The organism is Helicobacter sp. 'house sparrow 1', assembly GCF_900199585.1.
In the GTDB taxonomy this organism is placed as follows: domain Bacteria; phylum Campylobacterota; class Campylobacteria; order Campylobacterales; family Helicobacteraceae; genus Helicobacter_H.
Window position 1 is genome coordinate 115,344 of record NZ_FZQY01000004.1, and the last position, 456,657, is coordinate 572,000.

General features: G+C 32.3%; 434 protein-coding genes, 9 tRNA genes, 4 pseudogenes and 1 riboswitch (1 of these 448 cut by a window edge). Of the genes and pseudogenes, 267 read left to right on the forward strand and 180 right to left on the reverse strand.

Annotated features, from left to right (window positions below):
• The 4 genes in view from C6H31_RS00965 to sppA are tightly spaced (at most 27 nt apart) and all read right to left on the reverse strand, a layout consistent with a single transcriptional unit that may run on beyond the window.
• On the reverse strand, positions 1 to 405 hold the 5' portion of the coding sequence (locus C6H31_RS00965; RefSeq protein WP_104697359.1) for a polysaccharide deacetylase family protein. It extends 339 nt beyond the left edge of the window; only the first 405 of its 744 coding nucleotides appear in the window; the start codon lies at positions 403 to 405; its stop codon lies beyond the left edge, outside the window.
• On the reverse strand, positions 380 to 1,222 hold the full coding sequence (gene purU / locus C6H31_RS00970) for a formyltetrahydrofolate deformylase (RefSeq protein ID WP_104696944.1): 843 nt from the start codon (positions 1,220 to 1,222) through the stop codon (positions 380 to 382). The genes C6H31_RS00965 and purU overlap by 26 nt, the downstream gene beginning before the upstream one ends.
• Positions 1,206 to 2,291 (reverse strand): linear amide C-N hydrolase, encoded by a 1,086-nt coding sequence (locus tag C6H31_RS00975; protein WP_104696945.1) that lies wholly within the window; start codon positions 2,289 to 2,291, stop codon positions 1,206 to 1,208. Before C6H31_RS00975 ends, purU begins: the two co-directional genes overlap by 17 nt.
• Positions 2,292 to 2,318: 27 nt before the next feature.
• On the reverse strand, positions 2,319 to 3,182 hold the full coding sequence (sppA, locus tag C6H31_RS00980) for a signal peptide peptidase SppA (protein WP_104696946.1): 864 nt from the start codon (positions 3,180 to 3,182) through the stop codon (positions 2,319 to 2,321).
• A 133-nt stretch (positions 3,183 to 3,315) separates the two neighbouring features.
• Here sppA and C6H31_RS00985 point away from each other — a divergent pair, with 133 nt between their 5' ends.
• From C6H31_RS00985 to C6H31_RS00995, 3 genes are read left to right on the forward strand one after another with little or no spacing between them, the layout of a single operon-like run.
• Positions 3,316 to 3,669, forward strand: coding sequence for a methionine-R-sulfoxide reductase (locus C6H31_RS00985; protein WP_104696947.1), 354 nt, complete (start codon positions 3,316 to 3,318; stop codon positions 3,667 to 3,669).
• Positions 3,670 to 5,091 carry an NAD(P)H-hydrate epimerase gene (locus C6H31_RS00990; RefSeq protein WP_104696948.1) on the forward strand — a complete coding sequence of 474 codons (1,422 nt, stop codon included), beginning with the start codon at positions 3,670 to 3,672 and terminating at the stop codon, positions 5,089 to 5,091. It begins immediately after the preceding gene.
• 52 nt (positions 5,092 to 5,143) lie between these two features.
• Entirely contained in the window at positions 5,144 to 5,725 is a 582-nt protein-coding gene (locus C6H31_RS00995) for a tetratricopeptide repeat protein (RefSeq protein WP_104696949.1), read from the forward strand.
• Here C6H31_RS00995 and C6H31_RS01000 read toward each other — a convergent pair.
• Together C6H31_RS01000 and C6H31_RS01005 are read right to left on the reverse strand one after the other, a co-directional pair.
• A complete protein-coding gene (locus tag C6H31_RS01000; protein WP_104696950.1) occupies positions 5,706 to 5,960 on the reverse strand; it encodes a hypothetical protein in 255 nt (84 codons plus the stop codon). The two genes, C6H31_RS00995 and C6H31_RS01000, sit on opposite strands and share 20 nt — an antisense overlap.
• Entirely contained in the window at positions 5,957 to 6,403 is a 447-nt protein-coding gene (locus tag C6H31_RS01005) for a DUF805 domain-containing protein (RefSeq protein WP_104696951.1), read from the reverse strand. Before C6H31_RS01005 ends, C6H31_RS01000 begins: the two co-directional genes overlap by 4 nt.
• Positions 6,404 to 6,591: 188 nt before the next feature.
• Here C6H31_RS01005 and C6H31_RS01010 point away from each other — a divergent pair, with 188 nt between their 5' ends.
• From C6H31_RS01010 to nadC, 10 genes are read left to right on the forward strand one after another with little or no spacing between them, the layout of a single operon-like run.
• The gene (locus C6H31_RS01010) at positions 6,592 to 8,058 is read left to right on the forward strand and encodes a replicative DNA helicase (protein ID WP_104696952.1); all 1,467 of its coding nucleotides are present in this window, start codon (positions 6,592 to 6,594) and stop codon (positions 8,056 to 8,058) included.
• A complete protein-coding gene (locus C6H31_RS01015) occupies positions 8,030 to 9,343 on the forward strand; it encodes a ComEC/Rec2 family competence protein (protein WP_104696953.1) in 1,314 nt (437 codons plus the stop codon). Before C6H31_RS01010 ends, C6H31_RS01015 begins: the two co-directional genes overlap by 29 nt.
• A 28-nt stretch (positions 9,344 to 9,371) precedes the next feature.
• Complete coding sequence (locus tag C6H31_RS01020; protein ID WP_104696954.1) at positions 9,372 to 9,914, forward strand: DUF502 domain-containing protein; 543 nt, start codon at positions 9,372 to 9,374, stop codon at positions 9,912 to 9,914.
• 12 nt (positions 9,915 to 9,926) lie between these two features.
• Entirely contained in the window at positions 9,927 to 10,829 is a 903-nt protein-coding gene (mqnP, locus tag C6H31_RS01025) for a menaquinone biosynthesis prenyltransferase MqnP (protein ID WP_267892285.1), read from the forward strand.
• Entirely contained in the window at positions 10,822 to 11,370 is a 549-nt protein-coding gene (locus tag C6H31_RS01030) for a hypothetical protein (RefSeq protein ID WP_104696956.1), read from the forward strand. The genes mqnP and C6H31_RS01030 overlap by 8 nt, the downstream gene beginning before the upstream one ends.
• Before the next feature lie 3 nt (positions 11,371 to 11,373).
• Positions 11,374 to 11,835, forward strand: a complete 462-nt coding sequence (locus C6H31_RS01035) for a DUF6115 domain-containing protein (protein ID WP_104696957.1) — start codon at positions 11,374 to 11,376, stop codon at positions 11,833 to 11,835.
• On the forward strand, positions 11,832 to 12,557 hold the full coding sequence (locus C6H31_RS01040; RefSeq protein ID WP_104696958.1) for an arginyltransferase: 726 nt from the start codon (positions 11,832 to 11,834) through the stop codon (positions 12,555 to 12,557). Before C6H31_RS01035 ends, C6H31_RS01040 begins: the two co-directional genes overlap by 4 nt.
• A gap of 2 nt (positions 12,558 to 12,559) precedes the next feature.
• Positions 12,560 to 13,339, forward strand: coding sequence for a phosphatidylserine decarboxylase (locus tag C6H31_RS01045; protein ID WP_104696959.1), 780 nt, complete (start codon positions 12,560 to 12,562; stop codon positions 13,337 to 13,339).
• Positions 13,339 to 14,337 (forward strand): quinolinate synthase NadA, encoded by a 999-nt coding sequence (gene nadA / locus C6H31_RS01050; RefSeq protein ID WP_104696960.1) that lies wholly within the window; start codon positions 13,339 to 13,341, stop codon positions 14,335 to 14,337. The genes C6H31_RS01045 and nadA overlap by 1 nt, the downstream gene beginning before the upstream one ends.
• Entirely contained in the window at positions 14,337 to 15,164 is an 828-nt protein-coding gene (gene nadC / locus C6H31_RS01055) for a carboxylating nicotinate-nucleotide diphosphorylase (protein ID WP_104696961.1), read from the forward strand. Before nadA ends, nadC begins: the two co-directional genes overlap by 1 nt.
• Positions 15,165 to 15,211: 47 nt before the next feature.
• On the opposite strand, the gene C6H31_RS01060 is transcribed toward nadC, so the two are convergent.
• On the reverse strand, positions 15,212 to 17,422 hold the full coding sequence (locus C6H31_RS01060; protein ID WP_104696962.1) for a cbb3-type cytochrome c oxidase subunit I: 2,211 nt from the start codon (positions 17,420 to 17,422) through the stop codon (positions 15,212 to 15,214).
• 190 nt (positions 17,423 to 17,612) lie between these two features.
• Here C6H31_RS01060 and C6H31_RS01065 point away from each other — a divergent pair, with 190 nt between their 5' ends.
• The 6 genes from C6H31_RS01065 to C6H31_RS01090 all read left to right on the forward strand — a co-directional run bounded on the left by C6H31_RS01065 (position 17,613) and on the right by C6H31_RS01090 (position 23,405).
• A complete protein-coding gene (locus tag C6H31_RS01065; RefSeq protein WP_104696963.1) occupies positions 17,613 to 19,028 on the forward strand; it encodes a hypothetical protein in 1,416 nt (471 codons plus the stop codon).
• Between the two features lie 14 nt (positions 19,029 to 19,042).
• Entirely contained in the window at positions 19,043 to 19,642 is a 600-nt protein-coding gene (gene lpoB, locus C6H31_RS01070; RefSeq protein ID WP_233709923.1) for a penicillin-binding protein activator LpoB, read from the forward strand.
• Between the two features lie 29 nt (positions 19,643 to 19,671).
• The gene (locus C6H31_RS01075; RefSeq protein ID WP_104696964.1) at positions 19,672 to 20,175 is read left to right on the forward strand and encodes an LPP20 family lipoprotein; all 504 of its coding nucleotides are present in this window, start codon (positions 19,672 to 19,674) and stop codon (positions 20,173 to 20,175) included.
• Complete coding sequence (locus C6H31_RS01080; RefSeq protein WP_104696965.1) at positions 20,175 to 21,035, forward strand: LPP20 family lipoprotein; 861 nt, start codon at positions 20,175 to 20,177, stop codon at positions 21,033 to 21,035. The genes C6H31_RS01075 and C6H31_RS01080 overlap by 1 nt, the downstream gene beginning before the upstream one ends.
• 63 nt (positions 21,036 to 21,098) lie before the next feature.
• A complete protein-coding gene (gene guaA, locus C6H31_RS01085) occupies positions 21,099 to 22,646 on the forward strand; it encodes a glutamine-hydrolyzing GMP synthase (RefSeq protein WP_104696966.1) in 1,548 nt (515 codons plus the stop codon).
• Positions 22,647 to 22,649: 3 nt separating this feature from the next.
• Positions 22,650 to 23,405: a DpnI domain-containing protein gene (locus C6H31_RS01090; protein ID WP_104696967.1), complete on the forward strand. Its 756-nt coding sequence runs from the start codon at positions 22,650 to 22,652 to the stop codon at positions 23,403 to 23,405.
• A gap of 128 nt (positions 23,406 to 23,533) precedes the next feature.
• Here the strand turns inward: C6H31_RS01090 and C6H31_RS01095 are convergent, their stop codons facing one another.
• The 16 genes from C6H31_RS01095 to C6H31_RS01170 form a co-directional block, all read right to left on the reverse strand.
• Positions 23,534 to 24,313, reverse strand: a complete 780-nt coding sequence (locus C6H31_RS01095) for an ADP-ribosyltransferase (protein ID WP_104696968.1) — start codon at positions 24,311 to 24,313, stop codon at positions 23,534 to 23,536.
• 114 nt (positions 24,314 to 24,427) lie between these two features.
• The gene (locus C6H31_RS01100; RefSeq protein ID WP_104696969.1) at positions 24,428 to 25,513 is read right to left on the reverse strand and encodes a glycosyltransferase; all 1,086 of its coding nucleotides are present in this window, start codon (positions 25,511 to 25,513) and stop codon (positions 24,428 to 24,430) included.
• On the reverse strand, positions 25,510 to 25,833 hold the full coding sequence (locus tag C6H31_RS01105) for a hypothetical protein (RefSeq protein WP_104696970.1): 324 nt from the start codon (positions 25,831 to 25,833) through the stop codon (positions 25,510 to 25,512). The genes C6H31_RS01100 and C6H31_RS01105 overlap by 4 nt, the downstream gene beginning before the upstream one ends.
• Before the next feature lie 9 nt (positions 25,834 to 25,842).
• The gene (locus tag C6H31_RS01110) at positions 25,843 to 26,724 is read right to left on the reverse strand and encodes a glycosyltransferase family 2 protein (protein WP_104696971.1); all 882 of its coding nucleotides are present in this window, start codon (positions 26,722 to 26,724) and stop codon (positions 25,843 to 25,845) included.
• 600 nt (positions 26,725 to 27,324) lie between these two features.
• On the reverse strand, positions 27,325 to 28,029 hold the full coding sequence (locus C6H31_RS01115) for a class I SAM-dependent methyltransferase (RefSeq protein ID WP_104696972.1): 705 nt from the start codon (positions 28,027 to 28,029) through the stop codon (positions 27,325 to 27,327).
• Between the two features lie 42 nt (positions 28,030 to 28,071).
• Positions 28,072 to 29,445, reverse strand: coding sequence for a glycosyltransferase family 9 protein (locus C6H31_RS01120; RefSeq protein WP_104696973.1), 1,374 nt, complete (start codon positions 29,443 to 29,445; stop codon positions 28,072 to 28,074).
• Positions 29,446 to 29,482: 37 nt separating this feature from the next.
• A complete protein-coding gene (locus C6H31_RS01125) occupies positions 29,483 to 30,673 on the reverse strand; it encodes a glycosyltransferase family 61 protein (protein ID WP_104696974.1) in 1,191 nt (396 codons plus the stop codon).
• 11 nt (positions 30,674 to 30,684) lie between these two features.
• Complete coding sequence (locus tag C6H31_RS01130) at positions 30,685 to 31,623, reverse strand: methyltransferase FkbM (protein WP_233709924.1); 939 nt, start codon at positions 31,621 to 31,623, stop codon at positions 30,685 to 30,687.
• 60 nt (positions 31,624 to 31,683) lie between these two features.
• On the reverse strand, positions 31,684 to 32,805 hold the full coding sequence (locus C6H31_RS01135; protein ID WP_104698230.1) for a glycosyltransferase family 2 protein: 1,122 nt from the start codon (positions 32,803 to 32,805) through the stop codon (positions 31,684 to 31,686).
• An 8-nt stretch (positions 32,806 to 32,813) separates the two neighbouring features.
• Positions 32,814 to 34,127 (reverse strand): protoporphyrinogen/coproporphyrinogen oxidase, encoded by a 1,314-nt coding sequence (locus C6H31_RS01140; RefSeq protein WP_104696977.1) that lies wholly within the window; start codon positions 34,125 to 34,127, stop codon positions 32,814 to 32,816.
• Positions 34,117 to 34,995: an NAD-dependent epimerase/dehydratase family protein gene (locus tag C6H31_RS01145; RefSeq protein ID WP_104696978.1), complete on the reverse strand. Its 879-nt coding sequence runs from the start codon at positions 34,993 to 34,995 to the stop codon at positions 34,117 to 34,119. Before C6H31_RS01145 ends, C6H31_RS01140 begins: the two co-directional genes overlap by 11 nt.
• A gap of 144 nt (positions 34,996 to 35,139) precedes the next feature.
• A complete protein-coding gene (locus tag C6H31_RS01150; protein ID WP_104696979.1) occupies positions 35,140 to 36,408 on the reverse strand; it encodes a UDP-glucose dehydrogenase family protein in 1,269 nt (422 codons plus the stop codon).
• Between the two features lies 1 nt (position 36,409).
• Positions 36,410 to 37,486 carry an NAD-dependent epimerase/dehydratase family protein gene (locus C6H31_RS01155; RefSeq protein ID WP_233709926.1) on the reverse strand — a complete coding sequence of 359 codons (1,077 nt, stop codon included), beginning with the start codon at positions 37,484 to 37,486 and terminating at the stop codon, positions 36,410 to 36,412.
• An 11-nt stretch (positions 37,487 to 37,497) separates the two neighbouring features.
• A complete protein-coding gene (rfbF, locus tag C6H31_RS01160) occupies positions 37,498 to 38,322 on the reverse strand; it encodes a glucose-1-phosphate cytidylyltransferase (protein ID WP_104696981.1) in 825 nt (274 codons plus the stop codon).
• A gap of 128 nt (positions 38,323 to 38,450) precedes the next feature.
• Complete coding sequence (locus C6H31_RS01165) at positions 38,451 to 39,347, reverse strand: hypothetical protein (RefSeq protein ID WP_158654730.1); 897 nt, start codon at positions 39,345 to 39,347, stop codon at positions 38,451 to 38,453.
• A 905-nt stretch (positions 39,348 to 40,252) separates the two neighbouring features.
• Positions 40,253 to 41,788 carry an aldehyde dehydrogenase family protein gene (locus tag C6H31_RS01170; protein ID WP_104696983.1) on the reverse strand — a complete coding sequence of 512 codons (1,536 nt, stop codon included), beginning with the start codon at positions 41,786 to 41,788 and terminating at the stop codon, positions 40,253 to 40,255.
• Between the two features lie 118 nt (positions 41,789 to 41,906).
• Between C6H31_RS01170 and C6H31_RS01175 the strand changes: the two genes are divergently transcribed.
• A complete protein-coding gene (locus tag C6H31_RS01175) occupies positions 41,907 to 42,578 on the forward strand; it encodes a DNA-methyltransferase (protein WP_233709927.1) in 672 nt (223 codons plus the stop codon).
• Here the strand turns inward: C6H31_RS01175 and C6H31_RS01180 are convergent.
• Positions 42,575 to 43,258: a hypothetical protein gene (locus tag C6H31_RS01180; protein ID WP_104696984.1), complete on the reverse strand. Its 684-nt coding sequence runs from the start codon at positions 43,256 to 43,258 to the stop codon at positions 42,575 to 42,577. The two genes, C6H31_RS01175 and C6H31_RS01180, sit on opposite strands and share 4 nt — an antisense overlap.
• Before the next feature lie 101 nt (positions 43,259 to 43,359).
• Between C6H31_RS01180 and C6H31_RS01185 the strand changes: the two genes are divergently transcribed.
• Complete coding sequence (locus C6H31_RS01185) at positions 43,360 to 44,313, forward strand: lipid A deacylase LpxR family protein (protein WP_158654731.1); 954 nt, start codon at positions 43,360 to 43,362, stop codon at positions 44,311 to 44,313.
• Here the strand turns inward: C6H31_RS01185 and C6H31_RS01190 are convergent.
• From C6H31_RS01190 to C6H31_RS01215, 6 genes are all read right to left on the reverse strand, one after another.
• Positions 44,291 to 47,386: an efflux RND transporter permease subunit gene (locus C6H31_RS01190; RefSeq protein WP_104696986.1), complete on the reverse strand. Its 3,096-nt coding sequence runs from the start codon at positions 47,384 to 47,386 to the stop codon at positions 44,291 to 44,293. The two genes, C6H31_RS01185 and C6H31_RS01190, sit on opposite strands and share 23 nt — an antisense overlap.
• Complete coding sequence (locus tag C6H31_RS01195; RefSeq protein ID WP_104696987.1) at positions 47,386 to 48,345, reverse strand: HlyD family efflux transporter periplasmic adaptor subunit; 960 nt, start codon at positions 48,343 to 48,345, stop codon at positions 47,386 to 47,388. Before C6H31_RS01195 ends, C6H31_RS01190 begins: the two co-directional genes overlap by 1 nt.
• Positions 48,342 to 49,514 carry a TolC family protein gene (locus C6H31_RS01200; protein ID WP_104696988.1) on the reverse strand — a complete coding sequence of 391 codons (1,173 nt, stop codon included), beginning with the start codon at positions 49,512 to 49,514 and terminating at the stop codon, positions 48,342 to 48,344. Before C6H31_RS01200 ends, C6H31_RS01195 begins: the two co-directional genes overlap by 4 nt.
• A gap of 8 nt (positions 49,515 to 49,522) precedes the next feature.
• Positions 49,523 to 49,888, reverse strand: a complete 366-nt coding sequence (locus tag C6H31_RS01205; protein ID WP_104696989.1) for a FixH family protein — start codon at positions 49,886 to 49,888, stop codon at positions 49,523 to 49,525.
• A gap of 62 nt (positions 49,889 to 49,950) precedes the next feature.
• Positions 49,951 to 51,108, reverse strand: a complete 1,158-nt coding sequence (locus tag C6H31_RS01210) for a sensor histidine kinase (protein WP_104696990.1) — start codon at positions 51,106 to 51,108, stop codon at positions 49,951 to 49,953.
• A complete protein-coding gene (locus C6H31_RS01215; protein ID WP_104696991.1) occupies positions 51,083 to 51,742 on the reverse strand; it encodes a response regulator transcription factor in 660 nt (219 codons plus the stop codon). Before C6H31_RS01215 ends, C6H31_RS01210 begins: the two co-directional genes overlap by 26 nt.
• 177 nt (positions 51,743 to 51,919) lie before the next feature.
• Here C6H31_RS01215 and C6H31_RS01220 point away from each other — a divergent pair, with 177 nt between their 5' ends.
• The 6 genes and pseudogenes from C6H31_RS01220 (at position 51,920) to C6H31_RS01245 (ending at position 58,643) form a co-directional block, all read left to right on the forward strand.
• A complete protein-coding gene (locus tag C6H31_RS01220) occupies positions 51,920 to 53,518 on the forward strand; it encodes an ABC-F family ATP-binding cassette domain-containing protein (protein WP_104696992.1) in 1,599 nt (532 codons plus the stop codon).
• Positions 53,519 to 53,595: 77 nt separating this feature from the next.
• The gene (locus tag C6H31_RS01225; protein ID WP_104696993.1) at positions 53,596 to 54,960 is read left to right on the forward strand and encodes a TolC family protein; all 1,365 of its coding nucleotides are present in this window, start codon (positions 53,596 to 53,598) and stop codon (positions 54,958 to 54,960) included.
• A gap of 183 nt (positions 54,961 to 55,143) precedes the next feature.
• Positions 55,144 to 56,115, forward strand: a pseudogene (locus C6H31_RS01230) (HlyD family secretion protein).
• The gene (locus C6H31_RS01235; RefSeq protein ID WP_104696994.1) at positions 56,115 to 57,194 is read left to right on the forward strand and encodes an ABC transporter permease; all 1,080 of its coding nucleotides are present in this window, start codon (positions 56,115 to 56,117) and stop codon (positions 57,192 to 57,194) included. Before C6H31_RS01230 ends, C6H31_RS01235 begins: the two are co-directional and overlap by 1 nt.
• The gene (locus C6H31_RS01240; RefSeq protein ID WP_233709929.1) at positions 57,191 to 58,342 is read left to right on the forward strand and encodes an ABC transporter permease; all 1,152 of its coding nucleotides are present in this window, start codon (positions 57,191 to 57,193) and stop codon (positions 58,340 to 58,342) included. The genes C6H31_RS01235 and C6H31_RS01240 overlap by 4 nt, the downstream gene beginning before the upstream one ends.
• A 79-nt stretch (positions 58,343 to 58,421) precedes the next feature.
• On the forward strand, positions 58,422 to 58,643 hold the full coding sequence (locus C6H31_RS01245; RefSeq protein WP_104696995.1) for a YdcH family protein: 222 nt from the start codon (positions 58,422 to 58,424) through the stop codon (positions 58,641 to 58,643).
• Here the strand turns inward: C6H31_RS01245 and C6H31_RS01250 are convergent.
• From C6H31_RS01250 to C6H31_RS01265, 4 genes are all read right to left on the reverse strand, one after another.
• Complete coding sequence (locus C6H31_RS01250) at positions 58,640 to 59,197, reverse strand: Fe-S-containing hydro-lyase (RefSeq protein WP_104696996.1); 558 nt, start codon at positions 59,195 to 59,197, stop codon at positions 58,640 to 58,642. The two genes, C6H31_RS01245 and C6H31_RS01250, sit on opposite strands and share 4 nt — an antisense overlap.
• A 278-nt stretch (positions 59,198 to 59,475) precedes the next feature.
• Positions 59,476 to 59,673 carry a KCU-star family selenoprotein gene (gene kcuS / locus C6H31_RS01255; protein WP_104696997.1) on the reverse strand — a complete coding sequence of 66 codons (198 nt, stop codon included), beginning with the start codon at positions 59,671 to 59,673 and terminating at the stop codon, positions 59,476 to 59,478.
• Complete coding sequence (locus tag C6H31_RS01260) at positions 59,654 to 61,714, reverse strand: carbon starvation CstA family protein (RefSeq protein WP_104696998.1); 2,061 nt, start codon at positions 61,712 to 61,714, stop codon at positions 59,654 to 59,656. Before C6H31_RS01260 ends, kcuS begins: the two co-directional genes overlap by 20 nt.
• 444 nt (positions 61,715 to 62,158) lie before the next feature.
• Positions 62,159 to 63,004, reverse strand: a complete 846-nt coding sequence (locus C6H31_RS01265; RefSeq protein WP_104696999.1) for a fumarate hydratase — start codon at positions 63,002 to 63,004, stop codon at positions 62,159 to 62,161.
• Between the two features lie 128 nt (positions 63,005 to 63,132).
• On the opposite strand from C6H31_RS01265, the gene tatB reads away from it, so the two are divergent.
• The 7 genes from tatB to C6H31_RS01300 all read left to right on the forward strand — a co-directional run bounded on the left by tatB (position 63,133) and on the right by C6H31_RS01300 (position 66,571).
• Complete coding sequence (gene tatB, locus C6H31_RS01270) at positions 63,133 to 63,588, forward strand: Sec-independent protein translocase protein TatB (RefSeq protein WP_104697000.1); 456 nt, start codon at positions 63,133 to 63,135, stop codon at positions 63,586 to 63,588.
• On the forward strand, positions 63,581 to 64,312 hold the full coding sequence (gene tatC / locus C6H31_RS01275) for a twin-arginine translocase subunit TatC (protein WP_104697001.1): 732 nt from the start codon (positions 63,581 to 63,583) through the stop codon (positions 64,310 to 64,312). The genes tatB and tatC overlap by 8 nt, the downstream gene beginning before the upstream one ends.
• Positions 64,313 to 65,329, forward strand: a complete 1,017-nt coding sequence (gene queA, locus C6H31_RS01280) for a tRNA preQ1(34) S-adenosylmethionine ribosyltransferase-isomerase QueA (RefSeq protein WP_104697002.1) — start codon at positions 64,313 to 64,315, stop codon at positions 65,327 to 65,329.
• Positions 65,326 to 65,856 (forward strand): 16S rRNA (guanine(527)-N(7))-methyltransferase RsmG, encoded by a 531-nt coding sequence (rsmG, locus tag C6H31_RS01285; RefSeq protein WP_104697003.1) that lies wholly within the window; start codon positions 65,326 to 65,328, stop codon positions 65,854 to 65,856. Before queA ends, rsmG begins: the two co-directional genes overlap by 4 nt.
• Entirely contained in the window at positions 65,853 to 66,053 is a 201-nt protein-coding gene (locus C6H31_RS01290; RefSeq protein WP_104697004.1) for a PP0621 family protein, read from the forward strand. The genes rsmG and C6H31_RS01290 overlap by 4 nt, the downstream gene beginning before the upstream one ends.
• Positions 66,050 to 66,424 (forward strand): hypothetical protein, encoded by a 375-nt coding sequence (locus C6H31_RS01295; RefSeq protein WP_104697005.1) that lies wholly within the window; start codon positions 66,050 to 66,052, stop codon positions 66,422 to 66,424. Before C6H31_RS01290 ends, C6H31_RS01295 begins: the two co-directional genes overlap by 4 nt.
• Before the next feature lie 59 nt (positions 66,425 to 66,483).
• Positions 66,484 to 66,571 (forward strand) — tRNA-Ser (locus C6H31_RS01300).
• A 325-nt stretch (positions 66,572 to 66,896) separates the two neighbouring features.
• On the opposite strand, the gene C6H31_RS01305 is transcribed toward C6H31_RS01300, so the two are convergent.
• Positions 66,897 to 68,366 carry a P-loop NTPase fold protein gene (locus tag C6H31_RS01305; protein WP_233709931.1) on the reverse strand — a complete coding sequence of 490 codons (1,470 nt, stop codon included), beginning with the start codon at positions 68,364 to 68,366 and terminating at the stop codon, positions 66,897 to 66,899.
• A gap of 948 nt (positions 68,367 to 69,314) precedes the next feature.
• Here C6H31_RS01305 and C6H31_RS01310 point away from each other — a divergent pair.
• From C6H31_RS01310 to argJ, 15 genes are all read left to right on the forward strand, one after another.
• Positions 69,315 to 70,046, forward strand: a complete 732-nt coding sequence (locus tag C6H31_RS01310; protein WP_104697006.1) for a Fic family protein — start codon at positions 69,315 to 69,317, stop codon at positions 70,044 to 70,046.
• 74 nt (positions 70,047 to 70,120) lie between these two features.
• Positions 70,121 to 70,993: an outer membrane beta-barrel protein gene (locus C6H31_RS01315; RefSeq protein WP_104697007.1), complete on the forward strand. Its 873-nt coding sequence runs from the start codon at positions 70,121 to 70,123 to the stop codon at positions 70,991 to 70,993.
• 99 nt (positions 70,994 to 71,092) lie between these two features.
• Positions 71,093 to 73,528, forward strand: a complete 2,436-nt coding sequence (locus tag C6H31_RS01320) for a DNA cytosine methyltransferase (RefSeq protein ID WP_104697008.1) — start codon at positions 71,093 to 71,095, stop codon at positions 73,526 to 73,528.
• Positions 73,525 to 74,775: a restriction endonuclease gene (locus tag C6H31_RS01325; protein ID WP_104697009.1), complete on the forward strand. Its 1,251-nt coding sequence runs from the start codon at positions 73,525 to 73,527 to the stop codon at positions 74,773 to 74,775. The genes C6H31_RS01320 and C6H31_RS01325 overlap by 4 nt, the downstream gene beginning before the upstream one ends.
• Positions 74,776 to 75,551: 776 nt before the next feature.
• Positions 75,552 to 75,746 (forward strand): hypothetical protein, encoded by a 195-nt coding sequence (locus C6H31_RS01330; RefSeq protein WP_104697010.1) that lies wholly within the window; start codon positions 75,552 to 75,554, stop codon positions 75,744 to 75,746.
• Complete coding sequence (locus C6H31_RS01335; RefSeq protein ID WP_104697011.1) at positions 75,721 to 76,116, forward strand: Fic family protein; 396 nt, start codon at positions 75,721 to 75,723, stop codon at positions 76,114 to 76,116. The genes C6H31_RS01330 and C6H31_RS01335 overlap by 26 nt, the downstream gene beginning before the upstream one ends.
• A 162-nt stretch (positions 76,117 to 76,278) precedes the next feature.
• Positions 76,279 to 78,915 (forward strand): valine--tRNA ligase, encoded by a 2,637-nt coding sequence (locus C6H31_RS01340; protein ID WP_104697012.1) that lies wholly within the window; start codon positions 76,279 to 76,281, stop codon positions 78,913 to 78,915.
• 54 nt (positions 78,916 to 78,969) lie between these two features.
• Positions 78,970 to 79,953 carry a hypothetical protein gene (locus C6H31_RS01345; RefSeq protein WP_104697013.1) on the forward strand — a complete coding sequence of 328 codons (984 nt, stop codon included), beginning with the start codon at positions 78,970 to 78,972 and terminating at the stop codon, positions 79,951 to 79,953.
• 332 nt (positions 79,954 to 80,285) lie between these two features.
• Complete coding sequence (locus C6H31_RS01350) at positions 80,286 to 80,729, forward strand: hypothetical protein (RefSeq protein WP_104697014.1); 444 nt, start codon at positions 80,286 to 80,288, stop codon at positions 80,727 to 80,729.
• On the forward strand, positions 80,729 to 80,998 hold the full coding sequence (locus C6H31_RS01355) for a hypothetical protein (RefSeq protein ID WP_104697015.1): 270 nt from the start codon (positions 80,729 to 80,731) through the stop codon (positions 80,996 to 80,998). Before C6H31_RS01350 ends, C6H31_RS01355 begins: the two co-directional genes overlap by 1 nt.
• A gap of 2 nt (positions 80,999 to 81,000) precedes the next feature.
• A complete protein-coding gene (gene mshL / locus C6H31_RS01360) occupies positions 81,001 to 82,449 on the forward strand; it encodes a pilus (MSHA type) biogenesis protein MshL (protein ID WP_104697016.1) in 1,449 nt (482 codons plus the stop codon).
• Positions 82,446 to 82,907: a hypothetical protein gene (locus tag C6H31_RS01365; RefSeq protein WP_104697017.1), complete on the forward strand. Its 462-nt coding sequence runs from the start codon at positions 82,446 to 82,448 to the stop codon at positions 82,905 to 82,907. The genes mshL and C6H31_RS01365 overlap by 4 nt, the downstream gene beginning before the upstream one ends.
• On the forward strand, positions 82,894 to 84,237 hold the full coding sequence (locus C6H31_RS01370) for a GspE/PulE family protein (RefSeq protein ID WP_104697018.1): 1,344 nt from the start codon (positions 82,894 to 82,896) through the stop codon (positions 84,235 to 84,237). Before C6H31_RS01365 ends, C6H31_RS01370 begins: the two co-directional genes overlap by 14 nt.
• The gene (locus C6H31_RS01375; protein ID WP_104697019.1) at positions 84,234 to 85,424 is read left to right on the forward strand and encodes a type II secretion system F family protein; all 1,191 of its coding nucleotides are present in this window, start codon (positions 84,234 to 84,236) and stop codon (positions 85,422 to 85,424) included. Before C6H31_RS01370 ends, C6H31_RS01375 begins: the two co-directional genes overlap by 4 nt.
• Positions 85,425 to 85,477: 53 nt before the next feature.
• Positions 85,478 to 86,677, forward strand: a complete 1,200-nt coding sequence (gene argJ / locus C6H31_RS01380; RefSeq protein WP_104697020.1) for a bifunctional glutamate N-acetyltransferase/amino-acid acetyltransferase ArgJ — start codon at positions 85,478 to 85,480, stop codon at positions 86,675 to 86,677.
• Positions 86,678 to 86,680: 3 nt separating this feature from the next.
• Here argJ and flgE read toward each other — a convergent pair whose 3' ends face one another.
• The 6 genes from flgE to fabD form a co-directional block, all read right to left on the reverse strand.
• A complete protein-coding gene (gene flgE / locus C6H31_RS01385; protein ID WP_104697021.1) occupies positions 86,681 to 88,831 on the reverse strand; it encodes a flagellar hook protein FlgE in 2,151 nt (716 codons plus the stop codon).
• Between the two features lie 414 nt (positions 88,832 to 89,245).
• Complete coding sequence (gene glnA, locus C6H31_RS01390) at positions 89,246 to 90,670, reverse strand: type I glutamate--ammonia ligase (RefSeq protein ID WP_104697022.1); 1,425 nt, start codon at positions 90,668 to 90,670, stop codon at positions 89,246 to 89,248.
• Between the two features lie 42 nt (positions 90,671 to 90,712).
• A complete protein-coding gene (locus C6H31_RS01395; RefSeq protein WP_104697023.1) occupies positions 90,713 to 91,117 on the reverse strand; it encodes a hypothetical protein in 405 nt (134 codons plus the stop codon).
• Between the two features lie 13 nt (positions 91,118 to 91,130).
• On the reverse strand, positions 91,131 to 91,583 hold the full coding sequence (locus tag C6H31_RS01400) for a type II secretion system protein (protein WP_233709934.1): 453 nt from the start codon (positions 91,581 to 91,583) through the stop codon (positions 91,131 to 91,133).
• Positions 91,580 to 92,269 (reverse strand): 5'-methylthioadenosine/adenosylhomocysteine nucleosidase, encoded by a 690-nt coding sequence (locus C6H31_RS01405; RefSeq protein WP_104697024.1) that lies wholly within the window; start codon positions 92,267 to 92,269, stop codon positions 91,580 to 91,582. Before C6H31_RS01405 ends, C6H31_RS01400 begins: the two co-directional genes overlap by 4 nt.
• A 14-nt stretch (positions 92,270 to 92,283) precedes the next feature.
• Positions 92,284 to 93,207 carry an ACP S-malonyltransferase gene (gene fabD, locus C6H31_RS01410; protein WP_104697025.1) on the reverse strand — a complete coding sequence of 308 codons (924 nt, stop codon included), beginning with the start codon at positions 93,205 to 93,207 and terminating at the stop codon, positions 92,284 to 92,286.
• Between the two features lie 165 nt (positions 93,208 to 93,372).
• Here fabD and C6H31_RS01415 point away from each other — a divergent pair.
• Positions 93,373 to 93,463: transfer RNA gene (locus C6H31_RS01415), tRNA-Ser, on the forward strand.
• Positions 93,464 to 93,996: 533 nt separating this feature from the next.
• Here the strand turns inward: C6H31_RS01415 and C6H31_RS01420 are convergent.
• Positions 93,997 to 97,488, reverse strand: coding sequence for an autotransporter outer membrane beta-barrel domain-containing protein (locus C6H31_RS01420; RefSeq protein WP_104697026.1), 3,492 nt, complete (start codon positions 97,486 to 97,488; stop codon positions 93,997 to 93,999).
• Between the two features lie 397 nt (positions 97,489 to 97,885).
• Positions 97,886 to 97,991: riboswitch (TPP riboswitch) on the forward strand.
• 52 nt (positions 97,992 to 98,043) lie between these two features.
• Here C6H31_RS01420 and C6H31_RS01425 point away from each other — a divergent pair.
• The 3 genes from C6H31_RS01425 to C6H31_RS01435 all read left to right on the forward strand — a co-directional run bounded on the left by C6H31_RS01425 (position 98,044) and on the right by C6H31_RS01435 (position 101,399).
• Positions 98,044 to 100,134, forward strand: coding sequence for a TonB-dependent receptor (locus tag C6H31_RS01425; RefSeq protein WP_104697027.1), 2,091 nt, complete (start codon positions 98,044 to 98,046; stop codon positions 100,132 to 100,134).
• Between the two features lie 303 nt (positions 100,135 to 100,437).
• Positions 100,438 to 100,926: a GNAT family N-acetyltransferase gene (locus tag C6H31_RS01430; RefSeq protein WP_104697028.1), complete on the forward strand. Its 489-nt coding sequence runs from the start codon at positions 100,438 to 100,440 to the stop codon at positions 100,924 to 100,926.
• 8 nt (positions 100,927 to 100,934) lie between these two features.
• Positions 100,935 to 101,399, forward strand: coding sequence for a tRNA (cytidine(34)-2'-O)-methyltransferase (locus tag C6H31_RS01435; RefSeq protein WP_104697364.1), 465 nt, complete (start codon positions 100,935 to 100,937; stop codon positions 101,397 to 101,399).
• On the opposite strand, the gene C6H31_RS01440 is transcribed toward C6H31_RS01435, so the two are convergent.
• A complete protein-coding gene (locus tag C6H31_RS01440) occupies positions 101,396 to 101,620 on the reverse strand; it encodes a hypothetical protein (RefSeq protein WP_104697029.1) in 225 nt (74 codons plus the stop codon). The genes C6H31_RS01435 and C6H31_RS01440 overlap by 4 nt on opposite strands.
• Complete coding sequence (locus tag C6H31_RS01445; protein ID WP_104697030.1) at positions 101,608 to 102,321, reverse strand: cytochrome c biogenesis protein CcdA; 714 nt, start codon at positions 102,319 to 102,321, stop codon at positions 101,608 to 101,610. The genes C6H31_RS01440 and C6H31_RS01445 overlap by 13 nt, the downstream gene beginning before the upstream one ends.
• Before the next feature lie 123 nt (positions 102,322 to 102,444).
• Here C6H31_RS01445 and C6H31_RS01450 point away from each other — a divergent pair, with 123 nt between their 5' ends.
• From C6H31_RS01450 to C6H31_RS01465, 4 genes are all read left to right on the forward strand, one after another.
• Entirely contained in the window at positions 102,445 to 103,875 is a 1,431-nt protein-coding gene (locus C6H31_RS01450) for a DEAD/DEAH box helicase (protein WP_104697031.1), read from the forward strand.
• Positions 103,875 to 104,804, forward strand: a complete 930-nt coding sequence (locus C6H31_RS01455; protein WP_104697032.1) for a branched-chain amino acid transaminase — start codon at positions 103,875 to 103,877, stop codon at positions 104,802 to 104,804. The genes C6H31_RS01450 and C6H31_RS01455 overlap by 1 nt, the downstream gene beginning before the upstream one ends.
• Positions 104,805 to 104,815: 11 nt before the next feature.
• Positions 104,816 to 105,817: a prohibitin family protein gene (locus tag C6H31_RS01460; protein WP_104697033.1), complete on the forward strand. Its 1,002-nt coding sequence runs from the start codon at positions 104,816 to 104,818 to the stop codon at positions 105,815 to 105,817.
• Positions 105,818 to 106,290: 473 nt separating this feature from the next.
• Positions 106,291 to 106,809, forward strand: a complete 519-nt coding sequence (locus C6H31_RS01465; protein WP_158654732.1) for a DUF2393 family protein — start codon at positions 106,291 to 106,293, stop codon at positions 106,807 to 106,809.
• On the opposite strand, the gene C6H31_RS01470 is transcribed toward C6H31_RS01465, so the two are convergent.
• Both C6H31_RS01470 and C6H31_RS01475 read right to left on the reverse strand, forming a co-directional pair.
• Positions 106,795 to 107,472: a 16S rRNA (uracil(1498)-N(3))-methyltransferase gene (locus tag C6H31_RS01470; RefSeq protein WP_104697035.1), complete on the reverse strand. Its 678-nt coding sequence runs from the start codon at positions 107,470 to 107,472 to the stop codon at positions 106,795 to 106,797. The genes C6H31_RS01465 and C6H31_RS01470 overlap by 15 nt on opposite strands.
• Positions 107,469 to 107,888, reverse strand: a complete 420-nt coding sequence (locus C6H31_RS01475) for a hypothetical protein (protein ID WP_104697036.1) — start codon at positions 107,886 to 107,888, stop codon at positions 107,469 to 107,471. The genes C6H31_RS01470 and C6H31_RS01475 overlap by 4 nt, the downstream gene beginning before the upstream one ends.
• 72 nt (positions 107,889 to 107,960) lie before the next feature.
• On the opposite strand from C6H31_RS01475, the gene hemH reads away from it, so the two are divergent.
• The 4 genes from hemH to C6H31_RS01495 are packed head-to-tail and all read left to right on the forward strand — an operon-like array spanning position 107,961 to position 113,676.
• Positions 107,961 to 108,920, forward strand: coding sequence for a ferrochelatase (hemH, locus tag C6H31_RS01480; protein WP_267892288.1), 960 nt, complete (start codon positions 107,961 to 107,963; stop codon positions 108,918 to 108,920).
• 2 nt (positions 108,921 to 108,922) lie between these two features.
• Complete coding sequence (locus tag C6H31_RS01485; RefSeq protein ID WP_104697038.1) at positions 108,923 to 109,528, forward strand: SoxW family protein; 606 nt, start codon at positions 108,923 to 108,925, stop codon at positions 109,526 to 109,528.
• A gap of 4 nt (positions 109,529 to 109,532) precedes the next feature.
• The gene (ccsA, locus tag C6H31_RS01490; RefSeq protein ID WP_104697039.1) at positions 109,533 to 112,289 is read left to right on the forward strand and encodes a cytochrome c biogenesis protein CcsA; all 2,757 of its coding nucleotides are present in this window, start codon (positions 109,533 to 109,535) and stop codon (positions 112,287 to 112,289) included.
• A gap of 1 nt (position 112,290) precedes the next feature.
• Positions 112,291 to 113,676 (forward strand): hypothetical protein, encoded by a 1,386-nt coding sequence (locus C6H31_RS01495; protein ID WP_104697040.1) that lies wholly within the window; start codon positions 112,291 to 112,293, stop codon positions 113,674 to 113,676.
• On the opposite strand, the gene ald is transcribed toward C6H31_RS01495, so the two are convergent.
• Together ald and C6H31_RS01505 are read right to left on the reverse strand one after the other, a co-directional pair.
• Positions 113,673 to 114,779 carry an alanine dehydrogenase gene (gene ald, locus C6H31_RS01500; protein ID WP_104697041.1) on the reverse strand — a complete coding sequence of 369 codons (1,107 nt, stop codon included), beginning with the start codon at positions 114,777 to 114,779 and terminating at the stop codon, positions 113,673 to 113,675. The two genes, C6H31_RS01495 and ald, sit on opposite strands and share 4 nt — an antisense overlap.
• 10 nt (positions 114,780 to 114,789) lie before the next feature.
• Entirely contained in the window at positions 114,790 to 116,175 is a 1,386-nt protein-coding gene (locus C6H31_RS01505) for a sodium-dependent transporter (protein WP_104697042.1), read from the reverse strand.
• A 151-nt stretch (positions 116,176 to 116,326) separates the two neighbouring features.
• Between C6H31_RS01505 and C6H31_RS01510 the strand changes: the two genes are divergently transcribed.
• Both C6H31_RS01510 and C6H31_RS01515 read left to right on the forward strand, forming a co-directional pair.
• Positions 116,327 to 116,875: a class I SAM-dependent methyltransferase gene (locus C6H31_RS01510; protein WP_104697043.1), complete on the forward strand. Its 549-nt coding sequence runs from the start codon at positions 116,327 to 116,329 to the stop codon at positions 116,873 to 116,875.
• Positions 116,869 to 118,182, forward strand: a complete 1,314-nt coding sequence (locus C6H31_RS01515; RefSeq protein ID WP_104697044.1) for an MATE family efflux transporter — start codon at positions 116,869 to 116,871, stop codon at positions 118,180 to 118,182. Before C6H31_RS01510 ends, C6H31_RS01515 begins: the two co-directional genes overlap by 7 nt.
• 26 nt (positions 118,183 to 118,208) lie before the next feature.
• On the opposite strand, the gene C6H31_RS01520 is transcribed toward C6H31_RS01515, so the two are convergent.
• Positions 118,209 to 119,261 (reverse strand): cytochrome-c peroxidase, encoded by a 1,053-nt coding sequence (locus tag C6H31_RS01520; RefSeq protein WP_104697365.1) that lies wholly within the window; start codon positions 119,259 to 119,261, stop codon positions 118,209 to 118,211.
• A gap of 256 nt (positions 119,262 to 119,517) precedes the next feature.
• Here C6H31_RS01520 and dnaE point away from each other — a divergent pair, with 256 nt between their 5' ends.
• From dnaE to C6H31_RS01545, 5 genes are all read left to right on the forward strand, one after another.
• Positions 119,518 to 123,063 carry a DNA polymerase III subunit alpha gene (dnaE, locus tag C6H31_RS01525; RefSeq protein WP_104697045.1) on the forward strand — a complete coding sequence of 1,182 codons (3,546 nt, stop codon included), beginning with the start codon at positions 119,518 to 119,520 and terminating at the stop codon, positions 123,061 to 123,063.
• Positions 123,064 to 123,840 carry a pseudouridine synthase gene (locus C6H31_RS01530; protein WP_104697046.1) on the forward strand — a complete coding sequence of 259 codons (777 nt, stop codon included), beginning with the start codon at positions 123,064 to 123,066 and terminating at the stop codon, positions 123,838 to 123,840.
• Positions 123,830 to 124,627, forward strand: coding sequence for a thiamine biosynthesis protein ThiF (gene thiF, locus C6H31_RS01535; RefSeq protein WP_104697047.1), 798 nt, complete (start codon positions 123,830 to 123,832; stop codon positions 124,625 to 124,627). Before C6H31_RS01530 ends, thiF begins: the two co-directional genes overlap by 11 nt.
• Positions 124,628 to 124,938: 311 nt before the next feature.
• Entirely contained in the window at positions 124,939 to 126,204 is a 1,266-nt protein-coding gene (locus C6H31_RS01540; protein WP_104697048.1) for an aromatic amino acid transport family protein, read from the forward strand.
• A 42-nt stretch (positions 126,205 to 126,246) separates the two neighbouring features.
• Positions 126,247 to 127,611, forward strand: a complete 1,365-nt coding sequence (locus C6H31_RS01545; RefSeq protein ID WP_104697049.1) for an L-serine ammonia-lyase — start codon at positions 126,247 to 126,249, stop codon at positions 127,609 to 127,611.
• Here C6H31_RS01545 and C6H31_RS01550 read toward each other — a convergent pair.
• Entirely contained in the window at positions 127,608 to 128,252 is a 645-nt protein-coding gene (locus C6H31_RS01550; RefSeq protein WP_104697050.1) for a tetratricopeptide repeat protein, read from the reverse strand. The genes C6H31_RS01545 and C6H31_RS01550 overlap by 4 nt on opposite strands.
• A complete protein-coding gene (glyQ, locus tag C6H31_RS01555; RefSeq protein ID WP_104697051.1) occupies positions 128,237 to 129,136 on the reverse strand; it encodes a glycine--tRNA ligase subunit alpha in 900 nt (299 codons plus the stop codon). The genes C6H31_RS01550 and glyQ overlap by 16 nt, the downstream gene beginning before the upstream one ends.
• 134 nt (positions 129,137 to 129,270) lie before the next feature.
• Between glyQ and serS the strand changes: the two genes are divergently transcribed.
• The 14 genes from serS (at position 129,271) to C6H31_RS01625 (ending at position 143,940) form a co-directional block, all read left to right on the forward strand.
• Positions 129,271 to 130,554: a serine--tRNA ligase gene (gene serS / locus C6H31_RS01560; RefSeq protein WP_104697052.1), complete on the forward strand. Its 1,284-nt coding sequence runs from the start codon at positions 129,271 to 129,273 to the stop codon at positions 130,552 to 130,554.
• A 10-nt stretch (positions 130,555 to 130,564) separates the two neighbouring features.
• Positions 130,565 to 133,006, forward strand: coding sequence for a tetratricopeptide repeat protein (locus tag C6H31_RS01565; RefSeq protein WP_104697053.1), 2,442 nt, complete (start codon positions 130,565 to 130,567; stop codon positions 133,004 to 133,006).
• Complete coding sequence (locus tag C6H31_RS01570) at positions 132,999 to 135,041, forward strand: ATP-dependent helicase (protein ID WP_104697054.1); 2,043 nt, start codon at positions 132,999 to 133,001, stop codon at positions 135,039 to 135,041. The genes C6H31_RS01565 and C6H31_RS01570 overlap by 8 nt, the downstream gene beginning before the upstream one ends.
• 1 nt (position 135,042) lies before the next feature.
• Positions 135,043 to 135,711 (forward strand): flagellar basal body P-ring formation chaperone FlgA, encoded by a 669-nt coding sequence (flgA, locus tag C6H31_RS01575; RefSeq protein ID WP_104697055.1) that lies wholly within the window; start codon positions 135,043 to 135,045, stop codon positions 135,709 to 135,711.
• On the forward strand, positions 135,708 to 136,253 hold the full coding sequence (locus C6H31_RS01580) for a UbiX family flavin prenyltransferase (RefSeq protein ID WP_104697056.1): 546 nt from the start codon (positions 135,708 to 135,710) through the stop codon (positions 136,251 to 136,253). The genes flgA and C6H31_RS01580 overlap by 4 nt, the downstream gene beginning before the upstream one ends.
• Positions 136,250 to 136,738: a pantetheine-phosphate adenylyltransferase gene (gene coaD, locus C6H31_RS01585; protein ID WP_104697057.1), complete on the forward strand. Its 489-nt coding sequence runs from the start codon at positions 136,250 to 136,252 to the stop codon at positions 136,736 to 136,738. Before C6H31_RS01580 ends, coaD begins: the two co-directional genes overlap by 4 nt.
• Positions 136,729 to 137,283: a dTMP kinase gene (gene tmk / locus C6H31_RS01590; protein ID WP_104697058.1), complete on the forward strand. Its 555-nt coding sequence runs from the start codon at positions 136,729 to 136,731 to the stop codon at positions 137,281 to 137,283. Before coaD ends, tmk begins: the two co-directional genes overlap by 10 nt.
• 90 nt (positions 137,284 to 137,373) lie before the next feature.
• Complete coding sequence (locus C6H31_RS01595) at positions 137,374 to 137,853, forward strand: phosphoribosyltransferase (protein WP_158654733.1); 480 nt, start codon at positions 137,374 to 137,376, stop codon at positions 137,851 to 137,853.
• Positions 137,854 to 137,905: 52 nt separating this feature from the next.
• On the forward strand, positions 137,906 to 139,066 hold the full coding sequence (locus tag C6H31_RS01600) for a peptidoglycan DD-metalloendopeptidase family protein (RefSeq protein WP_104697060.1): 1,161 nt from the start codon (positions 137,906 to 137,908) through the stop codon (positions 139,064 to 139,066).
• On the forward strand, positions 139,066 to 139,677 hold the full coding sequence (locus C6H31_RS01605; protein WP_104697061.1) for an NUDIX domain-containing protein: 612 nt from the start codon (positions 139,066 to 139,068) through the stop codon (positions 139,675 to 139,677). The genes C6H31_RS01600 and C6H31_RS01605 overlap by 1 nt, the downstream gene beginning before the upstream one ends.
• A complete protein-coding gene (locus tag C6H31_RS01610; protein WP_104697062.1) occupies positions 139,674 to 140,552 on the forward strand; it encodes a plasminogen-binding N-terminal domain-containing protein in 879 nt (292 codons plus the stop codon). Before C6H31_RS01605 ends, C6H31_RS01610 begins: the two co-directional genes overlap by 4 nt.
• 6 nt (positions 140,553 to 140,558) lie before the next feature.
• Positions 140,559 to 141,944, forward strand: coding sequence for an FAD-linked oxidase C-terminal domain-containing protein (locus C6H31_RS01615; RefSeq protein WP_104697063.1), 1,386 nt, complete (start codon positions 140,559 to 140,561; stop codon positions 141,942 to 141,944).
• A 1-nt stretch (position 141,945) separates the two neighbouring features.
• Complete coding sequence (locus C6H31_RS01620; RefSeq protein ID WP_104697064.1) at positions 141,946 to 142,884, forward strand: A/G-specific adenine glycosylase; 939 nt, start codon at positions 141,946 to 141,948, stop codon at positions 142,882 to 142,884.
• Between the two features lie 75 nt (positions 142,885 to 142,959).
• Positions 142,960 to 143,940 (forward strand): Gfo/Idh/MocA family protein, encoded by a 981-nt coding sequence (locus C6H31_RS01625; RefSeq protein WP_233709938.1) that lies wholly within the window; start codon positions 142,960 to 142,962, stop codon positions 143,938 to 143,940.
• Here the strand turns inward: C6H31_RS01625 and C6H31_RS01630 are convergent.
• The 8 genes from C6H31_RS01630 to thrC form a co-directional block, all read right to left on the reverse strand.
• Entirely contained in the window at positions 143,923 to 144,666 is a 744-nt protein-coding gene (locus C6H31_RS01630; protein WP_104697066.1) for a hypothetical protein, read from the reverse strand. The genes C6H31_RS01625 and C6H31_RS01630 overlap by 18 nt on opposite strands.
• Positions 144,663 to 145,868, reverse strand: a complete 1,206-nt coding sequence (coaBC, locus tag C6H31_RS01635) for a bifunctional phosphopantothenoylcysteine decarboxylase/phosphopantothenate--cysteine ligase CoaBC (RefSeq protein WP_104697067.1) — start codon at positions 145,866 to 145,868, stop codon at positions 144,663 to 144,665. The genes C6H31_RS01630 and coaBC overlap by 4 nt, the downstream gene beginning before the upstream one ends.
• Positions 145,865 to 146,455, reverse strand: a complete 591-nt coding sequence (locus tag C6H31_RS01640; RefSeq protein WP_233709940.1) for a hypothetical protein — start codon at positions 146,453 to 146,455, stop codon at positions 145,865 to 145,867. Before C6H31_RS01640 ends, coaBC begins: the two co-directional genes overlap by 4 nt.
• Positions 146,455 to 147,138, reverse strand: coding sequence for an LPP20 family lipoprotein (locus tag C6H31_RS01645; protein WP_104697068.1), 684 nt, complete (start codon positions 147,136 to 147,138; stop codon positions 146,455 to 146,457). The genes C6H31_RS01640 and C6H31_RS01645 overlap by 1 nt, the downstream gene beginning before the upstream one ends.
• Positions 147,139 to 147,192: 54 nt before the next feature.
• The gene (locus C6H31_RS01650; RefSeq protein ID WP_104697069.1) at positions 147,193 to 148,050 is read right to left on the reverse strand and encodes an ATP-binding cassette domain-containing protein; all 858 of its coding nucleotides are present in this window, start codon (positions 148,048 to 148,050) and stop codon (positions 147,193 to 147,195) included.
• Positions 148,047 to 148,736: a molybdate ABC transporter permease subunit gene (gene modB / locus C6H31_RS01655; RefSeq protein WP_104697070.1), complete on the reverse strand. Its 690-nt coding sequence runs from the start codon at positions 148,734 to 148,736 to the stop codon at positions 148,047 to 148,049. The genes C6H31_RS01650 and modB overlap by 4 nt, the downstream gene beginning before the upstream one ends.
• Before the next feature lie 2 nt (positions 148,737 to 148,738).
• On the reverse strand, positions 148,739 to 149,458 hold the full coding sequence (modA, locus tag C6H31_RS01660; RefSeq protein WP_104697071.1) for a molybdate ABC transporter substrate-binding protein: 720 nt from the start codon (positions 149,456 to 149,458) through the stop codon (positions 148,739 to 148,741).
• An 84-nt stretch (positions 149,459 to 149,542) separates the two neighbouring features.
• Positions 149,543 to 150,985: a threonine synthase gene (thrC, locus tag C6H31_RS01665; RefSeq protein WP_104697072.1), complete on the reverse strand. Its 1,443-nt coding sequence runs from the start codon at positions 150,983 to 150,985 to the stop codon at positions 149,543 to 149,545.
• 155 nt (positions 150,986 to 151,140) lie between these two features.
• On the opposite strand from thrC, the gene C6H31_RS01670 reads away from it, so the two are divergent.
• Together C6H31_RS01670 and C6H31_RS01675 are read left to right on the forward strand one after the other, a co-directional pair.
• Positions 151,141 to 151,710 (forward strand): DedA family protein, encoded by a 570-nt coding sequence (locus C6H31_RS01670; RefSeq protein WP_104697073.1) that lies wholly within the window; start codon positions 151,141 to 151,143, stop codon positions 151,708 to 151,710.
• 24 nt (positions 151,711 to 151,734) lie between these two features.
• Positions 151,735 to 152,235 (forward strand): flavodoxin, encoded by a 501-nt coding sequence (locus C6H31_RS01675; protein WP_104697074.1) that lies wholly within the window; start codon positions 151,735 to 151,737, stop codon positions 152,233 to 152,235.
• A gap of 6 nt (positions 152,236 to 152,241) precedes the next feature.
• Here the strand turns inward: C6H31_RS01675 and C6H31_RS01680 are convergent, their stop codons facing one another.
• From C6H31_RS01680 to C6H31_RS01730, 11 genes are all read right to left on the reverse strand, one after another.
• On the reverse strand, positions 152,242 to 152,931 hold the full coding sequence (locus C6H31_RS01680; protein ID WP_104697075.1) for a hypothetical protein: 690 nt from the start codon (positions 152,929 to 152,931) through the stop codon (positions 152,242 to 152,244).
• 14 nt (positions 152,932 to 152,945) lie between these two features.
• Positions 152,946 to 153,656, reverse strand: a complete 711-nt coding sequence (locus tag C6H31_RS01685) for a DUF3943 domain-containing protein (protein WP_104697076.1) — start codon at positions 153,654 to 153,656, stop codon at positions 152,946 to 152,948.
• Positions 153,657 to 153,709: 53 nt separating this feature from the next.
• Positions 153,710 to 154,786, reverse strand: a complete 1,077-nt coding sequence (gene aroC, locus C6H31_RS01690; protein ID WP_104697077.1) for a chorismate synthase — start codon at positions 154,784 to 154,786, stop codon at positions 153,710 to 153,712.
• Positions 154,783 to 155,445 (reverse strand): ribonuclease III, encoded by a 663-nt coding sequence (gene rnc, locus C6H31_RS01695; RefSeq protein WP_104697078.1) that lies wholly within the window; start codon positions 155,443 to 155,445, stop codon positions 154,783 to 154,785. The genes aroC and rnc overlap by 4 nt, the downstream gene beginning before the upstream one ends.
• Complete coding sequence (rnhA, locus tag C6H31_RS01700) at positions 155,432 to 155,869, reverse strand: ribonuclease HI (protein WP_104697079.1); 438 nt, start codon at positions 155,867 to 155,869, stop codon at positions 155,432 to 155,434. The genes rnc and rnhA overlap by 14 nt, the downstream gene beginning before the upstream one ends.
• On the reverse strand, positions 155,866 to 156,900 hold the full coding sequence (locus C6H31_RS01705; RefSeq protein WP_104697080.1) for a tetratricopeptide repeat protein: 1,035 nt from the start codon (positions 156,898 to 156,900) through the stop codon (positions 155,866 to 155,868). Before C6H31_RS01705 ends, rnhA begins: the two co-directional genes overlap by 4 nt.
• Positions 156,901 to 157,731, reverse strand: coding sequence for a peptidylprolyl isomerase (locus C6H31_RS01710; protein ID WP_158654734.1), 831 nt, complete (start codon positions 157,729 to 157,731; stop codon positions 156,901 to 156,903). It lies immediately after the preceding gene.
• A 63-nt stretch (positions 157,732 to 157,794) separates the two neighbouring features.
• Positions 157,795 to 158,985 carry an Opr family porin gene (locus C6H31_RS01715; protein ID WP_104697082.1) on the reverse strand — a complete coding sequence of 397 codons (1,191 nt, stop codon included), beginning with the start codon at positions 158,983 to 158,985 and terminating at the stop codon, positions 157,795 to 157,797.
• An 8-nt stretch (positions 158,986 to 158,993) separates the two neighbouring features.
• Complete coding sequence (panC, locus tag C6H31_RS01720; protein WP_104697083.1) at positions 158,994 to 159,824, reverse strand: pantoate--beta-alanine ligase; 831 nt, start codon at positions 159,822 to 159,824, stop codon at positions 158,994 to 158,996.
• Positions 159,812 to 160,513, reverse strand: coding sequence for an orotidine-5'-phosphate decarboxylase (gene pyrF, locus C6H31_RS01725; RefSeq protein ID WP_104697084.1), 702 nt, complete (start codon positions 160,511 to 160,513; stop codon positions 159,812 to 159,814). The genes panC and pyrF overlap by 13 nt, the downstream gene beginning before the upstream one ends.
• Positions 160,510 to 161,172, reverse strand: a complete 663-nt coding sequence (locus tag C6H31_RS01730; RefSeq protein WP_233709942.1) for a DedA family protein — start codon at positions 161,170 to 161,172, stop codon at positions 160,510 to 160,512. The genes pyrF and C6H31_RS01730 overlap by 4 nt, the downstream gene beginning before the upstream one ends.
• A gap of 98 nt (positions 161,173 to 161,270) precedes the next feature.
• On the opposite strand from C6H31_RS01730, the gene C6H31_RS01735 reads away from it, so the two are divergent.
• From C6H31_RS01735 to C6H31_RS01755, 5 genes are read left to right on the forward strand one after another with little or no spacing between them, the layout of a single operon-like run.
• Positions 161,271 to 161,915 (forward strand): carbonic anhydrase, encoded by a 645-nt coding sequence (locus tag C6H31_RS01735; protein WP_104697085.1) that lies wholly within the window; start codon positions 161,271 to 161,273, stop codon positions 161,913 to 161,915.
• On the forward strand, positions 161,912 to 162,718 hold the full coding sequence (gene kdsA / locus C6H31_RS01740; protein ID WP_104697086.1) for a 3-deoxy-8-phosphooctulonate synthase: 807 nt from the start codon (positions 161,912 to 161,914) through the stop codon (positions 162,716 to 162,718). Before C6H31_RS01735 ends, kdsA begins: the two co-directional genes overlap by 4 nt.
• Positions 162,715 to 163,179 (forward strand): 6,7-dimethyl-8-ribityllumazine synthase, encoded by a 465-nt coding sequence (ribH, locus tag C6H31_RS01745; protein ID WP_104697087.1) that lies wholly within the window; start codon positions 162,715 to 162,717, stop codon positions 163,177 to 163,179. The genes kdsA and ribH overlap by 4 nt, the downstream gene beginning before the upstream one ends.
• Before the next feature lies 1 nt (position 163,180).
• Complete coding sequence (gene nusB, locus C6H31_RS01750) at positions 163,181 to 163,579, forward strand: transcription antitermination factor NusB (protein WP_104697088.1); 399 nt, start codon at positions 163,181 to 163,183, stop codon at positions 163,577 to 163,579.
• Positions 163,579 to 165,378, forward strand: a complete 1,800-nt coding sequence (locus C6H31_RS01755) for a mechanosensitive ion channel family protein (protein ID WP_104697089.1) — start codon at positions 163,579 to 163,581, stop codon at positions 165,376 to 165,378. The genes nusB and C6H31_RS01755 overlap by 1 nt, the downstream gene beginning before the upstream one ends.
• A 57-nt stretch (positions 165,379 to 165,435) precedes the next feature.
• Here the strand turns inward: C6H31_RS01755 and C6H31_RS01760 are convergent.
• The 7 genes from C6H31_RS01760 to C6H31_RS01795 all read right to left on the reverse strand — a co-directional run bounded on the left by C6H31_RS01760 (position 165,436) and on the right by C6H31_RS01795 (position 170,797).
• Positions 165,436 to 165,512 (reverse strand) — tRNA-Arg (locus tag C6H31_RS01760).
• 20 nt (positions 165,513 to 165,532) lie between these two features.
• Positions 165,533 to 165,609: transfer RNA gene (locus tag C6H31_RS01765), tRNA-Arg, on the reverse strand.
• A 31-nt stretch (positions 165,610 to 165,640) separates the two neighbouring features.
• Positions 165,641 to 165,717: transfer RNA gene (locus C6H31_RS01770), tRNA-His, on the reverse strand.
• A gap of 32 nt (positions 165,718 to 165,749) precedes the next feature.
• Positions 165,750 to 165,827, reverse strand: a tRNA-Pro gene (locus C6H31_RS01775).
• Between the two features lie 1,189 nt (positions 165,828 to 167,016).
• Positions 167,017 to 169,176, reverse strand: coding sequence for a ferrous iron transport protein B (gene feoB, locus C6H31_RS01785; RefSeq protein ID WP_104697091.1), 2,160 nt, complete (start codon positions 169,174 to 169,176; stop codon positions 167,017 to 167,019).
• A gap of 76 nt (positions 169,177 to 169,252) precedes the next feature.
• Positions 169,253 to 170,056: a S1-like domain-containing RNA-binding protein gene (locus tag C6H31_RS01790; RefSeq protein ID WP_104697092.1), complete on the reverse strand. Its 804-nt coding sequence runs from the start codon at positions 170,054 to 170,056 to the stop codon at positions 169,253 to 169,255.
• Positions 170,057 to 170,059: 3 nt separating this feature from the next.
• Positions 170,060 to 170,797 (reverse strand): disulfide isomerase, encoded by a 738-nt coding sequence (locus tag C6H31_RS01795; RefSeq protein WP_104697093.1) that lies wholly within the window; start codon positions 170,795 to 170,797, stop codon positions 170,060 to 170,062.
• 83 nt (positions 170,798 to 170,880) lie between these two features.
• On the opposite strand from C6H31_RS01795, the gene kdsB reads away from it, so the two are divergent.
• The 18 genes from kdsB (at position 170,881) to C6H31_RS01885 (ending at position 185,718) form a co-directional block, all read left to right on the forward strand.
• On the forward strand, positions 170,881 to 171,588 hold the full coding sequence (kdsB, locus tag C6H31_RS01800) for a 3-deoxy-manno-octulosonate cytidylyltransferase (RefSeq protein WP_104697094.1): 708 nt from the start codon (positions 170,881 to 170,883) through the stop codon (positions 171,586 to 171,588).
• A 32-nt stretch (positions 171,589 to 171,620) separates the two neighbouring features.
• Positions 171,621 to 172,793, forward strand: coding sequence for a hypothetical protein (locus C6H31_RS01805; protein ID WP_158654735.1), 1,173 nt, complete (start codon positions 171,621 to 171,623; stop codon positions 172,791 to 172,793).
• Between the two features lie 167 nt (positions 172,794 to 172,960).
• Positions 172,961 to 175,126, forward strand: a complete 2,166-nt coding sequence (locus C6H31_RS01810) for a TonB-dependent receptor domain-containing protein (protein WP_104697096.1) — start codon at positions 172,961 to 172,963, stop codon at positions 175,124 to 175,126.
• Between the two features lie 42 nt (positions 175,127 to 175,168).
• Complete coding sequence (locus C6H31_RS01815) at positions 175,169 to 175,636, forward strand: phosphoribosyltransferase (protein WP_104697097.1); 468 nt, start codon at positions 175,169 to 175,171, stop codon at positions 175,634 to 175,636.
• The gene (gene rimO, locus C6H31_RS01820; protein ID WP_104697368.1) at positions 175,617 to 176,951 is read left to right on the forward strand and encodes a 30S ribosomal protein S12 methylthiotransferase RimO; all 1,335 of its coding nucleotides are present in this window, start codon (positions 175,617 to 175,619) and stop codon (positions 176,949 to 176,951) included. Before C6H31_RS01815 ends, rimO begins: the two co-directional genes overlap by 20 nt.
• Positions 176,944 to 177,933 carry a tRNA lysidine(34) synthetase TilS gene (gene tilS / locus C6H31_RS01825; RefSeq protein WP_104697098.1) on the forward strand — a complete coding sequence of 330 codons (990 nt, stop codon included), beginning with the start codon at positions 176,944 to 176,946 and terminating at the stop codon, positions 177,931 to 177,933. The genes rimO and tilS overlap by 8 nt, the downstream gene beginning before the upstream one ends.
• Positions 177,934 to 178,008: 75 nt before the next feature.
• Positions 178,009 to 179,478, forward strand: a complete 1,470-nt coding sequence (gene ccoN / locus C6H31_RS01830; protein ID WP_104697369.1) for a cytochrome-c oxidase, cbb3-type subunit I — start codon at positions 178,009 to 178,011, stop codon at positions 179,476 to 179,478.
• 11 nt (positions 179,479 to 179,489) lie between these two features.
• Positions 179,490 to 180,173, forward strand: a complete 684-nt coding sequence (gene ccoO, locus C6H31_RS01835) for a cytochrome-c oxidase, cbb3-type subunit II (protein ID WP_104697099.1) — start codon at positions 179,490 to 179,492, stop codon at positions 180,171 to 180,173.
• Positions 180,174 to 180,187: 14 nt separating this feature from the next.
• Positions 180,188 to 180,379, forward strand: coding sequence for a cytochrome c oxidase, cbb3-type, CcoQ subunit (locus C6H31_RS01840; protein ID WP_104697100.1), 192 nt, complete (start codon positions 180,188 to 180,190; stop codon positions 180,377 to 180,379).
• A 10-nt stretch (positions 180,380 to 180,389) separates the two neighbouring features.
• A complete protein-coding gene (ccoP, locus tag C6H31_RS01845) occupies positions 180,390 to 181,253 on the forward strand; it encodes a cytochrome-c oxidase, cbb3-type subunit III (RefSeq protein ID WP_104697101.1) in 864 nt (287 codons plus the stop codon).
• A 13-nt stretch (positions 181,254 to 181,266) separates the two neighbouring features.
• The gene (locus C6H31_RS01850) at positions 181,267 to 181,467 is read left to right on the forward strand and encodes a DUF4006 family protein (RefSeq protein ID WP_104697102.1); all 201 of its coding nucleotides are present in this window, start codon (positions 181,267 to 181,269) and stop codon (positions 181,465 to 181,467) included.
• Between the two features lie 113 nt (positions 181,468 to 181,580).
• On the forward strand, positions 181,581 to 182,174 hold the full coding sequence (locus tag C6H31_RS01855; protein WP_104697103.1) for a hypothetical protein: 594 nt from the start codon (positions 181,581 to 181,583) through the stop codon (positions 182,172 to 182,174).
• Positions 182,171 to 182,740, forward strand: coding sequence for a hypothetical protein (locus C6H31_RS01860; protein WP_104697104.1), 570 nt, complete (start codon positions 182,171 to 182,173; stop codon positions 182,738 to 182,740). The genes C6H31_RS01855 and C6H31_RS01860 overlap by 4 nt, the downstream gene beginning before the upstream one ends.
• Positions 182,727 to 183,020: a hypothetical protein gene (locus C6H31_RS01865; RefSeq protein ID WP_104697105.1), complete on the forward strand. Its 294-nt coding sequence runs from the start codon at positions 182,727 to 182,729 to the stop codon at positions 183,018 to 183,020. Before C6H31_RS01860 ends, C6H31_RS01865 begins: the two co-directional genes overlap by 14 nt.
• Entirely contained in the window at positions 183,017 to 183,415 is a 399-nt protein-coding gene (locus C6H31_RS01870) for a hypothetical protein (RefSeq protein WP_104697106.1), read from the forward strand. Before C6H31_RS01865 ends, C6H31_RS01870 begins: the two co-directional genes overlap by 4 nt.
• Positions 183,416 to 183,417: 2 nt before the next feature.
• Positions 183,418 to 183,795, forward strand: coding sequence for a hypothetical protein (locus tag C6H31_RS01875; RefSeq protein ID WP_104697107.1), 378 nt, complete (start codon positions 183,418 to 183,420; stop codon positions 183,793 to 183,795).
• Positions 183,770 to 184,720: a type IV pilus twitching motility protein PilT gene (locus C6H31_RS01880; protein WP_104697108.1), complete on the forward strand. Its 951-nt coding sequence runs from the start codon at positions 183,770 to 183,772 to the stop codon at positions 184,718 to 184,720. The genes C6H31_RS01875 and C6H31_RS01880 overlap by 26 nt, the downstream gene beginning before the upstream one ends.
• The gene (locus C6H31_RS01885) at positions 184,720 to 185,718 is read left to right on the forward strand and encodes a glycosyltransferase family 4 protein (RefSeq protein WP_104697109.1); all 999 of its coding nucleotides are present in this window, start codon (positions 184,720 to 184,722) and stop codon (positions 185,716 to 185,718) included. The genes C6H31_RS01880 and C6H31_RS01885 overlap by 1 nt, the downstream gene beginning before the upstream one ends.
• Positions 185,719 to 186,155: 437 nt before the next feature.
• Here the strand turns inward: C6H31_RS01885 and C6H31_RS01890 are convergent, their stop codons facing one another.
• Positions 186,156 to 186,980: an outer membrane beta-barrel protein gene (locus tag C6H31_RS01890; protein WP_104697110.1), complete on the reverse strand. Its 825-nt coding sequence runs from the start codon at positions 186,978 to 186,980 to the stop codon at positions 186,156 to 186,158.
• Between the two features lie 151 nt (positions 186,981 to 187,131).
• Between C6H31_RS01890 and C6H31_RS01895 the strand changes: the two genes are divergently transcribed.
• Positions 187,132 to 187,584 (forward strand): DUF302 domain-containing protein, encoded by a 453-nt coding sequence (locus tag C6H31_RS01895; protein WP_104697111.1) that lies wholly within the window; start codon positions 187,132 to 187,134, stop codon positions 187,582 to 187,584.
• A 151-nt stretch (positions 187,585 to 187,735) separates the two neighbouring features.
• On the opposite strand, the gene lon is transcribed toward C6H31_RS01895, so the two are convergent.
• A complete protein-coding gene (gene lon, locus C6H31_RS01900; protein ID WP_104697112.1) occupies positions 187,736 to 190,126 on the reverse strand; it encodes an endopeptidase La in 2,391 nt (796 codons plus the stop codon).
• 8 nt (positions 190,127 to 190,134) lie between these two features.
• Positions 190,135 to 190,740, reverse strand: a complete 606-nt coding sequence (locus tag C6H31_RS01905; RefSeq protein WP_233709955.1) for an outer membrane protein assembly factor BamD — start codon at positions 190,738 to 190,740, stop codon at positions 190,135 to 190,137.
• A gap of 217 nt (positions 190,741 to 190,957) precedes the next feature.
• Here C6H31_RS01905 and fliW point away from each other — a divergent pair, with 217 nt between their 5' ends.
• A complete protein-coding gene (gene fliW, locus C6H31_RS01910) occupies positions 190,958 to 191,380 on the forward strand; it encodes a flagellar assembly protein FliW (protein ID WP_104697114.1) in 423 nt (140 codons plus the stop codon).
• Entirely contained in the window at positions 191,373 to 192,161 is a 789-nt protein-coding gene (gene proC / locus C6H31_RS01915; RefSeq protein ID WP_104697115.1) for a pyrroline-5-carboxylate reductase, read from the forward strand. The genes fliW and proC overlap by 8 nt, the downstream gene beginning before the upstream one ends.
• Here proC and C6H31_RS01920 read toward each other — a convergent pair whose 3' ends face one another.
• Positions 192,162 to 193,043 (reverse strand): PDC sensor domain-containing protein, encoded by an 882-nt coding sequence (locus C6H31_RS01920; RefSeq protein WP_104697116.1) that lies wholly within the window; start codon positions 193,041 to 193,043, stop codon positions 192,162 to 192,164.
• A 163-nt stretch (positions 193,044 to 193,206) separates the two neighbouring features.
• On the opposite strand from C6H31_RS01920, the gene mraY reads away from it, so the two are divergent.
• The 18 genes from mraY (at position 193,207) to C6H31_RS02010 (ending at position 209,208) form a co-directional block, all read left to right on the forward strand.
• Positions 193,207 to 194,274 (forward strand): phospho-N-acetylmuramoyl-pentapeptide-transferase, encoded by a 1,068-nt coding sequence (gene mraY, locus C6H31_RS01925; RefSeq protein ID WP_104697117.1) that lies wholly within the window; start codon positions 193,207 to 193,209, stop codon positions 194,272 to 194,274.
• The gene (gene murD, locus C6H31_RS01930; protein ID WP_104697118.1) at positions 194,271 to 195,506 is read left to right on the forward strand and encodes a UDP-N-acetylmuramoyl-L-alanine--D-glutamate ligase; all 1,236 of its coding nucleotides are present in this window, start codon (positions 194,271 to 194,273) and stop codon (positions 195,504 to 195,506) included. Before mraY ends, murD begins: the two co-directional genes overlap by 4 nt.
• A complete protein-coding gene (locus tag C6H31_RS01935) occupies positions 195,506 to 196,120 on the forward strand; it encodes a Crp/Fnr family transcriptional regulator (RefSeq protein WP_104697119.1) in 615 nt (204 codons plus the stop codon). The genes murD and C6H31_RS01935 overlap by 1 nt, the downstream gene beginning before the upstream one ends.
• Positions 196,107 to 196,760, forward strand: a complete 654-nt coding sequence (locus C6H31_RS01940) for a hypothetical protein (RefSeq protein ID WP_104697120.1) — start codon at positions 196,107 to 196,109, stop codon at positions 196,758 to 196,760. The genes C6H31_RS01935 and C6H31_RS01940 overlap by 14 nt, the downstream gene beginning before the upstream one ends.
• Entirely contained in the window at positions 196,750 to 197,403 is a 654-nt protein-coding gene (locus C6H31_RS01945; RefSeq protein WP_104697121.1) for a hypothetical protein, read from the forward strand. The genes C6H31_RS01940 and C6H31_RS01945 overlap by 11 nt, the downstream gene beginning before the upstream one ends.
• A 7-nt stretch (positions 197,404 to 197,410) precedes the next feature.
• Positions 197,411 to 198,307 (forward strand): outer membrane beta-barrel protein, encoded by an 897-nt coding sequence (locus tag C6H31_RS01950; protein WP_158654737.1) that lies wholly within the window; start codon positions 197,411 to 197,413, stop codon positions 198,305 to 198,307.
• 44 nt (positions 198,308 to 198,351) lie between these two features.
• A complete protein-coding gene (locus C6H31_RS01955; protein WP_104697123.1) occupies positions 198,352 to 199,755 on the forward strand; it encodes a M23 family metallopeptidase in 1,404 nt (467 codons plus the stop codon).
• Positions 199,752 to 200,300, forward strand: coding sequence for a septum site-determining protein MinC (locus C6H31_RS01960; protein WP_104697124.1), 549 nt, complete (start codon positions 199,752 to 199,754; stop codon positions 200,298 to 200,300). The genes C6H31_RS01955 and C6H31_RS01960 overlap by 4 nt, the downstream gene beginning before the upstream one ends.
• Positions 200,297 to 201,184: a UDP-3-O-acyl-N-acetylglucosamine deacetylase gene (gene lpxC / locus C6H31_RS01965; RefSeq protein WP_104697125.1), complete on the forward strand. Its 888-nt coding sequence runs from the start codon at positions 200,297 to 200,299 to the stop codon at positions 201,182 to 201,184. Before C6H31_RS01960 ends, lpxC begins: the two co-directional genes overlap by 4 nt.
• Positions 201,177 to 201,644, forward strand: a complete 468-nt coding sequence (locus tag C6H31_RS01970; protein ID WP_104697126.1) for a hypothetical protein — start codon at positions 201,177 to 201,179, stop codon at positions 201,642 to 201,644. Before lpxC ends, C6H31_RS01970 begins: the two co-directional genes overlap by 8 nt.
• A gap of 30 nt (positions 201,645 to 201,674) precedes the next feature.
• Entirely contained in the window at positions 201,675 to 202,565 is an 891-nt protein-coding gene (gene thrB, locus C6H31_RS01975; RefSeq protein WP_104697127.1) for a homoserine kinase, read from the forward strand.
• An 88-nt stretch (positions 202,566 to 202,653) separates the two neighbouring features.
• The gene (locus C6H31_RS01980; RefSeq protein ID WP_233709944.1) at positions 202,654 to 202,848 is read left to right on the forward strand and encodes a hypothetical protein; all 195 of its coding nucleotides are present in this window, start codon (positions 202,654 to 202,656) and stop codon (positions 202,846 to 202,848) included.
• A complete protein-coding gene (gene infB / locus C6H31_RS01985) occupies positions 202,833 to 205,364 on the forward strand; it encodes a translation initiation factor IF-2 (RefSeq protein ID WP_104697129.1) in 2,532 nt (843 codons plus the stop codon). Before C6H31_RS01980 ends, infB begins: the two co-directional genes overlap by 16 nt.
• A 3-nt stretch (positions 205,365 to 205,367) precedes the next feature.
• Complete coding sequence (gene rbfA / locus C6H31_RS01990) at positions 205,368 to 205,712, forward strand: 30S ribosome-binding factor RbfA (protein ID WP_104697130.1); 345 nt, start codon at positions 205,368 to 205,370, stop codon at positions 205,710 to 205,712.
• A 9-nt stretch (positions 205,713 to 205,721) separates the two neighbouring features.
• Positions 205,722 to 206,162 (forward strand): ribosome maturation factor RimP, encoded by a 441-nt coding sequence (gene rimP, locus C6H31_RS01995; RefSeq protein WP_104697131.1) that lies wholly within the window; start codon positions 205,722 to 205,724, stop codon positions 206,160 to 206,162.
• A 1-nt stretch (position 206,163) separates the two neighbouring features.
• Positions 206,164 to 206,949, forward strand: coding sequence for a 3-methyl-2-oxobutanoate hydroxymethyltransferase (panB, locus tag C6H31_RS02000; protein WP_104697132.1), 786 nt, complete (start codon positions 206,164 to 206,166; stop codon positions 206,947 to 206,949).
• On the forward strand, positions 206,949 to 207,947 hold the full coding sequence (gene ruvB, locus C6H31_RS02005; protein WP_104697133.1) for a Holliday junction branch migration DNA helicase RuvB: 999 nt from the start codon (positions 206,949 to 206,951) through the stop codon (positions 207,945 to 207,947). Before panB ends, ruvB begins: the two co-directional genes overlap by 1 nt.
• Before the next feature lie 70 nt (positions 207,948 to 208,017).
• Positions 208,018 to 209,208 (forward strand): NAD(P)/FAD-dependent oxidoreductase, encoded by a 1,191-nt coding sequence (locus C6H31_RS02010; protein WP_104697134.1) that lies wholly within the window; start codon positions 208,018 to 208,020, stop codon positions 209,206 to 209,208.
• Positions 209,209 to 209,244: 36 nt separating this feature from the next.
• Here the strand turns inward: C6H31_RS02010 and C6H31_RS02015 are convergent, their stop codons facing one another.
• The 5 genes from C6H31_RS02015 to C6H31_RS02035 form a co-directional block, all read right to left on the reverse strand.
• Positions 209,245 to 210,015 (reverse strand): enoyl-ACP reductase, encoded by a 771-nt coding sequence (locus tag C6H31_RS02015; protein WP_199768129.1) that lies wholly within the window; start codon positions 210,013 to 210,015, stop codon positions 209,245 to 209,247.
• Between the two features lie 20 nt (positions 210,016 to 210,035).
• Positions 210,036 to 210,914 (reverse strand): 4-hydroxy-tetrahydrodipicolinate synthase, encoded by an 879-nt coding sequence (dapA, locus tag C6H31_RS02020; RefSeq protein WP_104697136.1) that lies wholly within the window; start codon positions 210,912 to 210,914, stop codon positions 210,036 to 210,038.
• Positions 210,914 to 212,188: a M16 family metallopeptidase gene (locus C6H31_RS02025; RefSeq protein ID WP_233709946.1), complete on the reverse strand. Its 1,275-nt coding sequence runs from the start codon at positions 212,186 to 212,188 to the stop codon at positions 210,914 to 210,916. Before C6H31_RS02025 ends, dapA begins: the two co-directional genes overlap by 1 nt.
• Positions 212,189 to 212,217: 29 nt before the next feature.
• Complete coding sequence (pyrD, locus tag C6H31_RS02030) at positions 212,218 to 213,234, reverse strand: dihydroorotate dehydrogenase (quinone) (protein ID WP_104697370.1); 1,017 nt, start codon at positions 213,232 to 213,234, stop codon at positions 212,218 to 212,220.
• Positions 213,235 to 213,344: 110 nt separating this feature from the next.
• The gene (locus C6H31_RS02035) at positions 213,345 to 213,854 is read right to left on the reverse strand and encodes a gamma carbonic anhydrase family protein (protein WP_104697371.1); all 510 of its coding nucleotides are present in this window, start codon (positions 213,852 to 213,854) and stop codon (positions 213,345 to 213,347) included.
• Between the two features lie 299 nt (positions 213,855 to 214,153).
• Between C6H31_RS02035 and fliP the strand changes: the two genes are divergently transcribed.
• Genes fliP through glmU form a run of 3 tightly spaced genes read left to right on the forward strand, consistent with a single transcriptional unit; the run spans position 214,154 to position 218,238 of the window.
• Positions 214,154 to 214,882, forward strand: a complete 729-nt coding sequence (gene fliP / locus C6H31_RS02040) for a flagellar type III secretion system pore protein FliP (RefSeq protein ID WP_233709956.1) — start codon at positions 214,154 to 214,156, stop codon at positions 214,880 to 214,882.
• On the forward strand, positions 214,866 to 216,911 hold the full coding sequence (ppk1, locus tag C6H31_RS02045) for a polyphosphate kinase 1 (RefSeq protein WP_324726540.1): 2,046 nt from the start codon (positions 214,866 to 214,868) through the stop codon (positions 216,909 to 216,911). The genes fliP and ppk1 overlap by 17 nt, the downstream gene beginning before the upstream one ends.
• A gap of 10 nt (positions 216,912 to 216,921) precedes the next feature.
• A complete protein-coding gene (gene glmU / locus C6H31_RS02050) occupies positions 216,922 to 218,238 on the forward strand; it encodes a bifunctional UDP-N-acetylglucosamine diphosphorylase/glucosamine-1-phosphate N-acetyltransferase GlmU (protein WP_104697139.1) in 1,317 nt (438 codons plus the stop codon).
• A gap of 2 nt (positions 218,239 to 218,240) precedes the next feature.
• On the opposite strand, the gene argS is transcribed toward glmU, so the two are convergent.
• The 4 genes from argS to C6H31_RS02070 all read right to left on the reverse strand — a co-directional run bounded on the left by argS (position 218,241) and on the right by C6H31_RS02070 (position 221,940).
• Positions 218,241 to 219,827 (reverse strand): arginine--tRNA ligase, encoded by a 1,587-nt coding sequence (gene argS / locus C6H31_RS02055; RefSeq protein WP_104697140.1) that lies wholly within the window; start codon positions 219,825 to 219,827, stop codon positions 218,241 to 218,243.
• Positions 219,827 to 220,093: a twin-arginine translocase TatA/TatE family subunit gene (tatA, locus tag C6H31_RS07120; RefSeq protein ID WP_104697141.1), complete on the reverse strand. Its 267-nt coding sequence runs from the start codon at positions 220,091 to 220,093 to the stop codon at positions 219,827 to 219,829. Before tatA ends, argS begins: the two co-directional genes overlap by 1 nt.
• Before the next feature lie 64 nt (positions 220,094 to 220,157).
• Complete coding sequence (gene gmk, locus C6H31_RS02065; RefSeq protein ID WP_104697373.1) at positions 220,158 to 220,769, reverse strand: guanylate kinase; 612 nt, start codon at positions 220,767 to 220,769, stop codon at positions 220,158 to 220,160.
• Positions 220,770 to 220,773: 4 nt separating this feature from the next.
• The gene (locus tag C6H31_RS02070; protein ID WP_104697142.1) at positions 220,774 to 221,940 is read right to left on the reverse strand and encodes a hypothetical protein; all 1,167 of its coding nucleotides are present in this window, start codon (positions 221,938 to 221,940) and stop codon (positions 220,774 to 220,776) included.
• Between the two features lie 78 nt (positions 221,941 to 222,018).
• Here C6H31_RS02070 and C6H31_RS02075 point away from each other — a divergent pair, with 78 nt between their 5' ends.
• Complete coding sequence (locus C6H31_RS02075) at positions 222,019 to 222,549, forward strand: phospholipase D-like domain-containing protein (protein WP_233709948.1); 531 nt, start codon at positions 222,019 to 222,021, stop codon at positions 222,547 to 222,549.
• A gap of 1 nt (position 222,550) precedes the next feature.
• Here C6H31_RS02075 and C6H31_RS02080 read toward each other — a convergent pair whose 3' ends face one another.
• Positions 222,551 to 222,988 carry a GatB/YqeY domain-containing protein gene (locus C6H31_RS02080; RefSeq protein WP_104697144.1) on the reverse strand — a complete coding sequence of 146 codons (438 nt, stop codon included), beginning with the start codon at positions 222,986 to 222,988 and terminating at the stop codon, positions 222,551 to 222,553.
• 71 nt (positions 222,989 to 223,059) lie between these two features.
• Here C6H31_RS02080 and flgH point away from each other — a divergent pair, with 71 nt between their 5' ends.
• Genes flgH through pseI form a run of 5 tightly spaced genes read left to right on the forward strand, consistent with a single transcriptional unit; the run spans position 223,060 to position 226,833 of the window.
• The gene (gene flgH, locus C6H31_RS02085; protein WP_104697145.1) at positions 223,060 to 223,758 is read left to right on the forward strand and encodes a flagellar basal body L-ring protein FlgH; all 699 of its coding nucleotides are present in this window, start codon (positions 223,060 to 223,062) and stop codon (positions 223,756 to 223,758) included.
• A complete protein-coding gene (pseF, locus tag C6H31_RS02090; protein ID WP_104697146.1) occupies positions 223,758 to 224,441 on the forward strand; it encodes a pseudaminic acid cytidylyltransferase in 684 nt (227 codons plus the stop codon). Before flgH ends, pseF begins: the two co-directional genes overlap by 1 nt.
• A 37-nt stretch (positions 224,442 to 224,478) precedes the next feature.
• A complete protein-coding gene (locus C6H31_RS02095) occupies positions 224,479 to 225,327 on the forward strand; it encodes a hypothetical protein (protein WP_158654738.1) in 849 nt (282 codons plus the stop codon).
• Positions 225,324 to 225,827: a UDP-4-amino-4,6-dideoxy-N-acetyl-beta-L-altrosamine N-acetyltransferase gene (pseH, locus tag C6H31_RS02100; protein WP_233709950.1), complete on the forward strand. Its 504-nt coding sequence runs from the start codon at positions 225,324 to 225,326 to the stop codon at positions 225,825 to 225,827. The genes C6H31_RS02095 and pseH overlap by 4 nt, the downstream gene beginning before the upstream one ends.
• Positions 225,811 to 226,833 (forward strand): pseudaminic acid synthase, encoded by a 1,023-nt coding sequence (gene pseI, locus C6H31_RS02105; RefSeq protein ID WP_104697148.1) that lies wholly within the window; start codon positions 225,811 to 225,813, stop codon positions 226,831 to 226,833. Before pseH ends, pseI begins: the two co-directional genes overlap by 17 nt.
• On the opposite strand, the gene fur is transcribed toward pseI, so the two are convergent.
• Positions 226,811 to 227,278, reverse strand: a complete 468-nt coding sequence (gene fur / locus C6H31_RS02110) for a ferric iron uptake transcriptional regulator (protein ID WP_104697149.1) — start codon at positions 227,276 to 227,278, stop codon at positions 226,811 to 226,813. The genes pseI and fur overlap by 23 nt on opposite strands.
• A 195-nt stretch (positions 227,279 to 227,473) precedes the next feature.
• Between fur and C6H31_RS07145 the strand changes: the two genes are divergently transcribed.
• The 4 genes from C6H31_RS07145 to carA all read left to right on the forward strand — a co-directional run bounded on the left by C6H31_RS07145 (position 227,474) and on the right by carA (position 232,436).
• The gene (locus C6H31_RS07145) at positions 227,474 to 228,778 is read left to right on the forward strand and encodes a methyl-accepting chemotaxis protein (RefSeq protein ID WP_104697150.1); all 1,305 of its coding nucleotides are present in this window, start codon (positions 227,474 to 227,476) and stop codon (positions 228,776 to 228,778) included.
• Complete coding sequence (locus C6H31_RS02120) at positions 228,775 to 230,700, forward strand: transglycosylase domain-containing protein (RefSeq protein WP_442778066.1); 1,926 nt, start codon at positions 228,775 to 228,777, stop codon at positions 230,698 to 230,700. Before C6H31_RS07145 ends, C6H31_RS02120 begins: the two co-directional genes overlap by 4 nt.
• Before the next feature lie 66 nt (positions 230,701 to 230,766).
• On the forward strand, positions 230,767 to 231,315 hold the full coding sequence (locus tag C6H31_RS02125) for a DUF507 family protein (protein ID WP_104697151.1): 549 nt from the start codon (positions 230,767 to 230,769) through the stop codon (positions 231,313 to 231,315).
• Positions 231,315 to 232,436 carry a glutamine-hydrolyzing carbamoyl-phosphate synthase small subunit gene (gene carA, locus C6H31_RS02130; RefSeq protein WP_104697152.1) on the forward strand — a complete coding sequence of 374 codons (1,122 nt, stop codon included), beginning with the start codon at positions 231,315 to 231,317 and terminating at the stop codon, positions 232,434 to 232,436. The genes C6H31_RS02125 and carA overlap by 1 nt, the downstream gene beginning before the upstream one ends.
• 59 nt (positions 232,437 to 232,495) lie before the next feature.
• Here the strand turns inward: carA and C6H31_RS02135 are convergent, their stop codons facing one another.
• The 4 genes from C6H31_RS02135 to C6H31_RS02150 are packed head-to-tail and all read right to left on the reverse strand — an operon-like array spanning position 232,496 to position 236,470.
• Positions 232,496 to 232,783, reverse strand: coding sequence for a hypothetical protein (locus C6H31_RS02135; RefSeq protein WP_104697153.1), 288 nt, complete (start codon positions 232,781 to 232,783; stop codon positions 232,496 to 232,498).
• Positions 232,784 to 232,792: 9 nt separating this feature from the next.
• Positions 232,793 to 234,109, reverse strand: coding sequence for an NFACT family protein (locus C6H31_RS02140; RefSeq protein ID WP_104697154.1), 1,317 nt, complete (start codon positions 234,107 to 234,109; stop codon positions 232,793 to 232,795).
• Complete coding sequence (locus C6H31_RS02145; RefSeq protein WP_104697155.1) at positions 234,106 to 235,635, reverse strand: DNA recombination protein RecN; 1,530 nt, start codon at positions 235,633 to 235,635, stop codon at positions 234,106 to 234,108. Before C6H31_RS02145 ends, C6H31_RS02140 begins: the two co-directional genes overlap by 4 nt.
• Positions 235,628 to 236,470 carry an NAD(+)/NADH kinase gene (locus C6H31_RS02150; protein ID WP_104697156.1) on the reverse strand — a complete coding sequence of 281 codons (843 nt, stop codon included), beginning with the start codon at positions 236,468 to 236,470 and terminating at the stop codon, positions 235,628 to 235,630. Before C6H31_RS02150 ends, C6H31_RS02145 begins: the two co-directional genes overlap by 8 nt.
• 105 nt (positions 236,471 to 236,575) lie before the next feature.
• Here C6H31_RS02150 and C6H31_RS02155 point away from each other — a divergent pair, with 105 nt between their 5' ends.
• Positions 236,576 to 237,337: a sulfite exporter TauE/SafE family protein gene (locus C6H31_RS02155; RefSeq protein WP_104697157.1), complete on the forward strand. Its 762-nt coding sequence runs from the start codon at positions 236,576 to 236,578 to the stop codon at positions 237,335 to 237,337.
• A gap of 41 nt (positions 237,338 to 237,378) precedes the next feature.
• On the opposite strand, the gene C6H31_RS02160 is transcribed toward C6H31_RS02155, so the two are convergent.
• The 4 genes from C6H31_RS02160 to C6H31_RS02175 form a co-directional block, all read right to left on the reverse strand.
• Positions 237,379 to 238,173 carry an SPOR domain-containing protein gene (locus tag C6H31_RS02160; protein WP_104697158.1) on the reverse strand — a complete coding sequence of 265 codons (795 nt, stop codon included), beginning with the start codon at positions 238,171 to 238,173 and terminating at the stop codon, positions 237,379 to 237,381.
• 94 nt (positions 238,174 to 238,267) lie between these two features.
• Positions 238,268 to 239,518 carry a serine hydroxymethyltransferase gene (locus tag C6H31_RS02165; protein WP_104697159.1) on the reverse strand — a complete coding sequence of 417 codons (1,251 nt, stop codon included), beginning with the start codon at positions 239,516 to 239,518 and terminating at the stop codon, positions 238,268 to 238,270.
• A gap of 15 nt (positions 239,519 to 239,533) precedes the next feature.
• The gene (lysS, locus tag C6H31_RS02170; RefSeq protein ID WP_104697160.1) at positions 239,534 to 241,042 is read right to left on the reverse strand and encodes a lysine--tRNA ligase; all 1,509 of its coding nucleotides are present in this window, start codon (positions 241,040 to 241,042) and stop codon (positions 239,534 to 239,536) included.
• Between the two features lie 23 nt (positions 241,043 to 241,065).
• Positions 241,066 to 241,644, reverse strand: coding sequence for a CvpA family protein (locus C6H31_RS02175; RefSeq protein WP_104697161.1), 579 nt, complete (start codon positions 241,642 to 241,644; stop codon positions 241,066 to 241,068).
• Positions 241,645 to 241,726: 82 nt separating this feature from the next.
• Here C6H31_RS02175 and C6H31_RS02180 point away from each other — a divergent pair, with 82 nt between their 5' ends.
• Both C6H31_RS02180 and C6H31_RS02185 read left to right on the forward strand, forming a co-directional pair.
• Positions 241,727 to 242,977 carry an apolipoprotein N-acyltransferase gene (locus C6H31_RS02180; RefSeq protein WP_104697162.1) on the forward strand — a complete coding sequence of 417 codons (1,251 nt, stop codon included), beginning with the start codon at positions 241,727 to 241,729 and terminating at the stop codon, positions 242,975 to 242,977.
• Between the two features lie 48 nt (positions 242,978 to 243,025).
• Positions 243,026 to 243,673 carry an ABC transporter ATP-binding protein gene (locus C6H31_RS02185; protein ID WP_199768130.1) on the forward strand — a complete coding sequence of 216 codons (648 nt, stop codon included), beginning with the start codon at positions 243,026 to 243,028 and terminating at the stop codon, positions 243,671 to 243,673.
• Between the two features lie 5 nt (positions 243,674 to 243,678).
• Here the strand turns inward: C6H31_RS02185 and C6H31_RS02190 are convergent, their stop codons facing one another.
• The 3 genes from C6H31_RS02190 to queC are packed head-to-tail and all read right to left on the reverse strand — an operon-like array spanning position 243,679 to position 246,269.
• Positions 243,679 to 244,560 (reverse strand): outer membrane beta-barrel protein, encoded by an 882-nt coding sequence (locus C6H31_RS02190; protein ID WP_104697164.1) that lies wholly within the window; start codon positions 244,558 to 244,560, stop codon positions 243,679 to 243,681.
• Entirely contained in the window at positions 244,560 to 245,549 is a 990-nt protein-coding gene (locus C6H31_RS02195; RefSeq protein WP_104697165.1) for a tRNA dihydrouridine synthase, read from the reverse strand. Before C6H31_RS02195 ends, C6H31_RS02190 begins: the two co-directional genes overlap by 1 nt.
• Before the next feature lie 51 nt (positions 245,550 to 245,600).
• Positions 245,601 to 246,269 (reverse strand): 7-cyano-7-deazaguanine synthase QueC, encoded by a 669-nt coding sequence (gene queC / locus C6H31_RS02200; protein WP_104697166.1) that lies wholly within the window; start codon positions 246,267 to 246,269, stop codon positions 245,601 to 245,603.
• A gap of 48 nt (positions 246,270 to 246,317) precedes the next feature.
• On the opposite strand from queC, the gene C6H31_RS02205 reads away from it, so the two are divergent.
• On the forward strand, positions 246,318 to 247,481 hold the full coding sequence (locus C6H31_RS02205; RefSeq protein WP_104697167.1) for a CCA tRNA nucleotidyltransferase: 1,164 nt from the start codon (positions 246,318 to 246,320) through the stop codon (positions 247,479 to 247,481).
• 41 nt (positions 247,482 to 247,522) lie between these two features.
• Here C6H31_RS02205 and C6H31_RS02210 read toward each other — a convergent pair whose 3' ends face one another.
• Positions 247,523 to 248,482 carry a transaldolase gene (locus C6H31_RS02210; protein WP_104697168.1) on the reverse strand — a complete coding sequence of 320 codons (960 nt, stop codon included), beginning with the start codon at positions 248,480 to 248,482 and terminating at the stop codon, positions 247,523 to 247,525.
• Between the two features lie 146 nt (positions 248,483 to 248,628).
• On the opposite strand from C6H31_RS02210, the gene C6H31_RS02215 reads away from it, so the two are divergent.
• From C6H31_RS02215 to xseA, 31 genes are all read left to right on the forward strand, one after another.
• On the forward strand, positions 248,629 to 253,314 hold the full coding sequence (locus tag C6H31_RS02215; protein WP_104697169.1) for an autotransporter outer membrane beta-barrel domain-containing protein: 4,686 nt from the start codon (positions 248,629 to 248,631) through the stop codon (positions 253,312 to 253,314).
• A 65-nt stretch (positions 253,315 to 253,379) separates the two neighbouring features.
• Complete coding sequence (obgE, locus tag C6H31_RS02220; RefSeq protein ID WP_104697170.1) at positions 253,380 to 254,441, forward strand: GTPase ObgE; 1,062 nt, start codon at positions 253,380 to 253,382, stop codon at positions 254,439 to 254,441.
• A gap of 27 nt (positions 254,442 to 254,468) precedes the next feature.
• Positions 254,469 to 255,380: a methionyl-tRNA formyltransferase gene (gene fmt, locus C6H31_RS02225; RefSeq protein ID WP_104697171.1), complete on the forward strand. Its 912-nt coding sequence runs from the start codon at positions 254,469 to 254,471 to the stop codon at positions 255,378 to 255,380.
• On the forward strand, positions 255,380 to 255,994 hold the full coding sequence (locus tag C6H31_RS02230; protein WP_104697172.1) for a biotin--[acetyl-CoA-carboxylase] ligase: 615 nt from the start codon (positions 255,380 to 255,382) through the stop codon (positions 255,992 to 255,994). Before fmt ends, C6H31_RS02230 begins: the two co-directional genes overlap by 1 nt.
• 11 nt (positions 255,995 to 256,005) lie before the next feature.
• Complete coding sequence (locus C6H31_RS02235; protein WP_104697173.1) at positions 256,006 to 256,800, forward strand: ParA family protein; 795 nt, start codon at positions 256,006 to 256,008, stop codon at positions 256,798 to 256,800.
• Complete coding sequence (locus tag C6H31_RS02240) at positions 256,800 to 257,651, forward strand: ParB/RepB/Spo0J family partition protein (protein ID WP_104697174.1); 852 nt, start codon at positions 256,800 to 256,802, stop codon at positions 257,649 to 257,651. Before C6H31_RS02235 ends, C6H31_RS02240 begins: the two co-directional genes overlap by 1 nt.
• Before the next feature lie 57 nt (positions 257,652 to 257,708).
• Positions 257,709 to 258,140, forward strand: coding sequence for a F0F1 ATP synthase subunit B family protein (locus C6H31_RS02245; RefSeq protein ID WP_104697175.1), 432 nt, complete (start codon positions 257,709 to 257,711; stop codon positions 258,138 to 258,140).
• 11 nt (positions 258,141 to 258,151) lie between these two features.
• Positions 258,152 to 258,658: a F0F1 ATP synthase subunit B gene (locus C6H31_RS02250; protein WP_104697176.1), complete on the forward strand. Its 507-nt coding sequence runs from the start codon at positions 258,152 to 258,154 to the stop codon at positions 258,656 to 258,658.
• On the forward strand, positions 258,658 to 259,188 hold the full coding sequence (locus C6H31_RS02255) for a F0F1 ATP synthase subunit delta (RefSeq protein ID WP_104697177.1): 531 nt from the start codon (positions 258,658 to 258,660) through the stop codon (positions 259,186 to 259,188). Before C6H31_RS02250 ends, C6H31_RS02255 begins: the two co-directional genes overlap by 1 nt.
• 24 nt (positions 259,189 to 259,212) lie before the next feature.
• Positions 259,213 to 260,724, forward strand: a complete 1,512-nt coding sequence (atpA, locus tag C6H31_RS02260) for a F0F1 ATP synthase subunit alpha (protein WP_104697178.1) — start codon at positions 259,213 to 259,215, stop codon at positions 260,722 to 260,724.
• Between the two features lie 2 nt (positions 260,725 to 260,726).
• Positions 260,727 to 261,623, forward strand: coding sequence for an ATP synthase F1 subunit gamma (gene atpG / locus C6H31_RS02265; protein ID WP_104697179.1), 897 nt, complete (start codon positions 260,727 to 260,729; stop codon positions 261,621 to 261,623).
• A gap of 18 nt (positions 261,624 to 261,641) precedes the next feature.
• Positions 261,642 to 263,042 carry a F0F1 ATP synthase subunit beta gene (gene atpD / locus C6H31_RS02270; RefSeq protein ID WP_104697180.1) on the forward strand — a complete coding sequence of 467 codons (1,401 nt, stop codon included), beginning with the start codon at positions 261,642 to 261,644 and terminating at the stop codon, positions 263,040 to 263,042.
• 9 nt (positions 263,043 to 263,051) lie between these two features.
• On the forward strand, positions 263,052 to 263,441 hold the full coding sequence (gene atpC / locus C6H31_RS02275; protein ID WP_104697181.1) for an ATP synthase F1 subunit epsilon: 390 nt from the start codon (positions 263,052 to 263,054) through the stop codon (positions 263,439 to 263,441).
• On the forward strand, positions 263,441 to 264,031 hold the full coding sequence (locus C6H31_RS02280) for a MotA/TolQ/ExbB proton channel family protein (RefSeq protein WP_104697182.1): 591 nt from the start codon (positions 263,441 to 263,443) through the stop codon (positions 264,029 to 264,031). Before atpC ends, C6H31_RS02280 begins: the two co-directional genes overlap by 1 nt.
• A complete protein-coding gene (locus C6H31_RS02285; RefSeq protein ID WP_442778067.1) occupies positions 264,021 to 264,422 on the forward strand; it encodes a biopolymer transporter ExbD in 402 nt (133 codons plus the stop codon). Before C6H31_RS02280 ends, C6H31_RS02285 begins: the two co-directional genes overlap by 11 nt.
• A complete protein-coding gene (locus C6H31_RS02290) occupies positions 264,422 to 265,204 on the forward strand; it encodes a TonB C-terminal domain-containing protein (RefSeq protein ID WP_104697184.1) in 783 nt (260 codons plus the stop codon). Before C6H31_RS02285 ends, C6H31_RS02290 begins: the two co-directional genes overlap by 1 nt.
• Positions 265,197 to 266,453 (forward strand): Tol-Pal system protein TolB, encoded by a 1,257-nt coding sequence (tolB, locus tag C6H31_RS02295; protein ID WP_104697185.1) that lies wholly within the window; start codon positions 265,197 to 265,199, stop codon positions 266,451 to 266,453. The genes C6H31_RS02290 and tolB overlap by 8 nt, the downstream gene beginning before the upstream one ends.
• Positions 266,454 to 266,520: 67 nt before the next feature.
• On the forward strand, positions 266,521 to 267,024 hold the full coding sequence (locus C6H31_RS02300) for an OmpA family protein (protein WP_104697186.1): 504 nt from the start codon (positions 266,521 to 266,523) through the stop codon (positions 267,022 to 267,024).
• A 13-nt stretch (positions 267,025 to 267,037) separates the two neighbouring features.
• The gene (locus tag C6H31_RS02305; protein ID WP_104697187.1) at positions 267,038 to 267,997 is read left to right on the forward strand and encodes a tetratricopeptide repeat protein; all 960 of its coding nucleotides are present in this window, start codon (positions 267,038 to 267,040) and stop codon (positions 267,995 to 267,997) included.
• Positions 267,978 to 268,484 (forward strand): FKBP-type peptidyl-prolyl cis-trans isomerase, encoded by a 507-nt coding sequence (locus C6H31_RS02310; protein ID WP_233709952.1) that lies wholly within the window; start codon positions 267,978 to 267,980, stop codon positions 268,482 to 268,484. Before C6H31_RS02305 ends, C6H31_RS02310 begins: the two co-directional genes overlap by 20 nt.
• A gap of 439 nt (positions 268,485 to 268,923) precedes the next feature.
• The gene (locus C6H31_RS02315) at positions 268,924 to 270,594 is read left to right on the forward strand and encodes an N-6 DNA methylase (RefSeq protein ID WP_104697188.1); all 1,671 of its coding nucleotides are present in this window, start codon (positions 268,924 to 268,926) and stop codon (positions 270,592 to 270,594) included.
• Positions 270,594 to 271,052 carry an acyltransferase gene (locus tag C6H31_RS02320; protein ID WP_104697189.1) on the forward strand — a complete coding sequence of 153 codons (459 nt, stop codon included), beginning with the start codon at positions 270,594 to 270,596 and terminating at the stop codon, positions 271,050 to 271,052. The genes C6H31_RS02315 and C6H31_RS02320 overlap by 1 nt, the downstream gene beginning before the upstream one ends.
• 47 nt (positions 271,053 to 271,099) lie before the next feature.
• A complete protein-coding gene (locus tag C6H31_RS02325; protein ID WP_104697190.1) occupies positions 271,100 to 271,294 on the forward strand; it encodes a hypothetical protein in 195 nt (64 codons plus the stop codon).
• A gap of 55 nt (positions 271,295 to 271,349) precedes the next feature.
• Positions 271,350 to 271,553 carry a flagellar biosynthesis anti-sigma factor FlgM gene (locus C6H31_RS02330; RefSeq protein WP_104697191.1) on the forward strand — a complete coding sequence of 68 codons (204 nt, stop codon included), beginning with the start codon at positions 271,350 to 271,352 and terminating at the stop codon, positions 271,551 to 271,553.
• Between the two features lie 41 nt (positions 271,554 to 271,594).
• Complete coding sequence (locus C6H31_RS02335; protein WP_104697192.1) at positions 271,595 to 272,023, forward strand: hypothetical protein; 429 nt, start codon at positions 271,595 to 271,597, stop codon at positions 272,021 to 272,023.
• A 3-nt stretch (positions 272,024 to 272,026) separates the two neighbouring features.
• Positions 272,027 to 273,850 carry a flagellar hook-associated protein FlgK gene (flgK, locus tag C6H31_RS02340; protein WP_104697193.1) on the forward strand — a complete coding sequence of 608 codons (1,824 nt, stop codon included), beginning with the start codon at positions 272,027 to 272,029 and terminating at the stop codon, positions 273,848 to 273,850.
• 57 nt (positions 273,851 to 273,907) lie between these two features.
• Positions 273,908 to 274,657 carry a TIGR02757 family protein gene (locus C6H31_RS02345; protein ID WP_158654739.1) on the forward strand — a complete coding sequence of 250 codons (750 nt, stop codon included), beginning with the start codon at positions 273,908 to 273,910 and terminating at the stop codon, positions 274,655 to 274,657.
• Positions 274,658 to 274,716: 59 nt separating this feature from the next.
• Positions 274,717 to 274,905 (forward strand): 50S ribosomal protein L28, encoded by a 189-nt coding sequence (gene rpmB, locus C6H31_RS02350; protein WP_104697195.1) that lies wholly within the window; start codon positions 274,717 to 274,719, stop codon positions 274,903 to 274,905.
• Between the two features lie 32 nt (positions 274,906 to 274,937).
• A complete protein-coding gene (pgsA, locus tag C6H31_RS02355) occupies positions 274,938 to 275,462 on the forward strand; it encodes a CDP-diacylglycerol--glycerol-3-phosphate 3-phosphatidyltransferase (protein WP_104697196.1) in 525 nt (174 codons plus the stop codon).
• On the forward strand, positions 275,462 to 276,517 hold the full coding sequence (rseP, locus tag C6H31_RS02360; protein ID WP_104697197.1) for an RIP metalloprotease RseP: 1,056 nt from the start codon (positions 275,462 to 275,464) through the stop codon (positions 276,515 to 276,517). The genes pgsA and rseP overlap by 1 nt, the downstream gene beginning before the upstream one ends.
• Positions 276,514 to 277,776: an exodeoxyribonuclease VII large subunit gene (xseA, locus tag C6H31_RS02365; protein WP_104697198.1), complete on the forward strand. Its 1,263-nt coding sequence runs from the start codon at positions 276,514 to 276,516 to the stop codon at positions 277,774 to 277,776. The genes rseP and xseA overlap by 4 nt, the downstream gene beginning before the upstream one ends.
• A gap of 51 nt (positions 277,777 to 277,827) precedes the next feature.
• On the opposite strand, the gene C6H31_RS02370 is transcribed toward xseA, so the two are convergent.
• The 6 genes and pseudogenes from C6H31_RS02370 to C6H31_RS02390 form a co-directional block, all read right to left on the reverse strand.
• Positions 277,828 to 278,661 carry an ankyrin repeat domain-containing protein gene (locus tag C6H31_RS02370; protein WP_104697199.1) on the reverse strand — a complete coding sequence of 278 codons (834 nt, stop codon included), beginning with the start codon at positions 278,659 to 278,661 and terminating at the stop codon, positions 277,828 to 277,830.
• On the reverse strand, positions 278,658 to 279,158 hold the full coding sequence (locus tag C6H31_RS02375; RefSeq protein ID WP_104697200.1) for an HIT family protein: 501 nt from the start codon (positions 279,156 to 279,158) through the stop codon (positions 278,658 to 278,660). Before C6H31_RS02375 ends, C6H31_RS02370 begins: the two co-directional genes overlap by 4 nt.
• 9 nt (positions 279,159 to 279,167) lie before the next feature.
• A complete protein-coding gene (locus C6H31_RS02380) occupies positions 279,168 to 280,658 on the reverse strand; it encodes a Mur ligase family protein (protein ID WP_104697201.1) in 1,491 nt (496 codons plus the stop codon).
• Between the two features lie 3 nt (positions 280,659 to 280,661).
• Positions 280,662 to 280,937 (reverse strand): acylphosphatase, encoded by a 276-nt coding sequence (locus C6H31_RS07060; protein ID WP_324726551.1) that lies wholly within the window; start codon positions 280,935 to 280,937, stop codon positions 280,662 to 280,664.
• An 18-nt stretch (positions 280,938 to 280,955) separates the two neighbouring features.
• Positions 280,956 to 281,651: pseudogene (locus C6H31_RS02385) on the reverse strand (alpha/beta fold hydrolase); the annotation flags it as partial.
• A gap of 19 nt (positions 281,652 to 281,670) precedes the next feature.
• Entirely contained in the window at positions 281,671 to 282,702 is a 1,032-nt protein-coding gene (locus C6H31_RS02390) for a D-alanine--D-alanine ligase (protein ID WP_104697203.1), read from the reverse strand.
• 595 nt (positions 282,703 to 283,297) lie between these two features.
• Between C6H31_RS02390 and C6H31_RS02395 the strand changes: the two genes are divergently transcribed.
• The 18 genes from C6H31_RS02395 to C6H31_RS02475 all read left to right on the forward strand — a co-directional run bounded on the left by C6H31_RS02395 (position 283,298) and on the right by C6H31_RS02475 (position 300,130).
• The gene (locus C6H31_RS02395) at positions 283,298 to 283,846 is read left to right on the forward strand and encodes an adenylyl-sulfate kinase (RefSeq protein ID WP_104697204.1); all 549 of its coding nucleotides are present in this window, start codon (positions 283,298 to 283,300) and stop codon (positions 283,844 to 283,846) included.
• Positions 283,847 to 283,977: 131 nt separating this feature from the next.
• Entirely contained in the window at positions 283,978 to 285,027 is a 1,050-nt protein-coding gene (locus C6H31_RS02400) for a hypothetical protein (protein ID WP_158657709.1), read from the forward strand.
• A 190-nt stretch (positions 285,028 to 285,217) separates the two neighbouring features.
• Positions 285,218 to 286,294: a hypothetical protein gene (locus C6H31_RS02405; protein WP_158657710.1), complete on the forward strand. Its 1,077-nt coding sequence runs from the start codon at positions 285,218 to 285,220 to the stop codon at positions 286,292 to 286,294.
• Position 286,295: 1 nt separating this feature from the next.
• Positions 286,296 to 287,450, forward strand: a complete 1,155-nt coding sequence (locus C6H31_RS02410) for a hypothetical protein (protein WP_104697207.1) — start codon at positions 286,296 to 286,298, stop codon at positions 287,448 to 287,450.
• Positions 287,451 to 288,221, forward strand: a complete 771-nt coding sequence (locus C6H31_RS02415; protein ID WP_104697208.1) for a class I SAM-dependent methyltransferase — start codon at positions 287,451 to 287,453, stop codon at positions 288,219 to 288,221.
• A 9-nt stretch (positions 288,222 to 288,230) separates the two neighbouring features.
• Positions 288,231 to 289,022: a class I SAM-dependent methyltransferase gene (locus C6H31_RS02420; RefSeq protein WP_104697209.1), complete on the forward strand. Its 792-nt coding sequence runs from the start codon at positions 288,231 to 288,233 to the stop codon at positions 289,020 to 289,022.
• A complete protein-coding gene (locus C6H31_RS02425) occupies positions 289,012 to 291,345 on the forward strand; it encodes a PEP-utilizing enzyme (RefSeq protein ID WP_104697210.1) in 2,334 nt (777 codons plus the stop codon). Before C6H31_RS02420 ends, C6H31_RS02425 begins: the two co-directional genes overlap by 11 nt.
• Positions 291,342 to 291,953, forward strand: a complete 612-nt coding sequence (locus tag C6H31_RS02430; protein WP_104697211.1) for a gamma-glutamyl-CDP-amidate hydrolase — start codon at positions 291,342 to 291,344, stop codon at positions 291,951 to 291,953. The genes C6H31_RS02425 and C6H31_RS02430 overlap by 4 nt, the downstream gene beginning before the upstream one ends.
• Entirely contained in the window at positions 291,953 to 292,711 is a 759-nt protein-coding gene (locus C6H31_RS02435; RefSeq protein WP_104697212.1) for a phosphocholine cytidylyltransferase family protein, read from the forward strand. Before C6H31_RS02430 ends, C6H31_RS02435 begins: the two co-directional genes overlap by 1 nt.
• A complete protein-coding gene (locus C6H31_RS02440) occupies positions 292,704 to 293,552 on the forward strand; it encodes a 3'(2'),5'-bisphosphate nucleotidase CysQ family protein (protein ID WP_104697213.1) in 849 nt (282 codons plus the stop codon). The genes C6H31_RS02435 and C6H31_RS02440 overlap by 8 nt, the downstream gene beginning before the upstream one ends.
• Before the next feature lie 35 nt (positions 293,553 to 293,587).
• Positions 293,588 to 295,360: an HAD-IIIC family phosphatase gene (locus C6H31_RS02445; RefSeq protein ID WP_104697214.1), complete on the forward strand. Its 1,773-nt coding sequence runs from the start codon at positions 293,588 to 293,590 to the stop codon at positions 295,358 to 295,360.
• The gene (locus C6H31_RS02450; protein WP_104697215.1) at positions 295,347 to 295,586 is read left to right on the forward strand and encodes an acyl carrier protein; all 240 of its coding nucleotides are present in this window, start codon (positions 295,347 to 295,349) and stop codon (positions 295,584 to 295,586) included. Before C6H31_RS02445 ends, C6H31_RS02450 begins: the two co-directional genes overlap by 14 nt.
• A complete protein-coding gene (locus C6H31_RS02455) occupies positions 295,583 to 296,305 on the forward strand; it encodes a class I SAM-dependent methyltransferase (protein WP_233712804.1) in 723 nt (240 codons plus the stop codon). The genes C6H31_RS02450 and C6H31_RS02455 overlap by 4 nt, the downstream gene beginning before the upstream one ends.
• The gene (locus C6H31_RS07170; protein WP_233712805.1) at positions 296,289 to 296,495 is read left to right on the forward strand and encodes a hypothetical protein; all 207 of its coding nucleotides are present in this window, start codon (positions 296,289 to 296,291) and stop codon (positions 296,493 to 296,495) included. Before C6H31_RS02455 ends, C6H31_RS07170 begins: the two co-directional genes overlap by 17 nt.
• Positions 296,482 to 296,733, forward strand: a complete 252-nt coding sequence (locus C6H31_RS02460) for a MaoC/PaaZ C-terminal domain-containing protein (RefSeq protein WP_104697216.1) — start codon at positions 296,482 to 296,484, stop codon at positions 296,731 to 296,733. Before C6H31_RS07170 ends, C6H31_RS02460 begins: the two co-directional genes overlap by 14 nt.
• Positions 296,734 to 296,871: 138 nt before the next feature.
• A complete protein-coding gene (locus C6H31_RS02465) occupies positions 296,872 to 297,585 on the forward strand; it encodes an SDR family NAD(P)-dependent oxidoreductase (protein ID WP_104697217.1) in 714 nt (237 codons plus the stop codon).
• A gap of 104 nt (positions 297,586 to 297,689) precedes the next feature.
• Entirely contained in the window at positions 297,690 to 299,024 is a 1,335-nt protein-coding gene (locus C6H31_RS02470; RefSeq protein WP_233712806.1) for an MBOAT family O-acyltransferase, read from the forward strand.
• An 8-nt stretch (positions 299,025 to 299,032) separates the two neighbouring features.
• Positions 299,033 to 300,130, forward strand: a complete 1,098-nt coding sequence (locus C6H31_RS02475; protein WP_104697219.1) for a hypothetical protein — start codon at positions 299,033 to 299,035, stop codon at positions 300,128 to 300,130.
• Positions 300,131 to 300,149: 19 nt separating this feature from the next.
• Here the strand turns inward: C6H31_RS02475 and C6H31_RS02480 are convergent, their stop codons facing one another.
• The gene (locus C6H31_RS02480; RefSeq protein ID WP_158654701.1) at positions 300,150 to 300,488 is read right to left on the reverse strand and encodes a c-type cytochrome; all 339 of its coding nucleotides are present in this window, start codon (positions 300,486 to 300,488) and stop codon (positions 300,150 to 300,152) included.
• Between the two features lie 68 nt (positions 300,489 to 300,556).
• Here C6H31_RS02480 and C6H31_RS02485 point away from each other — a divergent pair, with 68 nt between their 5' ends.
• The 9 genes from C6H31_RS02485 (at position 300,557) to ychF (ending at position 307,550) form a co-directional block, all read left to right on the forward strand.
• A complete protein-coding gene (locus C6H31_RS02485; RefSeq protein ID WP_104697220.1) occupies positions 300,557 to 301,405 on the forward strand; it encodes a bifunctional 5,10-methylenetetrahydrofolate dehydrogenase/5,10-methenyltetrahydrofolate cyclohydrolase in 849 nt (282 codons plus the stop codon).
• Positions 301,402 to 302,283, forward strand: a complete 882-nt coding sequence (gene lepB, locus C6H31_RS02490; RefSeq protein WP_104697221.1) for a signal peptidase I — start codon at positions 301,402 to 301,404, stop codon at positions 302,281 to 302,283. The genes C6H31_RS02485 and lepB overlap by 4 nt, the downstream gene beginning before the upstream one ends.
• A gap of 84 nt (positions 302,284 to 302,367) precedes the next feature.
• On the forward strand, positions 302,368 to 302,955 hold the full coding sequence (locus C6H31_RS02495; RefSeq protein WP_199768117.1) for a site-2 protease family protein: 588 nt from the start codon (positions 302,368 to 302,370) through the stop codon (positions 302,953 to 302,955).
• Complete coding sequence (rpiB, locus tag C6H31_RS02500) at positions 302,956 to 303,393, forward strand: ribose 5-phosphate isomerase B (protein WP_104697223.1); 438 nt, start codon at positions 302,956 to 302,958, stop codon at positions 303,391 to 303,393.
• Positions 303,393 to 303,737 carry a hypothetical protein gene (locus C6H31_RS02505; RefSeq protein ID WP_442778068.1) on the forward strand — a complete coding sequence of 115 codons (345 nt, stop codon included), beginning with the start codon at positions 303,393 to 303,395 and terminating at the stop codon, positions 303,735 to 303,737. The genes rpiB and C6H31_RS02505 overlap by 1 nt, the downstream gene beginning before the upstream one ends.
• Complete coding sequence (gene apt, locus C6H31_RS02510; RefSeq protein ID WP_104697224.1) at positions 303,734 to 304,285, forward strand: adenine phosphoribosyltransferase; 552 nt, start codon at positions 303,734 to 303,736, stop codon at positions 304,283 to 304,285. Before C6H31_RS02505 ends, apt begins: the two co-directional genes overlap by 4 nt.
• Before the next feature lie 106 nt (positions 304,286 to 304,391).
• A complete protein-coding gene (locus C6H31_RS02515; protein ID WP_104697379.1) occupies positions 304,392 to 305,006 on the forward strand; it encodes a DedA family protein in 615 nt (204 codons plus the stop codon).
• Positions 305,003 to 306,448 (forward strand): leucyl aminopeptidase, encoded by a 1,446-nt coding sequence (locus C6H31_RS02520; protein WP_104697225.1) that lies wholly within the window; start codon positions 305,003 to 305,005, stop codon positions 306,446 to 306,448. Before C6H31_RS02515 ends, C6H31_RS02520 begins: the two co-directional genes overlap by 4 nt.
• 1 nt (position 306,449) lies before the next feature.
• The gene (ychF, locus tag C6H31_RS02525) at positions 306,450 to 307,550 is read left to right on the forward strand and encodes a redox-regulated ATPase YchF (RefSeq protein ID WP_104697226.1); all 1,101 of its coding nucleotides are present in this window, start codon (positions 306,450 to 306,452) and stop codon (positions 307,548 to 307,550) included.
• Here the strand turns inward: ychF and C6H31_RS02530 are convergent.
• Together C6H31_RS02530 and hisS are read right to left on the reverse strand one after the other, a co-directional pair.
• Positions 307,547 to 308,284, reverse strand: a complete 738-nt coding sequence (locus C6H31_RS02530) for a hypothetical protein (RefSeq protein ID WP_104697227.1) — start codon at positions 308,282 to 308,284, stop codon at positions 307,547 to 307,549. The two genes, ychF and C6H31_RS02530, sit on opposite strands and share 4 nt — an antisense overlap.
• A 9-nt stretch (positions 308,285 to 308,293) precedes the next feature.
• Positions 308,294 to 309,616 carry a histidine--tRNA ligase gene (gene hisS / locus C6H31_RS02535; RefSeq protein WP_104697228.1) on the reverse strand — a complete coding sequence of 441 codons (1,323 nt, stop codon included), beginning with the start codon at positions 309,614 to 309,616 and terminating at the stop codon, positions 308,294 to 308,296.
• 85 nt (positions 309,617 to 309,701) lie between these two features.
• Between hisS and waaF the strand changes: the two genes are divergently transcribed.
• Both waaF and C6H31_RS02545 read left to right on the forward strand, forming a co-directional pair.
• Positions 309,702 to 310,709, forward strand: coding sequence for a lipopolysaccharide heptosyltransferase II (waaF, locus tag C6H31_RS02540; RefSeq protein ID WP_104697229.1), 1,008 nt, complete (start codon positions 309,702 to 309,704; stop codon positions 310,707 to 310,709).
• Positions 310,699 to 311,286 carry a flavin reductase gene (locus tag C6H31_RS02545; RefSeq protein WP_104697230.1) on the forward strand — a complete coding sequence of 196 codons (588 nt, stop codon included), beginning with the start codon at positions 310,699 to 310,701 and terminating at the stop codon, positions 311,284 to 311,286. Before waaF ends, C6H31_RS02545 begins: the two co-directional genes overlap by 11 nt.
• Here the strand turns inward: C6H31_RS02545 and C6H31_RS02550 are convergent.
• The 6 genes from C6H31_RS02550 to secG all read right to left on the reverse strand — a co-directional run bounded on the left by C6H31_RS02550 (position 311,283) and on the right by secG (position 314,613).
• Positions 311,283 to 311,732, reverse strand: coding sequence for a hypothetical protein (locus tag C6H31_RS02550; protein ID WP_104697231.1), 450 nt, complete (start codon positions 311,730 to 311,732; stop codon positions 311,283 to 311,285). The two genes, C6H31_RS02545 and C6H31_RS02550, sit on opposite strands and share 4 nt — an antisense overlap.
• A gap of 161 nt (positions 311,733 to 311,893) precedes the next feature.
• A complete protein-coding gene (locus C6H31_RS02555) occupies positions 311,894 to 312,586 on the reverse strand; it encodes a F0F1 ATP synthase subunit A (RefSeq protein WP_104697232.1) in 693 nt (230 codons plus the stop codon).
• Positions 312,587 to 312,662: 76 nt separating this feature from the next.
• Complete coding sequence (locus tag C6H31_RS02560) at positions 312,663 to 313,088, reverse strand: RDD family protein (RefSeq protein ID WP_233709899.1); 426 nt, start codon at positions 313,086 to 313,088, stop codon at positions 312,663 to 312,665.
• 2 nt (positions 313,089 to 313,090) lie between these two features.
• A complete protein-coding gene (gene pyrE, locus C6H31_RS02565; RefSeq protein ID WP_104697233.1) occupies positions 313,091 to 313,708 on the reverse strand; it encodes an orotate phosphoribosyltransferase in 618 nt (205 codons plus the stop codon).
• A 1-nt stretch (position 313,709) separates the two neighbouring features.
• Positions 313,710 to 314,267, reverse strand: a complete 558-nt coding sequence (frr, locus tag C6H31_RS02570; protein WP_104697234.1) for a ribosome recycling factor — start codon at positions 314,265 to 314,267, stop codon at positions 313,710 to 313,712.
• A 4-nt stretch (positions 314,268 to 314,271) separates the two neighbouring features.
• Complete coding sequence (secG, locus tag C6H31_RS02575) at positions 314,272 to 314,613, reverse strand: preprotein translocase subunit SecG (RefSeq protein WP_104697235.1); 342 nt, start codon at positions 314,611 to 314,613, stop codon at positions 314,272 to 314,274.
• Between the two features lie 134 nt (positions 314,614 to 314,747).
• Between secG and trpS the strand changes: the two genes are divergently transcribed.
• The gene (trpS, locus tag C6H31_RS02580; RefSeq protein ID WP_104697236.1) at positions 314,748 to 315,731 is read left to right on the forward strand and encodes a tryptophan--tRNA ligase; all 984 of its coding nucleotides are present in this window, start codon (positions 314,748 to 314,750) and stop codon (positions 315,729 to 315,731) included.
• Positions 315,732 to 315,738: 7 nt separating this feature from the next.
• Here trpS and C6H31_RS02585 read toward each other — a convergent pair.
• The 7 genes from C6H31_RS02585 to C6H31_RS02615 all read right to left on the reverse strand — a co-directional run bounded on the left by C6H31_RS02585 (position 315,739) and on the right by C6H31_RS02615 (position 320,644).
• Positions 315,739 to 315,814 (reverse strand) — tRNA-Ala (locus tag C6H31_RS02585).
• Positions 315,815 to 315,851: 37 nt separating this feature from the next.
• Positions 315,852 to 316,547, reverse strand: a complete 696-nt coding sequence (locus C6H31_RS02590) for a 1-acylglycerol-3-phosphate O-acyltransferase (RefSeq protein WP_104697237.1) — start codon at positions 316,545 to 316,547, stop codon at positions 315,852 to 315,854.
• Complete coding sequence (locus C6H31_RS02595; RefSeq protein WP_104697238.1) at positions 316,534 to 317,661, reverse strand: SH3 domain-containing protein; 1,128 nt, start codon at positions 317,659 to 317,661, stop codon at positions 316,534 to 316,536. The genes C6H31_RS02590 and C6H31_RS02595 overlap by 14 nt, the downstream gene beginning before the upstream one ends.
• Positions 317,662 to 317,665: 4 nt before the next feature.
• Complete coding sequence (gene purQ / locus C6H31_RS02600; RefSeq protein WP_104697239.1) at positions 317,666 to 318,319, reverse strand: phosphoribosylformylglycinamidine synthase subunit PurQ; 654 nt, start codon at positions 318,317 to 318,319, stop codon at positions 317,666 to 317,668.
• 2 nt (positions 318,320 to 318,321) lie between these two features.
• Positions 318,322 to 318,564: a phosphoribosylformylglycinamidine synthase subunit PurS gene (gene purS / locus C6H31_RS02605; RefSeq protein ID WP_104697240.1), complete on the reverse strand. Its 243-nt coding sequence runs from the start codon at positions 318,562 to 318,564 to the stop codon at positions 318,322 to 318,324.
• Positions 318,561 to 319,280 (reverse strand): phosphoribosylaminoimidazolesuccinocarboxamide synthase, encoded by a 720-nt coding sequence (purC, locus tag C6H31_RS02610; RefSeq protein WP_104697241.1) that lies wholly within the window; start codon positions 319,278 to 319,280, stop codon positions 318,561 to 318,563. The genes purS and purC overlap by 4 nt, the downstream gene beginning before the upstream one ends.
• Positions 319,280 to 320,644 carry a S41 family peptidase gene (locus C6H31_RS02615; RefSeq protein ID WP_104697242.1) on the reverse strand — a complete coding sequence of 455 codons (1,365 nt, stop codon included), beginning with the start codon at positions 320,642 to 320,644 and terminating at the stop codon, positions 319,280 to 319,282. Before C6H31_RS02615 ends, purC begins: the two co-directional genes overlap by 1 nt.
• A gap of 239 nt (positions 320,645 to 320,883) precedes the next feature.
• Here C6H31_RS02615 and C6H31_RS02620 point away from each other — a divergent pair, with 239 nt between their 5' ends.
• Both C6H31_RS02620 and gltS read left to right on the forward strand, forming a co-directional pair.
• Complete coding sequence (locus tag C6H31_RS02620) at positions 320,884 to 323,457, forward strand: ATP-dependent Clp protease ATP-binding subunit (protein WP_104697243.1); 2,574 nt, start codon at positions 320,884 to 320,886, stop codon at positions 323,455 to 323,457.
• A gap of 31 nt (positions 323,458 to 323,488) precedes the next feature.
• Positions 323,489 to 324,691: a sodium/glutamate symporter gene (gltS, locus tag C6H31_RS02625; protein WP_199768114.1), complete on the forward strand. Its 1,203-nt coding sequence runs from the start codon at positions 323,489 to 323,491 to the stop codon at positions 324,689 to 324,691.
• 68 nt (positions 324,692 to 324,759) lie between these two features.
• Here the strand turns inward: gltS and C6H31_RS02630 are convergent, their stop codons facing one another.
• The 7 genes from C6H31_RS02630 to C6H31_RS02660 form a co-directional block, all read right to left on the reverse strand.
• Entirely contained in the window at positions 324,760 to 325,959 is a 1,200-nt protein-coding gene (locus C6H31_RS02630; RefSeq protein WP_104697245.1) for a DNA recombination protein RmuC, read from the reverse strand.
• Positions 325,960 to 325,986: 27 nt separating this feature from the next.
• Complete coding sequence (gene traF / locus C6H31_RS02635; RefSeq protein WP_104697246.1) at positions 325,987 to 327,309, reverse strand: conjugal transfer protein TraF; 1,323 nt, start codon at positions 327,307 to 327,309, stop codon at positions 325,987 to 325,989.
• Between the two features lie 289 nt (positions 327,310 to 327,598).
• The gene (locus C6H31_RS02640) at positions 327,599 to 328,816 is read right to left on the reverse strand and encodes a molybdopterin molybdotransferase MoeA (RefSeq protein WP_104697247.1); all 1,218 of its coding nucleotides are present in this window, start codon (positions 328,814 to 328,816) and stop codon (positions 327,599 to 327,601) included.
• Between the two features lie 9 nt (positions 328,817 to 328,825).
• Positions 328,826 to 329,590: a flagellar biosynthetic protein FliR gene (gene fliR / locus C6H31_RS02645; protein WP_104697248.1), complete on the reverse strand. Its 765-nt coding sequence runs from the start codon at positions 329,588 to 329,590 to the stop codon at positions 328,826 to 328,828.
• Positions 329,590 to 330,786 carry an HD domain-containing protein gene (locus tag C6H31_RS02650; protein WP_104697249.1) on the reverse strand — a complete coding sequence of 399 codons (1,197 nt, stop codon included), beginning with the start codon at positions 330,784 to 330,786 and terminating at the stop codon, positions 329,590 to 329,592. The genes fliR and C6H31_RS02650 overlap by 1 nt, the downstream gene beginning before the upstream one ends.
• A gap of 8 nt (positions 330,787 to 330,794) precedes the next feature.
• Complete coding sequence (rny, locus tag C6H31_RS02655) at positions 330,795 to 332,363, reverse strand: ribonuclease Y (RefSeq protein ID WP_104697250.1); 1,569 nt, start codon at positions 332,361 to 332,363, stop codon at positions 330,795 to 330,797.
• A complete protein-coding gene (locus C6H31_RS02660; protein ID WP_104697251.1) occupies positions 332,290 to 332,913 on the reverse strand; it encodes a 5-formyltetrahydrofolate cyclo-ligase in 624 nt (207 codons plus the stop codon). The genes rny and C6H31_RS02660 overlap by 74 nt, the downstream gene beginning before the upstream one ends.
• A gap of 57 nt (positions 332,914 to 332,970) precedes the next feature.
• Between C6H31_RS02660 and C6H31_RS02665 the strand changes: the two genes are divergently transcribed.
• From C6H31_RS02665 to C6H31_RS02680, 4 genes are all read left to right on the forward strand, one after another.
• Positions 332,971 to 333,504: a hypothetical protein gene (locus C6H31_RS02665; protein ID WP_104697252.1), complete on the forward strand. Its 534-nt coding sequence runs from the start codon at positions 332,971 to 332,973 to the stop codon at positions 333,502 to 333,504.
• 18 nt (positions 333,505 to 333,522) lie between these two features.
• Positions 333,523 to 334,392, forward strand: a complete 870-nt coding sequence (gene ftsY, locus C6H31_RS02670; RefSeq protein ID WP_104697253.1) for a signal recognition particle-docking protein FtsY — start codon at positions 333,523 to 333,525, stop codon at positions 334,390 to 334,392.
• A gap of 2 nt (positions 334,393 to 334,394) precedes the next feature.
• Positions 334,395 to 335,735 (forward strand): DNA repair protein RadA, encoded by a 1,341-nt coding sequence (radA, locus tag C6H31_RS02675; protein ID WP_104697254.1) that lies wholly within the window; start codon positions 334,395 to 334,397, stop codon positions 335,733 to 335,735.
• Between the two features lie 709 nt (positions 335,736 to 336,444).
• Entirely contained in the window at positions 336,445 to 341,448 is a 5,004-nt protein-coding gene (locus tag C6H31_RS02680; protein ID WP_104697255.1) for an autotransporter outer membrane beta-barrel domain-containing protein, read from the forward strand.
• A gap of 336 nt (positions 341,449 to 341,784) precedes the next feature.
• On the opposite strand, the gene C6H31_RS02685 is transcribed toward C6H31_RS02680, so the two are convergent.
• Complete coding sequence (locus C6H31_RS02685) at positions 341,785 to 344,487, reverse strand: RecB-like helicase (RefSeq protein ID WP_104697256.1); 2,703 nt, start codon at positions 344,485 to 344,487, stop codon at positions 341,785 to 341,787.
• A gap of 121 nt (positions 344,488 to 344,608) precedes the next feature.
• On the opposite strand from C6H31_RS02685, the gene C6H31_RS02690 reads away from it, so the two are divergent.
• On the forward strand, positions 344,609 to 345,391 hold the full coding sequence (locus C6H31_RS02690) for a hypothetical protein (RefSeq protein WP_104697257.1): 783 nt from the start codon (positions 344,609 to 344,611) through the stop codon (positions 345,389 to 345,391).
• Here C6H31_RS02690 and C6H31_RS02695 read toward each other — a convergent pair.
• The 10 genes from C6H31_RS02695 to C6H31_RS02740 all read right to left on the reverse strand — a co-directional run bounded on the left by C6H31_RS02695 (position 345,388) and on the right by C6H31_RS02740 (position 356,065).
• Complete coding sequence (locus C6H31_RS02695; protein WP_104697258.1) at positions 345,388 to 345,852, reverse strand: phosphatidylglycerophosphatase A family protein; 465 nt, start codon at positions 345,850 to 345,852, stop codon at positions 345,388 to 345,390. The genes C6H31_RS02690 and C6H31_RS02695 overlap by 4 nt on opposite strands.
• A 5-nt stretch (positions 345,853 to 345,857) precedes the next feature.
• Complete coding sequence (locus C6H31_RS02700) at positions 345,858 to 347,030, reverse strand: sulfate adenylyltransferase (RefSeq protein WP_104697259.1); 1,173 nt, start codon at positions 347,028 to 347,030, stop codon at positions 345,858 to 345,860.
• The gene (locus C6H31_RS02705) at positions 347,008 to 347,898 is read right to left on the reverse strand and encodes a response regulator (RefSeq protein ID WP_233709900.1); all 891 of its coding nucleotides are present in this window, start codon (positions 347,896 to 347,898) and stop codon (positions 347,008 to 347,010) included. The genes C6H31_RS02700 and C6H31_RS02705 overlap by 23 nt, the downstream gene beginning before the upstream one ends.
• Positions 347,876 to 349,045: a bifunctional 2-C-methyl-D-erythritol 4-phosphate cytidylyltransferase/2-C-methyl-D-erythritol 2,4-cyclodiphosphate synthase gene (locus C6H31_RS02710; protein ID WP_104697260.1), complete on the reverse strand. Its 1,170-nt coding sequence runs from the start codon at positions 349,043 to 349,045 to the stop codon at positions 347,876 to 347,878. Before C6H31_RS02710 ends, C6H31_RS02705 begins: the two co-directional genes overlap by 23 nt.
• An 11-nt stretch (positions 349,046 to 349,056) precedes the next feature.
• Positions 349,057 to 349,440, reverse strand: a complete 384-nt coding sequence (locus C6H31_RS02715; protein WP_104697261.1) for a winged helix-turn-helix domain-containing protein — start codon at positions 349,438 to 349,440, stop codon at positions 349,057 to 349,059.
• Entirely contained in the window at positions 349,437 to 352,046 is a 2,610-nt protein-coding gene (locus tag C6H31_RS02720; RefSeq protein ID WP_104697262.1) for an HD domain-containing phosphohydrolase, read from the reverse strand. Before C6H31_RS02720 ends, C6H31_RS02715 begins: the two co-directional genes overlap by 4 nt.
• Positions 352,043 to 353,137 (reverse strand): ATP-binding protein, encoded by a 1,095-nt coding sequence (locus C6H31_RS02725; protein ID WP_158654702.1) that lies wholly within the window; start codon positions 353,135 to 353,137, stop codon positions 352,043 to 352,045. The genes C6H31_RS02720 and C6H31_RS02725 overlap by 4 nt, the downstream gene beginning before the upstream one ends.
• Positions 353,138 to 353,259: 122 nt before the next feature.
• Positions 353,260 to 353,925, reverse strand: a complete 666-nt coding sequence (locus tag C6H31_RS02730; protein ID WP_104697264.1) for a response regulator transcription factor — start codon at positions 353,923 to 353,925, stop codon at positions 353,260 to 353,262.
• 78 nt (positions 353,926 to 354,003) lie between these two features.
• Positions 354,004 to 354,693 (reverse strand): potassium channel family protein, encoded by a 690-nt coding sequence (locus C6H31_RS02735; protein WP_233709901.1) that lies wholly within the window; start codon positions 354,691 to 354,693, stop codon positions 354,004 to 354,006.
• A gap of 19 nt (positions 354,694 to 354,712) precedes the next feature.
• On the reverse strand, positions 354,713 to 356,065 hold the full coding sequence (locus C6H31_RS02740) for a TrkH family potassium uptake protein (protein ID WP_104697265.1): 1,353 nt from the start codon (positions 356,063 to 356,065) through the stop codon (positions 354,713 to 354,715).
• 139 nt (positions 356,066 to 356,204) lie between these two features.
• Here C6H31_RS02740 and C6H31_RS02745 point away from each other — a divergent pair, with 139 nt between their 5' ends.
• Entirely contained in the window at positions 356,205 to 357,038 is an 834-nt protein-coding gene (locus C6H31_RS02745; protein WP_104697266.1) for a flagellar hook-basal body protein, read from the forward strand.
• On the opposite strand, the gene C6H31_RS02750 is transcribed toward C6H31_RS02745, so the two are convergent.
• Complete coding sequence (locus tag C6H31_RS02750; RefSeq protein WP_104697267.1) at positions 357,035 to 357,949, reverse strand: tetraacyldisaccharide 4'-kinase; 915 nt, start codon at positions 357,947 to 357,949, stop codon at positions 357,035 to 357,037. The two genes, C6H31_RS02745 and C6H31_RS02750, sit on opposite strands and share 4 nt — an antisense overlap.
• Before the next feature lie 2 nt (positions 357,950 to 357,951).
• On the reverse strand, positions 357,952 to 358,743 hold the full coding sequence (locus C6H31_RS02755) for an NAD+ synthase (RefSeq protein WP_442778069.1): 792 nt from the start codon (positions 358,741 to 358,743) through the stop codon (positions 357,952 to 357,954).
• A 153-nt stretch (positions 358,744 to 358,896) separates the two neighbouring features.
• Between C6H31_RS02755 and C6H31_RS02760 the strand changes: the two genes are divergently transcribed.
• The 3 genes from C6H31_RS02760 to coaE are packed head-to-tail and all read left to right on the forward strand — an operon-like array spanning position 358,897 to position 361,814.
• Positions 358,897 to 360,489, forward strand: coding sequence for a flagellin A (locus C6H31_RS02760; RefSeq protein WP_104697268.1), 1,593 nt, complete (start codon positions 358,897 to 358,899; stop codon positions 360,487 to 360,489).
• A 37-nt stretch (positions 360,490 to 360,526) separates the two neighbouring features.
• Positions 360,527 to 361,174 (forward strand): 3-methyladenine DNA glycosylase, encoded by a 648-nt coding sequence (locus C6H31_RS02765; protein ID WP_104697269.1) that lies wholly within the window; start codon positions 360,527 to 360,529, stop codon positions 361,172 to 361,174.
• A gap of 40 nt (positions 361,175 to 361,214) precedes the next feature.
• The gene (gene coaE, locus C6H31_RS02770; protein ID WP_233709902.1) at positions 361,215 to 361,814 is read left to right on the forward strand and encodes a dephospho-CoA kinase; all 600 of its coding nucleotides are present in this window, start codon (positions 361,215 to 361,217) and stop codon (positions 361,812 to 361,814) included.
• A gap of 62 nt (positions 361,815 to 361,876) precedes the next feature.
• On the opposite strand, the gene C6H31_RS02775 is transcribed toward coaE, so the two are convergent.
• The gene (locus C6H31_RS02775; protein ID WP_104697271.1) at positions 361,877 to 362,908 is read right to left on the reverse strand and encodes a glycosyltransferase family 2 protein; all 1,032 of its coding nucleotides are present in this window, start codon (positions 362,906 to 362,908) and stop codon (positions 361,877 to 361,879) included.
• Positions 362,909 to 363,042: 134 nt separating this feature from the next.
• Here C6H31_RS02775 and gatA point away from each other — a divergent pair, with 134 nt between their 5' ends.
• From gatA to C6H31_RS02790, 3 genes are read left to right on the forward strand one after another with little or no spacing between them, the layout of a single operon-like run.
• Positions 363,043 to 364,395, forward strand: a complete 1,353-nt coding sequence (gene gatA / locus C6H31_RS02780; RefSeq protein WP_104697272.1) for an Asp-tRNA(Asn)/Glu-tRNA(Gln) amidotransferase subunit GatA — start codon at positions 363,043 to 363,045, stop codon at positions 364,393 to 364,395.
• A 9-nt stretch (positions 364,396 to 364,404) separates the two neighbouring features.
• Complete coding sequence (gene guaB, locus C6H31_RS02785; protein ID WP_104697273.1) at positions 364,405 to 365,850, forward strand: IMP dehydrogenase; 1,446 nt, start codon at positions 364,405 to 364,407, stop codon at positions 365,848 to 365,850.
• 7 nt (positions 365,851 to 365,857) lie between these two features.
• Complete coding sequence (locus tag C6H31_RS02790) at positions 365,858 to 366,568, forward strand: MnmC family methyltransferase (protein WP_158654703.1); 711 nt, start codon at positions 365,858 to 365,860, stop codon at positions 366,566 to 366,568.
• Here C6H31_RS02790 and C6H31_RS02795 read toward each other — a convergent pair.
• Together C6H31_RS02795 and der are read right to left on the reverse strand one after the other, a co-directional pair.
• The gene (locus C6H31_RS02795; RefSeq protein WP_104697275.1) at positions 366,551 to 368,272 is read right to left on the reverse strand and encodes an AAA family ATPase; all 1,722 of its coding nucleotides are present in this window, start codon (positions 368,270 to 368,272) and stop codon (positions 366,551 to 366,553) included. The two genes, C6H31_RS02790 and C6H31_RS02795, sit on opposite strands and share 18 nt — an antisense overlap.
• A 226-nt stretch (positions 368,273 to 368,498) precedes the next feature.
• Positions 368,499 to 369,887, reverse strand: a complete 1,389-nt coding sequence (gene der / locus C6H31_RS02800; RefSeq protein ID WP_104697384.1) for a ribosome biogenesis GTPase Der — start codon at positions 369,885 to 369,887, stop codon at positions 368,499 to 368,501.
• Positions 369,888 to 370,170: 283 nt separating this feature from the next.
• Between der and C6H31_RS07000 the strand changes: the two genes are divergently transcribed.
• The 9 genes from C6H31_RS07000 (at position 370,171) to C6H31_RS02850 (ending at position 378,722) form a co-directional block, all read left to right on the forward strand.
• Positions 370,171 to 371,271 (forward strand): hypothetical protein, encoded by a 1,101-nt coding sequence (locus C6H31_RS07000; protein WP_158654704.1) that lies wholly within the window; start codon positions 370,171 to 370,173, stop codon positions 371,269 to 371,271.
• Between the two features lie 90 nt (positions 371,272 to 371,361).
• Entirely contained in the window at positions 371,362 to 372,714 is a 1,353-nt protein-coding gene (gdhA, locus tag C6H31_RS02815) for an NADP-specific glutamate dehydrogenase (RefSeq protein ID WP_104697278.1), read from the forward strand.
• A 4-nt stretch (positions 372,715 to 372,718) separates the two neighbouring features.
• A complete protein-coding gene (locus C6H31_RS02820; protein WP_104697279.1) occupies positions 372,719 to 373,369 on the forward strand; it encodes an amino acid ABC transporter permease in 651 nt (216 codons plus the stop codon).
• Complete coding sequence (locus C6H31_RS02825; RefSeq protein WP_104697280.1) at positions 373,369 to 374,031, forward strand: amino acid ABC transporter permease; 663 nt, start codon at positions 373,369 to 373,371, stop codon at positions 374,029 to 374,031. The genes C6H31_RS02820 and C6H31_RS02825 overlap by 1 nt, the downstream gene beginning before the upstream one ends.
• A 1-nt stretch (position 374,032) precedes the next feature.
• The gene (locus C6H31_RS02830; RefSeq protein WP_104697281.1) at positions 374,033 to 374,767 is read left to right on the forward strand and encodes an amino acid ABC transporter ATP-binding protein; all 735 of its coding nucleotides are present in this window, start codon (positions 374,033 to 374,035) and stop codon (positions 374,765 to 374,767) included.
• Between the two features lie 45 nt (positions 374,768 to 374,812).
• Positions 374,813 to 375,649: a cysteine ABC transporter substrate-binding protein gene (locus tag C6H31_RS02835; RefSeq protein ID WP_104697282.1), complete on the forward strand. Its 837-nt coding sequence runs from the start codon at positions 374,813 to 374,815 to the stop codon at positions 375,647 to 375,649.
• Positions 375,650 to 375,703: 54 nt separating this feature from the next.
• On the forward strand, positions 375,704 to 376,198 hold the full coding sequence (locus C6H31_RS02840) for a hypothetical protein (RefSeq protein ID WP_104697283.1): 495 nt from the start codon (positions 375,704 to 375,706) through the stop codon (positions 376,196 to 376,198).
• The gene (locus tag C6H31_RS02845) at positions 376,198 to 378,054 is read left to right on the forward strand and encodes a menaquinone biosynthesis decarboxylase (protein WP_104697284.1); all 1,857 of its coding nucleotides are present in this window, start codon (positions 376,198 to 376,200) and stop codon (positions 378,052 to 378,054) included. The genes C6H31_RS02840 and C6H31_RS02845 overlap by 1 nt, the downstream gene beginning before the upstream one ends.
• The gene (locus C6H31_RS02850) at positions 378,042 to 378,722 is read left to right on the forward strand and encodes a YggS family pyridoxal phosphate-dependent enzyme (protein WP_104697285.1); all 681 of its coding nucleotides are present in this window, start codon (positions 378,042 to 378,044) and stop codon (positions 378,720 to 378,722) included. The genes C6H31_RS02845 and C6H31_RS02850 overlap by 13 nt, the downstream gene beginning before the upstream one ends.
• Here the strand turns inward: C6H31_RS02850 and C6H31_RS02855 are convergent.
• The 10 genes from C6H31_RS02855 to C6H31_RS02900 form a co-directional block, all read right to left on the reverse strand.
• Positions 378,714 to 378,935, reverse strand: coding sequence for a hypothetical protein (locus tag C6H31_RS02855; RefSeq protein ID WP_104697286.1), 222 nt, complete (start codon positions 378,933 to 378,935; stop codon positions 378,714 to 378,716). The two genes, C6H31_RS02850 and C6H31_RS02855, sit on opposite strands and share 9 nt — an antisense overlap.
• Entirely contained in the window at positions 378,922 to 379,302 is a 381-nt protein-coding gene (gene fliS / locus C6H31_RS02860) for a flagellar export chaperone FliS (RefSeq protein WP_104697287.1), read from the reverse strand. Before fliS ends, C6H31_RS02855 begins: the two co-directional genes overlap by 14 nt.
• A gap of 12 nt (positions 379,303 to 379,314) precedes the next feature.
• Positions 379,315 to 381,354, reverse strand: coding sequence for a flagellar filament capping protein FliD (fliD, locus tag C6H31_RS02865; RefSeq protein WP_104697288.1), 2,040 nt, complete (start codon positions 381,352 to 381,354; stop codon positions 379,315 to 379,317).
• Between the two features lie 43 nt (positions 381,355 to 381,397).
• Positions 381,398 to 381,766 carry a FlaG family protein gene (locus C6H31_RS07125; RefSeq protein ID WP_324726455.1) on the reverse strand — a complete coding sequence of 123 codons (369 nt, stop codon included), beginning with the start codon at positions 381,764 to 381,766 and terminating at the stop codon, positions 381,398 to 381,400.
• 65 nt (positions 381,767 to 381,831) lie between these two features.
• Positions 381,832 to 383,076: a murein hydrolase activator EnvC family protein gene (locus tag C6H31_RS02875; RefSeq protein WP_104697290.1), complete on the reverse strand. Its 1,245-nt coding sequence runs from the start codon at positions 383,074 to 383,076 to the stop codon at positions 381,832 to 381,834.
• Entirely contained in the window at positions 383,077 to 383,886 is an 810-nt protein-coding gene (locus C6H31_RS02880) for an FtsX-like permease family protein (RefSeq protein WP_104697291.1), read from the reverse strand.
• Entirely contained in the window at positions 383,873 to 384,544 is a 672-nt protein-coding gene (locus C6H31_RS02885; RefSeq protein ID WP_104697292.1) for a cell division ATP-binding protein FtsE, read from the reverse strand. The genes C6H31_RS02880 and C6H31_RS02885 overlap by 14 nt, the downstream gene beginning before the upstream one ends.
• A complete protein-coding gene (gene trmB / locus C6H31_RS02890) occupies positions 384,541 to 385,686 on the reverse strand; it encodes a tRNA (guanosine(46)-N7)-methyltransferase TrmB (RefSeq protein ID WP_104697293.1) in 1,146 nt (381 codons plus the stop codon). The genes C6H31_RS02885 and trmB overlap by 4 nt, the downstream gene beginning before the upstream one ends.
• Entirely contained in the window at positions 385,686 to 386,825 is a 1,140-nt protein-coding gene (locus C6H31_RS02895; RefSeq protein ID WP_158654705.1) for a fibronectin type III domain-containing protein, read from the reverse strand. Before C6H31_RS02895 ends, trmB begins: the two co-directional genes overlap by 1 nt.
• A gap of 55 nt (positions 386,826 to 386,880) precedes the next feature.
• Entirely contained in the window at positions 386,881 to 387,855 is a 975-nt protein-coding gene (locus C6H31_RS02900; protein WP_104697385.1) for an RluA family pseudouridine synthase, read from the reverse strand.
• A 96-nt stretch (positions 387,856 to 387,951) separates the two neighbouring features.
• Between C6H31_RS02900 and C6H31_RS02905 the strand changes: the two genes are divergently transcribed.
• The 9 genes from C6H31_RS02905 (at position 387,952) to C6H31_RS02945 (ending at position 399,768) form a co-directional block, all read left to right on the forward strand.
• On the forward strand, positions 387,952 to 389,115 hold the full coding sequence (locus C6H31_RS02905; protein WP_104697386.1) for an FtsW/RodA/SpoVE family cell cycle protein: 1,164 nt from the start codon (positions 387,952 to 387,954) through the stop codon (positions 389,113 to 389,115).
• Positions 389,077 to 389,153: transfer RNA gene (locus C6H31_RS02910), tRNA-Ile, on the forward strand. The genes C6H31_RS02905 and C6H31_RS02910 overlap by 39 nt, the downstream gene beginning before the upstream one ends.
• Positions 389,154 to 389,479: 326 nt before the next feature.
• Entirely contained in the window at positions 389,480 to 390,064 is a 585-nt protein-coding gene (locus C6H31_RS02915) for a restriction endonuclease subunit S (protein ID WP_104697295.1), read from the forward strand.
• A gap of 2 nt (positions 390,065 to 390,066) precedes the next feature.
• Positions 390,067 to 391,557 carry a type I restriction-modification system subunit M gene (locus tag C6H31_RS02920; protein WP_104697296.1) on the forward strand — a complete coding sequence of 497 codons (1,491 nt, stop codon included), beginning with the start codon at positions 390,067 to 390,069 and terminating at the stop codon, positions 391,555 to 391,557.
• 115 nt (positions 391,558 to 391,672) lie between these two features.
• The gene (locus tag C6H31_RS02925; protein WP_104697297.1) at positions 391,673 to 392,560 is read left to right on the forward strand and encodes an Abi family protein; all 888 of its coding nucleotides are present in this window, start codon (positions 391,673 to 391,675) and stop codon (positions 392,558 to 392,560) included.
• 127 nt (positions 392,561 to 392,687) lie between these two features.
• A complete protein-coding gene (locus C6H31_RS02930) occupies positions 392,688 to 393,866 on the forward strand; it encodes a restriction endonuclease subunit S (protein ID WP_104697298.1) in 1,179 nt (392 codons plus the stop codon).
• A complete protein-coding gene (locus C6H31_RS02935; RefSeq protein WP_104697299.1) occupies positions 393,866 to 396,091 on the forward strand; it encodes an AAA family ATPase in 2,226 nt (741 codons plus the stop codon). The genes C6H31_RS02930 and C6H31_RS02935 overlap by 1 nt, the downstream gene beginning before the upstream one ends.
• Positions 396,081 to 399,116: a type I restriction endonuclease subunit R gene (locus tag C6H31_RS02940; RefSeq protein ID WP_104697300.1), complete on the forward strand. Its 3,036-nt coding sequence runs from the start codon at positions 396,081 to 396,083 to the stop codon at positions 399,114 to 399,116. The genes C6H31_RS02935 and C6H31_RS02940 overlap by 11 nt, the downstream gene beginning before the upstream one ends.
• On the forward strand, positions 399,106 to 399,768 hold the full coding sequence (locus C6H31_RS02945; RefSeq protein ID WP_104697301.1) for a M48 family metallopeptidase: 663 nt from the start codon (positions 399,106 to 399,108) through the stop codon (positions 399,766 to 399,768). The genes C6H31_RS02940 and C6H31_RS02945 overlap by 11 nt, the downstream gene beginning before the upstream one ends.
• A gap of 64 nt (positions 399,769 to 399,832) precedes the next feature.
• Here the strand turns inward: C6H31_RS02945 and C6H31_RS02950 are convergent, their stop codons facing one another.
• The 4 genes from C6H31_RS02950 to C6H31_RS02965 are packed head-to-tail and all read right to left on the reverse strand — an operon-like array spanning position 399,833 to position 403,673.
• Positions 399,833 to 401,017 carry a GDSL-type esterase/lipase family protein gene (locus C6H31_RS02950; RefSeq protein WP_104697302.1) on the reverse strand — a complete coding sequence of 395 codons (1,185 nt, stop codon included), beginning with the start codon at positions 401,015 to 401,017 and terminating at the stop codon, positions 399,833 to 399,835.
• The gene (locus C6H31_RS02955; protein ID WP_104697303.1) at positions 401,014 to 402,006 is read right to left on the reverse strand and encodes an SGNH/GDSL hydrolase family protein; all 993 of its coding nucleotides are present in this window, start codon (positions 402,004 to 402,006) and stop codon (positions 401,014 to 401,016) included. Before C6H31_RS02955 ends, C6H31_RS02950 begins: the two co-directional genes overlap by 4 nt.
• Positions 402,006 to 403,403 (reverse strand): MBOAT family O-acyltransferase, encoded by a 1,398-nt coding sequence (locus tag C6H31_RS02960; RefSeq protein ID WP_104697304.1) that lies wholly within the window; start codon positions 403,401 to 403,403, stop codon positions 402,006 to 402,008. Before C6H31_RS02960 ends, C6H31_RS02955 begins: the two co-directional genes overlap by 1 nt.
• Positions 403,404 to 403,673 (reverse strand): hypothetical protein, encoded by a 270-nt coding sequence (locus C6H31_RS02965; RefSeq protein ID WP_104697305.1) that lies wholly within the window; start codon positions 403,671 to 403,673, stop codon positions 403,404 to 403,406.
• Between the two features lie 463 nt (positions 403,674 to 404,136).
• On the opposite strand from C6H31_RS02965, the pseudogene groES reads away from it, so the two are divergent.
• The 6 genes and pseudogenes from groES to C6H31_RS02995 all read left to right on the forward strand — a co-directional run.
• Positions 404,137 to 404,406, forward strand: a pseudogene (gene groES, locus C6H31_RS02970) (co-chaperone GroES); the annotation flags it as partial.
• A gap of 33 nt (positions 404,407 to 404,439) precedes the next feature.
• Positions 404,440 to 406,083, forward strand: coding sequence for a chaperonin GroEL (groL, locus tag C6H31_RS02975; protein WP_104697307.1), 1,644 nt, complete (start codon positions 404,440 to 404,442; stop codon positions 406,081 to 406,083).
• Positions 406,084 to 406,756: 673 nt separating this feature from the next.
• Complete coding sequence (petA, locus tag C6H31_RS02980) at positions 406,757 to 407,257, forward strand: ubiquinol-cytochrome c reductase iron-sulfur subunit (RefSeq protein WP_104697308.1); 501 nt, start codon at positions 406,757 to 406,759, stop codon at positions 407,255 to 407,257.
• Between the two features lie 10 nt (positions 407,258 to 407,267).
• Positions 407,268 to 408,500, forward strand: coding sequence for a cytochrome b (locus C6H31_RS02985; RefSeq protein ID WP_104697309.1), 1,233 nt, complete (start codon positions 407,268 to 407,270; stop codon positions 408,498 to 408,500).
• Positions 408,497 to 409,405, forward strand: a complete 909-nt coding sequence (locus tag C6H31_RS02990) for a c-type cytochrome (RefSeq protein WP_104697310.1) — start codon at positions 408,497 to 408,499, stop codon at positions 409,403 to 409,405. Before C6H31_RS02985 ends, C6H31_RS02990 begins: the two co-directional genes overlap by 4 nt.
• Before the next feature lie 1,007 nt (positions 409,406 to 410,412).
• Entirely contained in the window at positions 410,413 to 414,318 is a 3,906-nt protein-coding gene (locus C6H31_RS02995; protein WP_104697311.1) for an autotransporter outer membrane beta-barrel domain-containing protein, read from the forward strand.
• Between the two features lie 403 nt (positions 414,319 to 414,721).
• Here the strand turns inward: C6H31_RS02995 and purB are convergent, their stop codons facing one another.
• From purB to C6H31_RS03020, 5 genes and pseudogenes are all read right to left on the reverse strand, one after another.
• Positions 414,722 to 416,050, reverse strand: coding sequence for an adenylosuccinate lyase (purB, locus tag C6H31_RS03000; RefSeq protein WP_104697312.1), 1,329 nt, complete (start codon positions 416,048 to 416,050; stop codon positions 414,722 to 414,724).
• Positions 416,051 to 416,133: 83 nt separating this feature from the next.
• Complete coding sequence (locus C6H31_RS03005; RefSeq protein WP_104697313.1) at positions 416,134 to 417,933, reverse strand: flagellar hook-basal body complex protein; 1,800 nt, start codon at positions 417,931 to 417,933, stop codon at positions 416,134 to 416,136.
• A gap of 10 nt (positions 417,934 to 417,943) precedes the next feature.
• A pseudogene (gene flgD, locus C6H31_RS03010) lies at positions 417,944 to 418,750 on the reverse strand (flagellar hook assembly protein FlgD); the annotation flags it as partial.
• Between the two features lie 11 nt (positions 418,751 to 418,761).
• Positions 418,762 to 419,523 carry a flagellar hook-length control protein FliK gene (fliK, locus tag C6H31_RS03015; protein WP_104697315.1) on the reverse strand — a complete coding sequence of 254 codons (762 nt, stop codon included), beginning with the start codon at positions 419,521 to 419,523 and terminating at the stop codon, positions 418,762 to 418,764.
• 29 nt (positions 419,524 to 419,552) lie between these two features.
• The gene (locus tag C6H31_RS03020) at positions 419,553 to 420,341 is read right to left on the reverse strand and encodes a hypothetical protein (protein ID WP_104697316.1); all 789 of its coding nucleotides are present in this window, start codon (positions 420,339 to 420,341) and stop codon (positions 419,553 to 419,555) included.
• Between the two features lie 188 nt (positions 420,342 to 420,529).
• On the opposite strand from C6H31_RS03020, the gene typA reads away from it, so the two are divergent.
• Genes typA through C6H31_RS03035 form a run of 3 tightly spaced genes read left to right on the forward strand, consistent with a single transcriptional unit; the run spans position 420,530 to position 425,325 of the window.
• Positions 420,530 to 422,332: a translational GTPase TypA gene (gene typA / locus C6H31_RS03025; protein ID WP_104697317.1), complete on the forward strand. Its 1,803-nt coding sequence runs from the start codon at positions 420,530 to 420,532 to the stop codon at positions 422,330 to 422,332.
• Positions 422,332 to 422,946 (forward strand): NAD(P)H-dependent oxidoreductase, encoded by a 615-nt coding sequence (locus C6H31_RS03030; protein ID WP_104697318.1) that lies wholly within the window; start codon positions 422,332 to 422,334, stop codon positions 422,944 to 422,946. The genes typA and C6H31_RS03030 overlap by 1 nt, the downstream gene beginning before the upstream one ends.
• Before the next feature lie 9 nt (positions 422,947 to 422,955).
• Positions 422,956 to 425,325, forward strand: a complete 2,370-nt coding sequence (locus C6H31_RS03035; protein ID WP_104697319.1) for a ribonucleoside-diphosphate reductase subunit alpha — start codon at positions 422,956 to 422,958, stop codon at positions 425,323 to 425,325.
• Between the two features lie 35 nt (positions 425,326 to 425,360).
• On the opposite strand, the gene ligA is transcribed toward C6H31_RS03035, so the two are convergent.
• Positions 425,361 to 427,340, reverse strand: a complete 1,980-nt coding sequence (gene ligA, locus C6H31_RS03040) for an NAD-dependent DNA ligase LigA (RefSeq protein ID WP_104697320.1) — start codon at positions 427,338 to 427,340, stop codon at positions 425,361 to 425,363.
• 116 nt (positions 427,341 to 427,456) lie between these two features.
• On the opposite strand from ligA, the gene C6H31_RS03045 reads away from it, so the two are divergent.
• Genes C6H31_RS03045 through C6H31_RS03065 form a run of 5 tightly spaced genes read left to right on the forward strand, consistent with a single transcriptional unit; the run spans position 427,457 to position 431,715 of the window.
• A complete protein-coding gene (locus C6H31_RS03045) occupies positions 427,457 to 428,398 on the forward strand; it encodes a chemotaxis protein CheW (protein ID WP_104697321.1) in 942 nt (313 codons plus the stop codon).
• Positions 428,399 to 428,401: 3 nt separating this feature from the next.
• Entirely contained in the window at positions 428,402 to 430,144 is a 1,743-nt protein-coding gene (gene aspS / locus C6H31_RS03050; protein ID WP_104697322.1) for an aspartate--tRNA ligase, read from the forward strand.
• A gap of 9 nt (positions 430,145 to 430,153) precedes the next feature.
• The gene (locus C6H31_RS03055) at positions 430,154 to 430,726 is read left to right on the forward strand and encodes an adenylate kinase (RefSeq protein WP_104697323.1); all 573 of its coding nucleotides are present in this window, start codon (positions 430,154 to 430,156) and stop codon (positions 430,724 to 430,726) included.
• Positions 430,727 to 430,750: 24 nt separating this feature from the next.
• Positions 430,751 to 431,275, forward strand: coding sequence for an inorganic diphosphatase (ppa, locus tag C6H31_RS03060; protein ID WP_104697324.1), 525 nt, complete (start codon positions 430,751 to 430,753; stop codon positions 431,273 to 431,275).
• An 11-nt stretch (positions 431,276 to 431,286) separates the two neighbouring features.
• Complete coding sequence (locus C6H31_RS03065) at positions 431,287 to 431,715, forward strand: trehalose-6-phosphate synthase (protein ID WP_104697325.1); 429 nt, start codon at positions 431,287 to 431,289, stop codon at positions 431,713 to 431,715.
• Between the two features lie 1,090 nt (positions 431,716 to 432,805).
• Here the strand turns inward: C6H31_RS03065 and C6H31_RS03075 are convergent.
• From C6H31_RS03075 to flhA, 7 genes are all read right to left on the reverse strand, one after another.
• Positions 432,806 to 434,014 carry an NAD(P)/FAD-dependent oxidoreductase gene (locus tag C6H31_RS03075; RefSeq protein WP_104697327.1) on the reverse strand — a complete coding sequence of 403 codons (1,209 nt, stop codon included), beginning with the start codon at positions 434,012 to 434,014 and terminating at the stop codon, positions 432,806 to 432,808.
• Positions 434,015 to 434,084: 70 nt separating this feature from the next.
• On the reverse strand, positions 434,085 to 434,807 hold the full coding sequence (locus C6H31_RS03080; protein ID WP_104697328.1) for an ElyC/SanA/YdcF family protein: 723 nt from the start codon (positions 434,805 to 434,807) through the stop codon (positions 434,085 to 434,087).
• The gene (locus C6H31_RS03085) at positions 434,804 to 436,108 is read right to left on the reverse strand and encodes an O-antigen ligase family protein (protein ID WP_104697329.1); all 1,305 of its coding nucleotides are present in this window, start codon (positions 436,106 to 436,108) and stop codon (positions 434,804 to 434,806) included. The genes C6H31_RS03080 and C6H31_RS03085 overlap by 4 nt, the downstream gene beginning before the upstream one ends.
• A 39-nt stretch (positions 436,109 to 436,147) precedes the next feature.
• Positions 436,148 to 437,077, reverse strand: a complete 930-nt coding sequence (locus C6H31_RS03090) for a glycosyltransferase family 9 protein (protein ID WP_104697330.1) — start codon at positions 437,075 to 437,077, stop codon at positions 436,148 to 436,150.
• Complete coding sequence (locus C6H31_RS03095) at positions 437,074 to 437,331, reverse strand: hypothetical protein (protein WP_104697331.1); 258 nt, start codon at positions 437,329 to 437,331, stop codon at positions 437,074 to 437,076. Before C6H31_RS03095 ends, C6H31_RS03090 begins: the two co-directional genes overlap by 4 nt.
• Entirely contained in the window at positions 437,331 to 438,413 is a 1,083-nt protein-coding gene (locus tag C6H31_RS03100) for a DHH family phosphoesterase (RefSeq protein WP_104697332.1), read from the reverse strand. The genes C6H31_RS03095 and C6H31_RS03100 overlap by 1 nt, the downstream gene beginning before the upstream one ends.
• 9 nt (positions 438,414 to 438,422) lie before the next feature.
• Positions 438,423 to 440,603: a flagellar biosynthesis protein FlhA gene (gene flhA, locus C6H31_RS03105; RefSeq protein WP_104697387.1), complete on the reverse strand. Its 2,181-nt coding sequence runs from the start codon at positions 440,601 to 440,603 to the stop codon at positions 438,423 to 438,425.
• Positions 440,604 to 440,803: 200 nt separating this feature from the next.
• On the opposite strand from flhA, the gene rpsO reads away from it, so the two are divergent.
• Positions 440,804 to 441,076, forward strand: coding sequence for a 30S ribosomal protein S15 (gene rpsO / locus C6H31_RS03110; RefSeq protein ID WP_104697333.1), 273 nt, complete (start codon positions 440,804 to 440,806; stop codon positions 441,074 to 441,076).
• Between the two features lie 2 nt (positions 441,077 to 441,078).
• On the opposite strand, the gene C6H31_RS03115 is transcribed toward rpsO, so the two are convergent.
• From C6H31_RS03115 to C6H31_RS03130, 4 genes are all read right to left on the reverse strand, one after another.
• Positions 441,079 to 442,062: a glycosyl transferase family 90 gene (locus C6H31_RS03115; protein ID WP_104697334.1), complete on the reverse strand. Its 984-nt coding sequence runs from the start codon at positions 442,060 to 442,062 to the stop codon at positions 441,079 to 441,081.
• 26 nt (positions 442,063 to 442,088) lie between these two features.
• Positions 442,089 to 443,075 (reverse strand): glycosyltransferase, encoded by a 987-nt coding sequence (locus tag C6H31_RS03120; protein ID WP_104697335.1) that lies wholly within the window; start codon positions 443,073 to 443,075, stop codon positions 442,089 to 442,091.
• Positions 443,041 to 444,099, reverse strand: a complete 1,059-nt coding sequence (locus C6H31_RS03125) for a glycosyltransferase (protein ID WP_104697336.1) — start codon at positions 444,097 to 444,099, stop codon at positions 443,041 to 443,043. Before C6H31_RS03125 ends, C6H31_RS03120 begins: the two co-directional genes overlap by 35 nt.
• Before the next feature lie 318 nt (positions 444,100 to 444,417).
• Positions 444,418 to 444,502, reverse strand: a tRNA-Leu gene (locus C6H31_RS03130).
• 252 nt (positions 444,503 to 444,754) lie between these two features.
• On the opposite strand from C6H31_RS03130, the gene C6H31_RS03135 reads away from it, so the two are divergent.
• From C6H31_RS03135 to C6H31_RS03200, 14 genes are all read left to right on the forward strand, one after another.
• Entirely contained in the window at positions 444,755 to 445,789 is a 1,035-nt protein-coding gene (locus C6H31_RS03135) for a ribonucleotide-diphosphate reductase subunit beta (protein ID WP_104697337.1), read from the forward strand.
• Positions 445,779 to 446,504 carry a carbon-nitrogen hydrolase family protein gene (locus tag C6H31_RS03140; RefSeq protein WP_104697338.1) on the forward strand — a complete coding sequence of 242 codons (726 nt, stop codon included), beginning with the start codon at positions 445,779 to 445,781 and terminating at the stop codon, positions 446,502 to 446,504. Before C6H31_RS03135 ends, C6H31_RS03140 begins: the two co-directional genes overlap by 11 nt.
• On the forward strand, positions 446,504 to 447,133 hold the full coding sequence (locus C6H31_RS03145) for a protein-L-isoaspartate(D-aspartate) O-methyltransferase (protein ID WP_104697339.1): 630 nt from the start codon (positions 446,504 to 446,506) through the stop codon (positions 447,131 to 447,133). Before C6H31_RS03140 ends, C6H31_RS03145 begins: the two co-directional genes overlap by 1 nt.
• Positions 447,094 to 447,753 carry a prepilin peptidase gene (locus C6H31_RS03150; protein ID WP_158654708.1) on the forward strand — a complete coding sequence of 220 codons (660 nt, stop codon included), beginning with the start codon at positions 447,094 to 447,096 and terminating at the stop codon, positions 447,751 to 447,753. Before C6H31_RS03145 ends, C6H31_RS03150 begins: the two co-directional genes overlap by 40 nt.
• Entirely contained in the window at positions 447,746 to 448,762 is a 1,017-nt protein-coding gene (locus C6H31_RS03155; RefSeq protein WP_104697388.1) for an LptF/LptG family permease, read from the forward strand. Before C6H31_RS03150 ends, C6H31_RS03155 begins: the two co-directional genes overlap by 8 nt.
• Positions 448,763 to 449,494, forward strand: a complete 732-nt coding sequence (gene truA, locus C6H31_RS03160) for a tRNA pseudouridine(38-40) synthase TruA (RefSeq protein ID WP_104697341.1) — start codon at positions 448,763 to 448,765, stop codon at positions 449,492 to 449,494.
• Between the two features lie 78 nt (positions 449,495 to 449,572).
• Entirely contained in the window at positions 449,573 to 449,998 is a 426-nt protein-coding gene (gene rplM / locus C6H31_RS03165; RefSeq protein WP_199768115.1) for a 50S ribosomal protein L13, read from the forward strand.
• 9 nt (positions 449,999 to 450,007) lie between these two features.
• Complete coding sequence (gene rpsI, locus C6H31_RS03170) at positions 450,008 to 450,397, forward strand: 30S ribosomal protein S9 (protein ID WP_104697342.1); 390 nt, start codon at positions 450,008 to 450,010, stop codon at positions 450,395 to 450,397.
• A 43-nt stretch (positions 450,398 to 450,440) separates the two neighbouring features.
• Positions 450,441 to 451,793: an MATE family efflux transporter gene (locus tag C6H31_RS03175; protein WP_158654709.1), complete on the forward strand. Its 1,353-nt coding sequence runs from the start codon at positions 450,441 to 450,443 to the stop codon at positions 451,791 to 451,793.
• A complete protein-coding gene (locus C6H31_RS03180) occupies positions 451,774 to 452,418 on the forward strand; it encodes an HAD family hydrolase (RefSeq protein ID WP_233709903.1) in 645 nt (214 codons plus the stop codon). The genes C6H31_RS03175 and C6H31_RS03180 overlap by 20 nt, the downstream gene beginning before the upstream one ends.
• A gap of 154 nt (positions 452,419 to 452,572) precedes the next feature.
• Complete coding sequence (locus C6H31_RS03185) at positions 452,573 to 453,133, forward strand: pyruvate flavodoxin oxidoreductase subunit gamma (RefSeq protein WP_104697345.1); 561 nt, start codon at positions 452,573 to 452,575, stop codon at positions 453,131 to 453,133.
• A gap of 10 nt (positions 453,134 to 453,143) precedes the next feature.
• On the forward strand, positions 453,144 to 453,527 hold the full coding sequence (locus C6H31_RS03190; protein ID WP_104697346.1) for a 4Fe-4S dicluster-binding protein: 384 nt from the start codon (positions 453,144 to 453,146) through the stop codon (positions 453,525 to 453,527).
• A 9-nt stretch (positions 453,528 to 453,536) separates the two neighbouring features.
• On the forward strand, positions 453,537 to 454,757 hold the full coding sequence (locus C6H31_RS03195) for a 2-oxoacid:ferredoxin oxidoreductase subunit alpha (protein WP_104697347.1): 1,221 nt from the start codon (positions 453,537 to 453,539) through the stop codon (positions 454,755 to 454,757).
• An 11-nt stretch (positions 454,758 to 454,768) separates the two neighbouring features.
• Positions 454,769 to 455,713, forward strand: coding sequence for a thiamine pyrophosphate-dependent enzyme (locus tag C6H31_RS03200; RefSeq protein ID WP_104697348.1), 945 nt, complete (start codon positions 454,769 to 454,771; stop codon positions 455,711 to 455,713).
• Positions 455,714 to 456,657 lie beyond the last annotated feature (944 nt).

Genomic DNA, 456,657 nt, shown 5'->3' on the forward strand with positions numbered 1-456,657 from the left:
TTCTTGAATATTTTTTGTCCCCTCTATTTGATAAGCACTCTTTCCTTCTATGCTTAGGGGTTTGTGAGAGTTGCCATGGTTTTGAATTGAAAAGAGAGGATTCTTTGCAATCTCTTGAAGTGCTAATTGATGATTTTCAATCCATCTTGTATTAACAAAGAGGATTGCAGGGATTTTTTCTTTTTGTAATAAATCTATAATCCTTTTATCATATTCTCCACTACAAGCATCTAGAGTCAGAAAAATAATAGGCTTGTTAGTTTTTATTTTTGAGATAATGCCTTGATGCTCATATCCCCAAAATACAGGAGTTTTATCCCTGTATTTTTCTTTTATGGATTTTAGTTCTACAGCCTGTAAAAAATTAAGAAAAATAAGGCTAAAAAATAACAGTCTTGTTGCCATAGACAAAAATTTTATTTTGTAATGCAAGATCAATTGCTCTTGCAAAAACAATTTTTTCTATATCTCTTCCTGCCTTTTGCATATCCTTCCAAGTATAGGTATGATCAACTCTAATCACATCTTGAGCAATAATTGGACCCTCATCCAAATGATTATTTACAAAATGTGCAGTTGCACCTATAATCTTTACCCCTCTTTCAAATGCCTGCTTGTAGGGATTAGCACCTATGAAAGCAGGAAGAAAGCTATGATGAATATTGATGATTCTTTGTTCAAATTTTTCTACAAAATTTGGCGATAAGATTCTCATATATTTTGCTAGGACAAGATAGTCAAATGAGTATTTTTCACATTCTTTTAAAATCAGCTCTTCGTGCTTTTCTCTTGTAAGATTTTGATGAGAAATATGAATGAAATTAATTCCAAATTTTTCAACCAAGCTACCAAGGTCTGTATAATTACTAATCACTGCTTGGATATTTACATCAAGCTCCTTGCTCTCATATCTAAGCAAAAGATCCCCCAAGCAATGATTTTCCTTAGTGCAAAAAATAATGATGGATTTTTTTACTTGAGGAATGATTTGTATATGAGCATTATTGGGTAATGCATTTTTGATTTCTGATAAAAGCTTTTGCCTATCAATATCCCCGCTTATTTCTGTTCTCATAAAAAACATATTTTGATCTTTATCCACGAATTCATCATTTTTTTCTATATTTAAATGATGGTCAAATAAAATCGCAGAAATTTTAAAAATTAGCCCCTGCATATCTGGGGACATTACTAAGATGGTGTGCTTATTTGATGATAACATTTTCAAAACTCTCTTTTTCTTCCTTATCTAGTTTTAGAACTTGTGCCTTAACTTTTGTAAAATCAATTTGCTTTAGATCCACCTTTCTAATTTGTGAGTTATACATTGTTTTGTAGAAAAATTCCCTATCGCTTTGGTTACTTACAGCAGTCCATTGGGTAGCACTAGGGAGATTTGGTATCTTTGCTTTTTCTATAAATTCTGTGCCAATGGGTAAATCAAAAAGGTTTAATAGATGAAAAGCTTGAGTAATTCCCTCATAAGCATCCTTTGGCTTAGGTGCTGTGTGAAGAAAAAATGCAGCCCTTATAAATCTTGAAGGTGGAGTAAAATCACCAGGTAGCCCTAACATACCACTTCCAGCCCCTACAGCAAAAATCTCCTGATCTCCCAATTTGAAAGGTTTAGCAGATCCTGCTTTAAGATTGATGTAATTATTAAGGTTTGTAAGATGCCACTCAAAGTTAGGAGAGTTTGTTAAAACACCTATGGTGTTTTGGTGGATCTTAACTTCTCCATTCATTATTTCTATAACAATACTTTTGCCCTGTGCATCATTTACTCTCCAATGGGCTGTAGGAGGTGCTTTTCCATCCTCTAAAAGCATAAAAGGAACCACAACTATATGCTTAAATGCCTCAATGACTTCATCTGTGCTTTTGAAGTTTGAGAGGATATAGGTTACTAAATCCATATCTGCAATAGATTGGTTTGATTTTTTAGGGTCAAATGGGCTAAGACTACCATAATGCGCAAAATAAAACAATCCAGCATTTAATCCCGCTTCATTCATTCCCTCACCAATAAAATTATCCTGTGCGACACTAATTCCAACAAAGCCATACTTTGCCCTCCACTTAATGCCATTTTTACCTTGAGGAGTTTGGGATTGAAATTCTTGATTTTGAGGCGAAATAACAAGTTTGCTTTGCAAGGCAAACTCTCCCCATTCTATTGTGCGTGCTTGGATATGCTTTTTATCAAGAGTGTGGATAGAAATACCTGTGCAAGCAAATGTTGGGCTAAATATCAATGCAATGGAGCAAAATATTAAAACTACCTTTCTCATTTTTTATCCTTTAAATAAAAGTGATTTTTATTGTAGTTTATAAACAAGATTTTGCAGAATAATTTGTGTGCTGGAATTGATGATTTTTTCTAAATACGCATCAAATTTATTCTTTTCTAGCCAGATAGGATCTTGCACTTGTGCTAAGTCTTGGAGTTTTGCTATTGCATCATCAAGACTTCCAATCTCATCAATCAATCCTAGTTTTTTTGCAACCCTTGCAGTAAAAATTTTACCTTCTGCAAAATTTTTGTAATTTTTAGAATCTAATTTTCTAGCATCTGCTACATCATCAATAAACATCTTATATTCTTCTTTTAATAATTGATTTAAGAAATCCTCTTCTTGTTTTGTCCATTTTCTTGTAGGAGTGCCAATTTCTTTAAACTCTCCCATTGCAATACTTTGGGATTGGATTCCAATTTTTTGCATCAGATTTTCAAGATTAAATCCATTAAAAATTACACCAATAGAGCCAATCATTGCACCACGATTTGCATAGATTTTTGTAGCATACATTCCACCATAATAGCTACCGCTTGCCATTGTTCCTTGGACATAGGCTATCACAGGAATTTTAAGGTTTAATTCCTTGATAATATCACTAATTTCAACACTTGCACTAATTGTGCCACCAGGAGAATTTATAAGTAGTAGTGCTCCTTTAATTTTTGGATTTTGTGAGATTTTTTTGACCTGTTCATAAATGCTTGTAGAATCTAAAATCGGACCTTGAAGGTAGATTTTTGCTAGGTTTGCATCTTTGTTGTTTGAATCAGAATCTCTTGTACTTGTAAAGATCAAACAAACAATTAGCAAAAATACACAAGCTTTAAAATACTTTGTGATAAAAGCAAAAGGTGCAACAAGTATTGAAAGAATTTTTTTCATTTTTTACTCTCTTATTTTAAGGTAACTTTTAAAGATGGATTATATCGACTTTGGTTTGATAAAGATGTAAAAAAATCTATTTTTATTGTTTTTGTATTATCTTATTTTAAAGATTAATTTAAAGGAAATGCCAATGAAACAATTAACTCAACAAGAAGCTTATATTCTTTTGCATAAAGGTACAGAGGCTCCATTTAGTGGGGAATATAATAACTTTTTTAAAAAAGGGACTTATCATTGCAAGCAATGTGATAATGCACTCTTTAGTTCAGAGGCAAAGTTTAAATCAGGATGTGGGTGGCCAAGCTTTGATGCGTGTTTGGAAGGAGCAATAAAGGAGAGTTTGGATCAAGATGGCAAGAGGATAGAGATTACTTGTGCTAAATGTGGGGGTCATTTGGGACATGTCTTTTTTGGTGAGGGTTTTACATCTAAAAATACGCGTCATTGTGTAAATTCTTTGGCATTGAAATTTAAGGAGGATTAGATGCTAGAGGTATATCGTGATAACAAGGCTTTAGATTCTAGATGCATTACTCAATTTGATTTGAGTGAAGAAATACTAATGGAAAACGCAGGAATTGCGCTCAAAGATCTAATCAAAAAGGTAACTCATAAAGGCAGTGTAATTAGCATTGTTTGTGGTGGGGGCAATAATGGAGCAGATGGCTATGTATTGGCACGGCAATTATCAGGAGACTATAAAGTTAGAATCTTAGTTGCAAAAGAGCCAAAAAGCCCTTTGTGTATCAAGCAATACCATCGAGCGATGGCAGTGGGTGTAGAGTGTGTAAAAAAGCTTTTGCCCTGTGATGTGGTGGTGGATTGTCTTATTGGTAGTGGGATGCAATCTAGGCTTGATGAAAAGATGCAAAAGATTATTGCAATGATGCAGGGAGTAGGGCGTATTAAAATAGCTTGTGATATTCCTAGTGGTATTGATAGTAATGGAGTGATTAAAGATTGTGCTTTTTGTGCGGATTATACAGTTGCTATGGGAGGAATTTCTCTAGCACTATTAAGTGATTTTGCAAAAGATTATGTGGGTGAAATTATCATAGGAGATCTTGGAGTAAGTAGGCAAAAATATTCTTTACCCTCTCAAATTAAGCTTTTGCAAAAAGAAGATTATAATCCCCCAATTAGAAAGAAACAGGCTTCTCATAAGGGCGATTTTGGGCATTTAAGTGTGTATGCAGGAGAGAGGGGAGGTGCAGGAAATTTATGTGGGATGGCTGGACTTAGTTTTGGTGTGGGAAGTGTAAGTATAGTTGGAAATTTGCACCCTTATTTTGCAGAGCTGATGTATGAAAAGGAGGTCTCATCAAAAACTACAGCTTTTTGTATTGGTATGGGAATGCTAGGTAGTCAAGAAGATTCAAAAGATCTTACTAGGAGTGCCTCTTTGCCTAAAGAATTTTTAGATCTCCCCAAACAAATACCCTGTGTTTTAGATGCTGATATTTTAAAAAATCAAGAGATTATTGAGATTTTACAGAGCTATGAAAACTTAGTCATTACACCTCATTATGGAGAGTTTTTGTGCCTTTGGGAGTTGGCATTTGATGAGGTTTTGCCAAAACAAAAGTTTTTAGAAAATAAGTTTGATTATTTGATGCAGTGGGGTGAGAGATTCCCAAAAGTTGTAACCCTTCTTAAGGGAGCAAATGTAGTGATCGCACAAAAAAATAAAGTTTTTATCAATCCTTTTGGAAATGTCGCTTTAGCAAAAGCAGGAAGCGGAGATGTATTGGCAGGACTTATTGGTGCACTCCTAGCACAGGGAAAAACTCCATTAGAATCTGCTCTGCAAGGAAGTCTTTCTCATAGCTTTGGCGCACAAAGTTTTAAGGAAAAAAACTTTGCCCTAAGGCCTTTAGAGCTATTGCAAGAGATAAAGGGGGCATAAAGCAATCTTTGGCTAAAATCCTCTATTAGTTTTAAGGTAGGAGAGGTCAGAAATGAAAAAATCTTTTTTCCTTTTAGGGATTTTTTTATACTTTTGGACTTTGAGCTATGCTGATGATGTGAGTAAGCTAGAAAAGGAATGCAATGCAAATAATGCTAAAAGTTGCGGTGAATTAGGAGGGTTATATGTCAATGGGCAAGATGTAGAGCAGGATTTTGTTAAAGCCAAAGAACTTTTTGAAAAAGCCTGCAATGGTGGAGAAGCTAGAGTTTGTTTTGTTTTGGGAATTTTATATGAAAATGAAGAAATTGCAGGACATGACTATATTAAAGCTAAAGAATTTTTTGAGAAAGCCTGCAATGGTGGAGATATTAAAGGTTGTCTTCTTTTAGGAGATTTATATGAAACTGGAAAAGGCGTAAAACAAGACTACATTAAAGCAAGAGAGCTCTATGAAAAAGCTTGTAATGGTGGAAATGCTTTAGGTTGCGATGGCCTAGGATTTTTGTATGAATCTGGACAAGGCGTAAGACAGGATTATGCTAAAGCAAAAGAATTCTATGGCAAGGCTTGTGATGGTGGAATGCAACTAGGTTGTGATGGCTATAAACGGTTCAATGAAGCAGAGTATTAGTTTCAATACCCTTGTAAGGATTAGTAATTATATTTTTTATAACCCTTTTTGCCTGTATAAGGGTTTGTTTGCCTTTTGAAGAATAATTATCTTTTTTGGTTTTGTTGGGTTTAGTTTTGAAATGAGGTTGCACATAGGTGCCATTTTTCTTGAAATAGCCTTTGTTGTAAGTATCTTTTGCAGATAAAGAAATAAAAAAGCTAGAAATAATTAGTAAAGATAAAAACTTTTTCATCCATCCTCCGAGTGTGTAGATTTTTTACTAGGAAGCATCAAGACAATCAAAATAAAAATTTTATATGCAAGGAAAAGAAAAGCAAGGCCAGATGGCAAGCTTGGGTTTTCTAAGTGATAAAGATAATAAAAAATAATAAAATCAATAAGAAAAGATATCACTACCCACCAAAAGCTAAATCCTGCATCTCTAAATCTTCTAATCAATAAGCTTAAAAAAGGAATGAAGGTTGCAAGAGAATAGATATTGTAGATTCTTAGGATACCATCTGGAGTAGAGGCGTTATTAAGGATAATGCTTAAGACGACAAAAACATTAGCAAGAAGTAGATGAAACAATAATGCATACCAAAAATCAGACCTTGTGCTAGTGCCTTTAAAATCAATGCTATAAGCCCATAGCCTCTTATATGCATCCCACATTTTTTGAAAAATAGCCCTCAAACTATCCCCTTTTTGTTTTTCTGTAATTATAGCTTAAGAGCAGGGGCTTATTTTGAGTAAGCCAAAAAAGTTAGAATGGGTTGAGTTTTTTTAAAGATTTACAAGAAAAATTAGGGGGTTAGGTGATAAGTTGCTAAAAAGTTTTATAGAATTATTAAAAAGTATTTTTATGATTTGGAAGGATGTTTATGGAAGAGATAAGTCAAAGCTATTATGCAAGTTTGGAGAGGACAATACTTGCTTCAATCATCTTTGATCCCTCTAATTTTGATGATATATTAGATCAATTGCAACCCAAAGACTTTTCCTATCCCTCTCATCAAAATATCTTTGAAGTATGTATGCAACTCCACCAACAAGATAATCCATTGGATGAAGAATTTATCAAAAATAAGATGGATAAAAAACTTGTGAGTGAAGAGGAGTTTTTGTATATTTTAGGCACAAATCCTATTGCAAATATTGAAGCTTATATCAAAGAACTCAAAAATGCTTCTTTAAAAAGAGAATTGCACCATCTAGCAAATGTGCTTAGAGAGCAATCCCTAAGCACTGAATATAGTAGCTCTGAAATTTTAGAGATTGTTGAAAAAAAGATTTATGAAATTTCAACCCAGAGTGTTCAAAGCGAGTTTAGACATTCTAAAGATATTATTTACTCTACTGTAGAGAGAATGAAAGAGTTAAAAGCTCTAGGGAATCAAGAGGTTACAGGAGTTTCTACAGGTTTTGATGAGCTTAATAAAGTAACCACAGGTTTTAATAAAGGGGACTTAATCATCATTGGTGCAAGACCTGGTATGGGAAAAACCACCCTTGCTTTAAACATTGTGCAAAATGTATTAAACCATAATAGAGGCGTGGCATTTTTTAGCTTAGAGATGCCTGCAGAGCAATTAATGTTAAGGATGCTATCAGCTCTTACATCCATTCCTCTTTCTGATTTAAAAATTGGTAAGCTAGATGATGGGCAATGGGGAGAGTTAAGCAGGGCTACAAACTTGATGATAGAAAAAGATTTTTATGTGGATGATGGGAGCTCTTTAAATATTAGTCAATTAAGATCTAAGCTAAGAAAACTCAAATCTAAAAATCCAAATATTGATATTGCTTTTGTGGATTATTTGCAGTTGATGCACGGAGGAAGCAAGGAAAGGCACATTGAAGTGGGAGAAATTAGCAGAGGCTTAAAGGTCTTAGCTAGAGAGTTGCAGATTCCAATTGTAGCTCTATCACAGCTTAATCGTAGTGTAGAGACTAGGGATGATAAAAAGCCTTTATTATCGGATTTAAGGGAATCGGGATCTATTGAACAAGATGCAGATATTATCCTATTTGTTTATCGTGAGGATGTGTATCGGGAGAGAGAAAAAAAGCAAAAAATAGCAAAGCTTGAAGTGGATGGCAAAAAAGAAGAAGCTAGGGCCTTGAAAAAAGAAATGGCAGATGAATTTACTAAGAATAATGGGATTTATCCTGTGGAATTGATTGTTGCAAAAAATAGAAATGGTGAAACCAAAGATGTAAGAATCCAATTTAATAAGCGCTTTACAAGATTTGAGAATAAGGCATCTCCAAAGCAATCTGAGGTAGTTTATACCCCTACAAGAGATAATGACTTAGAAGATGTCACAATGCCAATTACCATTGACTAAAAGAGATATTCCAAACTCTCTAGATTTATTTGTAAATAAGAAGCAATGGATTTATTTTTTTATCGGGTGTGTTTGCATCTTTCTTTTTAATCTTTATTTTATTTATCAAGACTATAGAAGCTACCAAAGTAATACAAGCTATGAAATGATTGCAGAGGTAAAGTCTCAATACTTAAAGACAAAAAATAAAAAGCAATATTTTGTATTGCGAGTGCAGGATTTAAAAAAATATAATTTTTATACCACCTCATTTTTAGATTTAAAACTTCTAATAAACTCCAAAGTTAGAATCTATGGGAAAATGGCTCAATGTGATTTCTTAAAATTCTTAAAAGGATGTTATTTTAATGCTTATCAAATTGCTTTAATGCCAAAGGATGCATTTAAAGATAGGCTAAGAGAAGCTATCAATAAAGAGCACTCTAAGCTAGAGCACGCTTTATTTTTTAGGGCCTTATTTTTTGGAGATTCTCTAACCATGGAATCTAGAAAATTCATCAATGCACTAGGAATTGCTCACCTTGTTGCAATTAGTGGATTTCATCTAGGAATTCTTAGTGCTTTTTTACTGGTTATACTCACTCCCCTTTATAATTTTTTTCATCAAAGATACTTTACTTATCGCAATAGATTCTATGATTTAGGGTTTTTAGTTTTATTGTGTATGTTTTTTTATTTGATTTTGCTTGATTTTCAAGCCTCTTTTTTTCGGGCTTTTTTGATGGGAGTTTTTGGCTTTTGGCTTTTTTACAACAGGATTAAAATCTTATCTTTTCATATGCTTTTAGTTTTAGTGGTCTTGATGCTTGCCTTTTTTCCAAGATTGATTTTTAATATAGGTTTTATTCTCTCTGTATCTGGAGTTTTTTATATTTTTTTAATCTTAAAATATCTTCCAAAAACAAAATGGTATATCTGGATTTTTGTATTTAATATAAGCATTTTTCTTTTGATGGGAGTGGTGGTTCATTTTTATTTTCCTTATTTCTCACCCTATCAATTCTTATCTATCCCTTTAAGCATAATTTTTGTTGCTTGGTTCCCCTTGATGTTATTTTTACATTGCATTGGATTTGGTGGTATTTTTGATTCTTTTTTGGAAAAGATTTTAGCCTTTGAGTTACCTGTAATAGACTTTTATACCCCATTATTACTTTTAGTATTTTATATTCTTCTATCTCTTTGTGCCATTTTTAATAAAAGATGTTTTTATGCTCTATTGTTTTGTAGCATCGTATTTTATGGCTACTTAATATATTTGTTTTTCATTAAAAAATTTTTTTAATATAATTTTATTTTTTTGGAGTTTAAAAATGCAAGCTATTTTTCGTTTATTGGGTAAAGGACTTTTAGTTATCCTGCCTTTTTTAATTCTTATATGGATTTTGTCATTTTTTTATCGATTGATAAAGCATATTATCCAATTTGTATTTGACACAACAGCAAGTAGTGTTTTTGCAACTTCAATGGTATTTTTATGTGCTTTTTTAATTCTAATTTATGCTGGATATTTATTTGAGAAAAAAAAGGAATTTATACTTCTTAAACTATCAGAATTTGTCATTGCAAAAATTCCTGGGGTTGGAACAATTTATTCTGTCATCAAAGATATGGTAAAAATGTTCTCTGGATCTGGAGGAGAGAATTATTTAGGGGTTGCTATGGTAGATTTAGCTGGTAGTGATGTTGTGGGCTTTATCACAAGAGAAGAGGAGGGGTATTTTTGGATTTTTGTTCCAACAACACCAAACCCCACTTCAGGAATTTTACTTAGAGTGCCACAAGATAAGGTAAAAAAATCTGATATGAGCGTATCTGATGGTTTAAAAAAGGTTGTCTCGCTAGGAATCAAATAAAAAGGATTGGTTGTGTTAAAAAATTTTTTAAAAAAAGCAAAAAACTTTAGCGAGTTGGTGATGTTTGAGCACACAATTTTTTCAGCATCATTTAGTTTTATTGCAATTTGTGTTGCCCTAATGTATAAGTATTTTTCGCAAACTTTTAGTTGGGGTGAGAGCATCAAGCTTTTTATTTTATGTATTCTTGCACTGATCAGTGCAAGAAACTTTGCAATGGGATTTAATCGTCTTTGTGATAGGGATATTGATTCTAAAAATGAAAGGACTAAAAATCGTCCTAGTGTTGATGGAAGAATTGGATTACTTGGGATTATTGTTTTTTGTTTGATTAATGCTGGAATTTTCATATTTACTAGTTACTTTATCAATGATTTAGCCTTCTATCTTTCTTTTTTATTTTTATTTATTTTAGGGTTTTATTCTTTAATGAAGCGCTTTAGCATTCTAGCTCACTTTGTTTTAGGTCTTTCTTTGGGGCTAGCTCCAATTGCTGGTGCCATTGCAATTTTAGGATTCATTCCTTTATGGAGTATTTTTTTATCCCTAGGAGTTTTATTTTGGGTGGCGGGATTTGATTTGTTATATTCCTTACAGGATATGGAGTTTGATAGACAACAAAAGCTCTTCTCATTTCCCTCAAAATTTGGTGTAAAAAAAACCCTAATTTATTCAAGAATCTCTCATTTTAGTGCGGTTGTTTTTTGGATTTTGTTCTTGTGTGAAATTGATTCTGGAATGTTTGGAATTATCGGGGTTGTAAGTGCTGGTATGATGCTTTGTTATGAGCAATATATTGTTGCAAAAGATCTAAAAAATATACCTAGAGCTTTTTTTGTGACAAATGGTTATTTGGGATTTGTATTTTTATCATTTATTGTATTAGAGGTCTTAGCAAGGATTTTTTATGCATAATCTTGCAGAAGTGTGTAAATCACATCAGATTCAAACTCGTATTATAAAGTGTGCTCTAGAGGTTGAATTTTCCTTATGTGAAAATGAGGAAAAATTTTTGGAAGAATTTCATACTCTCTATTTAACCTATGAAAAATCTCAAAGATGGTTTGAAGCACTTCAAAACAAAGATAAGGGCGAAAACACAGTGGTGCTAGAAGTACTTATGGAGTTATATAAAAAAATTTCTTCCCTAGAAAAAAAGATCTTAAAAGAAGAAGAACAAAAGCTTTTAAATCTTGATTTTAAAAGTATGATATTAGCCTTAGGACACGAGGTTGTGTGGATAGAATCTGCGGTTTTTGAAGAAAATAAGAATTATTATTTGCGCTTTATTTTGCCAACTTTTTCTGATAGAATAATACCCATATTTGCAAGGGCGCTAAGTAAAAATGCTCTAATAATTACTAAGATGCATCCACGAGATATACAGGACTTTGATGGCTATATTGTTGCAAGGGAAATGGAACAAATAAGATGGCAGAAACAAGTAAGAGGATAGAAAATGGATAACAATGTGGTGGTTAGTGTTGTAGGCTTAGGTTGTGTTGTCCTAGTTTTTTTATCATTTTTTTTCATTAAGGAAATGGGAAAGATAAATCGAAGAATTCGCCTGCTAGAAGATGCAATTGAACAAGCAAGAAAAGAGATTCATCAATTCCAAAAAACAATGAAAGAAAAAGAAGCTTTTCATCAGTCAGTAAATATGGAGGGATTAAATGGTTTTTATAAAGAGATAAAGGAAGTGAGAGAGATGGTGAAAAGCGATAGGGGTTATTTTGAAGAAAAAATAATAAAACTAGAAAACAGAGTAAAAGATTTTGGCCATTTAGGTGGCAGTAATGATATTGATGAAAAAAGAATCATTGCTTTGTTTCAAGAAGGGTGGAGTATAGATTCTATTGCAAAAGAATTGCGTATAGGTCGCGGTGAGGTTGAATTTACTCTAAAATTAGCAGACATTTGAAACTTATTGAATTTTTTCCACAAGAAACACCCTGTAGTTATTTAGCAAACCAAACAAGTAAGTTTAGGTATTTTTATATTGAAGAATGCACAGAGCATTTTTATGAGGGGTTATTGGAGAGAGGGTATCGTCGTTTTGGTTTGCACTTTTTTGTTCCAGATTGTAAAAATTGTAATGCTTGTAAAACCATTAGACAAGATGTTGAAAAATTTGTTTTCACAAAGAGCCATAAAAGAGTTTTAAAAAAGAACTCTAATGTTAGGGTTGAGGTAACAAGACCCCTTCTTACACAAGAAAAATTAGAGCTTTATGATAAATATCATCGTGTTATGCAGGATAAAAAGGGGTGGGTTTATCAAAGAGTGAGTGAGGAATATTATAACGATACCTTTGTTTTGGGTTATGAAGACTTTGGATATGAGCTTGATTATTATATTGAAGATAAATTAGTTGCAGTTGGTTTTGTAGATATTCTAAAATCAGCAATGAGCGCAATTTATTTCTTTTATGACCATAGCTTTGAAAAACAAAGTCTTGGAACCTTGAATATTTTGGTACAAATGCGCCTTGCAAAACAAAAAAAGATTCCTTATTTATATTTAGGGCATTGGATACCAAATCATCAGAGCTTGGGTTATAAATCTAGGTTTTTGCCTTTTGAAATTTTGTATAATACACCCGATTTATTTGATAGAGTGGATTACAGGATATTTGAGGAGTAAGGATGACAAATAAAACCTCAAGAATATTTGGAAAGATTGCTTCTTGTGCTTTTCCAAGTTTTATTCAAAGAATCATTAATAAATTTTATGTCAGGATTTTTAAGATTGATTTAAGTGAGTTTGAGGATATTGGAAAATACAAAACTCTAAATGCTCTTTTTACAAGATCTTTAAAAAAGCCAAGAGATTTCAATCAGGATTCAAGCATAATGATTGCTCCTACAGATAGTCTCATCACAGAAATGGGAGATGTTGTTGAGGGAAGAGCATTGCAAATCAAAGGAAAAAGCTATAGTGTTAAAGAGCTTTTGGGCCAGGATATAGGAGAGGGATATCAGTTTGTAAATTTTTACCTTTCACCAAGTGATTATCACCATTACCATAGTCCTTGCGATCTTGATATAACTGAGGTGCGATATTTTGCAGGAAAGCTTTTGCCTGTTAATATGCCATCATTAAGAAAAAATGAAAATTTGTTTATTACAAATGAGAGGGTTGTAGTGGTTGCAAAAGATAAAAATCATCACGATTTCTTCTTTGTTGCTGTGGGAGCCTTAAATGTTGGAAAGATGTCTTTATGTTTTGAAGAGAGAATCCAAACCAATGCGGTGGCCAATCAAAAATGTAGTTTTGCTTATGATCAGGCCATAAGGGTAAAAAAGGGGGAAGAAATGGGGATGTTTGAAATGGGTTCAACAGTTGTAGTTTTTGCAAAAGGACTAAAAACCTCTTTGCAAGTGAATCAGAAAGTAAAATTTGGTGATGATATGGGGATTTTTTGATGAGACAAGATGTTAAAAAAGAGATCCAAGAGCTGATTGAGAAGCATCAAGTGCTCTTAGTAGCACATTTTTATCAAAAAGATGAAGTTGTGGAGTTGGCGGAGTTTTGTGGGGATAGTTTAGAATTAGCTAGGAGGGCAAGTTCAGATTCCAGAAACTTAGTTGTTTTTTGTGGTGTTAGCTTTATGGGAGAGAGTGTAAAAATACTTGCTCCTAATAAGAGAGTGTTGATGCCAAAGATTGCTTGTTGTTCAATGGCAAGAATGATTAGCAGTGATTATTATGATCGATCCATTGAAGTTTTAAAGGGGTATGGAATACAAGATATTTTTCCAATTACTTATATCAATTCTAATGCAGAAGTCAAGGCAAAGGTAGGCAGAATGGGAGGGGTTGTTTGCACAAGTGCAAATGCAAAGAAAATTTTTGAATATGCATTAAAAGAGGGCAAAAAGATTTTCTTTCTTCCAGACCAGTGCCTGGGGGTAAATTTAGCTACGATGTTTGGTTTAAAGTATAGTATTTTAGGAATTGATAGTGTGCAAAAGGTAATGGAATCAGATGTGATTTGTTACAATGGATTTTGTTCTGTGCATCAGCTATTTGCTCCTGAGGATATTGATTTTTTCCGCGAAACTTATAAAGATATTTTGATTGCAGTGCATCCAGAATGCAAGCCAGAAGTTGTTCAAAAGGCAGATTTTGTTGGTTCTACAAGTCAAATTATTGCTTATGTGAAAAGTCTTCCCGCTTCTCAAGCTGTAGCAGTTGGTACAGAATTTAATCTAGTATCTAGGTTGCGCCCAAATAGCAATAATACTTTTGTTCTCTCTAGCACAATTCCAGAATGTCCTACTATGAATGAAACTACTCCAATTGATATTTTAAAACTACTACAGGCTTATGATCAAGGAAGAGCACATAATGAAATTTTTCTTGATGAAAAAACTAGAGATGATGCAAAAAAAGCCTTAGATAAAATGTTGGAGCTTTCTTAATGGATATTCAAGAGTTTTTGAAGTTGGTTTATAACGAAGATATTGGTAGGGGGGATTTATTTGAGCGGATTGTTCAGGAAGATTTTGAAGTAAAGGCCTTAATTAAAGCAAAAAGCAATGGGGTTTTATCAGGAATTCTCTATGCACAAGAGTTGTGCAAGATGTTTGATATTGGGATGAAAAAATTTAAGAATGATGGCGATGCTTTTGAAAAGAATGATGGGCTTTTGGAGCTTAGTGGTTCTTATGTTAAGCTTTTAAAGCTTGAGCGGTGCATTTTAAATATTTTGCAACACTCAAGTGGTATTGCTACTTTAACAAGAAGTTATGTTGAAGTTTTAAAGTCTCACAAAGTAGAACTTTTAGATACGAGAAAAACACGACCTTTGCTAAGAAATTTTGAAAAGTATTCTGTGAGAAATGGAGGAGGCCGAAATCATCGCTTAGGACTGGATGATGCACTGATGCTTAAAGATACACACTTAAAATATATTCCACATTCTGAGCTAAAACAATGGATTTTTAGGGCAAGGAAACAAATGCCTTGGACAAGTAAAATTGAAATTGAAAGCGAAAGTGTTGAGTTTGCAAAAATAGCAATGGACTCTGGGGCTGATATTGTGATGTGTGATAATATGGATTTGGATTCTATTAAGCAGGTTGTGCAATATCGCAATGAGTACTATCCATTTGTTTTAATTGAGGCAAGCGGAGATATTACAAAGGAAAAACTTTTAGAATATGCTAATACAGGAGTAGATGCAATCAGTTCGGGTGCTTTGATACATAAGGCAGTTTGGATTGATATGAATATGAAAGTATTATAAAAACAATCCTCCTCCACTAGGGGAGGATGAAAGTTTTACTTCTTTGATTATTTTGCCTTTTTGGCAACATAGATTTTAATGATTAGATCTAGTACAATAATTGCACCTCCTAGAATCATTAAAGAATCTGGAAGGATTCTAAACCATATCCAAGGATCTACTGCCTCAAGAGTTTCTCTTAATCTTGCAAAATAATATCCTTTTTCAAATGCAACCTGTGATTGATGAAAACCAATAATGAGTGTTGGAATGCTATAAGTAACCACTCCTATGGTCAAAAGCCAAAAACCAAGCTTGCTTAAATAATCACTCCACTCCAAGCCTTTTGCAAGAGAATTTGCTTTTGCAACCATATAAATAAATGCATATGCAATGTAACCAAAAGCGCCTAGCATTGCCACGTGAGCGTGAGGAATAATCAAATAAGTTCCGTGCGAATAATAATTAATAATAGGCGTATTAATTACCATGCCAAGCCATCCAGCACCAAGCCAATTTAAGAATGCGCTTCCTGCAAGCCATAAAAATGGAACACCCCAATCAAATTTCTTGCCCATTTCTTTAATGTGTTTTTGCTCTTTGATTGCCTCAATCATTAAGATAACAAGAGGTAATGGCTCTAGTGCAGAGAAGATACCACCAATTGCAATCCAATAGCTATCTGTTCCTTGCCACCAGTAGTGGTGTCCTACTCCTAAAATTCCGGTAGTTACGATTAAAACAAGTTCAAATAGCATCACTTTAGTAGCGATAGATTTTTTCACAAGTCCCAATGCAACAGATAAGAATGCAATGACACCAGATGCAAACATTTCAAATGTAAGCTCAACCCATAAATGAACAACCCACCAGCGATAATAATCATCCACTGTAAAATTTGGAATAATTTTATGAATAGGCATCATTCCAGAAATATAGAGTGTTGCAATTCCAAAAGCTGACCAAATGATTGTTCCAACTAAAAGGTCCTGCTTTGCTTTTTTGATTGTGCTAAATACCATTAAAAACCAAAATACAAGTCCAATGAGTAACCCAATATCCCAGACCCTTCCAAGTTCAAGATATTCTCTACCCTCACTACCAAACCAAAACCAACTTTCTCTTAAGTATCCTTGAGTTCCAAGATAGATACCAATAAGACCTCCACCTCCAACAATGAGTAGAGCAACCCAAAGTATATCCACTAGTTTTGGAAATTTTAAATCCTTTCCACTTACAAGAGGAGCGATAAACAAACCACCTACAAGCCAACCTATCGTAACCCAGATAATTGCAAGATTAATGTGGAGTTGGCGCACAACATTAAAAGGCAAGATTTCTTGTGAGATTACAAAATCTTCACTAGGGTTTGCATAAATGTGTGCAAGATACCCTCCTAAAACCAGTTGAATAAGGCTAAAAATAGCTACAATGGGAACATATTTTAATAGCTTTTCTTGAGAGGTAAAGAATTGAGTAATCTTTAGGGGTTCTGCCAAAGGTGTTGGATCAGATTTATCGGGCTTGATGAGATACTCATAACTTATCCATAAAACAAGAATTGTAAGTGGCCATAATAAAAGCCATTCCCAAAGACTAACAGAGTGGAAATTCCAAGTTGCATCCTGATCAATCAATGGTTCATTTGGCCAGTTATTTGACCAAGTAATATCTTTATTGGGGCGATAGGTTGTAGCAACTAATGAAGACCAGTCAAAGAAAGCTACAATGCATTGAGCTTCTTCTCTTGTAATCACCTTTCCTCTATAACCCCATTTGGCATTGCCATTTACCAAAAAGTTTATCAATTCCTTCTTGGTATCCTTAAAGGCTTGGGTAGCATTTTTAGAGTAGATAACCTCTTGATCTGTTAAGGACACAGATCTCACATCCTTAATAACAAAAGTTTTAATCAAGGCCTTTTGTTCTTCCATAAGAGAATCTAAATTTTTTTGATATTTCTCTTCAGCAAGAATTTCATAGAGTTTTGTAATTTTTTTATGCATCATTTCTGTTGTAAAATCTGGACCCATATAAGAACCCATACCAAGAAGAGTTCCATAGCCCATTAATCCAAACTCTTGGAAGAAGGCTTTACCATTGATGATATCTTCTTTTGTATAAAGAATTTCACCTTCTTGACTTTTTACCACATTTGGAAGAGGCGGAACTTCTTTATTAAGATTTGCACTAAAATAAATGAGAATGGTTGTTGCTAAAATAGCAATGATCCAAAAAGCTCCTTGAAGCTTCCTTTGATTTATTAATTTTTCTGACATTCTATATCCCTTTGAAAATAATTTTGGGCTGGAAGTATAAAATATTTTCTTTTTTAAGAAATTGATGAAAATCAATGATTGAAAAATTAGGATTGTAGGCTTATAGTTAGGGTATATTGGGCAAAAAATAATAATATATAGCTTTGTTGATAAAATAGTCTCTTGGGACTAAAAAAAGGAATATAAAACTTTGAAATTTTTTTTATTTTGTTTATCTACATTGTTTTTTATAGGATGCTCAAGTGTTGACCTTCAAACCTTCAATGAGGCATACTATGGTGGCAATATGAAAAAAGCATATGATATTGCACACAAGGGGGCTAATTTACCTCAAGAAAATCAAAAACATAAGTCTAAAAGCGATGATTTGTTATGGCAGGTTCAGGGAGGTATAGCAGGTTTTTATGGAGATATTGATGAATCAAGACAGATGCTTTTAACAGCAGATAGGATGATGCAAGATGCTATAAAAAATTTTGCAATTATATTTTTTGGTAACCTAGGAGCAGTTTTGACAAGTGATAATGTCTTGCCCTATCCCATCTATCTTTATGAGGCAAGCATGGTGAATTATTATCTTGCTTTAGATTCTATGAATCAAGGGAAAGATCAAGATGCAAGGGTGTATCTTAACCAGGCATTGCAAAGGCAAAATGATGCAAAGTTTTATTATGCAAGAGAGATTGAAAAGAGCCAAGAAAGCTTAAATAATATGAAGAATGTTTCTAGTGAAGCTCCAAAAACAGATCAATATGTTGCTGTTACAATGGATTTTGCTAGAGAGTCAGAAAGAGATAGGGAAGTGCAAGATGAAAAAAAATATATCAATCCTATAATTCCCTATCTAAAATTTATTTTTGAGTTGAAAAGACAAAATTTTTCAGCAATTGCTTCAATGAGTGCAGATGATTTTGCATTGTTCCCGCTTGAGGATAAAGAAATTTTAGAATCCAGAAAAAGCGGAGATACAAAAAGATATATTTGGGTTATCATTGAGGATGGAAAGAGTGCGAGTAAGGGAACTTTATCTTTTTCTATCCCCTTGCCAATGAATCCTGAGGTTTTTTTAAATCCTGCAATGCTTGCGATTGCTTTAAGTAGCAAAGAAGGGGCTTTATTTACAGCAGTTGCTAGTAATTCTATTTTGTTAAACTATGTAGAGCCAAAGGTATTAGAAGGAATTAGCTTTGCTAAAAGCTATAGTTTTGAAAATAAGGAAATTCCAGAATTTTTTGTCTTAAGCGATTTAATGAAAACAGAGTTTGATACAAGGATAGCAGGGGTTAGAACAAGAGCAATTTTAAGGAGCATTCCTCCTGCTATAGGTGCTTTTATTAGTGAGAGGGCGGGTAATGAAGCTGGCTTTAATGGGCTAGGATTGCTGTTTAGCTTAGGGCATAAGCTTATTTTGAGGGCAGATACAAGGATTATCACAGCTTTGCCACATTCCTTTTATGTCACAAGGATGGAAAACACTAAAGATAAAAAGAAAATTCTTGTAGATGGTAGAGATTTGATAGAATTTCAAACTAAGGATCAGAGTCAGGATGCTATTGTCTATATTAGGAATTTAGGCAGTAGTTTTTTTATAAAGGTTTTTGAGTAATAGAGGAGATTTTTGTGAAAATTTTAAAAAGTATTAGTTTTGTTTTTATGTTTGTTTTTTTTACTGGCTGTGCTCCAAGTGCTATGAATGTAGATCCCAATACAGAATTTACAACAATGGGGCTTGATTATGATAATTTAAAAAAAATTATGGGAGAAATGATTGATTCTTTGTTGCAAGATCCCTATACGCAAAAAATAGATTCCAACTCCCCCAAAGTTGTAGCGATATCAGATGTCATCAATGACACGACTCAAAAAATTGATGTGGAAAGTTTAAGCAGAGAGCTTACAAGAGCAATGCGAAAAAGTGGAAAGTTTAAGCTTACTGTAGCAGTTGCTAGAAGTGGCGGAAGCGTAGATAATATGATTAAAGATTCTAGAAAATTACGCGAAGATAAGGAATTTAATCAGTATACTACAGTAGAAGAAGGAGCCTTAAATGCGCCAAGCCTTTCTCTTTCTGGGAAGATAGGACAAAGTATCCATCGGATGGGAAAAAACAAAAAGGTTGATTATTATATTTTACTTACTCTAACAGATATTAAAACAGGAGAAGTCATATGGGATGAACAAAGAGAAGCTTCTAAAATAGGTGATGCTAGTTTGTGGTAGAAATAAAAAATTAATATTAAGGAAAAATGATGATAAATATATTTAAGATTTTGATGTTAGGTTTTGCGGGTTTAATGTTGAGTGGATGTATGTCTGGTGGTATCTCTAAAGAAGCAAGAGAAAGCGTTGGCTGGACAAATGCTCCTAAGTGGGTAGTAAATGGAAATGATGGAGGCTATAGTGCTGTTGGAGATGCTCCAATTGTAGATAAAAATGTTCAGTTTGCAAGAACAGAAGCAACAGCTGCTGCAAGGGGTGAGCTTATTAAAAATATCGAGGCAGGGGTATCTACAAGCCTATCAAAAGAAGGTATAAGAGTGGATGCACAAATTAATGAAAAGATAAAAAGTGTGGTAAATGAGTTTGCACAGCATAATTTACAGGGTGTAGGGGTTGAAAAAACTTGGATTGATGATGCTGGAACAAGGATTTATGTTTTAGTAAAACTTGATAAAGAAAGTGAAAAAAATCTTAAAAATCACCTTAGTAAGCAATTTAAAGAATTAAACTCAAGCAATCTAATGAGTGAGTGATGAGGCAAATATTTTTTGCTTTATTATTTTTTGGGGTAGGCCTTTGTGCTACACCCCCCAAGTGGTTTTTACAAAATCAAATTGGGAAAGATTGGTTTGTTGGTGTAGGTAGTGGAAATAATGCTAAGAGCGCAAAACTTGAGGCATTTAGTGATTTGGCAAGTATGATTAGTGTTGAGGTAGATTCTACTTTTTCTCTCAACAAACAAAGAGTTGGCAACATTTTTAGCGACAATGCAAGGAGTGCTATACAATTAAAAGTAGAAGACCTTAAGCTTTTAGATATAAATATTTTAAATTCTGAGATAATTGATGGAATTTACTATGTGCAAGTGGGAATTAAAAAAGCAAAGGTTTTAGATCAAATTCATAATGAGATACTTAAAGAATTAGAGAAAACTTCTTTGGAGTATTATGAAAAATGTAATTTTTTGGATTTAAAAAGTTTTAAGAGTTTGCAGGGGGTTTTGAGACAACTGGATTCTAAGGTTAAAATTTTTGATGCTTTATCTCAAGAAAAATTTACCAATCAAAAACTAGAAAAATTTGTAGAAATTTACTCTAAGAATTTGCCAAAACCACAGGCTAATCTTATTTATGAAAACTTAGATTTAAATCTTCAAGATTCCTTATCAAAAGAGTTTTTAAAATTTGTGGCACTAACTCCAGAAAAATTAAATCGTGCAAGCAGTATTCTAGTTCAAGGTAAGGATCTAGATGGAAAAAACATAATTAATCTTATGATTTTAGATTGTCAAGGCATAGTTATTTTCCAAGAGAAATTTGAGTTTGATGCATCAAGTTTAAAGCGGGCAAATTTTATTATTTTTAAAGCGATAAAGAAATGGATTGAAGAATAATTTAATCGATATAAAAGCCATATTTTTTTATAATGGGCAATTTTATTTGGAGAGGTTTTGTTGATGAGTAAGGTTGAAATTTTAGTTTTAGATTTTGGGAGTCAATATACGCAACTCATAGCAAGAAGATTGCGTGAATCTGGTGTTTATACAGAGATTGTTCCTTATTTTGAGAGTTTAGAAAGTATTAAATCTAAACAACCCAAGGGGATTATTTTGAGCGGGGGCCCTGCAAGCGTATATGAAGAAGGAGCATATAAGCCTGATTGTGGTGTATTTGATCTTGGAATTCCTGTGCTTGGAATCTGCTATGGAATGCAATATATTGCTGATTTTTTTGGTGGCAGTGTTGTGAAAGCAGAGCATCAAGAATTTGGCAAGGCTAAGCTTGAACTTTTAAATAAGGGAGAGATTTTTGAGGATATCAAGCAAGAAAGCATTGTGTGGATGAGTCATGCTGATAAGGTAGATCAAATTCCTAGTGGATTTATAGAGCTTGCAAAATCTGGCAATACGCATTATTGCGCTATTGCAAATTTAGAAAAAAGAATTTATGCTTTGCAATTTCACCCTGAAGTTGTGCATAGTGAGTGCGGGGGAGAAATGCTTAGGAATTTTGCAGTTAAAATTTGTAAAGCAAGTACAGAGTGGAATATGCACCACTTTGCAGAGCTAGAGATTGCCAAACTTAGAGAAATTGCCAAGGAAGGAAAGGTGCTTTGTGCTGTGAGTGGTGGGGTGGATTCGAGTGTGGTAGCCACATTGCTCTATCGTGCAATTGGGGATCGTGTAATTCCTGTATTTGTGGATCATGGATTATTGAGAGCTGGAGAGAGAGAAGCAGTAGAGGCAATGTTTAGAGAAAATCTAGGTGTGCCACTCATTACTGTAGATGCAAGTGAAATTTTCTTAGGTAAGCTAAAGGATGTAAGAGATCCTGAGGTGAAGCGAAAAATCATTGGAGAAACCTTTATTGAGGTATTTGAAGCAGAGGCTAAAAAACACAATACAAGTGGAGAAATCAAATTTTTAGCACAAGGAACGCTTTATCCTGATGTGATTGAATCTGTGAGCATCAAGGGTCCAAGTAAGACGATTAAATCTCATCATAATGTGGGAGGATTGCCCGATTGGATGAAATTTGAGCTAATTGAACCTCTAAGAGAGCTTTTTAAAGATGAAGTGAGGGCTTTGGGGCAAGAATTAGGGATGCCAGAATCTATGCTTATGCGCCATCCTTTCCCTGGACCAGGGCTTGCAATCAGAATTATGGGTGAAGTCAATAAGCAGGATTTGGAGCTTTTGCGTAAGGCAGATAAAATCTTTTTAGAAGAGTTGCACAGAAGTGGATACTATGACAAGGTGTGGCAGGCATTTTGTGTGCTTTTGAATGTCAAAAGTGTGGGCGTGATGGGAGATAATCGAACTTATGATAACACAATTTGTGTGCGTGCAGTGGAAGCTTTGGATGGGATGACAGCAACCTTTGCTCATCTTCCACATGAACTTTTAGAATCTATTTCTAATCGTATTATCAATGAAGTAGAGGGAATTAATCGCGTAGTGTATGACATCACCTCCAAGCCACCAGGAACAATTGAGTGGGAGTGAAACATAGAACTTTTCCTTGATCAAAATATTGGAGCAGGTTATAAAAACAAGTCGCAGATCATTAGAAACTTGACTGAAAAATGGGTAGGAGATTATGGTTTTTGTCCCCGATGCGCAGGTATTTTAGAACATTGTCCTAATAATTCTCCCGTCGCAGATTTTTATTGCAAACATTGTGGAAAGATTTTTGAACTCAAAGCAAAAAATGGAAAAATAGGGGCAAAAATTAATGATGGTGCCTATGCGACAATGATTTCTAGAATCACATCAAATACAAATCCTGATTTTTTCTTTCTCAACTATGATTCTGAGATGAGGGTTAAAAACTTCTTTGCAGTCCCAAACTTTTTCTTTACGCCTCGGATTATCGAACAGAGAAAACCTTTGGCTCCAACAGCAAAAAGAGCAGGATGGGTTGGATGTAATATTTTGCTGAATCAAATTCCCGAGAGTGGAAAACTCTTTTATATCCAAGACTACAAGGTTGAGAGTCAAGAGAGGATTTTAAAAAAATATCAAAATATTGTTTTTATTGAAACTCAAAAATCTAAAGGTTGGATCTTTGAGATTATGCACTGCATTGAGAGATTGAAAAAGAATGTCTTTTTATTGTCGGATTTATATGTTTATGAGAAAGAATTGCAAAAAAAATACCCTCAAAACAACAATATTCAAGCCAAAATTCGCCAACAAGTACAGTTTTTGAGAGATAAGGGATATCTAGATTTTATTGGAAATGGGGTTTATTGTTTAAGATAACTTTATTTCCGATATTATCCCAGCTTACCTAAATAGAAACATCGATAGTTTTTTAGATATTGAGATTATTATCTACCAATAAGTGATCCCCCCCCCCCTTTTTTTTTTGCTAGAGTTAGATTTTTGTATTAGAATTTGTTTTCTTTAGGTGGTTGCCTTAAATTATCCACCTTTTTGATTTCGCAAGGTTTTCCTAAATAGCAGGGGCCATCCATCGCTACAAGAATACTAATCTTCTTTCTATCTTCAGAGATCTTATAATCTTCAATTGTTAAGATTCTATCTCGTGGAAAAAGCAATTCATATTGTGAAGGGAATGCAGCCAAGCCCTTGATGGATACAAACATTGCAAGAGAGTATTTTGGGACTTTGATCACTAGCTCTATAATGCGATGTTGGAAAACGCTATTTTTAATAAGAGTAGTAGACATAAAACCATAATCCTGATATCTTTTATTCTTTAAAGAATCAAGATAGCTTTTAGCAGAATCTAAAATTTTTCCATTTTTGTAAATATGGGTAAAAACAACATCTTGCCCAAGCAACCTTGAAAGAAATGAAAGATCTTCATAGCGATAAGTGAGGGTATCTTCAAAAATAATTGTTTTTGATAGAGCCTTATCAAGAATTGCAACCATCTTCTTTTGATCCTCATTAAGAGAAAATAGAGGATCTCCAGAGCGTAGTTTGTTATTAATTATTACAAAGTTGCCATAGGTATAGCTATAAATTGTCGCTCTTTCTTCTTCACTAAGTTTTAATCCACTATAAAGATTACTCCACCAATTAATCGCCTCATTTCCATTGTAAAATTTTTTGTAACCAGTCGTTTCAAACTCCATAAAGTCTTTAGAAAAACAAAAGGTGTGTAATATTAAAATCAATATAACGCAAAAAAGCTTTTTCATACTCAATCTCCTTAATTAATCCTTATATCCTAAATCATAATTTTTAATAGATTCTAAAGTCTAGATAATTTTTGGATTAAAATCAAATTATCGATTTATTCACAATTAAGGAGATTAAATTAGCTTATGATAAGTATCAACCAATGTTTGAATCATTTGATTTTTTGTAAAAAGTTTTTCATAGCGACATCTTGCATTGATGCTAAAAAAATCATAATTTTTACTTATTTTTAAAATGCTATTTGCAATAGCTCTGGGATCCTTTGGAGGAACTACCAATCCTGTTTTGCCATCTTGGTTGATAAAATCACTCCCAGATGGGATAAGCTTTGTTGATATGATTGGTAGTCCAAAGCTTAGTGCTTCTACAAGAACAATTCCATAAGATTCTTGCAAAGAGGGTAAAACAAAAATACCAGATTGCGCATAAAAGCTAGATATTTCTTCTTTTGTTTTTTTTCCTACAAGAAAGACACGATTCTGTAGATTTAATCTTTTAATTAAATCTTGCAGGGTTTGTTTATAAATCCCATCTCCTACAATCTCTAAATAAAAGTTTTTTGGCAAATATTGCAAGCTTTCTATAAGATATTCAAAACCCTTTAGAGGAACAAGTCTTCCAACACTTAAAATGCGATTATAGTCTTTAGAATAATTATTAGATGGGCTAATCTCTGGTAGGTGGATTCCAATGGGAATTGCAATACATTTATTTTTATATGGGCTTAGGAATGGTGATTGGTGGATATAGTTTTCTGAAGTTGTAATAATAAGATTGGAGCGATTTAAGATCCATTTTTGTAGAGGCAAAAAAAAGTTTAGAAGAAATTTTTGTTTAATAATATCAGAATGCCAATGCAGAATAATAGTTTTATTTTTATGAGGAGAAAGAAAGAGGGCTAAAACTGCCATTGGATCTGGAAAATGCAAATGGATAATGTCATAGGAGCTTATCAATTTGCGTAAAGTAGTGATCATTTGTGGGGTTATGGAAGTTGAGGCAACTTTTCCAAAGCTAGGGGTGCGATAAATAGTAGCACCATAAGGTGTTTTTTCTTTCTTTGATTGTAACTTAGAGTTTGAGCATAAAACATCACAAACAATGCCTCTTTGAGATAATGCATCACAAATATCTTGCATGAGTGTCTCAATACCACCAAAATCTGGGGGATAAAACTTTCCAAGTTGCAAAATTCTCATAAAACAATCCTTTTTGTTAAGGAAGTAAAATTGATTTTATTTCTCAATAAAAAATCATCATTTTTATAAAGATCGCGTAAATTTAATAAGTTTAAGAGCCTTTTTGCCTCCAAAGATTCTACTGATAAAGAGGGCAATGCAGTTTTAAAGGAGGAACTAGTTGGTGGAGTAAAAAAATCTCTATTTTTTTTATAGTAAGCAAGGAATATACAAAAATTTTTAGCAGTCTTTCTAAGATAAGCAATACCCTTTGTGTGATCTAGCTTTGATGTAATATCTTTTAATTTTAAAGGGCTAAGAAATTTTAATAAAAAATGCAAAAAAATCCTTTATTTAGATTGTTTAGAGGGATTGAGTAGGAATTTCATGATAGTGTTAGGAAAGTATTTTTTAACCATCTTTTTTGATAATGAAAAAAGAAAAAAACATAGTATTTTTATCATCACAATAGGGTTTTTGTTATTTTTTAGAGCAATATCTAATGCTTCTTTTAAGCTACTAAAGCCATTTTGATCGCTCGCTCCACCTGATGTGAAGGTTGCAATAATCGTATCAACAAAGCAAAAACTATAACCTTGCTTATAGAGGCGATATATTAGATCGTAATCTGAAGCGAGTTTATAGCTAGTGTCATAATTATTTTTATGCAAAATAGAGGTCTTAAATAGACAATTGGGGTGACCAAAGCCATAAAAAAGTTTATAGAGTTTGCTCATGTCTTTAAAAGTATCTCTAGTTTTTTGAATACCTAGATTGGGATATAGTAAATTTAGTTTTCCATATACCGCATCATAAGAATAAAGATTGTTGAAATTAATTGTATTTTGAATTTCTTCTAGTGTTTTTTTACTAAATAAAAAATCTCCAGAATTAATAAAGCAGGTATAATCCCCGGTTGCTAGAGAGATACCCTTATTCATCGCATCAAAAATCCCCTTATCTTTTTGACTTAAAAAATTAAATGTTAGGTTTATAAAGTCTTTATGATAGGATTCTGCTGAAACAAAATTAGATGTGCATATTTTTTTAACAAAATGAGTATTATCTTGAAGATAGCTTAAAACTTTCTCTTTTGTTCCATCGTTGCTATCCCCATCAATAATAATACATTGGATATTTTTATATGTTTGATTTATAATGGAGGATAGAGTTTGCAGAATATTCTCAGAATCGTTAAACACGACTGTAATAATAGAAAATTTTAAATTCATAGCCCTATTAGTCCAAAGTGTAAAAAATAGATCCCAATTTTAACATAAGTTAATTACTTTCTTTGGTATTTAGTGGTGCTAAAGTGAGTTGTTGAATAGGCGAATTAGTCCTTAGAAATTATTTTTTATTTGAGGGTAGTATGTTTCTGTTTTAATTTGGTAATCAAAAGTGTATCCCAGTCTCTATTTTCTTGCGAGAAAATTTAAGCAGAAGAGATTCTAAGAATTTATAAGTTTTGTAATTCTTTTAATACCAGTAAGATGTTTTTATAATGGGTTTTAGGTAATTCTAATAAAATAAAAATTACAACCTGTAACGATTGTTTTAGATGTAAGAGGGTGATTAGAAAGATAAAAATATTTTTGGAGGCAGTGGGTTTAGGAAAAGAAATAAAAAACAGTTTCTAAGCTTCTTTTAAAGGTGGTTTTGAAAGTTTAATTAATGATTGTAAAAAATGTTTTCTCTTTGTCTCCCTTTTTTGATGAAACAAAAGCGATAAAAATCTTATAAATATCTAAAGCTTCTTTAAAGCTATAGGAATTTTTTGTGGTATTTGTTTAGTAATACCTATTTTAGATAATCTGGGAATCTTTGTAATTTTACACGCTTGCAAGAACTTTGATCTCATAGCTATAGACTTCAGGACTTGGAGAATGAAAACTGCTCCCTGTGATGCAATTCCAGAATTTGATATGCAGGCGATATAGGGCAAGAAATGCCTTTCTTATAATTTTTTTAAAAAGATTGAGGCCTTCTGTACAATCCTTGTCAATAATTTGAATTGTTTGAAAGTGTGACATTTTGAGGACATATATTAGACTTCCTGCTGTAAATAGGGTTTGATGTGTAAAATCTTCATACGCCCAATAGCATCCAGTGTTACTCTGAGCATTTGGGACAGATATAAAAATTTTCCCCGATTGAGTTAAGAAATGATCTTTAAAGTGTTTTAATAAGGGGATGATCTTTTCTTTTGGAAAATGTTCCAAAACATGCATCAGAATAATAAGATCAAATTTATAATGTGGTTGGTAGTCGAAGATATTATCAACTAAGCTTACCTCTAGGTTATTTTTGTTGCAGAAATCTACCGCCTGTGGATCGATGTCAATACCCTGTATAATCCCTCCCCCATTACTATCTAAAAGTTTTTGTATTGCAAGTAAATTTTGACCATAGCCACAACCAAAATCTAAAATTCTTGAATGATGTGGTAATTTTTTGATAATAGATTCTAAAGAGAAGGGTAGCGTATAATACTTGTAAAAGTCCTGAGAAATGTTTCTTGCTTGAAAATAATTCATTTAAATCCTTGTTGCTTGTGGATTGATTATAATCTAAATTACTTAGAGATGAGAGTCAATAACTTCAATCACATCTTTTGGTGTAATCATATTAATATCTAGTTTATCTTGGCCATAAAGAAGGTTTGATGTTAAGATATACATATCAAAATTCTTTTGTATGACAGGATGATAGATGCCATAGTATTTACCTCCTAGATTTTTTGGATAAGGGGTAAATCTATGAAGGTGGTTGCCATTAGACATAACAAATACTTTATTATGTCTAATGGCTTGGGCAATGTGGGCACAAGATGTTTCATTGCTCAATAAACAGCTGCTATTGTATATAACTTGTACTAGTGCGTTTAAAGTAGTTTTTCCGCACAAATTTATGATTTGTTGATTTGAATTGCTTAAAGCTGTAGCAATGAGATTGGCACTTTGTTGGTCTTCTTTACCTCCACAAATAACAATGTTGTATTGCTTTGATAGTATAAATTTTCCCACCTCAATAAAATTAGAGCTACTCCATTTGCGATAATTTATTGAAGCCCCAATAAAAAAAACAAAATATGGCTTTGGAATATCAAAAGGGGAAGATGTATCTTTTAGTTCAAGACCATATTCAATATCAATCTCTTTTTGAAAAAGATTTTGAAAAAACTCCAAATTTCTATTAAACTCAAACATTATATTACTAGAGGAGGGAAGAATTTTAGTGTAATTTTGATCGTATATATTTTTTTCCTTGAGAGTGAGATTTGAGGTGTCTCCCGTAGAAGTAACTTTTGTCTCTGCTTGTATGTTTCTGACAATTTGCTCACTAATGGCATCACGACTATAAAGAGGATTGATTAGGATTTTGTAAGAATTATGACTTAATATCCGGATTATTTTAAATCTATAGAGTGGATTAGTAAGGAATTTTTTACGATTAATTAGAATGTAATTTAGGAGATAGTTCTTATCAAATGTTTCGATTAAATTCTGATTGGTTTGATTTGCTATCAAAGTAATTTTTCCATATTCTTGATAAAGAAGTTTAATGAAGTTTCTAAATAAAATATAGTCTCCTATTGCATCAGGTTTGACAACAACTAGATTGTGTTTATATTGAGGTTTCTTTTTTGCAAGAAAATCAACTAAACTAAATAATGCATTGCGAATTTGTTTTAAAATACTTTTAAAAATATTTTGATGTCTATATGTATAAAAGAGGATATTTTTCTCTCTAGCTATTCTTTTTTCTGCTTTATTTGGCATATAAACAAGTTGAAAATCATTAAGATTTGCATTCTGTATAAGTTTACAGGAAGGACAAAAAGATAAGATCTTTTGATGAGTTGTAAAGTAGGTTAATGTATGATGTTGTAGTTTTTGAGAGAGAAATAAGAAATTTTTTTGTGTTGTTTTTTCTCCAAGAAAAACTCGCATCTATACTCACTTTTTTAGTAAATCAAAGGCTGACATTTTACATATTTTTTTCAATTTTACAATCCATAATCTCTAGAGCCTTAGTAAGTTCTGTGGGGTTTATATAAACATTTTCTTGTTGTGGATGAACAGAAGTGTCAGCTGTTTTTCCTATCATATAGGAATAATTGATACCTTTAATAAATGCAATAGTCTGAGGAACTCTGTCATGATAGAATTCTGAAAAAATTTCAAGAACAAAGGTGTTTTCTTGCATAAATATCATATTGTTTAATCCAGAGCCATGCATAGATGCGATACACTTTGTCTGAGAAAAAAGATTGATTTGTTCTTGTAATGGCAAGATGTCTGGTAATATAATTTCATACCCAAATTTTTTAAAAATAGTCTCAACTTCCTGAAAGTTTGTGATATTTCTATTAGATTTTTCTGGTCGTTTTAGATAGATCTTTCGAAATGGCTTTGTTTCTGGGATAAGATTTGTGTAGAGATTCTTAGCAAAAGGAGGAGTGATATTGAAATTTGGCTTGATAAAACCCCTATAATCCACCACCTCGTAGTCAGACATGAGGGTTGGTATGATAAGATTTTTTGCTTGAATGGCAATTTTACTTTCCGAAGGTATAACCTGACTCATATTTATTTGCAGAAGACTAATAAGTTCTCTTTGAAATTTTAACTTCGTAGGCAAAATATAATAATCAATCTTTATATTATTTTTCTGACAAAAGGTTTTGACTTGGTAGTATCCAGCCATGATATCAACGATCAAATGGCCATAGCAATCTTGAATATCGGGTCTAGTTAGTAGAACAACATTTTTGTTAATTTTTTTTGAAAAAAGCAATCTAATGCTTGCGATTAACCGTTTATAAAAAATTACCCTTTTTCTTGCCCACCTTATAACAAAGTTTGTTGGACTTTTATCCAAACAGAGGGGATGGGTTCTATAAGAAGTGTGCTCAAACAAGATTTCTTTTTTCTTGGTAAATACAATTTCATTGTCTGTAAAACAGTATCCATTATTTAGAACACTAACTTTAAAATCTTGAGTTTGATGTGTATAGGGTCGAAAAAATTTGTGATGTTTGCCAAAAATATCCGCAAAGTGATAATTTCCACCTCTCCCCCCATTAAACTCCACAATCTCACTAGGAAAAACCATTTCAAAATGAGAGATTGAACCTTTTTTCAAAGCCCTATAAAAAGTGACTTCTTTGAAAAACATCTTTCATGCTCTTAAACTTTTATAAAATTTCTAGAGAATAGACTTCTAGAAATTTTATTGATAATGCGTATTAACAAATGAGGAGGTTTAAAAGAAATGTCCCAATCCACTTTATCTAAAGCAATATTGCGCTTGATTGTCTTTGGATGCATAACCTTTTCTCTGCAAAAGTTATTGTAATCTTTAAGTTGAGAAAACTTGCTTTCTGTTGTTGTATGAGCAGCATCTTGATGGTTGAAACCAATATTTGCAATCATATTATCCTTAGGATAGATAGACAAAGCATTGTGTTTCCACATCGAATAAGTAAAAGGATAGTCCCAAGTATCGATTTTTCCCTTACTATAAGATCTTAAGACATTAAACCAATACTTTTTTTCCTTTTTGAAATCAAATATTTTTAATTGTTTAAACTCTTCATTAAAATCTATGAACTCTTTTTGGTAAAGTTGCCAAGAGCGTCTCCAAGATGCCCATCCCCACAAGTGTGTATATTTTGAAAAAAAATAATCCTCTTTAAGACTTTGCTTAGCTTTTGGGTTTAGATCTAAGCCACTCCATCCACTGATGCAAAAAATTTCTTTATTATCCTTATAGAGTCTTAGCATTTCTTCACAAAAATAGAAAAAACTTTGCGTTGGCACACAATCATCATCAAAAATAATTCCCCACTCTTCCTTGCAAAAAAAATGTGTTATGGACTGCACATTTGATTCCTTGCAACTCAGATGTTTATTTCTCCATAAAAGATCCACTTCGCAATCCCAAGTAATCATGTTGGTCAATTTATCCCTTAATGCCTGTATTATGTGGGCTTCTTGAGGGTTTTTCCAATAATTGGATGCAATATAGAGTTTTTTGGGTTTAACCACCGCAATCTGTTCAAGAACCTTTATTGCTGTATCTTTTTTATAAGTGAGTAATAAAATAGGTATAGTAAAAGAAGACAAAATCCATCCTTAATATTGCTGAGTGTATTGTAGCTAATTTTTTGGATCATCAAAAACCTATCAGTGTTTTAACTTTGATAAAAAAGATGATACTAGTGTTTTGAGTAAATAGTACGTAGAGAAAAAAGTAGATAGAAATAATGGCAATCTAGGCTTAAGTTTTTTCTGCAGAATAATCTTTTTTGTATATTGATGAAGTATAGGATAGTTGGATAGGGCATTATGAAGAAAAATAATTCTTTTATAGCCTAAAATTCTTCCATAAATTTTTGGTTTAAATAATTGAAATAATGGGACACTGATGAAAAAATAATATAAAACAGTCTTGGGTTTTAAACCTTCACTTATTTCTATACCCTTATTTTGTAGAAGTTTCTTATAGATATAGACTTTCCCATATAAAAAGGCTCTGGTATGAAACAGGGTGTCACCACTTGGGTATTCATCTTGATTATAGCCACCTATCGCAATACATCTTTCTTTGTGATGCAAGACTGCATTTGGCGGTATCTGCTTGAGTATTCCCTGATAGCGGCAATCATCTACATCATCATCTTTTTGGATAAGATTTATTATATTATCCCTCATGGTTGTTGTGACTGGTTTATTTAAGGGAACATTTTCTAAACAACCAATCAATGTGGCTTTGCTGTATTGAGGGTGGCTAATGACACGATGCATTTCACGAAGATAGTTAGGATGGATTTCATCATCACTGTGGAGGATGCAAACCCACTCACTCTTAGCTAGGGTTAAGCATCGATTCCAATTGCCAAACATTCCCAAGTTGCTTTTATTTTTATAATAAGTAACTTTACCTTTAAATTCCGTTTCCAACATGACTTGGGAGGGTGTAACTGTAGTAAAATCATCTACATTCTCAACAACAATAATCTCATAGTGTCCTTCAAAATCTTGATTAATAGCTGAAAGTATAGAACGTCTTAAGGAATCCAATCTGTTGTATGTTGGTATTGCTATGCTAAATTTAAGTTTACTTCCTTCTCTTTCTTGTCCATCTTGATTGAAGATTTTAACAGATTGTATATGGAGAGTTCTTGCGAAATTATCATGACACTTGAGAAACACTTCATTTTTAAAATTTGATTCTAAAAACTTAGAATATTGATCTTCGACTTCTTTTATTATAGCAAGCTGTTGTTGTACTGTAAGTTTTTCCATTTTTTTCACTAGTTAAAAATTTGCACAGCATTATATCCGCTAAGAAAACTTTGATCGCTCCATAGATAGTCCCATTCTCCAAATCTTCCACAGGAAATTATATTTTTATTTTTTAAAAAATCTAGTATTTCTTTGCGAAAAACCTCCATATTGTGCGTAAAAATTACATTGGCATATGGAATTATTCTAAAATCCTCACAAATGATATCATGAGCATTGCAAATACCCATCTCTATAAATTTTTCTTTAGTATGTTGAATAAGATATTCTCTTATATTGTATTTTTTACATCCTGTAAGGGTAGAGATTGTTTTAAAAGATGAAAAATAAATTTCTGCTTGTAGGCTTGAGCAACCACTTGGAGCATTATTGGGAGATTTGAAAGATGGACTATAAACTCTTGCAAAAAGTTTATCCTTATCATAAACATAAAACCACAGCTCTTTTGGAATATCAATTTTGTTAAAACCAAATGATATAAGAGCCACAGAAGTAGCATGAAGTTCTGAAGATATGTTTATAATCTCTTTTGGAACATTCTTTATAATTTTTACAATTTCTTTGAGAGGGAGTGTGGATACTAAATGGGTGTAGTCATCTTGTGTTCCATCTTTGAATAGAATTTTCTTTGCATCTGTATCAATTAAAACTACTTCCTTGTTAAAGCAAATATCCACCTTTTCTCTCAGAGATCGAAAAAAGGATCTATATTGGCCTTCTTGTGGATACCTCATTTCTTGTGCATAGTAGGTATTTGGAGTTTGAGAACTCATGGCTCCATAAAGTATTTCTTCTAAGTTTGGTGTATATAATCTCTTGCCAACCCAGGATGTGCTGAGATTTTTGGCTTCTGTTGTCCAATATTTTTCTGTATAACACATCGGAAAATTTTCAGTAAAATAGTCTCCATATTGTGCTCTTAGCCATTGCTCAAAATTATTTATTTTATTTTTGGGGTTATTGTTGTGTATCATATCTTTTAGAGCAAGAATTTTTTCTTCCAATGGGAGGGGATAAAGATTGTTTTGAGCAGGATGTTTAATCCAATATCCTTTGTAGTAGTTCATTGGTTTTGGTGTATGTCTAATTGGTTGGCTTGAACCATGAAAAACCTCTTGAACATATGGATCTTCTGCAAATGAAAGGTGCACAGCATTATCAAACCAAAAAACACCAAGCGGACTAGTTAGATTAAATCCTCCACACATTCCACCCCAATCCTGATTTTTTTCATAAATTTTAACTTTGAACTTTGGATTTATATGATATCCTGCAGAAATTCCAGCTATACCAGCGCCTAAAACAACAATCTTATTTTCCATAGATTTTTTTAATTCCTTCTTGTAATTTTATTTTTGGATTCCAGCCTGGTAATTTTGGGAAATATGGTTCTGAAATTGGAACAAATGTTTCACAAATTCTATAGGGTTTTGCTCCCCACTTAATATTAACTTTTGTATTTGTGGCTTGCATATAGATATTAGCCAGATCTTTTAGGCTATAGCGTTGATTTTGTAGAGTGTAAATAACATTTTTTGGTTGATTGGTTTTAAGGACAAGTTGGATAAGCAAATCAAATCCGCTAATAACATCATCAATATGGCTTATGTCAATTTCTTGAATTCCTTCACTCATTTCTAAAACTTCTTGAGAGTTGGCATATTTTTGCCATAAATTAAAAATTTTTGGTCTTGGATCATTTGGGCCATAGGTATTATATAAAAGAAGATTGCAAAAGCCTGTTGATATCTGTTCTTGATAGAAACAAATTATGTCAAAAAAAGCCTGTTTAGTCGCATCATATAGGCTTGATGGGGTATATGTTTGAGAGTTTGAGAATTGAGAGAATGTAAGTGTGTTAATAAAGAATTTTGGTGGGTAGTATTTACAGGCCTCTAAAAGATATGTACCAAAAGTGATATTGGCCTGTAAAATTTCTAGAAGTTTTTGCGAACTATGTATGCTTTGATAATTTGTTGCTAAATGGATGATACCATCAAAATTTTGCAACCTAAAAAAATCTATAAGATTCTCAAGATTTTCATCGTAATGATGGATAGTGCAGTAGGGTTTAATCATCTCGATATTGCTATTCTGACGAACAAGGGCTACAATCTTGTATTTTTTATGCAATCCTAATATCAAGTTTGTCCCTACAAATCCTGTGGCACCAGTAACAAGAAGTTTCATTTTAATCCTTGTGGTAATTAAATTGCCTATTATACATCTTAATAGCCTTTTGTCACCTTTGGAGTTGGCCTTTGGTTCTACTAAATTTTTTTAAAGAGTATCTCATATTCTTTTTAAATATCTATTAATATCCTCTTATGGTTTTTAGAATTTAAGAAACCTAAGATTATAGACTTTTTTATTTATAAAATTACACTGCGTAAATTCTTTCCATCCTGTAGCAATTATACAAACATCACTTTTATCAATAAGTTCTTGAGGGGTTTCTGTGTAACAAATTGGTAATGCATATGTTTGCTTAAAGATGTTATTTGCAATAGGATCATAAGCGGTTATGTTCTTAAACCCCCTTTCCAACAGTCCATCAATGAGAGATTTTGATTTGCTATCTCTAACATCATCGCTTCCTGGTTTAAAACTCAATCCTAAAACTCCAATTTTTGCATCTTTTGAAATTTCTTGTGAAATCTTTTCAAGATAGAAAGTCAAAATTCGTTCATTGGTTTCTATAATCCCTTTTAAAATCTTTGTATCAAAACCTTTTTCTTGTGATTTTTTATGAAGGGCTAAAGTATCTTTTGGTAAGCAATATCCTCCAAAACCCAGCCCTGGATAAAGATAACTTGTAATGTTGGCAGGATTCCCATAGAATCTCTTATCTTGGTGTAGAACTTGAAATGAAAGTTGTATATCTATATTTCCTATCTTCTCTGCAATCATGCTCATTTCATTGGCAAAACTAATTTGCATTGCCAAGGTGGTATTACTCAGGTATTTGATAAACTCTGCAGAGTTGAGATTTGTAAAAATAATTGGTGCATTGAATGGCTTGTAGATTTTTCTAACAATCTCAAGTTCTTCTGAAGAACCAACGACTATACGATCTGGATTTAAGAAATCATGATATGCAAACCCCTCTCGCAAGAACTCTGGATTGGTAGCCAAAAAACAATCAGAGCTATCTCCCATGTTTACTTTCAAATTAAGCGTTCTTAGAAGGGGGATAAAAACCTCTTCTGATGTTGATGGAGGTATGGTCGATTTAACTATAAGAGTAGGTTTTGGCTTGCAGATTTTTATTAGCAAGGCAGTTTCTTTTAAGGATTTGATTAAAAAACTAAGATCTGCTGAACCCTCTTTATCCATAGGAGTACCAATGCAATAAAAAACTACATCGGTATCACGCAAAGCATCCTCAAGACTACTGGTAATAAAAAAATTCTTTCCAATTACATCTTGTAAACCTTCTTGTAGGCCTTCTTCAAAGAAAGGTATTTGACCTTTTTGTAGTAGACTAGATTTTGACTGATCTATCTCATAGCCAAAAGTTTTAAAACCTTTCTTGGCAAAACCAACCGCTGTAGTAAGTCCAACAAAACCTAATCCAATAACCGTTATTTTAATGGACTTCATTTTATTGTTCCTTTAAAAAATTAAGATATCTCCCAACTCCCTCATGTACAAGTATTGTAGGGTTGTAATCTATTTCTTTTTTTGCTTTTTGTATATTTGGGCATCTTCTTTGAGGATTATGTGTTAGATAATCTTTTTCTTTGGACTGATCATAAATAACCTTACCTGTATAGCCAAAAATATCTCTTCCTTGTTGCATATATATATCTGAGAGTTCTGCAATTGAAATTTCTGGCTTATCTATTCCAATGTTAAAGTAGTCAAAACTATCATGTAATAAAACCTTTAAGTAACCAGCGATTGCATCTGATATATAGCAGAAAGTTCTGGTAGGAGTTCCTTTACTTAGTATTTTAATATCCGCATTTTGGATAACTGCTTGTGCAAAGTCAGCAACAACTCTTTTATCATTAACGCTCATACCAGGACCATAATTATTAAAAGGTCTTGCTATTGTAATTGGCATTTGATATTTTTGATGGAATAAATAGCAAATCGTCTCTCCAAATCTTTTTGATTCATCATAGCATGCTCGTGGTCCAATACAAGATACATTGCCACGATACTCTTCTAAAGTTGGTATATTTTCTGGTGAAGGATCCCCGTAAATTTCGGAACTTGAAAAAAATAAAAAACCCTTTAATGGTTTATCTTTGTAGAACTCTAATAGGTTTCTTAATCCCCAGACATTTGCATCCAATGTTTCGATTGGATATGCTCTATAAAAACTAGGAGAAGCAATACTAGCTGCATGAATGATTAAATCTGCATCAATGGCATTTGGAATGCTTGCAATATTATCCTTAATGATATTAAATTCACTAATTTCTAGAATATTATTAGAATTATCCGCAAGAAGACTTAGCCACTTTGGTTTGCCAAACATAAAGTTATCAAGACCTATAATCTTTTTGAGATTCAAAGTCTTTGCATATTGTACAAAGAAGTGCATGAGATAGAAACCTAAAAAACCACCACATCCCGTAACAAGTATAGTAGAACCTTGAAGTTTGTTCCTCTGTTTAGAATTTAAACTTTCAAAAATATAATTTAAATCTTCATTAACAATGCTATTCATTTTATTTCTCCTTATTGCCATTTCTTCCATGGAGCACAATTGTGTTGCCATAAATATTGAAGATCATTTTTGTCTTTTAAAGTATCCATGCATTTCCAAAAACCATGATGCTTATACGCATAGAGCTCCCCATCCTTGGCAAGATCTCTAAGAGGATCTTGTTCAAAAACAACACTCAAAGGATCTTCTTTCATTGACAGTTTCTTTTGCTGAGCTTTATAGATATAATCAAAAACTTTAGGCTCGCATATAAAAAATCCCCCATTGATATAACCAGAGCCATTGGCACAATCTCCTTTAGGTTTTTCTACAAAACTATTGATTTGATTAGTTGAATTATTGATATCTAAGACACCAAACTTGCCATTTGGCAAAATTGAAGTCATTGTTGCTGCTCTCTTATGTTTTTTGTGAAATTCCAATAGCTCATTAATATCAATATCGCAAAGTCCATCACCATATGTAAGCATAAAAGTTTCATTGTTTACAAAGTCTTTTGCATGGTAGATTCTACTACCTGTCATTGTATCTTGCCCTGTATATAACATTGTAACCTTCCAAGGCTCAATCCTCATCTTATGCATATGGATATTATTATTAGACATATCAATTGTGATATCAGAATATCGTGTATAGTAGTTCAAAAAATATTCTTTGATTATATGACTTTTATATCCTGTTAATATAATAAAATCATTTAGACCATAATGGCTATAAATTTTCATAATATGCCATAAAATAGGTTTTCCTCCTATTTCTACCATAGGTTTTGGCTTTAGAGTAGTTTCTTCAGACAACCTTGTTCCAAGTCCACCAGCAAGAATTAAGACTTTCATAATTTTTAACCTTTTAAGTTTGGCTTATTATATCTAGTTTTGTTGCTTTAGTTTTTACAATTAAAGCGATGCTAAAATCAGCCTGATAATCATCCGTTGTGTTACAAAAATATATTTTATTGGATTGTCTATATAATTTTTGAAATTTGGGGATAATGCTCTAATATTTTTTCAAGCTGAATTTGATTTTGACCTCCAAGGCCATTTTGATCTCCAAGGTTTGGGCTTTCAAAATGAGAAATGCTTTTTTGAAGATTTTTCATACTATTATCAACTACCACAGTTTGAGTGTTATTTAAGATGGCCATGCTCCAGAAGTATAGATCGTCAGCTAGTGGAGCCAATCTTGTTATTTTCTCATAATCAGAAATATCTTCATGAAGACAGTTTGGGGGATAGATGACGCCTGCTGCTCCCACGGCCAAATGTTTTAAAGAAGGAGTTTTGCTCTCTGTAGAATTCCAGCTATTCACAGGGACATGAAGTTCAACTTTAGCTGCCAAGTGTGTACTAATACACATTGGAAATTTGCAATATGACTCCCAAAGAGATGTTAGCCAATGCTTAGGATAATAAATATCATCATCTACGGTTATGATAGGTAGATTAAGATTAAGTTGTAGAGTTGGAAGGAGTTTTTTGTATGATTTAAGATCTCTGCACCATCTAATCTCTATCATTTTTCCCCATTTTTTGTTGCTTATTGTTTTTGTTAGGGTTGTAGGAAGTTTCTTATCTGGGAATTGTTCCATTGCTAACCATAAGATAATCTTTTGGGGATGTTTATCTTGTCTTATTAGGGATTGAAGAGTGTAGTGAACATACTTAATTCTTGCTGGAAATGATGTAAGAGAAATGATGCAAGGCAAAACTTCTTTATTTGACATTGGATTGTGAAATCTAGAAGAAGAATTCCACCACATACGATAAAGGATGACTATAGCTGTGTATCTAAAAAATCTGTAAGTATCAACAAGTAATTTATAGCGTTTTAATCTTATTCGAAGTTCTTTAAGTAAAGACATTTTTACCTCATTGTTATTTTATAAAATAAAAGCTTAGAAAGTGTGAGTTGGGCTTTGATTATCTTAGCCTTCTTTCTAGAAAATTTTAAGAGTATTTGATTTTATTTAAAATGAATTATTAAGTAAAACTTAAAAATTGTTGAAATTATAATATTTTCTTGAGGACAAATCAATATAGGATAGGTGTCTTAAAAAAATAACCCATAGTGATTTTTCATATCTAAAATGCAAAAATACTTATTTTTATCTAGATTTAATCCATGTAGAAATATTTTAGATTGAGTCAAACAATAAAATTAAATTACTAAATTAAAAATTTAGATAAAAATTAAAGATGCTGTTTTTACTTTTGATAGCAAAGATTGGAAAAGTTGCACATAAAATAATGTAACTACTTTTTATAAAAAATAAAATGGATTTTAATTTAATGTTTTATCCTAAAAGATTTCTAAAAAATTGATGGAATAGTTTGCTTTTAGGGAATAAAAAGGTATGTGATGAAATATTAGTGGATATTTTGGAGTTTGATGGGAATAAAATTAAGGTTTAAGGCTATAAAGATGATGTGAGTGTTTGTTTGATATCACAAAGAATGCCTGTTGTTTTCAATAAGAGCGGGATGTATTAAAATCTAAAAATTTAATTAAAAGTTAAAATTATTTTGTGTAAAATAACGGCCATACTTGAAAAGAGGGTTGTTAAGAAGGGAGTGGGGAGACTTGTCTTGATATCTTTTAATGTATTTTTGCTTCTATAATGATTTAGGTAATGGGTTTCCTCTAGGTCTTTTGTTTGATGGATCTAGAGATGAAGCATTGTTGTTTTTTGAAGCATCTAGGCTAGGTTTTATTATTTTGTTCTTGGTATTATCTTGAGGTTTGTAGAGCCAAGACATTAGAAACTTTTTAACCAAGTAGCCATCTAAAAATTTTTATTCTTTCTAATCCAAATGTCTTTTTACTATATGGAGGATATCTCAAGTGGATATCAAAAGAAGAGGATCCTTTAAAGATTCCTTTTTTCCTACAAAAAGTTTCAGCGCTAAAGATGCCATGATAGGATCCAATTCCACTGTTACCCACACCTCCAAATGGAAGGTTGTTGTTAGCAACTTGTGCAATACAATCATTAATGCATCCATTACCAAAAGAAATGGTTTGTACTACTTGATCTTGTTTTTCTTTTGCATCGCTAAAAAGATAGAGGGCAAGAGGTTTTTCAAATTTTTGTATAAAGGATATGCATTCATCCAGATTCTTATAAGTGAGTATTGGCAAAATAGGACCAAAAATTTCTTCTTGTAATAGTTTTAGTTGTAATAGTTTTAGTTTAGGATTCTTATTATCTTTTGATCTAACTTGAAAGATGCTTTGATCACCCAAAGTTTCTAATAAGTGTTCTATTAAACCAAAATCAACCAATGTTGGGGAGATTTTTAGAGCTTTTTGATCTATATGCCCACCAAAGATGATTCGTCCCTCTTCTTTAATTTCTTTAAGCTCTTGAAGCAAATCTAGCAGGCGTTGAAAATGTCTAGGAGAAATAATCTTGCAATAGTCTTTGGAATTAATAATACTTTGATTTATTTCTTGATTCTGATGGTGATTTTTTTGATCATTGGTGTATAGATTGATGATATTTTGCTTAAGGTTTTCAACCACGCATTCCTTTAGATCTTGCTGTATTAAAAGAAGGTCTGGAGCAATGCATGTTTGACCTGAATTTAACCATTTTCCCCATGCAATTTTTCTAGTGATAATTTGCACATTTTTATAATCTTCTACAATACAAGGATTCTTGCCTCCAAGTTCTAGAGTGATAGGGGTGAGATTTTTTGCAGCCTCCTGCATTACAATTCTTCCAACTGATTCACTACCTGTAAAAAAGATATAGTCAAATTTTTGTTGAAGTAAATATTCTCCTACTTCTTTTCCACCTTGTAAAACACATACAAAATCTTTTAAAAAGGCTCTGGCAATAATTTTTTCTAAAATATTAGAGGAATGTTGAGAATATTCAGAGGGTTTTAAAATTACACAATTTCCAGAGGCAATTGCTCCAACTAGAGGTATAAGACTAAGATTTATGGGGTAGTTCCAAGGTGAAATAATCAAGACTACCCCATAGGGTTCATAATAAATTTTACTTTTGCCACCTAGATGGCTTAAGGGAGATTTTACGGATTTTGGGGTTGTGTATCTTTTTACCCATTTTCTTGCACTTTTAATTTCCTTATAGACTTGGGCTATTTCAGACATAAAGCCTTCTTCTTTAGATTTATTAAGATCTAAATAAAGAGCTTGAAGAATCTGTTCTTCGTGATATTTAATACTCTCTAGTATTGAATCAAGTGCTTGTAATCTTGCAGATTTTGAGAGTGTTTTATGACTATAAAAGAATTCTTTTTGTCGCAGGATGATGGAAGAGATTTCCTTTTGCATATCTACCTTCTTTATTGTGCTATCAAGTTTTTAGATAGAGTTTAAAAACCAAAACCCTAACAAGTGATTTATTATTCTATAATTTAAGTTTTAAAAAATGGAATACTGACTAGGAACTATGGATAAAAATATAGAATTAAAATCAATGATCAATAAAAAATTAAATATTAATGGTCTAGAACTAACAAATAAGCTACAAGACTCAAGCATTTCCCTAGCTTTCTTTGATCCTCAATATAGAGGTGTATTAGATAAGATGAGATATGGCAATGAGGGTGAGAGACAAAAAGGTAGAGCAGAGTTAATTCAAATGAATGAGGAGATAATTATTGATTTTATTACCCAAATTCATAGAGTCTTAAAACCAAGTGCTTATTTGATGCTTTGGATTGATAAATTTCACCTTTGTGAGGGAATTAAAGATTGGACTAAAAATACAACACTTCAAATTGTAGATTTAATCACTTGGGATAAACAAAAAATGGGAATGGGTTATCGCACAAGACGGCAGAGTGAATATTTACTCATCTTGCAAAAAAAACCCATCAAAGCCAAGGGCACTTGGAATCTTCATCATATTCGTGATGTATGGAGTGAGAAGATTCCTCAAGAAGAAATCAAACTCCACCCTCATAGCAAACCTAAAGCATTGCAAAAAGCACTGATACAATCTTGCACACAAGAAGGAGATGTTGTTCTTGATCCTGCAGCAGGTAGTTTTAGTGTGTTTGAATGCTGTATGGAATTGGGAAGAAATTTTATAGGGACAGATTTAGTGAAAGAGGATTAATCAAATAATTTTGCATTAAAACTTATTCCAAAAATAAGAGTTCCAAGATCATTGCTTCTAAAAGAATTGAGATAGGCAAGATCCAAAGAAATATTATCTTTATGGATAAGAAAAGAGGCACCTATTTGATAGAAAGAAGCATTTAAAAGAAGATGGGGTGCATTTGAGGTGCTAAATTCTGACACAACCCAGATTCTTTTTGTGATATTTCCACTAATGCTTGCACCTAGGGTCAAAAGATTTTGTTTCATACCTGTATGATAAGCCCAGCCAATATTTATGGTTGTGCGGAGTCTTTCATTCAGCCAATTAAAACTTAGGGGAAAATAGGCATAAAAATTACTATTGCGATGGGAGATATCAGTGTTGATAATACTGCCCCCAATAATTCCAATATTAAAAAAATTATCTTTTGTTGTATAAAAGCCTTGTTCTATCTCTATAAATCCTTTATTTTCTAGGCTTTGGGTTGAGGCATTGTTTGCAATTTGCAAGGAAGTATATTTAAAAATTACACAATCTCCATAAAATCCTAAATTTTGCGATTTTTGAGAGGCATTTAACCATATATCAAACTCACAAGTACCTTTATCTGCTGTAAAAGTATCACCAACTATAGTCCAACCAGCAGCATAGATACAGCAACAATAAACACATAATAAGAAGATTTTTTTTATCATTTTTGCTACTATAGTTCTAGGATTTTAAACTTCAATTATACTAATTTATTTACTGAACTCTAGGAGGGTGTATTTTTAGATTTGTTTTTTTGATTTTGGTGGTGTATTGTTTTGTTGATGGTAGTGAAAAGGATGGAGATGTTGAAGTAGTGCCTTATAAAAAACACTTTTTTTCTATTATTACCCAAAATGATTCTTATTTTAGTGTGTATATCGATAGATACTATACAACAGGGCAAGGATTGCTTTATAGCTCCAAGGAAGGTTCTTATAAATTTTTAGATTTTTTAGGATTGGTAAAAGGGGTAAGTTCTTTTAGTGTTGCAATAAATCAGAGCATTTATGCGCCAAAAGATAGAAAAGCTATTTTTCCAGAATATAAGAGTCATCCCTATGGCGGATATACAAATGTGGGATTTTTTTGGCATCATCGCAGCAAGGATATTCTGGAAAATATTGGGATAAGAATAGGAGTTACAGGAAGAATATCTTTTGCGCAAGAAGTGCAAGATTTTGTTCATGGTCTAATTGGCAGCATCATATTGAGAGGTTGGGATACGCAAATTCATAATGAATTTATTTTAAATGGACATTATGACTGGACCTATCGTTATAAGATAGCAGATTTTTGGAATTTTTCTTTGGATATGCTACCAAATGTTGAATTTGCACTAGGAAATGCAAATATTTATGCCAAAGGGGGTGTTGTTTTTAGGATTGGCAGGAATCTTGAAACAACTTTTTTACCTCAAGGAATTGCTGGGGAAAATGGCGGATTAAATACAGGTAGAGTATTTAAAGATGGAGTAGGATATTATTTGTTTTTTGGAGTAAATGGAGGGTATGTAGCTAGAAAACTCTTTATTCAGGGAAATAGCTTTTCTTCCTATCAAAGAGCAGACTTGATTCATTGGGTGGGAAGCTTGGTTGCAGGTATATCCATAGTCTCTGGAAGAATGTCTTTTACCTATCAAGCTGTCTATACTTCAAAAGAGTTTCAAAAACAGGATATGGCACATGGCATAGGAAGTCTTAATTTTTCTTGGAGTTTTTAAGACCTTTTTTATCCTTTTGTATATAAAGACAAACAGGTATGATAAATAGTGTAAGAATCATCGAACTAATCACCCCTCCAAGGACTGGTGCAGAGATTCTCTTCATGACTTCACTTCCTACACCATCATTTAACATAATAGGGATTAGAGAAAAGATTAGTGAAAAAACAGTCATAAGTTTTGGTCTAAGCCTTTTTGTTGCACCATCAATAATACATTGTTTTAGAGTTTTTTGCGGGTAGTCCTTTAGTGACTGATTGAGATAAATCATCATTACAATTGCAGTTTCAGCAGCAACTCCTAAGAGGGCTAAAAAGCCAACAATAACAGCAATGCTTAGATTATAGTTTAATAAATCAATTGCAATAAAGCCTCCCAAGATAGAAAAAGGAAGAGTGAAAAAGACAATAAGGGTATCAGATAGGTTTTTTAGTGCAAGTAATATGAGTATAAAAATTAAAAAGAGTGTAATGGGGATGATAAATTTCATGCTTTGTAAAGAGGAATTTAAATGCTGACTTTCTCCAGAGAACTCATAGTAGTAACCATTTGGCATTTTAATTTCTTGAAGAATTCTTGTGGCATCTTTTGTGTAGGTATCAATAGTGGTATTTTCATTTGGAGTAATATAAACAAAATTAACCTTCAACCCTCCCTCATTTTTAAATTCCAAAGGAGATTCTTTATAAGTAATTGTGGCAAGGAGAGAAAGGGGAGTAAAGCCATAGTTTGTTTTAATGTAGAGATTCTTGATAGATTCTAATTGATTTCTTTGATCCTCTTGAAAGCGCACACTAAGGCTATAGCTTTTGGTTCCATCTATAATAGTAGAGATTTTTCCTCCTCCAATTCCTTGATTTACAAAATCTAGAATTTCTTCCTTGCTAATGCCATATTGTGCGAGTTTTTCTTCCTCTATATCAATATCTAAAAAATATCCTAAATTGCTTTTTTCTGCAAAAACTGAAAGGGTTCCACTATAAGATTTTAGTTTTTCTTCAATCTGTAAGGAGATTTCTTGCACCCTATCATAATCACTTCCAAAAACTTTGATACCAAGAGGAGTTCTTATGCCTGTAAGAAGCATATCTACACGACCCTTTATTGGATAGGTCCAAGAGTTTGTAAGTCCTTTGATTTGAAGGGCTTTTTCAAACTCATTTCTTAATTTTTGAGAATCCATCCCCTTGCGCCACATTTTCTTAGGTTTAAGGGCAATAAAAGTTTCAATCATAGCTAGTGGTGCAGGATCTGTTGAGGTATTGGCATTGCCAATTTTTCCAAAAACGCTTTCAACTTCTGGAAATTGTTTAAGGATTTGATCGCTTTTTTGCAGTAGGTATTTTGCACTTTCTATATTAATTCCATAATTTGTAACAGGCATATACATTATAACTCCCTCATCAAGAGGAGGCATAAATTCCCATTTTTGTTTTTGGTAGATAAAACCAATAGAAAAAATTCCTAAAACACATAAAATTAAAAAGGGATATCGTATTTTTATCATTTTTTCTAAAAGAGGAACATAGAGAAAACTAAAAAATCTATTTAGAGGATTTTTTTCTTCATCAGATACTTTTCCTTTCAAAAAATAAACCATTAAAACAGGTATGAGAGTGATAGATAAAATAGCTCCTAAAAACATTGCAAAAGTTTTAGTGTATGCAAGAGGAGTAAAGAGCTTTGCTTCTTGATTGCTTAGTCCAAAGATGGGTAAAAATGAAATAGTAATAATCATAAGTGCGAAAAATACAGCGCTGCCAACCTGCTTTGAGCCTTTTGTAATTGCAATCATTCTATCCTTATTGCTATAAGGATAGGGTAATGCCAAGAGATGTTTATGTGCATTCTCGACCATTATGATAGAAGCATCTACCATAGCACCAATTGCAATTGCAATTCCTCCTAGGCTCATAATATTTGATGAGATTGAAAAAAATTTCATCAACAAAAAGCTAAAAAGAACACACAAAGGAAGTGTGATAATTATAATCAGAGCACTCCTTAAATGAAGCAAAAAGATCCCAACCACCACTAGGACAATGAGGCATTCTTCAATGAGCGTATGCCAAAGATTTTTGATTGCATCTTGAATAAATAGGGTTCTATCATAAACATTTGAGATTGTAATATCAGGATTTTCTTTTTGGATTTCTTTTAGCCTATTTTTGATTGCTTGAATGACATTGAGTGTATCTGCTTGATATCTTACAAGCACAATACCTCCAACCACCTCTCCCTTTCCATTTAAATCTGCAATTCCTGTTCTTGGAATTGGTGTTTGATTTACTCTAGCTATATCAGAAATTTTAAGAGGAATGGAATCTGTGGTTTTTATAACAATGTCTTTTATATCAGAAATGTTTTTTAAATAACCATTTACACTGACAATTTGTTCAAATCCACTTTGTAGCACTACACCACCACTGCTATCATTATTGGATTGTTTGACTCGTTTGACAATCTCATCAAAGCTTACATCATATTGGATCATTTTTTGATTATCAAGAGTGATTTCATAATTTTTTTCAAAACCGCCAATACTAGCTACTTCACTCACACCATCCACTCTTAAAAGGTCATATTTATAATAAAAATCTTGAAGGGTTCTTAGTTCTTGGAGAGTCTTGGTTTTACTGCTAAGTGCATAAATAAAAGCCCAACCAATGCCACTAGAATCTGGACCCAGTGATACTTTTGCATCTTTTGGCAAAAGAGGAAGAATGGAGCTAATTTTTTCTAAAATCCTACTGCTTGCCCAATAAATGTCGGTTTTATCTTTAAAAATTACATAGATGAGTCCTCTACCATATCCACTCATTCCTCTGACTACTTCTGTATTTGGCACACTCATTAAAGATGAGGTAAGGGGAAAAATAACTTGATCATCAATTACTTTTGGAGATTGTCCTTCATATTCTACTTGAAGAATAACTTGGACAGGACTTAGGTCAGGAAGGGCATCAATAGGAGTTTTTTTGATTGCCCATATTGAAGCAAGGATTCCAAGAAATGTAAGGATTAAAATAGCAATTTTATTGCGTATTGAAAGATCAATAATTTTTCCTATCATTATTCATATTCCCCACTAGCTTGTGCATCAGCATCAAGAATAAATAGTGCATTTTCTGCAATCTCATCTTGATTTTTGATACCAGAAAACACCTCATAATCACCATTTGGAAGCCTTTTTGCTTCAATTTGAGTAGGTATAAAACCATCATTATGTTTTAAAAAAACATAGAGTTTGCCATTTCTTAAAATTACACAATCCCTAGGAATAATAAGGGCTTTTTTTGAGGTTTTATAAAGAGTAATTTGTCCAAACATATTGGGAAAAATTTTTAGATCTTGATTGGGGACTAAAAAACGCACTTCAATAAATTTATCATTAGGATTAATTTTTGGAATAATCTCTAAAAATTTTGCAGAAACCATCTTTTTAATTCCCTCAAGTTTTAAATTTGAGTTATTGATATCTGATAGAAGTTGAAGTTCTTCTTGCGGAACCCTTGCGATGAACCAAACTGAACTTAAATCTATGATCTTATAGATAGGGTCACCTTTTTTGATAGACTGACCTTTGGAAATATTTTTTTCAAAAACAAAACCTTTTTTATTTGCAAAAAATGGAACGATTTGTAAGGGTTTTTTTGTTTTTTTTATCTCATTTAAAATTTTTTCATCAAAACCCAAAAGCAAAAGCTTCTTTCTTACATTTGCAACATTGCTTTTAAAATTTATAGCATTGATATATTCATTTTGGGCTTGTAATAGTTCTGGAGAATAGATAGAAAAGAGTTTAGTCTTTTCATTAATATATTCATAGGTTTTTGAAATAAATAGCTCCTCAATAAAACCATCCACTTTTAGAGTTGTAATTCCAATAAGTTCTTCATTTTCAACAATTTTTCCATAATAAGAATGTTTTTCTTGAAATTCTTTTTCTTGAACCACTATCGTTTTGGTATAAAAACCTTCTTTACAAAATAAAAAACTAAAAATACTAAGAAATAAAAAAAATTTCTTCATTGTGCATCTCCTATGCTTTCTAACTCTGCAAATGCAATAAAAATATTGCTTAAAACCTCTGTCTTAAGAATCTCTATTTCAAGTAAATCATTTATTGAAGTGTAATAATCTTTAATAGCAGAAGATGAGTTTGCAATATTTTTACTATAAAGAGAGATGAGTTTTTTACTTTGGGGAATGAGAGTATTTTCAATCAGATCTAATTCTTTTTGTTTGCTGATAATGATATTTTGGAATCTTTTGATTTTACTTTTGACTTCGTTTTCAATGCTTAATGAGGTACTTTGAGTAATTTTTAACTGTGTTTTTGTATTTTCAATCATCAATTTTTCTTTTCCATAAATAGGAAGAGAAAAAGAAATATTAAATGAGAGGAAGTCATCTTGTTTTTCACGATATGCATAGCTTACTCCAATGGAGGGATCACTAAGAAAAGATCTTTTTGCAAGCCTAATATCTTGCATGTCCCTTTCTTCTTTTAATTTTTGAATTTTTAGAACATAGCTATTTTTGTAATAATCAGGAGCAAAGCTTGTTTGGAATTTCTTTGAAAAATTAATATCTTCATTTTTGCCAAAACTAATTTCATCAAGATTAATCATTTGATTTTTTTGATTTTCAGAAATTTGATTAAGCTTGATTTTTATCTTGGCTTGCAGGATTTGGATTTTATAAACTTCTTGAGTTGGGAGTTCGCTAGATGGTGTATTTGCTTGCTGGTTTAAAAATGCTAGATTCTTAAGAGTTTTTTTTAGGATTTTCTCTTGTTGCTTAATTTCATAGTTTTTTATCATTGTAATTTTTATTTGCTTGATGATTTCTTTTTTTAATGCTTGAAGTTCTAGAATTTTTATTTGTCTATCTAGGAGTATTTTTTGACCCTCAATTGTTTTTTTGCCAAATAAATCTATTTTTTGAGAAATGCTAACAGAGATTGTTTGCATAGGATCTCCCCTAAAGGTAGGATTTAGAGGATAAAAAGTATTGAAACCAGATGAAATGATAGGGTTTTCCCATTTTGTAGCAATCCGTGCTTCATATTGTAATTTTTCTATTTCTTGTTCAAGAGTTTTTATTTTTGTGTTTTTTTCAATTGCATCTTCAATAATGCTCTCTAGACTTTGTGAGTAAAGACATTGAACTAAGAGAGCCAAGAATAAAAGACGCATTGGATTGCCTAAAAGTCGATACTACTTTTATAGGTATATTTTTTGCCCTCAACTTCAATTTGGAATCTAAGTTGCCAAGTTCCACCATGTGGGAGGCTTACCCTAGCAATATACCCTTCACTACTTTCTTTAGCAATCGCCTCAAAATCCATTTTTGGCATACCAGGCATTGGAGGCATAATAGCCTTAAGATTAATTTTTGCATCACTAACTCTTTGCCCATCTTTTTTAAGTTCAATGACAAAATCATTCATCCCACTACTTAGAGGCTTTTTAGTCTTATAGCTTATATCAAAGTCTCCAATCTTCCCTTCTTGAGCGAACATAAAACTAGTAAAAAATAAGCACAATGCCATTTGAAGTATTTTTTTCATTTTCTTTCCTTTATTTTTTATGCGCCAGATTGTAGAAAAGTTGTGTGGAATAAGTGTGGAATCTAAAAGTTTATTTCAAAAATATTGTAACCATCTTGATGATAGATTTTTAAAGTCCATTTGTTTTTTTGGACAACCTTTTGAATAATATCTAAACCAATTCCATAACCCCTAGAGTTAAGATTAAACCTAACATAGCGCTGGGTAATATCATTGGTAATATCACTGGGTATTGCTTTTCCTGTATTTTTAACTATGAGTTTTTTATCACTTAACTCAAAAATAATATTACCCCCAGATTGATTATGTTTAATTGCATTGCTCAATAAATTATCAATCATTCTTATGATAGATTCTTTGTCTGTAAAGAAAAAGACTTTTTGTTTTTGTTGAAAAACAAGCTTGATTTGTTTTTCCTCAAGAAGCGTTTCAAACATTTCGATGCGATTTTGAAGTAATGCTAAAAAATCTATATTCTCTCTTACCTCTCTTATTTCTCCTAGAAATAAAAAGGTTAGATTGTCATAGAGAAAATTAATCCTTTTGCAAGCTTTTTGTATGCGCATCAGCTTTGTTTCATTTACACCACTTTGGAGAGAATTTACACTCATCATGAGTGCAGAAATTGGAGTATTTAATTCATGTGTAATATCTTTAATAAAATGATCTAAGAGTTTGATTCCTGTATGTATGGGGGATAAAAACATTTTTCCCATAATAAAACCAAAAATAAGTAGGATGCATAAGCACAATAAAGTGCCAATAGTTATGTGAAAGATTAATTTTTTTATATCGTTTTTAAAGTTTGTTTTAATAAGTATCCATTCAACCCCTAAATGCCCATAAGTGCTATTGCTTAATAAATAAGCATCAAAGTTTTTTATGAAAAATTTCTTATCACTCTCCATAAATTCAAGATTGCCATAAAGTCGGTTTTTATTCTTATCAAATAGTGAAAAAGAAGAATCCTTTTCTTCAAATTTTGCAAAGAGTTTAGGAAGATCCACCCAATTGCCACTCATATGTTGATAGATGGCTTCTTGAGCAATATTGGAGCTTTTTAAAAGCACAGAATCTTTGATATGCTTATAGATTTGATCTTTTTGAACCAAAAATATCAAAAAAGCAACAAGGCTTAAAAGAGAAACAGAGGATATGATATAAAACCCTAAAAATCGAATTAGGGAACGCCTTTCATATTGTATTAAAACGATAGCCACTTCCTTTTATATTTGAGATGCTTTTAAACCCAAGATAAGATCTAAGATTTTTAATATAACTTCTGATTGTTGTTTCACTAGGTGCATCCTCATAAGTCCAGACATTGACAATAATTTCTTGGAGTGAAAGAATCTGATTGGGATATTTTAGAAAAAACATAAGTATTTCTTTTTCTTTTTGTCTCAAAAAAATTGTTTTATTAGCCTCAATGTCTAAGAGTGCGTGGTTTTTAGAATCAAATTTAAATCTTGAGGATATTGAAATTTCTTGAGAGAGATAGTGTTTAGTAATATTTTGGATTCTAATCTCTAACTCATCTAAATCAAATGGCTTTTTAATGTAATCATCACACCCAATCTCAAATCCTTTTTTCAAATCTTTGGTGCTACTTAGAGCTGTAATAAAAATGGCAGGAGTTTTATCTTGAAGCTCTCTTAAAGATTTTAGGAGCGAGAAACCATTTAGTGAAGGGACTTGAATATCAAGCAATAAGAGATCAAATTTATTTTGCAAAAGAATTTCTTGAGCTTCTATTCCATCTTTAGAAGTTTCTACCTCATACCCCTTTTCTAGTAAAAACTCTTGGATAATCTCACAGAGTAGTAAGTCATCTTCAAGCAAGAAAATTTTCATTTACATTGATTCCTAGATCTCATATTCAGGAATGTTAGTCTAGCTTGAAAGATTAAAGATTAAATAAATAAACTTTAGTTTGTATTTAGTAATGATTACTAAAAGAATAGTAAAAAGATATTTTGCTAGAATTCCAAAATTGTGTAAAAATTTTTAAAAAAGATTAGAGGGTTAAATATGCTACAGACAATAAATCTTACAATGAACTATGCTACAAAAAAGCTTTTTGAAAACATCAATTTAAAGCTTGATGCAGGAAAGAGATATGGATTAATTGGAGCAAATGGTGCGGGAAAATCTACCTTCTTAAAAATTCTTTGTGGAATCTATGAGGCTAGCAGTGGTGAGATAGTGATTAATCCAAATGCAAGGCTTGGGGTTTTGGGACAAGATCAATATGCTTTTGAGGAACTAAGTCTTAAAGATGCGGTTTTGGTTGGAAATAAGAGATTGTTTGATGCAGTTAAGGAAAAAGAAGAGCTTTATGCCAATGGTGATCTTAGTGATGATAAGGTGAATGAGAGACTTGGAGAGCTAGAAATTATTTGTGCAGAAGAAGATCCAATGTATGAGTATGAGGTTGTGATTGAGAAGATTTTGCAGGATTTGGGATTTCCTATATCTCAGCACAATGACTTAATGAAAACATTGACAGGTAGCGATAAATTTAAAATCTTATTGGCCCAAGTTTTATTTCCAAAGCCAGATATTTTACTTTTAGATGAGCCTACAAACAATCTTGATTTGCCTGCAATTGCTTGGCTTGAAGAAAATTTGAAGCGTCATGAAGGGACAATGGTAGTAATTAGTCACGATAGACATTTTTTGAATACAGTTTGCACTCATATTTTAGATTTAGATTTCAAAACTATTAGAGAGTTTGCAGGTAATTATGATGATTGGTATATTGCATCAACTTTGATTGCCAAACAACAAGAAATGGAGCGCAACAAGAAACTAAAAGAAAAAGAGGAATTAGAGAATTTTATTGCAAGATTCTCAGCTAATGCAAGCAAGGCAAAGCAAGCTACCTCAAGACAAAAACAGCTTGAAAAGCTTGATATTAAAGCCCTTGAGGTTTCTAGTCGTAGGGATCCAAGTATTGTTTTTAGACCTAAGCGTATGATTGGCAATGAGGCTTTGGAGTGCGAGGGTATTTCAAAATCTTATGAGAATAAAGTGGTTTTAAAAGATGTTAGTTTAAAGATTTTACCAGGAGATAAGATTGCTCTAATTGGTGGGAATGGGGTAGGTAAGACCACTTTATGTAAAATCCTAGTTGAAGAGATGCCAGCAGATAGTGGCAGTGTTAAGTGGGGAGCTACGACAGAGAGAGGTTATTTTCCTCAAAATGTAAGTGAAAGTATTAAAGGAGAAGAAACCTTATATGAATGGTTGAGAGGGTTTAATAAAAAGGCTGATAGTGGTGAAATTCGTAATGCACTTGGTAGAATGCTATTTAATGGAGAAGAGCAAGAAAAGAGTATCGATGCTCTAAGCGGAGGCGAAAAACATCGTATGGTGCTATCAAAACTAATGCTTGAGGGAGGTAATTTTTTAGTACTTGATGAGCCTAGCAATCATTTGGACTTAGAATCTATAGTTGCTTTAGGAGAAGCTTTGTATCGTTTTGAGGGGAATGTTATTTGTGTGAGTCATGATAGAGAGCTTATAGGAGCTTTTGCAAATCGTATTATTGAACTTATAGATGATGGGGATAATGGGGTAAAAATAATTGATTTTAGAGGTAGCTATGAAGAATATCTTTTAAGATAAAAAAGATAGAAATTTGATTGCATAATCAACTTTTTAATGAGATATAATAAGCAACTAAAAATTTTCAAGGAAAGATTGTGTTAAAACTAATACCTTTAATTTTTGGGCTCCTGTTTATTGGCGTTGCAAAAGATTTAAGTATGCAGGAAGCTTGGGAGTATGTGTTAGAGCATAATGATGGGATTAAAGCAGAGGAGTTGGGAGTAAAAAGACAAGAAAAACTTACTCTATCTTCTAAACTTTCTTTTTTACCTGTGATTGATTTTACAGCTTCTTATATTCATTTGGCAGATACTATTGGCTTAAGCACTGTAGAGACAAAGAATAAGATTATAGGATCTGTGGGTAATGGCGTTGGTACATCCTTGCTTCAGGGGATTTTAGATCATATTCCTAATAAAATTGATTTTGTCAAACAAGATATTATTGTGGGTTCTTTGAACATTATTTATCCTCTTTACACAGGAGGAAAAAGAATCTATGCTACAAGAATTTCAAAATTACAGGAAAAAGATGCCATTGAGGCATTGCGCTTAAAAAAGCTTGCCACCTTTGAGGAGCTAGTAAAAATTTATTATGGAGTTTGGTTGCAACAAGAAGTCTTGCAAACCTTACAAGATATTGAAAATGGTGCAAAGATTCATTATCAAAATGCCCAAAAACTACAAAAAGCAGGACAGATTGCTAAACTTGAAGTTTTAGGTGCACAGGTTGCTTTAGATAAGGCTATGAATAAAACAAAAGAAACTCAAAATGCCCTTGAAGTTTCCCAAATGGCATTAAATATTGTCTTGGGATTAGATGGGGTAAATCCAAGTTCTAAGATTATTGTGCCAAGAAAACTTATAGGAGAAAATGAAAGTTTTTTTGTACAAAAGACACTAGATTCTTATCCAATATTAAAGAGTTTGGATCAAAAGGTGCTGATTACAAAACAGCTTTATAAGATAGAGGTATCAAAGTTTCTTCCAGAAGTAGCTTTAAGTGGCTCTTATTTTGTTAATAATAATTTTTTATTAAATCAATCCCTACCATCTTGGTATGTAGGTATTACTGCTAGAATGCCCCTTATTACTCCTGGTGGAAGAATACCACAACTTCAAGCCACAAAAATTACGCAAATGCAACTTGATAAAACAAAGTCTCAAGCTACCAAGGATATGGAATTGCTTGTAAAACGCACTTATAAGGAAATGCAATTTGCACAACAAGAGTATTGGAGTTTAAATTCTAGTATAGAGCTTGCCAAAGAAAATTTGAAGCTTCAAGAGAAGGCCTTTACACAAGGACTTGCAACAAGCATACAAGTTACAGATGCTAGAAATATGCTTGCTTCAGTTTTGATTGAGCAAAAGACAATTGCATATAAGTATGTGATTTTGCTTTCAAAACTTATGGCAGTGAGTGATAGTATTGCAATGTTTTATGAAATTCAAAGGTAAGGTGTAATAATGATAGAAGAAGAAAAACAAGATAAGAAGAAAAAAAAGAAGCAAAAAGAAAAGAAAGAAATACAAGAGAAAAATAAAGAATTTGTTTTTGGTGCTAAAGATTTATCAAAAGATAAGGCGAAAGAAAAGATAAAAAAAGAAGTGGAAAAAAAGCCCAAGAGTGGTAAAAAAAGGATTTTGGAGTTTATCTTTTTTGGAATCTTGTTATTTTGTATTTTAGCGTGGCTTGGGGTAACTTTCTATCGTGCATATCAGCCAAAGCCCCAAATTATTCAAGGACAGATGTAGGCAAGAGAATATAGTGTAAGCTCAAAGCTTGCGGGAAGAATTGAGGGCATAAAGGTAAAGCGTGGGGATATGGTAAAAAAGGGGGATTTGATCTATCAAATTCATAGTCCTGAAGTTGAAGCAAAGCTTACACAAGCACAAGCAGGTTATGAAGCAGCAAAAGCCTTAAGTGAAGAGGCAAACAAAGGTTCAAGACAAGAGGCAATTTTGGCTGCAAAGGATGTGTGGTCTTCTGCAAAAGCAATGGCAGATTTAACTCAAAAAACTTATCAAAGAATAGAAGAGCTTTATAAAAGTGGTGTTGTAAGTTTGCAAAAAAAAGATGAGGCATTTGCTGCATATGAAAGTGCAAAGCATAATGAAAATGCAGCTTATCAGCAATATAAAATTGCTTTAGATGGCTTGAGGGATGAGACTAAGCGTGCTGTTTTTGAAAAAGAAAATGTTGCAAAAGGCCAAGTAAATGAGGTGGAGGCATATATAAAGGATGTTAATGCATATGCTCCTGTATCTGGAGAAGTTAGCAATGTATTATTGCACAATGGAGAGCTTAGTCCAAGTGGTTTTCCTGTAGTGATGTTAATTGACTTAGAGGATTCTTGGCTAAAAATAAGTGTCAATGAGCAATATCTCTCAAAATTTCAAAAAGATAGTGTTTTTGAAGGCTATATCCCAGCGCTTCAAAGAAGTGTTAAATTTAAAGTAGAGTATGTATCTGTAATGGGAGATTTTGCAACTTGGAAAGCAACGACAGGCAGTAAGGGTTATGATATGAAAAGCTATGAGATTGAAGCAAGACCTTTGGAAAAAATTGAAGGCTTTAGAGTCGGGATGAGCGTATTGGTTAGGGTAGATTGATGCCTCCATTATTTTGGGCTTTATTTCGTAATAAATTCTTATGGATTGTTTATCTAGCAATGCCTATTTTGTTAGGGGGCATAATCTATAGCATTTTTATAGATGCATTGCCTAGAAAACTCCCAATAGGAGTGGTTGATTTTGATAAGAGCACTCTCTCAAGAGAGCTCATTTATGATATGCAAGCATCCCCTACCTTCTCATTAAATCGCTACTACACTTCTATTAGTGAAGCAAAGAGAGATTTAAGCGATGGTCATATTTATGCTATTGCTGTGATTCCTGATGGATTGCAAAGAGGTGTAAAACTTGGCATAGAACAAAAAATAGCTCTTTACTACAATACACAATTTATTTTGATTGGAAAAGCATTAGATAGTGCTTTTTTGCAAGTTGTGAGTATTTTAAATGCAAAAATACAAACAGGCAATAATCTTGTAAAAACCAAAAATATGAGTATGGCAATGGGTGCTAGCTTACCTATCTTGCCACATATTGACCCACTTTTTAATACACAAAGCAGTTATGCTCAGTTTCTAGTTACGCTGATTTTGCCTTGTATGTGGCAAATACTTGTGGCTTTGGGTTTATTGAATTTATTAAGTTATCCCATCAGGGATTCTGTAGATTTATGGATGCGTTTTTGCTTTAATCTTTTTATTTTTACCTTTTGGGGTATGGTAATGGTGTTTTTCTTTGATTTTTTAGGTTACCCATTAGTTGGTAATGTTCCTTTTTTATTTTTTGGTTTCTTGTTGCTGGGATTGTGTATTAGTGGGATTGTTTTAACCTTGCAAGGTGCCTATCAAAATCCCACAAAAGCCATAGGATTAATTGCAGCTTACACAGCTCCAAGTTTAGCTTTTGCAGGAGTGACTTATCCACAGAGTGCAATGGATAATTTTGCGGTTTTTTGGAGTAATATTTTGCCAATTTCATACTTTATGAAGTTTTATTTTCAGCAGGCAAACTATGGGGGCAGTATTATGGAGGGATTGAAAATATTAATCCAAATGACTCCTTTTTTACTTTTTATTCCTTTGGGATTTTTGCTTTATAGATTGAAGGGGAAGATTTGAATTTTTTTAAAGTGATTTTAGAAGAGGCTAAAGCTGTTTTTAGTAATGGAGTAATTTTACTTATTGTGCTTGGTGGCTCTTTGTTGTATGCACTTTTATATCCTACCCCCTATAAAAATGATGTAATTAGAAATCAAAGTATAGCTGTTGTTGATATGGATAAAAGTTCTGCATCAAGAGAGCTAATCTTTTTTATTAGTGCATTGCCTCAAGTAAAAATAGAGTATGTTTTATCCTCTCAAAACCAAGCCAAAGAGTTGTTACTAGAAAATAAAATATTTGGCTATTTGACTATTTCAGAAGGATTTGAGGCAAACCTCCATAAAGGGGTGCCTAGCTACTTGGGGTACATTGCAAATGCCTCTTATTTTTCTGCCTATGGAACGATTGTTGAAGCGCTAAATAGTGCTGCAAATGCCCTGGGGGATCAAGTAAAAATAAAAATGAAAACTTTACAAACACAACATTTGAGCAATGATGCAAATTTATTGGCAAAAGAATCTATACCATTGTTTAATATAAGTGTTGGATATCTAAATTATGCACTAGCAGCAGTTTTAATCTTTATCTTGCATCAAACTGCAATTGGAGGAACTATGCTAATAGGGGCATTCCAAAATTCAGCCAAAAATCCATTAGCATATTATTCCAAAGCTTCTGTTGTAAAATTAGTAGTGGCAAGATTCTTGGTTTTTGGCATTACTTATTTCGTGTTATTTTTACTTTTTTTTGGCTTCTTCTTCAAGCTTTATCATATTAATGTTCAAGCTAACTGGATAGATTTTTGGTGTTTTGCGTTTGCATTTTTGTTTGCAACCTTAGCCTTAGGGATTTTCCTAGGTTTTCTGATTAAAGACAGTGCCTTACCAACACAAATTGTTTTGGTATCTTCTTTGCCTATTGTTTTTCTTTTAGGATTTATTTGGCCGATTGACCTAATTCCTGATTTTTTAAGAAATATTGCAAAAATAATTCCTGCATACCACGGAATTAATGGGTTTTTGCGCTTAAATCAGATGGGTGCAGAGTTGGATCAAATTATGTCCGAATTTTTTTGGCTTTTAGCATTAGGGGTGATCTTTAGCTCTCTTGCAATTGTTTATAAGACATTGCAAAGATCTAAAACTACTCAAAAGACAAAAAGGTAAAAATAAAATTAACTTATTTTAGTTGTTTTAAGGAACTAGTGTGTTAGAATGTTTATAAAGTTTTTTAAAGGAGAATAAAATGTTTCACGAGTACAGAGACGAGATTTCAAAATTAAAAAAGGAGAATGCGCATTTTGAAAAAATTTTTGATGAGCACAATAAGTTGGATCAAAAAATTATAAATGCAGAAAATGGTATAGAAGTGTTGGGTAATATGGAAGTTGAAACACTTAAGAAGCAAAAGCTACGGTTAAAAGATGAAGTTTATGCGATGATAATGGATTATAAAAAAGCAAACTAGTTAGTTTTTTTATAGGGCTCTTGCCCTATTTCATAAAAATTATTCCCATAACAATCTATTGCTACAATTGCAGGAAAGTCTTTTACTTCGATTCTTGCTAAGGATTCTGGACCTAACTCGTGATAAGCCAAAACTTCATATTTTAAAATACTTTGTGAAATAAGAGCTCCAGCGCCTCCTATTGCAACCATATAAACCACTTTATTTTTTATCATACAATCAATCACCTCTTTACTTCTATATCCCTTTCCAATCATTCCACTAATGCCTTGTTGTATCATTGTTGGAGTGTATTTATCCATTCTTCCACTTGTTGTAGGACCTGCTGAACCAATAATCTCATTTGGTTTTGCAGGACTTGGCCCCAGATAATAAAGAATCTGATTTTCCAATGATAGGGGTAATTTCTCATTTTTTTTGACCGCTTCAAATATAGCTTTATGCGCCGCATCTCTTGCAACAATTAAGCTACCAGATATCAATAAACTATCTCCAGCTTTTAGTGTTTCTACTACTTTTTTATCAAAGGGAGCTTGCAGGCGGATAGTTTTCATATTTTTCCTTTATGTGAGTTGATTTTCCTATGGTGGAAATTCTAACATATAGAAAAACTTTTTAAATTATTTAATTGATTTAATAAAGAGAAGTTTTAGGTTTTCTTAGAATTAAACTTTGATGCAAGGCTTAAAAATTATTGCAATATACATAGATATACAATCTGGCTAGAATCAAAATTCTTAAAAGGGAGGATTAATTGGGATATTAAAAGCAGGTCTCACAAATCTTTTTATCAGGTTTGCAAGAGCCTTTATAGGATTTTTGTATTATCAAGCTAACAGCACTTTTTTGCACCATCACTGCCATATCTTTGGTTTTGCATTTCTAAGAAAAACTCTTTTCGTGTTTTTGGTTTGCAGTTAGGATGATATTTATGGTGGTGTTCCAGGTACTTATCGTAACTTGGAACACCCACTAACAAATGAAAAAATCTTTCAGATGATTTGTAAAATTTAAGGAGTGAGCGCAACATATTTTTCTTCTTTCAATGGAATTTGACATTTGCCATAGCTTGCCTGCAAGCTTAATATAATGGATCTAACTATTATAATCAAGGTTACAAGCATAAAAAATGCACAAAGTATAGCATTGATAATATTATTTGTCCTACCGCTTTTTAATATACTTTTTACATTCTCATCGGTGGCTAGCTCAATCTTTTTGCTTAATTCTTGTGCAATTGCAACATGACTGATTTTTGCCCTCATTGCATCCCCATTATCTGGCAAGATTTTTTGCATACCAGCATACATTGTTACAATAGCTAAGAATAGAGCAGGAACTGCAGGAACCCAAGCAAGTTTGCCTTTCTTCATCTTAAAGAGAATACAAATTATAAGCATCAATGCCATTAAAGCTAACATTTGATTGCTTACTCCAAATAGTGGCCATAAGGCAAAGATTCCGCCTTTTTCATCAATTGTGCCTTGATAGAGGAAATATCCCCAACAACCTACACAAATAAGCGTCGCAAATAATCCTGCTGGTAAAGAGTGTAAATTTCCCAAAGGCTTATACACATTTCCTAAAATATCTTGAATCATAAAGCGACAGGTTCTTGTTCCTGCATCAACAGCTGTTAAAATAAAAAGTGCTTCAAAAAGGATTGCAAAATGATACCAGAACGCCATCATCGCTTCTCCACCCACAATCTGGTGGATAATTAATGCAAGACCAATTGCAAAGGTAGGAGCTCCACCTGTCCTTGATAAGATTGTATGTTCTCCAATTTGGCGTGTGAGTGTTTCAATATCTTGAGGAGTTATGCTAAAGCCCCAGCTTGTAATAGTTTGTGCTACAGAAACTACATCAGATCCAATTGTGACTGCTGGAGAATTGATTGCAAAATAAAGACCAGGTTGCAAGATACAAGCTGCAATTAAAGCCATAATAGCTACTGCAGATTCCATAAGCATTGCACCATATCCTACCATTCTTGCATCAGTTTCATTTGCCAGCATTTTGGGAGTAGTACCACTTGAAATTAATCCATGAAATCCGCTAATTGCTCCACAGGCAATGGTAATGAATAAAAATGGGAAGAGAGAACCAGCAAAAACAGGCCCTGTCCCATCAATGTATTGCGTAATAGCTGGCATTCTTAAATCAGGTACTACAATAACAACTGCTAGTGCCATACAAACAATCACACCAATTTTTAAGAAAGTGCTTAGATAATCACGAGGTGCCAATAAAAGCCAAACAGGAAGAATAGCTGCAACAAAACCATAGCACATAATCATAATTGCTAAAGTTGGTGCGCTGAAAGTAAAAAATGCGCTTAGTTGAGGACTCTCGCTAACATAATGCCCATAATAAAGTGATAACATTAAAAGAACAAAACCAATGATGCTTGCTTCTCCAACATGACCAGGACGCAGATAGCGGAGATAAATTCCCATAAACAAGGCAATTGGGATTGTCATAAAAATTGTAAAAGTTCCCCAAGGAGAATCTGCAAGAGCCTTTACAACAACCATTGCTAAAATTGCAATGATGATAATCATAATGCCTAAAATTGCAAGCATTGCAAGGGAACCTACACCACTACCCATTTCATCTTTGATCATTTCTCCCAGAGAGCGACCATTGCGCCTACTTGAAATAAATAAGACCATAAAGTCATGGACGCTACCTGCAATCACTCCACCAACTAAAATCCAAATCATAGATGGGAGATAGCCCATTTGTGCAGCAAGAATAGGTCCTACTAATGGACCAGCACCTGCAATCGCTGCAAAATGATGTCCAAAAAGAATAAAGCGATTTGTAGGGACAAAATCTTTACCATCATTATTTAAAACAGCAGGTGTTGATCTTGTAGAATCAAGCCCCAAAACCTTATAAGCCACAAAATAGCTATAAAAGCGATAGCCTAGCATATAGATACATACCGCACAAACTACCAAATAGATAGCCGAGATACGCTCTCCTTTATGAAGCGCTAGAACACAGAAGCAAAATGCTCCAACTACAGCCAAAAATACCCAAAATAGACCCTTTAAGACTTTCATTTTACTCTCCCTCACTTATATTTTGGAATCTCTTAATATTCTCAGGGGATATAAAAATTGTAATAATTTCAATAGATTTTTGTTAAAAATTAACAAAAATTTTTACAATAAGTTGTCTAAAAAGTTACATTTTTATAATAGAGAATCTGGGCTTAAAATATCAAAACAGCAAACTAAATAGCTTGGAAAGAGAAGTCTTTTTAGGGTTGTTATCATCGCATTAGGGCATTATAATATTTAACATAATCAAAATCTTACTAAGATCCAAGGTTTTTAGAGGATTAGATGAATTAAAATAAAATTCTCTCATATGTCAGCTAGATAAAACCTCAATGATTTAGTTTGCTTATTTTCCCTAAGGTTCATAAGATATGAACCCAGAAATTGAATCAATCAGGAAGCTATAGTTTTTACACCCTTTTGAATAAGGATTTGGTTTATAAATTAAATCACTTGGTGAGCATGTCTTGTTGCGTGGCAACTGATATTAATTGCAACAGGTAATCCAGCAATGTGAGTAGGATACCATTCTATATTTACTGCAAATGCAGTGTGATTGCCTCCAAGTCCTTGAGCCCCAATTCCTGTTTGATTTGCTAATTCTAAAAGTTCTTCTTCTAATTGCGCATAAGAGGGGTGGTGATTTTTTGAATCAATGGGTCGTAAAGTCGCTTGTTTGGCAAGAATACTGGCTTTTTCCATAGTACCCCCAATACCCACACCAATAATCATAGGAGGACAAGCATTAGGGCCTGCTAGCTTTATTGTTTCTAAGAAAAATTTTTTTACACCCTCTATACCATCCGCAGGAACTAACATCTTTAATGCACTTTTATTTTCACTTCCAAAACCTTTTGCGCAAACCATAAGCTCAACTTGATTCCCCTGTGTAATTTGTGTATGGATAACTGCGGGAGTATTATCCATAGTATTTTGTCTTTGAAAAAGTGGATCTTTTACTATAGACTTTCTCAAAAATCCTTCGGTATAGCCCAGTGATACACCCCTTTGTATGGCTTCTTCAAAATTACCATCAACAAGATGCACATCTTGTCCTATTTTTGCAAAAATTACACTCATACCCGTATCTTGACAAAGAGGCATCATTCTTTTTTCTGCAATTTCTCCATTTTCTACCAAAGATTTTAGTATATGTTTTTCAAGTGAGGAATCTTCTTTTTGTATTGCTTGATGAAAAGCTTTTTTAATATCATTTGTTTGAATGCAACAGGCCTGAATACACAACTCCTTTACAACTTGGGTTATGAGGTGGCAAGATATTTCTCTCATCATCATCCTTTTGTGTAGCAGATTTTGGATTATATAAAATTTTTTTCTTGTGACAGAAATATTTTTAATTTGTTATAAAATAGCGGAGTTATTTTAGATTCTTTGATAAATAGGGCATTTATTTAGCTATGTTTGGTTTTAGTATTTTTGAAGTTTTAATTGTTGTGGTAGTTGCAATCATTTTTTTGGGACCTGATAAATTACCAAAGCTTATTGTTGATGTTGCTAAATTTTTTAAAGTAGTGAAAAAAACTATCAATGAAGCAAAGGAAACCTTTGATAAGGAATTGCAGATAAGTGAGATTAAAAAAGAGGCGCTAGAGTATAAGGAGCAATTTACTAGCACTATAAGTGATACAACAAAAGATATGAAACTTCAAGATATCAACACGATGTTTGATGATTATAAGGATGTAGAAGAAACAAAAGAAAAAATAGAAGATGCTCCTAGTCCATCTCATCAGGAAACAACACAAGAAGAAGAAAAGGATATGGCCTCACAACCACAAAAAAAGATAAAGAAAGTAAGCCCTAGGGTTGGAAAGACTACTAGTTTTAAGAAAAAAGGGGAAAGTGATGTTTGAAGACTTAAAGCCTCATATTCAAGATTTGCGTAAAAGGCTTATCATTTCTGCAGGAACTTTAGTGGTTCTTTTTATTGCTTGTTTTGGATTTTGGCATGAGATTTTTGAATACATTAAAAAGCCTCTTGAAGCAGCTTATGCACAAGAAGTGCAGGGAATGCTTATCCAAACAGCGCCAGCAGAAGGAATTATTGTAGCAATGAAAGTAAGTTTTTTTGCTGCTCTTGGAATCTCAATACCCATTATTTTTTGGCAAATTTGGGAGTTTGTAGCCCCAGGTTTGTATAAGCAAGAAAAAAAAGTAATTCTTCCTTTTGTGTTTTTTGGTAGCACTATGTTTGCCATAGGTGTGTTATTTGCCTATTTTGTTGCCTTCCCGTATGCTCTAAAATATATTTTGTTGTTTGGTAATGAAGAATTTAGAGCAAATATTACAGCAGCAAATTATGTTACATTTTTTACGCGCTTTATCTTAGGTTTTGGCATTGCTTTTGAATTACCTGTATTGGCATTTTTTCTTGCAAAAATTGATCTGATTACAGATGAGACTTTGATTAAAAACTTCAAATATGCTGTTGTTTTAATTTTTATTGTTGCTGCGATTGTTACGCCTCCTGATGTTTTATCTCAAATCTTTATGGCTCTTCCTTTGGTATTGCTCTATGGTTTTTCTATTTTAATTGTAAAAGCAGTAAATCCTGCAAACAAAAAAGAGAAGGTATAAGTGAGAGAGTTTTCTCTAGAAAGCTATGATTATCATCTTCCGCAAGATCTCATAGCAAAATACCCTCTCTTGCCAAAAGAGGATGCTAAACTTTTGGTCTTTCATAAAGATACTCAAGCCATTACACATACTACTTTTAGAAGTTTGTTTGATTTTATCCCAAGGGATTATCTTTTTGTTTTTAATAATACTAAGGTGATTAAGGCTAGGGTATTTGGAAAAAAGGTTAGTGGAGCAAAGATTGAAATTTTATTTCATAGAAATATTGATGAGGGTTTTTTAGTCCAAATAAGAGGCAGAGTAAAATCAGGAGATCTAATTCTTTTAGAACAAAATTATAGTGCTAAGGTTTTAGACGTGCTAGAGAATGGCTATCGAATCATTGAATGTTTTTATAAAGATCAAAAGATTAAAAGCTTCTTTGAAATGTGTGATTTGATTGGGCATGTTCCTTTACCTCCTTATATAAAAAGGGAGGATGAGGTTAGGGATTCTTTAGAGTATCAAAGTGTTTTTGCAAAATATTATGGAGCTATAGCAGCTCCAACTGCTTCTTTGCATTTTTCTGATGCAATGATGGATTATGTAAATAAAAACTATCAAAATACTTTTTTAACTCTGCATGTGGGAGCAGGGACTTTTGCTGGGGTGGAATGCGAAGATATTAGAGATCATAAGATACATAGTGAGACTTTGATTATAGATAATCAAACAATGCAAAAGATTAAAGAAGCTAATAAGGTTTTGTGTGTAGGAACTACAGCAATGAGATCTGTAGAATTTTTGGCACGAAAAAATGTAAAAGAGTATGAGGGGGAGTGTGATATATTTTTGCATCTTGGAAACTTGCCTATAAAAACTTCAGCACTTCTAACAAACTTTCATCTACCAAAATCTACACTTATTATGCTTGTTAGCTCTATGGTGGGTTTAGATACTTGTATGAAAATCTATAATGAGGCTATAAAAAAGTCTTATAGATTCTATTCTTATGGGGATGGGATGCTGATTATATGAAACAAAAGCTTGAAATTTTTTCGCAACTATTGCTTGAATGGAATAAAGTGCATAATCTTGGGGGAAACTTAGATTTGGATATGGTGCAAGAATATATTGCTGATAGTGTTTATCCTCTTGAATTTATTAAGGATTTTAAGGAATGTATGGATATAGGAAGTGGGGCAGGCTTTCCTGCAATTCCTCTTGCAATTAAAAACCTAGATAAAAAATTTTTCTTAGTAGAACCAAGAAAAAAAAGATGCGCATTTTTACAATATATTTGCACCGAGCTTGAGTTGTTTAATGTAGAAATTTTAAAAACAAGGATTGAGGATTTAAAAAGACAAATACAAGTAGATCTCATCACTTCTAGAGCTTTAATGCCTACACAAGATTTAATCGCTTTATCTAGGAAATTTTTATCCTTGGATGGATATTTTTTGTTTTATAAGGGTGAGGACCTTAAAAATGAAATTGATATAGATGTTGCAAAATATTCCCACAGAAGGCAGAGAATTTATTTTTATGAGAGGAATAGGGAATGAAGTTTTTAATCTTTGTAGTGTTAATTGTAGCGGTAGTTTGGTATTTTTTTAGAAAAAAAGAAATAAAAAAGCAAGATGATAAGCAAACAATGATAGAGTGTAAAAACTGCGGAATCTATGTAAGCTTAGAGGAATCTATAGTCTATCAAGGCAAAAATTATTGTTCGGTAGAATGTATGCAAAAGGGGAGAGAATGATTATTGTTGGTTATGAGCCCATTGCATTTGAGGGCTTTTCAAAAATTGAAAAAAAAGAACAAATTGATACAACTCAGGGACTTGTGTGGTTTCTCTCCCAAGATGATAAGGATTTTTCTATTTCATCATTTTGTATGCAAAATAATGTTCCTTACGCAGTAAAGATTGAAAGCATCAAGGAATTATTAATTTATGCAAAATTAAATGCAAAATATGTAATTTTGCAAGATTCTCCAAAAGAATATCAGCAAATCGTAGAAACCTATCTATTAGATACCAAAATTTTATATGTGATTGAAGAGATTGAAGAGATTGAAGAGATTGCTAAAATGGGGATTGATGGAGTGATTTTTCAAAAAGTTCTCTACTAATTTAAAGAGGATTAATGGTATAATCATCCACTTCATTTATCTTTTTTAATTTATTTTATGGGGAGATGTCCGAGTGGTTGAAGGAGCACGCCTGGAACGCGTGTAAGGTGCAAGCCTTCGAGGGTTCGAATCCCTCTCTCTCCGCCATAAGTTTGTAAAAAATCTTAAAAAAAAAAATGTTTTCTAGTGTTTTGTGGAAATGTTAAAAATTCTTATAATTCCTCCTTTTTTAGTAAGATTTGGTCTTGGTAAAAAAGACTTATGCAAAGTTTTTTAATGTAATATAAATTTGAGTATTTTATAAGACTTGTAAAAAATAAGTAAGAATAATGTATTAGAAAGAGATTTAAATAAGATGTATTCTAATTTTGGGCTTAAAAAGGAAAAAGAAAAGTTGATTGTTCCTTCGAAATATCCAAACAATAAAATCTATAAACCCAATCCTAATGAATATTTAAGAAGAAAGGTTAATTTATGAAAATAATTTTATTAAGTCATTTTGTGGAAGATCAATTTCTTTTTGTTTAAATGCATCTTGGAGCGGTAAGGTGAAGGTGTAATAATTAATCCAAAAATACTCACTCCAATCTCCTTTCAGATTTTCTCTGATATATTGGTATGCGCTATCACACCATTGATTTAGTAGGTCTAAACACTCACTCTTGTAGTTTTCTATAGCTATTTCTAATGAAAAGCTTTTTGCTGTTAATTGTTTGGATTTTGTGTTAAACTCTTCATCAAAGGCATAATCAAAAATTCTAAAACCAAAAATATAAGGGAAGGCTTTGAGATTGTTTTTATTTTCAAAGAAAAAATCAATCGAAGCTTTTTTAATATCTTTATCTGCTTGTTGATACTTCTGTAAAAAACTGTTGTGAAAAGCTGTATCTTGAATGATTTTATTTGTTAGATTTTTAAACCAAGTTTGAAGTTCTTTGTGTGGAACATAAGAAGCTCTTGAAATTATATTTTCTATATCTCTTCCTATTGCTGGTAATTTTTTTCTGATTACTTCAGAAAAGATTGAAGAGTGAGGGGATAAAAGGTCAGCTATACTATGTACTGCATGTTGAACAAAGTAATCAGTGTGCAATTTAAAGCGATATGCATAAACTATTGGATATGGTAGGTACTGATATACTTTTTCAAATTCCTTATCTGGGTATTCTTCTAAGTGTAAAAAATGAAACAACTCATTATAAATAATATTTACTCTCTGTAATTCTCGTAGATTAATTGTTTGTGGAAATTGTAAAGACTTTGGCATATCATCAAGATTAAGAATATTCTCCATATAGGGATAGGCGGCAAAATCAGTTTTAACTAGATAATCCGTTGTTTCTTTGATTTGTTCAGTCACAGATGGAGAAAAATCAAACACTCTGTCAAAAACTTTTTCGCAATATTGCTTAAATAAAATCTCTTTGTTTTCTAATTCTTTAGTTTTTTGTTCCTTGTCCTGACGCTTAAATAGTTTATTATGATTATAAATCACAATAACACAACATCCCTTATTTTCTTTTAATTCAGAAATTAATCCTAGAATATCTTGCGGTTGAATCTTATCTGATAGTCTCTCAAAATCATCAATGCATACAATAGTATCTTCCAAGTTTTTTTTTGAAAACAAATCAAAAAAGAAAGATGTATCAACATTGAGAGTAATACCAGTTTTTAACCTTGTTAGCATTGAAGTTATTTTATTTAATAAGGACTTTCCCTGATTTAGAACTTGATTTTCTCTTTGGAGAAATTGAGCTACTAAATCCTGAATAATTGCTTGCTCATCTTTTTTGCCAAAAACTGATGTATAAATTGGACTTTTTCTAAATTTCTCTTTGATAAGTGGGGCTAGCTCGTGCTTCCATAAATAGGTTTTCCCTGTTCCCCACTCTCCATTGATAGCAATAGCAATGGGTTTTTTTATTGGTCTTGCTCTCATCCAAGAGATTTAAAATTTTTGCTTTTAGACGCTCTCGCTCCGAAACAAGATTTTCATCTATATTATTTCTATTCACCCAAAACTCCTCCCTACTAAGCTATCACCAATCAAACCTATACTTTTTTAGGAAAACCGATAGTTTCCATAAATAAACTTAAAAAACATTATCTCTTATCTAATAAAAAATATTTAAAAATCCCGATTTTAACAAATCTAATCATTAAACACCTCAAAAATACTTTCAAGCACAATTGCAGCAGAGGTTGTCCTAAAGAGATGACACCCTCCTTAGGGTCACCTGCTTCCCTTAAAAGGAGGTAGCTGTATGAAGATATCCCGCTATATCTTGGTTGTGATTATATTGGTTTTAATCTTGATAAGTCAAGCATGCTAAGATAGAAAACCTTAGCTTATATCATAAGCGTAGACTAGGAGGAATATCTTCTAGCCTCTAGCTTATGCTTGAATGCATATCCAAGAAAAGAAAAACTCACAAAATGTATAAAGCACTCTAAAATATAAAAACTTGTAGAAACTATATATTCACTATTTCAAAGCCCTGCTATCAAGCTTATAACTATAATAATTGTGTTTTTATATAGACTGTTTTTTAGAATAAAATCAATCAAATTTAAATTTAATTAGATAAGGGAGAAGTACGATTAGCATTGAAGATATATTCAATAATATTGATAAAAATAATAAAAATGAACATTTAAAAAAACAACTAAAGAAAAAAATAGAAAAATTGTAATTGTTGATAAAGAAATGCCAGAAAAATTAGATCTAATGCTAGAACAAAACAATCAAAATAATATCTTTAAATGTTTGTCAAAGAATTCAGTGTGCAATAAAAATTGGGGATATTATTGAAAATATAAAATAGATAAAACAAAAGTAAAACAATATAAAACAACTAATTAGTTTTAATTAGTTTCAAAGAGGAGAATGAAATTGCTTAAAGCTTCAAAAGACAATGAGTATTTAAAAGATTTAACCATCAGAATGGCACATCATAGCACTGCTATTGAGGGGAATACTCTCACACAAAATCAAACTGCAAGCATTATTCTTGAAAAATTTATACCCAATCAAACAAGTGAAAAAGAATTTTTTGAAGTCAGAAATTATCGCTTTGTAATTCCTAAGGTTTTAGAGCTTTATGAGCAAAACTTAAAGGAGCAAAAAAGTATTGATCTTTATCAAATTAAAGAGCTACATAATATTTTGATGGATAATTTGATTGATAATAAAGGGCAATTCAAAACAATTCCTAATGTTATTCTAGGAGCAAGTTTTGAAACAAGTAAGCCCTATCTTGTTCCGACACATTTGCAAGAAATGCTAAATAATTTAAATTATCAAATCAAGCAATCTAAAAGTGATGATGAAAAATTAGAAGCCATATTGCAATCACACTTTCATTTTGAAAAAATCCACCCTTTTAGTGATGGTAATGGCAGAATGGGAAGGCTTTTAATGTTTTATTTTTGTGTAGAAAATAAAATTTCGCCCTTTGTAATACAAAAAGAGCAAAAACCCTCATATATTTCAATTCTAAGAGAAAATAATTTAAATGAGTTTAAGAGACTAGCTAAAGCACAGCAAGAAATTGAACTGAAGCGCTTCAAGATTTTTTCAAATCAACATAAACAAGAAAAAAAGAGAGATTCCTTTTAAGAAGATAATCAGTTTAGTGTTTGAAGTAAATTAAAAGGTAAACTGTATTGCAAAAAATAAGGAGGAAGCTAGTTATGATTGAAAATAAAGCAATCTTAGGAAGTTTTTTAGCCTTTTCTCTTTTAGGAGCAGAGACTATCCAAAATAATATTACAAAAGAGACAAATTTAGGGGTTACAGAAGCAAAAACTAACCCTGTTGCAATGCAAAAGAAAACAAAAACAGGAATATTAGTAGGAGTTGAATTAGGACTTGGTAGCGGGAATGGCAAGGGGGAATATAGAGTTGAGCAAGTTGTTCCTGAAGAGGGGGCAATCTCTACAACTAGTTATCATGATATTACTTCTTTTGCCTTTAATACCAAAATTTTTGGAGGTTATCAAAAATATTTTGGCAAGAATGAAACCTTTGGATTTAGTGTTAAGGGGAGTTTTGGTACAGGGTTTCTAAATTATAACTTGGACAACAAATCTTCCATTGATGATACTGGAGATATATATGAAGCAGATCCTAGTAGTGACTTAATAGCTAATTATGTTCCTATTAGTGTTGGTGTTGAAGCAAACTTTCTCTATGATTTTTTTCAAAAGGCAGAGCATACAGTAGGCTTAAATGTAGGAGTTGGCTATAGTTTTGTTTATGGGGTTAATACAAGCATGTCACTTCCAAATGAGGTAACTTCTGAAAATTTTCCTACATTTTCTAATATTTATAAAACCTTTACAGACAAAAATATATATTATTCTTTAATTTCCCCAAAAATTGGCATTCACTATTACTATGATAGGCATCAGATTGAGTTTAATTTTAGCTTTGATAAGGCATTTGGTGAAAGTAAAAATATAAATAATTTTATTTATGGAAGTTTTGGAGAAGAAAAATTGACTATCAAAACTAAACCTGATTATTTTTACACCTTTAATCTAAGCTATGCTTATAGATTTTAAGGTTTAAATTGATAAAGTATAAGCCCTATGTCTAATGTTTTAAAATAAATTATATTTTTATATAATTTTTTAAAAAAAAGAAAAAGGTTTTTAAGGTCAATGCTAAAAAATGGCACACTTACATACATTTCTTTATTCTCATCCGCAGGGATAGGTTGCTATGGTTTTAAACAAGCTGATTTTGAATGTATTGCTACTAATGAGCTGATAGATAAAAGATTAGAAATCCAAAGAATTAACCATAAATGTAAGTTTGATGGTGGGTATGTTAGTGGTGATATTAAAAATATTGATGTTAAACAAAAAATCCTTGAACAAATATCCTTTTACAAGCAAAAGGGGAATGATAGAGTAGATGTTTTATTAGCTACTCCCCCTTGTCAAGGTATGAGCCTTGCTAATCATAAAAAAAATGACAATGATATAAAAAAAAATTCTCTTGTAGTTGAAAGTATAGAGCTTATTAGAATAATCAAACCAAGGTTTTTTATCTTGGAAAATGTATCCATGTTTTATAAAACAGCTTGTATTGATAAAGATGGAAATTTAATACAAATAGGTAGACTGATTGAGCAAACATTGCAAGATTATTCTATTTACTCAGATGTTATCAATTTTAAAAATTATGGTGCAAATTCATCAAGGACAAGAACGCTAGTTATAGGAGTTTGTAAAGAATTAAAAAACTTTATATCAGGCATTGAACTTATGCCAGATTATAAAAAAGAAAAGACCTTAAAAGAAGTCATAGGCAAACAAAAACCCTTGGAATGGGGAGAGTATGATAGTAATGATTTTTATCATAGCTTTAGAACTTATCCAGAACATATGAGAAATTGGATAAAAGACATTAAAGAGGGGCAGAGTGCCTTTGATAATAAAGATGTATTCAAGCGTCCGCATCAAATTATAGATGCAAAAATTGTCCCAAATAAGTCAAAAAATGGAGATAAGTATAAAAGACAAAAATGGGATAGTGTGGCACCTTGTATCCATACACGCAATGATCAATTAGCAAGTCAAAATACTATTCACCCGAAAGAAGATAGAGTCTTTTCTTTAAGAGAACTAATATTGATGATGAATATTCCTAGGTGTTTTAAATTTATAGATATGCCTTTAGAGATACTCAATAACTTATCTTATGAAGAAAAACAAAAAATATCCAAAAAACATGAAATAAATATAAGGCAAAGTATAGGTGAAGCTATTCCAACTATTATTTTGTATCAAATTGCTAGTAAAATCAAAAATTTTATGCAAAAACAATCTTTGAAAAACAAAGAAATTTTGAGATTAGTAGCTGAGAATAACCTATATAGTGCAACAAAATTAAAAAAATTTATTTTAGAAAATAACCAACAATTCAATTTATCAACACTTGCCAATCTTGCAGAAATCGCAAATATAAATCGCACGCAAAATGCAGCCTATTTTACCAATAAATTTATCATCAATGAGATTGCTAAGAAATTACCAAATTTTAATAAGGATAGTATTACTATTATTGAACCTAGTGCTGGTTGTGGAAATTTTGTTCCTATACTTTTTAAAAAGTATGCACACATAAAAAATGTAAAGCTAAAACTCATTGATATTGATTCCAATAGTCTTGCAATACTAAAAATTCTTTATGAAAAAATTAAACCAGCTAACTTTGAGCTAGAGTTTATTTGTAAGGATTATTTAAAGTGTGATCTAAAAGCTGATTTAATTGTTGGTAATCCACCATTTAATAAGATTAAAAATAAAAACCTAGCGATTTTATTTTTAGAAAAAGCCTTGTTTGATGGAGAGTTTATTTCTATGGTTATGCCAAAGAATCTGCTCAATGCCAAAGAATATGAAAATCTTAGATTTTTATTAGAGAAAAAGGGAGTGAGTAGTATTATTGATTTTGGAGAGCTTGGATTTGATGGTGTATTGATTGAAACAATTAATATTACTACAGGTAAGGTTAAAGAAATATCTATAAATTCTCTTCCTCTTGGAATAAAGGCAAATCAGAAAGCTTCTTACATATTTGATAAAAAACTTCCTTATTGGGTAATTTTTAGAGATGATTTTTTTGATCAAGTTTTTAATGCAATGGAGTTTGGAATTTTTGAGTCCTTTAGAGATAGACAGATTACTAATTCAAATACCAGTATAAAAAATAGCGATATAAAAGTAGTTAAATCAAGAAATATAGATGATAATGGTAATTTAATAAGCATAGATGGATATGATAGCTATATTGCGAAAGATACATTAAAAAATCTTAAGATTAGTGCATTTTTAGATAGAGATGATGTTTATTTAACACCAAATATGACTTATAACCCACGCATTGCTAAAAAGGAAAAGGGGTATGTTGTAAATGGTTCTGTTGCAATATTGATCCCACAAAAAGCAGTAAAACTCAACCAAAATCAGATGCAATTTATAGCAAGTAAAGAGTTTAGGAAGTTTTATAGGATAGCTAGAAACTATCAAACAAGAACACTCAATATTGATTCTACAAGTTGTTTTTGGTTTGGAGTGATTAAAGAATGAAACACAAGATTATAGATTTTTTAAATCAATTTAACTATGATATTCGAATTTCTCAGAATGCAAGATGGATAGATCAGAAATGCACACCTGATGTTTTATCTATTATATGCGATTGTATCTTGCAATATACAAATTATGACACCAATGTAGAATTTAGCATAAAGGATATATGGAAGAGTCCTTATGCAAAAGAAAATGTAGTTGCAATTTTTTCAAAACCATATACAGATTCAGAAAGTGCAAAAAACGAATATGATAAATTCTTTTCACAACCCATAAAACTTCTTGAATATAGCAAAATTCTTGTGCAAACAAGAAAGAAAAATAAAGCATTAAACTTTAAAATCAGCTATTTAGAAATTTTAGAATTTATTATGAAGAGGGATACAAATTCTCTTGTTTTTTTGCTGTTGTATATCAAAAAGGTATTGCAAGATAGTGGTATTTATCATCTATTTGAGGATTTTTTAGATAAACAAGACAAGCAAAGTTTTATAAAATTAAAAGATCATTTTTGCAATTTTATCTCTAATAATACACCTATCAATACAAAAACAGAAGCCTCTAGAATTTTTACTAAAGTTTTAAATCCCCTTGCTTTTGAAAATAAAAAGAAAGGAACAAGAAAAGGAAATCTATCTAAAACAATTATAACGCTAGATGAATTGCAATATAATCGCATAAATTGGCGTGATCTTGCTATAGACAAAGATAAAACAATAACAAGAAAAGAATATTCCTCATATTATCCTTATTGTGTAGAAGCACAGATAAAATATAACAAAGAAAAGGCTATGAGAATAGTGAGGCGTTATAATGAGTTGTATAATGATGGATTGTCTGAGGTAAGACAAGAAGATGATAGAGCAAAAGCTACGCAAATCCATCATATATTTCCATCTTCAATGTATCCTACTATTAGTGATTTTATAGAAAACTTAATAGCGCTTACGCCAAATCAACACTTTATCCTAGCACACCCAAATAATAATACAAAATATATAGACAAAGATTTTCAATATATTTGTTTAATAGCTAAAACAAATACAATCATGCAAGATAAAACAAATACCTATAATTTTAGTCAGTATAAGATTGTTTTAAATACAGGGCTTAATACAAAAGAGTTTGATCTTGTCAATGACTTTGATTTTGTAGCGCTTATTAAAAAAATAGATATTTTTTATTCTGATTTTAAAAAATATGAAAATCTGTATCATCAAAATGTATTTGAGAATAAATGTTAATTTCTTACAATAAAATCAATAGGTAAGTCATTATTTTAGCTTTTAGCATAAAATCTTAATGTCATAGATGGAATGAAAAAATGTTAAAATCAATCGAAAAAGACTAAAAAATTACTCATAGCAGTACATAAATGATTGTGGTGCTACAAATTTATGATTTGTTGTGTAAGGACATTGTGATTTATCATAGCACATGCACTTTTATAACAGGAATGATAAAATCAGGAAAAAGCTCTTTTTTGCTTAAAAAGGCAAAAAAGGCCAATTAAAAATAATCAATCTTATATCATCTACGACCTAAGTGTGATAATCGAATTTTCTCAAGAAATGATGATAGGGGTATCAAATAAACCTTAGAGGCAAGAAAGTAATTTTAAATATCATATTTTTTAGAATCAAAATGTGGTATGTTTTTTAAAAGAAGCAAAATGCCATAAGAGAATAGAAGCAATAGAGGATAGTGATTCTAGTATGATGCAAAGATTGTATAAAAGCTTATAATTGACTTCAGTAAAAAGCAAGGGAAAAAGAAATTTTGATTTAAAAAAGGAAAAATATGATAGCTTTTAATCCTAATTTTTTATTAAAAAAAGATTTTTTTGAAACCCAAGACTTAGAGCTAATTGACAATCAAATTGATTTTTTAAAATTAGAGTGAGGAGAAAAAAAGTTTATTTAATAAGCTTTGTTTTGATCTTATCTATACTTCAGCAAAGATTGAGGGGAACACTTATATAAAATTAGAGGCAGAAACTCTGCTGACTACTAATAAAACAGTGGGTTATAAATCCATTGATGATGCAAATCAACTTCTTAATATCAAAAAAGCCTTAGATTATATTTTAGAGTATAAGCCAGAGATCAATAAAACGACCATTAAAGAAATACATCAGATTCTATCTGAAAATTTATTGCCAAAAAAAAGAGCAGGGCAATGTGAGAAAGATGGCAGTTACAATAGGGGGAAGTGATTATGTTTCATTATCTATTCCAGATCAATTAGAATTTATGATGGATAATTTGATACAAAATTATAACACTATAAAAAATCTTTCCAATAAAGCATTATATATTCACAACAATATTGGCTACTTGCAATATTTTCAAGACTGCAATAAGAGACTAGCAAGAATTCTCCAAAGTCTTAGCTTATTGCATGATAAAAAATTGCTCTTTACATTTACAAGCGCAACTCTAGAGACAATTGAGGGCTACAAAAAATCTCTTATTATCTATTATGATAAAGGAAGCATTTTAGAGCCAAAAGAATATTTTGTTGAGCAATATCAAAAAGGCTTAGAGCTAACTTATTATTTAAAGCTAGAACTTAAATCTAAATAAGGGAATATATTAAATCCTTTATAGAGGCATAAATTTTATAGTGTAGATTCTATATTCATCCTCCTTAATCTCCTATCAAAACAAGCCCATAGATAAAGCTTGCCTTATTTTGAGATTTGCTATAATTTTGACAATCTACTTCTTTATAAATAAGGGATATAAATGCAATTACAAGAAGCGCAAGAAATTTATGAAATCTGCCTTAAACGCGGTTATTTTGAAATAGATGGAAATAAGAAAATACAAAAAGAGGGTAAAAACTTTTGTATTATGATGCCTCCTCCCAATGTTACAGGGGTTTTGCATATCGGACACGCACTTACTTTTAGTTTGCAAGATATTATTGTGCGATACAAAAGAATGCACGGATATAAAACACTTTACCAACCAGGATTAGATCACGCTGGAATTGCTACACAAAATGTCGTAGAAAAGCAACTCTTGGCAAAAAATATCAAGAAAGAAGAACTAGGTAGAGAAGCTTTTATCCAAAAAGTATGGGAGTGGAAAGAAGAGAGTGGGGGTAAAATTTTAGAGCAAATGCATTCCCTAGGCATCACTCCTGCTTGGTCTCGCACACGATTTACAATGGATAAAGGGCTAGAGAATGCAGTAAGAGAAGCTTTTGTGACTTGGTATGAAAAAGGTCTCATTATTCAAGATGATTATATGGTCAATTGGTGTACTCACGATGGTGCATTATCAGATATTGAAGTAGAACACGAAGAGAGCAAATCAAAGCTTTATTACTTAAAATATTTTTTACAAGATACTTCAGAATTTATCGTTGTGGCTACTACAAGGCCAGAAACCTATTTTGGCGATACTGCTGTGATGGTGCATCCAGATGATAAAAGATATCAACATTTAATTGGAAAAAAGATCAGACTACCATTACTAGATAGAAGTATTCCAATTATTGCAGATGAGCATGTAGATATGGAGTTTGGAACAGGTTGTGTTAAGGTTACCCCTGCACACGATGTAAATGACTATGAAGTAGGTAAAAGACATCAATTAGAAAATATCGTAGTTTTTGATTCTAAGGGAATCTTAAATGAACAAGCTGGAGAATTTAAGGGATTAGAGCGATTAGAAGCTAGAGAGATTATTATCTCTAAACTCCAAAAAGAAGGATTTGTAGAAAAGATTGAAGATTATGTCAATCAAGTGGGGAAATGTTATCGCTGTGGGAATGTTGTAGAGCCTTATATTTCAAAGCAATGGTTTGTAAAAGCAGAAGTTGCAAAACAATCCATCCAAAAAGTTAGTGATTCTTTAATGCATTTTTATCCAAAGGAATGGAAAAACAATTACAACGCTTGGATGAGGGATTTAAAAGACTGGTGTATCAGTAGGCAATTGTGGTGGGGACATAGGATACCTGTATGGTATTGCAATGATTGTGGCTTTAAATTTGCAAGTAAAAATGAAGTTGAGCAACAATGCCAAAAATGCCAAAGCCAAAATATTTATCAAGATAAAGATGTGCTTGATACTTGGTTTAGTTCAGGATTGTGGGCTTTTAGTACTTTGGGTTGGGCCAATGGAGGTTGGGAAGAGGGTAATAAATACCAAGCCAATGATTTGAAGGAGTTTTATCCAAATACTCTACTTATTACAGGATTTGATATTTTATTTTTCTGGGTAGCAAGAATGGTCTTTAGTGGAGAATCTCTAATTGGGGAGTTGCCTTTTAAGGATGTTTATCTCCACGCTTTGGTTCGTGATGAGCATGGTCAAAAAATGAGCAAGAGCAAAGGAAATGTAATTGATCCTTTGGATATGATTGAAAAATATGGTGCAGATAATTTGCGCTTTAGCTTGGCATTACTCTGCGCACAAGGCAGGGATATTAAACTATCACTCAATAAACTTGATAACACTCAAGCTTTCTTAATCAAACTAGAGAATGCAGTGAAATTTTTGGAGCTTTATGCAAAGCAACAAGATGAGAATTTTGTATCTTTTGCTGATAAAGCTTCCTTGAGTGATTATAAAAGCAACTTGGGAAGATATATAAAATCTCGCTTCAATGCCACTTGTATAAAAGTTCAAGAAGAACTAGAAACTTATCGCTTTAATGATGCAGCGCTTAGTATTTATTCTTTTTTATGGTTTGAGTTTTGTGATTGGGGAATTGAGTTGGCTAAAGTTGAAAAAAAGGCAGTTTTTGAACTAGGTAGTATTTTTAAAGAAGCAATGAAAATGCTGCATCCTTTTATGCCATTTGTCACAGAATCTTTATGGCATCGATTAAATGGAAGCAATTTACAAGATTTGGATTCTATAATGATAAGCCCTTATCCAGATGATAGACAAAGAGATTTGGATATAGAAAAGGAATTTGAGATCATTAAAGATTGTATTGTCTCAATGCGCCGTGTGAAAACTTTGCTAGATTTGGGAGATAGAAGTATTGAAACTGCGATGATTAAGGTAAATGAACCAGTAGAATTTGCATTATTACAGCAGTTTGTTTCCAAGTGTGCAAAGGTTAAAGAAGTGGCAATAGTAGATTCTAAACCTCAAAATACAATCGTAGATTTAGGAAATTTCTGTGAAAGCTATTTGAGTTTAGAGAGTGTTGATTTGGGTGCAATTATTAAGCGTTTAAGGTCTCAAGAGGAAAAAATAAACAAAGAGATTAGCAAGTTGCAGGGAATGTTGCAAAATAAAAATTTTATAGCCAATGCACCTAAGGATCTCATTGCTACAAATCAAGAGAGTCTTAAAAATGCACAAGAAAAATTAGAAAAAATACAAGGGGAGTTAAGGGTATTTACCAATCAGGATTAGTTTTGCTTTTTTAAAAAACTTTAGTCTCAAAGATATTTTTAGAGAGGGACTATTATGATTTTTAACCAAAAAATAAAAGGTAATTTGCAAAATCTTCAGATCTTAAAGAGCAAGGATTTTCTCAGCGTTATTTTAGATATTCCTAGCAGTAATAAAGATGCTATTCTTGCAACTTGTATTAGGGATGGAATCCTTGATACAAAACAAGAATATAGCCTTAAAATACTAGAAACTTATAGCAAACAGACTCTGGTGCTAATTCAACAAAAAAAGCTAAAAAAGACTTCGATACCAGAGTGTCTTTTACCTCTTTGTCTTGAGAATAAATATCTTCAAAGCTCTATGTTTTGTTTTGGTGATATTTTGGTTGTTTTTTATCAAGGCAAGATTTTATCCCTACAAAAATACAATGATTTTTCTGATATCTTTTCTGTTCTTCTTATGTTAAAACAAGAAAAAAATATCGAAGTTGAAATGATTTTTTCTTTACAAAAATATGAAATGATCCAAGAAAGACAAAGGCTTCTTTTCGAAGAATTTGGAGAAAATTATTTAAATTTATGGTTATTAGAATCCTACAAACAAAATCCATCCTTGTTTTTTGAACCCAGTAAAAAGTTTTATCAGCATTCTTTGTTTTACTTAGGAATATTTTTTATTGGGTTAATTGTTTTACTTTTTATTTGTAGCAATATTCTTGAAAAAAAGACTCAAACAGAACAATTAGCTTCTAATAATAAAAATCTTGATTTAGCTTTTATTCCAAATCCTATTAAGCCCTATTTTTCTCGTTATGTATTGATTGAAAAAATTGCAAAAACCGCAGATTCTTTTGGTGTATTTTTTAAAAATATGGAGTTTGTATCTCAAGATAATATTTTTTCTTTAAGCTTTGAAGTATGTTTTTCATCTTCTAATATTTTTATTGATTGGGCACAAGAAACTAGCAAGATTATAAAAACTCAAAATCTGTTTTATACAGAGTTTGAAAAGAAAAATAACTTTTATTGCACATTGGCAACTTGGGTTAAAGAGTAGTCTTCAAGGTATCTAAACTATTTTTTATCCCTTGTTGGAATTGTTTAAAATAATAATATTAAAACCTAGGATTATATTTTTAGCTAACAATATAGGCGTGATTTATTTTTATACTTATGGGTATTTTGGAATAAGGCTCTATTTTTATGGTGAAACATAAAGTAAAAAATATAAGAATTTTGATAGCAATTTGTAAAATTAAGAAAAAGATTAGCTCTTGTAGATTACAATGGATTGGATATGTATGCAGAGGGGAATTTTTTGGATGGAAAATGAGGACAAGAAGCCAACAGTTAGATGGATCAAGAATTAGTATGGATTAAAGAGCAATAATGAAAGTTTTGTTTGCTCTAAAAGATTTTTGGGACAATAAAGGTTTATTTGAAAAATTTTTTTGGGTTTTATTTTTTACTTTTATAATTCTATTTTTATTTTATATCTTTAACTTTGAAAATCTTGAGAAATATTATTTTTCTATCCGACAAAATCCACAATCAAACTTGGCAGATTCTATGATGATTAGTGATAAACAGAAGTTGTTTTATTCTCCCTTAGAGATGGTGCAACAAATTCTAAAGCAATCTAAGATACTTAATATTTATAATTTTAATATTTTTGACAATGAGATTACTATTGCTGGACAGGGTGATTTTGATAGTGTAATGGAATTGTTTCATTTTATTGAAAGTTATGCTCAAAATTTTATTTTAGATTTTTATTTTTATAGTGCCAGTCCATTTGATTTTAAAATTGTGTTTGTTAGCAAGGGGAAATAATGCAAAAGTTTCTAGCTTTAATTTTGCTATTTTGTTTTTTGTTGGGTTATGAAAAAAGAGAAATAGAGCAAGCAGAGATTCCTAATGTCTTCTCTCATTCAGAAGAACTTGTATTAGAGGCGATTTTAAATTCTAGGGCAAAGATTAATGGTAATTGGTATCAAGCGGGTGATAAGGTTTTGGGATTTGAAATAAAAGAAATCAGAATCAAAGAAGTTGCCCTCAAAGACCTAAGAAAAAATATTTTTCTTTTGAGATTTGGAAAATAAAAATGAAAAAAATATTGTGCTTAGTTTTTATTTTAAGTTTTCTATCAAGCTCCCCTATTTGTAAGGATAAAAAATTCAGTGTTGCTATTAGTAAAGAAGAAAGTTTTAAAACAATACTAGAGCAAATTGCACAAGAATGCTTTCTTAGCATTATCTTTAAGGATAAAATTTCTGCGCAGATTCTAGATAATAAGGGGATGATATTAAATTTTTATCAAGCAAGTTTAGAAGAGATTTTAAAAACAGCCCTTGAGGCCTTTGATTTATACTATACCTTAAAAGACAATGTTGTTAGCATCTCTTATTTAGAAACAAAAACCTTTTTTATTCATTATATTTCAACCTCACGTGTTGCATCAAGTAATACTAATATTATTTTTTCACAAGATGTAGCACAAAATAATTTTTCAACCAATTTACCTATGTCTGGAGGGGATAACCATCAAAGAGTGATTGATATTGCAAACCAACAAGATGATTTTATAAGTAAAAGTGGGAGCAAGATTTATTCTTTAGATGCTATAGATTTTTGGGGGGAGATTGAAAAAGAATTAAAGCAGATTATTTTTAGAGAAAATGATCGATATTTACCTCAAGATACCTTTAATCCTATTGTAATAAATAAGGCTTCAGGATTTGTCACAATTACTGCTTCTCCTTCTCAAATTAAAAGGGCTCAAGAATATATTAGATCTCTTAATAAAAAACTAAGCACACAGGTGCTAATTGATGTTAATATCTTAACAGTCTCACATCGCAATAGTAAAACTACGGGTATTGATTGGTCTTCAATTTATAATCTTGGCATTGGCGGAATAGAAAATAATCCCTTAATGTCTTTTAATAATAATGCATTGGATTATGGCATTAATATCTTTTCGCAAGATTTGACCATAGGAAAAATCATAGAGTTTTTAAACAGTTATGGAGATGTTAGCTCTGTGAGTAATCCAAAAATACTAACTCTAAATAATCAACCAGCTTTGATTTCTGTGGGTAATGTGATTAGATATACTCAAAATCTTGTTTATCAAACCAGTAATAATACAACAACTCTACAAAATACAAAGCAACAGTATCCTAGCGTTTTTTCAGGTGTATTATTGGATATTACTCCATCAATTGAAGGAGATTATATTATTTTAAAAATTAATCCTTCTATCACAGCAACAAAGGATTCTAAGATAGAAAATGAAGCAGACGCACTTTTGGCTCCTCCAAATCTATCTACAAATCAACTTTCTTCTATTGTAAGATTAAAAAATGATCAAAAAGTTGTGCTTGGAGGTTTGATTTCAAAATTGCAGATGAAACAACAAAAAAGAGTTCCTATTTTAGGGTATATTCCCGTTGTTAAATACTTATTTTCACATACAAGAGATTTGGATCAATCTCAAGAGATGGTGATTGTAATCACTCCAAAGATTGTTAATTTTGAGGAGCAACCATGAAAAAGTTTTTTTCTAATGAAATTAATTTACTTCTCATTTTATTGGGATCATTGATACTCTTTTTTATTCTTTGTGTAGTTTTGCTTCAAGCCCAACCGCATCAAAAATTAAGTAAAAGAACTTTAGATTCTAAAACCATTGCAAGAACAAAATTAGAAACGAAAAAGCAAGAACATTATGTAATTAAAAATGGCAAACTCCCCCCACCAAAAGATTACACAGATAGTAAAATTGCAGGATCTCTAACTTATGCTCATTCAATGCAAATTGCCAAAGATTTGTATCGACAAAAAAACTTTCAACAATCTTTAGTTTGGTCCTATAGGGCGCAAGAAATTGCACCCTTTGATAAGGAAGCTTGGATTTTATATGCAAAAAATTTAAGAGAGCTTGGTTATAAAAGAGAATCTCTTAATATTTTGCAATATTATAGGGTGCATTTCAATGAAAAACCTTAGAATTTATAGGGATAATATCAAGATTTTAGGTGCAAAAATTTGTAAAGATCTTGGGATTTTGCTTGTAATAGATGAAAGTAATCAAGTCTGCTTAGGTGTTGTTGATAAAAAAACAAAGAATAAAGATGAGCTAGATAGCATATATAGCATTTCAATTGCAAAAAATTTTCCCTTAGTAGATTTGGATAAAGGTTTTTTTTATTATCACCTAAAATTTATAGACTTTCAAGAAAGGCAAAAAGAAATTCAAGATAATATCGAGAAACTTTTTAATTTTATCTTGAAAGAAGCAATTAGGGTTGAAGCAAGTGATATTCACCTAGAAAATTTTGATCAAAATGCGTGGTTGAGGTTTCGTATTGATGGGGAATTACAGGAAGTTTGCGAGATTGAAAAAGAAATTTTTAATTCTCTTTGTTTGAAAATAAAACTTGAATCCAAACTTGATATTACAGAGATTAAACAAGCCCAAGATGGTCGCTATAGTATAGAGCTTAATTCTATAAAGTATGATTTTAGAATCTCTTGTATTCCTACATATGAGGGAGAATCTATTGTTTTGAGAATCTTGCATAAACAAAAACAGCAAGTAAATTTAAATTGGCTAAATCTTTCAGATAATCACTTAAATCTAATCCAATCTAATCTTACAAAAAGTCATGGAATCATACTAATAACAGGTCCAACTGGAAGTGGGAAATCTACAACTCTTTATGCAATTTTGGAAAGTTTTAAAAATAGTAGGAAAAAAATCATCACCATAGAAGATCCTGTTGAGTATAAAATTCCCTATGCAACACAAATTCAAGTAATTGCAGAGAGTGATTTTTCTTTTGCACAAGCGCTAAGTGCTATCTTGAGACAAGACCCAGATATTATTATGGTGGGAGAGATAAGAGATATTAAGACCTTAGAATTAGCCTTTAGGGCTTCTCTCACAGGACATCTTGTATTTGCAACTTTACATACAAATGATGCAAAGAGCACATTTGAACGGCTGATAGATATGGGGATGAACAAACATAGTATCTTGAGCTCCTTGTTGATGATAGTTTCCCAAAAACTATTGAAAAAACCTTGTAGCAATTGCCAGGAAAAAAGAGATGAGGGATATCAAAGTATGGGATGTAAAGCCTGTAATTATCAGGGAATTTTGGGTAGAGAAGTTGTAACTGAAGTTTTGGTCCTTGATAAAGAGGTAAAGAAAGCAATTAAAGAAGATAGATTAGAAGAGTATTTGGATTCTAATGCTTTTGAAACTCTATATTGCAATGCACTAAGAAAGCAAAAAGAGGGCAGGGTGGTTATTGATACTTGGATGAGTGAATGAAAAAATTTAGGGTAACTTGTGTTAAAAACACAAAAGTGCAAACCCTATCTTTTTATAGGCGTTCTAAAGAAGACTTACTTAGAGAACTTGAAGCTTCTGATATTGCAATCATAGAGATTAAAGAAATCTCAAAAATATCTTTTAAAAAAAGAAGTTTTGAGGAAGATTTTATTTTGTTTCTTAAACAAATGACAATGCTAATGGATTCTTTTATGCCAATTGATGAGATTTTACAATTTTGTATTCAAAATGCTTCAAAGAATTTTGGCCAAGTTTTACAAAAAATATTATACGATCTAAGAAATGGGAAAAAGTTATCTGATGGTTTTGAAGTATTTGGGAATCAAATATCCCCATTATACAAAGCTTTGATTTTAGTGGGTGAAAGAAGTGCTAAATTACCAGAAATATTTTCTTTGATTGTTAAGGATTTGGAAAAGAAGATAGGATATAAGAAGAGACTTAAAAAAATTTTATTCTATCCTTTTGTGGTTTTTATAACTATTGTTTTGTCTTTCATAGGGGCGGTGGTTTTTGTAATTCCAGAATTCAAAGAATTTTTTGCACAAAATGGCTTAGAGTTGCCTTTTATTACAAAGAGTCTGATTTTTTTAGAAGGGTTTATCAAGAAGTTTGGGTTGATAATAGTAGTATTGGGTAGTGTTGCTATTTTATTTGGAAGGTGGCTTTATAAAAAGAATGAAATAATAAAATCTCATATGGATAGAATTTTGTTGGAGTTTCCAATTTTTGGAGATATTGCCTTGTTTTTTAGATATCAAAATTTTTTACAGGCAATGTATTTTTTACAGAGTTGTGGAAATGATTTAAAAAGCAGTTTATCTATAAGCATTCAAGTATTAGATAATAAAATCTTAGAGGATAAAATATCTAGAGTCCTTAGAGATTTGGAAAGAGGTAGTGTTTTAAGCCTTGCATTAAATAAAGAAAAATTCTTTGATAGTATGATTATTGGGCTATTGCAAAGTGGTGAGAAGAGTGGAAGGCTTGATAAGATTTTTTTGAGTGCCTCAAAATATTATGAAGAAAAATACAAAGATTTGATTGATCGGTTTTTTCTCTATTTGGAACCACTATGTAGTTTTATGATTGCAATATTTGTATTATATCTTGCGCTAGGTGTTTTTATCCCTATTTGGAATTTACAGGATATGCAAAATTTTTAATTTCAAAGAGTTTAGAATCCGTTAGAATCATAAAAAAAAGTTAGGATAGCAAAATGTTTAAGATTTTACCAATTGATGGAGGGATTTGTGCCCCAAAAGGATTTGTAGCAGATGGGATTAGTGCTGGATTAAGAAATGGTGATAAACTTGATGTGGGATATATTTATATGCAAAAACCCACACAAGTATCTGCAGTTTTCACCCAAAATAAATTTCAAGCAGCACCAATTGTTTATTTTAAAAATTTTATTGCTAAAAAGGAGAGTAATTTTATTCTCATTAACACAAAAAATGCAAATGCAATGACAGGAGATAGGGGTGTTGAAGATGTAAAAGAAATAATGGAGTATTTGAAACAAACTCATCCTCATATTCAAAATCCAATTATGTGTAGTACAGGTGTTATCGGCGTGTATTTACCCAAAGAAAAAATTAAGGATTCTTTTTCAAAAATTAAATTTCAAAATCAAGATGAACAATCTCATAACCGCGCAGCCAAAGCAATAATGACAACGGATCGATATGAAAAAGAAATTGCATTTGAAGTAATTTTAGAAGATGGTAGTAGTTTTAGAATTGGTGCGATGGCAAAGGGTGCTGGAATGATACAGCCCTCAATGGCTACAATGCTTTGTTTTATTAGCACGGATGCAAAAATTCCACAAGAAGAAGCTCAAGAAATTTTAGAAGAATGTGTGCAAAAAACATTCAATGCAATTAGCGTAGATGGTGATATGAGCACAAATGATACTGTAATGTTAATGCAAAATGGTTTTTCTCAAGCCTATGATAAACTAGCTTTTAAACAAGCTTTATTGATGGCAATGGATAAACTTGCTAGAGACATTGTTGCAGATGGAGAGGGGGCAACAAAATTAGTTGCTTTTAAGATTAAAGGAGCCAAGGATGATAGGGAAGCTCAAAAAGTTGCAAAGGCATTAGCTAATTCCTTGTTGGTAAAAACAGCAATTTTTGGAAATGATCCAAACTGGGGGAGAATAGCCTCGACAATTGGAGCTAGTCAAGTGGATTGTGATGCAAAAAAATTAAGCATAAAAATAGGGGGCGTTTTGATTTATGATAAGGGTGAAATTTTATTTGATAAACAGCAAGAAGAGCTAGCAAGTCTTCAAATGAAAAAAGAATCTTTTATGGTTGAGTGTGATCTTGGCATAGGAGAAGGAGAATTCATAGCCTATGGGTGTGATTTAGGCTATGAATATGTAAAGATTAATGCGGATTATAGGAGTTAAGTCTTATTGTTTAAGACTTAATAGGGTATTTAAAACCTGATCTGAAGTGGTTACTGCTTTTGAGTTTGCTTGAAAGCCTCTTTGGACAACAATAAGTTGAGTAAGACTTCTGCTTAAATCCACATTACTCATTTCAAGTTTTGAGCCAGAAACGCTTCCTCTTCTTCCGGTATTTGCAGCTCCTATCATTGCTTGACCTGAGTTGCCTGTAGCAGAAAATACATTGCCACCCTCTGCTTGAAGTCCAGCATTGTTAGAGAAGTTTGCAAGTGCAACTTGCGCTAAGGCAAGAGTTCTTCCATTGCTAAAACCTCCAAGTAGAGTTCCATTAGAATCAAATCTCACATCAATGAGATCCCCAGCTTGATAACCATCCTGATTGATAGCATAAGTCTCTGATTGTTTATCCACACTTGTAAGACCACCAAATCCACCACTTTTTCCAAAAGATAGGTCGATTCTTTGAGGAGTGTTGGCCCCATTTTTTGGATCAAATTGTAAAACTTGAGGATTCATACTTGCCAAACTACCATCGCTATTAAATTTTACTCTACCACCCTCAAAGATATTAGGCCTTGATGGGGAGCTTCCATAGAGTTCTGCAGGCTCTGGAACAATTGCCCTAAAACTCCATTCTGAACCACCACTTTTATAAAATTCAAATCTAATAGTATGCTTGGTTCCAAGACTATCAATAATATCCACACTTGATGTATGGATAGCATGGCCAATTTTTGAGGTCATACTAGAGATACCACCCTCAATTAATGAGGCGGTATTTAGCCCTCTCATAGTTTCTTTAAAGAGCACATTATTAGTCACATTCTCTGAAGCATAGCCACTTACAAAAATATTAAGATTTTGCTTTTGGTCATCTCCATTATCCTTATTTTGGATTTCAAACATACCATATTGATTGACTTTTACAGAAACACTTGCAGTTTGGTCATCATAGGGCTGTGATGGATCTTTGATAAGGTTTGCATCATATTGCATCAGAGCTCTTAAATCTTCGGTAGTTCTAAATTGACCTGTTCCAGAATCAGGACTTACAGAGTTTGTATAGCGATATCTAAAAGCAGTGATATCTGCATCGCCCTCAATAAAATTAGCAAAAGCACCTGTTCCTGATGCTGTGATTCTAATATTTTTTATGCTTTCATCGCCATCAAGCTCATTTTTATTTTCTAGTCTTAAGAGACCATTATCAATATAGGCTTCAACACCTGTTTGATTTTTTACCGAGTTGATTGCATTTTGTGCAGCAACAAGAGAAGAAATACCGCTTACTGCAGAATCATTTGTAAAAGTAATTCTTGTATCATTAATTTCAATACTGCTTTCTTCATCACTATCTAGAATTTCATTTCTCATTTCTGAAGTTTTATAACTAACCCAAATACCTTGATTTTCTGTAAGGGCAAAAGCATCTCCATTTTGATTAAAGAGAGCAGAGAAATCCTCAGCTTTTTGTGTAAGGTTTGAATCTGAGTCATAGATTGGATTAATCCCATCAGATGATGTTCTTGTTGTAGAATCTAGAGCAAAAATATTAGCAATTTGATCAGCATGTCTTCCAGCAGTTAAGTTTGCCCTCATTGATACTTTTGTACTAGATCTTGCAGGCATTACCATTGCAGGATCTACTTGAATATTTTGTAATGGACCAGTGTTATCGACTTTGAAAAAATCATCCTCACTCATTTTTGATGCATTTTTTAAATCACCTTTAACCCAACCTTGAACAACATAACCACCATTTGTTACAAGATTCCCATTTGCATCAAATAGAAATTGACCATCCCTAGTAAAGTTTTGAGTAGTACCCCTATCAGGACTAATAATAAAAAATCCATCTCCCTCAATTGCAAGATCAGTTTTTACATCAGAATTTTGTGTATTACCTTGAGAAAAAACTTTTGTGGTCGTATTTACTCCAACCCCAAGTCCTACAGAGAAATCATTTTGTCCGCCCAAGCCATTTTGGTAAGGAGAGGTTGCAATAAGTTTTATTTGGGAGAGCATATCAACAAATGAGGCACGTGAATATTTAAAACCTACAGTATTTACATTTGCAATATTATTACTCTCTATATCAAGTGCTATTTGGTGTGCCTGCATCCCACTCACACCAGACCAAAGTGATCGTAACATATTCAAGTCCTTTTTCAAAAATTTCAAAACTACAAAGCAACAAGTGTTCCAAAATCTCTATAAAAAGTTCTTGGTAAGTAGTCAAGGGAGCCTAAAAAATAAAAATATATAAATAGAAAGCAATAATAGATCTTTATATTTTTTTAATAGGATATGCCCTTAATGCTATTTAGTAAGTATAACCAGTGCTTACTTGTTTTTAAAATCAGGGTATATAAAAACTATAAAAGCCTTCTTATGACACTTTGTTGCAAGCAATCTAGAATCTAGGATTTATTTTTAAAGTATTGGATTAAAGGGTTTGTAATAGAAATATTAAGTATCAAAATAGTCTTAAGGAGTATTATAAAGTATTGTAGCAGAGCTCTAGAAAGGATCTGCAAGAATAAAATCTTACAGACCTTTTGGCATAATTTAGCAAGAATAGGTTGAGATAAACTCAAAAGGATGAGGTCTTGCTTCCCAAGGCCAAATTTCAGTTTTAAATTTAAAACTCTTATAAACTTGAATAAACTCTTCGCTAAAAACATTGCCTTGCTTGAGATAGTCCTTATCAATCAACATTTCTTCTATAGCAGCTCTTAGAGTATGTGGCATTTGTTGAATATTTTTTTCTCTGATTTCATCAAGAGTGAGCTCAAAAAGATTAATATCCATAGGTTTTCCAGGATCTATTTGATTGGAGATACCATCAAGTCCTGCCATTAAAATTGCACAAAAGGCAAGATAAGGGTTAGCAGAGTTATCAGGGAATCTAAACTCAAGCCTTGTACTATTACCCTTGCTATTATAAGGGATTCTTACACTTGCGCTGCGATTATTGGCAGAATAAGTTAGGATTGATGGAGCTTCAAACCCAGGAATTAGTCTTTTAAAAGAATTAGTGGAAGCGTTGCTAAAGGCTGCTACACTCTTTGCGTGTTTTAAAACCCCACCTAAGAAATAAAGTGCTAATTGGCTAAGGTTATGGTATTTATCTCCAGCAAAAAGATTTTGGTTGTTTTTCCAAATGCTAATATGTGTGTGCATTCCATTGCCATTATCGCCAAAGAGTGGTTTGGGCATAAATGTGGCTGTTTTTCCATTGATATGAGCTACCATTTTTACTACATATTTTATTTTTTGCACATTATCAGCCATTTCTAATAAATTGCCAAATTTCACACCAATCTCTCCTTGCCCTTGAGCCACCTCATGATGAACCACAAAAGTTTCAATCCCAATTTGATGTAAAACTTTAACAATCTCTGCTCTAAGGTCCATCATTGTATCTGCAGGTGGGACAGGGAAATAACCCCCTTTAATACTAAAGCGATGGCCTGCATTGATACCACCTTCAAAGCTTTTGTCTCTATTCCATTCTCCCTCTTCGCTATCTATCTCATAGTATTGACAGTTTACTGCATCTTTAATTTTGATGCTATCAAAAATAAAAAACTCATTTTCTGACCCGATAAAAACCTCATCCCCAATGTTGCTCTCTTTGAGATATTCCATTGCTTTTTTTGCAATACTTCTAGGACATTTTTCATAAGGCGCATTCTTGTAGATATCCCAAACATCACAAAAAACAACAACAGTTGCATCTGCACTAAAGGGGTCAATAAAATATCTAACCAAGTCAGGTTTTAAAACCATATCTGATTGTTCTATGGGTTGCCAGCCATTCATAGAACTTGCATCAAAGGGGATTCCTTCAGAAAATAGATTAGAATCTATGGTTTGGAAATTATAGGCTAGATGGTGCCAAGTTCCCTTAATGTCGGTAAATCTAAAGTCAACAAACTCTACTTCATTTTCTTCACAAAAACTAAAAAAGTCTCTAATCTGTGTTTGCATACAAATCCTTTAAAGAATGATAGTTATTCTATCATTTTTGATTTATTGGGTAGAGTATCTAGAGTGAATTTTTTTACAAAGAGGATTACTAAAATTGCATTGGATTTTTAGATTTGAAGAAAGATCTTTTGGTGTAATAGTAAATAAAGTTTTTTGCTCCTTATTCCTTGCAGCAATGGTTAGATCCTGATGTAGAGTTAGGGAACATAGTGGATGATTTTTTTGAGTGTGTCTTTGGAAGATTTCTTGAAGATAGGAAAAATTATTTCCATCATTTTTTTGATGCAAGAAATACTTTTGTGTAAAAAATAATGAAATCTCATTTTGAAAATTTTTTAAAGATAAAGAGAGGTAGCTATTGCATTTTTTCTCACTTATAAATATTCCTTGGCGAAAGGCTAGGGTTGTTAAAACCCCAAGTAAGACAATCACAAAAACCAATTCCAAGGTACTAAAGGCCTTAGAATTTAATCGTGTTATTTTCAAGAGGAATAATTAAGGGTTTTGGATATTGTTTAGCAAGTTTTTGACAAAGAGGAGTTTGAATTAAAGAATCTATTTTTACAACAAGATTGCGTTGGTTAAAATCAATGGATACGCAATTGTTTGTCTGATCAATTGCTTGATTTTTTGCAAGTCTTACACCTGTATTACTTGAAATCCATCTTGATGGGCTCAGTCTTGCACTTTGCATAATAATTTCACCATTTAATTGAGAGAGATTTAAATCTTCAACAAGATATTTTTGTTCAATTGTGCTGATAATAGTTTGGATATCAGCAACAATTGCACTATATTGGGCATCACTTCTGGAGAGGGATAGCTTAGGTAGGGCAATACTTGCAATGATTCCTAAAATTACTATCACAAAAACCAATTCAATCATGCTAAAGGCTTTTTGCATCCATCTCATATCAAGTGATCCACCATATTTTTTACAAACTTAGCTGAAGTTTGTGCCGCCTCTTCTAAAAATTGATCAAAGCTGATATCTGCTTCTCCATCTGCACTATCACTTATTGATCTAAAAATACAAAATGGTATTTTAAACAAGCTACACACTACACCAACAGAAGCCCCTTCCATTTCTACAGCATCAGCTTGAAACTTTTCTATTAACCATTGTTTTTTTTCTGCATTATGAATAAATTGATCTCCAGAGGCAATGATTCCTTCATAAATAGAAATATTCTCTTTTTTTGCAACTTCTTTTGCTAATGTATTGAGTGTTTCATCGGTATAAACATACACACTGCTTTCGGGGATAAAGCCAAGAGGATGTCCAAAGGCAGTAATATCAACATCATGTTGGCAAAGTTTGGTAGCAAGCATTAAATCTCCAACTTTAAGTTTTGGATTTAGCCCTCCTGCAACACCACTAAAAATAATTCTCTCACATCTAAAGTGTAAGATCATCGTGGTAGCAGTAATGCTTGAATGAACTTTCCCTATCTTGCTATAAGCAACAAAAACTTTGGAGTCTTTGTAATCAATCTCATAGAAAGTATTACCAGAAAGATTGTGCGTTTTATATTCTTGAAAAATATCCAAAAGAGGAGTTATCTCCTCTCTCATTGCACCGATAATACCTATAATCATCATTTATTCCTTATTTATAGAGTTGCTAAAAAATCTTTCAAAGAAGATGTATCTGTGATGCTAAAAGTATTTTTTGAACTAAGGCGCTTATTTAGACCTTTTAATACATTGCCACAACCAAACTCAATATAAGCATCAATTTCAGAATCTATTTTCAAGATACTCTGCTTATATAACACAGGTTTTGTGAGTTGATTGCTTAAGAGTTCTATAGCTTCTTGTTTCTTAGAATAGCTATTGGTAGTTGTGTTTGAAATAACAGGGAGAGAGAATTCATCTTTTAGCATTGGCTCAATGAGCTTTGAAAAATCATCTATCATATCATTAAGCAAAGGACAATGGCTAGCAACAGACATTGGTAGCAGAAGTGCTCTTTTTGCACCCAATGTCTTTAGTTCAGATTCTAAAGCAGAGAGGTCAGCCTTTTTTCCTGCGAGAACCACTTGTCCATCACCATTATAATTAGCACACCAGATAGATTTGCCATTATCTCTTTGTTTTTGACAAAATTGCTCCAATACAGAATCCTCAAGTCCAACAATTACCATCATCCCAGCATCTTTGCCCTCACAAGCTTTTTGCATTAAAATACCTCTTTGATGTGTCAAAGTTAGCGTATCTTCAAAATCTATTCCATTTGCAACACTAACAGCACTAATTTCACCTAAGGAATGCCCTAATGCAAGTTTTGCTAGTAGAGGAGATTCTTGTTGCAAGATAGAGTGTGCGATATAGCTAACTAGGAAGATTGCAGGTTGGGTATATTGAGTTTGATTAATTTGTTCATTTTCTTCAAAACAAAGCTTTGTCATATCTATTTTGAGAATGTCACTTGCTACTTGAAATAATTCTTTGGCAATATTAAAATTATCATAAAAATCTTTTCCCATACCAATACATTGACTTCCTTGACCAGGAAAAATAAAGGCATAATTCATTAACTAGTCCTCCCAATTATATTTTTTTCGAGCGTGATTCTATCAAACTTCCTATTAAATACCTATAAAACTTAGAGCTTTAAGTTATTTTTTATGAAAAATATCGTAGAATCCTCTCCTCAAGTAAAAATTAAGTCTATAGTTTTCTAAATTCTTAGTTTTTTTGGACAGATGGGTGAGTTGGCTGAAACCACATCCCTGCTAAGGATGCGTAGCCGCAAGGTTACCGAGGGTTCGAATCCCTCTCTGTCCGCCACCGCTTCTTTTTATACTAATTTTAAAATCCCTGATTATAAAAGTTTGTAAGTTTTTGTTTTTAAAGATTTTATTTTATAAATCAAAAGATTCTGAAGTATAGAGCAAAAATTAAAATTTTAGAATTTAGCTTTCTTGTAGTTTTTAATCTTGTTTATTAGAAAAACTTTTTTCATTGCTTAGGCTTTGGTAATAGAATGGAATTGTAGTTTGATATTTGCATTGAATTATATCAAACCTGTCTTGATAAGATTTTTGTCGGATTAACATTTTAAAATCTAAGAATCTCTAAGATTTAATATAGACCTTTTTCAAGCATTGGCATTTCTGATTTATAGCAAGCTTAGAGATAAAAATCTTTAACTTCTAAATTTTTATCTCTAATATTCTTAATATTTTTTTATGCTTTTGATAAAGTGGGGTTGCAGGGCCAGAAAATCTTAGTTTAACCAAGATCTTCTAGATTAAGATTTTGTAGTAAAAAGATAAAAGAATATTGAGCTAAGATGTGATTGTTTAGATATAGGGAGTGGATTAAAAACCTTGTCTAAAAACCATATTTACACTATAGTCAATGTTAAATTGCCCATAAAAGGTGCGTTCAAACTCAAAAGCTAATCTTGTTGCACTACTAAATGCAAGATTTGCAGAAATATTCACAAAAAGACGAGAATCTCTTTTGGTTTGCTGATGATAAAGAATATTTTCATCAGATAAGATTTTTTCCCTACTATGAGCTAAATCAGTTGCGCTTCCAAATCCACCCCTAATGGTAAAAAATCCTTTTTTATACCCTGTAAAAATTCCCATTTTTAGATGCAATGGCACACTGCCCTTTGCTGTAATTTTTCCACCTAATTCATCTTTGAGTGATTGTTTGCCAATGTAACCAGCAATTAATCCAATAAAAGGTTCTAAATAATAATTATTTGTAACCCATCCACGATAACCAAGCTCGACACTTCCTAAAATAACAGGAGTAGAGGCATTAGTGCTAAAAGTGCTATTTTGGAGTGAGACTTTATAGTCATTTTGATAATGAAGATATTTAATAATGGCATCTATATAGATTCCACTATCAAAGATTGCACTTGTATAAATTCCTCCACCAAGACTATCCATTGTGCCACTTATACCCCCATTTCCAAGTAAAAAACGCGTATAGCTAAAAAGGGCACCGGAGAATAGATTTACCCCCTTAAGACTTGTATGATAATCACTGCCAACTTGAATTTGATAATAATTGCTCTTTAAGGAAGATGAGCCATTGTCTGCTGTAGTATGCCCACCATAAACTCTAGCCCAAACTCCTGCCTTGTTGTTTTCTCCTCTTAATTCTCCCATACGCTTATTAAGATTATTCCATTCTGTAATATAGCTATAATAAATTGCATCTGCTCCTAAATTGGCAGTGTTGAGATTTTCTCCACTATAAATATCCATCAAAGGTATATCCGCACCTTCTAGATACCATTGATAGGCGCCATTGTATTTTCTAAATAAGATTTGATCTGTAATTGCAGGATCATTTTTTGAGCTAAAGGAAAAATAATCTTGATGGATTTCATTTGTTTCTTGTAAGGAAGCAATAATCACATCATTTGTTTTGATCTTTCGTGTTTTATTGACTGTTATTTCAATATGATTATTGCCACCACTAGCACTTTGTAAGGCTTGGATAGAGATTGTAGGGTCATTAGGGTTGAGTGAAATATAAAAAGAAGAGTTGTTTGCTTCTAAATTTCCTACTCTTATATTTCCATATACTTCCGCATTTTGCAAGGTTGCAGTTGAATTGATTTCACCAGCAATATTGCCTCTTAGAATTGCTTGATTGATGGTAATGTTTGAGATATCTTGTAAAACAACATTAGCCTGCATTAAGATATTTCTATTTTCTATGTTAGCTTGACTTAGAGTTTCTTGATAGATAAATTCTCCATCAATGCTTGAAGAGTTACTGCTTATTACATTATTACCATCATTAGAATCTAACCACATCTTAGAATCACCAAGTATAATTTTTCCACCATTTGTGCTTGTTATAGTATCTGCACTAATGGTTGTGTTACTGCTTTGGGTAAGGGTTGCGCCATTTAATATCACCTTATCAAAGCTAAAAATTCTTGCTTCCACATCATTTGCTTCAGAGCTTGCCATAGTGGGCTGGCTAAAGAGTGGGGATTGATTGTATTGATTGATTAGTGCATCATAACTATTTACTACAACATTAGATGATGAATTATTAAACTTTATATCTTTGTCAATATAGTTATGCACTATAGGATGAGCTTGGAAGAATACATCCTTACTAATACTTAGATTTTTTATTTTTAGGCTTCCATCAAAAATATAGTTTGCATTGATAGCTAAATCAATATTTCCTATAAAGTTTCCATGAAAGATGTGTGTATGATTATCCCCATTTAAATTAATAGAACTTATTTGGTCTGAACTATTATGAATTATTGCACCATCATCACTAGCATTTAGGGTATTAAAAGTAAGGTCATTTCCATTGAGCTCTAAAATAGCTCCATTTCTTCCAAAATAGATTCTATCTGGATTGATTTGACCTGTATGATGAATGCTGATTTTAGCTCCATTGATTGCATATATAGAGCCAAATGCTAAACCCTCATTTAAAAACTCTACCTCTCCTTCTCCAATCCTAAATCTAGCATCCGCACTACTTTGTAAAATCTTTAATCTACCTTCACCCATCTTTACAAGGACATCGCCACTTGCTGTTCTTGCATCCATCTCTAAGATAGCATTAGAATTTACTACCACGCCTGCACTCAAAAGGCTATAGGGTTGTTGTGTTTTAGAATCTATATCTGCTTTAATGCTAAAGGTGCTATTTTCCGCAAAATAAAGCGCGCTTGTGTTTAGATTGGTTTCTTGTTTTAAAATTAGAGTTCCATTCCCACCAAAGACAAAATCTTTATCTTTCTTAGCATCTTGTGTGAGTGTATAAACCTCTAAATCAGCACTATAAAGTTTATTGTCTCTAATTTCATAAGTAGAATCTGATAGTCTTAAAGTATGAGATTCTTGATAATCCTGAAGATATAAGTTATTGATTGGTGCATAAACTGTAGTCCAGCATTTATAGGTGGAATATCCTCCACCACAAGCATGCTGACCCACATCTCCTACACTAGAAGCCACACCTAAAACATAATAGGTTTTATCGATATTGTCATATACTAGGAGTGCGCTACCGCTATCTCCAGCCCCACCTGAAATGGCAAATTCCTTATAATTTGTGCTATTTTCCTCTGTAGCAAAAAACTTGATTTCTCCTGTTATGGTTCCTTTTGTGTTTTTTCTTTTAAGTTCTGTAGCATTATAGAGAATGCCTCCTGTGCGATATTGATTTGCATCTGCAATTGGATCATTAGCACTATCATATGGTCCCACACTTTTGTCATAAATATTAATCCCTTGAACCCCACTGCCTGAGCGTACAAAAAGACTATATCTAGGGTTGTCTAAAATTTCTTTTAAATTTTCTTTGTATGCATAGCCCTGCACATCAGAATCTACTTTCTCAAAAAAGTGGTTATTTATGAGTTTGGCAGAAGCATTGAGATTGATCTTATCCATCCTTAATACTTCAAAATCTCTAATAGGATTATCACCATCAAAATAAGAGGCAAAATTATTTGCACTATCTGCTACAGAAGTTTTTACACCACCAAATTCAAGAATACTGCCTTTGCTGACACCATTTTTTGGATCTAGCATGTGTGAGGCTGTGATGATATAGTTTCCACCAATATTACTAAATTCTCCCAAAAGTTTCCCGCTGGTATTTGCAAAACTAAAATCAGGCATAACTTCAAGGGTTATTGATTTGTTACCATCTATTGAAGTAATAGTCACATTTTGACTGCCAGCACTAAATCGCCCTAAATTTGCACCAAAATCAAGATAATCTTGATAAAAAAAGCGAGAATCCACAGTCCCTGCATAAATTTTAGCCATAAGCAATATACAAATATTAAGTTTTTTTAGCATGTTATTCCTTAATCTTATATAATAGGTTTATCAAGCTCAATAAAACTTTCTAACCACTTGCTTCAATTAGGAGATGCTAAAACCTGGTAGTCACCTTTTTAGGGTTAAAAAAGATAGATGCTTTGTTTGTTATAGTTTAAAAGTATGTCTCTTTTTATAACAAATTTCTATCAAATAGATTGTATGTTCTTTATAGGCTTAATACATCTTATTTTCTTGGTACTTGGAAAAACTAAAATAGTGGATTGAAAATTTTACAAACTATATTAGCGTAATTATAGCATTTAGAGGAAGAAACTTATACATTCTTTAGCGGGCTATAAAGGTTTAAAAGAGAGATTTTTAAGATTATGAAAACTTTAATAAGATAAGGGTTTAGAAATTTGCTACAATTTTCTTGCTAAGTGACGGGAGCCTATAGAAATAGGCTGAGAGTAAGCTTATAGCTTAGACCGAACCGGATCTGGATAATGCCAGCGTCGGGAACACTGGAATCTACTATAACATACCCCCCCCCATCATTTGCAATCATTATGTTTTTATAAGAGGTAAAATATGAAGAAATATGTCTTATTTTTTATATTAAATATTTTGAGTGCACAAATTCTTGAGCTTGATACTATTGAGAGACAAGATAGTTTTGAACCTAGGGTTCAATTGCAAAAAGAAAAAAATACTATTACCCAAGATCAGCTAAATAAGTATAGTGTGACTTCAACCACACAACTTAGCAAGTATTTCTCAAACCTTAGAATTTATGCACAGGGTTCTGATACTTTCCCAATGGTTTCTTTTAGAGGAGTTTCTAGTCCTGATTATTATTCCTCTGTTCTTGGTGTATATGTGGATGGAATTCCCCAAAGCCCAAACTTTTTGATTCAAAATTTATCTGATGTGGAAAATATTGTGTTAGTCAGTGGAGCAGAGGGATTATTTTATGGTGAAAATGCACCTTTAGGATTAATTGATATTCAAACTAGAAGTCCTCTTGGTAAAAATTATGCAGATGCTCATACAACTTTTTCTTTGTTAAGAGAGGATATTAATTTGCAAGTTGGTTGGCAATTGCTTCAAGATAGGCTTTGGGGAAAAGCAAACTTTAGATTTATTAGGGATAATGGTTTTATCAAAGACCCTAAAACTAACAAAATGCTTAATTATGCCAATTCTTGGAATGTGGGAGCAAGCTTGTATTATCAAATACTTGATAATTTATTTTTAAGTTCGCACTACAGCTTTTACCATACTTTTAGCAGAAAGGATTTTTTTCTTACGCAAAAGCAAATACAAAAACTTTCTTTAGAAAATGATGACAAAATCACTTGGGAAGAGTTTGTTTTGGGAGAACAAAATAAAATACTCAACAAAACACCATATCTAAATCTTTTTGCACATAATGCAAGTGTAAAGTTAGAATATCTTTTTTCAAATTCAACCCTTAATATCATAAGTGCGTTTTCAAAAAATAATACATTGGCAAATAGTTATCCAGGAATCTATGTGCAGAGTGAAAAAAATGATGGGTATTATTATGATACTGCCCAGTTTATTCAAGAACTCAGATTGCACACCAGCCATAAAAATAATTTAGAAAGTTTATTTGGTGCTTATTATAAATTTTTTATACTTGATAATGGTATGGTTCGCGTACCTACTGAAATACCACTTGGATATAGTGGTAATTGGGATGCAAAAGAGAAAGTCAATACTTTTGCACTTTATGGCAATACCTCATTTCATTGGGGTAATTTTACATTGCACACAGGATTAAGATACCAATTTTTTCATACATTCATAACATCTTTAAATCCACCTGTTATGGATATCAGTCCATATAGCAATAGTGCAGTTTTTCATGCAATAAATCCAAGAGTTGCCCTTTATTACCAGCCTTCAAAAAATTCAAAGATATTTATAGAGCTTTCAAACTCTACAAAACCAGGAGGATTTGCAAAATTTCCTTTCGCAGATACAGATACAATCCCTTATGGAAGTGAGCAGATCTATAATATGGATTTAGGTGGCACGATTTTTTTATTTGATTCAAAATTGCAGTTAAAATCCTCATTGTATGCAAATTTGCGGACAAATACACAAAGCTATGTTGGAGTAGGATATTATAAAAGCATTAAGAATATTGGTAATGCCTATGCAATGGGGCTTGACTTGCAGATTGATTATCATCATGGTTTTTTTATGGGGTTTGCCAATATAAATTTTGGAGTTTCAAAGTTTATGAGAGGTGGTAAAAATCAAGGAGAGATTACAATATTGGGTAATAAAGGATTTTATGATCTCTCAGGACTGGTGCCAAAATTTTCTCCACTATTTAGTTTAAATATTGGATCAGATTTTGATTTGTTGGATAAAAAGATTCATAAATTAACTCTTTCTACACTACTTAATTATAGTAGTTCTTACTATATTGATGATTTTAATAGAGATGAAGATATGAAGCAAAAGGGGTATTTTTTACTTGATTGTAGTTTAAATTACTCTTTTGCTAAGTATTATTCTTTGAGTATTTTTGCCCAAAATATTTTTAATACCCGCTATATTACATCCGTGATTTGGGATTCTAAAGGGAAGGCATTTACTATTGGAGACCCTTTAAATATAGGGATAAGATTAGGATTTAGTTTTTAATTTATGATAATTATTCTTATTTTTATAATTATTTAAGCTAAAGATTGTTAGAATATCACCGCTGCAAAAGAGATTTTGTGGTGTCTAAGTAATGAACGTGGTTTTTTACATTGTCTTCCTTATGTTGGCCCTCGCTTTTTAGCGGGGGCTTTTTTGTTTCTGGCTAAAAGCAACTGATATATTTTTCTAACAGACTAGTTTTTCACAACTATTAGCATCTTGTTGTAATTTTTGTAATATCTTTTCATACTTTTGTAATACTTATATAGTTTGAGTCTAAAATTTTAAAATGAAAAGTTGGTTATGGAAATTACTATTGCAGAAATACAAGAAAATGATCTATTTGAAATAGAAAAACTCTATTTTGATTCCATTAGACAAAATGCTTCTGGGTTTATACAAAGATTAGATTTGATGCCAGATATTAAGGATGTAGTTTTTTGGAAGAAAAAACAAGGAGATGCTTTTTTTTATTTAAAAAAACATCAAGAAATAGTGGGTATGTGTGGCTTAGTAAAAAAAGATGATGGGGTCGTGGAACTATCTAAATTTCATATAAAAAAAGAATATCAAAACCAAGGTTTAGGTAAAAAAATGCTTCTTTTTGTGCAAAAATACGCAAGCAATAATTTTTTTAATAAGATTGTTTTACATGTGAGTAAAACTCAAAAAGCGGCAATTGCGCTTTATCTTAGTCAAGGTTTTGAGATTATAGAACAAAGGGATTGTATTGTAGAAATTGAAGATATTAGATATTGTTACCCTACATTTTTTATGCAAAAAAATATATAAGGCTCTTGATGATAAATATTGTTTTAGTTGAACCTCAAATACCTCAAAATACTGGAAATATTGGAAGATTGTGTGTTGCGGGAAATGCGAGATTGCATTTAATACATCCTTTAGGATTTAATATTGATGAAAAATCTCTTAAGCGTGCAGGAATGGATTATTGGGAATCTTTAGTTGTTCAAGAATATGAAGATATCTTTTCTTTTTGGAAGCAAAACCATGTGAATGATAAACATTTTTTCTTAAGCACAAAGGCTGAAAAAGTTTATTATGATGCAGCATTTTGTGATGAATGTTTTTTATATTTTGGTAGAGAAGATGCAGGGATTAATCCAGAGATATTGCAAGCATATAAACAACAAGTCTATAAGATTCCAATGTATGGAGATACAAGAAGCATTAATCTTGCAACATCCGTGGGTGCAGTTTTGTATGAGGCAATTAGACAGAGTATGACCTATAAAAATTTTTAGGGTCGAAAATACTTTCTTAATCCTTGATTACTTTGGTTAAATTCTTTTGGTTTTTCTTTGGGAGGATTTTTACATCCTTGAGGTTGTAGTTTTTCTAGCAAGCTACCCTTGGGATTATGGGTTTTTTCTTTATCTTTAGGATGATTATGCTGTGCCTCTTGTGTGAGACAAAAAGTAAGGCAACAAAGTAGTAAGACTATCTTTTTTATTAGGAAATCCATAATATTTTATCCATCCAACCAAATAAAATACAAACACCAAGAAAAATAAGCAAGATTCCAGAACAAATTTCAATACTTCTAAAATGTTTTTTAATCTTTGTAAATAAACTAAAAGCTTTTTGTATAAAGAGAGCCACAAGTAAAAAGGGAATAGCAAGTCCAATTGCATATACGACAATAAGGAGAATTCCAAAATTTCTTTCTGAACTGCTTAAGATGATAATGCTTGAGAAAATAGGACCAAGACACGGAGTCCAGCCTAGTGCAAAGCTTATCCCTAAAAGAAATGGGGATAGAATATGATGAAAGATCTTTTTTTTATCCACGCTAAGATTGAAAGCCTTAGTCTTGTATAATAAAGATAGACGCAAGATCCCTAAGAAATGCAATCCAAATATTATGATAATAACTCCTCCTAATTGTTTGATCCAATATGGAGCAAAAACATCAATTATTTTTGCAGAAGAGATGCCAAAGAGAATAAAAATAAGACCAAATCCAAGAGTAAAGATTAAAGCTTTATAAAAGAGTGCAAAGCTTGTTTTTTGCTCTTTAAGATATTGTAGATTTTCCCCGCAAATGTAAGACATATATGCAGGAACAAGTGGCAAAATACAAGGACTTAGAAAAGTTAATATGCCAGCTAAGAGTGTAACAAATAGCGGTGCAGTCTGAAAAAAAGCTTCTAAAAATTGTTCCATAAAACCCCTACTTAAGCAGTTTATTACTGTGAATTAAAGCATAAAAAAACAAATTTTAGTTATAATTGTCTCTACCTCAAGATAGTTTGGAAAATCTTGAGACTTTTTAAGATGGGGGAGTAGATGACAGACAAGATTGACAAGAGAGTGTCGAGTTTTGAGAGTTTTGGATTATCAAAAGGTCTGCTGAGAGGAATTAGGGAAGCGGGTTTTCAATCGCCAAGTCCTATACAAGAACAGGCTATACCAATAGCGTTAAAGAAGCGAGATATAATTGCACAGGCTCAAACTGGAACTGGTAAGACTGCCGCTTTTGCATTACCAATTATAGAGATGTTGAAAAATGATAAAAATATTGAGGCATTGGTGATTACTCCAACAAGAGAGCTTGCAATGCAAATTAGCGATGAATTTTACAAGCTTGGTAGGTTTGTAAAGACTCGAACGGTTTGTGTTTATGGTGGGCAAAGTATTAAAAAACAATGTGAGCTTATTGAAAAAAACCCTCAAATTATGATTGCAACTCCAGGAAGATTGTTAGATCACTTAAAAAATCAAAGAATTAAAAAGTTTAAACCCCGTTTTGTTGTTTTAGATGAGAGCGATGAGATGCTTGATATGGGATTTTTAGATACGATTGAAGAGATCTTTAATTATCTACCAGGACAGATACAAATCTTGCTATTTTCTGCAACAATGCCTATTGCTATTAAAAGATTGGCTGATAAAATTTTAAGAGATCCTGTTCATATTGCAATCACTCCAGCAAATGTAACAAATGTCGATATCGCACAGCGCTATTATATGATCAATGAGAGTGAAAGAAGTGAGGCTATTATTCGGTTGTTGGATACCGAAAATGTATCTAAGGGCATTATTTTTACACGCACCAAAAAAGAGGCAGATGACTTACATTTACTCTTGCAAACAAGAGGGTATCGATCTCAGGCGTTACATGGAGATATGGATCAAAGAGATAGAAGAAATGCAATAATGGCTTTCAAGAATAAGAGTTGTGATATTTTAGTGGCCACAGATGTAGCAAGCAGGGGTCTTGATATTAGTGATGTAAGCCATGTCTTTAATTATCACATCCCTCTTAATGCTGAAATTTATGTGCATCGTATTGGTAGAACAGGGAGAGCTGGGAAAAAGGGGGTTGCTATTACTTTAGTGACTCCTCTTGAGTATAGAGAACTAAGAAAGATTCAAAATGATATAGGTAGTGATTTAGATCTTTATGAGATACCTCAAGAGAACCTCTCTCCAAGCAAAATCATCCAAGATATTTTAGGAACAAAGATTGATAATAATGCCTTTGAAGTTTATGAAGAGTTAAAGAATCATTCAGACACTTCACAGATAATTCTAAGACTTATATCAATGCAACTTAAGCAAAAGGCAATAGGTTTAAAAAAGCAAGATTTGCAGGCTTTGGAAGCAAGGATGGAGACCAAGAGAAGCCATGGAGTTTATAAGAGAAGAGAAAAAAAACGCGTGGCTGATAATATGGTCTCTAGAGAGATTTTAGAAAAAAGAACAAGGAGGACATAATAAAAGAAGCACAATTTATTTGGAAAGATGGAGAGATTATTCCTTGGGCAGAGGCTACCACTCATGTCCTGACACATTCTTTGCATTATGGAAATGCTGCTTTTGAAGGAGTTAGGGCTTATGTAACACATAAAGGGTTGGCAATTTTTAGATTAAAAGAACATACTAGGCGTTTGCTTAATTCTTGCAAGATAACAGCTATTAAGTGTCCTTATTCGCAAGAAGAATTAGAAAGGGCACATATTGATTTGATTAAAGCCAATCAAAAAAGTTTTAAAGGAAATGTATATATTCGACCTTTGGTGTATTTGGGCTATGGGGTGATGGGGGTTGATCACAGGAAAGCACCTGTTAATGTTGCAATAGCTGCATGGGAATGGGGTGCTTATTTGGGAGAAAAATCTTTAGCAGAGGGAATAAGAGTAAAAACGAGTTCTTTTACAAGAAATAGCATTAAGTCTATAATGGGTAAGGCAAAAATATCTGCAAACTACCTCAATTCACAAATGGCAAAATATGAGGCACTTGAGTATGGTTTTTCAGAAGCATTACTATTAGATGAAAATGGCTTTGTTGCAGAGGGTAGTGGAGAGTGTTTTTTTATGGTGCGCGATGGTAAATTGATTACACCACTAAGCGATAATGCATTAGAATCTATTACTCAGGCTACTGTAATAGAGATAGCTAGAGACCTAGGAATAGAGGTTCAAAGAAGAAATATTACAAGAGATGAGGTTTATATCTGCGATGAAGCCTTTTTTACAGGAACTGCAGCAGAGATTACACCTATCCAATCTTTAGATCTAAGAGAAATTGGAAATGGCAGGAGAGGCGAGATAACTAAACGATTGCAAGATGTTTTTTTTGGTATAGTTACGGGAAAGAATTTAAGATACTCTCATTATTTAACTTATGTTGATAATTTTTAAGGAGTCAGAAGATGCCGATAGATTTTGATTGGTTAGGTGATAAAAAGTCAAATAATTTTAGTTTTAAGCTCTTGGTAGCTGTGGCTGTGGTAGTTATTACTTTTGTCTTTTTTAAACCCTTTGTTGTGATTAATTCTGGGGAGGTTGGTATTAAGGTTACTGCTGGTGAATATGATAAGATTCCTTTGCAACCTGGAATTAGATTTTTTATTCCAATTATTCAAAGAATTATTGTTGTAGATACAAAAGTGCGTGCAATAAATTTTTCTGGAACAGAAAATATGGGAATTTTGGGAAAAAATCAGGGCATATTTAGAAATGATGCAATTAGTGTAATGGATTCTAGAGGACTTACAGTTTCTATTGAGCTTACTGTGCAATACCGATTAAATCCACAGACTGCTTCATTAACTCTGGCTACATATGGCCCTAGTTGGGAGCAAATTATTATTAATCCAATTGTAAGAGATGTTGTGCGCAATGTTATTGGACGCTATCCGGCTGAGGACCTTCCTACTAAGCGTAATGAGATTGCAAGTCTTATTAGTGAGGGCATTAGGGATGATATTGCAAAAAGAGAAAATCAACCAGTGGAGCTAAGCTCTGTTCAGCTTAGAGAAATTGTATTGCCAGTTAAGATAAAAGAGCAAATTGAAAAAGTGCAAATAGCACGACAAGAAGCTGAGAGAGTAAGATATGAGGTTGAAAGATCTAAGCAAGAAGCAGAAAAAGTTGCAGCACTTGCAAAGGGAGAGGCAGAAGCAAGTCGTATTAAGGCACAAGGTAGTGCGGATGCGATTTTAATCGAAGCAAAAGCTAGGGCAAATGCAAACAATGCAATTGCAAATAGTTTGACTGATCGATTATTAAAGCTTAGAGAAATCGAGATTCAGGGTAAATTTAATGAAGCATTGAAAGAAAATAAAGATGCACAGATTTTTTTAATGCCAGGGGGAGCGGTTCCAAATCTTTGGGTTGATACTAAGAAAAAAGCCTCTAGTATGGATAAATGATGATAGAGGAAAAATTACTTTTTTAGTTTGACTAAAAAAGTCTCCATTGTGCTCATTATTAGGATAAGCCTCTCTTGAGGTCTTATCACTCAAATCTTTATAAACAAAAAATATTTAAGATTTTTTAAGGTATTAGAGTTAGTCTGCATTATAGAGTTAGGGTTATTTGTTTGTAGTAAAGCTCTAAAAAAGAAATCAAATATTTTAATTTATATGATGTTTGCCTATAAAAAGATATTGTAAGCCAAGAGATTTGTGCTATTTTCTTTTTTAAAAACAGGTTGAATTTGCTAAAATCTGAGATATTGGCTGTTTAATATGGATTAGAAGTGTAAAATAGCATAGGTGGTTGCAAAGTAGCTTGATTAATAATATGATTAATTGGGTGGGTTTTTTTGATATGTATTTCAACTTGATATGTTGCAAGTTAAAAAGAAGGCTAGATTTTAGTAGAATTAAAGGAAAAAGTAGAGGTGAAGGAAGTGCTAGGTTCTGTGAAAGAAATTATCCAAAATATTGATGCGCTATCAGCACTTATTTTCCTTTTTTGCATACTTTTATTTTTTGTTTTCCTTGCCTTAGGGTTTTATTTTCTTAGAAAAAAAATTATTGCTGCGTTATTTTTTCTTATTTCCTTTTTTTGTTTGGTCGCAACACCTTCTATTATTGCTCTAAGCGAAAAGTTGTTTTTTTATAAAATTGAGATTCTTAGAAATGATTCTAAACCCTTGGTATATAGCGATTCTTTTTTAATTGATTTAGAATTTAAAAATCAAGGTAAGAGAGAATTTGATAAATGTTTAGTTGTTATTATTCCAGAGAGAAAGAATCAAAATTGGGAGAATAAAATTTTAGATTTTATTAAACCCTTGGCTTCATATAAATATAAAGTTAAAGAAAGAATTCATATTAATCAAGTTTTTTATATCCAAAAAATTTTGCCCTATAAACATCGGGATTACTCTTTTAAGATGACATTAGACTGTCGCTAATGAGCTTACAAGCATAGCAGCACATTCACTCTTTAATATAATCTCATTGGGTATGCAAAGCTTTTTTTGATTCTCAAAAAGTTTTCTTTCTTGAGAATCAAATCCTCCTTCTGGTCCTATAAAAATTCCATTTTCAAAATTTTTTATTTCAGAGGTATAGATATTGTTTCCATCAAAATCCAAAACAAAACTCAAGGGATATAATTGTATAGCCTCTTTTGTATTTTTTAGGATTTCTATTGCCATTAAGTCAGTTCTATTGCACTGTTCGCAAGAAGAGATTAGAATTTTTTGGAGTTTTTCCAAAGAAATTTTTTCATTCTTTTGACTTCTATTGGCAAAAAATAGAGTAATTTTTTTTACACCAAGTTGATTGAGATAGGGTATTGTCTTTTCGATAGTTTTAGATTCAGTAATTGCCCAAATAAGATGTAGTTTTTTTGTAGAAACAACGGGGTTGGATTTTTGATTAACAAGTTCTAGTAACGCATCTTTTTTGTTAATTTGAATGTGTTTATAAGTATAGATATTATCATCTCTAAGATTTCTAAAATCTAGTAATGTTTCAAACTTGGTGCGTCTTGACTTGTAAAGATGATTAAACAAGTTTTCGGTTATTTTGATTGTGTTGTTTCCAGCATCGCTATGAAAACAAAACTTCATAGTTTGTAATATCCTATTATGATGAGCAATAAGCAAAGATTAATGAAATAATTTTTCTTACAAAAAGAGATATATTTTTGCATTTTTTCTTCAGCAATGCGACTTCTTTTTAAATTTTTTATCCGATAGATCTCGCTCCCCAAAAGAAAACAAAAAACAAAACACATAAAAATAATAGAAAAATGAAATTGAAATTGTTGCATCGCCCAAATGGATAATCCGGTTAAAAGGCTAATGCTAAGTAATAAAAAAATCATAGGCATCCCATACCAAATTTTTTTATTTAATCTAGCATAATTGGATTCTCTAAAAAGCACATAAAGGTTAAAAATATAGATTATGGGCAGAGGAATAATAAAAATATAGTGAAGAAAAATCATATTTTTTAATACATCATTGATGCTTTCAGATTCCATTTGTCTCCTTGATAACAAAGGCTCTATTCTACCATAATATTAACTTTGTTTTAATATGATAACCCGTTATTTATTAAATCAAAAAGGACTAATATCAAAGAGGGTGTGTTATTACTAAATATGGGGGGTCCTAGCAACCTTATGGAGGTTGAAGTTTTTTTGAAAAACATGTTTAAAGATCCCTATATTCTTCCTATAAAAAATTCTTTTATGCGTAGGTTTGTGGGCAATATGATTGTGAAGAGGCGCTTGGATAAAGCATTGCAGAATTATCGCGCTATAGGTGGAAAATCCCCAATGGTAGAATATACTTTTTCTTTATGTCAGAAACTTGCTCAAAAAAAACCCAAATGCTTTTTTTCCTACGCAATGCGATATACCCCCCCATTTAGTGAAATGGCACTCCAAGAAATGCAACAAAAAGGTATTGAAAAAATCTACCTTTTTAGTATGTATCCACAATATTCTACAACAACCACGCTCTCTTCATTTACAGAGGTGTATCAGTGTTTGCAAAAATTAAACTATAAGCCAACTATAGAGGTTGTAGATCGCTATTGTGAGCATCCACTTTATCATCAGCTTATGCTAAATCTAATTTTAGAGACTCTTAAAGAAAAAAAAGCCCAAGAGTATGTCTTAATTTTCTCTGCCCACTCTCTACCTCAAAGCATTATAGATTCTGGAGATATATATCAAAAAGAGTGTGAAAAGACATTTGACTTTATAAAAAAACTCTTATCAGAAAGGGAGATTTTTTTTAAAGATGTGGTTTTATCTTATCAATCTAAGATTGGTAGAATGAAATGGATAGGTCCTAGCACGGCAGATGTTATTAAAAAATATGCCAAAGAAAAGCTCCTAGTTTTTCCCCTAGGATTTAATATTGATAATTCAGAGACAATGTATGAAATTGACATAGAATATCAGGAGTTGGCCAAGAGCTTTGGGAATAAAGAATTTTTACGCTCCCCTTGTTTTAATGATGGTGATAATTTTGCAGATTTTATTTTGCAATTAATAGGAGAATAATCATGAAAAAAATAGTTTATATTGTAATGACTTGTGTTTTGTTTTTTGGTTGTAAGGATAGTGGAGTAGATTCTAAATCTTTTTCTTCTGGAAAGGAAGTAAGCTCTGAGATACAAGAGCTAAGTCAAAGTATGGATAAAAAGAGTTATCAAGGATTAGAAAATGTGTTTCTTGATACAGGTATTATTCAGACTGATGGTAAGTATCTCTTGCTAGTTTTTGGCAAGAATAATTGTTCTTATTGTGAGAAGCTTAAAGATGATTTAAAGCAATCCCAAGAGCTTCAAAATTATATTAAAGAGAATTTTAGCCCCTACTATATCAATATAAGCTATGACAAAAAACACCATTTTAAATTAAATATTAATAATGAGTTAAAAGAAGTTGATATCATGACTTCTCAATTGGCTAGTAATATTTATAGGGTTTTTTCAACACCAACAGTCATTTTTGGGGATGAGAATGGAAAAACGATTTTTGAAATTCCTGGATATATTTCAAAAGATAAGTTTTTGAAAGTTTTGGAGTTAGTTGTTTCTAGAAAATGGGAGAAAGTTGAGGATGTAAAGAAAAGATCAGAAATGCTGCAAGATATTTTAAGGGGATAAGAAAATGAATTTTATAAAGATTTTTTTCACCTCTTTTTGGATTATTTTACCTTTAATTGCAGTATATATCACTGCTTGTGGGATTGCAACATTTATTGAAAATGATTATGGGATTGGTGTGGCTAATGCAGTGGTTTATAGGACTTGGTGGTTTAATTTGTTGCATATTTATTTTGCAATTGCAGTTATTGCAACATTATTTAAGTTTAAACAATGGAAGCGCAGGAAATATGCAAATTTGTTATTACATCTTTCTTTTGTTTTTATTATTATTGGGGCTGGGATTACAAGATTTTTTAGCTTTGAGGGAATGATGCATATCCGTGAGGGAGATACATCATCATATATCACAGCTTCAGAATCTACTTTAAACATTTTTGCAATAAAAAACAAAGAGAAGCAGTTTGGTTTTTTAGAAATTCCTCTTGTAGCTACTTCAAAAAATTTTTCTAAAAAGCAAACCATAGAGTTTTTTGGAAAAGATTTGGTGTTAAGTAATTTTAAAGTTAAAAAATTAAACCATAATAAGAAGGATGATGCATTAGAAATTAGTTTTAGTGCGGAGTATGATGGAGTGAATCAATCCTTTAACATAGTTGGTGGCAAGAGTATTGATTCAAAATTTGATAGAAATTACTTTAAAGATATACAGTTTTTTATAAACTGGGGCCCTAGAACCATTAATCTTCCTTTTCAAATCAAGCTTAATCAATTTGTTCTTGATCGCTACCCTGGTTCCCATAGTCCATCATCTTATGCTTCAGAAGTTGAAATATTAGATGATCAAAATAGGGTGATTAAGCCTTATCGAATCTATATGAATAATGTTTTGGATTTTGATGGATATAGATTCTATCAGTCCTCTTATGATAGTGATGAAAAAGGCACAATACTATCAGTCAATAAAGATCCTGGAAAAAATATGACTTATTTAGGGTATATAATGCTTATCCTTGGAGCTATTGGATTGCTTTTTGAAAAAAATGGAAGATTTGTTTTTCTGCTTAAGTCATTGCAAAAACAAAAGATTGATGGTTGTGCTACTGTTTTATTGTGTCTGTTTTTTATTTCTTTTGGAGGTCAAAAATTATTTGCATCAGAGATATCTCCAACAAGCCTACAAGACAAGATTCAATTTATAGATAATTTTAAACAAAAAAGTGAAAAACATGTAGATAGCTTTGCTTCAATTCAGTTGCAAAATATGTCTGGGAGAGTTGAGCCTATTGACACAATAGCCAACAATATTGTTCATAAGATTACAAAGAAGAATAATTTTATGGGTATGAGCAACAACCAGATGTTTTTAGGAATGATGCTTTATTCAGATATTTGGAAAGATCTTAGAATAATTTATGTGGGTAATGAGCAAATTGGAGATATTATAGGATTAAGCAAGAAAGATAAATACGCGTCTTTGTCAGATTTCTTTAGCGATAAAATTGGATATAAGCTTAACAATTTTGTTGAGGATGCAAACCGCATTGATCCAGCAAGGAGAACAACTTTTGAAAAAGAGTTATTAAAGGTAGATGAGCGTGTTAGCTTGGCCTATAGTATTTTTAGTGGGAGTTTTTTAAGAATTTTTCCTTCAGAGAGTGGGGATAAGTGGTTAGATCCTATTGGAATCTCCCAACAACAGAATAAAGAAATGATCATGCAAGTTTCTCTGCTTTTAAAAAACTTTTCCAGTGGTTTTGACAAAGGGCTTTCTAGTGGTGATTGGGGGGATTTAGACCGTGCTATTTCTGATATTAAAGAGTATCAAAAGTCCAAAGGAGAGGCTATTTATTTGCCTGAGAAGAAAGTCAAAGCAGAAATATTTTTAAATCAGAGTAATTTTTTTGGCAAGCTTATATTGCCTTATTTGGTCCTTGGAGCCCTGCTCTTTGTTTATATGATTTGTTGTATTTTTAAAGATAACAAAGTTGTTCCTTGGGTTAGTCGAGGGATTTATGCTTTAATGGTAGTATGTGTGGTTTTTCATACATCAGGGCTACTCTTAAGGTGGTATGTAAGTGATCATTCTCCTTGGAGTAATGCTTATGAATCAATGCTATATATTACTTGGGCAAGTGCTTTTGCAGGAGTTGCTTTCTTTAGACGCTATGATTTTGCACTTTCAGCGAGTATGCTACTATCAGGGATTGGATTATTTGTAGCAAATTTAGGTTTTATGGATCCACAAATTACGCCTCTAGTCCCAGTTTTAAAATCTTATTGGTTAAATATCCATGTATCTACTATCATGTCGGGTTATGCCTTTTTGGGACTTTGTTTTATACTAGGGGTAATGACCTTGGTGTTTTTTATTTTTAGGAAGAGTGAGAGAAATCGTGTAGATAGAAGTATTATTTCACTCCACTTGCTAAATGAAGTTAGTATGATTCTTGGAGTACTTATGCTAACAGTGGGAAATTTTTTAGGTGCGGTTTGGGCAAATGAATCTTGGGGTAGATATTGGAGTTGGGATCCAAAAGAAACTTGGGCATTGGTATCCATAGGAGTTTATGCTATTATTCTACATTTTAGAATGTTGGGGATTAAGAGCAGCTATTTCTTTGCATCTGCAAGCGTAATTGGATTTTATTCTATTTTGATGACTTATTTTGGTGTCAATTATTATCTCTCTGGCATGCATAGTTATGCTGCAGGAGATCCTCTTCCAATACCAACTTTTGTATATTATTTTACTGGAGCAATGATATTGTTAATCATTGTTGCAGGAACAAAAAAGAAAGGAGCACCTAGGATTAACTAAGATGAAAAAAGTGCTTTTTACATTTTTTTCTTTTACCTTTTTATTGCTGTTAGCTGGGTATTCAGTACTCTTTACAAAGGGGGGGAATAATATTCTTAAGCCTTTTATTAGAGATACAATCAAAGAAAAATATAATAAAGATTTATATCTAGTAGATTTTCAACTAACTCCAAAGACCCTACACTTAACTTTAGAGTATGGAAAGAATTTAGATTTAAAAGTGTTTGGAGACCTTACTTTATGGAATCAAAAGCTAGATTTAAGGGTTTTTGGTAAGAGTAAGGGTATTAAGAATGCATTTAATATCGAAGGTGAAGTAGTAGGGGATTTTTCAAACTTTTTATTAAATTTGATGAGCAATATCGCCTCTTCAAAAAGCAATCTGGTTGCTGAATTTGGCAGAGAGGGACTTTCACGATTGTATTTAAAATCTAAGAATCTAAACCTAGAAGATGTATTTTTGTTTTTTCATCTTGATCATCGTCTTATAGGTAGAGCTGATTTAGAAATTAATCTTGATAAGAGGATTGGGAATAGAGGGGATTTTGAAATTGACCTGACAAAATTAAGCATGACTAAAAATTTTGGGTCCTCTGTATTATTCAATCGATTGTTAAAGAGTGAGGCTAGTGGAAAAATTAAGGGCAAGTTAAATGATAAAAATTTATTTATTTTAGATGGAGGCTTAGAATCAAAGTTATATAAAATTACTCTTAGCGAAGCACAACTGGGAAGAGATATGTTCAGTGGAAAATATAACCTTTTGATTCCTAGTATTAAGAATGCTGGTGTAGTTAGTAGAAGAGATATCCCCCTAGAGTTTGAAGGAGATATTGTATTTAATGATGAGTTGATGTTTGATTTTCAGACTGGGAGCTTGGGAGGCAATATCACTGGTAAGTATGAAATAGAAAAAACCAATATAGTTTTTAAGGATATAGAATTAGATAGTATCTTCCCTATTCTAGGAATACCTCAAAACTTTCTAGGTAGATTTACTGGTGATTTTAACTATGAGGTACAGAAAAAACAAGGAGTTTTGGAGGGTAATATTGAAGATTTTTCAATCAGAAGAGATAGTTTTTTTGATTTAATTTATCGCTATACAAAGTTTGATATACAAAAAGAAAAGTTTAACACAATTCCTATATATGCAACTTTAGAGGGTCAAAAACTTGATATTCATAATTTTGGTGCAAGAAGTCATTATATCGGTATGAGTTCTTCAAATATAAGCCTTGATTTCCAAAAAATGGTGATCAGAGCACCCATAAGAGTCAATATACAAGATAGTTCTATTAATCTAAGGGTGGTTGGAGATATCAAATCCCCCCAAGTTGATTTTAAACTTGGAGATGTATTAAAACTAAATAAAAAGCTTTTTTAAAAAAGCTTTTTTGCATCAGTATAGTCTAAATTAAATGCTTGAGACACAGCTTCATAGGTACATTTCCCATTAAAGGTATTAAGTCCTTCTAAAATTGCTCCATTAGATTTGCAGGCCTCTTTAACACCAAGATTTGCAATCATGATGCCATAGGGTAAAGTCGTGTTTGTTAAAGCAAGTGTTGAAGTTCTTGCTACTGCTCCAGGCATATTTGCAACACAATAGTGCAAAACACCATCGACTTCAAAGATAGGATCTGTATGGGTAGTGGGTTTTGAGGTTTCAAAACAACCTCCTTGATCTATTGCCACATCTGCCATAACAGATCCCTTCTTCATTAACTTAAGATCATCGCGCTTAATAAGTTTAGGTGCTTTAGCACCAGGAATGAGAACAGCACCAATTAAAACATCTGTATCTTTAAGACACTCAATAAGATTGCCTCTATTGCTATAAAGTGTAGTGATTTTCATATTAAAGATTTGATCAATATAAGAAAGCCTATTAGTATCAATATCTAGAATTGTTACATCAGCACCCAAACCAAGTGCAATTTGTGCTGCATTAATGCCTACAACTCCTCCACCCAAAATAGTAACCTTGCCTTTTTGCACACCAGGGACTCCGCTTAATAAAACACCAGAGCCTCCATAAATTTTTTCAAGGTATTTTGCGGACTCTAAAACTGCCAATCTTCCTGCAATTGAGCTCATTGGAGCAAGACAGGGTAGAGTGTTGTTGTGCTTAATGGTTTCATAAGCAATCCCTTGTATGTTTTTATGCAAGAGCATACGCGTTAATTCCTCATCTGCTGCCAGATGTAAATAGGTAAAAAGTATTTGATTATCTTTAAAGAAAGAATATTCTTCTTTGAGAGGTTCTTTAACCTTTATAATCATTTGGCTTTCTTCAAATAAAGTTTTTTTATCTGTGATAATGGCCCCAGCAAGTTGATAATTCTCATCTGAAAAACCAATCGCACTCCCAGCACCCTGTTCGATATATACCTGATGGCCATTTGCAATATATTCTGCTACATTAGATGGAGTTAATCCTACTCTATATTCATGTGTTTTTATCTCTTTTGGACAACCAATAATCATAATTTACTCCTTAAATTTTAATAATAAAACCACCAATAAAAATTGCCAAAATGATGATTGGTATGATAAATTTGACATACCAAAACCACAAGACTGTAATTTTCTTTGGTTCTTGACTCCCGTTGTTAATTTCTATAATTGCCTCTTTTTTCAATACCCATCCCACAAAAAGGCTTGAACCTAATGCGGTTAAAATGAAAAAAATATTTCCACTTATAAAATCAAAAGCATCAAAAATATTTCTTCCAAGAATTTTAATGTCTGACAATGGACCATAGGATAAAATCGAAGGTAAGTTGCCAAACACAAATATTATAAGCAATGTCAAGTTAATAGCCTTGTTTTTTGAATACTTAAATTTCTCCTGCAATGCACTAATAATCACTTGATAAATTGTTAATGATGTTGTGAGAGCAGCAATAATTAAAAGCGAAAAGAATAAAATTGCAAATAGATTCCCAAAGTGCATTCTTGAAAAAGCGATAGGGAGGGTTTTAAAAACTAGAGATGGTCCAGAATCTGGTTGTAACCCTGCACTAAAGAGAGATGGAAAGATCATAAAACCAGCTAATACTGCAATAACAGTGTTAAGAATGCTTGTAATTGTAGCAGTTTGCATAAGATTTGCTTTTTTATTAAGGTGAGAGGAGAGGGTGATCATAACTCCAAAACCTAGTGAAAGTGCAAAAAACACTTGACCTAAAACATAGAGGAATAATTCAGCATTGATTGCAGAAAAGTTGGGTATAAGATAATATTTAACACCCTCCATTGCTCCATCTAAGGTCAAATTGCGAATAATCATTCCAATAAGACATAAAAAAAGAAGAGGCATTAAATATTTTGCAGCCTTTTCAATACCATCAATTACCCCTTTTTTTAAAATAATCCAATTAGCAAATACAAACAAAGAAGTATAAAGACTGATTAAAAGGGGTGAATTCTCTATACACTGTTCATAGACGCTTGAAGTTATTTCTTTTGTAATAGGAGAGGCTAGGTCAAAGTTTGAGGCAAGACCAATTGTATTACAGAAAATATTTACAATATAAGAAATAACCCATCCTCCTATTACCATATAATAAGCCATAATACCAAAAGAACCAAAGATACCCATATATCCTAGTATCTTCCAGTATTGGGGTATGGGCTTACCTTCAATGGATCCAGAAAATGCATCAATAGAATTGCAATGGGCTCTTCTGCCTATAACATTTTCTACTAAAAAAACAGGAATGCCAACTAAAATCATTGCAATTGCAAAGACTAGAACATATGCACCGCCACCGTGCTCACCTACGAGATATGGAAATCTCCAAGTAGCACCAAAACCAATTGTTGCTCCTGCAACAGTCATAATATATGTCAATTGACTTGACCAAGTTTGTCGTTTCATTGCCACCTACTTTCATATTTTTGTTATTTTAGTGTAATTGTTTTAAGACCAAAATACTGCACCATATTTAAACAATAGTACATGCCTTAAACTGACAAATTTAAGACATTGTTATAGAATAACAAAAATACAACTTGGGACATAAAAATAAATGCAAGAAGATAAGATAAAGTGGAATATTAGATACATTAATAATCATATGCCAACTCAAACTAGTGAATTGCTCTTAGAGTTTGAGGATTTATTACCCCATAGTGGTAGAGTTTTGGATATTGCTTGCGGTAATGGTAGAAATTTAAAGTTTTTAGCCAAAAAGGGCTTGGAGTGTGAAGGGATAGATATATCTGAAGTTGCATTAGCAAAGATACAAAAAATAGATAATATTCACACTTTTTGTATGGACTTAGATGGGTTTAAGCTTGAAAAAGAAAGCTATGATGTAATCTTGAATTTTTATTTCTTAGATAGGAGAATTCTAAGTCAAGTCAGCGATGCATTAAGAAGTGGGGGATATTTATTTTTAGAAACTTTTATAGAGGATGCATTATACCCCACTACAATTTCTCCAAACAAGATTTTAAGAGATGGAGAGCTTGAGAAGTTTTTTTGTGACTTAAAAATTATTCATCAAAGCACTAAAATTATTTTAAGGAATCAAGAAAAAGCAAAGATTGTTTCCCTTGTAGCGCAAAAATGTTGAGTAGTGCAAGCAAAAAAAGACTAAGGAAAATTATTTCCTTGGCAGTTCCATCAGGAATAAATTCATTATTAGATATTGTTGCTATTGCTATTAATATGCTTTTTATGAGCTCAATTAGTGATTCTCATACATTGGCAATGGGATTGTCCTTGAACTTTTTAATGATTTTTTATGCTTTTAATGCAATCTTTTCTGTGGGTACTAATGTGCAAATTTCGCACTATTTTGGTGCAGGAGAGCAAATAAAAATAAAAGAAGTTTTTAGTAGCATCGTCCAAGGAAGCTTAGTTGTTTCCATACCGCTAATTTTTATTGGAATTTATAGTGCAGAATTTTTCTTTAATTGGATGGGAATTTATGGGGAAGTAAGGCATCTTGCATTAAATTTTAGTAATTATATTGTTCTTACTCTTCCTGCTTTAATTTTAAAAAACATCTTTATTGCTGCATTGGCAGCTGTTGGTAATACTCTCTATCCTTTGATTGTTCGTATTATTAGCATTATTATTTCGGTAGCTTTAACATATATTTTGGTTTTTGGGTACAACCTTGATATGGAAGGTGCTGGTATTGCATATCTCGCTACTGGTTATTTAGAGCTAATTATATTTTTCTTAATGTTTTTTATTAAAAAAATTTTTTCTAATTTCTTAGTTTTTAAAAAAGAATATCTACTTAATATGTTTAGGATTGGTATCCCTGCAGGAATTGAAAGGTTTTTGACTCTCTCTTCTCTAATTCTTATTACAAAAATTGTTTCTTCTTATAGTGATCTGGTTCTAACAGGCGCTCAAATTGGTAATCGCATAGAGGCTTTTTCTTTTATGCCAAGTTTTGGTTTTATGCTTGCGGCAATGGTTCTTATGGGACAAAATTTAGGTGCTAGAAAGGTTGAAGAGGCCAAGATTTATATAAAAACAATTTTAGGATTCTCTAGTTGCATCATGGGTATTTCTAGCATTTTGCTAATTACATTTGCAAAATATTTTTCTTCACTCTTTAGCTCTAATGGAGAGATTATTGCAACTTCTGCATATTATTTGGTTGCAGTGGGATTATCTCAGATTCCTTTGATTTGGGTATTTGTATTAGATGGAGCATTAAGAGGTGCTGGAAATACAAAAACAGCATTATGTGTGAATGTAGTGAGTATCTGGTTTTTTAGAATCTTACCAATGTTTTTATTAGCAAAAATGCAATTTCCTATTACTTGGATCTTTGGCATCATCTGTATAGAGACATACATCAGGGCTTATATTTTTTGGATAATTTTTAAGCGGGGAAGGTGGGAGAACTTTAGAGTGTAGCCCTTATTATTAAGGGCTACTATGATTTAGAATATAGGCTTTGGTGTTTGAGAGCTATTTTTTGGAAGTATTGGATAAATAATTTGGGGCTTAGATCCTGTAAGAGATTCAAAGAATACTTCGATCTTTTGTGCCTCTTCATCACTAATATCTATACCAAGCTGTATTGCACCCATTTCTTTAATTGCATCCTTAACATCCCAAAATTGTCCATTGTGAAAATAAGGCATAGTTTCTACAACATTTCTTAATGTAGGAACTTTAACCATTCCATTTTCATCCCCTTTAAAATCTCCTATATTAGCAAACCTATAAGGTTTTACAACTCCAAATGGTTGCATATTTCCACCAAGATTGATGCCACTATGACAGGCAACACAACCCTTATCAATAAACAATTCAAGGCCTTCTTGTTCTTGTTTGCTTAATGCCTTGAGATTACCCTTTAAAAAATCATCATATCTACTTGGTGTAACTAAAGTGGCTTCAAAAATTGCAATAGTATCCGCAATAAGTTTAAATGTAATTTTTACATTATTACCATATGCTTTTTTAAAGTCATTGACATACTCAGGTATAGAAGTGATAGTTTGTACAACAAGATCAGGTGTTGCTGCCATTTCTACTTCACTTTGGATTGGACCTTGTGCTTGAATACCAAGATTATGTGCCCTGCCATCCCAAAACTGTATATCATTAAAAACAGAGTTATAGACAGTAGGTGAATTTAGGGCATGGGGATTTTTTAGCCATTTATTTCCAATTGCAACAGGAACAATATCAGCTCCTCCAAGTCCAAGGTTGTGACAAGTATTACAAGAAATAAGGTTGGAATTTGAGATTCTAGGATCAAAATAAAGCTTCTTCCCAAGTTCAATTTGTTCTTTTGTCATTAAAGGTTTATAACCCACCTTTAAGCTTTCTGCTTTTTGCATTTGATATTGTTGCAACTCTTTTCCTTCGGGAATGGGTTGAAGACCAGCATCTTGAACTTTCTTTAGCAATTCTTGAGAGGTGGTTGCAAAGACTTGTACACAACAAAACAAGGCAATGTAACTAATAGTGCCTAACTTTTTCATCATTTTTTTCTCCTTAATAAATTTAGAATTTGAGGAATTCTAACACAATTACCACAAAACAAGGCAATTTATCTATAAAAAATGATAATTTTTTTAATTTGATAAAAATTATTATCTTTTATAAAGCTATTTTTTATAATCTAAACATTTTTGCAGTTATATTTTGGCTTATTTTTGATCTATAGAACTTACTTTTTTGGTGCATTTTTCTTAACAACAATATGGTATATTTTTCACAAATAAATGAAAGGTTGTGATGAGCTATACACATTTACATTTACATACAGAGTATTCCCTACTTGATGGAGCTAATAAGATCAAAAAGCTAGCTCAAAGAATCAAAGAGCTTGGTATGAATAGTGTGAGTATGACAGATCATGGCAATATGTTTGGAGCCATAGATTTTTATACTGTCATGAAAAGTGAGGGTATAAAGCCTATCATAGGAATAGAAACCTACCTCCACAATAATGATAATTTAAGCTCAAAAGAAAGTAGACAACGCTTCCATCTTTGTCTTTATGCAAAAAATGAAGAGGGATATAAAAATTTGATGTATCTAAGCTCCATGGCATTTCTTGAGGGGTTTTACTACTATCCAAGAATTAATAAAAAAATATTAAGGGAGCATAGTAGGGGTATTTTGGCATCCTCTGCATGCCTTCAAGGAGAGGTAAGTTGGCATTTAAACACTAATAATCCTAGAAATGTCAAGTTTGGAGCCAAGGGTTATGATGTGGCAAAAGAGGTAGCGCTTGAGTATCAGGATATTTTTGGGGATGATTTTTATCTAGAGATAATGCGCCATGGTATAGGTGATCAAAAATTTATTGATGAACAATTAATTCGATTGAGTTGTGAGACGGGTATAAAGCTTATTGCAACAAATGACACGCATTATACACAACAAAAAGATGCAAAGATTCAAGAAGTTGCAATGTGTATTGCCATGGGAAAAACATTAAATGATAAGGATAGATTGAGGCATTCTGTCAAAGAATTTTATGTCAAATCTCAAGAAGAGATGCAACGACTTTTTGCAGATATCCCAGAGGCGCTAGAAAATACACAAGAGATTGCTAGAAAGTGCGAACTTGTCATTGATTTAAAAGATGAAAAAAATAATCCCCCCACACCTCCAACTTTTATTTTTACGCAAGAATATGCCAAGGCAGAAGGACAGAATATTGATAATGATGCGGATTATTTTGCCTTCAAGGCAAGGGAGGGATTAGAAGAAAGACTAAAGATAATTTCCCCAGAAAAACATCAAATTTATAGAGATAGGTTAGAAGAAGAGATAAGAATTATTAATCAGATGAAATTCCCAGGATATATGCTTATTGTGTGGGATTTTATTAATTATGCTAAAAAAAATAACATACCCGTGGGTCCAGGTAGAGGTAGTGCTGCTGGTAGTTTGGTAGCCTTTAGTCTTAAAATTACCAATATTGACCCTATTAAATATGATTTACTCTTTGAGAGATTCTTAAATCCAGAGAGAGTTTCAATGCCAGATATTGATACTGATTTTTGTCAAAGAAGGCGTGGCGAAGTCATAGAATATATGATTGAAAAGTATGGCAAGTATAATGTAGCTCAGGTTATTACATTTGGTAAGATGTTAGCAAAGGGCGTTATTAGAGATGTGGCTAGGGTTTTGGATATGCCACTTAAAGATGCAGATGCTTTAGCAAAGCTTATACCCAACCAATTAGGAATTACATTAGAGCAAGCCTGGGAACTAGAGCCAAAGATTAGAGAGTTTGTAAATTCAACACAACTTGCAAGGGATGTGTGGAACTATGCTTTACAGCTTGAGGGGTTTAACCGTAATGCTGGAAAACATGCAGCTGCTATTGTGATGGATAGCCAAAAAGAACTTTGGCATAAGACTCCTCTTTATAGCAGTGATAAAACTGGTGGTGCTATTGTTACACAATACTCGATGAAATATCTTGAACCCGTAGATTTGATTAAGTTTGATTTTTTAGGGTTAAAAACCTTAACAGTGATACATGATGCCTTAGAATTGATTAAAAAGAGATATGGCAGAGAAATTGATTTTTTAAGCATTGATGTAAATGATAGTAAAGTCTATGAAACAATTCAAAGTGGTGATACACTTGGAATATTCCAAATAGAATCTTCTATGTTTCAAGGATTAAATAAGCGCATTAAACCAAGCAATTTTGAAGATATTATTGCAATTATTGCATTAGGGCGTCCAGGGCCTATGGAATCTGGAATGGTTGATGATTTTATAAATAGAAAGCATGGATTAGAGCCTATTACTTATATGTTTGATGAGCTAGAGCCAATCTTGCGCCCTACTTATGGAACTATTGTTTATCAAGAACAGGTTATGCAGATTGTTCAAACTATTGGGGGGTTCTCTTTAGGCGGAGCAGATTTAGTGCGGCGTGCTATGGGTAAAAAAATTAAAGAGGAGATGGATAGGTTGAAAGGTACTTTTGCTGATGGTGCTCAAAGCAAGGGTTTTGATCGTATGAAAGCCGAAGAACTTTGGGAGCTAATTGTTAAATTTGCCGGATATGGTTTTAATAAATCCCATTCTGCTGCTTATGCAATGATTACTTTTCAAACAGCTTATTTGAAGACCTATTATAAACATGAATTTATGGCTGCATTGCTAAGTAGCGAAGCAGATAAAATAGAATCTGTTGCAAAATATATTGATGAGGTAAAACAAATGGGTATAGAAATTGTGCCACCTCATGTCAATATTTCGGATATGCATTTTAGTGTGGGTGACTTTGAAGAGAATCATCAAAAAGTAAAGAAAATTATTTTTGGATTTTCTGCGATTAAGGGAGTTGGAGAGGAACCAATTAAAAATATAATTGAGATGCGAGGGGATAGTGAATACAAGAATTTAGAGGATTTTATTACAAGAGTAGATTTTTCAAAAATTAGCAAGAGAGTGCTAGAGCCTTTGATTAAATCTGGGAGTTTGGACAATCTTGGATATAGCAGGGCTTGTATGTTTGAAAATACAGAGAGAATCTGTGATAGTGGTAGGGGCAAGGACAAAGTTAAGGAGATGATGTCTAACTCCTTATTTGGAGAGAGTGAGGAAAATTTTGAGGTTCGTTTTGATTTTCAAGATACCCCAGAATATGATATGCAAAAATTATTAGATTATGAATATGAGTGTTTGGGAATTTATGTTTCAGGGCATCCGCTAGAGAGTTATAGAAAAGAGATAGAGGGATTAAGCGGTGTTGTTCCAAGCTTAAGACTATCTGAAGTTGAGGATGGCAGTCTTTGTTTGATTGTTGGAAAGGTTTCAGATATTAAGAGAAAAATGAGCAAAAATGGCAAACCTTATGGTTATGTTGATATTTTAGATTTATTTGGAAAAATAGAGATTATGTTTTTTGAAAAAAATCTTAATGATTTGGATAATTTTAATCTAGATGAACCTCTAGCTTTTAAATGCAGGATTGAACAAAGTGATGAGGGGGTTCAAATTAGGCTTATGGAAATTTTAGATCTAAAAAAAGCTCAGAAGCAAGAGATTGATATTAAGTTTATTGAAGAAAAAGATAGGGCTAAGGGTGGTGATGTTAACTATCCGCTAGTTTTAAAGATTTCAACTAATATGGATAATTGCTTTTTTGAATCTTTGGCAAGTAGTGCTAAGAAAAATTTTGGAGATAGAGAACTTAGAATCTTGCTAGCAGATAACAAAGAATCTTATATGTTTATCAGTAATTTTAAGGTAAGTTCTGCAATTAAGGAGGATTTTGAACAAATGGAATGGATAGATTGGAAATAAATGAGATTAAATCAGTTTATCGCGCATAATACAAAGTATTCTCGCAGAGAAGCAGATGGGTTAATTGCACAGGGTAGAGTTTTTATAGAGAGAACTAAAGCTATTTTAGGTCAGGAATTAGAAGAAGGCAAGAGAGTTTTTCTTGATGGCAGGATAATAAAACCTAGCAATGATGAAAGCTTTACAGTGATTGTATATCATAAACCAAAGGGGGAATTGGTTACAAAAAAAGATGATAGAAATAGGCGTGTAATCTTTGATAATCTAGGAAAAAAATATGCTCATTTTACCCCTGTTGGAAGATTGGATTTTGCAAGTGAGGGGCTTTTAATATTGACAGATAGTAAAGAGGTAGCTCATCATTTAATGCACAGTGATTTGGAAAGAGAATATATTTTAAAAATAGGGGGCAAAATTACTAAAGAAATGATTGAGGCAATGGAAAATGGTCTGGAGCTTCAAGATGCAAAGGCTGGATCGCATCAAAAAACAAAAATTACTTCAATGCATTTTAAGCCATTTGATTTTTTCTCTATTTATAAAAATGAAAATAAAATTTCAAAAATCAAGGTTGGAATTTCTGAGGGAAAAAATAGGGAACTAAGAAGATTTTTTGCTCATTTTAAGGCAGATGTTTTAGATTTGAGAAGAGTGCGCTATGGGTGGATAGAATTAAACTCTCTTCCTTTGGGTAAAGTGCGTTACTTAAACCGAGGTGAATACAAAAAGTTGCATCTTTTTATGAAAGAAAAAATGAGGATAAAACATGAAGATTAAATTTAATGGAAAAGAAGTTGAAACACACTTTAAAACTTCTTTAAGTTTTTTTACTGCTCATAGTACAAATTCTGATGATGTGTGGATTGTGAATGGGTTTGCTACACGACAAAATCAAGATTTGCATGAAGATGATGAATTGTTTTGTATTCCAAAAAATACGATGCCACCAAGAGATGCACTTGATTCTATGATGCGAGCAAGACATACGCCAAAGATACACGATAAATTGAAGCACTCTAGTGTTGCGATATGTGGATTAGGCGGTCTTGGGTCTCATATTGCTATTATGCTTGCAAGAAGTGGAGTTGGAAGATTAAATCTCATTGATTTTGATACTGTAGAACCTAGTAATTTAAATCGCCAATCTTATATGATAAATGATTTAGGGAAGTATAAGACAGAGGCTTTGAAGGAGCAGATTCTGCAGATTAATCCATTTATAAAAACTCAAATTCATACCTTAAAAATTACAGAAGATAATATGAAAGATTTGTTTCAAAGTGATGATATTGTCTGTGAAGCTTTTGATAATATTGCTTCCAAGAGTATGATAATGCAGAATTTTCATAAAATCTTTAAGGATAAAATATTGATTTGTGCTTCAGGAGTCGCTGGATATGGAGATTCTAATAGTATCCAAACAAAAAAGATTGCAAATAATTTTTACATTTGTGGGGATTTAAAAAATGAGGCCAAAGTGGGCAATGGTCTGATGGCTCCTAGAGTTAATATTTGTGCGGCACATCAAGCGAATTTAGTCCTAGAGCTTTTGGTATCTAAATAAGTTTGTTTAGAATCATTTCTTCGTATTAATTAGATAGACTATAAGTCTATTTATCAAGCTATTAAAAAATTATTTACTTTAAAAAAAGCTCAGCCTATTAAGTCGAATAGAACGGATATTTGGATGTAAGATTGTTGTATTAAGGGACCTTAATTTGTTGGTTTATAGAGAGTTCTGCATATTTTTAAACAAAAAAGTTATATTTTGTAATATTTCTTCACTTTGCATTATAAAAAGATAAATAGCGGGTATTTTGACTAAAAACTAAGTTATTATTGTAGGTAGTGAACATTATTAGATAAGGAGAGATAATGGATTCTAGAAAGTGGAATAAAAATGATACTACTTGGGCACTTAGTCTTTTTGGGACAGCAATTGGTGCGGGGGTTTTGTTCTTACCTATTAATGCTGGTATGGGAGGTTTAGTACCTCTACTAGTAATGCTTGTGTTGGCTTTTCCTTTGACATTTTTGACACATAGGGCATTGTGTAGATTTGTTTTGGGTATTTCAGGTAAAGAAAATGGTGCGGATAGTGATACCAAGGATGCAGATATTACCCAGATGGCTGAGAGGTATTTTGGCAAAGGGGGTGGGGTTGTTTTAACATTTCTTTACTTCTTTGCGATTTTTCCAATATTGTTGATTTATAGTGTTGGGATCACCAATAGTATAAGTAGCTTTATGGTGAATCAGCTTCACTTTGCGGAGCCAAATAGATTATTTTTATCTTTTATCATTTCAGCAGTTTTAGTATTGATAATGAGTTTGGGTCATGAAAAAGTTGTAAGAATCATGGAGGCTCTTGTTTATCCTTTTATTATTATACTTGTTATCAGTGCTTTATGGCTTATTCCAAAATGGAATGGTGCGTTGTTTGAAAATATAAGCTTTGATGCTGCTGTAAGCGGTCAGAGCCTTTGGGTGGTTACATTATTGATCTTACCTACAATGGTTTTTGCTTTTAATCACTCACCAATCATTTCTTCTCTTGCAGTACATTGTAAAACAAAGTATGGGGAATATGCTGATGAGAAAGCATCTAAGATTATTGCAGTTAGCAATGTGCTAATGGTAGTAGTTGTTATGTTTTTTGTTTTTTCTTGTGCAATGTGCTTAAGCCCTGCAGAATTTAAAATAGCTAAGGAACAAAATCTTCCTATATTATCTTACTTAGCAAACCATTTTGAGGATATGAAAATCTTTGCTGCTATTGCTCCAGTTGTTGCATTTGTTGCAATGGGAAAATCATTCTTTGGACACTATCTAGGTGCAGAAGAAGGGTTTAACAAGATTCTTTCTTATGTAAAAGTTCCAAAGAATTATGCAAGCAAAATTACAGCAATTGTTACTTTTGTTGTTGCTTGGCTGGTTGCATACAAAGATCCTAATGTTTTAGGTATTATTGAGGGTATCGGCGGTCCTGTTTTGGCAATCATTCTTTACATAATGCCTCTTTACACAATTTATAAATTTCCTCAATTTGTTCAGTATAGAAGACCAATTGTTGATATTATTGTTGTAATTTTTGGTTTAATTGCAATATCAGTAGCAGTGTATAGCCTGTTGTTTTCATGATATTGAAGTTTAAATTCTGAAAGAATGTAAAGGAGGCTTAAGATGGGTAGTAATCTGAGTATTTTTAAAATAGGGGTTGGTCCTTCCAGTTCCCATACAGTTGGTCCGATGCTTGCTTCTAATCTTTTTTGTGAAAAGATTAAAGATAAGATAGAACAAGCAAGTAGGGTTTTAGTTGAGCTACATGGTTCTTTGTCTTTGACTGGCAAGGGGCATTTAAGCGATTTGGCATGTATTATCGGATTAAATGGTTTGAGAGCTAGGGATCTAACACCCAAGATTAAAGATGGTGCAATTGATCTTGCAATGAAACAAAATAAAATTAATCTTGGTGGTCAAAAATTAGTGAGTTTCATCTACAATAGAGATGTGATTTTTCATAATGATTTTTTACCGTTGCATGAAAATGGTATGAGATTAAGTGTTTTTGATGAGAGTGGCAAACTCTTAGATACTCAGGTTTATTATTCCATAGGGGGTGGTTTTATTGCTACAGAAGAGGAGTTAAAAAATCCTGTTGTTAAAGAAGAAAAAGAGGAATTGCCTATAGATTTTTCTAGTGCCAAAGAGTTATTGTCTTTGTGTGAGAAGTATAATAAGGGTATTGCTGCTATTTCAATGGAGTTTGAAGAACAATTTAATTCTGAAGAGCATATCAGGAAGTATTGTCTTGAGATTTGGGAAGTGATGCAGGAGTCCTATGAGAATGGTTCACATCCTACGACAGATATTCTTCCTGGCCCACTTAAGCTTAAAAGAAGAGCCTTGGAGCTTAAAAAATCTTTCAAAAAGAATAATAATTTTTTAAATTTACTTGATTCTATTTCTCTTTATGCAATTGCAATTGCTGAAGAAAATGCTGCGGGAGGGAAGGTTGTTACAGCCCCTACAAATGGTGCGTGTGCGATAGTTCCATCTGTCCTTTTATACCTAAGAGATCAAATGGGGGATGAATTTAATGATGATGTTGTGGTGAATTTCTTACTTGTAGCAATGGCTATAGGCGCACTTTACAAAAAGAATGCATCTATTAGTGGTGCTGAAGCTGGTTGTCAGGCAGAGGTGGGTTCGGCTAGCTCTATGGCAGCAGCAGCGATGGCTTCTGCTATGGGAGGAACTCCAGCTCAGATATGTTCTGCAGCCGAAATTGCAATGGAGCATCATTTAGGATTGACTTGTGATCCTGTACATGGTTTAGTCCAGATTCCTTGCATTGAGCGTAATGCTTTTGGTGCCATAAAGGCAATCAGTGCTGCTAGAATGGCTATGAATAGAGAGAGCTTGCCAGCAGTTAATTTGGATCAGGTAATTGAGACAATGTATCAAACAGGCAAGGATATGAATCTTAAGTATAAAGAGACAGCATTGGGAGGTCTGGCAGCTACTTTGAAAAGAAATTGTTCTTAATCAAGCTGGTAGTATTCCATGCTTTTTAACAGATTGCAAGAAGAGGCGACTCCTTTTTGACATTCTGTTAATAGATATTGTTTTGCTAAATAGAAGTAGGCAAGTGCAATCTCAGAGTCTGCTTCCAACTCGCCTTCTCCATTTCTATATAAAATTCCTAGATTAAAACAACCTTGAGCATTTCTTAGATTGCAGGATTTTTGGTAATAGATCGCAGCGCTTTTGAGATCTTTTGGTATACCAGAACCTCTATAATATAAATTACCTACCTTTAGGCAAGATAAGGCATCATCATCATTACAAGAATTGATATAATACTCCAGTGCTAAGTCACCCTCTTCAATTAGCCTTAAATGGAAACATCCAAAAGCATTTTTTCTATTACAAGCAAACTGGTAATATTCTTTTGCCTTTTGTAAATTTTGAATCACACCAAGCCCTCTTTCATATAGCGTACCAAGACCGCTACATCCATCCATAATTCCCGCATTACAGGCTTTTGTATAGAATTCTTTAGCACTTAAAAAATTCCCATTTTTATACGCTTCAACAGCCTTTTTTATAAAATCACTCCCACTGCTAGAAAATAGTATAGATAATGATAGAGTTAGTAAAAAAGCACTCTTTATGATTGCAGACATTTTTGCAACCTTTCCTCCCTTTCTTCTTCTTGAGATTTATAGAGCATAGCACAGGATTTTGCAAGCTCTCTAATCTTTAGAATATAATCTTGGCGTTGTGAAACAGAAATTGCTTTTCTTGCATCTAGGATATTAAAAAAATGTGAGCTTAAGATTGTGAAATCATAAGCAGGTAGTGGTAGTTTAGAGTTTAAACAATTTTTTGCTTCTGTTTGCACCATATTAAAAAGACTAAATAATGTATTGACATCAGCAACCTCAAAATGATATTTACTAAATTCATATTCACTTTGTAGATGCACATTGGCATAGGAGAACATATTATTTTGAGAATCTTTTCCCCATTGTATGTCTAAAATGGAATCCACTTGTTGAATATATGTTGCTAGCCTTTCTACTCCATATGTAATTTCTACTGCTACAGGATCGCACGCGATGCCACCAACTTGTTGAAAATAAGTAAATTGTGTAATTTCCATACCATCAAGCCATACTTCCCATCCAAGACCCCAAGCGCCAAGAGTAGGAGATTCCCAGTTATCCTCAACAAATCTTATATCATGCTCTTTGGTATTTAATCCCAATGCTTCTAGACTTTTTAGATAAAGTTCTTGGATATTTTCTGGACTGGGTTTAATGATGACTTGGAATTGATAATAACTACCAAGTCTATTGGGATTTTCTCCATATCTTCCATCCGTAGGTCGTCTTGATGGTGCTACATAGGCTACAGACCAAGGTTTGCTATCAAGGCTTCTTAATAGGGTTGCAGGATGGAATGTTCCTGCGCCCGCTGGTATATCATAGGGTTGAACAATAATGCACCCCTGATTTTTCCAAAAATCTTGGAGTTTAAGTAGGATGTCTGAAAAAGTTAATTTCATGGTATTTCCTCAGAATTTTGTAGTATTATCCGAGGATGCATTATAACAAAACCATAGAATGGAGTGATAAAAATCCTTTTTAAAAATATGTTAGAATATAGTGTTTTATTCACAAAACATCAAGGATAATAGTTATGATAGATGTCAGGCTTTTATTAGAAAACTTTGATTTGGTGAGCGAGAAGTTAAGGATTAAAAAAGTGGATTTGGACACTTTGTTAGATTTGAAACAAAGGGCTCAAAAATATAAGAAAGCAAAACAAGAATTAGAGATTTTACAAGCAGAGCAAAACAAAAAATCAAAAATGTTTGGCAACCTTAAGGGTGATGATAAGGGTGCGCAGTCTCTTAAACAAGAATTGAGTGACAATAAAGAGAGAATTTCTAAGCTATCACTTGTGGTAGAGGAGTGTCAGAAGGATTTGGAGAGCATTTTGTTTTCTCTTCCAAATATACCCGATGACAAGACACCAGCGGGCGAAGATGAGAAAGATAATGTTGTTTTAAAAGAGATCTTAAGTCCGCGTTCTTTTGATTTTAAACCAAAGGAGCATTGGGAGCTAGCGCAGAATAATGGTTGGATTGATTTTGAGAGGGGAGTAAAGCTCGCAAAGAGTAGGTTTTCTGTTCTTAGGGGTATGGGTGCTAGATTAAATAGAGCATTGATTAATTTCATGTTAGATTTTAATCAAAAGGCTGGTTTTGAGATGGTGGCGACACCAGTTATTGTGAATGATAGGATGTTGTTTGGGACAGGTCAGTTGCCAAAATTTGAAGAGGATATGTTTAAAATAGATGGTAGAACAGATCCTCTAAATAAGGGAGATGTGGTAAAAGAGCAGGATTTTTATTTGATTTCAACCTCAGAAATCACTCTTACAAATCTCTATCACGATGAAGTGTTATCTAGTGAATCTTTACCTATCTTAATGACCGCACAAACTCCTTGCTTTAGAAAGGAGGCTGGAAGCGCTGGAAGAGATACAAGAGGGATAATACGACAACATCAGTTTGATAAGGTAGAATTGGTTGCAATAACAAAACCCAATGAGAGTGATGAAATACAGCAAAAAATGATTGAAACTGCAAGTGGAATCTTGCAAGCTCTAGAGTTACCTCATCGTTTGGTTCAGCTTTGTGGAGGTGATCTTGGATTTTGTGCAAGCAATACTGTTGATATTGAAGTATGGCTACCAGGTCAAAATTGTTATCGTGAAATTAGCTCTATCTCTAACACTAGGGATTTTCAAGCTAGAAGAGCCAAGATTCGTTTTAAGGATGGCAAAAAGAATACATTGGTGCATACTCTAAATGGCTCCTCTCTTGCTGTTGGTAGAACATTAGTCGCAATAATGGAAAACTACCAAAATCAAGATGGAAGTATTGATATCCCCAAAGTTTTAAAACCTTATTTGTGATTGGTGGCTGATGGCAAAGAAACCACCTGGTATTAATTCTTTAAGTGATGATGATACTATGCCTCAAGGGGCTAGAAAACTGCCTTTATTTTTTGAGAGAATAAGTTCTGCTTTTAGGGGGAGGATAGAGAGTTTTAGACAATTCCCAAAAAAGAAAAAGATAGTTTTTTTGGGAATAGGAGGAGTATTATCTTTTATAATCTTAGCTAGTATTCTTCTTTTATTATTTTTTAATAAAAAGCCAAGATTTCAGTATGAGAACACATCGCAGCAAGAAGCTAGAGAATTAGAAGATGAAATTGAAATCACGACAGAATTCTTGCAAGCCCTACCAAAGGTAGAAACAAGATTATCACAAGTTGATGATACAAATTTGAATCTTTTGATACAAAAGGCAAATATTTTATATAATGATGGTAATACTACCGAAGCACTCAATATTTTTAATAGAATTGCTACTTTCTCCCAAGGGCTTGCAAACTATAATCTTGGTGTGATGCAGATTAAACAAAAAGACTATAAAGAAGCACTTAAGTCTTTTGAAAATTCCATCAATTCTGGTGAAGATATCAGTTTGAGTGCTTTAAATGCAGCTGTAAGTGCTAGGTATATGGGGGATAAAGAGCTTTTTTCTTATTATCTTCATCTTGCAACTAGTAGGCTCCCAGAAGAGAATCAAAAGCCTTTTTATTCTTATTTATATGCCCTTGTGAATTTTTATAATGAAAATTATTTTGCAGCACTATCAAGTATTACAAACCCAATTTCAGATTCTTATGTATCTATGAGTTCAGACATATCTGCAAAATCTTTTCTAGTTTTTGGAGATGATGAAAATGCAATTGGTGCTCTAGAAAAGCAAGAAAATAATAAGAAGGATATCAAAAATTTAGGATTGCTTTATGCAAGAACTGGTAACTATGATAGAGCAAAAGAATACTTAACAGAATACATCAAAAACCACCAAAATGACTTGGAAGCAATGATGGCGTTGCAGATTTTATATTTAAAGACCCATGATTTTTATCAAGCTTCTAATATCTTGGAACAGATCTCAAATAATTCATCTTTTGATAAAAGAATAATTGATACTTATCCTATTAAAGTGGTTTTGCAACCTAAACTTTTTAGTATTGATATTGCTCAACAAGACTTTGTTCTTAGTGGAATTAAGAGAAATTATATGCTCACAGATAAAGTATTGTTTTATTTTGCACCTTATAAAGTTTTTAGTGTAAAAGATACTTTAGATATTCTGCGAGAAAGTGGAATTTTTTCAAATTATAATGTGGTGGCTTCTGAAGAGAAACTTTTGCAAAGTGTAACAATTGCACAAATTAATAAGGACATAGCACAGGCTCTTGTTGCAATTTATCAAAATGATTTGCGTAGTGCTTTAAAAATTTTACAAGTTGCAGCACAACATAATCCTAACCATGCAGTCTTGCATTATAACTTAGGACTTGTTTATGCGCAAATGGATGATCTAGGAAATGCATATAGACATCTTTTAAAATCTTACCATCTTAACACAAATAGTATAGATACAGGCTTATATGCTATTTTAGCATCAAGACTTTTAGATAAAGATTCTCAAAGATTACAAAGAGATATTACGCAAAATTTTGAACGCGTTGTGGGTAAGGATTCTGATAAAAGAGACTTTCTACTTTCTCTTTTGGGATATCTTAACCAAAATATTACAAGCGATATGAAATGGGTTGAGAATACTCAAAACAAGTTGCCAATATACTATGCTCTTCGAGGTGTCTTTGATATTCAGACAAAAAAATATCTTGATGCGCATAAATCCTTTAGTGAGCTAGACTTAATTTACCCTAATGATTTAGTGGTTAAAACATTAAAGAATCTGACACAGGGTACTTCAAATGCTAATTTTAAACAAAATGCGCTTAGGCTTCATAATATGCTTACAAAGGAAAAAATTAACCTTGAGAAAGTTTATAATGGACCTGCTTTATCAAGAGAACTTTATGCGTATATAAGTTTTATTACCGGCTCTCTCCAAGTTCAAGAAAATGCCCTAAAACAAAAACTAATATCTTCTTTGAAAAAGCCAAATGGTGCCTTGCAAACTTTAGCACTAATCAATCTCTATCAACATAAGTTTGAGCAAGCTTATTCTATTTATGATACTTTAATTAATAACCTAGGAGAACAGGATTCAAAGACACAATTCTTAGGTTCTGTTGCCTTAATTGGGACGGGTAATTATGATAATGCTACTTTATTACTTCAGTTATCCAAGATGGATTCAGAGGCTAGTTTTGAGACCAAGTATGTTTTAGGTATGCTTTATCAACAAGCGGGTAATTTTAAGGCTGCAGCTTCTCATTATGCAATGATAGCTGGGAAACCATTTAATTCAAATTTTTTTGACTTTGAAATTGATTTGCAAAAAATAGCAGATTCTAAAATTAAAGATGAGTGATTTATTAAGGGATTTAAATCCGTCTCAACAAGAGGCTGTGCAAATTATTGATGGACCCTTGCTTGTTTTAGCTGGAGCTGGAAGTGGCAAGACTAGGACATTAACCACAAGACTTGCTTATTTGATTGATGAAGTAGGCATTCCTCCATATCAAACTCTAACTCTTACCTTTACAAATAAGGCGAGTATGGAAATGAGAGAAAGGGCCCTAAGACTGCTAAAACAAAAGCCAAGCTCACCACCTCTTTTGTGTACTTTTCATAAGTTTGGGCTTTTATTTTTGAGATTTTATATTTCATATTTAGAGAGGGATTTTAATTTTGTATTGCTAGATTCAGATGATAAGAAAAAAATACTAAAAAAATATAATGAAACTTTGCCACTGGGTTACATGGAGCATATGATTTCTAATTTGAAAAACAACTTAGTTCCACCAGAGGTGTTTGCTACTCAGGCAAGAGATCAGCATCAAATAAAGCTAGCAAAGATCTATTTGGATTATCAAAAGACTTTGCAAAATCAAAATCTATTGGATTTTGATGATTTAATTTTATTGCCTTTTATGATTTTGGATAAATACCACGATCTTGCTTTGGAAGTTTCACAAAAGTATTCTTATATTATGGTAGATGAGTATCAAGATACTAATTTGTTGCAATTTAAATTATTGCAAAAATTGTGTTCAAAACATCAAAATATTTGTGTTGTAGGGGATGATGATCAGAGTATTTATGGTTGGAGAGGCTCTGATATTAGAAATATTCTTGACTTTCAAGAACATTTTAAGGGTGCCAAGATGATTAAACTAGAGGAGAATTATCGCTCAACACAAGAAATACTTGAAGTGGCTAATTGTCTGATTAAACACAATAGTAATAGACTTGGAAAAACCCTTAGGAGCACCAAAGGAAAGGGAGAAAAAGTAGAAGTTTTGCACAATAGTGATGAAAGTATAGAAGCCCTTTTTATTGCAAAAAAAATTGGAGAGTTACAAAAACAGGGAGTGTGTTTAAATGATATTGCAGTATTGTTTAGATTAAATGCACTCTCTAGATCTTTAGAGGAAGGATTGAATCAATATAAGATTCATTACAAGCTTTTGGGAACAATTCGTTTTTATGAGAGAGCAGAAATTAAAGACATACTGGCTTATCTAAGGTATTTAATAAATAGCAAAGATGATTTTTCACTTCAACGCATCATCAATCAGCCAAAAAGGGGTATAGGAAAGCAGACGCAAGATAAAATCTTTACACTAGCAAAAGAAAAAAATAAAAGTGTATATCAGGCATTTATTGATAAAGATTATGAAGGTTATCTTAGTGATAAAAACTTAAAGGTTTTAAAAGAGTTTTTTGAAATATTGCAGGACTTAAGAAGTTTGGAGTTAGAATCAGAGCGGTTGTTAAGTGAGCTTTTAGGAAGAATTGATTTGACACAAGCTTATAATAATTCTCAAGAAAATGTGGATCGTAGAGGAAATATTAATGAATTTATGGGGTTAATGCGGGATTATTTTATTAAAAATCCTAATGATTTATTAGAAGATTTTTTAAATTATATTCCTTTACATTCTGATTTGGATAATCTCTCTGATGAAGCAGTTAATTGTATGAGCATACACACTGCAAAAGGATTGGAGTTTGATTATGTTTTTGTTATTGGGTTGGAAAATGGCTTTTTCCCCTTAGATAGAGAAGAGAGTAATTTAGAGGAAGAAAGAAGGCTTGGGTATGTTGCTTTTACAAGAGCAAGGAAAAAGCTCTTTGTATCCTATGTGGATTCTAGATTTTATAAAGGCAGGAGAACGCAACTAGAAAAATCTTCTTTCTTAAAAGAAGCAGGACTAATTCAATATCCCAAGCAAACAAAACAGCAAGATAGGGTTATAAAAAAGGGTGTAATGGTATCTCATAAGATTTTTGGCCTAGGTAGAGTTGAAGAAATCATAAAAAATGGTCAAGATACTATCTTGGTTATTAACTTTGGAGGTTTGAGAAAACCTATTATGGATACTTTTGTAGAGAGGGTATAGAGTGAAGAAGGGTTATTTTATTTTTTTCTTATTGATTAATATGGTATTTGGAGGAAATATCGATGAGATTAAAAAACTGATACAAAAAGAATATATGGAGTTTTACAAGGATAATCATATTAAAATAGAAACTATTCAATTAGAACTCAATCCATCAACACAGATTGATGAGATTCAAATTCAAAAGATTACATTAAATGATAAAAACTTTTTTTCCAATGGCGCAGTATTTATTGATTTTATTTATAACAAAAAAAAGTATTCTCATCTACTAAAGTATAAAGTTCAAGCAACTCTTGAAGTATTGTTTTCTCAAATGGGCATAAAAAAACATCAAGAAATTACACAACAAAATATCTTAGAAAGAAGAATAGAACTTGAAAGCTTGAGTGCTACACCAATGAGTTTTAAGGAAATTGGAAATGTAAGTGCAAAGATTTTTATTCCAAATCAAACAATGATTTATCGCTATCATATTGAGCCAAAAATCTTAATCAAGAAGAATGATACTTTTTTAGCAATTTATAAAGATGGGCATATCATAATCCATTTGGTTTTGATTGCAAAAGAAAATGGTTCTGTGGATTCTATAATTGAGGCTCTAAATCCAGAGACAAAAAAATCTGTAAAAGTAAGGGTTTTGCCTGATGGTAATGGAGAGGTGTTATGAAATTTGTTGTAGGAATTAGTGGTGCAAGTAGTGTTAATCTTGGAATTAAATTTTTAGAAAAATTACCTGCTTATTTTGAGATTTTTTTGGTATTAAGCCAAGGAGCAAAAGAGGTAATTAAAAAAGAAAGGATTGATCTAAAGTTTTCTAAGCATGTTCAAATTTTGGATTCTAATGATATTGGGGCATCCATTGCATCAGGAAGTTTTGGTGTTTCTAAAATGGCAATTATTCCAACATCAATGAATAAACTGGCAAAAATTGCGTGTGGGATTGCTGATGATTTGATTACTCGGAGTGCAAGTGTGATGATTAAGGAAAAAAAAACTTTATTACTAGCACCTAGAGAGCTTCCATTTTCTTCAATTGCTTTAGAAAATATGTTAAAGCTATCTAAAAATGGTGTAATTATTGCACCTCCTGTTCTTGGATATTATGCAAAGGTTAAGAGTCTTGAGATGATGGAGGATTTTATTATAGGACGTTGGTTTGATTTACTTGAGATAGATCATTCTTTATATCAAAGATGGGGGATGCAATGAAAAAATTGGCAATTTATCCTGGGACTTTTGATCCTTTAACAAATGGTCATATTGATATTATTAAAAGAAGTAGTAAAATTTTTGATGAAGTGCTTGTTGCAGTCGCTTCATCAAAAACTAAAAAACCGTTATTTGACTTATCAGATAGGGAAGAAATGGTAAAGCTTGCTATTAAGAAGCTTGCTAATGTGAGATGTGAATGCTTTGATATTTTATTGGCAGATTTTGCACAAAAGAGAAATACAAATATTATTATCAGAGGTCTTAGGGTTGTGAGTGATTTTGAATATGAATTACAAATGGGATATGCTAATGTCTCTTTGAATAATGAGCTTGAAACAATTTATTTTATGCCAAGCTTAGAAAATGCATTTATTAGTTCTTCGGTAGTAAGAAGCATCTTAGAGCATCAAGGTAAAATCTCTCATTTATTACCATTAGATGTTTTTGAATATATTAAAAACAAGGGGTATGAATGTATGTAGCTTTTGAAGGAATAGATACATGTGGCAAAAGCACGCAAATTGAGCTTTTAAAACCAAAATTTCCTGATGCAATTTTCACAAAGGAGCCAGGAGGTAGTATCATAGGTTCCAAGATTAGAGATATGCTTTTATCAGGTGAAAAATTAGACAATAAGGCAGAATTTTTTTTATTTTTGGCAGATAGGGCACAGCATTGTTTTGAGGTGATTGTTCCAAACAAAGATAAAATGATTATTGCAGATAGGAGTCTGATATCAGGGATTGCTTATGCAAAGAATATTGTTTGTGCTTTAGAATATAACCTCTTTGCAACTCAAGATATGTTGCCAGATAAGGTGGTTTTATTTAGGATTGGTGAGGAGTTATTAAAGAGGCGTTTAGAAGAAAAGAGACAGGATGTTATTGAAGAAAGAGGAGTTGAATATTTAATGCATATCCAAGAAAGATTGTTTGAAATTACACACCAGTTGCGGTTGGATACTTTGATTTTAGATGCTTCTCTTTCAATTGAGGAACTGCATCAACAAATTATTGCATTTTTATAGATGCGCTGTATTATTTGCACTAGAGTGAGCTTTTGCATTATTTGTAAAAAATGCCAAGATGTTTTTTTGGTGATCAAGCCAAGTATTAGAGTGTTGGAGGATTTTAAGGTTTATAGTTTTTACTCCTATGAAGAGAATGCTTTTTTATTAAATATGAAGTATGATGCTATTGGAAGTAGAATTTATAAGATTTTGGCACAGAGGGCAAGTGAATATTTTTTTAATCATCTAAGTGTTAGATTCCCGAAAGATTGCTATGGTGTAGGAATTGATGATGACCCTAAAAAGGGTTATTCTCATACAGGGATTATTTTAAAAGGTTTTTCCTCCAAGATTAAGCCCATCTTTGGTGAATTAAGGGCTAAAAATAAAGTTAAATATGCAGGCGAAAGTCTTAGCTTCAGAAAGAAAAATCCAAAAAACTTTAAATGTAAAGTATCCTATAAAGATCTGATTATCTTTGATGATATTATCACTACAGGGACAAGTATGCTTGAAGCAAGAGAAAAGCTACAAAAATACAACAATAATGTTTTATTTGGTATTGTTTTGAGTGATGCAAGAAGCTAGTTCAAAGTTATTAGCCAAAGTTTTATATAATCAGCCTCTTTGAGGAAAAAAGATGAGAGTTATAACTTTAGTGTTTATGTTATTTTTTTTCTGTTTTGGTGCAGTTGGAGAGAGGGTAGTGTGGAGCAGTGGGCTTTCTGTGCTGGCATTCTTAGAAAAAAATGGATTACCATTGCGCCTTTATTATAATCTTTCTGCTACGGATAAAGAGCTTGCAAGCGAAGTGCAAGTAGGATCTGTCTATTATATTTTAAGAGATGAGAATCAAAAGGTCTTGCAAGTATTAATTCCAATTAGTGAAGATGTGCAGATGCATATCTATAAAAACAAAGATCAAAAATATGTTTTGGATTTTATTCCAATTATCTATACTACATATAAGAACACTTTGGTATTAGCCATTCAAAAATCACCTTACCAAGATATTTTGGAGCATACAAATGATATAGTATTGGCTACAGAATTTGTAAATACCTATCGCAAGAGCATTGACTTTAACAAATATATGCTAAAAGATGACAAACTAGCCTTTATATACACGAGAAAATATCGACTTGGAAGAACTTTTTCCACCCCAGAGATTCAATCTGCTATTGTCCAGACAAACAAAAAACCCCACTATATTTTTAGTTTTGGGGATAGTTTTTATGATCTTAATGGAAGAGAGATTGCGGGTTTTTTACTCGAAATGCCTATAAAATACCGCCGTATTACTTCAAAATTCTCTTATGGAAGATGGCATCCTGTTTTAAAAAAAGTTAGACCTCATTATGGTGTTGATCTAAGCGCTTCCCATGGCACACCAATTTATGCTTCAGCAAGCGGAAAAGTAATTTATTCTGGATATCGTGGGGGGTATGGGAATGTTGTAGAAATCTTACATAATGATGGAATTAGAACTTTGTATGCACATATGAGTAAAAGAGATCCTAAAGCATTTGTAGGCGCAAGAGTAAAAAAGGGTCAGCTGATAGGAAGAGTGGGTAGTACAGGACTGAGTACAGGACCCCATCTGCATTTTGGCGTGTATAGAAATAATAAACCAATTGACCCCTTAGGGATAGTAAGGACAGAAAAAAATCAGCTCAAGGGGCATAAAAAAGAAGAATTTCTCGCTTTTGCAAATCAACAAAAAAAAGACCTTGATGAATTAATCAATAAATACGATTTTAGTGAGAAGAAGGCATATATACATACAGAGAGTTTAGAATAATGAAATATTTTAAGAAACCATCAATAAAAGTAGATTTTTCAACAATTTCTTATGGACCTCTAAAAAACCCCTCCTATATACAACTTGCTTCAATGTCCTTTAAAGAGAATGGAAAAAATAAAAAGTGGGAGATTGCAAGGACATCTGATAGCGTTTGTATTGTGCTTTTTGACACCGATAGAAAATCTTTTGTTATTGTGAGACAATTTAGACCTGCAGTTTTTTATCAAAATCAAGAGGATGGATATACCTATGAGTTGTGTGCAGGCTTAGTGGATAAAGATAAGAGCCTGGAGGTTATTGCCTGTGAAGAAGTATTTGAAGAGTGCGGATATAAAATTTCTCCACAAGATTTGTATTTTATAGGAAGCTTTTTTAGTTCAACAGGAGTAAATGGTAACAAGCAATTTATATACTTTGCTAATGTGAATGAAAAATGTAAAATTTCTACAGGAGGAGGAATCGAAGATGAATGTATAGAGGTTTTATATTTGCCATTGCAAGATTCTTTGAGTTTTATTTTTGATCAACAGATTCAAAAAACTACCTCCTTATTTTTAGGAATACATTGGTATTATTGTTTTTTTAAAATAAAGGAATCAACAGAATGAAAAAAATATCAAGTTTTTTATTTTTATTTAGCTGTGTGTTTGCAAGTCTGCAAGATAGGTTTGAAACAGAAATACTAAGTTTAGATCCTAAAGAAAATACAGTTGTCTTTAATGCCAAGGATCTAAAGGTTGGAGAAAGTGGCATTGTTGTTACAAAATTAACGGACTATGCTGGAATTATTGCACAGGTTGAAGTTCTAAGGTGCTGCCAAGATAATAAGGCAGTGGCACAAATTAAGCCTTTTGAAGCATTAAAACAAATTTATCTTCCAACCCCTAATATTAAGCCAAAAGAAGGAGATCGCGTTGTTTTTAGGAGTTTTAATCAAAAAGCATTTTTAGTGGCTCCCAATCTTGAGTTCTATGAAAGAATAAAAGAAGAATATAAAGACTTTGATTTTTTAAGTTCAGATTTATTGCTTGGCTATCTATTTAGCTATGGGGAGTTTGATCCTAGTAAATTGTTTTTTAAAAAAGCGTGCAATGCTTATAGCGCAGGGCTTTTGTTTGTTGTAAATAGGGATACACTTGATATTTTAGATTGTCAAAGTTTTAAGATTTTAGATTCTAAGAAGTTGGATACAAGCAAGGTTGAAGATACGCAAATTCCATTTTATTCAAGGATAGATGAAATTAAATCAGGCACACTTTTTAGTTTTCTTCAATCTAAAAAAGCAAGATATTATTTTGCCTATTACACCAACCTTTTGCATCCAAATATTCCCTATCAACCCATTATGCTTGAAGAAAAACAAAAACTTGATAAGAAAAAGCTTGAAGAATTAAAGCTAAAGGAAGCTAAAAAACAAGAGGAAAAGAGAAAGAAAAAAGAAGAAAAAGAGAATAAAAAAAACAAAAAAGAAAATAAAGATTAAAAAATAATGTTAAATCAAAAACATCTGAGTTTTTTTTCAAAAATTGTTGGCAGGGATAATTGTAAAAGTGATAAACTCTACCTTAAGGGTTATTCTTATGATTCAACGCGCCAGATTTTTGAGCCAGATTGTGTAATCTTTCCCCAAAATGAGAATCAGATCTCGCAAATTCTATCTTATTGTAATAAGCATCTTATACCAGTAGTTCCTAGAGGTGCTGGTAGTGGAATGAGTGGAGGATCCCTTTGCGCTAATGGTGGCGTAGTGCTTGCAATGGAAAAATATTTCAATCAAATTCTAGAAATTGATGAAAAAAACTTGACTGCAAGAGTGCAACCTGCAGTCATTAATAAAGTGTTGCAAAATGAGGTTGAGAAAAAAGGATTGTTCTACCCTCCAGATCCAGCATCTCAAGAATTTAGTACAATAGGTGGCAATGTAGGTGAAAATGCCGGAGGTATGCGTGCCTTAAAGTATGGAACTACAAAAGATTATATTCTTGCTTTAAGAGCGGTGCTACCAAATGGAGATGTGATTTGTGCGGGAAAAAAAACCATTAAAGATGTTGCAGGTTATAATCTTGTTGGAATATTATGTGGGAGCGAAGGAACTCTTGCAGTAATTACAGAAATTACACTCAAACTATTAGCAAAGCCAAAAGTTACTCAAGTGATGATAGGTTCTTTTGGAAGTATTCAAGATAGTATGAATGCAGTCTATCAAACACTAGCAGAAGGGGTTACTCCTGTTGCAATGGAGTTTTTGGATACACTTACTTTACAAGCACTTAGTGTAAAAATGAATAAAGAAATTGCCAAGGAAGCTAAAGCAGTTTTGATCTTGCAAATTGATGGGGATATTTTAGAATCTCTTGCTTATCAAACTCAAAAGATTAAAGAGGTTTTTTTTAAAAATAAATGTTTAGATTTTCAAATTGCAAAAGATCAGGATAAAGCTAATGAAATTTGGTCAATGCGTCGTAATGCTTCACAGAGTATCACTATCTATGGAAAAAAGAAACTCAATGAGGATATTACTGTTCCAAGAGGGAATCTTCCAAAGTTGCTTGAGGGGATTGAAGAGATAGGAAGAAAATATAATCTTAAGATTGTTTGTTTTGGTCATGCTGGTGATGGAAATGTGCATACAAATGTAATGATACAAGATTCTCAAGATGAAGAAGAATTGCAAAGAGGTTATAGGGCTGTAGAGGAAATTTTTAGGCTTACAATTGGATTGGAGGGGACATTGAGTGGAGAGCATGGTATAGGTCTTAGTAAGGCTTTGTTTATGCAACTTGCTTTCAGTGAAGCAGAAATGAATCTTTTTAAAAATCTTAAAAAAGCTTTTGATCCAAATAATATTTTAAACCCAAATAAAATGGGGCTTTAGATTGTTTGAAAATTCGCATCTATTGCTTTTGAAATGGTATGACCTTTGTGGTAGAAAACATTTGCCTTGGAGGAATTTGGGTTTTATAGATGGGGCTTATGGTGTTTATATAAGTGAAATTATGTTGCAACAAACACAAGTCTCTAGTGTTCTTTCATACTATGAAAGATTTATGCATAGATTTCCAACACTTAAAGATTTAAGTTTGGCAGATGAGGATGAGGTTTTGATTTTTTGGGCAGGGTTAGGCTATTACTCAAGGGCAAAAAATTTATTAAAAACAGCAAAAATACTAAAAGATTTTTTACCTCAAACTAAAGAAGAGTTAAAGGCTTTGCCAGGCATAGGGGATTATACTGCAGGTGCAATTTTATGTTTTGGATTTGGAAAAAATGTTGCCTTTTTTGATACAAATATCAAAAGAGTATTGATGAGATTTTTTGCATTACAAAGTCCTACAAAAAAACAATTACAAGAAGTTGCAGATCGTTTTTTAAACACCAAAGATTCTTTTAATCATAATCAAGCTCTGCTAGATTTAGGAGCATTGATTTGTTTGCCCCTAAATCCACGATGCAATATTTGTCCTCTCTTTGATGATTGCAAGGGAAAGAATCAAATAAAACTTTATACACAAAGTAAAAAAATTATTTATGAGCAGGTTCAAATGCATTTGGGAATTTATGAGGATTCTCAAGCAATAGCGATGCTTAGAAGCAAAAAATGGAATAATCTTTTTAGTTTTCCTGAGGTGGATTTAAAAGTTCAAAGTTGCTTTGAAACACTAAAACATTCAAGGACAAAATATAAAATTGAAGTATTGCTTTATAAACTTAACCAGCAACCACCGCATACTCAAATGATTCAAAAAGATAAAATACGAGATTTTCCAATGACAAGTTTAAGTCTTAAGATTTTAAAGAAATTAAAACTTCTTTAATTTCTTTTAGGTTTTTAAAAAGAACTTTAAAAATATTTTTCTACAATATTAAAAAAATATTACCAGGGAGTTTTTGTGCAAGTTGCATTGATTGGTTATGGGTATTGGGGTAGGAATGTAGCAAAAGCAATAATAGATTCGGGTTTTTTTTCCTTAAAATGTATTTTTGATCTTGATAAAACACAAATAGAAGAATCTAAAAAACTTTATAATTTTAAAGAATATTCAAGTTATGAAGCAATTTTATTGGATGAGGAAATTGAGGCAATTTTTATTGTTACTCCTCCTCAAAGCCACTTTGATCTTGCATTAAAGGCATTAAAAAGCAATAAACATATCTTTGTAGAAAAACCTCTTTGTATGGATGATGCAAAAGCTTTGATTTTATATCAAGAAGCAAAAAGAAGAAAATTAAGCCTTCATTGTGATCATATATTTTTATATGCCCCTCCTATACAATGGCTTAAACAAAATCTTAGCATCTTAGGAAATATTGTTTATATTAATTCAAGGCGTATCAATCTGGGGTTATTTCAAAATAGTGTGGATGTAATTTGGGATCTTGCAATTCATGATTTAAGCATTATTGATTATCTTATAGGGCTTGAGATTAAAAATATTGAGGTGTTTAAAAGAACCTATCAAAACTATCCAAATGATGCCATTGCTAATATTAACCTTGAGTTGCAAAATGGAATAATTGTTACAATTAATGTTTCTTGGCTTAGCCCAATTAAGGTGCGAGAAATGATCATAGGAGGGGAGAATAAAACTGCTATTTATGATGAAACCAAAAGTCAAAAATTGGCAATTTTTGATTCTGGAGTTGTGATTAGAGATGAATTTGACTCTCAAAGTCTTTACAAAAAAATGGTGGAATATAAAATTGGGAGTACAAGCTATCCAAAATTAGATTCTAAACCGGCCTTAAATCAATCAATTGAGGCTTTTATATTTAAAATAAAAAACCCAATGCATACACAACATCTAATCGATGAAAAGCACACAATGCATATTATTAAAATCTTAAAACAGATTTCAGCTTCTGAGATCTAAAAGATGGTCTTTAAAATTAAACAATGGCTCAATTGTTTCAGTCTTAAAAATATCTATTTGAGAGAATGAGTCAAGTGATGAAATATTTTTTTCTAAAAGATTTTTTACACTATCAAATGTTACTATAAGTCTCAATCCAAGATCTTGGCCTTTTTGATAAATTAATCCATCAATGCTTCCTAAATGTGGATATAAGGCATAAAATTCCAATTCCTGCCTAGATTTTTTCTTTTTAATTTGTAAAAGATTATCTTTTTTATCCTCATTAACAATAAGCGTAAGAATCTCTTTTTGCAAAGACAAGAGCATATTCCCAAGAAATAAAAAATTTTCTCTTGTTGGCGCTTGTGAGAGATGCTCTAATAAAAAAGTTTTCCATTCTTCTAAAAAAATTTTATAGTCCTTGTTTAAAAATTTTTTTAAATCATGATGTGTAAGTTTGATGGGAGAATTACCTATTTCATCTAATAGTTTTGGATAAGGTGTAAGATTTGAAAGCAAGATAGAGCCTATGGAGCTTTTTGTTACATTGGCAAGATATTTTCCTCCTATTAAGAGTTCTTTTTGGCTTTTAGTAGTGGTTTGCATATTACCCATTTTTATAAGATAGATATCTTTAGATTCTTTTTTTAGCACTTGAAGCAGTATAGGTAGGGTGTTGTTTATTTCTTTTGTATGACTTATTTTAGAAATATTTTGTAATAAGGAACTAATTTTTTCAATCATAAAAGCGTAAGAAAATCTGCAATTTCAAATGCTACTTGTAGTTTTGAGCTAAGTGGTATTTGCTTTTGTTTGTCCTTTGAAAATAAGATCATTTCATTATTTTGTGAGCCAAAAGTATTATGATTTGAAAGTATATTGAGACATACACACGCACAATTTTTGGTCTCAAGCATTTTTTTTGCACAATCTATTGCATTGTTTTTATCCAATTCTGCCTTAAAGCCAATTTTTACTAGATTTTTCTGATTTAAACTCTCTAAAATATCAATATTCCTCTCAAGCTCTAGAGTTAGATTCTTTTGGTCTTGCTTTTTAATTTTTGTATTGTAGGAATTTTTTGGAATAAAATCAGCAATTGCAGCACTCATTATTAGATAGGTTTTTTCTTCTGTAAGATTTGTCTTAATGGCCTCAAGATATTCTTTTGCACTTGCTACCTTTATTTGTTGGATAGAGTTTGGGAGCTCTTGAGGGAAAATTGAACTAATAAAAGTTACATTTGCTCCCAAAAAATAAAAAGCTAAGGCCAAGGCACTTGCCTGTAATCCACTAGAGTGATTACTAATGCACCTTACAAGATCAATGTTTTCCTTGCTTCCACCACCTGTGATCATCACTCTTTTATTTTTATAAAAAGAGTGGCTATAAAATTCTCGTATCAGATTAAAAACTATTTCTTTGGGAGTTGCAAGGGCTCCATCTCCGAAAGTATCACAAGCAAGTAAGCATGACCTTGTGGCAATAATCTTAAAGCCATCTTTTCTAAGCTTTGAAATATTTTCTTGTGTCTTTGGATTTTCTAGCATCTGTGTATTCATAGCAGGTGCAATAAGCTTTGGTGCTTTTGATGCTAGAAGTGTAGAAAGAAGTAGATTATCAGCAATACCATAAGATATTTTTGCAAGGGTATTGGCAGTAGTTGGAGCGATCAAAAAGACATCTGCCCATTTGGCATAATCTATATGATTGCAACCATTGCTCCAATCTTCACTTTGAAGATGCAAGACTTTTGTGTGTGTAAGTGCCTCAAAGCAAAGAGGGGTTACAAACTTTTTTGCTTCTTCAGTCATTACTACTCTTATATCAGCACCTAATTTTTTAAGCATACTAATAAGATCTAAAATCTTATAAATTGCTATAGAACTACTCACACCAATTAAAATTTTTTTATCTTTCAAAAGTAAAGGGTTTGTAAAAATCATTTTCTTTCGTACTGCTTTGAAGGATCTATATAATCATCAATTGAAATTGCAACGCCCGTTGAGAGATTTTGAAAGAGAGTATGCCCTTGCTTTCTTTCATAATATATAATCTGTCCGCTTTGTTGAAATCTTTGAATAATTGCATTGTCTTCTCCTGCCATTTTGCCTTTACCATCAAAAATATCTCTTCCAAGCAAAATATCATCAAATAAATCAGCATATGCAACTTTACCAAAAAATTCTTTTGCACTAGGCCACTTTGGAGCACAGTCATTCATAAAACAGATTTTATTTTTAAAAACACTAATATTTCCAATATTTTGCCCAAGTTTAAAAAGCTCAACGATAATATTGTCATCTTGTGTTCTCAATAATGCATAGTCATAGTAACTAAATTTTGGACTTTTTATAAATAGGAGTTTAAAATCAGGTGGAGGAAGATCTTCTTTAGCTATTTGTTTTGGAGCTCTTACAGGTTTGTTTGTAAAAAGATTCTTTGTGCCTGCACATGCGCTAAAAAGTAAAAGAACAAGAGCAAGGCCACAACTAGCGATGCTCCTAATTCTAAGAAGGTTAAAAAAATCCATTATCCTCGATCACCACTTAAAGCGCGATACCAAATTCTACCATCAAGCTTGAGTTCCATACTTACTTGACATAATCCATCTTTATACACTGTTTCTGTAATTTCTGCATTTCGAATCAAGGCTTGAACTTTTGTTTTTACAGTAGAGTTTTGCAATACCATATCTCTTACTGTATCTTGTGCATTTACTCTTATACCATACATTTTTTCACCAAGCTGTCTATAGGCATCTACAATTGCAGCTCTCTTTGCAAGTGCCAGTGCTTGTGATGGAGAAATTGTGCTTTCTGGTGCTACACCCATACCCACAGCACTAAGTTCAATGATATTAGTAGGAGTGAGAATAGGGCTATTTTGTATCATAGCATCACCAACAGGAACATCCGCATTCCCCATAGAATCTCCTGGAGGGGTTGTAGGATTTGAAGGTGTATCAAACCTAGTATCAGGTAAAGGAGCATCCAGTCCTACTTGAGGAAGATCATTCCCTGCAACAAGTTTGGGATTACTAAATCCAATTGGAGGATAAGTAGGCGCTTGAACAGAGCCTGGTTGATACATTGCTGATGGAGGAACAAGACTTGTATCATCTCCAGGGAGACCAAAACTACCACAACCCACAAGTGCTAAGGCGCTACTTGCAATAATAGAGCCTGTTAAAAACCTTCTTGTTATATTCTTCATAAAAATCCTTTAAAAAGTAAATATACTCTGAAATAAGCAAAATATATTCCACTTTTAAATCTTTTTAAAATTAAGTAGCGAAAAATTATTATCCATTGCAATAATATCGCCAACTCTCACCTTTTCATTTGTTTTTGGAAGAGAACAGGAAAGAAGGATATTTTGCACCAAAAGCGTAGCTTGAATGGTTGAATCTTTCTCTTCCAAAGACAAAACTTTGCCTAAAATTTTATTTTCATCTTTTTGTAGAAAGACTTCACTAGGGCTTCCAGATTTAATAAACTTTCCATCCTTTAGGGTAAAAACCTCATCAGCTAACAAAAACATCTCTGTTATATCGTGTGAAATTAAAAAAGTTGTAAATTTATATTTTTTTAGAATATTTTTTAGATCACTTTGCAGTAAAGATTTTGTATCTTTGTCTAATCCACTAAAGGGTTCATCTAAAAGTAAAATATCAGGATTGCTAAGAATGGCTCTTGCAAGGGCAACTTTTTGAGACTGACCCCCTGATAGATTCTTTGGTTTTTGATTACAGAGCTTTTCAAGATTAAGGGAAGCAATGAGTTCTTCAACCTGATTTTGCATTGTCTTATCAAGACCAAAGATTATATTTTTATAAACACTAAGATGTGGAAATAGGGTGTAATTTTGGAATACAAAACCAACTTTTCTTTTCCAAGTAGGCAAGGAAAATTTTTTCTCCTTATTAAAAAATTCTTGATGATTGTATTTGATGATTCCGCTATCTGGGTGTGTAATACCTGCAAGGATTTTTAGAAATGTTGTTTTGCCACTTCCAGATTTACCAAAAATTCCATAGGTCTTTTGAGCGTGAAAAAGAGTGTGAATATCAAGTGTAAAATTGCCTTGAGCCCCGCTAAGTTTTTTTTGAATACAAATTTCTATCATAAAAGCCCTCTATTGTTATGAAGCTTATGATTGATAAAAATGACAATAAATAAGAGTATAAAGCTCGTGATGCTTAAAATAAGCGCGTAAGAATGAGCTATGGGATAATTTAATTGCTCTGCTTGTGTATAAATTGCAATACTGGCTACTCGACTTACTCCTGCAATATCCCCTCCTATCATCATTACAACACCAAATTCTCCGATTGTATGAGCAAAGGTTGTGATAATTGCAAGCAGAATGCTTGATGTAATATTTGGAAGGAGGACAAACAATAGTGTATAGATTCTTCCTTTGCCTAGAGTATAGCTAGCCTCTTTGAGATTATCAGGAAGATTTTGCAAGGCATTTTTTATAGGGTTTATCATAAAAGGAAGAGAGAAAATAATGCTCCCAATTACAATCCCTGAAAAGCTAAAAGCAAGTTGGATTCCAAAATATTTTTTTAAAAAATCTCCAAAAAAATAATTTGGAGAAAAGCTCAAAAGAAGATAAAAGCCAAGTACCGTAGGGGGTAAAATAAGAGGCATCCAAATTAGTGTTTCTAAAACAATTTTTATTTTATGATTGCTATAAGCTAGGTAATATCCTAAAATAATGCCTATAGGTAAGAGAATTAGAGTGGTGATGCTTGCAAGCTTGAAACTGAGCCAAAGTGTCTGTAAAAAATCTGGATCTAAATGCATAATTATGGAACTAAATAACCATATTTTTTAAAGATGTCCTGAGAATGAAGTATAAAATTTGCAAAATCTTTTGCAAGTTGTTTTGTTTGACCTGATTTTGTAATACTTAAAGCTTGTTTGATGGGTGTATATAAACTCGGATCTATAATTATAAAACTCACTTCAGGATTATCCTTATCAATCAAAGAAAGAGCACCAAAGCCTGCTTGAGCATTTTTGCTTTCTACCCATTGATGAGCTTGTGAGATAGAAGTTGCTTGGATAAGCTTATCTTGAATTTGTTTGTAAAGACCAGTTTTTTCTAATACCTCTTTACCAGCTCTTCCATATGGAGCTAGATTGGGATTTGGAAGGGCAATTTTCTTGATATCCACTTCTAGTAAATTATCAAGGTTTTGTAGTTTTGTGGTTTTACTCCATAAAACAAGTATGCCTTGGGCATAAACTTGAGGCTTTGAAGCAAGGTTGTCTTCAAAAAGTTTTTGAGGATAGCTTGTGTCTGCTGAAATAAAAAGATCTACAGAAGCATTATTTTTAATCTGTGCATAGGCTTTCCCTGAAGAAAGAAAACTGATATGAATTTGATGTGTTTTGTGTTGTTTTAGAAAGTTTTCTTTGATTTCTTCAAGGACTTTTGAGAGATTGGCTGCTGCTAGAATATTGATTGTGTCAGCAAAAGTTGTAGAACAAAGTAGCATAAAACTTAATAAAAGCTTTTTCATCGTATTTCCTAATTCTATAAGATGAATATGATTATACAAAAAAGTTATTGACCCTTATATATAAAAATATATAAGGAAGCCAATTTAGATTATTTTTAAGATAGTGTCTTCTACTTCTTTAATATCTAGAATTTTTTGATGGTTTTGAGGTTTATTAAAAAGTTCAAGAATATTACTTGGAAGTGTAGTTTGTGTATCTTTAAGAATAAAATCTATAGCCTCTTTATCTGAAACTTTTTTATTATTTATCGCTAAGTAGATTGTTGGGGCGAATTTACACCATTGAGCCGTTGAGCAAATGATATTATGTTTTGATTTTAGCTTTGTGTAGACATGGATTGCATTTGCTGTATGTGGATCAATAAGAATCTTATTTTGATAAAAATCCTTGATTGTGTTGAGGCATTGGTGATCATCACAAAAGTCTGCTTCAAAATTTTCTTGCAATAAGCAAAGCTCCTCTGATGTAAGTTCATAATAGTGTTTATGTTCCAAATCTTGCATAAGCTCATTTGTGCGTTGTGACCCAAAGAGACTAAAAAGAACCCTTTCAATATTGGAGCTTTTTAAGATATCCATCGCAGGAGAGTATGTCAAGAGTAATTTTTTATTTCTCAGATCATATTTTCCTGTTTGTATAAATTCTGTAAGAATATTGTTTGGATTTGAAGCAATAGTAATTTTTTCAAGAGGAAGTCCCATCTGTCTAGCATAAAATGCTCCAAGAGCATTGCCAAAATTACCGCTAGGTACAATGATTTTAACCCTTTCTCCAAAAGAGAGTTTTTCTTGCTTAATATATTGGAGATAGCCCCAAATATGATAAACAATTTGGAAGATAATGCGCCCAAAATTAACAGAATTTGCGACAGATAAAGAAATACCCTTTTGTTTTAATGCTTTCTTAAAAGAATCCTTATGAATCAATGCTTTAAGAATACTTTGTGCATCATCAAAGTTGCCATTGATTCCAAAAATATTGAGATTTTTGGAATTTTGGGTAGTCATTTGTAGTTCTTGAATTTGACTTGTTCCACCCTTTGGATAGATGCAAACTACTTCAATATTGTCTAAATTTGCAAAAGAATTAAGAGTTGCAGGTCCCGTATCTCCACTTGTAGCTGTAAGAATGAGATATTTTTTGTTGTATTTTTTTGCAATGTTAGAGAATAGAGATCCAAAAGGAGCCAAGGCCATATCTTTAAAGGCCCTTGAACTTCCGTGATAAAGCTCTTGAATTGAAAGAGATGAATCTATTTTTGTTAGGGGTGCAGGATTTTTGGAATCATCAAAAAAATCATATTGTTGTAAGGCTTCCTGAAGGATAGAATCCTCAATTTCTATATCCAGAGCCTGAAAAATTTTTCTACTTAAAGATTGGTAATTAGAATCTAGGAGTGTGGAAAAATCTATTTTAGGTAATTTTACAGGTGCCCATAATCCATGATTTGGAGCACTAGGATTTAAAATCACTTGATTAAAATCACTAAAAACACCACCACCTCTTGTACTAGTAAAGTGTTGCATAGAAAACCTTTTTTTGTTGGGATTTTATCAAAAATATTATTAGATGAAAGTTGTGATTATGCCAAATAGAGTTGTTTAAAAAATAATTCCAAAATTTTAGAAATTTATTTTCAAATATTATAATGATAAGCAATACTATTATTAAAAGGTGGTAAATGGATACGATACAATCGTTTCAAGACAATCTTCAAAATTGGGGGTATTTGCTCCTATTTTTGTATTCTTTAGGAGGTGGGTATGTAGCATTGATTGCAGCAGGATTTTTAAGTAGTCTTGGGAGTATGGATATCACTCTGTCTATATTGGTGGCATTTTTGGGAAATATGGTTGGTAGTAGCGTAATCTCATTATTAGCAAGAAAGCAAAGAGGAGATTTTTTAGCTTATATGAAAAAGCATAGAAGGAAACTTGCTTTAAGTTTTAAGTGGATAAAGACTTATGGGGTAGGATTGATTTTCTTTAGTAAATATATTTATGGTATAAAGACAATTGTACCTATAGCAATAGGTATTGGTAAATATGACCTAAAAAAATATATGATATTTAATTTTTTTGCTTGCCTGCTTTGGGCATTTGTGGTGGGATTGGTGAGCTATTTTGCGAGTAGTTTTGTAAAAAGGATTTTTATGTCCTTTTCAACTTTACCACCCTATACAATGCCTTTGGTATTGGTGAGCATAGTAGGAATATTTTTAGGCATTTTGAAATTTTATAGTAAAAAATAAATTATTGATATTGAGGAGATAATAATGAAGAAAGTAGGAATTTTTTATGGAACAGATGGAGGTAATACTCATGGTGTTGCGGACAAAATTGCAGATTGCTTAGGTAGAGATAATGTTGAGGTGGTGGATGTTTCAAAGGCAGACAAGGAGCAAATCTTGAGCTTTGATAATTTAATCTTAGCAAGTGCTACTTATGGAGTTGGAGATTTGCAAGATGATTGGGATAGTATGATTAATCAATTTTCTGAAAGTGATTTTAAAGATAAGGTAATTGCATTGGTTGGGGTTGGAGATCAGGATAGCTATAGCGATAGCTTTTGTGATAGTCTTTTTCATCTGTATGAAAAGGTTCAAATGGGAAAGGTTGTTGGTAAAACCTCTGTGGATGGCTATGAATTTGATGACTCTAAGGCAGTGATTGATGGTAATTTTGTTGGTCTAGCAATTGATGAGGATAATCAAGCAGACCTAACGGATGAACGCATTCAACAATGGGTTGAGACAATAAAAAAAGATTTTATCTAAGACCTTTTAAAATTTATAACCCACACCAATAGAGGTATTGATAAAATCGCTAAAGTGTGCGCTTTGTTTAGTGGCACCAAGACTTATGCCCTCTGAATCTGGGGTGCCATTTGTCTTTTTTAGAGTGCTGCTTATAAAGCGTAATCTTAGTTCTATCTCTATGGAATCAATGATATTAAAAATCAATCCTAAGCTTACCCCTGCACTAAAGGCTTTTTGAAGGCTTAAGTGTTGCGTATCTAGAAAAATACCTCCTCCATTTATTCCTGCAAAAACATCAACGATTTTACTTGCATTATATCTATAGTCTGCATTTAAAGTTAGGTTATGAAATATTGTATTGCCACTAGAAAGATTTGCAAATAAACTTGCGCCAGTATAATCTGTGTAAAAACGAATAAAGTGTTTGGGTTGGATTAAGAAGTCATAGCCAAATTTTAGTGCATAGCTAAAACCTGGCACTGTTTTTATATTGTTGGTTGTGCCAATTGGAGTGGAGTTTGCATAATAATTTTTCTCAAGGGAAAGAATTTGGCTCCCCAAAAAAATACCAACAATAAAGTTACCTCTTTTTGAATCTTTAAGTGATTGCTCTTGGTTATCTACATCTTGGTTTTGCAATGCTTTTTCAGAAGTATTTAGATCCTGTGATAGTGAAAATACTGCAATCATTAATCCTAAAAATATTTTTTTCATTTTGTACTCCTAATTTACCAAGTAATACGCAAAGTTGCTACAAATCCTTGTTGTTGAGGGATAAAAATAGTTGAAACATGTTCATTTTTTATTCCCATGAGCTTAGCCATACCAAGATCTCTCATTATAAATCCCATAGGATCAATTACAAATAAAGAGATTGCGCCAAGAACCCTAGAATTAAAAAGCCTGCCATTATTATTCTGGATGTAGCAAGATAATCTAAAAAAACCTTCACCTATTATAGAACCAATTGCAGGAGTAATAATTAGATCTTGCCAACTTGGTATTTCCGCAATAGATTCTAGCCCAAATTCCCAGAAAAAAGTAGAAAAAAGAAATGCATAAAGTGCAGATTCTGCCCAACTAAACCCTGCGGTCCTTGGTTGCATGTAGTAGATAGCACCAGCATAGGGATGTGCAATTATATTAAGCCAAAGATCATCAGGGTCAATAACAGGACCTTGATTAACTTTTTTAAGGTAGTTTTTTCCTAGATTTGCTATATCCTCATCACTCCAATTAGTGATACTCTCTGGTAAAAGGAGTAAGCCTCCAAATGCAATTCCTGCAGTTGCGAGTAATATACCAGTGCTTCCCAATAAATATTTATATTTTGAATCAGGCTTAAAATAAGTAGGTGGCGATAATTTTTCTTCTGTTGCCACCAGAGTATTTGCAAAAAAGAAAAAAATACACACAAAAAAAAAGACTCTTCTGATCAAAAACTTCCTTTAATATCGAGGAATTTATTGTATATAAAGTTTTTTAAAATTATTTAAGGGGAATATATTTTTTCTAAATATTCTATTTTGGCAGTTGTATTTAATAAAAGCATATCTGCAAGGATAAGTGCAAGAAGATGTTCGCATACCACACTACCTCTTATTGCAATACAAGGATCGTGCCTTCCTTTTAACTTGAGATAAACTTGATTCCCATAAATATTTTGAGTTTTTTGAGAAATAAAAATACTTGGCGTTGGTTTAAAATGAACTTTGAGCTCAATTTTTTCTCCACTGCTCATTCCCCCCAATATCCCCCCGTGATTATTGCTTATAAAACCATTTTCATCCATTCCATCATTATTCTTACTTCCGCTGATCTGGGAGCTTTTGCAACCTAGGCCAATTTCTAGAGCCTTAACACCATTTAATCCCATAAATAAGCTACCAATTTGAGAATCTAGTTTATGATAAAGTCCCTCACCTAGTCCTATTGGAATTTTTCCATAAGCTTGTATTAAAGCTATACCTCCTATACTGTCGTGATTTTTTTTTGTTTGAAGAATTAATTTTTTTTGCCTGTTCTCAACATTTTTATCTAAGGAGAAAATTTTACTTTCTCTTGCAAAACAAAAATCAATCTGTGAGGCACTAATTGGACCAACTGCAAAAACTCCACTATGGACAAAAATTTTGAAGTGTTCAAGTAGCATTTTAGCAATGCTTCCAGCACAAACTCTAGCAGCACTTTCTCTTGCAGAGCTCCTGCCTCCTCCTCTATGATCCCTAATTCCATATTTTTTATAATATGTCCAATCTGCGTGAGAGGGTCTAAAAATATCTTTTAATTGGCTGTAATCTTCGCTTTTTGCATCTTGATTATAAATCAGGATTGCAACAGGGGCGCCTGTAGTATAAGAATCAAAAACTCCGCTTAAAATTTCAAATTTTTCAAGTTCTTTTCTAGGGGTTGTAAAGTGTTTGCTTCCTTGTCTTCTATGAAGTTCATTGGAGATTCTTTCCTCATCAATATAAAGTCCAGCAGGTAGTCCATCAATAATACAACCTATGGCCTTTCCATGAGATTCTCCAAAGGTGCTTACTCGAAGCTTTTGCCCAAAGGTATTCATACTACAAGTTTCTTATAGGCAATTTTTGCACATTTTTGTTGTGCATCTTTTTTGCTGGTTCCTAATGCTTGAGCATATTCTTGGTCTTGAATAAAGATAGCAATTTTAAATTGCTTTTTGTGATCAGGACCAATTTCTTCTAAAAGGCGATAATCAGGTATTACACCAAATTTTGCTTGAGTAATCTCTTGAAGGGCTGTTTTATAATCTATAAAAAGGCTTTGTACATCAATTTTTGGATAAATTCTCTCTAAAATTTCATAAGTAATTTTTTTTACTACTTCTAACCCACCCTCTAGATAAATTGCTCCAATTAGAGCCTCAAAGGCACTTGATAAAATAGAGGCCTTATATCTTCCCTCATTAGCCTCTTCATTGGCAGATACTAAAAGATAATTGTGTAATTCTATTGCTTGTGCAAACTTCATAAAACTTTGCTCATTCACTAAGGAAGCTCGCATTTTTGATAAATCACCCTCTTGCTTTGTGGGAAATTTTTTATACAAAAATTCCCCAATTAAAAGGTCAAGTACAGCATCGCCCAGAAATTCTAATCTTTCATTATTGTATTGATTTTTACAACTTTTGTGGGTGAGGGCAGTAAGTAAGAGATTTTTATCTTTAAAGTAATAATTAAGGGTTGCTTCAAGTTTTTGCATTTTCCTCCTTTAGTCTTTGTGCCTGTTCTTTCGCGATTCTATCACATTTTTCATTTTCTGGATGGTTGTTATGTCCCTTAATCCAAAAAGCTTGAATTTTATGGGGCTTAGAGACAAGAAGATAATCTTTCCATAAATCAGGATTCTTTACTTTTTTAAAGTCTTTTTTTATCCACTCTGTAATCCAACTAGAAATTCCATCGCACACATATCTAGAATCGCTATATAGCAAAACCATACAAGGTTCTTTAAGGATTTTTAGGGCTTCAATTACTGCAAGTAGCTCCATACGGTTATTTGTAGTATTATAAACACCCCCACTTATAATTTTTTCCTTGCCTTTGTAGCGTAAAATTGCACAATATCCTCCAAAACCAGGATTTCCCAATGAAGACCCATCGCAAAAGATTTCTATTTGTTTCATAGGGGTTTTTCCAATGGTTTTAAGATAAGATCCATTTCACTTAACTCCTTACAACTAGGGCAGCGCAGAGAATCAAAGGGAAAAATACTTTTGCATTGGTGACAACGATATTCAAAACCTAAACAAGCTTCTTTTTTAGTATGTTTTCTAAAAAGATATAGGATTTCTAATTCAAATATCTGAAAGCTAATTTGTGAATCAAAAAATCCCTTTGCTACAAATACTTCAAAAATTTGGGGATAAGATTCTATATTTTTAGGGATATCTTGAAATTGTAACTCCCAAAGAATATCAATAAAATTTTTTGAAAAAGGAATGCTAAAAATATAATCCCAAAAAGCTTTTAGATCATAAGTTTTTAAGAATCTTAAAATACTTTTATGAAAAAGAGGGTTATTTTCTCCAATTGTTGTAATACTTTTTATCTTTTTTTCAATAGAGATAATATGTGTATTAAGCAAGATCATTAAATAAAAATAGTTTTTATTGTTAGTAAATTTTTGTTTATCTTGCGTTTGAATTTCATCTAAACAATCCAGTGCCTCCAATGCTTTTTGATATTCCCCCATATTTTCATAAGTTTGCATTAGGGAGGACATAATGTTTTCATTTCTTGGATATGTTTTTAAAATTTGTGTGAAAATATCTTTTGCACGCTGTAAGAAACCAGCATCAAGATAGGTATTCCCTAATGCCTCAAGAATATTGATTTTTTCTTTTGAATTTTTTGTAGTTTCTAGCAAGCTTAGATAGATATTAATAGCCATTTGACTATCCCCACTTTGGCTATGTGCTTTTGCAATCAGCATCAAAGAAGGAAGAGCTTTTGGAGAGACCTGCACAAACTTTACTATATCTTGGTTTAAGGTTGTATGCTCATAAGATTTTGCTAAATCTTTAAGAGATTGAGATTTTTTCTGTGCCTTATATTTATTGTGAGAATAATCTAGAAGTGCAATAGTTGCAATAATTCCAATGAGAATGGCTACGCCAAATAGGGGATCTCGATAAAGAAAAACAATACTTTCCATTTAACTTCTAAGATTTATAATCACAGCTTTTTGTTTAATTTTCTCAAAATAATCTTCTAGTATTTTATCTTGGCGCTTTTCAGCTAGTTTTTGTGCGATAAAATTTTTAGCTTGTTGATATGAGATAAGTTCTTCTCCTATTTTATCTTTAACCAAGAAGGCCATATACATACCTCCTCCACCATTAAGAACAGTCGTAAATTGATTAACTTTAGTTGCTGCAAAGACTTGTGCAATTTGCGCAGGAAGTGTATCAAGAGGAATCTTTTCTTGAGCTCTCTCAACTCCTGCTATTGCGGTATTGGGGGTTTTGATTGCTTGTTGTAATGAGTCTATGTTAGTAGAGCTAAAGCGCATTACAACTACTTCTTTGGGCATATTAAATTCATCTTGGTGCAAATTATAATACTCTCGCATCTCATCCTCACCAACACTATTAGTAGAGAGAATGCTTCGCATCAATTCTTGTGTTTGAATTTGCTCCTTAAGTTTTTTTGCAAACTCCTTAGGATTTAATCCCTCTTGCTGCTTTACTTTTTTTAAAAAAGCATCTTTGCTTAGATTGCTTCTTGATGCCATATCAAGAATTTCTCCTTCAATTCTAGAATCTGAAACATCAATTTTTAATCTTTTTACTTCTTGATCTCTAATTTTTTCGGCAATTAATAGATCAATTGCTTTTTGCTTAGTGATTTTGTTTTTCTTTTGTGTTTCTTTTATTTCATAAAGAGTAATAGGGTCTCCATTTACAGTAATTCCAACTCCTGCTATGATATTTTCTTGAGAGAAGGATAAGGAGAATAAAAAAGCAAGTAAAAATAAAAATTGCATCAAACACCTCATTTTAGAAATAGCAACATTTTATCATCAAGAAGTTTATAGACAAAGTAGTATCTAAAACTTCAATCTAATTCCTCCATTTACCTGTGTAAGCGTGGGAATTACATTAGAATCTAGATGGGTATTTAAAATGTTGAGTAATACAAAGACATTGTTTGTAATTCCGACCTCGGTAGTAAAATCAATTTCGTTTTGTCTTGAATTTTTTCCAAAAGAAGTGGTTCCATATGTAATAGAAAAAGAAAATTGTTGGAGTTTAGAACTGATGGTGACATAAAATAAATTTCCATTAGGTTGGGTTTTGATTGCCTTTCCTCCCCAAATAAAAAAGGGCGTGATTTTATCACCCAAGATTCCAAGACTCCCCCATCCAGAACCCTTTCCTGTGTTAATATAACCCGCTTTAAACAAGATAATTTCTTTGTAACCTACAAATGCAGATAGATCTATGGCGTGCGTGTTTGCCTTTCCTGAGAGGTGTTCAATACTATAATTTGCTCCAAACTCTCCACCAAGTTTAATGTTGTTGTTTGTATAATTTCCATTGATTCTGGTTCCAAATGCTGTGAAAACCTCAGGAGCAAAGTAACTAAATGCTTTGATTGTCAAAAGATCTTCTAAGATATCATATTTAGCACCAATATTTGCAATACCAAAAGCATTTTTTGTATTAATTTCTCTAAAATCTGTCATTTGAAAATAGTCAATACGGCCATAAGTTCTTGCCCAAAAAGTTTCAATTAAGAGCCTATTAATAGTTTTATTACGAAACCAAAAACCATCAGCAAGAGTATTAATCCATTCATTATTAATGGCAATTCTCCCTGCTTTGATATTAGTATCTCCATCAAAGTACTCAAAAAAGCTTTCTCCAATAGAGGCTTGATTTTGGTTAAAAAAATCTTTTTGTGTATCAAGATTTCCTGTAGAAGTAATAAGGCGCTTGTGCTGATTAAAAATAGATATGGATGATGCAAAACTAATTGATGCTCTTACATTTTTGTAAAAGCCTGAAGTATATCCCAAACGGATATTTCCAAGTAAGTAGCCACTATTTCCAAGATAACCATAGGTAGCCAAATTATTGGGTGTAAAATTTTGACTCGCACCATGGCTTAGTTTTTCATAATCACCATAGAAAATAAAATCCCCTTTGGTTACCCCATTTTTTAGTGCTTCATCAATATTTTCATAGCAAAATACCCAAGTAACCAATCCTAAAAAAGATAAGATTTTTTTAAACATCTAGTTCCTTAAAACCAAAGATTGTCTAGTAATCTTGTGTTGCCTACTTTTCCGGCAATAAGTGCAAGACTCTCTCCCAATTTGACTGATGTGATATTTTTTAAGTCTAAATCCGTAATTACAAGATAATCTAGCATAACATTTTTTATGTATTTTTTTGCCTCTTCTAACAATTTATGGCTAGAAGTTTCTCCATTGTTAAAGAGTTGTTGTATTGCTTGGAGTGCTTGAGGAATTTCTAGTGCAATTTTTCTTTCTTCCTGTGATAAATAGACATTTCTTGAGCTAAGCGCTAAACCATCAGTATCTCTGATTGTGGGACAAGAAACAATTTCAATGGGTAAAAACATGTCCTGGATCAATCTTTTTAAGATTAGTAATTGCTGTGCATCTTTTTGTCCAAAATATGCAAAATGGGGTTGTGTTAGATTAAAAAGTTTAAGAACAATTTGCAAGACCCCATTGAAGTGATTTTCTCTAATAAAGCCCTCAAGAACATATCCCATTGATTTTGGAGGATTTAGAGTAATCTCATCTTGTTTTTGATAGATTTGTGAAATTGTTGGAGCAAAAATTGCATCAACACCAAGACTTTCACAGATTTTACAATCTTTATCAAAAACTCTTGGATATTTATCAAAATCTTCATTTATTCCAAATTGAGTGGGATTGACAAAAATACTTACAAGCGTACGAGTATTATGTTTTTTAGATTCTAAAACTAAGCTTTGATGACCCTGATGCAGTGCTCCCATTGTAGGCACCAATCCTAAGGTATCATCAGATTTTAATGAAGCTCTAAATTTTCTTACTTCCTCAATTGTTTTTAAGATTTGCATCGGCTAATTTCCTCATATATTTTTTTTACTATCTCTAATGGATTATTGTTTTTATAAATGGGTCGTCCTACCACAATAAAATCTGATTGGTTTAAGAAAGCTTGTTGAATGGTAGCAACTCTTTTTTGGTCATTATTATCTTCATTAAATGGCCTAATGCCAGGAGTTAGGGTAAGAAATTCTTTATTTGTGGAATTTTTTATCATCAAACTTTCATAAACAGAACATACCACACCATCTAGATTGCTCTCATAAGCCATTTTACTAAGATGAATTGTTTGATTATTGATATCTGAATGGTAGATTTCCTCAAAAATCTTAGAATCAAAACTAGTCAGTGCAGTCACCCCCATAATTAAAGGCGGGTTTTTATGCATTTTTAGAGATTGCATTAGTTCTTGCATTGCAACTCTTCCGCTACTTGTGTGAATGGTTAGCATATCAATATTAAATTTAAGACATTCATTAATGGCATCCTGCATTGTATTTGGAATATCATAAAGCTTGAGATCTAAAAAAATCTTAAAGTCTGGATTGATTTGTCTAATTGAATCTAAAAAATCTTTTCCATCTCTGATAAAACTTCTTAAACCAACCTTAACCCACAGTTGTGAAAAGTCTTTAAGCTGTTTTAAGAGTTTGATATTCTCTTCTTTTTGTTCTAGATCTAATGCGACACATAATTTCACTTTTTTCTCCTTATTTGATAGAAGATATAAAACCCAACACAACACAATACAAAAACTAAAAGCAGTATTGTTATGGTGCGTAATTGTTGATGTATCTTTAAATATTCTTGGTTTAGATTCTTGGCTTGGAAGATTAAGAGAATATCTTCTAAGCTATGGTTTTGTAAAAAAATTCCTAAATAATATCCAAATAAAGCTAGGATTATTACCCAAATTGATGCACCAAGTGTGGTAAAAAGACAAAATCTCAAGAGATTCATTTTTGCTAGTCCTGCTGGAAGAGAAATATATTGCCTTACCCCTGGAATTAATCTTCCTACAAAAGTCCCAATTTCTCCATGCTTATAAAAAAAGTCCTCCATCTTTTTAAGCGTTTTTGGTGTAAAAAAGAAAAACCTTCCGTATTTTAAAAGAAAAGATCTTCCAAATTTATAAGCAAGGTAATAATTTAATAAACTCCCAGCAAGACTTCCTAAAATACCCATCACAATTGCAAATAAAAGATGCATTTCCCTTTGTGATGCAAGATAGCCAGCTGGTATCATTATTACTTCTGATGGAAAAGGAAAAAAACTAGATTCAAGTCCCATCAAAAGGAAAATTCCTAAGTAGCCAAATGAGCCAATAAGTTGCGTAAGTATAGAGATGACTTGAGACAATGCTTACTCCTAGAGTTGCTTAAAAGACAGTTTTTTATTTTCATTATTATAGAATATACTTTGGTATAATGGCGGGATTTTTTTAGTAGGGTTTGTTGATGAAAGAGCTATTTGATGGTGTGATAAAATTTCAAGAAGATGATTTTATGCAATATAAAGATCTTTATGAAAGTTTAAAAAAACATCAAGAGCCTCATACTTTATTTTTAACTTGTGTAGATTCTAGAGTGGTTCCAAACTTAATCACAAACTCTCTTCCAGGTGATTTGTTTGTAGTGAGGAATATGGGCAATATTGTGCCACCTTACAAAGAAGATTCTAATTTGAGAGAGGGTTATTTATCTACAACATCTGCAATTGAGTATGCTCTGACAATTTTAGGCATAAAAAATATTATTGTCTGTGGTCATAGTGATTGTGGTGCCTGTAGTGCAATTTATGATGATGAAGCATTAAGCAAAGCGCCTTATGTAAAAAAGTGGGTGGAGCTTCTAGAGCCGGTGAAAAAAAAGGTTTTGGATTTAAAACCAAAGAGTAAAATAAAGCGTATGTGGCTTACAGAGCAACTAAATATAGAAAAACAACTTGAGAATTTAATGACCTATCCTTTTGTAGAAGAAATGTTTGATCGAGGTGAGCTAAGGATTTATGGTTGGTATTATATAATTTCCACAGGTCAAGTTTTTAATTATAATATGATTACAAAGGAATTTAAGCCCATTAATAAGGATAGCAAGCAATGAATAAAATGATTTTACTAAGTGGTCCTTGTGTAATTGAGAGTTATGAGAGTCTAAAAAAAGTAGCACAGGATTTAAAGCCTTTGACCAAACACCCAAAAATTGATTTTTACTTTAAAGCAAGCTTTGATAAAGCAAATCGCACAAGCTTGGAAAGTTTTAGGGGGCCAGGGTTAGAAGAAGGGTTAGAGCTTTTAATGCAAATTAAAAAAGAATTTAATTATAAAATTATTACAGATATCCACGAAAGCTTTCAAGCAAAGAAAATTGCTGAAGTTGCAGATGTTATCCAAATACCAGCTTTCTTGTGTAGGCAAACAGATTTAATTGTTGAGGTGGCAAAGACAGATTGTATTGTAAATATTAAAAAGGGGCAGTTTATGAATCCAAAAGACATGCAGTATTCTGTTTTAAAAGCCCTAAAAACAAGAGGTGGGAATCAAGCCGTATATGAAGAAAGTAAAAAATATGGCATTTGGCTTACAGAGAGGGGTAGTAGCTTTGGTTATGGGAATTTGGTGGTGGATATGCGATCTTTAGTGATTATGAGGGAATTTGCACCTGTAATTTTTGATGCAACTCATAGTGTTCAGATGCCAGGAGGAGCTTGTGGTAAAAGTTCGGGAGATAGAGGTTTTGTTCCTTATTTGGCAAGGGCAGCAGCAAGTGTTGGGGTAGATGGTTTTTTTGCAGAAACGCATTTTGATCCTGATAATGCATTAAGTGATGGGGCAAATATGGTTCCTACAAGTAAAATGGAAAATTTGATAGGAGATATTTTAAAGATACAGGAGGTTTTGCAGTGAATATCATTGAGGGAAAAATTATATTAGATGGGCAAGAGAGAGTGGCAATTGTTGCAAGTAGATTTAATCATATCATTACAGATAGATTAGTTGAGGGTGCAAAGGATAGCTTTTTAAGACATGGAGGTGTAGAAGAACATCTTGATTTAATCTTGGTTCCAGGGGCATATGAAATACCATTTGTGTTAGATCGTTTATTGGCAAGTAAAAAATACAGCGGTATTTGTACATTAGGCGCTATTATCCGTGGAAGCACACCGCATTTTGATTATGTAAGCGCAGAGGCTACAAAAGGAATTGCCAATACTACACTCAAATATCAGACACCTGTAACTTTTGGTGTGCTTACAACAGAAAATATTGAGCAAGCTATTGAAAGAGCTGGTAGCAAAGTAGGGAATAAAGGTTTTGAGGCAATGAGTGGGCTTATTGAGCTAATTAATTTATATAAAAAGATTTGATATGGCAACAAGATCTCAAGCCAGAGAGGCAGTTATTGGTTTATTGTATGCTTATGATAGTGGAAATACAGATATTAGAAAATTAGCACTAGAGATTTTAGAAGAAAAAAAAATACGCAATAAGCAACAAGAATTTGCTTTAGGTCTTTTTGATGGTGTGATTTTGCAAAAGGAAGTTATTGATACACAAATTTCTAAGCAATTAAAAGATTGGGAATTTAAAAAATTAGGTGGTATGGAAAGAGCAATTTTAAGGCTTGGAGTCTATGAAATTCTCTATAGCAGTACTGATAAGCCTGTAGTTATTAATGAAGCCATTGAACTTGCAAAGCATTATGGTGAAGAGATGGCTCCAAAGCTTATTAATGGAATCTTGGATTCGATTGTAAAAAATAGATAATGCTAAAAAAGATTTTTGTTTTTTTAATCTTTATTGGTTTGTCATTTGGAAATGATTTTGATAAAGCCTTGGAGGATTTGATTTTTTTGAATTATCAAATTACGCAAAATAGGCTTTCTCAAAATCTGGATAATATTTCTTTGCTTGAAGAAGAAAAAACCTATGAATTAAAAAAATTAACCCTAGGCCTTCTAACCTCCAAAGATAGTTTTCGCCAAGATATTGATACGCTAACTGCCAAACAAAATAAACTGCGAAATCTTATACAAAAACAAGTTCGTAAAGATTCTAAAACATCATTATTAAAAGAGCATATTGAAATATCAAGTTTAGAACTTTTAAAAATTATGCAGGGGTTTGCGCTTGAACTTCAAGAAAATATTGGTATTTTTTCTCAAGAAAAGGATGTAGTAGAAGTCATTCAAAAGACACTTCAAGAACTGGATAAACAACAGAAATTTGAAAGTCAAAAACCCAATGAAGAAATACAAAGATACCAAGAAACGCTAAAAACTTACAAAGAAATTCTTAACTATTTTCTTGAGCATCCAAGAACCCTACTTCCACAAAATGCCTTTTTAAATTTAGGAGTTGGTTGGATTTTGCAAAAAATTATGGGTTTGGTTCCTATCAAAGGCTCTAGCTTATTTTTTGCAAAGTTATTGCTTTCTATTTTTTCTTTGGTTGTGTTGCTTGCTTGTAGAAGATTTATTGCGCGTTTAATTTTTTCACTGATTAACTTTTTTATGCATCTTTCAAAAAAAGGTGATGAACTCAGAGACACAATCTGTAAAGATATTGTAACCCCTATTACTTATGTGTTGCTTGTAGCAAGCTTTGATATTGCAATTAGTATTTTATACTATCCAAATGTTCCAACTGAAAAGATTGAAGTTTGGTTTGGGGTTTCTTATATTGCTTTGAGTGTTTGGTTTTTTATTACTCTTTTAAAGTCCTATGGAGTGGGATTGATGGGGAATATTCTCCAAAAAAAAGATGGTTTTAGAAAAGAGGCTATTAATCTTATTTTAAAAATTAGTTATTTCATCATCTTTTTAATTGGATTATTAATAACATTAAAGTATCTTGGTTTTAATGTATCCACAATCATGGCATCTTTAGGAATTGGTGGTTTGGCTGTGGCTTTGGCACTTAAAGATATGCTAGCGAATTTTTTTGCTTCTGTTATGCTTTTATTTGAAAATTCTTTTTCTCAAGGTGATTGGATAGTTTGCGATGGAATTGAAGGAACAGTTGTTGAAATGGGACTTAGACGCACTACAATCAGAACTTTTGATAATGCCTTGGTGCTTGTACCTAATTCAGCGCTTGCAAATAGTGCAATCAAAAATTGGAATAGAAGAAAAGTTGGAAGAAGAATTAAAATGAGCATAGGTGTTACCTATGATTCCCCAATGCAAAACTTAAGACAGTGTATTAAAGACATTAAAACAATGCTTCTAGAGCACCCAGATATCGCAAAATCAAATGAAAAGAATATTGAGTTTGATCATTATGAGTTGGCACTTAGACAAAATATCGTATCAATGCAAGATCTATTAGGATATAAGGATAATTTATTTGTAGTGCTCGATACCTTTGAGGATAGTTCGATTAATATCTTGGTTTATTGCTTTAGTAAAAGTGTGGTTTGGGGAGAGTTTTTAAATATAAAAGAAGATGTGATGTTTAAGATTATGTCTATTGTAGAAAAAAATAATTTAAGTTTTGCATTTCCATCACAAAGTATTTATGTTGAAAGTATGCCAAGTGAAGCATTACAACTAGATAAAAATTAAGCAGAACTAAAAAATCACATTTTATTTATTAGATTTTTATATGTAGAGATAATTAGGTGGTACGCCCGGCAGGATTCGAACCTGCGACCTACGGCTTAGAAGGCTGTTGCTCTATCCAGCTGAGCTACGAGCGCGTATGATAAAACGAGTTAGGTGGTACGCCCGAAGGGAGTCGAACCCCTAACCCCCAGATCCGAAGTCTGGTGCTCTATCCAATTGAGCTACGAACGCAAGTTATTATCAAATTTTTTTTCAAAAATGATGGGGTGGATGATGGGGCTCGAACCCACGACCCTCAGAGCCACAACCTGATGCTCTAACCAACTGAGCTACATCCACCACGGTAATAACAACACGATAACTCGCTCTCATGGTCGGGGCGAAAGGATTCGAACCTTCGACCCCTTGGTCCCAAACCAAGTGCGCTAACCAGACTGCGCTACGCCCCGACATTTAAGAAGCGCATTATACTTAACAAATAGGTTTTTGTCAAGGCGGTGGAAGATGAGTTAAGAGTTTATTGAAATAATTTTAGAAAATTTCATACGCAAGTGCCAAAAAGCTCTTAAAAATCTTAAAAAAGATGATATGAGAGGATGTTTATTTAAAAACTGATTCTATTTTGTGCAAGATAAAAGGAGATGGATTATGTTTAAGAACTATCAAAAATTTTTATTTTGGAGAAGTAGCTCATCAGAGTTTTTTTTTATTTTGTGTTGTTTTTATTTTTGTAGTCCTATTCTTTTTATCTATGGAAGATTTTTATTGAGCTTTTATTATTTAGTTTTGTATGTTTTTTTGTCTTTAAAAATAAGGAAAGCAAACCATATGTTGGTTATTTTAGATTTTATTTTTATTGATTTTTGAGATAAATCAATAAAAGGTTAAAAGTTTTTATTTCTTATTGAAATTTGCCAAGAGTGTTTTTAATGGCTTTAATGATGCTTGGGTTATTAAAAATCTTTTTTAGGCCTTTATTATTAGTGTATTGGTTGGATTATTATTTTAGGGCTTAGTTGGATAAAAAAATGCAACTCAGTGAGAGTGTCAGCATAATTGAGGACTTTTTTAGTTTTTAGAGTTTTTTGTAAGTTAGAAGATAAGTAATTTTTATCAAACTATCCTGATTTAAAAGATTGTGTGATTTTATCTTTTGTGTAAGACAAAATAAAGGAGTGGTTAAAACTGATAGGTAAAAATATTTTAAATTTGATTTATTTCAAGCCATTTGGATTTCTAGCTGAAGTTTGTTTCCTTTTTAGTTCTAATTTTAGACTTGAAATATAAAGAGGGTTTTTGATAAAAAATCTTGGCTGACAATAATATTTTTTTGTAATTTTTCAAATAAAAGCATATTTAATTTTATAAAAATTTTTTGATAGTTTTTGTGTCTCTTCATAGCAAGGAAGTATAAGGAAAAATAGAGAAACAAAGGCATAGTGATAGGTGATTAGTGATTGAAATTTTTGATATTGTTAGCATTAAAGATGCGAATTTAATTGATTAATGAAGCATCAATCTAGGGTTAATTTTATAAGAAAGAGGATGGCAGGTGTCCATAAATAAGACTTTAATTTAAAATAAGCCTTGATTCTTTATTTGGCTATAAAAGAAATTTTATAGCCTTTTGATAGGAGATTAGACAAGGAGCGTTGAAAAGAAACTAGCAATATGAAAGCTAATATAAGCAAGCAGATATGCCACAATCGTAGTAAAAGCAAATAATCCAATCACAAATTTTATACCCCCAGTTTCTCTTCCAAAGGTGATGGTAGCAGCAAAACAAGGCATATAAAATACGATAAATGTCAAAAATGCGATTGCAGTTGGCATGGAGATTGAATTTCTAATCGCAGTTTGTAAATCTTCTGAAGATTCATCTTGAGAATCTCCTAAAGAATATAATACGCCAAGAGTGGATACAACTACCTCTTTTGCAGCAAAACCAGTGACTAAAGAAACAGAAAGTCTCCAATCAAAGTTCATTGGGGAAAAAATAGGTTTTAAAAATACGCCTATTTTTCCAGAATAACTTTGCTGTAATAAGATCTCATCCCTTTCATTTTCAAGATCTAAAATCATTTTTTCTTTTTCTTCTTGCGGAATCTGTGAAATTTCTACTTGGTGGATTGATTGTTGGTATTCGGATTGGACTTGCGGATTTTTAGGGTATTGGGAGGCAAACCAAATCAGTATTGCCCCAAGCAGTATAAAGGTTCCAGCTTTTTTAAGATACATCACCACTTTCATCCAAATACTAAACCATACAACCTTATAGCTTGGCAGTCTGTATTTTGGCATTTCCATGACAAAAGGTTCATTATTTCCAGAGAAGATAGTAAGTTTTAGGAATTTTGCTAAAAATAGGGCCATGATTGCACCAAAAATATAAACACCAAATAACACAAGGCCAGCATATTTATTTGGAAAAAATGCTCCAATAAATAAGACATAGATAGGTAGTCTTGCGCTACAACTCATAAAGCCAATTAAAAATAGCGTGATCATTCTTTCGTTTTTGTTTTGAAGAGTTCTTGTTGCCATATATGCTGGAACACTACACCCAAATCCTGTTACAAGAGGAATAAAGCTTTTGCCATGAAGTCCAAACTTATGAAAGATACCATCTAATAAAAAAGCCACTCTTGCCATATATCCAGTTCCTTCTAGTAAGGAGATACCAAGATATAAAATCATAATGAGTGGTAGAAAAGAAATAACCGATCCAACTCCGCCAATGATTCCATCGCCAATCAAAGAAGCGATATCTGCATTTGGGATTGCTGTTTTAATCCAACTTCCAGCAACTGCCATAGACCCTTCTAAAAAATCTTTTAAAGCGCCACCAACAAAAAAAGTGAGCTCAAATAAAACAAACATAAAAAATAGAAAAATAGGAATACCAAGATATTTATTTAAAAAGATAGAATCTAGCTTTTTTGTATGTAAAAACTGCTTGTTTTCATATTTTATACACTCCTTGCTTGCCCCTCTTGCAAAAGAAATAGCATCGTGCTTAAAGATATTAGAAGTATTCTTTTCTTGAGTGAGCTTATAGAGTTTGGAGAGAGATTTTTGTACCTCTGTATTAATTTCAAAATTAGAGGGTTTGTCGTGTAAAAAGGCATAAATATTTTTATCTTGAGAAAGAAGCAAGATAGCAATATCTCTAAAGCTATAATTGGGATTTTCTTCTTGTATGAATTGCTGTATTTCTGGATACTGTCTTTGGTGCATAAAATCTTGAATATGGCGAATTTCTTGTTCAATCACATCGCTATAAAATCTTTTTGCTGGAGTAAAGGACTGGTGGAAAACCTCTAAGATCTTATCTAATAAATGATGGTTTTGATTTGTGATTGCGGTGGTAGGAATGCAATTTACACCAAGGATTTCAGAGAGCAGTTGATGATTAATTTGTATGGATTCTTTTTGTGCTTCATCAAACATATTTAGTGCAATAATAGTTTTTTTCTGTAAGGCCAAAACTTCTGCACTCAGCACAAGATTACGCTCTAAATTTGTAGAATCTACAACATTTAAGATGATGTCATAATCTTGAGAATGTAAAAAATCCTTTGTGATTTTTTCTTCTAGTGTATAGTCATTAAGTCCATAAGTACCAGGAAGGTCAATAATAACAAACTGAGTATCTTTATAGATTAAAGAAGCTTGTGCCTTTTCTACTGTGACACCTGTAAAGTTTCCAACTTTTAGATGTGCACCACTTAAGTTATTGATCAGAGAGGTTTTTCCTACATTTGGTTGGCCCACCAAGGCAATTTTAATTTTTTGCATAAACATTCCCATATTTTTTAGATTTTTAGAGAGCTAGATTATAACTAAGTAATACTAATTCTTACTTTCACTAGTTTTAAGCCAAGTAAAAAATTTTATTTTCTCTAATTTCTGCTTGTTTTTTTGAGATTAAATCACTAATAGTTTTTTTAAAAAGCTTCTTACTCATTTTAAAGGTTTCTTGAATGTCTTGAGGACTTGAATCGTAGTTAAAGTTTAAAACTTTGTTCTTTTTAAGGACTGAGATTAGATGCTTTGTAGAATCTAAATAATCAAGTTTAAGATCTAATTTTCCATCTTTGCGAACCTTTTTAATTAAAACATCAATGGGCTCTAGCATTTGAACTGGAGCTTTTAGCTCTTGCTGATATAAGATTCCATAATACTGATTATCTACAACACAGCCAATGCCAAGAGGGGTTTTTTCAAAACCAAAAGCGGGCAGTTTTAAATATTTTTTTCTAAAATTATAAAAAGGTTTTAAAAAATTTTTTACTCCAAGCTTTGCAATTAATCTTTTTTGTTTATCAAGAGTGATAAATACACATACTTTTTGATTTATAACAAAGAGACTTGGATTTTTAGTTGGCATAAAAATATCTTTATCAATCCCAAGATCAAGAAAGCAACCTAGCTTATCAATACTTTTTATTTTTAAAATAGCAATTTGATTGCATTGGGCTAGTGGAGTTTGTGTGGTTGCAACAATTCTATCCTCAGAATCTGTATGAATAAAAACTTTTATCAAATCCCCAATTTTTAGATGAGGTGATAAAAATTTTTTGGGCAACAAAACTTCATTTTGATGCTCATCAACTAAATAAGCACCAAAACTGCTAAAGCGTTTAATATAAAGAGAATTAATAAGCCCTATTTCCATTAGTTATTTATACTCATAGATAAAAGGAACGCCTCTAATAAGCCCAGAATCTGCTATCTTTTTTGTGATATTTTGAACTTTTTTGATCTCTTTTTGATTTGCCTCTTTTGGTTCAAAAGTATTGGCATAAACTTGCTGTAAAAGATCAACTTTTTGTTTTGTATTTTTTAGCTCCTTGATTTTCTCTAAAATATTTGCAGCCTTTTTTTGAGAATCTTGTCCCATATAAGCTACTAAAACCATATAAACATTACTTTCCTTTAATTTTTCATCAATACGGCGTAACTCATCTTGGCAATGTGGGCACATAGGATCAGAAACAATATAGGTAATTTTTTTATTATTTTTTGTTGAGGAATCTAATTTGATTACATAATCATCAGGTATGGATTCTAAAAGTTTGTTAATCGCTGCAGAATTTGCCTGCTTGTCATTTTGCATTTGGATTTTTGATAAAAGACCCTCGATTAATTTTACATCTTCATTGTTTTGGCTGAAAAATATATTTGTGAGTGCAGAGAGCATATTTCCATCTTTGTTGGTTAAAACAGGAATTTGTGTCTTAGAAGTCATATCTTCTAGGATAACTACTTTAAGGTTTGGGTCTAATTTTAGATCATAAACCTCTTTAATGCTTATATCTTGTTGAGTTTTCTCTTTAATAAGTTTTACTAGATTATTTTGCATATTTGCCTGTATGAAGCAAAAAACCAAAGGAAAAATAAGTAGAATCTTTTTCATTATAAAGCTCCCTATTTGTAATATTGAAGCTAGAATTCTACATCAATAAGACAAATCTAAATCAAACAATATAAAGGATGAAAATGATTATTATCCCTGCAAGACTTGCTTCTACAAGATTTCCTCAAAAGATGCTTGCTGATATTTTTGGAAAACCTCTTGTTATAACAACAGCGCTAAATGCTTCAAAAATGGATGATGTGGTTGTGGCATGCGATGATGAAATAATTTTATCTTTGTGTAAAAAATTTAAAATTCAAGCAGTTTTGACAAGTAAGAGTCATACAAGTGGGACAGATCGTTGTGCAGAGGCTTGTAGGATTTTGGGTTTATCTCCCAATGAGATAGTTTTAAATATTCAAGGAGATGAACCATTTTTAGAACAAGAGGTAATTTTTACACTACAAAAAGTTGTTAAAACAAGTAGTTTTATGGCAAGTTTGGCAAAAAATATAGATTTGCAAGAAGCTCAAGATAGCAATCTTGTGAAAGTAGTTTTAAATCAAAATAATGAGGCAATTTATTTTTCAAGATCTCCCATACCTTTTAATCGGGATAGCCAAGATGAGGTTTCTTATCTTGGGCATTTGGGATTATATGGATTTTATAATTGGAGCTTGCAAGAGTTTTGTAAATTAGAAAAAACAAAAATAGAAGAAATAGAAAAACTTGAACAATTAAGGGCGATCTATCATCAAAAAAGCATTAAAATGGCAGTGGTGCAAACAAAGAGCATAGGCATTGATACTCCCAAAGACTTGGAGTTAGCGTTGCAAAAATCTATGCTATAATCTCAAGCTTATTTCTTGGGGGTTTGTGCCTTGTGAAGAATTCTAATGTGATTGGCTATCTTATTTCTTGTGTTGTTTTTGTTGGCTTCTTTTTTGGATGTGCTAAGAATTTTGAGCCCCATACCATTAGCTATTCAGATTTAAAAGAGATTGCTTATGAGGGAGCAAAGAGTTTTTTAGAAGAATATCAAGCAGATGATAAGAAGATTCTTGTAATCTCTGATTTTTCTAATCTTACGGATCAAGATATTGATGTAGAGCTTTTAAGTCGGGTTTTAGCTAGAGAGATTCGAAAAAATAAGAATATTAACCTTACAAACACCATCAGTGGTAATGCTATAAAAGTCGATGAGATGGTTTATGATGCAAGAGAATTAAGAAACGATAAAGAATTTGATTTAAAAACCTTAACAAAAGAAGGCAAGTTGATTGCCCCTGATTTTTCTTTAAGTGGCAAGATTACCCAAAAAGCTACACCTATTGGCAAAGATTTGGCAAAAATAGATTATGTTTTTTTACTCACACTCACAGACATAAGAACAGGGCTAGTAATTTGGGATAAGGATATCATTATCTCAAAAATGGTTCAACCCTCTGAAGTAGTAGTCCTTAAACCTCAAGAGATGCAAGTTCAAACAAAAGAAGAAAATAATAATAAATCAATGATTCAACCCAAGATTCCAACTCAGCAGGAAAAAAAATTTAAAAAAGACACTTTCTTTTTAGGAATGGATGGTGGTGTGAGTTTTAATCGAAATTCAGATGTGGATATTGAGGATAGATTTCCTTATGCCTTTAGAGTTAGGGGAGGGTATATTCATCGATGGAAGCCAGATCTTTCATTATCTTTGCAAGTGATTTATGAAGCATTAAAAATGCAAGAGAGAATTTCTAAAAGATTTAATCATAGAGGCAGGGATGATGATGGAGATGATGGAGATTATCGAGATAAAATTCATCATCAGTTTGGACTAGGGGCAATGTTACAGTATAAAGTTTTATATCTTGGTGGAGGGGTATTGTATGATTTTAATAAAGCAGTGTTGCCCAGTCAAAATATTCACCCCTATTTAGAGAGCGGAATAGTGGTAATGAAAGAGAAGGTGGGGATAAATCTGGGGGTACGGTATGCATTTTCTATTAATAATCCATCTTATGATAAATTTGGGTTAGGAGCATTTTTAGGACTTATTTTTATATTTTAATAACCTCTTTTATTCTTAATAATTGCTATCGCACAGTTTTATCTAAATTTTTAGAATCTAAAAAATATTCTTTTAACCTCTAATTTTTTACATCGTTTAAAAATGGTTAATTTTATTTAAACATTATGATAACTATTATCATAATTAAATTAAAGGTTATCAGAACAATGAAAAGAGTATTTATATCTTGCATTTTTGTAGAGTTGTTGTTGGCGGAAGATTTGAAACAATACAATATTAATCAGGTTGTCACTTCTGCTTCTGGATTTAATCAGGCATTAAAAGATGCACCCGCTTCTATCTCTGTAGTCTCTGGAGAAGAGCTTAAAGACAAGCCTGTGAGAGATTTAGGTGAAGCTGTATCTTTGATTTCAGGTGTTAGTATTGATCAAGAAGTTGGAAAAACCGGTGCTTATAGTATTTCAATTCGCGGAATGCCATCAGATTATACACTTATTCTAATAGATGGAAAAAGACAGAATACAACAAATGTGGGGTTCCAAAATGAGTCTCTTACAAGCTTTATGCCCCCAATTTCTGCAATTGAGCGTATTGAAGTCATTCGTGGCCCTGCATCTACTCTTTATGGTAGTGATGCCATTGGTGGGATTGTAAATATTATTACTAAAAAACAATTGGATAAGTGGGGTGGTAGCCTTATGATAGATACTGTATTACAGGAGAAAAAAACCTTTGGGAATCTTTATGGTATAAGTCTTTGGGCAGGAGGTCCTTTGGATGCAAATAAGAAATGGACTTTATCATTAAGATTAAGGGAACAATATCGAGCAAAGGTTCCAACTAGCGCATTAAAAGTTCTTGGGACAGATGCTGTTATATCTCCAAGAAATGTGGTTGGTTTAAGTCAAAGTAATAATTCCAATCTTGGCTTTCGTGTCGGTTATAATTTAGATAGAGAGAATTATTTATACTTTGATTTTGATCATGGGTTGCAGTGGTATGATAATTCTCAAAATTTATTGGGGGTTGTAAGTCCAAGGGGAGGATATGCTAAAAATTTATTTTTCTCAAGAAATAATCTTATCCTAGCACATCAAGGAACATATGAAAAGGCTAGCACTGATACAAGCATTCAATACAATTCAACCTTAAGTCGCGGTAGGCTTGTTCCAGAAAAATCTGTAAGTGCAGGTAGCCCTTTAATAGGTCAAGATAGAGGGCTTCTTGGACAGGATGTGATTTTGGATCACAAGACTGTTTTTGGGATTGGTGATTTTAGTAATATGACTTTGGGGGGTAGATATTGGTTTGCTTCAGTTTATGACAAAATTATTCCAAATTATTTTGTATATCAGCATAATGTAAGTTTGTTTGCAGAGAATGAAACAAGAATGTTTGATAGTCTAAACCTTACGCTAGGATTTAGACAAAATTATAACTCCGCATTTGGTTTTAATGCTTCTCCAAGGATTTATCTTGTATATGATGCTTTAAAAAATCCAAAATTTGGAAATTTGATTCTTAAGGGTGGGATTTCTACTGGCTATAAAACACCAAGAATTCCTCAACTTGTTGCAGGTGTGAATGGCTTAACAGCACAAGGCACAGTACAAACTTATGGAAATCCAGATTTAAGACCAGAAACCTCTATTAATTATGAGGTGGGAATGTTTTATGAAACAAGCCTCATTGAGCTATCTTCAACATTATTTTATATAGATTTCAAGGATAAGATTCAAACAGCAAGTGTTGCAAATGGAATGCAAGTTCCTGTGACAGGAGGAGGAATTTGTGTTGCAGCAAATGGAAAAAGTTGCACCTATGATATTAATGCAGATACAGCAAGATCTTATGGATTAGAAAGCTTTTTTGGTTTTAAACCTTATGATATTGGTTATGGAAATATTGGATTTAATCTTTCTTATACCTTTAATAAAACAGAACAAACTTCAGGAGTGGCAAAAGGATTGCCTCTTACAAGAATCCCAGAACATTCACTCAATGGGGCAATTAACTATACAATACAAAATTTTGGATTCTATTTAAGAGGAGAGTTTAAAGCAAAACAACTAAGAACACAGATTGCTACCAAAGGAGGCACAGGTGTGGGAAGCCTAGGAGAATTAGAAAATTTTCGAAGGAATAATCCTGGGTTAAGTGAATATTACAAGCCTTATTTCTTACTGCATTTAGGTGGCAATTATAGAATTAATAAGAATTTAAAATTGCACTTTGGAATTTATAATCTTTTAGATCAAAACTTTGTAGATTATGTCTCTGTAACAAGTGGAAATTCGACTTATTATTTAAATAATTACAATTATGTTAGAGAAGGGAGGAGGTATTATCTTTCTTTAAATATGGATTTTTAAATCATAATGATATAATTGGCCTTTTTAAAATAAGGTTTTGTGATGTATTATGCTTATGATAATTTTTTAAATGATTTAAAAGTTTTAAAAAAACAAATAGAACAATCAATAGGAATACCAGATGCCCTTGTATGTATTGCAAGGGGTGGTATGACATTAACACATATGCTAAGTCTTGCTTGGAATATTAGGTCGGTTTATAGTTTAAATGCAATCTCTTATAATGATCACAAGGTGCAAAGCTCTTTAATATTAGAAAACATGCCTAATATTAAACAAGAGCATAAAAATGTTTTGGTTCTTGATGAAATTGTTGATAGTGGTGAAAGTTTAGATGTAGTATTGCAGAAATTAAGAAGTGAGTTTGTTGGGACAAAATTTTCATCAGCTGTGATTTTTCAAAAAAATAATGCAAAGATTAAAGCAGACTTTTTTATAAGAGAACCTGCAGAATGGGTTGATTTTTTCTGGGAAGTTGATTTGCTTAAAAGTGAGAAAGATGAAAAATAAAACTTTGCATTTAATCTCACTTGGATGTACCAAAAATCTAGTAGATTCAGAGGTAATGTTAGGGAAACTAGCAAGTTATGAGATTATTCAAGATTATAAACAAGCAGATGTCATAATTATAAACACCTGCGGCTTTATTCAATCTGCCAAAGAAGAGAGCATATCAATGATTTTGCAAGTTGCACAAGATAAAAAGAAAGATGCATTGATTGTTGCAAGTGGATGCCTTACTCAAAGATATCAAGAGGAGCTAAGAAAATTAATTCCAGAGATTGATATCATCACAGGTGTTGGAGACTATGATAAGATTGATTTAATGATAGAGCAAAAAAGAGGAATTGTCTCAGAGGATGTTTTTTTAATAAATGAAGAAAAAGAGAGGATAATTACAGGCTCAAATATCCATGCTTATATTAAAATTTCAGAGGGTTGTAATCAATCTTGTAGTTTTTGTTCTATTCCAAGTTTCAAAGGAAAATTAAAAAGTAGAAGTATAGAATCTATTTTGAAGGAAATAAAAAATTTATGTGAAAAGGGGTATAGAGATTTCACTTTTGTGGCACAGGATTCCAGTTCTTTTTTAAGAGATAAAAATCAAAATAATGGATTGATTGATTTAATTAAAGCAGTAGATAAGCAGAATCTAGCAAGAAGTGCAAGAATTTTATATCTTTATCCCTCAACAACTACTTTAGAATTAATTGCTACAATACAGCAATCTAAAATTTTTCAAAATTATTTTGATATGCCTATACAACATATTTCTCAAGCAATGCTTTCGCGTATGAAAAGAGGGATTAACCAACAAAAACATAAAGATCTATTAAAAGCAATGAGAGATGTTGAAGGAAGCTTTGTTAGAAGTACAATTATTGTAGGACATCCTCAAGAAAGTCAAGAAGAGTTTTTAGAACTCTGTGATTTTTTAGAAGATTTTGTTTTTGATCGCATTAATATTTTTGCTTTTTCTTCTGAGGAAGGAACATTGGCGCACAATATGGATGGCAAGATTCCAACTAGGGTTATCAATAAAAGAATCAATCAGATTAATAAGGTTATTAAAAAACAACAAGAGCAATTACTGCAAGAAATGGTTGGAAAAACATATGTTGCAATTTTGGAAGGAAAGAGCGAGATTAGTGAGTTTTTTTATAGCGCAAGATTGCTTAACTGGGCACCAGATGTTGATGGTAGTATTCTTATTAATGACAGCGATTTGGATGATTTAGTATTGGCAAGTGGTTATTATGAGATAGAAATTAGTGAAATCAAAGATGATTTGATTTTTGCTAAAGTATTAAAAAAGCTTGATTGATTTTGGTGTTTTAGAATCTAAAAAGAACTTATTGGGTTTTTCTGCTGGAGTGGATTCAACAGCCCTTTTTTTTATGCTTTTAGAAGCTGGGGTTGATTTTGATCTTGCAATGGTAGATTATAAAGTGAGGGAACAATCACAAGATGAAGTTTTGTATGCAAAACAATTAGCTCAAAAATATCAAAAAAAACTTTTTTTGCATCAAGCCCCTAAAATTAAGAAAAATTTTGAAAATCAAGCCCGCATTATCCGCTATAAATTTTTTGATGAAGTGATTAAAAGCAATGGTTATGAAAATTTAATTCTTGCACATCATTTTAACGATAGATTAGAGTGGTTTTTAATGCAATTTTTTAAGGGATGTGGATTAAACACCCTGCTTGGGTTTAATGAAATTGAAGAACGCAAAAATTATAAGATAGTGCGTCCTTTGATTAATACATCAAGAGATGAGATATTGGATTTTGTAAAAAAATATCATTTTTTTGAAGATTTAAGTAATCAGGATACTAAATTTTTAAGAAATAAGATTAGAAAAGCTTATGCAACTCCAATGATAAAAGAAAATAAGCAGGGTATTTTAAGGAGTTTTGAATACCTTTTGCAAGAAAAAAATATCCTTTATCCAAAGGAGGATATTTTTAGCATTGGACATATTTTTTATTTTAAAAAATCCTCCTTGATAAATAATCTCTCAATTATTGATAAGTTATTAAAGAGACTTGGTTATGTTTGGAGCAAAGAGCAAAGAAAAGAGGTTCAAAAACAAGATTTTAGCATTTGTTTAGGATCTAATTTTCTTATAGATTCTAATCAAAATTATATTTTTGTTGCAAAGATTAGATATCCACATATCATACTAAATAAGGATTTTAAAAATTGGGCTAGAAAGGCATTTGTGCCACAAAAAATAAGAAAGGAATTTTTTGGATTATTGCAGGAGAAAAAAATTATCTTAAAAGATTTGTATTTTAATTTTTGATTTTTGTTCTCTAAAATTAAAAATGAGACTATAATTCTAGCGTTGTAAAAGTATATTAGTTAAGGAGATAGAGTGATGCAAGAAGAAAACAGACCTATGGAATATGATTATTCTATAGCAAAACTATTTTTGTATGCTATGTTGGTGTTTGGTTTTATTGGAATGCTAATTGGCGTGATCTTAGCTCTTCAACTTGCTTTTCCTAGTCTAAACTATATAGCAGGAGAATATAGCATTTTTGGAAGACTTAGACCTTTGCATACCAATGGAGTAATCTATGGCTTTACTTTGAGTGGTATTTGGGCTGCTTGGTATTATTTAGGACAACGTGTTTTAAAGATTACCTATCATCAGCATCCATTCTTGAAGTTCATTGGATTGTTGCATTTTTGGGTTTATGTTGTTTTATTGCTTTTAGCAGTAGCCAGTCTTTTTTTAGGTTTAACACAATCCAAAGAATATGCAGAGCTAATTTGGCCACTAGATTTGCTTGTCGTGCTGGTTTGGGTTTTGTGGGGTATCAGCCTATTTGGTAGTATGGGGGTTAGGAGAGAGCAAACGATTTATATTTCATTATGGTATTTTATAGCTACCTTTACAGCAATTGCAGTTTTATATATTTTTAATAATCTTGCTGTTCCTACTTATCTTGTAGCAGGTGTAGGAAGTCTTTGGCATTCTATTTCAATGTATGCTGGAACCAATGATGCAATGATTCAATGGTGGTGGGGTCATAATGCTGTGGCATTTGTATTTACTTCAGGTATTATTGGGATGATTTATTATTTTTTACCAAAAGAATCTGGACAACCAGTTTTTTCTTATAAGCTTACTTTATTTTCTTTTTGGAGTTTAATGTTTGTTTATATTTGGGCAGGAGGTCACCATCTTATTTATTCTACAGTTCCTGATTGGATTCAAACACTCTCTTCTGTTTTCTCTGTAATCTTGATTTTACCTTCTTGGGGAACCGCGATTAATATGTTATTGACTATGAGAGGGCAGTGGCATCAACTCAGAGAATCTCCACTGATTAAGTTTTTAGTTCTTGCATCCACATTCTATATGCTTGCAACTCTTGAGGGACCTATTCAATCTATTAAGTCAGTGAATGCATTAGCGCACTTTACAGATTGGATTATTGGGCATGTTCATGATGGAGTATTGGGATGGGTAGGATTTAGTATTATTGCTGCAACTTACCATATGACTTCAAGAATCTTTAAAAAAGAAATCTATTCTAAGAAGAATATTGAAATACAGTTCTGGATTTTAACAATTGGCATAATCCTTTATTTCTCAAGTATGTGGGTTGCGGGTATTACGCAAGGTATGATGTGGAGAGATGTGGATGAGTATGGAAATCTTGCATATCAATTTATAGATACAGTGAGTGTGTTGCATCCATACTATGTGATTAGAAGTGTTGGTGGATTGCTTTATCTTACAGGATTTGTAATGTTTGTTTATAACATTATAATGACAATTACTGCATCAAAGAAATTAGAGCGTGAGCCAGACTATGCTACGCCTATGGCTGTTTAAGGAGGAACTAAATGTTTAGCTTTTTAGAAAAAAATCCATTCTTTTTTACAGTAGCATTTTTAGCTGTTTTTTCGGTTGCAGGTATCGTGGAGGTTTTGCCAGATTTTACAAAATCTGCACGACCAATTGAGGGGCTAAAACCTTATTCTGTTTTAGAAACTGCAGGAAGACAGGTTTATATTAAAGAGGGATGCTATAACTGTCATTCTCAACTTATCCGAGCATTTCCATCTGAAGTTGATAGATATGGTGCTTATAGCTTAAGTGGTGAATATGCTTATGATAGACCTTTCTTATGGGGTTCAAAGAGAACAGGTCCAGATTTACATCGTGTTGGCGATAGTAGGAGTACGGATTGGCATGATAATCATATGTGGGAACCAAAGGATATAGTACCTAATTCTATTATGCCTGCCTATAAACATTTGTATGTGAAGAATAGTGATTTTGAGACAGCCTATGCTGAAGCTTTTACACAAAAGAAAGTTTTTAATGTGCCTTATGATGTTGAGGGTGGAGTAAAGCTTGGTGATATAAATGAGGCAAGAGAGCTTTTTATGAAAGAAGCAGAAGAAGTTGTTGCTGATATGAAGAATCAAGAAGTTAAAGAGGCCTTTAAAAGAGGTGAAGTCAAAGAAATTGTTGCTTTAATTGCTTATTTGAATTATCTTGGACAAAAAAGGATATCAAAGTAATAAGGTGTTGAGTTATGTATGATCTAAGTTTTATACAGGGGATTGCTTATTTTGTAATTACAATTTTACTTGTGATATTTCTCTATAGTTATATTTTTAGCATTTACAGAAGAGAAAAAATGGGTAAGCAAGACTATGAGCGCTATGCAAATCTTGCTTTGAAAGATAACTTAACTGATGAATTAGTAGAGGAAAGAAAGAAGTAAAGGAGTAAATATGGGATGGCTTGATGATAAAGTTAATTTAATAGCTTTAATTGGTGCAGTTGCAATTTTATTTTTAACGATGTTTTTTACATCCTATTATATTAGGAAAATGCGAGACAGCAAAGCAGAAGGTAAGCTCAAGGAGCACGGATGGGATGGTATTGCAGAGTTTGCAAATGATATTCCTATAGGATGGGTTGTTGGGTTTATTGTAATCATTATTTGGGGGTTGTGGTATGTATTTTTAGGCTATCCACTTAATTCTTACTCTCAACTTGGGGAGTATAATTTAGATAGACAGGAATATAATCAAAAATTTGAAGATAAGTGGAAAAACCTTTCACAAGATGATATGGTAAAAATGGGTCAGAGCATTTTTTTGGTGAAGTGCTCACAGTGCCATGGAGTAAATGCCGAAGGAATTAGTGGAAGAGCTCAAAATCTTACTAGGTGGGGTAAATATCAAGGTATTGAGGATACAATTCATCACGGTAGTAGTGGTTTAGAATATCTTGCAGGAGAAATGCCAGCAGTTGATATGAATCCAGAAGATGCTAAGATTGTTTCTCAATATGTAATGTCAGCAATTTCTGATTTGCATATGAAATTTGATGGTTTGGATATCAAAAAAGGAAAAGAGCTTTGGGATAGCGCTTCTTGTTCTTCTTGTCATGGTGAAGATGGAAAAGGATTAGATGGTTTAGCAGTAGATCTTACAAAATATGGAACTACAGAGTTTTTGAAAGAAATATTGGCAAAAGGAAAAAAAGGACATATCGGTAAAATGCCATCTTTTGATTATGCAAAATTTAGCGATATACAAATTAAAGCATTAAATGCTTATATAAATTCTTTGCAGCCACTTGATGAGTAAAAAGGAGATTTAAATGAATAGATTATTTGGATTAAATGGATTGCTTGGACTTTTGATTGCAGTAGCTTTGGTTATAGGAATTGTGATTGTTCTTGGATATATTGGAGTGAATATTCAACAAAGAGAGGCTAATAATTATTATAGCCTTGATATTGGTGCTATTGAGATGAAAGATGCTAAAAATTCTCAGCATTACAAATTAACCAAGGAGTAAGGATGAAATTTACAAAAATAGAAATCATCTTAGCGTGTCTAATTGTTCTTATGATAGTTGGTTCTTTAATTATTCCATTGATTTCAAATCTTTTATTTGTGGTGTAATTTTTGATGCTTTTTTTTAAAAGGTTGGTCTTAGTTTTTTGTATACCTCTTTTTATATTTGGGGATGATTTTGTTATTGGGGATAGGGAGTTGATTAATCAAAAAACCTTTGACCTGATTAACAAAATTGGGGGAGAACTTTTTCAAAAGACAAAGATTTCTACCTATGTTTTACTACAAAATGAGAGCTTTTCTAGGGAAGAAAGACGACAATATTTGAAACAAGTTTCTCAAAATCTTCATTCCCCATTTGCTCTTATCTATTTTTTTAAGCAAGATAAAAAGATAAATTTTTTGTTTACACAGGACTTGGAGGATCTAGTAGATGCTGATGAAATCTATAAAGATTATATTGTTCCTTTTTTGCCTGTAAAAAAATCTGACATCTTGGATCAAAGTAGGATTTCTACGATTGTTTTAAATGGATATATTCATCTAGTGGATACTTTAGCAGATATAAAGGGTGTAAAAATATCTAGTAATATTGTAGATAAACAGGGAGAGGCACTTGCAAAGGTAGCAACAATTGCAATAAAAGTTATGTTGTTTATTCTATTGGCTTTTATTGTATGGTTTTATATAATTAGGAGAAAGCGTTGAAAAAGACTTTCTGGCCGTTTGGGATTTTGCTTATCATATTATTTGGTATTTGTCTTTTGGTAGCTTTGGTATATATTTCTTTAATCCAACCTAATTTAAATGATAATTCTTATATGCAAAAGTATCGAGATGTTGATAAAAATATCAATGTTTTACTTGAAGATAGCAAGATATTTTTAGATGCTTATGAAGCTTATCTAAGTGTTGATACTCAGGTGTATGAAAAAGATAAGTTACTGCCTCCTTATCTCATTAGGGCTAAAAAGATTGGTGAAACATCTTTGGATGATAGTCTTGGAATGCAAAATAAGCTTTATTTTTCCCTTGTCCCAAAACAAGATCAAATACAAATAAAAATTCTTCAGTATCAGGTATTTGCAACTCGTTATTATGATAAAGACTATAATAATCGAGCAGATTTACTAATTCAAGCATCACAACTCCAATCTTTTGATTTTAATCCAACAAAACAGGGACGCTATAAGATAATAGTGGAGATTACCTTTTTATACAACCAAAGAGAATCTAAGGTTTTTTTACAGAGGGATTTTATTGTTAAAAACTAATGCATTTATTATTCCAGAGCTTCTTTTGGCTATATCTCTTATTTTCTTTTGTCTTTATTTATTCTCTAATTTTTCTAAGCAATATAACATCTCATTAAAATATATTAATCATCTTCAAAATATTACTAAGGCACAAGTTGCATTGATTAAAAAGCAAGATGTTTTAGAGATCCCAATACAATTGCAAACAAAAAATCTTATCTGTGAGGCAATACTTATAAAAAATCATCCAAATTCAAGCGTGATTTTTCAGAGCTATGAAGTACAAGAATGTAGATGAGGGCTTTTATACTTTTAGAATTTATTTTTGGAATCTTGATTTTAGGAATTATAAGTATAGTTTGTGCAAAATTGCTTTTACAGCTTAAGCAAAAAGAAATCTTTACACAAAATTTTACTCAACAAAATATACAAATACAAAATACATTGTTACAAATTACTAATATTTTAGCAGAGGCACAAGATATACAGATAAAAGATAATGGCTTATTTTTTCTTCAGGATAATTTAAAGCATCAAATTCTAATGAAAGGGCAAAGGGTATTATTTGATGAAGTAATCTTATTGGATTTTGTAGAAGAGTTTTTAGTCAAGATATTTCAAACAAATCTTTTGCTTAAAATTTGTATGAGTAAAATCTGTCTAGAAAAAGTAATTCTGCAGTATGGAGATTAAATATGAAGGCTTATGGAATGGTATATGCCTTATTGCTTTTATTGGCAGTGACCTTTTCAAGCCAAATTGTTTTAAAGTATTTTGGAGCAAGTCTTGATGTTGGGAGTAATTTTTATGGGAGTTTGCAGAATGAAATTTATATGAAAAATGTTTATGAAATTGCTAAAAAATGTTTAGAAAAATATGATTTTAATTTGTGTTGGGAAGATGAGATGGTATTTGATCATTTTAGTGCAAGTTATAGACTTTTTGAACAAGAGGATTCTTATAAAATAGAGATTGTCCTATTGCATAAAAATCCTAGAAATTTACATATAATAAGAAGTTTTACAAATAAAATAATAAAGAAACAAGATGCAAGATTTATTAACCCAGTGTAATGACTTTCTAAAAGATGGGGTTAGCGACATCTATATCCACACAAATCAAAATTTGATATATAAGCTACAAGGAAAGCTGTTAGAGGGGCAATTTATCAGCAAGGAAACAATTGAGAATTTTATACAAACTCATCTTTCTTGTTTTCAAAAAGAAGCTTTTTATCAAGGAAAAGAGCAGGACCTTGGTATCAAACATAAGCAATATTTTATTAGGATGCACCTATTTTTATCACAAAACAATCCCGCATTGATTTTGCGCTTACTCCCCCAAAAAATTATTGATGTTTTACATTATCAGGAGTTTTTAGGTTTTAAGAATCTCTTAGATCAAAAAGGTCTAATTCTAATTACTGGAGCTACAGGGAGTGGAAAAACAACAACTGCAAATGCATTGCTTCATTATATCAATACTAATTTTTCTAGACATATAGTTTGTGTTGAAGATCCAATAGAATTTATGCACAATAATCAAAAAAGTTGTTTTACTTATAGAGAAGTAGGAAAGGATACAGAAAGTTTTCAGAGTGGAATTATTAGTGCAATGAGACAAGATCCAGATGTAATTTTTGTAGGAGAATTAAGAGAGAAAGAAGCAATTCTTTCTGCCCTCCTTGCTTCTAAGACAGGGCATCTTGTGATTGCTACAATTCATGGTAAGGACAGCACAAGCGCATTGATGAGGTTTTTAAATACTAGTAATGAGAAATCAGATGAGATTGCAGAGAGTTTATTGGCTATCGTTGCTCAGCAAAAACTAGAAAATCAAAAATTTATTTTTGAAGTATTATTAGCCAATCATGCAGTTAAAACTTTAATAAAAGAGCAAAAATTTCATCAAATCCAAAATCAAATTTTTTTATCTCAAGTAGATGGTATGGTAAGCTTTCAAAAAAGTTTGGAATTGTCTAATAAGAGGGAGTTGTAGTGTCAAAAAATCTTATTTTTGTTATTTTTTTAGCTTCATATTTTATTTCTCTGTGTTGCATCTTTCTTGCTAAAAGGGCACAAATTGGAGTGGATTCTATTCATAGTAATTCACCTCAAAAAATGCATTTGAAGAATACCTCAAGAATAGGCGGTCTGAGTATTTTTATTACTTTTGTGTTGGGTTATTTTATATTTTTTTATCAAGAGGATATTATCTTTACAATTATTGGTCTTTGTTTTGTTTTTATGGGGGGATTTCTTGAAGATTTGAAGGGGACTATGAAACCTATCAAACGCCTTTTGATTCAAAGTGTTGGAGTTATGGTAATGCTTCTTGATAATCTTGGGATCATTTATAATCTTGAACCTTTAATTGTATTGCCTTGGACTATGGCTATTGTTTTTAGTATTTTTGGCATTGTTGGAGTTTGTAATGCGTTAAATATTATTGATGGTTTAAATGGTTTGGCAAGTGGTGTTGCTATGATTGTTTTGGGTGCTATTGCATTTGTAAGCAGGGATATTAATGGTTTTGTTTTTATATTTTGTATTTTAGCAATTGCAGGAACTCTTGGATTTTTTATTCTAAATTTCCCTTTTGGTAGGATTTTTTTGGGAGATGGAGGGGCATATTTTTTGGGCGCATTAATTGGAATTTTATTGGCTATATTGAGTAATAATGGGATTAGTGCTTGGTTTGGTTTGAGTGTGATGATTTATCCAGTATGGGAAGTTTTGTATTCAATTTTTCGAAGAAAATTAGATGGAAAAAAAGCAATGCAACCAGATAGCTTGCATTTACACTCTTTGGTGTTTAAAATTTTGAAAAATAATGCATTGAGTGGATTTGTTATTCTTTTTGGGTATGGAATCTATGTTATTTGTGTATTAAGTCTTGCAAAGACTGCAAATGATTTTATTATTGCTTCTTTATGCTTTATTTTGTTTTATAGCATCATATATAAAAGCTTAAGATTGTATTTATCAAAAAGGTGATATGAGTAATAGGCTAAAACTGTAAGATAGTTTATTTTTTTGTTTGTTAGAACTCTATGATGTGAGCACTGATACACAAATAAACACTTTCTAAGATTACTAAAAGATTGTTGGCAACCTATGCCTTGGTTTCTCTTGAATTGCAACTGGGGAATGGGTTGCAAACTATAGCATTTCTCTTCTCAAAAGTTTTAAGATAGTGTGAATAAGAGCTTATAAAATGGTGAGTATGGATGATTTTAGATTCATCTAAAAAAGAACCAGTGTTGCTTTCTCAAGCTTTTTTACAAGTGTGGTGATGGTTAGGTTGATGGGGTATTAATGAAGTTATAGAAGAATATTTAATAGACTTGGGTAATCCAAGTCTATTATGCAGGAATTAAATATTCTTTTGTTGGATTTTGCTTCTTATTAGAGATTCTTATGAGCGCTCTACTTTAGAATCTATAAGCATAACTAACATTAAAGCTATAAAAGTAATCAAGCTTTGTTTCTATACTCATATTTTTTTTCCCTTCTCCTCTAGTATCAAAGAAGGAGTTATTGTTCTTTGATTTTCCAAAGACTTTATTAAAACTAAAGCCCCAGCTGATTTGATGCTTATCAAAAAAATAATAAAAACCAACTTTTGGATAAAGTAGAGAATAAGATATATTTTTATTGGAGAATTGCTTAAAAAAAGAATTGTATATTTGAGGAAAGACTGGTGAATATTCTTCCATATTGGGAATCTTAATGAGTGAGTTGATTGCATAAACAAAACTATAGCCACCCCCAACATTGAATCCAAAAGCGTGCTTATTTTTTTCAAAAATATTGAATAAAAGGTTGGTTTCTACCCCAAAAGTTAGGGGAATGTAGTCTGTAATAAGAGTTATTTTACTATCACCCTCTGCTACTATATTGGCTGGGTAAAGGATATTTGCATTATTTTTTCTAAGCATGTGAAGATATCCTGCTCCAAAAATCCCCTTGATATCAAAACCTACTTTCTGAGATTCTCCAAAAAAATGCTGATAGCCAAAAAAGATTTTTCCATCAAATTGGATTGGCTTAAAATCAAAGAGTGAGATTGTAAAATCAGAACCTGGAGTTGCTAGAATCATCTCTCTTGTAGAGCCATTTCCTTTTCCAAACCCACCACTTAGCTCAAATCCCAAAATATAACCATTTTTAGAATATTGATCTGGTTTTGATTGTGCATATATTTGAGAGATTGGTATAGAAATTAGTAAGAGGATTATTAAAATATTTTTTTTCATTTAGTGCCTTTTATTTTTCATCTTAGCATAAATATCAAGAAATTATAAAACTAAATTTTTGATAAGAATTAATAAAAAACCAAAAATGGATATTTATTTTTGGTTTTTTGTATAGAATATAGGATTGTTTTTTTAAGATAGGAGCTAATAAATGAAGAAATTTTTATTCTTTTTTGGTTCATTGTTGTTTCTTTTTGCACGAAACCAAGAACCTTACTTAATTACAAAGGAGAGCAAAGGGGATTTTAATGCGGTTTTGGAGAGGGCAATTAGAGTGTTAGATTCTAATCCTAATATCAAAATTTTTACTATTATTGATCACGCAAAAGCTGCAATAGAGCGAGATAAGGTGATGCAACCTTCTGTGGTGATTGTTTTTGGAAATCCAACAGTTGGCACGGATTTTATGAATAAGTATCCAAAATTTGCAATTCAGTTGCCTCTAAAAATGTTAATTTCTCAAGAAAAAGATAAGGTTTTTGTATCTTGCATCAATCCTATTTGGATGGCACAAGATCAAAAGATACCAATAGATGAGGATTTTATACAAAACACCAAAAAGTTTCTTAAATCTTTAATTCAAGAAATTACATTAGAGCAGTAATTAGGAATTTTAGATCGTTTTTTAAGAAAGTAGAATTTTTAAATCTTGGTTAAAAAATCTTAGGAGTCTCCTAAGATTTTTTATATGAAGAGTCAGATTTGCGAAGTCAGGTTATTTTTGATCCTAAATAAACCTTCTAAAAGATTTTTGTCTAATCTCTCACCAAAGTATGTTCTAAAACTTCCTTAATATCGCTTACACTAACAATTTCTAGATCTTCTTGAACTTCAGTTGGTATATCCTCAAGATCCCTTTCATAATTTTTTTGGGGAATTAGTACTTTTTGCATCCCCGCTTTATGAGCAGCAATTAATTTTTCTTTTAATCCACCAATAGGTAAAACATTTCCTGTAAGTGTAAGTTCACCAGTCATTGCAACTTTTGAACAAATTTTTGTATTGGTTAAAATTGAGGCAATGACACTAGCCATTGCAATACCTGCACTTGGCCCATCCTTTGGAGTAGCTCCCTCTGGAACATGAAGATGAATATCATAAAGATTATAAATCTGTTCTTGATTTTTTTCTTTCTTTTTCTCTTTTTTGGTATTGAAAAATTTCTCATCAATTAAAACCTTGATAACAGAAAAAGCAATATGCGCAGATTCTTTCATTACTTCGCCTAAACTTCCTGTAAGTTTTAATCCACCTTTACCCTTGATTTTAATTGCTTCAATTTTTAATACATCTCCACCCACACTTGTCCAAGCAAGTCCATTAACAACACCAACTTTATTTTCACTATCACTTTTTTCAATTTCAAATACAATTTTATCAAGGTAATTAGATAGGTTATTTGGAGAGATGAAAACTTTTTTAACTTCGCCTTTTAGTATTTCTTTTGCAGATTTTCTTGCAAGAGTTGCTATTTGCCTACGCAGATTTCTTACCCCAGCTTCTCTAGTATATTTTTCTATCATTAATGTGATAACTTCATCACTAATTTGTACCTCATTAGTCTTTAATCCATGTTTTTTGAGTTCTTGAGGAATTAAATATTTTTTTGCAATCTGCTCCTTTTCTTGAGGAGTGTAACTTGAAACTTCAATGAATTCCATTCTATCTCTAAGGGGTGCTGGAATATTTGAAATATCATTTGCTGTTGCAATGAAAACAACTTGGGAGAGATCAATATTAAAATTTGCATAATAATCCCTAAAGTTTGTATTTTGTTCAGGGTCTAGAATTTCAAGCAGAGCGCTTGTAGGATCGCCTCGCATACTACGCCCAACTTTATCAATTTCATCAAGCACTACTACAGGATTCATTTCCTTTGCCTCAATCAATCCTTGAACAATTCTTCCAGGCATGGCTCCCAAATAAGTGCGTCTATGTCCTCTAAGTTCATTAACATCTTCTAGTCCCCCCAAGGCAATTCTTACAAGAGGTCTTCCAATAGCCTTAGCAATGGAGTTTGCAAGACTTGTTTTACCTACACCTGGAGGTCCAAAAAAGCAAAGGATAGTGCCAATATTTTTATTTTCTTTTTGTTCTCTTTTGGCTAAGAGTTCTTTAACCGCAAAGAATTCCACGATTCTCTCTTTTGGCTTGAGAAGAGAAAAATGATCTTGATTGAGTTGTTTTTCTACATTAGCAATGACTAATTTCTTCTTTGCAAATTTACCAAAGGGAATCTCAAGCATCCATTCAATATAGCTTTGTATTACATTGGCCTCAGAACTTTCCTGATGCATCTTGCTAAGTCGATCAATTTGTTTTTTAATCTCCTTGTAGCAATCTTCATAAACAAAGGCTTTGATGGATTCTAACTTTTTCTTGTAATTTTCAATTTCCTCATCTCTTTGTTTATCTAATCCCAGTTCTTTTTGAATCTGCTTAAGCTGTTCTCGTAAAAAATACTCTTTATTGGTTTGCTCCATCTTTGTATGGACCTTGTTTTTTATTTCTTTTTGTAGTTTTTGAGTTTGTGTTTCTTCAATCACAAAATCTATTAACATCAAGAGTCTTTTTTCTGTGTCATCACTTGCAAAAAGAAGATAAGACTGATCTTTTTTGAGTCTTAGGACAGATGCAATTAGATCCACAATGCGATTGGGCTCTTCATTTTCATCAATGGTTTTGAGGATATCTGGAGGAAAAAACTGACTGATATTTGCAAGATGACGTACTTTTTCTCTTAATACCGCCATGATTGCAGAAATTTTTTCTTGATCAAAATCTTTATAAATAATTACATCCACAGTTCCTTCTAAGGGATCTTTATTTTCTAAAGAAAGTATTCTTCCTTTTGCAATCCCTTGGAATAGTATTTTTACTTTTCCATCAGGAAGATTTACTTTTCTCATAATGCTTCCAATTACACCTACATCATAAAACCCATGAATATCTTTATTGGGTTGCTTGTTGTTCTTTGCACAACCTACAAAAATCAACTCCTTGTTTTCAATAGCTTTGTTTATGGCCTTAATATTTGCGCTATCACTGATAAAAATAGGTGCAATCATAAAAGGATACATAAATCCTTCTTCTTCTATGATAATAGGAATGGTTGCTGGAAAATTTTTTTGATTAACAAGTTGCATTTTTACTCCTACCAATTAAAGATTTTTACATACCAAGGGACATGAGATGGAGTTGGTTTTGCCTCTGTTTCTAGCGTGGAATCAACACGATTGAGATAAAGCTCTTTAGCATCTTGTTTCTTTTGCTTAGAATACACATTTGCTATTGCTTTATTAAGTTCATTTTGTCCAAGAATAAGTCTCATTTGGATTGTTTTTGCCAACTCATAGTAGCGACTTTTTGGGAATTTAATAAGAAAATCTTCGGTTTCTGATATCGAGTTTTCTAAAAATTCTTGGTCCTTGCTGTAATTTATAAAGGCAAGATAGTGTGTTTTAACCTTTAAAAAAGCGATATAGTCCAATATATCCTGTGTTCCATATCTCTTTAGATATTCATCAAAGTAATAATCTGCTAATATAAATTCTTTTGCATAAATATGGGCTTGACCAAGTATAAGCATTGCATCAGGAAGTAGGGGAGAATTAATATGCTCACTTTGCAAAGAAGAGAAAAAATTATCTGCATTTTCTAAACTTCCTACCTTTATCTCTTTCAATATCTCTTGATACCAGTAAGAGGCAGGCTTATTAAATTCACCCTTGTCTTTGGAGGAACAGCCAAAAAAGAGCATAAAGGTAACAAAAAAAGTGCTATAAAACAAAGCGATTTTCAAGGAAACTCCAATCTTTATTAGGTATCTCATAGGTGGTAATTATATTATGAAAAAGTTAAGGAAAATACGCAAAACTTTGTTTTTTGGTGTTGATTTTTAAATAAGAAATTCGATAGAATAGCATTCATTCACAGGAATTATGACACTGAGAGCAATGTATTTTAGGGGTTAAAATATGATTTTTGAAGTTAAGTCTCCGATCTTAGGATTTGAAAGAGTCAAAAAAATGAGACTAGAAAAGATAGATGAAGTATTTGTCAGATTGAGTAATGCGGAGGATAATTCTCCAGTTTTTACATTAATCAACCCTTTTGTTTTAAGGGAGTATGAGTTTGATGTCCCTGCTGCAGTAAGATTGCTTTTGGATCTAGAGAATGCTAAGAATGTCTTTATTGCAAATATCATGGTGATTCAATCTCCTATCCAAGAATCTACTGTCAATTTTCTAGCACCTGTTGTATTTAATTTTGATAATCAGACTATGGCACAAGTTGTTCTTGATAGCTTGAAGTATCCGCAGTATCAGCTTGCAGAGCCCGTGTCTGCTTACTATAAAGATGAGAGTGTGGTGGGTAGTATAAAGAAAATAAGTGAATAAAGAAGACATTTTATTTGTTGGCTATGGGAATATGACCTTAGCCATACTAAGAGGAATTATATCCTCTAGATTGTTTGAAACTTATAATCTATTTGTTTGTGGTCGTAATTCTAAAAAAGCTTCTAGTTTTTTAAAAAATAATGGATTGAATGATATTGTTCAAGTTAGCCTAATTGATAATCATCAGGTTTTGGTAAAAGATAAGACTGTATTTTTGTGCATTAAACCTGATGGTTTGCAGAATTTTAAATTTATTGGCCGTGCAAAAAATGTAATTAGTGTGATGGCTGGTGTGCAGGTTTCTATCATTAAAAAACATTTGGATTCTATGGGATATGTAAGGGTGATGCCAAATGTAGCTGCAAAATATCAAAAGTCTTCTAGTGCCATCTTTATTGATAACGCAAACTTAGATGAAATAAAAAGATTGGTTCTTAGTTTTGGAAATTTTGTACAAGTTGATAAAGAGGCGTTAATTGATTCTGCTATCGCTACTAGTGGGAGTGCTCCTGCTTTTGTAGCATTGATGGCACAGGCTCTTATTGATGCGGGTGTTAGAGAGGGATTTAATCGGCTACAAAGCCAAGAACTTGTGAGAGGTATGTTTGAGGGTTTTTCTTTATTACTTAGGGAAAAAACTCCCCAAGAAATTATTGATGAGATAGCAAGCCCTGGAGGCACAACAATAGAAGGAATTAGCACCTTGGAGAAGCACGCATTCAAGGGTATTGTAATGGAAGCCACAAATCAAGCAGTTTTAAAAGCAAGGAAGAAATCCTAGCTACTCGCTTTTTTGATGAGCAAGTTTTACATATATTGATAACCCAATTACTAGTAAAGATACTCCACCAATTAAAGAAACAGCATATAAAATTTTATCAGGTTCACTGATTGCAAATTTAAATACAAGCATTAAGGATTCTATTGCTAAAGCAATAATGATGGAACCTAAAAATCTCACCATCGTTTCTTGTAATGTTTGGGAATTATTTTCTGTATTTTTTCCTAGTACTTCACTTTCAAATATTGCTTTGACTAAGTCAAAAATTGCCAAGGCAAGAGTTAATTGAATAATGGCTTTGAAAATTTCATCAATATCAAAATTTTTAAAATGTCCTAATGCAATGTAAAAACTAAAAGCTCCTTTGCAGAATAAAAGCAAGCAAACAAGTGTGAGACAAAGAGATAGGAGTCCATAAATACTCATACTTATTCTTGCGCATACATCAGAAAATTTTGATGGTGCAGAGATGTTGATTGCAGTTTTAAGGGCTAGATCAATGCAAACCACATAAATAAGTTCATGATTTTGATTATAAACAGGATAAGAAGCAGTCACAACTAGCTTGCCATTATCGCTACAAGGATAAGGGTTGGTGATAATGCACTTTCTTTCACGCACCGCTTCATAATAAAATGCTCTATCAGAGAAATTTTCTGTACAAGTAATCCCATTTAATCCTACTTCATTGCCCATTGCATCAAGAATATAGATTGCATCAAATGCTTCAATTTCATCTTTGATTTTTTCAATCCCATTTAAGACGCTTTTAAGACTAGTGCTAGGTATGTAATTTTGAATGTTTTGTGTAAAGAGATAGCACATATAAGCACGAAGTTCGTAGCGAACTTTTCTATAGATTAATATGTCTTTTGATAGCATTTAGATTTCCTTATTTATATTTCTAAAATTCTTATAAAAAATATTCTACTAAAATTTTTTTAAAGCTTATTGTAATGCTTTTTGTCTTTGTTTCTTAACTCAAGTTTTCTTTATGGTAAAATCACTGTCTTTGTTAAGTAAATCATAGAAGAAAAGGAATTAGTTGCTTTATTATCTTTATTCAGAGTTTGGAATCAATGTCTTTCGTTATATTACCTTTCGTGCAGGGATTAGCTTCTTTTTAGCTTTTTTCCTCTGTGTATTTTTAATGCCTCATTTTATCCGTTGGGCAAGGAGAAATAAGGCAAGTCAACCTATTTCAGAGTTTGTTCCTGCCCATAAAGAAAAGAGCAATACCCCAACAATGGGTGGTTTTATATTTATCTTTAGTGCAGTGATTTCCTCATTAATTAGCGCACAAATTTTAAATAATTTTGTAGTTTTAGCCTTGATTGTTTTGGTAGGTTTTTGCTTGATTGGTGGTTTTGATGATTATTCAAAAATTAGTGCTAAAAGTAATAGTGGGATAAGTGCAAGAATGAAGATGTTGCTACTTTTTGTTTTGTCTTTTAGTGTTGCTTTATACCTCAGCTATGTTGTTCAACTGGATTCTGGGTTATATATTCCATTTATGAAAAAGCCACTATTGCATTTAGGAGATATTCCTTGGGCAACCACATTTTTTTGGATTTTAGTATTTTTAGCCACAACAAATGCTGTAAATATTACAGATGGATTAGATGGATTGGCTACTGTTCCAAGTATTTGTGCTCTATTTTCACTCTCAATTTTTGTTTATATTGCGGGGAATTATGAACTAGCAAATTATTTATTGTGGCCAAGAGTTGTAGATTCTGGAGAGTTATTTGTTGTATCTGTTGCATTAATAGGTGCCCTTTTTGGCTTTCTGTGGTATAACGCGCATCCTGCACAAGTTTTTATGGGAGATAGTGGTAGTTTAGCAGTAGGGGGCTTTATAGCTTATATGGCTATAGTTTCAAATAATGAATTCTTATTGCTTTTGATAGGTTCTATTTTTGTGATTGAAACACTTTCTGTAATTTTGCAAATTGGTAGTTATAAAACAAGAAAAAAGAAAATATTTTTAATGGCTCCCATTCATCATCATTTTGAGAAAAAAGGATGGGCGGAGAATAAAATTATTGTAAGATTTTGGATTATTGCTATTTTAAGCAATATTATTGCACTTTTAAGCTTAAAGATTAGATGAAAAGAGTTTCAATAATAGGGTATGGTGTAACCACGGCTCCTTTAGTGGATTTTTTAAATCAGCAGGGAATAGGCTGTGATATTTTTGATGATAAATTTAATCAATCATCACAGAAAGGTTTGAATAATTTTATACCTACTAAAAACTTTGATACTTTTAGATCAAATTTAGAGATTACTAGCCCAGGCATACCTCCATATCATACTCTGATCCAAAATTCTAAGAACTTGGTGAGTGAATATGATTTTTTCGATAGTTTAGTATCATATGACCCAATAAGTATATGGATAAGTGGAACAAATGGAAAGACTACAACTACCCAGATGTTAGAGTTTTTATTACAAGAAAAAGGGGCTATGAGTGGCGGTAATATAGGCTATCCGCTAACTAATTTGTATTTGCAAAAACCTCCTATTTGGATTTTAGAAACTAGTTCCTTTATGCTGCACTATACAAAAAAAGCATTTCCAAAGCTTTATATTTTATTACCAGTTAGAGAGGATCATATTAGTTGGCATCAAGGATTTGATGGATATTTAGATGCAAAATTAAGTCCTCTTTTAAGAATGCAAGAAGATGGCATTGCTTTAATTCCTGAAGAACTAAAAGAGCATCCTAATTGTAAAAAAACACAAACAAAAATAGTTTTTTATCGCTCAAGTGCGCAGATAGCAGATCTTTTTGGGTTCAATCTTAAGGAAAGTGTTTTTAAAGAACCTTTTTTATTAGATAGTCTTTTGGCTTTAGGAGGGGTAAAGCTTCTTTTTGGAGAAGTAAAGCTTACAGCACTAAATAATTTTCAAATAGGACGGCATAGAATTGAAGAGTTTTTTGATTCTAAAAAAAGACTTTGGGTGAATGATAGCAAGGGAACAAATGTTGATGCAACTTGTGAAGCAATTAAAAGATATCAGGATAAAAAAATTTTATTAATTTTAGGGGGTGATGATAAGGGTGCTGATCAAAGACCTGTTTTTGAGCTTATCAAGCATTTGGATATCAAACTCTTTTTAATTGGTAGTAATGCAAAAAGACTTGAGAAACTTGCTTTAGAATATAATATAGGGTTTGAAAATTGCTTCTATCTGCAAGATGCAGTTTTAAAAATCAAAAGAGAACGGGAAGAAAATGATGTAGTATTACTTAGTCCAGCTGCTGCTAGTTTGGATCAATTTGATTCTTATAAGCACAGAGGGGAAGTTTTTAAACAATTAGCCTTACAGAGGGATTGATGTATTTTTCAAAGGAAATATTAGATTTTTTTATGACAATTGGTAAGGTGTATCTGTATAAAAAGGATAGAATCTTATTCTTTGAAGGACAAAAATCAAAAGATTTATATATTTTATTGAAAGGTCAAATTCGTTTATATAAGACTGATGATCAGGGTGGAGTGATTAATATCCATTTTTTAAAAAGCCCTAATTTTGTTGCCGAAATGCCCGTATTTGAGGGAGTTTCGTATCCTGCAAGTGCATGTTTTGAGAGCGATTCTGAAGTTTTAAAAATAGATTTTAAAAAATTTAAAGATCATCTTTTTGAAAATCAGGATATTTGTATGCTTTTTATTAAGTCTTTAATGGCAAAAATCAAGTTTTTGGAATCTATGATCAATCAAAATTTTATGATGAATGTAGAGCTTAGATTGGCCCAGTTTTTATTAAACCATCAAGACAAGCTTCTTTTTATCACGCAAAAAGAAATAGCAAAAAATATCAATACCACCCCAGAGACATTATCTAGAACTCTAAAGAAGATGAAACATCAAAAAATAATTGATACCCATAAGGGTAAAATAAAGATTTTAAATCCAAAGGCTTTGAGAGGCTTTTATGCGGATAATTAACTGTGTTTTGTTTTGTTGTTTGTTTTGTTTTGGGCAAAGAATAGATTACAATAATTTAGATTTAAAATACTATCCTTATATTGTATTTTATGAAGCTTTAGATGATACAGAGGTTGATGCTTTAATCAAAGCTGTGGATAGAGGTGAGGAGAAGACAGGGCTATTTTTAGGATTTAATTCTGGTTGGATGAATGTGATTGTTGATAATAACGAGGATGCAAGGTATGGTTTTACATATGGAGTGAAATTAGGATATCAATCTTTCTTGCCATCATTTTTTGATAGATTGTCAAAACCCGGTATCTTAGGAGGTAGAATCTATGCTCAATATATAAGTTCTCTATCAAATAAAACAATATTTGGGAGAGATAGATTCTCTACAATTTTGCTAGGAGGAGATCTTCTTTTGGAATTTCCCATGTTAAGATATCTTGATTTGGGAGTGATCTTAGGTCTTGGCTTAGGTAGTATGACTTATAATGCTAAAGCAGATTCTGAACTCTCTTTTTTATTGAATACAGGGATAGGGACTTCATTTTTAAGACATCATAGAGTGGATTTTGAAATGAAAATTCTAACCAATGGTTATGTAAATTGGTTTGGAGCACTTTTTATGGTAGGGTATAACTATGTTTTTTAAAAGCATTGTTATTTTAATGTTAGCAGTTTTTGTGTTAGCAGATGAGGTGGATGATACTGTCTATGAAAAGCAAAAAGAAATCTATTTGCTTAAGGGGCAACTAAAGGCAATAGAGAGTGAAAAATATGCCGAAGAAACTCTAAAATCCAAAGAAGGGTTTTTTATTGGGGCGATTTTGGGAAATAGTTTTTTTAGGAATAGTAGCTATACTACAAATGAAGGTTATCCTATAATAGTGGGAATTAAAGGCGGATATCAAAAGTTTTTAAATCAAACTCAAGCAGGGTTTAGGGCTTATTTGGATTATCTTGTTGGTTTTAATTTTATAGACAGCAAATATATCTATCAGAATGTAACAGCTAACTTTGATGCAATAGGTGATGTCATGTTTGGTAGGGATAAAAGGTATGGCATAAGCTTTTTTGGTGGCTATGGTATGGGGCTTGTCAATGTGGGCTTTTTGGATAAGGCAAGGAGTTCAAATTATTCTGATTTGGGAATCTTTATTAATTTGGGCGTAGGTGTTGTTTTAAACTTAAAGCATCGCATTGAGCTACATTTAAAAATACCTCCTGTCAAAAGTTTTGGAGGAAATTTGGTAATATCAAACTTGTATCTCATTGCCTATCAATATGTTTTCTAGGTCTTTAATGAAAAAAATATTTTTTGTTTTATTTCAAATATTGTATTTATCAGCAAATATACTGGAATATGAGGCCAATCAGCCAGAGGATATTACTAAAAGTAGTCAGGAACTAGATAATGTGATAGAAGATTTAAAACAAAAAATTAAAGAATCAAATCAACATCCCCAAAGTGAGGTTTTAAAGAAAAAAAGTCAAGAAAAACAGCAAGATTTCTATCAAAAAAATGGACTTTTTTTAGGGATATTAGGAGGATTTGCTTTCAACTATGAGGCCTATAATGATGGAAAATATAACCGTGAAAATAGTGTTGAAGGTGCTACTAATACGGGAGTTTTAAATCCAAATTTTAATCTTAATTCTCTTAACTTCCTTTTTGGGGGCAAAATAGGTTATCAAAACTTCTTTTCCAAGTATTTTGGAACGCGTATTTATGGAGATGTTGCAGTAGGTCAGGGCATAATTAAATATAAGGACAAGGAATTGGGAAAAAATACTTATATGTTAGGGGCACTGAATCTGGATCTTTTGGGTGAATATCCAATTGCAAATCGATTTGATTTAGGAGGATTTTTAGGTTTTAGTATAGGATTGATGCTCAAGGGAGATGAAAAGACAAAAACTGATAATAGCTTAATGCTAGATCCGAGTTTTGGTAGTGAGAATATTTTATGGAAAAACTTTTTGCAAGTGGATTATTCTATTAATGTTGGTGCAAGCTTCTCCTATATTAAGAGACATCGTTTTGAAGTTGGATTTAAGATTCCAATAACTTTCTTACGCCTAGGGTTGGAAAAACCCGCTGTTTATACCAATGGAAGCGAAACAAAAATTTTAGTATCTAAAGATATTGATTTCACTCGTTCCAGCCTTTTTACAATTGGCTATATCTATGTGTTTTGATTTTTAGTGTAGAATCTTCCTTTGTGAAATAGGAGATCTATAAGATGCGATTAAAGTTTTTTTTTCAATTAGTAGTTGTTATAGGAGTTGGATTCCTTGGCTACTATGTATATCATTCTAAATTTTTTGAAAAAGATTCTCCTGTAGTGACTCTGATGGCCCAAATAGGTACAACAGAAAGGGAAATAGAACCTGGAGAGGCTTTTTGGAATTTCAACCGTAATATAGCAATATATATGAGTGATGAAAGCGGGATTAGAAGCTATAGAATTGTTGCAAGAGATGCAGAAGGACAAGTTTTAATTGATAAGCAAGAGGCAATTATTAAGCGCCCAAAAAGTATAAAGGTCTCTCTGCCAAAGCCAAATATTGTTTTAAAAGATGATGATCGTATTTTTTATGAGATTATTGTTAATGATTGGAGTAATGCAAATTTTTTTAGTGGAAATACCACAAAGCTGAAATTTAATTTTACAATTGATACAGAAGCTCCTGTTGTGAGAATGATTGCAAACTCTTATAAGATATCTTATGGTGGAAGCGCATTGCTTATCTTTAAGATTAATGACAAAAGCACCCAAGAGGTGATTGTTACAAATGGGACAGATGAGTTTAAAGCCTATCCTTTTTTAAAAGAGGGGTATTATGCTGTTTTAATTGCTTGGCCTATAAAAAATAAAGTGTTTGGAGGGACAATTACTGCAGTAGATAAAGCTTGGAATACTAAGAGAGTGGCAATACCGATTATAAAAGATTCAAGTGTTCGCTATCGTTTTTCAGATATTAAGATTAATGATCAATTTTTAAGTACAAAATTAGATAGTCTTATTGAGATAATTGGTGAGAGGTCACCAAATAGTTTTGATAATCCGTTGGAAAAATTTAAGTATATCAATGAGTTGGTGCGCAATAAGGATGAAAATATTATTTTTGGAATTACAAACAATCTTTCTTATGAAAACTATCTTAAACCCATAAACTTTAATGTTTTTCTACCTCTTAAAAAGAGTCAGGTTGTAGGAAGTTTTGGTGATCATAGAACTTATTTTTATAAAGATAGAAAGTTTTCAAAATCCTTGCACCTAGGATTGGATATCGCAAACTTTAAACATGCTCCTGTGGTAAGTACAAATGCAGGAAAAATTGTTTTTAGTGGATTACTTGGAGTTTATGGAAATACCGTAATTATTGATCATGGTATTGGATTGGCATCTTTATATTCTCATCTATCTTCTTTTGAATATGGCAATGGTGCAGAAATTGTTTCCCATACTCAAATTGGCAATACAGGGCAGACTGGATGGGCTTTTGGAGATCATTTACATCTAGGAATTTTAGTGCAGGGGCATCCAGTAAGAGTGGTGGAATGGATGGATTCAAAATGGATCAAAAACAATATTACAGATGTATTTTTAAAAGCTCAAAGCATAATTGAGGTGCAGAAATGATTAAGACAAGACAAAGAAATATACGAGTATTTGAGATTGATAATACAAACTTACAAGAGTGCTTAGAGTTTCTTAAAAAGCATTCTTTATTACTACGGGATTATTTAATATTCTTTACACAGACACCTCAAGAAGAATTAAAAGCACTATTATTGGAATTAGGATTAACATATTTTGTTCCCAATCACTCTTTTGCTTCAAATAATCAAGAAAAACAAGAGATTGTAAAGGAGCTTAAAATTATTTCCAAGCCTGTGCGCAGCGGTGAGGATATCGAGCATAATGGTGATTTAATTATTTGTGATAATGTTCACCATGGAGCGAGAATTTCTGCAACGGGTTGTATGATGATTTTTGGTAACTGCGAGGGGAGAATTGAGTGCGATGGGCAGTATTTAATTTTAAAAAATATCATTGCCAATCATATTATCTTTAACGGGCAGATTTTTTCACAAGAGATGCTAGAGAGGATTAATACAAATCCAAAAAATCTAAAACTTGTGCTACAAAATGGGGATTTTATTACAATTAAGGAATTAAAATGAAGCAACGAACAATTGCAAAAAAAGTAGAATTAGTTGGTATAGGTTTGCATAAGGGTGTGCCTGTAAAGATGGTTTTAGAACCATTAGAGGCAAACAGTGGAATTATTTTTTATAGAAGTGATTTAGGAATAAGTATTCCAATGAAGCCCCAAAATGTTACAAATACTCTTATGGCAACAGTATTAAGTAATGGAGAGGCTAAAATATCAACCATTGAGCATTTAATGTCAGCTATATATGCCTATGGGATTGATAATTTAAAAGTTTCTGTTGACAATGAAGAGATACCTATTATGGATGGAAGTGCTATAGGGTATTGTATGCTCTTGGATGAAGCAGGAATAAAGGATTTAGAAGTAAATAAGAAAATTATGGCCATAAAAAAGACTATTGAAATCAAAGATGGTGAAAAATTTGTTCGTATTGGGCCTAGTCAAAAAACTATTTTTGATTTTACCATTGATTTTGCACATCCTGCAATCAAGCAACAAAGTTATAAATTTGTCTTTAGCAAACAGGGATATAAGGATGAGATTGCTCGTGCTAGAACCTTTGGTTTCTTGCAGGATGTAAATTATTTAAGATCTCAAGGTCTTGGTCTTGGGGGTAATTTAAATAATTGTATTGTTCTTGATGAAAATAGTATTTTAAACAAAGAGGGATTGAGATATAAAGAGGAGTTTGTGCGTCATAAAATTTTAGATGCAATTGGAGATATGGCAATTTTAGGTATGCCACTTTTGGGGAGTTATATTTCTTTTGCAGGAAGCCATAAATTAAATTCTCTCCTAACTAAGAGAATCTTAGAGGATGTGGATGTATATGAATTAATTGAAGAAACTGAAGATGCTGTAGTGAGGGAGATGGTAAAAGAGTTTGAGTAAGACAAAAGTTTCTTTAGTTTTAGTTACACATACTGGGGGTGTTTTATGTGGAGTTTATCAAAATAATCAACTCATAAAATCTCAAATAAATACCCTAAAAACGCTTGATGCTTTGGTTGATATTTGGGTTAGTGTTAAGCAGTGTTATGAAGTAGAGGAGATCTGTTATGCAAGAGGACCAGGAAGCTTGAGTGCTCTGAAGCTCTTGCATATTTTTATTCAAACACTTCATGTTATAAGTGGGATAAAGATTTTTGCAGTAGATAGTTTTTATTTTAATCAAGGCAAATCAATTAAGGCTTTTGGAAATCAATATTTTGTTAAAAATACCCAAGGGGAGATTATTCTTCATCAAGATTTACTTCAAGAGAGTGAGAATAAATTTACCCTACCATCTGTAATCAATAAAGAAGATTTTAGCCAGCCAACACAGCCTTTATATATTGTTCCACCGGTCTAATTATAAAAATAAATACTTAGGAAGGTTAAGATGAAGGTAAAAATAAGTGTTCCAGCAACAAGTGCAAATTTAGGACCAGGTTTTGATTGTTTGGGGTTAAGTCTAGATTTTCGGAATTATTTTAGTGTGCAAGAATCTTGCAAACAAACTATTAGTATAGTAGGAGAGGGGGAGAGGTTTAGTAAGCTTAGAGCAGATAATATTTTTGTAAAAATTTTCTTAGAAAATCTAAAAAAATTTGGGATAGAACAAAAGAAGTTTGCATTTGAGTTTAAAAATCAGATACCAATTTCAAGAGGCCTTGGGAGTAGTTCTGCTGTAATTACTGCTGCAATTGCAATGGCATATTTTTTTAAGCACCAAAGATTTAATAAGCAAGAAATCTTAAATCTTGCGCTTCATTATGAAAGGCATCCAGATAATATTACACCAGCTGTTTTTGGTGGTTTTAATTCTGCGGTTTTAGAAAATAATAAGGTAGTGCATCTAAAACAGGATATATCAGATGAGATTCGAGCAGTTGTTGTGATTCCAAATAGGGCTATTTCAACAAAATATTCTAGACAGACTTTGCCTAAAAAATATAGCAATACAGATAGTGTTTATAACATATCAAGATCTTCTTTGATGTGTATGGCATTTATGCAAAAGAGATGGGATTTGTTACGGGTTGCAAGTAAGGATAAATTGCATCAATATCGTAGAATGAAACAATATCCTGTTTTATTTGCAATTCAAAAAATTGCTTTAGATAATGGCGCCTTAATGAGTACTTTATCAGGCAGTGGTTCTTCCTTTCTTAATATTTGTTTAAAGGAAGATGCTGTAAAAATTGCTCAGACTTTGCAATCAAAATTTCCAAATTTTAAAATTATTAATATTGCCTTTGATAATCAGGGATTGCGATTAGAGAAAGACTAAAAATTGGGTATAATGCAAAATGCTTTTTGAAAAACGAGAACCTATAAGAATGTGTGTTATCTGTCGCGTCAGATTTTTTCAAAAGGGTTTGATACGTTTAAAAATTTTGAATGGGAAGTTGCTTTTTTTTGATGGTTATGGCAGAAGTATTTATTTATGTCCAGATTGTCTTAAAGATGAGAGGTTGCACCATAAAATTTTAAGGGTAAAACAGATTGCAAGAGATAAAGAGCAGATCTATATGAATATTTGGGAGATAAGAGAACAATGTCAGATAAAGTAAAGATAGTAGAGATTGCAGGTGAGGTAGGAAGAACCTCAAAGGAGGTTTTGGAGCTTGCTAAGGAATTAGGTTTAGCTGTGAAAGCTGCCTCAAGTAGTGTTGATATGGCTACTGCAGAATTATTTACTAATTTTTTTATGGGACAAATCACAAAAGAGGAGTTAATGCTTAAATTTCAGCCTAAGAAGGGAGAAAAAAAGGCTAAAGAAGCAAAAAATAAAAAACCCAAAGAAGAAAAGCAAAAGGTAGAAGAAAAAAAGACTATAGAATTGGTTGAAGAACCGCAGGTGCAAAAAGTTGAAGTTGAACAACACTTGGCAAGACGCACGGGTATTAGAATTGTAAAAAAAGATAGTCAGGATGTCCCTGCTGCTAAGCAAGAGATCAAAAAGGCTCAATATAGTGTCCAAGAAATGTTTGATACTCTAAAAGAAGAAAAACCAGAATCAAAAACTACAGAAAAAAAGAAAGTAAAAGTCAAGCAACCACAAGTCTCCCATAAGCATAATGAGCAGAAAATGGATTTGCTTAAAGATAGGGAAATCCTAGATTATGAAGAAGAGGATAACGAGATTGTCTTGTTTGATTTGCATGAACAAGATATGAAAGATGAAGAAAGAGATGCTCAAGTTAAACAAGCAATGGTGGATAGAATCAAGGTTCAAAAGAAGAATCCTTGGATGAGTGAGGGGGGTATAGGTCGTAGAAATAAGAAAAAAAATAAAACAATACAAACTGATAAGAAAGAAAATCTAGATAGAAAGGATACTATCGTAATCCCAGAAGAGGTTCGTGTTTATGAATTTGCTGATTTAGCAGGCTTGAAACTTAATGAGGTGGTTAAGGTTTTATTTAATCTTGGGATGATGGTAACAAAAAATGACTTCTTGGATAAAGATGCTATTGAAATTTTGTGTGAGGAATTTAAGATAAGCTTCACTTTACAAAGTAGCTCAGAGGATTTTGTTTCTCTTGAAGATGAGGAAACAGATGAAGGAGAGATGATTGTAAGACCTCCTGTTGTTACAATTATGGGGCATGTAGATCATGGAAAAACTTCTTTATTAGATAAGATACGCAATAGTCGGGTTGCAAGTGGTGAAGCAGGGGGTATTACGCAACATATTGGTGCTTATAGCGTATTAAAAGATGGCAAGATGATTTCTTTTATCGATACTCCCGGACATGAAGCTTTTACTGAGATGAGAAGCAGAGGAGCTCAAGTCACAGATATTGCCATTATAGTTGTTGCTGCAGATGATGGTGTAAAGCAGCAAACAATTGAAGCATTTAATCACGCAAAAGCAGCAGGTGTTCAAATCATTGTTGCAATGAATAAAATTGATAAGGAAAATATCAATATCGATAAATTGAAAGCAGAATGTGCTGAGATTGGTTTTACTCCAAATGATTGGGGCGGAGAGTATGAGTTTATTGGTGTTTCAGCAAGAACTGGAGAGGGAATAGAAACACTACTAGAGACAATTTTAATCCAAGCAGAGATTTTAGAATTAAAAGCAAGCGTTACAAGGCGTGCAAAAGCAGTTATCCTAGAGAGCAGTATGGATAAAGGAAGGGGTCCTGTAGCTACTGTGATTGTGCAAGATGGAGTTTTAAGAGTAGGGGATTCTATAGTAGCTGATACTGCTTTTGGTCGCGTAAGGGCTTTAATTGATGATAAGGGAAATAGTATAAAAGAGCTTGGCCCTTCTGGCGTAGCTGTTGTAGTGGGATTAGGTGATGTTCCAAGTGCAGGCATTATGCTTGCTAGTGTTAAAAGCGATGCGATTGCAAGAGAATATGCCCAAAAAAGAAGTTCATATTTAAGGCAAAAAGAACTTTCTAAGACTACAAAAGTATCTTTTGATGAGTTGGCTGAGATGGTTGCAAGAGGCAATCTAAAATCCCTACCAGTAATTATAAAAGCAGATACACAAGGTAGTCTTGAGGCTATTAGGTCTAGTTTATTAAAGTTGAATAATCAAGAGGTTGAGATTAATATTATTAGCTCGGGAGTGGGAGGTATTTCAGAAAGTGATATTTCTTTGGCTGCTGCTTCTAAAAACTGTATGATTTTAGGATTTAATATTCGTCCAACAGGTGTTGTAAAAACAAAAAGTAAAGAGTTGGGTGTGGAGATTAGGACTTATTCTGTAATTTATGCACTAATTGATGAGATGAAAGCTTTGATTTCAGGAATGATGTCGCCAGTCTTTGAAGAAGAACATACGGGGCAAGCAGAAGTAAGAGAAACTTTCAAAATTGCAAAAGTTGGAACAATTGCTGGTTGTATGGTGGTAGATGGTTCTATACAAAGAGGAATTAAAATTAGATTGATTCGCAATGGGGTTGTAATTCATGAGGGGGTGATTGCATCCTTGAAACGCTTTAAGGATGATGTGAAAGAAGTAAATAAGGGCTATGAGTGTGGCATCATGCTTGAAAACTTCAATGAGATTGAAGTAGGAGATGTATTTGAGACTTATAAAGAAGTTGCAAAAAACCAAAAAATATAGAAGATGAAAGATATTAAGATACAAAGAACACAATCTCTACTACAAGAGCTTTTAAATGAGGCTTTGACTAGTTTAGATGATGAGAGAATTAGGAATCTTACGGTTACTGAGGTTGTATGTTCAAGGGGAAAATATAATGCTGATATCTTTGTATTATTTGATACACAGGATAAAAAAGAGCAAAATGACCTATTACGCCTCTTACATAAAGCAGAAGGTGCTTTGAGAGAATATATTCTTAGTTCAAGCGGATGGTTTAGGTGTCCAAAGCTTTGCTTTAAGGTTGATGAAAGTTTAAGTCGCATAAATCGTTTAGATCAAATTTTTGAGAAAATCAGTAAGAAATAGGAGAAGGGAATGATAACTCAAGAGCTAGAACAGAAAATAGAAAAAATAGTCCAGAGTTTTGGTTTTGAGCTATATGATATTGCCTTTTTAAAAGAAAATAAGAATGATATTTTAAGGATCTCTGTTGCAAGTAATAAAAAGCAAGTCACCTTGGATGTGTGCCAAGAAATTAGTGAGGTTATCTCCCCACTTGTAGATGTTTATATTAGTGATGATAAACCTTATTATTTAGAGGTGAGCTCTCCTGGTATTGAAAGGGTGCTAAAAACTCCTAAACACTTTATGCTTTCTTTGGGTTGTAAGGTTTTGGTACGCTTGAAGGATGGTAGGGAGTTTGAAGCCATTTTAGAGGGTTTTGGTGAAGATGGGGTTTTGTTTAAGAATGATGATGCAGAAGAATTGATATCTTTAGATTCTTTGAAGAAAGTTAAAACAATTTTGGAGTGGTGAAATGAAGACAACAATCAACACCTTGCAAAAGAAAAAGAATGTTGAAAAAATTACTGCTATTACAGCATATGATGCTCTTTTTGGAAGAATTTTTGATGGTGAGGTAGATTTTATTTTAGTGGGTGATAGTTTATCTCAAAGTTTTGGCGGTTTTAATGATACTTTGGCTGTAGGGATTGATGAGATGATTTATCATACAAAGGCAGTTTGTAGAGGAGTGAAACAATCTTTAGTTGTTGGAGATATGAGTTTTGGTAGTTATCAAAACAAAAGACAGGCAATAAAAAATGCAGTGAGATTTTATAAGGAAACAAATGCGGGAGCTATAAAGCTTGAGGGGGGGTTAAAGCGTGTTGATATTGTAAAATCTGTCATTGATGAGGGTATTGCTGTGATGGGGCATATTGGTTTAATGCCACAATTTGCAAGAAGTGAGGGGGGATATAAGATTAAGGGGAAAGATGATATTGATGCGCAAAGACTAAAAGAAGAAGCTTTAGCGTTGCAAGAAGCTGGAGTATTTGCAATTGTATTAGAGGGGATTAAAAAAGAGGTTGCGACACAAATCACTCAAATACTAGATATTCCAACAATTGGTATAGGTAGCGGGGTGGATTGCGATGGGCAGATTTTAGTCTGGAGTGATGCTTTTGGTTTTTTCACAGATTTTAAACCAAAGTTTGTTCGCTACTTTTTTGAGGGAGAAAAGTTGCTTAAAGAAGCGATTAGAAAATATACAGGTGATGTAAAAAATAATAATTTTCCAAATGATGATGAAAGTTATTAATGGAAAAATACTCTATAGATTCTCGCATTGCTAATGTAGAAAAAATTGTCTTTGAAGAAAAAGAGGAGAATGTATTACGCCCAAATATTTGGGAAGATTATATTGGACAAGAGCAGATAAAAAAGAATCTTGATGTTTTTATTAGAGCAAGTAAAAAAAGAGGAGAATGTCTAGATCATATTCTATTTTTTGGGCCTCCTGGTCTTGGAAAAACAACAATTAGTTATATTATTGCCTCAAAAATGGAAGCAAATATCAAAGTTACTGCTGCTCCAATGATCGAAAAATCTGGAGATTTAGCTGCAATTATGACTAATCTTAATGAAGGGGATATCTTATTTATTGATGAAATCCATAGATTAAGTCCTGCAATTGAAGAAATTTTATATCCTGCAATGGAAGATTTTAGATTAGATATTATTATTGGATCTGGACCTGCGGCACAAACTATAAAAATTGATTTACCTCGTTTTACTCTCATTGGAGCTACAACTCGTGCAGGAATGCTGAGCAATCCTCTGCGTGATCGATTTGGAATGAATTTTAGAATGGAATTTTATACTCAAAGTGAGCTTGCAACAATCTTGCAAAAAGCATCATTAAGACTTCAGAGAAAAATTACACAAGAAAGTGCATATGAAATTGCAAAAAGATCCAGAGGAACACCACGCATTGCATTAAGATTGTTAAAAAGAGTTAGAGACTTTTCTGATGTAAATGATGAGAAAGAAATTACATTAGAAACAACACAATATGCTTTAAATGAATTAGGTATCAATGATTTTGGATTTGATGCTTTAGATTTGAAATATTTTGAAATTTTAAAAAGTGCTAAGGGGAAACCTATGGGGCTTAGTACAATATCTGCTGCAATGAGTGAAGATGAAGCAACAATTGAAGAGGCTATTGAACCCTTTTTGCTTGCAAATGGATATCTAGAAAAAACTGCTAAAGGTAGGATACTTACACATAAATTCTATAGTAGCACTATGAATTGATGCATAAAATCAACCAATCGATATATTTTTAGTAAAATCCATATACTAGCTTTGTATTAGGAGAGGTATTATGAAAAATATTTTGGTTCTTGGTGCTGGATATGCTTCGTTGTCTTTTTTAAAAAAAATTAATCCAAAAATCTTTGATTTTGCTCAAGTCACTCTGATTAGCAAATATGATTACCATTATGTAAGTATTGCATTGCATGATGTAGTTGCTGGTATGGTTGAAGATAATTCTGTTAAATTTCCTATTAAGGATATCATCCCAGGTTCTGTTCATTTTGTTCAAGATGAGGTAGTGGAGATTCAAGAAAAACAAGTGATTTGCAAGAAACAAGAATATGTATATGATTATCTAATTGTGGGATTGGGGTTTCAAAGTGATGATTTTGGGATTAGTGGTGTAAAAGAGTATTGTACTCCTATTTTAGATTTTGCTAATGCTTTTTTATTGAGAGATCAAATACTTGAACAAATCTATCAGTACAAGACAACAGGAGATATGAACAATCTAAAATTTGTAGTATGTGGAGGTGGTCTTAGTGGGGTTGAGATGATTTCTTCTTTGGCAATAAAGCTTAAAAAAGTTTGCGCTCAAGAAGGGATTGATTTTGGATTATTGGATTTATATTGTATTGAGGCTATGCCAAATATTTTGCCAATGTTTCCAGATACTCTTTCTATGAAAGCACAAGTATTCTTAGAATCCCATAATGTAAAAGTTTTAACAAAATGCAAGATATTAAGATGTGAGAAAAATAAAATTATTGTTGAAAATTCTACAAGTGAAGAAAGATCTATTGAGGCAAATACAATTATATGGACTGCGGGAGTGAGAGGTAATGCTGTTATTGAAAAATCTAATTTATTTAACTCGGTTAGATCTAGAGTAGAAGTAAATGATTATTTGCAACCTATAGCTCAAGACCATCAAGAGTTGATGGATAAGATTTATGTTATTGGTGATTGTTGTATGGTAAAAAATACCAAGACTAATACTTTCTACCCTCCAACGGCTCAAATTGCAATAAAACAAGGAGAATATTTAGGAAAAGCTTTGAGTGATCGCCTAATGGGGATTTATGTAGAAAAATTTAGTTTTACACCTCAAGGAGTGATTTGTTCTTTGGGAGACAAATTTGCAGTTGGTTTGATTAAAGATCGTGAGATTAGTGGAGTGGTGGCATCAACTCTCAAGAAGGCAATAGAAAAGAAATGGATAATTAAACTATTTGGTCTAAAGGGGTTGTTTAAGTAAATTAAAAGAGGATAACCTCTTTTAAGTAGTGGCTTATTATTGGAAAGTGGTTCCACCATCAATTACGATGGTTTGCCCTGTTAGCCAAGCACTTTGTGTAGAATCACATAAGAAGAGTGCTGCTCCTGCAAGATCCTCAGGAGTTCCCATTCTTTTAAGAGGAGATTGCTCCTCAACTTTTGCTTTCACCTCATCATAATCAGGAAATGCTCTCAATGCATCTGTATCAATAGGGCCACCACTTACAGCATTTACCCTTATGCCAAACTCTCCAAGTTCAGCTGCAGCATATTTTACCATTGTTTCAACTGCATTCTTTGAGTTACCATGCCCTGCATAGTTTGGCATATACACAAGATTCCCAGTGGAGCTTAAGGAAATAATAGATCCCCCACCTACTAGCTTCATTCTCTTTGCTGCTTCTTGTGCACCTACAACAAAAGCCAAGACTGTAGCAGTATAAATATTATTTAATCCCTTGGGCTTAAGTCGCATAAAAGGTGCAAATCCTCCAACTACACTACGACCATAAATAATTGCATTGCTAATAAAAAAATCTACACGACTAAAATCTTTGTCAATTTTTTCAAAAAGTTCTATATATTGCTCAGGTTCTAAGACATTGAGAGGATAATAGCAAGCTTTGATATTGTATCTTTTTGTTACATCATCAGCAATTTTCTTTGCTTCTTCTTCATTCTTATTGTAAGTAAAAGCTATATTTACCCCACACTCCGCAAATCTGTATAAGATAGCCTTACCAATGCCTCTTGTAGCACCGCTTATAACAAGAGTTTTTCCTTTCATATATTCTAGTGTTGCTTCTCTCATTTTAATACCTCATAATTTTGTAAAGTTTCTTCAATTAACCTCATATTCTCCTTGCTGGGTTTAAGAAGAGGTAGACGATATTCTAAAGTATTTAGTAATCCGCAAAGAAACATTGCTGCTTTGATTGGTATTGGATTACTTTCACAAAACAAAACTCTATTTATATCATAAAGTTCATTATTTATAGCTTTAGATTCTTGTAATTTTCCACAAAGTGCATAATTTGTTAGCTGTGAAATTTTGTCTGGAAGTAAATTTCCTGTAACAGATATAACACCACTGCCACCACTTGCAAGGATGGGATAGTTAATTGCATCATCACCACTAAAAATTGCAAAATCTCTTGCACTGGTATTTAGTTCTACAATCGTATCCATATTCCCACTTGCTTCTTTGATTGCAAAGATATTTTTTACATCCTTGAAAAGTCTTAGGGCAGTTTGAGTGGAGATATTCACCCCAGTGCGACTTGGAACATTATAAAGCATTAGAGGAATCTCTACAGAATTTGCAACAGCTTTGTAGTGTTGATAGATTCCTTCTTGTGTAGGTTTATTATAATAAGGGCTAACGCAAAGGATTCCATCTGCACCACATTTTTCTGCAAACTTTGCAAGTTCTATGGCCTCCTGTGTAGAATTACTACCTGCACCTGCTAAAACCTTTATACCACTACCCTTACATGTAGAGACAGCAATTTCAATACACAGCATATGTTCCTTATGGCTAAGAGTTGCAGATTCTCCTGTAGTTCCTACTGGAACACAAGCATTCATACCATATCTTATCTGTCTTTGTATCAAAGAGATATAGACTTCTTCATCAATTTTATTATTTTTAAAAGGTGTTACCAAGGCACTCATTGCACCACGCATTATTTCTCCTTATGAGGTTTTAAGATTACTGTTGTAGAGTGATCCAAGAGTAGATACTTATTTGCTACATTAACAAGATCATCAATTGTGAGATTTTCAAATGCTTTTTCATAATCCAATAAAGGCTGAATATTTCCTCTTGCAAAGTAGCTACCAAATAGATCTGCAACACTTGAAGCATCTTCAAGGCTATATAAAAATTCTGCTTTTGTATTAATTTTAAGTTTATCAAGATCTTCTTGATGAATCTTTCCTTCTTTAATATCATCTAAAATTTTTATAATTTCTTTCTTAACATCTTGTGCTTGGATTCCATGGTTTGCAGAAGCAATAAACATAAAAACCCCTTCATCCATCAAATCCATATTATAACCATATATCTGGTTGGATAGACGCTTAGAATCTACCAAATCTTTGTAGAGTAAGCTGCTTTTGCCATTGCTTAAGAGACTAGAGAGAGCGCTAAGTGCAACCTGGTCTTTTGAGCTAAAGTTTGGAATTTTAAAACCAAATGCAAGCCACTCTAATTGTGTATCCTTATAAACTGTGACTTCCCTTGGACCATCTTGCTTTGGCTCTTGTGCAAAGACTAAAGGAATCTGAGAAGTATTTGGAATTGCACTAAAGTACTGTTTTGCTTTTGTAAAAACATCCTGAGGATTGATGTCTCCAGATACTAAAACAATTGCATTTTGTGGTTGGTAATAAGTAGAATGAAAGTCTTTAATGTCTTCAATTTTCCAGTTTAATATATCGTCCATAAATCCAATTGGTGTCCAATGGTAGGGATGATAAATAAAGGCAGTATTAAAGAATCTAAAATAAAGATAACCTACAGGATTATTGTCTGTACGCCACCTTCTTTCTTCAGCAACCACATCTCGCTCTGGTAAAAATTCATCTTCTTTTAAGGATAAATTTTGCATAAGCTCTGCAAAAAGATCAAGTGATTGATCCAGATTTTTTGCACTTGATTTTATGAAGTAATGTGTATAATCAAAACCTGTAGAAGCATTTGTAACTCCCCCAAATTTTTTTACAATCTCATCAAATTCACCAGCTTTTAAGTTTTTTGTAGATTTAAAATTAAGATGTTCAAGCATATGGGCAATTCCACTTTTTCCCATAAATTCATTGCGGGATCCTACCTTATAAAATATGCTTGTTTGGATTACACCACTTTTATTATGGATAGGAATCACAACAATTTGCAATCCATTATCTAGTGTAAGACTTTCATATTTTGGTAAGCTACTAGTAAAACAGATATTCATAAATACTCCTAGAAGAAATAAAATTTTTTTCATAAAGCAATCCCTATAATTTCTGAAATATGCCCACATTTTTCATTTCTTATCAGTTGAGCTAATTCCTTGTTGATTGTTCTGCAAATACAAGGTCCCTCAAAGATAAAAGAAGAATAAATTTGGACAAGAGAGGCACCATGTCGCATTCTTTCATATACATCTTGTGCATCTGCTATACCCCCTACACTAATAAGCGTAGTTTTCTTGAAAAATGATCGTGCTAAAATCTTAAGTATTTCAAAACTCTTATCTTTTAGTGCTTTACCACTAATGCCTCCAATATCCTTTGGAAGCTTAACCACTGTATAATCAATAGTGGTATTAGTAGCAATGATGCCACTTGCTCCTTTATCAATAGCTTTCTGACAAACTTGTAGCATAGAATCTATTTCCATATCAGGAGATACTTTTAGAAAAAGAGGCTTGTCTGTCATTTCTTTTGCCATACTAAAGAGTTCATCTACGAAAGTGATATTTTGCAGATCTCTTAGATTTGGAGTATTGGGGGATGAGAGGTTAAAAACAAAATAATCACCCAGTCCAATAAAATCTTTCAAAACATCTTGATAATTCTGTAAAGCATCCTCTTGTGCTACATCTTTATTTTTTCCAAGATTAATCCCTAGAGGTATGCTATAGGGGTAAAAGTTTTTCAATCTTGAGGAGATTGCTAAAGAACCTGCATTATTAAATCCCATTGCATTTTGTATGCTTTCTTCTTCAATATGTCTAAAAAGGCGAGGCTTTGGATTCCCACTTTGAGGTTTTTTTGTGATTGTTCCTAGTTCAAGATAACCAAATCCTAATGTAGTCAATCCATCAATCATTGTGCAGTTTTTGTCAAATCCTGCCCCAATACCTACAGGGTTATTAAAATTTAATCCACAAATTTCATTTTCTAAAATCGCATCATGATAAGAGCAATATTTCGTCGCTAAATCTTGAATAATAGGCTTATTGACAATATGTTTTAGAAAAAATTCAGCAAGAGTGTGAGCCTTTTCTGGATCCATTTTAAACAAAATATTTCGAAGTTCTTTATACACTAAAACTCCTCTATTTGAAATTTTTTACTTGGGTGTTTTGTTCTTAAAATAATTCTCACATTTTACTCTAAAAAGAATTAACACCTATAGCTTTTTGCAAGCTCAATGTAGTGCTTTGCTGAGAGTTGTATAGAAATTATTTCTTCCTCATTTAACTCTCTAATAAGCTTTGCGGGATTTCCTAAAATTAGAGATCTTGGAGGAAAAATTTTATTTTTGGTAACTAAAGAGTTTGCACCAATGATACTATTCTCCCCAATAATAGCACCATCCATAATAATGCTTCCCATGCCTACCAAAACATTACTTTGAATCTCGCATGCGTGAATAATGCAATTGTGTCCAATAGTAACATTCTTACCGATCCTTACAGATCCATTTTTTTCATAATCTACATGGATAGTGCATAGATCTTGCACATTACTTCCTTCATCAATAAAAATATGATTGATATCACCCCTTAAGATGCTGCCAAACCATATACTGCAGTTTTTTTGAATCTCGACATTTCCAATAATGCAAGTATTTTCAAATAAAAAAGCCTCTTGGTGAATTTTTGGAATCTTATTTTGATAGGCTTTTATAATAGTATTCATAAAAACTCTCCTTGAATTAGTAAAATTAATGAAACTTTAATTGATTTATGTTTAGAGTATAGCTGATTGAAACACAAATTTTAATTTTTAATGGTATAGAATTAGATAAAAATTGCATTATGTCTTTGATGGTAAAAACTTCAATTAGAATCTTTAGTTTCTCAAGCATTCTAATAAGGGCTTTTACTTTTTAATCAAATTTTAACATAAAAAGCTCTATACTTATAGAAGTTGGTTATTTCTAACATAAAGATTAGGCTTTGGGAGTATTTTTTTTGAGATTTACTAGAATAGTGGGATTATTTTTTGTACTTGGAATTTCTTTTGTACTTGCTGCAAATCCTACAGTTCCAACATTAAATTTATCGCTTACTGCTCCTGATACACCAAAACAGCTTGTCACCACGCTTAATGTAGTTTTAGTTTTAACTTTGCTTGTCCTTGCACCATCTTTAGTGTTGGTAATGACAAGTTTTACTCGTTTAGTTATTGTTTTTGCATTTTTGAGGACAGCGCTTGGGACACAGCAGTCTCCGCCTACTCAAATTTTAGTTTCTCTTGCACTGGTATTGACATTTTTTATTATGGAACCAGCAATGAAAGAATCCTATAATCAGGCAATTAAGCCCTATATGGAGAACAAAATATCCTATGATATTGCATTTGAAAAGGGGATTGAGCCTTTTAAAAATTTTATGTTAAGAAATACGCGTGAGAAAGATTTGGCTTTATTTTTTAGAATTCGAAATCTTGAGAATCCGCAAACCTACAAGGATGTTCCATTAAGTGTTTTGATACCATCTTTTATGATTAGTGAATTAAAGACAGCATTTCAAATAGGTTTTTTACTTTATTTGCCTTTTTTGGTAATTGATATGGTAGTGAGCTCAATCTTGATGGCAATGGGAATGATGATGTTACCCCCTGTTATGATTTCCCTGCCCTTTAAAATATTGATTTTTATTTTGGTAGATGGCTTTAATTTATTAATAGGAAATCTTGTTGCGAGCTTTAGATAAGATGATAAATTGCGAACCAGTATTTTTTAATCGTGAGCTGTCTTGGTTGCAGTTTAATACGCGAGTTTTAAACCAGGCAAAGAGAAAAGATTTTCCAATTTTAGAACGCTTGAAATTTTTGGCAATTTATAGCACCAATTTGGATGAATTTTATATGATAAGGATTGCTGGACTTCAGAGGCTCTATGCAAATCGTATTGTTGAGATCGGCGCTGATAAATTAAGTGTAAAAGAGCAACTTGATAGGATTGAGCTTTATTTAAGAAAAGAACAAAAGGTTTTAGAGGATACTTTTGTAGAAATTATTGATGCATTGGTATTAGAGAAAATCTTTATTAAAGATTTTATGGCTTTAGATTCTATAGAGCAAGATAAGATGGAAACCTTTTTCCAAAATCATCTTTACCCAGTTATTGTGCCAATTGTTGTAGATTCCACGAATCCTTTTCCTTATTTAAACAATTTGAGCTTTGGTATTGCTTTGAGGTTGAGAAATAATGAAAGTGGTGAGGAACACTTTGGCATAGTCCTAATACCTAGAAATTTAAAGCGCTTTGTTTATATCGAAAAGGGTATTTTTGTAAGTATTGAGAGCATTATTAGTGCTTTTGCAGATTGCCTTTTTACAGGGTTTGAGGTAATAGGATCTTTGTATTTTAGAGTTACAAGGAATGCAGATATTGAGATTGAAGAACAAGAAGCTGATGATTTTATAGAGTTGATGAGTGAGGGATTAAAAGCTAGGAGGAGAGGTAATTTTGTAAGGTTGGAGTTTTGTGGAAATAAAGAAGAAAAACAGCTACAAAGATTTATCCAAGAACAAATTAAGGTAAAAGATAAGGATGTTTATTTTTATGATACATTGCTTAATATGGCATCTTTATGGGAGTTGATAAATCATAAAGATTTTGCACATTTATTACTTGCTCCCTTTAATCCAAAAGATGTGGGATTGATGGATGAAAAAAGCAATATCTTTGACAAGATAAAAAAACAAGATTTTTTGCTATTTCATCCTTATGAGTCATTTGATTCTATTGTGGAGTTTATTGATCAAGCAAGCAAAGATCCTGGAGTTCTATCAATAAGAATGACGCTTTATCGTGTGGGAAAGGATTCCCCAATTGTTGAGGCATTAATTCGTGCTGCAGAAACAAAGCAAGTAACAGTATTGGTAGAGTTAAAAGCACGCTTTGATGAAGAAAATAATTTACATTGGGCAAAAGCATTAGAAGAGGCTGGAGCACATGTTATTTATGGAATTTTTGGTTTAAAGGTTCATGCAAAGGTTGCTTTAGTGATAAGACAAGAAAGTGATAGATTACAAGGTTATATTCATCTAAGTAGTGGAAATTATAATCCGTTGTCTGCCAAAATTTACACTGATTTAAGCTTATTAAGTGCTAATAATCATTTTACAGAAGATATAATCCGCTTTTTCCACGCTTTGTCTATAGGGACAGCTTACAAAACGGTTTTACAAAATCTTTATATTGCACCTACACAAATTAAGCAAAAGATTTTAGAGCTCATTCATAAAGAGATGCATTATGGTGAAGATGGACATATTATTTTAAAAGCTAATGCACTTGTAGATACAGATGTGATTAAAATGCTTTATATGGCTTCATTAAAAGGGGTAAAAATAGATTTATTAATTAGAGGCATTTGTTGTTTGGTCCCTCAATGCGAAGGACTAAGCGAGAATATACGAGTATTTTCTTTGGTTGGAAAATACTTAGAGCATACAAGAATTTATTATTTTAAGCATCATGATGAGATTTATTTTTCGAGCGCAGACTTAATGCCACGCAATTTAGAAAGACGTGTTGAAATTTTAACTCCTATTAAATCTTTAGAGGGAAAAAATAAGATATTGGACATTTTAAAAATGCAATTAAAAGATGATGTTAATTTATATGAATTGCAATCTGATGGTAGCTATAAAAAGATTGCAACACAAGAGGGCTTTAATGCTCAAATTTTCTATGAAGATTATGTAAATAGAATTTATACTTCATTTGAGTAAAAGGAGAATAATGAAAAGCTCTATTGTTATTATGGCTGCTGGTAAGGGGACAAGAATGTGTTCCCAGACGCCAAAATTTCTTCATAAAATTTGTGGAAAACCATTAGGTTTTTATGTGATTGCAGAAGCTTTGAAAGTTAGTGATGACATTCATATTGTATTAGCACATCAAGCAGATTTAATCAAGCAACAGATTTTAGAAAATTTCAATTCTAGTTCTATCCATTTCCATTTTCAAGATTTAGAAAATTTTCCTGGAACTGGTGGGGCTTTGATGGATAGGGGTTCTCAGAGATTTTTTGAAGTAAAATATGAGAGAGTTTTAATTTTAAATGGAGATATGCCTTTAGTTACAGAAATACAGATGCGGGATTTACTTCAAGTTGATTCAGAGATTGTTCTTAGCGTAATAAAACTAGAAGACCCAAGTGGCTATGGACGTGTTCTCATTAAAGATAATCATGTACTAGGTATTGTAGAAGAAAAAGACTGTAATGATATACAAAAAAAGATTAATACGGTCAATGCTGGAGTTTATGTAGTAAAAAAACAGATATTAGGAGAATTTTTGCCTAGTCTAAAAAACTTTAATGCGCAAAAGGAGTATTATCTTACAGATCTTGTATCTTTTGGTGTTACAAAAGGATTAAAAATTACTCCTGTATTTAGCAGGAGCGATGCTTTTTTTGGTGTGAATTCAAGAGTGGATTTAGCAATTGCACAAGATAAAATGTTAGATAGGATAAGAAAAAATGCAATGTTAAAGGGGGTAACTATGCATTTGCCTCATACAATCTATATTGAAAGTGATGTGGAATTTGAGGGTGAGTGTGAGTTGCAAGAGGGGGTGAGAATCACAGGAAAGAGTAGAATTGTTCAAAGTCTTATTAAGTCTCATAGTGTTATAGAATCTAGCGAGGTTATTTCAAGTGATATAGGACCTTTAGCCCATATAAGACCAAATAGTTTTATGAAAGATACTCATATTGGAAATTTTGTAGAGGTTAAATCCAGCACTCTTAATGGGGTCAAGGCAGGACATTTGAGTTATTTAGGTGATTGTGAAATACAGCAAGGAAGTAATATAGGGGCGGGTGTAATCACTTGTAATTATGATGGAGTAAGAAAGCATCAAACCTTTATTGGGGAAAATGTTTTTGTTGGAAGCGATACGCAACTTGTCGCACCTCTTAGGATTGAATCTAATGTTTTAATAGGAGCTGGAAGCACAGTTACAAAAGATTGCAAAGAGGGGGATTTAGTTTTATCAAGGACCTCTCAAAGAAATGTTCCGAGAGGATTTTTCAAATTTTTTAACAAGGTGTAAGATTACATTTCTTCTTTGGCTTGTATGCCCAGTAGTTTTAATCCAAGAGTAAGTGATGCACTCACTACTGAGCAGATTCTTAGAAGCTTTGCTTCATCACAAGAACCTAGTATTTTATGAGAGTTGTAAAAGCTGTGAAAACTTCCTGCAAGATTCTTTAAGTATTCACATACCTTTTGCAAGGCTCTTTCTTCAAAGGCATTTTCTAATACTCTATGCAGTTGCATTGCTTGAAATAAAAGATTCATAGCATCTTGATTATCTAAGTTTATAAGGCTTGTATCTAAGGATTTTTGAGAATCTGTAGTTGCTTTTTTAAGAAGAGTATGAATCCTTGCATTTGCATAGTTGATATAAAAGACAGGATTATTTGAATCTTGCCGTTCAAGATCTTTTACATCAAATTCTAAGGCTGTATCAAGTTTTTTAGACAAGAATACAAAGCGCAAGCAATCTGAACCAATATCTTTCAACACATCTTTCATTAATATAAAGTTACCTGCTCTTTTACTCATCTTATAAGGCTCTCCACCCTTAAGAAGGCTGACCATTTGAGCTAAAATAACTTCAAGTTTCCTGCTATCAAAACCTAAAAATTCTAAACTTGCCTGAATTCTTTTGATATATCCATGATGATCAGCACCCCAGATATTAATATAATGGTCATAATTCCTCATAAATTTATCATTATGATAAATAATATCTCCTGCCAAATAGGTGGGTTCTTGGTTGTCTCGCACAATCACACGATCCTTTTCATCACCTTTTTCTTGAGATTTAAGCCAAATTTTATGATCCTTTTCATAGATTGCATTGTGTTCTTTGAGTTTTTGAAAAATAAGATTCCACTGAGGATATAAAGCCTTCTCGCTTACAAAAAAATCAAAATCAATGCCAACTTCGCAAAGATTTTGCTTAATCTCTTCCATCATTAGCTCTTTTCCAAAATCACCCAATCTTTCAATATTTTCTTGTTTAAAAATATCTTTGCCAAATTTTTTTTCAGCAAGATGAGCTATTTCTATAATATACTCGCCTTTATAATAGCTTTCTGGGTATTCTACTTCTTGTTTTAGTAGATGTTCTTGCCCTGCTAGAAGGATGGATAACCCAAGCATATGGATTTGTGCTCCCGCATCATTGATGTAATATTCTGTAAAAACATCATATCCTAGGTACTTTCCTATCCTAAAAAGACTGTCTCCAAAAACAGCTCCTCTAGCATGCCCAATATGCAAAGGACCAGTAGGATTTGCACTCACATATTCAATTAGTATAGATTGTTTTTTTGCAGATAAGGGTTGTTTAAGAGATTGTAAGAAAATATCAATTTGAGAATCTAAGAATTGGTGAGAGAGTGTAAGATTGATATAACCATTTACTGCTTCTACCTTAGAAAAAACCTCACTATTAGAGAGTTGTTGGACAATATCTTGAGCAATAATTATTGGAGACTTTTTAAGTTCTTTTGCAAGGGTAAATGCTACAGGAGTTGCATAGTGACCATAGCTAGAGTTCTTTGGTATCTCTAAAACAACATTGGAAATTCTAAGGGTATCCTCTAGTAATTGCTTAATGCTTTGGTGCATCAAGCCTCCTTAGTCTTTTTTGTAGTTGTTTTAGAAGTTTTTGTTGTGGTCGCTCTAGCCTTTTTTACAGGAGCTTTTTTTGTCGCTTCTTGTGGTGTTGTTGCTTCAGTTAAAGTAACATTTTCATCATCATCTTTAATAGCTTTCTTAAAATCTTTAATTCCGCTTCCCAGACCCTTTGCAACTTCTGGAATTTTTTTTGCACCAAATAACAGAATGATAACTAATAAAACAACCACCCAATGCCAAATGCTAAAACTGCCCATAACACATCCTTTTGATTATTGTTATATTGGTTAAACCAAAGTCCTGCAATTATACAAAAAAAAATTATTTCTGTATAGTTTTCCAGTTTTGGCAAATTGCCTGAGAATCAAAATTCATGCAAGAAAGTAGTGAAGCAATGGAGAGAATTTTTTTTATAGAATCTTGTATATCATTATTAATAATTAAGAAATCAAATGCATCCATAAATAACATTTCCTCATAAGCATTTTTAATCCTATTTTGAATAATCTCTTGAGTATCAGTACCTCTTTTTTCAAGGCGTTGTTGTAGGATTAAATCATTTTGTGTCGTAATGAATACAGACTTAGCAAGTTTTGGAAAATGTTCTTTAATATTTTTATGCCCCTGGACATCAACATCAAATACTACCAGCTTCCCATCTTGAAGGGCCTCTTTTACAGGAACTAGAGAGGTTCCATAATAATTTTGATGTACCTTTGCCCATTCCAGGAACCTTTCTGCCTTTATGTCCTCTAAAAACTTTTCTTCGGTGGTAAAAAAATATTCTCTACCATCTTTTTCATTAAATCTTGGAGGTCTTGTTGTTGTAGATATAGAAAAAAATATATTTGGAAAATTATCCTTTAAAGCTTTGCAAAGAGTACTTTTCCCACTACCACTAGGTCCTGATAAAATTAAAATATTTCCACACATTTTTTTACTTTGTAAAATCAATTTCTAAGGATATTTTAGAATTGCCAAAGATTTTTTGCAACTCTTCTTCTGGAGTATTTTTGATAAAATCAATAAAATCTCTTCCACTGCAGGTGAATTTCTTCAGTGATGATAGAGGTTGATTGAGGGCTTCAAGAATTTCAACTTCATCCACAGTAATATCATTGATGCTATGATCTAAGTCGCTAAAGGGAATATCAAACTCTTCTTTTAAATGTTCTTCAAATTTTTGATCATATTCTTCTTCAGGAGTGATGGAATCTTCTTTTGTTTCTAGTGAATGTGTTTCTTCCAAGAGTTTTTTTACTTCATTAATATCCTCAATGTCTAGGACATTAAGATGTTCTGCTTTAGAAACAGTTGTTTCATCTTCTTTTATGGCATATATGTCTTCTAGTTGTTTATTATCTATATTATCTATATTATCTATATTATCTTGAGTATCTTGAGTATTGTCTAAATCAAAACCTTCTAAAAAATCATCAAAATTATGTTCAGCTTCAAGGTTAAGATCACTAAAATCATCAATAGGTTCTTCTAATTTTAGATCATCAAGGCTATCAAAGATCTTGTTGTCAATACCTTGCGTTGCTTTTGCAACATAATCATTTGATTTGATATTGTTATGTGAATTTAATTCATTTAGCAATTCTTCGTGATCAAAGACTACCTCTTGCAGATTCTGCGAATCTGATGACAAAATAGGAGAATTAATATCTTGCGTTTTTTCATTATTATCTAAATCAAAGTCAGGAATACTAAGATCATCTAAATTATCAACCAATTCATCATTGAATTCCATTGGGTTTTGGATAATATTTTTAGGACTTTTAGTGGCAATTTCTGGAATTTTTGATTTAATAAACTCTACGATTTCAGTAGGTAAAAATGGCTTTTTAATATAAAAATCAAACCCTTTTATTGGTTGAGATGATTTTCTATGAATGAGTATTTTTTCATATTCTAATGATGGAATCCCTGTGATATTTGGGATGCTATCATCAAAAAAAACAATAAAAGGCTCATTTGTAGTCTCTACAAAAGAAGTATCAAAATTATCAAACACAAGTAATGTAAGGTCAAGACTTTTTACACTATTTTCAATAATTTTGATAACCATAGTATCTTTGCTAAAAAGATAGATTCTCAAGAGTTCACCATTACTAACTTTCTAAGATTATTGTAAAATTATAGCACACATAGGGGTTAATTTTTTTTAAGGTTTATGATGTATTTTTTACGATTATTTGGATTTATATTTTTCTTATTTGTTTTTGCATATGGTGATGGACAAATATTTTTTATGCCAGAAGAGCAAAAGCAAGCCTTAAGAACTCTAAAAGAAGCACTAAGAAGTGCGAAAAAAGAGATTAATATTGCAATTTATAGCTTTACAAATAAGGAAATTGCCAAAGTTTTGAGGGACCAAGCTAGGAATGGCATCAGAATCAATATTATATATGATAGAGAATCTAATATTAAGAATTCATATTCTACAATTGGGTATTTGGCAACATTAAATAATATTAGTGTTTGTTTATTGCAGGGTCAAAAGGCAGCACAAAAAGATCATTACGGGATTATGCATCAAAAACTAGCAATTATAGATGATCACTCTATTATTTTTGGCTCTGCAAACTGGAGCAAGAGTGCCTTTGAAAATAATTTTGAGATTTTGTATTTAAGCACTGAAAAAAAGATAATACAAAAAGCAACAAAGCATTTTAAAGAAATGCTAAAAGATTGCAAAGCCTTTTAGCTTAGCCTAAGAGTTCTTTTACAAAACTTGCAATTTTTTTACCATCTGCGTTTAAGTCCTTTGCATACCCCATTATTTTTCCCATATCTTTTTTCCCTTCCGCTCCAAGCTTTGAAATAATCTCTTGAATCTTTATTTTTAATTCACTATCCTCAAGTTGTTTGGGAAGATAGGAGTGGATGATTTCCATTTCCTTAGATTCTTTGTTATAAAGGTCTTCTCTACCACCTTTTTTATATGCCTCAGCTGCATCTTGTCTTTGTTTATATGCAGTCTTTAATATCTTGATAATATCTTCATCACAAAGGATTTTTCTTTGATCTACCTCTACTTGTTTAAAAGCACTATTTAACATTCTTAAAGTATCTCTTTTAAAAGTATCGAGATTTTTCATTGCTTCTTTTAAGTCTTGATTAATTTTTTCTCTAATTAAACTCATTTCACAGTCTTTTTATTGGAATAAATATTGCTTGATTATATCAGAAATATTTTATAGCAAAGGAATGTTAGATGAGATCAGGGATAGTATTTTTCTTTACACTTCTATTTTTATACAGCTATCAACCAGAGATTGAAATGACACCTCCAGATTATGTGGAAGAAATGCCATCAAAAGATTTTATTCCTGATTTTGGAAAACCAGGAAGTTTGTTTGGACAGGGTGATAAACCACTTTTTTCGGATAGAAGAGCAATGAGACCCTATGATTTGGTAACTGTGATTATAAATGAGAGTTCTAGCGCAAATTATTCTTCATCAAAGGCCTATAATAATAATTCTAGTGGCAATTCTACTCCACCAAGACTGCAATATAATGGGGAAGATGAAGACAAAAAGAAAACAACACAAGAACTTGATGATCGCACGAACTATACTTTTACAAAACCCACAAATAATAGCACCTTTAAGGGTGGTGGTACTCAGAGCAAAACAGAAAATCTAAACTTGACTGTGACTGCTCGTATTGTTAAAGTTTTAGAAAATGGTAACTATTTTATATTTGGAAATAAAGAGATTTTGGTAGATGGTGAGAAACAAGTGATAAAAGTGAGTGGAGTAGTGCGTCCTTATGATATTAATCGCAACAATACTGTAGAATCAAAATATCTTTCTGATGCAAAAATACATTATTTTAACCTCGGTGATTTGAGTAATACAAGTAAGAAAAAAGTTGCAACAGATGCCATTGAGAGTGAGTATCCATACTAATGAAAAAAGTTGCCATTATTCCTGCTAGAGGAGGGAGCAAGAGAATACCAAGGAAAAATATAAAGATGTTTTGTAATCTGCCTATTATTTCTTATTCTATTAAGTTAGCGGTAGAAACAAATATGTTTGATGAAATAGTGGTAAGTAGTGATGATGATGAAATCTTGCAAGTAGCAAAAGAGCATGGGGCAAGCTATTTATTAAAGCGACCATTGGATTTAAGTGGAGATGAGGTTCCAACTTTGCCTGTAATCTCTCACGCAATAGAATCTATAAAGTTAAATCATAATGACTTGGTATGTTGCATTTATCCTACTGCACCACTTTTGGAAAAAAAATATGTTATTGATGGTTTTAATGCACTAGTAGCAAATAAACAAAAAGCTTATGCCTTTTCTGTGGTAGAGTTTGATTCTTCACCTTTTAGGGGATTTTATTTGCAAGATGATGTAATCACCTTATTGTTTCCTCAGTATCAATTGTTTAGATCTCAAGATTTAGATAAGGTATATCATGATGCAGGTAGTTTTTATTGGGGATATGCAAGGAGTTTTTTAGAACAAAAAATGATTTTTGGTTCTGATTCTATCCCAATTATCCTGCCAAGAATGTTGGTTCAGGACATAGATACCCTTGATGATTGGAATCTTGCGGAGATTAAATATAAATTAAAATATGCCTAAGGTTGCAATTTTTTGTGAATATGGGGTTGATTATGGTATGGGACACTATGTCCGTTGTGATATCCTGCGAAAGAAACTCTTGTCAATGGGTTTTGAAGTATTATTGTATGCTTATAATCAAAAAGACAATAAAAGGGAAGCTTGGTTTTATCAAGAAAATATTCTTGCATATTTAAATGATATTGATTTTATTATTATTGATAGCTATCAAGCAGATTATGAAGTATATAATCTTGCATTAAATAAAGTAAAGCGTGTTTTGGTAATTGATGATGTTGCTCGTATTGTTTTTCCAAAAGAATGCATTATTTTTAATGGAGGAATTGATACTTCAAAGTTTTATCCAGAAAAATATCATAGGGTTTTTGCAGGTGTTGAGTATATGATCTGTGATGAAAAATTTTTTCAAACCAAAGACAAAAAAAAGAATAATACTTTATTAATTTGTTTTGGAGGAGGGGATGCAATGAACTTTTCACAGAAAGTCTATGATAGGTTAAAGGATATGCCATATAACTTTATTATAGTATTGGGTAATTGTTACCAAGAAACCTTTAGAGGTAGGGGTGAAATCCACCAGGGTATTAATGAGGATACTATGAGGGATATTTTTCAAAGAATAGATTTTGCAATCACTGCAGGGGGAAGAATGTTAAATGAGCTTTTGATGTCAGAAGTACCAGCATTGATAATTCCAACAGCACAAAACCAATATCATCAAGTCGAGGCATATGTAAAGCAAAAAGTCATCTTAAAAACTACCCTAGAGACATTAAAAGAAGATATTTTTAAAATAAAAACTATTGATATTGATAAAATTAGGGATATCAAAAAAATATTTGGTTCAAAATTAAATCGAGCTTTAAAAGAGGTATTGGTTCCTTGATAGATGACATTAGTGGAATAAGGGTAATTAATTTTGTTTCTCTAAATCAAGAGGATGTGATGGAAGTATTTTATTTACGCAATCATCCAGAGATCACAAAGTGGGCAATCACTCAAAATATCTCTCTTAAAGAACATCTAGAATTTGTGCAAAAATTAAAAAATGATTCTACAAAATGTTATTTTTTATTAAAAAGAGAAAAAGTAACTCTTGGAGTAGTTTCCTTATCTAGAATAAATGTTATGCATAAAAATGCCTATATAGGTATTTACAAAAATCCAGCTTTAAACAAAGTTGGAAAAGATCTTTTAATGGTTTTAGAAGAGATTGCTTTTAAAAAAATGAAGCTTCATTCTTTATTTTTAGAGGTTTTGGAGGACAATGTTAAAGCAATTGCCTTTTATCAAAAGAATGGTTATTCTTATCAGGGTTGTTTAAAAGATTTTATGTATTACAATCATCAATATAAGGATGTCTTGATTTATGAAAAAATACAATAAAAAGCCTTTATTGGTCGCAGAAATTAGTGCAAATCATCAGCAGGATTTAGAGATTGCAAAGAAAAGTATTTTGATGGCAAAAAAAGCAGGTGCTGATAGTGTGAAAATACAGAGCTATGAGCCTTCTTGCCTTACTTTGGATTCTAAAAATGATGTTTTTAAGATTAAAGATGGGTTATGGAAGGATGAAAATTTATTTGAACTTTATAAAAAAGCATATCTACCTTGGGAATGGCATCCAATTTTATTTAAATATGCAAGAGAAATAGGAATAGAGTTATTTAGCACTCCTTTTAGTCAAAAAGGGTTAGAAGTGCTTGAAGATTTAAAATGTCCTCGTTACAAAATTGCAAGTTTTGAGTTAATTGATCCTTATTTTATTTATGAAGTAGCCAAGACACAAAAGCCTATTATACTCTCAGCAGGAATTGCTATAGATGCAGAGATTCAAGAAGCAATTATGATGTGTAGAAAAGCTAAAAACAATGATATTACGCTATTGCAATGCACTAGTGAATATCCAGCATCTATTAAAGATGCCAATCTTTTGGCAATGGTGGAGTTTGGTAAAAAATATGGTGTTAAATACGGATTATCAGATCATACTCTAGGAAGTTTGTGCTCAATTGTTGCAACCGCATTAGGAGCAAGTTTAATTGAAAAGCATTTTATTATTAGCAAAACAATGGGTGGAGTTGATAGTGCCTTTAGTATGGATTTTGAAGATTTTAGCTTACTTTCAAAAGATGTCTTTGATGCATTTTTATCTCTAGGAGATGGTGCAATACGAAAGGATGATAAAGAAGTGAAAAGGCAAAGAACTTTTGCCCGCAGTCTTTTTGTAAAAAAAGATATCAAACAAGGAGAAATTTTAAGTTTAGAAAATATTGGATCTTATCGACCCTATGCTGGAGTGCATCCTAGGTTTTTAAAGTCAGTTTTGGGAAAAAGAGCAAAAAGAGATCTAGAGTTCTCTAAACCCCTTAGTCCTGAGGATTTTGATTAAATTTTTGACATTTACCACATACAACAAAGAGTTTCATATCATGGCTAATAAGCTTGCAATTATTAAGTTGAGCAATTTTTATTTGTTGTCTTTCAATGTCAGGATCAACAAATTCTTGAATCTCTCCACACTCAAGGCATATAATATGATCGTGATGCTCTTTTGCTGCAATTTCATAGCGCTTACCACTTTTATCTGTTTCTAAAGTAGTGACGAATTTTTCTTTTTCTAGGAAGTTTAAGATACGGTAGATTGAAGAGATGCTTGTGTTCTTGTCTTTGGTGCGGATTTCTTGAGCGATCTCCTCAGGGCTTAAGTGTGTTCGATTTTTGTATAAAACAGAAATAATCTCCTCCCGCTGTTTTGAATTCTTTAGCCCATTCTTTTTGATTGAAATTCTTAGCCGTTTCAAGATAGATTCTAAAGTTTCAAGTCTATTTTGCATAACTGACAATCCTTTAACTCTTATTTTGTAGAGATAAAATTAGCCGTATTGTAGCATAAACTCACCATTACCAGACAAATAAAAATTTTTAACAAAAATGTATTATAATTGACCTGATACAAGTGTGATTCTAGTGTGTTTCTAGAGTTTAATCTTACTTTATATTTTAGTGAAGTTTTAGGAGAAGGGTTATTAATGTTTTGGGGTTCTAAAAAAAATCGGCTTGAGATGGCTAAGAAGGACTTAGAGATTGATCAGTTGAAAAAACAGATTGCTATCTTGAGTCAGGTTGCAGAGTTTGGCGTTCAAGAAATAGTGGTAGGCTTTAGGGAAGAAAAAGTTGTTTTTATGAATGATGCTGCCAAGGCTGTTGGAATGGAAGTGTTGGAGAGATTAGATTTTGAAGCACAAAAAGTTTTTATTAATGGCTTTGAGTATCAAATCAAGAATATGCAATTGCATGATGAAATCTATTATGTATTGTCTAGATCAGATTTGCGTAATGAAGTTACAGATGGTGTTGATTTATTTGCTATCTATCATCAAAGCATAAAAGATGGCATTATTGAAGCTCAAAGTTCTTTATTAAGCATTCTAAATGAATTAAAACAGATACTTGGAGAAACTCAGAAGGGTGAAGAATTAGGAAATAGCGGATTAAAGCTAAGTAATCAGGCCTTAAATGATGTTCAAATCTTGCATCAAAAAATGCAAGATTCTATTATTTTAGTGAATTCTTTGACTCAAAAGAGTAATGAGATTACCAGCGTTATTTCGCTGATTGATGATATTGCAGAGCAAACAAATCTTCTAGCGTTAAATGCTGCCATAGAAGCTGCTAGGGCAGGGGATCATGGTAGAGGTTTTGCTGTTGTTGCAGATGAAGTTAGGAAGCTTGCAGAAAAAACCCAAAAAGCTACAAAAGAAATTGCTGTTGTTGTCAAATCAATGCAGCAAGAATCTCATGATATACAAACAAGTATAGAAGCTACAAATCAGGCAACACAGGATATTAAAGAAAAGGTCGAAAGTTTGCATCATAATGTAAATGATTATAAGATAGGTTCAGAGGTTACAAAATATACAGTTCAAAATTCTAATAATCAGGTTTTTTGTACTCTTGCAAAGTTAGATCACACTGTATATAAGAATAATTTATATGCTTCTATCTTTAATATAGCAAGTGATTTTAATCAAGTAGATCATACTCAATGTCGTCTAGGTAAGTGGTATTTTGAGGGTGAAGGGAAAAATAGTTTTTCAGATACGCAGGGGTATAAAAAGTTGGATAGCCATCACTTAAAGGTGCATAGCAATGCAAACGCTTTAGCCCAATCTTTTAAAGATGATAGAGAAAAAGTCTCAAGGGCGTTGATTAATGAAAAGGTTCTTGGTATGGAAAAGGCCAGTAAGGGGGTTATGGATTGTATTGATGAAATGTTTAAAGAAAAGCAAGAAAGCATTGAATTATTAAAGCAAAAAGCTAGGAATACTCATTGAGATTTTTATCCATAAGAAAGATTCTTACAATAGGCTGTTTTCTCTTAGTTGGTGGAATATTATGGCTAGTATTTGTTTGGTTGAGTTTGCAGGATGATGTTTCTAAACTAAAAAATTATAATCCTCAGGTTACAACACAAATACTTGATAGAAAAGATAGATTAGTTGCTAACATTTATGGAGATCAATTTAGATTCTATGCTAAGTTTGATGAAATACCGCCTCGTATGATAGAAGCTCTCATTGCTGTGGAAGATACTTTATTTTTTGAACATCATGGAATTAATTATGATGCAATTTTCAGGGCTATTGTTAAAAATTTGAGGCATGGCAAGTATTCTGAGGGTGGCAGTACGCTCACACAACAACTTATCAAAAATACTATACTCACAAGAGACAAGACCCTTTATCGTAAAATAAAAGAGGCAATTTTAGCAATTCAAATTGAAATAGCTCTAAGCAAGGAAGAGATTTTAGAGCGCTATTTAAATGATACTTTTTTAGGTCATGGATATTATGGAGTTAAAGCTGCAGCACAAGGATACTTTAAGAAGAATTTAGATCAGCTGACACTCAAAGAAATTGCAATGATTGCAGGACTTCCTAGAGCACCAAGCTTTTATGATCCAACAAAGAATTTAGACTTTTCCTTAAGTCGCGCAAATAACATTTTAGAAAGACTGTATGTACTTGGTTGGATTAGTGAGAGTGAGTACAAAAGTGCTTTAGTAGAGATTCCAGAAGTTTTTAATCAAAGCCTGGCTCAAAATCAAGCCCCTTATGTTGTGGATATGGTTTTAAAGCAACTATCTTATATTCCTGACCTAAGGACAGCAGGCTATGTTATAAAAATCAACCTTGATTTAGATTATCAAAGAATTGCACAGGAAGTTTTTGAGCAAGGATATAAAAATGCCCTAAAGCTTAATCGTATTCAAGATAAAGAAAGTAGTCTAAATGGTGCAATGATTGTCACACATTCAAGAACGGGTGAGATTTTGGCATTAATTGGTGGGGTGGATTACAACAAAAGCGCTTTTAATCGTGCAACGCAAGCAAGAAGACAGGTTGGGAGCACAATAAAACCTTTTATTTATCAAAATGCATTTGATGCGGGTTATTCTCCTGCTACTATGATTCCAGATGTAGCAAGAAGCTTTGGTAGTGATGATGAATATTGGAGACCCAAGAATGCAGGAAATTCCTTTAATGGAATTGTGAGCTTGCGTTATGCTTTAATCCACTCACTAAATCTAGCCACAATAAACCTTGTGGATATGGTAGGCTTTGACAAAACCTATGAGGCGATAAAATCTTATGGTTTCAATCCCAGTGCAAAGAATTTAACTATTGTCTTAGGAAGTCTTGTTGCATCTCCTATGGATTTAGCAAGGGCATATTCTCTCTTTTCTAATGAGGGAACAATTTTAGAACCTCAATTAATATCACAGCTGATTTCAAGAGACGAGAAAAAAGAGACTTTTTATGTAAAACAAGAAGAATTTACAACACCTAAACAAGCATTTTTAGTTACTTCTATCTTGCAAGAAGTTGTAAAAAATGGAACAGGTAGAAGAGCAAGAGTGAAGGGTATGGATGTTGCTGGAAAGACAGGAACAACAAATAATAATAATGATGCGTGGTTTTGTGGATTTACACCTGATATTCAAGCAATTATCTGGTTTGGGAATGATAATAATAGTTCTATTGGGAACATAGGCGGTGGAACAAGTCTTATAGCCCCAATTTTTTCAAACTTTATAAATGAAATTTTAAAAATCGATCCAGGACTAAAAAAGCATTTTAGAATTCCAGATGGAGTACATCAAAAAACCATTGATGGAGTGAAGTATTTTTATACAGATATTTCAAAGTTGCCAGATAAAAAAATTACAGAGGAAGAAAATAAACTTATCTTTTGATTTTTAATAAAAGATTTAAGCAAAACTCGTTAGAATCACACAACTATAAAATAAAAGAGGTGCGCAATGAAGTTAAAATTGAAACATATCCCTTATGTGGCCAATAAAATTGCCATTGACATTGCAAACTCTAGTCTTTTGGAAGTAAAAACCTCTCTAGAAAAAATTAATCAGGTAGCTAGAGAAGTTTTAGAAGGGGATCTTAAAAAAGAAAGCCAAATTGATATGAGGGCAAAGGAGATTTTAGAAGAGAATATTGAAAATATTGAGTTTATGCGTGCTGATGAAAAACAGATGTTTTGGATGATAAAAAAACAACTTGCTCAAGATAGTAATTTTTCCCTATCTTGGGAGGATCGCTATAATGAGCTCTCTCATAAACTTTTAGATGAGTTAATTCTTGAGGGGTATATTAAGGTGAAGGTGAGTGAGAACCTTGTAAAAAATCTTATCTTCAAGTCCATTGATCTTTATGCACAAATGTATGGAGAGGTGGAGAATTCTGTGATTGAAAAAATCAGAAATTACAAACGTAAACTTTTGGTGGGAACAGATGAATATGAATTGGTTTTTGATAAGTTGTATCAGGAAGAATTGAAAAGAAGAGGTTTTTAATGCAGAAAGCTTGGATTTATTTTCAAAATGGGATTTTTTTTGAAGCCTCTTGCTTTGGTGCTTGTGGGACTAGTATTGGAGAGGTTGTTTTTAATACCTCAATGAGTGGATATCAGGAGATTATTACTGATCCAAGTTATGCAGGTCAGTTTATTACATTTAGTATGCCAGAGATTGGAATTGTTGGTATTAATGGCTTGGATAATGAATCTAACGGCGTGCAGTGCAAGGGAATATTGGTAAGAGAATATAATGAAAACTTTTCAAATTTTAGGGCTACAGAAAGTCTTGATGCTTTTTTAAAAAAATCAAATGTAATGGGATTATGCAATATCAACACACGCGATATCATAAAAATCATCAGAAAAGAAGGAGCAATGATGATGATTGCTTCAACAGAGATTTCAGATCCTGATATTTTGAAAAAGCATCTACAAGAGGCTTCTCACATACAAGATATCAACTATGTTAAGCAAGTTTCTACAAAAAAGTCTTATATACATCAGCATTCTGTTTTTGATTTCAACACTTTTGCCTATGGTAAAAGGCCTCAATCATCAAAAAAGGTGGTTGCAATTGATTTTGGGATAAAGACTAATATTTTAAATGAATTAAGTGCTGTTGGACTTGAAGTGGAGGTAGTGCCTTATTCTTTTGATGCAGATGATCTAATTCAGAGGTTTAAACAAAAAGAAATTCAAGGTGTATTTTTATCTAATGGTCCTGGGGATCCAATGTTGTTGCAAGATGAAATAAAGCAAATTAAAAAGTTAGTTGATGCAAAAATCCCTATGTTTGGGATTTGTCTTGGGCATCAGCTTTTATCTATCGCAAATGGTTTTAATACTTTTAAATTAAAATTTGGACACCATGGAGGGAATCATCCTGTAAAGAATTTACTTACAGGAGAAGTTGAAATCACTTCACAAAATCATAATTATTCTGTTCCAGAAGAAATTGAGCAAATTGCAAATATTACACATAAGAATCTTTTTGATAACACGATAGAAGGTGTTGAGTATAAAAATAGACCTATTTTTTCTGTGCAACACCATCCAGAATCAAGCCCTGGGCCAAAGGAAGCTCGTAAGCTTTTTGAAAAGTTCGCTTCTATGCTTTAAAAGACAACTAATCCTAGAGGCTTTTTAGGTTGATAGTATTTTTAAAGATATGAAAGCCTCTATGCTTTGATATCAAGTATGTGATCTAGAGATTCTGTTTTATTTTCCTTTTGCTCTTTTTGAGTCTCACCTTCATTTTGTCCTGGATGATTGCCTCCACCTCGCTGTGCATCCTTGCTAATAGAATCTGTTCCTTCTGTGGCTCGAACTTCTTGAATCTCCCTGAGTTTATCTTCAAACTCTTGAATGTTTAAAGGGGTCATATCAGATCGATTTTGAGCCAAAGGAACATTAGCCTGAGTATTTTGGTTGATATAGGTAATGTTACCAATGGGTGATATGGCCATTTTATTCCTCTACTTTTTGTAGCTTATGGTTTGGTATTTTGCATAAACTACATTTGCTTTTTCTTTAATTTTAACAAACTTTCTTAAAGTATAATCGACTTCAAAGTTTCCTTTTGTAATAGAGTTTAAACCAACAAGTATTTCACCAGCTTTTTGGATGATTGATAAGGAAGGTTTATTTTTTCCACAATGAATAATCATATGCGAAGAAGGGATATTGCGTATATGTAGCCAGATATCATTTGCTTTTGCTACTTCTAGTAACATTTGGTTTTCATCTTGATTCTTTCCAATAGAAATTTTGTAGTTTTCTATATAAAAACTTTCAAATTTCTGTTCTTTTAATTTGGATTGTTTGGCAGGTTTTAGGATTGTGATATTTTCTAAAGATGAAGTTTGAGTAATGAAAGCAATTTTTTGTTGAATGAAGTTAATTTTGTCTTGAAGGTTTTGCTCTTCAATATAAATATTTTTAGCTCTTTTTGATAACTTTTTACTCTGGGTAAAAATAGAGTTAATATAATCTTGAGGCAAGATCCCTGTTTGTGGTATCTGTATTTTTATTTCATTTTGGTTAAAGTCTTTAAGAGTGACTTGTGTATCAAATGGCTTAATTAGATGCAAATTGCTTAAAAGCAATGTAGCTTCTTGATTGAGCTTTTGAGATTGATTTTGTAAATCTTGAGGTTTTGGAAGATTTTGTATTAAAGTTTTGTATTTTTCTAACTTTTTTTCTAATTGTCGCAACAAAATTTCTTTGGTATGAGCTATCTTTTTTTCCATTATTGAAAAATAATTTTGGTTTAAAAGCTTTAGAATTTGTTCCTTGCTATAGGCAACTGGTGTAAAATTGCCTTCTCTTTGGGGAAGGGGTAATAGGGCATGGTTGGGTCTTACCTCTCTAGAGGTTTTAGTATGGTTTAAATGTCTTAATGCTTCTAAGACAATATGTTCTTGATTAAGAAGAATTACATTGGTGTGTTTTCCTGTAAATTCAAAATAGATAAAAAAATTAAAATCCTTATAAAGATGATTTTGCTTACAATACAAAATTAAGATTCTATTGTTACCATCGCAATAGCAATCAAGTAGTCTTGCGCGTGTAGTAAGCTTTTGAAGCATAAGATCAAAGGGTGCTTGATAAGTTTTGTTACTAATATTAGTATCTGTAATAAAAATATTGCTTTGATATTTTTGCATATCAAGATAAAAGAAATCTTGATGGAGCTGAAGCTTAAAAAGATTATCTTGGATGCGTCTTAAAGAGTTGATTTGAGAGTAATTTTTAAAAAGGTTGGCAATGTTTTGTAATAGCTCTAGCTTCATATACCCAGTCTTTTTTTTGCAAAGTCTATTGCTTCTTGCGTGATATCTGCTCCACTAATCATTCTTGCGATTTCTTGAACTTTTCCATTTAAGTCTAGAATTTTGATATAGCTCTTGGAATCTTGTTTATAAACCAAATAATGTTGATCTGCTAATGCTGGAATGTGTGGCTGGTGCGATATGGCAAAGATTTGATAGCTTGATGCAAGTTGTTTTAAGATCTTTGCAACCCCCTCACTTTCTTCACCACTTAAATTAGCATCAATTTCATCTAAAATTAAAATTCCTGTTTTGGTTGAAAATTTTGTTTCAAGATACATAATAGCAAGTCTTAAACGATTGTATTCTCCCATACTTAGATTTGGTATTTCTGTGTTTTTTAATAAAATCTTGATAGCATCTACTCCTGAAGAGATAAGTGGTATTTCTTCTAATAAAACTCTTATATTAGAGAGCTTTAATAGATGACAGATTTCTTGAAGCTCTTGTGTAAAATTTTCTAAATATTGATTGCGATATTTAGAAATTTGCTGTGCTAGAGTTTTGCATTCTTTTTCAATTTCTTCTTGATATAAGAAAAGCTTCTCTTTATTAAAATGTAAATTATCATACTCTAAAAGCTTTGATTTTTGGTATTCTAGGCGATCTAAAGCTCCTTGAATGCTTCCATATCTTTGATTGAGTTCTGAAAGTTTTGAAATTCTATCCAGCATTGATTCTGGATCAAGTGTATCCAGTTCTTCTAATCTTTCATTTTCAGATACTAAAATATCTCTTACTTCAATGATGCTTTCTTCAAAAGCAGGATGAATTTTATCTAAAGCTTGGAGAGCGTTTTGTATTTGGTGAATTTCTTGCATTACTTCCAATGCTTGAGAGATTTGAGATTGGAGTTTTTCTTTTTTAGAAAAATCTTTTTTTAGTTGCATCAGTTCTTCATATTCATTAATCTTTGGTGCAATAGAAGTGATTTTTTGTATCTCAAAATTAGCCAAATCTTTGAGTTCTTGAATGTTTTTTTCTTCCTGAAGAATTTGATGATAAGCTTTTTTTGCTTCTTGTAATTCTTGAAACTTTGTTTCTAATTGAAAGATTAGGGATTTAAACTTTTTTTCTTTAGTTCCAATGAGATTATCAAGGGTTTTCAATAAATTATATGGCAAAAGCTCTGTAGCATTTTTAAGAGAGATGTATTTGATGCTAGGAGACAAAACTTCTTGGAGACTCTTTTTTGCTATTAAAGAAGTGTTGATGAAATATCTCACTTTTTCTTTTTTGACAATATTGACAATGATTTCTTCTTCATGATCTAATAGGATAGATTCTAAGTCTAGAGATAGATTAGTAATGAGTGCTTGAATTTGTTGTGCATTTACATCCCCTATACCAAAAATTGCAAGTAAAATTTCCATAAAAACAGATTTTCCACTTCCGCTCACCCCACTAAATACATTTAGCCCCTTATGTAGTGCTAAATCTAAAGAATCAAAAACAATAGAATTTTTTACCTGAATTGTTTCAATCATTTTGTCCCCATTGGAATTTTTCTTTTAGCACTTTAAAATAATTTCTTTTAAATGGTTGTATAAGTATGGCAGATTTTTGTGCTTTTTGAATAATGATTGTATCTTTTGACTCAACTAGTATGTTCTCCTGCCCATCTATAACTAAAAATCCTTGAGTATTTAACTTAAAATTAAGAATAAAAGTTGAATCTAAAACCATAGGCCTTTGGGTTAGTGTGTGGGCTGCAACAGGAGTGAGTAAGATATTTTGACACAAGGGATAAACAATAGAACCCCCAGCACTGATATTATATGCAGTAGAACCAGTAGGGGTTGCAATAATTAGAGAATCTCCCTTGTAGGTATTAAAGATTTCATTGTTCATATATGCATCTATTTTTAAAATACCACTCACAAGATTATTTTTTGAAATCAAAAATTCATTAATTGCAAAAAATTTTTGATGATTTATCTGTGCCTCAAGCATCATATGCTCTTCTAGTATATAAGTACCCCTAGCTAGAGAATTGGCAAAATTTTCAACTTCAAAGGGGTTGATAGCTGTTAAAAAACCTAATTTGCCTGTATTGATTCCAAAAATAGGTATGGAGTTTCCATAGCTTTTTCGAATCAAAGAAAGTAGAGTGCCATCTCCTCCAACTGAGGCAATAGCATCTACTTTTGAGATAATCTCTTCAAATGTATAAGAGGGGGCAAAGTCAATTTCTGCTATTTGAGATTTTCCAAGCAAAACCTCAATACTGGACTTCTCAAATGCTTGTTTTATATCTAAAAAAACCTCTTTTGGAGTTTGAGGTCTTAAGAATACCCCTATTTTCTTAATCTTTTTTTGCATCTTTTCCACTTTTTGGCGTAATTGTATCAAAAAAAATTTTTAGATAAGAGTTAGGGTTATGATATTAAAATATATCATAACAATAAGAGAATTAAAGGGAAAATGATGGAATTCTTATTAATTATCATAGGGTTTTGTTCGGGTATGATTTCTGGTCTATTTGGTTTGGGAGGTGGCACACTGATTGTTCCTTTGATGCTTAGTTTTGGAATGGGAATACAACATTCTATTGGTATTTCTGTAGTGCAGATGATTTTTGCCTCTTTATTTGGAAGTATTTTAAATTTAAAAAATAAAACTTTTGAGATAAAAGAGGGCGTGATACTGGGTTTGGGAGGATTAGTAGGAGCTAGTTTTAGTGGTATTGTTTTAGGTTTCATTAGTGATTTTCTCCTTACTTTTTTATTTTTGCTTGTGATTATTTATTCTTTTTTGAAATTTTTAATGAAAAAAGATAATCCAGAAGATAAGAAACTTGAAACAAATCAACATAAAAAAATAGTTTTGTTTTTAGCAGGTTCTTTAACAGGAGTTTTTGCAATTTCTTTGGGTATAGGTGGAGGATTGCTGATTGTTCCAATTTTAGGGTATTACTTGGGGTATAATACAAAAAAATCCACAGCTCTATCATTGTTTTTTATCATCTTTTCTTCCATATCAGGAAGTATTTCTCTTTTTGTAAATCATATTATTAATCTGGAGGTAATACAGAAAGGATCCATCATTGGTATTGCTTCATTAGTGGGTGTAAGTGTTGGAATTTATCTTGTGCAAAGAATTAGTTTAAAGATTCATAAAGTCTTTTTACTGATAATGTATACCTTTTCAATGAGTTTGACAACTTTTCATCTTTTAGAAAGGCTCTAAAAGAGCCTTTCTCTTGGTGGGGGGATGGTGAGAGAAGGTGGTTATTTTATTTCAAAATAAACAGAATGCTTCAATTCTGAATGAGATTCCTTATATCTACTTGCCTCAGATCTTGATTTAAATGGACCAACAAGATATTTTGTAAGCTTTTGATCATTGATAATGATTTCTTGGGTTCTATAAGAATGTTTTTTAAGCATATTGAGTAATTCTTTGCTTGGTTGTTTGCTAAATACCCCAACTTGCAGATAAGAACCTTTTGTTGCAACAGAGCCTGATTTAGCTGCAGCTTTTTTTTGAACCTTGTGTTGTTTTTGTGGTTTATGTTCTACAGCTTTTTTTTCTACCTGAATTGGTTTTTTATCCATTTCTTCGTGATGCATCATTATTTCTTTTGGCTCATCTTTTAGATCTAGTGCTGCTTGAAGCTGGTTATCTACAGAATCTTGAGATGGAGAAGCTAATTCTTGATCAGAAGGTGCCTGAGATATATGATTTTGATGATTTTGTAAAAGGTCTTGATCTAGTGATGGATGTTGGTTTGCATTTTTTGCCTCTTGTCTTACATCTTGTAAGATCTGCTCAAAACGATCATCGCTATTAAAATTATCACTTAAATCTTTTGAGGAGTCTTGAAACTCATCTGCAATATGTTCTGTTTGAGTATTTTGTGTTTGCTCAATAATATTGTTGTGAGAATTTTTTGTAAAAGACCATACTAATAGAGCAATAGTCAGAACTACTACAATGCCAATTGCTCCTATGATGACATTTTTTACATTTTTTGGATTTTTTTTCTCCTCAAATAATAACTCATTAAAATCTTTTTCTTCCATTTTTATTCTCCTTACTTTGAAATTAAACTAACTCTGCACAAAGCTAACATATTATGCTTTTTTGGTAAATAAGAGAGCATAACTAGATTGCTTGTTAAAAGATTGGCTTATCATAAACAGGAAACTTATTTCCTAGTTCTTTAATTTGATTTTTAATATCCTCTTGTAATTTTTGGTTATGAATATCATCCAAAATATCTGCGATTTTATTAGCAATCCAAATAAATTCTTGCTCCTTCATGCCTCTAGCTGTTAATGCTGGAGATCCAATTCTAATACCACTTGTCACAGAAGGACTTCTTGTTTCGCCAGGAACAGTGTTTTTATTTACTGTAATTCCTGCATTTGCAAGAGCCATATCCGCATCCTTTCCGCTAAAATCCTTATTTAAGAAACTCATTAAAATAAGATGATTGTCTGTTCCACCACTTACAAGATCATAGCCTCTATTGATTAAAACCTTAGCCATTTCGCTGATATTGTTTTTGACTTGCTGTGCATAAGTTTTCCATTCAGGCTTAAGATTCTCACCAAAACCTACAGCTTTGCCTGCTATGATATGCATTAAAGGTCCTCCTTGATTACCAGGAAAGACAGCTTTGTTGATTTTTTGTGCAATTTCTTCATCATTGCATAAAATCACCCCACCTCTAGGGCCTCTTAGAGTTTTATGCGTAGTTGTAGTGACAACATCACAATATGGGAAAGGGTTGGGGTAGCATTGTGCAACTACAAGACCAGCCACATGAGCAATATCACCCATCAACAATGCACCAACACTATCTGCAATCTCTCTAAATTTTTTGAAATCTAACTCTCTAGTATAGGCTGAGAAGCCACAAACAATGATTTTGGGTTTAATTACATTTGCATATTCAAGAAGCTTGTCATAGTTAATTCTTCCATCAAGATCTACACCATAAAAGAAGCTCTGATACATTTGACCTGTAATACTTACTTTTGAACCGTGTGTGAGGTGCCCTCCATGGCTTAGATCCATCCCTAAAATCTTATCATAAGGTTTAAGTAGTGCAGAATATACAGCCGTATTTGCTTGAGATCCAGAATGGGGTTGGACATTTGCAAAATTACATCCAAAAAGTTTTTTTGCACGCTCAATTGCAATGGTTTCAATTTCATCTACAAATTCACAACCACTATAGTATCTTTTTAAAGGGTAGCCTTCTGCGTATTTGTTGGTTAGAATACTTCCAACAGCTTCCATAACACTAGGGAAGGTATAGTTTTCACTAGCAATCATTTCTAGATGCTCATTTTGCCTTTTAAATTCCTTTTGGATGCTTAAAAAGATTTCCTTATCTGTTTGTTCTAAATAATAAGCCATCATAAAACCTCTCTTTTATAGGATTGAAGAATCATCTTCAGAATCTGATTTTACTATTTTCATTGCAGGAAATAGAATAACATCCTTGATTGTTTTTGCATTTGTAAGAAGCATTACTAAGCGGTCAATCCCTATACCTTGTCCTGCAGTAGGAGGCATCCCATAGCCTAAAGCCCAGACATAATCTTCATCCATATATTGGGCCTCTTCATCTCCTGCTTCTTTTTCTTTAACTTGTTGTTTAAATCTTTCTAATTGATCAATAGGGTCATTTAGCTCACTAAAGCCATTAGAAATCTCTCTTCCGCCTATAAAAAGCTCAAACCTATCTGCAATTTGATAATCATTATCATTGCGTCTTGCAAGAGGGCTAATATCAATAGGATATTGTGTAATAAAAGTAGGGTTGATGAGTTTTTCTTCTACAAATGCATCAAAGGCCTCACCAAGTAGTTTTCCATAGCCCATTTGTGGTTCGATTTTGATTTGATTTTTTACTAGAAAATCTCTCAATTTTTCTTCACTCTCTATAATTTCTCTTTGGATCCCGCCAATCTTTTCTAGAGCATCTTTAAATCCAATAACTTCAAAATGATCAAAATCAATTTCATAGTTACCATAAGTAATTTTGTGCTCTAAGTTTAGAGAATCTAAAAGATAGATAAAAAATTCTTTAGTAAGTTTGATTAAATCCTCATAGGTCTTATAAGCCCAGTAAAACTCTATCATTGTAAATTCTGGATTGTGAGAATGATCCATTCCCTCATTTCTAAAATTTCTATTCATCTCAAAAACTGCTTCAAATCCACCAACAATGAGACGCTTTAAATAAAGCTCTGGGGCGATCCTTAGATATCTATCTGCATCAAGTGCATTATGATGTGTGATAAAAGGTCTAGCATTTGCTCCCCCAGGTATAGGATGGAGCATTGGAGTTTCCACTTCTAAGAACCCTTTTTCTTCAAAGAACTTACGCACTTTTGAAATAATTTGACTGCGAAGCTTAAAAGTCTCTTTAACTTCCCTATTCATAATAAGATCTACATATCTTTGTCTATATCGTAGCTCTATGTCTGTAAGCCCGTGAAATTTTTCTGGTAGAGGGACAATGGACTTGGTTAGTAATTTATATTCTAAAGCATAGAGGCTTAATTCTCCTGTTTTTGTTACAAATGGAAATCCACAAACATTAATAAAATCTCCAACCTCAAGAGTTTTTTTGAGAATATCAAATTGTTCTTTAATATCATTTTGGGAAATATAGATCTGCAAATTTCCACTTTCATCCTCAATATTGACAAAACAAGCCTTCCCCATCATCCTTAAGAGTTTGACACGCCCCACTACATAAAAGTTGTTATCTGTATCCCTTTTTTCTTCCTGATTTTTTAGATATTCAAATTTTTGTGAAAAATCTTTATTAGAGATTGTTTTTTTGGCCTGATTGGAATAAGGATTATAATTTAAATCTTTGAGAGTTTGTACCTTAAGAAGTCTTTGTTTAATATATTGATTTTCAAACATATTCATCCCTTAGTTATGTTTATTTATTGAAGTGGAGCTTGGATTTTTTCTTGGATTTGTTCTATGGATTTTTGAACTTTTTTGTTTAATCCTTGCATCTTTTCTTCTACCTCTTTAACAGAATCAAATCGTACAATTATACGAGCAGTGTCCAGCATAGCATCATAAATTTTACTTTGTTGTGGCAATTTCTGCATAAAGTCAATCTCTTTAACAAATTTAATTTCGCTAATCCCATAGATAATGCAAGAGAGAATGCAAAAACTCTTAACACAAGAAAATACAAAACCCAAAAGCCTGTCTAAAAGACTAAGACTTGTGAATCTGATGAGTTTTGAAAAGACAATCCCAATCATCATAAAGCCAATCCAAAAAAATGACAATACAATAATAAAGCCCAGTGCAAGAGAGGCGGAGGAGCTATTGATATTATAGATGTGTTGATTAAAAAATACTGCCATCTCACCTGATAGCCTTGAAGCAAAAAATATCCCAGCAACAATGCCAATTAGTGTTGCAACTTCATGTATAAGACCACTTAAAAAACCCCTAGCGCCCAAAATTAAAACAAGTGCTAAAACTACAATATCAACATAGCTCATAAGATTCCAATCAAAACTTAAAATAAACTAAAAATATTGTGCTATTCTACCAAAAATATTTGATTTTTTATGGGATAAAAAGATGAAGGGTATTCAACTGGATTTTTTAAAAAAACAAGCTCAGGTATTTTGCCTAGCTTTTGTTTTTAGTTTGCCTATATTAAGTGGAGCATTTTTTTTAAGTTTTGAGCTTCAAAAGACTTATATTATTTTTAATAGTTTTTTTGCACTTTGTGCATTACTTGCGTTGATAAAAGTTCCAAAAAAAACACGCTTTTATTTTGGTTTTTATACTGGAGTTCTTCTATTTTATTGGATATCTTTAAGCTTTAGATTCTCTCCTATGCCTTGGCTAATGCCTTTGATTATCCTAGCAGTAGCATCTATTTATGGTGTTATTTTTACTTTTCTTTTGTGGTTTGAAAATATATTTTTTCGGTGCTTTAGTGTTTTTATCTTAGGATTTATACACCCATTTTATTTTGATTGGCTTTTTGTGGAATCTTTTTTTGCTTATAGTATTTTTGGCGTGGATAAAATTAGCTTGTTTTGTATTCTGGTTGCTTTAGTTTTATTTTTAACTCAAGAAGGAAGAAAAAAAACTCTTGCAGTGTTATTTCTTTTTATTGCAACCCTCCAAACTGATTTTAAAACTGCTTACAATTCTCCTTTGCAAATTCAATTAGTTCATACTTCAATCCCCCAAAAAATCAGATGGGATCAAACAAGTTTCAATGAGATTGTGCGAAAAAATTTTGAAATGATTAAGCAGGCTAAAGAAGATTTAAAAGAAATGATTATTTTTCCAGAAACAGCTTTTCCCACACTTCTTAATCAAGATTTATTTTTACTCAAAGAACTAAAAGAGCAAAGTAGGGATATTACAATTGTTGCAGGAGGATTGCGTGCGGATAATCAGCAAGTTTTTAATTCTACTTATATTTTTAATCAAGGCAAAGTAGAGATTATTGATAAGGTGGTATTAGCACCTTTTGGGGAGAAGATTCCACTCCCAGATTTTTTGGCAAAGCCTTTGCAAAAAATTTTTTTCAACACAACAGAGGGATTTGTATCTGCAGAAAAACCAAAGGATTTTAAGGTTAAAAACTTTGTCTTTAGAAATGCGATTTGTTATGAGGGAACCTCAAGTATTATTTATAAAGATAAGCCAAAATATGTGGTGGTAATCAGCAATAATGCTTGGTTTGATCCTAGCATAGAGCCATTTTTTCAGCAAATTTTATTGAAATACTATGCTAGAATCTCAAAATCTTTGATTTTGCATAGTGCAAACTCTTCAAATTCTATGATCATTTCTCCAAGCCTATTTTAAAAATGTAAGGATAGATAGGAAGAGGCAGATAAAAATGACTAGGAAATAATAATGATTTTAAGAGCAAGAAACCTTACACATAGTTTTGAACATTTATTGTATGAGAATCTAAACTTTGAGCTTGAAGCTTCCCAATCTATGGCAATTTTAGGAGTAAGTGGAAGTGGAAAATCAAGCATATTAAACCATCTCTCCACAATGCTACCTCCCAATAAGGGAAAAATCGATCTTTGTGGCAAAGAGGATGTTTATGCTTTATCTAAGCAAGAGCTTTTAAAAATTAGACGCTATGATTTAGGGATTATTTTCCAATCCCATTATCTACTTAGAGGTTTTAGTGCGCAAGAGAATTTAAAAATTGCCACTTTGCTTGCAGAGACTTTGATTGATGAGGAGGTATTGCAAGCTTTACAAATAAAGGATGTTCTATCTCAAAATATAGGAAGCTTAAGTGGAGGACAACAACAGAGGGTTTCTATTGCTAGGGTTTTATGCAAAAGACCAAAGATAATTTTTGCAGATGAACCTACAGGAAATTTAGATTCTCAAACTGCAAAAAGCGTAATGGATAAGATTTTTGAATATATTAAGAAAAATCATTCTGCATTGATTCTAGCAACACATGATGAAGAATTAGCAAGGCGCTGTGATTTTGTATATCGACTTAAGGATAAAAAGCTGGTGCAAGAGAACTAAATAAGCTAAAAATAAAATGTATAAGCAACTCTTATTTCTAAATTCTTTTGAATCTCAAAGCTTTGTTTTAGGGTTTGTTCTGCCCAAATATTTGTAGTTTCATTAACACTATTCCAAGAAGTGTGTTTGAGATAATAATAAGGAATTTTTACCCCAACTTCTAGGCGATCATTTTTGCTAAGATAGAGCTGTCCTCCCAAATTTAAAAACAATCCATTCCCAGAGGCATAAAATGCATCCTCTTGATTGCCATAAAAAGATTCATTAACCCAATAATTACTTTTAAGCAAACTAACTTCTACACCAAATCCAGCAAAAACACCAAGTTTCATAAATGGAAAATTTGCCCATTTTTTTGAAAAAAAATAATCAAGAGGTAGGTTGGCAAAGAAGTCAAGATTGAGACTAAAGGTAGTCATAACTGCATTGCCTAATAAAAATTGCTGTTGGGTTCTTGGACTTAGCATATTAACAGATGAGATAATGGGGGTGCCATTATTATCTCCTGTAATTGTTTGAAAATTTTCATCTCTAGGGGCTTTAGTGGTTGCTTTGCCTTCTAGACTTCCTAGTGATGCTTGAGAGACTTCTATGCCTCCATAGATTCTAAGACCTGATATATGTAATTTATCAAAAACTGCTTCATCTCCAAAAATAAATCTAAAAGTGGGGCTACTATGACCTTTGTATCTCCCAAAAGATTCTCCACCAATACACACACCGCCCTCACAACTATTATTATCTTTTGTGATAATTTGTGAAAAATCTGTTTTTAAAGCGCTACCAAATCCAGCTCCAAATCCCACAAAAAGATTATTTTCAATACCAAAAACAAAACTTAAAAAACTAAAGTAGAAAAAAATAAAAGAAAATAGTTTTTTTTTCACTACATACTCTTTTTGTTTAGTGTTACAAGTTGTGGCAACTCATCTTGGATCAAAAGATGAGTTTCAAAAAACCTTTCAATACTTTCTCGCATTTCTTTAGCATCAGAAATATTATTGACTTGATTGCGATAAGTGCTTGCTTCTTGATGCCCTTTTGCATAGGCATGCAAATTCTTTCGAAACATAATCACACCACGATCTCCATAAAAATCTACCATTGCATCAAAATGTTTTAAAACTAATTCTTTTTTAATGATAGGAGGTATTTCTGTAGTTTTATTTTTAATCTGCCAAAAAATCCAGGGCATACTAATAGCAGCCCTTCCTATCATCAATCCATCCGCACCCGTTTGATTTAAGACCCTATTTGCTATCTCATAGTTTGTAATTTCACCATTTGCAATCACAGGGATATTTAAAATGGATTTTATCTTTGCAATACTTTCATAATCTATCTTATCTTTTTTATAACCATCTGCCCTTGTGCGCCCATGGACTACCACAAAATCAACATCTGCATCTTTTAATGCATTTGCAATCTCAATGGGGATTTTTTTATCAAATCCAAGCCTAACTTTCACGCTACTATAGGGTTTATTACTTACCTCTTTAATTGTATTTAGAATCTTTACAAGCAGGGGTAAGTCTTTAAGTAAAGCACTTCCATTTCCATGGTTTGCTACTTTTGGTGCAGGACAGCCACAATTAAAGTCAATAATATCAATACCATCAATAGTATTAAGGCATTCTACTGCCTTTGTAATAATTTCAATTTTTGAACCAGAAATTTGCACAGAATAGGGAGTTTCTTGTGGTGATTTTTCAACCATTCTTAGGGTTTTGGCATTGGAATAAACAAGAGCATGAGAGCTTATCATCTCACTTACTGTAATATCCACACCAAATTGTTTTACCACACTCCTAAAGGGCAAATCTGTATAGCCTGCTAGAGGAGCTAGCATTAAAAGATTATCAAAACAAATTTGCATTAGCTCTATAACCTCTATTTTTAGTAAAATATTTTGACTTATTATAGCCCATTATTGAGATAAAAATATTTCATAAGCATTCTTACGCAAAATACAAGCATTGCACTTACTGCAACCATAACCCCAGGGATGCCTTTGTGTTCTTACTCCCTCATAACAGGTATGAGAATCTTCTAAAACAACCTCTAAGATTCCCAATTCTTTTGCGAGTTTAAATTCTTCTGCTTTTGTCATCGCAATCAAGGGAGTATGGATTTTAATTTGGGTTTGTGCCCCTAAATTTAGAGTATTTTCAATGCTTTCTATAAATTCTTTTCTACAATCAGGATATCCGCTATAATCTTGTTCTGATACCCCAATGGCAAGATGATTTGCATTTATCTTTTGTGCAAAGCTATGAGCCAAAGTAATAAATAATGCATTGCGGTTTGGCACAAAAGAAGCAGGAAGTTTTTTATTGGCGATATGGGGTTGATTGACATCTTGAGAATTATTTGCAAAAAGAGCAGATTCGCTAATTTGATTTAAAAAATCAATACAAATAAGCTTAAGGGGTAAATCTAGCTTTTTTGCAATAATTTCTGCTTGCTCTAATTCTACTTTGTGTTTTTGCCCATAATTAAATCCAAGCAAAAATACATCATCAAACTTTTTTTTAGCCCACCCCGCTACCGTGGTGCTATCTTGACCCCCGCTAAAAATCACTAAACATCTATCCATTACAGCCCCTGATCATTTTTGTTATAATACCCAAAAAATAGGGGTTAAATGATGTTTTTATTACCACAAAATGTGCTAAAAATCTTTGATTTTCTAAAAGATTTTGAAGTATATTTGATAGGTGGTTGCGTTCGAGATTTATTACTTCATAATAAGCCTAAAGATTTTGATTTTACTACACAGGCTACACCCAAAGAAATGCTAGAAATTTTTCAAAAACATAAAATTAAAACAATAGATATTGGTATAGAGTTTGGAACAATTGCTCTGCTTTTGGATAATGAAGTTTATGAGATTACAACTTTTAGAGAAGAGAGTGTGTATAAGAATTTTAGAAAGCCAGAGAGCATCAAGTTTTCACTTAGTTTGCTAGAGGATACCAAGCGCAGAGATTTTACCTGCAATGCAATTGCTTATCACCCACAAAAAGGGATTATAGATTATCACAATGGGCAACAAGATTTAAAAAATAAAATTTTAAGAGCAATTGGAGATCCAAAGCAGAGATTCTTAGAAGATGCGCTTAGAATATTGCGTGCCATAGGTTTTGCTTCAAGGTTTGATTTTGAAATTGAAGAACTTACAAAACAATCTATGCTAGAAAATAGAGAACTTTTATCTTTTATTTCAAAGGAGCGTATTACAGCAGAATGGGAAAAAATGCTAAATGCACCATTTTTTGCAAAAACTTTTCCACAATTTAGTCCAATCTTTGAGGTCATCTTTAAAGATAAGATTTCTTTACCACAAAAGTTATCTAGTGATTTTTGTCTTAGAAATGCCCAGATTCTAAAAGATTCTAAAAAGCTAGATTTTATTAATCTCTCTAAAGCAAAAAAAGAAGAGATTAAAGCCTATATGCAGTGGCAAATCTCCACACATTTCAAAGATAAAATTGCAATTAAAAAAATGCTATCTCTCTATCCTAGAGAGTGGGTTGAGAAGTTTCTAGTTCAAGATGAGGAAAAATATAAGATCTTACAAGAGATTTTTGAGAAAAATGAAACCTATAAAATCAAAGATTTAAAGGTAAATGGTTCAGATTTATTAGCTTTTAAGGGCAAGCAAAGAGGTGAAGTATTGCAAGATATACTAGATAAAGTAATAAGGGGAGAATTGAAAAATCAAAGAGAAGAGTTATTAAAACATATTGCTAGAAAATTAAACTCCTATCATAAAGCCACCAGAAAAAATACATATAAGAGTAGGTAAAATCAATCTAAAGGCCATTAAAGGCACTTTAGATTTTGGCCTTAAAAACTTCTTAGTAAAGCTTCAAATGCCTCTTTGAAGGCCTCTAATCCCTCTTTAAGTAATTTTTCCCCTAAAACCTCTCTATCAATTCCTAACTCTTTAAATTTATCTAATTCTTGATAGATATCAGAGCTAGGGATAAAGGTTTGGATATTTCTTTGAGGATTCTCATAATAAGAGAGAATGGTATCAAGAGGGGCTGTATTGATGCTATGAGGATGCAAAAGCGAATTGATATAATAATCCTTACTCAAACTATCTCCCTTTACCCCTGTAGAGGCAAAAAGAACCCTTGTGTAACTTTCTCCCAGAGATTCTATATCAAGATAGCAATCTTGAGCGTTTAAAATACCTAGTTTGCCCTTAAGTGAAGCATCCAACTTTTCATCTACAGCTCTATCAAATCTAGAGACAAAAACACTAATAACACCCCTTGTATCTTTACTTCCTCTACCACTTTTAAAAGCTTCACTACAACTTCTAGCCTGCTTTTTTGAGAAGATCAAAGTAGCATTTACAGGAATATTTTCTCTCATCAAAGCTTCCATTACTTCAAATCCAGATTCTGTAGCAGGGACCTTGATCATTACATTAGGAAGATTGATACTTTTAAAAAGCCTCTTTCCTTCCTCAATACTCTCACTTACCTTGTTCTCCAAAAAAGGATCAATTTCAAGACTAATATATCCATTATCCTTATTTTCTTCCCATAAAGGAAGCATAATCTCCCCGGCTTTTTTAATATCCTCTATTGCAAGATTTTCATAGATTGTTTTTGCATTATTTCCTTTTTGCTTCTCAATTGCTTCTTGATAAATTGGATTTTTTAATGCATTTGCAAATATCGCAGGATTACTTGTAGCACCATAAAAAAACTTTTTATCTAGCAAATCTTTAAAATCTTTTTGTAAAAATCCTCTCTCAATAAAATCACACCATAAACTAAAACCATTGTTCATTTTTTACCCTTAAAATATCAAAATACTAAAACTTGGCATTATTTTAGCAAAACCTAAACAAAAGTATTCTATAATCTAAGATTTATGTTCTCTAAGTAAAATAATAGGTATTAATGACAATGCATTTAGGTTTTTAAGGGTTTATTATGAAAAAAAGATCATTTATTTCTTTGGCATTAAGTTCGGTTTTTTTTGGAGGAGTTGCTTTAGCGACAGATATTTCTTTGGATCTTTCCACAGGGGAGTCAGAGACTACAAGCGGAAGACCTATTAGTTTTAAACATGCCTTTAAAAAAGATGGTACTACGGCTACAACTTCTAGTGATTTGAAAGAAAATACAGATTATTTTTGGAGCAGTAGTTCGGGTAAAACACTCTCTTTAGTTGAAAAATCTGAAGCTACTACAGCAGAGGGTGCCTCAAAGGCTAATACACCACTTGTAGCTACTGCTATTTTTGCAGCACCAGGAAATAATGATAGTCTTGTTTTAGAGAATTTTAACTACATTTCTGTTGCCAAAGATACAACGACAAAAGGTCAAAGCGATACCTATTTTGCAATTCTAAATGGTCCCAATCCCTATACTAGCTTTACTCTTAATGGAGCAAATATCTTTTCAGGATCTAATCTTTATATAGGGCCTATTGGTGGAACAAATAGCACAAGTAAAACAGGGGGTTTTGCAAGTGTTACGCTTAAGGGCACCATCAAAGTAGATGCAAATGCAGTGGATCAATCAGACTCAGGTAGTAGCGGGCAAAAAGAAGCAACTCTAAATTTCCAAAGTGAATACAATGATGCAACCTATAGCATTGATAGCGGTGCTATTATTGATCTTACTTCTATGGGAGGTCAAAAAAGCACAATAAATTTTAATCTTGGTGAGACAAAGGAGGGCACTAAAGCCACAGGTCAAAGTGTAGTGAATAAGGGTGAAATAAAAATCACCAATGCACTATCTAGGTATGATCAAGCAGAGAATGCAGGAGCTGTAAATGGAGTGGCAGGTGCTGAGAATAGTGAGAATGAAAAAAACAATATAAACTTTTTTATTGACCTAAACAATGAGGGCAAGATTACACTTGAGAATGCAACCCTAACTTTCAAAGATAGCGCTCTAAAAATTACAGACAAAGGGAGTGTGGGGACTATCAATATCACTGCAAAAGAAAATACAAAAGATAAATTAAGTAGTGAGGCTACTAATAATAAAAGCTCTTTTAATTTTGATAGCACAACTACAACCGCAAAGGCTTTTGAGATTGCTTCTCAAAGCATTAATATTACAGGAAAAGCACCTAGTGATGCAAGTAGTAGTACTGAAAACCAAGAACTTTTTGGCGCACAGCTCACAATTAAGGTTGATAATACAGGGATAAAAACAGATGGTGCAAAAGATTTAATCCTTACAGGAGCTAAAGATAAACTTACAAGCATCACTGTGGGAGCGAGTGCAAGTAGTGGAACTGTGAATGATAAAAATACAAGTTTGATCTTTGATGCAAAGACTGTGTCTTTAGATAATTATGCAAGTATTACTATCCAAAGTGGTGCAAAGTTAGACCTTAAAAAAATTGCAGGAACTGATAGAACCTACAACTCATCAGAAAATGCAGTAAGTTCGCAAAATGTTCAGAATGGAATTTTGGATTTTAACAATCAAGGAACCATTACTTTTAAAGGCGATGGAGTAAATACAAATATTTTAGATGCTTCTAATAAAAAGGTTGTGCTTGCAAATTATGCGACAACCAAAACAACCTGTAAGGTAGGTGATACAGATTGCTCTAGTATTTCTAGTGCAGATAATATCCCAAAAAATGCCACTCTAACCACAACTACAGAGGAAGAAGCAGGGGTAATGGTATTTAGCGGAGGAAAGACGCAAATTCAAGCAGAGGTAGCTTATAATTTTGGAGAGCTGAAGCTAAGCGATAATGCTACGCTGGATCTTTCACAAATTTCTGGAAGTCAAATTCTTTATAATGCAGGGGTTTTCACCTCTACAGGTGGGACAATTGATACAAGAACTACTCAAGAGAGTGATTCTAAAGATTATGATGGAATGAATAAAAATAAAAAAAGTGATGCAAAGACTGATAATACCAAAGCTCTAGTAATCACTGAGGCAAAAAAAGAAAAAATCAAAGATAATAAAAATAGTGGTGTAGATAAAGATGGTTCTAGCTTTTTGCCTGAAGGAGAGGTTTGGGCTGCAAATAAAAAGAATGAAACAAGAGCAGAATTTGTCGTAGATTCTGGTGCTACAGTAATTCGCTCCACAACTCTTACAAACAATGGCCTAACCACAATCCAAAATGGTGGAACTTTAAATCTTTATTGCGTAGGGACTGATTATTGTTATGATGGGAGATACTGGACAAAAGCAACCAAAGATGGAAGTGATGACAAGGAATATGTAAAGGCTCCAAATTTAGAAACTCAGCAACCAGCCTCGACTGGATCTGCTGGAACAGATGCTGATAAGTTTAAAGCTGTGCAGATTACTTTTACAAATGGAGAGAGTGGAACTTTGCGTCTATCAGGAGGAACGCTCAATACAATTGATACTTACAAATATCAAGATAAGGATGATAATTATAAAGATGTTACAAAAAATATTTATCACTCTTTAAAGATAGAAAAAGGAACACTTGAAGCAGCAGGAGGGGTAAATTCTCTCATTAAATCAGGGTTTGATGGGACAAATTCAGCACTAACTTTAGATAATGTTAATCTTGCAATTCGTGGAGATTCTAGATTGCTTATTACTTCACTAAAAGAAAATACTACAACACTAAATAATAATATTTATGATGTAACTTGGAAAGCAGGAAGTAATAATACCTTTACAATGTATTTGAGTGATGATGATTACACCAAAAATACTAGAGGTTTTTATATCCTAGGAACTGCTGATAGTAATGGGAACTATACAGGCGGGACAATTAACTTTGTAAAAAATGGTAGCAAGAGTATCTCAATGCCAGATTTTGTAATTGATCTAAGCAATCTAAGTGGCAAAAATACTATTTTACTCAATCAACAATATAACTTTCTTGTTGCAGGGAAAATCCTAAAAGATGGCTCTGAAGTTTCAAGTGCTAGTGATTTTACAATGAAAATCAACTTTGGCAAGGGTCCTGATACTTCAAGCAGTGGTGCAGATAAGCCTACAACAAGCGAAAAAGACTATGGAACTTATGATGAAACACTCTGTAAAACAGACCCTAAATTTTGTTTGAATGCAGGAAATACAAATGGTGATAAGGGTGGTAGTGCTTCGACAGGAGAGATTGTTATTGGTGGTATGCCAAACGCTAATGAGGGCGTTGTTGTAGTTGATGGGAGCTCGAAGTTAGATAATATTACAAATGGTTGGCCAAATGTTGGAAGTAAAGGTGTCTATTCAGACTTTGTAACTTTTAATAAGGTTTATCAAAAAGGAACAGGTACTTGTGATTTTAATACACTTGAGGGTTGTGCAATCATAGGCTTTAGCGCAGTAAAATCAAAGACTCTAGAAAAAGATGGTGTGAATGCGGTATTTCAAAGTATTAAGGATCGCTACAATCAATTACCAAATACAGAAAACATTGTAATTAAAAACACACTCACAGGAATCAATCAAATTGAAAATGCAAATCCTAATGTGGATAAAATTTTGCAAGGGATTGTGGATACAAGTGGGGTTGCTAGCTCAACTATTCTCTTGAACTTACAAAAGTTCCAATATACTGGAGATTTAAGTCTTGCACAACAAATTATTGATGATATCAACACGATTGATAACTCTTTTGATGCACTGAGTAATATCACCCAAGATAATTTAGAGTTAATTAGTCGTGTGAATTTTACTTCTACACTAAATACTGCTGCAAGATTGGCGCAAAACTCAAATCCTTATAGAGAAAGTGTAGAGTTTGCAAAGGCAATTAGAAGTTTAGAAAATAAAAAGTTTGCAGATATTAGCTCAAGTCTTTATAGTTATACAGATCGTTTTGATTATGATCACAATGCTTGGGCTATGGCAATAGGTGGATTTGGTGGTAAGTATAGTGGAGGCTATAATGCACTTGGAGGACTTTCTGCAGGCTATGATAGAATGTTTGGTCGTGTCCTTGTGGGTGGTTATGCAACTTATGCTTATGCACTTTCAAGTCTTAATAGCTTTAATAAGGATACAAGAGTAAAAACAGATAATAGCTCAAATAATCTTGAAATTGGTGCTTACATAAGAGCTTATGTAGATGCACACGAAATTGATGCAATTGTGAGTGAAACTTTTGGATTTAATAGCTTGGATCTTAAAAATACCCTTACTTCACAGACTATAAAATCAAGTAATTTCACTACAAATATTACTGCGCGCTATGGTTATGTCTTCCCTATTAATATCAATGAAGGTTTATATGTCAAACCTCTTGCAGGACTTACTTATATGTATCAATATAATTCAGAGGCTAATGGAAACACGGATGCAAGAATCAATATAAATTCTAGACATTCTAATATGATGACACTTTCTGCCTTTGTTGAAGTAAGAAAATATGTCGATGATAAAAAATATCTTTATATAATGCCAGGATTAGAGCAAGATCTTTTTGCAATTACAGGAAATTCTCAAGTCTATTTTGCAAGTAGTGCAAATAATGCCATAAGTTATAAGGTAGATAATATAGTGCGAACCTATCTTACTGTGATTGGTGGGGGAGAAATAGGAATCAGGGATAATATGGCAATTACCTTTGGTGTGGGTGCAAAAATATCTTGGGATAGGTATTTTATTAATGGAAATGTTGGATTTAAGTATAAATTTAATTCCAACTAAATATTTAAACCTTAAATATAGATTTATTTCTTAGGCCCTTAGGTCTTTAGTAATAAGGAAAAAGAGTGTTTGTAGATTGTGTGGATATTTTTATTTTTAGTGGTAAGGGCGGTGCTGGTGCAGTGTCCTTTAGGCGTGAGAAATTTGTCTTAAATGGTGGCCCTGATGGCGGAGATGGCGGAGATGGCGGAGATGTATATTTTGTCATTGATAATAATGCAGATACGCTTTCAAATTTTAGGGGGAAGAAGCACTATAGGGCACAGAATGGACAACCAGGGATGCCAAAAAATTGTTCAGGAAAAAGGGGTGAAGATTTAATCATCAAGGTTCCTGCAGGAACAGTTCTTTATGATGTCGATACAAATGAAGTAATTTATGATTTTACAAATCAAACCCAAAAGGTAAAAATTTTAAGTGGAGGTAAGGGAGGATTTGGTAATGCAAGATTTAAAAATTCAATCAACCAGCGCCCAACCTATGCGCAAAGTGGTCTAGCAGGAGAGCAAAGGCATATTAGATTAGAGCTTAAATTAATTGCTGATGTGGGGTTAGTTGGATATCCAAATGTTGGAAAATCTACACTCATTGCAACACTATCAAATGCAAAACCAGAGATTGCAAACTATGAATTTACTACTCTAATTCCAAATCTTGGAGTTGTGGATGCGGATGGTTATCAGTCTTTTGTGATAGCAGATATCCCAGGCATTATTGATGGAGCAAGTGAGGGAAGGGGTCTTGGAATAGAATTTTTAAGACATATCGAAAGAACTAAATTTTTACTTTTTGTAATTGATGTAACAAATTATCGCAACCCTTTTATGCAATATCAAAATCTCAAAAAAGAACTACAAAATTTTTCAAGCAGTCTCTATGAAAGAAATTTTGGAATTGTTTTAAGTAAGGTGGATAGCTTGGAAAATGAAGAAATATTAAAAGAATTTTTCCAAGAAGTAGGTTGTGAATATACAAAAAAAAGACTTTTTGATTGCTCTAGTGATTATGGTATTTTTATTCAAAAAGAAGATTCAAATAAACCCTGTTTTATTTTACCTATTGCATCAGTTACACATCTAAATCTTAAGACATTAAAACATCTTATTTTTGGGGCATTAAAAGGCTAACTTTTATTTAATATTTAAGGTGATGAGATGAAAGTTTTATTTATGGGAACCCCTCTTTTTGCAAAGATAATTTTAGAACAACTTCTTTTGGATTCTCAAAATTTTCAGGTGGTAGGACTTTTCTGCCAACCTGATAAACCATTTGGAAGAAAGCAAGAGCTAAAAGCCCCAGATACAAAAGAATTTTTAAGTCAAAACTATCCTAATATTCCCATATTTCAACCCTCAAACCTTAAAGAAGAATCCCTTCATCAAATCAAAGAATTAAATCCTGATGTGATTTTGGTGGTAGCATATGGAAAAATTTTGCCAAGAGAGTTTCTAAGTTTTAGATGTATAAACATCCACGCCTCCATATTACCACAATATCGTGGGGCAAGTCCTATTCAAGAAATGCTTTTAAATAATGATAAACTATGGGGTGTGAGTGCAATGCAGATGGAAGAGGGACTTGATAGTGGAGATATTTTAGGATTAAGTATTATTCCTAGTAATAACAATCAAGATCTTTCAAGTTTGAGTATTGAACTTGCAAATATTGGTGCAGATTTAGTAAAAGAAGTGTTAAATAATCTAAATAGGATTAAGCCTCTGGCGCAAAATCATGCTCAAGCAACCTATTGTAAAAAAATTAAAAAAGATGCAGGTAAAATAGAGTTTTTAAATGCAAGAGAGATTGTTTTAAAATATAGAGCATTTGGAACTTGGCCTAGTATTTTTTTAGAAAATGGATTGAAGCTTTTTGATGTTACATTAGGCGATGTGAGTAAGGAATATAAAAAGGGAGAAATTTTACAGATTCAAAAAGACTTTATAGAAATAGGCTGTCAAAAGGGGAGTATCAGGGTTGGTAGTTTGCAGGCTCCAAATAAGCAAAAAGTAAGTGCAAGTGCTTATGTGATAGGCAGGAGATTTAGTGTTGGGATGATTTTAGAGTAATGGAAATAGTTTTTTTTGATACCTTAGAATCCACACAGACTTTTTTATTACAAAAGCTTCAAGAAAATATTTGTGTTGTTGCTTTGAAACAGACAAATGGTATTGGAAGTCGTGGAAATACTTGGGAGGGTGTAGAAAGTGGGCTTTACTTTTCATTTTGCCTTTCTTGTGCTTCCTTGCCTAAAGACTTAAAAATACAAAGTGCCTCAATATTTTTTGGTTATCTATTTAAAGAGATTTTATGCGAAGAAGGTTTTGATATATGGCTTAAATGGCCTAATGATCTTTATTTTGGAGAATCTAAGATAGGTGGAGTTATTGTCAATTATAAACAAGATAAAGTTGTATGTGGGATAGGTTTAAATTTTAGAAGTAAAAAATTTGCAAATTTAGGCATAGAACTTGATAAAAAAAAACTTTTGAATAAATTTTTTGAAAAATTGAAAAATACTTTGGAATGGAAGCAAGTTTTTAGAAAATATAAGTTAGAATTTTATAGAAGTTCAAAGTTTAGTTTTCATCAGCAACAAAATCAATTGTCTTTGAGTAACGCGCAATTGCTAGAAGATGGTTCTATTTGTGTTGATGAAAAAATTTTTTATAGTTTAAGATGATGGAGTGAGATATGGGTGAGATTATTGCTGTAGCCAATCAAAAGGGAGGCGTTGGTAAAACAACAACCGCTGTAAATTTAGCCGCATCTCTAGCTTTAGCAGAGAAGAATGTTTTATTGATTGATTTTGATCCGCAGTCTAATGCTACTACCAGTCTTGGTTTTCGTCGTAGTGATATAGAGTTTGATATTTATCATGTTTTAATGGGAAGTAAAAAGCTATCTCAGATCATCCGAGAGACTGAAATGCCTCATATGCATCTAGCTCCTTCTAATATTGGTTTAGTGGGACTTGAAAAAGAATATTATGATAAAAAGACAAGTGGTAGAGAACTCTTACTTAAAAAGGGTATTCAGGAAATACAAGAACTTTATGATTTTATTATTATTGATTCTCCTCCTGCACTAGGGCCCCTAACAATCAATGCTTTAAGTGCAGCAGATTCTGTGATTATTCCAATACAATGTGAGTTTTTTGCACTTGAGGGCTTAGCACAACTTTTAAGCACAGTAAAGCTTTTACAAGAATGTATCAACCCAAAATTAAAAATAAAAGGATTTTTACCAACCATGTATTCCACCCAAAATAACCTTTCAAAACAAGTTTTTGCAGACTTGTCTCAGCATTTCAATACAAAGCTTTTTAAAAATATTAACAATGGTGAGAGCAGTTATGTAATCATTCCAAGAAGTGTTAAACTTGCAGAATCACCAAGCTTTGGAAAGCCTATCTTACTTTATGATGTAAAATCAAATGGTAGCATTGCTTATCAAAATTTAGCCCAATCTATTTTGTGTGGTGCATAATGGCAAAAAAATCTTTAGGTAGGGGGCTGGATGCAATTTTAGGTGATGTGGAACAGGCCTATAAAAATAATATGAGTGATCATAAGGACTTGATTGTTGAATTAGATATCAATCTTATTAAAACAAATCCTTATCAACCTAGAAAAACTTTTCAAGAAGATGGTATCAGAGAATTATCACAATCCATATTAGAACACGGGTTGTTGCAACCTATCATTGTGTATCTAGATGAGAATAAAGAATATGTTTTAATTGCTGGTGAGCGTAGATTGCGTGCAAGTAAAATGGCACAGAAAAAGACTATTAAGGCAATTATTGCAGAGATTGATCTAGCCAAACTTAGAGAGTTGGCACTGATTGAAAATATTCAACGAGAAGATTTAAATCCTATTGATTTAGCAAAATCTTATCAAGAGTTATTGCAGGACTATGGAATCACACACGAAGAGCTTGCACAAAAGATAAAAAAATCAAGAACACAAATTACAAATACTCTAAGATTATTAGCCCTTTTGCCAGAGATTCAAAAAGCTCTAGTAGAAGAAAAGATTTCTCAAGGCCATGCAAAAGTTCTTGTAGGACTTAATGCTGAGAATCAAAAATTGATGTTAGATTCTATTTTAGGGCAAAAGCTAAGTGTCAGAGATACAGAGAAAATGTCTCAGAATTTAAAAGCCAATATAAAAAATCCCACTATTAATAAAAAAGAAAAAAGTGATCTTAAACTTCAAAAATTGCAAGAAATTTTGATTGATAAAAATTTTAATGCAAAGATACAAAACAATAAAATTTTAATAAGTTTTGAAAGACAAGAGGAGATAGAATCTCTGCTTTTGTTTTTTCAAAAATAAGCTTAGATTAAGATTTTTTTGTTAGAATCTAGGCATCTTAGCATTTAGGAGAAGGTAATGTCTGTAGAAGCAGAACTTAGTTTGCGTCTTATGGCATTGGTTTTTGTGGTCTTTTTGGCAACTTTATATTTGCTGAATATTTGGCTTTTTAAACCGATGGTTTTATATATGGAAAAGCGTGACAAATCTATTAATGATGATGTCCAAGAAATTAGGAATAGTGCAGATGAAGTGGAGCTCATTACAAAAGAGATAAATGAGATTTTAAATCAAGCACGGATTGAGGCAAAGCAAATGTTAGATAAGGCTTCAAATGATGCCAAGGTTGTTTGTGAAGCCAAAATAGCAAGATATAGATCTGAAAATCAAGCAAAACTTGAAGAGTTTCGTAACAAACTTCAAGCACAAAAGCAAGATTTAAAAAATTCTTTATTACAAGATAGGGCTATTTTTCAAGATGCCTTACAAACAAAACTACAAACAATCTAAGGAGTGGGGGAATGAAGATTATTATAAGTTTTTTTCTACTTTTTTCTACTTTAGTATTTGCAACAGCTGTAGATCTTAGTCAAACAGATATGCTTGAAAGGACAATCAATTTTGTAATTTTTATTGCTATTTTGTGGTATTTTTTTGCAGCTAAAGCAAAAGATTTTTTTGCTTCAAGAAGAGAAAAAATTGCAGAGCGTCTCTCTGAAGTTCAGGAAAGATTAAAGGTAGCAAAGAATGATAAAGAGCACGCATTAAGAAAGTTGGAAGAAGCCAGAGAAAAGGCAAATGAGATTCTTGAAGTAGCCAAAAAAGAGGCTTATGTGATTGCTCAAAAGATTGAAGAACAATCTAGTATTGATATTGAGACGATGAGAAAAAACACAGAGGTGTTGATGGAATTTGAGCAGAGGAAGATGCAAAAAGAAGTGGTAGAGGAAGTTTTACACGAAGTATTCTCTCAAAATCAACTCAATACTGCTGAATACATTAATATCCTTGAAAGAAAGGTAGTGTGATGTTAAATACGATAGCAAAGAGATACGCAAAGGCTGTGCTAGGTGTTTTGGATTCTAAGGAGTTAGAAACTTTGTTACAAAAACTTGAAATTATCCTATTTGCTCTAAAGGAAGCAAAGTTTCTTGATATGATGGAATCCCCTTATATTGATTTTAAGACTAAACAAAAGATTTTATTTGATATTGCCAAAGTAGATGAGGAAAAAATCCAAAATTTACTAAGTCTGATTTTAGAAAATAAGCGTATAAGAGTTTTACCCTATCTTTATGAAGAACTACAATACTTCCTAAATGAGAAAAATAAGACTTATCAGGGTGTTATTTATGCTAAGGAGATGTTAGATTCAGAGTCTGTGGCTAAAATTCAAAATAAGCTTGCAAAGCATCTTAATGTTACACTGGAGTTGAGTTGTCAAGAACTTCAAAGAGATGAAATCTCTCTAGTGGTTCAAGGATTGGGTGTGGAGATATCTTTTTCTAATCAGAGATTTTTAGAAGGCTTAAAGTCTCATATTTTAAAGGCAATTTAAATTCGTTATATAAAGGAGAGAGAAGTGGTAAAGTTAAAACCAGAAGAGATTAGTAATATAATTAAAGAAAGAATTGAAAATTTTGATATTGAGGTAGATATTGCACAAACGGGCAAGGTTATAGCTTATGCAGATGGTGTTGCAAAGGTTTATGGCATTAAAGATGTTATGTCCTATGAGATGGTAGAGTTTGAAACAGGTGACAAGGGATTGGCATCAAACCTAGAAGAAGGTAGTGTTGGTGTTATCGTTTTGGGATCTGGAAAAGATATTAAAGAGGGAGTTTCGGTTAAAAGACTTGGTAAGCTAATGAAGGTCCCTGTTGGAGATGGTGTAGTTGGTCGTGTAATTAATGTTTTAGGAGAGCCAATTGATGGAAAGGGTGCAATTGATGCAAAGGAATATCGCTTTGTAGAGCAGAAGGCTCCAGGGATTATGGAGAGAAAGTCTGTCCACGAACCTTTACAAACAGGATTAAAAGCTGTGGATGCTCTTGTTCCTATTGGAAGAGGACAAAGGGAATTAATCATTGGTGATAGACAAACAGGTAAAACTACAGTAGCAGTGGATACAATTATTAATCAAAAAGGTCAAGATGTTATTTGTATTTATGTTGCAATTGGTCAAAAAGAATCTACAGTAGCTCAAGTTGTTAGAAAGCTTGAAGAGCACGGGGCAATGGAATATACTGTTGTAGTTAATGCATCAGCTTCAGATTCTGCTGCGATGCAATTTTTAGCACCTTATACAGGGGTAACTATTGGGGAGTATTTTAGAGATAATGCAAGACATGCTTTAATTGTATATGATGATTTAACTAAGCATGCTGTGGCATATCGTGAAATGTCCTTAATCTTAAGAAGACCACCAGGTCGTGAAGCATTCCCAGGAGATGTATTTTATTTACACTCAAGACTTTTAGAAAGAGCTGCAAAAGTTAGTGATGCAAAAGGAGCAGGATCTCTTACAGCACTACCTATTATTGAGACACAAGCAGGAGATGTGTCTGCCTATATTCCTACAAATGTAATTTCTATTACAGATGGACAAATCTTTTTGGAGACGGATTTATTTTTCTCAGGTATTAGACCCGCTATCAATGTAGGTCTTTCTGTATCGCGTGTTGGTGGTGCAGCACAGATTAAAGCAACAAAGCAGGTAGCAGGTACTTTAAGGCTTGATTTGGCTCAATATAGAGAGTTGCAAGCCTTTGCACAGTTTGCATCAGATCTTGATGAAACAAGTAGAAAACAGCTTGATCGTGGGCAAAGAATGGTTGAAATATTAAAGCAAGAACCTTACTCTCCATTGCCAATTGAAAAACAAGTTGTAATTATTTATGCTGGTTCAAAAGGATTTTTAGATGATATCGCAGTGGATAAGGTTGTAGCCTTTGAAAAAGGACTTTATAGTTTTATAGAATCCAAAAAACCAGAGATTTTTGAGAATATTCGCAATAAAAAGGCACTGGATTCTGAAATTGAGTCTTCCTTGCAGGCTGTGATTGAAGAATTTAAAGTGAGTTTTGGTAATTAAAAATGGGAAATAATTTAAAAGAAATCCGTAAAAAGATTACGAGTGTTCAGAATACACAAAAGACAACTCGGGCAATGAAACTAGTTTCAACTTCAAAGCTCAAGAAAGCCGAAGAAATGGCAAGACAATCTAGGCTGTATGCACAAAAGCTTAATGAAGTTTTTGATGATTTAGTTTCTAAGATTCATTCAAGAGGACTAGATAGTATCAATTCAAAGTATTTTTTAAAGTCAAAAGACAGAAAAGTAAAGGTAATTGATATTATCGTAGTTACATCAGATAAAGGACTTTGTGGTGGATTTAACGCAGTAACCATTAAAGAGGCAATGCGACTTAAGGCACACTACCAGTCTCAAGGAATTGAAGTTAGGATTCGAGGCATTGGCAAGAAAGGGATTGCATATTTTACTTTTAATAATGTTGAAGTTTTGGATAAGGTAGTGGGACTTTCTGCATCTCCAAGTTATGAAGCGGCTTCACAATTTATTTTTAATGTTGTGGAAGATTTTTTAGAAGATAGAACGGATGAGATTATTATTTTGCATAATGGATTTAAAAATATGCTTTCTCAAGAATTAAAGTCTCGTGCTGTTTTACCTTTAAATCTTGATGTCTATAAAAAAGAAGTAGAAAATGTAAATCTATCAATTGAGCCAGATGATGAGGAGGATAAAGTTTTAGAAGATTTAGCAAAGAAATATTTTGAGTTCAATATGTATTATGCATTGATTGATTCATTGGCTGCTGAACATAGCGCTAGAATGCAGGCAATGGATGCTGCGACAAATAATGCTGGAGAACTTGTAAAGAATTTGACTATTTCTTATAATAAGGCAAGGCAAGAGGCGATTACTACAGAGCTTGTAGAAATTAATGCTGGTGTAGAGGCGATGAAATAAAAATACAGGAGTAAAAATATGAAAGGAAAAATTACACAAGTTATAGGTCCAGTTATTGATGTGGATTTTGATGGTTATTTACCAGCAATTAATGAAGCATTAGATGTTAAGTATAGCGTAGAGGGTGAAGAAAAAAATCTCGTTTTAGAAGTTGCAGCCCATTTGGGTGATAATCGTGTGAGAACGATTGCAATGGATATGACAGAAGGCCTCACGCGTGGGCAAGAAGTTGTAGCTAGAGGCAAGATGATTGAAGTACCTGTTGGAGAGCAAGTGCTTGGTAGAATTTTCAATGTAGTTGGAGAAGTGGTTGATGGTGGAGAGCCTCTTAAAGATGTTCAAACTTGGCCAATTCATAGAGAAGCTCCAAATTTTGAGAGTCAATCCACAAAAACGGAAATGTTTGAGACAGGGATTAAGGTGATAGATCTTCTTGCTCCATATTCAAAAGGTGGTAAGGTTGGTTTATTTGGGGGAGCAGGTGTTGGAAAAACAGTTGTGATTATGGAATTAATCCATAATGTTGCCTATAAGCACAGTGGCTATTCTGTATTTGCTGGAGTAGGCGAGAGAACAAGAGAGGGAAATGATTTATATCATGAAATGAAAGAAGGAGGAGTTTTAGATAAAGTTGCTCTATGCTATGGTCAAATGAATGAGCCACCGGGGGCAAGAAATAGAATCGCTTTTACAGGTCTTACAATGGCGGAGTATTTTAGAGATGAAAAGGGACTTGATGTTTTGATGTTTATTGATAATATTTTTAGATATGCTCAATCTGGTGCTGAAATGTCTGCACTTTTAGGAAGAATACCATCAGCAGTAGGTTACCAACCTACTCTTGCGAGTGAGATGGGAAGACTGCAAGAGAGAATCACTTCGACAAAGAAAGGTTCTATCACTTCTGTTCAAGCTGTTTATGTTCCCGCAGATGATCTTACAGACCCAGCTCCTGCTTCTGTTTTCTCGCATCTTGATGCAAAGACTGTTTTAAATAGAAAGATTGCAGAAAAGGGAATTTATCCTGCAGTGGATCCTTTAGATTCTAATTCAAGAATCTTGGATCCTCAAATTGTTGGTGAAGAGCATTATAAAGTTGCAACAAGTATTCAACAAATTTTGCAAAAATACAAAGATTTGCAAGATATCATTGCAATTTTGGGTATGGATGAATTATCAGAAGAAGATAAGAAAGTTGTTGAGAGAGCAAGAAAAATTGAGAAATTTCTTTCACAACCATTTTTTGTTGCAGAAGTATTTACAGGGAGTCCTGGAAAATATGTTACTCTTGAAGAAACTCTTGAGGGCTTTAAGGGTATTTTAGAAGGAAAATATGATCATATCCCTGAAAATGCATTTTATATGGTTGGAAATATTCAAGAGGCTGTTGAGAAAGCAGAAAAAATGAAAAGCGCCTAAGGAAAATAAATGGATACTTTGATGGTGAGTATTATTACTCCTTATGGGAAAATTTTTGATGGTATGGTGACTTCTATGACACTTCCAGGTTTTGATGGAGAGTTTGGTGTTGTAGAGGGTCATAGTGATTTACTCTCTTTGTTAAAGACAGGAACAATAGAAATTGTTAGGGGGGATCAAAGAGATTTAGTGGCAATTAACTGGGGTTATGCAAAGATTCAATCAAATCAAGTTGATGTCTTGGTGGATAATGCTGTTTTAATAAGTGAAAATAAAGGCGATATTAACTTAGCAATTCAAAATGCAAAAAAACTCCTAGAAGAGTCAAGCAATGATAAAATTGCAATCTCAAGCGTTGTTTCTAGGATTGATAAATATAGCTCAGTTAAAGGAATGTGATGTTAAGTTTAGAGGGTTTTATTCATAATAGCAGCCTTATTTCGCTTTTGGTTTTATTGTGGCTTTCAATTTACTTTATAGTAACTTTTTGGATATTTTTCTATAAGTTTTTTTTACTTAAAACAGCATTTAATAAAGAAAAAGATTCTTTGGATGCAATTTTGACAGGTAAAGCAATGACACCAAGCGATTCTCTTTTTCAAAAAATTACTAAAAAACCATCAAAAGAACTTTTGTTGGTTTGGAGATCTCAGGTTCAAAAGAGAATTTCAACAGGGTTGGTGGTATTGAGTATTATTTCTTCTACTGCACCTTTTATTGGTTTATTTGGAACTGTTGTTGAAATTTTAGATGCATTTGGGAGACTTGGAAGTGGTGGTCAGGTTGCATTTGATGTGATTGCCCCTGTGATTTCTCAGGCACTTATTGCTACTGCAGCCGGGATTTTGGTTGCAATTCCTGCATATTCTTTCTTTTTGATGCTAAAAAGAAAGGCTTATGATATTAGTGTGTTTGTTCAAATGCAAATTGATATTCTCTCGACAGAAAAAAGGACAGCAATAGATAAGGGAGTAAATATTGGACAATAATTTAATAGATTGGGAAGAAAAACCAGAATTAAATATCACTCCTTTGGTTGATATAATGCTGGTTTTATTGGCTATCTTAATGGTAACTACACCGGCAGTTGTTTATAAAGAGGACATCAGTTTACCTAAGGGTTCAAAAGCTTCAAAGGTATCTCAGGATGATAAACTAGAGATTCGTATGGATATTAATAAGAAGATTTATATCAAGGATGAAGTATATGACTACAATGCCTTTCCTGATAGTTTTAATCTTTTGGCAAATCAGTATTCAAAGACAATCAATGTATATATCCGTGCAGATAAGCAACTGGCTTACCAAGATGTTATTTATCTTCTCAAAAGCATCAAAGAGGCAGGTTTTTCTAAGGTTTCTTTGGTAACAACAAATTAATGAAAAAAAAGAGTTTTTTTTATTTAACAGGAAGCTTTTCTTTTTTACTATATTTAGCAGTGGTATTTGCAATTTTTGGAATTATTAACCTAAAAAAAGCAGATAAATTTATTATTAAAGCAGATACACAGTTTGAGCAGACCTTACCAATAGAGGCTCTTGTGATTGATGAACCTGTAGTAAAAATTCCTAAAGCTGAAGTGCAACCTGAAGTGGAAAATGAAAATAATGAAGAAGAGTTGCAACTTCCTGGATTAAAAGATCTTTTTTCTGGTATTCCTGATTGGAGTAAGGATATTGAAAAGCAAAAGGAAGAACAAGAAAAGAGAAAGCAAGAAGCACAAAGAAGGGCTTATGAAGAAAAAAAGAGATACCAAGAAATGCTTAGACAGCAACAAGAAAGCATTAAGAATTTACAAACAAGCATACAAAGTACAAATCGAGCTTTAGAAAATATTAATGCTAGTATAGATATTAAGACAGAAATACCTCCAAATCAAGATAAGGGAATCCATGATGAATGGGTAGAAAAAATCTACAAGATTTTATATGAAAACTGGGATTTTTCTTTCTATCAAAAGACAATAATTAGTGTGTTGATTACTATTACAGATAATGGAGATTTTTCCTATAAAATTTTAAGATATTCACAATATGATGAGTATAATCAAAAAATAAAAGCTGTATTAGAAAAGCTAAAGGGTGTAAAAATGCCACCATATCCTCATAAAAAATTTATAAATGTAGAGGTAAATTTTAGATCAAAGGCTCAAGATGAATAAAATATTTTCAGTATTATTATTGGTTATTTGTGTTGCTTTTGGTGCAGACGCCACGATTGATTTAGTAAAGACTATTCAAAAAATTCCAACAATTCAGGTTACTTACTTTGATAATAAAAATGCTGAGCAAGCTTTAAAAGTCTATAAAATATTATTAGGTGATTTAAATATAAGTGGTCATTTTTCTGTACAAGAGGGAAAAAAAGGGAAAATAAAACCAAACTATATGGAATTTTTAGGAAATAAAATTGACCTATTAGTTAATATTGAAGCACAGCGCAATGATGAAGGTTTTAAGATTATTGTAAAACTTTTTGATATTAATGCGCAAAACTTAATACTGGATAAAGCATATATGATTGATGATGAGAAACTTTATCCTTTTGTAGCACATAAGATTGCAATTGACATTAATGATTATATAAAAGCACCTTCTATTGATTGGATGAGAAGATATGTGGTTTTATCTACCTATGTAGGACCCGGTAGGACAAATATTATGATTAGTGATTATACCTTAACCTACAAAAAGGTGATTATTAATGATGGATTGAATATATTCCCAAAATGGGCAAATAAAGAGCAGACAGAGATTTATTACACAAAGTTTGTCAATAATATGCCTACGATTATAAAATATAATGTTTATACAGGTGTGAGCACTGAGATAGAAAAAAGTAGTGGAATGGCGGTTGTATCAGATGTGAGCCAAGATTCAAATAAATTGCTTTTAACCTTAGCGCCTATGGGAGATCCAGATATTTTCCTATTTGACACTCAAACTAAACAAAAAACACAACTTACAAAGTATAGAGGGATAGATGTTTCAGGGAGCTTTGTTGAAAATGATGGCGCAATTATCTTTGTATCAGATCGACTAGGATACCCAAATGTCTTTTATAAGAGTTTAGAAGATGGTGCGCCAGTAGAGCAGGTTGTGTATCATGGAAGAAATAATAGTTCGGTTTCTTCTCACAAAGATTATGTAGTGTACTCTAGCCGAGAAACAAGTAATGATTTTGGTCCCAATACTTTTAACCTATATCTAATCTCTACTAAGAATGATTTTATTAGAAGATTAACAGCAAATGGAATTAATCAATTACCAAGATTCTCTTCTGATGGTGGTAGTATTATGTTTGTTAAGAATCAGACAAACCAAAGTGCTTTGGGGATTATTAGGCTAGATTATAATAAAACCTTTTTATTTCCTTTGGAAAATATTTACATACAATCCTTTGATTGGTAACTTATTGACTTATTTAGCTTATTTAAATACAATCTATAGTACTTCGAATTCTTAGAAAGGGCTTAATTTGAAAAAATTTTTTTTACCTCTTTGTATGGTTATCTTATTTCTTGGTTGTGCAAATAAAGCTATTATAAGTGATGATAATGCATTAGTTGATGAGGAGACCATCCGGCCGAATATGGTTGAAGCTCCAGAGGAGACTCCTGAGCCTAAAAAAATGTTAGAAGATGGCAGTATTATAGGAAGTGTACTTTTTGATTTTGACAAATTTGATATTAGGGCAGATATGCAAGCAGTTCTTGAGAGTAGTGTGAGTTTAATTGAAGAAAATCCTGATATGAAAGTTCTTATCGAGGGAAATACGGATGAATTTGGGAGTGATGAGTATAACTTTGCACTGGGAAATAGAAGAGCTTTAGCAGTGAAGACTGCTCTAATTACAAGAGGTATTGATAAGGCTGATATAGATGTTGTTTCACTTGGAAAGACAAAACCAGTTTGCGTGGAAAAGACTGTAGAATGCTATCAAAAAAATAGGAGAGGAGATATTAGGCTATTAAAAAGATAGTCAATAGATATCTATGATAAAGAAAAGATTTTTTTTTCTATTAGTTTTTTTTGCGACATTTTTGAGTGCTGAGCCTTCGGCTTTTGAGTTGCAGAGTGGTGCGACAAAAAATGATATTAGTAATCTGCAATCCAGTAGTAAAAATTTACAGGGTATTGCTACTGATTTACAAAATCGATTAAATAGTGTTGAGCAAGCTCAAGAAGGTTTGAAGACACTTGTTGAGGGACAGAATCTAAAGATTAAAAGAATGACAGATTCTTTTATAGTCCTTCAGAATGCAGTTAGTGGTATGCAAAATCAGCTTGAAAATATGGAAGAGAAAGCAAAAGATCGCTCACAGGATATTGAGGCATTGAGAGCACAACTAGAAGCTCAGCAAGAAGAAATAAAAAAGATACAATATTCTATCCAAGAAATTAATCGGGTAATGACAGAAAATAACAATAGTATCATTCAACAATTAACTTTAATGTCCCAATTTTTGGAAAAAAATCAAAAAGAAGTTTCTGCACCCCTAACAACACCAATACCAGAGCAAGAGGAGATAAAAAAGGAACAACCACCATTGCCTGCTAAAAGCAATAAAGAAAAATTTGCCGAAGCAAAGGCTTTGGTACAGAAAAAAGACTATGATAAATCAGAGGATATTCTTAACTATCTTATCAAAGAAAATTATAAGAGCGCAGAGTGTTATTATATGCTTGGAGATATTGCCTATCGTAAAAAGAATTATAAAAGCGCAGTGGATCTTTACAAAAAAAGTGCCACAATTGATGAGAAGGCTTCTTATATGCCTATTTTATTGTGGAGGACAGCATGGTCTTTTAAATATTTAAAGGATGATAAAAATCATCAAGGCTTCCTTGATTTGCTTGCAAGGATGTATCCAGAGAGTGAGCAAGGAAAAAAAGCAATAGAAATAAAAAACAAAACCAATAAAAAGGAAGAAAGTGAACAGAATAAAGCATAATAAAATGGTATCTATTCAATATAGTGTGAAGGATAAGCAAACAGGTGATGTGATTGACACAAATCTAGAGAGTCAGCCTTTAAAGTTTTTAGTAGGTGGCGGACAGATTATCCCAGGTTTAGAGAATGCGCTACTTGATAAAAATAAAGGAGAAACTTTAGAAATTGAAGTAGCTCCAGAGGATGCTTATGGAATTTATCAGGTTGATTTTTTGCAAGAAGTACCAAGGGAACAGTTTGAAGGAATTGATCTTGTGAATGGAATGACGCTATTTGGTCAAGGTGATAATGGAGAGAGTGTTCAGGTGACTGTAAAAGATTTTAATGATAAGGTTGTAATGATTGATTATAATCATCCACTTGCAGGAAAGACATTGGTTTTTGATGTAACGATTTTAGATGTTTATGATCCTACAGAACAAGAATTACTTGGTGCATCAAATTCGCATGGGGGATGTGGTTGTGGAAGTGGCTGTGGTTGTCACTAGGGTTGATTTAATTAAAACTATTTTAAGCTGATTTTATTTTAAAAATGTTTTCCAAAATTAATACCATTTTAAGTGTTAATTTTGGTTAAGATATTTCTTAAAGATATTAGCATCTTAAAGCTTTTTTTGCTTGTGATGACAAGTTCTTATTTGTGTGGTTTTGATGTTAAGTTGATCTTAATCTATTTAATAATTTTATTCCAGTTTTCTCATTTTCAGCAGTCTATATAAGCTTAATTACAGATAATTTCAGTGGCTGTTGCAAGCTTCGATTTTATAATCTTATTATGGTTTTATGACTAATTATTTTTTTTAGTTTAAGAGTGGAAAATATTTTAGATATTCTAGTTTTTTGATTAATTCTATTTTTACATTAAAGATTTTGAATTTTATTAAATTTGCTAGAATAATAAAAAAATCTTAAGGTTAAAGTGAAGATATGCAAAGAGAAGAGACTCAAAAGTTAATTCACTGCTTTGAATATTTAAAAAAACACTGTTTGGATATTTTTGATGCACTAAATGTGATGCTTGAGGTACTATTACTTTGGCGCAAAGATTCTAGTATTTTTAGTCTTAATCCAAAAGTTTTTAAGCGTGTGGCAGAAGATTTTTTTATCTATCATCATATCAACCAGCCTCTTTTGATTAATGATAATATCAAATCTAGTCGTATAAAAAAAATATTGATGGGCACAACTTTAACTTTAGATGTCATAGAAAAGTTTTTTTATGTTATTACCCAGCAAAAAACACTAAATAAGCTTTATTATTACTCTACCCCCCTACAGATTAACCGACTTTTAGTAGGACTGCTTGATGTCCAAGAAAATGAGGAAGTCTATAATCCTTGTTATGGTGTTGGTAGTATTTTTTTAAGTCTTGCAAAACTGCAACCAAAAGCCAGAATTTTTGGAGAAGAGCTTGATTTTAAACTTGCGCATATTGCAATCTTGATTACAAAGATTTGTGACATGGATTCTAAAAATTTATTTATAAATGATTTGTTAAAAAATCCCCAATTTATAACAGATAAGGGGATAAAAAAATTTGATAAAGTGTTATGTAATCCTCCGATGTATGCTTATATGGGATTAGAATATCTAAAAAAAGATGTTAGATTTTCTCAGATGGGGGCATTGGCAAAGCACTATTCTGAATTAATTTTCCTTACGCATTCTTTGGTACATATAAAAAAGAGAGGCGTCTTTATTGTAAGGAATCAAGTTTTACAAAAGTCTTATTCTGAGGCAAAAATAAGACAAAGACTTCTAGAGGATAGGGTTATTGAAGCAATTATTGAGTTACCAAAAAATATTCTTCCATTCCAAAATCATGATTTATCAATTATAGTTTTAGCTCCAAATAGCGAAAATATTTTACATATTAATGCAAATAATGATTTTTTTTATGCAAAAGAAGGGAAATATAATTGTTTAAGAAATTTAGATTATTTGCTTGATATTTTTAAAAATAAAAAGATAGGTAATTATTCTCAATTAACCCATGTTAAAGATGTTAGATATGATGATTTGAGTGTAGGCACTTATGTAAATCCCAATATGGATGATTCTGGTAATACTATAGAGAAAGCAGGGTTTGAAGTTATTAGAGGACAAAGAGTCTATGGAAGTAAAGAAGATGAAGAGATTTCCTATTTTGATATAGGAATTGCTGATTTTAGCACCCTTGGTTTTACTAAAAAATTTGAAAATCTAAAAACTAGAGGTAATCCAAAAAAGATCAAAAAGTATGCATTGAAAAGTTATGATATTTTACTCTCCTTGAGAGGTAGTATGCCAAAAATTACAATCCTTGAAAAAATCAATTTTGCGTGCGTTGCAAATACAGGGGTTGTTGTTTTGCGCCATAAGGATATCAAAAAAAACCTAGCCCTTTATTGTTATTTTTTTACAAAACAGGGGCAAGAGAAGTTGCGGAGTATTTATGAGAAAAGCTCAAAAGAGAGTTTAAATATAGAATTATTACTTCGGTTGGTTTTGCCTCATAACTATGAGATTTTTTATGAGAGGTTTTTTGAAAAAATTTTGGAACTTTCTCAAGATTTAGAAAGGCTTGAAAAAAGAATATTGGAATTAAGGAATAGTTAATGAATATAATAGAATCTAAAATAAGAGATGTCTGTGCAGATGATAGTGTTACTGTAGTGATGCCATCTAATCTTTATGAATGTACTTTAGAAGAAGATGTGTTTGTAGGACCTTTTGTAGAGATACAAAAAGATGTCGTTGTTGGAGCACGCACAAGAATCCAAAGTCATAGCTTTATTTGCTCTTTGGTCACAATAGGAAAAGATTGTTTTATTGGACATGGAGTAAAGTTTATTAATGATACTTTTAAAGATGGGGTTTTGGCAAAAGATCCTACTTATTTTAAAAAAACATTTGTGGGGAATAGAGTTCTGATTGGGACAAATGCTACAATATTACCTGTAAAGATTTGTGATGATGTAGTAGTTGGTGCAGGTAGTGTTGTGACAAGAGATATTGTTACTCCTGGTTTTTACGCGGGGAATCCTGCAAGAAAAATTAAAGAGTTGAAAAAATAAGATACAATAAGGAAGTTCTAATTCTATATCTTGTAGAGGTCCTTTAGATGAGGAAATTTGATTTAAAAACATGGATTTTTCCCAGTCTATGTTTTTTGTTTTTTTTATATGGTATGACTTTTGTGTTAATTTATACTTATAGCCAAAGTTTTGGCAGTTCTTTGATTGCAGAAAAAAAGCCCCGTGGCGAGATAGATCCTGAGGCCATAAAAAAAGAAATAATGAAGTTGAAACTTAATTAAAAAAGTAGTGAAAAAGACGATGTTATGGAATATAGTTTAGTTAGGAGAAAGCAAGATGATTAGCCCAGTTGGAAATAAGGCTGGTCTTGTTGGTGCTTTAGAAAAACAAGATAAGCGAATAAAAAATCAAGAGGTTAATGCTACTCAAAAAAGAGAAGATAAGGTGGCAGTGATTAAGCAAGCCATCAAAAATGGAACCTATAAAATCGATTTACAGATTACTTCAGAAAAAATGGCACTAAATTTGCTTAACTTATAAAAATCCTAGATTTAGGTTAGATTATAAGTTAAGAGGTAGGGATGTTGCATAATTATTTAAGGGGAGCTGTAAGCGACCTAGAAGCTCTCATAGAACTTACTCGCTTAGATATGCAAGATATTAAAGAAGCAAACCATGAAAAGCTATTTGAGCGTAATCTCCAAAAACAGCCTTTGATTGTTTCCTTTGAAAACAAAAAAAATATGGCACAACAAGAAATTTTAAGCTTAAAAAATAGTTGTCCCCAAGTTGAATTAAGTGAATTGCTTGATGGAGAGGCTAGTGAGCTTTTGGGTTCTATGAAGGAGAAACTGCAAGAATTAAAGGAAATAAATACTGGGTATGCCCGTATGGTCTTTGCAGTTTCGGAGTTTTATTCCTCTTTAATGCAAAGACTTGTGCCTCATGAAGTTTCAGGATATGGTAGTCCTAGGACCATCCAGAGTACATTTTTGAAGATAGAGGCATAGAAGATGGGTGGAATCTTATCTTCGCTTAACACTTCTTATACAGGACTTCAAGCTAACCAATTGATGGTAGATGTCACTGGAAATAATATATCAAATGCAAGTGATGAGTTTTATAGTCGTCAAAGGGTTATTTCTTCCCCAGAAAAGCCAATCATTCAGGGTAATAATGTTTCTTATGGTAGGGGTGTTGATGTTCAATCAGTCCAAAGAATCCATAATGAATTTGTTTTTGAACGCTATGCTAGAGCTGCACAAGATTTTAATTTTGCAGATACGGAGTTTAATTTTTTAAGAGAAACCTCTTCAATGTTTCCTGATGTAGATGGTGTTGGAATTTATAATGATATGAAGGAGTATTTTAATGCTTGGAAAGATATAGCAAAAAATCCAAAAGATCCTGCACAGAAGCAAGTTTTGGTAGAAAAAGCTAAGATCTTTATAAATAATTTACATGATACAAGACAAAAGCTTGTTACACTTCAAATGAAAGCTTCAGAAGACTTAGAAGTGAGGGTAAAAGAAATTAATGAAATTGGTGCGCAGATTGCACAGATTAATCGCGAAATTAAGGAAATGGAGAATAAGCATATCCAAAAAAGAGCCAATACTTTAAGAGACAGAAGAGATCAACTAGAGTTTAATCTTAGGGAACTTATTGGAGCCAATGTATTTAAAAATAATCTTGTAACTCAAGAGAAAGTAAGTCCAGATTCTGCAGATTTTGATGATGAATATGTCTTAAATATAGGCAAGGGGCTAAATATCGTGGATGGAGGAAACTTTCACCCAATTGTGCTAGAAAAAAATAATAATGCAAATAATTTAAATCGCGTGTATATACAGGGCTATGATTTTAAAAATTTTGAAATTACTGATAAATTGACTACAGGAAAAGTTGGTGCTTTGATAGATCTTTATAATGATGGTCATGATGGAACCAAAGTAGGGAAGCTTCAAGCCTATATCAATGCATTGGATAGTTTTGCAAAAGGTTTTATTGAGGCAAATAATTCTATTTATGCACAAAGTGCAAGCAATGGTATTCAAAGTAATAGACTTAGTCTATCTCAAAATGAGGCCTTTAGGGATACTCTTTATAATGTAAAGAATGGTAGTTTTGATCTGATTGTTTATAATACTGATGGCAAGGAAATGGTAAAAAAGACAATCTTTATCAACAATACAACAACAATGAGAGATATTGTTAAACAAATCAACGCGAATGTAGATGATAATAAAGACAATAATTCCCAAAATGATTTTGATGATTATTATAAGGCATTTTTTGATGATGCAACAAAACAGCTTATAATACAACCAAAAAAGCCATCAGATGGACTTTTTGTTTCTTTAAGAGATAATGGTACAAATTTTACAGGAGCTTTGGGAATTAACTCCTTATTTCTTGGAAATGATGCAAGAACCATACAGCTTGATTATAGGTATCAAAAGAGTCCAACAGAAATAAGGTCTTGGTTAGCACCCGTTGCTGGAAATTTTGAAGTTGCAAATATGATGCAGCAATTGCAGTATGATGATATTGAATTTTATGATAAAAAATCAGATATAAAAAAGATGAAACTAAGTGAGTATTATCAGCTTGTTGCAGGAAATATTGCAACTCAAGCACAAAGTGCTCAAACTTCTTTGGATACAAAAAAGGCTGTTTTAGAGACTACAAAAAAAGAGCATCTTGCGATTTCTCAAGTAAGTATTGATGAAGAGATGGTCAATCTAATCAAGTTTCAGGGGGGATATGCAGCAAATGCTAAAGTGATTACAACAATTGATAAAATGATTGATACACTTTTGAGCATTAAACAATAAGTTGGGTTTTTAAAAAACAATCATTGATATTCAAAAATCATTTTTTAGAGGGTGTTTTTGAGAGATATTTTAGAAGCATATTATCATAATAGAAATCAAAATGAAGATTTTAGCACCCCAGATCCACTAATAGTTGTAAGAAGATATGTTACACATCCTTGTTTTGAACTCATTGCACTTGCCTGTGCTTTATTTTCTTATGGTAGAGCAGACAGTATTGTGAAATTTCTCCAAAAGTTGGATTTCAATCTTTTACAAACAGATCTTGCAACAATTAAAAAAGCTAATTTTCCAAAATATCGTTTTCAAAGTAGTCAAGATATAAAGGAATTTTTCTGTATTTTATTTAAGGTTCATCAGAGTGGGGGCATAAAAAGTATTATGATAGAGGGGTATAAAAAGGATGGAATTTTTGGTGCAATTAATGCAGGAATTGATAAGCTTTATGGGGAGTGGGATTGTTTGCAAAACTCCAAGGGAATGAAACATCTGCTCTCAACCCCAATTCCTTTAGACACACTTAATTCCTCACCTAAAAAGCGCTGGAATCTATTTTTGAGATGGATGGTAAGAAAAGATTTAATTGACTTTGGATTATGGGAGGAGATTCCAACAAGAGATTTAATTTTACCTCTTGATACCCACATTTTTAGTATTTGTAAAAAATTAAAGTTATCACGAGGCAATACCCCTAATTTAAAGTTTGCAGTTTCTGCCACCCAATCTCTTAAGAAGTTTGATTCAAACGACCCTGTAAAATATGATTTTGCACTTTATAGAATTGGGCAAGAAAAGCAACAATTTTAGGTATTTTTACTTTTTTTTAATATAATGGCTAGGAATTTTTTATAAAAAAGGAAAGATGTATGGCAAGAAGGTGTTTTTTTACAGGTAAAGGCCCTATGGTTGGGAATAATGTAAGTCACGCAAATAATAAAACAAAAAAGAGATCATTACCTAATTTAAGAAGAGTTCGTGTTAAATTAGAAGATGGCACTTCAATGCGTATCAAGGTTGCAGCTTCCACTTTGCGCACAATGAAAAAGCGTTCTTGAAGATTTTTGTAGTTTAATCTCAAGAGTTGGGTGTGAAAAATCTGCCTAATATTTTAACCACTGTCCGAATTTTATCATCCATACTTTTATTAATTGTTCTTATCAATGGCGCAGATCTAGGCATACAAAATCCTTGTATCTATGCCTTTTTGATTTTTGTTATTGCTTCTATTACAGATTTTTTTGATGGTTTTTTAGCAAGAAGATATCATCTAGTTTCTGTATTTGGAGAAGTATTTGATCCATTAGCTGATAAGATGCTTATTTTGGCTGCTTTTGTTGGGCTTTTGGTAATGCAAGGTGCAAACCCTTGGGCTGTATTTTTAATTCTAAGTAGAGAGTTTTTTATTACAGGACTAAGAGTTGTTGTAGCAAGTACAAAACAGAGTGTAAAAGCCAGCTTTTTAGGCAAGTTTAAAACTGTTTTGCAAGTCGTTGCGATCTCTTTTTTACTTTTAGATTTAGAGGGAGGAATGGTTTTATTGTGGATTGCTACAATAGTTACGCTTTATTCTGGTTTGGATTACGCGTTACGCTATTATAAGAGTGTTAAGTAGTGCATTTATTATCTGCTTTTTTGATTCTTTCGTTCTTGGTATTTTTTCACGAATTGGGGCATTTTCTCATAGCAAGAGTGTTTGGAGTTCGTGTTGAGGTATTTAGTATTGGTTTTGGGACTAAAATTTTAAGTAAAAAAATTGGAAATACTCTATATGCCTTATCACTAATTCCCCTAGGGGGTTATGTTAAGCTTAAGGGACAGAATGATTTAGATACAAGGAGGGAGCAAAGTGAAGATAATGATAGCTATAGCACTAAGCCTCCTTTTGTTAAGATTCTAATTTTGTTTGCAGGGCCTTTATTTAATTTTATTCTTGCATTTATTTTATTTGTTTGTGTAGCAAAAATTGGGTTTAACACATATTTACCTATTATTGGAGAAGTAAAAAAAGATATGCCTGCATTTGAGGCAGGAATTTTAAAAGGAGATAGAGTAATTGAGGCTAATTCTAAAAAAATAAATACTTGGAATGACTTAAGTCAGATGGTATCAAAAGGGGAATTGCTTCATCTTAAGATTCTCCGTGATGACAGAATATTGGAGTTTGATATTTTGCCAAGTATGCAAGAGAGCGTTAATATTTTTAATGAGAAGATTAATAAGGGCTTAATTGGGATTCTCCCAAAAAATGAAATAGGAATTGTTAGGTTCGATTTTTTAGACTCTCTAATTTATGGTTATGAGCAAGTTTTCCAATCCAGCAAAATGATTTTATTGGGGGTACAAAAATTAATTGTTGGCATTGTTCCTCTCAAGGAGGTGGGTGGTCCCATAATGATAGTAGATAGGATTGCCCAAGCAAGTCAAGAGGGGTTTGTATTATTGTTGTTGTGGGTGGGACTTATTTCTGTCAATCTTGGCATCTTAAACTTGTTCCCTATTCCAGCGTTGGATGGAGGACAAATAATTTTTAATCTTTATGAAATGATTACAAGAAAAAAGATTGGTGAAAAGATGAAGTATTATCTTACCTTGACAGGATGGCTTATTTTGCTTTCACTCATGTTTTTGGGACTAAGAAATGATATTATGAGGTTAATAAACCCTTGAAACCCCTTAGTGTTAGTATTTTAAATGCACAAATACAATCTTTGATTGAGAGTACTTTTGTTGAAGTATTGGTAGAAGGAGAGGTGAGTAATCTCACTAAACATAGTAGTGGGCATTACTATTTTAGTATTAAAGATGAGAATTCTTCTATCCGCTGTGTAATGTTTAGAGGCAATGTCTCTAAATTGAAATTTGATTTACAAAATAATCAAAAAATTTTGCTTAAAGGGGCCGTTAGCGTTTATGTCCCTAGAGGGGAATATCAGGTTGTTTGTTCTAGTATTGAGCCAAGTGGGTATGGAGATCTTCATTTTGCATTTGAACAACTAAAACAAAAGCTTCAAGAAAGAGGATTTTTTGATTCTCGATTTAAAAAACAATTACCAAAATTTCCAAAAAAAATTGCATTGATTACTTCAAAAACAGGTGCTGCATTGCAGGATATGCTCCATGTTGCACAAAGTAGATGGAATCTAGTAAAACTTGTCAATATTAATACTTTAGTACAAGGGGATGGAGCAAAAGAAAGCATTGTTCAAAGTATTAAAATAGCTGATAGTTTTTTTGGGACTAGCGAAGCATTTGATGTTATCGTTCTTGCAAGAGGAGGGGGTAGTTTAGAGGATTTGTGGGCCTTTAATGAAGAAGTGGTTGCACAAGCTATTTTTGATGCAAATACTCCTATTGTTTCTGCCATAGGACATGAAATTGATTATGTGATTAGTGATTTTGTTGCAGATTTGAGAGTACCCACTCCATCTGCAGCAATGGAAAAAGTTTTACCAGATAAAAACACATGGTTCTTAAACCTTGATTCAATACACAATGATCTTTTATCTCAAGTGCAGAAATTTTTTGTTCCTTTCCAAAAACAACTTCAAGATTATCTCTTTTTTCTCAATCAATATAAATTTGAAAATAAGTTTCAAAATAATAAAAAAGTGCTTGAGGAATTGCATAAAATGATTTCTTTAAAGATGGAAAATATTTTAGTAAAAAAGAATACTCAATTGCTACAGGACTATTTAGATAATGCTATCAAATCTTTTTTATTTAAAAAAGATTTGATTTATAAGGAAGCTAAAGCAAAGCTTGAGGGTAAAAATCTTGATAACTTATGTCGTAATGGGTATGCACAGATTATCTATCAGGATAAAGTAGTGCCCTTAAATAAACTAAAGCAAAATGATCTGATTGAAATTGTTAGCACAGATACGCAAGTGGATGCAATTGTACAAAGAGTAAAAACAAACTCTTAATCAAATCCTTTAATACCAAGTTGGGATTATTGTGCAGTCAAACTTATTGCTTCACCAAACCTTTAGGTCTGTTTTTGTTGTTTCATAAAGTGTTTTGGAGCTACCATCAATAGTGTATTTGACAGCAAATCCGTATTTTACCTTAGCATTTCCATTTCTTGATAAAGACACACTTTTATAAGCTTCTCTTGTGATTGGCAAACTTCCAATCCCAGAACTAGATCGTGGGGCTAAAGATTTATTGACCTCAATTTCAGAAATGAGATTTCCATTTACATAAAGTGCTACTGTTGTAATTGTAATAAAGGTATTTGTAGAATTACTTATACTGACTCCAACAGCTCCTTGACTTAGAGAAAAGGCACTGCTAGCAAGAGTTATTTGCTTGTTCTGAACTCTCATTGCAGGGATTTGAACCTTGGAGAATACAAAACGAGCAGGAACATCACCCATATTGTTTTCAATATACATATCAGCACCATAATTCATTAAAAGTGCAATCATTGCTTTATCATTGCGACCTACAGCATAGTGCAGGGGAGTATTACCACGAATACTATCTTTGATATTTGGTTTAGCACCTGCTTTAAGAAGTGCTTGAGCAAACTTTTGATTCCCAAACTGTACAACTTTGTGAAGAGGAGTTTCACCATGGCATATTTTATTTACATCTGCTCCACGATTAATTAGTAGATAAAGAATTTCTACATTATTTTTTCTAGAAGCATCATAGATTGGAGTACTGCCTCTCAAAACTGCATTGACATTTGCACCCAAATCAATACCTTTTCTTACATCTGTGTAATTATTACTAAAGAGTAGAGAATCATATTGATTGGCAAGAACCAAATAGGGAAAAAGAAAGAAGAATAGCAATTTTTTCATATAAAAAACTCCTTTTTGAGGTGAAGCTTAGCAAGAGTTTGTATTTTTTTGTAAATCTCATCAAAATTAGCACTATAGATTCTGTGATTCATGATACTTGTCACAAAATTAGTATCGCCATTATATCGAGGTAGCAAATGGAGGTGCAAATGTTCTGGTATTCCAGCTCCACCCTCTTTTTTAATATTCATTCCCATATTAATTCCTTCTGCTCCAAAATCATAAAGCATAGAAATAGCCCTTTGAGCAACCTTGTAAAGATGTAGCCAAATTTCGGATTCAAGATTTTTAGGATCATCGGTATGATAATGGGGAATAAGAAGTATATGCCCTGTGATATAGGGGTAAAGATTCATTACACCATAACATTTTTCATCACGATAAAATACATAGTTTTTTGTATCATCTTCTGGATTTTTAGAAATACTACAAAAGACACACTCATCAGATTTTTTATGAAGATATTCATTCCTCCAAGGTGCATATATTCTTTCCATATTATTTTCCTAAATAAAGTTTGGCGCATCATTTGCAAAAAGCAATAAATCACCTTTGTATGTTGAAGTAAGCAAAATATTCTCTAGCTGACTTTTATCTTTTAAAACAATTTTTTGAGGTTTATTGATATATTGTGAAAGTATTTTTGAATTAAGATCTCCCGTGATAATTACTAGATCAAAAACAGAATCTATGGTCTTGGCAAGTTGGATGTTTCGTTCATTATTACTTTCCACAAGTCCAGGTGTGATAATAACCTTTCTACCATTATGTAAGCTAGAAAGCCTAATTGCTTCTAGCATACCTTTGAGGTTTCCATTAAAGCTATCATCAAGAATAATCTTACCCCCAGCTATTATTTTTTGAAGCCTATGAGGAATGGGTTGCATAGTAGCAACAACTTTTTGGATAGATTCTATCTTGACTCCAAGTTCATAGGCCAACATTATTGCTGCACTAAGATTAGAAATATTAAAGGTTCCTAGAATTGTTGTTTCAAACTTGTGATAAATCCCCTTAATTTCAAGCTCAAAAGATGTATTTTCTAGAGTCGATTGGATATTTTTAATATTTTTTGGATAGGTAGAAAGAAGATTTCTTGATTCTTGTGCAAGATCTTGAGGAAGCGTATTTTCTTTATAAAAGAAGGCTTTTTTTAATCTTTTACTTTTTAAAAGTTCAAATTTTGTTTCAAGAATATTTTGAGTATTCTTAAAGTATTCTAAATGTTGCTCACCAATCTCTCCAATAACCGCATATTGATGATTTAACAAAGTAGCAATTTCAGCGATATCTCCCTTTTGTCTTGCCCCAGCCTCTGCGATATAAATTTCTATATCTTCTTTTAAATTTGAATTAATATCACTTACAATTCCTTTTATTGTATTGATACTTCTAGGTGTGGCATAGACATTATACTTGCTAGAGAGAATCTGATTTAAAAAATTTTTTATACTTGTTTTACCAAAGCTACCTGTAATAGCAATAATCTGCAATTGCTTAAGCTTTCCTAATTTTAGTTTTGCAAGTTTATAGAAGCGATTGAATAAAATCCATTCATATAAGTTTGAGCTTAGGATACTAAAGGGTAGAGTTAAGATAAAAGAGCAGAAAAAAAACCAAGAATGGTTAAAAAATATAAAGAGTGTTTGGTGCAGGATTAAAAATAATGTGAGAATAATAAAGAATCTAGTTACGCGCTGGGTAAAATTTAGTTTTTTATCCAATTTTAAATACCAGAGTATTAGAAATGGAACATAAAGCAAAATCAATAGGGCGCAAAAAATACCCAGAGCAATGATGGATTTGCTAATGACAACTCCCATAAATAGTGCAAGTGGCAAAAAGAAAAAAGAAATATGCCAAGTCCACTTATGGTGTTTAGTAAATACTCTATAAAGACTATAGTTATACCACTGTAAGTTTGTTATAAGATAAAAACTCAGCGAAAAAATAAAAATCCAGCTGACAATAGATTCAAGGAGCATCAAATAGTTCATAAATTACTTCCTTAAGATAGAGAAATCTTTAAAATCTCTTCTAGAGACAACTGAAGTTTTTATATCTTCCACAATTGCATTTTGAGGACCAATTCTTAGTAAGGATATAAAAGACTCTAAAATTTCAAATTCCCCATTTGCATAAATCTCTACACTAAAATCCTCAAGATTTTCCACACTTCCCTTAATTCCAAGATCTTCTGCTTTATTTTTGACAAATTTTCTATATCCCACTCCCTGGACAACACCATATACAAGAATATGCATCGTTTGCTTCATAAAAAAACCCTTACAAAAAAGTCTATCAATCTCCCCTCCCTGTTCTAAAAAGAAGTAATGATCCCCTTTAAGTTCAAAGAATCGACTATTTTTTATAAGTTTTGAAATTTTCTTTCCAGAATCTAAGCTTGTTGCCTTGTCATTTATACCCCAAAAGATGGTAGCCTTTTTGCTAAATTTTGCAAAAATCTCACTAAAATCTTCATCAACTACATTCTTAAAGGTTTGATACATTCCTTCATTAAGGTTGTTTGCATCTTGACTACGTAAGAAATTAGTGCCAAATTTGATAGGTAGTTTTTTGAGGAATTTTGCAAATAAGATTTTTAATTTTATTTTTAGAGGTTTGGGTTCTAAAATACCTGCAGTGCTCAGTAAAATGACATCTTTTTCTAGAAGCACTGCTACCTTGCCACCAAAACTATGTCCAACAATTACACTTGGATAGAGTTCAAGGCTGGAGAAAAAAAATTCAAGAATTTTTGCATAGTCTTTTGTGAAGAGTGGCTTGTCATTAAAACTCCTCCCAAAACCAGGTAAATCAATATAGAAATGATTAAAATTTCTAAAGTGTGCTTTAAAAGCAATTTGCATAATTTCTTTGTTGCTTCCCCAGCCATGCAAAAAAACTATATTTTCACTGGCCTTATTATCAATATAATCATAGGCAATCTCAAAGTGGTTTTCTTGGTAAAAAATAGTTTTCTTTGCCATTTAAAATCCTGTTTAAATCCTATTTTGCTTTTTGAATCTTTTTAATATACTGATAATCAATAGGGATGGTTTTCTTTCTAGGTAGATTTTCATAAAGCTCAGTAATTGCTCTATTAAAGTCTTTAAAAAGGTAGTTTGCCATACTTCCTGGAATGGGATTGATTTCATTAAGAAATACTTCTCCATCTATAACAAAGAAGTCACAGCGTATTAAAGCCCCTTCAAAACAGTTTTCATAAATTTTCTTAAAGCTTTCTCTCATTTTTTCAGCAATTGCTTGTGGAATATCCGCATCTTCTGTTTTTTCATCCCTTGAAAAATCAAGATATTTATTTTCAAAATTCAAGAAATCTTTTTTCTTTGGTTCCTCGATTATAGAAAAAACAAAATCTTTGGCTTTGTATCCTGCAAGATTATATTCTTTTACGCCCTCAACAAATGGTTCAAGAATCACCTCTTTATCATACTCAAAAGCACAATCTAATGCATAGTTAAATTCTTTTAAATCTCTAACAATATTTACGCCTATAGAGCTTCCTAATCGAGAAGGTTTGACAATAAGCGGAAGCTGAAGTGAGGTTTCTCTTTTACTTTTCTCTTCTAATATCTCAAATGGTAACATAGGAACACCTCTAGATTGTGCAAAAAGTTTTGTGTAATGTTTGTTAAAACTCAAGACACTTGCTTCCATTCTAGGACCAATAAATGGAATCTGATAAAAATCAAGCAAGGAGGCAATTGTTCCATCTTCTCCATCTGCCCCGTGGATAAGGTTAATAATAAGATCTATTTCTAGATATTTTTTGCTAAAGAAAGAAGTTTTAAAAAACCCCCGATTATCTACACCTAAGTGACTACATTTTATGTATTCTGTTGATGTAAAAAAACCTGCGTGCATAGCTTCTGATTCTATTTCATAAAAATTGTGATTTTTATCTAGAAAAATAAAAGAAATATTTTTAAAATTTAAAACTTTTTTTAAGGTGATTGCACTTACGATACTTATCTCATGTTCCCAGCTTACTCCACCAAACAAAATACCAATACGCATTACATTTCCTTTCATTAGTTTATTAACCTTCTTTTAGAATGAAAAGCTTAGCAAAAAAATGCCAAAGAATTTATGAATCAGCAGATTCTATATGGGGTTTATTTAAAATTAATTCTAATAAAATAAATCCCTCTTGTAGCTGTAATTAGGTAATTTTAATCAGTTGGGTATAAAAACAATTATTTTATAGCTATGCCATAATTCTAATTAATGGCTTAAATTTTAGCACTGACAATATCTATAAAAAGAAAGTCTAATAAGACAATGGATTTATTGCATTGAGAAGACCAAACATCTTTGCTTAATGTCTTTATACAGTCCTTAGATATAAGTGATGTCTAACCATTTATTTTATTACTTTTTATGTAAAAATTAATAACTTGGTTAGTTCTAAAGAGATAGTATTAGGATATCTTAGTCAACTTGACAAAAAAATACAAGGTCCAAGACTTAAATGGATTTTGGATAACAGAGGTATGGTTGATTTCTGATTTTACTTTTTAAAACTTAAAATATTAAATGTAAGTGAAGAGCTTAGATAAAAAATTAGTAAAATGAGAGACTAATAGATATAAAGGAAATGTGAGTTAAAAGAATGCAAAAAGATTTACTACAAAAAAGAGGAGCTGTTGTTTGGATATGTGGGCTTGCTGGGAGTGGAAAAAGCACTATTGCAAGAGCATTGCAGCAGATTTTTTTACAAAAAAAAGATAATGTTATTTATTTGGATGGTGATGAGTTAAGAGATATATTAGGGTACTTTAATTATGATAAGAATTCAAGGATACAAATGGCTAAAAAAAGGGCTTTAATGGCAAATTTCTTAGCCAATCAGGGTATGATTGTTCTTGTTTCTACAATTTCTCTTTTTAATGAGGTATATGACTTTAATCGTCAATTGTTTAGTAACTATAATGAAATTTTTGTGGATTGCGAACTAGAGGAATTAAAAAGAAGGGATCAAAAAGGGTTGTATTCTGGTTCTCAAAATAAAAAAATCCAAAATGTTGTTGGAATTGATATCCAATATGATTACCCAAAAGCTGATCTGATAGTGGTTAATAATACTCCTGAAGATTTGGACAATAATATTCAAACAATAATGCAATTTTTATTGCAAAAGAACAGTAGTGTTTTTAACTGATGTATAAATTCAGATTTTTTATAAGGAAGGCAAAAAGTTTTTACAGATTAGTTAGGGGCGGGCATTGGACAACTATTTCTTCTAAAATCTTGATAATAAAATACTTAATAACTAGTACAAATTATTTTCCATTGCGTAAGAAATATCAATACTTCCTGCTTGGTGGCCATGGTATGGGGTTGGCATCTTTGAGTTTTTATCTTGAAAAAATTAAAGCAAAACCAAAGTGGATTTTTAAGGGTGAGGTAATTCCTTTTTTTTGTTTTTATAATGATTTTTATGGGGTGGTTTTAGATCGGGAAATAAAAAACAAAGTTGCAAATTATATTTTGCGGAGCTTGACTTTAAAGGTTCCATTTTATCAGATTATAAAAGATCCTATTAGTATTATTAGAAGCTGTGTTAACGTAGCCTGCTTTCAACATATTTCTATGGTGCACTCAAAAGATGATATGAAAGGGTTATTTTTCCGCGTTTTACTTGATATCCCCCATCTAATGTTTCACTTTGCTTCAATGAGGAATAGTGTAAAACACTTAATTTTAGATGTAACTTATCTTACTCAAGATTCAATTGGACAGGATAATTTGCAAAATACGCTCAATGATTTTGCAGATCGTTTGGGCTATAAAAAAATAAATGTTTTAGAAAAAAAATCTATTTTTAAAGGAGCAACATTTCTTAGAGCCTTTCCCCATTTCTTTGAAGTAGAACAGCGGTGTTTTGTATTGACTGAAGAGAGTCGTATTGGAAAATCTAAAGAGATGGATGCGGGAACTTTTGTTGAGAAAAAATTTAAAGTTTTAAATAAGAGATATCCTTGTGTTAAAACAATAATTGTTCCTGGGTATGAAGAGTTTCCGCTACAAATTTTAAGGTTAGATTATCAAGAGGTAGGAGAGGGAGTATTGTTTGAGGTAGAGAAAAAAGCTAGAGAATACATTGATTATGTGCTTACATCATTGCAAAAACATAAGACTTTAATTTTAAATGAAGAGGAAATCATAGGGTTATTAACTTCTCCAGACTGTAAAGATTTTGGCTTGAAAGTAGCACAAAAAATTCACCAAGAATGTTTTTATATCCGAAAAGAAAGACCAGATTTATTAGATACATTTAGCTACTCTAAGAGATTCCTAAGTTCTTTTGGTATTGATTTATGTAGAGAATGTAATGATTAAAATATTAAATGATTAGGTTTTTGGCATAAAACATTTAATGTGCCTATCCTCTATAGGCAAAGTGACTTTATTGTGTTAGAATGAAAAAATAGTAAATTAGTTTCGGACAAAAATGGTGAAAAGAGTAAAAAGCTTTGTTAGGTTATTTCGTGGTGGTCATTGGGGAACTATTTTCTCTAAGATATGGCCAATGCGATATTTATTAACTTTTGTTAATTGCTTATTGCTTAGAGAATCTTATAAATATCTTCTTCTTGGTGGGCATGGTATGGGGCTTGCTTCTACCATTTTTTATCTTGAAAAAATTGGTGCCAAGCCTAAACAAATCTTTTGGTATGAAATCATCCCTCCTTTTTATTTTTATAAGAGTTTTGATGGTTTAGTTTTTGATAAGGATGTGCAAAATAAGGTTGCAAACAGAGTTATTTCTCGACTGACACTAAGGGTTCCTTGTTATCAAATTATAAGAGATCCTATTAGCGTAATTAAAAGTTGTGTTAATGCATCTTGTTTTCATCGTATTTCTGTTATAAATACAAAAGATGATATGGCAAGCCTTTTAATTGAGATATTAAGTAAGACACCACATCTAATGTTTCACTTTGCTTCAATGAGGAATAGTGTAAAACACTTAATTTTAGATGTAACTTATCTTACTCAAGATTCAATTGGACAGGATAATTTGCAAAATACGCTCAATGATTTTGCAGATCGTTTGGGCTATAAACACATTGAATTATCAAAGAGTATATCTGTTTTGAAGGGAACAACATTTCCTAGAGCCTTTCCTCATTTTTTTCAATTTCAAAATAAAAGCTTTGTTTTAACTATGGAAGGTAGGGATAATGGAAGTAAAGAAATGGATAAGGATACTTTTGTTGAGAAAAAATTTAAAGTTTTAAATAAGAGATATCCTTGTGTTAAAACAATAATTGTTCCTGGGTATGAAGAGTTTCCGCTACAAATTTTAAGGTTAGATTATCAAGAGGTAGGAGAGGGAGTATTGTTTGAGGTAGAGAAAAAAGCTAGAGAATACATTGATTATGTGCTTACATCATTGCAAAAACATAAGACTTTAATTTTAAATGAAGAGGAAATCATAGGGTTATTAACTTCTCCAGACTGTAAAGATTTTGGCTTGAAAGTAGCACAAAAAATTCACCAAGAATGTTTTTATATCCGAAAAGAAAGACCAGATTTATTAGATACATTTAGCTACTCTAAGAGATTCCTAAGTTCTTTTGGTATTGATTTAAACAGGGGATAGAATGCAAATAGTAAAGCAAATCCTAAGAAAGAAATTTGGAAGAAATTGGTTTAAGGTATTGTCTGATAATGCTTCTCTGCAGTATTTGATTAGTTATACAAATCTCATGCCATTTAAAAAACGATATGCATATATTTTACTTGGAGGTCATGGGTTGGGATTACAGGCCTTCATGTCTTATTTGGATATGATGGGGGCAAAACCAAGAGAAATTTTTGCATATGATTTAATATATCCTTTTGTTTTTCATGAAAATTTTGATGGGATTGTTATAGAGAAAACATTGAATAATAGCTTTGTTAGACAAGTTTTAAGTACATTGAAATTTAGAGTTCCGGTATATCAGATTGTAAGAGATCCTATTAGTGTGGTCAAGTCCTGCTACAACGTTGAGTTGCTACACTCCTTTTCTACTACTCAAATGCAAGAGAATAGAGAAAAAATATTAATTCATGTAATAAGGGATTTATCCTATCTGATGTTTTGTTTTACCTCTATGCAAAAGAGTGTTCAGCATATTACTTCAGATATAACTTATCTTACTCAAGATTCAATTGGACAGGATAATTTGCAAAATACGCTCAATGATTTTGCAGATCGTTTTGGCTATAAACACATTGAATTATCAAAAGAAAAATCTGTTCTTAAGGGAACAGCATTTCCAAGAGCCTTTCCATATATTTTTGAAGTTAATGGTAATGAGTTTGGTTTATTTATTGAGGGGAGAGAGAAAAGACACTGTGAAATAGATATGCTTTTTGATAAACGTTCTATTTTTAAAGACAGGGACTATAAGATTCAAAAAATAAAAGATTTAAGTGTAAGAGGATATGAGAATTATCCTGTATATCTTGCAAAACTAAATCATGAAAAAGGCGAGGTTGTAGCTAATCTTAATGATGTTGAATTAAAAGCAAAAGAGGTTCTTGATTATATTTTAGAGGTTTTGGAAGAACATCAACAATTGATGTTAAATGAGGAGCAAATTTTAGAGATATTATTTGAGGAGAAATTTAGACATATTTCTAAAGATATTGCTTTAAAAATACATGGAGAGTTGGAGTGTTTAAGAAAAGATAGAATGGATATCTTAAAAACTTTTAAATACACAGAGAGATTCTTACATTTTTTTAATCTTGATATAGAAAGGAATTAAATGAAACAAGGCGATTTTACACAAGTGGCACAGTATTATCACAATAGGCCTGCTTATAGCACAATGTTACTTCAGAAACTGTTGTGTTGTATAAAAGATGGTAAAAAAGATACAGAGGACTTAAGAGTCATAGAAGTAGGTGCAGGAACTGGCAAATTAACACAATTGCTAATAGATCATGGCTTATGTGTTACAGCTATAGAACCCAATGATAATATGCGCTCAGAGGGATGTAAAAATGTCCAGGGGCCTCTTGTAAGGTGGCAGAAGGGAAGCGGAGAAAACACTGGGGTGGAAAATAGTGTTGCGGATTGGGTAATAATGGCTAGTTCGTTTCACTGGACAGATCCACAATTATCTTTACCAGAATTTTCAAGAATTTTAAAGCCAGAAGGGTATTTTACTGCTATTTGGAATCCAAGAAATATAGTATCTGGATCTATTTTTGATGAAATAGAGCAAGAGATCAAACGCATTGTTCCAGAGTTAAACCGTGTAAGCAGTGGAGGTCAAAATGTAAAGAAATGGGAGGAGATATTAGTCTCTACAGGAAATTTTAAAGACTGTTTTTTTATGGAATGTGATTATATGGAGATAATGGATAAAGACAGGTATCTTGGTGCTTGGCATTCTGTAAATGATATACAGGCTCAAGCAGGAGAGGAGAGATGGAAAGAGATTATGGCCATGATAGAGAAAAAAATCAGTCATCTTGATCTAATAGAAATTCCATATAAGATTCGAGCTTGGACTGTAAAAAACGATAAATAGGGGATAATAATGAAAAAAATTGTGGAGAAAAAATGGGATTATACAAGTCATGCAAAGTTTTATGAGTATAGACCAAATTATGCACCAAGTGCAATTGCTATGCTTACTGAATATGTAAAATATCATTGTAAGAAACAACAGATAAAAGTAGCTGACATAGGGGCTGGGACAGGTAATTTAAGTCTTATGTTGCTTGAAAATGGCTGTCAGGTTGTGGGAGTTGAGCCAAATGATGCAATGCGGGAGATAGGTATTGAGAGGACTAAAGCAAAAAGTGAAAATATTACATGGGTTCGTGCTACGGGTATTGAAACAACCTTAGACTCTGAAAGTTTTGATTGGGTAAGTTTTGGAAGTAGCTTTAATGTAATGGATAGACATCTTGCATTACTTGAGACTTATAGAATTTTAAGAGATGAGGGCATCTTTTCTTGTATGTGGAATCATAGAGATCTAGAGGATCCCATCCAAAAACTCGTAGAAGAGATAATTTTATCTTTTATCCCACATTATACGCGTGGAGTAAGAAGAGAAGAGCAACGCAGTATTATTGAAGAACATCAGCATCTTTTTGGTGATATTTTATTTATTGAACAAGACTTTTCTTTTCATCAAACACTAGAAAATTATATATCAGCATGGAAGAGTGTAAAAAATCCTTATTGGGATTTGCAAACAGAAGAGGGGAGAGCTTTATTTGAGAAAATCACTCAAAAGATGACAAAAGAACTTCCCAGTGAGTTTGATATTAAATATACAACAAGATGTTGGAGTGCAAAGAAAATAAAAAATGGGAAATAATCAGATATCTTTTGAAACCAAGGCAAGGAATTTACAAAAGCTAATTCCACTTCTAAAAAATGCAGAAATTTTACCTCTATTGATTTTGGAGGTTAAAGAAGTTTTTGAAGCCAAAACAATTGAAAAAATACAGAGTGTCTTTAAGGATCAAAAAGTTATTATCAGGAGTTCTTCATTTTCTGAAGATTGTAAGGAAAATTCCAATGCAGGTGCATTTTTAAGTCTTATAAATATTGAAAGTAATGATACTAAAGCCCTATTATCCGCATTGCATGAAGTAGCAGATAGGCTTGATGCTAAAGATGAAATTTTAATTCAGCCAATGCTAGAAGAGATCACTCAATGTGGTGTGGCTTTCAGTGTGGATAAAGATAATCTTTCGCCTTATTTTTGCATTCAATATGATGAGAGTGGTTCAAATAGTTCTGTAACTGATGGCAGTTCTACTCAGCTTTTAACTCTTACGCATTTTCGTGATGCTCCACTTCCCTCTGATAAAAAATTAAGACAGATTATTGTATTGCTATTAGAACTAGAAGAAATTTTTAATTATAAAGCTTTAGATATTGAGTTTGCTTATTCTAAGAATGATGATGAGGAAAAACTCTTTTTATTGCAAGTAAGACCTTTGGTAGTAGCAAAGAAGCAAGATTTTTCCTCTCTTATCACTCAAAAGATGCTAACAAGACTGGCTAAAAGATTTAATTCATTGCAGTTTTGTCATAGTGATGTTTTGGGTTCAAAGACTATTTTTGGGGTAATGCCTGACTGGAATCCAGCAGAAATTATAGGACTTAGGCCAAAAAGATTGGCGTTGAGTCTCTATAAGGAGATTGTTACTGATAATATTTGGGCATACCAGAGAGATAACTACGGCTATAGAAAATTAAGATCGCATCCTTTGATGCATTCATTTTGTGGAATCCCTTATATTGATGTGCGATTATCTTTTAATTCCTTTATTCCTAAGAAATTATCAAAAAATATCGCACAAAAGCTTGTGGAATATTATATGGATTGCTTGATATCTAAACCTTATTTGCATGATAAGATTGAATTTGATATTGTGTTTTCTTGTTATGATTTTAGTATCCAAGATCGTTTAAATAAGTTATTAAACTATGGTTTCACTCCAGAAGAGATTTCAGAAATTAAAAACACACTTTTAGAAATTACTAACAATATCATACATCCCAAAAATGGCCTATATTTAAAGGATTTAGCAAAGATTGATTTGTTAAAAGATATTTTCTTAGATATTTCAAGAAGTCATCTTTCATGCATTGATAAAATTTATTGGCTCATAGAAAATTGTAAGCGGTATGGGACCTTGCCTTTTGCAGGGATTGCAAGGGCTGGCTTTGTGGCGATGCAGCTTTTAAATTCTCTAGTAGACATTGGTTTTTTTAGTAAAGAAGAAAGAATGAGCTTTTTAAATTCTTTAAATACCAAAGCCAAGCAACTTGGGAGGGATATTGCAAATCTTACCCTAGAGAATAAAGAAAAATTTTTAGAAGAATACGGCCATCTAAGGGCAGGAACTTATAATATTCTCTCTCCAAGATATGATGAGGACTTTGACTTTTATTTTAATTTAGGAGAAGAGATTAAAGATCCTATCTTGCATGAATTTGAGTTAGATGATAAGAGGTTGGAACAGCTAGAAAAATTATTAAATGAAAGAGGGATTGCTATAGATGCAAACAACTTTCTACTTTTTATAAGAAGAGCAATTGAGGGAAGAGAGTTTGCAAAGTTTGAATTTAGTAAATTACTATCACAAGCTATCAAGCTTATTGCAGAACTTGGGGGGTATTATCAAATTGGCATAGAGGATATGGCACATGTGGATATCAAAGTAATATTAGATTTATATGCTTCTTTTTATTCACAAAATCCAAGGGATAGAATCCTATCAGAGATAGAAAATAATAAAGTGGAATATCAGCATACCTTGGCGATCAAATTACCATCGCTATTATGCAGGCAAGAAGATATTTTTTCTTTTTTATCGCGAGGCAGTAATCCTAATTTTATTACGCAAAAAGTTGTGTCTGCACCTGTTGCAACAGAGAAAGATAAAGATTTTCAAGGAAAAATAGTTTTAATTTATGCAGCAGATCCAGGATATGATTATTTATTTTCTAAGGATATAGCTGGGTTTATTACATGTTATGGAGGTGCAAACTCTCATATGGCTATCAGAGCTTCAGAACTCTCCATCCCTGCTGTTATTGGTGTTGGGGAAGAAATCTTTAAAAAATGCCTCCAAGTTAAGCAAATTTGTATTGATTGTGAAAGTGAGCAAATTTTATTTCTATGAAAAAGATGATAGGGATTTCTCAACGATTGATTGAACATGCAGAATATAAAGAGATTAGAGAGGCTCTTGCAATAGATTGGGGAGTTTTCTTTAGAAACAAAACCAATTTTATTCCCTTGGCTTTAAGCATAGAGATAGATTTTCTTGAGTATGTCCCATATCTAAGTGGTGTGATTTTAAGTGGGGGCAATGATCTTTTTTGTTTAAATCCTGATCAATTATCTAAGATGAGGGATGATTATGAAAGGCAAATCATTGAGATTTGTCTTCAAAGACATATTCCTTTGCTTGGAGTTTGTAGGGGAGCACAAATCATTGCCAAATATTTTTGTGGAGATTTTAATCAGACATCAACGCACACTAAAGAGCATCTAATTACTTTTCTTAAAAAACAATATAAAGTAAATTCTTATCATAATTATGCAATTACTTCTCTTGAGAATTTTGAAATATTAGCCCAAGCAGAAGATGGAAGTATTGAAGCTTTTTGTAGTCACTCACATCCTATTTTTGGCATGTTGTGGCATATGGAGCGCGAGAAAGAAATGTCATATCCTTCACAAATGATGTGGAAGAAATTTTTAGAAGCTATAGAAAAAGGATTTTGATGAGAGCATTGATTTTAGCAGCTGGGATGGGTAGTCGATTGATGCCTTTGACAAGCAGTATTCCAAAGTGTATGGTGCCTTATAAAGATAAGCCTTTGATTGATTATCTGCTTGAAGTTTTTGCAAAAGAAAAAAGAATCCATCAAATTGCGCTTGTTGGGGGATATCAATTTGATGTTTTGCAAAACTATACAAAGCATAGGATTCAAAGGTTTTATGAGAATAAGAATTTTAATACTACCAACATGGTTTATACTTTATTTTGTGCAAGAAGTTTTTTAGAAGAATGTATCAAAGAAAAAGAAGATCTTATAATCAGTTATGCAGACATTGTTTTTACTTTAGAGACTTTGCAAAAAATTTGTGAATCTAAAGGAGAAGTTAGTTTAGCTGTAAATACAAAATGGAGGGAGCTTTGGAATAAAAGATTTATAAATCCTTTAGATGATGCAGAAACTTTAAAAATACATCATGGAAAGATTATTGAAATTGGCAAGAAAGCAAGTAGCTATGATGAGATACAAGGCCAATATATGGGGATTTTTAGGGTTTCATTTAATTTCTTAGATAAGATGATTATGCTTTATGATGCATTGGATAAAAAAGCCCTTTATGATGGGAAAGATTTTAATAATATGTTTATGACAAGTTTTTTGCAAAAGATTATTGATTGTTATGCAAATATTGAACCTCTTTATATAAATGGAGGATGGTTTGAGATTGATAGCATGGAGGATTTAAAATTAGAATATGATTGAAGAAAAATTACTTTTTCAAGTAGTGGAAGTTGCAATAAAAGCGGGTAGAGAGATCATGTCATTTTATGGCAGTAATGTTTTTGAATATAAAGAGGATTTAAGCCCTGTTACACAAGCAGATAAGGTAGCAAATGAGGTTATTATCAAGGAATTGGGGAAGTTTAGTCATGATCCCATTTGTTCTGAAGAATCTATTTTGCCATATGAAAAGAGAAGCCAATTAGAGAGCTACTGGCTTGTAGATCCATTGGATGGAACCAAGGATTTTTTGGCACAAAATGGAAGTTTTGCGGTAAATATTGCTTTAATTCATCATAATAGACCTATTTTAGGGGTGATATATGCTCCTAGTAAAGATATTGCTTATATTGGGCTAAAACAATATGGAGCCTATAAGATTAAAGAGTGCCAAAAAAAGAATATTGAGAGGTTGCAAAATACTAAAATAGCACTACCAGAAGCAATGGATTTAAAATTTATTGCTTGTGGTTCTATCCATCATGATTCCCAAGATACCAAAGACTTTTTTCAATATTATGGGCTAGAAATGCTAAAGATAGGGAGTGCATTAAAATTTTGTGCACTAGCAGAGGGTAGTGCAGATCTTTATCCAAGATTTGTAGGAACCAAAGAATGGGATGTAGCTGCTGGAGATATTATCTTGCAGGAAGCAGGGGGAATGATCTTAGATGCTACAACAAAACAACCTCTAGAATATAATAAAAAAAGCTTGAAAAATAATAACTTTATTGCATTTGGGAAAAGAGTTTTAGATGGCAATGAAGAGCTACTAGAGAGGATTTATACAGATTTCAAGGGAAATTTAGGTTTTTTTTGTTAGAGTAGCCCAGTGAAGAGTAAGCATTAGGATTGTATATGAATTTTAGTTTTCCACTAGATTATAAAATGATTTCAAGAAAGAAGCGTTCTTTAAAAAAGGGGCTCATAGAAAAATCTTCAAAACAAGAATGCTTAGAAAAAAATATTGCAATTTTAGGGGGATCTAGCACAGCAGAAATTAAAGACTTTTTGGAGATTTTTTTATTAAGCCTAGGAATCAAAGCTAATTTTTATGAGTCTGATTACAATAGGTATTATGAAGATGCACTTTTTGGGACAGAATTATTAGAAAATTTTAAGCCAGATTTGATTTATATACATACAAGCATTGTGAATCTAAAAGCACCATCAAATTATGCAAAAGATGGCACTAAGGCTTTGCAAGAAGTTTTAGAAAAATTTGAGAGTATATGGAAAGCTTTAGAGCGATTTAATTGCGGAATTATTCAAAATAATTTTGAATTGCCTATGACTAGATTATTTGGTAATTTTGATGCCCTGCAAGGTAGAGTAAGACTTGTTAGAGAGTTAAATACCTTGCTAGCTGAAAGGATTTCAAAGTCATCTAAGATATATCTTCATGATATTGCTTATCTAAGCTCAATGATGGGGCTAGATAGATATTTTGATAAAAGTTTATATTATCAAGCAAAATATGCAATGAGTATGGAGGGAATGATAGAGCTATCTTTTAGCCTTGCTCATCTGATTGCAGCAATCTTTGGAAAGAGTAAAAAAGGATTGGTGCTTGATTTGGACAATACTCTTTGGGGAGGAGTGATTGGTGATGATGGAATTAATGGAATTGTGATAGGTGATGAAAGTTCCCTAGGGGAAGCATATAGCGCTTTTCAAGAATATATTCTTGAATTAAAGCAAAGAGGAGTAATTTTATCTGTATGTTCAAAGAATGAAGTGAGTAATGCTAAGGAGGGATTGGCACATCCAAGAAGTATTTTAAAATTTGATGACTTTGCTTGCTTTATGGCAAATTGGGAAATGAAATCTCTAAATATTAAGCAGATCGCACAAACTCTAAATATAGGCGAGGATAGCTTAGTATTTATTGATGATAACCCTGTTGAAAGAGAAGTAGTAAGGACAAATCTTCCTCTTGTAAGCGTTCCTGATGTTGGGGATAATGTAGTAGATTTTATTACACATATTGATCGGAATTATTTTTTTGAGACTATCCAATTTTCACAAGATGATGCGCTTAGGGGTGAATATTATTTGCAAAATATGCAGCGTCAAAAAGAAGTAAGTAACTTTTCATCCTATGAGGATTTTTTGAAATCTTTACAAATGCAAGCAGAGATTTTAGAGTTTAGTCCTATCTATTTGGAGAGAATTACTCAACTTATCAATAAAACCAATCAGTTTAATTGCACAACAAAGCGCTATGATTTTGCGGCTGTGGAGTCAATGAGTAAGAATCAAGATTACATCACACTTTATGGGAGATTGATTGATAAGTATGGTGATAATGGATTGATTGCCATTAGTATAGGGAGAATTGAATCAGAGATTTGTCATTTGGATTTGTGGCTTATGAGTTGTAGGGTTTTGAAGCGAAATATGGAATATGCAATGCTAGATGAATTTGTTGCTCTAGCAAAAAAGAAGGGGGTGAAAAAATTACGAGGATATTATATAAAGAGTGCAAAAAATCAGATGGTTTCCAAGCTCTATGAGGATTTTGGTTTTTCTCTTGTTGAAAAGATTGATGATGATAGTATTTGGGAGCTTGAAATTACAAATTACCAAAATAAAAATTTTATTATAGGAGTAAATGATGCAAACAAATGAAATTAAAGAAAGATTACAAGAAATTTTTAGAGATATTTTTGATGATGAAAATTTGGAGATTAGCGAAGCCACTACAGCAAATGATATCGAGGAGTGGGATTCTTTAATGCATATTAGCTTAGTAAGTAGTATTGAAAAAGAGTTTAAAATAAGATTTGCATTAGGAGAATTACAAGATCTTAAAAATGTGGGTGATATGATTGCTCTTATTGAGGCAAAGGTATGATTGAACATTTTTTTAAGATAATAGAAGAAAAACACCCCATCCATTCAAAACATCTTAAATCCCTTACATTTTCACAAAAGGATATAAGAGATTTTGAGAAGTTATTATCCTATTATCAAGAGAAGATGGGACTAGATATTAAAGAGCAAGCAGAGTGCTATTTAATGTTTTTAAATAAGAATTTAGAGGAAACAAAATTTTTTCTAGAGAATCATCGCTACCGCTATAGCACTTTTGAGGAAGTAAAAGATCAGGTTTATTTCAATGAAAGCTATATGCAAAAATATATGATAGGTTTATCCATTTCTTCCTACACTTGGAGTGCTCATATTAACACTAGAGTTTTTTTTACCAATTATTTAGAAAAGATGCAATCTTTGTTAGATGCAAAATATCTTGAGGTGGGTCCTGGTCATGGAGAATATTTTTTAAAAGCAATTGAAGCAGGAATTTTTGATACCCATACTGGTATTGATATCTCACCAACAAGCTGTAGAATGACACGAGATATTATAGATTTTAACTTCAAAGATCATGTGAAAGCAAATTTTATATGTGGGGATTTTTTGACATTTGAGTCTCAAGAAAAATATGACTTGATCGTGATGGGAGAAGTGCTAGAGCATGTAGAAAAGCCTAAAGAATTTTTAAAAAAAGCTGGTAGTTTATTAAAAGATACAGGGGGGGGGGGGAAGACTTTTTGTGACAATACCTATTAATGCTCCTGATATTGATCATATTTTCCTATTTTCATCACCAGATGATATACATCAGGTAGTTAAGCAATCAGGACTTAAGATAGTAGAAGAGGCATATTTTGCTGCAAATAATTATGATTTAAAAAAGGCATTAGAAAGAAAATTTCCAGTTTTAATGGTTGGAATATTGGAGAAAAATGAAAGAATATAGGATTGAAGATTTATTTATCGGTATGCAAGAAAGCTTTGAAGTAGTATTAGAGGAAAAACATATGAATTTATTTGCAGAGATTTCTGGAGATACAAACCCTCTGCATACCCAGGTAGAATATGCAAAGAGTCAAGGATTTGTAGACAAAGTGACTTATGGATTGCTGACAACTAGTTTTTATTCTAGGCTTGCAGGAATGTATTTACCGGGTAAATATTGCTTATTGCATGGGATTTAAGTTATTGGTATGTGGTGAGGTAAGCTATATCAATGAAGCTTAGAAACAGGTAGAATTAAAGGCTTGTATTTTTAGAGAAGAAGTAGGGGGGGGGGAATAAGGTTTCAAAAGCAAAAATTAAATTAGGTGTATTGTGAGATGGATAGAGATATAGTTTTAGTTTTAGGAGCAAGTTCTGATATTGGGAGAGATCTGATAGAAGATCTTAAGAAAGAGGCATTGGTAATTGCACATTTTAATACAGGGGTTATAAAAGAAGAAGATGGGATCATCCCCTTGCATTGTGAATTAGGGAATGTGGAATCTATAGAGAATTTTATCTGTAAGATTTTAGAGATTGGTATTCCTAATAAAATTGTTTTTCTGGCTTCTCCTAAGATTGAAAATATAAGATTTAAGGATTTTGATTTGGATTTATTCCATTCTCATTTTAATATTGGTTTGAGATCTATTTTTATGATTTTAAAAGAGCTTTTGCCTAAGATGATTAAAAATAAAGAAAAAAGAAAAAAAGTTGTCTTTATGCTCTCAAGCTGTGTTGTAGGTATGCCACCCATGGCATTAAGTGTTTATGTAAGTTTAAAATATGCAATCTTAGGATTGATGCGATCCCTTGTTAGTGAATATAGGAATTATAATATCCAATTTAATGCACTCTCACCCTCAATGATAGAAACTAAATTCTTAGAAGGTATAGATTCTAGAATTGTTGAGCTCAATGCAATCAACCATCCTTTAAAAAGGAATGCAAAGACTAAAGATGTTATTCCAGTGATTAAAATGCTTCTAGGAGAAGAAAGCGATTATATCAATGGGGTGAATATTCCTATCACTGGAGGGGAAAATTTCTAATGATTTTTAGCTCTCTTGAATTTATGTTTGTCTTTTTGCCTATTGTTTTTGGGATATATTATCTCTGTAATTATAAAAATTGCTTTAGAGCCTCTAGGATTTTTTTGGTTCTAGCAAGCTTGTTTTTTTATTCTTATTGGAATGTTGTTTATTTGCCACTCTTATTAGGATCCATTTTATTTAACTACACAGTTTCTATTTTCATATGCAGGTTTAGAAAAATATCAAAAATCCTCTTTATATTTGCCTTGATTGTGAATATTGGATTGCTTTGTTATTTTAAATATATGGACTTTTTTATAGAGAATCTCAATTTTGTCTTTGGGACAAATTTTAATTTGTTGCATATCATTCTTCCACTTGGAATTTCTTTTTTTACAATCACTCAAATTGCATATTTGGTAGATTGTTATGAGGGCTTAGTTGAAGAGCGCAATCTAGTGAATTACACATTGTTTGTAACTTTCTTTCCACATCTTATTGCTGGACCCATTCTTCACCATAAGCAAATGATGCCACAGTTTGCAGATAATAAGAAAAAAAGACTAAATTTTGAAAATATTGCAAAGGGAATCTTTATCTTTTCTCTGGGATTATTTAAAAAAGTCATCATTGCTGATACATTCTCACAATGGGCTAATGCGGGATTTAATATAGTAGATAATGGTGGAGTATTAAACTTTTTTGAAGCTTGGGTAACTCTTTTATCTTATGCCCTTCAGCTTTATTTTGATTTTAGTGGTTATTGTGATATGGCAATTGGACTAGGGTTATTATTTAATATCAATTTACCAGTTAATTTTAATTCCCCTTTTAAGGCAACCAACATCATTGATTTTTGGAAGAGATGGCATATCTCTTTAACCAATTTTATTACAACCTATATTTATACACCCATTATTAGAACCTTTAGGAAAGCTAGTTTTGGTGTAATTTTATATTCTACATTTGTTACTTTTGTGATTGCAGGTGTTTGGCATGGATCTGGATGGAACTTCTTTATTTTTGGCTGTATTCATGGAATTGCTTTAGTAATTAATCATTTTTGGCAAAAAAGGATAAAAATTAAAATGCTTAAGCCCTTAGGATGGTTGCTTATGATGTTTACCATTCTTATTGCTTGGGTATTTTTTAGAGCGGAAAGTTTTCAGGGTGCATTAAACTTATTGCGCTCTTTATTGGGGATTTCTTGGGTAAGTCTTCCTGAAGGAAAACATCTCATTCCCTCTTTATTGCGTAACATCAATGGAAGTGAATTTACTATAGCAATGCTAATCATAGGATTTATGATGTGCCTATGCTTTAAAAATAGCATTGAAAAAATGCAAGCATTAAAGACTGATTTAAAAACAGCTCTTTTTACAGCCTTTTTGCTTGCAGTTGGAATCTTGGGCTGTGTTGGGGTGAGATATCAAGAATTCATTTATTTTAATTTTTAGGTTTGATAATGCAAAACTATAAAAGATTTAGTATTTTTGTGTTAGGTCTTAGCGGTATCTTTATAGGGATAGTATGCTTTTGGCTTTTTCTCTATGATCCCCTGCAGGTTTTTCATAAGCCCTATTTTAGAAAGACTACTTTTTCTAAAGATATGCGTCTACAAGATAAAGGGATTATCAAGCATTATGATTTTGATTCTTTTATTATTGGAGATTCGGCAACTCAAAATATTCCTGCAATGTATACACAATATAAACTTGGAGATAAGTGGGTAAATATCACACCCGTAGGATCAGGGTTTTATGAAAAATACATCATATTGAAGTATCTCTTTGTAACAAAAGAGCCAAAAAATATAATCTATGGACTTAATGTCAGCTTGGCCAAAGAGGGGCAAGATGATGTGAGAAGCTACAGCTTTTTATATGATAAAAATCCATTTAATGATATAAAGGTTTATTTGAATCGAAAATTTATTGGCTGTGCTCTTGTATTTTCTAAATCAAAAAAATGTGTAGGTTATGAGGATTTGGAGAATCTTACTCACTGGATGGATGATCCTCATACTCTAACAAGGCTAGGACAATATAACAACTGGTTTGCTAATGAGGCTGAAAGACAGGAAGAGATTGCTAGATTAAAGCGAGTGCGAAATAAGACCTTTAGCTTTACTTCTAAGAATTTTAATGTGGAATCTTTTAAACAACATGTGCAAGATTATATTTTTTCTTTAGTAAAAGAGCATCCTCAAACAAAATTTTATTTTTTAATACCAATTTACCCCACTTATTTTTACAAAACCAGTAAAGAGGAATATATAACTAAATATTTTCAGATTTTAAAATGGTTTGTAGATGAGAGTGAAAAGTATACTAATGTTGTAATTTATGGTTTAAGTGATTTAGATTATGTAGATGACCTTTCAAACTACAAAGATCATGTGCACTATAGTATGGAAGCAAATGTAATGCAAATTGATAGTATCGCAGAGCATAAGCACATTATCAATACAAAAAATATAGATTCATTTCTCAAAACCATAGAAGATAAAACCAATCAATATAATGTCCAGCCATTGATAGATATTTTAATGGGCAAGAATTAGGTAGATTTGAGATAAAAAACTATGGCGTTGTACTTTGTTTTAAGAAGAGATAAATCGCTTCAATTTCTTCGCCAGTAAGGTGATATTTTGGCATTACGCTTTTATCTTGCAGAGTTTTAATTTTAAAGGTTTGAAAATCAAGCTTTGTAATATCAGGTCCTCTTAATACCTTTTGTTTCCCTTTCTCTTTATAAATTGCAATTATTTTTCCCTCTCCTTTTTTTCCATGACATTGGATGCATCCAATACCTCTTGGATTCTTGTAGAGCTCTTGACCATATTCTTCAGTTGTGATAAAACTCTCATCTTTACTATACATAAAAATACATAGCATCAACACTAGCCAAGCCTGTTTCATACCCACCCTTTTATGTGCTTTTTAATTTGTTTGTATTATAATTAAAAATATTTTAATTAAGGTTGTAAATGGTTATTTTAGATGGCAAAGCATTAGCAAAAACACAGGAAGAAGAGATTGTAAAGGAGGTTGAAGAACTACGCAAAGAATCCATTATCCCTACACTAGCTGTTATTTTAGTAGGCGATGATTCAGCAAGCGCATCCTATGTAAGTATGAAAGCAAAAGCATCGCATCGTGTGGGAATTAATTCTGTTGTGCAGACTTATCACAAAAGTATTACTCAAGAGGAACTATTAAATGCAATTAGAGATCTTAATAATGATGATAGAATTGATGGTATTTTAGTGCAGTTACCTCTGCCATCTCATATTAATACCCAAGATGTTTTAGAAGCTATTGATCCTAGTAAAGATGTTGATGGATTTCATCCTTATAATATGGGAAGAATGCATGCTGGAATTAAAACACTATTTCCGGCTACTCCAATGGGAGTGATGCAACTATTACATCATTATAAGATTAGTGTCCTTGGTAAGAATGTGGCAATTGTGGGGGCAAGTAATATTGTAGGCAAACCTCTTGCAGCATTAATGTTAAAAGAGGGTGCTACCGTTAGCATCTGCCATATCCATACGCAAGATATTTCTGTTTTTACAAAGATGGCAGATATTGTTTGCGTGGGAGTTGGAAAGCCTAATCTAATTACAAGAGATATGGTGAAAGAGGGAGTTATTATTGTAGATATTGGGATTAGTAGATTGGAAAATGGCAAGTTAGTGGGAGATGTGAGTGAGGATGTAGCATCAAAGAGTAGCTTTTTTACCCCTGTTCCTGGCGGTGTAGGTCCAATGACGATATCAGCATTATTACAAAATACTATAACAGCATCAAAAATCAGAAAGAGGTTGCAATGAATTTTCTTAAAGCTTTACGCCATTTTTCATCAACTTGGACAGGGACTATCATCATCGTTTTATTTTTTATTTTCTTTATAGCACAGGCATTTGTGATTCCATCAAGATCTATGGTAGGAACTTTATATGAAGGAGATATGCTACTGGTTAAAAAATTTTCTTATGGGATACCTACACCTAGAATTCCTTGGGTGGATTTACCTGTAGTTCCAGATTTTTTTAATAATGGTCATTTGATAGAAGGGAAACATCCAAAACGTGGAGATATTGTAGTTTTCATTCCGCCTCATCAGCAAAAAGTTTATTTTGTAAAGAGAAATTTTGCAGTAGGTGGAGATGAGGTTTTATTCACTTCAAAAGGGTTGTATTTACACTGCTTTGAGGGAAATGAGTATATGAAAGAGCATTATAAGGGCATGGAGATGCTAGAGTTTGCAGGCAAAATTTTTGTTCTAAACCCCTATATGCAAGATCATAAGGGAATTTCATATGCAAGAGAAAACTCCACCTTTTATTTAATGAGAAATTTAGCAAGAAATCTAGAAAAACCTATTTTTGGTTTTGATGGAGAAAATCCAAGTGTTGGGCATATCTCTATGCAACCCATTGATTTAAATGGTGGAGAAGCATTTTATAAAAAGATTCCCCAGAATGAGTTTTTTATGATTGGAGATAATAGGGATAATAGTGATGATTCAAGGTTTTGGGGAACAGTGCCTTATAAAAATATTATTGGGACTCCTTGGTTTATTTATTTGAGTTTAAATTTGGCAAATAGTGAAGAGGTGGGGGCCCAAGATAATGTAAAGATGCGCTATACAATTCGCTGGGATAGGATGTTTAAGAGTATAAAGACTTTGGAAAAAGGAGACATTTAAGCAGTGTTTTCTTTAGAAAATCAGGCTTTAAAAATTATTTGCTTGATTAGTGCATTTTTAATTGCAGTTATTGGACATGAGATTATGCATGGTCTTGTTGCTTATTATTATGGCGATGACACTGCAAAATCAGAGGGAAGGTTGAGTTTAAATCCCATTAAACATATTGATTTAATGGGATCAATTATTTTACCCTTAATGCTTTTTATTGCACAAGCGCCGTTTCTTTTTGGATGGGCAAAGCCTGTTCCTATTAATATGCATAAAATTATTTCACGATATGGCTATATGCCAGCAATTTATGTGAGTTTAGCAGGTATTGCTTATAATTTTTTGCTTGCATTGTTTGCAAGTTTTATTTTAAATCAATGGATAGGTGATTCTTTTGATAGTAATTTATCTAAGTTCTTTTATCTTCTTTTTTACTATCTTGTAGTTTATAACATTGTATTAGGTATCTTTAATCTTTGGCCTATTCCACCTTTAGATGGATCACAGGCTTTGAGGTTTTTTGCTTTAAAATTTGGTTTTAGTAGGATGGCTGATTTTCTATCTAGAATGCAGAATTTTGGCATTTTAATAATTTTATTTATCCTGGCTACACCTTTATCTAAAATATTTTTTTATCCTACTAATTTTTTGATAGAATTTTTCTTATCGTTAGGAGTGTAAATGAAGTATTTTTTGGCTACAGATCATGCTGGAGTTGAACTTGCTGGCTTTATAAAAGATTTTTTAATAAAAAGAGAAATAAAAGTAGAGTGTTTTTTGCCCCAAGAATCAGAGAGAGTGGATTATCCAGATTATGCACACAAACTATGCGAGGCCATCTTAAAAAATCAAGATAGTAGAGGTATTCTTGTTTGTGGTACAGGGATTGGAATGTGTATTAGTGCAAATAGATTTAAGGGCATAAGGGCTGCTTTGTGTACAGATTCTTATATGGCAAAAATGACACGCTTACATAATGATGCAAATGTTCTTTGTTTGGGGGCTAGGCTTAGTGGTATTGGTGAAGTGGAGTCTATTTTAGAAGCATTTTTAGATACAGAATTTGAGGGTGGTAGGCATCTTCAAAGGATTCAAAAGATTGAGCTAGAGGGAAATTGATGTTTGATAGCAATTTGATGAAATGGTTTTTTATTACCGTTTTTATATTATTTGTTTTATATATGTCTATTAAGACAATTTATTTTAAATCTGTGGCAGAAAAAGAGGAGAGAGCATCAGCTTCTATGAAGCTTACCCTACAAGAAGCAGAGATTTTGATTCAAAAACATCAGCTCCAATTGCAAAGAGCCCTTGGGAACATTGATTTATTAACTCAAGAGCTAAATAATTTAAAGAATGAATTAAAAACATTAAAGCAACGAAATACTCAATATCGTGTAGAAACAGATAAATATAAGAGTCGTATTAAAGATTTAGAACAAAAAATAGAGGCTTTATTATGAGTGAAAATCTGTTATATACAAAGGAATTCCAACAAGATCTTTTAGATTCTATTAGGAAGATAGAGGATTACCCAAAAAAGGGCATTTTGTTTCGAGATATTACTACCTTATTAAACAATAGGGAACTTTTTAATTCCTTGATTAAAAACTTAGCCCTAAGATATAGAGAGTATGAGTTGGATTTTATTGTAGGGATAGAATCTAGAGGTTTTATTTTTGGTGGGGCGTTGGCATTTGAGCTTGGAGCAGGTTTTGTTCCAATTAGAAAGAAGGGTAAATTGCCCTTTAAGACTTTTGAAAAAGAGTATGTCCTAGAGTATGGGGTAGATGTAGTTGAAATCCATCAAGATGCTTTTAGGGGAATGCAAAGACCAAGAGTTCTTTTAATAGATGATTTAATTGCTACAGCTGGAACAGCAAAAGCGAGTTTAGATCTAATTAAAGAAGCGGGGGGAAATTGCGTTGAGGCTTGTTTCTTGATTAGATTATTAGAGTTTGAGGGGTTGCAGGAGTTGCAAACAAAAATGTTTAGCGTATTAGAAATTTAGAGGCTTATAGATGAACAAGAGGGCTAAATGGCGGTTGTTACTTGCCTGCCTATTTATAGGTTTTGTTGGATTAGTTTTTTTATATGTAAAGCATATAGATTTTTCAATAGAAGAGCTTATCATAGGGTTTTGGGATAGATATGTTGCAGATTGGGGATATGTCATATTGTTTTTATGGAGTATTTTGGAGGGGGAGCTTGGGCTGATTTTTGCAGGTATTGCTGCTCATACAGGTCATCTAAATGTATGGATTGCAATTTTTGTAGCAGGTCTAGGTGGTTTTGTTGGAGATCAAATTTATTTCTATATTGGGAGATTGAATAAAAAATACATACAAAAAAAATTAGCTTCCCAGCGTAGAAAATTAGCACTTGCCCATTTATTGCTTCAAAGGTATGGGTGGCCAATTATTTTTATACAGCGGTATATGTATGGAATGAGGACGATCATACCTATTAGCATAGGACTTACGCGGTATAGCGCATTGAAATTTGCCATTATTAATTTTATCAGTGCATTGGTTTGGGCGGCAATTACAATTATACCTGCTTGGTTTTTAGGGGATGCAATTCTTGAAGTATTAAAGTTTTTTAAGCGATATCCTTATATTTTTGTTGTATTCGCTGCTATCTTTTTATTAGGGGTGCTATGGTATTTTAATATGAACACAAAAAAAATTGATAAAAAAATTCAAATAGAACTTATGAAGGATAAAAAATGAAAGATAAAATAAAAATAGTTTTAAGTGAATTAAAGGCCAAGCAGGCAAAGGAAGCAGAAGCGAGTGTGGTTTTTGTTGTTAATAAGGATTTGGATCATCATTTTGTTAATAAAAAGAGATTAGAAGAGTTTGGTTATAAGGGTGAGGGAAGCTTTTTTGATCAGGTAGAGAAAGTATTATATATAGGGATTGATGAGATTAGTCCAGATTGTTTGCGTGAGGCTGGATGTAGCGCAGTTTGGTATTTTAAGAATCTAAATTTTAAAAGTTTTAAAATCGGGGTATATGGAGATGAGAGTTGTTCTTATGCTTTGGTTTTGGGAATGCTCCTAGGGACTTACCAATTTGATAAGTATAAGAGCAAGAAAAAAGAGAATAAACTAGAGAAAGTTTATATTATAAATGATGGATATAAAAAAGATGCCTTTTTCCCACATCAAGAACAAATTGATAGGGCATTTGTGGTTGCTCAATCAATTTGTGATGTTAGAGATGTGGTAAATACAGCGCCTTATGAGGCTACACCAGAGTTTTTAGCTAAATGGGCAAAACAAATTGCTAAAACTAATAAAATAGATTGCAACATTCTTGATAAAAAAGATCTTAAAAAAGAGAATATGAATGCATTTTTAGCAGTAAATCGTGCTTCAGCTCATGATCCTTACTTGATTCATTTGAGCTATAAACCAAAAAAACCAAAAGCAAGAGTTGTCCTTGTGGGGAAGGGATTGACATATGATTGTGGAGGCTTAAGCTTAAAACCTGCAGATTTTATGGTAACAATGAAAGCAGATAAAGGTGGGGGATGTGCAGTCATTGGGATTATGCAGGCTATTTGTGAATTAAAATTACCTGTTGAGGTGCATGGAATTGTAGGTGCCACTGAAAATATGATTGGTGGGGATGCCTATAAACCTGATGATATTTTATACTCAAGAGAAGGAAAAACAATTGAGGTTCGCAATACTGATGCAGAAGGTAGATTAGTATTAGCAGATTGTTTGAGCTATGCACAGGATTTAAAACCAGATTATTTGATAGATTTTGCCACATTAACAGGCGCTTGTGTTGTGGGTCTTGGAGAATATACAAGTGGAATTATGGGATATAATGAAGAGCTTAAAAAGAGATTTGAAACTCAAGCCCTAAATAGTGGTGAGTTGGTTGCAAGATTGCCTTTTAATAGACATTTAGAAAAACTTATTGAATCAAAAATAGCTGATGTTTGTAATATTTCAAACTCTAGATATGGTGGTGCAATCACCGCAGGAATTTTCCTAGGGGCTTTTATCCGCGAAGAATTTAAACAAAAATGGTTGCATATTGATATTGCAGGACCAGCTTTTGTTGAGAGAGATTGGGATGTAAATGCTTATGGCGCTAGTGGAGCAGGTGTGCGTGCGGGTATAGAATTTATTAGCGATATTGCCTCAAGGGGTTAAAATGGGGTTATCAATAGGTATTGTAGGACTTCCTAATGTTGGAAAATCAAGCACCTTTAACGCACTGACAAAGGCCCAAAATGCGCAATCAGCAAATTATCCTTTTTGTACCATAGAGCCAAATCGTGCTGTTGTGGAAGTTCCTGATTCTAGATTAAATGAGGTTTCAAAAATTGTAAAACCAGAGAGGATTTTACATTCCATGGTTGAATTTGTTGATATTGCAGGTCTTGTAAGAGGTGCAAATAAAGGAGAGGGATTAGGTAATCAGTTTTTGGGCAACATTAAAGAAGTTGATGTGATCTTGCATTTGGTGCGTTGTTTTGATGATGAAAATGTTACGCATGTTGAGGGAAGTGTAGATCCCATTAGAGATATTGAAATTATTGATTTAGAGCTTTTGCTGGCAGATTTGGCTACATTGGAAAAGAGGATAGAAAAGCTTGTAAGACAAGCTAAGGCAGATAAAGAGGCTAAGAATATGCTTGATGTTGCTTTGGAATTAAAAAAGCATCTTGAGGAAGGAAGGCCAGTAAGAAGCTTTATTGAGAAAGATAGAGATGAGTTTAAAAATCTAAATAGGGAATTAAGGTTTTTAAGCAACAAGGAAATAATTTTTGGTGCGAATGTTTCAGAAGATTTCTTGGCTCAAGATAATGAATATATAAGGTCTTTAAAACAATATGCAAGTGCAAACCACTGCGAAGTAATTAAGCTTTGCGCAAAGCTTGAAGAAGATATGGTTGGAATGGAAGAAGCAGAAAAAAAAGAGTTTTTAGAGAGCTTGGGTTGCAAAGAAAGCGGGTTGGAGCAAATTATCCGTACAGGTTTTTATAAATTAGGTCTTATTAGTTATTTCACTGCTGGAGTTAAAGAAGTGAGAGCTTGGACTATTAAAAAGGGTTCTAGTGCACCAGTTGCAGCAGGTGTTATTCATAAAGACTTTGAAAGAGGTTTTATTAAAGCAGAAACGATTAGTTATGATGATTTTATCAAATACGGGGGAGAAGCAAAGGCAAAAGAGGCCGGTGCTTTGAGAGTAGAGGGTAAGGATTATGTCGTCCAAGATGGCGACATAATGCACTTTAAGTTTAATGTCTAATTACACCGAAAAACCACTATTGCACTTGATGTAATAGTGTTGTCTTGATCTGCTACAATAGGCTCTTGTTGCATACTTATCAATTGTTTTGAAGAATCTAGCGATTGTGGTGCAAAGTTTATCTCTTTAATTTTACACTCCTTTTTAAGAGTAATTTCATAGTCTTTTCTTGCTCCCTCTGCTTTTTCAAGGATTTGGTTTCTAAGTGTAAGTTGGGCATCTTGTAGCTGATTTTGAGTGATATCTGGTTCTATGATAGGTATTGAAAGGATAAGCTGACCTCCCAACATAAGATTTAAATCCGCTAAGATTTCTTTATATTCTTTGATTCTATCTTGATGAAAGGCACATTGGATATTAGAATATACTCTTTGCCCATTTGGGACTTCTTTACCATCTTTATAATCAAAAGTAGGCTGGATAGAGTAGCCAGATGGATGACAAATATCACTTTGTTTAATTCTTAGGGTAATTTTTTCAAAAATTTTTTCAATATCTTTTTTATCTTCTTGTGAGAGAACAGGTTTAGTGCTAAGTGTTGGTGAAGCACTAAATTCTAAAGATGCTTTTAGAGTTTCAGATTTTACCTTTGTGTTTGCGTAAAAATCCTGAAGAATGTTTAATTCTTTAGGGTTTTTTTGAAAAAAAGAACCAAGAAAGTAGTAAAAAAATCCACCACCACAAAATAGCAAAAGACTTATTAGGGTTATGCTAATACATTTTAGCCATTTCATTTTCATCCTTTATGATTTAATAATTTCTAATGTCTTAAGAAAGCTTAAGCACTCAAGTTGCATTCCCGTTGTCATATTTTTTAATGTAATCGTTTTACTTTGAAATTCTCTCTCTCCAATAATAATAGCAAATTCATGCCCTTTTTGATCTGCATAACTTAACTGCTTTTTAAGTTTATGGGCTTCTGGATAGACTTCAGTATTTACAAGACTACGACGGAAAGATTCTGCTAGTTTATGTGCAAAAGGCAAATAATCTTGATGTGTACATACAATAAGAATTCTTGCAGTTGTAGATTTAGAATCTATAAAACCTAAATCTTGAAGGCCCGCAAGGAGACGATCTAGTCCAATTGAAGCTCCAACGCCCCCAAGAGCTTCTTTTGAAAAAGTTCTTGTGAGATTGTCATATCTACCCCCCGAACAAACACTTCCTAGTGTCTTGAGGCGATTTAAAGTAGTTTCATATACAATGCCTGTATAATAGCCAAGTCCCCTTGCAATGGAGAAATTAACACGATAGCAGTCACTATCCATCTCCAAATCTTCTAATATTTTACACATAGATTCTATTTCTTCAATACCTTTTTTAAGCTCATCATCCCATTGTTTCATAAATGCGATTTCTTTAAAAAACTCTTCTTTGTGTTGTGTTTGCTTAATACTTGTTGTTTGTAGCAAACCTTCTGCTTTCTTATCAGTAAGTTGTAGATTCTTTTTTAATTCCTCTTTTGTTGCCTCTAGACCTATCTTTTCAATTTTATCAATAATCCGAAGTGTATCTTGAACGGCTTTTTCCTCAGTAATTCCAAAATATCTACAAATACCATTCAAGATGCTTCTATGATTAAGCCAAATAATAAAATCATTAATACCAAGACTCATTAATGATGCATGGATCACCTGAATAACCTCTGCATCACAAGCAACACTTGCGCTTCCAATAAAATCAAAATCACACTGCGTAAATTCTCTATATCTTCCTTTTTGAGCTCTCTCTCCTCTAAAGACATTGCCAATGGCATAACGCTTAAAAGGCAGTCCCACTTCATTTTTATATTGGGAAATAAATCTTGCCAAAGGAACGGTTTGATCAAATCTCAAAGCCACATCTCTTTTTCCGTGGTCTTGAAAGCGATAAAGTTCTTTTTGAATCTCATCACTCCCTTGTTTAACTAAAACATCTGCATACTCTAAGTGGGGAGTTTCAATTGGGACAAAACCAAAACTCTCAAAAACTGCCACAAGTTTTCTTAATAGAGCTTCTTTGGCTATAGCTTCATTAGGAAGTCTGTCTCTAAAACCACTTAGGGTCCTTGGTGTAACTAACATTCTCTTGCTCCGATCTTTTAAGTTTTTGGTAATTTTACCTACTTTTGTGTAAAATTATCATAAAAGACATCTTGAGTTGGGGTTTATGAGAGTTTTGATTAGAATGCCAAATTGGCTAGGAGATGGGGTAATGATATCTCCTATTTTTGAATTCTTAAAAAGTTATTATCCTCAAGCTAATTTTGTTTTAGTTGGACCTGAAGTAGTATGTGAATTATATAAAAGAGATAAAAGAGTAGAAAAAATTTTTATAGATAAAACAAAAACGAGTAAAAGTCGTTTTTTTGCAACTTATAGACTTGCTAAGATAATAGGAAAATGTGACATTGCTATCACTTTTACAAATCATTTTTACTCAGCTTTGTTGCTTTTTTTTACTCAAACTACGATTAGAATCGGATATAGGGGGCTATTGAGAAATTATCTTTTAACAAGAAGAGTTCCAAAGATAAAAACCAAACACCAAGTATTATCTTATGCACAGTTATTAGAAAAAGGATTGGATGTTAGAATAGGTAATTTAGGAGGGTTAAAACTTATTGCCCATCCAAGAAAAAAAAGTCAGATAAAGACTCTTGGTATTAGTACAGGAGCTGCTTTTGGTGCATCTAAAATCTGGTATCCCGAATATTTTGCTCAAGTAGTAATTTATTTTTTAAGACTTGGTTTTAGAGTTATTTTATTTGGAAATGGAAAGGAAGCTTTAAATAATCAAGAGATCTATAAATATGTTTGTAAAGAGGTAGGTGAAGATAGGTTAGAAAATTTATTGGATTTAAGTAATCAAACAAACATCTTAGAATTAATAGATTGGATTGCAAGTTTGGATATTTTTTTAAGTAATGATAGTGGTCCGATGCATGTTGCAGCAGCTTTAGATATACCATTGGTGGCCTTATTTGGTGCCACTCATCCGACATATTGCCTTCCTTGGAAAAATACTAAAAATATTATTATTAATAAGCATCTTGAATGCTCACCTTGTCAAAAAAAGATCTGTCCTTTAGGACATCATCTGTGTATGAAAAGTATAAAACCACAAGAGGTAATTCAAGCTATTCATCAACTTTTAAAGGAATATTATGCAAATTGATCTCGCAACATCTTCTTTATTAACAAAGTATAAAATACTAAGCAATTCTGTAACACCAAGACCCATTGCTTGGATAGTTACAGTAAATAACAATGGAGTGGTCAATATGGCTCCATTTTCTTTTTTTGCACCAATTAGTACAGATCCTGTAGCATTTTCTATATGTTTTTCCCTTAAGAGCAATGGAGATCTTAAAGATACCTTTAAAAATATTCTTGAAGAAAGAAGGGCAACGATATGCATGTGTGATATGAAAAACTTGAAATCAATGCATCTAACCTCTCAGGAAATAGATTCTCAAACAAGTGAAGCATTGGTTTTTGATATTAAATTAAAGGTAATAAATCCTCTTTATCCTCCTATACCTGAGCATACAAAAGGAGCCTTTTTGTGTGATTTTCTTGATATCTTAAAAATTGGAAAAAGCTCAAAAACGGTTTTAATGGAAGCAAAAGAGTTTTTTATCGATGATGAATTTTATAATCCAAATTTGGATTTTCGGTTTGATAATGTTGGTAGAGTAGGTAAAGAATATCAGATAACAACAAAGGCTATAAAGCCTACAGAACTTATTTAAACCATTGTATGATTTAAGTAAGTTATCATTTGCAATTTTTGCATCAAGCTTTGTATGGTTTGTTGCATTTTTGGATTAATTCCTTGTTGCTTTCTGGTGGCCTCAAAGCTATCAAAGTCAAGTTTAGGGCTTTTTTTAGCTAAAAAATCCATCGCCACTTCTTCTTGTTGGTTAATAAGAGCCTCTCTTTTTAGCTTATCGGCAAGTGCTAGAAATGAAGGGACATCTTTGAGTGCATCTTTTATATAGGGTCTAATTTGTTTAATTTTTTTGTAGTCTTGAGAGAGATCAAGATAATCTTGTGCATTTTGGTTTGATAATTTTATGTAGTTTGACTGACTCTCTAACTCTTGTAATTCTGATGCATTTTTAGTTTGAAAAATATTCTCTTGGTAGCGTTTGGAAAGAATATTTGATAGTGAATGATTTTGATTTTGTATTTGCATAAGTTCCCCTAAGTTTTACAAAATACAAAGCAAAAAATATTCCATATATAAAGGTATAAAGGCTTAAAAATAAAGATTATGAAAAAGAATACAACTATAGAAAAAGTGAAGTTAAAAAGGTAATGAAAGATAAAAATAACTCTAATATAGAGTTATTTTTTTTAATGCTGATCCTCTTCTTGGACCAAGACTGCACCTGCAAGATAAACATAAGTAAGAATCATAAAGATGAAAGCTTGTAAGATTCCCATAAAGAAAAGAACTAAAAAAGGAGCCACAGGGACAACCCAAGGAACAAGCATCAGCATCACAAGCAAGAACATATCATCACCTTTAATATTACCAAAGAGACGGAAAGTAAGGGAAATGATTCTAGAAAAGTGCGAAATAATCTCAATTGGAAGCATCAAGGGCGTAAGAAGTTTAATAGGCCCCATAAAATGTTTAAAATAATGAACAAAACCCTGAGCCTTAATTCCCTCAAAATGATAGAAGAAAAAAACAACCAAAGCTAAAACTAAGGTGAAATTCCAGCTTGCAGTAGGCGCTTCAAATCCTGGGATTATGCCCACCATATTACAAAAGAAAACAAAGATTGCAATTGTACCAGTAAGCGGAAGATATCGGAGTGCATATTGCTCACCAATTACATCCTTTGCAACCCCTAACATCCCAGATATAACTGCCTCATAAATATTTTGTAGACCACTAGGCACAATTTGCATTTTCTCCGTAGCTAATTTACCTAAAAATACTGCAAGAAGAGCACATAGTATTGTATGAAACCCAATGATAAAGGTATGATCCCCACTAATAAGACCAGCAAAAGTAAAAAATCTACTTTCTAATTCCATATTCCTTCCTTAAATTTATTCAACACCTAATTGTCTTATTCTATCAAATCTAGACCGAAAAAGAGCATAAAATTAATTAAGATTTAAGATCAAGATCTTTGACCTTAACTGTTGTTTTGCAGATATAATCATGCAAACATTCCTTAGTTTTACTAAAAAAAGGAAAAAAAAATCCTATAACAAGTGCCATGGAAATTAACCAAACAAAAAACCTCACAAGAGCTTTTAAAAATCCAATGGGCTTACCATCAAGATTTACCAACTTAATTGATGCATACCTAAAACCAGGAGTTTGCTCTTTGAGATAAAAGAGAAATGAGCTAACTAATCCATATAATAGAGAGCAAAGAAAAATAGCATAAGGATTATTCCTGAAGGCTTCAGCACTCCCTAAGATAAAATAGGTTACAAAGTACAAAATTGGGACATAAATCATAAAAATATCAATAATAAAAGCCTTAAGTCTTGGGATTAGTAAGGTTTTTTGTAAAACTTCCTTCAATTTTAATTTCCTCTACTGCCTGGCTTAATAGCTTGAGAGCCTTCTTTACATAAAGGACAATCATTAGGCTCATACATATTAAAAACAAAATCTTCTAATGCAAATAGTGGAGTGTTATCAGGTAATTTACACTCAGGTTTTTTTGTGGCATTTCCACCTACTCTTTTACAAAAACCACGATTTGCCAATCCTGCATAAGCTACAATGATAGCGCCTTTCTCTTGAACACAATGTGCAGATTCCAAAGCAGAGCCACCAGTGGTAATAATATCCTCACAAATGAGAATTTTTTCTTCTTTTTTGACTTCAAATCCCCTTCTTAAAGCCATTTTCCCATTTACGCGTTCTGTAAAGATAAATCTAACTCCAAGTGCTCTAGCAAGCTCATATCCAGCTAAAATACCTCCTAATGCAGGAGCACACACACAATCTACCTCAATTCCATATTCTTTAATTTGATATGCAAGAGCTTGGGCAAGCACTTCTGCATTCTTTGGATCTTCTAGGACTCTTGCAGATTGTAAGTAGGTGTCAGAATGATTTCCACTACTTAATAAAAAATGGCCCTTTAATAGTGCATTAGCTTTCTTATAATATTCAACAATATCAAGCTTATTCATTTTAAACCTTCATTACTTCTTCTTCTTTGTTTTTTGTCAAGTCTTCTATTTTTTTTACAAACTCATCTGTATAGCTTTGAATATTTTCTTGTGCCTTTTTGCTTTCATCTTCTGTAATGGTTTTATCTTTTTCAAGTTTTTTAATTTGATTATTGCACTCTTGTCTGATATTTCTAATGGCTATTTTTGCCTTCTCTCCCATCCCCTTTGCATCTTTTGCAATTTCTTTGCGTTGTTCCTGGGTCATAGGAGGAAAGAAAAGCTTGATTGCTTCTCCATCAGAGTTAGGATTTACCCCGATATTAGCCTCTTGTATCGCCCTTTCGATTTCTTTTAAGAGATTTTTTTCCCAAGGAGTGATAATGATTGTTGTAGCATCTTGTGCAATCACAGATCCTACTTGATTAAGAGGTGTTGGACTTGAGTAATAATCAACCTTAATATTATCTAAAATACTCACAGAAACCTTTCCACTTCTTAAGGTAGAAAAATCTCTTTTTAATGATTCAACACTCTTTTCCATATGGCTTTTTGCGTGTGTAAAAATTTCTTGTAGCATAAAATTACTCCTTATTTTGTAATAAAGGTGCAATAGGTGCACTTGGTGTTTGTAATTTATTTTCTAATGGACTTTGTGGCACAATTGTTTCTTTGTTGGTCTCAATTAAACTTTTTTTGAAATCCTTGTTGTAAAAATATCCCAAAGCAATTGTATTTGCTAAAAATAAGGCCCCTAGAGTAAAGGTAAGCTTTGACATAAAACTTGCAGGACCTTTTGCGCCAAATACAGATTCGTTGCTACTGCTATAAGCCCCTAAGCCAATACTTGAGCTTTTTTGCATTAAAACAACAATCACAACAAGAAGAGAAAGTATAATTTGAGAGACAAAAAGGATACTTATCATAAAACAACTCCAAACTATGTAGAATAAGGCGGTATTTTATCAAAAAAAACTTGATGATAAGGTTAAACTCTTTTATAATACGATCCAGGCTTTTATTTATAATAGTAGATGTTTAAGGGTATAAGGAGTAAGTTTTGATAAAAAAAGTTTTTTCAGGCATTCAACCTACGGGGCAAATTCATTTGGGGAATTATCTAGGAGCTGTTAAAAATTGGGTAGATTCTCAAGATAGTTATGAAAATATTTTTTGCATTGTCAATTCTCATGCTATTACAATCCATCAAGATCCAGAAATTCTAAGAAAAAAAACCTTAGAGCTTGCTACAGTACTACTTGCTTGTGGTATTGATCCTAAAAAGTCACATCTCTTCATTCAAAGCGAAGTAGATGAACACGGTGCGCTTGCTTGGATATTAGATTGTAATATATCAGTGGGAGAGATGAGCCGTATGACACAGTTTAAGGATAAATCTAAAAAAAATCCAAAGAATATTAATGTTGGATTATTTAATTATCCTGCACTAATGGCAGCAGATATTTTGCTTTATCAAACAGATTTGGTTCCTGTGGGAGAGGATCAAAAACAACATCTTGAATTAGCAAGGAATGTGGCACAAAAATTTAATCGTGATTTTGGAGAATGTTTTAAGATTCCAGAACCTCTTATTTCAAAACTAGGTGCAAGAGTAATGGGGCTAGATGATCCTACTGTAAAAATGAGTAAATCAGCAAAAGGTGCAAATCACGCAATATTTTTACTTGATAGTGCAGATGATATTAGAAGGAAAATTAAAAAAGCCACAACAGATTCTTTAGGATTAATTACTTTTGATGATGAGCGAGCTGGGGTTTATAATCTATTAAGTATTTATGAGGCCTTTAGTGGAAAGACAAGGGCAGAAATAGAAAACCACTTTCTAGGAAAAGGGTATGGTGTTTTTAAGGCAGAACTTGCAGATCTTATAATTGAAAAATTAACCCCAATTCAGCAAAAATATCAGGAATTGTCTCAGGATGAGCAATATATTCAGACAATTTTAAAGGAGGGTAGTGCTAGAGCAAAGGAAATAGCCTCAGAAACTTACCAAAAAGCCAAAAAACTCATAGGATTGATTTAAGATAAAATGGTGGAGCATAGCGGGTTCGAACCGCTGACCCCAACGCTGCCAGCGTTGTGCTCTCCCAACTGAGCTAATGCCCCAATTAATGAGGTTGTAGAGTGCTATTATAGCACAAAATTAGGAATTTAATTCTTGATAGTGTTTGAGATAAGTTTGGTGCATTGATTGGGTTAAATCTTCATACCAGTTTTCATTTTTTAGATCTGGAGTAAAAGAATCCATTATAATCATTCTTGCCCTATTTGTTTTGCTCTCAAAGGGAGAAGTGTGATAGAGTTTTCTTGTATTAACTAAAACAATGGGTTGAATCTTTAGATTAAATTTTTCAGCAAGAATTTTTGCTCCAGCCTTAAAAGGTAGAAAATCCTCTAATCCATTGCTTCTAGTTCCTTCTGGAAATATAACCAAAGGTCTTTTTTGATCAATCTTTTCTTTTGCCATTTTTAGTAAAAAAGCCAATCCTCTCTTATCTTCTCTATCAAGCAAAATCATTTCAGGACCTCTTAGTGCATAGCCATAAAAAGGAATATCACCAAGTTGTTTTTTTGCTACCCAACAGATATTTTTAGGATGGTATGCTTCAAGGCATAAGATGTCTGTAAGACTTTGATGATTCATAACAATTAGTGTTGCTTCTTTATCAAATTCTCCTACTTTTTCAAGTTTAAAACCATTGAGAGGAAACCAAATTTTACAAGCCCTTCTGGCATAAAAAGCATTATTTTTTTTTCTGGTTAAAAAAATAAAAAACATTATTACAGCTAGCCCCACAGCAATGAGAAAAGTTGCATAAATTCCTTTAATTCTTGTCATTTTTCTTATCCCTTTCAATCCAACCAATTCGTCCATCAGGAGTTATGATTTTATAAAAATCTTGGTGATTCCCAATGATTTCAACAACCATAGGTTTGCTCACAATAAAGAGGGTTGTTGAGTTATGAGTGGGCAATATTTTAATAATTTGATCTTTTTGTAAAATGATATCGTTACGATAAAAAATATGCCATAAGAGATAAACAAACAAGCATAGAGTCATTAATAAAACCATTTTTTTACGCCAAAAGAAAATATAAACTACAATGCAAATAAGAATAGCTACTATTAAAAACAAAGTAGAATAAAGCAAAAATATATTCTTAGGTTTTAAATCATCTTGTCCTGCAGTGCTATCTTGAGAGACTACAATTGGAATAGATAGAGTTTCAAATTGATTTTTTATTAAAGAAAAAAAGTCAAAACTAAAGTTAGAGTATTTTTTGGGAAAAATACAATAAAAAATCCCCTTATCTTTTTCTATGGATTGGAACTCTTGTTTAACGATATCTGTATATGGTAGAGAAAAATCTTCTAAGTTGGCATTATCACTTTGTATTTCTAATACTAAAATATTATTAGCCTCATCATAGCGTTTTGTTTTTGAACGCAGTATTTTTAAACTATCTCCTACAACCCCAGAATATTTTGGGTTGGATTTAAGGTTGTAGATTTCAAGAGACACTTTAGGCGAAATAGCAATATCTTGATATTTTTCATTTTTGGATATAGCAGTTGCTTTAATTTGAGGTAATTTTGCATTTTTTGAAATGATTTTATAGATATATTTTGCTTGGTAAGTTCCATCACTTTGTAGTTTCCAAGAAATCTCATCTTGATTTATAAGTTCCACACCATCAGATTTTATGGGTGCCTCATAGCTAATATCAAAAAGTTTAGCATCAGAAAGAAGCAATAGACTATAAGTGGCTTCAATTTTTTGACCAATATATAGTGTTGAATCTAAAATTTCCTTTGGAGTTATATTTTTAATGTAAATAATTTTAGAGGGAGAAAAAGGGAGTTCTAGTGTTTTTTCCTCAAAATCATGTTCTTGTGTAAAAGCAAAAGATAGAATTAAAAGGGATAAAAAGATTTTTTTAATAAAAACCATCAAACTAACCACAAAGTGATTTTAGCATATGTATCCCTATATCATTGCCAAGTATAGGTTCAATTGCCCTTTCAGGATGAGGCATTAATCCAAAAATATTTTTATCCTTATTGCAAATGCCTGCAATATCCATCAATGAACCATTTGGATTATTTTTGTAGGTGAGTAAAATTTGATGATTCTCTTCAAGGGAAGCTAAAGTTTCTTGATCTGCAAAATAGCTTCCATCAGCATGTGCAATTGGAAGAATGATTTCTTGATTAACTTGATAGCTTTGTAAAAACTTATTATCCGTGTTTTTGATGATTAATTCTTGATTTTTGGAAATAAAGGATAAGTTAGAATTTCTCTTCAAAGCACCTGGCAATAGACCAGATTCTGTAAGAATTTGAAAACCATTGCAAATACCTAGTACTAATCCTCCATTGTGTGCATATTCTATCACCGCCTTCATAATTGGAGAGAATCTAGCAATTGCTCCACTTCTAAGATAGTCTCCATAACTAAAACCACCTGGAATAACAACAAGTTTTGTATGTGTTGGGAGTGATTTTTCCTTGTGCCATATGATTGCAACTTCTTGGTTTAGTTTTTCTGCATATGCATACTGCATATCCCTCTCACAATTTGTCCCTAAAAATTGAAGTATTGCAATCATCTTTAGTCTTCTAATTGGATATTAAAATCTTCAATTACAAGATTAGCCAATAATTCTTGAGCCATTCTTTGACATTCTTGCATAGCTTTTTGCTTGTCATTATAATCAAGTTCAATTGTAATTTTTTTACTCATTGTAACAGAACCAATTCCTTCAAATCCAAGACTAGCTAAAGCGTTGCTTACAGCCTTTGCTTGGGGATCTAACACACCATTTTTTAGTTGGACAAAAATATGAGCCTTCAATTCTTACTCCTTAGTATGCGTTTTAATACCTCTTCATATGCAACTTTTACATTTCCAAGATCTTGTCTAAAAACATCTTTATCAAGTTTTTGATTAGTGTGTTTATCCCAGAATCTGCAACTATCAGGACTAATTTCATCAGCAAGTATAATGTTTCCATCACCATTGATGCCAAACTCAAGTTTAAAATCAATCAATTTAAGATCAATTTGAATAAAAAAGTCTTTTAAAATAGTGTTAATTTTTCTTGCTTGAGATTTTAAGAAATCCAAATCTTCTTGTTTTTGAGTGATGCCAAGAATCTTACAATGTTCATCATTGATAATAGGGTCTCCTAAGGAATCATCTTTAAAATAAAACTCTACTAAGGCAAAGGGTAATTCCAAACCATCTTTAATACCCAATCTTTTTGTAAGAGAACCTGTGGCGACATTTCTAACAACAACCTCAATGGGTAATATCTCTACTTTTTCACAAAGTATATGATTGGAATCTAAAGTCTTTTTAAAATGTGTAAGAATGCCATTTTTTTCAAGGAGTTCAAAAAGAATACTAGATATTTCACAATTTAATGACCCCTTGCCTTCTTGATTTCCCTTTTTTTCTGCATTGAATGCAGTTAGGTCATCTTTGAATTCTGCAATGATAAGATTCTTATCATCTGTGGCAAAAATTCTCTTTCCCTTTCCCTCATAAATCATTTCTTGTTTTTGCATTATTTTTTATCTTCCTTTTTAATTTCTTTTTTCTCTAGAGGATTGATAATATTCCAACTCTTTAGCAAATCAATAGCGGTTTTTAATTGAATATCATTATTGACATCAGTTAGGGTGATGAGATTTTTCTTTTGTTCTTCTTTTGTTTGCTTTTTTGTATTTTTATTTTCTTGAGCATCCTCATCTAGTTTATTTAACTCATTTTGTAAATGGTTTTTTAAATCCGCTTCTTTAATCTCAAATCCTCCATCACTTTGAGGAACAGCACCAGGATGCACAACTATATCTGGGGTAACACCTACTGCTTGGATGGTTCTTCCACTTGGAAGATAATATTTTGATGTGGTAAGCTTGATTGCAGAAGTAGGATCAAGAGGCAGTACAACCTGAACACTTCCCTTTCCAAAAGAGCTTTCTCCTACAATTATGGCTCTTTTATAATCCTGCAATGCTCCAGATACAATTTCACTTGCACTTGCAGTTCCACCATTAATAAGCACAACAATAGGAAGTTTTTCATAAGGAGCTTTTCCATTAGCTTTATACTCAATATTTTCGCTCTTTACCTTTCCTTTTTGTGAAACAATTACCCCATCTTTAATAAAGAGCTCTGAAAGACCAATGGCTTGATTAAGCAGACCTCCAGGATTATTGCGAAGATCTAGGATTAAACCTTCAATTTTTCCTGCTTTATCCAAAGCATTTTTTACAGAATTAGTTACATTTTTATCAAAAGAATTTACACGAACATATAAAAACTTTTCATTTTCAATTTTTTTAGCATAAACAGATTTTACTTGAATAATATCTCTAGTGATTGTAAAATCTAGAGGTTTTGGGGCATTTTTTCTATAGATAGTAAGCTTTACAGATGTTTTAGGTTTTCCTTTCATCTTGCTTACAGCATCATCAATATTCATATTAAGAGTGCTTTCATTATTAATTTTTAAAATGATATCACCACTTTTTAGTCCTGCTTTTTGTGCAGGAGTATCATCAAGAGGTGCGATAATCGTCAAAGCTCCATCCTTCATACCAATTGTAATTCCAAGACCTCCAAATTCACCTTCGGTTTGAGCCTGTAAATCTTTAAATTTTTTTTCGGTGAGATAATCTGAGTGTGCATCAAGATTGGTTAAAAGACCAGCAACTGCTTTATCAATAATTTCTTTCACATCAATATCATCAACATAATGACTCTCAACGATATTGATAATTTTTGTAAGCTTGTCATAAGCCTCAATTCTATCTTTTTGAGAAACTGTCTTTTTTTGAGAAACTTCGCTCTGTGCATACAAATTGCCAAGTAAAAACATCAAAACTAAACTAGAGGTTGCAAAACCAGCGAGAAAAATCTTTTTCATGACTTTAGATTCCATCTCCTAAAATACTAAGATTATAGTAAAAACACTTAATTTTTTGGATTATTTTTGTATAAAAATGAATTCTATCAAAAGATAAATAAACTTTTTATATGAATATCTAAAAAATATCAATCTAAGCAAAATTTAGTTTAAAAATATAAAATAACTTGACATTATGAGACTAAACTTATATAATGCTTCTCATATTAAGATTTGAAATTTTATTTAAGGAGTTTGTGATGAATATTTTTGAAAAAATGACAAACCAACTCAAAGAGACATTAGATTCTGCGTTAGCTCTTGCTTTGCATCAAAAAAATCAAGAAGTGGATTTTTCACATATGATTTGGGCATTATTAAATAATACCCAATCTTCATTTTTCCAAGTTTTAAGCAAAATGCAACTAGATACAGCAAGTTTGGAGCTTGAAGCAAGAAGTAGTGTGGAAAAACTTCCAAGAGTCTCTAATATTGTTAAAGAGAATATGTCTCTTTCAAAGAGATTGCAACAAGCACTTGTAAATGCTGAAGGTTTGGCAGTAAAAAATGGTGATAAGTTTATTGCGCTAGATACCTTTATTCTTGCAAATTTAGATGAATTAAAAGAGATCTTTAATACTTCAATTGATTTTTTGGAATTAAAAAAGAATTTTGAGCTTTTAAGAGGAGGAAGAAAGATACAAGATGCTAGTGGAGATGATGCACTAGATTCTTTGCAAAAGTTTGGTGTTGATCTTACACAAAAAGCAGCCCAAAATCTTTTAGATCCTGTAATTGGGAGAGATGAAGAAATTACTAGGGTGATGCAGATTCTCATTAGAAAAACTAAGAATAATCCTATTTTATTGGGCGAACCTGGTGTTGGTAAAACAGCAATTGTTGAGGGTTTGGCACAGCAAATTGCAAAAAAAGAAGTTCCTTTATCTTTGCAAAATAAAAAGGTGATTGCATTGGATATGAGTGCTTTGGTGGCTGGTGCAAAGTATCGTGGGGAGTTTGAAGAAAGATTAAAAAATATTATTGATGAGGTAAAAAAGGCAGGAAATATTATTTTATTTATTGATGAAATACATACAATTGTTGGTGCAGGGGCAAGTGAGGGGAGTATGGATGCTGCAAATATTCTCAAACCAGCTCTTGCTAGGGGAGAACTACATACTATTGGAGCAACAACTTTAAAAGAATATAGAAAGTATTTTGAAAAAGATGCTGCTCTTACAAGAAGATTTCAACCTGTAAATTTAAATGAACCCAGTGTTCCAGAGGCATTACAAATTTTAAGAGGGTTAAAAGAGAAATTAGAAACTCATCATAATGTAAGTATTACTGATTCTGCATTAGTTAGTGCTGTAAAGCTTTCGCATCGGTACATTACAGATCGATTCTTGCCTGATAAGGCAATTGATTTAATTGATGAGGGTGCGGCAGAATTGAAGATGCAAATAGAATCAGAACCTAGTGTTTTAAGAATTATTAAAAGAAATATTCAAAGACTTGAAGTTGAAAAGCAAGCCCTTCATATGGAAGATAATCCCGCAAACCAAGCAAGACTAGAAGAGATACAAAAAGAATTAGAAGATGCCATTGAGAGAAAAAACACTTTGCAGATGCAATTTGATAATGAGAAGATTGTATTTAAGGAAATTGCAGAAAATAAAAATGAAATAGAATCTTTAAAAAGAGAATCAGAGCTTGCTAAGCGCGATGGAAATTATACTAAAGCAGCAGAGATTGACTATAGCAAGATTCCTGAAAAGCAGAAGAAACAAGAAGAATTGCTAAATAGATGGGAGATGATGCAGTCTCAAGGGACTTTGTTAAAAAATGCCCTTACGCAAGAGAGCATTGCAGAGATTGTGTCAAGATGGACCCAAATTCCTGTTAAAAAAATGCTTCAAGAAGAAAAAGAGAAGATTTTAAATATCCAACAAGAATTAAAAAAGAGTGTTGTAGGACAAGATGAGGCACTTAATGCAATTGCAAGAGCAATCAAAAGAAACAAAGCAGGACTTAGTGAGAGTTCAAGGCCTATAGGGAGTTTTTTATTTCTAGGGCCAACAGGGGTTGGAAAAACTCAAAGTGCAAAAACATTGGCGCAATTTTTATTTGATAGTCAAAAGAATCTAATCCGCATTGATATGAGTGAATATATGGAAAAGCATGCTGCTAGCAGGCTTGTTGGTGCTCCCCCTGGATATGTTGGATATGAAGAGGGAGGACAACTCACAGAGGCGGTGAGACGCAAGCCTTATAGCGTAGTATTGTTTGATGAAATTGAAAAAGCACATCCTGATGTTTTTAATATCTTATTGCAGGTTTTAGATGATGGAAGATTGACAGATAATAAGGGGGTAGTAGTTGATTTTAGAAATACAATTATTATTCTTACAAGCAATATTGGAAGTGACAAGATTTTAGAAATTAAGGATAAGGCAGAAAGAGAAAAGGCAATCCAAGAAAGTCTTAAGATGTATTTTAAGCCAGAATTCTTAAATCGGTTGGATGATATTGTAATCTTTAATCCTTTAAATCTAGAGGGAATTGTGGAGATTGTAGATATTATGTTTGAAGAGATTAAAAAGAAAGTGTTAGAAAGGGGAATACAAATAGAGCTTACACAAAGTGCAAAAGAGTTTATTGCTCAAGCTGGTTTTGATCCTATCTATGGAGCAAGACCTCTTAAGAGAGCATTGTATGAAGAAGTTGAAGATAGACTTGCAGAGCTTATATTAGAAGATAAAATAACAGAGGGGGATAATATTTTATTTGATTGCAAGGATGGTGCTATAATAGCACAAGTTCAAAAAAGATAGCATAGGCTAAAATATTAAAGATGAGGTGACTATGGAGTTAGATTTTTATGCAACTTTAGTTTGTATGGTCATTGTTTTATTACTAGGTCGTATTATTCTTGATAATATAAAGATTTTGCGTGATTATAATATCCCAGAATCTGTTGTGGGTGGATTGTTGGTTGCAGGCATTGTGGCTATCGTTTTTAAGGTTTTTGGCTATAAAATTAAGTTTGATTATTCATTGCAAGAACCCTTGATGCTGGCTTTTTTTACTTCAATTGGGTTGAATGCAGACTTGGCTTCCTTAAAAAAAGGAGGTTTTGTCTTGGTAAAATTTTTATTTATTGTAGGAATTCTTCTACTCTTGCAAAATATTATAGGAATAGCCCTAGCAAGAGGATTAAATCAAGATAGTCTTATAGGATTACTGGGTGGTTCAATTACAATGAGTGGAGGACTTGGGACAGGTAGTGCTTGGTCAGATGTTTTTGCAAAAGAGCCCTTTTTGCTTTCAAATGGCAAAGAACTAGCGGTTGCTTGTGCAACTTTTGGATTAATTTTAGGGGGTTTAATTGGTGGTCCTGTTGCAAGATTTTTAATCAAAAAATATGATTTAAAAACACCACAAGTAAGTGATAAGGAAACAATTGGTTTTGAATCTCCAAAAAAACAAAGATTGATTACTGCTTCAAGTTTTCTTGAATCTTTAGCTTTGATTGCTATATCTTTGTTAATTGGGAAAAAACTTGGTGATTGGTTACAAGGGAGTATTTTTGCATTACCTACATTTGTATGGTGTTTATTTGTTGGTGTAATTTTACGCAATCTTTTATCACTTTTTAAAATTCACCAAGTTTTTGAGCGTGAGATATCTGTAATTGGAAATGTGAGCCTGTCTTTGTTCCTAGCTTCATCTTTGATGTCTCTTGCGCTTTGGGAACTCTCTAACCTTGCACTGCCTATTGTTATACTACTTTTAGCACAAACCTTATTGATGATTGTTTATGTAATCTTTGTTACCTTCCCTTTAATGGGAAAAAACTATGATGCAGCAGTTTTGTCTGCAGGGCATTGTGGGTTTGGATTAGGAGCTACCCCAACAGCAATTGTAAATATGCAGGCAGTAACTCAAACTCACGGACAAAGCCATATTGCCTTTTTGATTGTACCAATGGTGGGGGCATTTTTTATTGACATTATTAATGCGGTGGTGATTAAGCTTTTCTTGCTCTTACCATTTTTTCCTCACTAATTTTTATTCTTTCAAAGGGGATTTTTAATCCCCTGTTTGATTGGTTGCTAAGGCGATACAAAAAGAAATTAATATCCTAGAGATTTCTTTGTTTTTACCCCAAGGTCTTCTATTTTTTTAAATCTTGAGAGTAGGTTTCCATTACCTGTTTGAAGTTTATTTTCTAGATCATCCTTTGTTTTTTGCAATCTTTCAAGATGGGTTTTTAGCTCTTCAAAACTTTTAATAATGCCCAAAAATTTGTCATAAAATTTTCCAATCTCATCAAAAGCTTGAGTAATATTTTCATTACGCTTGATATTAAGCCAGGTAATGCTAATAGTCTTTAAGGCCATAAAAAGAGTGTGTGGAGTGGTAAGATAAACTTTTTTGCTATAGGCATATTGATAGATGTCACTATTTGCTTCAATTGCAAGATCTAAGATATTTTGATAGGGAATAAATAATAAAATAAAATCATAAGTATTGTCTTGAATATGACTATAAGGTTTCTTTGCAAGTTCATCAATTCTTTGTTTTAGGTTTTTATAGATCTCTAAACATACTTGAGAATCCACTTCTTTAAAGTCAAAACTATTTGGAAGGGTAAATTTTGCATCAATGATAATGCTCTTATCCCTTTCAAGATAAATGATTGCATCAGGGATATAAGTAGAGCCTTCAAACTTTAATTGCTCTTGGAGTTTGTATTGCTCTCCTTCAACCAATCCGCTATTTTCTAAAATATTTTTGAGTTGCAGTTCTCCAAAATTTCCCCGTGTTTTTTTATCACCTTTGAGAATTTGAGCCAATTTATCTGCATTTTCTCCAATATTTTGTGTAAAGCTAAACATACTTTTGATTTGGGTTTCAATTTTTATTTCATTTTGAGTAAGCCTTTCAGAATAACCCTTAATCTGCTCTTTAATGGGATTAAAAATTTCATCTAATATTTTTTTGGAATCCTCATTGAGCATATTTTTATTTTGAGCCAATAAAAGTATATTTTGATCTTGGTAGCCTTCTTTTAGCCTTCTTTCAAGTATTTCAAGATTTTGTTGATAATTTTTTTCAAGAATTTTGATTTGTTCTTGATAATCTTGTTTTTGTTGCTGTTTTTCCTGTGTGAAGTATTGCTCCTGTTTTTGAAGCATTTGATTTTGTATTTTGTAATGAATATTTTCATCCTGTAGTTGTTTAGATTCCTTCCTAAGCTTGAGAAGTAAAAAAAGAAAGATTAAAGAAAATACTAGACTACAGATGAAAAGTATGAGATAGATATTATCCATTGCTATATTTTATCCTTAAAAAATTTCTTAAAATGAAAAACCACCACCTACTTGCACAGCCATATATCTTGGCATATAGCTTCCAGTTTCTGCTTTTGTCCCAACTTGAAATGCAATATCAAAAATTCCAAGGATGTTTAAACCACTTGTGATAATAAGCCCATTATCTTGTCTTATATCTTTCATCATTCCTACACGCATATCAACCGCTTTAAGATCAAATTTCAATCCCCCTCCAATCATTTGACTATATTGTTTTTTATCACTATAAGCAAACATTTCATTGGGCAGAATATCTGCATCAAATGCGATTGTGACATAAGGTTGGTTATAGGCAAAACCCACGCGATATTGGGGCTTAATAGAAACTTTTGTATTGCTAAATTTAAAAGTTGGAGTATTGATATTTTTAGCAACAAAACCAAAAGTAAGATATCTAAATTTTGGTAGGTCAATTCCATAGGTTATGCCAAGATCTACCCCAAAACCATGAGAGCTTTTTAAGCCTGATTGAGTCTTAAAGCTAGAAACAATCTGATTAATATTTGTATCTTTTTTGATAGTGATTTCTCTTTCAAATAAAATCGCATTCATATACTTAAGATTGATTCCAATATCAAGATTGGAGTTTGAGAAGAAAAAAGTTCTAGCATAGGTGATGGGAACCTCTGATAAAAGAAGATTATGTGTTGCAATATGACCTATCTTATCACCCTCAATTGCACCAAGGACTGAGTTTTTATAGCTATTTTCATCAGATGCGCTTACATTGCCACTGGAATCTACCTTATAATAGGCATTACCATTGGTTTTGATGATTAAATCTTTACCTGAAAAAGATGTGCCTGCAGAGATATTAGAATACAAAGAGGCAAAATAAGAAATTGCCAAAGATCCAAAAGTGCCTCTCATTGCAGCAGGAGAAATTTGTAAGGAGATTCCATTTTGAGAAGTAAAGCTTAAATGGTTTTGTTCAAAAATATCCATAAGGGTTGAAAAATCCCCATAAAGCTTTGTCAGCTTGGTCTTGTTGTCTTCATTTATTTGTAAGGTTTGTGAATTTTGACTGCCAATTTGTATGGAATTGGCATTATTTAGCATCCCCTTAAAATCAAACTTAATCAATCTATCAATATTTTTTTGTTGGTATCTTCCACCTAGTGTAAATCCAAAGCGAACTTTATTATCAATACTTATAAGTGCAGGGTTGTAATACGCACCAAAGGCAGAGGATTGTAGAGCTACTCCAGCACCTCCCATACTGATAGAAGTATTCCCCATATTGCCAAAATCAAGTCCAAGTCCAAAGCTTGAAAAAGCTAATGCCCATAGTAGGATTTTCTTATTCATATTAAGCTCCTAGGCTTTGAGGATTTTTTTAAATCTTAGCTACCTCTTAGCAAAACTTAAAGGATATTTACTTATCAAAGTAAAAAAGCAATCTAAGCTTATATAAGCTAAGCAAAATTACCTATCTTATATCGTTATTTTTTCTCAAAAAATAAAATGATCTCTGATGCTATCCCAACCTCTGGACAATCAAAACAACCATTATTTTTAAGTGATTGTATTGTAGCAAAAAAGTAAGAAGTTGGATATAGGATAAAAGACATTAAAATAAGCTTAAAATCTCAAAAAATTACTGATTAATAAAACCCATTGAATGTGTAAAATTAGTTTTATAAGTAATGATATGTAGCTCCTGATCTTTCTTAATTTCTGAAATACTCTCATCAAAAATTGCAAAAGCCTCACAGTTGCAAAAGGTGCTAATTGCACTAGGACTATATTTCCCCTCTTTATAAGGAGTAAAAATACCTTGTTGATATTGTCCCAAAATAATATGAGAGCGTTTGTTTTTAAAATAAAGAGGCGTGCTGGATTTTGCTTTAATAAAAGAGGGATAAAAATCACTAGCATTGCTTAGTCTTTGCAATATTGGAATAACAAAAGCTAGTAGGTTTGAGATAGCACTAAGTGGATTTCCAGGTAGGCAAAAGAAATAACACTGATTTAACTTTGCAATCATTATGGGTTTGCCAGGCTTTAAATTTATCTTATGATAAAAGATTTGTGCTTGATTTTTAAGTAAAATCTCCTCCAATAAGTCAGCATTTCCCATACTTACACCACCACTTGTGATAATAACATCATATTTCTCAGAGGCTTTTAAAATTTCTTTCTCTAAAGTAAGATCGTCTTTTAAGATTCCTAGGTAATTGCAATGATGTTGATAAGCATTTAGGGTTGCAATAATGCTTGGCGCATTAATATTGTAGATTTGATGCTCTAAGGCTTGCGTACCTACCTCTTTGACTTCATTGCCACTTGAAAAAACTCCAATAGAGGGTTTTTGATAAACCAAAACCCTATCTAAGCCTTGAGATGCTAAAAGACCAATATCTCCAAATTCTAGCTGTCTCCCTTTATTGAGTGCAAGATCTCCTTGTGCTTTTTCTTCACCTTTTTTTCTGATATTTGCACCATCACTAAATTCTTTATAAATTTTTAAAACCCCATTTTTTAGTTCTGCATCCTCAAATGGTACCACTGCGTTAGCATTTTGTGGAATCATTGCACCTGTCATAATCCTGATTGCCTGGTTATCTTGAAGTATGATATTAGAAGAATCTACTCCTGCTAAGATGGTATTTTCTACCTTTCGATCTCCATTAAATGAAAGATTAATCGCATAACCATCCATTGCAGAGTTGTCAAAAGCTGGTAGAGGTCTTGTGATATATATATCTTGTGCAAGAATAAAGCTGTATGCATCAAAAATGCTTTTTTCTTCAGTTTTTAGATCTAAAAGCGGAAGGTTGAAATTAATTTTTAAGGCTTCTTGCAAACTAAGCATCAATACCTCCTAAAATATTTTTTCTAAAAGCTCAAAACCTAATTTTAAATGATGTTTAAAATTATAAATAATTGATGGAATGATAACAATAATTACACAAAACGCAAGAGAAATTTTTACAGGGAAACCAATTGCAAGGAGATTGAATTGAGGATGAGTTTTCATTATCATACCAAAGACTATATCTGTAAGTAAAATCATCCCTAAAATAGGAAAAGCCATTGCAAAACCGATGCTAAATAAATTAGCAAAATTATAAACAATCACTTCAAAGAGATTGTATTTTGGGTTGAAATTCCCCAGTGGTATTTTAGAGAGACTTTCAGCCACAAAAGAAAAAACTAGATGATGAAAATTTATTTGCAAGGCAATCAGTAGAGTAAGCATCATTAATACTTGGCCTACGATAGGCTTTTGTGATCCTGTAGCAGGATCATAGGCACTTGCCATTGTAAGCCCCATAGAAAAACTAATGCTATCCCCTGCAAAAGCAATGGTAGAAAAAATAATCTGTAGTGCTAAAGAGGCCAAAAAGCCAAATGATAATTCCATTATTCCAGCAAGTAAAAATTCTGTAATATTAAGATTAAGAGGTGCTTGTGGCAAGACATTGAAAAATAAAATACTCATAAAAAATGCAAGGGCTCCTCGCAAAGAAACAGGAATAAGTCCAGAATCAAAAAAGGGAAAAAATGCAAAAATCCCAGCAAATCTTAATAGGAGCAGTAAAAAGGCTTGTGTTTTACTATCTGTAAGGAGTGTTAAAAATTCCATTACTCAAAATCTCTAAAAATAGCACCAATATCTATATCATTTATTCTAAGATCTTTACACTTATTATAAATATTATTTGCGCCATCAATTAATTCATTTGAAGAAATTCCATGTGTGATTGAGATTCTTGCTTCCAAAAAAGCACTAAGCAAATCGCAAATCTTTAAAAATTCCCCATAAATAGGATTAAATTCATCTTGATTATAAGATTCTAGTAATTCTTTGGAATCTATAGCAGTTTTAGTGAAGCATTCCACCTTACAGCGGTTGCTAAATTCATCTTGTGTAAAGTATCGAATATCCTCAGCAATATTTTCAGGCACAATTTTTAAAATTTTATTTTCTACAGCTTCTCTTTCAATATTTTTAATTTGTTCATCAAGTCCCTTCACATTTCTTTTGATGGGTGAGATGATGTCTCTTGTGAGAATTTCAGGCAAATCGTGAAAAAGACCACATAAAAAGTGATTGATACGCATTTGCTTGCATACTTTGATATCAAAACTTAAGAGGTAGCTACAGATTGCAACTACAAGAGTATGACCTAAAACACTTGTGGGAGGAACCCTTGGGGTTTGACTCCATCTTTTTTGGAATCTTAATTGACCAAACATAGTAATTAATTCCTTATAACTGTGAAAGAGAATGATTTTTTGTATTCCACTTAAGTTATAGTGATCTTCTACTTCTTTATCAATAATATTTTTAATATTTTGCACATCATACATAAAGGGTGCAAAATGATAGATAATATCAAACTCCCATTTTGAGGCATAAAAATGTGCTGCTTTCAAAATTTGGTGTTCTATATCATTGGGAGGATTTTTAAGATAGGATTCCATATTTGAGAAAAACTCATATCCCCTAAGGTCTTCTTTTATATTTTCTACTACAAAATCTGCAAGTTGATTGCGGTGTGTTTTTTGCAGGGTATAAAAAACAGGAGGTTTTATATCTGTAAGAACAATGCGCGAGAAAAACTCAAAACAAAAATACTGAATGAGCTTCTCCCAATCAATAGAGATTTGCTTTTCATACTCTTCTAGTCTAGCTAGGATATAGGCAATCACAATCTTATGTGCTTGCTTATCAAGTTCTACAAATTCTACAGGCGTGGCCTGATCATTCCATCTTCTAATAGAAGCAGCAATAAAAATCTTTCTCAAAAGAGAAGTACTTAATTTTGGTTTTTGCATCCTATTTCCTACCTTGCAAATTCTACAGATCGCATTTCTCGTATTACATTAACCTTAATCTCACTAGGATATTTAAGATTGTTTTCTATATCTCTAGCAATCTCTCTTGCTAAAACTATAGTGCCCTCATCATCAACCAAATCAGCCCTTACAATCACTCTAACTTCTCTCCCAGCGCTAATAGCATAAGCTTGTTTTACTCCAAGCTTATTTGAAGCAATCTTTTCAATATCTTGCATTCTATGTAAGAAGTTTTCTAAAACCTCTCTTCTTGCCCCAGGTCTTCCAGCACTAATAGCATCAGCAGCGCATACAACAGCTGCTTCAATACTATTGGCTTCTTCATTGCCATGATGTGACATAATTGCATTAATAACCACAGGAGATTCATCATAGCGTTTGCAAAGCTCTGCACCTAGAGTTACATGATTACCGCTTTCTTGTGAGAGAACTTTGCCAATATCATGCAATAATCCAGCACGACAGGCAAGTTGGCCATCACCCCCAAGCTCTAATGCCATTAATCTAGCAAGTCTTGCTACTTCCAAAGAATGCCCCAATGCATTTTGGCCAAAACTTGCACGATATTTTAATTTTCCAATCATTGCTTGAAGCTCAGGATGAATATCATGAAGTCCTAGGTCTAAAATTACCTTTTGGCCATCTTCAAGCACTTGATTTTCCATTTCTAAACATACTCTATTGTAGGTTTCTTCAATAGTTGCAGGTTGGATTCTGCCATCTTCAATAAGTTTTTCTAGAGTTTTTAAAGCGATGGCTCTGCGGTAGAGATTAAAACTACTAAGTACAATTACTCCAGGAGTATCATCAATAATCACATCCACGCCAGTAACCATTTCAAAGGTCTTTATATTTCTACCTTCCTTACCAATAATTTTGCCCTTAACATCATCATTTGGCAAATGCACAACATTAATAAGTCTCTCTAAAGCAAATTCCCCCGCATAGCGTGAAGTGGCTTGTGCAATAATGTAATTCGCTTTCTTTTTTGCTTGTTCTATTGCTTCGTGTTCATAGCGTTTAATCATTCTGGCTTTTTGAAGACAAAGCTCCTCATCAAGTTGTTTTAAAAGCAGTTGTTTTGCCTCTTCTTTAGTAAATTGTGTATAAGAACTTAGAGTCTCTATAAGCTCATTAGATAGTTGCTTATACTCCTTTATGAGTTTGTCTTTTTCTGCTTCTTGATGTAAAATCTTGTTTTTTAGATCTTTTATTTTTTCTTTTTCACTTTTAATAAAGAGCATGTCCTTTTCATTTTGTTGAATTAGTTGGTATTCTTTTTCCTTGAGAGAACACATTTTTTCTTTATGTTCTTGTAATAAGTGATTATAGTTATCTTCATATTTTTTCTTTAGTTCAAGATCAAGTTCTTTTAATTTAATATTTTGATTTTGTAAAAGTGTTGTAGCTTCAAATTCTATGGCCTTAGCTTTGGCCTTGGCCTGTTCTATAATAATTTGTGTGTTAGAGTAAAAAAATTTTTTAGTGATAAAGTATGTGATGATTCCAATGCAGCATCCGCTTATTAGGGAGCTTATAGCAATATAAGTGATCATTCCTTTCCCTTTTAATACCAATTTGACTGCAAAAGAGAAAATCTCCCCTTATATCGTGATCTTGGGTAAGTATCTCTTTTGAAAAATAAAGATTTTTTGTTATAAAAATTACTTTTGGTTTAATCTTTAGTGCAGCAAAAAAACGATCATACATTCCTTTGCCAAAACCTATGCGCCTAAAAGTTCTATCAATGCCTAAAACAGGCGTTATCATAACATCAATTTTTTTTGGGTTTTGAATGCGTGTTTTGCATTCTAAAATTCCATATTTATTTTTTATTAAAGGCAGAGAGAATTCTACTATAGCAAAGCTAACCCCTGTAACCTTTGGGATAAAAAGTTTATAGCCTTGTTTTTTTAGCTTATAAATTAATGGAAAAATATCAATTTCTAATTTCAGTGGGCAATAAAGTAAAATATTTTTAGCTTTTAGTTGCTTAATTAAAAGAAATAATGCCTGATTAACTTGATATTTCTTTGAGTGATATTGATGGGATTGCCTCTCTAAAGAGCTCTTGCAAAACTTTCTAAACTTCTCTTTTGTATCCATTGTTTTATTTTTGTTTTTTGTATAATTGTAGGGTTTTTTTGGTTTAAAGGGAATTATTTGAGAATTTTTAGTATTTTTTTGTTAGTTTTTCCACTACTTTTTTTTGGTTGTTTTCAAGACAAAAAAAAGGAAGGAGAGGAAAGATATAGATTTGTTACACAACAAAATGAATATTTTGAAATAAAGAGCAATTTTTCTTTTCTTAGTCTTTTTCACAAGAAAAAACTCATAAAGAAAAATATTCTAGTGTTTTTCTTGGATATAGATAATCCAACTTGTTTTGAGTATTTTCAAGTTTTGGAAAATTTGCAAAGAGGTTACCCCGATTTGGAGGTTTTGGCAATTAGTACAAGAAAGCTTGCAAAACAAGAATTTATAGATTTTTATACAAAATATAAAGTTAGCTTTTTGTTGTTAAATCCTTTGGAAGCAAAAAGTATTTTGAAAGATTTTTCTAAAAAATTTGCAGAAAAAAGAGAGATTGTTTTACCATTTTTAGTCCTATATGACAAGACACAAAAAATGTACCAATACTATGAGGGAGCTGTTCCTCAAGAGATGTTTATGTTTGATTTAAAAAATCTTAATTAAGAAAGTGGGTTAGAATTCATGTTTAGTTTTTTAAAAAAGACAACTCAAAATTTAAGTAGTTTTTTGGGGGCAAAAAAGCCAGAGATAGAAAAAGATCTACTTGAAGAAGCATTGATTGAAGCAGATGTTGATTATGAAATCATTGAGTTATTGCTAGAAAACTTACCGCAAAAAGTTACGCGTAATCAGTTAGAAGTGGGTCTGTGTAGATTCTTTAGGGGAGAAAGCTATTATGATAAAGTAACTTTAAAGCCCATTGAGACAAAGCCACTTGTGGAATTAATCATTGGAGTAAATGGGGCGGGTAAAACCACAACGATTGCAAAGCTTGCAAGATGCTATAAAAACCAAAATAAAAAAGTTTTATTAGGAGCAGGTGATACCTTTAGGGCAGCAGCTATTGATCAACTAAAGCTATGGAGCGAGAAGCTAGAGGTGGATATCGTATCTACTCAATATGGAAGTGATCCAAGTGCATTAGCATTTGATGCAATTAGTGCAGGAATTGCAAGAGGAATGGATAATGTAATCATTGACACAGCAGGAAGACTGCATAATCAAACCAATCTTAAAAATGAATTATTAAAGATTACCAAAGTTTGTTCCAAAGCTCTTAATAATAAGCCTTATCGTAAAATTTTAGTATTAGATGGAACTCAAGGGAGCTCAAGTATTAATCAGGCAAAGATTTTTCATGAGATGTTGCAAGTAGATGGGGTGATTGTTACAAAATTAGATGGCACAAGTAAGGGAGGAGCAATCCTAAGTATTATTTATGCGCTAAAGATTCCAATTATAGGTATTGGAGTGGGTGAGAGTGCAGATGATTTTGTAGAATTTGATGAAAATGTTTTTATTAAAGACTTTCTAGATTCTATTTTTGATTGAAAATGGCAAAAAAACACACCCTTTTTGAATGTCAGCATTGTGGTTATCAGAGTTCTAAGTGGCTTGGAAAATGTAATAATTGCGGTGCTTGGGAAAGTTTTATTGAGTTAAAAACTAACCAAATACAGGATCTAAAAAATCTAGATATTGTGGGAAAAAATCCACCTCTTCCAATTACAGATGTAGAATATGAAAGCTTTAGTCGCTTTAGTTCAACACAAGAAGAGTTTGATATTGTTTTGGGTGGGGGAATTGTCAAGGGAGGATTGTATCTTATTGGAGGTAGCCCAGGAGTTGGAAAATCCACTTTGCTTTTAAAGGTATCAGGAGGGTTAGCACAAGAGGGCCACAATGTCCTTTATGTGAGTGGTGAAGAGAGTGCTGGACAGATTAAAATGCGAGCAGATCGCCTAAAATGTGTGCATCCAAGGCTATTTTTACTCAATGAAATTGAACTAAATATGATTAAATCACATTTGGTGAGTAAAACTTATGGGATTTGTATTATTGATTCGATACAAACCATCTATAGCTCACAGATTCTCTCTGCTGCAGGATCTGTGTCTCAAGTAAGAGAAGTAACCTTTGAGTTGATGCGTATTTCTAAAGCCTATGGCATTGCTATTTTTATCATAGGGCATATTACAAAAGAGGGAAATATTGCAGGGCCTAGGGTATTGGAGCATATGGTAGATTGTGTATTGTATTTTGAGGGAGATCCTAGTAAGGAATTAAGGATATTAAGAGGATTTAAAAATCGTTTTGGAACTACAAGCGATGTTGGAATCTTTGAAATGAAAAATGATGGATTAATCAGTGCTAAAAATGCCTCAAAGCTGTTTTTTTCAAATAAAGCAAAAACATCAGGAAGTGCAATTACTGTTTTATTAGAGGGAAGTAGGGCTTTGATTTTGGAAATTCAAGCACTTGTGAGTGAAAGTAGTTTTGCCTCACCTAAGAGATCTGCTACAGGTTTTGATACAAACCGCTTAAATATGCTTCTTGCACTCTTAGAAAAAAAATTAGAGATTCCACTTAATCGCTATGATGTTTTTATCAATGTAGCAGGTGGAATAAAGATTTCAGAGACAAGTGCAGATCTTGCAGTGATTGCAAGTATTGTTTCAAGCTTTAAGAATCGTCCTCTTAATAATGATGTGGCATTCATTGGAGAAGTGAGTCTTATAGGTGATATTCGTGAAGTAAGCCAAATAGATATGCGCCTAAAAGAGATGGAAAATTATGGTTTTCAAAAAGCAATCCTGGCAAAAAAACCCTCGACAAAAACCAAGATCAAATGTTTTGAAGTTTCTGAGGTAACTAAGTTATTAGATTGGATGTAATAAGAGTTTTTATTGTTAAAAAATGCATTTTTCACCTTAAGCTAAGGGTAAAAGCCTAAAATTGAAGTGATGAAATCTTTTTTAAATCCATAAAATTAATCCTATTTTTTATACAGTGCAAAGCAAAATATAATGACAATGTGCCATCAAGATAACCTATAACCCACTTATTCAAATATAACATTATAGAAAAGACAATGATGTAACATACAAAGACAAAACTAGATGATAATAACATAATTGCTGCATATCATAATTGTTGGATAAGTTTTTTAAAATATTTTTAAGAATAAACTCTAGGTTAAAAGCACAAGCAAAACTTCAAACTGTAATTTTTATATCATTTTAGGATTAAAAAAATGGTTTTTAAATCAACTAATTTTTAGTTTCTTATTCTAAAAATAAGAGATTTAATCAATTTAATTTATTTAAAAAATTAAGTAAAAATTCAAAATAAAATCTATATAATGTCAGCTCTTATGGTTTATAAATTGTTTTATGTTGTCATCTTATAGTTTAGATCTTTATGATCATTTGTATGTGTTTTTTGCATTATTTAAGTAGTTATATTTAAGAATTTTATAAAGAGATACAAAGATATTTTTTATTGTATTTTGTAGTTACTTTAAGCTTATGAACTGATTCTATCTGTGATTTGATACTTTTATAAACATAGGATTAAATTTAATTATATGGAGGAGGATTAGGCATGAGTTTTGATTTAAATAAAAAAGTATGGCATAGAGAGGAAGGGGATAGTAGTCTTACTATTTCTTCTTTAAAAGATGATTTTTCTAAAAGTTCAAAGTTTAAACCTCTTGTTGCAAGTTCTTTAGCACTACTTTTAGGCGTAGGCATTGTAAATGCGGAATGTGTAAGTAGTGGAGACAGCCCTATCTTATGTTCAGGATCTGATTTAGGAAGTACTCAAAAAGTTGAAACAATTACTAATGGGACACTTAAATGGGTAGAAGCTAACACTAGCAGTAGCAACTATGTAAAACCTACTTTTGAGGTTACAGGTGGAAAGACATCTACTGATATCAAAGATTTCACCATTATGTTTGGAAGCACAGGTGAATCCCCTAGTGGAGCTCTTGATGTTAATAAGCTCACTCTTACAACAAAAAATGATAATTATTTTTCAATTGTTGGAGGAACAAAAGGGGTTCAGTTAGGAGATATAGCTGATAAGGGAACTTTAACAATAGATTTTAATGGTCAAAATAATAAGACTTTTGAGCTAGATTTTAGTAAGGCAACAAGTGATTTTTCCTTGATAGGAAATCTAGAAATTAGAGGGAGTGGAGGCCAAGCAGGCAATGCATTTAATGCAAAGCTTAAGAGCGGAATACAGGGTGATATCACGATTAATTCTACAATAGCCACATCTACTTTTACAATAGGGGAAGGTTTTACAGATAATTCCAACCATGTCAAATTAGATGGAAGCATTACTGCAAATAGTGGAGTTAATACTTTTGATTTTAAGGCTAATGGAGAAATTACAGGAAATATTACAGGAAGTGGTATCATAAACCTCATCCTTGCAGATACAAAAAGTCTTACATTAAAAGGAGAGACAAATAAGATTTCTCAACTATCTATAGGTAGTACCAAGGGCACACTTGTGCTTAATGCAGGAAATTCAAAAGCCAATACCACTACAATTTCTGAAATTACAAATGGAGATAAGCTAACGCTTCAATTTGATGGAACCGCAAATAAAACCTTAAAGCTTGAAGGCACTAATGGCATTGCTTCAGCAGGTAAAAGTGGAGATGGGGCATATACTCTTAAAAGTGTAAATCTTGGAGGTACTTCTACAAAAAATACTATCGATATTACAGGGATTACAGGAAGTGCCAAAGGTCTTACGATTGCTGATACAGTTATTGTAGAATCAGGTAAAGAACTAACCCTGAGATTAAAAGACCAAGCTTTGCTAACAGCAGGGATTAATGGAGATGGGATTAAAAATCTAGTGGTAGTAGGCTCAGAAAGTGGCAAGAGTGCTACCTTAAGAAATAGTGGAAATGAACTTGAATTTAGCTCTCTGACTTTTGAAAAAGGTAGTAAAGATCAAGATATTGCTGCACATCTTCTTACTATTAAAGATTCTTCTTTTAGTAGTTTAGTAATACAAGAGGGTGTAGAGGCTACACTTACTTTAGATGGAAGCACGATCTTAACATCTTCTTATATTGGAAAAATGAGTAATACAGGGGGTATTTTTAATGTTGAATTAAAGAATAATAATGTTGAAAATAATGCAATACTGCATCTTGGAGATTCAAATGAAAAGGGAGATAATTCTTTTAGAATTAACTCTCTAAAAGCATTAGGTATAGGCAATGTGGTGGATATTACAAATATTTCAGGCACAAATAAAATTCTTATTATTACAGAAAAACTAGATGTAGCAAAAGATGGAAATTTAACTTTTATATTGGATGATGAGGAGTTGATCTTATTAGGTGGTGTTGATACAACAGAAAAAAAAGGAGATGTAAAGCTACTGATAGATGCTTCTAAAGATAGTGATGCAAAACTAAGAGGGAAGAATCTTGCCTTCTCTAACCTAGCATTTTCACAAAGTAGCACTGATAATACAAGAGCACAGTTTACCCTAAGAAACGATGCAGTTTTTGATAGCATAACAACCAATCAAAGCTCTTCTAATAAGGCAACTTCTAAGTTTATTCTAGATGCAAGTGCTAATGCAGTAACTGCAACTATAGGAAGTATTAAGGGTGAGAATTTAGATGTAGAGCTTAAGGGTAGTGCAAGTGGTGCTGAAAAAATAGCCACTTTAAATATCACAGGCGGAACTAATACAATCAATAGAATTGGCGTAAAAAATCAGGGAAGTTTAGTTGTAGGTAATACTGCAACTACTATTACAGAACGAGTTTCCTTAACAGAGAGCAATGGGTTAAATATAGAGGTTAAAGATAAAGCGGCTTTAACACTAGCAAAGGGAATTGATAGTGGTGATCAAGCAGCTGCTAATATAGTCTTTTTAGGTGGAACTCAAGCAAGTGCAGGTGGTATGAATGAAGCAACATATGCAACACTTATTCTTTTGGGGTCTGATGATAGTAAGATTAGTACCATATCAGCTAGAGGGATAAATAATATCTTTGATTTAACAAGGCTTGCAAGCACCAATAAAACACTTGCGGTTACAGGTGCAATAAAAGTAGGTGAGAGTGGGGATTTAACCTTTAAATTAAAAGATCAGACTCTTGTTTTACAAGAGGGTATTGCTGAGAATTTAAAAGGAGTTAATCTAGAAGTGATAAGTGATGCGAATTCTGGTGCAACACTTAAGGGAGGAGTAAATCTTAATTTCTCTACTTTAACTTTTGGAAACACTAAAGATCAAAAATCAAACCTCACTTTATTAAGTTCTGCAAGGTTTGATAATGTAAAAGCAGAAAAAGCACCTAAGGAAAATGAAATCAACACAACCACTCTTACTGTAGATGCTATGGGAGCTAAAGGGAATGTAACTGCAACTATCGGAGGTATTATAGGTAGTAATCTAGATGTGGTCCTTAAGAGTGGAAAAGAAGCATCTGGTAATGCGGTTACTTATACAGCTAGCTTAGATATTGCAGGTGGAGCTAATAATATTATCAAGTCTGTTGCTATAGCAGATGATCGTAGTCCTGGTAGCTTAAATATCACAGGTGGTAATACAACTATTGCAAGTGCAATCGATAAGACACTTACTCTTAATATCAAAGAAGGTTCTTTAACTCTTAAGGATGTAAAAGAAGTTTCTATAGAGCAACAAGCTTCTACTAATAGTAAAATCCTAGATCAAGTAGCACTAGGAAAAGAGAGTGCTAATAATCTTGCTGTTTTAAATATTGATATAACTGATGGTAAGCCTCTTAAAATTGCATCTTTAAGCGCAAATGGCACCAATGGAGTGGTGAATCTATCAGGTCAATCTCAAGGTGGAGGGCTTCCAGTCTTCAAGGATAAAATTTTCCAAACTTTAATAGTTGGTGATATTGCAAAAGATAGTAAGCCTATTAACTTTATAGTCGGCGCAGGTTTTAAAGATAATACCATCAAGTCAGATAGAATCATTATTGAATCAAGCAAACAAGAAACAAATAAAACTCACTATCTAGGAGTAGTAGGAGATGTGAGTGAGTTTGTAGGTAAGACTTTCACCGAAAAAGATGGTATTGCTCTAGCTACTGTTAAACAAGGTGATGATGAAAAAGGTGTTGTAACCCTACAAGCTACAGATTCTATTTCTGGCTTTAGTTTGATTACTTATGACTATGATCCAGTAGTTACAAAACAAGATGCAACTATAAGTGATGCTCAAGCACAAAACACTTATATAACCTATTTCTTTAAAGGCGCTAGATCTCAAGGGGCTACGTTGGCTACACAACAAGTAACTGCTGCAGCATTAGGAATAAACTATGATCTTTACTTAGCAAATCTAAATTCTTTAAATAAAAGAATGGGAGAATTAAGAGAAAATCATCACTCTCAAGGCGTATGGGCAAGAATCTTCACTGGCAAACAGACTTCTAAATTTGTATTTGAGAATCAAAGCACTTATACTACCATCCAGGCTGGTTATGATTATGCATTTGGCTTTAATGGAGCTAATAATTATGTAGGTTTTGCACTCAGTTATATGAATTCAAATACAAATTCAAAGAGCATCTTAGATCAAGATAGAAATACTAGCATATGGCGTGGTATTGATAAGATTAGCTCAAGTGGTTTTGAATTTGCTATCTATAATGCCTATGTTCAAGATGGAGCTAGTAAAGAGAGTGGATGGAAGAATGGACTTTATAGCGATAGCATCTTAAAGTTTAGCTACATCACTTCTAAATTAGATCTTTTAGGACAAACAGATACCTATAGCACTAATAACTTTGCAGTTACTTTCTCTCAAGAATTAGGTTATAGATTCTTATTTGGAAGTTCTAAAGAAATCTTTATTGATCCTCAAGTAGAAGTGGCATTAGGTTATTTAAATCAATCTGATTTAAAGCAAAAACTAGGTCAAGCAACTTTAGAGGGTATTCAAGATTCTATCTTTACTCTAAGAACTAGAGTGGGTTCTAGCTTTGGATATGACTTTAAAAACTTTACTCAAAATAAAGACTTAAATGCCAAGGCATATTTAGGAGCTTATTTTGCAAATGATTATATCTCTGGAGGCAGAGTATCTTTAACAGATAATTTTGGAACTAATGTGTCTATGGAACCATTAAAATCTACTTCTAGATTTGTTTTAAATATAGGAACTAATCTTAAAGTAAAAGATAATCATAGAGTCTATTTTGATTTTGAAAAGAGCTTTGGAGGAAAGATTATTACAGATTATCAAGTAAATCTTGGATATAGGTATAGCTTTGGTGCTTCAAAATATACTCCATATAATGGGGTTTCTACAACAGAAATTGATCAAGTAGAATCTATCAAAGAAATAGCACCTTCAAGTGGATTTTATTTGCAAATATTTGAAAAAGAAAAATTAAGCAAAAAAGAAACAAATCTTCTTAAAAAATTAAAAGATGATTTAAGAGTTCAGGATAGGGGAGACTCTAAAGTTTATCTCATAGGTCCTTTTAGTTCTAAAGAAGAGGCACAAGAAAAACAATCAAACTTTGATGGAATTCTCAAAGAATTAAATTCTTCTATTATTATTTTAGAAGTAAAATAAATTGGTTAATCTCTAGACTAGTTTCTAGTCTAGAGTGCTAGGACTTATCAATGAATGGAGGTCGCAGATATTTTAAAATTAAGATAAAGTAAAGGCTATTAGAGGTTGTTTTAGTTGGAAGTTTTTCCTCTCTTGCCACCACTTAATCAAGTTTTTACCTTTTCATTTTTTTAAGATTTTTTAGTCTTTATAAGCTATATAAGAATACAAAAAGATATGCGAGTTTATGAGTTAGGCATATGTTAGATCCCTTTGGATTAAGTGGTGGTAAGAGAGGGAAACCCTCTTTCAGCAGTAAAAATAGTTTTTAAGAAAGGTTTTGGGATTGATAAGAGATTATGAAGCGAAGTCTACCTCTTTGATGAGCGTATGATCCCATAAATAAATAAGATAACCTTTTACCTGTTTATCTTTGAAATAAGACTTTGCAAAGGTGAGATATTCTTGGACTTGTTCTTGGTGCTCTATCTTTTGAGATCCACTTTTATAATCAAGAATAACAACTTCCTTTTCTCCAATCAATAAAGTATCAATTCTACTCAGTGTTAAGTCTTGAAGAAAGGTGGTTTCTGCATAGACTTTTTTATTATCTAGTAATTGTAAAAAAATCTCATTCTTCATAAGACTTTGGATTCTCAAAAAGATGGTTTCTAAAGTATGAGCATCTAGCATAAAACCATAAGTATTGAGTAGCTTTTGTTTGAGATGATCTAGTGTTAAATTAAAACCAATGAGATATTCTAGGGCATAGTGAATTGCCTCTCCAAAGATAATATCCTGATGTCTTAGGATTTCTCTTTGTGTGAGGAAGGCTTCTTGTTTGCCATAGTCTTTTTGAATAATAGGTAGAGAGATTGTATCCTGTGCTAGGGAAGAGGATTTTTCTTTTTGTGTGATAAGGGTGCCAATTTCAACAGGTCTTAGGTTGAGTGTTTCAAATGCACTTCTTGTTTCTTTTGGAATTACAAAAAGAGATTTTTTTGCCCGTGTAAAGGCAACATATAAGACATTGTTTTCTTCAACTCTTTGTTTGTTTTTTTCTTTTTCTAAGGCTTGGCTAAAATTCTTATCAAAATATTCTCTGTTTTTTTGATTGAACCAGATTTTGTTTTCATCTACGATGAATTTAGGTCCTTGAGAATTTTTATTTTTAAGACGATCGCATACAATAACATGATCAAATTCAAGCCCCTTGGATCCGTGTATGGTTAAGAGTTTGATTCCATCAAGATGTTCCTTAATTGGATCAATATCAATCTTTTCAATCTCATTTAAAAAGCTCTCTATATCCTCATATAAAAAACTGATTTCTAGAAATTTTTTTGCAAAAGAATCGCAAATTGAGAAATGTTGCATTAAAAGATAGATGTATTTAGAGAGAGGGATTTTTGGGTCATAAGCAGGGATATTTAAAGCAGTATCATAGGTAAGCCCTAGTAATTTTGTAATATTTTTTAAATAAAGTTCATTGCTACTTTTGGCATAGATTAGGGCTTGTATGAGAATTTGGGGTTGCTTTCTTTGTGTAAGTTTAAGATTTGTCTCTGTGATAAGGGGAATGTTTTTTAGATGAGAAGCTAAAAAACTTTTGATTTCTTCTAGATTGTCATTTGTATAACATAGGATTGCAATATCATTTGGTTGGATATTGTTTTTTAAAAGCAGTTGTATAGAATCTAAAACCCTCTCTTGAATAAGTTCTGATTCTAAAACTTTCTCATATACTTTTATATATCCTTCTTTAGTATCTTTTGGACATTGTTGGGGGATATAGTTATGGAATACTTTTTCAAATACTTGGTTATTAAAATCAATTACATTAAATTCACTACGATAGTTATATGGAAGATTCTCATCTTGTGTAAATTTACTAATTAATTCAAAAATAGAACTATCACTTCCTCTAAAACCATAAATACTCTGCTTGCTATCCCCAACAAAGAATAGACTGCGATCGCTGATTCTGCCACTCCCTGATTTGATCTCTTCAATTAATGGATAAAGAATGTTATATTGGATTTTATTGGTATCTTGAAATTCGTCAATTAAAATGTGGTTGATTCTATCATCAAGCCGGAAGTAAAAAAAATCTCTATCCACTTGTTGATTTAAGATTTCATAAGCCTTTAAGGTAATATCTGAAAAATCAAGACTTGCGTCCTTTTGATTGATAATATGCCTTGCCTTTTTATAATTGGGGACAAAATCTATTAGGATATTTAGCATTTCTTTTTCTTTTAGATCATAATAGGCTTGAATTTTCTCTTGCAAAAGTTCAAATAAGGGCTGACAATTTAGATTGAATTTTTTAAAAAATCTATAATTAACTCCATCTAGAATCCAATGGGGTGTTCCCCCTAAAAGAGCATTGATACTTTCTGTTTTAATAACTTTTGTGGCTGTTGTATCCTCGCTATATTTTAAGATCTCTTGTTTAATTTCTTTTGCAATGTTTAAGATCTCATTACCAAGATTAGATAAAGAGGAGGTCTCTTGCTTATGAAGTTCTAAAATATCATGATTGATTTCCTCAAAAAAACTAAAAGAAATACTTTTTTGTTGCGTAAAAAAATGAAGTAATTTGGAATAGATGCTTGGAGAGAGTAGGTGTAAAAAGGTCTCATTAATCTTATCCTGATTTTGCTTTTTTATAGTGTAGTGCTTACTTAGTCCAACATACCAACAAAATTTTTTTACTACGAGGTTGAAAAATGAATCAATGGTTGTGATTTTTGGAGAGCTGGTAAAAAAATCTTGATACACTCTTGGGATTTGCTGAATGATATAGGATTCTTCTAAGCTGTAGTATTCTTGCAATTTTTGAAAATAGATATTTGCTTGTTTGTCTTGTGAAATTTCTTCTAGTGCTTTAGTAATCCTCTCTTGCATTTCTTGAGCTGCTTTTTTTGTAAAAGTTAATGCAAGAATCTCACTTGTTTTAGCACCCAAGAAGAGTAATCCTAGATAGCGCAGTGTGAGGGCAAAAGTCTTTCCACTTCCAGCAGAAGCTCTTAATGTGAGTAATTGATGAATCTGCATAAAACCTCATTTTTTGATTGGTATAAAGTTAAATTTTGGGTTAATATATCCAATTTTTTCCGATTTAGGAATATAAGTTTATGTATAATTTATGCATTTTAAATCAAGGAGATATTTGAAAATGAGTCGAGTAATTTATGGTCTTTTTGCATTATTTTTAATGTTAGATTTTAGTTTTGCTGCTCCAAAAAAATCTTCAAGTTCTACAAAAAAAGAGCTTGGAAAATTTACACCAGGGTCTATTGCAGATGGAACCACAGGGACAGGAAAGGTCAGAAGATGGTACTTTTTTAACGAGGGTGCGGTAGGCTCTTCTTATACTTTCTTGGGTAAATCAGAGTATTTATCTGTGGATTTAGGTTATAGCCTTTATATTAGAAGTATTGAATCTGTTCTTGGTGGGATGAATCTGATGATAGGAACAGAAATTAGTGCACCTATTTTCTTGCGACCTATGAGGGGGTCAAAATCTAATATTTTAGAAAATCGTCCTTATTTAGAGAGAACACAATTTGAAGGCGTTGTTGGAGGAGGGGTTCAACTACCTCTTATGCTTGGTTTGGAGTATAAAGGCTTTTATGTTGTTGGGTTTGGGGGTTATACTTGGTTATTTATGAAAGATACATATCCATCAGACAATAGAGGAGATTTTCCAACTATAAAAACACAATATGATGGCGTAATTTATGGTGGGGGGCTTGGATACAAGATTAGCAATATTGTAAATCTTGGTGTGCGATATACAGGTGGTAGTCTGATTAATAGAGGTGGCGCACAAACAATTTTTGACTCTGCAGCAATTGCTGATGGCCTTGATAATCAAAGTATTACAAGAAAAACAGGAAGAGCCATCTATGATATTCCATATCATAGAATCAGTGTTTTTATTTCAGTTATCTTCTAAGAAAATAGTTCAAGGATTCTTAGCACAATTAATGTGCTAAATCCTGCTATAATCCCTGCAACAGCATCATCCAAGATAACGCCTAAACCACCTTTTACTTTTTTATCAATCGTTCCAATAATGCTTATTTTTGTAATATCATAGATTCTAAAGAGAATAAAAGAGATAATAGCAACTTTATAATCAAAACCAAATGATGAACCAATCCCCATAGAAATCCACATTCCTACAAGTTCATCAATCACAATTTCCTTGGGATCGTGGATTTTATTTTGTGTTTCATAAATATCTATTTGTTTGATTGCAATCATTCCAATTAAGATTGCTAATAAAATAATTGTCTCAATAGAGTATAAGACTATGGGTATTCCCAAAAATAGAGCAAGAAGGCTTCCTACAGTGCCTGGTGCTTTTGGGGATTTTCCACTAAAAAAGAGAGTTAGAAATAAAGTTCTTATCATTGAGCCTAATTCCTTATTTTATAAAGTTCAATTAATTTTGTATAAAAGTCTTCTTGAATATCTTCTGAAAAAATACCATCAGATGGAAGAATATTATAATAAATAGGTTTCATTGCCTCCAGCTTTTGAGGAAAGAGGGTTTTTAAAATTAGAGCCGAAATTTCCTTACGCATCAAAATAGTTGGAGGTATTATACCCATTTTAAAGAACTGCAATATTGAGCTAGAGCGGTAAGAAATATGATGATGTTTACCATGTGGACAACTTTTTGTATTAAGAAGACACTGGCATTTGGTGCAATACACATATTCATCTAAGATATTAATATCAATATCAATGCCCTGGATGGAATCTAGCACAGAATGCCTTGTTTGCTTGTTGTAATAAAGAGAGAGTCCAGAAGTTTTTTGACCTACAAGCAACTTGGTGCAACCATAATTTTTTGCTACTAGGGAATAGAGAATGATTTTATTTTGTCCTATAAAAAGATAGGTGGCATCAAGAGGAATGATACAAATTCTTTCTTTTGCAAAGAAATTATTTAAAACATACTCAAGACTTCTTTTTCTTAAATCAAAGCCTAAAAAGTCATTTTTATGATGTTTAAGAAGAAAAATCACTACTAAATCAGAATTTGCTAATTCATCACGCAAAATTTTTTCATGAACCCTATGAATGGGGTTTGCATTTAAGACAATCCCTGTGATGTTTTTAGCATTAAACTGCTTTTTTTTATCAAGAATAAGTTTTTTATATTTGCTAAGAGGAGAATCTTTAAATGCTATTTTTCCGCTAAGAGCATATTCCCCTATTCTTTTAGCAATATAATTCTTTTCTTCTAAAATTGCCCCAATTTGCAAGAGCCTTTGTTGTGCATTGATAGTAAAGACCTCATCTACAGTGATATTACCTATCACCTCTCCTTCGCATACTAAGTCAATTACCTCATCTTTTTTAGCACGCTTTAGTATCTCTTTATTCCTCTTGCCACTTGGACTTAAAAGCAAGGGACAAGGATAAGAGCACCCCTTATATGTTCCTGTTTTTATATTTTCTTGCATTTCTTGTTTGGACATAAGAGAGGTTACTGGATAGAGCAATCCCTCTTGCATAAGAGTAAGTGCACTAAATGCTTCTTTATCAATATAAAGTTGATTATTTTTTTCTGCTGATGCCATATTTTTTCCTTTTCTCCCACAAACTTTTTCTACTGATTCCGAGTTTTTTTGCTAGTTCTACATCAGAATATTTACCCTCAAGCTTTGCAATGATAGCTTGTTCGTATTCTTTAATAGATAATATTTCACCATTAAAATCTTGGTTGTTTGTAATATGTGTAATATCTACAATTTGGGGAAAATCTATAGCTTCATTGGAAATACTAGAGGCAATGATATTATTTCTTAGCATAAAGTCAAGAAATAAACCAATTTCACTTTTTTTAAGTTCTTCGATGTGAATGATGTAATAATATTTATTCTTGTCTAGAGGTTGTTTTAAAAGATTCTTCCATTTGCCATCTTTGATACTAAGCATACAAAAATCTATATCTTTGTTTATTGCATATTTCATTGCATAGATATCAGCATCACGTTGAGAATTGCTTTTAATGATAAAAGGGGGATTATATTGGGTTAGGGTTGGGAGATTTAGTTCTTTTTCTATAAAACTAAAATAAAGCTGATAAAAATTGATTTTATTTAAAATGGCTTTATGATATTTATAATGCTCTATTTTTCTTAATAACTCATCAATCATAAAAGGTTTGAGAATATAATCACAAGCGCCATTTCTTAGAGGCTTTGAGATTGTATCATCGCTAATATAAGAGATCAGCATGATAATGATAGACTTAGAATTTTTTTGTATAAAAGTTTCATAGTTATCACCGCATGCGCTGGAGGCAAGCAAAATTACTTCATAATTTAAAGTGCTATTGTCTTCAATTGATGGAATAATGTTACACACATAGCCAAAGCTACTAAGCTTTGAGGCAATGCTTTGGGCTAAATAGGTCTCATTTTCAATAATTAAAACTTTCATCATCGATCCACTCCTTCCAATTTAAGAATTTTAATGTGGCATTTGTTAAAACACAAATTCCCTCTTCTCTACCAATAAATCCCATTTTTTCAGCGGTGGTTGCTTTGAGATTTATATGATGTTTTGGTAAATATAAAAGAGAGGCAATGTTCTCAATTAAAGCCTGTTTATAGGGGGTTATTTTTGGTTTTTGGGCAACAATATTAACATCAAGGTGAATGATTTCATAACCTATGCTTATGATAAAATCACGAACTTTTTTGAGTAAAATTTTAGAATCTATATTTTTAAAATTTTCATCATTATCAGGGAACCACTCTCCAATATCTCCTCCACCCACAGCTCCAAGTAATGCATCAATAATAGAATGCAGTAGTACATCCCCATCACTGTGTGCTTTAAAGCCAAACTCTTGTGTTATTTCAATGCCTCCTAGTTTCATTGGCTTATTTTGTTCAAATTGATGAATATCAATACCTCCACCACTAAAACTAGAAGTCTTTGGAGCAGTAAGGCTAGTTAAAAGTTTTAAATCTTGCAAAGTTGTAAGTTTTTGCATCTTGTTGCTACCTTGTAAGAGATGGACTTGATGATTATTATCAAGCATAGCAGTGCTTTCATCTGTATAATCTTTTTTTTGTAATGCTTGTTTTAGCTTTTGTGTGTGGGATATTTGAGGGGTTTGTATGAGTTTAACTTCAGAGCGATTGATTGTATTATTTTGATATAAAATTGTATCAACACAATCAATATAAGGTGCAGTGCAATCATAATCTTTATAGCATTTTAAGAGGTCTTGACATACTTTAATATCTAGATTGCATCTTGCTACATCTGTAACAAAAACAAAATCACTTTTTACAAATTCCAAGGCATTACGCAGGGTTTGGGCTCTTGTATTGCCTCCAGCAATCACTTTTTCTTGATCGCAAAATTTTTGCATATAGCCCACCTCATAGCTATCTGCCCCAATTATAATTTCATCAAAATCATAAAGTTTTTTAAGTTCTATTAAAACTTTTTTCCAAAGAGGTGTTTCGCCAATCCTTAGCCATTGTTTTTTTATTTTTTTATTTGGTGGTAGCGATTGATTAAAACGACTAGAAGAACCTGCAGCCATTAAAATTAAACAAAGTGTTGGTGTTTTCATTGTAGCAACTCCTAAGTTTTTTCCAATAATTTGTTTTCAAGGTCTTGAATATAATTTTTTAATGTATCAATGTCTTCAAAATTATCTAATTTTTTTTCAATTTTAAGAATCAAATCTTGCAAGGATTCAAAAGTTTTAATGAGTTCTATTCCATAATCACTGATTTTACTTCCACCGCCATTTTTTCCACCAACAATTGTTTCAACCACAGGTTTTGGGGAATGGGTATTGATAGTTTGAATATCATCCCAAGCAGCTTTGTAGCTCATTTTCATTTTTTTGGCTGCTTGAGATAGGGAACCTGTTTCTTGAATGTATTTGAGTAATTGAATTTTACCTCTCCCAAGATAGTTATGCGTATCTTTCTTGATCCAAAAATTTAAAAAAACTTTCATATTTTATCTTGATATTCCCTGCTAATTTTTAGAAACTGGTCAATATTATCTAGGAATAAATCTACAAGTTCTGGCTGAAATTGTTTGCCTCTCAAAGATTTTATATGTTGCAATACATCAGGTAATGGCCAAGCTTTTTTATAGCATCTATCATTGCTTAGGGCATCAAATACATCAGCAATGGCTGTGATTCTTCCAAAAAGAGGAATCTCTTCGCCTGATAGTTTATTGGGATATCCTGAACCATCCCACCATTCGTGATGCGTTCCTGCAATTTCACCTGCAGTTTTGAGAATAAGACGACTTGAATTTTTAAAGATTTCTTGACCAATTGTAGTATGGGTTTTCATAATTTCAAACTCCTCAGGAGTAAGTTTTCCTGGCTTGTTTAAGATAGTATCTGAAATGCCTACCTTTCCAATATCGTGCATTGGAGAAGCTGTTTTTAAAAGTTCTTGTTCTTCTTTTGAACATCCATAAAGTTTTGCAAGCAAAGCAGAGTATTCTGCAACTCTTATGATATGATTTCCTGTTTCTCTACTTTTTCCTTCGCAAATAGTTCCCATTGCATAAATCACATCCCTTTGTATTGTCTCAATCTCTTTAATGCTTTCAATAAGTTTGGTGATATCAACCCCCACAGCCATAATTTCAATAGGTTCTTCATTAAGGTTTTTAATAAAATAGCAAGCACTTCTAATATAGGCTTTTTTATTATCAGGTCTTGTATATTCTAAGATTCCTTGATATTTTCCTTGCTGTATGAGTTCGTGTTGAATTTTTTCAAACTGCCATTTATCAGATTCTGGGATAAAGTTATAAAGATTTTTTCCAATAATTTCTTCAGCATGTAGCCCTGTAATTTCTAAGAAGATATCATTGACATAGGTGAAGTTCCTATTGAGGTCAAGGCGGAATAAACTTTGATTATTGTCAATAATATCATCATATTGTTGAAGAAGATATTGTCTTTCTTCATTGGAATGCTTTAAGAGATTAGAATCATTTTCAAGTGCGATACGCTCTAATTCATCTGCTGTATCATCAAGTTCCCCAATAATATAATTTGTCACTTTGCCTGCCTCATTTAAGATCGCTTTGATAACAAGTTTTACATAATAGGGGGTTTTATCTTTTTTTAGTTGTCTAACTTTTCCAACCCATTCTTTTTTTTCATATAAGATAGGAAGAACATCTTTTTGAAGATATTCTTGCATTTGAGGGTCTAAAAGATCAAGACAATTTCTGCCAATAAGCTCTTCTTGAGTATAAAGAGAGATATCAGAGATATTTTTGTTAGTATAAATAATATTAAGCTTATCATCAGTAAGAATATGAAACATCGTTTCATCTACAAGTTGTTGATAAGCTTCAAACTTATTTGCAAGTTGCAACACATCTTGATTAATGGTTTGCATTAATCTAGAAATTGCATTTACTGTAAGTGATTTGGAGCCAAATTCAACTTTTGTAGCATTATAAGGAATATCACCTAGAAATGTTGGTTCTTCCTCAACAAGTGAAACAAAGGTATTAGTAAGCCCTAAGAACATATTCTTTTCTTTTGAACAATAAACTTCTCCATAAGTAAAAAATCCAGCAGATGGGATATCTTTAAATGTATTGAATAAAGTGGAAAGATTTTCTTCTCCCAAGAACATTACTCTAGAAACACAAGAATAAAAGTAAATTCCTTGTGTATTGGATGGGATGAGTTTTCTAACTTCAAGAGTTTCTTTTTGTATGTTTTCTAATAATCCAAAAGCAAATTTTACCTTTGCACCTTGAGGAATTGCATCATTAAAAACTAAGGAATCATCTTCTAAGATATCAATAACCACTCTAGCAAGGGGAATATTTCCCTCATAATGCACTAAGGGTAAAATATAGTTGGTTGCAACAAGGCTTTTTAAGATACTATCCCCAAAATATTTTTTATAAACATCTAATGCTTTTTTATGATCAATTTCTTGGACAATATTTCCATTAGACTTTGTAATTGTCATACTAAGGCCAATGCTTTCCCATCCAAAGATAAAATTATTTTGCACATATAAAACATCAGAATCTATGCTTGCACATACCAATCCTTCTGTATAGATTCCATCTTTATCGCCTACTAAACCAACTAAATTTGCGTAGGGGTGGGATCTTCCACCACATACAATAACATTGGGAATATCTTTTTTTATGGCATCTAAGATATTTTTGTTATAGAAACTACCACAGGCGATAAAAAGAATAAGAAGCTTGGTTTTTGGACTGACTATTGTTTTGATTTTTTGCGAGACTTCATATTCTTCTAGAGAAGAAGAACAATAAGTTGATTTAACACTTGAGTGTTTGAAACAACTAATATTGATCAATACTTTAGAAAATATTACCCCAGTATTTGCTATATTTTCTTTACCACTTTGTGTGAGCAAAACCTCACATTCTAGTTCTTTATTGAAAAAATCTACAATTGCTTTTGCAACCGCTTCATCTGTAATTCCCATAAAGATTTGAACAAAATATTTTTCTTTGCTCCCATTTATGACTTGATTTACCTCTAGCTCATTTTTGAGTTGTGTAAAATCATCAAAGATAATATTTACAATTCTCACCCTAACTCCTTTGATTCTAGATTGATAATAAAATGGTGGTATCCATCAGCATATTTATATTCAAGACCAAGTTTTAAAATTTTTATAATCTCACTTGTAATAGATAATCCAAGTCCATGTCCTGTTATGGAGTAGTGACTATCATCTCTATAAAATGGCTCAAGATAGTAAGTAATATCGTGCTTTAAAGCCTCCCCTTTGTTTTTGATGGTTAAGAGATTTTTAGAGCATTCTATATAGACTTTGTTATCATCAGAATATTTTAGGCCATTTTGAATAAGATTTTTCAACACAACAACTAAAAGTCTTAAATCACTTTTTATGAGATAATTTTCTTTAATCTCAAAAAAGACTTTTTCTTGTTCTTCTTCAAAGCTGTTTAGGGTTTCAAGTAATAATGTTTCACTTAAAAAATTATTTTGTTCCAAGATGATATTACCGCTATTTATTCTCTCAAGTTCAAGAATATTCTCTGAAATTTCTTGTAGCTCATTGACATATTTTTGCATTTTGATATCATCTTCATCTCTAATTTTTTTAAGACCCAAAAAAAGTTTCATCTTAGCAAGAGGGGTTTTAAGCTCGTGTCCTAGGCTTCTTAAAACAAGTTCCCTGCCTTTTAAAATCTTAATAATAGCATCATTTACTTTTTTAAGGTTTCTATTTAGATTTTCAATTTCATCCCTATTATTTTTTTGTGGAGTAAAACTGTAGCGACCTGTTGTAATCTCTAGAACTTGATGATTGATTTTTGTAATTTTGGAAATAGCATGTAAGAAAAGAAATGCTAAAAATAAAATTGATCCAATGATGGGTAAAAAGAGGAGTTGGACTCCATAATGATCCCAAAAACCTAAGCGATTGCTTTTGGTTGCAATTAAGCTTCTATTTTGATAATACATCAAAGCGCCAATACAATTATTGTTTTTGAAAATCTTGATTTTTATATCTCTGTAATCCCTAGAATAAAGTATTTCAAGCTTTTCTGGTACCTGTGTAATGATTTGATAATTGAATTTTTTAGCAAAATCCTCTACGATTTTAATATCATTGGCTTCATAGCTTGGAAGTATCGTATCAATAAATAACAACACTTCATCTTTTAGGTGCTCACTTTGTTGGTTTAAAATAAGTTTGTTAATTTTAAAAGAGACGATCATGACAAAAACAAAGGTAATAAGGGTAAAAAAAATTACTTTAAATCTTAAACTCTTTATAGGCAAAACTTATATCCTATGGCCCAAATAGATTGAATAAATTTTGGCTCTTTTGCAGAATCCCCAAGCTTGGCTCTTAAGTTTCTAACATGGGTGTCAATACTTCTAAAGGAGCTATCTTCATGTATTGCACCAATAGAGTTGGCAATTGCTTCTCTTGATACAGGATGAAGGCGATTTTCTATCAAAAAGATGAGAATATCAAACTCTGTGTTGGTTAGATCTAAAATCTTATCCCCTAACACAACCTCTCTTTTTGAAATATTTACCGAAAGATTATCAAAGATCATTTCTTTTGGCTTAAAGCGCCTTAGCATTGCGTTGATTCTAGCAATGAGTTCTGCGGGTTCATAGGGCTTTGCAAGATAATCATCAGCACCTTTTTCAAAGCCTTGTATTTTATTATAAATATCCCCTCTAGCAGAGGAAATAATGATAGGGATGCTTGAAAATGCTCTTATCTTTTTACAAAGTTCAAAACCATCTAGTTCTGGAAGTGTGAGATCTAAGATGATAATATCAATATTTTTTTGTTGTTTAAGAATTTCTAAAGACTTCACAGGAGAAGCGGTTGCAATTGTCTCAAAACCAGCCTGTCTTAAATAAGTGACGATAAGACCTTGCATATCAAGATCATCTTCTATCAACAATACCCTTCCCATATTAATCCTTTGAACTACTATGTTGCGCTTATATTCTACTACAAAGTAGAAAAACTCTTGTTTAGATTTATGTTAATCCTATAGGTTTTCAAATTTCTTAACATAAAACTCAACAGTTTTTTCATTTCCAAGGAATGCAATAAAATCTTCATTTAGAATCTCAAAATCCAAATTAAAATGCATCAGCCAATCTTCTTTTCTTTTGATTGCAACAATTTTAATTTCTTGAATAATATTGCCATTTTCATCTTTTTTGATACTTGCTTCTTGAATTTCTTTGATAGTTTTTTTTCCAAAAATATCACTTGCTAAAACTTTACACATTTTGAGATTCTCACTAATTACACTCACATCAGCTTTAGAAGCAATCAGTTCAACAAAAAGCCTATTTGCTGCTTCTCTTTCAGGATAAATCACCTTATCAGCACCAATTTTTGATAGGATTTGCCCATGTGTTTTGTTTGTAGCCTTAGCAATAATCATCTTATTGCCCAATTCTTTTAGTGCCATTACTGTAAGAATAGAGGCTTCAATATTCTCACCAATACTTACAATCACAACATCAAGATCACTGATTCCTGCTTCTTTTAGCGCAAGTATATCTGTAGAATCTAGCATATAGAGATTTTCTACATCCTCTCTAAAATCTCTAAAATTTTCTTGCGAATTATCACAAACAATAATACTTTCCCCTTGATCTACAAGTCCCCTTGCAATATAAGAACCAAATTTTCCAAGACCAATTACGCCATAGGTTTTCTTTATCATTATAGCTCCTTAGTATTTTTTATAATATGACCTTTTCTGTTGGATATTGTATTCTACTGACTTTACTTTTACCAAACAGAGCGAAAGTAAAGACTAATACGCCAATTTTACCTAGAATCATTGCAATGATAATAAGTATTTTTCCCGCATCATTAAAGACTGCACTTAGAGATAATATTCCTCCATTTCCTGTGGAGATACCCACATTTGAAAAAGCAGCATTAACCTCAAAAATAAGTGGGAAAAAATCTAGGTTTGGTTGCGCAAAAGCAAGCAATAAAGATATAACAAGAAAATACAAGCTTGAAATCAAAAAAATCATAAGAGCTTTTTGTACACTTTCTTGAGGAATGGTGCGATTAAATAATCTTGGTTGTGTATTGCTTAAAATGGAGCGACAAAATGCAAATAATACTGCAAGGGTAGTAATTTTTATACCCGCAGCAGTCCCACCCGGGGATCCTCCAATTAACATTAAAATTGTAGAAAAAAACAAAGTAGAGTCATTAAGATTAGAAATATCATAAGTAACAAACCCAGCAGATCTATAATTGATAGAGGTAAAAAGTGCAGTCATAATTTTTTCAAAGAAACTAAAGCTAGAAAAGGTTTTTGGATTATTCCACTCTAAAATTAGAATGACAATAGCACCAAATAAAATAAGAATAATAGTAGCACTAAAAACAATCTTGAAATGCAAAGAAAACCTAAAGGTTTTTGTATGTGGTTGTTGTGAGACTTTATATTTTGCAAAATAATGAAGTTCGGCCAAACAAATATATCCTATCCCACCCAAAATAACTAGGATGCAAATTACAGTATTAATAAGAATATCTGTTCGAAAATCCATTAGGCTATCAGGAAAAATTGAAAATCCTCCATTGTTAAAAGCGGTGATAGAGTGAAAAATGCCATACCATATTCCATCCCTAATACCAAAGCGGACACTAAAATCTAAGCTTAAGATTAGCGCACCAATTGATTCAATAATCACAACATAAACTAGAATTTTTTTGATAAAGTCCATTAAATTATCATAACTTGAATAATTGAGTGCTTCTTTTAACATATTCTTTTCGGCACTACCTAATCTTTTTCGCAATGCAACATAAATTAATCCTAGCATTGTCATATATCCAAAGCCACCAAGCTGAACTAAAAAAAGTAGGATGCAGTGACCAGTAAATGTAAAGTCTAAAGCAGTATCTTTTACAATAAGTCCTGTGCAGGCAAGTGCAGAGGTTGCAGTAAAGAAGGCATCAATAAAGGCAAGATCTGTAACGCGTGAAAAGGGCATTGATAAAAAAGCTGCAGCAATAAGAGCAATGCCAATATAAGAAAGGAGTAAAAATTTAATACTCTTTAGATTCATTTCCCTGTCTCACCTCTTTAGTATTCCTAAAATTATCAAAAGAAGTTTGCAATCATAGCAAAAAATATTTTACGAGATATCTTGGAATATAATTTGCTTCTTTGGAGTGTAGTAGAATTTATATTGATTAAGGGTTTATATGCAAAATGGTTATTATAATGCCGTTGGAGGTATGGTAACGCAGTTTAATCGTTTGGATATGATTTCAAATAATTTAGCAAATCTAAACACAAATGCCTTTAAGCGTGATGATGTCATTATTGGTGATTACTTACGGTTATATGAGAGTTATCAGCACCAGCTACCATTAAAAAATCATACAAAAGAATCCGCAAAATTTGTAAATAGAGCATTGGATAGGGTTCCAATTATTTCACAATCTTATAGTGATAGAAGTTTGGGGGCAATGATGGAAACACAAAATCCTCTGGATTTTGCCCTTAATAAGGAGAACTTATTTTTTGCTGTAAAAACTCCACAGGGGGTTTTTTATACCAGAGATGGATCTTTTGTGGTTGGGGATGATGGATTTCTTAGCACAAAAGAAGGATATCGTGTTTTAGGTCGTGTAGGATTAGATGGTGAAGAGGGAATCTTGTTGCCAGCGGATTCTCAAGTAGAAGTAGATCATAATGGTAATATCTATGTAAGAAATTTAGATAATGAAGCCATAGGTGCTAGTGAGGCTATTAATGCAATTGCAATTGTCGGGTTTGTAAATCCTAAATATCTGAAAAAAGAAGGAAAAAATCTCTATAGCTATCCCCAAGAGAAAATACAAGAACGCTTAAATCTACCAAATACCCAAGCTGTAAAACAAAGCTTCTTAGAAAAAAGCAATGTAAATGCAGTAATAGAAATGACAAATCTTATTGAAACCAACCGCCTTGTGGATATGTATTCTAAGGTTTTAAAAACCCATATGGATGATCTCAATACAGATGCTATCAATAAACTAGCAACTAGGGCTTAAGAAGGATTATATCCTAGAGTATGGATGTAATCTTGAATTTTTTGAGTGACTTGCGGTTTGATATTTAATTTAAGTTCTAAGATACTAAGTGGAAGATTAAAATCTTGCATCTTTACCATATCTTTTTGAGTTACAAGCAAGGAAGTAGCATCATACTCTTTAAGTTTTTTTTCTAGGAGATTCTTATCAAAGTTGCTGTGATCAGGTAGGGTGATTTTTCCAACTATTTTGGGTAAGAATTGATCTAATCTTGAGGGATTAGCAATCGCAGTCACTAACAACATTCTTGGCGTAGGTTGCAAGATTGTAACCTCTCTTGTATACTCTTCTCCCTCACATACTAAAATATCAGCTTTTTGATAGAGCTTTGGATTTTCTCTATAAATACCACTTGGGATACAAAAATTAAAATAAGGTTGTAGTTTTGGTTTTAAAATAATATTAAGTTTTTTATAATGGAATCTAAAGCCATCATCAAGGAAAACCACTTTGCAACCTATCTCCTTAGCTTTTTTAATAGCTAAATCTCTTTTTTTACAAACAATAACACTTGCATTTTTTAGCCTTAATGCAATGAGATAGGCTTCATCACCAGCATCTTCTTGAGAAACTAGAATATTACCTCTCAAGCTTACAATTACAAGCCCTTTTGATTTTCTCTTATAACCCCTTAAAATAATGGCTACATCTTTATAATCCTTTGCACTTTCTATAATAAAAGGTGTTTTGCCACTTCCTCCAGCTACTAAATTTCCAACACTAATAATTGGAATGCCAAAATCTCTAAAAATACTTAGTTTTCTTCGTAATGTTGAGGCTATAAGATATAAAAGACTAAGAGGCAGAAGCAAGATAGCTAGTATCTTTTGAAAAAAGCTAGGTTTATAAAAGAAACGATCAATGAAACGCATTTTTATCTTTCAAAGAAAACAGGAGGTTTTTGTTTGAAGATATTTTTTTGGATTCTATGAATAATATCCTCTACCATCTTAGAATCAAAACCCTGGTCTATCAGATCTTTATAGTTATTATTTAATAGATTATCAAGAGAGTGATATTTACAATAAATTGCATCAAGTAAGGGGTCTAGTGTTTCATAGTTATACCCAATTTCTTTTTCATCACTTTGACCTGGATAGAGATCTGCACTTGGTGCCTTATTTAAAAAATATTGAGGAAGGTTTAATAACTTTGCAATCTTGAAGATTTGTGTTTTATAAAAGGGTGCTATTGGGTTTATAGCACACGCTAAATCACCATATAAGGTTCCATAACCAAGGGTAAGTTCGCTTTTATTTGAAGTGCCTATCACAAGAGCATTGTTTTTTTGAGATAAATCATAAAGCAGGGTCATTCTCATTCTTGCATAAAAGTTTCCAAGCCTTAGTGTATCGGGATTTTGTTGCTTAAATATTGTCTCATAATCATAGATAGGATAGATCTGCAAGGGAATCTCAAAATCCTTACAAAAAGCTTTTAAGTTGGAGAGATTTGAAGAGTGTGAATTTTTTGAGGGCATATAAACAGCTAGAATATTGCTATTAAAGGCTTTCTTACACAAAACTGCAACAACAGCGCTATCAATACCACCGCTTAAACCAAAAATTGCCTTTTTAAAACCCTTTTGTTTGAGGGTATCTTGCAAAAAATCAATTATAGATTTTATCTCTTGATTTGTGATTTCTGTATGCAGTGAAAAGCTCACAATTGCCCTTTTGACTTCAATTTTTTAAGATTTTATCAAAAAATAATCAAGAAAAGATGAAAAAGAGCTAAAGAAAATAAGTAAAGTAACGATCTTGTGTTTAACCAAAATGCAAGGATGCTTTTGGATTTAATTATATTAAAGGAGTAACAAATGGCTTTTCAGGTCAATACAAACATTAACGCGATGAATTCGCACGCACAGTCAGTTCTAACTCAATCAAAGCTTAAAAACTCTCTTGAAAAATTAAGCTCTGGTCTTCGTATTAATAAAGCAGCAGATGATGCTTCTGGTATGACTATTGCTGATACATTGCGTTCTCAAGCAAGTGCCCTAGGACAAGCAATTAACAACACGAATGAAGGTATGGGGATTATCCAAATTGCAGATAAGGCAATGGATGAGCAATTAAAGATTCTTGATACAATCAAAGTGAAAGCTACTCAAGCTGCACAAGATGGTCAATCTACAGAATCTAGAAAGGCTATCCAATCAGATATTATCAGACTAATTCAAGGACTAGATAATATTGGAAACACTACTTCTTACAATGGTCAAGCATTGCTATCAGGACAATGGACCAATAAAGAATTCCAAGTTGGTGCATATTCAAATCAAAGTATTAAGGCGTCTATTGGTGCTACAACCTCAGATAAGATTGGTCAAGTAAAGATCAACACAGGATCTTTAATTACAGCATCTGGAGAAGTATCTTTAACTTTCAAGCAAGTTAATGGTAATAGTGATGTTAAATTAGAGAGCGTAAAAATCTCAACATCTGCAGGAACAGGTATTGGTGCATTAGCTGAAATTATCAATAAAAATAGCAGTAAAACAGGTATCAGAGCTCAAGCAAATGTTATTACAACTTCTGATACTGAAGTTGCTTCTGGTTCATTAAATAACCTTACAATCAATGGGGTGATTATTGGTAATGTTGTAGATATCAAAAGAGGTGATACAGATGGTCGTTTAGTTCAGGCAATTAACTCTGTGACTTCTGATACAGGAGTTGAAGCTTATACTGATGCAAATGGTCGTCTTAATTTAAGAAGCCTTGATGGTAGAGGTATTATTATCAAAGCTGATGGTCAGCAAAAAGCAGAAAAACAAGGTGATCAACAAAATGAAGAAGGCCAAGGTCAAGAGAACAAAACTGCATTGGCAGTTGTAACAGTAAATGGTGGTCAAGACATTACTACAGGCAATGGTTCTGTAAATTTTGGTAGATTATCACTTAGTAGATTAGATGCAAGAGATATAGTGGTAGTTTCTGCTTCTGATTCTACAACTGGAGATTATTCTGCTATTGGTTTTGGTGCTGGCAAGGTTGCTACAGCAACTGTAAATTTAAGAGATGTTATGGGTGGTTTTGATGCTTCTGTAAAATCTGCTTCTGGTGCGAACTATAATGCTGTAGTTGCCAGTGGTAATACAAGTCTTGGCGCTGGTGTAACAACTCTTAGAGGAGCGATGATTGTTATGGATATTGCTGAGTCTGCTCAAAAGATGCTTGATAAGATTCGTGCTGACTTAGGTTCTGTGCAAAATCAAATGACAAGCACAGTAAATAATATCACTGTAACACAAGTGAATGTAAAAGCTGCTGAAAGTGGAATTCGAGATGTTGATTTTGCTTCTGAATCTGCTGAGTTTAATAAGTATAGTATTCTTGCACAATCTGGAAGCTATGCAATGAGTCAAGCAAATGCAATTCAACAAAATATTCTTAGACTTTTAAGCTAGTATTTTTCCCCCTTTTTGGGGGAAGTTTTGGTTTTTTATGAAAATATCTAATAGTTATGAGCTTTTTTTAAAACTTCAAGAAAAAGAACTTCTTAAGAATTCACCCTTATATTGGTGGCCTAATTTTCATAGTTTTGAGGTAGTGGTAGGCGCTATACTTACACAAAACACTAAGTGGGAAAATGTGGCTAAGTCGTTGAAAAATTTAAAAGATAATTTAATACTATCAAAGGATAATAATCAAAGTTTGCATAATTTTGCACAAAGCAATCAAGAAATGATTGCATCTTGTATTGCCTCAAGTGGTTTTTATAGGCAAAAATCAATCCGATTAATTTTGTTGGCACAAAATATTTTGCGAGATTTTGGAGACTTTGATATTTTTGTAAGGGAGGTTTCAAGAGAATGGTTACTTGGGCAAAAGGGAATAGGTTTTGAGAGTGCAGATAGTATTTTAAACTATGCGTGTAATAGGGATATTATGGTAGTTGATAAATATACTCACAGACTTGTTGCAAGCTTAGGATTTGAGTTTGAAGATTATGAGAGTTTAAGAGAATGGTGTGAGGATGGTATTAGAAGCAACTTTGATCAATGGGTCCATAAATATAAAAGCTTGAGTTTAATCTTTTCAAGATTTCATGGGAAAATTGTAGAATTTAGCAAGAGAAAAATGCAATTATAGATAGAATGAGTTTAGATAAATTTAAAATTAAGTAGGATTGATGCTGGAATATGGGGTTGCCCTAACAGGTGGAATTGCTAGTGGTAAGAGTTGTGTTGTGGATATTTTGAGAGAAAAGGGGTTTGTTGTAATTGATGCAGATGAGATTGCACATCAAGCTTTTGATATTAAAAAAGAGAGCTTAAGAGAGGCTTTTAATCTAAAAGATATACAAGAGGTCAATAGAAGAAAAATAGGAGAAATTGTTTTTGCAGATAGTAAAAAAAGAAAAATTTTAGAATCTATTTTGCACCCTATTATTAAAGAAATGATACTTCTTCAATCTTATCAACTAGAGCAAGAAAAAAAGATTTATTTTTTGGATATACCTTTATTTTTTGAAGTGGGTGGTAAAAAAACCTATGAGGTTTGGTTTGTGGCTTTGGTTTTTTGTGAGAGAGAGGTTCAGTTACAGCGCTTATGTAAAAGAAATGCCTTTAGTAAAGAAGAGGCAATACAAAGAATCCAAGCGCAAATACCATTGAATGAGAAAATTCCTTTAAGTGATTATGTGATTGATAATTCTAAGGGCTTGAAGGAACTAGAAGAAAATGTAGATATTTTTTTAAAATATTTAAGTAAAAAGCATCGTTTGCTTTAAATTAAAGCTCATTCTATGATAGAAGAAATATTGACTATAATGCAAACTTATTTGAAAGAGATTTATTTAAATTTCTCTCTAAAGGTCTTAAGAAACTTAAAGAGTTTTGGAAAATAAAAACAGAGTTTGGCTTTGAGATTTGCATAAGGAAGAAGTTCTTTAAGTTCTTCTCTTGTTTTATATTGGCACATTAGTGAAGCAGTGATTGCTGGCGATGCATTATATTTTAAACATCTCTTGATTAGATGTGTAAAACTTTCATTTGGATATAAAAGTAGGAGATTTTTTAGATATAAAGTGTTGTGAAAGAAGCTCCTTGCAATTAGCTTGATATTATGATGATGAAAGGTTGAGGCATGGGATATGGAGCCATATCTAACACGATAATAGTAGCTTGGAGAGGTGACACAAGAAATTGTTTGTGCTTTTAAAAAGCATTCAAATCCAAATTCTAGGTCTTCTATGATAATAGATTCTGGGAAGCGAATTTCTTTAAGTAAGTTTGTTTTAATTAATCCACCGGTTACAAAGGTAAAGCAATGCCTTTTAACTAAAGAGAGATATCTTTTTGATGATATTAAATTATGGTCCTTAATAATGGAGTTGTGTTTTCCAATTTGTATTAATTTTCCTTGCTCATCTATCAAGGAAAAAATACCCAAAGTAATATCAGCCTCTGTTTTCAATGCTTGACCTACAAGCTGTTTGATTGAATCTTTTGAGGCTAATGCATCATCATTATCAATAAAAATAATAAAATCACTTTGGAGGTTAAGTCTATGATTTTGATGGATTTTTTTAATATATGGATGTGCCTCATCTCCTATTGTACCATTTCTCTTTAGAGCAAAGTCTAAACCACAGTTTCTTGCAATGCTTACACCATAATTTTGATTTAATTCAATTAAGATAATATTTGAATGGGAGAGATAATTTTTTGCAATCTGTAAAGAACCATCTGTGCTTCCATCATCTACTAAAATTATCTCAAAATTAGGATAGGTTTGGGAGACACAACTATCAAGGCAGAATTTAAAGTATTTTTTTGCATTATAAATAGGGACAATGCAAGATACTAAAGGGTTGTTTTGCATCTTTATTCCTTGATACTTGAGAGATTTAAGTTTTTTTGAGGATTGATTCTAGCGTATTATCTTTTTATATTTAGTTCTAAGTATTAAAATTCTATAATTCTAAAATTTTTTTACCAACTCTTAAGGATTAGAAAATGATTACTCTTAAAGAAGCATTACAGCTACCACAAGAAGAACTTAAAGATATTAAAGAAGATATCAAAAAAAAGGTAAAGGAAAGTGAAATCAATGCCTATGTTGGTAGCATTAAGAGCTCTCTTGATGGGGGGGTTCCAATACTTATAAAAGATAATATTAATGTAAAAGACTGGGAAATTACTTGCGCAAGCAATATATTAAAGGGCTATGTTGCTCCTTATAATGCAAGTGTAATTGAAAAGTTACATCAAAATAATTTATGTGCTTTTGGTCGTTCTAATATGGATGAATTTGCCATGGGAAGTACAACAGAATCTAGTGCTTATGGAATTACCAAAAATCCCCGTGATTTATCAAGAGTTCCAGGAGGTAGTTCTGGTGGGAGTGCTGCTGCTGTTGCAGGGGGATTGGCAATTGCATCATTGGGAAGTGATACAGGAGGATCTATTAGGCAGCCTGCTGCATATTGTGGTTGTGTGGGATTAAAGCCTACATATGGAAGTGTTAGTCGTTATGGACTTGTAGCATATAGCTCAAGCTTAGATCAAATTGGACCTATCACTCAAAATGTTCAAGATTGTGCCATCTTGTTTGATATTATCAAAGGAGCAGACCATCGAGATTCTACAGTCTCCCAAAGAGAACAAAAAGCAACTTTTGAAAATCTTAATCCTAAAAGAAAAATGAGAATAGCTATCTTGAAAGATATGGTAGAAAATGCAAGTGATGAGATTAAGAAAAATTACTATGAGAGTATAAAAATACTAGATTCTATGGGACATAGTATTGTTGAAAAAAGCATGCTTGATATGAGTTTTCATATCGCAACTTATTATATTATTTGCACTGCAGAGGCAAGTTCCAATCTAGCAAGATTTGATGGTGTAAGATACGGAAATAGGGCACAAGGGGTTCAAAATTTAAAAGATTTATATATCCAAAGTCGCACGCAAGGTTTTGGGGATGAGGTAAGATTAAGGATTTTACTTGGCAGTTTTGTGCTTAGTAGCGGTTATTATGATGCTTATTATCTAAAAGCTCAAAAAGTTAGACAGCTAATTAGAAATCAATATAATGAAATATTAAATGATTGTGATGTAATTTTTTCTCCAGTAACTCCAAGTGTTGCTCCAAAATTTGGTAGTACTAATAGTTCTCTTGAGATGTATTTGAGTGATATTTATACTATAGGCGTTAATCTTGCAGGGTTGCCAGCTTTATCTTTACCTACAGGAAAGAGTAGTGAAAATATGCCAATTGGAATGCAATTTATTGCAAAAGCCTTTGATGAACAAAGTCTTTTAGATATAAGCTTTGCGTTGGAGCAAGAATTAAAAATACAATTTTAGGAGATAAGAATGAGATTGATACAAAAAGCTTTGACTTTTGAAGATATATTATTAGTGCCTGCTTATTCGGAGATTTTGCCAAAGGAAGTGGATTTAGGTTCAAAACTTACAAAAAATATTGGGTTAAACATTCCTTTTGCTTCAGCAGCTATGGATACAGTTACAGAATATAAGACTGCAATAGCTATGGCAAGACTTGGTGGTATTGGAATCATTCATAAGAATATGGATATTTCTTCCCAAGTAAATGAAATCAAGAGGGTTAAAAAATCAGAAAATGGTGTGATTGTAGATCCTATTTCTATTTATGCAGATAAAACTCTAGCACAGGCTAAGGCAATTACAGATAATTATAAAATATCTGGAGTTCCTGTGGTGGATGACAAGGGTATCTTGATTGGAATCTTAACAAATCGCGATATGCGTTTTGAGACAGATTTAACCAAGAAAGTAGGGGATGTAATGACAAAGGCACCCTTAATTACTGTTTCTGTCGGTACTGATTTACAGACTGCTCGTCAAATAATGCATCAGCATAGAATTGAAAAATTACCTATAGTTGATGAGAATCAAGTTTTAAAGGGACTGATTACCATTAAGGATATACAAAAAAGAATTGCTTATCCTAATGCCAATAAGGATGATTTTGGAAGATTAAGAGTTGGTGGAGCAATTGGGGTTGGACAATTTGATAGGGCAAAAGCATTATGTGAAGCTGGTGTTGATGTTTTAGTCTTAGATAGCGCACATGGTCATTCTATTAATGTAATCCGAACACTTGAAACAATAAAAAAAGAATTAGATATAGATGTTATTGTTGGGAATGTTGTAACCCCGCAGGCTACACAAGATTTGATTAGTGCGGGTGCTGATGCGGTAAAAGTAGGAATTGGTCCTGGAAGTATCTGTACTACAAGGATTGTTGCAGGTGTTGGAATGCCTCAAATATCTGCAATTGATGGATGCGTAAATGTTGCATCTAAATATAATGTTCCCATTATTGCAGATGGGGGGATTAAATATTCAGGTGATGTAGCAAAAGCATTGGCAGTAGGTGCCTCAAGTGTTATGATAGGAAGTCTTTTAGCAGGAACAGAGGAATCTCCAGGAGATTTGGTTCTTTTCCAAGGAAGACAATATAAAAGTTATCGTGGAATGGGTAGTATAGGGGCTATGACTCGAGGTAGTTCAGATAGATATTTCCAAGAGGGAACTGCTCAAGATAAGCTTGTACCAGAGGGAATTGAGGGAAGGGTTCCTTATCGTGGGAAAATCGCGGATGTAATCCATCAATTGGTAGGAGGACTAAGATCCTCAATGGGTTATTTAGGAAGTAAGAATATACCTACATTATGGGAGAGGGCAGAATTTGTTGAGATTACTGCAGCAGGTTTGAGAGAATCCCATGTTCATGATGTGGATATTACTAAAGAAGCACCAAATTATCACGGATAATTGAATATTGAGTGATAAGAAGATACAAAGTGCTGATGGAAGTCAGACATACTACAGCCATCTTTTTAGAGAATGCTATCATAGCCTAAAAGATGGTGCTCTCACAGAAACCTTACATAAGCATATTTTTCCTCCAATTTTGTTTGGAGATTTTTTAAGAAGAAAAAAGATTAAAATATTAGATCTTTGTTTTGGGCTAGGCTATAACTCTTTTGCAACTTTTTGGGTTTATAGGAAGAAGTATTGCTATGGGGGTGAAATTACCATATTATCTCCAGAAATAGATGTGAGTGTCTTTGATAAAATCTTAGATATTGAATATCCAAATGAATGGGGTATAAAGAGGGATATTATATTAAGTCTAGAAAAAGAGAAAAAAGTAAGCTTAGATTCAAAATTTACTCTTGAAGTAAAAATCATAGATGCAAGAAAGTTATTGCAGGAAATCAAAGATTTAGAAATAGACATTGTTTATTATGATGTTTTTTCTCCCAAATCTACTCCAGAGTTATGGGATAGGGATTTTTTTTCAGCCTTGCATAGAATTTTAGATTCTAATGGTATGATTACCACCTACACAACCCATCAAAGTATTTATGAAATTGCCAGAAAAACAGGGTTTAGGGTCTATAAATATAAGAATGGGTATTGCAGAAAGAGTACAATTTTTACAAAAAATCTTTTGTTGCATCACCCTTCTTTAGATTTGAAAGCCTAAATTCTTATCTTCCCCAAACATACCCTTAAGTTCTTTTTGTATATTTTCAATAAAATCACTCTCCTCAAAGACAGGATTCTTTTTTACAGCAACTTGATAGGCAGTATTTTTCACAATGAGGGCAATTTGTCCCCCACTAAGATTATAGGTGCAAAGTTTTTCTGCAAGAGTTTGAATGCTATGAGATTTAAACTTCGCATTTTTTGGTAGATGTTGGGTCCAAAGAAGTTTTCTTTGTTCCTGTGTAGGTTTTTTGAATTCTATTTTGTAATTAAAGCGTCGTGAAAAAGCACTATCAATTGTGTCAAGTAAATTTGTAGTAGCAATCAAAATTCCATCAAATTTTTCAATTTGTTCTAAAAAGATATTTTGCATTTGATTATGCATTTTTTCTGCACCACTGCCACTATTGGCCCTTAGACTTAGGAATTGATCTGCCTCATCTAGAAGTAAGATAGGGGGATTTTTTATTTTTTTTACAATATCTTTGTAATTATCAAATATTTTTCTTACATTTTTTTCAGATTCTCCAATATACATTGACAAAATTTTTGAACAATCAAGACTTAAAACTTGTTTTTTTAAACTTTTTGCAATACCTAGTGCAGTGAGTGTTTTTCCAGTCCCAGAAGGACCATAAAGAATAATTCTTGCATCAATATTTTTTTTATTCTTAATTCCCCATTGTCTTAATAAATCAGTTACTTTTGGATCAATTTGTTTCAACAAAGTTTGTAGTGTGTTTTGTGTTAATGGAGTTAATACAATATTATCTAAGGGGATTTTTGGCTCTAATATTTCAAAGAAATCCTGCTCTTGTATAATAGTTTGTAGTGAAATTTTTTGTTTTTGTTTTGTGATTTTTGGATAAAGAATCTTTTGCAAAATATCCTCGTGGATATAAAAAGTTCTAGAAATACCCCCAAAAGGATTGATGATCTCATCATAATCAAGGATTTTCTTTTCAATAAGTGTGCTCTTTTCATCAAACAAAGAGCGGTTTTTAATCCTATCATATTCATCAATACTGATTAATTCTATTAAGATATTCATATCTCTAAAATTCTCATTACCCCCAGAATATTCTTCCTTAAGCAGAGTAAAAAATATGATCTCTTCTTGTGGGCTAAGATGATTTTCTTGGATAATTTTATAAGCAGGTATATTGATTTTTGTAATTTTTAATCTAGCAAGGATTTTTTCTTCAACGCTCTTGAGATTATACTTTGTCTTTGAAGAAAAAAAAGTATTATTCTTTTCATAAATTAATTTTTGAAGCAAAGATATTCTTAAAAACTGATCTTTTAAATACTCAAAGTGATCTTGATAAGGAGTGATCTCTGGAATCTCAATTTCTAAACTACCTTCCTCAAGCAACTTGAAAAACATTGGAGTAAGGGACACTTCAAAGTAGAGTATCTCAAGAAGACTCATCTGTTTTATGGGTTGAAAACTATCTTCCATAATCCACCCTAGCTCAAGAAGATGTTTTATTTTTTGCAAAAATTTTAAAATATCTTGATTATTTTTAATTTTAAATAAATGTTTTAGTAGAGTTGAGACAGTAAAATCTTTTGTATTTTCCAGATAATTTTCTAGCATAAAATGTAAAATTTTAGCTTCATCTAAATCGCATTTAAGATGGGGAAAAATTTTTGTCATCTGTAAGTTTTTGTTTTTTAAAAAATCATTTAAGAAGTGCATTTTCCTACTCTATTATCTAAAATAATAAAAATATTGCTAGAAGTATCATAACTTCTTTTTATGTATTTTCAAGCAAACTATTTATCTTAATTTTTTGCTTATGTTCTCTTAAATAAAAACTCACGAGCTTTTATTTATAAACGCTCATTTTTATAGGGAATATGAAGAATTTTACCCTATAAAAACCACATCTTTTTAAAGATATTGTTTTTTTTGCTGATAATTCTTAATTGTTTTCTTTTGCATGTTTTTTATCTTTTGGTGTAAGGATAATAGGTGTTCCCTCAAAGTTAAATTTTTCTCTTAAATAATTAATCAGATATCTCTTATAGCTAAAATGCAAAGCTTTAGGACGATTCATAATAAGGGCAATTTGTGGAGGATTTGTTTCATATTGGGTTGCATAGTAAATGCGAACAATCTTTCCATGATCACTTGGCAAAGGATGCCTTTTTGTTGCCTCTAAGATTGTTTCATTTAAAATACTTGTTGGAATCCTATAGGTAAGATTCTCATAAACTTCTAGTATTTTTTGTTTAATCTCTGTGATGTGTCTTTTATTTAAGGCACTTACAGTGATAATTGGAGCATACTCTAAGAATCTAAATCGATACTTTAATTCAGCAATAATTTCTTTGTATTCAGATTTTCTAATATCCCATTTATTTAAAATGATAATAACACCCAAGGTATGTTTATCAACAAGAGAACTGATTTTTTCATCAAGTTCCACAAAATCCGTACTTACATCTAAAACCAGTAATGCAATATCACTCTTTTCTAAAACTTTATTGGTACGATCTAATGCAAACTTTTCAATTCCTTTTATTTTGCTTCTTCTGCGCAATCCAGCAGTATCTACAAAACATATGGTTTTTTCTTTAAAAACAATACTTTCATCAACAGGATCAATAGTAGTTCCTTCAATAGGACTTACCATACTTCTATCAGAATTGGTTAAGGCATTAAGTAGGGAGCTTTTTCCAACATTTACTCTTCCAATAATCCCGACATTAATAATAGAATCCATCTTATCTTGTAGGGGGTCTTGTGAGTAATTTTGAGGCATATTTTCAATAAACTCTTCCAAACTCTCCTCAGCATCTTTAGAAATATCATTTGGGTTTTGTAAATTGAGATGATAAAGAATAGATTGAATCAAAAACCTTATCCCTCTATTGTGGCTTACAGAAATAAAAAAAGTATTTTGAACCCCAAAGTTATCAAATTCATAGGCTAGTTGTTTATCTTTATCATTGTCAATTTTATTGATTACTAGGAAGCACTTTTTTTGTATTTTTTGCAAAGCATAAAATAGTTTTCTATCTTCATCATCTGGAATATTTTTTCCATCAACAAGATATAAAATTAAATCAGCCTCTTTTGCTACTTTGAAAGTTTTTTCCTTGATTTGACTAAAGAAATCTGTGCTATCATCAATCCCTCCTGTATCTAAAACCAAGATCTCATTCCCTTCAAGATCAATCATTTTTCTATTAACATCACGGGTGGTTCCAGATATATCAGAAGTAATGGCAATCTTTTGTTTTGCAAGGCGGTTAAAAAGGGAGCTTTTCCCAACATTGGGTTTTCCTAAAATTGCGATCTTTTTCATCATGGTTAATTTTATTTTTCCTAATTTTATTTTTCTTAAATTGCAGAAACATTTTTGAAATAATACTACAAAAGACAAGAGTTTGTAATCCATAGCATCCAGTCTTTTTTTCAAAGCCTAAAGAGAATTGGGGTATCAAGATTAATGGATAAAATTTTATTGTAATTTTATCTTTCAGGCTTGTTTTTGGTTAATACATTAGTTTATAATTAGGGATTAATTTTAATAAGTAAATAGCTAATAAGTTTAGGCATAATGAATAAAGATTTAGGAAGAGTGAGCTATGTTTAGGATTTTTGTAAGTCTTGTTTTGTGTTTTGTTTGGATCAGGGCTTTAGATGAATTAAATATTGAGGGATTAAACTTACCTCAAGAACAAGATGGTGCAGTAGAAATCCCTTCTACGCAGGAACAAAATGTAGAAAATATTATAGATCCAATCATTAGCATTAAACCCGTTGAAGAAGAAAATCAAGAGCAGGATAAAAAAGAGCCCAAAGAAGATATAAAAAAACAGGAACAAGAAGCAAAAGAAGAACAAATAAATACAACAGAAATAAATCAAGAGAATGAAAAAATTGATATACCACTTTTACCTCAAAACTTTGATGGGAAAGAGGAAATTATTGATACCACAAAGAATGAAGCTAAGCAAAGAGAAGAGCAAAGATTAAGGGATGAGCAGGCTAAGTTAGAAGAGCAAAAGAGGCTTGAGGAGGAGTTGATGCAGGAGGATCAAGAATTTGAAGGTAGTTTTACTCAAGGTGATTCTCAAGAGGCGCAAGGTGGTTTAAAATCCCAAGATAATAAGCAAGAAGCTATAGTGAATGAGAAAGAAAAAATGGATAAACCACGGGTGCAATTAGAAGAGACAACAAGTAAAAAGGAAACAAAACAAGAAAGCAAAAAGGTTAGTTTCACTCAAGAAGATTTTTTTGAGTTAGATGAGGATGATTTTGCATTAGAGAGACAGGGAAAAGATTATATGATTAAGGTCTTATCTCTTGACTTAGAGGCTTTTGTAAATGGAAAGACTTATAACGAAAAAAATCAGGTGCAAACTTTTGGTGTAAATGATAATTTTACGCAAATTGTTAGTCAAGATGGAAAGATACAAGAATATAAGTTTTTTCAAAAATCAAGCAAGAAAAATACTATTTTAAATAATGTGAAATTTCCTCTGGAAAAAATTGATTTTGATACATATAAAATAGTGATGGAGGATACTCCAAGTTCTTTTGATATATCAAATTGTAAGATTACGATAAAAAAAGAGTTAAATGCTAAGTTGAATCAAAACAAGGAAGTGATTATTGATCTTGATGTTAGGAGAGAGTTAAGAAACACAACAAACTTTAAATTGTTTCTAAACTGTCCTAGATAATTTAACCTTTAAAATTTTTGGTTTTAATATCTCTATCTTATAAATAGAGATGAGTTTTATTTATAAGCAATAATTTTTAAGGAGCTAACGATGAATTATGCTGAGTTTATTATAGAGAAAGTAAAAAGAGAAAATCCTAATCAATGTGAGTTTCATCAGGCGGTTCAAGAGGTTATTGGGACATTAAGGCCTTTGTTAGATCAGGAAAAAAAATATCAAGATTATGCAATTTTAGAACGACTGGTTGTTCCTGATAGAGAGATACATTTTCGTGTGACTTGGGTAGATGATAATCATAAGGTTCAGGTAAATAGGGGTTATAGGATTGAGTTTAATGGGGCAATAGGACCATATAAAGGTGGTTTGCGTTTTCATCCAAGTGTAAATCAAGGCATTATTAAGTTTTTGGGCTTTGAGCAAGTTTTAAAAAATTCTCTTACTACTTTAGCAATGGGAGGAGGAAAAGGAGGAAGTGATTTTGATCCAAAGGGTAGGAGTGATGGAGAGATTATGCGTTTTTGCCAAGCATTTATGAATGAACTTTTTAGGCATATTGGGGATCATACAGATGTTCCTGCTGGAGATATTGGAGTGGGTGGAAGAGAGATTGGTTATTTGTTTGGGCAATATAAGAAACTAACCAATCGATTTGATGGTGTTTTGACAGGAAAAGGTTTAAATTGGGGTGGAAGCCTTGCTAGAACGGAAGCAACAGGATATGGATCTGTTTATTTTGCTCAAGAAATGCTAAAAGCAAGAGGGGAGAGTTTAGAAGGTAAAATTTGCACAGTTTCTGGAAGTGGAAATGTAGCAATTTATACAGTTGAAAAGCTTTATCACTTAGGAGCAAAACCTGTTACAGTAAGTGATTCTAGAGGAATGATTTATGATGAAGAGGGGATTGATTTAGCCTTATTAAAAGAGATTAAAGAGGTAAGAAGAGAGAGTTTAAGTGTATATGCAAAAGAAAAAAGTAGCGCAAGATATACAAGTATAGAAGAATATCCAAGTGATTCTAATCCTGTGTGGAGCATTCCTTGTTTTGCTGCTTTTCCAAGTGCAACACAAAATGAGCTAAATTTGAAAGATGCAAAACTACTTTTAGCAAATGGCTGTAAATGTGTAAGTGAAGGGGCTAATATGCCATCAACTTTAGAAGCTACGGAATTGTTTTTACAATCTAAAATTTGCTATGGTCCAGCAAAAGCTGCAAATGCTGGGGGTGTTGCTGTAAGTGGCTTAGAAATGTCTCAAAATGCTAGTATGACAAAGTGGAGCTTTGAGATGGTTGATAAAAAGTTGCAACATATTATGGAAGATATCTTTATTAATGTTTCTCAGACAGCTCAAGAGTTTAAGGATCCTACAAATTTGGTGATGGGAGCAAATATAGCTGGTTTTAGAAAGGTTGCAAATTCTATGATAGACCAAGGAATAGTATAGATTTATGGATTGGAGTTTTATTTTTGCAAATACTGGGTTATTTGCAAAAGCCCTACTTTTGACTCTTAAAATTTCCTTTTTTGGAATTTTGGGAGCTATTTTATTAGGTTTTTTTACAAGTATTGTGCTTTATTATAGGATTATTTTTTTGTCTCCTATTGCTAAGATGTATGTTGAATTTTTTAGAAATACTCCTTTGCTCATTCACTTATTCTTTTTATATTATGGATTGGGGCAGATTGGGATTTATATCCAAGCTTATTATTGCGCGATTATTGGAGTTGTTTTTCTTGGTGGTGCTTATATGACAGAGAGTTTTCGCTTAGGATTAGATTCTATTTCAAAAATACAACAAGAAAGTGCGATGAGCTTAGGACTTAATAGATCCCAAGTTATGTTTTATGTATTACTTCCACAATCTCTGCGTATTGCTATGCCATCTATAGGTGCAAATGTTATTTTTTTGCTAAAAGAAACATCTGTAGTGAGTGCGATTGCACTTGCTGATATCGTATTTGTCGCAAAAGATTTAATTGGAACTTATTATAAAACCACAGAAACTTTATTTATGCTTGTAATGGCCTATTTGGTTGTTTTACTTCCTTTATCTTTGTTGTTTACCTGGCTTGAGACAAGGTATAAGAGGAAATTTTAATGGAAACTTTGTTAGATGCAGGCCTAATCCAACGATTATGGGGTGGGTTATATTTTACTTTATATATTGCAATTATTTCTATTGTATTTTCAATTTTTGGAGGTTTCTTATTTGGTTTTTTAATGACCAGTAGATTTTTTGTTATCAGATTTTCTTGTCGTTTATTGCTAGATATAGTTAGGATTATTCCAATCATTGTGTGGCTTTTTCTAGTATTTTTTGGTTTGGGATTAGTTTTTCAGATTACTTCTATAATGGCTTGCATTATTGTTTTTAGCATATGGGGTATTGTGGAAGCAGGTGATTTAACCAGAGGGGCTATTACATCAGTAAGTCAGCATCAAATACAAAGTGCAAGAGCTCTAGGATTAAATAATATTCAAATACAGCTTTCAATTATTTTTCCATTAGTGATTTTGCAAATCATCCCCTCATTTTTAAATCTTTTTACAAGGGTTATTAAAACTACAGCTTTAGTTTCTTTAATCGGTGTAATGGATTTACTTAAGGTTGGACAACAAATTATTGAAACAAAAAGTTTGAGTTTTCCTAGTATTAGTTTTTGGGTTTATGCACTTATTTTGTTGATTTATTTTGTGGTTTGTTATGGGCTTTCTCTTTTGGGTTCGTTTTTAGAGAAGAAATTGGATTATAGGAAGTGAGATGTCAGTAGTATTGGAAGTAAAAAAATTAGTGAAATATTATCAAAAGGGTCATAATATCTTAGATTCTATAGATTTGCAAATAAAAAAAGGTGAGGTGGTTGTTATTTTAGGTTCTAGTGGTTGTGGAAAAAGCACTTTTTTAAGATGCTTGAATGGGTTAGAACAAATTCAAGGTGGAGAGATTTGGCTACATCAAAAAAAGCTTGATCTTCAGAATGATTGGCATCAAGTGAGGCAAAAAATAGGTATGGTATTCCAAAACTATGAGCTATTTCCACATATGAATGTGTTAAATAATATCTTGTTAGCACCATTAAAAGTCCAAAAGCGTAATAAAAAAGAGGTAGAGCAAGAGGCATTATCACTTTTAAAAAGAATGGGGTTAGCAGATAAGGTTGATTTTATGCCTCATTCTCTAAGTGGTGGGCAAAAGCAAAGAGTTGCAATTGCAAGAGCTTTATGTACGCGACCAGAAATTTTACTTTTGGATGAGATTACTGCTTCTTTGGATCCAGAAATGGTAAAAGAGGTTTTAGATATTGTTTTAGAGCTTGCAAAAGATGGCATGACAATGGTGATTGTTACACACGAAATGAGGTTTGCTCGCTTAATTGCAGATCGAATTGTTTTTTTTGATCAGGGTAAAATTATCGAAGAGGCAAAGCCACAAGATTTTTTCTCTCACCCAAAAACAAAAAAAGCGCAAAATTTTTTAAATATTTTTGGTTTTTAAGATTTTTTGATAGGATTTAAGCCATTTTAACTTAAAGGATAAAAGATGACTTCTAAAAAAAGTAAGTTATTTTATTTATTTATATTATTAATAGGAATGTTTTTTGTATCTTGTGGTGATAATAAGAATACTAAGGCTCAAAATTCTTTAGATTTCATTAAAAAAGAGGGGGTTTTGAGAGTAGGTGTTTTTAGTGATAAACCTCCTTTTAGTTATATCAATTCTAAGGGTGAGTTTGATGGTTTTGATGTCTATATTGCTAAAAGGATTGCAAAAGATTTGTTAGGAGATTCTTCAAAAATTGAGTTTATTCCTGTGGAAGCTGCGGCTAGAGTAGAGTTTTTAAAATCAAGAAAAATTGATCTTTTAATGGCAAATTTTACAAAGACTAAGGAGAGAGAAGAGGTTGTTGATTTTGCAAAACCTTATATGAAAGTTTCACTAGGTATTGTGTCAGAAAATGGGAAGATTAAACGTATTAGCCAACTTAAGGGCAAGAAGTTAATTGTGGATAAAGGGACTACGGCAGATTTTTATTTTACTAAGAATCATCCAGATATAGAGCTTTTAAAATATGAGCAAAATACTGATGCTTTTTTGGCATTAAAAACACGTAGGGCAGAGGCTTTGGCTCATGATAATACACTAATTTTTGCTTGGGCTAAGCAAAATCCTCCATTTGCAGTTGGAATGGATTCTATAGGAGATCAGGATGTAATTGCTCCGGCAGTAAGAAAGGGTGAAAAAGAATTTTTGCAATGGTTAGATGATGAAATCACTCAGCTTACTGAGTCAGGATTTATGAAAGAGGCTTATGATGCAACCCTAAGACCTTTTTATGGTAGCGAAATAAAGCCTGAAGTTGTTATTTTTGAAAAATAAACTAGAAACAAGATAAAATTATGAAGTAATTTTGATATTCAGAGGAGAAGAAATATGTTTAAGAAGTTAGTTTTAGCACTAATGATTGGTGCTAGTGGTTTATTTGGCTTTAGCATAGGTAGTTTTCAAATCTCTCCAGAAGTAGGAGGTAATATTAGTTATCAAGATACAAAAAACACAACTTTTACCTATGGTGGTTATGGGAGGCTTTGGCTTGGGTTTTCAAGAGTTGTGATTGCTCCACAGGTAAAATATGATGTAATGTATCAAAAAAATAGTGGTGATTACAAGAATCTTCAAGCAGGTGGGTTGCTTGGTTTTGAAGTTCCAGTATTGCCTTTGACAATCTATATTGGAGGAAGTTGGTCAACTTTTTATAACATAAATCTTGATGATACTGTTGCGCTTAATTATGGAATTAAGATAGATGTGCCTTTAATACCATTTTTAACAATTGGTTTAGATGGTGTTTATCAAGCACCAAAGATTGCTGGGGGTAGCCGTTATACGATGAATAGGATAGGCGTAACAATCGGTCTTGCATTTTAATGCAAAGAATAATTAAAATATTTCAACAATATCAAGAACTTGATATTGTTGAAATGCCCTTGGATATTTATTTAGAAATTCCTCACTTAGCTTATATTGAAGCCAAAAAGCCAAGAGGTGGAAAGGCTCTTTTATTTACAAATCCTATTGATAAGAGAAATAATAAGAAGTTTGATATTCCTGTGTTAATGAATATTTTTGGTTCAGAAAAAAGGGTTGAGCTGATAATGGGTCGATCACTTGATTCCATACAGAGTGAGATATTAAATCTACTTGATTTTGGTCCTGCAAAGGGTTTTTTGGATCTTAAGACAAAGTTTCAAAATTTCATTTCATTAAGACATGTTTTTCCTAGAAAAAGAAAATGGTTATCATCCCCATCACAAGAAGTTGTACTTAGGGGTGATGAGGTAGATTTGTATAAATTTCCCATATTAACAACTTGGGAAAATGATAAGGGGCCATTTATTACAATGGGGCAAGTATATACCCAAAGCTTGGATGGAACAAAGAAAAATTTAGGAATGTATAGACTTCAAATTTTTGATAAGAATCATCTAGGATTGCATTGGCAAATCCACAAGGATTCTCAGCATTTTTTCCACCAATATCAAGAGGCTAATCAAAAAATGCCAGTGAGTATTGCTCTTGGAGGAGATGCTCTTTATACTTGGTGTGGTCAAGCACCTCTTCCTCAAGGGCTATATGAACTAATGCTCTATGGATTTATTAAGAAACAAAATGCAATTGTTAAAAAATGTATCACAAATCCACTATATGTTCCTTATGATGCTGATATTGTAATTGAGGGTTGGGTAGATCCAAACATTTTTAGGGATGAGGGACCATTTGGGGATCATACTGGATTTTATACTCCAATACAACCTTATCCTGTTTTAGAAGTCAGCGCAATTACCCACAAGAAAAAACCAATTTTTCCAGCAACAGTTGTAGGAAAACCACCTCTTGAAGATAAGTATATGGGACACTATACAGAGAGAATTTTTTTGCCATTATTGCAAAAAACTGCATACGGATTAATGGATATGTATATGCCCGAGAATGGGGTTTTTCATAATTTGATTTTAGTTAGAGTGGATTCAAAATATCCTGCCCATACAAAGCAGTTAATGCATAATCTTTGGGGTATAGGACAGATGAGTTTTGTAAAACATGTAGTTCTTGTAGGTTCTGATGCACCAGAATTTCACAATATCGAAGAATTAAGCATGTATATCTTAAATCGTTTTAGCGTTAAAAATCTTTTGATTAGTGAGGGTGTTTGTGATGCACTTGATCACTCTTCCCCAGATTTTGCTTTTGGTGGAAAGTTGGGTATTGATGTAGTCCAAAAGGAAATAAAAAGAGATTTTGAACTTTTAGATGATGATGAATTGTTACACCAACTTTCACAAGTATTTCCAGAGATTAAAAAATTGAAGCAATACTTTGTTGATAGCAATTCTCCTATATGTGTGATTGGAGTAGAAAAGAGTAAAAGTATATTTACTTGGCTTGATCAAATTGATTTTCTTTTAAAATCCTTAGCAATTGTAGTTTTTGTAGATGCGCATAAAAATGATCTCAATAATCTATATATGCTTATTTGGAGAATAACAAATAATATTGATGCTAAAAGGGATGTTGCAATTAGAAAGGAAACACTTTTTATTGATGCCACCGACAAGATGATTTATGATGGACATCTAAGAGAATGGCCCAAAGAGACAGATTGTAATGTAGAAGTTATAAAATCCTTGAAGCAAAAAGGATTATTAAAGGGGATAGATGAAAAATTTTTACACTACTATCAAATCTGTAATTCACCTCAAGAGGAGATTGAATGTCTATTTTAAAGAGTAAGCTTGATTATGTTCTTCAGAAAATCGAAAAAGCAAGGATTGGTTATAGCCGTCATCATCTTATCAAACTTGTAGCAGTTTCTAAATATAGTGAAGTGCAAAAGATTGAGGAACTTTATAACTGTGGTCAAAGGGCTTTTGGTGAAAATAAAGTTCAGGATTTAAAAATGAAGGCAGAGTGTTTAAAAAATATTCCTATACAATGGCATTTTATAGGAAAGTTACAAACAAATAAGATTAATGCATTACTGGATTTAAATCCTTTTTTAATCCATTCTATAGATTCTTTGGAGCTTGCTAAGGAAATAAATAAGAGATGTGTTATGAAACAAAAAACTATTAGAGCTTTATTGCAGGTAAATAGTGCAAATGAAGATGGCAAAAATGGTGTGATGGCTCAAGAGTGCATTGAGGTTTATCATCAAATAATAGAAAATTGTCCAAATTTAAAGCTTGAGGGATTGATGTGTATGGGGGCTCACAGTACAGATTTTGCAGAGATTGATCAATCATTTAGGGTCACTAAGAATCTTTTTGATCAACTACAGGCAGTTGGCGCAAAAACCCTCTCAATGGGAATGAGTGGGGATTATGAAATTGCCATTGCAAATGGCGCAAATTTACTTAGAATAGGTTCGGAGATATTTAAAACTTCATTCTAGAAATTTTTGTGCAAGTTTGATTTGAAGCATCTGTCTATGGATATCCTGCTTATCTTTTTCTAGCATCTCAATGCCTTGAGAGATCAATTCTTGAGCACTTAGGAGATCTTCCATAGTTTGAAGCATATGGGTAGGGACATTTATAATAAGATCATAAGCTTTTTGGGTATCCTGATTTAGGATAGCTATTTTTAGTTCATCATGCCAAGTCATTGTTATGAATCTCTTTCCAAGCTTCCAACAATCCTTTGGTGACATTTATGACAGTTTCTATTTTTTCAGAGCTATTTTCCACATTTGCTTGTGTAAGAAGTTTAATTTGATGTGTATAAAGACCTGTTAAATAAACTGCAACATCACCACCTCTCTCATAATCAAGAATGTTTAAAAGTTCTGTAAAGATATCTGTTATGCGATTGATATAGTATATTTTTCCCTCAATATCATCTGTTTGAATTGATCTTGATGCCATCCCAGAGAATCTTAAAATTCCTTCATAAAGCATTTCAATTAGTCTTGCTGGAGATTCTACAGCAACTGAGTTTTGCTGATAAAGATTATAAGCATTAGTCATTTTCATTTCTCATCATCCTTATTTTTTCTTATTTGCAGCTTGATCAATCATCATTTGAACAGAAGTAAAAGCATTGTTAGCTTTTGCAATTTGCTCATCATAAGCAGCAAATCGGCTCGCCATAGTATCATATCTTGCTTTTAATCTTTCATTGGCCTGTATTTTATCTTTATCAAGATTTTTTGCATCTCTTGTTAAAGAGTCTTGATAGAGCGTCAATTTTGCATTGCTACCATCAATTAGACCCTTTATAAACTGATTAAGTTGGACAAAAATACCATCAGTATGCTCTTCTTGCCCGAATTGGTTTTTCTTATCATAACCATAAAAAGAATTAATAGTTTGATCAGCATCTTGCCGTATCATCTCATCCAATCTTGCTCCATTCAATGACATTTTGCTTTTCTCATCCAATGAGATTCCAAAATCGATTAAACTATAAGGTCTGCCTGTGCTTGAAAAACTTATAGGTTTTGAAATAAGCATATTAAGATTAGATCGAATTGTGCGTATATCACTTACACCATTAAAAACACCTGCAATTTTTGTTTCAGGGTCATATCTGGTAAGTTCATCAAGCTTGGGGACAAGTTCATTATAGGCTTTTACGAAATCTTGAACCTGTGTTTTTATTATTTCAGTATCTCTTCTTATGCTTATAACTGCAGGATTTCCAGGCTCTGTTGTATGCATTAGGGTTAGATTTACACCACTAATAATATCATTGATTTCATTTGTAGGTCGCACAACAGTTGCTCCATTGAATAAGACTTTTGCATCAGATGCTTGCTGTAGATTTTTAAAATCAAAGATTTCTTCTTCTAATTTAGTGTAATCCTGAAGCAACCCACTTTTAATCCCTATATCTTTTAAAAACTTCTCGCCACCACTATTGTTTGATATGACTTTTACTTCACCTATTTCAGAATTAATACTTAAATGTCCCTTACCATCAGTTTTTGCGTGAATGCCTGCAATGTTTTCTATCGCTTCAGCAATGATCTTTGCATTTTCTTCACTAGTATTTCCTTCTTTTGTCATTTTTGATAAATCTAGAGGGACTGTCCCTATTGTAATAGAACCATCAATTTTTCCACTAGCAACAGGTGTTTTAGAGCTAAAGAGCACCTCTTGCTTTGTTTCTTTAGTGCTAAAACCAAGGGTAGAGAGTTTATCGCCTCCAAGTAAAATGGCATAACCCCTACGATCATTAAGTACTAAAGAAGTATTATCCTCAGATAGTGAAACATTAAAATCACGATCCAATAACTCTTTTGTATCAGGATTTTCTTCAATAGCTTTTCTTATAGCCTTTATTAGAGTTTGCATTCTATCTTGACTAGCAGCTTCTTTTGCATCTAGTGTAACATTGACAGTAAAGTTATTAAGATATTTGTCCTTAAAAGTGATTGTAAAATCACCCTCATTAAGCTCTGGTAATTCTTTGATTCTTTCAGAGGCAAGTGTTGAGCCAAAAAAGATTCTATTTGCTTCTCCAGTTCCTTTAGAATTTATCATCAATTGATAGGGTTTCTCTCCCCCTGTTTTCATTACAATACCCATTACTTCGCCATCTGATTTATCAGTAATGGCTTGAGCAACATCATTGAGGGTCATTCCAGCTTGAATGTCTAAGGAATATCTCTTCCCCTTGGTATAAAAATTTAATTTTACATCCTTGTTGCTAAAAACATCATCTCTTGAAGAAAATTTGATTCCAACCTCATTAATATCATTCTTGGCAATTTCTTCAACATCAATTTTTATATCTTGAATAGGGACCCCAGGGCTTACTGTAGCTTTGACTGCATCGTTTGAAACATCACTTGTTCTGCCAATATAAGTTGAATAATCAGACAGAGTGGATACAGGAGCTTTAACACCGCTAATTAAGGTGTTTAATTCTACTAGCTCCTTTTGTTTTTCAATATTTTCCTGCATCTTTTTATCAATGGGAGCAATCATAATTCTCTCATCAGCTTTTTTTAGCTTCTCTATAACATCATAATTTAATACTCCACTTCCCAAACCAAGGGAGCTTAGCTGTCCCATTGCCATAACTACTCTTTTCCTATCTTTTTAAGAATATCAATTAAGATTCTCAACCTTTCTTATCAAAAATTAAACCAATGATATCGTGCATCTTCTTCATAAGTTCAATTGCTTCTTTTGATGGAATTTCTCGAATTACTCTATTACCATCAACTTCCCTAACTGTGACGACCAATCCTTGTATGTCGTCATTATAGCTAAAATTAATATCAGTATTAATTCTCTTCATCTCATGGTTTAAGATTCTGCTAGTTTCTATCAACTCTTGTTTGAGATGTTCAACTTGTTTATCTCTTCTAGCATCATCTGCTTCTTTTTGCTTAACTGCACTCAAGGGCTTGCCCGCATTTGAAGCTAATCTAACCAATTGGTCGTGTAATACAGATCCATTTACTTGATTTGTGCTATCAATCATCATTTCCTCCTTGAAATCTTCTAAACACAATCCTGCACTTATAGATATCGGCAAAAAAAGTTTTTTCTTTATTTACTTTTTACAATTACTTCTAGAGGGTCTATATGCTTATCTTTTTGAGTAATTTCAAAACTCAATTTTTGATTAACCCTGCCAATGATGTACCCTTTCTGTATTCTCAAACCAACTTTTATGGTTGGTGCTATTTTATCAAGTTGAGAATAAATTGTATGGATTCCATTTTGATTTTCTATGATAATTACCTTTTTTAAAATTGGGACTTCTTTTGCATAGACTATTTTTCCATCAAAAATGCTTTTGACTGGAGTATTGGGGACTTTTGAAACCAATATAACAGATTCATTAAAAACTTTGAGTTTATAAACAGGATCAAAATAGGTTCCAAATTTTTGTTCTACAGTGTATTTTTCAATAGGAGCAATAGTCTTTGGACCACTATATTTTGCAATAGAGAGCGCACGATATGAGTTTGCAACTTGTTTTACCTCAGTGACCTCTCGTGATTGGTTTTTGTTTGTTTCTTGTTTTTTTCTCTCCATTGCAAGTCTTTTTTCTTCATCTAGCTCTTTTTGTGTTTTTTGTCTTAAGATATTGAGATTGCTAAGAATCTTATCAAGGCTTTTTCTTTCTTCTTCAATTTGAGCAAGTCTTGTATTATAGTTTTTTATATCCTTTTGCATATCTTTAATAAGTTTTTTTTGTTCTTTCAGCATTGTCTGGAGATATTTTTTTTGATTTTCTTGTGTTGTGATATTCTGGCTTATCTTAGTGATATTTTGCATTGTTTGGGCAATCTTTGTTTCTAGAACTTTTTCTTTTTGTGTAAGCAGTTGTATCTTTTCTTGAGAGTTTTTATTGAGTAATTTAAAGATTTCTTGCAACATAATATCATCAGGGGAGACAGGGTTTTCATGATTTAATATAATCACAAAAGATGCATCATTGATTAATATTTTTGTAATCTTTTCTCTAATTTCTTGTTTTTCTTTTTGTAGGGATAAAAGAATAGCTTGATAATTTTCTAAAGCCTGCTCTTGGTTTGAATTCTCACTTTGATTTGAAGTAATTAGCTTTTGAATCTCTTGAATTTTTTTATCATAATTATTTATTTTTTGTTTTGTTTGGTTGATTTTATTACCAAGCTTTTGAATAATATTTGTAATTTCATTTTTTTCACTTTCTTTTTTTTGAATTTTCTTTTGATTGAGATTAATATCTTTGTTTATCTGTTTTAGATCTGCAGAATAGCAAAATATACAGCAAAGAAAGAGCAAAAAAAAGTTTTTTTTCACCTAAATTTTCCTTTGTGAAAAAATGATTGCAAATACAGAAAAAAATGAAATACAAATTGCAAAACTTGCTAGGATAAAAAAGTCTTGAGTAAAATTAAAAATGTTAGTCTGTATTCCCAAATCTTCAAAAACATCTTGAGTTTGTGGGAGATTAGAAAGATAAAAACTTCCAGATAAAATAATACAACTTGCAATAATTGAATCAAAAAAAGCAAGTTTGAATAAAATTTTATTTTTTAGCCAAGAGGAAGCTCCAAGCAAATCCATAATCTGCATACGCTTTTGATGTTCAAATCTCCAAACCTGTATTTGTCTCATCATCAAGAGGATACTAAAAATTCCAAGCAATGAAGCAAAAATCAAAACATTACCCTTTGTCAAAAATAGGAGCTTATAAACTTGATTGTGTGTCTTAGAGAAAGTTTCGATATGAATGATTGTATCTAGAGCTTTTAAGCTTTTTTCAATTAAATCTAATTCTCTGTGGTTGGGGTAGTGAGAAAGTTTTATGGAATAAAAAAATGGTAAATCTTTTTTGATAATTTTAAGATTTTCTTCATCATTGTAATCTTGAAACTTTTGCAAGAGATATGAAGGATCTAAGGGAGTGATCATACTTACATTGCTAATATGCTTTTGTATGGCATTGAGTGTTAGAGTTTGCTTTGATGCAACAAGTATAAAATAATTTTGAAGCAACTTATCTTCTTTTATCGTGATTGCACGATTAATTAATAAAATGCTTTGCAAGCTAAATAATAAAGCCAAAAGGGGTATAATTAGAGCTAAATGTCTTTTAAGAGTATTCATAAACTTCTCCCTCTTGGATATTGAGTTTTCTATGAGCAATATTTAGTCTCTCTGGTATTCTATGTGTAACGACAATGATTGTTATGCCAAGTTGTTGATTTGCACTTTTTAGTAAGCTCCAAATCAAATCACTAGAATAATCATCCAAATTTCCAGTAGGTTCGTCAGCTAAAATAATTTCGGGTCGATGTGCAATTGCCCTTGCCATAGCAACGCGTTGCTGTTCCCCCCCGCTAAGTTCTAATGGATAGCGATTGCTTTTATGTAAAAGATTAATGTGTGATAATAGTTTTTGAACCTGTTCTTGATAAAACACTTTACTATAATTATTAATAATCATTGGAAGCATGATATTTTTTTCAACATTCCATTCTTCAATTAGCTTATAATCTTGAAAAACAATACCAATTTTTTTACGCAAAGCAGTGATTTCTTTTTTTCGAGCTTGATGCACTTTTGTTTGGCATACCTCAAGTTCCCCAGACATCACCTCCAAATCCCCGTAAAAAGATCTTAAAAGAGTGCTTTTCCCACTACCACTTGCCCCCGAGATAAAGACAAAATCCCTTGGTTGTATTGAAAAACTTGCCTTTTCAATAACAATTTCATCCTTTTTATACCCTAGACATAGCTCTTTGGCTTCCATAATTGGTTTCATCTATTCTCCAAATAAGCAACTAGTTTCTTATGAGCTTTGATATTTGCAGGGATTGCAAGGGGTTTTTCTCCTAAAAAGCTAGTATGCTTTGTTGTTTTGTCAATAATGATAAATTTTGTATTTGGCCAGTTAAAATCACCAAAACTTATGTTTAAAAGTATACTATTTTTACTAAATAACCTTGCATTAAGGTGTATAAAAAAGTCTTTTTCAAGTGTCTTAGTGGGTAGATCAAAGGTTTGAGAAGCAGGAAAAGAAAAATCATAAGACAGACAAAGTGGATCATCATTTATAAGAGATTGAAATTCAACATCATAAATATTTTTTTCTTTCTTTAGCCATCTGGCTTCATATTTACTAACAATTTCTTGACCAAGGTTTTTGTTTATTGTTAAATGAGCTTGTGGAGATTCTAATCCCAAAGAGAGGGCATCTTGAAAATAAATCTCATCATCTGTTCTGAGATGTAGAGTGTGTTTTGGTGCCAAGACTCTTAAAGCTTGAATTAAAAAATTTTTTGTTAAAACTCTACGATGAGGTTTTTTATTCCAAGGGACAGGGAAATGTAAGTAAATTTTTTCGCAAGAGTTTGAGGGCAAAATGCTTGTAAGAATCCTTGCATCTGTGTTAGTAATAAAAAGATTTTTTATTTCTAAGAGTTCAATTTGTCTTAATACTTGTTGGATTGATGGAGTGTGAATTTCAACCCCTAAAAACTTAGTTTGGGGATTTTGCTTTGCTAGATTTAAAAGATGTCTTCCTGATCCAAAACCAATTTCTAGAGCAAAATTTTTATGAAAATGATCCAAAACCTCATTTGCACCCAATAAGAAGGAATTTTTTGAAATCTGTCTGGGTGTATTATTTGAGAGGTTGTGGGATATAACTTCACAATATTTACTAAGAGTAAGTAGAGCATTTTTTAGATGACCCACTAAACTTGGTTTTGTATTTTTCTCTCCTTTAAATAAAAAGCCCAAAGAATGCTTACTTCTTTTAATAAAAAAAGTTTGGTTTTGATATGTTGTTAAAATAAGAATTTGGGAAGGGTATTTCTCATCAACAAACATTTCAACAAAGCTAAACCCATCCTCTTGCAAGGGAAGCTTAATGTTTTCATTTTTTGCTATAAAATGGGGCATTAAAAACCTAATTTGATGACTTCAGTAGGTGCAGATTCTGTTTTATTAGAATCCACACTAAAGACTTCATAATAATAGAGTATCCCTGCTTTCATTTCTTTGTCAATAAAGCCACCAATTTGTATATTTTCAAAACAAATTCTTGTTTTTTTACTTCCTTTCTCTGTTCTGCAAACCTTATAGCTTATTTCTTGATCTCCTTCAATCTTTTCCCATCGAATAATTGCTCGTTGATTTTTTACTCTTGCAGAAGTAATTTTTGGAGTAGGCGGAGGAGGAAGAGTTATCCCTTTAACAGCACCCACACCTAAATCCCCTTCAATCCCATCTCTATCTACAGGGACTACCTTATAGTATCTTACTTGATTGTCTTTGAGTTTTTCTTCTTTGAAAAAGTTTTTTGTACTTTCCCCAACAAGCTTAAATTTTTCATCCATATTATTAGCAGCATAGATTTTAAAAGATGTGATGGGGTATTTAGTATCACTTGGAATCTCCCAAGTAATAAGAATACTTTTGCTAAGATTATTGCTTGCCTGAATATTGTTTAAACCATTGGGTTTTTTCCTAGTAAAGCCTACTGCAACGGTGCTTGCTATGGATTTAACACCCTCAAAACTCTCTGCAATTACTCTATAAACATAGCTTTTTCCATCTTCTAAATTCTTGTCAAAAAATTCAACAAAAAGTCTATGGGGAACGATGCCAATATTTAAAAACTTACCTTCATTATTTTGCCGTTGAATGATATATTTTTTTATACTTGGATTTGGATGAGGACTCCAGAAAACCTTTACTTGCTGTGGTAGATCCTTGCTTGCAAAAACATTCTCGATAGGATTGATGAAAGAGGTTTTAATTTCAATTGCTTTGGATTGAGGAGAGATATTGTTTTCCTTTCCCAATACAACAATGTAAAAAGTATAGTTAGTTTGAGGTTTTAATCCAGCAACAAAGTGGTGAGTAGCATAAGGATTTTTAACGATTGCCAAGGGAATATTTTGTTGTTTATCATCTTTGTAAGTAATGGCATATCCCTCCACATTTTCAAGACCGCTTGGAGATTTCCACTCAAAGCCAACACTTGTTACATCCGTAATTGTTCTTGCATAAGAAATAGTTGGGAGTGAATTATCCACCTTCCTTTTTGCCAGATCGCTTTGGATAATGCTACAACCTTGGATGAAAAAAAAGCTAAAAAAGATAAGGTATATTTTCAGGTTTTTGCAAAAATTCATCAAGTTGTGCCTTATTGAAGTTTTTTTCCAAGAATTCTAGCATATCATCAAAAACAGAGGCTCTAAAAAGTAGCTTTTTTTCTGTAATTGGATGCGTTAGATAGAGTAAATAGGCGTGTAATAACATTCTGCCATTAAAATTACCCACATAGCCATAGGTTGTATCTCCAACAATATGTCTTGAAATGCTTTCAAGATGCACTCTAATTTGGTGAGTCCTACCAGTAAAGAGTTTGATGGCTACTACTTGGAGTTTTTTTTCTTCATTTGTCAATAGGGGTATAAAAATACTCTTAGAATATTTAGATGGGATAGAGCTTAGAGGATCTACTTTTGTTCTTTTTAGGCGATTTTTGGGATTCCTTCCAATATTGCATTCAATCGTTAATTTTTCTTTAATAGGGTTTGTAATAACAGCAAGATAATATCTACCTAATGTCTTGGATTGGAGTTGTTCAGAAAGAAGCGTATGGGAATGATTATCTTTAGCAATAATGATAGCTCCTGTTGTATTTTTATCCAAGCGATGCACGATACCATATCTTTCTTCCCCTGCTAAAGTTGAAAGAGAAAAATTTTTTTCTTTGAGCCAATCCACGAGGGTTGGATTTTTTACGCTTGGTGCTTTATGAATGACCAAGTTGCTTGGTTTATTGAGAATCAAAATATTATCATCCTCATAAATAATTTCAATTTTAAGATCTGTTATTTTATTTTTTGTGGGACCTCTTTTTTTGTTTTGTGGCAGAGATAGGAGGATTTGATCCCCTTTTTTTAAAATAATTCCACCTTTGGAGCAGGTTTTATTATTGAGGGATACTAAGGAATTTTTAATAAGATGAAGAATTTGATTTTTTGGCAGTTGTAGCCTTTTGGCTATAAAAGTATCAAGTCTGATGCCATCTTCATCGGCAATTATGATATTTGTCATATTTTGCATTTTTTTACACCTTTCCCACAAGAAGTAATTAATATGCTAGAATCTAAGCACTAATAAAATAGATAGAGATGGTGTGTTTATAGGGTTATGATTGATAGGCGTATTTTATCACATTTTGATTTTCTTTTGGTTTTTTTGATTATTCCTATTATAGGGCTTTCATTTTTTCTTGTAAATGGTTTTGATACAGATAAGGGGATAAGAGAGCTTATTTATATAACTGTAGGCATTGTATTATTTTTTATTTTTTTTCTTATCCCCTTTAGAAAGTTAAGCCGGTCTATCACAATATCCTATTGGCTTTTTATAGTAATGTTGATCTTTATTGATTTTTATGGTGCTGTAAGGCTTGGAGCACAAAGATGGATTGTTTTGCCAGGCACAGGTATGTCTTTTCAACCTAGTGAGCCAATGAAGATTGCTTTGGTATTGATGCTTGCAAATTTAATTGTGCATAATCCTCCTCAAAAAGGGGGATATGGTCTCAAAGATTTAGGAGTCTTTAGCTTTTATATTTTACTTCCTGTGTTTTTGGTAGCCAAGCAACCTGATTTAGGTAGTGCCATTATTATGTTTATTATGGGATATGGAATCTTATTTGTGGTTGGGATTCAAAAAAAGATTGTGCTTTGGTTTTTGGGGCTATTTATTTTGTTGGCTCCTATCTTATACTCTTCAAACCTTATCACAAGATGGGAATATCAGGCAAAAAGAGTTCAGGAGTTTATAGCAACTACTCCATCACATCAAGTACAACAATCTCTTATAGCAATTGGTTCTGCGGGTTGGACTGGAAAAAGCAAAGAAAATATAACACAGACAAAATTTGGTTTTTTACCTATTCCAATTACAGACATTATTTTTTCATATTATGTTGAGAGATTTGGTTTTATTGGAGCTTTAGTTTTATTTGTAATTTATATTATTTTGATTTTACATATCCTTTCATTTTGCCTTTTAGATCCTAGGGATTATTATTTGCAGGTTGTGGCAAGTGGTATTGCGATTTTGCTTTTTACTTATATGAGCGTTAATATTGCAATGACTGTTAATTTTGCCCCAGTTGTTGGGGTTCCTCTACCGATTCTTAGCTATGGTGGTAGTAGTTTCACTACTTTTATGATTTTATTTGGAATCCTAGAAAACCTACTTGCTTTTAAATTTGATTTTGAGTATAATTCAAGCCCTCTAAAACACTTAAGAAAAAAGAAAGGACCCTTAGCTCAGCTGGTCAGAGCACTCGGCTCATAACCGATTGGTCGTAGGTTCAAATCCTACAGGGTCCACCACTTTTTGATTACTTTCGAAAATAGATTTTAATATTTCATAAGAATTCTTATCAAATACATAGAATGCTTTTTATCCTAAAAAACAAATCAATCTTTTTTGAGTTTAAAAATATAGATATCTAAAATTTTTAATATAAAAGGTTCTTTAAAAGATAGATTAAGCCTAAAGATTCTTATAAAAAACTTAGAAATACCTATCAAAATAAAAGTGAAAATTAAGCTTGAATAAACACAGCATATTAAAAAATAAATAGCAATAAAACTGTATTACTATTAAATAAAGCAAAATAATTGTATAATGCTAAAAAATTAAATGAGGAGTTTTTTTGCAAACACTTAAAGATATAGCACAGATACAAGTAGGGCTTACTCTTTCAAGAGCAAAGGCAACTTTGTCTGACTTGGAAAAATACCCCTATAAATGTGTTTCAATTAACGCTTTTCCAACAAATGGAAACACAATGCTTTGGGGATATGAAAATCAATACTTCTCTTCAGAAAAAATTTCTAGTGACTATTTGACACAAGAGGGAGATGTGCTTGTGAGATTAAGAAGTCCAGTCCGATCCATTTATATTTCTAAAGCTGAAGAGGGCTTGCTTACTTCATCTTTGATTGCAATTATGCGCCCAAATCCAAAAGTTGTCCTAGGGGAGTTTTTAGCTTTTTATCTCAATTCATCTTTGCCTCAAGCTTTTTTTCAATCCAAAGTTAAAGGTACTACAATTCCAATGATTAAACTCTCTGACTTAAAAGATTTACAAATTCCCCTTCCTTCTATAGAAAAACAAAAAACTATTATTCAGTGGATGAAAGAGGGAGATAGGGAAATCTCTTTTTTAACCGAACTTACTAAGCAAAAAATATTACTCAAACAACAAATCTTTAAAACATTACTAGCAAAGGAGTAAAAATGTCAGTATCAAAAGAAATAATTAATGCAGTTGTATGGAAAGCCTGCGATGGATTCCGTGGGAGTATAGATAGCTCAAAATACAAAGACTATATATTAAGTATGCTTTTTGTCAAATATCTTTCTGATTTTTATAAAGAAAAATTACAAGTTTTGCAAAATAAATACAAAGGAGATGAGGAGAGAATCAAGCGAAGCTTGCAAAGAGAAAAGTTTGTCTTAGATCAAACCTGCACTTTTGATTTTTTACTTCAAAACAAAGAAGCTAATAATCTTGGCGAGCTTATCAATAAAGCACTATCAAGAATAGAAGAAGATAACTCTAGCAAACTTGATGGGATTTTCCGTAATGTGGATTTTAATGATAAGAATCTCTTAGGAGAGATCAAAGAAAGAAATGCAGTTTTGAGAAATCTGCTTGAAGTTTTTGATGATGAAAGATTGGATCTTTCTCCTAGTAAAATTTCTCAAAGAGATGTAATTGGTGATGCTTATGAATACCTAATCTCAGAATTTGCAAGTGATGCAGGGAAAAAAGGAGGAGAGTTTTTCACCCCTAGCGAGGTTTCTACTCTTTTAGCTAAGCTTGTAGGTGCAAAAGAAGGGGAACGAATCTATGATCCAACTTGCGGATCTGGTTCTTTGCTAATCAAAGCAAGCAAAGAAGTAGGAAATGAAAATTTTGCTATCTATGGACAAGAAAAAAACTCTCAAACCCACTCTCTTTGCCGGATGAATATGTTTTTACACGAAATTAATGATGCCAAAATTGAGTGGGGAGATACGATTAGAAATCCCTTGCAAATTCAAAATGATGCTTTGATGAAGTTTGATGTAATTGTAGCAAATCCACCTTTTTCACTCGAACAATGGGGGATTGATGAAGCTAGAGATGATAGATGGAAAAGATTTATAAACTACCCACTACCTCCTGAAAAGTGTGGAGATTATGCCTTTATCTTGCATATGATTTTCTCTCTTGCTCCTTTTGGTAGAATGGGAGTTGTGCTTCCTCATGGTGTTTTGTTCCGTGGAAGCAGTGAGGGCAAAATCCGCAAACAACTTATTGATGAAAATCTCCTTGATACAGTGATTGGACTTCCTGCTAATCTCTTTTATGGCACCTCAATTTCTGCGTGTATTTTGATTTTTAAGCGCAATAGAGAAAGGCAAGATATTCTTTTTATTGATGCAAGCAGAGAGTTTCAAAAAAACAAACGCCAAAATAAGCTCACAGAGGAAAATATCACCAAGATTTTCACAACCTACCATCAGCGCCAAGAGATTGAAAAATATTCTCATATTGCTACCCTTGAAGAGATTAAAGAAAATGATTATAACCTCAACATTCCTCGCTATGTGGATACTTATGAGGAAGAGGAAGAGGTAGATATCCCCTCTACACTTGCAAAAATTGCAAATCTTAATGAGGAAATTGCCAAAACGCAGAAAAAAATGGATGCTTACCTCAAAGAATTAGGACTAGTATGAAAAAATTCTTTAGCGATTTAAGCAAATATTTTGGTTTTTTGGGTTATCATACTAGTAACAGACCCCTTACACCTCTAGCCTCTAAGGTTAAGTGCCAACTAGGGGGTTTTACGCTATGAGCTTCCAAAAATCTTCTAAAACTTATCAAGAGTTAGTTCAAATCCTTAAAGATAGAAATCTGGTTGTTTCTGATGAGAGTAGAGCAGTTGATTTTCTAAGTAGGGTTCATTACTATCGATTGAGTGCTTATTATCCTCCCTTTCAAAGCAAAAAGGATTCTTTTGATCCAAATATTACTTTTGAGGATATTGTCAGGCTTTATGAGTTTGATGCAGAGCTAAGAAAATTTGTTTTTGCTTATATTGAGAAAGTTGAGATTGCTTTAAGGGCGAAAATAGTCCAAGTTCATACGCAACGATATGGAACACTTGGATATGCTGAAAATATAAAATCTCTTGATATGACAAATATGAAAAATATGTCTATCTATTGCGAAGTTGCACACAATATCCAGAAAGAAAAGACAAGAACAAAAGAGGTATTTGTGCAACACTTCAAAGATAATTGTAAAATGAATGATCTACCTCTATGGGCTTGTGTAGAACTTTTGTCCTTTGGAAATCTATCAAAACTTTTTTCGATTTTGCTTCCCCAAGATAAAAAGGCGATTTTGCAAGATTTTGGATTGAATCTTCATCCAAAACCTTTCCAGAATTGGCTAATGTGTTTGACTACGATTTGTAATATTTGTGCTCATCACGCAAGACTATGGAATCGAGTGATTGGCACCGAGTTTGTTATCCCAAATAAAACAAGTTTTTTACACAAGGAGGTTAATAGAAGAAAGATTTTCTTCGCTCTTAGTGTTTTAGCTCAAATCCTCAAAGATTCTTCTATTAAAGTAGAATTTAAAGCCCTATTAGACAAATATCCCACAATCCCTACAAAATCTATGGGAATCCCACAATCTTGGGAAGATCTAAGCCCTTGGAGTAACCTATGAAAAGCAATCAGATTCAAAATATTTATTTTTTACAAACCACTCAACTCTTTTTAAAATGGAAAGAGTTGGCTAGAGCGTTTAGGTGGTTGTTTTTATTTTGGAAAAGACCACTTACAAAGGAAAGAAGATGATTCCTAAAGGCTATAAACACACAGAAATTGGAATCTTGCCAGAGGATTGGGAAGTGGTGAGATTGGGGGAGGTGTGTGAGATTCATAATGGTTTTGCCTTTCAGTCAAAGAAGTTTAAAAAATGCGGATTCCCAATAGTTCGGATATCTAATATAAAAGATGATAATTCAATCTCTCTAGAAGAGATAGTTTATTTTTCATTTGATGATTATAAAAATAAAAACTTTAATAAATTTATGGTTTGCCAAAATGATATTTTGGTTGCTTTATCTGGAGCGACAACTGGGAAGATAGGGAAAATGCAAGAAAAAGTCACTCTGTATTTAAATCAGCGAGTTGGAAAATTTCAGCCTATGGAAAAGTTAAGTAATGATTTCCTCTATCACTACTTACTACTTCAATCTGATTTACTTCTTTTATTATCTGGAGGAGGGGCTCAGCCAAATTTAAGTACAAAAACAATTAAAAATAAAATACATATCCCCCTCCCACCGCTTGCAGAGCAAGAAAAAATCGCTAGAGTATTAAGCACTTGGGATACTCAAATCCAAAATTTAAAATCTCTTATTGCAGAAAAACAAAATCTCAAAAAAGGGCTTTGCCAGATCCTACTTTCAGCCAAAATGCGCCTTGTAGGTTTTGATGAACCTTGGCAAGTGGTGAGATTGGGAGATATCTTGGAATACGAGCAACCAACAAAATATTTAGTTTCAAGTACAGAGTATGATGATTCTTATATAACGCCTGTTTTGACAGCAGGAAAAACTTTTATTTTAGGATATACCGATGAAATGGAAGGAATTTACACCAACCTCCCAATTATTCTTTTTGATGATTTTACGACGGCAAGCCAATATGTAGATTTTTCTTTTAAAGTCAAATCATCAGCATGCAAAATTCTTAAGCTTAAGAGATCAGAGTTTAATTTAAGAGTTATATTTGAGACTATGCAGAGATTAGACTTTGTGGCAGACGATCATAAAAGATATTGGATTTCAGAGTATCAAAATCAAGAAATTTTTCTACCTAATGCAAAAGAGCAAGAGAAAATTGCAGAGATTCTAAGCGAGGCAGACAATGAAATCACGCTTCTTACTCAAAAACTAGAATCTCTCAAATCCCAAAAAAAAGGACTAATGCAAAAATTACTAAATGGAAAAGCGAGGGTGAAATAATGATAAAAAGTATAGTGCTTAAAAATGTAGCAAGTTATAAAAATGAAACAACTTTAACAACAGATAAAAGAGTCAATCTGATTTATGGGTTAAACGGTGCAGGGAAGACACAAATTTCTAGATTTTTGGCTAGTTATAGTAGGGGAAATGATGATGAAGTATTTCAAGAATGCAGCTTAAATATAGATGGTGATGCAAAAATTTTAGTTTATAACCAAGATTTTGTAGATAGTGAATTTTATACAAGTGATCCACTGAAAGGAATCTTTTCACTTTCACAAGAAGACATAGCAATAGTGGAACAAATTGAAAAACTCAATTCAAGCAAAATAAAATTAGAGGCGCAAAAGCAAAAACATGAAGAGCAAAAAGAGCAATGTGAAGAATTGATTATAAAAGAATATGAAGAATTGAAAGAAAAACTTTGGGAGATTAAAGGGGAAAAAATTAAAAAAGGTTCAATTTTAGAGAATCTTCTTGTGGGAAAAAAGCAAAAGCAGAGTTTTTGTGTTTATATGCTTAAAATTTTTTCTAAAGAGAAAGTGGAGACTCAAATTGATATTAAAGATTTAGAGAATAGGTATAGGCAGATTCAAGAAACACAAGAGGAGATTCAGCCTATCCAAGATATAAATATTAAAACCTTGTTTCCAATAGAGCAAGATTTAATTTTTCAGGAAAGTATTGTTGGGAACGAGAATAGTACAATCGCAGGATTTATTAAAGAATTGGGGAATGAATCTTGGGTTAAGGCAGGAAGAGAATGGATATCTGAAGATTCTGGTAAATGTCCTTTTTGTCAAGGGGAAACAATTACTCTAGAATTTCGAGAGCAAATCAAGAGCTATTTTGATGAAAATTATGAAAAAAAACTCACAATTCTAGAACAAAATTTGCGGAGTTATGAGAGTGAGATAAAGAAGATTCCTAGTATTGAAAGTTTCGAAAGAAAGGGATTTTTGGATCTAGAAAAGGATGGGGTAAGAAGTCTATATGATAAGCTAATCATAAATTTAGAAAAGAATCTGAGATTCATAAATGAGAAAATACATGATCCAAGTCAAAAGATTAAACTCTCTGATTCTGGAGAATATGTAGATAAACTTAATAAGATTTTTGGAGAAAAAAATTTACAAATCGACGCTTTTAACCAAGAACTTAGAAATAAAAAAGAAGCAAGGGGTAAGATAGAAAAGGAGTTTTGGGAGTATTTATCAGAACAATGTTTTGAGAAGATTAGCGATTATAAAGAAATTTACACAAAAAAACAAAATGAAATTGAAGGATATTGCAAGGCGATTTTGGCTCTTGAAGGCAAAATACAAAAAGGCAATAAAGATATCGAAGAATTAGAAAAAAATACTTCAACAACAAAAGAAGCTGTTAGTAATATCAATAGCTATTTAGAGGGGTTAGGAATTTGTAGTTTTCGTATCGTGCAAGTTGAGGAAGATAACAACTTCTTTTATCGAATTACAAGAGATTTTACCAAAAAGGATATTTTCACTACTTTGAGTGAGGGAGAGAAAACTCTTATTAGTTTTTTGTATTTTTTAGAGATTTGTAAGGGAAAACGAAAGCAAGATGAGGAGTATGGTAAAAAAATTATCGTGATTGATGATCCGATTTCGAGTTTATCTCATAACTATGTTTTTGATATGGCTCAACTCATCAAAGATTTGTTTTTAGAGGAAAAGTGCAAAATCTCTCATGTTGAACAGATTTTTATCCTTACTCATCATTTGTATTTTTTCCATGAATTGCGAGGATATAAAGAAGCATACAGCAACAATATACAATGTTTTAGAATCTTGAAATCTGATGGACAAATATCGCAAATTGAAAAAATTGGTGGTAATCAAATTCTGAATGAGTATCAAAGTTATTGGCAAATCTTAAAAGATTGTAGGGATAACCAAAATCCTAATTATTTGGCAGTAATTCCAAATATTATGAGAAATATTTTGGAATACTTTCTTGGTTTCACTAAAAAATCAAAGATAAATATAATAAAAAGAGGAGAAAGTGAATTAGACAAAGCTTTTTATCGTTATATTAATCGAGAATCGCATTCTTTTATGTCTAATATTGTGGATGGAAAAGAGGTGGATTTTAAATTCTTTTTGAATAAATTTAGACAGGTTTTTGATGATTTGGGATATTTAGAACATTATGAAACTATGATGAAAGAGAACCAACAAGAGGATTTTGAAAATGAAGAATAATCAAACAACCTACTCAACTTCTGAAGCCATCACTATCCAAAAGCCCTTAGTAGAATTTCTTAAAAAGATGGGCTATCACTACATTTCTCCCAAAGAAATGCAAAACTATAGGACAAATACAAAAGAAGTCTTGCTTAAAGATATTTTGCGCACCCATCTCTCTAAAGCCTCCTTTTCTCACAAAGGTCAAAATTATTATTTTTCTACCGAAGGAATTGAGCGGGCAATCAGAGAGCTAGAAACCCCCTCAAGCGAAGGATTGCTTAAAAGTAACGAAACTTTAACAACTAAACTTCTACAGGGTATAGAAGTTCCCCAATCCCTCCAAGATGGCAGTAGCAAAAATCAAACTCTCCTTCTTATTGATTTTGAAAATCCTGACACTAATGATTTTAGTTTCACAGAAGAATTTGAAGTGCTAAGAGCTCAAGAAGAGGGTGGGGAGAAGCATAGGCGTCCTGATATCGTGGTATTTGTCAATGGAATCCCTCTTGTAGTGATTGAACTTAAAAAATCTGGAGTTGATATTAAAGAGGGGATTTCTCAAATGATTCGCAATCAAAAAAATGGCGAGATTCCTCATTTTTTTAGATTCATTCAGATGACTTTGGTAGGAAATAACCAAGATGCCAAATATGCTACCACAGGCACCCCAGCTAAGTATTATGCGAGATGGGTAGAAGAAGATGAAAAATATCTTTCTCCATTTTCTGGAGAGAAAAATGCTAATGCAATTGAAAAGCTTGTATTTTCTCTTTTGAGTAAAGAGCGATTATTGGAGATGATTTATTCTTTTATTGTGTTTGAGAAGTTGCAAAAAAAGATAGCACGCCATCAGCAATATTTTGCGATTAAAAGAACACTTGTTCGCATTCAAAACGACAAAGGAGAATCAAGACAAGGAGGTTTGATATGGCACACTCAAGGCAGTGGAAAATCTCTTACTATGAGTTTAATGGCTACAGTGATAAAAAAGAATATTCCTAGAGCTAGGATTATTGTCGTTACTGATCGCAAAGATTTAGATATCCAGATTCATAAAGTTTTTCAAGCAAGTGGTATTAGTGTCTCTCGTGCAAGAAATTCTTTGCATTTAAAAGATCTTTTGTCTTCTGGTGTGAGGGTGATTACAACGCTTGTGCATAAATTTTATGATGTTAAAGACAAGGTAGGAGAAGATAGGGATGTTTTTGTGCTTGTAGATGAGGCTCATCGCACTCAAAGTGGACTTTTGCATAATGCGATGAAGAGAGTTTTCCCTAATGGATGTTATATTGCTTTTACAGGGACACCATTACTTAAAAAAGATAAAAGTTCTGTTCAAAAGTTTGGAGGATTTATCCATAAATATACAATTGAGCAAGCCCTAAGAGATGAAGCGATTGTGCCACTATATTATGAAGGGCGCATTGCTGATCAATTTGTCAATAATCAAGATGCTCTCAATCGTCGATTTGAAATGCTTTCAAGAGATCTAAGCAAAGAGCAAAAAGCTGACCTTAGGGCAAAAATCTCTCGTTTCCAAAGACTTGCCCCCAATCGCGAACGCCTAGAAGAGATTGCACTAGATATTTCTATTCATTTTGAGAAGATACGCCCTTTTAAAGCAATGCTTGCTACAAGCTCTAAATATGAAGCAATTAAATATCATCAAATTTTTCAAAAAAATAATTGGCTTAAAAGTGCTTTTGTTATCTCTGCTCCTGATATGAGAGAGGGGTATGAAGATATCAATCAAAGCAATCAAGATGAGGTAAGAAAAGCTTGGGAAGACTTGATGAAAGAATTCTCAAATGAAGAGACTTATATGGAATACATTCAAGATAATTTTGCCAATGGAGATGAAATTGAGCTTTTGATTGTTGTAGATAAACTTTTGACAGGATTTGATGCACCTAGCGTGTGTTGCCTTTATCTGGATAAAACACTTAGAGATCATAGTCTTTTACAAGCTATTGCAAGAGCTAATCGGATTTTTGAAAATAAGGATTTTGGAATTATTATTGATTATCGTGGATTGCTTGATAATTTAAGTAAAGCCCTTGTTGATTATGAGGTTTTGGCTGGATATGAGGAGGGAGATATTGCCAAAGCAGTGATTAGTCTGCAAAAGCAGTCTTTAGATGTAAGGGAGAAATTTCAAGCCTTGCAAGATTTTTTTATCAAGTGTCAAGTACAAGAAGATTATGAGATATTTTTAGAAGATAGAGAGAGGCGTGAGAAGTTCTACTCACTTCTTTTAGAGTTTTCAAAGAGTCTCCAGCTCCTTTTTTTAGGCGAGGGGTATCAGGATGAAATCAAAGATTCAGAAGTAGAGATATTTAAAAAAGCTTTGAAATTTTATGTAGAGCTTAAGCGCAGTGTTCAGCTTCGCTATCACGAAAAAGTGGATTTTAGAAATTATGAAAAACAAATGCAAGAGCTTATTGATCGCTATATTGGAGCAAATGAAGTAGAGGTATTAGTAGAGCTTGTAGGGGTGTTTGATGAGAGATTTTTAGGTGAAGAGAAGCAATTGGGATCTGATAGTGCAAAAGCAGATCGGATTATAAATGCCATAAATCAAGTTATTACTCAAGAAAGGGTAAAGAATCCATTTTTCTATGATGAATTAAGTAAGCAGATTAAAGATGTATTAGAAAAATATAAGCAGGGAAGAATCCAAGAAGTAGAAAAGCTATTTGAAGCTAAAAAAATCTTAGAGAATCTAAGGGGCTATAGTAATAATGATCAGGGAAGTTATCCAAAAGACTTGGTGAAAAACGCCCAAAAAGCTTTTTATGATAATCTTAAATCAAGGTTTGATGATGAGGAAAAATTGGTGAAATTTATTCTTGAGCTTGATGAGGTATTTGTGCAAAAATCTCAAAAACCTGATTGGGAATATAATCTAGAGATTGCTAAGCAAATTGATCAAGCAATCGATGATTTGCTCTATGAGTATGATATTCTTATTCCATCTCAAGAGATTGAGAGCTTTATCATCAAAGTGAGAGAGATAGGACAAAAAAACTATGCAAGCTAAAGTCATCTATAAAGATATTAAAAATTTTATTCTTAAAGTTAAGCCTTCTTTAGAAGTAATTTTGAGCGTACCAAGACATACAAGCGCTAAAGAGATAGATTATATCTTGCAAAAACGCAAAGGATGGATTGAAAATGCATTGCAAAGATTCCAAGCTCTGCAGCCCATAAGCCCCAAAGAATTTGTAAGCGGAGAAGATTTTGAGTATTTAGGAAAGCATTATCGTCTTAAAGTGATTCCAAGTACAAAAGAAGAGATAAGAATTAATGGTGCATTTGTAGAACTTTTGACAAAAAAAGAAAATGATTTTTTGCATAAACAAAAGCTCATCAAGCAATGGTATCAAAAAAGAGCTCTTGAGTGTTTTAGTAAATTGCTAGATTCTTATGCAAAACTTTTGGGGTTTGAGGTAAAGACTCTAAGGATTAGGACAATGAAAACAAGATGGGGAAGTTGCAATCCTAAAAAAGCCTCAATTAATCTCAATCTTGAATTGATTAAAAAGGATAAAAGAGAGATTGAGTATGTCATCTTGCACGAATTAGCACATCTTAAATATCCTTATCATAATCAAGACTTTTATCACTTTGTAGCCTTATATATGCCAGATTGGAAAGATGTAAGAGCAAAGCTAAATGGAATAAAAGCTTAAATAAGGATTAAAAAAGCTTTATTTAAGCTTTGTTGGTTGTTTAGCTCATAATTTAAAGAGTGATTTATTCTTTTATTTTTAAAACATCTAGCAATGCCTTATAAAGAGCAATTGCACTTAGGCGATAACCAAGAGGTGTGAGATGCACATCCTTTTTTGATAATTTTTTTTCAATCCACTCATCTTTTGTTCCACTTTTCTCCATAAAATCATCAAGATCAAAAAAGAGTGTGTTTTCATTTTTTGCTAGCTCTCTTACAGCCTTTTTAACAGGTAAAAAGTTTGTTGTAATTTCATATTTTTTCTTCTCATTATTCTTTAATACGACAGTAGGGGGACCTACTAATAAAATTGTAGCATTAGGGTTAAATTTTCTAATCTTTCTAATCAGTACTTTATAGTTATGTAAGAAGCTTTCTTTATCAAACTTTTCAGAAATCGCATCATTAGATCCATAAGAGAAAATAATAAGATCATATTGGATTGCTTGAAGCTCTTGATCAAAGATTTCTTGATTCCACTTTAGCCAAAGATCACTTCTTGCGCCATTAATTCCCATATGATCGATGATGTTGTTTTTGTCTTTGTTGTAGATAAAATAACCTCCAAGCATTCCATTTCTAATCAAGGATTTAATTTTTATTGGAAATTTTAGATCATATTCTTTGCTTAATACCCAAGTTTCGGGATTTTTTGAGCTTAAATGAATCTTTTTTTGATTAGCATCTAGTATCTCAAAAGTTGCAAGATTATTAGGAGATTTAAAAACAAAACGCGTTGTGAAGTTTTTATTTTCAAACTTGGGGTTAATTATGATATAAGCATCAGAATTCTTTGACCTTGCAATAACCCCACCCATTGGATAATTAATATAATTATTTCGTAGAGAATTATAGGTTTCAAAACCTTTGCTTTGCATTTCTACAAGAATATTTCTGTGATAGTTTGGAAATAAGGGATAGATAAAGCCCAAAGCATTAGGAGTGAAGATAATATTTCTTAATTCAGAGGAAAAAATATCAGGTGCTATATGAGAATCCCCAAAGACTTTAATTTTTAGATTTTCTTTTTTTAAAATTTTGTCTCTCAATAAATTTACATTGGGGGAATTATAATTATGCATTTGTGCTTTTTCTATTTTCTTGATTATTTTAGGGTCATATTTTTGTAGATTTTGTTCAAATAAACTTCCTGTCTTTGACCCTAACCATATTGGCAAAAGACACACTGCTAATATCAATTTTTTCATTCTTCAGACCTTTGAATATTCTTATTTACTTCATCAAAACTTTCCTCATCAGGAGCTTTTTCTTGAATAACTTCAAGCTTTTCAATTAATAAATCAGACAATAATCTAGAGCCTGCAATACTAAAGTGAATCCCATCAGAAGCACGAATTTTTACTCTTGTGTTATTATCTTTTTGGAGGTCAGGAGTATAGATTCCTTGTGGCGCAAATAAAAAATTAGTTTTAATAAAAAAAGCACGATTAAGCATAGCTTCTTGCTCATAGAGTTCATTTAAATGGGAAATTCTAGTATTTAATTTAGGATTTTTTACTACAGGTATTTCATACCAAAATATAAAAATTTGTCTTTCTTTTGCAAGTTCATAAATTCTTTGAATTCTCTGTGAATAAACTTCATCCCATTCTGGAGTTTGAAATTTGAGCTTTCCGATATTCCAAGGATCATTGGCTCCAAGCATTACTACAATTACATCAATATTTAAATTTTCATTTAAAGTATTTTCTAATACTTCAGGCCAATTGAAAAACTTGGAATAAGTAAGACCAGTGCTTTGCTTGGCTAAATCTATCACTTGTATATTTTGTTTTTGGAGTTTTGGAGTAAGTGTCATACTTACACCTTGCATCATAGAATCCCCAATAAATAGAAATGTAGCATAATCTCTAATCACAAGCTTATCATTCTCTATGCTTATTCTTGGAGGTATTTCACTAGTTTCTTCTTGGATTACTTCAGATAATTGGGATTGGTTTTCTTCAATATTTTTGTAGCCTAGGGTTGAAGCTTTTGGCAAAAGTTCTTCAAATTTATCTGAAAGCATTACTGTTGGCTGACTAAACCATACCAATAATTGATTGAAACTATTATCTTCTTGTGAAAATTCCCAGTGATATTTTTGTTCCAAATACTTCAAAATGCTTTGATTAAATAACAATGAGATGCTAAAGTAAATCATACATAAAGTGAAAAAAAACTTCCAAAATTTCATCAAAAATCCGCATAAATAAAATTAGGTATGCCATTTGGCATAATCGAAAAAATCACAGCAAGAAGAATAATTAAATAAAGGGGCTTAATGATATTGGGGATTTTTCCAAGGTGGAGGACAAAAAGTTTATCAAGATTGATGCAAAATTGATAGGCAACAAAGATAATAAATCCTGCTAGTAGGAGGATGATATTTGTTTGGGTAATGGGTAAATGATTATTAAAAGCATAAATAAAATCAAGCGATTGTGAAAAGTCTTGATAATAGAAAAATATCCAACAAAAAGTGACAAAATTAAATGTAATGAGTTTGGATAAAAGTGGAATTTTGTGAAAATTGATAGAAAATTTTTGCATACAATTGACAACAATAACCCCCATACCATGCAACCCTCCCCATACTAAAAAGTTAATCGTATTGCCATGCCAGATTCCAGAAATGCAAAATGAAATCAAAACAAAGAGTTGAGTTTTAAAAAAACCTTTCTTGTTGCCTCCCAATGGGATGTAAATATAATCTCTAATAAAAGTAGAAAGGCTGATATGCCACCTTGCCCAAAAATCCTTTAGATTCTTTGCAATATAAGGCATATTGAAATTCATAGGAAGTTTGAAACCAATCATTAATGCAAAAGCACATACTAAATTTACATATCCACTAAAATCACAATAAATCTGTATAGAGTAGCCATAGATTCCTAGTAGTAATTCAATCATATTAAAGCTACTAGGATTTTTTAGTATTTCCGTGACATAGATATCTAAATAGCTTGCAATAATGATTTTTTTGATGATTCCAAAAATTAAAAGCATAAAAATCAGATTAACATTTTCTGGCTTCCAAACTCTTATTTTTTCAAATTGTCCAAAAAAGAAATCAGCCCGCATAATAGGACCAGAAATAAAGGTCGGAAAAAAGGATAAATAAGTTGCTAAATCTTCAAAGCTTTGAAGATTTTTATTGAAAGCACTACCTTGAATTTTGCCATCATATACCCATTTAAGATAGGTAATAGATGCAAAGGTATAAAAACTAATACCAAAAGGCATTAAAATATCAATCTGACTGTCTTTAAAACCCATAAAACTAAAAAAGACAATAGCAAAATCTTTGATACTAGAGTAATACTTAAAAAAGCATAAAAATAAAACAGCAAAAGCAATGCTTCCCAAGAATAAAAATCTTTTCTGATAACTAGCAATAGCTAGAGCTGAAAAATGGATGAAAATGGTATAAAAAAGTAAAACAAGGGCAATATAAAAATTCCCTAGCGCAGTGATTAAAGTGTAGTTAAAAGCTAGGATCAAAAGATTTTGGTGTTTATAGTTTTTTAAACTCCAATAAATGGCTAAAAAACATAAAAATAATAAAGAAAACTCAATAGAAAAAAAGTTCATCTAATCATCCAAATTTGTAATAAGATATTTAGATCTTACAACTTCAAGCTCTTTTTCTAAGCGTTGTTTTTCTTCAACCAAAAGATCATATTGTGCTTGCAGAGCATTGATATTTCTACTAGTGTGATAAATTTCACTTGTTAAGAAAATCTTTGTTCCAAGTAAAAGACAGGAAAAAAAGAGTATGCATAATGCCCCTGCCAAAGATTTAGGACTTAGGCCAGAAAGATAAATTTGCAAGGGCTCATAAAGATTGTCTTGAACTCTCATTAAATCAACTCTAATTTATTTTTTTGTGAAATATTATATTTATTATGGTTTTTTTGCAAGTATTTTAAGGATTTGCGCAGAATCAATAAATGAAAAGATTTTTAATAAGTCTTTTATTACATCTTTAGGATGTTTATAGTGATTGTCTCCTTTTAGATTCTTTAGCGGTTTAAGATAGATTGCATATATTGTTAATCTCTTAATTTATGAAATTTTAGTTTTTGAGACTACAGCTCTCTTGTTTTGTATGTTTTTTTGTTTTAGATTTATTTATTAGGAATTATTTTTTATAAAATCTAAAAGTTTATTTAAATTATTTAGGATAGTTTAGTTCATAAGACTAAACTATATTTATTTTAATTTCATAAAGTCTTGACTTGTTTATGAAATTAAACTAGAATTCTATCACTTAAAGTTTTTAAGTGCTAATTTATTATGCAAAATTTAGATTAAGGAGCTTAAGATGGAATTCAAGCCACTTGGAAAGAGAGTTCTTGTAGAAAGACTTGAGGAAGAAACAAAGACAAGTTCGGGTATTATCATTCCTGATAATGCAAAAGAAAAGCCTTTAATGGGTGTAGTTAAGGCAATAGGTGGTAAAGTTTCTGAAGAATGCGGATGTATTAAAGATGGTGATACAGTTGTGTTTGGAAAATATAAAGGTAGTGAAATTAAACTAGACAATAAAGAATATATCGTATTGGATTTTGAAGATATACTAGGAATCATGAGTAAGTAATTTATAAAGTTTGTTAAGGAGAAGAAAATGGCAAAAGAAATAAAATTTAGTGATAATGCAAGAAATAAACTTTTTGAGGGCGTAAAGCAATTAAGCGATGCTGTTAAAGTAACAATGGGGCCAAGAGGTCGTAATGTATTGATTCAAAAAAGCTATGGTGCTCCAACTATTACAAAAGATGGTGTTTCTGTTGCAAAAGAAGTAGAACTAGCAGATCCGATTGCAAATATGGGTGCTCAACTAGTAAAAGAGGTAGCAAGTAAAACTGCAGATGCTGCTGGAGATGGAACAACTACTGCTACAGTTCTAGCTTATAGTATTTATAAAGAAGGTCTTAGAAATATTACTGCTGGTGCAAACCCTGTAGAAGTAAAAAGAGGTATGGATAAAGCAGTAGAAGCAATTATTGCAGAGCTTAAAAATGGAAGCAAAAAAGTAGGTGGAAAATCTGATATTGCACAAGTAGCTACAATTTCTGCAAACTCTGATGAAAAAATTGGAAGTTTGATTGCAGAGGCAATGGAAAAAGTAGGTAAAGATGGTGTAATCACTGTAGAGGAAGCAAAAGGAATCAACGATGAACTAAGCGTTGTTGAGGGTATGCAATTTGACAGAGGATATCTTTCACCTTATTTTGTGACTAATACTGATAAAATGACAACTCAACTTGAAAATGCATATGTGCTTTTAACAGATAAGAAAATCTCTTCAATGAAAGATATTCTACCTTTACTTGAAGCTACAATGAAGAGTGGAAAGCCTTTATTGATTGTTGCAGAAGATATTGAAGGTGAAGCACTAACTACACTTGTAGTAAATAAATTACGAGGTGTTTTAAATGTAGCAGCAGTAAAAGCTCCTGGATTTGGCGATAGAAGAAAAGAAATGTTAAAAGATATCGCAATTCTTACAGGTGGTGAAGTAATCAGCGAAGAAGTAGGTAAAACTTTAGAATCTGCGACAATTGAAGATTTAGGTCAAGCTGCAAGAATTGTAATTGATAAAGATAATACAACAATCGTAGATGGTAAGGGTTCAAGTGATGAGGTAAAAGCAAGAGTAGCTCAAATCCGCACACAAATTGAAAGCACAACAAGTGATTATGATAGAGAAAAACTACAAGAAAGACTAGCAAAACTTAGTGGTGGTGTAGCAGTAATTAAAGTAGGTGCAGCAAGTGAAGTAGAAATGAAAGAGAAAAAAGATCGCGTAGATGATGCTTTAAGTGCTACAAAAGCTGCAGTTGAAGAGGGTATTGTAATTGGTGGTGGAGCTGCTCTTATCCGTGCTGCTCAAAAAGTAAATTTAAAGCTTGAGGGTGATGAGGCTATAGGCTATGATATCATCAAAAGAGCAATTAAAGCTCCTTTAGCACAAATTGCTGCAAATGCAGGTTTTGATAGTGGTGTAGTTGTAAATGAGGTAGAAAATAAGCAAGATGCTTTTGGTTTCAATGCAAGCAATGGTGAGTATGTAGATATGTTTACTGCAGGAATCATTGACCCTCTAAAAGTTACAAGAGTTGCATTACAAAATGCAGTTTCTGTATCAAGCCTTCTTTTAACAACAGAAGCTACAATCAATGAGATTAAAGAAGATAAGCCATCTGCTCCAGCAATGCCTGATATGGGAGGAATGGGTGGTATGGGAGGAATGGGTGGTATGATGTAATCCCCCCCCCCCTATTAATTCTTTTAATTTTTAACTGCCTTTTAACTTTAAAACTTTCAAACCTCCCTTAGCACTGCTAGGGGAGGATTATATTAGAGCTATTTTTAATCCTAATTTTTGATAGAATTAAATGGTTTTATGCTTGTGATACTTGGATAATTTTTTAGAGAATAAAATCTTTATAAACTATGTTTAAAACTACTATTTAAAAAAGTATATTTTTGTTTTGAATAAGACTAATCCACCCTAAATATCTTGCTTATACAATTAAAATTTTCATCTTGTATCAGGATTTAAAAGGTGTCTGAAAAAAGTGAGTTTTATCATTTTAAGAGTTCAAATAGGCAAAAAGCTGTGGCATTTTCTTAATTATTTTCTTTAAAGTACCTATAGATTTAACCAAAAAAAGAATAAAAAAAGTTTTTTTGTAAAAGTTTTGGTGATTTTTGCTACCTCATAAAACATAAAAAATCTACTACAAAAAGATGGGCTTACTAAAAAGTACCCTAGATTTTACAGGAGTATTTTTGATTTTATAGGGTGGGGCTATTGGGTGTAAAAAGTCCTTATAAAACCCTTAGATTTTATTTTTTTCTCATTAATTTTATAGTAGAATAGCGCGATTTTTGTCTTTTAAAATCAGCAAGTTTATGTGAAGTAGAAGGAGAAGGCTATGGCCGAAATAAAAAGAAGAGATTTTTTAGGAATGACACTGGGGGGTGTGGCTGCTGCAGGTGCTGTTGCGTCTTTGGTCGCTATGAAAAAGACTTGGGATCCTCTTCCTAGTGTTGTTTCTGCGGGCTTTACAACTGTAGATTTAAGCCCTATGAAAGAGGGAGATTTTTTCAATACAGAGTGGAGAGGAAAGCCTGTATATATTATCAGAAAAAAGGCGGATGCAAGTTTTAATGCTGCTAGAGACTTTAAGATAGGAGATGCAGTTTTTACTTTAGGAATCCAAATTTGCACACACTTGGGTTGTATTCCTATTTTTGATTCAAATAAAGAAGATTTCTTTTGTCCTTGTCATGGTGGGCGTTTTGATATTGATGGGGTGAATGTTGCAGGAACCCCACCACCAAAGCCTTTTGATATACCACCTTTTAAGGTTGATGGTATGAAACTTGTGTTGGGTGAGAGTGGTTCAGAATATGAAGCGATGTTAAAAGCATAAGGAGAATTAAATGGCAAAAATAAAGAAAGCTAACGGTTTAGTGGATTGGCTTGATCAGCGTATGGGGCTGAAAAAGCTGATTGAAGTGATGATGACAAAGTATTGGATTCCAAAAAATATCAATTTTTTATGGGCAATGGGCGTTGTTTTGTTGGTTTTATTCACACTATTATTGGTGTCTGGATTATTTTTGTTAATGTATTACAAGCCCGATGCAAAATTGGCATTTGATAGTGTAAATTATACGATTATGCAAGAGGTTGCTTATGGGTGGCTTTGGAGACATATACACGCAGTTGCTGCAAGTATGATTTTTGTAATCATCTACATTCATATGTTTGTTGCAATTTATTATGGATCTTATAAGAGAGGCAGAGAAGTAATTTGGTTGGGAGGAATGTTACTATTTGTCGTTTTTTCAGCAGAAGCATTTAGTGGATATATGCTTCCTTGGGGACAAATGAGTTATTGGGCAGCAGCAGTTATTACTAATCTATTTGGTGGTATTCCTGTTATAGGACCAGAGGTTGTAGAGTGGGTGAGAGGAAATTATGTTGTTGCAGATTCTACACTTACAAGATTCTTTATGCTTCATGTTTGTCTTTTACCAATAGTTATTTTAAGTCTTATAGCATTTCACTTTTATTCTTTGAGAGTGCCTCATGTAAATAATGAGGAGGGTGAGGAGCTTGATTTTGAGGTTGAACAGGAAAAGTATTTAGCAGATAAGAAAAAAGAATCTAAAGTAATTCCTTTTTGGCCAGTTTTTCTTTCAAAAGACATCTTTGTTGTATCAGTTTTTATGATCTTCTTCTTTTATCTTGTGTGTTATCACTTTGATTTTGCTATGGATCCAATCAATTTTGAACCTGCAGATAACTTAAAGACACCTTTACATATTTATCCAGAATGGTATTTCTTATGGAGTTATGAAGTACTTAGAGGATTTTTCTTTAGTGCAGATCTTGGTTTGATTGCTTTTGGTATTGCTCAAGTTGTATTTTTTATGTTGCCTTGGTTAGATAGAAGTGATGTTGTAGCTCCAGCTCATAAAAGAAAAGGTTTTGTGGTTTGGTTTTGGCTTTTAATTGCTGACCTTGTAATACTCACAATTTATGGTAAGTTACCTCCAGAGGGTATTAATACTTACATTGGCTTTGGTGCTTCAATAGGGTTTTTATTCTTAATGTTTGTCGCACTTCCTATCATCACAATTATGGAGAGAAAAGGAGGTGTTAAATGAGAGAGCTAAAGATTTTGGCAATTATTGTAGCAATTGTTGGAATTATCTATTGGGGGGTTGAACCTCTAGCGCATTCACAGATGCACCCAAAGGTTGCACCTGCTGATTTTAACTTTGAGGATTTAAGTAGTGTTGATATGCAAAATGCAGATATCAAAAAGGGTAAAAGCTTGACTGCAGATAATTGTGCTTCCTGCCATAGTATCAAATCCGAAGGTATAGAAGCTCCTATGGATGAGGCTTCAGCAGCATCTACTTTTGGTGTAGTTCCTCCTGATTTATCAAATATTGGTGGTATTTTGGATGCAAAATTTTTGGTGCATTTTATTGCAGATCCAGTAAAGGCTAGCCTTGTTAGCCATAAATTTAAGGTAGTTTGCGAAGGTGAGGATACGCAAAAGTGCGAGGAAGGAAATCAAGGTAAAGCAGACTATCCTATGAATGCCTTTACAGGGATTTTAAGCACAGAAGAAATGGTAGATATTGTTGCGTATCTACAATCTATTGCATCTAAGAATTTAAGCAATAAAGAAGTATTTGAACAAGCTTGTCAGAGATGCCATAGTATGAAGTATGATAAGGTGGTTGCACTTACTCCAGATGAGGATCTTTCAAGATATCTTGGATCAAAAGCTCCTGACTTGTCAATGATGATCAGAAGTAAGGGTGAAAAGTATCTAAATATTTTTATCAATGATCCACAAAAGGAATTAAGCGGAACTGCAATGCCTAGAGTAGGTCTTACAGAGGAGGCACAAAACCAAGTGATTGATTATATTGAAAAAGTTGGTGATAGCAAAAAGCCTGAGCGCGATGCACTTGGAATTAAAATAATGATTTTCTTTGCAGTGTTCTCACTTCTTGCTTATGCGTGGAAGAGAAAGATCTGGAAAGATTTACACTAATTTTATGAAGCCATAGATCACTCTATGGCTTTTTTTAAAATAGAAAGTAAGAATTAGACAAGAAGCAATCTACTTTTATAAATAATCAATTAAATCAAATTTTTAACTCAAGATAATTCATCAATATTTTTATACCCTTGTAAAAGATTTTATATTTTAAAAATTCTAATTTTAAAGATGAATTTTTCTTCTTAGAATTTCAAGGAATACCAATATAACTACACAATTAAAGAATAATTGCAAGAAGCTATATTTAGATAAAAGAAGCATTTTGAAGCTTTCAAATACTTCTTATCTACTGTAGTGAAATCTTTGATTTAATAGTTTTTAAGTATCTCTTTTTAGCAAAGAGTTGAGTGAAAATATGAGAATGATAAATCTTGCAAGGAAGTTTTTGATATGCCATTATTAAGCCATCAAAATAAAGCTTAATTTATCTCTAACTAATAATTTTCAATTGTAATACAAGCTTTTATAAAAAATAAAATCAGAATAGATTCAACAAATATAAATAAATAATTAATTAATTCTAAATTAAAATTAACTATAAAAAGTATAAAACAAAGGATGAGTGAAAACTGGTTTAAAAAATTAAAAATATTCAAAAAACTAATTTTTTGCACCAAAAGAGTAGGCAAAAACCAATCAAAATATAATAAAAATGATTTTTAATTAAAAAAAATTCATATTTTTTTACAAAAATTTACAATTTTTCTATTTTTTTTTGGAAACTCTCAAAACAAGCAGGAATCGCATTTTCATAAAAAAATATAAAAGTCAAAAAATATTTTTTCCTCTAATTCTCTTTTATTTAAGAATATTTTAAACAAAAAACATCCAGTAAATACTATAATAGATAGGTCATTTGTTAAGTCGTTATTAATTTGTTTTATAAAAATTATGTTCTAGATTCTAAAACCAAAATAACTATGCAGGCGTAATTTTTCTAATTCAATCTATAAAACTTACATTTGTAAATAACTTTCACATCACGGAGGAATCTAGTTATGTACTTAGAGAAATCAAAAGAGAAGGATAATGTTTCTTTGACAAATCCTCTTATAAAAACTTCTCAAAAATCAATCTTTAAGCCTATTATCGCTAGTTCATTAGCTCTTTTTCTTGGTTCAAGTTTTGTTTATGCAAATTGTAGTGGAAATAATGGTGCGCCTGTTCTTTGTGTGGGAAATCTGGAAAATGAGGTAATCACAAATAAGCTAACTTGGAAGGATGATTCTGGAATGTATGCTCCACAACTTCAAGGTGATACGATAAATCTTGCTTTTAAGTTTCGCTATTTTGGTGACATGATTTCAGATGCTTCAGTCAATGGCAATGAAACAGTTTTTTACGCAAATACAAGATCTGTGGTTATTAAGAGCAATGGAGTTGGCATTAAAACTTCTTCTTTGCGGGTTTATTTTGATGAATTAAATGACAAAAAATTTACTTTAGATTTAAGTAATACAAATAATTCCAATCCTTCATTTCAAGGTGATTTAGAAATTAAAGGTGAAGGATTTTATAATGTCTTTGATGCAAAATTAAAAAATGGAATGAAGGGTAACATTTTTTTAAATTCAAGTTCTATGGTTACTTTTGACTTGATGCAAGCAGAAAGCAAGATTGAGGGACATATCACAAGTGATATTAAGGGTGGAAATCTCACAATTAAGAATGGAATGCTTGTTGGTAATATTGGAGGACAAGTTCTTTCTATCCCAGGAACTAAAGATCTTACAATTGTTTTTGATGGCACAAAAATGCAAGGTGACATTCAAACAGGGTCTGGTGATTTAAATGGGAATGATTTTCAGAGAAAAGAAATAACTTTTATGAATCTAGCCAATAACTCAGAATTTGCATTGACAGGAAGTATTATCTCTTATGGTAGTGGATATGGATTAAGTCTTGATAGAAATAAAGGCAATCATGTAACTTTTGAAAAAGGTTCGATGAAAGGACATATTCAAACCTATAGAGATCGTGCCCAAAGAGTGGGATATAATGAAGTTATTTTTAAGGATGATGGTGCAAAATTAGAAGGGAATATAGAGGCTTTAGGGGGTTCTATAAAGGGTAGTATGAGTGCAACAAATAAGGTTGTTTTTGAGCAATCTGGAACTGTTATTGGGCAGATTCTTGCAAAAAGCGATTCCCTTAAAGATTTGATTTATTCATCTTCTTTTCAGGGCAAGAATGAAGTATTTTTTAATGGTTCTAACAATAAGATTGAAAATGTTGATCCTGAAAAAACAGAAAAGAGGGCTGCAATACTTGCACAATCAAGTATTAATGAAGTAATCTTTAATAACAGGCATGCTAATAATACAATTGTAGGTGAAATTATCGCAGAAGATTCAAGCGTTACTATCAATAGAATCAAGGCAACAAATATCATCACTTTTAATGGTGGAACCAATACTATCACAGGAAACATTTTTGCAAGAAAGTCCAATGGAAGCGTAGGGGATTTTATACACGAAAATATCATCACTTTTAATGGTGGAAATAGCATAATCAATGGTTATATCACAACAGATAATTCTTCAGAAGTGAATAAGGAGGAAGTAAGATATGGAGGACGCAATATTTTAAATCTTAAAAATGCCACCTTAACCATTAAAAATAATGTAGAAGGAAAGGATCTAGATCCTATTATTGCTCTTAATAAGGGTTCTAATATTATTAATTTTGAGGGAGATGAAGTAATTTTAACCCTCCAGAGAACTAATAATATTAATGATGGGCTTATTTATACTAGAGATGTAAGTTCTGTTATTACAGTCAATTTTAATGCAAAATCCTCAATACTTAATGGAGGTATTACAAGTGGTAATGGAGTGATTGCAATTAATTTAAATGGCGATCGCACAAGGATAGAAAAAGCTCTCAGCACAAGTAGTTATGGAACATTAAACCTAAGTTTTAGTAATAATGCTGTTTTATCAATAGGTGATAAGCTAATATCAGAAACAACATCAAATTTCAAGGGCACTGTGAATATTAATCTAGCTTCTGATGGAATCGTTGATGGAATCATTGATGGGAACATAGATCTTAAGGGAGAAACAAGAGTTTATTTTGATAATAACTCTGCCTTAAACCTTATAGGAGGTAATGCTACTAAAACAATTAGTAATCTTACCACTGTTGGTGATGGGGTGATTAATATATCAGGCCAAGCAAGATGGCAAGAAGATTTTGTCTCAAAAGATAGTTTCCAAACTTTAGAAATTGGCAATCTAAGTTCTAATAAACCTGTAAAGTTTATTGTTTCTGTAAATCCAAATGCTTCTAGTGTTAAATCAGATAGAATCATTATTGAAGGAAATGGTGTAAATAATAGCGATATTCATTATCTAGGAGTTTTAGGAAATCCAGATGAGTTGATTGGAAAAGATCTTTATACTCAAGGAAGTAGAGATAATATAGTCTTAGCTACTGTTGCAAATATCTCAGAAATTACCCTGCAAACTACAGATTCTATTAATGGCTTTAGTTTAGTTACCTATGATTTTGATACAGAAACTACTGGTAGAGATGCTCAAAGTGGATCAGGCTATACCACTTATTTCCTAGGATCTGCTAAATCTAATGGTGCATCTTTAGCAAATCAATTAGCTAGTGCTTCAGCATTGAGTGCAAATTATGATTTATATCTAGCAAATCTAAATTCTTTAAATAAAAGAATGGGAGAATTAAGAAACAATGCTAATTCTCAAGGTGTTTGGATAAGAGTATTTAATGGTATGCAAACTTCTAAATTTGCACTTGAAACAAAGAGTATTTATACTACAATCCAAGCTGGTTATGATTATGCATTTGGGTCTAATGGGGCTAATAATTATTTAGGTTTTGCATTTAGTTATGCAAACTCTATTACAGATACTAAAAGCATTAATGATAGAGCAAACAATGGTTTAGATATGACAAGAGGGATTAAAAGAATTAATTCCAATGCAATGGAATTTGCTATCTATAATGCCTATGTTCAAGATGGAGCTAGCAGAGGGAGCGGATGGAAGAATGGATTTTATAGCGATAGTATCTTAAAGTTTAGTCGCATCACTTCTAAATTAGATCTTTTAGGACAAACTGAAACTTATGATACTGATAACTTTGCAGTTACTTTCTCTCAAGAGTTTGGTTATAGATTCTTATTTGGAAGTTTTAAAGAAATCTTTGTTGAGCCTCAAGTAGAAGTAGCATCGGGTTATTTAAATCAATCTGATTTAAAACAAAAACTAGGTCAAGCAACTTTAGATGGAGTTCAAAATTCTATCCTTACTGTAAGAACTAGAGTAGGATCTAGCTTTGGATATGACTTTAAAAACTTTACTCAAGATAAGGGCTTTAATTCTAAACTTTATCTAGGAACTTATTTTGTCAATGATTATATTTCTGGTGGAGATGTATCTTTAACAGATAAATATAATGCAAAAGTATCACTTTCTCCATTATCAACTACTTCTAGATTTGTTTTAAATGTAGGAACTAATTTCTCCATTAAAGACAATCATCGAATCTATTTTGATTTTGAAAAGAGCTTTGGAGGAAAGATTATTACAGATTATCAAGTAAATCTTGGATATAGATATAGCTTTGGTGCTTCAAAATATACTCCATATAATGAGGTTTCTACAACAGAAATTGAGCAAGTAGAAACTATTAAAGAAATAGAGCCAACCAGTGGTTATTATTTAGAATTATTCTCTAAAGACAAGCTCTCTAAAAAAGAAATGAATGTCTTAAAAAAGATAGAGGATTTAAGAGTAAAAACAGATAATGAAAATAAGACTTATCTAGTAGGTCCATTTGATAGCGAGCAGGATGCATTAGAGCAAAAAGATCAAATGCAAGGCATATTAAAAGAATTAGATTCAGATGCCAATGTGATTGTAGTGGAATAAATTTTAATCTAAGCAATAGCCTTAATTCTCATTAGAGTTAGGGTTATTGATCAGATAAAGGAGGAAAAAAACTAAAAGATGCAATGCATCAATGTTCTTTAAAAACTAAAAGAGAAACTTTTCTTTCTCTTGCCACCACTTGATACCCTTTTCATTCATTTTTTTAGGGATTTTGTAAAAAATCCTCGTCCGAAATATCTTTAGAAAGACAAAGATTACAATTTAACTCAAGCAAGATATGCTTTTTTGAAAGTTTTGGGCATATCTTAATAACCAACTCCTTTATATAATAATGTCATCAAGTGGTGGTAAGAGAGAGAAAAATATCTCCTTGCTATCAAATAATTTTAAAGATAACAAGGAGATAAGACACTTATAGGATAATAAAACTCAAAAACAAAATCTAGCCAAACACGCGATTAAAGATTTTATCTATATTTTTTGTGTAATAACTATACTCAAAGCATTCTCTTATAGTTTTTTCTCCTATGAGATTGATTAGCTCTGCATCTTCTAAGAGATACTGTAAGTAAAGACTCTCACCTTTTTGATTTAAGCTTGATTTTCCTTGTTGTAAATCTTGCCAAACTTTCATTGCATTTCTTTGGACTATTTTATAGCTATCTTCTCTACTCACTCCTTTTTTGGGAAGTTCTAGAAGTATTCTTTGAGAAAAGACTAATCCACCTGTGAGATTTAGATTTTTTAACATATTTTCAGGATATATCACGAGATTTTGGATAAGACTATTTAGGCGATGTAGCATAAAATCAGTAGTGATAAAAGAATCTGGTAGGATAAATCGCTCTACACTAGAGTGACTGATATCTCTTTCGTGCCATAAGGCAACATTTTCCATAGCAGGTACCGCATAGGATCTTATCATCCTACAAAGTCCTGTGATATTTTCACTTAAAACTGGATTTCTTTTATGGGGCATTGCAGAGCTTCCTTTTTGTCCTTTACTAAAGAATTCCTCAGCCTCATAGACTTCTGTCCTTTGAAAATGTCGGATCGCAACAGCAATTTTTTCACAACTACTTGCAAGCAGAGCCAAATCACTCATTAATCTTGCATAAGTATCTCTTTGTATTACTTGATTAGAAATTTTTGCAGGGATAAGGCCAAGTTCCTTGCATACAATTTCTTCTAGCTCTATAGGAGTATGAGCCATATTTCCCATAGCACCACTAATTGCCCCCATACTTACTAAAGGTAAAGTATGCTTTAATGCTTGAAGATGGCGTGCTATTTCATCATACCAGATTGCTACTACAAGACCAAATGTAATAGGTTCTCCGTGGATTCCGTGGCTTCTTCCAACCATCAGGGTGTTTTTATGCTCATAAGCTCTTTGTTTCAAGCTTTGTAACAGATTTTCTACATCTTGGATAATAATTTTTAGACTATCTCGCATTTGAAGTGCAACTGCAGTATCAATACAATCGCTAGAAGTAATCCCATAATGCACAAAACGCGATTCCTCTCCAAGAGATTCTGCTACAGAAGTAGTAAAAGCAATTAAATCATGCTTGGTAATTTGCTCAATTTCATCAATCCTTTGGATATCAAACTTAGCATTTTTGACAATTTTTTCACAATCATCATCGGGTATGAATCCTAGTTTATTCCAAGCTTTAACTACAGCTTTTTCTACTTCAAGCCAAGCGCTATATTTAGCATTTAAGTCCCAAATCTTTTTCATTTCCTCTCTTGCATATCTCTCTACCATACAACCCTCTTTGTTCTATGTGAAATTTAGTAAGTGAGAATAATACCAAAAAATAAGAAAAGACTAAAAACTAAAAAAAACAACTATTTTTTAAGGTTAATTGCTTCTTTTATGAGATCATCCCCTGTTCCAAATGCCTTAGCATTCATAGAATACCCTCTTTGCATTAAAATAAGGTTGGTTAGGGCACTTGTAACATCAGTATTGCTTGTTTCAAGATATTTATGCATAACTTTCCCAAATTTAAGTTGCCCGTTATTATTTTCATCCCATCCAAGTATAGGAGCACCGCTTAAAATCTTATTATCACCTTGATTGTTTGTGGCTTGAGATATCTCAAATAAATTTCCACCTACCTTTTTTAGTCCTTGATCATTGATAAAAGCAGTAATGCCTATGCGGCCCATAGGAGCGCTTTCTCCATTGTCAAAAAAAAGTGTAATGATTCCATTTTCATCTATTTTTAGATCCATCATTTTGCCCTTAGGCCTACCATCAGTATCTGTTTTTAAGATTCCAGAGTCTTGATAGTTGTAGTTTGTGGTTGTTTTATCTTTGGCTCCTGCAAAAGAATATGTGATTTTTGAATCTTTAAAATCAATCTCAATAGGGTCAGCTGAAGCTTTATTGTCAGAATCAAATGTGATAGCCCCATTAATATGTTCTTTGCTTACCATAGTTTCACCACTTTTATCAAAAATAGCAGTTTTTGTGATCCATTTTTGATTTTCTTCTTTGTTTCCTGTTTGATGCAAGAAAAATTTTGTTTGAAGAATGAACTTTTCTCCATCTTCATCAAAAATCTCAGAATTTGATACAAAAGCTCCAACATAAAGAGGGTTTGTTGCTTGTTTATCATCTTTTCTCATCTCTAAATCTGCAGTGTTTAAACCTAGTTTATCGATAAATTTTCCACCCAAAGTAAGTTGAATAGTATCTAAAGGATTTTTAATTTCAAGAGAAATGGGTTTGCTGGGATTACCCTGATTGTCTCGTGAAATATCTAAATCTAAACCTGTCTGTGCTTTGAGCAATTCTTTTAAATCTTTAAAGGTTTTAAATTGATTATTGCTTGCGCCATCATTCCCATATTTTAGAGTAACCTCTTTACTCTCTTCACCCTGCTTAATTGTAATACGTATATCATTATTTACTCTTGCATCAAGAGGTTCTTTTTGAAAATTAAAGAGAGTATTAAGATCTAGATTATCAAGATTTTCTTGGTTAAAACTTCCATCCTCCTCAAATAAAAAATCTTGCAAAGAGGCAGGGTTTTGCGTAGGGTTTAGATTGAGTGCAATATCCACTTTTTTTGTTTCTGTTGGCTGATAGTGTAGATCTTGAGGGATTCTAAGAGGCTTAAGAGTATTGGCACTTAGAGCCTTAAGATCTTCTTCTGGTGAGTTTGTATTTTCAAAGTTTTGTCCCTTGATTTTTCCTAAATCAACACCATAAAGGTAATATCCACTTGCATTGACAATATAGCCATCAGCATCACGACTAAAAGACCCATCTCTAGTAAAGAAATTGGATTGATTTGCCTCATAACCATCTTCATTAATTGTCATACTACCATTTTGATTTTTTCCTACAACAAACCAACCTTTTCCACTATAGGCTACATCAAACTCTCCATCACTTGGCTTATAATTTCCATTTTTTGTAGAAATGGCATTACTTGAAGCACTAACTCCAAAATTACTATCACTGCTTACAGTATTAGAGTTTATGGAATCAATATGCTGACTTAGCAAGGACTTAAATTCTGGAATATTTTCTCTATAGCCTAGAGTATTGACATTGGCAATGTTATTAGAAACACTATCAAGACCAAATTGGTGAGTTTTTATTCCACTATAAGAATTAAGAATTGTGTTGTTCATTTGCACCCTTCTCATAGAATTCTATTGCGCTATCCATTGGTAAAATCATCGCACCCATTTTTATCATTGGCTTACCCTTGTCAAAGATGATGCTATCTACAGCTCCTCTTCCTACACGAGATTGCTTATATTTATTTGTTGTGGGACTAAGGTTGTATTCTGCACGAATATCATAGCTTCCTTCAGGCACTCTTTGACCTTTTTCATCCAACCCATTCCAAGTAAAAGCTATATAACCATCTTGACCATCTTTGCCCTCAATTGGCAAAGTGGTGATTAGATTTTTTTCTTTATCAAAGATTTGTATAGTTGGTTTTCCTTGAGAAGCATTAATTGGTTCATCAAAATAAAGTGCAAAATTTACTTCACCACTTCCTTGTATATTGATACCATTTACATCAGTTTCAACAATTTTTCCAATCATTGAAACAGCATTTAATGCACTAATTTGTGCAAGATAAGCATTAGAATCAATACTTTGATCCATTCCCTTATCTAACTTTTCTAATGTATTTTTTAGATCAGTTTGAAAGGTTTTTAGTGCATCATTTGTTTCTTTTGTAGATTGCATTGCCGCGGCTACTTCTTTCATGGTTTTTTTGTTTTCTTCTTGCATTTCAACTTGAGTGAGTTGTGCAGTTTGTGTAATAATCTTGTCAGTTTCCATAGGAGCAGTGGGATCTTGATTTTTTAATTGCTCTAAAAAAAGTTTCATAAAAGCATCTTTATCTAGTCCATTTGCAATTTTTGGAGGCTCTGCTTTTTTTGCTTCTTGTGCAGCAGTAGCGCCTGTGATTTGTGCTAAATCAATCGCCATTGTAATTCTCCTTATGCATATTTTGGCAGTGTGATTTCAAGACTATCAAACTGTGATGAGGCAATATTATTTACCTCTTTGTATTGTTGTAAGCTATTTTTGTTCCTTTTTTGTTGTCTTCTGTCTTCTTTTTGAGAGGAATTGTTTTGAGAGAAGCTAAGATCCACATTATTAAAACCTATATTTAAGAGATTGTTTTTCAAATCAACTTGGTTTTGAGCAAAAAGAGTGATGGCTTTTTGATTAGAGGTGATATTGATTTTTAAATCCTTTCCTTTTTGAGTAATAGTAAGTTTTATTTTTCCCAGATTTTTTGGATTAAGGTCTAAAGATAGCTTTGTAATAGGTGGTTTATAGTTTTTGATTGCTTCTTTGATTTGTTGTGCAAAACTTGAGAGAGTTGTTTTTGGTAAGGTTAATTTATCAGAAGTATTTTTTTGGATTGTGATTGGATTTTCTTGAGGGTTTTTTGCTTCAATCTTATTGTCCTTAAGCTCCACTCTTTTATCTAGATTCTCTAAAAAATTATCTCCAAAATCTTCTGATAAGTAATTTGGGCCCATAGGATTTTCAAAATTTTGAGATAAAAGAGATGGATTTTTAAAATCATTTTGATTGATAGTTTGTTTATGCATATCTGCTGAATCTATTTTGGCACTTTTTGTTAGATGCTTGGTTTTTGTATATTTTTGTGATTGAGGATTTATAGGGGTTGATTTTTCTTTTGATGCTGTTTTCTTTTGATTTTTAATCTTTGTTTTTGATACTGCCATAGCACCAGAAGAAGCAAGGGTAGCTACTTTTAACTGGTTGCTAAACTTTTTTTTTTCTCCTCTGTTTGAAGTGCTTCTTGCAATACATTTACATTTTCTTTAGAATCTTTGATTCCAAACTTGTTAAATGCATCTTGATAAGCCATTTCTCTTTTTTCATTTCTAAGCCTTGCATCTACGATATTTTTTGGAAGACTTTTTCCTCTTTGTATTACAGCTATTTTTTCGGTTTTGTTCTCAAGCTTATATTCTAGTTTGCTTGATTTTTGCATCATTCTTGATTCTTTATCTTTTGAGCTAATTTCTTTTAGGGCTTGTGCAAGAGGCTGACTAATTGTTGTTGCTTTTAGAGTACTGGTTAATTTCTTTTGTTCTAAAAGATTTTGGGTTCCCATTGTATTTTGCTTTGGAGCATCTTGAGAGTCCTCTTTTTCTAATTGCATATCTTGTAGGTTTAAATCATTTTCTTGTGCAAGTTGTTGAACATCTCCTAAAGTTTTGTTTTCACCTGCTTTGTTATTGGGTTTATTGGAGCTTGAAGAAGTATTGATAGAGCTAGGTATATCCTTTAGATTTTTGGTATCTTGTGGTTGGGGTGAAGCAACACTTTGTGTAAGAAGTGTTTCTTTTGAAGAATCAGAATCTACCTTTTTTTCTGCTTTCTTTTCACTATCTGCTAGAGAATTTTTTGCTTTTTCTTGAATAAGCTTAGAAAAATTTTCTTGCTCCTTTTTTACCATCTCTTGAGTTTGTGTTTTTTTATCCTTGAGTAGAGCAGAGGTATTTTCTACTTGTTGTGTATTAATGTTGCTTACCACGATATCACTCCATAAAATTTATGTTTGAAAAGCATCAAGCAAAAATAATTCCATTTTTAAATTATTTCATTTGTTCATTTTTTGGAGGTGAGGTTTATTTTTATTGTAGGTTAAAATAAGTTATTGTAAAATCCTGTCTTTTGATACTACATTATTTTAATAAAATTAATTAAGAGAGATAATAGTCAATGCAACAAATTAGAAATATAGCTGTGATTGCACACGTAGATCACGGGAAAACTACATTGGTAGATGGACTTTTAACACAATCTGGAACCTTTGGTGATAGAGATCAGGTAGATGAAAGAGTGATGGATAGTAATGATTTAGAAAGAGAAAGAGGTATCACAATTCTTTCTAAAAATACAGCAATTAATTATAAGGGAACTAAGATAAACATCATTGATACTCCTGGACACGCAGACTTTGGTGGAGAGGTTGAGCGTGTTTTGAAAATGGTTGATGGAGTCTTATTGCTTGTGGATGCCCAAGAAGGAGTGATGCCTCAAACAAAGTTTGTTGTAAAGAAGGCATTAAGTTTTGGAATCCGTCCTATTGTTGTTGTAAATAAAATTGATAAACCTGCAGCAGAACCTGATAGGGTTGTAGATGAAGTTTTTGATTTATTTGTTGCAATGGGGGCAAGTGATGAACAACTTGATTTTCCTGTTATCTATGCAGCAGCAAGAGATGGTTATGCAATCAAAAACCTAGAGGATGAAAAGAAAAATTTAGAACCCTTATTTGAGGCGATATTAGAGTATGTTCCTGTTCCAAGTGGAAGCGTAGATTCTGCATTGCAAATGCAAATTTTTACATTAGATTATGACAACTATGTAGGAAAAATTGGTATTGCGCGTGTATTTAATGGAAAGGTAAAAAAAGGTGAGACTGTATTGCTTGCAAAGAGTGATGGCAAAAAAGAAACAGGGAGAATCACAAAGCTTATTGGATTTTTAGGGCTTGCAAGAACAGAGATTGAAAGTGCTCAAGCGGGAGATATTGTAGCAATTGCTGGTTTTAATGCAATTGATGTTGGGGATTCTATTGTTGATCCAAATAATCCAATGCCATTAGATCCAATGCATCTAGAAGAACCTACAATGAGTGTTTATTTTGCTGTAAATGATTCTCCTTTGGCAGGATTAGAGGGCAAGCATGTTACTGCTAATAAAATAAAAGATCGCCTACTTAAAGAAATGCAAACAAATATTGCGATGAGATGTGAGGAAATGGGGGAAGGTAAATTCAGGGTTAGTGGTAGAGGTGAGCTACAAATTACTATTTTGGCAGAAAATTTAAGAAGAGAGGGCTTTGAGTTTTCTATATCAAGACCAGAGGTAATTATAAAAGAGGAAAATGGCGTAAAAATGGAGCCATTTGAGCATTTGGTGATTGATACCCCGCAAGATTTTAGTGGCACAATTATTGAGCGACTTGGGCGTAGAAAAGCAGAGATGAAAGCAATGAATCCTATGGGTGAGGGATATACAAGACTTGAGTTTGAAATACCTGCTAGGGGATTAATTGGATATCGCAGTGAATTTTTGACAGACACAAAGGGAGAGGGGGTTATGAATCACTCTTTCTTGGATTTTAGACCTTTTAGTGGAAGTGTAGAATCTAGAAAAAATGGTGCTTTGGTTTCAATGGAAAATGGTGATGCTACAGCATTCTCTCTCTTTAATATCCAAGAGAGAGGAGTATTATTTATCCAGCCTCAAACAAAGGTTTATATTGGTATGGTGATAGGGGAGCATAGTCGTGATAATGATTTAGATGTAAATCCTATTAAATCAAAGCATCTTACAAATATGCGTGCAAGTGGAAGCGATGATGCAATTAAGCTTGTTCCACCAAGAGAATTAACACTAGAGAGAGCTTTGGAGTGGATTGAAGATGATGAGATTTTAGAGGTTACACCTTTAAATATTAGAGTGAGAAAAAAATATTTAGATCCTAATGAAAGAAGAAGGATGGCTAGAAAGTGATGAATGCCTTTATTCAATCAATGCAGTTTGCACACGCTTGCAAAGTCTTTGATGAAAATAAAAAGATACCAAAAGAGGATATGGAGGCAATTTTAGAAGCAGGGAGACTTAGCCCTAGCTCTTTTGGTTTAGAACACACAAGAATCTTACTCATCAAAAATCAAGAGGTAAAAGAAAAAATACAACCCATTTGTTGGAATCAGCAACAAATTACTACTTGTAGCGACTTAATAATTTTAAAATCTAAAGTTAGAGATATTAAAGCACCTTCTAAATATATTGAAGATTCTATGTCTAAGAGAGGACTTGATTTTAGATATATGGATAGACTTCAGGCATTTCAGGAAGATTATTTTAAAGATCAAAGAGATTATGAAGCTTGGAGTATGAAACAAGCTTATATTGTTGCAAGTTCAATGGTCAATTGTGCTGCTTTTATGGGAATTGATTCTTGTTATATGGAAGGTTTTAGAAGAGAAGAACTTGAAAATTTTTTAGAGATTGATAGAAAAATAGAAAGAATTGCTTTAGTATTGGCTTTTGGATATCGGATAAATGATCAAAAGCCAAAGTATAGAATTTCTTTGGAAGAGTTTGTAGAAATTATTCAATAGGAGGAATAAATGATCACAGTTGTTAAGAGAAGTGGAAGAATTGAGCCTTTAGATATCACAAAAATACATAAATATACTTCTAGTGCTGTCAAGGGGCTTTCTGGGGTAAGCCAGAGTGAGCTTGAAGTTGGAGGCAGGTTATATTTTAAAGATGGGATTACTACAGAAGCAATCCAGCAAACCTTAATTAAAACAGCTGTAGATAAAATTGATGTTGATTCTCCTAATTGGACCTTTGTTGCTGCAAGATTATTTTTATATGACCTTTACCATAAGGTAAGTGGTTTTACAGGCTATAAACATTTAAGAGAATATTTTGAGAGAGGTGAGCAGGAAGGAAAAATAGTTAAGGGTTTAAAAGAGAAATTTGATTTAGAATTTTTGAATTCTAAGATTGATGTTGAGAGGGATTTGCAATTTAACTATTTGGGAGTAAAAACCCTTTTTGATCGTTATTTGCTTAAGGATGGAAAAAATAAACCCATTGAATTACCACAGCATATGTTTATGGCAATAGCGATGTTTTTAGCACAAAATGAAAAAGATTGTAATGAGTGGGCAGTAAAATTTTATGATGTGATTTCAAAGTTTGAAGTAATCACAGCAACACCAACTTTAGCAAATGGTAGAACTCCCAGACATCAATTAAGTTCTTGTTATATTGGTAGCACCCCAGATAATATTGAGGGAATTTTTGATGCTTATAAAGAGATGGCATTACTCTCTAAATATGGTGGTGGTATTGGTTGGGATTTTTCTAAAGTAAGAGGTTTGGGTAGCTTTATAGATGGACATAAAAATGCTGCAGGAGGGGTTGTTCCTTTCTTGAAAATTACAAATGATGTGGCTATTGCTGTAGATCAACTTGGAACCAGAAAAGGTGCAATTGCTACCTACTTGGAGATTTGGCATACAGATGTTCAAGAATTTATTGAATTGAGAAAAAATAGTGGAGAAGAAAGAAGAAGAACGCATGACCTTTTTCCTGCTTTGTGGATTTGTGATTTATTTATGAAGAGGATTGAGGAAGATGCACTTTGGACATTATTTGATCCTTATCAATGTAAAGAACTTACAGAGTTATATGGCGAAGATTTTGAAAAAAGATATTTGGAATTGGAAGCAGATGAAAATATTTTAAAAGAGCAGGTTAGTGCAAAAGAGTTATGGAAAAGAATACTAACAAATTATTTTGAAACAGGGTTGCCATTTTTATGTTTCAAAGATAATGCAAATCGAGCAAATCCAAATAAACATTGTGGAATTATAAGAAGCTCAAATCTTTGCACAGAGATTTTCCAGAATACACAACCAAATCATTATTTAGTTGAGATTGAATATGAAGATGGAAGCAAAGAAATCTTTGAAGAAGAAGAGATTGTTGTTACAGATGCAGGCATTGAGAAGAAGGCAAATAAGGTTACAAGCCTAGATACTTTAAAGGGAAAAAAGGTTTATATCTCTCAACGCATCAAAAGAGATGGTAATACAGCAGTATGTAATCTTGCAAGCATCAATCTTAGTAAGATTAATACAAAAGAAGATATTGAAAGAGTAGTGCCAATTGCAATGCGTATGCTTGATAATGTCATAGAGTTAAATTTCTATCCAAATAGAAAGGTTAAAGCGACAAATTTAGAAAATCGTGCTGTGGGTCTTGGTCTAATGGGAGAAGCTGAAATGCTTGCTACAAACCAGATTCACTGGGGGAGTGATGAACATTTCAAAAAAATTGATGAGATTATGGAATCTATTAGTTATAACGCAATTTTAGCAAGCTCAAATCTTGCGGTAGAAAAAGGCAAATATCCACAGTTTGATGGGTCAAACTGGAGTAAGGGGATTTTTCCTATTGATGTTGCAAATAAGGAGGCAATTAAACTTGTAGATAGAGGCGGATTATTTGGAACAGAATATGATTGGAATAGTTTGAGAGAAAAGGTTAAAAGAGATGGTATTAGAAATGGTTATTTAATGGCTATCGCACCAACAAGCTCTATTTCTATACTTGTTGGAACAACACAGACTATTGAACCTGTTTATAAGCGTAAATGGTATGAAGAGAATCTTAGTGGGCTGGTTCCTGTGGTAGTTCCAAATTTAAATCTTGATACTTGGCATTTCTACACCCCTGCTTATGAATTGGATCAAAAATTAATCATTAAAGCTGCTGCTGTGCGTCAAAAATGGGTAGATCAAGGACAAAGTACTAATATTTTTATTAAGCTTGATGGGAATGCAAGTATAAAGGCTTTGCATGAAATTTATATGTTAGCGTGGAAATTGGGCTTAAAATCTACTTATTATTTAAGAAGTGAAAGTCCAGAGACAAAAGAGGATATAGCAGATAGAACTATAGAATGTGAGAGTTGTCAATAATAGCTTGAAGGAATCTTTCAAGCTATTATTTGATTTTATATCAAGGACTTGATGCCCTCTTCTTGTAATTTTTTATAAAATTCTTGCTCATCTAATAGAGTAATTCCAAGACTTTTTGCTTTTTGCAACTTGCTTCCTGCATCTTTTCCATAAATTAGTAAATGGGTTTTTGAGCTTACAGCGCTTACTACCTTTGCCCCAAGATTTTCTAATAATTCTTTAATCAATTCTCTAGGCTGATCAAGAGAACCAGTTAATACAATGCTTTTGTTGCTAAAAAAGCTTTGAAGATTTTTATTTTGAGTGGTTGCTACTGGAGTAAGGATATCAAAAAGCACTCCAATAAGCTTTTGATTCACTCTTCCAAATTCTAGAAATGATTCTGTCATTTCTTTCCCAAAACCATCTAGGGCTATGATACTATCAAAATCCTGTTTAAAACAATCAAGCCCAAAGCTTTGAGCAATTTTTTTACTTGCTCCTTCTCCAATATGTTCAATTCCTAAGGCATTAATCAGGCGCCATAATTGGATATTTTTTGTTTTTGCAATAGCTTGTAAGAGGTTTTTTGCCTTTTTTTCTTTCCAACCCTCTAGTACAAGCAAATCTTCATAATTAATACTATAGAGATCTATAATATTTGTAATAATTTTTGCATCAAAAAGTTGGGATACAATTTTTTCTCCAAGCCCATCAATATTAAGAGCTTTTTTTGAAGCAAAATGAACAATACTCTCTTTTACCCTTGCTTCACAAAGTAGATTTTGACAACGGATAAAAATATCTTCAACTAAAAGCTCTTCTTTGCAAATAGGGCAATGGGTTGGTGCAACAATCTCTTGTTCTTGACCATTTCTATTTTGATAAAGAGGTTTGATAATTTTTGGGATCACATCACCACTGCGTATAATGATTACATCATCCAAGATTCTGATATCCTTTTTTTGTATCTCTTTATAGTTATGTAAAGTAGCTCTTGTGATAATAGCGCCCTCGATTTCTATAGGTTGTAATTCTGCTACAGGTGTAATCACCCCAGTTCTTCCCACTTGTTGCGTGATAGAGAGTATTTTTGTAACTTTTTCAATCGCAGGAAATTTATAAGCACAGGCAAATCTAGGGGATTTTATGGTAAAACCCAACCTACTTTGTTGTTTAAATGAATCTAGCATAATTACCATACCATCAAGCATCATCGGATAATCCTGACGCATTTTCATAATCTCTTCATAATATGCTTGAATGGAAGTGACGTCTTTGCAGAGTTTGATAAAAGGTATGGGATAAAAGCCAAAGGATAGAATTTTTTGCATACTTTCAAAAAAGCTTGAAGAAGTGGGATTGTGCTGGCCAAAACCCCAAGGAATAAAGCGTAATTTTCTTTGTGCAACAATTGAGCTATCAAGCTGTCTCATACTTCCTGCTGCAGCATTTCTGGGATTTGCAAAGACGCTTTCATTATTATTTAATCTCTCAAGATTTATTCTCTCAAAATTTTCTTTTGTGATAACAACCTCTCCACGAATCTCTATAGCATCTAGATAGGGGATTTCTAGAGGAATGGATTGGATGGTTTTTGCATTTTGAGTTACAAGCTCACCAGTAATTCCATCTCCTCTTGTTGTAGCACTTATTAGCTTTCCTTTATTGTAAAAAAGATTCAAAGATGCGCCATCAAATTTTGGAGAACAGGTAAAAACTGCATCGGGATAATTTTTATAGATTCTTTGGCACCACTCTTGCAACTCTTCAAAATTAAAGACATCATCTAGACTCCACATTCTTTGGATGTGAGAATTTTTTTCAAAGTCTTCAAGCGGAGGCATTCCTACTCTTTGTGTAGGAGAGGAAGCTATGATTTCTTCAGGATGAATGGTTTCATATTTTTTTACTTGATGATACAAAATATCATATTCTTCATCACTTGCAATAGGGTCATCTAAAACATAGTAGTGATATGCCATCTTTGTTAATAATTTAACTTTTTCTTTATAGGTTTCTTTATCTGCTATCATTTTATTTTCTTTAAGTATTCAGTGATTAGTTAGAGTTTCAGTATTATAGCACGATTATAAATTTAAAAATTTTGCTAGAATCTAGGCTCAAAACTTTGGAGTAAGCTAGGATAGTTATGATAAATGAATTGCAAGAAATGCCCCATACAAGAAACGAGGCGCAGTTTTTGTGCTTTTTATTGGATGATGCATCCGATGCACAAATTTATGCAATTAATGTTTTTAAGATTAGAGAAGTTATTTCCCATAAGGGAGATTTTACGCGGACAATTGATGGGGATAATGGGATTGTTTTAGGGACATTGCTTGTAAGAGATGAGGTAATTCCTTTGATTGATGTAAAGCGTTGGTTGCATTTTAACCCCCGCGTTGTTGATAGAAATTTATCAGAATATACACTAGAGGATGAAAAAAGTTTGGTGATTATTTGTGATTTTTCAAGATGCACAATAGGATTGCAGGTAATGCAGGTAAAACATATCATTCAAAGAAGTTGGGAGAAGATACAAGCTGGAGTAGATCACGGATTAAAAGAAGATAGCAAGATTATTGCCACGACAAGATATGAAGATGATTCTTTGGTCCAAATACTAGATATTGAGAGGATGTTACAAGAAGCCTTTCCAGTGATATCAGATAAAAGCAATTTAGATTTAGATTCTTTGGGGGAGATTAAAAGTAATCAAGTTGTGTTGATTGCAGAAGATTCAAGAAGTGCTCTAAAGAGTCTAGAGGCTGTTATAAAAAAATTAGGATTAAAATATTTGAGTTTTCCTGATGGAAAGGAGCTTTTGATGTATCTTGAGCATCTTGATGATATTGGTAATATAGGAGCGATTGTTACGGATTTGGAAATGCCAAACTTATCAGGCTTTGAGCTATTAAAACAGATTAAAGCAAGTGATAAGATTAGGCATCTTCCTGTACTCATTAATTCTTCTATGCAAAATGAAGCAAATTTTGAAACTGCGATGAAGTTTGGTGCAGATGGATTTGTGGTAAAAACACAGCCAAAAGAAATTGAGAAAAATCTAAGAAAAATTTTAATCAAGGAGTAAGGATTGCTAAGAACACACTTATGTGCGCAATTAGATGAAAAAAATATTGGTGAAGATATTAGACTAGCGGGTTGGTGTAACACTTATAGGGATCATGGTGGAGTTGTATTTATTGATTTAAGAGATAAGAGTGGATTAATACAATTAGTATGTGATCCAAATTCTCCCTCTTATGAGATTGCTTCAAATGTTCGTGATGAATATGTATTAATTGTAAGTGGAAAGGTTAGGGCAAGAGGTGAGGGGCTAGAAAATCCAAAACTCAAAACAGGAAAAATTGAAGTAGTTGTAGAAAAGCTAGAAATTGAAAATACAAGCAAAACTCCTCCTATTTCTATTGGTGATGAAAGTGTGGGGGAGGATTTAAAGTTAAAGTATCGTTATTTGGACTTGAGGGCAAAAAAATCCTTTGAGATTTTTAAGATGAGGTCTGATGTATGTATGGTGACAAGAAAAACTCTTGATGAACTTGGATTTACAGAAGTAGAAACGCCTATTTTAACAAAAGCTACTCCAGAGGGGGCGAGGGATTATCTAGTTCCAAGTAGGGTTCATGATGGAGAATTCTTTGCTTTGCCACAGAGTCCTCAAATTTTTAAACAACTTTTGATGATAAGCGGATTTGATTCTTATTATCAGATTGCAAAATGTTTTAGGGATGAGGATCTAAGAGCTGATAGGCAACCAGAATTTACACAAATTGATGTAGAAATGAGTTTTTGTTCGCAAGAAGATGTAATGGAGGTTGCAGAGAAGCTTTTACAAAATATTTTTGCATTAAAAAATATACATATCTCAACTCCTTTTATGAGAATGCCTTATATGGAAGCGATGGAAAAGTATGGCTCTGATAAACCAGATTTAAGATTTGATATGCCTCTGATTGAAGTAAGTGACTTGATGCAAGATTCTAGCAATGAGATTTTTAGAACCATTGCTTTAGATACAAAGGCAAATCGTTTTAAGGCACTTGTTGTAAAAAATGGAGATAATTTTTTTAGTCGAAAAACATTAGGAGAGGCTGAAGAATTTGTAAGAAAGTTTGGAGCACAAGGTTTAGCCTATATCCAAATGAAAGAGGATGGACCTAAGGGACCATTGGTAAAATTTATTTCTGAAGAAAATTTCAAAGTTATGATTGAGAGATTGGATGCAGAGATTGGAGATATAATATTTTTTGGAGCAGGGGCTAAGAAGATTGTTTGGGATTATATGGGAAGATTACGCTTGAAGATAGCCCAAGATATGGGGATGATAAAGCCAGATGTCTATAAGTTTTTATGGGTTGTTGATTTCCCTATGTTTGAAGAGAATGAAGGAAAGATTTCTGCATTGCACCATCCTTTTACAATGCCAAAAGATATTGATAATGCAGATATTGAGGCCATTCAATCTGTAGCATATGATGTGGTATTAAATGGTATTGAGCTTGGCGGTGGAAGTATGAGAATCCATAAACAAGAGATTCAATCAAAAGTCTTTAAGCTTTTAGGAATTACAGAAGAAGAAGCAAAGGATAAATTTGGTTTCTTGCTTGAGGCACTAAGTTATGGTGCACCTCCTCATGGTGGGTTTGCAATTGGATTGGATCGCTTAATTATGTTACTTACTCAAGCAAATAGTATTAGGGATGTAATTGTATTTCCAAAGACACAGAAAGCAACTTGTCCATTAAGTGGTGCTCCAAGTAGTGTTAGTGAAGAGCAATTAAGAGAGTTGCATATTAGATTAAGAAATTTAAAGTAAGGAGAGGTTATGAAAAAATTATTTTTAATCATAGGGGCCCCAGGCAGCGGTAAAACAACAGATGCACAAATTATTGCACAAAATTGTAGTGATACTATTGTGCATTATTCTACAGGAGATTTATTGCGCGCAGAGAGTGCGAGTGGGAGTGAGAGAGGAAAGCTTATTGAGAGCTTTACCTCAAAGGGGAATCTTGTGCCTTTAGATATTGTTGTGGAAACGATTGTTGAGGCTATTTCCAATGCACCTAAGGATGTTATTTTAATTGATGGGTATCCTAGAAGTGTTGAACAAATGCAGGCTTTTGATGAGGTTTTAAAAAATCAAGATAAGGTAAAGCTTGTAAATGTTATTGAAGTAGAAGTGAGTGAGCAAATAGCTAGAGATAGAGTCCTTGGAAGAGCTAGAGGGGCTGATGATAATGTTGAGGTGTTTAATAATCGTATGAAGGTTTATTTAGAGCCTTTAGAAGAGATTCGACAATTTTTCTCTAAACAGGGACTTTTGACAAAAATTAATGGTGAAAGAAGCATTGAAGAAATTGTTGGCCAAATGCAAGCATTTATTCAATCAAAGATCTAAAAACTAAAAATTAAGGAGTAAAAAATGCAATTAGAAAAAATTGAAATTGGTGAAAATCCTGATAAGGTAAATGTAGTAATTGAGATTCCATATATGTCAAACATCAAGTATGAGCTTGATAAGGAAAGCGGTGCTGTAGTAGTGGATCGTGTAATGTATAGTGCGATGTTTTATCCTGCAAATTATGGTTTTGTTCCAAATACTTTAAGTGCTGATGGAGATCCTGCAGATGTTTTGGTTTTAAATGAATATCCATTACAAGCAGGCAGTGTGATTAAGGTGCGATTGATTGGTGTGCTTATTATGGAAGATGAAAGCGGTATGGATGAGAAATTGCTCGCAGTGCCTGTAAGTAAGATTGATCCAAGATATGAGGGAATCCAAACATTAGAGGATCTTCCAAAAATTACTCTTGATCGTATCAAAAACTTTTTTGAGACATATAAAATGTTGGAGCCAAATAAATGGGTAAAGGTAAAAGAGTACAAAGGAAAGGAGGAGGCAAGAGCAATTTTAGAATCTGCTATTTTAGCTTATAGCAAGAACTAAAAGTTTTATGAATGCATTTTTTGCTTCTTTGTTTTCATATAATATGCGCAATTTGTTTTATTGGGTATGTTTTTTTTGATGCGGTGATTTTTCCATTTGCTTATAAAAAATGCTCAAAGGAAGAATGTGATCGCATCAAAGCATCTTACACAAAAGCTAGTGGCATTTTATTTGGAATTATTTTTATTAGCCTTTTGGTTAGTGGTGGTGCATTATTAAGTTATTATGACTTAAAAGGAGTTTTTGCCACTTCTTTTGGTTTATTTTTAGGTATTAAGCTTTTTTTGATTTTTTGTATGTTTATCATCACTGCTTATGCAATCTTTAAAATTAGATTTCTAAAAAAGGAAGACCCTTTTAGGGGAAAATCACATACCATTGCTTTAGTGCTCTCTTTTTTAATAGTGATTTTGGCTAAAGCAATGCTGTATTATGGATAATTAAGTTTTGATACTGGGTTTTTAAGATAGGAATTATTTTTATTTCAAGTAAAAATCAAAGATATGATTTATCTGCATTCTAAAATCAGTTATTAGCCATCTTTTGCTTTTAAATTAAGCAAAAAATATTTATTTTTTAAATTATAAGCTTATTTGAGTATCTTCTAATAAAAGGGGGTGTGAGGCTTGATAATTCTGGTGCATTTTAATCTTCACTTGTAATTGTGATATTTCCAACAGTAAATCCTAAAGTAAATAGGCTCAACACAGCTATTTTTACACAAACTATCTTTTCTTTGGAATTTTTAGATCATATTTATATTTTTTATAGATTCTAACAACGCTCCTAAAAACAACATTACTTACTACAGCACTAACTAAAATTTGCCCTCTTTGGTTAAATATATATACTAAGTCTATTTGAAATTCTCTTGGATTTTATATCAATGGAATTTCTAAATTCATTCCCAATGAACTCTTGTATATTTCCCTTTAGTTGTATTGGTTTTTCATTTTATTCTTTATTGTGGCAAAAAGATACTGTATTTTTGCATTTTAATTATTTTTTATTTTAAAAAATTCTGAAAATAAAAATTAAAAGGATTGGGGTGGGATAATATTTTGAGAATTATCTCATAGTGGATTTTAATTTTTTAAAGGATGAATTATTTTAAAATAAATCGTTATTTGATAGCAGAAAAAGGTTATTAAGTTTTTTTTGATGATGAGGATTGAAGTTTATAAAAGATGAGATAAAAAATAAGGCTAGATATCATCATTTTAATAAATAAGAGCTTTAAAATATCTTTTTAGTTTTTTAGATTAAAAGTCATCATAATAAAGGAGAGAAAGGAAAACTTTTTGTTAAGAAAGATTTTTTTTGTATTTTTCTTTGATTTATTTTGAGGGCAAAAAATAATCTTGTAATTTTTTATTAAGAAGGCATCTATCTTTAATAAAAAATAATTAAAACTCAAGATATTGAGATTCAAAGATGCCCCCACCTCCCACATCTTTGGAGGATTAAGGTAAGAAACAAATAAGTATCAGCAAAATATTTTCTATTCTTTTGTGAGATTAACTAAATGGATTAATCACTACTACGACAGCGGAATTGACCCTTCTTAAGAACCATCTTAACTCCACCTATTCCAAATAACCATCGATTTTCAACCAAATTTTTCATAAAGGCACCAAATTTTCCTGAAACTCTTTTGCCAAATACAACACCAACTGCATCTGTATGGCCGATTGAGCAAATAGATCCACGATTAATAAATCTAAAGTCTTGAAATGAAGTTTTTCCCTCAAGCTTATCTGCTAAAAGATTACCCACATATTCTCCCATTTGGGTTGCAAGCTGGGCAGTTGGAACATGCACCACCTCTTTTTGAGCATAAATTGCACAATCTCCTACTACATACATATTGTCATAATCAATACTCTTGAGTTTAGAATCTACCTTTAATCTTCCCTTATTGCTATGGATAGGAGAATAATATTCTACTGTATCATTTCCCTTTACTCCTGTACCCCATAAAACAGTATTTCCATAAATTTTTTCTTGATGCCCATCTTTTGTAATAATGACACCATCTTGATGACACTCTTCAACAGTTGCTGAAGTGATAAATTTCACCCCTAAATCTTCAAGCTTTTGAGTTGCCAACTGGCTAAGCTTTTCATCAAATACAGGCAGGATTCTAGAAGAACGGCCCACACAAGTGATACTAATATCTTCTTTACTTAATCCATAGTTTTGACAATATTTTTTAATTTCATGTGCAAGTTCTGCAGTAAATTCTATGCTTGTAAAACCAGCACCACATACAATAAAAGAAAGCTCATTCTTGTCTTTTGTGAGATGATAATTTTTAAATTTTCTTTCAATATGTTTGCTTAGCTTTAAGGCTGCATTTAAAGATGAGAGTTTGTAGGTATTTTCTTTCACTCCCTTAATACCAAAGTCATCAGGTTTAAAACCAAGTCCTAATACTAAGACATCATATTCATAATTGTCTAGCTTACCCACAATTTTATTTTCTTGAGGTCTTATTTCCATTACTTTGTCTTTAACAAACCTAACATTATTTAAAAGACTTCTATAGTAAATTTTTGCCTTTTTTTCGCTTAATGTTCCAATAGCGACTTTGTGTAAAAGTGTTGTTTGATAATGGTAATCGTGTTTGCTAATTAATGTAATATCGGCTTTGGCATTTCTTTTTTGGAGAGTAAGGGCTGCTTTCAAACCTCCATATCCACCACCAATTATTAAAATTTTCTGAATCTTTTGACTCATTATCTAGTCCTTAAAAGTTGTTTTTTAGCCGTATGATAAAGCAAAAAAACTTAAAAATGTGTTAAAAATATCAGTATTCTTTGACTTTTTTGTGGAGGCTAAAAAAGTGCACTAGATGAGTGCTACTTTCTACAATATAGTTTCTTAGACCAAGTTCGCTTTTCCACCAGTTTGTAGTATCATAAGTTTTATTTGGGATTCCAATAATATAGATTTTTGTTGCAATGTTTTTAGTTTCAAAGACCTTTTTGAAGGTGAAATAAGCTCTTTTAGTATGATATTTGTCTGTAATAATAAGAATGCTTGATACAAAATGTTTCTGACAAAAGTTGGCAATATCAATTGCTTCATCTAGAGTGCTTGTAACACCATTTTTGTAGCTTTTTGCAACTAAAAAAGGTATTTGATAATCTTGAAGAGTAAGGCTTGTGTTTTCAAATTGACTTAAACGATTTAGTGTTTTTTTCTCAAAATAATCTTTTGGTTGGATTATAAGAGCATAGCGGATAATTTGATTTTTATAAAGCGCAATGGTAGCACTGACTCTGGTTTCAGGATTGCCTCCAAGGATAATGCCATAATCATATTGATATCTTGGCACAAAGGGGTAAATCTTATCAGGCTCTTTGAAAAAAGTCCTATCTTGGAATAAAACATCAAGTTTTTCCTCTAGAATCTCCTTTTCAAAAAATTTGGCATAGGATTGCAGAAGTTGCTCTTTATAAAAAAATAAGAAAAGGATAATAAAAATAGTGACAAAACCTAGTTTATGTTTTGCTATAACTTTTATCATCTTTCTTTTTGTAGGGTTTCTTGTTGGATTAGTTTAGAAAAAATACAAAAGAATACACAAAACAAAACCATTGTGGTATTGCTCTCCCAAATTTCTCCTGTAAAAGAATTGGGAAAAATTGTATAAAAAAGAATACTAAGACCACAAAGACTAAAAACAAAAATATTTTGATTATTGGATCGTAGATAACAAGAAAAGAGTTTAAGAGAAGCAAACCATACAAATAAAATAGCAATAACCCCAACTATACCTCTTTTTGCTGCTGCATTGAGAAATTGATTATGTTTTTTCCCTCGTGCTTGTTGATAGCTCTGATCCCTGACAATTTTACTTGAGCTTTTCTCTAAAATCTTTGGAAGATTCTGTAAGATCTCTGCAGAGCTTAATCCAAAAAAAGGTGCCATCTTAAACATTGCCCAAGCCTCTTTCCACATCTCAAACCTTAATCCAATACTTGTTTCTATCTCTCCTTTAGAGTATTGTTGTAAATCTTGAGTTGCTACTTCTATTCTAAAAACATCCTTATTTTTATCTGTTATGGATACAAATACAAAGCTAACACCATAACATAAAAGAATTATTAACATTTTTATTAATAGGGTTTTAAAATGTAGCCTTTGATAAAAAAATAACATACATAAAATAAAACACCAACCCATTATTAGGCCAAGCATTGCACCTCTTGTTGCACTCAAAGCACAAGCAAGGGAAGCCAGGAATACCGAAATAAGAAAGAAAAATTTTATTCTTTTGGTATGAAAAAGAAAAAGGATGGTTCCAAGAAGGCATAAAATTGTTGATCCATCTGCCATTTCTGCAATTCCACTGAAACCATCTACTCTCCCCATACCAAGCACGTAGCGTTGATACAAAGAGATACAACCTGTAATAATCCCACCTAGTCCAATGGCATAAAAAAAGATTCTCTTGTGAATTTTGAAATCAAGCTTTAAAAAGAGTGTAAATAAACAGGCCATTAAAATATATTTTGAGGGTAAATCTAGATCTAAAAATGATGGCATCTTTGGATTGCTTAAACTAGGAAGTTCCCAACCTTTTCCAAATATGTAAGAGAGTAGGGCGCTGATAAAAAAAGATAATAGTGCAATGATAAATAATTTTTGATGTGATTTTAAAGGAATCTTTGATGTGTTATTAAAAACAAAAAAAGCAAAGAGAGTTAATAAAGAGATGCACGCAATAACAATACTCATATCTCTAAAGCTTATACTCATAGGTAAAAGACAAGCCATAAAGGTTATGAGAATATTTAAGGAATAAGTTTTTGTTAAAGAACTCATTAAAAGACTCCTGATTATTTTATTGTAATACGAAAGTTTCTATAAAAGATTATAGATTTCTTGAGTGCAGATTTTAGCAACTTTTTGTATTTTTAATTGGTTTATATAAATACATTTAGTGCATCTACTTCCCCATTTTCTTGCAGTTTTACGATGGAGGAATAATCCGATGGTTTTTATTTGTAGGTTGTTGGCAATATGGATTAGTCCTGTATCAATGGAAAATAGCAAGTCAATTTGTCTAATTAATTCTGTAATATTGAGTAAATCTTCATTGTTGTGAAAAATACAAAAGTTTGGATGGGTTAAAAGATTATCAGGAAAGTGAGATTGAATTAAATCCCTTTTGTCTGCAAAAGTTGGGATAATGACAAAAGTATCTTGTATAAGATTTTCTATGATCTTTGCATAAGTTTGTAGGGGTAAATTATCATTTTGAGAAAAACCAAAGGGATTGACTAAAATGGTTTTGAGATGATTTGGATTGTTTTGATCTAAAAAAAGGCGAATTTTCTTTTGATAGGATAGTGGAGGATTAATTTTTGGAGTTTGGGAAAGATTAAAATCATTATGTCTTTGATGAGGAATTAATTTAGGTAGTTTTAAAAGTCTTTTTTCAATACTTGAGGTGGTAAATGAAAAAGTTGTTTTGAATTGAAAATCAAAAAGATTATGAAGTTTGCTAAAGGTAAGGATTTTGCATTTGATTGTTTTTTGAAGCTTAATTTTAGTGTCTTTTGTGGAATCTGTAGAGATAAAAAAATCAAGATGACAATCAGGAATATGGGGCAATTGATCTACAAGAATAATAAAATCAATCCAAGAAAAGGTTTGATAAAAAAACTTACCAGTTGTATTTGTAAAAACATAAAGCTCACACTCTGGAAAATATTTTTTTATTGCATAAAGAGAGGAGATAGCTACAACACTATCTCCTACTTTTCCACAAATATAGTAGCCAATTTTCATTTAAGGTTTTTTGAGGCTTGACAGGTCTTAGAATCTTGTCTAAAAAATTGAGGATATTTTGTTTTTATTTGCTCAATAATTGAAATAATAAGAGCCTGATTAAAATCTCCATCATCTTCAATGAGGTCAATTTCATCAATATAAATATCAATTAGTTTTTTAATATACTTGCTTTCTGCTCCAGCAAAATGAAAAGCCACCCCCAACATATCAATAATTTCAAGAGCCAATTCTTGATATTCATTTTCTTGCATCATCTTTCCTTATTTAGCGATCTTAATACTTGCTCTTTTATATCACTATATAAAAAGCTTTCCTTAAATCCATCAATTCTTCCTCCAGAGGCATTTTTATGACCCCCACCATTAAAGCATTCTTTGCTTAACAAATTTACATCACAATTTCCATTTGCACGCAAGGATACATTGCCCTTAAAATTTACATCAATATAAAAATCATACTCACTATTGCGCTTTAAGAAGAGATTTGCAAGCACACTAATACCTCCCATTGAGTAACTTAAAAAACCTTTTTTGCCCTGATAGGTAATAGTGCATAAATCTTTTTTAGATTCTAAAAGATTAACTTGTGCATTTGAAACTATATTATCCATTGTTTGATTTTGAGGATCTCCTCCTAGGGCAATTTTTTTTAACATAAAAATAGAATTATCAAAGGCAACAGGACCATTCTCAAGTTCAATAAAATCTTTTATGGAATCTAAAAGTTTGAGTTTGTAATTATGATGAGAATCCTCAAACATAAAACGATTAAGCTCATTGGAATTTGCAATAAGACTTAAAGCAACTTTTCCAAACTCAAAACCATATCCATCCTCTTTCCAGATATCAATTGAATTTATCATTTCAGTTATCTTTTCTAATAACTTCTCATTAGATGGATTTTTAAGAGGGTATTTTTGCTTTAGGGTTTCATAGGTGATCTTAGTTGCACAGCGTTGTGTATCAAGATAATACCAGTGAAAAGATTTTGCACTTTCTTCTCCACTAATATGGTGATCTAAAAGGCAAATTTCAATATCCTTACCCTCCATTCTCATAAGCTCAACTTTTTCTTGTAAGATTTTGCATTCTTGCAAGGAAAGATTTAAATCTGTAATTAAAATGAGAAACTTTTGTGGTGTTTTTGTGCGAAATTTTTCTTGAAGCTTACTAGTTTGTGAATGTTGTATGCAATGAAAAATATGATTAAGACGAGCTAGTATCTCTTTTCCATAGTTTGCATTGAAAAATTCTATTTTATCGAAAAATTCTCTTGCGATATATTGACATCCATATCCATCTAAATCAATATGTGAAAGGTGGTAGACTTGCATTTTTATCCCTTAGTTAAAATTAATTTCAATATTACCTAAAATCTCATATTTGGTATTCATATCTAATTCTGCGTGGCTAAGCACTACAAGGTCAATTTTAAATTGCTCAAGCTTTGAGGCTAGAGCTCGCCTTAAGGCAGGATCTACGATCAAAATTACAGGTGCAATTCCTTTTTGTAGTATTTGCATACTTTCTTCGGTGATTGTATCAAGTAATTTTTGCATTTCATTGGTGTTAAGTAGAAGTGTTTTTCCAGATGGTTGTTCCCTTAGTTTGCCTAAAAGATACTGCTCTGTATCAAGAGAGAGGGTTACTAACTTTAAAATTCCATCTTCTGATTTAAAGATATTGGTAATCACACGAGAAAGTTTAGATCTTACCTGTTCTGTTATGAGTGCTACATCATTTTGTAGAGGCGTAGCAACATCTGTAATAGTCTCTAAAATTGTAAGCATATCTTTGATAGGAATTTTTTCGTGTAAAAGCTCTTGTAGTACAGATCGAATGACTCCTGCTTGGACTTTTCTAGCTTCTTCAATAATAGCTGGATAGTCTTGTGAAAGACGATCTAAAATTGATTTAACCTCATCTTTTGTGATAAATTCTTCTGCATAATTCTTTACAAGTTCGCTCATATGGGTTGTGATGACAGTTGAGGGATCAATAATAGTATAGCCTTGAATGATTGCTTCTTCTTTGTTTTCTGGATCAATCCAAAGTGCATCCATTCCAAAAGCAGGTTCTTTGGTAGGAATTCCTTCAATTTCTTTGCCAACAAGCCCTGTGTTCATTGCTAAGAATTTATCAGGCATTACACTGCCCTCACCAATACTAATGCCCTTAAGCTTGATTTCATAATTATTGGGTTGTAATTGCAGATTATCCCTGATTCTAATTTGTGGCATCAGAAATCCATAATCACTTGCAATTTTTTTACGAATACCTCTTACTCGCTCAAGCAAATCGCCATTTTGTTTGACATCTGCAAGACTGATAAGCTGATAACCTAGGTCTAATTCTAATAACTCAATTTTTAAAACCTCATCAATTGCTTTTTCTTCTTCTTTTTTAATCTCTTCGGCACTTTTTTGTTGTACTGGTGGAGGGAGGTGTTGTTGTGTATTGACTTCTCTAGGGTTTGTTTTAGCCTGTGTATCAAGTTTAATATTAGTCTTTTTGCTAAGCCATTTTTCAAAAATACTAAAAAGACTCTCTTTGTCTTCTCTAGAAATAAGCCAAGAAATAAATAAGAATAAAATACCAACAAAACCTAAGGATAGAGTGGGTAGTCCAGGAACCGTAGCAAATAATAAAAGAATCACTCCTACAATAATAAGTGTTTTGCTTTTATCGGTGAGTTGTGTGATAAGTTTGCTTGCAAAATTTTCCTCTTCATTTTGTGTGGTTCGTGTAGCAACAATACCTGTAGCAGTGGCAATAATAAGTGCAGGAATCTGTCCTACTAATCCATCGCCAATTGTTAATATAGTAAAGGTAGCAGCACTATCACTAGCACTCATTCCTCTTTGAAAAACACCAATTAAAAATCCCCCAATGATATTAATAATTGTGATAATGATAGAAGCAATGGCATCACCTTTAACAAACTTACTAGCACCATCCATTGCACCATAAAAATCTGCTTCTTGCGTGAGAGCAGATCTTCTAGCCTTGGCTTCTTCATTATCAATCAACCCAGCATTTAAATCTGCATCAATTGCCATTTGTTTTCCAGGCATTGCATCTAGGGCAAATCTTGCTCTTACTTCTGTTACCCTCGTAGAACCATTTGTGACAACTAATAGATTTACTAAAACTAAAATAATAAAAATAATACTACCAATCACATAATTCCCACTTACTGTAAAAGCACCAAATGCAGCAATAATATCACTGACAGAATCTGCACCCTTATATCCCTCAGTGAGTATCATTCTAGTAGTTGCAACATTAAGTGCTAGGCGATAGAGCGTAACAATAAGCAAAAGTGTAGGGAATGCTGAAAAGTCCGTAGGTTTGGTAATGTATAAACCTATGAGGATAATCAAGACAGAAAGTGCTATGGAAACAGTTAGAAGAAAATCTAGAAAAATAGGTGGCAGGGGGACAATGATGATTGCAAGTATGATGATAACAAAAGCAACTACTGCAAGATCTTTTGATTGTGTAAAAGTCCTGAGTACTGACATTATGGATTGTAAAACATCGATTTTCTTTTTTGCCAACTTTTGCCTCTATGCTAAAAGTAATTACACTACATAAAACTTAGAAAAATAAAAATTATAAAACTAGACTAAATAAAAGATTGATTCTACACTATTTTTATTTGATTTTTTGATTTTTTATTGTAAAATCCTCGCTTTAATTAAATACCATTCAGGAGGTCTTTATGGCTTTAGATACGGCGAAGAAACAAGAAATTATCCAAAAATTTGCTAGAGATAGCAAGGATACAGGTTCATCAGAAGTGCAAATTGCTCTTTTAACTCAAAGAATCTCTAATTTAACAGAGCATCTTAAGGTAAATAAGAAAGATTACTCAAGTAGATTAGGATTATTAAAGCTTGTAGGTAAGAGAAAGCATCTACTTAAATACCTTAAAAATTCTCAATATGAGAGATATAGCAAGATTATTAAAGAGTTGGGTATTAAGGATAGATAAAACTAGGAAGAGGAATTAAAAATTTCCTCTTCTTTTTTGCTAACCTCTATCTGATTTGTCAGATAAAAGAACTTCCTCATCACTAAGAAACTAATTAGATCCTCTAGGTCTTTTTTAAGAAATTGTTTGATGTATTGATTTGCTTGATAGATAATCTCTTGCGCTAAAGATGGATTTTTTAAGATAAAATCTACCCTCTCTTCTAAATCACTAAAATCATCCCTAATTTCCAAGTAATGATGGTTTTCAATAAGCATTCCTTCCATAAACCAAGTCTCAAACTTTGGTTTTGGCATTAAAACTAAAGAATTAGAGCTCATTATCCATTTAAGATTTGTGGCAGTATCATTACCTTCAAGAGACATTATAAATTTATATTTCAAATGTTCTTTGATGCTTGCCCTTCCTTTATTCCAAGTTCTAAATTCCTCATTTCTCAATGATCCTGTATGACCAGCATTTACAAGAGGATGGTTAAAAAATTTATGCATAAAGTCTTGACGGTTTTTTTGATAGCATCCACCCCGAAAAAAAACTTGATTAAATTTTTGTGAATAGGGAATAGATTCTCTTAGTTCTTGTGTGAGAAAATTAAAATGCCTTTTTTTATCAAGCTTTAATAAAATATTATTACTTGTAGGATTTTTTGCAATGGGTCTAGATTTACAAAAGCTTGGTGTTTTTACCTCATAATTAACATCACCAGATTCTAAGTGGAATAAAAGATTGGGATTAAAAAAACGCATATATTCATAAAAATCATAACAATATCTTGAGCCATTATTGAGAATTTCATATTTGGTTTGTTGTTTAGATGAAAAAGAAGAATTGGGATCAAAGCTACAATAATAATTCACACGCTTTGAAACATAATCTAGCTGACTATCATATTTATCTAGCAAAAAGGAGATTTTTTTCTCCAAGTTTCTCTTGGGAAAAAGTAGAAAATAAACTCCTTGTATGTTGTGTGATAAATTGTCTAACATCTATAAGTCCTCAATACCTAAATAATTTATCTAATTATATGTTTAATTTTAGAAAGAAGTCTAAAAGTTCTTGGCATTTTTATCCTTAGTCTATCTTTTATGCCAAGATAGGATAGGTTTTTTTCATAAAAATTAAAATGATCGATAAGATTTTTTGGAATTTTTTCATAGGGTATTTCTTCCATTTTGTTTTTAAATAAATAGATATATATGGGTATCTGTCCTTTTAAAATTTTTAAAATACCCCTATCTTTTTCTTTATGTAAGAGTTCTTCAAAAAAATCCATAATAACAAGGTAGCTTTGCAGTGATTTTAATATTTTTTGTTCTGTTGTCTTGCCTCTCATAATAGATTCCTCACTTAATTGGTAAGTATAAAGGCAAAGAGAAGTAATGCAAACCTTTTTAGCTTGTAGTAAAATTTGTGCAATAAAGGGCATATCTTCATAAAATATTTTTGGTATGAATAAGATTTGATTTTTTAGTAAAAAGGATTTTTGAATAATATAAAGCCACACACAGCCATCATTTAAGATACTAGGATTCTTCTTTAAAAGTTTTTTGCCTTCAATAAAAATTGGACAAGTAGATAAGCTTTTGGTTTTTGTAGTCAATTGAGTTTTATTTGAATTCTTTTTTAGTGTGGGTGGAGATGTGAAATTGCAGATCTTTAAGACTTCAATATCTTGATGTTTTAAGACTTCATAGAGTTTTTCACACATATCCTTTTCTATATAATCATCAGAATCCACAAAAACAAGATAGTTTCCATCTGCACTCTTTATGCCAACATTTCTTGCACGGCTCAATCCCTTATTTTCCTGATTAATAAGTTTAATGCGATGATCACTTTTAGCATATTCTCTTGCAATTTCACCACTAGTATCTGTACTTCCATCATTAATTAAAATAATTTCTATATTTTTAAAACTCTGATTGAGTACAGAATCTAGGCATCTAGAAAGATACTTTTCAACATTATAAATTGGAATTATGATTGAAAAAAATGGCATAAAGTGACCTTATTGTCCTTGATAGAACTATTCTTACTCTTCTTATAAATAAGACAAGAGGAAAGAAAAGACGATAATAGATAGGGTAGTGAAGATTTAGTTTTTGTAGAATAGAGAGGTTGCAATTAAAACCTAATAAATCGTCTTTTGTAAAAATTAAGTCTTTGTGGTAATTTGTCTTTTGGATCGCTCTTAAAGTGTGATCCATAGCAGTCTCTGAGCTAATTTTTAGGATTTCTTTCAAGGAAGATTCTGTATAGTTTTGTATTCTCTGTTGTAAGAGATTAGCTAAAACATAATAGCTATTTGCAGAATAGACTTTTTTACTAAAAGATGCTTTACCTCGCATTGTAGAGATAGGTGTTAAGTCATAATAATATTTACAAATTTTACTTAAATAAATTTTTTTGGCTTGCAAGAAAGCATCTGTGCAAAAGATCACATCTTCATATAAAATTCCCTCGGGAAAATAGATATTTTTTTGTTTCAAATAATCATTTTTAAAGATAAAATGCGCAATTGTAGTGATAAAAAGACTATTTTTACAGATTCTTAAAATGCTATCTGCACCCGTTTTTGCATCAAATATTTTTTGTTGAGGCAAGATTTTTGTAAAATAATCTCCTAAAATTTTTCGTTTGCCCTTTACAAAGAAAAATGGAGTGACTAAAACTTCAATTTCTTGATGTTTTAAGACTTCATAGAGTTTTTCACACATATCCTTTTCTATATAATCATCAGAATCCACAAAGAGTATATAATCCCCCCCCCCCATTTTTAAACCGATATTTCTTGCATGACCCTGACCCTTATTTTCCTGATTAATAAGTTTAATGCGATGATCACTTTTAGCATATTCTCTTGCAATTTCACCACTAGTATCTGTACTTCCATCATTAATTAAAATAATTTCTATATTTTTAAAACTCTGATTGAGTACAGAATCTAGGCATCTAGAAAGATACTTTTCAACATTATAAATTGGAATTATGATTGAAAAAAATGGTGCAATTTCTCTTTGCATTATTAAGCAGTATCCTTTAACTCTAACTTTATAAACTAATTTGATTGTATCTAAAAATTTAAAAGGAAAGAATTGCACAGCGCATTTATTGCTAGTTTATACATAAAAATTAATTTTGATATATAGGGCTAAAAGTAGTTTATTTTAAGTATTAGAAAAGTTAATTTATAGGATTTGAAGTTTATTAAATCTATCTTATCTTCCAATGTATGGGTTTTGTATGAATAACAAAAGATGTTAAGGTATTTTTGCTTTCTTAGGTCAAGATGATGGAGTAAACTCATTTTTAGGTGAAAATCGAAGTGGTTGATAAGAAAGTGGTGCGGAAAAGAGGACTTGAACCTCCATGCCTTGCGGCGCCAGATCCTAAGTCTGGTGCGTCTGCCAGTTTCGCCATTTCCGCAAATATACCCAAGACATATAAAAATACAACTATGGATACAAAAATTCTAACTCATACTTTGAGATAAATAACCCATATCCAAAGTGAAATTAAAACTTGTGTTGCGAATTATAACATAAACAAAATAAAATTCAATAAGATAGCTTTCAAAATTAGGATAGAATTACTTGGAATTTTTACTAAATGCGGATTCCTAACCCATATTTAGTAAAAATTTTTAGAAAACACAAAAATATTGGGAGAGTATGAAGAATGGAAGAAGTAATTGTCAATAGGAAAAAAATTTATAATCCAGAATCTGTAGAAACTGTGAATGAAAGAAGAATTTTTGGTGGAAATCCAACTAGTATATTTGATCTTAATAAGATTAAGTATCAGTGGGCTTATGATTTGTGGAAAACGATGTTGGCAAATACTTGGTTTCCAGAAGAAGTCAATATGAATGGAGACAAAAGGGATTATAATGGGGGATTAACTTCTCAAGAAAAGATTGGGTATGATCGTGCTTTGGCCCAGTTGATTTTTATGGATAGCTTACAGACAAATAATCTTATTGATAATGTGAATCCTTTTATTACTAGTCCAGAGATTAATCTTATTTTAGTACGTCAGGCATATGAAGAGGCTTTGCATTCTCAAAGTTATGCGGTGATGGTAGAAACTATTTCAGCAAATACAGATGAAATTTATGATATGTGGCGCGTAGATATGCAATTAAGAAGCAAGAATGATTATATTGCTAATGTGTATTTAGACCTTGCTAAGAATCCAACAGAGCGCAATATTGTTAAAGCAATGTTTGCAAATCAAATTCTAGAGGGGATTTATTTTTATAGTGGTTTTGCATTCTTTTATACTCTTGCTAGTTCAGGAAAAATGCTTGGATCTGCGCAAATGATTCGTTTTATCCAAAGAGATGAGGTTACGCATCTTATTGTTTTTCAAAATATGATAAGAACCCTAAAAAAAGAAAGAGCTGATCTTTTTACAAAAGATTTAGAAGAAGAAGTAATAGAAATGTTTAGAAGAGCTGTTGATATAGAATCTGCTTGGGGAGAATATATCACTCAAGGTCAAATTTTAGGACTCACTACAGAATTGATCCGACAATACATTGAATATCTTGCTGATACTAGGTTATCAAAGGTTGGTATGTCAAAACTCTATAATGTGGAGCATCCTATTAAGTGGGTGGAGCAGTATGCAAGCTTTAATGAGCAAAAGACTAATTTTTTTGAGGCAAAGGTTACAAATTATGCGAAGGGAAGTTTGATTGATGACTTTTAAGAAAATTTATACTCTACAACCCCATATACACCAAGATTATAATCTTAATCTTGAGTTTTTACTCAAGCATATCAAGCATGCACAGGATGGCTCTATCATTCTTGCTCCTGAAGTAATGCTTACAGGGTTTGCATATCAAAAGATGGAAGAAGCAAGCGAGTTTTCAAGAATTGCAACAGAGAAGATTCTTGAAGCTACGACCAATAAGACCTGCATCATTACAATGATTGAAAAAAATAATCAGTCTTATTTTAATAATTTGAAGGTTTTTCACAATAATGGTCTTATCCATAAACAGGCTAAAACCAAACTTTTTGCTCTAGGAGATGAGCATTTACACTTTAAGCAAGGAAGCATTGAAGAGTGTGTACCTTTTATGATAGATGGTATTAAGTGTAGTGCTTTAATTTGTTTTGAATTGCGTTTTCCTAGGATGTGGGATTTGGTGAGAGATTCTGAAATTGTTTTTATATCAGCACAATGGGGAGAACCCAGAAAAGAACATTTTGAAACACTTTCAAGAGCACTTGCAATCTTAAATCAAAGTTATGTTATAACAAGCAATCCTAAAAACTTGCAAATGGCAAAAGGGAGTGCAATCATCTCTCCTTATGGTTTAGTTTTTAAAAATGATAGAAAAGAAGTTATAGCTCTTGAAATTCATTTAGATGAGGTAGCGCGTGTTAGAAAATATATCCAAGTGAGAGAAAAATAATGTTTGTTAAAAGTGCTTTAATGAGTGAGGAAATTGCAAAAGTTTTTCCCTTGGATAAGCGGATTAAGGATGCGATTGCTAATGTGGATAGGGAATTGTTTGTTCCGGTGTCTTTGAGGATGCATGCTTATGCATTAAGTGCTTTGCCCATTCAGGAAAATCAATGGATTAGTTCTCCTTTAACAGTTGCAAAGATGACGCAATTTTTATTACCAGATGGAGCAGATAGTGTTCTAGAAGTGGGTTGTGGAAGTGGTTATCAAGCTATGGTTTTATCAAAAGTTTTTAGAAGAGTTTTTACGATTGAAAGAATTGAAAAAATTTTACTTGAGGCTCAAGCTAGAATCCGCAAAAGTGGTGTTTATAATATTAACACAAAGCTTGATGATGGCCAAAAGGGTTGGAGTGCGTATGCACCCTATGATAGAATCCTTTTTTCTGCATGTGCCCAAGAAATCCCAAGGGCTTTAGAGGAGCAATTGCAAGAAGGGGGTATTTTGGTTGCCCCAATGTTAATAGATGGCAAGCAGGTTATAAAGCGTTTTAGGAAGATAAATGGATATTTAGATAGGGGTGAGATTCTAGAGGAGTGTCGTTTTGTACCCGTTTTGGATGGGGTAATGCGTTAATGTTTTCAGGACTTGCTCCTCAATATTTTTTCTTTGATTTTGGCTTTAAAGAGAGTTTTGTTTTTTTTGTTATATTTGTTTTGAGTTCTTTTTTTCTTTATAAAAATAACAGGGAATTTTTTCTATTAAATTTTTTTTTCATTCCCATAGGTTTTATACCACTTTATAGTTACCCTAATTTATTTGGTATATGGCTTTGCAGTTTTTTATATATTGCTTTTATCTTAGCAATTTATGATGCAAAATATCTTGCTGTTCCTGCTTGGTTGAATTATCTTCTTGTAATAGAAGCATTCTGTAGCTTTTTTATTAGCAGTTTTGTTTTAGATTTTTTTGATATTTTATGCGAAGCTTTTGCTTTAGTGGGATTATTAGCAATTTTACAAGTGGTAATACGCACAGCTTTAAAGAGGGAAGCGTTAGGAGATGGCGATTTGGTCTTTGTTTTTGCCTTAGGAATTGCATTTGGATTTTTTGGAGGACTAGAAATCTTATTTTTTGGAAGTTTAGTGGGATTGTTGTTTATCCTTTATAAAAGAAAAAGAAAGCTACTACCTATGATTACTTTTTTATGGATAGGCATATGTTTAAAAATTTTATCGGGTTTGTATGATGTTTAAAAAGTATCTTTTTAGTTCAATTGCACAGATATTTTTTCCTTTTTTCTTGGTATTGTTTTTTATTTCTTCTGTAGTTTTACTTATAAGTATCGCAGGGATTACATTAGTAGTGAAGATGAATTTCACAGATTTGATGCTTGTGTTTTTATATCTTTTGCCAGGAACAGTGTTTTTTATCATTCCTATTACTTTTTTTGCTTCCTGTGTATTGGGACTTGCAAGACTTTCGTATGATTATGAGTTATTGGTATTTTTTTCCTTGGGTGTTTCGCCTAAAAAGATTTTAAGATTTTTTATCCCAATTAGCTTACTTGTGACATTTGTATTGCTAATTTTTTCTCTAGCATTAATCCCTTTATCCAAAAGTGCTTATTCTGATTTTATTGCAGAGAAGAGAACAAAAATTGATGTAAATGTAAGACCTGGAGATTTTGGCCAAAAGCTTGGGGATTGGCTTGTTTATATTGATGATATGAAAGATAATGTGTATGAGGGGCTTGTTTTATTTTCAGGGGTTGATTTGGGGCAAGAAAGTTTTGTGGTTGCAAAGAAAGGAAAAGTTGAAAACCTAGATGGAGTTTTTAAAATGAGTCTAGAAAATGGTGATGCTTATTTTGCAAAAGATAATGAAATAAAAAAGATTAACTTTCAAGAGATGGCAATCCAAAGTGAGCTTAAAAAAATCAATCTAAGTTCATATGATTTATGGGCATATTGGAGGAGTGCTTTTCATGGAAAAAAATCCCAAGCAAGAAGATTGTCTCAAGCTATTCTTACTTCTCTTTTTCCTCTTGCAAGTTTATTTTTAATCCCTCTTTTTGGTATTGCAAACCCAAGATTCCAAAAGAATCTTTCTTATGTATATATCCTTGTAACAGTTATAGTTTATTTTGGTTTTGTGCATATTTTTGGTGAAAATGCTCCATTTGTAGGGATCTTGTTAATTCCCTTGATGACTATAGGGATTTCTTATTATTTTTATAGGAAGAGAGTGCTTAGAGTTTATTAAATGTTTGTTGCTGCAAAAATTGCTTATGATGGAAGTAAATTTTATGGCTTTTCAAAACAAAAAGACTACTTAAGTGTAGTTGAGTTTTTAGAAAAAAAGTTGGCTACATTTGGAATCTTTACTAAGGTAATGGGTGCAGGAAGGACAGATAGAGGAGTCCATGCTACAGGACAAGTTATTAAGTTTGAAGTTCCAGATTATTGGGATTTAGAGAGATTATTAAAACTATTTAATATTAAAGCATATCCTTTGGTTGCAATAAGAAGAATTTGGAAGGTAACGGAGAATTTTCATCCAAGATTTGATGCAGTTAAAAGAGAATATCGCTATATTTTTGGAAAAAGTAGAAGAAATATTTGGTTAAGTTCTTATGTTTCTTATGAGGTTTATGATAGTCAAGAAAAAATACAAGAAGCCTTAGAAATATTTATTGGAAAGCATGATTTTTTGTTTTTTAGTAAAAGAGGCAGTGATGCTACAACCAGTGTTAGGGAAATTTATAAAGCATTTTTGTATGAGTACCAAATTTTAAATGATAAATATCTTGTTGCAGTTTTTCAAGCTAATGGATTTTTATATGCACAAATAAGAATGATGATGGGTGCTATTTTAGCCTATTCAAGAGGTGAAATTACTCTTGATGATTTGAAATCACAACTTTTGGTACAAAAATCTGTTTATCAGATTCCATCAAGCCCAAGTGGCCTTTATCTCAGCAAGATTTTTTATTAAATTTTACTTAAATTAAGCTTTATTTAAGATATTTATTTCTATAATTGCGTCTTTGATTTAAATTACAAAGGTTTGATTATGGAAATAACAAAAACCGCTAAAGCGAATGAAATAACCAGAGATTGGGTTGTTCTTGATGCAAAAGACAAGACTTTTGGGCGTCTTATAACAGAGATTGCAGTCCTATTAAGAGGTAAGCATAAACCTTGCTTTACTCCAAATGTTGATTGCGGGGATTTTGTAGTGGTGATTAATGCACAGCAAGTGAAGTTTTCTGGTATGAAGCTGGAAGATAAGGAATATTTTACACACTCAGGATATTTTGGAAGTACAAAGAGTAAGACACTAAAAGAAATGCTAGCAAAAAGCCCTGAAAAGCTTTATCATTTGGCAGTTAGAGGGATGCTTCCAAAGACAAAATTAGGTCGTGCAATGATTAAAAAACTTAAAGTGTATAGAGGTGCAGAGCATCCACATACAGCACAAGTATCAAAAAGTAAATAAGGAAAAAAAATGGCAAAAGTTTATGCGACAGGAAAAAGAAAAACAGCAATTGCTAAGGTTTGGTTAAGTAGTGGTACTGGAAAGCTTGTAATCAATGGAAGTGATTTAGATACTTGGCTTGGAGGTCATGAAGCAATAAAGATGAAAGTAATGCAACCTCTTATGCTTACAAATCAAGACAAGTCGGTAGATATTATTGCAACAACTTTTGGTGGTGGGTATTCTGCTCAGGCAGAGGCTTTAAGACATGGTATTTCAAAAGCACTTAATGCTTATGATATTTCTTTTCGTGCAATTTTAAAACCAAAAGGATTACTCACAAGAGATGCTCGTGTAGTTGAGCGTAAAAAATACGGAAAAAAGAAAGCAAGAAGAAGTCCTCAATTCTCAAAAAGATAATTTTTATCCAATCCTTTTTGGGTTGGGTATTTATGGGGAAATTATGCAAAAAAAGATTGATTTAAAAAACGCTCCAATACCTTCATTATTTTTTTCTTATTTTATTCCTTCTTTATTTACTATGTTAGCTCTTTCTACATATTCTGCAATTGATGGAATCTTTGTAGGAAAAAAGGTAGGAAGTGATGCACTTGCTGCAATAGGAATTTCTTGGCCAGTTTTTTTAGTAATTATTTCTTTTGAATTATTGCTTAGTTTTGGAGGTGGAACTCTTGCATCTTTTTATTTAGGAAAGAGCAAGCCTCTAAAAGCGCGTATAGTATTTAGCTCTATTTTTTATTTTATAGTGATAGTAAGCTTAGTGCTGGGATTGATCTGCTTTTACTTTGTGGAGAATATCACATCTTTTTTAGGGGCTAGTGAAAGGCTTGAGGGTTATGTGATCGAGTATCTAAGTGTAATCTTTTTGGGTATGGTTTTTATTGTTTTGCATCCTCTAAGTGATATTTTTACAACCAACGATAAAAGGCCAATGCTTGCTACAATATCTATGATTGTAGGTGCAGTGAGCAATATTATCTTAAATTATTTTTTTATTTTTGTTTTTGAATGGGGAGTAATGGGAAGTGCTTTAGCAACGGTTGCTGCCCATATTATTGGAAGCATAATTCTAATTTGGCACTTTTTATTCAAAAAAGGAGATTTATTTTTTGTAAGATCTTTTTCCATAAAGAGTGTGATGAAAGCAGCAAAGATAGGTATTCCCCAGTCTTTTGCGGAATTATCTGCAGCAATAGTCATATTTTTATTTAATATAACTTTAATGTCTGTTGTGGGTGAAAAAGGCGTAACTATTTATAGTATCTTGATGTATTGTGGCATCATCTTTTTTACTATTTTGCTCTCTGTGACACAAGGAATGCAACCCATCGTTAGTTTTAGTTATGGTGCAACTTTGCTTGATAGAACAGAGCAAATTTTAAGATATTCTTTAAAAGCAATGCTAAGTATGGGGGTTTTGCTTTATGTTTTTGCATATTTCTTTGGAGATCATTTAATCTTTTTATTTTTAAAACAAGAACAATTACAAGATAAGGTTTTTATATCAGAAATTGTTTTGGCAATGAGAATCTATTATGCTGGGTATATTTTTTTAGGATTTAACATGCTCATTGCCACCTATTTGCAATCTTTACAACGCACATTATCTTCTTTTATTATAACCTTTCTTTATACAATAGGTTTTATTATGATATTTTTACCAATCTTTAGCCATCTATTTGGAGAAATAGGGATTTGGTCTAGTTATCCGTGTGCTCAAAGTGTTGCTTTGGTTTTTGTAACTTGCATTTTATTGTATGAAAGGAGAAGGATTTTTGGAACGCTTAAAAAATAAGGTTTTGTTGTTTGATTTAGATGGGACCTTGATAGATTCAACAGATGCAATCTGTCAAAGTTTTATATCAGTCTTTAAAGATAAGGGAATGCAATCCCCTGATAGAGAATCCATTAAGAGTATTATTGGCTATCCTCTTGATGAAATGTTTAAGTATTTTGGAGTTAGGGATAAGATAGAGGTATTTGTACAAAAATATAGAGATTATTACCAAGAGATTTATCTACAAAAAACCACAATGTTGCCAAATGCTATTAGATCTTTAAAGGAAGCATATAACTTTGCAGAATTAGGAGTTGTGACAACAAAAACAGCTTTTTATTCAAAAAAAATTCTTGAAAACTTCAATGTGCTAGAACTCTTTAAAGCGGTTATTGGCAGAGAGGATGTAGTGCATCCAAAACCTCATGCTGAACCAATATTAAAGGCTATGGAATTTTTCAATAAGGATTCTATATTTTATATGATAGGGGATACTTCTTTAGATATTCAAGCTGCTGTAAATGCGGGTGTAGTACCAATTCCAGTTAGCAGTGGATATGAAAGTAGAGATAAATTACAAGCTAGAGGCTTTAGGGTATTTAACGATACTTTAGAAGCTGTTTTGTTTATAAAAGAGTCTTAGTTTTAATAAAAAATTAACTTCTTATAATCTTTGCTTTTATAAGTAAAGATTATTTTAACTTTTTCATACCCAATATTTGATAATTTTTGATAGAATCAGAGCGCATAAAACCCTAAGATTAGGATTTTAATTATTTTTAACAAAGGAGCAGATGATGTTAGAGATCAGATGGCACTCTAGAGCTGGTCAGGGCGCAGTTACTGGTGCGAAAGGATTAGCTGATGTTGTAGCTGGAACAGGCAAACAGGTTCAAGCTTTTGCATTTTATGGTTCCGCAAAGAGAGGTGCGGCTATGACTGCATATAATAGGGTAGATGATTCTCCTATTTTAAACCACGAAAAATTTATGAGACCAGATTATATTCTAGTGATAGACCCTGGACTAACTTTTATTACAGATATTTGTGCTAATGAGAAAGCTGATACAAAATACATTATCACAACACACTTAAGCAAAGATGAATTGATTGCAAAAAAGCCAGAATTAAAGGGCAAAGAATTATATACATTAGATTGTATTAAAATTTCTGTTGAGACAATTGGTAAATCAGTACCAAATGCACCTATGCTTGGTGCTTTGATGAAGGTTTCTGGAATGCTTGAATTAGACTATTTCTTAGAGAATTTTATTAAACTTTTAGGCAAGAAACTTCCTCAAAAAATTATTGATGCAAATCGTGAAGCAATTACAAGAGCATATAACGAAGTAAGATAAGGAGTAAATTATGAAAGGTTGGAATGAATTTGAAATTGGGTCTGTTCTTTTTCCGTTTAATGAGGATGGATTAAAAGCACAAGAAAAAATGCCTGATAATAGGGACTATACAGAAAACAGCTCTAGAACAGCTAGCGTAGCACATTGGAGAGTACAAAAACCTGTTCATAATAAAGATCATTGTATTAATTGCTTCTTTTGCTGGGTTTATTGTCCAGATGCTTCTATTTTGGCTCAAGATGAAAAGATGAGTGGTGTTGATTATACACACTGCAAAGGTTGTGGTGTTTGCGTATCCGTATGTCCTACAAATCCAAAATCTTTACTTATGTTTGATGAAAATGAAGTAAATGAGGAAGCAATACAAAAGTGGCCTCAAAAAGAAAGAAAATAAGGAGACAAAATGGCATTAAAATATGAATTATTAAAAACAGAGGTTTGGGATGGGAATATGGCTGCAAGCCACGCTTTAAGACAAGCTCAAATTGATGTAGTAGCTGCTTATCCCATTACTCCTTCAACACCAATTGTACAAAATTATGGGAACTTTGTGAGCAATGGTTATGTTGATGGTGAATTTGTAATGGTAGAATCAGAACATGCTGCAATGAGTGCTTGTGTAGGTGCAGCTGCAGCAGGTGGAAGAGTGGCAACTGCTACAAGCTCTCAAGGATTTGCATTAATGGTAGAAGTAATGTATCAAGCTTCTGGTATGAGAGTTCCTTTAGTTTTAAATCTTGTAAATCGTGCCTTAGCAGCTCCATTGAATGTTAATGGGGATCATTCTGATATGTATTTAAGTAGAGATTGTGGTTGGGTAAGTTTATGTGCTTATAATCCACAGGAAGCATATGATTTTAATTTAATGGCCTTTAGAATTGCTGAAGATATGCGTGTGAGAATTCCAGTTATTGTAAATCAAGATGGTTTTATTTGTTCGCATACTGCACAAAATGTAATGCCTTTGAGTGATGAAGAAGCTTATAAGTTTGTTGGAGAATATAAGACTAAAAATCCATTATTAGATTTTAGCAAGCCTGTGACCTATGGTGCTCAAACAGAGGAAGATTGGCATTTTGAGCATAAAGCACAATTGCACCATGATTTAATGAAATCTGATGTTGTAATTAAAGAAGTTTTTGAAGAATTTGCAAAGCTTACAGGTAGGAAATATTCCCTTGTAGAGGCGTATGATATGGATGATGCTGAAGTGGCAATTGTAGCTCTTGGAACAACTGTAGAGACTGCTAGAATTGTTGCACAAAATGTAAGAAAAGAGGGAATTAAGGCTGGAGTAGTCTCAATTAGATCTCTTAGACCATTCCCTTATAAGGAAGTTGCTGAAGCTTTAAAAAATTGTAAAGCAATTGCTATGTTAGATAGAAGTTCTCCTGCTGGAGCAATGGGTATGTTATTTAATGAAGTTGGAGTTGCGGTATTGCAAAATGCTTCAAATAAGCCTATTTTATCAAATTATATATATGGTCTGGGTGGTAGAGATATGACACAAGATGGACTGATAGAGGTATATAAAGATCTTGATAAGAATGCAAAAGCTGGTAAATTAACACATCCAACACAACAGTTTATAGGCCTTCGTGGTAATAAAATGGCTTTTAATTAAGGAGAGTAGTGATGACAAAAGATATTAAAAATTTGAAGCAATTTTCAAAGTCAGCAGAAAAGTTTGAAGGTGCAAATCTTCTTTGTCCAGGTTGTGCTCATGGTATGATTATTCGTGAAGTCTTAAACTCTGTAGATGGTCCTATTTTGATCGGAAATTCTACAGGTTGTATCGAGGTTTCTACAGCAGTATATCCTTATACTTCTTGGGATGTTCCTTGGATACATATCGGCTTTGAAAATAGTTCAACAGCAGTTTCTGGTGCAGAAGCGATGTATCGTGCATTGACTAATAAGGGTAAATACAAAGGTGAAAAACCTAAGTTTGTTGCTTTTGGTGGTGATGGTTCAACCTATGATATTGGTTTCCAATGGATAAGCGGATGTTTTGAAAGAGGACACGATTTTACTTATATCTGCTTTGACAATGAAGTCTATGCAAATACAGGCGGTCAAAGAAGCGGTTCTACTCCTCTTGGATCAAGCACATCTACTACTCCTTCTGGAAAGGTGAGCTATGGTAAAAAAGAGAAAAAGAAGGATATGCTGTCAATTATGGCTGCACATGGATCTCCTTATGTAGCACAAGTTGCTCCAAATAAATGGAAAGATATGAATAAAAAAATTAAAACAGCACTAGATACAGAGGGACCAACTTTTATTAATGCTTTAAGTGCGTGTACTACAGAGTGGAGATTTAGTTGCAACAATACAGTGGAGATGATGGATCTAGCAGTGGATTCTTTAGTATTTCCACTTTATGAAATTATTGATGGTTGTCAGCTAAATATTACCTATCGTCCAAAAAATGTGATTCCTGTTCGTGACTATCTAGGAGTTCAAGGAAGGTTTAAACATCTATTTAAACCAGAAAATGAACATATTATTGAGCAGTTCCAAAAAGATGTTGATAAAAAGTGGGAGATGCTTCAAAGAAGAGAAGAGGCAAAAATTTAAGTTTGCAGAGAGTAAGGGGGAGGCGATACCACAGTAATTTAGGGGTTTATATTCTTTTCTTTAGAGAAATATAAACCTTTTTTTGAAGTTGCAGTGTGCTACAAGAAATTTTAGCTATTTGTATATCCTCTTTTACACTAAGATTGATTCATAAACTTGAGTTAGTGGTTCTAATGATTGTCGTATTGAATTTGACAAGAGTTTGAGATTCCTTCTCTTGCCACCACTTAATTTTTCTTTAAGATCTTAGGTCTTTAAAAACTATACAAGAATACAAGATGACAATTTGACAACATTAATCACAATATGCTTTATTGAGAGTTTTTAGCATATTGAACCTCCTTTGTATTGAGTGGTGGTAGGAGAGGGAATTGAAGTATAAAAATTTCAATGTTACCAAGAAAAAGATGGACTAAAAAATATAGTAAATTTTATATAAGACTCTAAGGATATGAGATCTAATAGTTAGATTTTATTGTTAGAGCAATATAGACTAAATAACAAACAATTATAAAAATTCTCTCAGAGAACTGCATCTTTTAATCTTAAACAATATTTTAATGTGGCTTAAGTAACCAAAATGTTTTTATGCTAATTATTAGAAGATGTCTTAGTGATTTAGAAATCACAATTGTTTTTATGGACAAATAAAGGTCAAGCGAAATTCTTAAAAAATCGTATTTAAATTTACTAAGAGGCTGACTAAAAAATAATTTTAAAAAATCTTATTAATAGAATTAGTGTAATCAGAATTTTTTAAAGTTAGGATAATCTTGCATAAAAATATAAAAAAACTTTAATCAAACCAATAAATTTTTGGATTAAAAACATTAAAAAATAAATTAACTAGTATTAATTTTTTAGAGATTTTTTGCCATAAATAAAAATTTTTATTAAAAACTGTTAAAAACAGCTCCCTAAAAGTAAAAAAAGTAAATGAAAAC

What these genes read in the sequence shown, in the direction of transcription:
- purU (WP_104696944.1), bottom strand. Translation starts at nt 1,222, where the DNA reads ATGTTATCATCAAATAAGCACACCATCTTAGTAATGTCCCCAGATATG.
- C6H31_RS00975 (WP_104696945.1), bottom strand. Translation starts at nt 2,291, where the DNA reads ATGAGAAAGGTAGTTTTAATATTTTGCTCCATTGCATTGATATTTAGC.
- sppA (WP_104696946.1), bottom strand. Translation starts at nt 3,182, where the DNA reads ATGAAAAAAATTCTTTCAATACTTGTTGCACCTTTTGCTTTTATCACA.
- C6H31_RS00985 (WP_104696947.1), top strand. Translation starts at nt 3,316, where the DNA reads ATGAAACAATTAACTCAACAAGAAGCTTATATTCTTTTGCATAAAGGT.
- C6H31_RS00990 (WP_104696948.1), top strand. Translation starts at nt 3,670, where the DNA reads ATGCTAGAGGTATATCGTGATAACAAGGCTTTAGATTCTAGATGCATT.
- C6H31_RS00995 (WP_104696949.1), top strand. Translation starts at nt 5,144, where the DNA reads ATGAAAAAATCTTTTTTCCTTTTAGGGATTTTTTTATACTTTTGGACT.
- C6H31_RS01000 (WP_104696950.1), bottom strand. Translation starts at nt 5,960, where the DNA reads ATGAAAAAGTTTTTATCTTTACTAATTATTTCTAGCTTTTTTATTTCT.
- C6H31_RS01010 (WP_104696952.1), top strand. Translation starts at nt 6,592, where the DNA reads ATGGAAGAGATAAGTCAAAGCTATTATGCAAGTTTGGAGAGGACAATA.
- C6H31_RS01015 (WP_104696953.1), top strand. Translation starts at nt 8,030, where the DNA reads ATGTCACAATGCCAATTACCATTGACTAAAAGAGATATTCCAAACTCT.
- C6H31_RS01020 (WP_104696954.1), top strand. Translation starts at nt 9,372, where the DNA reads ATGCAAGCTATTTTTCGTTTATTGGGTAAAGGACTTTTAGTTATCCTG.
- C6H31_RS01030 (WP_104696956.1), top strand. Translation starts at nt 10,822, where the DNA reads ATGCATAATCTTGCAGAAGTGTGTAAATCACATCAGATTCAAACTCGT.
- C6H31_RS01035 (WP_104696957.1), top strand. Translation starts at nt 11,374, where the DNA reads ATGGATAACAATGTGGTGGTTAGTGTTGTAGGCTTAGGTTGTGTTGTC.
- C6H31_RS01045 (WP_104696959.1), top strand. Translation starts at nt 12,560, where the DNA reads ATGACAAATAAAACCTCAAGAATATTTGGAAAGATTGCTTCTTGTGCT.
- nadA (WP_104696960.1), top strand. Translation starts at nt 13,339, where the DNA reads ATGAGACAAGATGTTAAAAAAGAGATCCAAGAGCTGATTGAGAAGCAT.
- nadC (WP_104696961.1), top strand. Translation starts at nt 14,337, where the DNA reads ATGGATATTCAAGAGTTTTTGAAGTTGGTTTATAACGAAGATATTGGT.
- C6H31_RS01060 (WP_104696962.1), bottom strand. Translation starts at nt 17,422, where the DNA reads ATGTCAGAAAAATTAATAAATCAAAGGAAGCTTCAAGGAGCTTTTTGG.
- C6H31_RS01075 (WP_104696964.1), top strand. Translation starts at nt 19,672, where the DNA reads ATGATAAATATATTTAAGATTTTGATGTTAGGTTTTGCGGGTTTAATG.
- C6H31_RS01080 (WP_104696965.1), top strand. Translation starts at nt 20,175, where the DNA reads ATGAGGCAAATATTTTTTGCTTTATTATTTTTTGGGGTAGGCCTTTGT.
- guaA (WP_104696966.1), top strand. Translation starts at nt 21,099, where the DNA reads ATGAGTAAGGTTGAAATTTTAGTTTTAGATTTTGGGAGTCAATATACG.
- C6H31_RS01095 (WP_104696968.1), bottom strand. Translation starts at nt 24,313, where the DNA reads ATGAAAAAGCTTTTTTGCGTTATATTGATTTTAATATTACACACCTTT.
- C6H31_RS01100 (WP_104696969.1), bottom strand. Translation starts at nt 25,513, where the DNA reads ATGAGAATTTTGCAACTTGGAAAGTTTTATCCCCCAGATTTTGGTGGT.
- C6H31_RS01110 (WP_104696971.1), bottom strand. Translation starts at nt 26,724, where the DNA reads ATGAATTTAAAATTTTCTATTATTACAGTCGTGTTTAACGATTCTGAG.
- C6H31_RS01115 (WP_104696972.1), bottom strand. Translation starts at nt 28,029, where the DNA reads ATGAATTATTTTCAAGCAAGAAACATTTCTCAGGACTTTTACAAGTAT.
- C6H31_RS01120 (WP_104696973.1), bottom strand. Translation starts at nt 29,445, where the DNA reads ATGCGAGTTTTTCTTGGAGAAAAAACAACACAAAAAAATTTCTTATTT.
- C6H31_RS01125 (WP_104696974.1), bottom strand. Translation starts at nt 30,673, where the DNA reads ATGTTTTTCAAAGAAGTCACTTTTTATAGGGCTTTGAAAAAAGGTTCA.
- C6H31_RS01135 (WP_104698230.1), bottom strand. Translation starts at nt 32,805, where the DNA reads ATGGAAAAACTTACAGTACAACAACAGCTTGCTATAATAAAAGAAGTC.
- C6H31_RS01140 (WP_104696977.1), bottom strand. Translation starts at nt 34,127, where the DNA reads ATGGAAAATAAGATTGTTGTTTTAGGCGCTGGTATAGCTGGAATTTCT.
- C6H31_RS01145 (WP_104696978.1), bottom strand. Translation starts at nt 34,995, where the DNA reads ATGAAACTTCTTGTTACTGGTGCCACAGGATTTGTAGGGACAAACTTG.
- C6H31_RS01150 (WP_104696979.1), bottom strand. Translation starts at nt 36,408, where the DNA reads ATGAAGTCCATTAAAATAACGGTTATTGGATTAGGTTTTGTTGGACTT.
- C6H31_RS01155 (WP_233709926.1), bottom strand. Translation starts at nt 37,486, where the DNA reads ATGAATAGCATTGTTAATGAAGATTTAAATTATATTTTTGAAAGTTTA.
- rfbF (WP_104696981.1), bottom strand. Translation starts at nt 38,322, where the DNA reads ATGAAAGTCTTAATTCTTGCTGGTGGACTTGGAACAAGGTTGTCTGAA.
- C6H31_RS01165 (WP_158654730.1), bottom strand. Translation starts at nt 39,347, where the DNA reads ATGTCTTTACTTAAAGAACTTCGAATAAGATTAAAACGCTATAAATTA.
- C6H31_RS01170 (WP_104696983.1), bottom strand. Translation starts at nt 41,788, where the DNA reads ATGCAAAAGGAAATCTCTTCCATCATCCTGCGACAAAAAGAATTCTTT.
- C6H31_RS01175 (WP_233709927.1), top strand. Translation starts at nt 41,907, where the DNA reads ATGGATAAAAATATAGAATTAAAATCAATGATCAATAAAAAATTAAAT.
- C6H31_RS01180 (WP_104696984.1), bottom strand. Translation starts at nt 43,258, where the DNA reads ATGATAAAAAAAATCTTCTTATTATGTGTTTATTGTTGCTGTATCTAT.
- C6H31_RS01190 (WP_104696986.1), bottom strand. Translation starts at nt 47,386, where the DNA reads ATGATAGGAAAAATTATTGATCTTTCAATACGCAATAAAATTGCTATT.
- C6H31_RS01195 (WP_104696987.1), bottom strand. Translation starts at nt 48,345, where the DNA reads ATGAAGAAATTTTTTTTATTTCTTAGTATTTTTAGTTTTTTATTTTGT.
- C6H31_RS01200 (WP_104696988.1), bottom strand. Translation starts at nt 49,514, where the DNA reads ATGCGTCTTTTATTCTTGGCTCTCTTAGTTCAATGTCTTTACTCACAA.
- C6H31_RS01205 (WP_104696989.1), bottom strand. Translation starts at nt 49,888, where the DNA reads ATGAAAAAAATACTTCAAATGGCATTGTGCTTATTTTTTACTAGTTTT.
- C6H31_RS01215 (WP_104696991.1), bottom strand. Translation starts at nt 51,742, where the DNA reads ATGAAAATTTTCTTGCTTGAAGATGACTTACTACTCTGTGAGATTATC.
- C6H31_RS01220 (WP_104696992.1), top strand. Translation starts at nt 51,920, where the DNA reads ATGCTACAGACAATAAATCTTACAATGAACTATGCTACAAAAAAGCTT.
- C6H31_RS01235 (WP_104696994.1), top strand. Translation starts at nt 56,115, where the DNA reads ATGCCTCCATTATTTTGGGCTTTATTTCGTAATAAATTCTTATGGATT.
- C6H31_RS01245 (WP_104696995.1), top strand. Translation starts at nt 58,422, where the DNA reads ATGTTTCACGAGTACAGAGACGAGATTTCAAAATTAAAAAAGGAGAAT.
- C6H31_RS01250 (WP_104696996.1), bottom strand. Translation starts at nt 59,197, where the DNA reads ATGAAAACTATCCGCCTGCAAGCTCCCTTTGATAAAAAAGTAGTAGAA.
- kcuS (WP_104696997.1), bottom strand. Translation starts at nt 59,673, where the DNA reads ATGTTGCGCTCACTCCTTAAATTTTACAAATCATCTGAAAGATTTTTT.
- C6H31_RS01260 (WP_104696998.1), bottom strand. Translation starts at nt 61,714, where the DNA reads ATGAAAGTCTTAAAGGGTCTATTTTGGGTATTTTTGGCTGTAGTTGGA.
- C6H31_RS01265 (WP_104696999.1), bottom strand. Translation starts at nt 63,004, where the DNA reads ATGAGAGAAATATCTTGCCACCTCATAACCCAAGTTGTAAAGGAGTTG.
- tatB (WP_104697000.1), top strand. Translation starts at nt 63,133, where the DNA reads ATGTTTGGTTTTAGTATTTTTGAAGTTTTAATTGTTGTGGTAGTTGCA.
- tatC (WP_104697001.1), top strand. Translation starts at nt 63,581, where the DNA reads ATGTTTGAAGACTTAAAGCCTCATATTCAAGATTTGCGTAAAAGGCTT.
- rsmG (WP_104697003.1), top strand. Translation starts at nt 65,326, where the DNA reads ATGAAACAAAAGCTTGAAATTTTTTCGCAACTATTGCTTGAATGGAAT.
- C6H31_RS01290 (WP_104697004.1), top strand. Translation starts at nt 65,853, where the DNA reads ATGAAGTTTTTAATCTTTGTAGTGTTAATTGTAGCGGTAGTTTGGTAT.
- C6H31_RS01295 (WP_104697005.1), top strand. Translation starts at nt 66,050, where the DNA reads ATGATTATTGTTGGTTATGAGCCCATTGCATTTGAGGGCTTTTCAAAA.
- C6H31_RS01305 (WP_233709931.1), bottom strand. Translation starts at nt 68,366, where the DNA reads ATGAGAGCAAGACCAATAAAAAAACCCATTGCTATTGCTATCAATGGA.
- C6H31_RS01310 (WP_104697006.1), top strand. Translation starts at nt 69,315, where the DNA reads ATGAAATTGCTTAAAGCTTCAAAAGACAATGAGTATTTAAAAGATTTA.
- C6H31_RS01315 (WP_104697007.1), top strand. Translation starts at nt 70,121, where the DNA reads ATGATTGAAAATAAAGCAATCTTAGGAAGTTTTTTAGCCTTTTCTCTT.
- C6H31_RS01320 (WP_104697008.1), top strand. Translation starts at nt 71,093, where the DNA reads ATGCTAAAAAATGGCACACTTACATACATTTCTTTATTCTCATCCGCA.
- C6H31_RS01325 (WP_104697009.1), top strand. Translation starts at nt 73,525, where the DNA reads ATGAAACACAAGATTATAGATTTTTTAAATCAATTTAACTATGATATT.
- C6H31_RS01335 (WP_104697011.1), top strand. Translation starts at nt 75,721, where the DNA reads ATGGCAGTTACAATAGGGGGAAGTGATTATGTTTCATTATCTATTCCA.
- C6H31_RS01340 (WP_104697012.1), top strand. Translation starts at nt 76,279, where the DNA reads ATGCAATTACAAGAAGCGCAAGAAATTTATGAAATCTGCCTTAAACGC.
- C6H31_RS01345 (WP_104697013.1), top strand. Translation starts at nt 78,970, where the DNA reads ATGATTTTTAACCAAAAAATAAAAGGTAATTTGCAAAATCTTCAGATC.
- C6H31_RS01350 (WP_104697014.1), top strand. Translation starts at nt 80,286, where the DNA reads ATGAAAGTTTTGTTTGCTCTAAAAGATTTTTGGGACAATAAAGGTTTA.
- C6H31_RS01355 (WP_104697015.1), top strand. Translation starts at nt 80,729, where the DNA reads ATGCAAAAGTTTCTAGCTTTAATTTTGCTATTTTGTTTTTTGTTGGGT.
- mshL (WP_104697016.1), top strand. Translation starts at nt 81,001, where the DNA reads ATGAAAAAAATATTGTGCTTAGTTTTTATTTTAAGTTTTCTATCAAGC.
- C6H31_RS01365 (WP_104697017.1), top strand. Translation starts at nt 82,446, where the DNA reads ATGAAAAAGTTTTTTTCTAATGAAATTAATTTACTTCTCATTTTATTG.
- C6H31_RS01370 (WP_104697018.1), top strand. Translation starts at nt 82,894, where the DNA reads ATGAAAAACCTTAGAATTTATAGGGATAATATCAAGATTTTAGGTGCA.
- C6H31_RS01375 (WP_104697019.1), top strand. Translation starts at nt 84,234, where the DNA reads ATGAAAAAATTTAGGGTAACTTGTGTTAAAAACACAAAAGTGCAAACC.
- argJ (WP_104697020.1), top strand. Translation starts at nt 85,478, where the DNA reads ATGTTTAAGATTTTACCAATTGATGGAGGGATTTGTGCCCCAAAAGGA.
- flgE (WP_104697021.1), bottom strand. Translation starts at nt 88,831, where the DNA reads ATGTTACGATCACTTTGGTCTGGTGTGAGTGGGATGCAGGCACACCAA.
- glnA (WP_104697022.1), bottom strand. Translation starts at nt 90,670, where the DNA reads ATGCAAACACAGATTAGAGACTTTTTTAGTTTTTGTGAAGAAAATGAA.
- C6H31_RS01400 (WP_233709934.1), bottom strand. Translation starts at nt 91,583, where the DNA reads ATGAGATGGATGCAAAAAGCCTTTAGCATGATTGAATTGGTTTTTGTG.
- C6H31_RS01405 (WP_104697024.1), bottom strand. Translation starts at nt 92,269, where the DNA reads ATGATTATAGGTATTATCGGTGCAATGAGAGAGGAGATAACTCCTCTT.
- fabD (WP_104697025.1), bottom strand. Translation starts at nt 93,207, where the DNA reads ATGAATTATGCCTTTATTTTTCCTGGTCAAGGAAGTCAATGTATTGGT.
- C6H31_RS01420 (WP_104697026.1), bottom strand. Translation starts at nt 97,488, where the DNA reads ATGCTAAAAAAACTTAATATTTGTATATTGCTTATGGCTAAAATTTAT.
- C6H31_RS01425 (WP_104697027.1), top strand. Translation starts at nt 98,044, where the DNA reads ATGAAGAAATATGTCTTATTTTTTATATTAAATATTTTGAGTGCACAA.
- C6H31_RS01430 (WP_104697028.1), top strand. Translation starts at nt 100,438, where the DNA reads ATGGAAATTACTATTGCAGAAATACAAGAAAATGATCTATTTGAAATA.
- C6H31_RS01435 (WP_104697364.1), top strand. Translation starts at nt 100,935, where the DNA reads ATGATAAATATTGTTTTAGTTGAACCTCAAATACCTCAAAATACTGGA.
- C6H31_RS01440 (WP_104697029.1), bottom strand. Translation starts at nt 101,620, where the DNA reads ATGGATTTCCTAATAAAAAAGATAGTCTTACTACTTTGTTGCCTTACT.
- C6H31_RS01445 (WP_104697030.1), bottom strand. Translation starts at nt 102,321, where the DNA reads ATGGAACAATTTTTAGAAGCTTTTTTTCAGACTGCACCGCTATTTGTT.
- C6H31_RS01450 (WP_104697031.1), top strand. Translation starts at nt 102,445, where the DNA reads ATGACAGACAAGATTGACAAGAGAGTGTCGAGTTTTGAGAGTTTTGGA.
- C6H31_RS01460 (WP_104697033.1), top strand. Translation starts at nt 104,816, where the DNA reads ATGCCGATAGATTTTGATTGGTTAGGTGATAAAAAGTCAAATAATTTT.
- C6H31_RS01470 (WP_104697035.1), bottom strand. Translation starts at nt 107,472, where the DNA reads ATGAAGTTTTGTTTTCATAGCGATGCTGGAAACAACACAATCAAAATA.
- C6H31_RS01475 (WP_104697036.1), bottom strand. Translation starts at nt 107,888, where the DNA reads ATGGAATCTGAAAGCATCAATGATGTATTAAAAAATATGATTTTTCTT.
- C6H31_RS01485 (WP_104697038.1), top strand. Translation starts at nt 108,923, where the DNA reads ATGAAAAAAATAGTTTATATTGTAATGACTTGTGTTTTGTTTTTTGGT.
- ccsA (WP_104697039.1), top strand. Translation starts at nt 109,533, where the DNA reads ATGAATTTTATAAAGATTTTTTTCACCTCTTTTTGGATTATTTTACCT.
- C6H31_RS01495 (WP_104697040.1), top strand. Translation starts at nt 112,291, where the DNA reads ATGAAAAAAGTGCTTTTTACATTTTTTTCTTTTACCTTTTTATTGCTG.
- ald (WP_104697041.1), bottom strand. Translation starts at nt 114,779, where the DNA reads ATGATTATTGGTTGTCCAAAAGAGATAAAAACACATGAATATAGAGTA.
- C6H31_RS01505 (WP_104697042.1), bottom strand. Translation starts at nt 116,175, where the DNA reads ATGAAACGACAAACTTGGTCAAGTCAATTGACATATATTATGACTGTT.
- C6H31_RS01510 (WP_104697043.1), top strand. Translation starts at nt 116,327, where the DNA reads ATGCAAGAAGATAAGATAAAGTGGAATATTAGATACATTAATAATCAT.
- C6H31_RS01515 (WP_104697044.1), top strand. Translation starts at nt 116,869, where the DNA reads ATGTTGAGTAGTGCAAGCAAAAAAAGACTAAGGAAAATTATTTCCTTG.
- C6H31_RS01520 (WP_104697365.1), bottom strand. Translation starts at nt 119,261, where the DNA reads ATGAAAAAGTTAGGCACTATTAGTTACATTGCCTTGTTTTGTTGTGTA.
- dnaE (WP_104697045.1), top strand. Translation starts at nt 119,518, where the DNA reads ATGAGCTATACACATTTACATTTACATACAGAGTATTCCCTACTTGAT.
- C6H31_RS01530 (WP_104697046.1), top strand. Translation starts at nt 123,064, where the DNA reads ATGAGATTAAATCAGTTTATCGCGCATAATACAAAGTATTCTCGCAGA.
- thiF (WP_104697047.1), top strand. Translation starts at nt 123,830, where the DNA reads ATGAAGATTAAATTTAATGGAAAAGAAGTTGAAACACACTTTAAAACT.
- C6H31_RS01540 (WP_104697048.1), top strand. Translation starts at nt 124,939, where the DNA reads ATGGATTCTAGAAAGTGGAATAAAAATGATACTACTTGGGCACTTAGT.
- C6H31_RS01545 (WP_104697049.1), top strand. Translation starts at nt 126,247, where the DNA reads ATGGGTAGTAATCTGAGTATTTTTAAAATAGGGGTTGGTCCTTCCAGT.
- C6H31_RS01550 (WP_104697050.1), bottom strand. Translation starts at nt 128,252, where the DNA reads ATGTCTGCAATCATAAAGAGTGCTTTTTTACTAACTCTATCATTATCT.
- glyQ (WP_104697051.1), bottom strand. Translation starts at nt 129,136, where the DNA reads ATGAAATTAACTTTTTCAGACATCCTACTTAAACTCCAAGATTTTTGG.
- serS (WP_104697052.1), top strand. Translation starts at nt 129,271, where the DNA reads ATGATAGATGTCAGGCTTTTATTAGAAAACTTTGATTTGGTGAGCGAG.
- C6H31_RS01565 (WP_104697053.1), top strand. Translation starts at nt 130,565, where the DNA reads ATGGCAAAGAAACCACCTGGTATTAATTCTTTAAGTGATGATGATACT.
- C6H31_RS01570 (WP_104697054.1), top strand. Translation starts at nt 132,999, where the DNA reads ATGAGTGATTTATTAAGGGATTTAAATCCGTCTCAACAAGAGGCTGTG.
- C6H31_RS01580 (WP_104697056.1), top strand. Translation starts at nt 135,708, where the DNA reads ATGAAATTTGTTGTAGGAATTAGTGGTGCAAGTAGTGTTAATCTTGGA.
- coaD (WP_104697057.1), top strand. Translation starts at nt 136,250, where the DNA reads ATGAAAAAATTGGCAATTTATCCTGGGACTTTTGATCCTTTAACAAAT.
- tmk (WP_104697058.1), top strand. Translation starts at nt 136,729, where the DNA reads ATGTATGTAGCTTTTGAAGGAATAGATACATGTGGCAAAAGCACGCAA.
- C6H31_RS01600 (WP_104697060.1), top strand. Translation starts at nt 137,906, where the DNA reads ATGAGAGTTATAACTTTAGTGTTTATGTTATTTTTTTTCTGTTTTGGT.
- C6H31_RS01605 (WP_104697061.1), top strand. Translation starts at nt 139,066, where the DNA reads ATGAAATATTTTAAGAAACCATCAATAAAAGTAGATTTTTCAACAATT.
- C6H31_RS01610 (WP_104697062.1), top strand. Translation starts at nt 139,674, where the DNA reads ATGAAAAAAATATCAAGTTTTTTATTTTTATTTAGCTGTGTGTTTGCA.
- C6H31_RS01615 (WP_104697063.1), top strand. Translation starts at nt 140,559, where the DNA reads ATGTTAAATCAAAAACATCTGAGTTTTTTTTCAAAAATTGTTGGCAGG.
- C6H31_RS01630 (WP_104697066.1), bottom strand. Translation starts at nt 144,666, where the DNA reads ATGATTGAAAAAATTAGTTCCTTATTACAAAATATTTCTAAAATAAGT.
- coaBC (WP_104697067.1), bottom strand. Translation starts at nt 145,868, where the DNA reads ATGATTTTTACAAACCCTTTACTTTTGAAAGATAAAAAAATTTTAATT.
- C6H31_RS01640 (WP_233709940.1), bottom strand. Translation starts at nt 146,455, where the DNA reads ATGGATTTTTTTAACCTTCTTAGAATTAGGAGCATCGCTAGTTGTGGC.
- C6H31_RS01645 (WP_104697068.1), bottom strand. Translation starts at nt 147,138, where the DNA reads ATGAAGAATATAACAAGAAGGTTTTTAACAGGCTCTATTATTGCAAGT.
- C6H31_RS01650 (WP_104697069.1), bottom strand. Translation starts at nt 148,050, where the DNA reads ATGATAGAAATTTGTATTCAAAAAAAACTTAGCGGGGCTCAAGGCAAT.
- modB (WP_104697070.1), bottom strand. Translation starts at nt 148,736, where the DNA reads ATGCATTTAGATCCAGATTTTTTACAGACACTTTGGCTCAGTTTCAAG.
- modA (WP_104697071.1), bottom strand. Translation starts at nt 149,458, where the DNA reads ATGAAAAAGCTTTTATTAAGTTTTATGCTACTTTGTTCTACAACTTTT.
- thrC (WP_104697072.1), bottom strand. Translation starts at nt 150,985, where the DNA reads ATGCAACACTTTACTAGTACAAGAGGTGGTGGTGTTTTTAGTGATTTT.
- C6H31_RS01670 (WP_104697073.1), top strand. Translation starts at nt 151,141, where the DNA reads ATGGATACGATACAATCGTTTCAAGACAATCTTCAAAATTGGGGGTAT.
- C6H31_RS01675 (WP_104697074.1), top strand. Translation starts at nt 151,735, where the DNA reads ATGAAGAAAGTAGGAATTTTTTATGGAACAGATGGAGGTAATACTCAT.
- C6H31_RS01680 (WP_104697075.1), bottom strand. Translation starts at nt 152,931, where the DNA reads ATGAAAAAAATATTTTTAGGATTAATGATTGCAGTATTTTCACTATCA.
- aroC (WP_104697077.1), bottom strand. Translation starts at nt 154,786, where the DNA reads ATGAATACCTTTGGGCAAAAGCTTCGAGTAAGCACCTTTGGAGAATCT.
- rnc (WP_104697078.1), bottom strand. Translation starts at nt 155,445, where the DNA reads ATGCAAAAACTTGAAGCAACCCTTAATTATTACTTTAAAGATAAAAAT.
- rnhA (WP_104697079.1), bottom strand. Translation starts at nt 155,869, where the DNA reads ATGAAACAAATAGAAATCTTTTGCGATGGGTCTTCATTGGGAAATCCT.
- C6H31_RS01705 (WP_104697080.1), bottom strand. Translation starts at nt 156,900, where the DNA reads ATGGAAAGTATTGTTTTTCTTTATCGAGATCCCCTATTTGGCGTAGCC.
- C6H31_RS01710 (WP_158654734.1), bottom strand. Translation starts at nt 157,731, where the DNA reads ATGCAATTTTTATTTTTACTTGCTTTTTTATTCTCCTTATCCTTCTCT.
- C6H31_RS01715 (WP_104697082.1), bottom strand. Translation starts at nt 158,985, where the DNA reads ATGTTTAAAAAAATCTTATCTTTTTTAGGATTGGTTACTTGGGTATTT.
- panC (WP_104697083.1), bottom strand. Translation starts at nt 159,824, where the DNA reads ATGCAAATCTTAAAAACAATTGAGGAAGTAAGAAAATTTAGAGCTTCA.
- C6H31_RS01735 (WP_104697085.1), top strand. Translation starts at nt 161,271, where the DNA reads ATGAAAGAGCTATTTGATGGTGTGATAAAATTTCAAGAAGATGATTTT.
- kdsA (WP_104697086.1), top strand. Translation starts at nt 161,912, where the DNA reads ATGAATAAAATGATTTTACTAAGTGGTCCTTGTGTAATTGAGAGTTAT.
- nusB (WP_104697088.1), top strand. Translation starts at nt 163,181, where the DNA reads ATGGCAACAAGATCTCAAGCCAGAGAGGCAGTTATTGGTTTATTGTAT.
- C6H31_RS01755 (WP_104697089.1), top strand. Translation starts at nt 163,579, where the DNA reads ATGCTAAAAAAGATTTTTGTTTTTTTAATCTTTATTGGTTTGTCATTT.
- feoB (WP_104697091.1), bottom strand. Translation starts at nt 169,176, where the DNA reads ATGCAAAAAATTAAAATTGCCTTGGTGGGCCAACCAAATGTAGGAAAA.
- C6H31_RS01790 (WP_104697092.1), bottom strand. Translation starts at nt 170,056, where the DNA reads ATGGAAATAGGGCTTATTAATTCTCTTTATATTAAACGCTTTAGCAGT.
- C6H31_RS01795 (WP_104697093.1), bottom strand. Translation starts at nt 170,797, where the DNA reads ATGAAAAAGATTCTACTTATTTTTCCTTTGGTTTTTTGCTTCATACAG.
- kdsB (WP_104697094.1), top strand. Translation starts at nt 170,881, where the DNA reads ATGATTATTATCCCTGCAAGACTTGCTTCTACAAGATTTCCTCAAAAG.
- C6H31_RS01810 (WP_104697096.1), top strand. Translation starts at nt 172,961, where the DNA reads ATGAAAAGAGTATTTATATCTTGCATTTTTGTAGAGTTGTTGTTGGCG.
- C6H31_RS01815 (WP_104697097.1), top strand. Translation starts at nt 175,169, where the DNA reads ATGTATTATGCTTATGATAATTTTTTAAATGATTTAAAAGTTTTAAAA.
- ccoN (WP_104697369.1), top strand. Translation starts at nt 178,009, where the DNA reads ATGCAAGAAGAAAACAGACCTATGGAATATGATTATTCTATAGCAAAA.
- ccoO (WP_104697099.1), top strand. Translation starts at nt 179,490, where the DNA reads ATGTTTAGCTTTTTAGAAAAAAATCCATTCTTTTTTACAGTAGCATTT.
- C6H31_RS01840 (WP_104697100.1), top strand. Translation starts at nt 180,188, where the DNA reads ATGTATGATCTAAGTTTTATACAGGGGATTGCTTATTTTGTAATTACA.
- ccoP (WP_104697101.1), top strand. Translation starts at nt 180,390, where the DNA reads ATGGGATGGCTTGATGATAAAGTTAATTTAATAGCTTTAATTGGTGCA.
- C6H31_RS01850 (WP_104697102.1), top strand. Translation starts at nt 181,267, where the DNA reads ATGAATAGATTATTTGGATTAAATGGATTGCTTGGACTTTTGATTGCA.
- C6H31_RS01855 (WP_104697103.1), top strand. Translation starts at nt 181,581, where the DNA reads ATGCTTTTTTTTAAAAGGTTGGTCTTAGTTTTTTGTATACCTCTTTTT.
- C6H31_RS01870 (WP_104697106.1), top strand. Translation starts at nt 183,017, where the DNA reads ATGAGGGCTTTTATACTTTTAGAATTTATTTTTGGAATCTTGATTTTA.
- C6H31_RS01875 (WP_104697107.1), top strand. Translation starts at nt 183,418, where the DNA reads ATGAAGGCTTATGGAATGGTATATGCCTTATTGCTTTTATTGGCAGTG.
- C6H31_RS01880 (WP_104697108.1), top strand. Translation starts at nt 183,770, where the DNA reads ATGCAAGATTTATTAACCCAGTGTAATGACTTTCTAAAAGATGGGGTT.
- C6H31_RS01890 (WP_104697110.1), bottom strand. Translation starts at nt 186,980, where the DNA reads ATGAAAAAAAATATTTTAATAATCCTCTTACTAATTTCTATACCAATC.
- C6H31_RS01895 (WP_104697111.1), top strand. Translation starts at nt 187,132, where the DNA reads ATGAAGAAATTTTTATTCTTTTTTGGTTCATTGTTGTTTCTTTTTGCA.
- lon (WP_104697112.1), bottom strand. Translation starts at nt 190,126, where the DNA reads ATGCAACTTGTTAATCAAAAAAATTTTCCAGCAACCATTCCTATTATC.
- C6H31_RS01905 (WP_233709955.1), bottom strand. Translation starts at nt 190,740, where the DNA reads ATGCTCTTTTTTGGCTGTTCCTCCAAAGACAAGGGTGAATTTAATAAG.
- fliW (WP_104697114.1), top strand. Translation starts at nt 190,958, where the DNA reads ATGATTTTTGAAGTTAAGTCTCCGATCTTAGGATTTGAAAGAGTCAAA.
- C6H31_RS01920 (WP_104697116.1), bottom strand. Translation starts at nt 193,043, where the DNA reads ATGCTATCAAAAGACATATTAATCTATAGAAAAGTTCGCTACGAACTT.
- murD (WP_104697118.1), top strand. Translation starts at nt 194,271, where the DNA reads ATGAAAAGAGTTTCAATAATAGGGTATGGTGTAACCACGGCTCCTTTA.
- C6H31_RS01935 (WP_104697119.1), top strand. Translation starts at nt 195,506, where the DNA reads ATGTATTTTTCAAAGGAAATATTAGATTTTTTTATGACAATTGGTAAG.
- C6H31_RS01940 (WP_104697120.1), top strand. Translation starts at nt 196,107, where the DNA reads ATGCGGATAATTAACTGTGTTTTGTTTTGTTGTTTGTTTTGTTTTGGG.
- C6H31_RS01945 (WP_104697121.1), top strand. Translation starts at nt 196,750, where the DNA reads ATGTTTTTTAAAAGCATTGTTATTTTAATGTTAGCAGTTTTTGTGTTA.
- C6H31_RS01950 (WP_158654737.1), top strand. Translation starts at nt 197,411, where the DNA reads ATGAAAAAAATATTTTTTGTTTTATTTCAAATATTGTATTTATCAGCA.
- C6H31_RS01955 (WP_104697123.1), top strand. Translation starts at nt 198,352, where the DNA reads ATGCGATTAAAGTTTTTTTTTCAATTAGTAGTTGTTATAGGAGTTGGA.
- C6H31_RS01960 (WP_104697124.1), top strand. Translation starts at nt 199,752, where the DNA reads ATGATTAAGACAAGACAAAGAAATATACGAGTATTTGAGATTGATAAT.
- lpxC (WP_104697125.1), top strand. Translation starts at nt 200,297, where the DNA reads ATGAAGCAACGAACAATTGCAAAAAAAGTAGAATTAGTTGGTATAGGT.
- thrB (WP_104697127.1), top strand. Translation starts at nt 201,675, where the DNA reads ATGAAGGTAAAAATAAGTGTTCCAGCAACAAGTGCAAATTTAGGACCA.
- infB (WP_104697129.1), top strand. Translation starts at nt 202,833, where the DNA reads ATGTCAGATAAAGTAAAGATAGTAGAGATTGCAGGTGAGGTAGGAAGA.
- rbfA (WP_104697130.1), top strand. Translation starts at nt 205,368, where the DNA reads ATGAAAGATATTAAGATACAAAGAACACAATCTCTACTACAAGAGCTT.
- rimP (WP_104697131.1), top strand. Translation starts at nt 205,722, where the DNA reads ATGATAACTCAAGAGCTAGAACAGAAAATAGAAAAAATAGTCCAGAGT.
- panB (WP_104697132.1), top strand. Translation starts at nt 206,164, where the DNA reads ATGAAGACAACAATCAACACCTTGCAAAAGAAAAAGAATGTTGAAAAA.
- ruvB (WP_104697133.1), top strand. Translation starts at nt 206,949, where the DNA reads ATGGAAAAATACTCTATAGATTCTCGCATTGCTAATGTAGAAAAAATT.
- C6H31_RS02010 (WP_104697134.1), top strand. Translation starts at nt 208,018, where the DNA reads ATGAAAAATATTTTGGTTCTTGGTGCTGGATATGCTTCGTTGTCTTTT.
- C6H31_RS02015 (WP_199768129.1), bottom strand. Translation starts at nt 210,015, where the DNA reads ATGAAAGGAAAAACTCTTGTTATAAGCGGTGCTACAAGAGGCATTGGT.
- dapA (WP_104697136.1), bottom strand. Translation starts at nt 210,914, where the DNA reads ATGCGTGGTGCAATGAGTGCCTTGGTAACACCTTTTAAAAATAATAAA.
- C6H31_RS02025 (WP_233709946.1), bottom strand. Translation starts at nt 212,188, where the DNA reads ATGAATATCTGTTTTACTAGTAGCTTACCAAAATATGAAAGTCTTACA.
- pyrD (WP_104697370.1), bottom strand. Translation starts at nt 213,234, where the DNA reads ATGGATCCAGAAAAGGCTCACACTCTTGCTGAATTTTTTCTAAAACAT.
- glmU (WP_104697139.1), top strand. Translation starts at nt 216,922, where the DNA reads ATGAAAAGCTCTATTGTTATTATGGCTGCTGGTAAGGGGACAAGAATG.
- argS (WP_104697140.1), bottom strand. Translation starts at nt 219,827, where the DNA reads ATGCACCAAAGCATTAAGCAATTACTAGAGGATACCCTTAGAATTTCC.
- tatA (WP_104697141.1), bottom strand. Translation starts at nt 220,093, where the DNA reads ATGGGCAGTTTTAGCATTTGGCATTGGGTGGTTGTTTTATTAGTTATC.
- gmk (WP_104697373.1), bottom strand. Translation starts at nt 220,769, where the DNA reads ATGTGTGGAAATATTTTAATTTTATCAGGACCTAGTGGTAGTGGGAAA.
- C6H31_RS02075 (WP_233709948.1), top strand. Translation starts at nt 222,019, where the DNA reads ATGTATTTTTTACGATTATTTGGATTTATATTTTTCTTATTTGTTTTT.
- C6H31_RS02080 (WP_104697144.1), bottom strand. Translation starts at nt 222,988, where the DNA reads ATGAGTTTAATTAGAGAAAAAATTAATCAAGACTTAAAAGAAGCAATG.
- flgH (WP_104697145.1), top strand. Translation starts at nt 223,060, where the DNA reads ATGAGATCAGGGATAGTATTTTTCTTTACACTTCTATTTTTATACAGC.
- pseF (WP_104697146.1), top strand. Translation starts at nt 223,758, where the DNA reads ATGAAAAAAGTTGCCATTATTCCTGCTAGAGGAGGGAGCAAGAGAATA.
- C6H31_RS02095 (WP_158654738.1), top strand. Translation starts at nt 224,479, where the DNA reads ATGGGACACTATGTCCGTTGTGATATCCTGCGAAAGAAACTCTTGTCA.
- pseI (WP_104697148.1), top strand. Translation starts at nt 225,811, where the DNA reads ATGAAAAAATACAATAAAAAGCCTTTATTGGTCGCAGAAATTAGTGCA.
- fur (WP_104697149.1), bottom strand. Translation starts at nt 227,278, where the DNA reads ATGCAAAATAGACTTGAAACTTTAGAATCTATCTTGAAACGGCTAAGA.
- C6H31_RS07145 (WP_104697150.1), top strand. Translation starts at nt 227,474, where the DNA reads ATGTTTTGGGGTTCTAAAAAAAATCGGCTTGAGATGGCTAAGAAGGAC.
- C6H31_RS02125 (WP_104697151.1), top strand. Translation starts at nt 230,767, where the DNA reads ATGAAGTTAAAATTGAAACATATCCCTTATGTGGCCAATAAAATTGCC.
- carA (WP_104697152.1), top strand. Translation starts at nt 231,315, where the DNA reads ATGCAGAAAGCTTGGATTTATTTTCAAAATGGGATTTTTTTTGAAGCC.
- C6H31_RS02135 (WP_104697153.1), bottom strand. Translation starts at nt 232,783, where the DNA reads ATGGCCATATCACCCATTGGTAACATTACCTATATCAACCAAAATACT.
- C6H31_RS02140 (WP_104697154.1), bottom strand. Translation starts at nt 234,109, where the DNA reads ATGAAGCTAGAGCTATTACAAAACATTGCCAACCTTTTTAAAAATTAC.
- C6H31_RS02145 (WP_104697155.1), bottom strand. Translation starts at nt 235,635, where the DNA reads ATGATTGAAACAATTCAGGTAAAAAATTCTATTGTTTTTGATTCTTTA.
- C6H31_RS02150 (WP_104697156.1), bottom strand. Translation starts at nt 236,470, where the DNA reads ATGCAAAAAAAGATTAAGAAAATAGGGGTATTCTTAAGACCTCAAACT.
- C6H31_RS02155 (WP_104697157.1), top strand. Translation starts at nt 236,576, where the DNA reads ATGGAATTCTTATTAATTATCATAGGGTTTTGTTCGGGTATGATTTCT.
- C6H31_RS02160 (WP_104697158.1), bottom strand. Translation starts at nt 238,173, where the DNA reads ATGGAAGAAAAAGATTTTAATGAGTTATTATTTGAGGAGAAAAAAAAT.
- C6H31_RS02165 (WP_104697159.1), bottom strand. Translation starts at nt 239,518, where the DNA reads ATGGCTTATTATTTAGAACAAACAGATAAGGAAATCTTTTTAAGCATC.
- lysS (WP_104697160.1), bottom strand. Translation starts at nt 241,042, where the DNA reads ATGTTTGAAAATCAATATATTAAACAAAGACTTCTTAAGGTACAAACT.
- C6H31_RS02175 (WP_104697161.1), bottom strand. Translation starts at nt 241,644, where the DNA reads ATGAGCTATGTTGATATTGTAGTTTTAGCACTTGTTTTAATTTTGGGC.
- C6H31_RS02180 (WP_104697162.1), top strand. Translation starts at nt 241,727, where the DNA reads ATGAAGGGTATTCAACTGGATTTTTTAAAAAAACAAGCTCAGGTATTT.
- C6H31_RS02195 (WP_104697165.1), bottom strand. Translation starts at nt 245,549, where the DNA reads ATGCAAATTTGTTTTGATAATCTTTTAATGCTAGCTCCTCTAGCAGGC.
- queC (WP_104697166.1), bottom strand. Translation starts at nt 246,269, where the DNA reads ATGGATAGATGTTTAGTGATTTTTAGCGGGGGTCAAGATAGCACCACG.
- C6H31_RS02205 (WP_104697167.1), top strand. Translation starts at nt 246,318, where the DNA reads ATGATGTTTTTATTACCACAAAATGTGCTAAAAATCTTTGATTTTCTA.
- C6H31_RS02210 (WP_104697168.1), bottom strand. Translation starts at nt 248,482, where the DNA reads ATGAACAATGGTTTTAGTTTATGGTGTGATTTTATTGAGAGAGGATTT.
- C6H31_RS02215 (WP_104697169.1), top strand. Translation starts at nt 248,629, where the DNA reads ATGAAAAAAAGATCATTTATTTCTTTGGCATTAAGTTCGGTTTTTTTT.
- fmt (WP_104697171.1), top strand. Translation starts at nt 254,469, where the DNA reads ATGAAAGTTTTATTTATGGGAACCCCTCTTTTTGCAAAGATAATTTTA.
- C6H31_RS02230 (WP_104697172.1), top strand. Translation starts at nt 255,380, where the DNA reads ATGGAAATAGTTTTTTTTGATACCTTAGAATCCACACAGACTTTTTTA.
- C6H31_RS02235 (WP_104697173.1), top strand. Translation starts at nt 256,006, where the DNA reads ATGGGTGAGATTATTGCTGTAGCCAATCAAAAGGGAGGCGTTGGTAAA.
- C6H31_RS02240 (WP_104697174.1), top strand. Translation starts at nt 256,800, where the DNA reads ATGGCAAAAAAATCTTTAGGTAGGGGGCTGGATGCAATTTTAGGTGAT.
- C6H31_RS02245 (WP_104697175.1), top strand. Translation starts at nt 257,709, where the DNA reads ATGTCTGTAGAAGCAGAACTTAGTTTGCGTCTTATGGCATTGGTTTTT.
- C6H31_RS02250 (WP_104697176.1), top strand. Translation starts at nt 258,152, where the DNA reads ATGAAGATTATTATAAGTTTTTTTCTACTTTTTTCTACTTTAGTATTT.
- C6H31_RS02255 (WP_104697177.1), top strand. Translation starts at nt 258,658, where the DNA reads ATGTTAAATACGATAGCAAAGAGATACGCAAAGGCTGTGCTAGGTGTT.
- atpG (WP_104697179.1), top strand. Translation starts at nt 260,727, where the DNA reads ATGGGAAATAATTTAAAAGAAATCCGTAAAAAGATTACGAGTGTTCAG.
- atpD (WP_104697180.1), top strand. Translation starts at nt 261,642, where the DNA reads ATGAAAGGAAAAATTACACAAGTTATAGGTCCAGTTATTGATGTGGAT.
- atpC (WP_104697181.1), top strand. Translation starts at nt 263,052, where the DNA reads ATGGATACTTTGATGGTGAGTATTATTACTCCTTATGGGAAAATTTTT.
- C6H31_RS02280 (WP_104697182.1), top strand. Translation starts at nt 263,441, where the DNA reads ATGTTAAGTTTAGAGGGTTTTATTCATAATAGCAGCCTTATTTCGCTT.
- C6H31_RS02290 (WP_104697184.1), top strand. Translation starts at nt 264,422, where the DNA reads ATGAAAAAAAAGAGTTTTTTTTATTTAACAGGAAGCTTTTCTTTTTTA.
- tolB (WP_104697185.1), top strand. Translation starts at nt 265,197, where the DNA reads ATGAATAAAATATTTTCAGTATTATTATTGGTTATTTGTGTTGCTTTT.
- C6H31_RS02305 (WP_104697187.1), top strand. Translation starts at nt 267,038, where the DNA reads ATGATAAAGAAAAGATTTTTTTTTCTATTAGTTTTTTTTGCGACATTT.
- C6H31_RS02315 (WP_104697188.1), top strand. Translation starts at nt 268,924, where the DNA reads ATGCAAAGAGAAGAGACTCAAAAGTTAATTCACTGCTTTGAATATTTA.
- C6H31_RS02320 (WP_104697189.1), top strand. Translation starts at nt 270,594, where the DNA reads ATGAATATAATAGAATCTAAAATAAGAGATGTCTGTGCAGATGATAGT.
- C6H31_RS02325 (WP_104697190.1), top strand. Translation starts at nt 271,100, where the DNA reads ATGAGGAAATTTGATTTAAAAACATGGATTTTTCCCAGTCTATGTTTT.
- C6H31_RS02330 (WP_104697191.1), top strand. Translation starts at nt 271,350, where the DNA reads ATGATTAGCCCAGTTGGAAATAAGGCTGGTCTTGTTGGTGCTTTAGAA.
- C6H31_RS02335 (WP_104697192.1), top strand. Translation starts at nt 271,595, where the DNA reads ATGTTGCATAATTATTTAAGGGGAGCTGTAAGCGACCTAGAAGCTCTC.
- flgK (WP_104697193.1), top strand. Translation starts at nt 272,027, where the DNA reads ATGGGTGGAATCTTATCTTCGCTTAACACTTCTTATACAGGACTTCAA.
- rpmB (WP_104697195.1), top strand. Translation starts at nt 274,717, where the DNA reads ATGGCAAGAAGGTGTTTTTTTACAGGTAAAGGCCCTATGGTTGGGAAT.
- C6H31_RS02370 (WP_104697199.1), bottom strand. Translation starts at nt 278,661, where the DNA reads ATGAAAAAATTGCTATTCTTCTTTCTTTTTCCCTATTTGGTTCTTGCC.
- C6H31_RS02375 (WP_104697200.1), bottom strand. Translation starts at nt 279,158, where the DNA reads ATGGAAAGAATATATGCACCTTGGAGGAATGAATATCTTCATAAAAAA.
- C6H31_RS02380 (WP_104697201.1), bottom strand. Translation starts at nt 280,658, where the DNA reads ATGAACTATTTGATGCTCCTTGAATCTATTGTCAGCTGGATTTTTATT.
- C6H31_RS07060 (WP_324726551.1), bottom strand. Translation starts at nt 280,937, where the DNA reads ATGAAGCAAACGATGCATATTCTTGTATATGGTGTTGTCCAGGGAGTG.
- C6H31_RS02390 (WP_104697203.1), bottom strand. Translation starts at nt 282,702, where the DNA reads ATGCGTATTGGTATTTTGTTTGGTGGAGTAAGCTGGGAACATGAGATA.
- C6H31_RS02395 (WP_104697204.1), top strand. Translation starts at nt 283,298, where the DNA reads ATGCAAAAAGATTTACTACAAAAAAGAGGAGCTGTTGTTTGGATATGT.
- C6H31_RS02405 (WP_158657710.1), top strand. Translation starts at nt 285,218, where the DNA reads ATGCGATATTTATTAACTTTTGTTAATTGCTTATTGCTTAGAGAATCT.
- C6H31_RS02410 (WP_104697207.1), top strand. Translation starts at nt 286,296, where the DNA reads ATGCAAATAGTAAAGCAAATCCTAAGAAAGAAATTTGGAAGAAATTGG.
- C6H31_RS02415 (WP_104697208.1), top strand. Translation starts at nt 287,451, where the DNA reads ATGAAACAAGGCGATTTTACACAAGTGGCACAGTATTATCACAATAGG.
- C6H31_RS02420 (WP_104697209.1), top strand. Translation starts at nt 288,231, where the DNA reads ATGAAAAAAATTGTGGAGAAAAAATGGGATTATACAAGTCATGCAAAG.
- C6H31_RS02425 (WP_104697210.1), top strand. Translation starts at nt 289,012, where the DNA reads ATGGGAAATAATCAGATATCTTTTGAAACCAAGGCAAGGAATTTACAA.
- C6H31_RS02430 (WP_104697211.1), top strand. Translation starts at nt 291,342, where the DNA reads ATGAAAAAGATGATAGGGATTTCTCAACGATTGATTGAACATGCAGAA.
- C6H31_RS02435 (WP_104697212.1), top strand. Translation starts at nt 291,953, where the DNA reads ATGAGAGCATTGATTTTAGCAGCTGGGATGGGTAGTCGATTGATGCCT.
- C6H31_RS02440 (WP_104697213.1), top strand. Translation starts at nt 292,704, where the DNA reads ATGATTGAAGAAAAATTACTTTTTCAAGTAGTGGAAGTTGCAATAAAA.
- C6H31_RS02445 (WP_104697214.1), top strand. Translation starts at nt 293,588, where the DNA reads ATGAATTTTAGTTTTCCACTAGATTATAAAATGATTTCAAGAAAGAAG.
- C6H31_RS02450 (WP_104697215.1), top strand. Translation starts at nt 295,347, where the DNA reads ATGCAAACAAATGAAATTAAAGAAAGATTACAAGAAATTTTTAGAGAT.
- C6H31_RS02455 (WP_233712804.1), top strand. Translation starts at nt 295,583, where the DNA reads ATGATTGAACATTTTTTTAAGATAATAGAAGAAAAACACCCCATCCAT.
- C6H31_RS02460 (WP_104697216.1), top strand. Translation starts at nt 296,482, where the DNA reads ATGAAAGAATATAGGATTGAAGATTTATTTATCGGTATGCAAGAAAGC.
- C6H31_RS02465 (WP_104697217.1), top strand. Translation starts at nt 296,872, where the DNA reads ATGGATAGAGATATAGTTTTAGTTTTAGGAGCAAGTTCTGATATTGGG.
- C6H31_RS02475 (WP_104697219.1), top strand. Translation starts at nt 299,033, where the DNA reads ATGCAAAACTATAAAAGATTTAGTATTTTTGTGTTAGGTCTTAGCGGT.
- C6H31_RS02480 (WP_158654701.1), bottom strand. Translation starts at nt 300,488, where the DNA reads ATGAAACAGGCTTGGCTAGTGTTGATGCTATGTATTTTTATGTATAGT.
- C6H31_RS02485 (WP_104697220.1), top strand. Translation starts at nt 300,557, where the DNA reads ATGGTTATTTTAGATGGCAAAGCATTAGCAAAAACACAGGAAGAAGAG.
- lepB (WP_104697221.1), top strand. Translation starts at nt 301,402, where the DNA reads ATGAATTTTCTTAAAGCTTTACGCCATTTTTCATCAACTTGGACAGGG.
- C6H31_RS02495 (WP_199768117.1), top strand. Translation starts at nt 302,368, where the DNA reads ATGCATGGTCTTGTTGCTTATTATTATGGCGATGACACTGCAAAATCA.
- rpiB (WP_104697223.1), top strand. Translation starts at nt 302,956, where the DNA reads ATGAAGTATTTTTTGGCTACAGATCATGCTGGAGTTGAACTTGCTGGC.
- C6H31_RS02505 (WP_442778068.1), top strand. Translation starts at nt 303,393, where the DNA reads ATGTTTGATAGCAATTTGATGAAATGGTTTTTTATTACCGTTTTTATA.
- apt (WP_104697224.1), top strand. Translation starts at nt 303,734, where the DNA reads ATGAGTGAAAATCTGTTATATACAAAGGAATTCCAACAAGATCTTTTA.
- C6H31_RS02520 (WP_104697225.1), top strand. Translation starts at nt 305,003, where the DNA reads ATGAAAGATAAAATAAAAATAGTTTTAAGTGAATTAAAGGCCAAGCAG.
- ychF (WP_104697226.1), top strand. Translation starts at nt 306,450, where the DNA reads ATGGGGTTATCAATAGGTATTGTAGGACTTCCTAATGTTGGAAAATCA.
- C6H31_RS02530 (WP_104697227.1), bottom strand. Translation starts at nt 308,284, where the DNA reads ATGAAATGGCTAAAATGTATTAGCATAACCCTAATAAGTCTTTTGCTA.
- hisS (WP_104697228.1), bottom strand. Translation starts at nt 309,616, where the DNA reads ATGTTAGTTACACCAAGGACCCTAAGTGGTTTTAGAGACAGACTTCCT.
- waaF (WP_104697229.1), top strand. Translation starts at nt 309,702, where the DNA reads ATGAGAGTTTTGATTAGAATGCCAAATTGGCTAGGAGATGGGGTAATG.
- C6H31_RS02545 (WP_104697230.1), top strand. Translation starts at nt 310,699, where the DNA reads ATGCAAATTGATCTCGCAACATCTTCTTTATTAACAAAGTATAAAATA.
- C6H31_RS02550 (WP_104697231.1), bottom strand. Translation starts at nt 311,732, where the DNA reads ATGCAAATACAAAATCAAAATCATTCACTATCAAATATTCTTTCCAAA.
- C6H31_RS02555 (WP_104697232.1), bottom strand. Translation starts at nt 312,586, where the DNA reads ATGGAATTAGAAAGTAGATTTTTTACTTTTGCTGGTCTTATTAGTGGG.
- pyrE (WP_104697233.1), bottom strand. Translation starts at nt 313,708, where the DNA reads ATGAATAAGCTTGATATTGTTGAATATTATAAGAAAGCTAATGCACTA.
- frr (WP_104697234.1), bottom strand. Translation starts at nt 314,267, where the DNA reads ATGCTACAAGAAATTTTTACACACGCAAAAAGCCATATGGAAAAGAGT.
- secG (WP_104697235.1), bottom strand. Translation starts at nt 314,613, where the DNA reads ATGATAAGTATCCTTTTTGTCTCTCAAATTATACTTTCTCTTCTTGTT.
- C6H31_RS02590 (WP_104697237.1), bottom strand. Translation starts at nt 316,547, where the DNA reads ATGACAAGAATTAAAGGAATTTATGCAACTTTTCTCATTGCTGTGGGG.
- C6H31_RS02595 (WP_104697238.1), bottom strand. Translation starts at nt 317,661, where the DNA reads ATGGTTTTTATTAAAAAAATCTTTTTATCCCTTTTAATTCTATCTTTT.
- purQ (WP_104697239.1), bottom strand. Translation starts at nt 318,319, where the DNA reads ATGATTGCAATACTTCAATTTTTAGGGACAAATTGTGAGAGGGATATG.
- purC (WP_104697241.1), bottom strand. Translation starts at nt 319,280, where the DNA reads ATGCAAAAACAAGAAATGATTTATGAGGGAAAGGGAAAGAGAATTTTT.
- C6H31_RS02615 (WP_104697242.1), bottom strand. Translation starts at nt 320,644, where the DNA reads ATGAAAAAGATTTTTCTCGCTGGTTTTGCAACCTCTAGTTTAGTTTTG.
- C6H31_RS02620 (WP_104697243.1), top strand. Translation starts at nt 320,884, where the DNA reads ATGAATATTTTTGAAAAAATGACAAACCAACTCAAAGAGACATTAGAT.
- gltS (WP_199768114.1), top strand. Translation starts at nt 323,489, where the DNA reads ATGGAGTTAGATTTTTATGCAACTTTAGTTTGTATGGTCATTGTTTTA.
- C6H31_RS02630 (WP_104697245.1), bottom strand. Translation starts at nt 325,959, where the DNA reads ATGGATAATATCTATCTCATACTTTTCATCTGTAGTCTAGTATTTTCT.
- traF (WP_104697246.1), bottom strand. Translation starts at nt 327,309, where the DNA reads ATGAATAAGAAAATCCTACTATGGGCATTAGCTTTTTCAAGCTTTGGA.
- C6H31_RS02640 (WP_104697247.1), bottom strand. Translation starts at nt 328,816, where the DNA reads ATGCTTAGTTTGCAAGAAGCCTTAAAAATTAATTTCAACCTTCCGCTT.
- fliR (WP_104697248.1), bottom strand. Translation starts at nt 329,590, where the DNA reads ATGGAATTTTTAACACTCCTTACAGATAGTAAAACACAAGCCTTTTTA.
- C6H31_RS02650 (WP_104697249.1), bottom strand. Translation starts at nt 330,786, where the DNA reads ATGCAAAAACCAAAATTAAGTACTTCTCTTTTGAGAAAGATTTTTATT.
- rny (WP_104697250.1), bottom strand. Translation starts at nt 332,363, where the DNA reads ATGATCACTTATATTGCTATAAGCTCCCTAATAAGCGGATGCTGCATT.
- C6H31_RS02660 (WP_104697251.1), bottom strand. Translation starts at nt 332,913, where the DNA reads ATGGATACAAAAGAGAAGTTTAGAAAGTTTTGCAAGAGCTCTTTAGAG.
- ftsY (WP_104697253.1), top strand. Translation starts at nt 333,523, where the DNA reads ATGTTTAGTTTTTTAAAAAAGACAACTCAAAATTTAAGTAGTTTTTTG.
- radA (WP_104697254.1), top strand. Translation starts at nt 334,395, where the DNA reads ATGGCAAAAAAACACACCCTTTTTGAATGTCAGCATTGTGGTTATCAG.
- C6H31_RS02680 (WP_104697255.1), top strand. Translation starts at nt 336,445, where the DNA reads ATGAGTTTTGATTTAAATAAAAAAGTATGGCATAGAGAGGAAGGGGAT.
- C6H31_RS02685 (WP_104697256.1), bottom strand. Translation starts at nt 344,487, where the DNA reads ATGCAGATTCATCAATTACTCACATTAAGAGCTTCTGCTGGAAGTGGA.
- C6H31_RS02690 (WP_104697257.1), top strand. Translation starts at nt 344,609, where the DNA reads ATGAGTCGAGTAATTTATGGTCTTTTTGCATTATTTTTAATGTTAGAT.
- C6H31_RS02695 (WP_104697258.1), bottom strand. Translation starts at nt 345,852, where the DNA reads ATGATAAGAACTTTATTTCTAACTCTCTTTTTTAGTGGAAAATCCCCA.
- C6H31_RS02700 (WP_104697259.1), bottom strand. Translation starts at nt 347,030, where the DNA reads ATGGCATCAGCAGAAAAAAATAATCAACTTTATATTGATAAAGAAGCA.
- C6H31_RS02705 (WP_233709900.1), bottom strand. Translation starts at nt 347,898, where the DNA reads ATGATGAAAGTTTTAATTATTGAAAATGAGACCTATTTAGCCCAAAGC.
- C6H31_RS02710 (WP_104697260.1), bottom strand. Translation starts at nt 349,045, where the DNA reads ATGAAAACACCAACACTTTGTTTAATTTTAATGGCTGCAGGTTCTTCT.
- C6H31_RS02715 (WP_104697261.1), bottom strand. Translation starts at nt 349,440, where the DNA reads ATGAAAGTTTTTTTAAATTTTTGGATCAAGAAAGATACGCATAACTAT.
- C6H31_RS02730 (WP_104697264.1), bottom strand. Translation starts at nt 353,925, where the DNA reads ATGGGAAGGGTATTGTTGATAGAAGATGATCTTGATATGCAAGGTCTT.
- C6H31_RS02735 (WP_233709901.1), bottom strand. Translation starts at nt 354,693, where the DNA reads ATGATAAAGAAAACCTATGGCGTAATTGGTCTTGGAAAATTTGGTTCT.
- C6H31_RS02740 (WP_104697265.1), bottom strand. Translation starts at nt 356,065, where the DNA reads ATGAATCTAAAGAGTATTAAATTTTTACTCCTTTCTTATATTGGCATT.
- C6H31_RS02745 (WP_104697266.1), top strand. Translation starts at nt 356,205, where the DNA reads ATGCAAAATGGTTATTATAATGCCGTTGGAGGTATGGTAACGCAGTTT.
- C6H31_RS02750 (WP_104697267.1), bottom strand. Translation starts at nt 357,949, where the DNA reads ATGCGTTTCATTGATCGTTTCTTTTATAAACCTAGCTTTTTTCAAAAG.
- C6H31_RS02760 (WP_104697268.1), top strand. Translation starts at nt 358,897, where the DNA reads ATGGCTTTTCAGGTCAATACAAACATTAACGCGATGAATTCGCACGCA.
- C6H31_RS02765 (WP_104697269.1), top strand. Translation starts at nt 360,527, where the DNA reads ATGAAAATATCTAATAGTTATGAGCTTTTTTTAAAACTTCAAGAAAAA.
- coaE (WP_233709902.1), top strand. Translation starts at nt 361,215, where the DNA reads ATGCTGGAATATGGGGTTGCCCTAACAGGTGGAATTGCTAGTGGTAAG.
- C6H31_RS02775 (WP_104697271.1), bottom strand. Translation starts at nt 362,908, where the DNA reads ATGCAAAACAACCCTTTAGTATCTTGCATTGTCCCTATTTATAATGCA.
- gatA (WP_104697272.1), top strand. Translation starts at nt 363,043, where the DNA reads ATGATTACTCTTAAAGAAGCATTACAGCTACCACAAGAAGAACTTAAA.
- guaB (WP_104697273.1), top strand. Translation starts at nt 364,405, where the DNA reads ATGAGATTGATACAAAAAGCTTTGACTTTTGAAGATATATTATTAGTG.
- C6H31_RS02795 (WP_104697275.1), bottom strand. Translation starts at nt 368,272, where the DNA reads ATGCACTTCTTAAATGATTTTTTAAAAAACAAAAACTTACAGATGACA.
- der (WP_104697384.1), bottom strand. Translation starts at nt 369,887, where the DNA reads ATGAAAAAGATCGCAATTTTAGGAAAACCCAATGTTGGGAAAAGCTCC.
- C6H31_RS07000 (WP_158654704.1), top strand. Translation starts at nt 370,171, where the DNA reads ATGTTTAGGATTTTTGTAAGTCTTGTTTTGTGTTTTGTTTGGATCAGG.
- gdhA (WP_104697278.1), top strand. Translation starts at nt 371,362, where the DNA reads ATGAATTATGCTGAGTTTATTATAGAGAAAGTAAAAAGAGAAAATCCT.
- C6H31_RS02820 (WP_104697279.1), top strand. Translation starts at nt 372,719, where the DNA reads ATGGATTGGAGTTTTATTTTTGCAAATACTGGGTTATTTGCAAAAGCC.
- C6H31_RS02825 (WP_104697280.1), top strand. Translation starts at nt 373,369, where the DNA reads ATGGAAACTTTGTTAGATGCAGGCCTAATCCAACGATTATGGGGTGGG.
- C6H31_RS02830 (WP_104697281.1), top strand. Translation starts at nt 374,033, where the DNA reads ATGTCAGTAGTATTGGAAGTAAAAAAATTAGTGAAATATTATCAAAAG.
- C6H31_RS02835 (WP_104697282.1), top strand. Translation starts at nt 374,813, where the DNA reads ATGACTTCTAAAAAAAGTAAGTTATTTTATTTATTTATATTATTAATA.
- C6H31_RS02840 (WP_104697283.1), top strand. Translation starts at nt 375,704, where the DNA reads ATGTTTAAGAAGTTAGTTTTAGCACTAATGATTGGTGCTAGTGGTTTA.
- C6H31_RS02845 (WP_104697284.1), top strand. Translation starts at nt 376,198, where the DNA reads ATGCAAAGAATAATTAAAATATTTCAACAATATCAAGAACTTGATATT.
- C6H31_RS02850 (WP_104697285.1), top strand. Translation starts at nt 378,042, where the DNA reads ATGTCTATTTTAAAGAGTAAGCTTGATTATGTTCTTCAGAAAATCGAA.
- C6H31_RS02855 (WP_104697286.1), bottom strand. Translation starts at nt 378,935, where the DNA reads ATGACTTGGCATGATGAACTAAAAATAGCTATCCTAAATCAGGATACC.
- fliS (WP_104697287.1), bottom strand. Translation starts at nt 379,302, where the DNA reads ATGAAAATGACTAATGCTTATAATCTTTATCAGCAAAACTCAGTTGCT.
- fliD (WP_104697288.1), bottom strand. Translation starts at nt 381,354, where the DNA reads ATGGCAATGGGACAGCTAAGCTCCCTTGGTTTGGGAAGTGGAGTATTA.
- C6H31_RS07125 (WP_324726455.1), bottom strand. Translation starts at nt 381,766, where the DNA reads ATGATGATTGATAGCACAAATCAAGTAAATGGATCTGTATTACACGAC.
- C6H31_RS02880 (WP_104697291.1), bottom strand. Translation starts at nt 383,886, where the DNA reads ATGAATACTCTTAAAAGACATTTAGCTCTAATTATACCCCTTTTGGCT.
- C6H31_RS02885 (WP_104697292.1), bottom strand. Translation starts at nt 384,544, where the DNA reads ATGAAACCAATTATGGAAGCCAAAGAGCTATGTCTAGGGTATAAAAAG.
- trmB (WP_104697293.1), bottom strand. Translation starts at nt 385,686, where the DNA reads ATGCCCCATTTTATAGCAAAAAATGAAAACATTAAGCTTCCCTTGCAA.
- C6H31_RS02900 (WP_104697385.1), bottom strand. Translation starts at nt 387,855, where the DNA reads ATGACAAATATCATAATTGCCGATGAAGATGGCATCAGACTTGATACT.
- C6H31_RS02905 (WP_104697386.1), top strand. Translation starts at nt 387,952, where the DNA reads ATGATTGATAGGCGTATTTTATCACATTTTGATTTTCTTTTGGTTTTT.
- C6H31_RS02920 (WP_104697296.1), top strand. Translation starts at nt 390,067, where the DNA reads ATGTCAGTATCAAAAGAAATAATTAATGCAGTTGTATGGAAAGCCTGC.
- C6H31_RS02925 (WP_104697297.1), top strand. Translation starts at nt 391,673, where the DNA reads ATGAGCTTCCAAAAATCTTCTAAAACTTATCAAGAGTTAGTTCAAATC.
- C6H31_RS02930 (WP_104697298.1), top strand. Translation starts at nt 392,688, where the DNA reads ATGATTCCTAAAGGCTATAAACACACAGAAATTGGAATCTTGCCAGAG.
- C6H31_RS02935 (WP_104697299.1), top strand. Translation starts at nt 393,866, where the DNA reads ATGATAAAAAGTATAGTGCTTAAAAATGTAGCAAGTTATAAAAATGAA.
- C6H31_RS02940 (WP_104697300.1), top strand. Translation starts at nt 396,081, where the DNA reads ATGAAGAATAATCAAACAACCTACTCAACTTCTGAAGCCATCACTATC.
- C6H31_RS02945 (WP_104697301.1), top strand. Translation starts at nt 399,106, where the DNA reads ATGCAAGCTAAAGTCATCTATAAAGATATTAAAAATTTTATTCTTAAA.
- C6H31_RS02950 (WP_104697302.1), bottom strand. Translation starts at nt 401,017, where the DNA reads ATGAAAAAATTGATATTAGCAGTGTGTCTTTTGCCAATATGGTTAGGG.
- C6H31_RS02955 (WP_104697303.1), bottom strand. Translation starts at nt 402,006, where the DNA reads ATGAAATTTTGGAAGTTTTTTTTCACTTTATGTATGATTTACTTTAGC.
- C6H31_RS02960 (WP_104697304.1), bottom strand. Translation starts at nt 403,403, where the DNA reads ATGAACTTTTTTTCTATTGAGTTTTCTTTATTATTTTTATGTTTTTTA.
- C6H31_RS02965 (WP_104697305.1), bottom strand. Translation starts at nt 403,673, where the DNA reads ATGAGAGTTCAAGACAATCTTTATGAGCCCTTGCAAATTTATCTTTCT.
- groL (WP_104697307.1), top strand. Translation starts at nt 404,440, where the DNA reads ATGGCAAAAGAAATAAAATTTAGTGATAATGCAAGAAATAAACTTTTT.
- petA (WP_104697308.1), top strand. Translation starts at nt 406,757, where the DNA reads ATGGCCGAAATAAAAAGAAGAGATTTTTTAGGAATGACACTGGGGGGT.
- C6H31_RS02985 (WP_104697309.1), top strand. Translation starts at nt 407,268, where the DNA reads ATGGCAAAAATAAAGAAAGCTAACGGTTTAGTGGATTGGCTTGATCAG.
- C6H31_RS02990 (WP_104697310.1), top strand. Translation starts at nt 408,497, where the DNA reads ATGAGAGAGCTAAAGATTTTGGCAATTATTGTAGCAATTGTTGGAATT.
- C6H31_RS02995 (WP_104697311.1), top strand. Translation starts at nt 410,413, where the DNA reads ATGTACTTAGAGAAATCAAAAGAGAAGGATAATGTTTCTTTGACAAAT.
- purB (WP_104697312.1), bottom strand. Translation starts at nt 416,050, where the DNA reads ATGGTAGAGAGATATGCAAGAGAGGAAATGAAAAAGATTTGGGACTTA.
- C6H31_RS03005 (WP_104697313.1), bottom strand. Translation starts at nt 417,933, where the DNA reads ATGAACAACACAATTCTTAATTCTTATAGTGGAATAAAAACTCACCAA.
- fliK (WP_104697315.1), bottom strand. Translation starts at nt 419,523, where the DNA reads ATGGCAGTATCAAAAACAAAGATTAAAAATCAAAAGAAAACAGCATCA.
- typA (WP_104697317.1), top strand. Translation starts at nt 420,530, where the DNA reads ATGCAACAAATTAGAAATATAGCTGTGATTGCACACGTAGATCACGGG.
- C6H31_RS03030 (WP_104697318.1), top strand. Translation starts at nt 422,332, where the DNA reads ATGAATGCCTTTATTCAATCAATGCAGTTTGCACACGCTTGCAAAGTC.
- C6H31_RS03035 (WP_104697319.1), top strand. Translation starts at nt 422,956, where the DNA reads ATGATCACAGTTGTTAAGAGAAGTGGAAGAATTGAGCCTTTAGATATC.
- ligA (WP_104697320.1), bottom strand. Translation starts at nt 427,340, where the DNA reads ATGATAGCAGATAAAGAAACCTATAAAGAAAAAGTTAAATTATTAACA.
- C6H31_RS03045 (WP_104697321.1), top strand. Translation starts at nt 427,457, where the DNA reads ATGATAAATGAATTGCAAGAAATGCCCCATACAAGAAACGAGGCGCAG.
- C6H31_RS03055 (WP_104697323.1), top strand. Translation starts at nt 430,154, where the DNA reads ATGAAAAAATTATTTTTAATCATAGGGGCCCCAGGCAGCGGTAAAACA.
- ppa (WP_104697324.1), top strand. Translation starts at nt 430,751, where the DNA reads ATGCAATTAGAAAAAATTGAAATTGGTGAAAATCCTGATAAGGTAAAT.
- C6H31_RS03065 (WP_104697325.1), top strand. Translation starts at nt 431,287, where the DNA reads ATGCATTTTTTGCTTCTTTGTTTTCATATAATATGCGCAATTTGTTTT.
- C6H31_RS03075 (WP_104697327.1), bottom strand. Translation starts at nt 434,014, where the DNA reads ATGAGTCAAAAGATTCAGAAAATTTTAATAATTGGTGGTGGATATGGA.
- C6H31_RS03080 (WP_104697328.1), bottom strand. Translation starts at nt 434,807, where the DNA reads ATGATAAAAGTTATAGCAAAACATAAACTAGGTTTTGTCACTATTTTT.
- C6H31_RS03085 (WP_104697329.1), bottom strand. Translation starts at nt 436,108, where the DNA reads ATGAGTTCTTTAACAAAAACTTATTCCTTAAATATTCTCATAACCTTT.
- C6H31_RS03090 (WP_104697330.1), bottom strand. Translation starts at nt 437,077, where the DNA reads ATGAAAATTGGCTACTATATTTGTGGAAAAGTAGGAGATAGTGTTGTA.
- C6H31_RS03095 (WP_104697331.1), bottom strand. Translation starts at nt 437,331, where the DNA reads ATGCAAGAAAATGAATATCAAGAATTGGCTCTTGAAATTATTGATATG.
- C6H31_RS03100 (WP_104697332.1), bottom strand. Translation starts at nt 438,413, where the DNA reads ATGCAAGTCTACCACCTTTCACATATTGATTTAGATGGATATGGATGT.
- flhA (WP_104697387.1), bottom strand. Translation starts at nt 440,603, where the DNA reads ATGTCAGTACTCAGGACTTTTACACAATCAAAAGATCTTGCAGTAGTT.
- rpsO (WP_104697333.1), top strand. Translation starts at nt 440,804, where the DNA reads ATGGCTTTAGATACGGCGAAGAAACAAGAAATTATCCAAAAATTTGCT.
- C6H31_RS03115 (WP_104697334.1), bottom strand. Translation starts at nt 442,062, where the DNA reads ATGTTAGACAATTTATCACACAACATACAAGGAGTTTATTTTCTACTT.
- C6H31_RS03120 (WP_104697335.1), bottom strand. Translation starts at nt 443,075, where the DNA reads ATGCCATTTTTTTCAATCATAATTCCAATTTATAATGTTGAAAAGTAT.
- C6H31_RS03125 (WP_104697336.1), bottom strand. Translation starts at nt 444,099, where the DNA reads ATGCAAAGAGAAATTGCACCATTTTTTTCAATCATAATTCCAATTTAT.
- C6H31_RS03135 (WP_104697337.1), top strand. Translation starts at nt 444,755, where the DNA reads ATGGAAGAAGTAATTGTCAATAGGAAAAAAATTTATAATCCAGAATCT.
- C6H31_RS03140 (WP_104697338.1), top strand. Translation starts at nt 445,779, where the DNA reads ATGACTTTTAAGAAAATTTATACTCTACAACCCCATATACACCAAGAT.
- C6H31_RS03145 (WP_104697339.1), top strand. Translation starts at nt 446,504, where the DNA reads ATGTTTGTTAAAAGTGCTTTAATGAGTGAGGAAATTGCAAAAGTTTTT.
- C6H31_RS03155 (WP_104697388.1), top strand. Translation starts at nt 447,746, where the DNA reads ATGTTTAAAAAGTATCTTTTTAGTTCAATTGCACAGATATTTTTTCCT.
- truA (WP_104697341.1), top strand. Translation starts at nt 448,763, where the DNA reads ATGTTTGTTGCTGCAAAAATTGCTTATGATGGAAGTAAATTTTATGGC.
- rplM (WP_199768115.1), top strand. Translation starts at nt 449,573, where the DNA reads ATGGAAATAACAAAAACCGCTAAAGCGAATGAAATAACCAGAGATTGG.
- rpsI (WP_104697342.1), top strand. Translation starts at nt 450,008, where the DNA reads ATGGCAAAAGTTTATGCGACAGGAAAAAGAAAAACAGCAATTGCTAAG.
- C6H31_RS03175 (WP_158654709.1), top strand. Translation starts at nt 450,441, where the DNA reads ATGCAAAAAAAGATTGATTTAAAAAACGCTCCAATACCTTCATTATTT.
- C6H31_RS03185 (WP_104697345.1), top strand. Translation starts at nt 452,573, where the DNA reads ATGTTAGAGATCAGATGGCACTCTAGAGCTGGTCAGGGCGCAGTTACT.
- C6H31_RS03190 (WP_104697346.1), top strand. Translation starts at nt 453,144, where the DNA reads ATGAAAGGTTGGAATGAATTTGAAATTGGGTCTGTTCTTTTTCCGTTT.
- C6H31_RS03195 (WP_104697347.1), top strand. Translation starts at nt 453,537, where the DNA reads ATGGCATTAAAATATGAATTATTAAAAACAGAGGTTTGGGATGGGAAT.
- C6H31_RS03200 (WP_104697348.1), top strand. Translation starts at nt 454,769, where the DNA reads ATGACAAAAGATATTAAAAATTTGAAGCAATTTTCAAAGTCAGCAGAA.